The organism is Sodalis sp. C49 (genome assembly GCF_046352915.1).
Classification (GTDB): Bacteria; Pseudomonadota; Gammaproteobacteria; order Enterobacterales; family Enterobacteriaceae; genus Acerihabitans.
Genome location: NZ_CP163303.1, coordinates 2,881,470 through 3,342,842, shown reverse-complemented (window position 1 = coordinate 3,342,842; position 461,373 = coordinate 2,881,470). Strand labels below are relative to the sequence as shown.

Genomic DNA, 461,373 nt, shown 5'->3' with positions numbered 1-461,373 from the left:
ATAAATGATTATGATCGCTTTGTAAATCACTTGGGGAGGTATTGGGATGAAATGGTGCTTATTTGAGACGCCGTGGCCTTTTCACGCATTCTGGAAGCATAATTATTTAACAATCTTTAAACATTTACCTATGTTTAGTAAGAATTAAACATTAACATGGTTGATGAATCGCCGCATGGGGTGTTCGCTACCTAATAGGGTTTCTGTGATACACTACACAGATAATCTCCCTGTATTCCTTAAACCCATTTTTATGCCTGCATATGACGTTATGACATTTTCAACCGAGGCTAACAGCCGGCTGGCCGTAGCGCCATTTTCCCCGCAGCGCTTTTCCGTCGCGCCGATGCTGGACTGGACCGATCGTCACTGCCGCTATTTTCTGCGCCAGCTGACCCGTCATGCATTGCTGTATACGGAGATGGTGACCACCGGCGCATTGCTATACGGCAAGGGCGACTACCTGGCCTATAACGAGGCCGAGCATCCGGTGGCGTTGCAATTGGGCGGCAGCGAGCCGGATGCATTGGCGCAATGCGCGCGCATGGGCGCGCTGCGCGGTTATGACGAAATTAATCTTAATGTCGGCTGCCCTTCCGACCGGGTACAAAACGGCCGCTTCGGCGCCTGCCTGATGGCTGAGCGCGAGCGGGTGGCCCATTGTATCGCCGCTATGCGCTCGGCGGTGTCGATTCCGGTGACAGTGAAAACCCGTATTGGTATAGACGAACAGGATAGTTATGAATTCTTGTGCGAGTTTATCCAGACTGTGGCTGAGCAGGGCGGCTGCGAGACCTTTATTATCCATGCGCGTAAGGCGTGGCTATCGGGGCTGAGCCCGAAGGAAAATCGCGAGATACCGCCGCTGGATTATGAACGCGTCTATCAGCTAAAACGCGATTTTCCTTCCTTGACGTTTGCCATTAATGGCGGCATCACGACGCTTGACGACGCCCAGCGGCATCTGAGCTGCCTGGATGGCGTGATGATAGGACGCGAGGCCTACCAGAATCCCGGTATGCTGTGCCAGGTGGACAGCCGGTTATTTGGTGTCGTTGATCCCCATGACACCATGACAGCGGTGGTGGAAGCCATGTTTCCTTATATGGAACGCGAGCTGGCGAACGGCACTTACCTCGGCCATATCACCCGCCATATGCTTGGGATATTCCAGGGCGTGCCGGGCGCGCGGCAATGGCGACGTCATCTGAGCGAAAACGCCCACAAGCCCGGCGCCGGTATTGAGGTGGTACGTCAGGCATTGGCCAAAGTGGCAAAAGCTGAACCGATGCGGTGCGTTGCCGAATAACTTTTGCCGGCTGCCCCCAGCCAATGGGTACCGCCATGCGCCGCCGGGGGCGAAAGCGCGTCATGAGGGCTATTGTGGCCATGGCGCGGGATTGAGGCTGCTGATAGCGGCGATAATAACTATTAATTAGTCAAAAATACCATTCCTGCTTTGAGCACAACACTATTTTTCATTATTTTTCAATGGTCTGGCGCGCTACTTTATTGGCACGATTTTTGTAATATGTTTATTATCATCGCAATAGGCGCAGAAGGTCCAGCCTGCTGTGTCACCCCGATTTCAGGAGCCTGTAATGGTGGAATTCGTCTTTGTCATCGCATTCTTTTTCATGCTGCTGTTGACCGGTATCTCATTCCTGGGCGTACTGGCGGCGCTGGCGGTGGGTTTCCTGGTCATGATGTTTGCCGGCGTGCTGGTCATGGCGTTGAAACTGCTCCCCTGGCTGTTACTCGCGCTGGTGGTGGCCTGGATCTGGCGTACGGTTAACCCGCCGCGTTTTCCCCGCTATTAAACTACCCGCCCGGGATGGGCGGCATAGGTGTTATATCTAATCCGAAGTCTTCCAGCTGGCGCCTTACCTGACAAGGGCAAGGTGCCAAAACGTTATTTTTGATATAATAATATTAGTATCCCATAAGCTTTTCAAAAACCCAGCGAATATCTCGATATTGCTTATTTATAGATTGCTATAGTAGCTCTCGTTATTTAAAGCTATGCGTCCACTCACATCGCTATATAAATGAGAGCTGCATTTCATTGAAGCTGGTGTGCATTTTTAATATATATTATTTATAATGCGTGGTATATCATGCAGCTAACTAAAGTTAAAATACATAAATCGTTATTTTATCGATTAGCTTTTTTTAAGTATTTTATTTGGCTTTTTGTTTTTATAATCCTGATGTTGCACTCTGTTATCATTGATGTGCATGCTGCTGAGACGCCAAGTGCCGCTGTATTTATGAGTCGGACTTATATTTTAGGGGAAGGGGAAACGGTTGATTCTGTAGCAAGGAAATATCATATTACAGCGGAAAATTTAAAAAATTTGAATAAATTCCGTACTTTTTCGAAACCTTTCGCTTCATTGACGGCAGGGGATGAAATTGACGTGCCGGCTGGCGACACCTTGAGTAAGCCTGGTTTGCCCATAGCCGTGGCGACCGACGATGATCAGCGGTTCATCAATAGGTTTTCCACGCTTGGCACGATGATGTCCGCCGATCAATCCGATGGGGAGATGGGAGCAAGGGTTGGCTCGCTGGTGACCGGCGAGGCAGGCGCGGCCATGCAGAAATGGTTAAATCACTATGGTACCGCCAGGGTGAAGATCAATACCGATAATCGTTTCCGCTTCGTAAATAGCTCGCTGGATTTTTTATTACCTCTGTATGACGACGACTCTGCTATGTTATTTGTGCAATTGGGCGGGCGGAATAACGACGATAGGAACACCCTTAATATGGGATGGGGAATAAGAACCTATCATGATGCCTGGCTGTACGGGATGAATTTTTTCTACGATAACGACCTGACCGGCAACAATCGTCGGGCAGGCGTAGGCGCGGAGGCCTGGACCGATTACCTGAAATTATCCGCCAACAACTACTTTGCTTTGTCCGGCTGGCATCAGTCGCGGGATTATGCCGATTATAATGAACGGCCGGCGGACGGCTATGATGTGCGCGCACAAGCCTGGCTACCGGCCTGGCCGCAATTAGGCGGGAAACTCATCTATGAAAAATACCGCGGAGATGATGTGGCCTTGTTCGGCAGGGGAACCCGGGTGCAAAATCCTTATGCCGTGACGCTGGGGGTGAATTATACCCCTTTCCCGTTATTAACCCTGGGCGCAAATTACCGCATCGGAAAAGGTAATAATGAGGATACCTCTATCAACCTGCAGCTAAACTATCGCATCGGCGAGACGTGGCAAAAACAAATCGACCCCGCGGACGTTGCCGTTATGCGTACTCTGGCCGTAAGCCGTTATGATCTGGTCGAACGTAACAACGATATTGTTCTCGAATACCAGAAGCAAGAATTAATCCGCCTGATTTTACCAGAGCAGTTGACCGGAACCGCCGGTGAGACAATGCATATCAGCGCGCAGGTTATGGCAAAATATGGGCTGGCAAGGATTGATTGGGATGCCGCGGAGCTTGTGGGGGCGGGGGGCGCGGTAACCCTTCCTGCCACGGATGCCATCGACATCGTGCTGCCGCCGTTCCGGCAGGGAGGAGCTTCGGCCAACCGCTATCATCTGCGCGCGCGCGCCATCGACCAACAGGGCAATGGGTCAAACCAGGCACAGGTGGTCATCAACATCGTGGCCCCCGCCGAACAGCTAGTGATAAGTGGGCTTGCGGTGACGGTGGATAACGCCGAAGCGAACGGCGCCGCGGCTAATGAGGTTCAGGCCACCGTCACCCTGGCCGGGCGGGCGGTCGCCGGGCAGGCGGTCAACTTTAGCGCCACCAATGAGGCCACGGTGCCAAGTCCAGTGGTCACGGACCGCTTTGGTATCGCCACCGCCCGGATTACCTCGTTGAAAGGCGGTACCAGCCAGGTGAGGGCGACGGTCGCGGGCAGCAGCCGCGCGGTGGATGTGCATTTTGCTGCTGTCGCCGCGCCGGACGAAGCCAACACGACGCTTGAGATTTTAACCAGCGGCGATAAAGTGGCCGACAATATTGACGCCCACCAGATTAAACTTACGGTAAGGGATATAAACAATCAGCCCCTGGCCGATCTGCCGGTGACCTTCTCGGCGGATAATGACGCCAGGGTGAATCCTGCCAGCGGACGCACGCGTGATGACGGTACCTTGATGGCAAGCGTCACCACCGATCGGCCGGGGCCGGTCAAGGTGACGGCGGCGGTCGAAGGTATCAGCAAAACCTCCGGGGAAATGCATTTTATCGAGCAGGTGGTGATGCTGAGTATCGCCGTTACGGCAAATGATGGTTTAAGCAACGGCCTCCAGCAAAATGTCGCTGAAATTATTGCCAAAGATGTTAACGGCATTCCTTTGCCAAATGTCCAGCTTGCGTTAAGCGCCGCCTATACCCTGCCTTCAAACCCGGGGACCTTAACCATTGATTCGTCAACCAACCCGGTGACAGATGGCAATGGCAGGGCGGAGGTGCGTTATACCAGTACCAGCAATGGCAGCGTGGTTCTCACCGCCGCATTGGGAAATGGGCAAAACTACTCCAGCACCGGCGGCCGTTTCGCGTCGCCTACCGCTACCTGGCGTGTTATCACCAATAATCAGCCCGCTGACGGCTTTTCACGTAATAGAATCGAAATAGACCTTCTTTCGCCGCGAGGCGAACCGGTGCCTAACGCAAGAATAGATATCACCTTTGTCCGGGTACAGTCTGGTGTCCAGCTGCCGTCAACTGCCGCGGCCGTCGTCAACCCTGTTTTTACCGGTGCTGACGGTATCGCCACCCTTGAAGCAACCAATGGCTCGGCGGAAGCAAATGTGGTGGTCCTGGGGGCATTAGCCGCTTATAACCTGGGCATGCAAATAAACAGTACAGGTAATTATATGAATTTTCTATAAAATAAACAGTGACTATAACCGCGGATAATTGACAGGCGGATCCGTCGTTACACCGGCAGGGTATAGGAAATATTGCCGGCCAGCACGGCGGGAACATTGGCTTGTTGCGCGGCTTCGCCGCCGCCCCATACGCTGACCCGTGAGTCATCCTGTAGCGCGGCGAAAGACCTTCTACCGCCATAGATAGCGCGTATATTACGTAAGTATGTGATATTTAATGGAGGGTTTCCCCCTGCGAATGACGAGCCCCATGCCGCCACGCTACCATCGGCGCGCAGGGCGGCAAAGGCTGTTTCCGTACTGCTCAGAGAGACAATATCCCTTAAACTGCCGATGACGCCCGGCAGGGGGCCGCCAAAGTATTCATGACCCCATGCTACGACACTGCCATTTTGGCGTAGAGCGGCAAACGCGCCTCCGTTGCCGCACAGGGCGATGATATCCCGTAACGTGGCGATTGCCATAGGCACAGACCCGCCATACTGCGCGGTACCCCATGCGACGACGCCTCCGCCTCTGCGTAAGGCCGCAAATGCATAGTTTGCCGACACTACGCTGATAATATCGGTTAGCGCGCCGATTTCCGGCGGGAGTTGCTGCCCCCCTCCCCAGGACAATACGCTGCCATTGCGCCTGAGTAGGGTGAAGGTAAGGTTTGATGCGCTTACGCTTATGATATCGCGTAATACTTCGGCTTCCGGTGGCACGATGCCACCGCCTGAAACTGTGCCCCAGGCCACCACGCTACCGTCCTGGCGCAACGCGCTAAAGGCATTAGCCGTTGCCCGCAGGCTGACGATATCGCGAAGTTGGCTGATGTTGTAGGGCACCGACCCGCCTTCGGACGGCGAACCCCAGGCCACCACCCCGCCGTTTTGCCGAATGGCGGCAAAAGCAAAATCACAGGCGCACAGGCTTATAATGTCACGTAAATTACCTATGTCGGCAGGTACCTCCCCGCCCCGGCCCGCGATCCCCCAGCCGATCACGCCGCCATTTTGCCTCAGGCCGGCAAAGGCGTTAAGCGTGGCGCAAAGCGTCACGATATCGCGCAGGCCGGCTATTGCCCCCGGCACCGTTGCTTCAGCATTCCCCCATGCTACAACGCTGCCATTATTAAGGCAGGCGGCCACCGCACCGAAATGATTGTCATTGATTATTACGTTCAACGGTCGTATCCGCGCCGTCGCACCGCCGGCCGTGACCCGCAAAATTTTTTCAGGCTTGGTATCAATAAAATACGCGCCGCTGACGCTAATCGATTCACCTTCATATTGCCAATGGGCGTTAAGTAATGTGCGATCCATACGGTTAAGCGCGGTTAACAGCGTGGGATTCCCCGTGTATCTCGCCGTTTGCTGGGATCGCCGCCCCATGACCCAGGGTATCATGCCCGGCGTCCCCGGCGGGTGGAATTGCGATGTAACGGTATCGATGGCGCCGGGCCGGTTAATGAGAATGGCCTGTACGATAACAGTTTCCGCACTTTGATTAGTGAAAAAAACCTGGGCCTTGCCCGTTACGCCGGTACGAAGTTGCTGTGTTGCTAAGCCATTGGTAAATCGCGCGTTGCCGGATAAGGTAAACAGGGTATCTTCATTTGCCAGCAAAATGTCGTTATCCCGTAAGGCTGTTGCCGTCGCGCTATTGGTATCCTGCCCGTCTGCGGTTGCGGATGAGGTGGCGGATAGCGATACTGAAAATTCCTGGCGCATGTTTGCAAGATAATACATAGGCGATTCTCCTATCTATCCCTGACATAACCGGGTGCCGCAATGCCGGGGACCGGTTGCGCGACGAAATCGGTATTCAGCGTGAATGCCCCACCGGCAACCTGCGGCAGCCGCAGGATCACCGTCACCCTCTCGACATAGGTATCAGTGATATTGATAGCGACCGAATTGTCGCTGTTCAACGCGATGGTGGCGGCTTGCGCGTTGTAGCCGGCAATAACGGCATGCCCGTTTACCCTAACGTCGATTTCGGTGATATATATGCCCCCGGCCTGGGGGCGGGTTTGCAGGTAAATAGAATTCTGCGTGCGGCCATTCGCCGGAGCATGAGTGGTAAAGTTTATGGCTTCGATATTTTCATTGCCAATTTTATAAGGACCAAAAATCATGGTGTCGTGCAATACGCGATCGGGCCTGTCGGTTTCATAGGCTGTTAAATATATCATTACTTGTCTTGGCGAATACACCTTAAAAAATCCAAGCCCATTTTGGTCTAAAAAAAAGCTATATTTCTGACTGTGCGACTCATAAATAAAAGCAGGTTCGCTAACAGTGACATTAACCTGGGCAGTTGGCCTCCCCACCAATGCCCCTTGATTAAAGGGTTCTACATTAATAGCGTCGTAATCAATACTGGCGGCATTGGTTGAAACCGCCATAGCCAACGGGGGTGAAGGCGCCTGGCTATTGCCGGTTATAAAGACCTCCGCCGCCGGCGATGTACTCGTTTGATTAAACGTATCTGTGACCGTATAGAATAGCGTGTTATTTCCGTTCGGAACATTATACGCCGGGATAATTGTAGAAAATGGCGGTTCATTGGCTAAATCCATAATAATGCGCTGGAGTACTGATGTTCCATTAAATATGAGATCAATATAATCGCCCAGTCCTGCGGTCACATAGCGGGGAACAATTACAATCAGTCCCCCCGCCACCGCCAAATCGTTTCCGGTAACGACACCCTCTTTTTTTTGAGGAACTGTAGGTTCAGGCAATGCCATAGCGTTTCCCCTTTTTGTCCATAATTCACTATTACGGACGATGAGAGCCAGGGTTATGTTCTGGCTCGGGATATTTTGGTAATACGTCTATCCGGGTAACACTGTATTGATCAATACTCTTGTAATATTGGAAACACTAACTGCATTTGTAATACGATTGATAATGCTATAAGAAATACTGCCGTTTACGCCACTGAGTTCCCGGAGATTGAAATAATTTATAGTGGCGTTTGTGCCCACCGTTGAGTTGGTCACGTCACCCTCCGCTACCACCGTACTACGGATAGGTACGCCGGCGTAGGTGCTGAGTGCTAACGTTATTCTGTAATGGTCCCCGTTGGAGACATTCGGCTGGCCACCGGGAATTTGCACTATGACGCCCTGGACCGCGGCATTATAAGTTATACGATAATCGGATATGTAGGGTAATGTTGGCGCGGCCAGAGTTGGAAGACTATAGGGGCTTCCTTCAATAGCAAGAAGCAATGGCGTGGAGGGAAAAAAGCCGTTCTGACTTTCTACTTCATAATAAACAAGGTAGGTTCCGTCAACGAGGTCGACTCCTGCATCCACTAGACCGGAAATATCTATGACCCAAGGGATATTCGTACCATCATAGAATCTTTGCGTTTTAAAAGACCCCCAGTAAAAAGTGAATACGTCGCCAATTGCCAGCACAACCGGGCGATATATGAGTGCCTGGACGCCTTGTTTGATAACGCTACCGGGCAAGACATTTTGTGTCGTCAGACCATTCACGCGCACCGGCAGCAAACTGGCATTAAAATAGATTATATTAATTGATGCGCTATTACCGCCGACAGAAGCTGTTACCGTCGCGGTGCCGAATTGAGGATTTGCCACTGAATTCATCAGCGTATTAGTGGTGATCCCATTATTGTCCGTCTCAGTGACCTGTGTAATTTCACCAAAAGAAGAACTCCAGGTTACCAACGCGTCTCTATGGGGCACCCCCGCCGAACTGGCGAAAAGGCTCAGCGTTACATCCGGGATGACTTGTGGGTTAATATAATAGGTCTCAGAGGTCAAGGATATCTCTACCGCCAGCGGATTTACCGGGCATACCGAATTGTGCTCTGGTGCATAATCAGGTTGATAAAATGTGTCAGACATAAGCACCCCTCTAAGAAATTACGCTAAAATTGCCGGCACAAATACCGGCAAAATTATCTTTTGTTTGTTCATTCCTAATCAGATTTGTTGCACACACATGGGCAGTGCGGAAATAAATCAGCATAGATAAAGCATATGTTTATCAGCATCAATGAAATCGGCTAATTCAATATTAAGCGCGGCAATAATCGGAAGTCCATTGCCTTTTTCGCCTTATTACGCCCAAGGCGCTTTTCCTCGCACCGCATGGCCGGATGCCACTATCAAAAAATGAGGCGCGCGGCGTATGCGTATAAGTAAGGAAGGGAAATGTGGGCGATGGATCACACTTTGATGTTTTGCTGACGTCAGTCAGCGGCAAAGTATGCATTTTACTTATCTATCCTGTTAGAATAATACCTCGGTTTTAGCATAAGCGTTTCATCGGCATCGGTGAATAATAGCTGTATAAGCAGCATACACCGTTGTTTAAGCCACTGTCCTACCTACACACGCGTTTTGCAGTTCGTTGTAATCGACGGGCCTTCGTGAGAAGGCCCGTTTTTTTGCATGGCGCAAGGCATGCTTTGGCCATGGATTATCCCCGCGGTCGGAGAAGGGAGGGGATAATGTGGCCGAACTTAATCAGGGTATTAATAATGAGGAGCCGTTGGTTTCACGGTTTTCCAGTGCCTCATGCGCCCGCCGTGCCTCGCCCAGGGGGTATTTTTGCCGCTCCGGTACCGTGATCTTGATGGCGCCGCTGGCAATCATCGAGAACAATTCGTTACTGGCAAATTTCAGCTCTTCGCGATTGGTGACATATCCGTTAAGCGAGGGACGGGTAACGTACAGCGAGCCTTTTTGGTTCAGGATGGCCAGGTTAACGCCGGTCACCGGGCCGGACGAGTTGCCGAAGCTGACCATCAGGCCGCGCCGGCGCAGGCTGTCTAGCGAAGCTTCCCAGGTGTTTTTACCCACTGAATCATACACCACGCTCACCTTGTTCCCCTGGGTCAGCGCCGCAATGCGTTCCGGCACGTTTTCTTCCCGGTAGTTGATGATTTCCCAGGCGCCGGCCTCTTTGGCCAGGGCGGCTTTTTCCTGCGAGCCGACGGTGCCAATCATCTTGGCGCCCAGCGCCTTGGCCCACTGGCAGGCAATGCGGCCGACACCTCCGGCGGCGGCGTGAAACAGGAAAATTTCATTCGGTTTGATTTCGTAGGTCTGGCGCAGCAGGTAAAAGACGGTCAGGCCTTTCAAAAATGACGCTGCAGCCTGCTCAAACGAAATGGCGTCGGGCAGGAGGGCGATATTTTTTTCCGGCACGTTATGCACGTCGCTATAGGCGCCCAGGGGCGACTGCGCATACACCACCCGATCGCCCGCCTTCAGCCCGGAGACACCGGCGCCCACCTTGATGATAATGCCGGCGGCCTCGGTCCCCAGGCCCGACGGCTTGGCGGGCGTCGGGTATAACCCGCTGCGTACATAGGTATCGATGTAATTGATGCCTATGGCTTTATTCGCAACCTGCACCTCGCCCGCCGCCGGATCCGCCGGGTTAAACTCCACGTATTGCATCACTTCCGGTCCGCCGTTGGCGGCAAACTGAATGCGCTTGGCCATGTCTGTTCCTCGCTTGGACAATGTTATTTACCCTTTATTTAACCATAAGCGCTTAATACCGGTTTGCAAAGCCGCATAGGATTTGGCGACAATCAACGCTACAATGCTGTTTTACCCAATGTCGCATCTATCAGGCAAAACCATTATTCCATGTCAGAAAAAAAACCAGCCGCCAAAACACAATTTTCCCGTGACCGCCAGGTCGAGGGTCTGAAACTTCCTCCCCATTCGCTGGAAGCGGAGCAGTCGGTATTGGGCGGATTGATGCTGGATAATGAACGTTGGGATAACGTCGCGGAACGCGTCACCGCCAAGGACTTCTTCAATCGTCCCCACCGCCTGATTTTTGGCGAGATGCAGCGTTTGCTGGAGCTGAACAAGCCGATCGATCTAATCACGCTTTCCGAGTCGCTGGAGCAGAAAGGCGATTTGGATTCGGTGGGCGGGTTCGCCTACCTGGCGGAATTATCCAAAAACACGCCCAGCGCGGCCAATATCTCGGCCTATGCCGATATCGTGCGGGAACGGGCGGTGGTGCGTGAAATGATCGCCGTCGCCCACGAAATCGCCGACGCCGGTTACGATCCCCAGGGGCGCAGCAGCGAGGATTTGCTCGATCTGGCGGAATCCAGGGTATTCCAGATTGCCGAAAACCGCGCCAGCAAGGATGAAGGTCCCAAGAGCATCGACCGCATCCTGGAAGACACCGTGGCGCGCATCGAGCAGTTGTACCAAAAACCGCATGACGGCGTTACCGGCGTCTCAAGCGGTTATTCCGATCTGGATAAAAAAACCGCCGGCCTGCAGAAATCCGATTTGATTATCATCGCGGCGCGCCCGTCGATGGGTAAAACCACGTTCGCCATGAACCTGTGTGAAAACGCCGCTATGACCGAGGATAAACCGGTGCTGATTTTCAGCCTGGAAATGCCCGGCGAGCAAATCATGATGCGTATGCTGGCGTCACTGTCCCGCGTCGATCAGACGCGTATCCGCACCGGCCAGCTGGACGATGAGGACTGGGCGCGAATTTCCAGCACCATGGGCATCCTGCTGGAAAAACGCAATATGTATATCGATGACTCGTCGGGGCTGACGCCGACCGATGTACGCTCGCGCGCCCGGCGGGTTTTTCGCGAGCACGACGGCCTGAGCCTTATCATGATCGACTACCTGCAGCTGATGCGCGTGCCGCAGTTGTCGGAAAACCGTACCCTGGAAATCGCCGAAATTTCCCGTTCGCTGAAAGCGTTGGCAAAAGAATTGCAGGTACCGGTAGTGGCGCTGTCCCAGCTCAATCGCGGCCTGGAGCAGCGCGCCGATAAACGTCCGATCAACTCCGATCTGCGTGAATCCGGCTCCATCGAGCAGGATGCCGATCTGATCATGTTTATCTATCGTGACGAGGTCTATCACGAAAACAGCGATATGAAAGGTATCGCGGAAATTATTCTCGGCAAGCAACGTAACGGCCCGATCGGGACGGTACGGCTGACCTTTAACGGACAGTGGTCGCGGTTCGATAGTTACGCCGGGCCGCAATATGATGATGATTAACAACCAGGACAAGGATAATGAAAACGGCAATCGCCGTTATTGACCGTGATGCGTTGCGCCATAACCTGCGGCAGGTTCGCCGGTTGGCGCCGCATAGCCGCGTGGTGGCGGTGGTAAAAGCGCAGGCATATGGTCATGGGCTGCTGGAAACCGCGTTCGCCGTGCAGGATGAGGCCGATTATTTTGGCGTTGCGCGCCTTGACGAGGCGCTTCAGCTGCGCAAAGCCGGCATCACCAAGCCGATTTTGCTGTTGGAGGGATTTTTCAGCGCCGATGAGCTGCCGCTCCTGGCCGAATACCGTCTCGCCACCGCGGTGCACAGCCCCGAGGAGCTGCAGGCGCTGGAACAGGCTACGCTGGCGCATCCCCTCGAGGTCTGGCTGAAGCTGGATACCGGCATGCACCGCCTGGGCGTACGTCCGTCCCAGGCCGAGGCGTTCTATACCCGGCTGGCGGCCAGTCGGAATGTCGCCGGGCCGGTAAATATCATGAGCCACTTTGCCCGCGCCGACGAGCCGGAGCTGGATACCACCCGCCGGCAACTGGCCGTTTTCGACGCCTTCGCGCAGGGCAGGCCGGGCAAACAATCCATTGCCGCTTCCGGCGGCATCCTGCTGTGGCCGCAATCCCACCGCGATATGGTGCGCCCCGGCATCCTGCTCTACGGCGTCTCGCCGCTTGATAACAACACGGCGGCGAACGACGGTTTTCGCCCGGCGATGACCCTCGCCTCCGTGCTGATTGCGGTGCGCCGCCATCGTGCCGGCGAAGCCTGCGGTTACGGCGGCACCTGGGTCAGCCCGCGCGATACCCGCCTCGGCGTGGTGGCGTTCGGCTACGGCGACGGTTATCCGCGCAGCGCGCCGAACGGCACCCCGGTGCTGGTTAATGGCCGCGAAGTGCCGCTGGCGGGGAGGGTGTCCATGGATATGCTGACCGTCGATCTCGGGCCGGACGGGCGTGAGCGCGTGGGCGACCGCGTCGAGCTGTGGGGGCCGCGGCTTCCGGTGGAACGCATTGCCGCCGCCAGCGGCATCAGCGCCTATGAGCTTATCACCAAGGTCACCTCGCGGGTCGCGCGCGAGTATGTGGATGGCGGCGACATCCGTTAAATTTTAATTAGGGTTATGACAAATAATTATATTTATTTGGTAATGTAGTGGCGAGGTTTCATATTTGAACCCGACAACCCAGGAGAGCTGCACTGTGTTCCAGAATGTTGATGCTTATGCGGGGGATCCAATCCTGTCGCTGATGGAAACCTACAAACAGGACCCGCGACCGGACAAAGTCAACCTGAGCATAGGGCTGTATTACAATGAGCAGGCGATTATTCCGCAATTGAAATCGGTGGCGCAAGCCGAATCCCTGCTAGAAGTCAGCCCGACGCAGGCATCATCCTACCTGCCGATGGCGGGACTGGCCTCGTACCGTTCCGCCAGCCAGTCGCTGCTGTTCGGTGAGCATCATCCGATGCGCGCGGCGTTGCGCATCGCCACCATCCAGACCCTGGGCGGCTCGGGAGGGTTAAGGATTGGCGCGGATTTCCTCAGGGATTATTTCCCGCAGTCCGAAGTCTGGGTCAGCGATCCGACTTGGGAAAATCATGTGGCCATTTTTTCCGGCGCAGGGTTTAAGGTCAACCGTTATCCCTATTTTGACGGCGAAACGCTGACGGTCAATGTCAGCGCCATGCTGGAATGCCTGCGCCAGTTGCCGGCCCAGAGCATCGTGCTGCTGCATCCGTGCTGCCACAACCCCACCGGTTCCGATCTCACCCGCGAACAATGGGACCGGGTTATCAGCGTGGTGGCGGAGCGGGAACTCATCCCGTTCCTGGATATTGCCTACCAGGGCTTTGGCGAAGGATTAGATGAGGATGCCTATGCGGTGCGCGAAATGGCGCGGCTGGGACTGCCCTGCCTGGTAAGCCAGTCGTTCTCGAAAATTTTCTCGCTCTATGCCGAGCGGGTGGGAACGTTGTCCGTGGTCTGCGCCAGCGCGGAAGAAGCCGGGCGCGTTCTGGGCCAGCTGACGTCCACCGTGCGCCGTAACTATTCCAGCCCGCCTAATTTTGGTGCGCAGGTGGTGGCGCGGGTGCTTAACGATCCGGCGCTGTACGCGCTGTGGCGTGAGGAAGTCGCCGCCATGCGCGCGCGTATCCTGCAGATGCGCCGGGACCTGGTGGGCGCGCTGAAAGTCGCGTTGCCCGCGCGTCGTTTTGACTATTTGCTGGAGCAGCGCGGCATGTTCAGCTATACCGGCCTTAGCCCGCGGCAGGTGGACCGGCTGCGCGACGAGTTTGGCGTTTATCTGATTGGCAGCGGCCGGATGTGCCTCGCCGGGCTGAACACCGATAACGTCCAGCGGGTAGCGCGGGCTATCGCCGCGCTGTAATGTGCCCGGCAATGCCCTGACGGCCCGTCGCGCGTTTTGCCGGCGGCGGGCCGCCGGCGCCTGCCATGAACGCCCGCTTTTCTCCGGTTCCCCCTCTATTAATCACCCCTTTCCACGCCGGTATGCCCCTATGCTCGCGCTGCTATACTTAAACTTACTGAAAGGAGCCTGAACTATGTGGCATCAACAAACCCTGATCCTGAAAGCCCGCGCGCGCGGTTTTCACCTGGTCACCGACGAGATAGCCGGCCAGCTCCCCGCGCTTGCCGATATTCGCACCGGCCTGCTGCATTTATTGCTGCAGCATACTTCCGCCTCGCTGACGCTGAATGAAAACTGCGACCCCAGCGTCAGAACCGATATGGAAAGCCATTTCCTGCGCCAGGTGCCCGAGGACGCCCCCTATGAACATGATTACGAAGGCGCGGACGATATGCCCGCGCACATTAAATCGTCTTTACTGGGTGCGTCACTGTTGATCCCCATCGGTCGGGGTAAATTGCTATTGGGGACCTGGCAGGGCATCTGGCTGGGTGAACATCGTAATCGGGGAGGGGAGCGCCGCATCGTCGCTACCCTGCAAGGGGAGTAAATATGGATCAATCCACATTTCTGGCGTATTGCATGGATAAGCCGGGCACGGAACAGAGCCTGCGGCAAGAATGGCAGGCCAGTCAGGTAAAAGTGGGGGAGGTTATGTTCGCCATGACCCACGAAATGAATGGCAAGCCCGTGATTTCACTGAAAAGCAGTCCGGAAATGGCGGCATCGCTGCGCGCGGAATATCAAGCCATCGTGCCGTGCGGCCTGTTGAATAAAACGCACTGGAATACGCTGTTCCTGGACGGGGATATCCCTGATTCGCAGTTTTATCACCTGGCCGACGCCTCCTGGCAGCTGGCGGTGGAATCGCTGCCGGACGCGCGGCGCCAGGAACTGAATATCTGACAGGGCGAAAACGCGCTCACCCTGCGGCGGCGCCTGTGCCGTTACGCCGCGCCGTATTTTCCCCAGTCGCTAATTAAAGCGCCATACAGCGCTACGGCCTGCCGTAGTTTATCCACCGCGCAGTATTCGTTGGTTTGATGCGCCATCGTCGGTTCACCGGGGCCGAGGATAATGCACGGCGGCGCGCCCAGCGCGCCCAGCAGCAGCGAGGCGTCGGTAAAATAGGGCACCACGCGCGGCTCTGGCTGCGCGTCATGCAGCGGGGCGCAGCGTTCGAATACCCGGCGGATCCAGGCGTTGCGGGGCTCGGTCAGTATCGCGGGCAGATCCACAAGCGTCGTCACCGTCACGGTATCGCCCAGCGCGGTGGTCAGCCGCTGGCGGATTTCGTCATGACGCAGATTGGGCGCGGTGCGGATATCCACGTCAAATTGGCTATGGTCCGGTACCGAATTGATATTCAGCCCGCTGCGGATGGTGCCGACGTTCAGGGTGGGCTGTTTCATCAGCGGATGCGGCGCGCCCGGCGTGAAATGACGGATCTTGCCTATTGCCTCGGCGGCCAGGTAAATGGCGTTGATACCCAACTCCGGCATGGCGCCGTGGGCGGTTTTTCCCCGGGTTTCGCAGCGCAGCCACAAGGCGCCCTTATGGCCGATGACCGGATAGTTGGCGGTGGGTTCGCCGACAATCAGCGCGCCTGCCGCCGGCAATGTGTCGCGCGCCGCGTCGATCAACGCCCGGGCGCCGTCGCAGCCGGTTTCCTCGCCGCCGGTTAAGACCAGCACCACGCCGGGGCCTGCCAGGATGGCATCGCGATACTGGCGGCAGGCGACGATAAAGGCGGCGATGGCCGCTTTCATATCGCTGGTGCCGCGCCCGTACAGCCGGCCGTCGCTGATTTCGCCCGCAAAGGGGTCAAAACGCCACTCCGCGTTGCCGAGCGGCACGGTATCCACATGGCCGGTGAACGCCAGCGGTTTCTCGTCGGCCCGCCGGCCCGCGAGGCGGGCCACCAGGTTAAACCGCCGCTCGCCGAACCGCTTGAGATCGATGCTGAATCCCTGTTCCCGCAGATAATCCGCCAGGAATGCCATGCATAAAGACTCGTCGCCGGGCGGATTGATGGTATTAAACCGCACCAGGGCGCGGGTGAGTGAAATAACGTCATCGTTCGGGTTCATGGCTTGGTCCGCAATCAGCGCCACGGGGGCGATGCCCCGCGGCATTCAGCGCGTAAAGACACGCCGGGGATTATCGATCATCAGGGTTTCCAACTGCTCGCCGCTGATGCCGTGGCGCCGCAGGCGCGGTACAAAATGCTTGAGAATATAACCATAGCCATGGCCGCCATAGCGGGTCAGCATGGTTTTCAGGAACACATCCTGGGACAGCAGCACCTGTTGAATAAACCCGTCGTCGATAAGCTCGCGAATGGCGCGGGCGTTTTCTTCGTCCGACGGCGATTGCGCGGCTTCATCGGCATAATAATAACCCATGCCGATCATATCGTATTCCAGGAACGCGCCGCGCCGCGCCAGATCGCGCTGATAGGTTTTATCCTGGAAACTGGGGTTCATATGGCACAGCACCACATGGCGCAGGTCGGCGCCCTCATGCTCCAGGATGTCCAGCACCCGGTGGCCGTGGCGTTCCCAGCCCGGCAAATGGATTTCCATCGGCACGCCGGTGGCGGCGCTGGCGCGTCCGGCGGCGCGCAGCGATTTTTCTTCATCCGGCGTAAACGCGGCGGATACGCCGATTTCGCCGATAAGCCCGGCGATAACCAGCGGTTTTTCCACGGCGCCGCCGACATCGTAGATAAGCTGCTCCGTTAACTGTTCCACCGATCGGGTCTTGACGTAGGCCGGATGCGAGGGTTCCAGGTAAAAGCCGGTGCCCATCACGATATTCAGGCCGGTAAGGCGCGAAATGCGCTGCAACGCCAGCGGATCGCGGCCGATGCCGATATTCGTGGGATCAACTACCGTTTCGCCGCCGAGCGCGCGAAATTTCATCAGCTCCGCCACCGCCAGCTCCGGGTCGAACAGCTGGCAATTATCGCGGCTGGCCAGGGGATTGAGCGCCAGTTCGCCGAGGTTTTCCATCCGCACCGGCATTTCGGCCAGGTGGCGTTCGCTGCAGCAGCAGGGCGGCACCCATTTGCCGGAAGCATCCAGCAGAATATGCTCATGCATCAGGGTCACCCCCATCCGCGCCACCGGCAGCGGGCCGAGCACCGTCATCACATAACCGCTGTCCACGCCGAGCGGCAGCGGATCGGCATGGCGGAAAATCGAGTTTTGCATCCTGTCTATCCTTTGGTCGGCACGGGATTAAAAATGCGGGTATTGAGCCAGATTGCCAGCAGGATTATGGTGCCGGTGGCAATTTGGGTATAAAACGGCGATATATGCGACAGGATCAGTCCGTTTTGGATTACGGCAATGGACAGGGCCCCCAGCAGGGTACCGATAATGGTGCCGAATCCGCCGAACAGGCTGGTGCTGCCGAGCACCACCGCGGCGATAACCTGCAGCTCGAATCCCTCGCCCTGGTTGGAGGAACCGCTGCCCAGGCGGGCGGTAATAATCATTCCCGCCAGCGCGGCGCTCATGCCGCTTAGCACATACACCCACAGGGTGGTGGCGCGGGTATTGACCCCCGCGCGCCTGACTCCTTCGGTGTTGGAGCCGATGCCGGTGACATAACGGCCGAAACGGGTGTGATTAAGCAAAACATGCCCGCAAAGCAGGGCCAGCACGCCCAGGATGGCCGGCAAGGGCAACCCTATCACCCATGCCCGTCCCAGCAGGGTAAAAGGGCTATCGGCCGGGATGGGAATGGAATAGCCCTGGGTTATCAGCAGCGCCACGCCGCGCACCACCGCAAGCGTCGCCAGGGTGACGATAAAGGCCGGGATGCCTTCGTAGGCGATAAAATACCCGTTAAGCACGCCTATCATCCCGCCGAGCGCCAGGCCGCCCAGCAGCACCACCGGCCAGGGCAATCCCCAGTTATTCAGGGCAATGGCGGACAGCGCGCCCACCAGGGCCAGGGTGGATCCTACCGACAGGTCGATGCCGCCGGTGGTGATCACAAGCGTCATGGCCGTGGCGACAATGAGCAGCGGCGCGCTCTGGCGAATAATATTCAGCCAGTTGGCGCCGCTGAGGAAGTTATCGGTAATCAGCGCAAACACCACGCAGCAGAACAGGCAAAACAGCGCGATGCTGACCACGCCGGAGTGATTGTGCAGGATGCGTCTTGGCAGGGAGTGCCGGATCATTCGGGTACTGGTCATATTTATCATACTCATGCGGAGATCCCCCGTTAATGGGCGCGGGCGGAATGCGCCTCGAACTTTTCGCCAACGATAAGGTTAACGATTTCCGCCAGGCTGGTATCGGCCACCCGGCGGTCGGCAACATTCGTGCCCTCGTACATCACCATAATGCGATCGCATACCAGGAACAGATCCTGTAAGCGGTGGGTAATCAGGATCACGCTGACCCCGCGGGCGCTGACGCGTTTGATTAACGCCAGAACCGCCTCCACCTCGGCCACCGCCAGCGCGGCGGTCGGCTCATCCATGATCAGCACCTTGGGTTCGAATGCCGCGGCGCGGGCGATGGCGATGGCCTGCCGTTGCCCGCCGGACAGGTTGCGCACCAGCAGACGGGTATCGGGAATGGAAATGCCCAGCCCCTGCAGCATGTCCCGCGCCTCGGCATGCATTCTTTTTTCATCCAGGAACGGCATGCCCAGTAGCCGCGTCTGCGGCTCCCGGCCCATAAATAAATTACCGGCCACATCCACCGTGTCGCACAACGATAAATCCTGATAGACCATTTCGATATGGCAGCGGCGGGCATCGGCGGGCGTGGCGAATCGCTGTTCGCTGCCGTCGATGCGGATGGCGCCGCTGGAGGGGACCACCGCGCCGGATAAAATCTTGGTCAGCGTGGATTTGCCCGCGCCGTTATCGCCGACCAGTCCCAGCACCTCGCCCGGCGCCAGCTTGAGATTGACGCCGCGTAGCGAACGTATGGATCCGTAGGTTTTGGTGATGGCCACCATCTCCACCCGGGGTGGCACCCTCTGTGCTACAGCCATTGATTAACCTCCACTCGTGTTAACAAATACGAAGGGGGGGCATGCCGGCCCGCAGGGCCGTCACGCCGGCGTCGGAAATTGCCGTTATTTTCGGTTTGCATTCCTTTGTAAACCGGTTTACCAAAATAACGGGAATCCACTTTCGCCGCTCCACTCGCAATAACGCGCTGCTCATGGATATTTGTATCGCCATACGCCATCAAGCAGCTTTCATGCCATTCAGGATGGGGCGGGGGCGACATATTGGTGTAATGAACAGGTATTTAACTGTTTTTTAAGATAATAAAAATTATTCGCAACATTGCGATCCCGGACTTGCCGGTCAGGGGGACCGGCGCGGATTACCGCGTCGTGACGCAGGGTTGTGCAGGCATGCGCCGTTATGGTGCAAAAGCGTTAGACCGGGGCATAAGGTTTAACCGAATCGCGGCCAATCCATTCCACCGGGATGCGGGTAACCTGGGCCACCGCCTGGCCGCCGCCAAGCAGCTTCATCATAATCTCAATGGCGGTGCGGCCCAGCAGCCGGGCGGGCTGGCGAATGGTGGACAGCCGCGGGGTGATAAGCTCGGCATAGCTGGCGTCATCGAAGCCGACCAGCGATAGTGCGTCGGGTGCGCTTTGGCCCCGTTGGCGCAGTCCGTCCAGCAGACCCAGCACCAGATAATCACTGGCGGCGAATACCGCGCTCGGCGCATCCGGCAGCGCCAGCAGCCGGTGCAGGGCGGCCTGGCCAAACTCGCGGCTGTAATCGCCATACAGTACCCATTCCGGCGGGCAGCTCAAACCGGCGCGCGCCATCGCCTGCCTGAATCCTTCATGCCGTTCCCGCACGCTCATCAGGGCGTCGGGACCGCCGACAAAGGCGATACGCCGGTGTCCGGCATCAAGCAAATGCTGGGTGGCCAGTATTCCGCCCTGGACATTATCGACAAAGACCTTAGGCACGGCGCTGCCCGGGATATCCTCGTCAATCAGCACGATGCGCTGATGGCCCAGCAACTCCTCGCGCAGCAGGCCGTTATCGGGCCGGTTGGTCGTGAACAGCAGGCCGTCCACCTGGCAGGTATCCAGCCAGCGGATAAACTGACGCTCCTTGTCGGGATTATTGCGGGTAATGCACAGCACCAGGCTGTAGTGGTGTTCAGAGGCCGCCTCTTCCGCCGCATCGGCCAGCTCGGCAAAAAAAGGATTGGTAATATCCGGCAGCACCAGGCCGATAGTCTCGCTGCCGCCCTTGCTCAGGCGGCGCGCCAGGCTGTTGGCCCGATAGTCCAGACTGGCAATGGCATCCTCGATACGCGTAATAGTGGCCTGCGGCAGGACGATGCTGTTATTCAGGTAGCGCGAAACGGTAGCCTTGGACAGGCCCGCCAGAGAGGCGACATCCGACAGTACGACCCTTTTTTTACCCATCCAGCCCACCGCTGTCAGTGAATCCAGCGGTATTGTTAACACATTTTGGTCAGGCGTTTACAGCCTTTTTTTAGCCGGCGCGGGCTCCCGACTGCTAGCCATAAAAAAATTAGCGCTTGACAAAAAAACGGCGCCGATTAATTGTAATTAACAGTTTACCTGCACCAAAGAGTAACCGGGAGTTATTCCCAAGCCTGTTGGTTCCTGCCGTGAAATAGCCTACATGGACAGGTTATGGTAAGGATTCAGCAGTGACGATGTATGCAAACCCGGCGAAAACGATTTAAGCCCGGGAATGTTTCTTCGCGCTATCAGATATTTGTCCCGCCAAAAAATAATCCTTGATGCGTAACGCGGCTGCCGCTTTACATTTCCCATCATGCCCTGAGCGTTTATTTCCGACGAGGACAACGTTATGTCATTCTATGCCAGTAAAAAAATTATCCGTACTGTAGCATGCTCGCTAAGCGCCGCCGCGCTCGTGGCCGGCGGGGTTTTCTCCGCCGGGGCAATGGCCAAGGACGCGCCGCCCACCTACGCGCTGGTGCAAATTAACCAGCAGGCGTTGTTCTTTAACCTGATGAATAAAGGCGCGCAGGAAGCCGCGAAAGAGAGCGGTAAATCATTGGTCATCTTTAATGCCAACGACAATCCGGTGGCGCAGAATGACGCCATCGAAAACTATATCCAGCAGGGAGTGAAAGGCATCCTGGTGGATGCTATTGATGTCAACGGCATTATGCCCGCCATTAAGGAAGCGGCGGACGCCCATATACCGGTTATCGCCATCGATGCAGTACTCCCGGACGGCCCGCAAAAATCCCAGGTGGGCGTGGATAATGTCAAAGGAGGCCAGATCCTGGGCGATTATTTTACCGATTATGTACAAAAAAATATGAACGGCAAAGCGAAGGTCGGTATTGTCGGCGCCCTGAACTCAGCCATTCAGAATGCCCGGCAGAAAGGTTTTGAAGACGCGATAAAAAAGAATCCGGCGATTACCGTCGCCGATGTGGTGGACGGACGCAATATCCAGGATGATGCCCTGACCGCGGCGGAAAACCTGATCACCGGCAACCCGGATATGACCGCGATTTACGCCACCGGCGAGCCGGCGCTGCTGGGTGCCATGGCGGCGGTGGTCAACCAGGGACGCCAGGGCGATATCAAGGTCTTCGGCTGGGATTTGACCGCCCAGGCGATTGCCGGTATCGATCAGGGGTATGTGGCGGCGGTACTGCAGCAGGATCCGCAGAAAATGGGCGCCGAGGCGTTGAAGGCGCTAAACGCGGTAACCGCCGGCAACAGCGTGGAGAAAAATATCCTGGTACCGGCCGCGGTGGTGACCAAAACCAACGTCGATACCTATCGGCCATTGTTTAAATAACGCCGATCGGATCGGTGTTGATGGTCATGGGTGATAACGCCATTACCCGTACGGCATCCCGGCCCGGGCCGGGATGGATGAACGCGTCCGGTCACGCCAGGATGGCGTCAAGCTCGGCGCGGGTGGGAAACGCGCGCAGCGTACCGCTGCGGCCGATGGTGACTGCCGCCGCCAGGCCCGCGTGCCGCAGGGCGATAGCATCAACCGGCAGGTCGCGCCGCAGCGCGGAGGCCAGCATGGCCGCCAAAAAGGTATCGCCCGCGCCGGTGGTGTCGACGACCCGGCAGGGCGCGGCTTCGGCCCGCAGTTGCCGGCCGTCCCTGAACAATACCGCGCCGTCGGCGCCCAGGGTCATGACTAGGGCGCCGTTGCCGCCGGCCAGCAGGCGCCGTGCGGCGTCGGTCCTGTTTTCCAGGGCGGCGTTGAGCAAACGGGCCTCGACGCTGTTCACCACGGCCAAATCGACCAGCGGCCAGAGCCGGGCGAATTCCGTTTTGACCGGCGAGGGATTAAACACGGTGTATAACCGGCGGCTGCGGCAATATTCAAAAATGGCGCGCGTTTTATCAAAGGAGAAATTACCCTGCTGCAAGACGATATCGCCCGGCCGGGCATCGGCCAGGACGGCAGTTATCTGCGCCAGCGATAACATCCCGGCGGCGGTGGTGGTGGTAATATTGGCGTTATCACCGTCGGCGCTGTTTAAGATAATCGAGGTATCGGTCGCACAATCCAAGGGTTCTTCTGGAAATAATGTTAATGATTCCTGAGCTAATTTATCGCGACACCAGTCACCCTGATGATCGTTGCCGCGGGCGGCGATTAACGTGGTGCTTATTCCGCAGCGGGCCAATATTACGGCCTGATTGGCGCCTTTACCGCCAAGATCCTGCGATATTTTTCGGCCATGGATCGATGCGCCTTTTTCCGGCAGTTCATCGATTTGATAGGTCTGGTCAACGCCCATATTACCCACGACATAGACGTGCATAACTTATTCCTTAGAAGGTGAAACATAATGGCATCTATATCAGCAGAAAAACCAAGCGCAATACAAGATATATTTTCAAGAAACAAAGCGATTATTGGCGTGGTCCATTGCGAAGCCTTTCCCGGCTCGCCACAATATAAAGGCCAGTCTTTTGCTAAAATAATTGATCGCGCGCTCTATGACGCAAAAAGTTATATTGAAGGCGGTGTGCATGGATTAATTGTCGAGAACCACGGCGATATTCCTTTTTCTAAACCCGAGGATATCGGCCCGGAAACGGCGGCGTTAATGTCGGTGATTACCGATCGTATTAAGATGGCATTCGGCGTGCCGCTCGGCATCAATGTATTGGCCAATGCGGCGTTGCCGGCATTGGCCACGGCGTTGGCGGGCGGCGCGGATTTTATCCGGGTCAACCAATGGGCGAACGCCTACATCGCCAACGAAGGTTTTATCGAGGGGGCGGCGGCCAGGGCGCTGCGTTATCGCAGCCTGCTGCGCGCCGAGCATATCCGGGTATTTGCCGACAGCCATGTAAAACACGGCAGCCATGCCATTGTCGCCGATCGCTCCATCCAGGAACTGACCCGCGATGTGGATTTTTTCCAGGCCGACGCGGTGATCGCCACCGGCCAGCGCACCGGCGACAGCGCCACCCTGGAGGAAATTGACGAAATCCGTTCGGCCACGGCGTTGCCGTTGCTGGTCGGGTCGGGCGTCACGCCAGATAACGTAGGACAGATCCTGCAGCGCACCCAGGGGGTGATCGTGGCCAGCACCCTGAAAGTGGGCGGCGTATGGTGGAACGAAGTGGAGCCGGCGCGGGTTAAACATTTTATGGCCGCGGCGCGGGCCGCGCTGGAGGCGTGATCGTGATAAGTTTTAGCGAACAATTGCTGGCGGAACATCAATCCACCTGGCAGGCCATGCAGCAGCATCGTTTTGTCACCGATATCGGGCAGGATCGGCTGCCGGCGCGGGTGTTTAACCAGTACCTGGTGTTTGAAGGCGATTTTGTCGCCACGGCCATCGGCATTTTTGCCCTGGCGGTGAGCAAGGCGCCTGGCATCCGCCAGCAGCGCTGGTTGGTGGGCGTGCTAAACGCGCTGGTGGACGAGCAGATGGGCTATTTTGAGGACGTGCTGGCAAGGCGCGGCATCGATATTAACAACTACAGGCGCGATGTGCCGGCGGTCGCCCGTTTTCGCGACGGTATGCTGGCGGCGGCGCGGCAGGGGGGCTATGCGGATATTATTACCCTGATGTTCGGCGCCGAGTGGATGTATTACGCCTGGTGTCGGCGCGTCAGCGAGTCGGCGCAGTCGGACGCCGATTTGCGCCACTGGGTGGAGATGCATGCCGCCGAGGCGTTTTTTGCCCAGGCGCGCTGGTTAAAAGAGGAATTGGACGCCCTCGCCGCGGCCCTGCCGGAGACGGAGCGCCAGCGCCTTTCCGACCTTTACCGCCAGGTGCTGGTGTGGGAAATTGATTTTCACGAGGCGGCGTATACCCAATAAGGCAGGGAAACAACGCCGGGTGGTTGCCCGGCGTTGGGTAGGGCGGCTTTGCGCCATCACCCGACGGAGGTTACCGGATGATGTTTGCGCGCCAGGATCGGCTTGAGAAAACGCGCGGTATGCGAGGTTTCACAGGCCGCCACCGTTTCCGGCGTGCCGGAGATCAGGATTTCGCCGCCGCCGTTGCCCCCTTCCGGACCCAAATCGACAATCCAGTCCGCGGTTTTAATCACGTCCAGGTTATGCTCGATAACCACGATGGTATTGCCCTGATCGCGCAGCTGGTGCAGTACCGCCAGCAGCTGTTCGATATCGGCAAAATGCAACCCGGTGGTGGGTTCGTCAAGGATATACAGCGTCTGCCCGGTGCCGCGTTTCGACAGTTCGCGCGCCAGCTTCACGCGCTGCGCCTCGCCGCCGGACAACGTGGTCGCCGACTGGCCCAGCCGGATATAGGACAGGCCCACGTCGATCAGGGTTTGCAGCTTGCGCGCCAGTGCGGGCACCGCGTCAAAAAACTCGCGGGCGTCCTCGATGGTCATATCCAGCACCTCGTGGATATTTTTACCCTTATACTTCACTTCCAGGGTTTCACGGTTGTAGCGCTGCCCTTTGCACTGATCGCAGGGCACGTATATATCCGGCAGAAAGTGCATTTCCACTTTTATCACCCCGTCGCCCTGGCAGGCTTCGCAACGTCCGCCGCGCACGTTAAAACTGAAACGCCCCGGCGTATAACCGCGGGTACGGGATTCAGGCACGCCGGCAAACAGTTCACGCACCGGCGTGAATACGCCGGTATAGGTCGCCGGGTTGGAGCGCGGCGTGCGCCCGATGGGGCTTTGGTCGATATCAATGACCTTATCGAAATGTTCCAGACCCTGGATATCGCGATAAGGGGCGACCTCGGTGGTGGTGGCGCCGTTGAGCTGGCGCTGCGCCACCGGGAACAGCGTGTCATTGATAAGCGTCGATTTACCGGAACCCGAGACGCCGGTGATGCAGGTAAACAGGCCCACCGGCAGGGTCAGCGTAACATCCTTGAGGTTATTGCCCCGGGCGCCGATAAGCTTCAGCACCTTGGTGGGGTCGGCCGGTATGCGGTGTTCGGGGATGGCGATTTCCCGCTTGCCGCTTAGGAACTGGCCGGTCAGCGAGGCCGGATTGGCCATGATCTGCTCGGCGGTGCCTTCCGCGACGATTTCGCCGCCGTGCACCCCCGCGCCCGGGCCGATATCGATAATATGATCCGCCGACCGGATGGCGTCTTCGTCATGTTCGACCACAATCACCGTATTGCCGAGGTTGCGCAAATGAATAAGCGTTTCCAGCAGGCGTTCGTTATCGCGCTGGTGCAGCCCGATGGACGGTTCGTCCAGCACATACATCACCCCCACCAGGCCGGCGCCGATCTGGCTGGCCAGGCGGATGCGCTGCGCCTCGCCGCCGGACAGGGTTTCCGCCGAGCGGGACAGCGAGAGGTAGTTCAGGCCCACGTTCACCAGGAATTTCAGCCGATCGCGGATCTCCTTGAGGATTTTGTCCGCAATCTGCGCGCGCTGGCCGCTGAGTTTCATCTCATCAAAGAACCCCAGCGCATTGCCGATGCCCATATCGGAAATGGTCGGCAGGGTGGTGTTTTCCACAAACACATGGCGCGCCTCGCGCCTGAGGCGGGTGCCGCCGCAGCTGGCGCAGGGCCGGTTGCTGATATATTTCGCCAGTTCCTCGCGCACCGCCGAGGATTCGGTTTCCTTATAGCGGCGCTCCATGTTCGGCAGCACGCCTTCGAAAGGATGGCGCCTGACCGAGCTGTCGCCGCGATCGTTGATATACCTGAACTCAATGGTTTCCTTGCCGGAGCCGAACAGGATTTTTTGCTGTACCGAGGCGTCCAGCGCATTGAACGGCGCTTCCACATCGAACTTATAATGGTCCGCCAGGGAGCGCAGCATTTGAAAATAGTAGAAGTTGCGCCGATCCCAGCCGCGAATGGCGCCGCCCGCCAGCGAGATTTCCTCGTTCTGCAATACACGTTCCGGATCGAAGTATTGCTGCACGCCCAGTCCGTCGCAGGTGGGGCAGGCGCCGGCCGGGTTATTAAATGAGAACAGCCGGGGTTCCAGCTCCGGCATGCTATAACCGCAGATCGGGCAGGCAAAGTTGGCCGAAAACAGCATCTCCTCGGCATCGCCGCCGTCCATCTCGGCCACCACCGCCGTGCCACCTGACAGGCCGAGCGCGGTTTCAAACGATTCCGCCAGGCGCTGGGCCAGATCTTCGCGCACCTTGAACCTGTCGACCACCACTTCGATGGTGTGTTTCTTTTGCAGTTCCAGTTTGGGCGGATCGGAGAGATCGCATACTTCGCCGTCGATGCGGGCGCGGATATAGCCCTGGGTGGCCAGGCCTTCCAGGGTTTTACTGTGCTCGCCTTTGCGGTCTTTGACGATCGGCGCCAGCAGCATCAGGCGCTTGCCCTCCGGCTGTGACAGCACGTTATCCACCATCTGGCTGACGGTTTGCGCCGCCAGCGGCACGTCGTGATCGGGACAGCGCGGCTCGCCGACGCGGGCGAACAGCAGGCGCAGGTAGTCGTGGATTTCGGTAATCGTCCCGACGGTTGAGCGCGGGTTATGCGAGGTGGATTTCTGCTCGATGGAAATAGCGGGGGACAGCCCCTCGATATGGTCGACATCCGGTTTTTCCATCAGCGACAGGAACTGGCGGGCATAAGCGGACAGCGATTCGACGTAGCGGCGCTGCCCTTCGGCATACAGGGTGTCGAACGCCAGCGAGGACTTGCCGGAGCCGGACAGGCCGGTAATCACTATGAGCTTGTCGCGGGGAATAATCAGACTAATGTTTTTCAGATTGTGGGTACGCGCACCCCGAACTTCGATCTTATCCATTCAACTTAATCCCGACACCGGATGAATATTTGCCGCCGGTGATGCCTGCAACGACACACCTGGCGCGAAACGGACAATTATGACACAAAAAAAGCTGAACGAATATCCAGTATTGATTGTAACGCTGAACTCTGCATTCATCGGACTGCGATCGCGGCCGCAATGATTTTCAGCCGTGTCCTTTGGGCATTTGCGTGGTAAACTTTACCGATTACACTTACGTAAACGTTTAAGTAAAACATCTTATCAGGAGAGTCGACATGGCCAGCAGAGGCGTTAATAAAGTGATTCTAGTCGGAAATCTGGGCCAGGATCCGGAAGTCCGCTACATGCCGAACGGTGGCGCCGTGGCCAATATGACTCTGGCCACTTCCGAGAGCTGGCGCGACAAGCAGACCGGCGAGACCAAGGAAAAAACGGAATGGCATCGCGTGGTGCTGTTCGGCAAGCTGGCGGAAGTGGCCGGCGAATATCTGAAAAAAGGGTCGCAGGTCTATATCGAAGGCGCGTTGCAAACGCGTAAATGGACCGATCAGGGTGGCCAGGAACGTTACACCACCGAAGTCGTGGTGAACGTCGGCGGCACCATGCAGATGCTGGGCGGCCGCCAGGGCGGCGGCGCGGCGGGTGCCGGCGCGGGCGGCGGCCAGCAGGGCTGGGGCCAGCCGCAGCAGCCGCAGGGCGGCAACGCGCAGTTCAGCGGCAATCCGGGCGGCGCGGCGCCGGCGGCGCCCGCGGCCAGTCGTCCCGCCGCGCAGAACAATGCGCCGGCCGCGGGCAATGAGCCGCCGATGGATTTTGACGACGATATCCCGTTTTAGGTGTGCCGTTTTGCTTTGTAAATCAAGTGGTTAATTCGAGTTATTGAATTAATCATAGGCTGTTGGAGTGCCTATTGCAAGCCTGACTTATCCTTACCCAGTAATGGGTTTGAACCTCGAAAGAGGGAGGGGAGTGTAGCATGTCAGGAAAAGGCTGGTTGCGGGGAAATAACCTACTTTGCGCCAGCCATTGCAAATCCCATATGGTTAAGCCTGATTGGTTGAATCATAGTTCATAGTGGGTTTCGGGATATCGATGGCTCACGGTTATTTAGGAGTCATACCAATATTTATAGTAATTATTTTTAGAAGGTTACTATATCCAACAATGTTGGCACCTGCTCGGTGAGAGTGGTAATTGAACGTAAGTGAAACCTAAGTGGGATGCACCTTGACTACAAAGAAATACGGGATTACCTAAGTTGGTTAAGTAATTAACCAATATGGTAACGGAGACTCCGTAGTACCCAACGTAGCTCTGTAATGGAGTCGCAATTGGCTAACCAATCTGAAAAATATATATAAATTGATAAGTAATTATCAGTGAAACTATATTCGTAAGGGGAAGGGAGTCAGTTGGATCTATACTAATAGAAGCGGGGTTCGATAGTCAGTGCTATCACAGAGAACACTCAATGCTCTAAATGGTATAAACAAAGCCAGTATACAAGGTTATAAGATCAAGAAACTGCATAAAATTATGTGCAGTAATAAAGATCTTTGGGCACAGGCCTATGCTAATATTTATTCTAATCAGGGAGCCATGACGAGAGGAATAAATAACAATACGATGGATGGAATGAGTGTGGACAGGATTATTAGTCTTATTCACCTCATAGAGTCCGGTTCGTACATACCCAAACCTTGTAAGCGCACGCACATACCCAAAGATGCCCGAAAACCGAATGGAAAGAAACGTCCATTAGGTATTCCAACCGGAGACGATAAATTAATACAGGAAGTAATGAGAATGTTATTGGAAGAAATCTATGAACCGGTTTTTAGCGACTGGAGCTATGGATTCAGGCCTAAGCGTTCCTGTCATTCTGCATTAAAAGAAATCAGAAACGGTTGGAAAGGAACAAAATGGGTATGTGATGTTGATATCAAAGGTTACTTCGACAACATTGACCACGATCTGCTGCTGAAATTCCTGAGCAAGCGGATCGCTGATAACAAATTTCTGGCGCTTCTCAAGAAGTTCCTGAAAGCTGGCTATCTGGACAACTGGCGTTACTTTGGCACTCATAGCGGAACACCACAAGGTGGCATTATCTCCCCTATTCTTGCCAATGTATTTCTCCACGAGCTTGATGAATTTATGAAAAATAGAATCACCGAATTCGGCAAAGGAGGACGGAGGAAACCCAATCCCATATACAGAAGAGCACTACAAAACCGGACAAATCGTATTAAATGGATCAGGCAAGGTTTCGGCGCTTCAGGAATGCCTGCTGATGAGCAGAAAATCCAAAAGTGGAAACAGGAAGCGGATGAACTGGAGAAACAATTGCGCACACTATCCAGTGTTATTATGGATGATACTGAATTCAAAAGAATGCGGTATGTTCGATATGCTGATGATTTTCTGATTGGAGTGATAGGAAGTAAAGGTGAGGCAAAAAAGATAATGGAAGAGGTTGTCTATTTTGTTGAATCCGAACTTCATCTGGAAATATCAAAGGAAAAATCCGGCATTATTGACCCAAAGAAAGGATTCACTTTTCTCGGTTATGAAATAAAAACACGCCGTGAAAGAAAACAGGTCAAATGTGTTGTAGGGCTTAATACAGATGGAAGTAAAACTCATGCGGTAAAACGTACGATAACGGAACACGTCCATCTGGGTGTACCGAGGGAAAGAATCCTGAAATTCTGCTCTCTACGTGGCTATGGGAATTACGATGGCGGATATGGTAATAGTGCTGGTCGGCCAGCAATGATGCACATGTCTGACTATGAAATCATTAGTCAGTACAACGCTGAAATGCGCGGCTACGCGAATTACTACAATCTTGCCCCCGTTCTCTATCTCAATAAGTTGCATTGGATATGGGAAAACAGTCTTTATAAGACGCTGGCAGGTAAGCATCGGATATCTCGCACCAAAATCGCGCGGCGGTTAAGGCAAGCGGATGGCAGGTATGTTTATCGGGAAAATCGTAATGGAAAGGTATATGAGTTGGAGGTATTTAGACTCAAAAACAGGAGTGCGCCCAAACACAGTTCACCGGATATATTGCCGAATACGTATAAATATTCTGGCAGAACTGAATTGCTGGACAGGATGGCTGCATGCCAATGTGAATATTGCGGTACCAGAACCGGCCCTTTTGAAGTCCACCATGTGAGGAAACTTAAGGATATCAAGTCGGGTACAGATAACTGGAAGACGCTGATGATTGCCCGTAACAGGAAAACATTAGTGATCTGCCGGATCTGTCACGTCAACCTTCACAGAGGAACACTGCCAGACCGAAGAAGCTTTGTTTGATCCAATGGAGAGCCGGATGCATAGAAATGTGCAAGTCCGGTTCGGTGGGGGGGTAACGGCTAATCCGTCAGGACGCACGTACCCTACCCAACTAGCTACCCAGCCCATCTTGCCACATCCAGGCTTAAAACCCCCGCATCGCGGGGGTTTTGTATTTTCGCCGTCACTCAGCGCTAAGCCGAACCGGGGGACGTGATATCCGCTGATGAAATCCGCCACTGGCCGTCATGACGTGTGGCGGCGGAATGTATCCTGCTAGCGACGGGACGACGGCGCGTAGAACGGTGCGCGCGGCGTTTCCTGCGCCAGATAATCGCGGTAAAAATCTTTTACATGCGGGAATACGGCCTTGCCCAGCTCGCGCCGGGCCTGCTCGTCCGCGCTGCGCGGCGCGGCCAGCTTTTGCGCGATATCATTGAGCACGGCGGCGCGATCGACCCGGGTAAACCGCCCCCGATGGCAGACTTCCTCGCCCTGGATGAATACGCTCTCGATATCCTTGGCGCGCGCCCGCTGCACCAGCACATCCAGCAGGGGAATATCCTCATCCTGATACGGCCAGGTGATACTTTGCCAATCGAACAGCACCGCATCCGCCAGTTTTCCCGGCTCCAGCCGGCCGATCCGTCCGGCAAAGGGGGTGGTTTTTGCCCCGCCCTCGGTGGCCATGCGCACGATTTCCCCACAGGACGGCACTTCATCGTCCTCAATGCCGGGCACGCGATGCACCCGCAACGCCAGACGCATCTCCTGCAGCATATCGCGATCTTCGTTAATTCCCGCCTCATCCAGCCCCAGGCCGACGGTCAGCCCATGGCGGCGGAAGGCGTTCAGCGGCGCGACGCCGCTGCGCAGGCGCAAATTAGAACTGCAGTTATGGCAAACGCAGGTTCCCGTCGCCGCCGCCAGTTCAATATCGGCCTCGTTCAGCCAAACGCCATGTCCCAGGGTCAGCGATGGTCCCAGCAGGCCCAGCTTGTGCAGGTGCGCCAGTGCCGTGATGCCGGTGCGTCTACGGGCATATTCCCGCTGGTAGGCGGTTTCGACCAGATGCATATGCATCGGCACGCCGGCGTTATCCGCCTCCGCTTTGATCGCCTGTAACCCTTCGTCGCTGCACCAGTGCAGGTTGGCGGGCGCCAGTTGAATACGGGTCAGCGATTGGCCGCTATTATCTGCCGCCAGCATGCGGAACAGCTTGAGGTGATCGCCCAGCGGCAGCCGCTGTTTTTTCAAATGAGCAGCCAACTGCGGCTGGATTTCAGCCGGCACGCGGGCCACAAACCGTTCATCGGCTTCATAGACCAGCAGATTCTGCTCGCGCACCGCGAAGCTGTAGGAGGCGCGCATGCCTATCTCACGGTAGGCGGCAAGCACCGCGCCGGCCGCCTGGTGTATCGTTTCCAGCGTGCCGGGCCGCCAGCCGTGGATATGCTGTACGGTGGTGATGCCGGAGGCGATCATCTCAAAAGCGGAATAAAGCGTATCCAGCCGCAAATCCACCTCGCGCGCGCCCATGCGGCTGGCAAACCACAGTTCCAGCGCATAATCGGGCGAACCCAACTGCAGCGGGGTTAAGCCCACATGATGATGGCTGTTGACAAATCCCGGCATCAGCACGTGTTGCATGGACCCGTAGCGGCGGACCTGGGGATATTTATGGATCAAATCATCGGCATTGCCGATGTCCTCGATAACACCGTCTTTTTGGTAAAGCGCGCCCCGTTCCACCGCGATCGGGCGACCATCGTCGCCGATCCCCTGGATCAGCGTGCCTGCTAATATCAGTGACTCAGACATAAGGATATCCTGTAGCTGTAAAATTAACGCACCCAACCATGCGGCACGGGCCCAAACAAATCGTCGCGCCGATCGTTGAAATAGCGCATTTGCTGACGAAGCTGACTGAGTTGCCGGTAATCCAGCGTCGCGTTCACTTCCCCCGCGCCCAAGCGGCGAGGGCGGTGTGCCAGCAGCGTGCCGTCGGCGTTGATCACGCACGACTCGCCGTAATTATCCGTCGCTATTCCGTCCAGCCATTCCTCGCCCACTTTATTGGCGCAAACGACTATCAGACCGTTCTCTTTGGCATGGGTACGCAATTCGCCGAGGAAGAAGGCTGCGTCGTCGCCGCCGCTGCCGGCGACGGGAACAATGACCACCTCAACCCCCGCCTGGCGCAGCGCGCGCCAGCATTCAGGAAAGCGGCGGTCATAACAGATCAAAATCGCACAGCGCCAGCCTTCAATAGCGAACCTTTGCAGTCCGTCGCCCGGCGTGAAATGCGCGGCCTCGTCATAGCCGGGCGGCGGATAGTCGCTGGCCGGCAAATGCAGCTTCCTGGCCAGGGCGCCGTCGCCCAGCCTTTTCCCCAGGCGGTCAAAACCGATAACGGCGTTGTGGTAACAGCCGGTTTGGCTATCGTGCTCATAGAGCGGCAATAAAATAGCGCATCCCAGCCGCTGGGCCAGCGCCGCGCACCATCCGGCGCTCTCGCCCCGGACGGATTCGGCCCAGTGGCGATATTTTTCCGCCGGCGCGGCGCAAAAATAGGGCGTCAGCGCCAGCTCGGGCAGCGCCACCAGCCGTGCGCCGGCTTGAGCGGCGCGGGTAATGGCCGCCTCCAGCTGCCGGCGATTAAGCGCCAAATCTTCGCCGCCCGGCGGCATTTGCAGCGCGGCCACCGGCAGGTAGGGTGATATCATCAGCCCACCTCCTGTTCGGCAAAGGCGCGATCGACTTCATCGCGCAGCAAATCGATAAGATGGTCGCTGAGCTGATGAAACAGGGGGCTTTTGGGGTCGCGCGGCCGCGGGAGATCGATGGGAATGATTTCTTTGATGCCGCCCGGACGCGCGGTAAAGACCACCACGCGATCGGCCAGCGCCACGGCTTCATCAATATGATGGGTGACAAAAATCATCGATACGCCGGTTTGACGCCATATGCGGATAAGGAAGTCCTGCATCTTCGCCCGCGTTTGCACATCCAATGCCGCAAAGGGTTCATCCAGCAGCAGCGCCTCGGGATTCAGCGCCAGCGCCCTGGCCATCGCCACCCGCTGGCGCATGCCGCCGGATAACTGATCGGGCCGTTTCTGCGCGGCATCGGCGAGGCCGACGTTTTGCAAGATGGACTGCGCCCGTTTCAGCCTTTGCTCTTTCGACATACCCTGCATCTTCAGGCCGAAGGCGACATTTTCCGCAACCGAAAGCCAGGGATAAAGCGACGCTTCCTGGAAGACAAATCCGCGATCGGTGCCCGGTTGCGATACCTCGGCGCCGCCGCAGCGGATTGAGCCTTCGCTGACCGATTCCAGCCCGGCTATCATATACAGCAGGGTGCTTTTACCGCAGCCGCTGGGCCCAAGCAGCACGACAAACTCTCCGCGCGCCACCTGCAAATCGACATTTTTCAGCGCGACGACAGCGCCGCCTTGCGCGTCGGTCCAGACTTTGCCCACGCTATTGCAATCAATCAGCGGCGGCTGGGGGAGGGTATTTTGCGTCATTTCTGGCCTCCGGCGCGGTTGTCAGGTACCCAGTAAAGGAGCTTTTTCTGCACATAGCGCAACAGCAGATCGAAAACAAATCCGGTAATGCCGATGATGGTCATGGTGAAAAACGACAGGCTGGAATTGAAGGTATTGCGCGCCTGCATGACGATTTGCCCCAACCCGCTGCCAACGCCTGTCGCCTCAGCCACCAGCACAATCATCCAGGCGCCGAACAGGTTCATGCGCAGTACGAAAAATAACGCGGGCAGGATGGCGGGGATAATGACGTAACGGAAGGTTTGCGCCCGGCTGGCGCCCATGACCGCCGCCACGTTGAGATGCGTTTTGCTCACGCTCTCAATCTGGCTGATAGTGGATACCGTCATGACGAAAAACAGTGAAATAAACACCATGAAAATCGCCGGCGGATTGCCGATGCCGAAAATAAAAATGGCCACCGGCAGCCAGGCGATAGGCGAAATAGGCGCCAGCAGGGTGATGGTCGGCAATACCAACTTGCCGAACAGACGGAAATAGCAAATAGCCAGGCCACACACCAAACTCAGGATGAAACCCAGAGCCAGCCCCGCCATCACGCGTCCTACCGTGGCGAGAATGGTTTTTCCCAACGACAATAAGGCGGTGTCGTTAGTGACCTGGCCAATCACATCGATTGGGATAAAGTATTGCGCCTGCTGGGCAAAATTCGCCAGGAAGATATGTGGCGGCGGCAACAACAGCGGATTTAATCCCCCAAAAGCCCAGCACGCTTCCCAGATCCCGGCAAACAGGGCGACGGAAGCCACGCCCCAGCCGAGGCGCGAGAAAAACGCCGGCCAGCCGCGGCGGCGGGTTTTCCTTATCGGAGGAATGATCTCGACCGGTGAAACACCGGCGGCTTTTACCGGCTTTCGCAGGGTATTCACCTTCATGCGCTTTTCAGCTCCAGCGAACCATACAAGTCGGGATTTTCCTTAATCACCTCATTGAGCAATGACCAGTCGAAGATATCCGTTCCTGGTACCTTCTGGATGTAACGCAGCTCTTTCAGGTTATTGGCGCGCTGCAGGATAAAATCCTGGTTCTGCCGCTGGTCTATCATCGCCGGCTGTTTGGCGGCGGCGTCCAGGGTGGCCTCGTAGCTGGTCTTGAAATATTTGCCCACGGTATCCTTGACCGCCGAGGCGCGGTCGGTCTCTTCCTGATGCTGGCCGATCATCATGCCCTTGATAAGCGCCTTCACCGCCTCGCGATTTTCCGCCAGCACGGAGGAGCGTACCGCCAGCACGCAATCGCTATAGTTCTTGCCATAGATGTCGACGCCGTCGGAAAGCCGTACTGCGCCAGGGCGCGCCTGCAATGCCTGGGTAGCATAAGGTTCGATATGGCACATGGCGTCGATATTGCCGTTGATAAACGCCTGGGCCAGTTCCGGAGAGGTGCCGAAGTAGCGCACTTTGACGTCGGCAAAGCCCATGCCCGCTTTTTTCAGGTAGTCATAAGGCAGCATTTCCAGCGTATCCGCCTGGAAGGTGCCCAGCGTCTTGCCGCGCAGCTTTTCGGCGGAATCGATGCCCTGCTGGCTGACGATTACGCAGCCCTGCACGCCTGAGCCGGCGACGATCTTGATTGGCGCGCCCTGGGCGAAAAGCGTAATAAAGTTGGTGTAGGGGACTACCGTCACATCCACCAGCCCGGCGCCGAACAAGGCGGCTATATCGGCGTTAGTCGGCGTGGTGACAAAATCCAGCGCGACGTTTTTCGCCAGCCCGCGTTCCTTGACCAGGAAGAAGGGACAGTTGCATAAGCCCGTCCCATGGGTGGCCTTAAAGGTGGTGATATCCGCCGCCAGGGCGGGGGTGCTGATAAGGTATTTGCCCAACGCCAGGCCGCCGGCCGCCAGCGCGCTGTGTTTCAGGAAATGGCGGCGATTGATATCAAAGCCATTAAGCCGCGGAAAAACCCGTTTTGTTGACATGATGTTTGTCTCCTGGTGTTGATAAAAGAGCGAACGAACCCCTGCCTGCAAGGCATAATGTCCAGTGGATGGCTGTCGCGGCCTGGTGGTAGGCGAAGCCGCGTATTAGTGCGTATATTCCGTTTGCGCCAGCAGGGCGGATAACCGGCTGAAATCGAGTACGGAATACGGATTCTCCGGCGGCGCCAGCCTGCCCATCGCCGCCAGCGCCTGGAACCGGCTGATAATGGCGCCGGCAAGAGGGCGAATATCGATTTGCGGCGGCTGCCGCGCCAAGCCTTGCATCATCGTCGCCGGGGGAACGCCGGGATAAAATCGGGTTACGCTTGCCAGGGCGCCCTGCGGATCCGCCTTTATCGTGGTTTCCGCCTGCAACAGGGCCTTTATCACCGCATCCACCACATCCGGGTATTGATGTAAAAAGCTCTGGCGTGTGACCAATACGGTATCGGGGTAACCGGTTCCCCACACTTCGGCGGCGTCGCACATTTTTTGAAAACCCAGCATTTCGAGCTGGCTAATCACCGGCTCGATAAAAGTGCAGGCGTCTATTTCACGCCGCTGCATGGCGGTAATCGCCTGGTGCAAGGTGTCGAAATAACGAATATCGCTGTGTTGCCAGGCGCCGCGGTAATGGGTGATCGTATCGTGCAGCAACACTTCCATCGGGTCCTCGAAGAAGGTACCGAAGCGCAGGGCAGAAGGCGCCGCGGCCACGCTGTCCGGATGGATCATTACCGCCATGCCGCCAACGCCGCTTCCGGCGATAATGCGCAGCGGATCCGCCGCGCTGAAATCGCTCAGCGGCTGGGTAAATCCCGTGGTGCCAATCTGCGCCGCGCCGCTTCTGAGCAAGGCGATGGTTGACGCCGTGCCGCTGAGTTCCGGCACCGTTACCGTTAATCCCTGTTCGCGAAAGTAACCGCATGCCTGCGCCACGAATAACGGCAGGTTGGAAAGCGCTTCACCATGAGCCAATACCAGTTCAGACATCCGGTGCTCCACAAAATTATTAAAGATTGTCAACAATCACCTGCGGCGAAATGGCGTCGATATAGTTGCGGCAGAGGATATGGATTAAATTTGACAATAAGATCATGCAAAATTGAAGTCAATAATTATTTAAATTGTTCATCAGTTTTATTTTCGTGATATGCATTTCTTATATATAGCGTTTTGCGGGCAAAAAGAAAGGAAAATACAAAGTGAAAAAAAGAGCGCCTAAAGCGCTCTTTCTACAGGGGAAAACCGTTGGATGTAAAGGGTGTGGGGACATCGGGGCTGCCGGACCGCATGGGCCAGATATAAGAAATTCAGTTTCCCGTGCCGAGCAGGATCTCTTCCAGATCGTCTTCCTCTTCTTCCGGCTCTTCCAGATGAAGCGAATTTTCGATCCCCAGCAGGTGATCCAACATGAGTTTTTGCGCGCGCATGCTGTCCCGCGCCTCTACCGCATCGACCAGCCGTTCATGCTCGTTGTGCTGGCAGGTGACGTCCGTGGGGGTGTCATACAGCAGGATAGTCAAGCACGTCAATAACTGCAGGCCGCGTACCGTTCTTTCAAGGAAACGGTTTCCCGCCAGGGAGGCCAGCAGCACATGAAACTCGCCGGACAAGCGCACAATCTTGCGACGATCGCCTGAATGCCTGGCTTTTTCTTCCTGTTTAACGTGCTGGCGCAGCAGCGTGATTTCTTGCGCGGTCACACGCTGACATATATTTTCCAGTAAGGGAACCTCGACATAGCGCCGGGCCTGGAAAAATTCCTTCGCTTCCGCAATGGTGGGGCTGGCAATAAAAGCGCCACGGTTGGGCAGGATTTCCACCACGCGCTCAAAAGCCATTTGTTGCAAAGCCTCTCTAACTACGGTGCGGGATACCTTAAAAATGGACGCCAGCTTTTCTTCCGTAAGCTTGGTGCCGGGCTTCAGGCGGTGTTCCGAGATGGCATTCATTAATTTCTCATATACCGCGCTGCGATCCCTGGCACATAGCGTAGCCGCGGCCTGCATATTTTCATCTATCGGGCGTTTCGCTCTGGCCATGTTAAATAACTCAGCCTCCTACCTGTGGCGGAATGTAATATCAATATCTATTTATAACAATCATGACATCAATATGTATATGTCTACAAGATAAATTGTTAAACATTAAAATTAATTATGTTTATCAGTCTATACGGACGATACAGTACGGCCGTAGCGTGATGACATTGGTAACCTGGGTTACTATCCTTGAATTACCCTCCTTTGTCCGGCGATTGTTGGCTAATATCACTTGTTTCGTTAAAAAATCGTACTATTTTACAAGATCGGCAGCGGCCTTCCAGGGATTATCGAAGCGTAGACACGCGTCGTATCAATAATAGGACCATGCCATGGATCATATTGTGTATGTTGTTGACGATGATGATGCGGTAAGACAAGCCATCGTTCGGCTGCTACAGTCGGAAGACTTTAACGTTGCCGATTTTGCCTCGGCGGAGATGTTCCTGAACCAGCATTTTGGCCCGCTCCCCAGTTGCTTGATCCTTGATATGAACATGCCGGTGGCGGATGGGTTCCAGGTCCTGGCCGCGCTGGAAAAAACGGGCAGGGAATTGCCGATTATCTTTATCACCGGGTTTGGCACCATTCCTCTTTCGGTGCGGGCGATGAAGGCCGGGGCCTGCGAGTTTTTAACCAAACCGATCGACGCGGAAGACCTGCTCAACGCCGTGCGCGAGGGGCTGTCGGCGGCGGAAAAAAACCTCTCGTTCGTGAGCGAGCAGTCAAGCCTGGCCCAACGGCATCAAACCCTGACGCCCCGGGAGCGCGAAGTCCTGGGACTGGCCATCGGCGGCCTGCTGAATAAACAAATCGCCACGGCGCTGGGCGTCAGTGAAATTACCGCCAAGGTCCATAAACGGCGGGTGATGGAAAAAATGCAGACCCGCTCCCTGGCCGATCTGGTGCGGGCGGCGGAACGGCTGCATATTGTTAAATCACAAAGTCGTTAACGCTTCCCTTCTTATGAGGAACATCATTATGCCGGAGCATGTCAATGGCGATTATCGCGCCAGCCTCAAAACCGTTTCAACCTCATTACGTAAGCTGCATAAGGCCTTGATTGACCTGGAAACGGCGCGTTTCGGCCCGATCGGCGGCCCGTTTGAGCATTTGCAACTGGTGAGCAGCCATCCGCAGTTTGCCTGGATCCGGCGCCTGTCGGAGATCTTGGTGGAACTGGACGAACGGCTGGATGAACCGGACGACATCAATGCCGCAACGGTCCTGTCATATAAAACCGTCATTGAGCGTTTACTTGCCCTCGGGCCGGAAAACGACACGGAATTCGCTAAAAAATATATCGCCGCGCTGCAGGAATCCACCGAGGTGGCGATGGCGCACGGGGCGCTGCGTCATCTTCTGTTTTTAGCCAATGATACGTCAGACGCGCCGGGTAATGCGCCGGCATGATGCATAGGCTCAGGGCTGTTCCGGGGGCCATGGCGCCGTCGGTACGGCCAGGCTGCCGCCCTGGGTGCGTTGCCAATAACCCGGCGATGTGCCGGTAAAGGTTTTAAATACCCGTGAAAAATGGCTTTGGTCGGTAAAACCGCATTCGAGCGCGATCTCCGTCAGCGTCTGTTGCCTGGCGCCCAGGAGTTCCAGCGCTTTCCGGATGCGCATGTTTTGCAGCCAGACACAGGCGGAAGTGCCGGTGGTATTTTTGAAATTGCGCGCAAAGTGCGCGCGGGACAGGCCGCATTCCCGGGCAATCAATTCAAGTGAAACGCCCTTCGCCAGGTTTTCCAGCATAAAATCCTTGGCCCGTTGTTCCTGCCAGGGCGCCAGCCGGCCTTTTTGCCGGGTCCAGTCCTGGGATGCCTTGCCGTAGACTTCGGCAATATGGGCAAACAGCGCCAGGGAGATATGATCAAACATAAAATCATGCATGCCGCCGGGTTGACCCAATAACGGGATCAGCGCCTGTGCCAGATGATAAATCACCGGATCCAGCGCACCGGGAGCGCAGTCAAAATGACCGATGCGCTTTTGTCCGCTGTCATAGGTGAATTCGTCCAGCGCCTGGCGGGTAATTAAAAATCGTACGTTATCAAAGGCGCTCAAATGCTGGCAACGCCAGTCCTCGGTAAGCCTGGTAATCGCGACGGCCTGCTGCGCGTGTCCGCCCGCGTGGACCAGGCGGCCGTCATGCCAGAGTCGGTGCGAGGCAAAATCCCGCAGCTGCACGATAACGGAAAATGCTTCGTGATGGGGAATGGCGATAACCGGCGCGTGTTCCGGCGGCATGGTTTCCCTATGGCGGCTGACGACCAGCCGCGCCGCGCCGGTGGCCAGCGGGTTGACTGGCGAGGTGATGGTATCGATTTTTTACGCTCCCGGTGAATGTCGTCGGCTTAGACTGCGCACGCGGCGCACGCAACAACAAGGATCGCTGCAGACCCACAGTAAACCACAGAATACCCGGCTGGCGACCCTTTCCCGGGGCGCCGGGGCGGGATTCGGAATTTAGCCATTAGGGCGAACGCCGCCGCGGCGCGGCCTGGTTTTGCCTTTAACCGCCGGTGGGCAGCGCAGGCAGGGTGAACGAAAAACAGCTGCCGTGGGGATGGCGCTGTGACGCCGCCATCTGCCCCCGGTGGTTTTCGATTATGGCATGGCTGATGGCAAGCCCCATGCCCATGCCCTGCTTCTTGGTGGTATAAAAAGACTCGAATACCCGCGCCCTGACCTCGTCGCTCAGGCCGATACCGGTATCGGCCATGGCGAAGGTTATCTTGCCCGGCGCCGGATTGACGGAGGACAAGGTGAGGATGCGCGGGCGGTCATCCACGTCCGCCATGGCTTCCGCGGCGTTCATCACCAGGTTAAGCAGCACCTGCTGGATTTGCACGCTGTCGCCATAGACGATAAAGGCATCGGCCCATAGCTTATCTTCGATGGCAATCCGGCGCCTTTCCAGTTCGCTATGGGAAAGGGTAAGGATATGATGCGCGGTATGGTGCAAATCGACCGGGGCAAAATGGGGCGGCGCGTTGCGGGTGAGCGCCTGCAGGCTGCGGATCATTTCTCCCGCGCGCTTGCCTTCGGCAATGATATCCTCCAGGCCGGTGCGGACATTATCCAGCCTGGCCGGGTCGCGGTTCAGCCAGCGCAGGCTGGCGCCGGCGTTGGCCACGATGGACATCAGCGGCTGGTTGATTTCATGGGCAATCGAGGCGGTGAGCTGCCCGACCGTCGTGGCCCTCGCCACACGCGCCAAGTCGGCCTGCGCGGCCCTGACCGCGTCCTCGGCCTGTTTGCGGGCGGTGATATCGGTTATGGTGCCAAAATACTCGTGGGCATTGCCGCAGGCCAGGATCGGCTCGCCGATTCCCGCCACGTAGCGAACAGTGCCGTCAGTCCTGACGATGCGATACTCGGCTTGCATGGACAATCCTTTACCCAGGCAATAGTCGATCTGGTTGAGTATCCGGTTTCGGTCATCGGGGTGGACAAAACCGATATAGGCGGTATAGGAGATAGCCTGCTGCTCTTCATCCAAACCGAATATACGCGCGAATTCGGCCGATATTTCCAGCGTTTCCTGGGTGGTTTCCCAGCGCCAGCTGCCGGTGTGGCTGATCTTTTCCCCCAGCATTAATGAGGTCTGGCTGGTGCGCAGCTCGTTCTCGACGCGACGGCGCTGGATATTCTCCTCGAGCAATTCCGCGTACAGGGTGGCGGTTTCAATGGAGATGGCGGCCTGCGCCACCAACAGCGCAATGACCTTCGAATGTTCGGCGGTAAAGGCATCAGGCATCAGCCGGTTTTCCAGGTAGAGCACCCCCACCAGCCGGGCCTGTTTAAACATGGGCACGCACAGCGCCGCCGCGCCGGAAGCCATCAGGTAGGGGTCGTGGCTGAACGGGCTGAACTCCCCCGGCGCGCCCAGGCGGATTTCCTGGCCGGTGCGAATGACGGCGTTAAGCATGGATACCGGCAGATCTGCCGCCACCGGCGCGGCCTTGACCACCTGTACGTTTACGCCGGCGACGGTGATGTCGGCCCGCGCCTCGATAACCGGCGAACCGGCGATCACCCTGATCAGCAGGCCGCGCTGGGCGCCCGCGTGCTCCAGCGTCATTTTCATCAGGATATGAATCAGCCGGCCGAGATCGATTTCCTCGGATAATGCCCTTGAGGCGATGATAACGCTTTGCAGATCCTGGTTTTCCTGGGCCTGCCTAAAGGAAACCCCCGCGGGGAAACCGCCGCCATCGCCGTGTTTCTCCCGGCTGTCCAGTAAAGCGAACATCTCCTTTCGCATCAGCCCGGCTGCGTTTTTAGCGCCCTGGCGCGCCCGTATGGCCGCCAGGGAAAATTGCCATTTACCGTTTCGCCTGGCCCTGGTGGCCAGTCCGTCATTGATAACGCCGTTGATAAACTGCCGGGCGAGTAAAGGATTGCCGCCGGTCTCGGCATGCGCCAAACCGGCAAGCGCCGCCATGTTGGCGGGTGTGGTACGAAAATCGTGCGCCAGCCATCGGGCCAGGGCGGCGGGGCTTAAGGGCGCGGGCTGGATATCCACCACCCGCGCCGCGTTATGGCGCAGCGTGGCAAGCGGCGCGGGACGCGACGGGTCCCCGGGGGATGTCGCGTCGCGTAACGCAACCACCAGCAGCAGCGGCAGCATGGCGGTATGGGCCATCAGGTGCTCCAGCAGGCCCATGCTGGCCGGGTCTATCCACTGAATGTCGTCGATCGCCAATACCAGCGGGCGGCCCAAAGTGGCAAAGGCGCTGGCCAGACCATATATCATAGGGTTAAACCGCGCCTCTCCCGCCTCGGCGGAAAGCGCGTACAGCGGGCTTTTTTTACCCAATATCAATGCCAGTTCCGGTACCAGATTGATGGCCAGCCCCGCATCATCGCCAAGCGCCGACGCGAGACGTGTTTTCAGCGCATCGATTTGCGCCGCCGGTTGCCCGAGCATATACAGGGTAAGCGATCTGAACGCCTCCGACAGCACGGCGAACGGCAGTACCTGTCGATACCGGCAGACCCGGGCGACGGCCAGGAGCGCGTCTTCTCCCCGCAGTCCCGCCAGGGCGCGGGCAATCAGCGATGATCTGCCGATCCCAGGAGGGCCGCCGACCACCACCAGCGCATGGGTTCCCTGGCTTTTCACCCGGGTAAACGCGGCGGAAAAAGCCCGGAGACCGCTGGGCGGCGTGAAGCGGCCATCGGACGGCCGCAACGACGGGGAAATATCCTGCAGCCCCGGCATAAAGCGCCGGATATGGCCGTACGCCGCCAGCGCAGAACGGCATCGCCTGAAATCCGCCATCAGCCCTTCGATGGTCTGGTAGCGGCTTTGCGCAGATTTAGCCAGCAGTTTCATCACCACCTGCGATAACATTTCCGGCACAGACGGCCGCAGGGTATGGGGTGCCGCCGGCTCGCAGGCGATATGGTGATGTATCCATTCGGCTACCCCGCCGCCGCCGGGGAACACAAACGGCGGCCGGCCAGCCAGCCGTTCATAAAAAATCATCCCCAGGGAATACAGATCGCTGCGGGCGTCGACGCCGCATTGGGTCCGTCCCGTATGCTCGGGCGACATGTAGGCCAGCATATCCTTGCTGACCGGCATGCCCGCCGGCGGCGTCGCCGGGCCGCCCATATCAAGGCGGCAAGCGCCATCGTCGGTCATCGACAGCGCGGCGGGCGTCAGCGCGCCATGGATTATCCCCTCGGCATGCAACAGCCGCAGCGCGGCGCAAATACTCAGGGCCTGGGAGAGAAAAGCGGCGATGGCGCCATTCGCCGGGGCGGATAAGGGATCGGGGGCAGGGTGCGTCTTGTCATCGGTTAAGCGCGATCGTGGCGCCGGCGGCATTGCATTGATCATGGACTTCCCCCGCGTTGGGCTAATACCCGCTGGATATGCTCCAGCAGCATATCCACATCGATAGGTTTACGCATAAAAGAAACCGCGCCGGCGTTTAGCGCCCTTTGTGCCATGTCCTCGTCGCCATGGCCGGAAATCAGCATGACCGGCAGTCCCGGTCGGGATTGTCCCAGGCGGCTGATAAGTTCAAACCCGTTTATCCCTTTCAATTTAACATCCAGGATGACGAAATCGATGCTATCCCGCGCTTCATCATTCAGGAATTGCTCCGCCGATTCAAAAGATATCGTCGCATAACCGGCGGATTGCAATAAATTACTTAATCCGCTTCTTACGGAACGATCGTCGTCGATAATGGCTATAAGCAACGAATGCGTCATGACGGTCGTCCCTAGGATGGCGGGGGCTTTCGGGTATCGGGCGGCGGCGCGCCGCTGATCTTGGGGACACATTCCGTGCGAAACCATGCCAGGGTCAGCGGCTCCCGCTTCAGCAGGCGCCGGCAGACCGGCACAATCTGCTCTCCTATCAGCATACCGAGCAGGCCCAGCAGGGCAATAACCGGCGGCGCGGGTGAACGCACCTGCAGCAATGAATAAATCACGCCGGCTAACACCCCGGCCAGCAGGGAAACAACGTAGGATTTCATAGACCTCCTCCCGGAGCGGATGACTCGCCGCGCAGGGATCGATTGGGCGTGAGAGCCGCGTCTTGCGCCGTTAAGGAGGCAACGGTCTTTTTTGCCGGGGCGGCGTTTGCCGCGTGGCGTGGCGTGGCTTGCGCCGCAAAGGCCTGGCTTATCACCAGCGCCGACAGCTGTTCGCCGATAAGCATCCCCAGCAGGCCGATGAGGGCGATGGCGGGCGGGGCGGGGGAGCGCACTTTCAGCAGCGCATAGACCAGGCCGATCAGAACCCCGGCGCCCAGCGAAATACAATAAGCATTCATATTCACCCCTGCTTTAACGGGAAGCGGCCGGGCGCGCCATGGGGACACGCCGGCCGGGAGAGCGGTTATTTCGCGGGAACCGGCGCCAGGGTATGGTGATCGCCATGGCCCCTTTCCGGCGCCTTATGCACCATGGTATAGGCATAATCCACGCCCATGCCGTAGGCGCCGGAATGCTCCCGCACGATAGCCATCACGGCGTCGTAAGTTTCCTTGCGCGCCCAGTCCCGCTGCCACTCCAGCATCACCTGTTGCCAGGTCACCGGGATCACGCCGGCCTGGATCATGCGCTGCATGGCGTAATCATGGGCTTCCCTGGACGTGCCGCCCGATGCGTCGGCCACCATATAGATTTCATAATCGCCCTCCGCCATGGCGCACAGGGCAAAACTGTTGTTGCACACCTCGGTCCACAGTCCCGAGACCACGACTTTTTTCTTGCCGGTGGCGGCCAGCGCATCGCGCACTTTCTGGTCGTCCCAGGAGTTCATCGACGAGCGTTCAAGGATGTCGTGGGTGGGAAATACATCCAGCAGTTCCGGATAGGTATGGCCGGAAAAACTCAGGGTTTCCACCGTAGTGATGATGGTGGGAATGCCGAACACCTTCGCCGCTTTCGCCAGCGCCACCGTATTGTTCTTTAACACCTGGCGATCTATCGACTGTACGCCGAACGCCATTTGCGGCTGCTGATCGATAAAAATCATCTGGCAGTTGGAGGGCGTCAGCACGTCAAGTTTTGAATCAATCATAATGGTATCCCGAGAGGGTGGAAGGAAAGGATCGCCCGCGCTTACGCGGCGCGCCGGTTGGGACGATGGAAGCCGGAAGTCAGCGGAACATCCATCTGCTGAGATGGTAGGCCGGGGAAATAAGCGAAACCATTATCTCTATGTATAACTAGACGGTGATCCGCGCCGGCGATAATAATCCAGCCATTGCCAACGCGACCACGCCTGACCGCCCGGTGCGCGTTTCCGCCCGCAGCCTGGCGCTGCCCACAGTTCCGGAGGTTTTATGGTTTCGCCCGATAAAGCAGAGACAGCCGAGTTAATCCTGGTGAATGGAAGGTTTCATACCCTGGACCGGCAAAATCCCCTTGCCGACGCGGTAGCCGTCGGCAAGGGAGCATTCCTGGACGTCGGCGACGCCGCGTCGGTGATGCGTTACCGCGGTACGCAGACCAAGGTTATTGATCTGGGGGGGCGTACCGTCGTTCCCGGCCTGAACGACTCCCATCTCCACCTGATCCGCGGCGGGCTGAACTATAACCTCGAACTGCGCTGGGAAGGGGTGCCGTCATTGTCCGACGCCCTGGCGATGTTAAAGGCGCAGGCGGACCGCACGCCACATCCGCAGTGGGTCAGGGTCGTGGGCGGGTGGACCGAGTTCCAGTTTGCGGAGCGCCGGATGCCGACCCTGGACGAGCTTAATGCGGCGGCGCCGGATACGCCGGTCTTTGTACTGCATCTTTACGATCGCGCGCTGCTTAACCGCGCCGCGCTGCGGGTCGTCGGCTATACCAGGGAGACGCCCAATCCTCCGGGCGGCGAAATCCAGCGCGATGCGGCGGGTAATCCCACCGGCATGCTGATAGCCCGCCCGAACGCCATGATCCTGTATGCCACCCTGGCAAAAGGGCCGACGTTGCCGCTGGAGTACCAGGTGAATTCCACCCGGCAGTTTATGCGCGAACTCAACCGGCTCGGCGTCACCAGCGCCATTGATGCCGGCGGCGGTTTCCAGAACTACCCCGAGGATTATGACGTGGTGGATCAACTGGCGCGGGAAGGCCAGCTGACGGTGCGCATCGCCTACAATTTGTTTACCCAGCGTAAAGGCGCGGAGCTGGAGGATTTTCAAAAATGGACCGCCATGGTCAAGCCCGGGCAGGGGGATGACTTTTACCGGCACAACGGCGCGGGCGAAATGCTGGTGTTCTCCGCCGCCGATTTCGAGGACTTCCTGGAGCCGAGGCCGGATTTGGCCGCCGGCATGGAGAACGAACTTGAGCAGGTGGTCCGGCATTTGGTCTCCAATCGCTGGCCCTTCCGTTTGCACGCCACTTATAACGAATCCATCAGCCGCATGCTGGACGTGTTTGAAAAGGTGAATCGCGAGATCCCCTTCGACGGCTTGCATTGGTTATTTGACCACTGCGAAACCATTACGCCGCCCAATATCGAGCGGGTGCGCGCCCTGGGCGGCGGTATTGCCATCCAGCACCGCATGGCTTTTCAGGGCGAATATTTTGTCGATCGCTACGGCGCGGCGGCGGCGAGCCATACGCCGCCCATCGCGCGCATGCTGGCGATGGGCGTGCCGGTGGGCGGCGGCACGGATGCCACCCGCGTGGCCAGCTATAACCCCTGGACCGCGCTCTACTGGCTGGTATCGGGCCGCACCGTCGGCGGTATGAAACTTTATGATAGTGCGGATCGTCTGCCCCGTGATATTGCCCTTGAGCTGTGGACCGCCGGCAGCGCCTGGTTCTCCGGCGAGCAGGATAAAAAAGGGCGGATCAAGGCCGGCCAGCTTGCCGATATGGCGGTATTGACCGCGGATTTTTTTGCCGTGCACGAGGATGAGATCAAATCCATCGCGTCGCTGATGACCCTCGTCGGCGGTAAAGTCGTGTATGCGGACGGCGAGTTTACCTCCCACGGCCCGGCGGCAATTCCGGTGCTGCCGGACTGGTCGCCCGTCGCCCTGGTGCCGGGACATTACCGCCAACTGACCGCCGCCCGCGCCCCGATGTTGCCCCATGCCTGCGCCGGTGCCTGCGGCGTCCACGGCCATGCCCATGACGCCGCGCGCGGTTCCTCGGTGCCGGTCGCCAATCACGCCGGTTTTTGGGGCGCGCTGGGCTGCAGCTGCTTTGCGTTTTGACCATGAAAACCACCGGGCGGTTTTACCTCACCCCGCAGGTCGACCTGGGGCTGCTGTTCCTGCGCCTGACCGGCTGTTTTATGCTGTTGTACGTACACGGCGCGCCTAAAGTGCTGCACTACGCCGATGAGCTCACCAGGATTGAGGATCCTTTTGGGCTGGGGGCGTCCTTGAGCCTGTGGGCCGCCATTTTCGCCGAAGTGGTCTGTCCGGTGTTTATCGCGTTGGGCGTGGCCGCCAGGGCGGCCTGTCTGCCCATCATCGCGGTATTGCTTATCGCCATGCTGGCGGTTCATCCGGACTGGTCGGTGGCGGAAGGACAATTCGGCTGGCTGCTGCTGATTATCTTTACCACCATCGGGTTATGCGGTCCCGGCCGCTGGAGCCTGCGGCCGGCGGCGCGGGGAGGTATCTTATGACGACATCGGACAAACAGGTTTTCAATCAGGATGCCGCCGGCGGGGACAGCGCGGCGGCCGCGCCGCCCTCCTCGTGGAGCCCGCTGCGCCAGCGCGTCTTCCGTATGTTGTGGATTGCCACGGTGGCCTCCAATATCGGTTCCTGGATGAGTGATGTGGGCACCAGCTGGATGATGCTCACCCTTAATTCCGACCCGCTGATGGTGGCTATGGTCCAGGCCGCCGGCAGCCTGCCCATGTTCCTGTTTGCGCTGCCCTCGGGGGTGATGGCCGACATCGTCGACAGACGCAAATACCTGCTGTTTTCACAGGCCTGGGTACTGGCGGTGGCGGTGGCCATGGCGCTGCTGGCGTTGTCAGGCCAGATGACGCCGCCCCTGCTGCTGGCCGCGGCGTTCCTGCTAAGCACCGGCGCCGCCATGAGCTCGCCGCCGTTCCAGGCCATCGTGCCGGATCTGATACCGCGCGCGGATCTGGCGCCCGCCATCGCCCTGAACTCGCTTGGCATCAATATCAGCCGCGCCATCGGCCCCGCCCTGGGCGGCCTGATTTTATCGTTTTCCGGTCCGGCGGTGGTCTTTATGCTGAATGCCCTGTCGGTGGTGGGCGTCATCGTCGTGCTGTACCGCTGGAAAACCGACACCGCCATCCAGCGCCTGCCGCCCGAACATTTTTTTTCCGCCATGCGCGTGGGGCTGCGTTATGTCCATGCGGCGCCGGTGTTGCGCACGGTACTGGTGCGGGCCATGGCGTTCTTCCTTTTCGGCAGCGCCGGCTGGGCATTATTGCCGCTGGTGGCGCAACGCGAATTGGGCCTGGGGCCAGGCGGATATGGCGTGCTGCTGGCGGCCATCGGCATCGGCGCGATTTGCGGCGCCATCCTGCTGCCGGGGCTGCGTAAAAAGCTGACGCCCGACAGCCTGACGGTACTGGCCAGCCTGCTGTTTGCGCTTACCATGCTGGCACTCGCCTTTGTCCGCCATTTCTGGTGGCTTGCCGGCATCCAGTTTTTTACCGGTTTTGCCTGGATAACCGTGCTGTCGACCCTGAATGTCGGCGCGCAGCGCAGCGCGGCGCGCTGGGTAAAGGCGCGCGCCCTGGCCGTTTACCTGACGGTATTTTTCGGCTCCATGACCGCCGGCAGCGCTGTCTGGGGGAAGCTGGCGTCGCAGCTGACTATATCCACCTCCCTGGCCGTGGCCGCCATCGGCATGGTATTGGGCACCGCCACCGCCCTGCGCTGGCGGTTAAACCAAGATCCCGATTTAAACCTTGAACCCACGGATCACCCCCTGGCGCCGGAGTCCGCCATAGAGCATGACCGGGGCCCAGTGATGATAAGCGTCGAGTATCAGGTTGAACCCGGGGAAATACCCGCCTTTATGCGCGCGATCCAGGAAATGCGGCGCGTCCGCCGGCGCGGCGGCGCGCTGACCTGGGCGGTGTATGAGGACATCGAGTTTCCCGGCAAGTGTGTCGAGGTGTTTGTCGTCGGGTCCTGGCTTGAACATCTGCGACAGCATGAGCGTCACACGGTGAATGATAAACGCATCCAGGATCGGGTGCGCGCATTCCATCATGGCGAGCAGCCGCCGGTGGTGCGCCATCTGGTGGCGCCTGAATAGCGCATTACGGCAACAGATATGACGCCCTGAATCCAGGAATGTACACACCTTCAGTTTTCCCGCACACACCCTGTAAGGAGTATACCTATGACTACTTTTATGACCCGTGACGGCACAGAAATCTATTTCAAGGACTGGGGGCAGGGACAGCCGGTGATCTTTGTCCACGGCTGGCCGCTGGATGCCGATATGTGGGAATACCAGATGACTTTCCTGGCGGCAAAAGGTTATCGCGCGATTGCCTACGATCGCCGTGGTTTCGGCCGTTCCAGCCAGCCCTGGGAGGGTTATGATTATGATACCTTCGCCGATGATCTGGAGGAACTGCTGCAAAAGCTGGAGATCCAGCACGCGGTGCTGGTGGGGTTTTCCATGGGCGGCGGCGAAGTCGCGCGCTACATTGCCCGCCACGGCACCCGGCGATTGGCAAAGGCGGTGCTGATAAGCGCGGTAACCCCGTTGTTTATCAAAACCGCCGATCATCCCGAAGGCGTGGATAAATCGGTCTTCGACGGCATAAAAGCGGGCCTGGCCGCCGACCGGCCGCAGTTTTTAAGCGATTTCAGCACGGTGTTCTACGGTACCAATCGCCCCGATAGCAAGGTTTCGGCCGGCATCCTCACCCAAACGCTGAATATCGCCCTGCTGGCCTCCCTTAAAGGCACCCTGGACTGCGTCACCGCGTTCTCGGAAACGGATTTTCGCCAGGATATGCCGGCATTTTCATTGCCGACCCTGGTCATCCATGGCGATGACGATCAGGTGGTGCCTTTTGCGGCGACGGGTAAACTCGCGGCGGCGGCAATCCCGTCGGCCATCCTGAAAGTGTATCCCGGCGCCCCCCATGCCCTGTGTTTTACCCATAAAGACCGATTGAATCAGGATTTGCTGGCCTTTATACAGCAGGATTAAACCATCCCGGCCCTGTGAATAGGCAGGCTGCGCCGCGTCCTGATAGGTTATGGATCAGGACGCTTCCAATAGGGCCAGATAATCGCCGATTTGCTTGCGCTGCTTGGTTTCGCGCAGTTGCAGGGCCATATTGATAATATCAAGTTGCCGGGCATTGACGGCGATATCAGGGTGTAGCTTTCCTTTTGCCGCGAGCCATTCGGCCACGTCGGCCCAGCGCCATAAGGGCGATACGCCTTTGATCCTTTGCACCGGCGAGGGGAAATCGCCGGAGCCGCGAGTGCCGTCCTTGAGCATGGCAACCGCCTGCCGCGACATATCCGACAGCTCGGCGATATCGCTTAAACCAACCAGGTTGGCATCCACCGAGATGACCCTGGCGCCCAAATCCGCCGATTCGATATCACCGATGGCGCTTAACACCGCCTGGGCGAAAGACGCGCTGTCGCGATCGAATTCCAGGTACACGGATTTACCATAAAAACACACCAGGGCGTCATCGCAGCCGCTCTCGAACAGCCGGTCTTCCAGTCCTTTGGTCTCTGCGGTTACGCCGGAGAGGGTAAGCGCAAAATTGTACAATGCCATTGTCACCTCGATTAAAGGCGGAGATCCGCCTTTGCGTAATAAAGCATGTGGCCATGTTACCGGCAGTGATTGATCTTGCGGCGAAGCTGCCTGGCATGGTTTTCCGCGCTGCGGGGCGTAGACCAGACACGCATTTGATGTTCTTCATGGCCGGGCACGCCGCAGGTCAGGCGGCCAAACGCATGCCCTTTGCCATGGCGAAATCGCCAGCCTTTGGAGAGAGCATATTCAATCGCCGCCTGAATATGCTTGTTGGGATGATCCTTCATCTCCCTCCCTATTGCTTGGGTTAATGTATTAGAAATGTTGACGCTTGTCAACGGTAGATGGCAGTCTCCTGCCGGCTGAGAGTAACAAATCTTTCGCAAGAAGAGAGTATAACGGGTTATTTAACAGTGGATTAGCGAGCGGCGCCGCAAATCCCGGGATAATGGCTGGGCGGTGCGGCCGCCACCGCCCAGCGGTTTATCACCGTGGCGCCTATGGCCGCTGCGCGCTGATATGCGGCGCAAGCTGTGCCGCCAGCCAGTCCATAAACACCCGCGCGCGCTGGGGCAGATAACGGCGATCGGCATAGACCAGCGAAACGTCCATAGGCGGCGCGGGGCAGTCGGGCAGGATCGCCACCAGTCGTCCGGCGGCCAGATGCTCCTCCAGGCCGATGGCCGGCGCCTGGATAATACCCAGGCCGCCGAGACAGGCCGCGTTATAGGCATCAACATTGTTCACCGTGACCAGCGAGGGAAGCTCCTGGCTCAGGTACTTGCCCTGATGGCGGTAAACAAATCCCTCCGCGCGCGATCCCAGGCTGGAGACATAATGGATCAGCACATGGCCGGCCAGATCCGCCGGCGTCCTGGGTATGCCATAGGCCGCCAGGTAAGACGGACTGGCGCAGTTCACCATGGGCAGCCGGCCCAGCCGCCGGGCGACCAGGGAAGCCTCGGTCAGTTCGCCGATACGCAGGACGCAGTCAAAACCTTCGCGCACGATATCCACCCGGCGATCGGTGCAGCTGATTTCAATGCGCAGGTTGGGATATTTTTGCATAAATTCGCCCAATTGCGGCAATACCAGGGCGCGGGCAATACCGGCGGGCATATCCACCCGCAATCGCCCGGCCAGCACCAGGCCGTCCTGGCGGAATAATCCCTCAAGTTCATCCATGTTCGCCAGCATATCCTTGCCGCGCTCATACAGCGCCAGCCCGTCCTGGGTGGCCGTGACGCGGCGGGTCGTGCGATGCAGCAGCCTGGCGCCCACCAGGGCTTCCAGGGTCTGGACATGTTCCGATACCGTTGATTTAGGCAGGCCAAGGCTCTCGCCCGCCTGGGTAAAACTGGACAGTTCGCTGACGCGAATAAAACTGCGCAGCAGCTCAAGCTTGTTGACCATCGTATGTCCGGATTATTGTCCTGTCATACCGAACAGTATTTCCGCTTTTTGCGGGTTTATCTATACCCCGCCGGCTAATAAGCTGTAGACCGACAGATTTACCTACCCACAGGAGCACATCGAGATGAGTCACAAAATTGCTTTAATTACCGGCGCCAGCCGTGGACTGGGCAAAAACGCCGCTCTGCACCTGGCGGCAAAGGGCGTGGATATTATCGGCACCTATCATAGCCGGGCCGAGGAAGCGCAGGCGCTGGTGGCGGAGATTCAACGGGCCGGCGGCAAGGCGGTCATGCTGCAGCTGGACGTCGGCGACAGTAGCCGGTTCAGTGAATTTGCCGCCGAAGTCGGCCGCACCCTGGCCGGGGAGTTTCAATGCGATCGGTTTGATTATCTGGTCAACAATGCGGGCATCGGGCTGCATGCCGCTATCGCCGACACCACCGAACAGCAGTTTGATGAGCTGTTCAGGATTCATTTGAAGGGACCGTTTTTCCTGACGCAAAAACTGCTGCCGCTGATAGCCGACGGCGGGCGCATCCTGAATATCTCCACCGGCCTGACGCGTTTCACCGCCTCGACGGCCGCCGCCGCGTACGCCACCATGAAAGGCGGCCTTGAGGTGTTGACCCGCTATCAGGCCAAAGAATTGGGCGGCAGGGGCATCAGCGTAAATGCCCTGGCTCCCGGGGCGATAGAAACGGACTTCGGCGGTGGGATAGTGCGCGATAACCAGCAGGTCAATCAGCTTATCGCCGCCAACACCGCCCTGGGCCGGGCGGGTCTGCCCGACGATATCGGCGGCGCGGTGGCCGCCCTGCTTGCCGAGGGTACTCATTGGATGACCGGCCAGCGTATCGAAGCCTCCGGCGGCATGTTTATCTGACGCGCCGGGCCGCGCTGTCCGCCAGCTGCAGGGCGCAGGGCTGCCGGCGCAGTTCCGCCATGACCGGCGGCGGGAGTTTGTCGTCGGTGATGATGTCGGTTAAGTCCGCCAGGGGCATGGCGCAGAACAGCGAGTAAGCGCCGTATTTACTGCTGTCCGCCAGCAGGATACGCCGTCCGGCATGGGCGGCGAGATCCCGTTTGAGCGCCGCTTTATCCTCTGTCGGCGTGGTCACGCCCTTTTCCAGGCTCCAGGAGTTACAACTGATAAAGGCCACGTCCGGATAGATTTTCTGCAGCAGCTGGCGGCCGTGGTCGCCGATGCAGGACTGGCTGCTGTCATCAATACGTCCGCCGGTAATCGTCACCTCGATTTGCTTGAATTCCGATAAGAACAGCGCGATATGCAAATCCGAGGTGATAACCCGCAACGGCAGATGGGTCAGATGGCGCGCCAGTTCCAGCATGGTGGTGCCCGCATCCAGCACGACGGCGTCGCCGGGCCGCACGCATTGCGCCGCCAGTTCGGCGATGGCCTGTTTCTCCAGCAGGTTGCGCTGCTGTTTTTCATTGGTGGTCGGCTGCGCGGGGATAAAACGGTTGAGCGTGACGCCGCCGTGGGTACGGCTGATAACGCCCTGCTCATCAAGTTTGATTAAATCGCGGCGAATGGTCGCGGGGGAGGCGGTTATCGCCTCGACCAGTTGTTCCACGGTGACCAGATTATGGCTTTTAAGGTATTCCATAATCTGATCTAAACGACTTTGTCCCTTCATAGCGCCCGTTCAGTTAAGCCAATGGCACGGCTGATTTTATGGATATCGCCATGCTGTCAGAGTTGGCTTTAGCTGTCCAGCCAATATCAAACGCCGCGCTTTTGTCCCCGTCATCTAACCAGCAAGATAGCCGGTATGGCTTGCTGCCTTATGCCCGCGCCGGTCGGCGTGGTCAAAATGGCTGCGCCTGATTGCCAATCTTTTCAATTAATTCAGTTATATAGTGCCAAAAAAATTCCTCAGGCCAAATGGCAGGCCACCTGCTGCCCGGAAGGTTTGGCGCGCAGGATGGGATGTTCCGCGCGGCAGCGGTCCGTGACATAGGGGCAGCGGGTATGGAAACGGCAGCCCGGGGGCGGCGACAGGGGGCTTGGCAACTCGCCGGCCAGGCTGACCGTGGCGACGCGGTTGGCCGGATCCATGCCGGGCGCCGCGCGCAGCAGCGCCTGGGTATAGGGATGCAGCGGCTGCCGGTACAGGACCTCCGTCGCGCCGGTTTCAATGACTTCACCCAGATACATCACCGCCACGCGATGGGAAATATGCCGTACCAGCCGCAGGTCATGGGCGACAAACAGCACCGTCAGCGCCAGCTTTTGCTGTAAATCCAGCAGCAGGTTCACCACTTGCGCCTGTACCGAGACATCCAGCGCCGACACCAGTTCGTCCGCCACCAGCACTTCCGGCGCCACCGCCAGCGCCCGGGCAATGCCGATGCGCTGGCGTTGGCCGCCGGAAAATTCATGGGGCAGCTTATCCACCGCGTCGGCGGGCAGGCGTACCAGTTCGAGCAGCGCCATGATGCGCGCCGGGATCGCGGCGCGCGGGCACATCCTGTGTACCGAGAGCGCCTCGCGCAATACCTGTCCCACCGTCATGCGCGGGTTAAGCGAACCATACGGGTCCTGGAAGATCATCTGCACCTGGCGGTTGAAATCGCGCCTTCCCTTGCCGCGCAGCGTGGCGATATCCTGGCCTTTAAAGCGGATGCGGCCGTCATCGGCCGCCAGCAGGCCCACCAGCGCCCGCGCCAGCGTTGATTTGCCGCAACCCGATTCGCCCACCACCCCCAGGGTTTCACCCCGCTGTAATTCCAGCCTGACGCCGTTAAGCGCCTGGATAAACTGGGGCGGGTGCCCCTGCAACCGATGCCAAAGCGATTGTTTTACCGCAAAACGCACCTGTGCGTCCTCGACGCAGATAATCGGTTGTTCGTCCGCCGGGGTTAATCCGTTCATCACAGGCTCCGCGTTTTGACCAGATGTTGATAATGGTGGCAGGCCACGCCCCGGTGGTCCGCCAGGGACAGCAGCGGCGGCACCTGCTGGCGGCACAGATCCGTGGCGTACGCGCAGCGCGGGTTAAAGCTGCAGCCCGGCGGCGGGTCCAACAGCGAGGGCGGCGTGCCCTCGATGGAGAGCAGCGGCGTGCGTTCCACGCCGACCCGCGGCACCGAGCCCATCAGACCCTGGGTATAGGGGTGGCGTGGCGTTGCAAACACCGCACCCACCTCGCCCGATTCCACGATGCGGCCGGCGTACATCACCGCCACCCGATCGCACAGCTGCGCCACCACCCCCAGATCGTGGGTGACGAAAATAATGCCCATATGCAGCCTGTCCCGCAGGGACAGCAGCAGATTAAGGATTTGCTGCTGGATGGTGACGTCCAGCGCGGTGGTCGGCTCATCCGCCAGCAGCAGGCTGGGTTCTCCCGCCAGCGCGATGGCAATCATCACCCGCTGGCGCATGCCGCCGGAAAACTCGTGGGGGTAGTTTTCCAGCCGGCGCCGGGCGTCGGGAATGCCGACCTGGTTAAGCAGTTCAACGGTGCGCGCCAGCCGCTGGCGACCGTTAAGCCGCGTATGGGCGCGCAGCGTCTCGTCAATTTGTCGGTGTACCGTTAACACCGGATTGAGGGCGATCATCGGCTCCTGGAAAATCATGGCGATGTCGCCGCCGCGGATGCGTTGCAATTCTTGCGGCGCGGCGTCGATGAGTTCCCGTCCCCGCCAGGTCACCGAACCGCTAACCTGGGCCGACCCGGGCATAAGGCGCAGCAGGGAACGCAGCGTCACGCTTTTGCCGGAGCCGGATTCGCCCACCAGCCCGAGTATTTCGCCGGGTCGCAGTTCAAAACTGATATCCTGGATGGCCTTTATCATCCCGCGCGGGGTATGGATAACGGTGTTCAGGTTGCTGACCCGCAGGGTATCGTCACCCGGCGCGCCCGGCGCCTTGCCTGGTAATTCAGGGCCTGGCGCTGTCGTGGCATGCATTCTCGACCTCCCTCATCAGCGGTGTCCGGGCCGGAGCCGTTCGGCCAGCACATCGCCCAGCAGGCTGAATCCCAGTCCGGTAAGCACGATGGCCAGGCCGGGGAAAATAGTGATCCACCAGGCGGTATCCATAAAATTCTTGCCGGCGGCGATTAATACTCCCCACTCCGCGGTGGGCGGCTGCGCCCCTAGGCCGAGATAGCCCAGGCTGGAGCCGAGCAAAATAGCCAGCGCCATATCGGTCATCCAGTACACCAGGGTGGTGGTCATGACGTTGGGCAACAAATGTCGGAAAATAATGCGCGGCCGGCTATACCCCATCACCTGGCCGGCGGCAATATAGTCCAGGCGTTTCTGGATACTGACTTCACCGGCGATCAGCCGGGCATAGAACACCCAATAGATAATGCCGACCGCCACATACATGCTGCCCAGGCCCGGGCCGAGGATTGCCACGATGGCTATCACCAGCACCAGCAGCGGGAACGTGATCACCGCGTCCACCACCCGCTGGAACAGCGTTTCCGCCCAGCCGCCGTAAAAACCCACCAATAGCCCGACCAGCGTGCCGAAAACCATGGGGAACAGCGTGGTAAACAGGGCGATTTGCAAATCCACCCGATAGGCGTAGATAACACGTGAAAAAATATCGCGGCCAAAATTATCGGTGCCGAACAGGTGATGCGGGCCGGGCGGTTTCAGGATGGCGCGGTAATCGAACGCCAGCGGATCGTAGGGGGCGATCAACTGCGGGAAAAAACCGGCGGCCAGGCTGAACAGCAGGATGATGGCCGTGCTCAGCAGTGGCCAGGGGATATGCCGCCGCCAGGTACGGGCCGGCATTGATGGCGCCGGATGGACCGTCATCGCGCTCTCCTCGGGTCGATCATGACCTGGACGATATCGGTCACCAGGAAAATAAGCGACACCATTACCGACAGCACGATGACCAGTCCCTGGACCATGGGGTAGTCGCGGCTGAAGATGCTGTCGACCATCAGGCGGCAGATGCCGGGCACGGCAAACACCGTTTCGGTGATCACCGCGCTGCCGATAATGGTGCCGATATTAAGGGCAAACAGACTGACGGTGGGGATAAGCGAATTACGCATCACATGGCGCAGCATAATCACCCGGTTTTTCAGCCCCTTGGCGCGGGCAAAGGTAATGTATTCCGCGTCCAGCACCGCGATAATAGACGTGCGCAGGTTATTGATAAGCACTGCCGCCAGGCTCAGGGCCAGGGTCATCGACGGCAGGAACAGATGGTACAGCTTATCCGTGAAAGTGGCGCCGTAGCCGCCCACCGGAAACCAGTGCAGATGGGCGGAAAACACCGTCAGCAACACCAGACCGATATAAAACGACGGCATGGACAGCGTCACCTGGAAAGAACCGCGGATAGTCATATCGGCGGCGCTATTGCGCTTAAGCGCCGAGACAAAGGCCAGCGGAATCGCCATCAGCAGCGCGAACAGGCCGGCCATGGCGGTCAGCATCAGGCTGACCGGCAGGCGCTCGGCAATCACCCTGGTCACCGGGCTGTGCAGCACATAGGAGTCGCCCAGGTTGCCGGTCAGCACCTGGCGGGCAAAAAAGAAAAATTGCACCGGCAGCGGTTTGTCCAGTCCCAGCTGTGCGTTGATCCTCGCCACGTCGGCCTCGGTGCTGCGATCGCCAATCATGGCGCTGGCGGGATCGCCCGGCAGCAGCCGTACAATGGCGAAAGTCACCACCAGGATCACCAGCAACGTGGGGATAATCAGCAAAATACGTTTAACGATATAGGCAAACTCTGACACCCCTCTCTTCTCCTGTTCCAGGTTCCGGCCGTTAACCTGCGTCGACGTTATTTGCGCGTCAGGTAGGTTTCGGCAAACAGGTTATTGCCCAGCGGAATCTGCACAAAGCCGTGCACCGTCTTATTCAACGCCACCGGATAAGGGCTTTCATACAGCGGCACGATCGGCCCCTGGGCGTTAAAGATCGCCTGAATTTGTTGATAATCGGCCGCGCGTTTTTGCGCATCGATTTCCTGCTGGGATTGCTCAAACAGCTGGTCTACCCGATCGTTTTTCCAGCCCGAATGCACCGCCTGGATATTTTTCGAATAAGCGAAGTAAGAGGTGATTTCATTGGGATCGGCAATATCATCGGTCCAGGTAGATAAGCGCATGCCGAAATCGCCCTTGCGATAGCGGTCGGTTTCCGTGGCGTGGTCCACCTGGGTGATGGTGAGTTTAACGCCCACCTGCGCCCACATCTGCTGCAGGGCGGTGGCGATGCTGATTTCGTCCTCATTGCCGGCCAGCACCATGATATTGGCGCTGAAACCGCTGGCGAAACCGGCCTGATCCAGCAGCTGTTTGGCCTTGGCCGTATCCACCGGATAGAGCGGTTTGTCGCCTACGTGCCCCGGCGTGCCGCTGGAAATATAAGACGTCATCGGCGTGCCGATGCCATAGGTCACCAGTTGGATAATGCCTTGCTTATCGGTGGCGTAGTTCAGCGCCTGGCGCACCTTTTCATTGGCCAGCGGATTGGCCGCGCCCTGGTACTGCGGGCGCACGTTCAGGCTGACGTATTCCACCCGGGTGGAGGGAAACAGTTTCATATCAATGGCCGGATTGGCCTTCAATTCGTTGACGCGCGAATACGGGATAAACTCGGTGGCGTCCAGCTCGCCCGACTGTAACTTCAGGATGCGCGTGGCGTCGTCCGGGACGATCTCGAAGGTAATGCCGTCGAGATAGGGCAGCGGCTTGCCGTCGGCGCCGTTGCGCCAGTAATACGGGTTGCGCACCAGGGTCATGGTGGCGTTATGCTGCCAGGATTTCAGCACATAGGGGCCGGACCCCACCGGATGCTCGGCGAAAGCTTCCGCTTTTTGCTGGTCGGTGGCGCCCGGCGTCGCCTCGAACTGCTTTTTCGGCATGATGGAGGTATTAAACGCCGTCAGGGCGCTGAGGATGGCCGGGTCCGGGTGTTTCAGATGCAGGGTAATGGCGTTGGCGCCGTCAATGGAGACGCTGGCGATGGAATCGACCATAAATTGCCATACCCCGTTGCCGGGCTTGCTGGCGCGTTCCAGCGACCATTTAACATCTTCTGCGGTAATCGGCGATCCATCGGAGAACTTGATATTATCGCGCAGGGTCAGGCTGACGCTTTTGCCGTCGGCGGCGATATTCCATTTGTCCGCCAGGCCCGGTTCGATGCCTTTGCCGTCGGCGGTGGGAAACAGGAGCGTGTCATACAGATTCGACAGGATCCAGATATCGGTATTGTTTTCATTCAATACCGGTTCCAGGAACGAACTATCGCTATAGCGGCCATAGACCAGCGTGCCGCCGCGCTGCACGGTATCCGCCGCCCAGGCGTGGGCCAGTGGTAGCGCGCCCGCCGTCAGCAAGGCGATTAACGTTATCCGATGCATAACCTTCATTGTGCCCATCCCCTTATCGCTTGGAAAATGATCCCCGCCGGAAAATCCCGCGTCACTGTTCTAATGCAGTAGTACGATATTTGAAGCAATGATCGTTTAATGTCAATAAAAGGCAGTAAAAAAGGCATTATTTTGTCATAGGAAAATGCTATAGCCCGTTGAATAGGAAAATATGCCCGCTGTGCTTGCGTTAGCTAAGCTTATAACGATAGTGTATTAGTAAATTAGCACGCATTAATGGGCGGTTTGTGGACTTCCAACTTGATAGAACATTGTCGCTCCCGTTGGGGATGCAGTTGCGGGGGCTGGTGGAGTATGCCATCACCTTCGGCGCGCTAAAGCCGGGGGATAAATTGCCCTCGGTGCGCGACATGGCCGAGCGGGTCGGCGTGGCGCCGATGACCGTGGCGCAGGTTTATCGCGAGTTGAAACAGGCTGAACTGATCTACAGCAAGCCCGGCTCCGGTACCTTTATCGCCGACGCCGCCCAGGTCCTGCGCCACAGCGACAAGCGGTTGACCGATCTGCATCAGCACATCGACGCCCTGATCGATCGGGCGCAGGACCTGTCTTTATCGGCGGCCGACCTCGCCGCCCTGGTCACCAACCGGTTCCATCACCGCCAGCGGCGCGCCAGGACCAAAACGGTGCTGGTGGTGGGTAATTTTATCGAGTCCGCCCGCGATTATGCGCAGATTATCGCCGGCACCCTGGGCGACGGCGCGCAGCTGGATGCGACGACGCTGTCGATACTGACCGCCGATAACCGCGCGCGCGAGCAGGCGCACAGCGCCGATCTGATCCTGACCTTTGCCCACCGCCGGCGCGAGGTGATGAGCCTGCTGCCCGGTATGCGGGTTATTAATATCAGCTTTATCCCCTCCGAGCAGACCCGGCGGGCGCTGGCGTCGCTTGATCCCCTTGCCAGGGTGCTGGTGGTGTCGATCTTCCCGGAGTTTACCGCGCTGATGAAAACCGGGGTGCAGCGCTTCGCCCCGCATGTGCAGTCCATTACCGTGGTGCATCGGGACGACCCTGAACTGAACCGCTATCTGGCGCATGCCGATGTGCTGGTCTACGCCACCGGCGCCGAGGCGTTACAGGACGCCTTATCTCCTGGCCAACAGGCGTTTGAATACCGGCATATTCCTGACAGCGGCGATATCAGGCGTGTGGTGATGCCGCTGCTGACGCCGGATGTGCCCTCCGTGACCGGATTGAAGGAAATATCATGAAAATCAGTGAAATGAATTGGCAGCAGTTGGAAGAATACCTGGGCCGGGACGATCGGGTGGTGGTGCCGCTGGGCAGTACGGAGCAGCATGCGTTTCTCAGCCTGTCGGTGGATTCCATCCTGGCCGAAAAGGTCGCCGTCGAGGCGGCCGAGCCGCTGGGCATACCGGTATTCCCGGTAATGCCGTTCGGCATGACGCCGGCGTTCAGCGATTTTCCCGGCACCATCAGCCTGCGGGTCGGCACTTACCTCCGGCTGCTGTACGATATTCTCGATAATCTGAAACGGCAGGGCTTTAAGCGCGTCCTGCTGGTTAACGGCCACGGCGGCAATATGCCGGCGCAGCATATTATCAGCGAATGGATGGTGGCCAATCCCGAGGTGATGGTACAGCTGCATAACTGGTGGTGCGCGCCGCTCACCTGGGCAAAGGTACAGCAAACCGATCCGGTGGCCTCGCATGCCTCATGGATGGAAAATTTCCCCTGGACCCGGCTGGCGGGCGTCGCCCAGCCGGACCGGCAAAAACCGATGCTCGATCTGGTCGGCTTTCGCAAGCTCAATCCGGCCAAGGCCCGCGCGATGCTGGGCGACGGCAACTACGGCGGGTATTATCAGCGCGCCGACGAGGAGATGCTGGCCCTCTGGCAGGTGGGTGTCGAAGAAACCCGGCGCGTGATGGAACTGCTCTGATCGCCGCCCGGGCAAGGCACCGTGCGGGGAGCCGTTTATGCGGCGGGAGTACCCGCGGCGCGAGCGGCCGCCGGTGCGAGGCCTGGGGCGCGGAGAAATACGTCTTGCCCGGCGTCATGCCCGCAGTGGCGAACGCTTAGCCCTGCTGTTCCCGATGCCGGCATTTACGCTCTTGCGCCACCAACAGCGGGCAGCTCGGGCAATATTCCAGGCCGCTGAGCTTATAGCGCAGGCAGCACAGCCGGCGGATGATTTTCGGGCCGGCCTCGTGCTCCACCACCCGTACCGGCTGATACAGCCGGTTGGGTGCGCCGTCCGCCAGGGTTTTGGTGGCGAGAAACGCCCTGGCTTCCCCGGTATCGGCGCCTTGTTCCGCGGCCATATCGATGCCGTGGGCGACGCGGATGGCGGCGTTGTTCCAGAACAGGCCCGGCCTGATGCCGGCCAACTGGCCGAAGGTCCGGCAAACCGGCAGCACATGCGTCTCCAGCAGTTGCCCGAACAGGGCGGGGATGGCGACGCCGCCGGCGATTTTTGCGCCGCGATCGGCCAGGATAAATTTTTCCGGCACGGCGGATTGCGCTCCCTGGGTAAACTGAATCGCGCGCGGATCCGCCGGCAGCCGCCAGTCATGCAGCAGCGCGATCCTTGTCCAGGGCGCCAGCAGCAGGGCAAAATACCACTGCGACCACATGGAGATCACCGCCGCCCGGTCGCCCCCTTCGTTCAGCCGCAGGAACGGCTCCAGTAGCGCCAGCGCCGTTTCCGGCGCGCATAAATCCGCCGCCGAATAGCCCGTTCCGCCGCTGGGAACGGAGAAGAGAAAACTGCCGTTGATATCAATGGCGCATCCGGGGGTGGGTGCTGCTGCGTCAGGCTTCATACGCTTCCTGTATCGATCGGGACTATTGATTAAGGACAAGGCAAAGAGCTTCCGGCAGGCGGGCGGCTTGCGGTCTCTCTCCGAATGCGCATAATAGGCGATCAAAATCAGAATGATAACTATTAATATTTAAAATTTATGCAGACTCATGATGCCTATCGCCGACGTCTTTTACAGGCGATGGCCGTGTTGCCCTGGTGGTTTTCCCGCCGCGCCGCCGCCGCGCCCATACCCGATGCGGCACGTATTATCGCGCTGGAGTGGCGCCCGGCGGAGCTGCTGCTGGCCCTTGGCGTGACGCCGATGGCCATTGCCGACGCGCCGAATTACCGCAGCTGGGTGGCGGAGCCGGCGCTGCCGCCGTCGGTGCTGGACGTGGGGCTGCGCAACGAACCGAATATGGAAGCGATGCAGCGCCTGGCGCCCTCGCTGATCCTGCTATCGGAGGGTTTTGGCCCGGCGCCTGCAAGCGTCGCGTCCATTGCGCCCACCATGACCTTCCGTTTTAGCCGGCAAGGCGATCGGCCTTTGGCCGTGGCCCGCCAGGATATCGCCGCCCTGGCCGGGCGCCTGGGGATGCCGGATCGGGCGCAACGACATATGGCCGATCTCGACCGGCAACTGGACCAGACCCGGCAGCGGCTGGCGTCTGGATCCCTTCCGCTTCCCCCCGTCTTGCTGTTTTCCTTTATCGACAGCCGCCGCATCATGGTTATCGGCAAAAACAGCCTGCTCCAGGATGTGCTGGATCGGGTGGGGGTGGCGAACGCCTGGGACGGCGAGGAAAATGTCTGGGGCAGCGCAACGGTGGGCCTTGAGCGGCTGGCGCAGTTCCGGGGCGTCAGGGCGCTGTGTTTTCATCGCGGCGCCCAGGATCCCCTGGCGGAAGTGGCCGGTTCCACGCTTTGGCAAACGCTGCCTTTTGTCCGGGAAAAACAGCTGCGGGTGCTGCCCGCGGTGTGGTTTTTCGGCGCCACCCTTGCCGCCATGCGCTTTTGCCGGATGCTCGGGCAGGCGATGGAGCCACGGGCATGAGTAAACGCGTTCCGCGCTTATCCGCCGCATTGGTCCTGGCGTTGTCGCTTGCCGCGCTGTCGCTTGCGGTATTTAATTTAACCCTTCAGCTCGCGCCCGGTTTATGGTGGCGGGCGGCGTGCCATCCCGATACCGGCAGTATTGATCAAATGCTGTTTCACTACAGCCTGCTGCCGCGCACCGCGCTCTCGCTGCTGGTGGGCGCCGGGCTGGGGCTGGTGGGGGTGGTGTTCCAGCAAATACTGCGCAATCCGCTGGCCGAACCCACCACGCTCGGGGTGTCGGCGGGCGCGCAACTGGGGCTCACGGTGGCGACCCTCCTGGCGTTGCCGGGCGACGAGGCGACCCGCCAACTGGCGACGATAGCCGGCGCGCTGGCGGTGGGCGGCCTGGTGTTCGGCGTTTCCTGGGGGCGCCGGTTGTCGCCGGTCACCCTGATTCTGGCGGGATTGGTCTTGGGGCTTTACTGCGGGGCGGCCAAAAGCCTGCTGGCGCTGCTTAACTATGAGCGGCTGCAAACCCTTTTTCTCTGGAGCAGCGGCATGCTCAACCAGCAGGATTGGAGCAGGGTACAGTTCCTGCTGCCCCGGCTGGCCGTCGGCCTGCTGCTGATATTGCTGATGCTGCGACCGCTGATGCTGATGGGATTGGATGACGGCGTGGCGCGCAACCTGGGCCTGGGCCTTATCGCCGCGCGCGTCGGCGGCATCGGCGTGGCGATCGTATTAAGCGCCTTTCTGGTCAACGCCGCCGGCATTATTGGTTTTATCGGCCTGTTCGCGCCGCTGCTGGCGCGGATGCTCGGGGCCAGGCGCCTGCTGCCCCGTTTAGGGTTTTCCTGCCTGCTGGGCGCGCTGCTGCTGCTGCTCAGCGATCAACTGATGATCCTGCTGGCCCGGCTGTGGCGGGAAATCCCCACCGGCGCCGCCACCGCCCTGATCGGCGCCCCCCTGCTGCTATGGCTGTTGCCCAGGCTCAGGGAGACCCGCGCCATGGCCACGGATAATGCCCAGATGCTCAGGCCGGAGCGGCGGATGACGCCGCCGGCCGTACTGGCAGGGGTTGCGCTGCTGATACTGGTCGCCGTCGTGGCGCTGACGCTGGGACGCGATAATTACGGCTGGTATTGGTCGCTACAGGAGATGTGGCGCTGGCGCTGGCCGCGCGTGCTGGCGGCCGGCGCGGCCGGCGCGATGCTGGCGGCGGCGGGCACCCTGATTCAGAAAATGACCGGCAATCCGATGGCCAGCCCGGAAGTGCTGGGCATCAGTTCCGGCGCGGCCTTTGGCGTGGTGCTGCTGTTGCTGCTGGTGCCGGACGACGCGTTTGCCTGGCTGCTGCCGGCCGGTAGCCTGGGGGCGGCCCTGACGCTGCTGCTGATTATAGTGCTCTCGCAGCGCGGCGGGTTTTCCAGCGGGCGTTTGCTGCTGGTGGGCATAGCGCTGAGCACGCTGTTCACCACCTTGCTTACCCTGCTGCTGGTCAGCGGCGATCCGCGCATGTCATCGGTGCTGACCTGGCTATCCGGCTCCACCTACAAGGTCAGCGGCGCCCAGGCCATACGCACCGCCGTTATCGCCGTGGTACTGCTGGCGGCGGCGCCCCTGTTGCGCCGCTGGCTGGACCTGCTGCCGCTGGGCGGCGCCACCGCGCGCGCGGCGGGCGTGGCGTTAAAACCGGCGCGTATGGCCATTCTATTGCTGGCCGCCGGGTTGATTGCCACCGCCACCTTGAACGTTGGCCCGCTCAGTTTTATCGGCCTGATGGCGCCGCATATGGCCCGGCTGACCGGATTTCGCCGTCCCATGCCACAGATGCTGGCGGCCTGCCTGCTGGGCGGCGTGCTGATGATGATCGCCGATTGGTGCGGCCGATTTATTATTTTCCCTTATCAAATTCCCGCCGGGCTATTGGCCACCTTCTTTGGCGCGCCCTATTTTATCTATTTACTGCGCCGGCAGGCCGGCTGATGTATTACCCTGGCATCAGGCGCGCTAATCTATTTACACACCGCGCCGGCGGACCGGTTAACAGACCGGTGCGCCTGGCCTCGGATCGGTTCACAGCTCACCATTCCCCCGCGGGTGACAGGGGAATACCGGGCAAATACCCGTCGACGCGTGAGATTTGTTAATTTAAGACAAAAGAATTACTAATATCTAAAATATTGTCTTGCAAATAATGCATCCTCTTGCATAATCCTGAACTCTCATAAGAATCATTCTCATTATTATTCAGCAAGGGTTTTCTGCACATGCGTACTGCCGATTTTTCTCCCGTAGGGCGAATCACGTCCTCTCCACGTCTACTGGCAGTGGTTATCGGCGCGTGCTGCGGCGCGATGGCGTTACCCGCCAACGCCGCCGCCGCATCCAGCGCTGCTAACGCCGCCGCGTCTACCGCCGCCACGCCTGCCGCCAATACGGCCGCGGGCAAGGGTGATACCATTACCGTGGTGGCCGCGCCGGAGAACAACTTCCGTCCGGGCGGCGATCAGCTGGTGCCGGCGTATATGGATGGTCAGATCGCCAACGGCGGCCGGGTGGGATTTTTGGGGCAGCAGGATGCCAGTAAAGTGCCCTTCAGCGTCGTCGGGTTCACGTCGAAGCTTATCCAGGATCAGCAGGCGCGCACGCTGGCGGATGTGCTGAATAACGATGCCTCGGTGCAAAGCGGCTACGGTTACGGCAACTATGCGGAAACCTTTGTGGTGCGCGGATTCCCCCTGTACACCGATGATATTTCCTATGGCGGTCTGTACGGCATATTGCCCCGCCAGCAGGTCCCCACCGAGTTTGCCGAACGCATCGAGCTGTTAAAAGGTTCCAGCGCGTTCCTCAACGGCGTGCCGCCCGGCGGCACCGGCGTCGGCGGTACGGTAAACGTCGAGCCCAAACGCGCCGGCGATGAACCGCTGAACCGCGTTTCCCTGGACTATACCTCCAAATCCGAAGTGGGCGGCGCGTTTGATATCGCACGCCGTTATGGCGATAACAACCAGTTCGGCGTGCGCGTCAACGGGGTACACCGTGAAGGCGGCACCGCTATCGATGATGAAAAACGCCGTCTGACCTTGGGTTCCATCGGACTGGATTACCGTGGCGATCGGTTGCGCACTTCGCTGGATTTCGGCGCCAGCAAACAAACAGTGCACGGCGGCCGTCCGGTAGTGTATCTCGGCAACGCGACTGAAATACCGGACGTTCCCTCCGCCACCGGCAATTATGGCCAGAAATGGGCCTATACCGATACGGAAACTGAGTTCGGCATGCTGCGCGGCGAATATGATTTGACGGATTCCTGGACCGCCTATGCGGGTGTCGGCGCCAATCATACCCATGAGTACGGCAAATACTCATCGCCAACGCTACGCGACAACGACGGCAACGCCACCATGAGCCGCATGACGGTGCCTTATTTTTCCGACAGCTTTGCCAGCCAGGCGGGCATCCGCGGCAACTTTGATACCGGCTTCGTCAAACATAATATCAACATCGGTTTCTCCACCCTTAACCGTAAGGTGAGCAGCGCCTACACCCTGACCGCCGCCTCGATCGGCGAAAATATTTATGATCCGGTCAATGTCAGCGAGCCGATGAACGATCTTTATACCGGCGGCAGTATGGGCGATCCCGGCGTGACCAATCGGGTACGCAACAACGGCATCGCCATCGCCGATACCATGTCGGTACTGGATGATAAAGTGCAGCTGATCGCCGGCGCCCGGCGCCAGAACGTGGTAGTGACCAATTACGCCTATACCGGCGAGCAGGATAGCCAGTTCGATGAAACCAAGGTGACCCCGGCCTTCGGCCTGGTGGTCAAACCCTGGGATCATATCTCGCTATACGCCAACCATATCGAAGCGCTGCAGGCCGGCGATAGCGCGGGCCTGACCTATAACGGCGACCTGGTAACCAACGGCGGGCAGGTGGCCGGCATCCAGACCTCCAAACAAAACGAAGTGGGGATCAAGGCGGACTACGGCCGTGTCGCCGGTTCGGTGGCGTTGTTTGAAATCAAGAAGCCGGTCGGCGTCTATACCCCCAACGGCGCCGACAGTTATACGTTCAACAACAGCGGTGAGGTGCGTAACCGCGGCCTGGAGCTGAATGTCTTCGGCGAACCGGTGTACGGCGTGCGTTTAAACGGCAGCATGACCTGGATGGACCCGGAAATGACCAAGACCCAGGACGGCGCTTACAACGGCAATGACGCCATCGGCATTCCGCGCTACCAGATGGTGCTCGGCGGCGAGTGGGATATCCCCGGCCTGACTAACATTACCGCCACCGGCAAGGTGATTCATACCGGCTCGCAGTATGCCGATTCGGCCAACAACCTGAAGGTGGATAGCTGGAACCGCCTGGATCTGGGCCTGCGCTATAATATGAACCTGCCGAAAAACAATATTATCTGGCGTGCCGGCGTGGAAAACGTCACCAATGAGAAGTATTGGGCTTCGGCCACCGGCGGTTACCTGACCCAGGGCGACCCGCGTGAAGCGAAAGTGTCCATGACGGTCGACTTCTGATCACGCCTTCAGCATAAATCCACACCCTGCCGGCATACCGGCAGGGTTGGCGATAACCCTCATTTCAAACCGCGCCGGCCTGAAGACTTTCAGTGGTCTACAGTAATAACAGGCAATCCCTTCAAGGAGCGCGCGATGCTATCCGTTCATCACCTGAATAAATCCAGATCACACCGTATCCTGTGGCTATTGGAAGAGCTTGATCTGCCCTACGACGTTTTTTATTACCAGCGGGATAAACATATGCTGGCGCCTGAAACGCTGAAAATAATCCATCCGCTGGGCAAATCACCCATTCTCACCGACGGCGCGCTGACCCTGGCGGAATCGGGCGCCATTATTGATTATGTGCTGGATCGCTACGACGGCGCGTTCCTGCTCGCGCCGCAGGACAGTGGCAGCGAGGAGTGGGTACGGTATCGCTACTGGCTGCATTATGCCGAAGGGTCGTTAATGCCGTTACTGGTGATGAAGCTGATTTTCGGCATGCTGGGTAAACCGCCGGTACCGCTGCTGGCAAGGCCCATCGGCGCGGCGGTGGGCAAGGGGGTATCGCGCAAATATCTCGATCCCCAGTTGCTGACCCATTGCCGGTATCTGGAGAATCATCTCAGCCAGTATCTCTGGTTCGCCGGCGACCGGTTCAGCGCGGCGGATATCCAGATGAGCTTTCCGCTGGAGGGCCTGGCGACGCGCGTGGGCATTGACGGGTACCCGTCGCTGCGGTCTTATCTTGATAAACTGCGGCAGCGGCCGGCCTACCAGCGGGCGAAAGAGCGCGAGCAGCCGCCCGGGACAGCCTGAGGACCCCCGCCAAATCAATAAAGTGTCAGCTAAAGGAACTTTCGGTTGAAATCCCCCCGCCGGGGGCAGGATAATCCCCGCCCTCGCATGGTTATATCATCGCAATCGTGACGGTAAGTGATGATGAAGCAACATAATCCCAGGGGATTTTTTATGTCCAGTTCCATCCAACCGGCCAGCGACAACGCCCGGCCGCGCTCCTCGCTTGATGCCTGGTTCCAGATTTCCGCGCGCGGCAGTACCCTGCGCCAGGAAGTATTGGCCGGCCTGACCACGTTTCTGGCCATGGTGTATTCGGTGATCGTGGTGCCCGGCATGTTGGGCAAGGCCGGGTTTCCGCCGGCGGCGGTATTTGTCGCCACCTGCCTGGTGGCGGCGTTCGGTTCGCTGTTGATGGGGCTATGGGCCAACCTGCCGATGGCGATCGGCTGCGCCATTTCCCTTACCGCCTTTACCGCGTTCAGCCTGGTCTTGGGCCAGCATATCAGCGTGCCGGTGGCGTTGGGCGCGGTATTCCTGATGGGGGTGGCGTTTACCCTGATTTCCGCCACCGGCATCCGCTCCTGGATCCTGCATAACCTGCCTATGGGCGTGGCCCACGGCACCGGTATCGGCATCGGCCTGTTTTTATTGATTATTGCCGCCAACGGCGTCGGCCTGGTGGTAAAGAACCCTATCGAAGGCCTGCCGGTGGCCTTGGGTCATTTTGCCTCGTTCCCGGTCATGATGGCGCTGACGGGGCTGGCGGCCATTTTTGGCCTGGAAAAGCTGCGGGTGCCGGGCGGCATTTTGCTGGTGATTATCGCCATCTCGCTGCTGGGCCTGATATTTGATCCCCAGGTCAGCTATCGCGGGCTGTTTGCCTTGCCGACCCTGTCCGACGCCGAGGGGCATTCGCTGATTTTTAACCTGGATATCAAGGGCGCGCTGCAGCCGGCGGTATTGCCAAGCGTGCTGGCGCTGGTGATGACGGCGGTGTTCGACGCCACGGGCACCATTCGCGCGGTGGCCGGGCAGGCCAACCTGCTGGATAAGGATGGCCAGATTATCAACGGCGGCCGCGCGCTGACCGCGGATTCCCTGAGCAGTATCTTTTCGTCGCTGGTGGGCGCGTCCCCGGCCGCGGTCTATATCGAATCCGCCGCCGGGACCGCCGCCGGCGGCAAGACCGGGCTGACCGCGACCATTGTCGGTCTGCTGTTCCTGGTGATCCTGTTTTTATCGCCGCTGTCTTATCTGGTGCCGGCGTACGCCACAGCACCCGCGCTGATGTATGTCGGCCTGCTGATGCTCAGCAACGTCGCCAAACTGGATTTCAGCGATTTTGTCGACGCGATGTCGGGACTGCTGTGCGCGACCTTTATCGTGCTGACCTGCAACATCGTCACCGGTATCATGCTGGGCTTCGGATCGCTGGTTATCGGCCGGGTTTTTGCCGGGGAATGGCGCAGGCTAAACGTCGGCACGGTGCTTATCGCCGTGGCGCTGGTCACGTTTTACGCCGGCGGCTGGGCTATCTGAGGGGGTTAATGCCGGCGTGACGCGGCTACCCGCCGTCGCGCGGGTTATTTGCGCAGCTTTATCTTGCTTCCAGGCCGCGCCGGTTTCTTTAACCGGCGCGGTTTTTTATTGCTATCCCGGCGCCGCTACCCGATCGGGGGATAAAAAAAAACCGCCCATGGCCGATAACAGGTTTTTAACTTTTGGCAAAATGATCTACTATCAAAACTCGCGTTTCAGGCCAGGACCCCGCTCCAGGGCCAGACGGTAAACGTTGCCAGAAGGACAGACTAAGGTAAGCATGGAAATCTTTTTTACAATTCTGATCCTCACCTTGATTGTATCCCTGTCGGGTGTGATTACGCGTATTTTGCCGTTTCAAATTCCCCTGCCGTTAATGCAGATTGCGCTGGGCGCGCTGCTGGCCTGGCCGCAGTTCGGCCTGCACGTGGATTTTAACCCGGAACTGTTCCTGGTGCTGTTTATCCCGCCGCTGCTGTTCGCCGACGGCTGGAAAACACCGGCGCGGGAATTTTTACGCCACGGCGGCGAAATCGTGGCGCTGGCCCTGGTGCTGGTGCTGATTACCGTGGTCGGGGTCGGTTACCTGATTTACTGGATGGTGCCCGGCATTCCGCTAGTGGCGGCGCTGGCGCTGGCGGCGGTATTGTCGCCCACCGATGCCGTGGCGCTTTCCGGCATCGTCGGCGAAGGCCGCATCCCCAAGAAGCTGATGGACATCCTGCAGGGCGAGGCGCTGATGAACGATGCGTCCGGCCTGGTCTCGCTGAAGTTCGCCATTGCCGTGGCCATGGGCACCATGGTGTTTACCGTGGGCGGCGCCACGCTTGAGTTCGTGAAAGTGGCGGCCGGCGGTTTACTGGCCGGCGTGGCGGTGACCTGGGCCTATAGCAAGTCGTTGCGGCTGATCAACCGCTGGAGCGGCGACGACCCCGCCACCCAAACGGTATTGCTGCTGCTGTTGCCCTTCGCCTCCTACCTGATCGCCGAACATCTCGGCGTGTCCGGTATCCTGGCGGCGGTGGCCTCCGGCATGACCATCGGCCAGTCCGGCATTATCCGCAACGCGCCGCTGGCCATGCGCCTGCGCGCCAATAGCGTCTGGGCGATGCTGGAGTTTGTGTTTAACGGCATGGTGTTTATCCTGCTGGGCCTGCAGTTCCCGGAAATCCTGGCCACCTCCATTACTCAGGCCGAGCTGGATCCGACCATCGAAACCTGGATGCTGTTTACCGATATCGTGGTGATCTATGCGGCGCTGATGCTGCTGCGGTTCGTCTGGCTATTATTGATGAAAAAATTCAGCCAGCGGTTTTTGCATAAACGGCCGATGGTGTTTGGCGACTACAGCATGCGCGAAATCCTTATCGCCTCCTTTGCCGGGGTGCGCGGCGCCATCACCCTGGCCGGCGTGCTGTCGATCCCGCTGCTGCTGAGCGACGGCGCCGCGTTTCCTTCCCGCTACCAACTGGTGTTTATCGCCGCCGGGGTGATCCTGTTTTCGCTGATCTGCGGGGTGATCGCCCTGCCGCTGCTGCTGCGCGGCATCGTGGTATCGGATAAGGCGCTGAACCGCAAGGAAGAGCGCATGGCGCGCGCCGCCGCCGCCGAGGTGGCTATCGAAAGCCTGCGTAAAATGCAGGAGCGGCTGGCCAACGATAATGAAGAAAATATCGACACTCAGCTGCTTAACGAGGTTAGCGCGCGGGTTGTCGGCAACCTGCGCCGGCGCGTCGACGGCAAAAGCGATCAGGGCGACGCGCTGCTGGCGGAAAACCTGGAGCGGCGCATGCGGCTCAATGCGCTGCGCGCCGAGCGGGGCGAGTATTATCATCTGCGCGCCCAGCAGAAAATCAGCAATGAAACCCTGATGAAGCTGCTGCACGATCTGGATTTGCTCGAGGCGCTGCTCATCGAGCGGGAATAATGCCCGGGGGCGTCCGGCGGGGAAGCGCGCTGATGTCCGTTTATGGCCGCGTGCGGCTATGCGCTGGCGTGCCGTTTAGCGCGCATCGGCGGGTTTCGGCTGCGGCCAATGCTGGCGGCAGGCGGTTATCCAGGCCTGGGCGCCATGGGACAGATAACTGTCCTGGCGCCAAATAAGCCCCAGCCGCCACATCATCAACGGCGCTACCGGCAGCGACAGCAGCCGGGTTTTATCCAGCCGCCGGCAGATGGGCTCGGGCAGGATGGCGATGCCGATGCCCGCTTCCACCATGGCCGCCAGAAAATCCCATTGCCCGCTGCGCACCGCGATTTGCGCCGTGATGCCCCCGGCCTGGAAGGCGGTCATCAACTGCCGGTAAAGCGCAAAATCCTCGTTATAGATTAATATCGGCCAGCTCCCCAACTCGGCAAAAGGCACTGTGTCGCGCCTGAGCCACGGCGCTGCGCGCGGCACCACCGCGCATAACGGGTGGCCAAACAGGGGCAATATGGCCAGGGCGGCTTCGGTATCAGGCGTCAGCGCGGTCAGCGCCACATCCAGCTCGCCGGACAATACCGCCTGCTGTACCGTCAAACCGCCAAACTCGGCGATCTGCAATTCTATACCGGGGTACTGGCGGCGGAAATCGCGGATCAGATCCGCCATTTGCGTACCGACCATGGGGGGAATGCCCAGCCGCAGGCGGCCTTTTTTCAGCGAGCCGATATCCTCAAGCTCCGTCTCCAGCTGGCGGAATTGATCCAGAATGCCCAGCCCGCGGTGATACACCGCCTGCCCGCTGTCGGTCAGGCGCAGCCTGCGTCCCTCGCGGATCAGCAACGTGCAGTCCAGCTCCTCCTCCAGATGTTTGAGCATTTTGCTGATGGTGGGCTGGGTAACGAATAAGCTTTGCGCCGCGCGCGTAAAGCTTTGCTGTTTGACCACTTCCACAAAATATCGCAGGGTGCGGATATCCATGACTATTCCAATGGGTAATGATATCCATGATATTAATTCATTTTAAGCAAGTTTACCCGTCCGCCTATAATGCCGTTTCTTCGAAGCAAAAAAGGATGCTGTCATGCTGTCGCAAGGGCGCCTGAACCTGCCGCCGCGCGTGCTGCAATATCAACTCCCGGTCCAGGTGGGGTTGTATATCGGCCTGTTCCTGATAGCCCAGCAATTGGTGGCGCGTTTTCATCTGCCGCTGCCCGCCAATGTGGTGGGCATGTTTATGCTGCTGGCGCTGATTTTATCGGGTATCGTGCCGGTGGCGTGGGTGGCGGCCGGGGCGCGCTGGCTGTTGGCGGAAATGTTGCTGTTTTTCGTCCCCGCCGTGGTGGCGGTGATTAATTATACCCAATTGCTGATGCTGGACGGCTGGCGTATTTTTGTGGTGATTGCCATCAGCACCGTGCTGGTGCTGGGGGTTACCGGCCTGGTGGTCGACCGGGTGTATCGTTTTGAGCTGTGGCTGGCGCGCCAAAAGGCCCGACATGATTGATCTGATCCTGGGTCTGGCTTGTTTATTAGTGACCTTGGTGCTGTATTTCGCTAATAAGCACCTTTATCGCCTTCATCACCACCTGATGCTGATGCCGCTGATTTTTACCCCCGCGGTGCTGGTGGCATTGCTGGCGGTAACCCATGTGTCCTATCAGCACTATCTGGTGGAAACCCATTGGTTGTTATGGCTGTTGGGCCCTGCCACCATCGCGTTTGCGGTGCCGGTATACGAAAACCTGGCGATTATCCGCCAGCATTGGCTGTCGCTTTGCGCCGGCGTTATCGCCGCGACCCTAACGGCGGTCATCAGCTCGGTATGGCTGGCGCGTCTGCTGGCGTTGCCCGAGGTTATCCAGCGCAGCCTGGCGGTGCGTTCCATCACCACGCCGTTCGCGCTCGAGGCGGCCCGGCAGATGGGCGGCCAGCCGGATCTGGTGGCGCTGTTCGTGGTGATCACCGGCGTGTTCGGCATGGCGATGGGCGATATTGTTTTTTTGCGTTTGTCGGTCACGGGCAAGATGGCCAAAGGCGCCGGCCTCGGCGCGTCATCCCACGGCGCGGGCACCGCGCGCGCCTATGAGCTGGGCCGGGAGGAGGGCGTGGTGTCGAGCCTGGTGATGATGCTGGCGGGAGTGCTTACGGTGATGGTGGCGCCGCTGATTGGGCGGGTGATGTGGTAAAGCCGCATCAGTAAGTTGATTTTATGGGTAAAAGACTTGCGTGGCGCGGGCGCCGGACGCGCGCTGGTAAAGGCGGTCCGTCCGCACGGACCGCCGGGCCGCTTGCCTGCGCCGGGCAATTCCTCTATCGCCCAGTGCGTGGCACGCGTAACCCTGCCTAGGCGATAGAAACCCCACCGGCGGTCGCAAGCGACACCTTTACCGCCGCCGCGATCAGGCCTTTTTGAATGCGGCCGGGGCCGGTGTTTCCGGCCGCACGGCGTTGGGTTCGCGCACGCCGGTCTGCGAGCGGATAAACTGGGCGAAGAACAGCGCGCGCTCGCTGGCGCCCTGCGCCGAGGTATCGGTAATCGAAAACACCCAGATACCGATAAACGCCACCAGCATCGAGAACAGCGCCGGATATTCATACGGATAAATCGGCGCGGCATGGCCCAGCACCTGCACCCAGACGGTCGGCCCCAGGATCATCAGCATCACGGCGGTAATCAACCCCAGCCAGCCGCCCACCATGGCTCCGCGCGTGGTGAGCTTCGACCAGTACATCGACAGCAGGATAATGGGGAAGTTACAGCTGGCGGCAATGGAGAAGGCCAGCCCGACCATAAAGGCGATGTTCTGCTTTTCAAAGGCAATGCCCAGCGCAATGGCGACGATGCCCAGGATCACCACGGTGATTTTTGACACCCTGAGCTCGTCGCGTTCGGTGGCGTTGCCGCGCTTGATGACGCTGGCGTAAAGATCGTGGGAAACCGCCGACGCCCCGGCCAGGGTCAGTCCCGCCACCACCGCAAGGATAGTGGCGAAAGCCACCGCCGAGATAAAGCCCAGGAAGAAGTTGCCGCCCACGGCGTTCGCCAGGTGGATGGCCGCCATATTGGCGCCGCCCAATAACGCGCCGGAGCTGTCCTTAAACACCGGGTTGGCGCCGACCAGCAATATAGCGCCGAAGCCGATGATAAAGGTTAAAAAGTAAAAATAACCCATAAAACCGGTGGCGTAGAGCACGCTCTTGCGCGCTTCCTTGGCGTCGCTGACGGTAAAAAAGCGCATCAGGATATGGGGCAGGCCGGCGGTGCCGAACATCAGCGCCAGTCCCAGCGAGAGCGCGGAGATGGGATCGGAGACCAGCCCGCCGGGGCGCATGATGGCGGCGCCTTTGCTATGCACCTTCATGGCCTCGGAAAACAGCGTGTCAAAACTGAAGTGGACGGTTTTCATCACCATCAGCGCGATAAACGTGGCCCCCGCCAGCAACAGCACCGCTTTGATAATCTGCACCCAGGTGGTGGCCAGCATGCCGCCGAACAGCACATACATCACCATCAGGATGCCGACCAGCACCACCGCCACATGGTAATTCAGGCCGAACAGCAGCTGGATAAGCTTACCCGCGCCCACCATCTGGGCAATCAGGTACAGCGCCACCACCACCAGCGAACCACAGGCGGACAGGGTACGAATCGGCATTTGCTTAAGGCGGTAGGAAGCCACGTCGGCAAAGGTGTAGCGGCCGAGGTTGCGCAGCCGTTCGGCGATCAAGAACAGGATAATCGGCCAGCCGACCAGGAAACCCAGCGAATAGATCAGGCCGTCATAACCCGAGGTATACACCAGCGCGGAAATACCGAGAAACGACGCCGCCGACATATAGTCGCCGGAGATGGCCAGACCGTTTTGCAGGCCGGTGATATTGCCGCCGGCGGTATAATAGTCCTTGCGCGAGCGGGTCCGTTTCGAGGCCCAATAGGTGATATACAGCGTCATGGCGACAAACAGCACGAACAGGATGATGGCCTGGATGTTCAGCGGCTGCCGGTCCCCCGGCGCCGCCTGTGCCAGCAGGGGAAAGGCCAACAGCAAGCCCGCGGGGAATCTGATGAATTTATGCATCGTACCGTACCTCGCGCAGGAGCTGTTGGGTCAGGCGTTCAAATTCGCCATTGGCGCGGATGACATAAACCGCGGTCAGGATAAATGAGAGGATGATAATGCCGACACCTATCGGGATACCGCGCGTGATGCTGGTCCCCTCATGGATCGGCGTGCCCAGCCAGCCCGGCGCAAAGGCGATCAGCATGATAAAACCATAGTAGATCATAAGCATTATCAACGAGAGCAGCACCGCAAAATGCTGTCGTTTGGCCACCAGTTCCTTGAAGTGTGGGTTACTCGCTATCCTTTGATAAATGACGTCATTCATCAGGGACTCTCCAGTAGGGTAGAGGTAAAGATCGGAAAGCGCCGTCCGGAGACGGCGGAGTTTTTATGAAGGCATATCCATGGATTGTTTTTCTTCTAACAGCTTTTCAACGACGCCCGGATCGGCAAGCGTCGAGGTGTCGCCCAGATTACTGGTGTCGCCGGCGGCGATTTTGCGCAGAATGCGGCGCATAATCTTGCCGGAGCGGGTTTTAGGCAATGAATCGGTCCAGTGCAGGATATCCGGGGTGGCGATGGAGCCAATTTCCTTGCGCACCCAGCGCTTCACCTCGTTATACAGTTCGGCGGTGGGTATCTCGCCGTGGTTAAGGGTAATGTAGGCGTAAATAGCCTGGCCTTTGATCGCATGCGGAATACCGACCACCGCCGCCTCGGCGATTTTCGGATGCGATACCAGCGCCGACTCGATTTCCGCGGTGCCGAGGCGGTGGCCGGACACATTCAGCACATCGTCCACCCGGCCGGTGATCCAGAAATAACCGTCTTCATCGCGCCTGGCCCCGTCGCCGCTGAAATACATGCCTTTAAAGGTGGAAAAATAGGTTTGCTCGAAGCGGTCGTGATCGCCATACAGGGTGCGCGCCTGCCCCGGCCAGGAATCGGTGATCACCAGGTTTCCCTCGCCGGCGCCTTCCTGGATAGCGCCGCCGTTATCCACCAGCGCGGGCTGGACGCCAAAAAACGGCAGGGTGGCGGAGCCGGCCTTCAGCGCCACGGCCCCCGGCAAGGGCGTGATCATGAAACCGCCGGTTTCGGTTTGCCACCAGGTATCCATGATTGGGCATTTGGCGTTGCCGATTTTATGGTAATACCATTCCCAGGCTTCCGGGTTGATGGGTTCGCCCACCGACCCCATGATGCGCAGGGATGCGCGGCTGGTGCCCTCGATGGCCTTGTCGCCCTCGGCCATCAGCGCGCGGATGGCGGTCGGCGCCGTGTACAGGATATTGACCTGGTGTTTATCCACCACCTGGGCCATGCGCCGGGCGTCGGGCCAGTTCGGCACCCCTTCGAACATCAGGGTGATGGCGCCGCAGGCCAGCGGGCCGTAAAGCAAATAGCTGTGGCCGGTTACCCAGCCCACGTCGGCGGTGCACCAGTAAATATCGCCGGGATGATAATCAAAGACATATTTAAAGGTCATGGCGGCGTAGACCAGGTAACCGCCGCTGGTATGCAGCACGCCTTTGGGTTTACCGGTTGAGCCGGAGGTGTAAAGGATAAACAGCGGATCCTCGGCGTTCATTGCCGCCGGCGGGCAGTCGTCAGCGGCGCGCGCCACCGCCTCATGCCACCAGAGATCGCGCCCCTCGGTCCAGTCGATATCTTTACCGGTGCGCTTAAAGACAATTACCCGTTCTATGGTTTTTACCGTCGGGTTTTTCAGCGCGTCGTCGATATTCTTTTTCAAGGGGATCTTGCGCCCGGCGCGAATGCCTTCGTCGGCGGTGATCACCAGTTTGGCGCTGGAGTCGACAATCCGTCCGGCAATGGCCTCGGGGGAAAAGCCGCCGAAGATCACCGAATGTATCGCCCCGATACGGGCGCAGGCCAGCATCGCCACCGCCGCTTCCGGCACCATGGGCATGTAAATCGCCACCACATCGCCTTTGGCGACGCCTTGCTCTTTCAGTACATTGGCGAAGCGGCACACCGCCTGATGCAGTTGCCGGTAGGTCAGGGTCTCGCTTTCGCGGGCGTCGTCCCCTTCCCAGATAATGGCGGTCTGATCGCCGCGTTCCGCCAGGTGCCGGTCCAGGCAGTTGGCGGATACATTGAGGGTTCCGTCTTCAAACCAGCGGATTCGCACGTGGCCGGGGTCGAAAGAGGTATTTTTCACCCTTTGGTAAGGCGTGATCCAATCAATAATCTTGCCCTGTTCACCCCAGAAGGTATCGGGGTCGGTGACAGACTGTTGATAAAGCTGGCGATATTGCTCCTGGGATAACAGGGCGCGTTGCGCAATCGCGTCGGGAATCGGGTACGTATGGGGATGGCTCATGGTTTCCTCCTTGGATTTGTTAATAATATGTCAAGCGAGGGTTAATTGAACCTGCCCTGAGGGCTTTGTTTCTTTTTTGCGCGTTAGATCACGCAGCAAAACTGAGGTTTTACCTCAGCGTACAAAAATCTGCCGCGAACTGAACTTTTTGTCCGTTTGTAGGGAGTTTATTTATCATACATAAATATTTTTTTGGTCGCTTTTTCATCGCCGATTAAAGCGCCAAAAAAGAAAAATAAGGACCGAAAAGAGAAGGGTAAACCTGATTATAATGCGTAAATGGATAAAATTTATCAAATTATAACAAACGGTTATATGAGATATTAGGCCTAATTCCACCGCAATAAGTTAAATCGTCGCCAACTCCCTATAAATCAGCACTTGCATTCGGGCTTTTCAAGATGGTACAGAGTGACGTCCTTTTTTTTAGGCAGTCTGTAAACAGGCTCCGCCGCGTCCGATGACAGGGCGCTAAAAAATGCGCGCGACGACGTATTCAGGCCGCAATCGGCCACGACGGAATCACTTCGGGAAATTGTAAATGTTATGAAAAAGTTAAAAATTAGTCTTGCCTGGCAAATTCTCCTGGCCCTGATCCTGGGCATCGGCGCCGGGGCGTTGCTGCATAACCAGATTGAAGCCAGGGTATGGTTTATCGGCAATATTCTTGCGCCGGCGGGCGATATTTTTATCCGTCTTATCAAGATGATCGTGGTGCCTATTGTTATCTCCACGCTGATTGTGGGCATTGCGGGCGTCGGCGATGCGAAAAAGCTTGGACGCCTGGGCCTGAAGACCATTGTTTATTTCGAGATTATCACCACCCTTGCCATTGTGTTGGGCATTACGCTTGCCAACGTGTTCCAGCCGGGGCACGGGATTGATATGTCCACGCTTGCGGCGGTGGATATTTCCCAATATGAAAAGACCACGGAACAGGTGCAAAGCGGCAACCATAGCCTGGTGGGCACGCTGCTTTCGCTGATCCCGCCGAATATTTTCGCCGCCATGGCGCGCGGCGATATGCTGCCGATTATTTTTTTCTCGGTGTTGTTCGGTTTGGGTCTGGCGGCTTTGCCCGGCGAGACCAAGACGCCGCTGCTTAATGTGTTTAAGGCCGTGGCCGAGACCATGTTTAAAGTGACCCATATGATCATGCGCTATGCGCCGGTGGGGGTATTCGCCTTGATTGCGGTGACGGTGGCCAATTTTGGTTTTGCCTCGCTGCTGCCGCTGGCCAAGCTGGTGCTGTTGGTGTATGCCGCGATCCTGTTTTTTGCCCTGGTGGTGTTGGGGCTGGTGGCGCGGTTGTGCCATTTGCGCATCTGGACGCTGATCCGCATCCTGAAGGAGGAGCTGATCCTGGCCTATTCCACCGCCAGTTCGGAAAGCGTGCTGCCGCGTATTATCGAGAAGATGGAAGCCTATGGCGCGCCTGCGGCAATCACCAGTTTTGTGGTGCCGACCGGGTATTCCTTTAACCTGGACGGTTCCACGCTGTACCAGAGCATCGCGGCTATTTTTATCGCCCAGCTGTATGGTATCGATCTGTCCATCGGCCAGGAAATCGTGCTGGTGTTGACCCTGATGGTGACGTCGAAGGGGATTGCCGGCGTGCCGGGGGTGTCTTTTGTGGTGCTGTTGGCGACGCTTGGCAGCGTGGGTATTCCTCTGGAGGGGCTGGCGTTTATCGCCGGCGTCGATCGCATTTTGGATATGGCTCGTACCGCCCTGAACGTGGTGGGCAACGCGCTGGCGGTGCTGGTGATAGCCAAGTGGGAAAACCAGTTCGATAGCGATAAGGCCCTGGCGTATGAACAGCAGGTACTGATGCTGAAGGCGTCGGCCGCGACGCCCTTCTGAAGGCGGCGCGCGCTCCCTTTAACATGACTTCTGTCGGTTTGGTGACGGCGGGCCCAGCGTGCCGTGGGGCGCTCGGTCGGGCGGGAAAAGCACGCCCGATTCGACCCCATTGGCACGCTCTCCCTTTAACACGACTTCTGTCGGTCTGGTGATGGCGGGCCCAGCGTGCCGTGGGTGCGTTAACCTTTGCGGTGCAATAGACGATACAGCGCCGGGATCACCAGCATCGACAGCAGCGGCGCGCTGACCATGCCGCCGATCATCGGCGCGGCGATGCGTTGCATCACCTCGGATCCGACGCCGCCCCCCCACATGATGGGCAGCAGCCCGGCCATGATGGTGGCCACCGTCATCACCTTGGGGCGTACGCGCAGCACCGCGCCTTCGCGGATGGCCGCCAGCAGTTGAGCCTCGCTGAGCGGTTCGTTGCCGGTGCGATGGTTTTCCATGGCATGATTAAGGTACAGCACCATAATCACCCCGAATTCCGCCGCCACCCCCGCCAGGGCGATAAAGCCCACCGCCGCCGCCACCGACAGATTATAATGCAGCAGGTAAAGCAGCCAGACGCCGCCTATCAGGGCAAAGGGCAGCGTGCCCATAATCAGCAGCGCGTCCCTGACCCGGCCGAAGGTGACATACAGCAGGACAAAAATAATCGCCAGCGTAAAGGGCAGCACAATTTTCAGCTTGGCGCTGGCGCGCTCCAGGTATTCAAATTGTCCCGACCAGCTTAACGAGACGCCTTCCGGCAGCTTGACCTGCTGCGCCACCGTCCGCTGCATTTCCTGCACGGCGGATTTGAGATCGCGGCCGCGTAAATCGACGTAGATCCAGTCCGACAGGCGGGCGTTCTCGCTTTTCAGCATCGGCGGGCCTTCGCTGACGCGGATATCCGCCAGATCGGCCAGGCTGACCTGCGCGCCCCCGGCAGTCACTACCGGCAAGTCGCGCAGTTTCTGCACCGAGTCGCGCAGCTCGCGCGGATAACGTACGTTGATGGGGAAACGTTCGCGGCCTTCAATGGTTTCGCCGATATTATCACCGCCGATAACCGCCGCCACGATAGACTGCAGTTCACCCACCGACACGCCGTAGCGGGCGGCGCGCACTCGATCGATATTGATATCGATATAGCGCCCGCCGTTGAGCCGTTCCGCCAGCGCGGAGGTGACGCCTGGGACGTTTTTCACCACCCGTTCGATCTGCTGGGCCACCGCCTCGACCTGCTCGATATTATTGCCGTTCACTTTGATCCCCACCGGGCTTTTAATCCCGGTGGCCAGCATATCGAGCCGGTTGCGGATGGGGGGCACCCAGATATTGGCTACCCCCGGCAGCGACACCGTCCGGTCCAGTTCCTGCACCAGCTTATCGGTGGTCATGCCGGGCCGCCATTGATCCCTGGGCTTGAAATGGATGGTGGTTTCCAGCATGGTCAGCGTCGCCGGGTCGGTGGCGGTTTCGGCGCGTCCCGCCTTGCCGAAAACAGTGGCCACTTCCGGCACGGTTTTAATCAGCCGGTCGGTTTGCTGCAACAGCCGGGCGGCTTCCCGCGCCGATATGCCGGGCAGCGTGGAGGGCATATATAATAAATCCCCCTCGTCCAGCGCCGGCATAAACTCGGTGCCCAGGCGGCTGAGCGGCAGCAGGGTGACCACCAGCAGCGCCAGCGACAGGGCAAGCGTGGTTTTCGGCCACGCCAAAACCTTGTCCAGCAGCGGCTGATACATGCGGATTAGCCCCCGGTTGAGCGGGTTGGCGTGTTCGTCCGGAATACGCCCACGGATAAAGTACCCCATCAATACCGGCACCAGGGTAATGCCCAGTCCCGCCGAGATCGCCATGGCATAGGTTTTGGTGAACGCCAGCGGGCCGAACATCTTGCCCTCCTGCGCCTCCAGTGAAAATACCGGAATAAAGGACAGGGTGATGATCAGCAGGCTGCAAAACAGCGCCGGCCCCACCTCGGTGGATGCGCGGGCGGAGATTTCCCAGTAATCCTCGCTTTTCGGCGTCTGTCCGGGATGATCGTGCCGCCATTTTTCCAGCACCTTGTGCATATTTTCAATCATGACTATCGCCGCGTCCACCATGGCGCCGATGGCGATGGCGATGCCGCCGAGCGACATGATATTGGCGTTAACCCCCTGGTAATGCATGACGATAAAGGCGCCGAGGATGCCCAGCGGCAGGGTGATGATCGCCACCAGCGCCGAACGGAAGTGAAACAGGAACAGGCTGCACACCAGCGCCACGACGATAAACTCTTCCAGCAGCTTATGGGAGAGGGTTTCTATGGCCTGCTTGATAAGGCTGGAACGGTCATAGACCGGCACGATTTGCACGCCTGGCGGCAGGCTGCGGCGCACCTCGTTCAGCTTTTGTTTGACCGCGTTGATGGTCTCCAGCGCATTTTTGCCATAGCGCATGATAACAATGCCGCCGGCCACTTCCCCCTCGCCGTTCAGTTCGGCCACGCCGCGCCGCATTTCAGGACCCAGGCGGATATCGGCCACATCGGACAGCAACACCGGCACGCCGCCGCGCGAGGTGATGACGATATGATCAAAATCCTCCGGGGTTTTAAGGTAACCGGCGGCGCGCACCATATATTCGGCCTCGCTCATTTCCAGTACCGATCCGCCGCCCTCCTGGTTGGCTTGCTTAACCGCGTCGATGACCTGCTGGTGAGACAGGTTAAGCGCCCGCAGCCGGTCCGGTTTCAGCAGGATTTGGTATTGGCGCACCATGCCGCCGACGCTGGCCACTTCCGACACGTTCGGCACGGTTTTTAATTCGAATTTCAGCACCCAATCCTGGATGGCGCGCAGATCGGCCAGGCTGTGGCGCCCGGTTTTATCCACCAGCGCGTATTCATAGACCCAGCCGACGCCGGTGGCGTCCGGCCCAAGGCTGGCCTTGGCCTCCGCCGGCAGCGTAGACTGCACCTGGCTGAGATACTCAAGCACCCTTGAGCGCGCCCAGTAGGGATCGGTGCCGTCCGCGAACAGGATATAGACATAGGCGTCGCCAAACATCGAGAAGCCGCGCACGGTGGTGGCGCCAGGCACCGACAGCATGGTGGTGGTCAGCGGATAGGTCACCTGATCCTCCACCACCTGCGGCGCCTTGCCGGGATAACTGACGCGGATAATCACCTGTACGTCGGACAGGTCGGGCAGCGCGTCCACCGGCATACGCTGCAAAGACCAGATGCCCCAGGCGGTCAGCAGCCCGGCGGCCAGCAGCACCAGCAGACGGTTGCGCAGCGACCAGCGAATGATAAAGGCGATCATTTGGCACTCCCCAGCGGCATCATTTGGGTGATGCGCGCACCGCTGTCGTCAAGCGTAAAGTGGAACATGACACGGCTGCCGACGGCGATGCCCTTGGGCAGTCCGCCCGCGGGCAGGATAAAATCCATGGTCATCGGCGGCCAGTTCAGGCCGGGCACGGCATGGTGCGACAACGTCGCCATTTCGCCGTTAACCGCGTCGATAACGCCCTCGGTGGCATATTCCTGCGCGGCGCCGGGCGGCGGCGATTGCGTCGCGGCGCTGTCAGCCGGCGTAGCGGCGGACGGGGAGGCATCGTCCGCGCCGGCGCCAGGATTTATGCCGGTTGCCGCCGGCGAAGAGGCATCCGTATCGTCCGCCATCTGCGGCAGGGCGCTGCGCAGGCTGGCTTCGGAATCAATCAGGAACTGGCCCGAGGTGACCACCCGATCGCCGGCGGCCAGCCCTTTACGCACTTCCACCCAGTCGCCGAACTCCCGGCCGGCGATAACGCTTACCGGGGTGAAATGCCCGTCGCCCTTGGCCAGCAGCACGGTATTGCGGCTGCCGGTCTGGATCAGCGCGTCCTGCGGCATGGTCAACACCGTTTCGCCCCGCGCCGCCTGCGCCAGGCGGATGTTAAGGTACATGCCGGGCTGCAGCTTGCCGTCATGATTTTCCAGCGCGATGCGCGCCCGGTAGGTGCGGGTGGCGTTATCCACCACCGGCAGCATTTCCGCAATCCGGCCGTGAAACAGGTCTCCCGGCCAGCGTGACGTCGTGGCCTGGATATCGCTGCCGGGCTGGAGGGCCCCGGCCTGGGATTCAGGATAATCCACCACCACCCAGACCGGATCGAGCGAGCTGAGTTCAAACATCGCCTGGGACGTGCCGACCTGGCTACCTTCGCGCACCTCCAGGCGGCTGATAAAACCCTGCTCCGGCGCCCGTACTTCGATACGGGTTTGCGGCCGGCCGGTTTTTTCAATAGCGCGGATAATGTCCTCCGGCATAAACAGCAGTTGCAGACGCTGGCGCGCCGCGGCGGTGAGCGACGCATCCCCCAAATGCCGCACCGCCAGATACTCCTGCTGGGCGGCGCTCCATTCCGGAATCCACAGCCGCGCCAGCGGCTGGTCCTTTTTCACCAACTGCTGCTCGGCGCGGACATAGAGTTTTTCCACCAGACCGTTGGCGCGCGCCGGTATCACCTGTATTCCCCGATCGTCAATGCTGACGGTGCCGAACGCCTCGAAACGCGGCTGCACGGTTCTCAATGCCACCGTGCCCAGGCGCACGCCCAGGTTTTGCTGCTGGCGGGCGCTGACGGTTACTCCGCCGTCCTGCTGCGTCTCGTCGGCATAACGCGGCGTCAACGGCATATCCATAAACGGCGATTTGCCGGGTTTATCAAAGCGCTGTGCCGGCGACATGGGGTCGTACCAATACAGTACCCGGCGGCCGCTGTCGGCCGCGGGATTGGCCTGGGCCGGCGTGCTTGCCGCTTCCGGCGGCCGGCGCAGGAAATAACCGGCGGCAAAGGCGGCGCAGAGCGCGGCCAGGGCCAGGACGACGGCGACGGTACGTCCGGTGGTAATACGGTTCATGACCTGTTCTCCTGCGGGATAAGATAACGAATGGCGGCCCAGCTTTGCGCCAGTTCCCTGGCGGCGCGGGTTTCATTCTGCTCGCTGGCCAGCAGGGCGCTGCGCGCGCCCAGCAGTTCGGCGAGCGTGGCGCTGCCGGCGCGATACTGCGCCTGCATCAGCTGCAGTCGCTGCTTTTGCAGCGGCAGTACCTCGTCCCGCTGCCGCAGCCAGCGGGCCTGGGCGGCCTGGTACTGGGCCACCAGGATATTCAGCTGCGCGGTATGATCCCGAATGGTCTGCGCCAGGCGATCGTTGGCCTCGAAGGTACGCGACTGGTCGGCGGCATGATCCTTATCCTGCCGTTGCGACTGGAACAGCGGCAGATCGACGGTAAACATAATGCCGGCCATATCGTCGCGGCCGCTGTCGCGCTTGCCGTAATACACTTCCACGCCGACATCCGGAATCGCCGCCACCGCCGACTGCGCGGAGCGGGCCTGCGAGACTTCCGCCTCGCGCCGCGCCTGCACTATTTCAGGATGTTGGTTCACGCCCTGGGCCAGTGCCTGCGGTTCAGCCGGCAGACGGTCGAACCGCGGCAGGGGGCCGGCGGTCTGGATACGATCGATGCCGGTCAGCTGCATCAGGCGCGCCTGCGCCATCGCCACGTCCCGCTGCGCGTCGGTAAGCGCATCGCGCATATCGATCACCACCAGGCGGCCGTCCAGCACCGCGCCGGCGCTGCCCCCGCCGGCTATCGCCGCCTTCTGCACCGCGATCTGCCGTTCGCTTTCCGTCAGCAGATGGGTCGCCGCCTCGACCGCCTGTTGCGACAGGGCCAAATCCAGCCAGGCCTGGGCGGTATCCCGCTGCAGCTGCGCGCGCAGGTTTTGATAACCGGCGGCGGTGGAGGCCGCCTCGGCCCTGATCGCGTCCGCTTTGCGTTCGCGTTTGGTACTGCTGACATAATCCTGCATGACGCCGATGCGCTGCATGGTCATGTCTTCACGGGTAAAACGCCGGGCATTGCCGCCGCCCACCGGCAGGTTATCAATGCCGAATTTCAGCTTGGGGTCGGGCAGCTGCAGGGCGGAATCGGCCATATTTTCCAGCGCCTGGCGCTGATGAAGGTTGGCGGAAAGATCCGCCGAATAGCGTTCGGCCCGGGCCAGCGTCTCATCCAGGCTCATTTGCGCCGCGGGAGCCGCGGCGGAAACGAACAGCATGAGGACCAGCCACGTCCGGGAGGAGCATGGTAGCAACATAACGATCCTCGCTTACTGCTGGAGAGAATGAATGGCGGTGAGCGTATAGCCCTGGGCGTCCTGGCGGAAACTGAAATCCACCTGCGTGCCGGCGGCCAGCTTTCCTGCGTCCAGGTCGGCCGGCACGGCGAAGGTCATGGTCATCGGCGGCCATTTCAGCACCGCAATGGCCTGATGGGCGATAGCCACATGCTGGTTATCCCAGCGCTTGATAATGCCGCTTGCATGGTAGTCGGCGGGGGAGGTGTTAACGTTTGACGCGGCCGTGACGCCGTGATCATGATGCATACCGGGCATATCGCCCATACCGGCCATGTCGTCGGCAAACGCGGGCAAGGCAAAAACAGAAACAGCGGAGAGAACAACAATAAATAATGTGCGCATTGCATTGATTCCTGAACATAAGTCATCCACTACCGTCGCGTTCAGGCGACGGCAACCGTTGGCGTTATGTCAGGATCTATAACCGGTACCGGCAGAATTGAATCTCCGCCGGCGGCCCTGCTATGGGCGGGGTAAGCCAGGCGACATCCGGCAGGCGCGGTTCGTCGCGCCACTCGGCCACCTGGAGATCGGTTTGGCTGGGCAGGACCACGAACGGCGCGTGCTGGGTGTCTTTTTGCGCGGAATCCGGCACGCAGTGCTTATCGCATAATAACCCGGGCGCGGCGGCGCGCTGCTGCGAAGGCATATTGTCATGCAGCATATGCTCGCTATGCTCAAGGGCCGCCGGCAGCGCGGTAACCGGCATTGAGCACTGGTGGCTGGCCAGCGCCAGCTGGGCGTTCAGTAACAGCCAAAAGGCCAGCAGAATCATAGCGAACACCCGCCGCCTGCGGCAGCGTAGCTTGACCATGAATTCTGTTACTGAAGCGGAGGACACGATAATTCCCTTGTTTGGCAATCCCGGCGCGGAAAAGGCGCCGGTCGGCTTAAGTGAACGCGAAAAGCCCGGACAGCTTATTGATGCGCATCAATTTTTACTTGATAAGCAAAAACTGGCAAGGGTAATTTGCACTAACTGACAAATCATGGGGTAAGCCGCGATGCCCGCCGCGATGCGGCGTAAGCGCGACGGTTGCGCGGATGATGGCGGATGTTAACGCAGATGATGCACCACCTGGTTGCTGCTGCCGCGCCAGATCAGCGCCGGGTCCCGCAGCGCCTGGATAAATTTACCGTCGATCAGCACGTTTATCAACGCGGCCACCTCCTGCTGGGCGTCGGTTAATTCCGCCAGCCGGTAACCGGTCCAGACCCAGATATCCTTGGCCGGGCACTCGGCGCGCACGCGCCGCACCAGTTGCAGCACGGCGGAGAGATTCTGCGGATGCAGCGGATCGCCGCCCGAGAGCGTCAGCCCCTGGCGGTGGATACGGGTATCCTGTAAATCGGCGATAATCCGGTCTTCCATGGCCGGGGTAAAGGGCACCCCGGAGTTAAGCCGCCAGGTGCTTTTGTTATAACAGCCCGGGCATTGGTGCACGCAGCCGGACACAAACAGCGTACAGCGCGTGCCGGGGCCGTTAATCACATCCACCGGGTAATACTGGTGATAATTCATCCCTGTCAGCCCAGCTGGCCGTCGGGCAGATGTTTCACCCGCCGTTTCACCTCTTCCTGCTTGCCGGCGTTGAACGGCCGCGCGTCCGGGCTGCCGAGATAACCACACACCCTGCGGGTTACCGACACTTTGGCCGGATTGTGATTGCCGCATTTCGGGCAGGTAAAGCCTTTGCTGGTACAGGAAAACTCGCCGGTAAAACCGCACTCGTAGCATTCGTCAATGGGCGTGTTGGTGCCGTAGTAGGGAACCCGGGTATAGCTATAGTCCCAGACGTCTTCCAGCGCTTTCAGGTTATGCTGCAGGTTCGGATATTCGCCGTAGCATATAAACCCGCCGTTGGAGACCGGGGGATAGGGCGCTTCAAAATCCAGCTTGTCGTAAGGATTGACCTGCTTTTCCACGTCAAGGTGGAAGCTGTTGGTGTAATAGCCCTTATCGGTCACGCCTTCGACGATGCCGAACTCGGCGGCGTCCAGACGGCAGAAGCGGTCGCACAGGTTTTCGCTCGGCGTGCTGTACAGGCTGAAGCCGTAGCCGGTCTCTTCTTTCCAGCGGTCGGTGGCCGCCTTCAGGTGGGCCACGATGGACACGGCCTTCGCGCGCAACGCCTGATCGTCATAGACATGGGTCTGGCCGCCGAACAGGGCGTTAATGGTTTCATGCACGCCGATATAGCCAAGCGAAATGGAAGCCCGGCCGTTCTTGAAAATGTCGGCCACGTCGTCATCGGCTTTCAAGCGCACGCCGCAGGCCCCTTCCATATACAGGATCGGCGCCACGCGGGCCTTGACGCCGTCAAGCCGGGCGATACGGGTCATCAGCGCTTTTTTCGCCAGCACCAGGCGTTCATCCAGCAATTGCCAGAAACGGGCTTCGTCCCGTTTGGCCTCCAGGGCGATGCGCGGCAGGTTGAGGCTGATAACGCCCAGGTTGTTGCGCCCGTCGTGGATCTGCCTGCCGTTCTCCTCGTAAACGCCGAGGAAGCTGCGGCAGCCCATCGGCGTCTTAAATGAACCGGTAACCTTCACTACCTGATCGTAATTCAGGATATCCGGGTACATGCGTTTGCTGGCGCATTCCAGCGCCAACTGCTTGATATCGTAGTTGGGATCGCTGAATTTATGGTTCAGGCCGTCGCGAATGGCGAACACCAGTTTCGGGAAAACGGCGGTTTTGCGGTTTTTACCCAGCCCGGCAATGCGGTTGCGCAGGATGGATTGTTGGATCAGGCGCGATTCACGGCTGGTGCCCAGGCCAAAACCGAAGGTGACGAACGGCGTCTGGCCGTTGGCGGTATGCAGGGTATTGACTTCATATTCCAGCGACTGGAAAGCGTCGTAACATTCTTTTTCGGTGCGCGACAGGGCATACCCTTCCGCGTCGGGAATCTTCCACTTCGTGGCGGTATTGCGATGTTTGTCGTAGCTGGCGGCCACGTAGGGCGCCAGGATCTCGTCGATCCGGTTAATGGTGGTGCCGCCGTAGATATGGCTGGCCACCTGGGCGATAATCTGCGCGGTTACCGCCGTGGCGGTGGAAATGGAGCGGGGGGGCTCGATTTCCGCGTTGCCCATTTTAAAGCCTTTGGTCAGCATGCCTTCAAGATCGATCAACATACAGTTGAACATCGGGAAGAACGGCGCGTAATCCAGGTCGTGGTAATGGATTTCGCCGCGTTCATGGGCCAGCACCACGTCGCGCGGCAGAATGTGCTGGCGCGCGTAATGCTTGGCGACAATGCCGGCCAGCAGATCGCGCTGGGTGGGGATGACCTTGCTGTCTTTATTGGCGTTTTCGTTGAGCAGCGCCATATTGCTCTGCTCGACCAGGCCGCGGATTTCCTGGTTCAGGCGGCCGCGTTGTTCACGGGCGACGTCACGATCGTGGCGGTATTCGATATACAAACGGGCCAGCGTTTTATGCGGCCCCGCCATCAGCTGGTTTTCCACCGCGTCCTGGATATCGCGGATATCGACATGGGAGCGGGAATTCATCTGCTGGCCCACCAGGGCGGCGACGGTGGCGCAATAATCGTTATCCTGAACACCGGCGGCCTGCGCGGCATGCACTATCGCCTGGTAAATCCGTTGCTCATCGAAATTGACCTGACAACCGTCTCGTTTGATCACTACCGGTTTCACGATGCGACTCCTTTACGCCTGGGGGCGGGTTAGGTGTTTCCTTCTTTTACCGGCCGTTTTCCCGGCGGGCCTGGCCGGGCGCGATACCAGCGGTAGAGAAGGTAAACACTATATCTAGTTTGTTATAATCAATAATGCCACTAGATGTAGAGTATGAGCTAGTCAGATGTCACTAAACTTGACCTAACGCAATAAAATCGACCCGTGGTCGAAGAGTTGTACAGCGCGGTTTTTAGCCGATAAACCGGCCGTCGCGGTTTATGCCGCTGAAAATAAATCAATAAATTTCCATCGGGGCGGCTTGGGGCGTTAAAAAATTTTTCGCGCGATTTTCCGGTCGTCGTTACCGACGGGTTTTATCCGCGCGCGTGATTATTCCCGCAGCCAGAAAACCGCCTCATAAGGCCGCAATGTCAGCGGCCCCGGCGAGTGGGGCGTATCGGCATAATTGCTCATCAGCCGCCGCCACGGGCCGCGCCAGGCGGTTGCCGGCCGCCACTGCTGCGGTTGCCGGCCCAGATTCGCCAGCACCAGCAGCCGCTGGCCGCGCCAGGCGCGCCGGTAATGCCAAAGCGCGGGGTGCGCCGGGCTCAGGTCGCGATAATCCCCCTCCGTCAGGATCGGCAGGGTTTTGCGCAGCGCAATCAGCCGCTGATAGCAATAAAATACCGAATCCGCGTCGGCCAGGGCGGCCCGCGCGTTGATCCGGGCGGCATTGCCGGCGCCGGCAATCCACGGCGTGCCGGTGCTGAACCCGGCGTTGACGCCGTCATCCCATTGCATCGGCGTGCGGCTGTTGTCGCGGGATCGGGCGGCCAGGACGTCCAGCGTCTGCTGGCGGCCCAGGCCACGCGCCATGGCGTCGGCATACATATTCAGGCTTTCGACGTCGCGGTAGTCGGTAATGGCGCTGAACGCGGGGTTGGTCATGCCCAGTTCCTCGCCCTGGAAGATAAACGGCGTTCCCTGCATGCCGTGCAGCGTCATGGCCAGCATCTTGGCCGAGACGACCCGCAGCTCGCCCTCGTCGCCGAAGCGGGAAACGATGCGCGGCTGATCGTGATTACACCAAAACAGCGTGTTCCAGGCGTGGCGGTGCATCCCCCGTTGCCAGCGGTTGAATATCTGCTTGAGCAGCACAAAATCCGGCGGCGCCAGCGCCCATTTTTCTCCGTCGGCGTAATCCACTTTAAGGTGATGGAAATGGGCGGCCATGGACAGCTGTTCTCCGTTGAGATTGGCGTACTGGCGGCATTTCTCCAGGGAAGTGGACGACATTTCCCCCACCGTCGTCAGCGCCAGCGGCGTAAAGATTTCCCGGTTCATCTCGCGCAGATAATCCTGCACCTGCGGCAGATCGGTATAAAAAGGCCGGCCGTCGCCCCCGGGCGCATCGGGCAGCCGCGGGTGCTTGGCTATCACGTTGATCACGTCCAGGCGCAGGCCGTCGATACCGCGATCGGCCCAAAACCGGCAGATATTTTTCAGCTCCGCGCGCAGCGGCGGATGCGCCCAGTTCAGGTCCGCCTGCTCCCGGGAATACAAATGCAGGTAGTATTGTCCGCCCGGCGCCGGCTGGTGCCAGGCGCTGCCGCCGAATTTTGACAGCCAGTTATTGGGCGGGCCGTCGTCCCGGCCGTCGCGCCAGAAATAATAGGAGCGGTACGGGCCGTGCGGGTCTTTCGAGGCGATAAACCAGGGATGGGAAGTGGAGCTGTGGTTAAGCACCATATCCATAATGATGCGCATGCCCCGCCGGTGGGCGCCGGCCACAAGCGCGTCAAAATCCGCCATCGTGCCGTAGGACGGGTCGATGGCGTAATAATCGGCAATATCATAACCGCTGTCCACCTGGGGCGAGCGATAGACAGGCGTCAGCCACAGCGCATCCACTCCCAACTGGTGCAGGTAATCCAGACGCCGGGTGATCCCGGCCAGATCGCCGCAGCCATTGCCGGTGCTGTCCTGAAAACTTTTCGGGTAAATCTGGTAAATAACGCCGTTGCGCCACCACGGGACCGTCATGCTAGCCTCCGCCCCGCAGCCGGCTTGCCGCCGGTGTCGTTATGATTGTCGATGCGCTGGTCTCCCGGTTGTTTTTCATCGTGACGGTATAACGATTGCCTGGCAACGGGGCAAAATGTGCTGTCGCGACCAAGGGGTTCAATTATCAGCCGGCAAACGCATAGTTGTTTATTTTTCGTTGATGTCTGGGGCCGTATAGTCCGCCAGGAAATAAACGCGGCTGCCTGCAATACAGTTTATGCCTGACGTTACCTACCCTAAAGAAGTTGCCGCGCCAGGGACAGTAGTTTCGTCTTCCCGCGGGCGGATTTGTCGATAACCGCATGTTTTTTGTCTCACCGGAGGTGGATCACCTGTATGGACCCCGTACCCAACCCTGATTGTTATTCTCCCATCCGGTAAAGCCCCTGCGCTTTTTCGCGCCCGCCTTGCCGGATGATAAACGGCAGGCAGAAGCGACGCTCTTCTGCTGATGAACTTTTTGCCCTGCCCGGCGGTATTCGTCCGGATCGGCACGGAAGACAGCATCATGATTACACTTTACGCACGTCAACTTTTTACGCGGCTCTATCATCATTTGCCCCGCCGCCTGTTCCAGCGCGACCTGATGCTGGACGGGCTGAAAGCCGGCGCCAGCCGCACTGTGCCCGCCGCCCTGACCCGCGCCTGCCTGGAGTGCGCGCAGGCCACGCAAGCGGAGCTCTACGCGCGTTTCGCCAGCGGCCCGCAGGGCCTGGACGCGGCCGGCGTCGCCATCGCGCACCGGCGGCATGGCCTGAACAGCGTGGCCGCCGAGCAGCCGCTGACCTGGCGGCGGCACTTATGGTCCTGCTATCGCAATCCCTTCAATATCCTGCTGACGGTGCTGGGCATCGTGTCCTACGGCACCGACGACATCATTGCCGCCGGGGTGATCGCCCTGATGGTGATGATTGCCACCCTGCTTAATTTTATCCAGGAGGCGCGCTCCAACAAGGCCGCCGACGCGCTCAAGGCCATGGTGAGCAATACCGCCACGGTACTGCGCGCCGACGGGCCGGGCGGCAGCGGCGTGTACCAGGAGATCGCCATGGCCAGCCTGGTGCCGGGGGATATCGTCAAACTGTCCGCCGGGGATATGATCCCGGCGGATTTACGCATCCTGCATGCCCGGGATCTGTTTATCGGCCAGGCGGCGCTGACCGGCGAAGCGCTGCCGGTGGAAAAAAAAGCCGGCGTCGCTGGGGAGGCCGGGCGCAATCCCCTGGAATGCGGCAACCTGTGTTTTATGGGCACCAACGTGGTAAGCGGCACGGCGCAGGCGCTGGTCATCGGTACCGGCGATAGCACCTGGTTCGGTCAGCTTGCCGGCCAGTCCACGGCGCAATGCGCGCCGCCAAACGCGTTCCAGCTGGGCATCAGCCGGGTCAGCTGGCTGCTGATCCGCTTTATGCTGGTCATGACGCCGGTGGTGTTGCTGGTGAACGGTTTTACCAAAGGCGACTGGTGGGAAGCGGCGCTGTTTTCGCTCTCGGTGGCCGTGGGCCTGACGCCCGAAATGCTGCCGATGATTGTCACTTCGTCCCTGGCGAAGGGGGCGGTGCAGCTCTCGCGCCAGAAGGTGATCGTCAAGCGGCTGGACGCCATCCAGAACTTCGGCGCGATGGATATCCTGTGCACCGATAAAACCGGCACGCTGACCCAGGATAAAATTGTGCTGGCCAGCCATACCGATGCGTTCGGCAAGCGCTGTGAGCGGGTGCTGCAAAACGCCTGGCTGAACAGCTTCTACCAGACCGGCCTGAAAAACCTGCTGGATAAGGCGGTGCTGGAAAAAATGGCGCAGGAAGACGCCGGCCTGGCGCAGGCGCGGTGGCGCAAAATCGATGAAATCCCCTTTGATTTTGAGCGCCGCCGGATGTCGGTGATTGTCGGCGCCGACGACGGCCAGGCGCGGCTTATCTGTAAAGGCGCGCTGGAGGAGGTGCTGGGCGTTTGCAGCCGGGTGCGCCACGGCGACGATATCGTGCCGCTCGGCGCCGCGTTGCTGGCGCAAATCAGCGCCGTGGCCGGCGAGCTGTCGCTGCAGGGGCTGCGGGTGGTGGCGGTGGCCGGTAAACCCGTCGCCATGGAACGCGGCGACTTCAGCCGGCTGGATGAGGCGGATCTGGTCCTCGAAGGTTATATCGCCTTTCTCGACCCGCCGAAAGAAAGCACCGCGCCGGCGCTGGAGGCGCTGGCCAGGCACGGCGTCACGGTGAAGATACTCACCGGCGATAACGAACGGGTGGCGGCCAAGGTCTGCCGGGACGTCGGCCTGGCGGTCGACCGGGTGCTGACCGGCGATGAGATCGAGGGCATGGACGACAGGCAGCTGGCGCTTATCGCCCGGGCGACCACGGTGTTCGCCAAACTGACGCCGCTGCAAAAAGCGCGCATTGTCGGCGCCCTGCGCCGGGAAGGGCACGTGGTGGGGTTTATGGGCGACGGCATTAACGACGCGCCGGCCCTGCGCGCGGCGGATATCGGCATCTCGGTGGACTCGGCGGTGGACATCGCCAAGGAGGCGGCGGATATCATCCTGCTGGAAAAAAGCCTGATGGTGCTGGAGGCGGGCGTAATCGAGGGCCGGCGCACCTTCGTTAATATGATGAAGTATATCCGCATGACCGCCAGCTCCAACTTCGGCAATGTCTTCAGCGTGCTGGTGGCCAGCGCCTTTTTACCGTTCCTGCCGATGCTGCCGCTGCATCTGCTGGTGCAGAACCTGATTTATGATATCTCGCAGATTGCCATCCCGTTCGATAAGGTGGACGAGGAGCAGCTACGGCGCCCGCAACGGTGGCGCAGCGGGGACCTGGGGCGTTTTATGGTGTTTTTCGGCCCCATCAGCTCCATCTTCGATATCCTGACCTTTTGCCTGATGTGGTGGGTATTCAAAGCCAACACGCCCGAGCAACAGACTCTGTTCCAGACCGGCTGGTTTGTGGTGGGCGTGCTGTCGCAAACCCTGGTGGTGCATATGCTGCGCACGCGTAAAATACCGTTTTTGCACAGTCGCCCGTCCTGGCAGCTTGGCATCACCACCCTGGCGGTCATCGCCGCCACCGTCGGCATGACCTTTACGCCGCTGGCCGGATTCCTGCACCTGCAGGCGCTGCCGGGCGGCTACTGGCCCTGGCTGGTGGCGATACTCGCCGGCTATATGGCGCTGGTCCAGTCCATGAAAGGCTGGTTCGTGCGCCGGTATGGCTGGCAATAAGTGCACGCCGGCGCCAAGCCTCGTCCCGCGCCGGCTAATTCTCCGCCAGCTTCAGCGGCGGCAGCTGCAGGAAGGTGTTCAGCAGTCCTTCGGCCCAGGCTTTGCGGATAGTGGCGAAGTAGGGGTGCTGCTCGGTAATGCGATACTGCTCGTCGCTGGCGAAGCTGTCGCGGCGATAGATCATCACATCCAGCGGCAGGCCCACCGACAGGTTGCTGCGCAGCGTCGAATCGATGGAAATCAGCGCGCAGCACATGGCCTGTTCCAGGGGGGTGTCAAAGGACAATACCCGGTCGATAATCGGTTTGCCGTATTTGCTCTCGCCAATCTGAAAGTAGGGGGTATCTTCCGTGGCCTCGATAAAATTGCCCTCCGGGTAGATATGGAACAGCCGGGGCCCTTCGCCGGCGATTTGCCCGCCCAGCAGGATGCTGCAGCTGAAATCGGTGCTGGAACCGCTTTGCTGCGCGCTGCTGTCGCGGAAAATAACTTCCCGCACCGTTTCGCCAATCAGGCTGGCGGCGTCGAACAGCGTGGGCACGGTCAGCAGGTTCGGCCGTTCCATATCCCGGGTGCGCAGCCGCAGCAGGTTGATGATGCTCTGGGTGGTCGCCAGGTTGCCGGCGCTTTGCAGCACCAGCGTGCGCTCGCTGTCCTGATGCAGGACATGCAGCTTACGGAAGGTCGAGATATGATCCACTCCGGCATTGGTACGGGAGTCGGAGGCAAACACCAGTCCGTCCGACAGGCGCATCGCCACGCAGTAGGTCATAGAAATATATCCTCGTTATGCAGGTTATTGTTGTTGGGCGCCGGCCTGGCTCTCCTTGCCTGGCGGGCGGCTTCCCTCGGTCTGCTCCACCGTCGCTTCTGAAAACATCTCTTCGTAGCCGCCGCCGATACGCGAGCCGCGCACCGGGCAGGCGTCGAGATAATCGAAGCCGACCGCCAGCTTCAGGTGCTGGCTGGGGTTACAGGTGTTATTGGTAATATCGAAACTCTGCCAGTGCTCGTTCAGCCACACTTCCACCCAGGCGTGCATCGCCACGTGTTTGGTGTCTTCGCTGTAAATATAGCCGCTGACGTAGCGCGCGGGGATATGCAGGCTGCGGCAACAGGCCAGGAATACATGGGAATGATCCTGACAGACTCCGTGCTGGGCGGCAAATACTTTAGCCGCCGAATCCTGCACCTGGGTGGCGCCGGGGGTATAGGGCATGCGTTCGCGCAGTTCCGCCATCAGTTCGCGCAGGCTTTCGTCCGCGGCGGCGGCGCGGTAATAACGCGCGGCGAAAGTGCGGATGGCCTCGTCCGCCCGCGTCAGCGGGCTGGGACGCAAGAAGACCAGCGGCGACAGCGGGCCGCATTCCTCCATGATTTCCTCGCTGTTATCGGCAATCTCCACCACGCCTTTGGCGCGGATGGCGATCACCTCATGCGGCCGGTCGAGGGTCAGCACATGCTGCAGGTTGCCGAAGCCGTCGATAACCTGCGTCGCCTGCTCCGGCAGGTTAAGCGACCATTCCATAATCCGTTGCCGGGCGGTGTTCTGCGGCGTCAGGCGCAGGTATTGCGTGCTGAATTTGACCTCGTGATCGTAGCGATAATGGGTCAGGTGATCGACGGCCAGTTTCATAACGCCTCCAGATACGTATGGTTAATGCTTTCCGCCAGCGCGTTGATCTTGCCCTGGAATTGCATCATATAAGCCTGCAACCCCAGCGCCAGCACTTCATCCAGCGTGCTGAAGCGCAGCTCCACGTTCAGGGTATGGGCCAGCCGCCGGGGCACATTGGCCCGCTGGCCGCCGATCCGCTCCAACTGCTGCACCACATCGCCCACACAGGCGCGCAGGGAGCGCGGCATATCGTTGCGCAGCACCAGCAGCTCGGCCACCGTTTCGCGGCTGACGGGATGTTTATACAGGCTGTGGTAGGCCTCGCGGGCGCTGACCGCGCGCAGCAGGGTATCGAGGCGATAATATTCGCGCACCGGATCGGAGTCGGCATCCAGCTGCTGGTCCTTGACGCCCAGCAATTGCGCCGTGGCGTAGGCGCGCTCGATAAGCGTGCCGAGGCGGATAAAACACAGGGCGTCGTTGCGCAGCAGGGTGCCGAACATGGCGCCGCGGAACAGGTGCGCCCGTTCCTTGACCCAGTCAAAGAACGCATCGGTGCCCACCTTGGCCACGCCCTTGCCGCGCATCAGCTTCATTTCGATCCAGGTGGCGTTAATGCTTTCCCACACCTCGGATGACAGGCTGCCGCGCACCGCATGGGCGTTGTTCCAGGCCACCTCGAAGCAGCTGTAGATGCTGCTCGGATTGTGGGGATCCAGGGCGAAAAAGTTCAGCAGATTGGTCATGCTCAGGCGGGGATAATGCTCGGCAAACAGCTCGTGGGTGCCGGTCAGGTTAAGCGGCAGGGTTAAATCCTCGTTTTGCTGGCTGCGCAGCGGCATCAGCGACAGCTTATAGGTCACGTCCAATACCCGGGCAATGCTTTCGGCCCGCTCCAGGTATCGGGCCATCCAGTAGAGTTCGCTGGCGGTTCTGCTTAGCATGCGTCGTCCTCCATAATCCAGGTATCCTTGGTGCCGCCGCCCTGGGACGAGTTCACCACCAGCGAGCCGGCGTTCAGCGCCACCCGGGTCAGCCCGCCCGGCACCAGCCGCACCTCGTCGCCGGTCAGGGCGAACGGCCGCAGGTCGATATGGCGCGGCGCCAGGCCTTCCTCGACAAAGGTCGGGCAGGTGGACAGCGCCAGCGTCTCCTGGGCGATATAGTTGCTGGGGTTGGCCAGCAGGCGCTGGCGGAATTCAGCCAGTTCGGCGCGCGAGGCTTTCGGCCCCACCAGCATGCCGTAGCCGCCGGCGCCGTGCACCTCTTTCACCACCAGCTTTTCCAGGTTGGCCAGCACGTAGGACAGGGCGCTGGGATCGCGGCACTGCCAGGTGGGGATATTGCCGAGGATGGGCTCTTCGGAAAGATAAAACCGGATCATCTCCGGCACATAGGGATAAATGGATTTATCATCCGCCACCCCGGTGCCCAGCGCGTTGGCCAACACCACGCCGCCGGCGCGGTAGACCGACAGCAGCCCGGGCACGCCCAGCGTGGAGTCGGCGCGAAAGGCCAGCGGATCGATATAGGCGTCGTCGATACGGCGGTAGATCACATCCACCTTGCACGGTCCCTCGGTGGTGCGCATATAAACCGCGCCCTGTTTGACGAACAGATCGGCGGCCTCCACCAGCTCCACGCCCATCTGCTGCGCCAGGAAACTGTGCTCGAAGTAGGCGCTGTTAAAACGCCCCGGCGTCATCACCACCACCGTCGGGTCTTCCACCGCCGTGCTTTCGCGCAGGGTTTGCAGCAGGTCGAAAGGATAGCGCTCGATGGGGGCGATATGCTGGCTGGCGAACAGATCCGGATAAAGCCGCATCATCATTTTGCGGTTTTCCAGCATATAGGAAACGCCGGACGGCGTGCGCAGGTTATCTTCCAGCACATAATAGTGCCCGTCGCTGTTGCGCACCATATCGGTGCCGACGATATGCGCATAGGTATTATTATGCAGATCGATCCCCTGCATGCAGGGCTGGTATTGTTCGTTGGCCAGCACCTGTTCCGTCGGCACGATACCCGCCTTTAGGATATTTTGCCCGTGGTAGATATCATAAAGGAACGCGTTCAGGGCCTTGACCCGCTGGCGAATGCCGCGATCCATCCAGGCCCACTCCTTGGCCGGGATAATGCGCGGCACGCTGTCGAACGGGATCAAGCGCTCGGTGCCGCCCTCTTCTCCGTAGACGTTAAAGGTAATGCCAACCCGGTGAAACAACAGCTCGGCTTCTTCTTTTTTCTGCTGAATGGCCTGCCGGTCCGCCTGCTGCAGCCATTGCCAGTAAGCGCCGTAGTGGCCGCGATGTCCGCCGTCGGCCAACAGCATCTCATCAAAAAAGGGCGACCCGGAAAGATTTATTTTAATCATCTGTTTACCTTTGCTGGCCCATCAACGCTGATAAAACCCCGTTAGCAGCTCCATTGACAACCCATGCATAAAACGCGCCAGCCCGGGAACCGCGGCCACCGGAGAAAACCATGCCGCGGGGCGTCCGCCTGCATTATTTTAGTGCGCGCAACGCCGCCGTCGCCGTTTTCTCCCCAAAATGGTGCGTAAAATTAACCTGTTGCACGCGGACGCTTGCCTGCCATATACACTTGCTATATACCGTAATGACGTATAATTTGATGAATAAACAGGCTAAAGGAGAGGTTGGATGTCCACGAGTACAATCTTTATCAATAATCGCTCGCAGGCCGTGCGCATCCCGGCTGAGTTACGCTTTGCCGATGATGTGAAGGTGGTGAATGTCCGCGCGGTGGGGAATGAGCGGATTATCTCTCCCGCGCAGCACCGCTGGGATAGCTTTTTTTTGACCGACCCGGCGGTCTCGGAAGATTTTCCGGAGGAAAGACCCTCTCAACCGCAACCTGAGCGTGAGTCCTTTTAATGTATAAATATATGCTCGAGACGAATTTTGTCATCTACGTGATAAAACGGCGTCCGCTTGAGATGCTTGACCTGTTTAACGCCAATGCGGGGCGCATGGTGTTATCGTCCATTACGCTGGCCGAGCTGATGCACGCCGCGGAAAAAAGCGCGGATGCGGCGCGCAATTACCGGGCGGTGGAGAGTTTTGTTTCGCGCATGGAAGTCCTGGGGTATGGCGCGAAAGCGGCGCGGCATTATGGCGATATCCTGGCCCATCTGGAACAGACGGGCCTGCCGATAGGGGTAAACGAGGTGCATATCGCGGCCCATGCCCGCAGCGAGGGTTTGGTCGTCGTCACCAACAACCCGGCGGAATTCAGCCGGGTCGAGGGTTTGCTGATTGAAAACTGGATTAACTAAGGCGCCGGGCGCGCCTGTCATGGCCTAGCGCCGTACGGCGATGGCCTCGATTTCAATCTGCACGTCTTTCGGCAGGCGCGCCACTTCCACGCATGAACGGGCCGGGAAGGGCGCGTTATGTTCGGTGAAAAAAGCTTCGTAAGCGGCGTTGACGGTGCCGAAGTCGTTTAAATCCTTGACGAACACCGTGGTTTTAATAATATCCGCCACCTTCAGGCCGGCGGCTTCCACAATCGCCCGCACGTTGTCCAGCGATTGACGGGCCTGCGCCGCGATATCATCGGCCACCAGCCCGGTTTGCGGGTTAATGGGGATCTGGCCTGAGGTGAAAAGCATAGTGCCGAGATCGACCGCCTGAACGTAGGGTCCGATGGCGGCCGGTGCGTTTTCAGTACTGATAATACGGGACATGCTGGCTCCTGGGGTTGATAGGCGAATCAAAAAGCGTTGCCGGCCATTATAAGGACTAAACCGGCGCGTGCCCAGCTCAGGCGTTCTGGATAACCGCCTGATGCTCGAACTCTTTTTCACAATATTTGCATTTCAGGTGCACCTGGCTGTCGCGGCTTTTGACCGTAAAACCCGAGGCCACCGGCTCGCTGCGGCTGATGCAGTTGCTGTTGGGGCAGGTCAGCACGCCGTCGATGCGATCCGGCAGCGTCAGGGTCAGCTTGCGCACCACTTCATAGTTATCGATACGATTCACGGTGGCGTGGGGGGCGTACATCGCCAGCTGGTTCGCCTGCTGTTCGGTAAGGAACACGTTCTCGATCTTGATCAGATCTTTTTTCCCCAACTGGTTCGACGGCAGGTTCAACCCGATGGTGATGCGCTGATCGGTGGCGGTCAGCTTAAACAGGGTCAGCAGCTTAAAACCCACCTGCGCCGGGATATGGTCGATCACCGTGCCGCGCTTGATTGCCTCGACCTGCAGTTTATTATCCTGAGTCATTCTCTTTCCCCTTAGCCTGCCAGTTGATCGTTTAACACCAGGGACAATAACGCCTGGCGCGCGAAAATGCCGTTGCCGGCCTGCTGGAAATAATACGCGTAGGGCGTGGCGTCCACCTCGTGGGCAATTTCATCCACCCTGGGCAGCGGATGCAGCACCTTGAGATTCGCGCGCGCCTTCAGCAGATCCACGGCGCGCAGCACAAACTGAGCCTTGACGTTGGCGTATTCCGACGGATCCAGCCGTTCTTTCTGCACCCGGGTCATATACAGGATATCCAGCTGCGGCATCACTTCCTCGATGGTGGCATGCACGCTGTACCCGATGCCTTTATCCGCCAGCATATTCAGGATATAGGCGGGCATCGCCAGCGCTTCCGGCGCGATCAGGAAAAAGTGATTGCCGTCGAACTTGGCCAGCGCCTGGGCCAGGGAGTGGACGGTGCGGCCGTACTTCAGGTCGCCCACCAGGGCCACGTTAAGGTTATTCAGCCGTCCCTGGGTTTCCTGAATGGTAAACAGGTCAAGCAGGGTCTGGGTCGGGTGCTGGTTGGCGCCGTCGCCGGCGTTGAGGATGGGCACGCCGCCGGAAAATTCGGTGGCGAGCCGGGCGGCCCCCTCCTGCGGATGGCGCATGACGATGGCGTCGACGTAGGTGCTGATAACCGAAATAGTGTCCGCCAGGGTTTCGCCCTTTTTGCCCAGCGAGGTATTGCCGGCGTCGGAGAACCCGACCACCGAGGCGCCCAGGCGGTGGATGGCGGTTTCAAACGACAGCCTGGTACGGGTGGAGGCTTCAAAAAAACAGCTGGCCACCACTTTATGTTTCAACAGCTCCGGTTGCGGACGGGCTTTCAGGCCGGCTGCGGTGCGCAGTACCAGCTCCAGCTCCTCGCGGTTCAGGTCATTAATGGAAATGATGTGTTTTTGATAAAGGGGGTTAGCCATGTATGTCCTCCTTACGGGTGTCGTTGACGCCGGCCTTGCGCAAGTGTAGATCGCGGTTTGGGATAGCGCGCAAAAAAAAGCCCCTCAACGAGGGGCCTGATACGGATAGATAAAAACGGGCAACGGGAGCAGCAACGGCAGCTGGCCGCCTGCGGGCAGGCGGCGGCAGTCATAGGCAGCAAAAATCACGCAGCTGTTCATTGATCCTCCCGGCAAATTGCCCGGAATTATACGCGCGTGCCGGCACACTTCAAGGGCCAAAACGCCGATATTTATGAATAAGCAAACGATTGGCTTGCTAATCAAAATAAGTGTTAAATAACTCTCTTTTTTCGCGCGCAATCTGATTTATAATGAAACGATATTTCATTTTAAGGAAAAATTATGATCACCGGTAATATCCATCATCTCGATCTCGTGCCTTATCTGCCCGCCAAGCTGCGTGACGCCATCGACTATGTCAAACAACACATTACCAGCGAGACGCCGCTGGGTAAGCATGATATCGACGGCGACCGGGTATTTGTGCTGATCTCCAACGACAGCACCGATCTGCTGGAAAAGCGCCGCGCCGAGTTCCACGCTAAATATCTCGATATCCAGATCGTGCTGGACGGCGTGGAAGGCATGACCTTCAGCAACCTGCCGGCGGGCAAGACCGATACCGACTGGCTGGCGGATAAGGATATTGCCTTCCTGGCCGCGGGCGAGCAGGAAAAACAGTTTGTGATGCAGGCGGGCGACTTTGTGGTGTATTACCCCGGCGAAGTGCATAAACCGCTGTGCGCGGTCGGCGCGCCGGCCCATGTGCGCAAAGCGGTGGTGAAAATCGACACCGCCCTGGTTCGCTGAACAGATAGTACGCCGGCTTATTCCCGCGCGAGCGTTGCCACCATCACCGCTTTGATGGTGTGCAACCGGTTCTCCGCCTGATCGAATACCAGGCTGTGCGCCGATTCAAACACCTCGTCGGTCACTTCCATGCCGCCGGCCAGGCCATATTGTTCGGCCATTTGTTTGCCTACGCCGGTCTGGTCGTCATGGAACGCGGGCAGGCAGTGCAGAAATTTCACCTCTGGGTTGCCGGTCAGCCGGAGCATCGCCATATTGACCTGGTAGGGACGCAGCAGGGCGATACGCTCTCCCCACAGGGCTTTCTCCTCGCCCATGGAAACCCAAACGTCGGTGTAGATAAAATCCACCTCGCGCACGCCCGCCGCGATATCCTCGGTCAGGGTAATATTGCCGCCGCGCTGTTGCGCCAGTTCGCGGCAATGGGCCACCAGCCGCTTATCCGGCCAACAGGCGCTGGGGGCGACCAGGCGTAAATCCAGGCCGGTCAGCGCCGCCGCTTCCAGCATGCTGTTGCCCATATTGTTACGGGCGTCCCCCACGTAGGCGAACGCCATCTGCGCGAAGGTTTTCTGCGGCAGGTGTTCCTGCATGGTCAGCAGATCGGCCAGTAACTGGGTAGGGTGGAACTCGGTGGTTAACCCGTTCCACACCGGCACGCCGGCATGGCGCGCCAGTGTCTCGACGATCTCCTGACCGTAGCCGCGGTATTGAATGCCGTCGTAAAGCCGGCCCAGGACGCGGGCGGTATCCTTAATGGATTCCTTATGTCCGATCTGGCTGCCGCTCGGGCCGAGATAGGTGACGCGCGCGCCCTGATCGAATGCGGCGACTTCGAAAGAGCAGCGGGTGCGGGTCGAGTCTTTTTCGAAGATGAGCGCGATATTTTTACCCGCCAGGCGCGGTGTTTCCCGCCCGGACTGTTTTTCCCGCTTCAGGCTGGCGGCCAGGGCCAGTAATTCATGGATCTCGGCGGGCGTGAAATCCAATAACTTCAGGAAATGACGGTGATAGAACTGGCTCATATGCGGCGTTCTCCGGTCTTAATCAATTGTAAATTGAATTTAAATTCACTTTATATGTATGAATATTCAATTTCAAGTGTTGATATCAATTCTTTCATGTTTAAGCTGGAGCCTTACCCCCGGCTGTGGGAAAATAGGTTCCTAACAGGCCGACCGACGCATTGAGGATTGAGGGCATGGCACATCAATTTCTGGAAGAGCAGCGTGACGAAACGCGTTTGATAATCGAAGAGCTGCTGGAAGATGGCAGCGATCCGGAAGCGCTTTACACCATTGAACACCATCTGTCCGCCGAGAATTTCGATACGCTGGAAAAAGCCGCGGTCGAAGCCTTCAAGCTGGGTTATGAAGTCACCGATGCCGAAGAGCTGGAAGTGGAAGACGGCTCCGTGCTGATGTGCTGCGACGCCGTCAGCGAAATCGCGCTGAACGCGGAACTTATCGACACCCAGGTCGAACAGCTGTTTACCTTGGCCGAGCGCCTGGGCGTCAACTATGACGGCTGGGGCACGTATTTTGAAGACGGCGAAGACGACGAAGACGACGAAGCGGATGAGGACGGCGAAGAGGGGATTGACGGCTCGGCCCCGCCGGCGCGCGGCCTTCTGGATCAGGACGACAACGGCACCCGCCACTAAGGCCATACGCGCCGTCAGATCAAAGGCTTAAGCATCGTGACTTCGCAATCCACATGTCCGGTGTGGCCCATCGGCCCGGCGATATGCCCAAACCCCAGCCGTTCATACAGCGCTATGGCCCGGGTCAGGGTGGCGGTGGTTTCCAGGTAACAGTGGGTAAACCCCTGCCCGCGGGCAAAGTCCAGCGCCTTGAGCGCCAGCTCATGGGCCAGGCCGCGCCCGCGCAGGACCGATAAAAAATACATCTTCTGCAGTTCACATATCCCCACATCCGCGCCGGCCAGCGGGGCAATGCCGCCGCCGCCGGCAATCCTGCCTTCAAACTCAATCACCCAGTACGCGCTGCGCGGCTGGCTGTAGAGCTGGTACAGATTATCCAGGTTCGGGTCGGAGACGGTATAGCCTTTATCCGCCGTCAGGCCGAACTCGGCCGATACCTGGCGAATGACGTCGGCAATGGCATGGTTATCTTCCGGCGTAATGGGGCGCACCAGAATATTGACTGAAGTAGCTGTGGACATCGTCATTACCCAAAAAAGAAAAAAGACACTAAGCCTTCTGGATTTATTGTTATGAGTAATAGCATCGCGCGGGCGGCGGATGCAAATAAATTAAACGGAGGTTAAACTTTTGTCGATTGCCGGCAAACCTCCACACGCGCTGAAAGCGGGTGTGCCGGGACGGGAACCGAGCGAGCGCCCACGTCTTTGCACGACGGCGCGGACGTTGGCACGCGCTTATGGCTCACCTCCGTGTGAGCCATAAGCGCGCGTCTATGTCGCCAGGGACGATTTATGCTCGCCCTCATGCCCGCGGGCATGGCCTGACCGGCAAACGCCCGCGGGTGACGCTTTCGTTGTCAGCTATAAATTGGCGATGGTCGCCTGCTGCTCCAGCAGCTTGGCCTTGGCGTCGGCATAACCCGCCAGTTTTTCCCGCTCTTTCGCCACCACCGCTTCCGGCGCGCGGGCGACAAAACCTTCGTTGGACAGCTTGCTCTCGATGCGCCCGATCTCGGTATCGATTTTCAGCACTTCGTTGGCCAGCCGGTCCAGCTCCAGGGCTTTGTCGATAATGCCCGCCATCGGGATCAGCAGTTCGCCTTCCTCCACCAGCTTGACGATGGAGACCGGGCCTTTCTCGCCGTCCGCCAGGATATCCAGGCTCTGCAGCCGCGCCAGCGTCTGGATAAAGCTCTTGTTATCCGCAATCCGCCGGCGGGTCAGCGCCGTGGCGCCGCGCACCAGGACATCCAGCGGTTTGCCGGGGGCGATATTCATCTCGCTGCGAATGGTGCGCACGGCGATAACCAGCTGTTTAATCCATTCCACGTCCGCCAGCGCCTGCGTATCGTCAAGCGTGGCGTCAAACTGCGGGAAGGCTTGCAGCATCAGCGTATCGTCGGTAATGCCCTTGAGCACTTTCACCCGCTGCCAGATGGTTTCGGTAATAAACGGCACTATGGGATGCGCCAGGCGCAGCAGGCCTTCCAGCACCTCCACCAGGGTATGGCGGGTGCCGCGCAATTCGGCCTCGGCGCCGCCGGTCATGACCGGTTTGGTCAGCTCAAGATACCAGTCGCAGAACTGGTTCCAGGTAAAGTCATAGAGGATATTGGCCGCCATATCGAAGCGGTAGCCGTCAAGCGCGTCGCGATAGGCTTTTACCGTACGGTTGAATTCCGCCAGGATCCAGCGGTCCGCCAGCGACAGGCTCATCTCGCCGCCATGCTGGCCACAATCCTGGTCCTCGGTGTTCATCAGCACAAAGCGGCTGGCGTTCCACAGCTTATTACAAAAGTTGCGATAGCCTTCCAGGCGCTTCATATCCCAGTTGATATCGCGCCCGGTGGACGCCAGCGCCGCCAGGGTAAAGCGCAGCGCGTCGGTGCCGTGCGGCTCGATGCCGTTGGGGAACTGCTTTTCGGTGCGCTTGCGGATTTTGTCCGCCAGCTGCGGCTGCATCATATTGCCGGTGCGCTTTTCGATAAGCGCCGGCAGCGAGATGCCGTCCACCATGTCCAGCGGGTCGATAACGTTGCCTTTGGATTTCGACATCTTTTGGCCTTCGTCGTCGCGGATAAGGCCGGTCATATACACGGTCTTGAACGGCACCTGCGCACGCCCCTGTTCATCCTTGACGAAATGCATGGTCAGCATGATCATGCGGGCGATCCAGAAGAAGATAATATCAAACCCGCTCACCAGCACGCTGGTGGGGTGGAAGGTCTTCAGCGCCTCGGTCGGCTCCGGCCAGCCCAGGGTGGAGAAGGTCCATAGGCCGGAGGAGAACCAGGTATCCAGCACGTCCTCGTCCTGGCGCAGCGCCACCGAGGCGTCAAGGCCGTTTTCGCGGCGCACCTCGGCCTCGTCGCGCCCGACATAGACCTTGCCGGCGGCGTCGTACCAGGCCGGGATGCGATGTCCCCACCACAGCTGGCGGGAAATACACCAGTCCTGGATATCGCGCATCCAGCTGAAATACATATTTTCATACTGCTTCGGCACGAACCGGATAGCGTCGTTTTCCACCGCCTCGATGGCCACCTTGGCCAGCGGCGCGGTACGCACATACCACTGATCGGTCAGCATGGGTTCAATCACCACGCCGCCGCGATCGCCGTAAGGCACGGTCAGGGCATGGGGTTTGATTTCATCAAGCAGGCCCAGGGCGTCGAAGGCGGCGACCACCGCCTTGCGGGCGGCAAAACGCTCCAGGGAGCGGAATTCGGCCGGGATCTCGCCGCTCCAGGCGTCGCTGGCCTCGCCCAGGGTGTCGAACACTTCCGCCTGTTCGCGGATATCGCCGTCCAGGGTCAGGATATTGATCATCGGCAGGCCGTGGCGCTTGCCGACCTCATAGTCGTTAAAGTCATGGGCCGGGGTGATCTTCACGCAGCCGGTGCCCTTGGTCATATCGGCATGCTCGTCGCCGAGGATGGGGATGCGGCGGCCGACCAGCGGCAACAGGACGAATTTGCCGATCAGGTCTTTATAGCGCGGGTCCGCGGGGTTCACCGCCACGCCGGTATCGCCCAGCATGGTTTCCGGACGGGTGGTGGCCACCACCAGGTAGTCCCGGCCGTCCGCGGTCCTGGCGCCGTCGGCCAGCGGGTAGCGCAGGTGCCACATGGATCCCTGGGATTCGCGGTTTTCCACCTCCAGATCGGAAATGGCGGTGCGCAGCTTGGGATCCCAGTTCACCAGGCGTTTGCCGCGGTAAATCAAATCCTGCTTGAACAGCTGGACGAACACTTCCTTCACCGCCTCGGACAGCCCGGCGTCCATGGTAAAGCGCTCGCGCTCCCAATCCACCGAGGCGCCCAGGCGGCGCATCTGGCGGGTAATGGTGCCGCCGGATTCCGCCTTCCACTGCCAGATTTTTTCGATAAAGGCGTCGCGGCCGTAATCGTGGCGGGTCTTGCCCTCTTCGGCGGCGATTTTACGCTCCACCACCATCTGCGTGGCGATGCCCGCGTGATCGGTCCCCACCTGCCACAGGGTGTTTTTACCCTGCATGCGCTGGTAACGCACGATAATGTCCATAATGGTCTGCTGAAAGGCATGACCCATATGCAGGCTGCCGGTCACGTTCGGCGGCGGGATCATGATGCAGAAGCTTTCTTTGCTGGTATCGTTATGCGGCTTGAAATAGCCCTGTTTTTCCCAGTGCTCGTACAGCGGCTGCTCGATATCGTGCGGGTTATATGTCTTTTCCATTATGCGTCGTATTTCACTGCGTTGGCGGCGTGGCCGTGGTCAATTGGAAGCCGACGCTGCGATAGGCTTTATACCGGTCGCGCGCCAACTGTTTTAATGCGTCTTCGTCCGGGACGAAGTCTATCACTTCATGGAAAGCGGAGGCAAAATCCGCGCACTGCGGCAGCAGGCTTATCAGCAGCTCGCGCGGCGCATTGCCGCGGCGCTTGGGCCAACACAGCTCCACCGGCGCGCCATAGCGCGGCCCCTCGCCCGCCAGGTTATGGGGAACAAAGGCGGCCGGGTCCCGCTGCCATAAGGCTTCGTCCAGCCTCAGCGCCTGCTCCTCGTCGTCACAGGCTATCAGCACCCTTTTGCCGGCGCGCCAGTGGAGCGCCGCCAGATCGCAGGCCAGCCGCTCCATGGGGCTAAGCCCTTCCTGGAGATCCTGCCGGTCGAGAAGATAAAAGGTTGCGTTTTTCATGTACCGTTTTAGTCAAGCCTGAGGGGGAGAACGGAAAAATAACGGGCGGCCTGGGCCGCCCGGACAAGTTTACCTTTTTTAGGCCTACTCGTCACCGTTGAGACCGGAGCGATTGAGCAGAAACTGCGCCAGCATGGAGACCGGACGCCCGGTGGCGCCTTTGGCCTTGCCCGAACGCCAGGCGGTGCCGGCGATATCCAGATGCGCCCAGCTGTATTTGCGGGCGAAACGGGACAGGAAGCAGCCGGCGGTAATGGCGCCGCCCGGCCGCCCGCCGATATTGGCCATATCGGCGAAATTGGACTCCAGCTGCTCCTGGAACTCATCTCCCAGCGGCAGGCGCCAGGCGCGGTCGCCCGACTGCTCGGCGGCGGCGATAAGCTCGTGGGCCAGCGGATTATGGTTGGACATCAGCCCGGTCAAGTGATGGCCCAGGGCGATAACGCAGGCGCCGGTCAGGGTGGCGACGTCAATCACCAGCTCGGGGTCGAAACGCTCGACATAGGTCAGCGCGTCGCACAGCACCAGCCGCCCCTCGGCGTCGGTATTCAGCACTTCCACCGTCTGGCCGGACAGGGTGGTCAGCACATCGCCGGGACGGAAGGATCGCCCGTCGACCATATTCTCGCATCCCGCCAGCACGCCCACCAGGTTCAGCGGCAGGCTCAGCTCCAGCGCCATGCGCATCACGCCGTACACGGTGGCGGCGCCGCACATATCGTATTTCATCTCGTCCATGCTGTCGGCGGGCTTGATGGAGATGCCGCCGGCATCAAAGGTCAAGCCTTTGCCCACCAGCACGATCGGACGCGCTTCCGGGTCCGGATTGCCCTTATATTCGATAACCGACATCAGAGATTCGTTTTGCGAGCCCTGGCCGACCGCCAGATAGGCGTTCATGCCCAGCTCTTTCATCTGCTGCTCGCCGATAACGCGGGTGGTGGTGGTCTTGCCGTACTTATCCGCCAGCTGGCGCGCCTGGGATGCCAGGTAGGCCGGATTGCAGATATTGGGCGGCATATTGCCCAGGTCCTTCGCGGCCTTGATGCCGGAGGCGATGGCCAGTCCATGCTGGATGGCGCGCTCGCCGCCGGTAAGCTCGCGGCGGGTGGGCACGTTAAACACCATCTTGCGCAGCGGCCGGCGCGGTTCGGCCTTATTGCTTTTCAGCTGGTCGAAGGTATAAAGCGACTCTTTGGAGGTTTCCACCGCCTGGCGCACTTTCCAGTAGGTGTTACGCCCCTTGACATGCAGTTCGGTCAAAAAGCAGACGGCTTCCATTGATCCGGTGTCATTCAGCGTATTAATGGTTTTCTGGATCACCTGCTTGTACTGGCGCTCATCCAGCTCGCGTTCCTTGCCGCATCCGATAAGCAGGATACGCTCGGAAAGCACATTGGGAACATGGTGCAGCAGCAATGTCTGGCCCACCTTCCCTTCCAGTTCGCCGCGGCGCAGTAAGGCACTGATATAACCATCGCTGATTTTGTCGAGCTGTTCGGCAATCGGCGACAGACGGCGCGGTTCGAAGACGCCGACGACAATACAGGCACTGCGTTGTTTTTCCGGGCTACCGCTTTTTACACTGAACTCCATGCACTCTCCTGAATCTTAAAGACAAAGACGGCCAACCGGGATAAAATATTTCATTCCCTATCGTATCCCCCGCCTTTGCATTAACTCTTATGTGTTAATCTGAACGACGCAAAGGACGTTATTCCGGCAATAATCAGTGCGTTCTCATAGCACAGCCGAACGCTTAATGTTGTTATACTCTATCTGGCGATAAAGGTGACTAATTGATACGCATTAATAGTGCATTAGCGAAGAAATTATCGATTTTCCTGCAAAAAGACAAGTTTTCACAGGCGAAATAAGCGTGATCATCATTAGATATCTGGTTCGGGAAACCTTTAAAAGCCAGCTGGCCATCCTGTTTATCCTGCTGCTGATTTTTTTCTGTCAGAAGCTGGTGCGGGTCTTGGGCGCGGCGGTAGACGGCGATATCCCGACAAACCTGGTGTTATCCCTGCTCGGTTTAGGCGTGCCGGAAATGGCGCAGTTGATTCTTCCCCTTAGCCTGTTCCTTGGGTTACTGATGACCCTGAGCCGGTTGTATGCCGAAAGCGAAATAACCGTCATGCACGCATGCGGGCTGGGCAAGAGCGTACTGATCAAGGCGGCGCTGCTGTTAAGCGTGCTGACGGCGTTATTCGCGGCCGCCAATGTCATCTGGCTGTCGCCCTGGTCGTCCCGGCACCAGGACGAGGTGCTGGCGGAGGCCAAGGCCAACCCCAGCATGGCCGCCATGGTGGGCGGGCAGTTCCAGGCGGCGCAAAACGGCAACTCCGTCCTCTTTGTCGGCAACGTCAAAGGGCAGGAATTCCAGAACGTCTTCCTCGCGCAGCTGCGCCCGCATGGTAACTCGCGCCCCTCGGTGGTGGTGGCGGACCAGGGCCATATGACCCAGCGTCCCGACGGCTCGCAGGTGGTTAACCTCAATAAAGGCACCCGCTACGAGGGCACCGCGCTGCTGCGTGATTTCCGCATCACCGATTTTACCCAGTACCAGGCGGTCATCGGCCACCAGGCGGTATCGGTGAACAACAACGACGCCGAGCAGATGACCCTGCAGGCCCTGTGGCAATCCAGCCAGCCGGAAGCGCGCGCGGAGCTGCAGTGGCGCCTTACCCTTATCATATCGGTGTTTATCATGGCTATCATGGTGGTGCCGCTCAGCGCGGTCAACCCGCGCCAGGGCAGGGTATTAAGCATGCTGCCCGCAATGCTGCTGTACCTGGTGTTCTTTTTGCTGCAAAGCTCGCTGCGCTCTAACGGCGCCAAGGGCAAGCTTGATCCGGTGATATGGATGTGGCTGGTCAACCTGGCCTACCTGGGCATCGCCCTGCTGCTTAACCTGTGGGACAGCGTACCGTTCAGACGGGCGCGCGAACGTTTACATATCAGAGGAGCGGCCTGATGTTTGGAGTACTGGACCGCTATATCGGTAAAACCATCTTCAACACCATCATGATGACCCTGTTCATGCTGGTGTCGTTGTCGGGCATCATCAAATTCGTCGATCAGCTGCGCAAGGTGGGGCAGGGCGATTACTCCGCGGCGGGCGCCGGGCTCTATACCCTGCTGAGCGTGCCGAAGGATATTGAAATCTTTTTCCCGATGGCGGCGCTGCTCGGCGCGCTGATGGGGCTCGGCACCCTGGCCAGCCGCAGCGAGCTGGTGGTGATGCAAGCCTCCGGTTTCACCCGCATGCAAATCGCCGCGGCGGTAATGAAAACCGCCATCCCGCTGGTGTTGCTGACCATGGCCATCGGCGAATGGGTCGCCCCCCAGGGCGAGCAGATGGCGCGTAATTTCCGCTCGCAGTCGTTATACGGCGGCTCCATGCTGTCGGTGCAAAACGGTCTCTGGGCCAAGGACGGCAGCGATTTTATCTACATCGAGCGGGTGGTCAGCGACAACCAGCTGTCGGGGGTGAATATCTATCACTTCAACCACGAGAACCGCCTGCAGACGCTGCGCTACGCCGCCAGCGCCACCTTTACCGACGGCACCTGGCGCCTGGCGCAGGTGGATGAATCCGACCTGACCGACAGCCAGCAGATCACCGGCCGGCAAACGCTCAGCGGGGAATGGAAAACCAACCTCACCCCCGATAAGCTGGGCGTGGTGGCGCTCGACCCGGAATCGCTGTCTATTTCCGGGCTATACGACTATGTCAAATATCTCAAGCAGAGCGGGCAGGAAGCCAGCCGCTACCAGCTGAATATGTGGAGCAAGATCTTCTCGCCCTTCTCGGTGGCGGTGATGATGCTGATGGCCCTGTCGTTTATTTTCGGCCCGCTGCGCAGCGTGGCGATGGGCGTGCGGATGATCACCGGTATCAGCTTCGGCTTCTTGTTCTACGTGTTGGATCAGATCTTCGGACCGCTCAGCCTGGTGTACAATATGCCGCCGCTGTTCGGCGCGCTGCTCCCCAGCATGGCCTTCCTGGTGATAAGCGTGGCGTTGCTCTTGAAGAAACGGTAAAGATATCCCGACGCGCTAACAGGCAAAACCTGTTAGCGCCGGGTTGGATTGGCGCAGGCCCATTGCATCGACCTTCAGATTCAGCTCTCTTATTACAACCGTAAAAAACTCATTTAATACTCTCGACAAACATCACCTTGGTCAGGTCGCGCAGCCATTTATGGCAGGGCGAGTGATTATGCTTGGAATGCCAAGCCTGGATGATGCTGCGTTTGCCCAAATCAAAATCGGCGCTGAAAAACTCCACCGCGATATTCAGTTTACGCAGGTTATTCACCACAAAATCCGGCACGATGGCCAGCGCGTCGGAATGGGTAATGGCGTTCATGGTGGCCATATAACCGGGCGTGGTGCCCATCACATGGCGCGTGGACCAAAAATATTTCATTGCTTCGTCCGACCCGGCCGGGTATTTTTCCTTGGTCTGGACAAAATGATATTTCAATAAGTTATCCATATTTTTATCCCCACAAATAATAGGGTGACCGCAGCGGCACATAAAATAACATTTGGCCGAGTGAATGGTGCGGATGGTAATTTCCGGATTGAGATCGCGCATTTCGCCAATGTAGAGATCAATATCGTTGGAGCGCAGGAAATCATCATCAAATTCCGAATCATGCACCATATTAATAAAGACATTCGGCGCGCTGCGCTGTATTTCGCTGAATAACGAGGCGTTAAGGGTAAAGACGATGGTGGCGTTCGCCGCGATGGTGAAGGACACCGTGGTGGTATGGGGTTCAAAGGCCATATTGGTATTGAGCATCGACTCAATGCGGTTGACCAGTTGGCGCACATCCTCCTTAAGTGCGATAGCCTTGGGCGTGGGGATCAGTTTTGTGCCGCTGCGCACCAGGATGGGATCGTTGAACAGCCCCCGAATCTTATTCAGCGATTTGCTGATGGCCGGCGCGGTGACGTTCAGTTTCCTGGCCGCCAGATTTACGCTACAGTCTTCCAGCAGCGCATTGAGTACTATCAATAAATTGAAATCAAAGTTATTCATATAATTGTCATGATCTAGAACGCTGGTTTGAGGGATATCCGATAGCTAAACGGATATAAATGCAAAATAAATTATTATCCTGCTTCTACTGCTCCTATATATCGATAGCATGAGAATTATTAACGTACTGCTTTCAGTGACTAATGATTTTATCTTTTATTTTTTAACGATGACAAGGCGAAAATATCTCCAATGAAATGCCTCAGCGCCGGAGAAGGCCATAAAATGACCGCGAAAGGGCGCTGGCGCTGGCATGTCTTGCCATTATTGTTGCGTTTCATAATATAGTTAATTGAGTGTAAATAGCATGATATTAATATTATGTTTACCATGTGAAGGGCGGTTTTATGATAACCGAATATAAGCGGAGGAGGGAAACTAATACACACAAACCGACTGTGGATGTGCCTTATGTTGAACTTAGTCTGAGAATTACAACTACCCTTTAGTATAGGTGGCGTTGTCGCCCGCGGGCATGGGCCATGCCGGACGGCATATCCGGCGCGGTAGTTCCCGCGCCTTATCCCGCGCGGTTAGGAAATGAAATTCTTGCTTTGTTTCAGCACCACATCGCAGGCCTTGGTTTTCACCTTCTGCCCCAGTTGTGAATTGCTCAGATCGTTAAGATTCACCTGGCCGTTTTTACCGGTGGTCAGCAGGCCGCCCAGGCCTTCCTGGTAATCCTGGCTTTTGGCGTTGGCGGTGCTGGTAATGCCCAGCTTGCCAAGCAACTGGTCCTTCAGCGTCGAGGTGCCGTTGGCGGACAGCAGGTTATTTTTAACACAGTATTGCAGCACGCCGGCGGCATTGGTCATGCTGCTGGAGCTTAACGCCTTGTCGCCGCCGTTCAGCAGGCCCGACAGGGCGGCCAGTGAACTGGCGTTATTGCCGGTGGTGGCGCCGGCGGTGCCGGACCCGTTGCCGGTGGACGATTTATTCAGCTCGGTCACCGCGCTGTTAACCGAATCCATCCAGTTGCCGGCCGCCTGGGCCACGCCCGAGGCCAAACCGGTGCAGAGCGCGGCGGCAACGGCCAGCGCCATTAACCTGCGGTGGGTGGTGATCATAATAAGCATACTCCTGAAATAGTCGCGCCGGACGCGCCGGCTGTTAATCTGCGAATAACCTACCCCACACCCGCGCCGCACCGCCAGCGCGGACGGGTGAAAACCCCCCGCCGGACGGCAAATTAAGACTATTCCCGACGGCCGGTGCTATCTTAAGTACAGAAACGAAACATAAACGGAACATAACGGAGTGCAGCAATGCCGGAAGGACCGGAAATCCGCCGCGCCGCCGATACCCTGCTGGCGGCGATGGCAAACAGGCCCATAACCCGGGCCTGGTTCGCTTTTCCCCACCTTAAGCCTTATGAGGACGGATTGGTGGGCCAGCATATCGAGAAAATCGATACCCGTGGCAAAGCCCTGCTGACCTGGTTTTCCAATGGCCAGGTGCTTTACAGCCATAATCAGCTCTATGGCGTCTGGCGGGTGGCCGCGGCCGGGGAATCACCGGTCACCAAACGCGATCTGCGGGTGCGCCTGGAAAACGCCGACCAGGCCATCCTGCTCTACAGCGCCTCGGATATCAAAATCCTCAGCGCCGATGAACTGGCCGCGCATCCGTTTTTACTGCGCATCGGTCCCGACGCCCTGGATATGGCCCTGACGGTGGACGAGGTCATCGATCGCCTATCGTCGCCCCGCTTTAGCGGCCGCCAGTTCGGCGGCCTGCTGCTGGACCAGTCGTTTATCGCCGGCCTGGGCAACTACCTACGGGTGGAGATTCTCTGGCAGGCGGGCCTGACCGCGCAGCACAAGGCGCGTGATTTAAGCGCGCAGCAGCTGCGCCGCCTGTGCGAGGCCATCCTTGAAATCCCGCGCTTGTCCTACGCCACCCGAGGACAAAGCGATATCAATAAGCACCACGGCGCGGTGTTCCGCTTCCGGGTCTTTCACCGCGCGGGCAAGCCCTGCGAGCGCTGCGGCCGGCCGATAGAAAAAACCACGGTGGCATCACGGCCGTTTTACTGGTGCCCGGGATGCCAGCGGTAAAAAAGGCGCCGGCGCGGGATGGGTTCACATACCGGCCGCATGAACCCGCCCGGAAGGGTGTTTTTTCAGCAGTCGGCAGCACCTGAAGCTGATTAGTATTGCGCCGGGATGCGTTAACGGTATAATGCACCTCGTTTTCCGTATACTAACTTCAGTGCCGAAGTGGCGAAATCGGTAGACGCAGTTGATTCAAAATCAACCGCCTTCGGGCATGCCGGTTCGATTCCGGCCTTCGGCACCAGTATCCTGTCCATCCCCGTCCGGGGAAGTCCAAAAAAACCTTTAAAATCAACGGTGAGACTGATCTTATCATCCTGAATCGTCCGGGCGTATCCGTTGCAATCCAGACCACGCTGGGGGCATAATTGGGGGCATCTCCACTTCGATAAGAAATGTGCCCCCAAAATGAAGCTGAATGCCCGCCAGGTAGAAACTGCAAAGCCTAAAGAAAAAAACTATAAAATGGCTGATGGAGGCGGTTTGTATCTCGAAGTCACGGCCAAAGGATCAAAGTACTGGCGTATGAAGTACCGGCGGCCAGCCGACAAAAAAGAGGACCGGCTTGCCTTTGGCGTCTGGCCGACAGTAACGCTTGCTGAGGCACGTGCTAAGCGTGACGAAGCTAAAAAGATGCTAGGGCAGGGGATTGACCCCAAAGCCGAGCAGAAAGAAGCCCAAGCTGAAAATGCCGGGGCTTATACTTTTGAAACGATCGCCCGCGAATGGCATGCCAGTAACAAGCGCTGGAGTGATGACCATCGTTCACGGATCCTGCGCTACCTCGAACTGTATATTTTTCCTTATATTGGTTTGGCAGATGTTCGTAAGCTGGAAACCAGCCAGCTGTTAGCACCCATTAAGGCCGTTGATGCCAGTGGCAGGCATGATGTCGCTCAACGTCTTCAGCAGCGTGTTACTGCGATAATGCGCTATGCCGTGTAAAACGATTACATTGAGTCTAATCCGGCTGTTGATATGGCTGGGGCACTTTCTACGGTTAAGGCTCACCATTACCCCGCATTACCTTTTAACCGTTTCCCTGAATTTCTTGAGCGCCTTGCCGCATACCGTGGGCGTATCATGACGCGTATAGCCGTCGAGCTTTCATTGCTGACCTTTGTCCGTTCCAGTGAGTTGCGCTTTGCAAGATGGGATGAGTTCGATTTTGAAGGAGCTTTGTGGCGGGTTCCTGCACAGCGCAAAGAGATAGAGGGAGTTCGTTACTCTCACCGTGGTATGAAGATGAAAGAGGAACATCTTGTACCGCTAAGCCGTCAGGTTTTAACTCTGCTGGAAAAGTTGAAGCAGTTAAGCGGTAATAACGAGAGACTCTTTCCTGGCGATCACGATCCAAAAAAAGTCATGAGCGAAAACACCGTTAACAATGCTCTACGTGCTATGGGCTATGACACGAAGACCGAGGTTTGCGGGCATGGTTTCAGGACAATGGCACGAGGTGCGCTAGGTGAGTCGGGATTATGGAGTGATGATGCGATAGAGCGGCAGTTGAGCCACTCCGAGCGTAACAACGTGCGTGCTGCTTACATTCATACTTCAGAGCATCTGGATGAACGCAGGTTGATGGTGCAATGGTGGGCTGATTTTCTTGACGCAAATCACAATTCCTTTGCTACTCCTTATGACTTTGGTAAAAAGATTGCAAGTGTTGAAAAGTAACGGAATTTCGCAATATTAAAAACTTTAACTATCGCTAATGTGGTATATAACGGTGACTTTAAATAAATTCACAGTAATTAATGCTAGGTATAATATTTTTCATTTTTTAAGCAAATGAAATATAAAGAATAAATTTGTAAGGGTTATTCTTAAAGAACATTGCAGTTTCTCTTTTGTGATATCTTCTTTACATTGAAATCATAAGCTAATCTGTATAAGTTAATGTTATTGATGTTTGTTACATTACCCGTGAACGTTAAGGATGCGTCATGAAGCAGAGACTATCGATTTCACTCGTCAAAGATTTCTACAAACAAGATGAAAAGATATTAAATATTGCCAATTGCAAACAACCAAAAGTTATCAACATAATTGGCGGGGAAGGGATTTTGTTTATCCGCCGAGAGGCTGAAGAAAAGCTACCTGACTGGGTTTATTTTCTTATAGAGAACCAATCTGAAGTTAGTGATACTGATTTTAGTAAAACAAAAACGTCAGGTGCGGTATTAAAGGTGCTAATATTAAATAGGATATTCCTTGTCTCATTTGGTACCGGGTTTTATCTTATTAATAATGATTGCATTGAAAAAGATTTTGGATTAAAGGTGACAATCAACTCTGTTGATCCCGATAAATTAAGGAGCATTGATAAAAGTAATTATGAAGACAACCCCTTAAATACTAGAAATCAAAGTACAAAAGAGGTGAGTATAAAAGGATTCAATATAGATCGCGAGATGGATCTTCTTTCAACATTAACTGGTAAATCTAATGTCAATATCTTTGGTGATATTGTTACAGGGAAAGACTCTTTAATAATAAATGTTGAAACTAAAGTTAGTGCTATTAAAGAAATCCTTGATGAGGCATTTGTTAGATCCAAAATGAAGCCTCCGGCGGCTTTTGAGTGGATTGATAATGTTAAAAGAGTCAATGATTCTGATGTGAGTGATATTTTAGATTTAGAAATTGATAATTATTTAATTGATTTCAATTTATGTAAAGATTTTTGGCTTGGAGAGCCAGAGATTGTTGATTGGAGTAAGCAATCTGGTTATTGCTTTGAATCTCGTTCAAATGAATATCACACTACTTTAAGTCTTAAAAAACTTTACTCATTGTATAAAACAAAAGGCATTTCAACTAATGTTAATGAGTTTAAATCTCATTATATATATGTCATTGATGATAATGAAAAGGCTCATAAAAAATGGCCGGTTTATGATTGTCTTTATGCTGAGGTCAGCTATGACAACAATTGCTATATTCTTCGCGCTGGTGAATGGTTTAAAGTAAATGTTGATTTCATAAAAAGAGTAGATGGCTTCCTTTCTAATATTAAACCTTATGAAAGAGTATTGCCCATATACAATCATGACAGGGAGGAGTTTTACAATAGTTATGTGCATGATCTTGATGTTGGATTTGTCTGCTTGGATAAAAGTAATATTCAGCAAGGCGGAAAGCATGATAAGGTCGAGTTTTGCGATTTAATTCATAATAAGGAATTAATACACGTAAAGTTTTATAGGAGCTCCAGTACGCTAAGTCATCTTTTTTCTCAGGGGTTTGTATCGGCTGAATCTTTCTTGAGCAACGAAGTGTTTAGAGAAAAATTATTAAAAATACTTCCTGATAATTTAAAAAGCATAAACCCCTCCATTCGGCCTAATGCTTATGAGTTTACTGTTGTATTTGCAATAGCGACAAAAAAAGAATTGCCAAAGGAATTACCCTTCTTTTCAAAGTTAACCCTTAAAAACATAATTAAATCTTTAGAAATGTATGGCTTTAATGTCAGGATTTCAAAAATAGAAACTGATGAAAATTTACTAAGAAAGAAATTAGGTAAAAAAGGAAAGGAAGCGAAGAGGAAGACAGCCAACTGTTAACACTTTATCGATTTCGGTCAGTGTCAAGTTTTTGTCACCCCTGCTGATTTAGGCTGCCTGTTTTTCCCGTTCAGGATTAAGTGTCACGGTACTTATTGGCTGCCAGTTTCTCGTCTCTCCTGACCAGCGTTCCGGATGCGCTGCCTGCGCCGCTCGGTATACCTCATCCCGCCGCATCAGTATCTCCCGGTCATCGCCTCGGTGGCGCTGCGCCGGCGTCACGTAGCGAATACCGCTGTGATAGTGCTTTTCGTTATACCAACGCGTAAAAACACCCACCCAGTCACGCGCCTCGTCCAGCGTACCGAACCCTGCCGAAGGCCATTGCGGCACATATTTCACTGTCCGGAACAGCGACTCCACATAGGCATTATCATTACTCACCCGGGGTCGGCTGTGCGATGGCGTGATTTTCAGCTCTTCCAGCTTTACGTTCAGCGTTTGGGACTTCATTGCCGCGCCATTGTCCGCATGCAACACCAGGGGCTGCCGGTAGCAGCCTTCACTCAGCACCGTGCGCTCCATCAGTGACGCGGCCCACTCGCCGCTTTCTTCCCCATGGACTTCATGACCTACGATTTTTCGGCTAAAGATATCTTCCACCAGATACAGGTAATACCAGCAACCTTTCACCACCGACGGCAACCGCTATCGCCCTGGCCACATTATCAGGAACGTCTGCACGATACCTTTCAGTTCGGCATCGCTTGTACCGGTCCCGGCCGCGATCAACAGGCCATCTGTGGTCGCCTTGAGCGACAACGCAAGGCTGCGGGCATCAAATTCTGATCCGAAGTCGCCCTCGGCCTGCGCCCGCTCGATCCGTTCGATGAGCCGCATGCGCCAATACGCTCCCCGTTCCAGCACATACTGCCGGACAGACTCGTCGCCCGGTGCGCTGCTGACCGAATGCACGATGCTCATGCTGCCTCGCGGATTGTCGCCTTCGGCCTGCAACGCCAGCGTACCGCGCAGAAGTTGTTCGGCCACGCCACGGGCCGTAGGCTGCTGCAAAGCGTCCAGCATGTAGGCCGACTTTTCGCGCTCATAGCGGTCAAGCACCTGGCGAAACAGTGCTTCCTTGTTGCCGAAGGCGGCGTACATGCTGGCCCGGTTGATGCCCATCGCCTTGAGCAACGTGCTGATACTGGCACCGGCATAGCCGTTCTTCCAAAACACGCGCATGGCGGCCACCAACGCGACTTCGGGGTCGAACTGGCGCGGCCGGCCGCGTGTGGTTTCACCGGGGAGAGAGCGACTTTGGCTGGACATCAACGTTCATGATCCTAAATTCAGTTGTAGCAGTTTAATATAATTAAAGAACGAACACCCAATATTACTCCCGCCACGGCACCCCACGCATTAAGATCGGACGCGCGGCTCATACCGAATCCGCGTTCGAAGGCCTCATTGATTGCTCTGCCGGAACAACGGCAACGCACATAGGACGGCCACGACGGCCAGTGCGGCGGACACGTAGCCGAGGAATGCCGTTCCGAGCTCGCTGATAACCCAGCCACCAACAACCGCCCCCAAACCGGTACCGGCATTGGCGGCCGACACATTAAGCGTGCCGGCCAACGCCTGGGCCTGCTGCCCATGCTGCATCACCCGGATCTGACAGATCGGGAAAAGCGCCGTATAGGCGATTCCCCAGAACGCCAAAACCGCAGACAACGCCCAATGATTGGACGCAACCGGGACGAGGATCACCATGACCACTGCCAACAGGAACAGAAAACCAACGGTGGCCCCCAGGGAATTGCGATCGGCCATGACCCCGCCCAGCCAGTTGCCCAGCAGCCCCACGATGCCGAATCCCATCATCCACCATCCCACCCACGATGGTGCAATCTCCGCAACGCCTTCCAGCAACTCGGCCAGAAATGTGTAGGAAGTGAACATCGCGGTGAAAACCAGCACGGATAGCAGGACATGCATGAGGAACCTGGACGACTTCAGTAGGCTGAACTGGCCCGATCGTGAGGCCACGGGTACCATCGGCGGTCGCGGCATGCAGACGTGCATTAGCAGTGCGGCCAACAGGGTCAGGCCGGCCAGGACCGCAAAAGCGCCGCGCCATCCGATGGCATTGCCTATCACCGTGCCGAGCGGCACCCCGAGGACCAGGGCGGCAGAGATGCCCAGGTAGACACGCCCGACAGCACGTCCCGCGTGCCGGGGGCCGGCCAGTTGTGCGGCCGTCTCGCTGGCCGTTCCCCAGAACACGGGCAGCGCCAGCGCGGGAATGAAGCGCGCCACCGCCAATATCCAGACGTTCGGGGATATCGCCGCCATCAGGTTGGCGCCGGCAAATATCAGTAGAATGATCGTGAACAGGCGCTTGCGTTCGCGTCCGGCCAGCCGCGCGGTTAATACCGGCCCGCAGAAGGTCACGGTGAACGCGAACAGCGATACCAGCAGCCCGGCCTGCGACGGGGTCACACCGAAGTCGCGCGCTAAGGCAGGTATCAGGCCGATGATGACAAACTCCGTGGTCACTAGCAGGAAGCCGGCAACCGCCAGGATCGCGATCGGCGCAACGGGAATGTGCGCTGCGGCAGGGAGATCGCCGTGGGAAGATGGCCTTCTCCCGTCCTGTTCGGGCAAAACTGGCTTATTGTGTCGTGATCTCATCACTCATCTTTCCTTTCATAGAAACGGGTACATCACAATCACACCTAAATAAGGAATGATCATTCCATTTTTCGGCGAAAAAATAGATTGGCAGCGAACTCATAGGAAACTCCGGACGACATGGATGGTTTGCACGTGACATTTACTGCGTGCCCTGTTTGATGGCATCACTCACACGCGGCAGCAAGTTCTCCTCTTTCCACCGGGTGGAGAACGCTTCCGATACCGTCCCATCCATGCGATAGAAGGCTCCCTCTGCAATTGTCGCCAGTTCCCGGCCTGTCCGCACAACAAATGCCTCATCGCGGGAGAAGTTCATAAAGAACACGTGCTGCGTTTCGGTATTCCGTAGCTTGTCGAGCGATAACGGCAGCGAGCCCGACTGCGGCACCATCACCCCCTCGGGCAACACTGGCTCGAAGCCCAAGGAGCGCAGCACATTCAACACCGGTCCAGCCACTTCATGGGCGTCATTGAAGACATAGAGCGTCGTGTCGAATAGCTCTACCAGCAAGACTTGGGGACCTTTCTGCAAGGCGCGTTCGACGAACGGAACAGATCTGGCCGTGCCTGCAGCCGTGCCCTGAGCCGACCCCGCCGCATGTGCGTGGGCGAAGAGCGTATCCGATGCCGCGACACCGGCCGACAACACCAACAGCAGCGTCCCCATCTTCTGAACAACCGTTCGAAAACGGGTGTAAAGAGGTCTGAAAGGCAATATACCGAGATTCAAGGCCATCATTTTTGAATCCTCCTGGTTGATAGATTCATGTCGCCAAGGCGGCCAATACGGCAATTGGAGAATGCCGGTGTAGAGACTCTATAATTTTCGGAACGATTGGTCAATATATCGGGCATGCGTTACCATCCAACCTTCGAATCCCATGATTTCGCTTTGACCAGACGTGAACATAGTTCTGCGCCTACCTCAAATTTTAGGCGGGTCAATGTGTATGAATTATCAGGGAGCTAATACAGGACTTATGCACGCTTTGAGATGCTGCGCATTTCAACGCACTTCAGTTCAGGCGGCAGTATCGGCAACTCGTTGTGAGGGGGGGGTTAGGATTCCACTTCATATGTTTATAAAAACCGTTTTCATCGACATATAGCCTTAGTATGTCGATGCGATAAACATGTCACGCCATCATGTTTAAAAAATCGCGTTTTATCGACACATGGCCAGAACGTGCCGATACCATACGCCGAGAGCTGGGGCACTAGCGTACCCAGATCACCACTGTTTATCTAGGACGGTAAGCAGGGGGATAGTATTCACCTCAGACGTGGAAAATAGCGGTCAACCTACATTGAGCACGGGTGCCGACAGCGACTTTTGCGCTTTAAGTATTAAAAACGGTGGCCGGCGGCAGTGCTTCATTAATTCAGGCCGTTGTGCCAGGGCTTCTTCTGTCGGCTGCGGCTCAGACAACGCGCGCAGGGTAAATCCACAACCCAGCAGGGTATTCACATAGTTTTCAGTTGTGCGATGGTATTTAATAACGTCGTTTATAAACCATTTCGTATGGCGTATCGACTGATCGTGATAATTATCCAGCGGCCAATGTGCGCCGGTTTCAGTGGTGATCCACCCCACCGGCCAGGCGGTACAAACCGGATGTTCAACGCTGAAGATAAAATAGCCGCCGGGCTTTAGCGCATGATAAACCTTGCGGCATATTCCCGTGTAATCCTCGACGTAGTGCAAGGCTAATGACGACACCACCAGATCATAAATATTGTCATCAGCTGCAAAATCCTCCATCGAAATAGGCTGAAAGGCAATGCCCGGATCATCCGTTAGGCGTTGCGCCTCAGCCAGCATACGCGTTGACAGTTCAATTCCCGTGACATGGGCGGCGCCCTTGGCGCGGGCGTATCGCGCAAAATCGCCAAAGCCGCTGCCAAGATCGAGCACATTCAAGTTGTCTAATTCCGGCAGTAACGCGCGGATTGCGGGCAGCTCGAGTGCGCCGTTCAGGCCGGAGTCATTCTGGCGTAATGTTTTATATCCTTCGAAAAAATCAGGGTCATCGTACACATTTTGCCGGGATAAATCGTTGTGCGAAGCAGTCATGATACAAGCCTCCTTTACGGTCGGTTACGTCAGCTTGCTTTGATGCTAATGAAATGAGGGAAGGGAGGCAAGTCACATCAGCACTACGTTTTATCACTTTTGCGCTGCATTATATTTAGCATTCAGCCGTTGCCTTGGCTTATGGTTTTCCCGATCTTGGCGGGGGCCTACTTTATTAGGTGCCGGCAACAATAATAAGGTTACGTTTAATAGTTAATGCCTGGCCTATTCTGGTATGACGTTGGACGCATAGCATCCTGCCCTGTTATATTTATATGCTGGAAATACCAGGGGGATGATATTAATGCTGATGAAAATATATATGCCGCTAACCTATGTCCTGATAGCGATGTATTTTACAGTGCGCAAGAATGGCCTGAGCCGCAATAGTATTTACAAAGGCATATGTTATTCTTTTCTGGCCAATTTTGTGATATTGCTCGCGCCCGATAACCTAAGCATTGATAATATCACTCAAGACGGTATGTTATCGTACCTCTCTGCATCATCACTCACGATAATTATCATGCTTATCGTGTTATTTCTTTATTATCTTTGCAAAAGGGGAAAAAATGAATAATGTCAATGCAGGACCGGATAATGCTGAAGTAGCGCGTGGTATAGGTAGCGACATGGCTTGGGGCGCGACGTTCGGCGCGGTGTCCGGCGGCCCCGTAGGGGCAATGGTGGGGGCCGGTTGTGCCGCCGTGCAAAATGTGGTGCAAGGAGCGGTGAAACACGGCCCCGTGGCTGTAACTATGCCAACGGTTCCTATAGGACCTACGCCTTTCATGCCCGGCGCACCGCCGACCATCAATGGCATGTCTATAGACGAATTTTTAAAAAAACATAAAGCGCTTAATTAAGCCTTTATCAACGATTTGATTGCTTACATTCAATCTGGGAAGTCTTTTGCTGGATGCTTTCTGCTTCTTCTCTATGTTATGCCACCCTGTTGATTAAACAACAGTGAAAGGTTAATATCATGCTTGTAGACCCCCGGTGCGACCTCTGCGCAAGCATGCCCCCGGGGGCTTTTTTTTATATAGGCTAGACAGCATAATATTTTTCGGTAAATTAAAAGTATGATTTTAATCATGCAGCAACTTAATTTTTTCATTTTATATTTTAATCTAATTACATTAATTAGCTTGTTTAGATTCCCGGGTGTTATCTTTTCTTTATATCAGTACATGATGAAAGGTATTGCCTATGTCATCGGTCAGCCGTTGATGATGGTAATTAAATAAGTGGTTCGGAGCACTATTGTGATCGATCATGATACACATAAGGAATCATCCGGGAGAGGGTGCTGATGACCCGCATCGCGATCGATTTATCTGACGAAGATCTGCGGCAATGGGATAATCTGGCCGCTATTCGCCTTCTCTCCCGGGCAGGGTTAATCAGGCAAGCCTTGTCCGGCTACCTTGCAGATAATTGCACCGGTAGTAATAATAATGCGTTTGGCCTATGGGCTAAAAGCAATACTGACGGGATTTTCTTTGAAAGCCAGATCCGCCAGGAATGGAAATGAGTGTTTGATGGGCTACGTTTGATATAGATATCAGTTTTAAAATGGCGTTGAACAGAGCCTCGCAATCTGGTTTGACCAGTTATACATTCAGCGTTACAGGTCATCCGCGGGTGGCTTATTTATGCTTGAAATTCAGTCGCCGCAAGGCTTTCCACGCTTTCCCAGTCAACATAAGTACTGGATTCAATCAACATCAACTTACTGACAATAGTACAATTGTGGCTATATCCCGCTTCGATCATGTTTGTATCCGCGAGGTCGGCTGCATGGCCCACAGCCGGCGTAAAATCCTTGATATCCATATGCGCCGTCCGTTGCCAGCCAAGACCGAGACCCTGCGCCGGGCCGATACGGCGAGGCGTGCAACTACTTGGTAAGCCACTGATAGGCGTTGTGTTATTACAGCACCGATAGTTGTTTAGCCCCTCCGGTTTTTAGTACCACTGCCACTTGTGGCATCCCGCCCATTAACTCCTGGCTAGGGGATCAGGGGTTTATTCCCGGGCGCCGGCAGCGCGCCGGGTGTTGGAATGCTGAAGCCTGTGACAATGATCACAGTTGTACTACGCTTAATCGTATCCCACGCCGCGGCCGCCGGCGTTCATTGATGAGCCAGGAATCAGCCAGTTGTGAAGAACAAAACCTTTATCTCGCCCGCCCGGGAACAGGGGTACGCGGAGCTGGGCGACTATGCCGCGATTGGCGAGGGCCGTTCCGTGGCGCTGATCGCCCCGGACGGCGCCATTGACTGGTGGTGCGCGCCCAATATCGATTCACCGCCGCTGTTCGACCGCATACTTGATGCCGGTATCGGCGGGTATTTTCAGCTGGTGCCGGAGGGGGCCTGGCGTATGCGGCGCGGTTACCGCCGGGACAGCAATGTGCTGGAAACCCATTACGAGACGGCAAGCGGCAGCGTGCGGATAACGGAATCGCTGAACAGTACCTTGGCGGGCCGCCTGCCGTGGAGCGAACTGGCGCGGCGCGTCGAGGGGCTGGAGGGGACGGTGCGCATGCTGTTGCGATTAAAGCTGGGTACGCGCGCCGAAACGCAGTCGCCCTGGCTGGATGACGCGCAGGGCATACCGGTGTTTCATCTTGGCGATCTGATGGCGATGCTGCGTTTTTCCGAGGATATCACCCTTACCGACAGCGGCGATGAAGGGGTAAGCGGCTTTTTTATTACCCGCCCCGAGTCCCGCTCGCTGGTGGCGCTGGTGGCCACGGAACGGGAGCCGCTGGCGGTGCCGCCGCTGGCGAAGATTGACCAGCGTATCGAGACCAGCGATCGCGCCTGGCGCGACTGGGCGGACAATCTCACCTGGGATGGTCCTTATACCGATCACGTTAAACGTTCGGCCCTGGCCCTGAAGTTCCTGTGGTATGCGCCCACCGGCGCGCTGGCCGCGGCGGCCACCGCTTCGCTGCCGGAAGGTCTGGGCGGCGGGAAAAATTACGATTACCGCTATGCCTGGGTACGCGACGCCTGCCTGATCATCAAGGCGTTTGTTTATCTTGGCGCGCTGGAGGATTGCAAAGCGGCCTTCTCCTGGCTGACCAATACCATTATCCGCCATGATGGCGTACTGCGCGCCTGCTATACCCTTGAGGGCGGGCTGGTGCCCGAGGAGCGTTTCCTGCCGCTGAAAGGGTACCGGGGCACCCAGCCGGTGCGGTCCGGCAATAATGCCAGCGACCAGGTCCAGCTCAGCATGTATGGCGATATGCTGGCTACCGCGCGCCTCTTTATCGATGCCGGTCATATCCTGGATCTCTCAACGTCGCGGCTGTTGGGCCATCTCGCCAACCGCTGCGCCGACAGCTGGCGCGAACAGGACAGCGGTATCTGGGAACTGCCGGAAAAACAGCATTATACGCATTCAAAGATGGCCTGCTGGCTGGCATTGGACCAGGCTGTCGCCCTGGCGGACGCGGGCCATATCGAACCGACCTGGAAAGGGCGCTGGCAACGGGAGCGCGACCGCATCAGCGCCTGGATTGAGCGGCACTGCTGGTCTGAACAGCGCCATGCGTATACCTTTTACGCCGGCAGCGACAGGCTGGACGCAGCCATCGCGCTGACCCACTATTATGGCAGCAAGGTCAATCCGGCACGCATGCTCTCCACGCTAGGCGTTATCCAGCGGGAACTTGGCGAGGGCGGCCCGCTGGTTTATCGCTACTCCGGCATGGACAAAGAGGAAAGCTCATTTGTCGCCTGCGCCTTTTGGCTGGTGGAAGCGCTGGCGAATATGGGGCGCCAGGCGGCGGCGGATAACGCCATGGAAGAGATTTTAGCGACGCTTTGCCAGACGGGGAATGTGCAGATCTTCAATGAGATGTTTGATACTAAAACCCAGACCTGGCGCGGCAATATGCCGCAGGGCTTGAGCCATCTGGCGCTGATCTGCGCGGCAAAAGGACTGGCCGGGGGCGCTACCGGGCAAGGGCAGGCCCTGACCCGATCGCCGCCCGCGGATAAGGCGTAGGCGTTCAGAGATAAATCCTTGTCCGGAGCGGAGTGATGGCGCCCGTGATGGCCGGGCGGCTGCGATAATAATAGCGCCGGCAGCGTCCTTCGGGAAGGGAACCTGGGCCAAGGTTGCCTTTACAAAGGCTTCAGGCGCGCCGGCTGCTGACAATCCAATAAAAAATCAAAAAAGGAATGCGGCGGGTTTTTATCATTCCCGCCGTCAATGTCGCTTTTGAAAACGTTTATTGCTGATGAAGGTTTTTATTTGTGAGTAATTTATATTATTTTTTCTTTAATAAGATATTAATTTAGCTATTGTATATTAATCAATTTTTTAATCGTGAATTCTGTAAGGTAATTTATATATTAAATATATGTTATTAGTGTTTACAATAGCCCGGTGTGTATTTTGGGTTAACAACGCGAGTGCTATATAAAAATATCTTTAAAATATCCATTATCATCATTGGGGGAAATAAAATGAACACTATTTTTCCATCGCTATGGCCGCCGCAGGCGTACCCTGACTATGAAAAGAAAGGCCATAACAAATTAAATAATAATTTAACTGCCGGGTACCTATACCACCATGCCCCGCAGCGAAATAATGCCATTCTTAGCGGAGAAGAACTTTTCCATAGGGCGCACGTTCTCAAACAAGAAAGCAGCCGGCAGCTTGATGATAAGCCTCGCCAAATAGCCACGCTAAATCAGCCCCAAAATATTTTCGAGCGCATCCTCTATGGTCTTTTGCTGGTGTCCTCCTTAAAAGTAGCACAGCAACATCAGGTAAAACCACCGGCAATGTCTTCTTCTTTCCCACGGCCATTCCTCCCTCCGGAGCGAAGGATAAAACGCGAGGCTTTGCCAGCCCTGCACGATTACGCCGCCGAAAGAAATTATCGCCTTGCCACATACCTTAATAAAAATATAGGCGTCGGAATTAATCCCGACTTCACGGATGATAAACATCTGGCCATAATAATTATCGACAGCATCGATCGGCATCCGGAGCTTATGCCTGATGTTGCCCGGCTGACGTTGTACGGCAGTCAGCTCTATGGAGAACGCAGGGGAGAGACACTCAGGCCTTTACAGCAAAAGGGACTGATAGGACAACTGCTTTGCCAGCTTATTTTCAGGGAAGACAATATCGCTCTGCGCATAGCGAAATTATTTGATGCTAATCGCAGCATCACGCACCAGGCGTTTGCCGCCCTGGTGGAAACATGGCCGTTGTCAGAAAGTTATGTGCGGCATAAATGGTTGTGGCAGGAAAAGTACGAGGCGATGGAAATTCCGACGCTGTATCTGAAAAGCTATTTTCACGTCAAGGACCAGCCGGCATGGATGGCGCAAAATCAGACTGCCATCCTTGATCTCGATAATTTGTGGGTCGGCAGCCTGACCTGGACATTATTGCATTTCGGCGCCCGGGCAATTGTGCTTGATAACCCGGATAACCTTATATCTTCATCCCTGTCATCCCTGATTGAATTAGGTATTGGCCTGGTCAGTACATCCTGGCATGGCTTGCTGGCCACAAGCGCGGAATCGACAATGTATCTGGGATTGGTGTTGTATTATTTGCGCGCCCGCCCTGAGCTGAGCATTGGGCAGATAATGGCCGAGGGCAGCTTGGATGAAGTGTTTGCCTGGTTTAAGGCCGATCTGGAAAAGCGGCATCTCACCGCGCAACATCTTTATGACAGTTTTAGCTATTACAAAATCAATTTTCAACGGCCCGTATGGCGTTCGCGCAAGTCGGCGGCGGAGGAATTACTCAAGCAGCACTGCGGCAGCGCGCAAGCTCTCATTATGGGCTATGACAATCTGGATAGACATGACCCCCCATCGCATGCTCCGGACCCTGTCGGGCAGTTAATGAGATCGTCCACGGCCCGGCAATGCGTGGCTAACGGTGCGTCGATCCCGAATCTGGATACTTTTTATCGTCGGGAGGTGGACCGGTTCGCGATGAAAATCCGCGCCCTGGACACGGCGCTGCTGGAAGCGGTATTTATGCCCAGTGATGTTCTTGATGATAATCTACAAGCGGATGATGAGCGGTTTCTGCAAGGAGCGGAAATTAAATGGGTGGCCCCGCGGCTGACTCAGCGCCGGACCATACAGGATATGTTTTATTCAAATAAGCCTATTCATTATCTTAGTAAACCGGATACGTTTTTTTTCCAGGGCGGTCAGGGGAGCGATCGCCGGCTATTTGCACTTCGGATCACAGATATGGGCTATCTGCTGCGCAAGATTGCGGTTAATGATCCGCATCTTGGCACCCTGATGCCGTTTATGGCGGACTGGCCGCTCCCGGAGCGGGTCTCGCAGCACGAATTTACCCTTCTGCCATTAAATAATACCGGCATCTCAAAAGAGCCGAATGAAACATTGTCCCTGTTTCTGGAGCGTTATGCCGATTTCCATTACCAGCTTTACCGGCTCAAAATCCATGAAATGGGGTACGAAGAGGAGAAGTCTGGTTTTCATCAGCTTATGGCATCGTTGCCGGGGCTTATCATCCCTTTCTATGGTTGTGCCAACGCCCTGCACGCCGGACAAGCCCAGGATGCCTTTACCTCATGCCTGATGGACGGCGCTCTGGTGGGCTTGCCGCTGGTGTTTACCGGCGTCAGGGCTGGTCTGGGGTTGTTCAGGAGCGCGGCGATTGGCGCCGCCAGGACCTTGAGCGGGCCGGTATTCAGCGCCTCGGGACAAGAAGTCTTCAGGAATATAGTGCCGACAAGGATACAACTCGCCGGGGGTATCGAGGCTACCCACGCCCAATTATGGCCATTTATGGATACCGTGGGAAAAGGCATACTGAAAAGTGTCGACCCTGGTTTTGCCGCCGCCCGATCGCTGAGTATATTGACTAAAGGCCTGTATCTGGCCCTCCTTGGCAGGACGACCGTCGGGGTGGTGGCGTGGCGATCCAATATTGCAAAAGTGACCAGCGGACTGCCGAAATTTGTGCCCGCAATCCACGTACAGGATGCAAAAATAGTCTTTGGCGCCGAGGGCAGGGTCCCTTTAACCGTGGCCATCAAGGGCGTCATCTATCCTGTGGCGAAAGTACAAAACAGCAGCATAGTGGCGGTTGAGACCGGTGAGCGTACCCCCGACGGCAAGCTGCTGTTTGTCCAAATGGATCTGCAAAGCCAGTTCGGTATTTATAAGAAATACTATTGTCTGGAAACGGGTAGTGCCGTGTGTAATCTGGCCGAATATAGCCTGCCGGATTTCAGGATTGAAAAAAATGCCGAAATACCTCCTGCAACAGAGGTGCAGCTTTTTTGGCCGCTTTCCAGCAGCACGCCTATTTATTTGTTGGTTGTGCATCCGCTCCATATTCTGGATATAGCCGACAAGACATGGGTGATGTTTGAGATCAACGGCAGACGCTGGGCTTTCTCCAGGGACAATGGCACCCTGATGCCGGCGGATAATCTCGATGATGCGCAGGTGCGCGTCCGCCGAAGCGGCGAAGCCATTGCCATGATCCACACGGGCGATAACGACCGGACATTCTCGCTGCGTTTCACGCCAATGCGGCATCAAAAAAAGCGCGAAGCCGCTCTGCCGCGGGTTTTGGACTGGCATCAGTTATTGACTAACTATACGCTCAATGAAGATGAATCCACGGGTTTTAACGCCCTGATCCATGACGAAACGCACCTGGACGTGCAGATAGGCGATGCGCGCTATTTATTATTGCCCGAAAAAAACGCCGCCACCTTCCTGATGTGCCACCCGGCGCAGGCTAACGCGCCGGTGTTCCGGGTGGCATATCAGGTTGGTAAGGGCGATTTCGTTTTTGCCTCGCCGTGCGAACCGCTCAATGCCCACCATATCGGTGAATTATTGCGCCGGAAAATTGCCGATCATCCCCAGGCCACCCAGGAGCCTTATATTAATATCCTGTTGCCGCCTTTGGTGAACGGCGCCTTCCGCTACGGCAATAAAATGTTCCTTAATCTCGGCGGGCGGTTTTTACATATCGCGCCGTTTAACGGGGTTTATCACACACTGTCCCTGGACGAGGGTGAGGCGGGGTCCGTTAATAGTTACTGGACCCTGCGTTATGAATTATTTACGGGCTGCTTCGATATCATTGACATAAGCGACCGACCTCCCGCGCCCGGTCATGACGCAGGCTCGCTCTCGCGGTTTGAGAAACTCGCCGCACGGACATATGCAAAAAGCAGGTTTCCCTCCCTGGCGGCGCTTTGCCGCAGGGAAAACGCGACTCAGGACGCGGCGTTGGCCCAGGGGCATCCGCTTCGTACCCGCTTACGGCAGGTGGCGTTGCTGCTGCGTCTTGATCCGCTGCGGCGAGACGAGATCCTGCACGCCTCAAGCAGTGCGCTGCGTACCTTTAAAATGGATAAAACCCTGCCGGCGGAGTGGACGGCGGAATACCCGCCTTTGGCGCTCTGGGCCACGTTGGTTAATGTGGTGGCGGCCTGCCAGCGCGACCGTTCGCAAGGCAACCCGTGGTCAAGCAGGCAATTGGCTTTCATCGCTGATCATCCATGGCACTTTTTCCCGCCGTTATTGATAACCCAAGGCCCCGATTGCAGAGCAACCCTCATTAACGAAGACGCGGCCCATGAAGTTATTTTCGAGCAGAAAGGAATAGCGCTGGCGCCATTGGCATCGGAAACGGGATACCGTCGCTGGTTTCCGGCCCCGGGCGGCAATCAGCCGACAATAGTGACCAAATTCATCCTGGCGGAGACACAGCAGCCCATTTTCTGGGTGGACGGGGATAACCAGATCTGGGCGCAGACGCCCGACGGCGTTAAAACCCGGCTATATCGGCAAGCCAGCCACCATCCCGTCGACGATATTATCGTTTCACCGGACGGCGATATCGTCGTATTGGTTACCGAGCGCACACAAGGCAGGATCCGGGCTTTATATTATCATCTGCCGTTTATGGGCAGTCCGTCGGCGGGACAGGATAAAGAATTCTTCGAAGAAGCCTTGCTGACGGGTATCTTTGTCCCCGGCCGGGCGTTGTGGGTTACAAACCAGGGCGATTTATACGCACCATGGGAAAAGCACTGGTCTTTTTTGGAAGACGACCATCCACGCTGGGCGACGCCTGAGGGTTTCCAGCCGGATTTTGTGTCCCCCGACCAGCGTTTTCTTGGTTTTGTTAAGCGCGATGTGAATATGGCCGACCATGAAATCCTGTTACATGATACGACCAACAATAAACAACACCTATTGCCACGCAGCCAGCCCTTATTCTGCGAGGGCATTGGATTGGGCAGAATGGTGAGCGCCGCGTTCTCAGCCCTGAACGCGCTGGTGGCGGTAGGTTTTGCCGATGGTTATATTGAAATATTCCGTATTGGCGGCGGCGAGGAGACCGGAGGCGTTTTTTCGCTTGGTTATGCGCGGCTGCCGATAGGCCGGTTCATCCTGACGGATACGGTTCTGCCCAAACCAAAACAGATGGTGATGAAATTTAACAATGCTTTTGACCAATTGCTGGTGTTCCACGATGTGGGTGATTTCCGGGCAGACCATCAGGGCAATGGGACCTACGCTGTTTCAGAGATCTCCCTGGCGGAATTATAGACAGGTTCGTTCGTATCATTCCGGCTCAAACTTCCCGGCGTGGCCCATGGCCTGGCGGGAGAGCCGCTCATCAACTCAGCATAAAGTCGATAAGCAGCGGGACCTGCGCCATGATCATTTCCTTGCCGTAATGGACCGGCAATCCGGCCTGGGCGGCGTTGGCCAGCAGGGGCGTTTGCTCCGGGAACACCACAATATCGCACACCACCGTGGAGGCATCCAGATAGCGCAATGAAAAGGGCTGTGCGGTATCGCCGCTCATGCCGACGGAGGTGCCGTTAATGGCGATATCCACCTCCCGGGGAAATTCATTGCCCTGCTCAATTAACACTCCGGGATAAAGGGACCGCAGCTGTTGACACAGCGCGGAGGCTTTACCGGCGGTGCGATTGAAGATAACCAGCCGACGGGCGCCATGGGCGGCCACCGCAAAGGCAATCGCCGCCGCCGCGCCGCCGGCGCCGGCCAGATAAACGCTTTTACCCCGGATGCCATATCCCCGTGTTTGCAAACCGGCGACAAACCCTTCCCCATCCATCATGGTGCCGCTTAACCGGCCGTCGGGAGCGCGCTTAAATACGTTACAGGCTCCGATGGCCCTGGCTGAGTCGGATACCCTATCCAGCAGGGGCAACACGTTGCGCTTGTGCGGCATGGTGACGACCGCCCCGCAAAAATTGCGGCAGGCCTTCAGCCCGTTAATGGCGTCCGCTAAACCGGCGGAGTCGACATGCAAAGGGATCATCAGCGTGTCCGTGATCCGTCGCTCGCGCAGCGCGGCATTAATTAGCGCTGGGGATTTAGCCTGTGCCACCGGATCGCCGATAATGCCCAGGAACCGCAGGTTGCCGTTGACCGTATTGCGTTCGTCCATGCCCGTGCCCGTGAATGATTGCGTGTTATCTGAGCATAAAACAAAAGCCCGCGGGCTGCATCAGCAAGAGAGAATTTGCCCGATGAGAGGGAAGGGGGTTTGTACCGTTAGCGCAGCGTATTCAGCGGCATAGGCGCGCCGGCGCGCGGTTCGCGTGGCGCAAGAAATCAAGCGGAATAGGCAATAATCCGGAAGGATCGGACTGACGCCGGCCCGCCGGGCGCGTGTAAAGTCAGGGAACGCAATTCAATCAACTGGGAGAGATGTATGAAGACTATCGGTTATGCGGCGCTGAAGGCCGGTACCCCACTGGCGCCCTTTTCCTTTGAACGGCGCGCCCTGCGCGGCAATGATGTGGCGATTGAGATTTTGTACTGCGGCGTTTGCCATAGCGATCTCCACCAAAGCCGGGACGACTGGCAAGATTGGGGGCCGACGACCTATCCTTGCGTTCCGGGCCATGAAATCATCGGCCGGGTGATTGAGATCGGCGCCGGCGTTACGCGCCACGCCGTTGGTCAATTGGTGGCGGTGGGAACTATTGTCGACAGTTGCCAGCATTGCGACCAGTGCCGCAAAGATCAGGAACAGATGTGCCGGGAATACCCCACGGTGACCTATAACGGCCACGATCGCCTCACCGGCGAGATCACCCGCGGCGGTTATTCCAAGCATATCGTCGTGCGGGAAGAGTTTGTCCTGACATTGCCGCAGGGGCTCGATCCGGCCCGCGCCGCGCCGTTGCTTTGCGCGGGTATTACCGTTTATTCCCCGTTACGTACCTGGAACGTTGGACCCGGGACCCGGGTCGGGGTCATCGGCATCGGCGGTCTTGGCCACCTGGCGGTTCGGCTGGCCGCGGGCCTGGGCGCCGCGGTGACGGTCATTACCCGCACCGGTGAAAAAGCGGCGGAAGCAACAGCGCTGGGCGCGGAAAAAATGCTGCTGTCCACATCACGAGACGATATGGCGGCGGCAGGGGCTTCTTTTGACGTGATTATCGATACCATTCCCGTTTCTCATGATGTGTCGCCCTACGTGCAACTGCTGGATATTGAAGGCGCGCTGGTGATTGTCGGCAATTTGGGGAATATGGCGGGCTTTAGCAGCCTGCCGTTGATTATGGGACGCCGGCGCATAACCGGTTCACCCTCGGGCGGTATTGCCGAAACCCAGGAAATGCTGGATTTCTGCGCCAGGCAAAACATCCTTCCCGACTGTGAAATCATTCCCATACAGCATATCAATCATGCTTTTGAACGTATGGAGCGTGGCGAGGTGAAATATCGCTTTGTGATTGATATGGCATCGCTGGATATGGCCTAGGTTGTTTCAGGCGTAGGGAACAGGCCGGCATCAGCCGCCACCTTTTTATTGATGGGTTTATACCCTTTGGCCCCTGTCCGCTGTAACAGGACAGGGGCCTTATTATTTTATGCGCTTTCCTTGGATGGCGGGCCATTCCCCCGGACACTTTAACCGGCGGCGCGCGAGGTTTTTTCCCTGGTCCCGGCTGAGTCTCCATACGCAAGCCCACCGTTGCCGTGGCATTATTCTTATTTTTCGCGACCGTGGTTTTTTTGGCTAACAGTCGGTTTGGTTAGCGCGTTGATAATATATATCATTCTCATCTGTGACGTGACATGCGCGTAATAATCCTTTCCCGGCGATGGCGACTGCTGAAAAATAGCGGCCGCCCTGGAAAGAGGAAAATTCTATAACAGACGGATTTAATGTGAATTTTTTATAGAGTTGCATAAAACATAAATCTAATCTAATGAAACAGCTCCCCGCTTCGCTTAATTTCCGGATTGGCGCCACGCCAAACAATCATTATCACTGGCATAAAAAGAGCCGGCGCGTTGATGGTAAAAGTTTATTTTTTTATTTTTCCATGGCAGGGTGCGATGATAACGCTATGAATAAAATGGTTTTTTTATAAAGTCAAAAATATCGATTCAAACTTGCGCTTATCTTAAGATGCGCTACATTTTAATAGGTACAACAAGCGAGACATTAACTAAACAATTAACATCAAGCACCCTCTAATGTTATGAGTGTTGCGCAGAGTTGCAGGAGAATATTCTTATGGCCGCGCAGTGATAGGGCGGGGGAAGATTACTGGACCCTGTGAAATAGGGTAGTCAGCGGATTAAATATACCGCAGACGCTTTATTTTTGTTAAGAGTATCATCCGCGCTGGGTTTAATTGTTCATCTTTAATGCGGTGAGATAAATTATTCGACGGCACCCATCCATTTAAACCCGGTCAATGTAAACCAGGCTAAAGTGCCAGGCGTATTTATCATCACGGGCATAAAATGACGCAATGACAGCTATTTTAAGCAATGGAACATTATTGTATGCCTGCAACGTATTATATTTCATAGCCCGGGCGAAATGGCATTGGAAAATAAAGAAATTGACGCTGCACCGTGCAGGGCAGGGTTGTTAGGTACTCTCTTTTCCCCCATGTTTTTTGCCGGATAACCACAAAATGAAAGCGCGGCTGCAGAAATATTTTCTTTTTTCCGCGCGCCGTATCTTGTTAACCATTACTTCAAATTCAAGGCCCGGTTTTTTTTGGCACGGCAGTTAAGCCACCCTACCTCCCTGGTGCATACGTTCCTGGCAAAAAGACCACGGATACCACGACAGGCAGGTTTGTTTAATCAATTGAGAGGTGAATCATGACTTACGAAGAAAATTACCACGATTGGCTTCGTGACGCGCACGCCATGGAAAAACAAGCCGAAAGCATGCTGGAAAAAATGGCCGGCCGGCTGGAGCATTATCCCGATCTGAAGGCGCGTCTTGAACTGCATAGAGAAGAAACCCGTCAGCAACTGGTGCTGCTGGAGGACGTGATTGATCGTAATAACATTTCCCGTTCAACCTTAAAAGACGTCATGGGGAAAATGTCGGCCTTTGGGCAGGCGGTGGGCGGCATGACCGCGGAGGACGAAGTGGTTAAAGGCGCCATCAGCGGTTATGTCTTTGAACATTTTGAAGCCGCTTGCTACACATCGCTTATCGCCGCCGCCAAGCTGGCCGGGGATGTTGAAGGCGCCAGGGTTTTTGAGCAAATCCGCGAACAGGAACTCGCCATGGCCGAATGGGCCTTTACCCATCTGCCGAATGTCACGGAACAGTTTATGGTGCGTTCCGCCACGCCCGATGTCGAGGCGAAAAAATGATCTTGCCGGATAAAGCGACAGGTTGCTTCGTCCGTGGTGAGAATAAGGGAAAACCGGCATGGAAGCATTGAAAATAATAACTTTTGTCGGGAGTGAGCATGTTTAGACACGTAAAACAACTTCAATTTACCGTTCGTGTCGCCCAGCCTAATCCAGGGCTGGCGAATCTTCTGCTGGAGCAATTCGGCGGTCCGCAGGGCGAGCTGGCGGCGGCGTGCCGCTATTTCACCCAGGGCCTCGGGGATGAAGATCCGGGACGCAAGGATTTGCTGCTGGATATCGCCACGGAAGAACTGAGCCATCTGGAAATTATCGGCTCATTGGTCGGCATGCTTAATAAAGGCGCCAAGGGCGATCTGGCGGAGGGCACCGAACAAGAGGCGGAATTGTATCGTTCATTAACCGGCAACGGCAATAGCAGCCATACGACGGCATTGCTGTATGGCGGCGGACCGGCATTAACGAATTCCGCCGGCGTGCCCTGGACCGCGGCGTATATTGATACCATCGGTGAAGTGACCGCCGATCTGCGATCGAATATCGCCGCCGAAGCGCGGGCGAAAATCATCTATGAACGTCTGATTAATCTGACGGACGATCCCGGGGTAAAGGATGCGTTGGGTTTTCTGATGACGCGTGAAGTGGCGCACCAGATTTCGTTTGAAAAGGCGTTGTATTCCATTCGCAATAACTTTCCGCCGGGCAAGCTTCCGCCTATTGAAAAATATGCCACTACGTATTTTAATATGTCGGATGGCGGCGAGGTGCGCGGTAGCTGGAATTCGGATGAAAACTTCGCGTACGTCGCCAATCCCGCGCCGGCGGTTGACGGGGGTGATGGCGGCGCCAGCGTGGCGCTGCCGCCCAGGCAGCAGGCCAATGTGGATACCCTGACGCTGCGTACCCAATCCGATCCGCAGGTGAATCCCATCACCGGCGCGGAAATCGGCGCGGTGCCCCCGATTGAAAACGAGGCGGCCGGGCAGACCAAACCCGCGAAGAAAAGCAAGAAAAAATAAAAACCCCGCGGTTTACCCACGGCATCTTTTGCCGGGGTAAACCGCTGCTATTGGCGTTATTGGCTTATAATAGGTGAACTGGCCTGGAAAACATCTTTGCCCATTGCTTCCCGTCACGCTGCTTATGGCCTCTCATCAATAAGGCTATTTTTATTACACGGGCAGGATCCTGGCCAGACTGAGCAACCAATGTTATCCCTTAATTGCCGTGCCTGGGCGTGAGCGCAGCAATGCGGCTTATCGCGACGTCTCAGGACGGTGGCAACGGCTAAAGCCCCTCTCAGGAGAGCCGGGCAAGCAGAGGTAAGCATGGGCGATGTGCACGCGTTTATACTGGCAAGGATACAGTTTGCCTTTACCGTTTCTTTTCATATCATTTTCCCCGCTATCACTATCGGTCTGGCCAGTTTCCTGGCGGTGCTGGAAGCCCTATGGCTTAAAACCCGGCGGGAAAGCTATCGCGATCTTTATCATTTCTGGCTAAAAATATTTGCCATCAATTTTGGTATGGGCGTGGTCTCGGGGCTGGTTATGGCCTATCAATTCGGCACCAACTGGAGCGGGTTTTCGGCTTTTGCCGGATCCATCACCGGCCCTTTGCTGACCTATGAAGTCCTGACCGCCTTTTTCCTTGAAGCCGGATTTCTCGGCGTTATGCTATTTGGCTGGGATAGGGTGGGGCCGGGATTACATTTCTTTTCCACCTGTATGGTGATGCTGGGCACGATAATGTCCACGTTCTGGATCCTGGCCTCCAATAGCTGGATGCATACGCCGCAGGGGTTCGAGATTGTCAACGGCCAGGTTATCCCGGTGGATTGGCTGGCGGTGATTTTTAATCCCTCGTTTCCTTATCGATTGCTGCATATGACCATCGCCGCGTTTCTGGCCTCCGCTTTTTTCGTCGGAGCCTCCGGCGCCTGGCATTTGCTGCGCGGCAATAATAGTGCGCCGGTACGTATCATGTTTTCAATGGCGATGTGGATGGCGCTGTGCGTCGCCCCCATACAAGCTTTTGTCGGCGACGCGCACGGTCTTAATACGCTTGAACATCAGCCCGCCAAAATAGCCGCCATAGAGGGGCATTGGGAGAATACCGCCGGCCGGGCCACGCCGCTGATTGTGTTCGGCTTGCCCGACATGCGCGCGGAAAAAACGCGCTTTGCGCTGGAAATACCTTATCTCGGCAGTCTTATTCTTACCCATAGCCTGGACAAGCCCATTCCCGCGCTGAAGGATTTTCCGCCGGATGAACGTCCGAACTCCACCATTATCTTTTGGTCATTCCGGGTCATGGTCGGCCTGGGCTTATTGATGATCACCGTGGGCGTCGCCGGCCTGTATTTGCGCTGGCGCGGCACATTATTTCACAGCCGCCCGTTTCATCAATTTGTTTTATATATGGGCCCTTCAGGGTTGCTGGCGATCATTGCCGGCTGGTTTACCACTGAAATAGGCCGCCAGCCATGGGTTGTTTATGGCCTGCTGCGTACCAGGGACGCGGTGTCGGCCCACGGCGCGCTGCATATGAGCATCAGCCTGCTGGCGTTTATCGTGGTTTATTTTGCCGTCTTTGGCACCGGCATTATCTATATGCTCCGGCTTATCAGGCAGGGGCCGCAATCCAGCAGCGGACGGCACGCGCCGGAAGGCGGCCCCGGACAGAAGCGGACGCCGGCCCGGCCGTTGTCGGCGGCGGACAATGGCGCCGCCGGCGACGAGGGTTTTCCTGAGGGGAGACACTAATTATGGGCATCGATCTTCCGCTGATTTGGCTGATCATCATTATTTTCAGCATCATGATGTATGTGGTCATGGATGGTTTTGATCTGGGCATCGGTCTGCTTTTTCCGCTGGTGAAAGAACGCCACGATCGCGATGTTATGATGAATACCATTGCGCCGGTGTGGGATGGGAATGAAACCTGGCTGGTAATGGGCGGGGCCGGATTATTCGGCGCGTTCCCGCTTGCCTATTCGGTGATTCTGGACGCGTTGGCAATCCCGCTTACCCTGATGCTTATCGGATTGATATTTCGCGGCGTGGCGTTTGAATTCCGCTTTAAGGCCGCCCCGGAGCGCCAGCATATCTGGGATAAATCATTTTTTGCCGGTTCCCTTATCGCCACCTTTTCGCAAGGGGTGGTATTGGGCGGGTTTATCAATGGCTTTACGGTGCAGGCGCGCCACTACAGCGGCGGCGTCCTGGACTGGCTTACGCCGTTCAGCCTGTTTTGCGGCCTGGGACTTATGGCGGCCTATGCGTTGTTAGGCAGCACCTGGTTAATCATGAAAACCGGTGACCGGCTGCATAGCGACATGAAACAGTGGGCCGGGCTGTTAACCCTGGCGTTGCTGGCCATTATCGCCATTATCAGCGTCTGGACGCCTTTGGCGCAGCCGGCGATTGCGCATCGCTGGTTTAGCCTGCCGAATGTGTTTTTCTTTTTACCCGTGCCGGTGTTGGTATTACTCACGGCCTGGGCGCTGTGGCGCGCGATTATGCGGGACGATACCCATTATTCACCTTTTCTGCTGACCCTGTTTCTTATTTTTATGGGCTATAGCGGCCTGGGCATCAGTATCTGGCCTCATCTTATCCCGCCGTCGATTACCTTTTGGGACGCCGCCGCGCCGCCGCAGAGCCAGGGATTCATGCTGGTCGGCGCCTTGTTTATTATTCCCCTGATCCTGGTCTACACGTTTTGGAGTTATTATGTGTTCCGAGGCAAGGTTACCCATAATGAAGGCTACCATTGAGGGGGACAGAGCTATGGCGCTGATACGAAAAATGAAACATTCACCGTCCTTGCCGTCCTGGTGGGGCCGTATATTTTGGCTGGTGGTGATTTGGTGTGGCAGTGTGATGGCGTTGTTTATTGTTTCTCTGATATTAAGAATGATAATGAGCATGGCAGGATTGAAAATAGCCCACTGATAAAATATTAGACCAGTAGGCATAACAGACATGCTTCTCTGGCAGGTTTTTTTTGGGTACGCCGCCAGGGCATGGCGTTTATTTATGATGGCCTCCTTGAAATAATGAAGTGCGGACACATAATGATATTGTAGTCTTATAACGATAAGATGTGATGACGTTTTTCCCTGGTGAAGTTTTGCCCGCCACCACTCGCTCCGTTGTGGAACGGCGGGATTTTTTTATCTCAAACTATCATATTATTCGCGATGTTTATGCGGGTGTCGCGTTTCACCAAATTCTAAGCTTAATTTACCGCTGACGCTTCTGCCGGCGAAAGCACGCCGCATGGCAATAATAAAATATTGCCTGTTTTTTATGCGTTTATCCGTCAGGTTGCCGGGAATATCAATAAGAAATTTTCTTTAATTTTTTTACAAAATGTAACGACAACAAATAACAATTTGAATAGGAATGCTTTTTATGAAAAATAAGCAAACCTTGCGTTTTGGGCATGATGCGCTAAAGTTAAAAATGTAAGACGCGCATACACTTTATCTCCTGATATACCTATAGATAAAGGTATGCAAATAAGTAAACCATGAATAAGAGGAATATTATTATGACCGAACATCGTGGTGGTTCAGGTAATTTCGCTGAAGATCGTGAAAAAGCCTCCCAAGCCGGTAAAAAAGGCGGCCAGAATAGCGGCGGTAATTTCAAGAACGACCGTGAAAAAGCGTCTGAAGCCGGTAAAAAAGGCGGTCAGAACAGCAGCCGCAGCTAGTGCTGTTCAGTGCAAAACGCACTATCAACAGAGGTAAGTGCCTATAAAGATGTAAGTACCTATTACATAGGTGCCTATAACTCTGTTACCCCGGCGCGTTGACTGCCGTCCGTGCCGGGATTTCATTTTACAAGCAAGAATGACGGCTTGTTTTTATTATCCGTGTTGGTCATCCGTAGCGTGATGTAACCTGTTGATTTTCGCATTCGTGAACGTGATTTGCCCCGCCGGCTATCCTCTTCATCTTCATCACCGCCTGCTTTAGCCCATCATGCAGTATTTTCCTGATCTCAGCACCGCGCCTTTAAAACCTTGCTCTCTAAACGCTTGCTAGCCCAGCTCTCCGGTATGCCGTTGCAGGCAAAGCACCAGCGCGTCGAAGGTCGCTTTGCAGCGCGGGCTGGCGCGCAGATCCTCATGCACGATGATCCAGGTGGGCAGGATAAACCCGTACTGTTGCGGCAGTACGCGCACCAGGTCCCCTGCCAGCGCCGTTTGGCATATGCCGATGCCGCAGCCGGCGCGGATAAGCGCCAGTTGGGCCAGATCGCTGTCGGTGCGAAAGGTGAAGGCATCGCGCGTCCATACCGGCAACTGCCTGCGCGCGGCCCGCAGATAAGGCGTTTCTTCATCGAATCCGATCAGCGCATGCCGGGTCAGGTCGGCGGGCGCGGACGGTACGCCGTGCCGGCGCAGATAGTCGCGATGCGCGTAGAGGCCGAGCTTCACATCGCCCACGCGTCTGGCGATAAGCGATTCCTGTTTGGGCGGGGTCATACGAACGGCAATATCGGCTTCGCGCCGCAGTAAGTCCTGTACCCGGTTAGTGGTCACCAGTTCAAGGCGCAGCAGCGGATGCGATTGTTTTAGCTGCGCCAGCATTGGCGGCAATACTTCCGTCCCTATCACATCGCTGGCCGAAATCCGTACCGTACCGGCGATTTCCCGGCCACGGCCGGTGGCCGCCCTTTCCAGCGCCGCGGCGGTATCGCGCATGGTTTCGGCATACCCCCGTAAGGCTATTGCGCCCTCCGTCGGGGATAAGCCGTTACGCGATCGGATAAACAAGGGCTGGCCGAATGAGGATTCCATGGCGGCGATATGGCGGCCCGCTGTTGGTTGGGTAATGCCCAGGGCACGCGCCGCGCCTGAGAGCGACCCTTCGGTGAGCACGGCGAGAAAAGTGCGGTAGTATTCCCAGCCGATAGTTGAGCCCATAAACTCCCCTCTCTTGTTGACCATACATAAATGTATAGGTTGTAGCCTGACATAGACAATTTCTTTTATACGCCGCCGCATTAAAATTCTCTTATAACCCTTGGGGAGAAATGCGATGAACATAACGGACAATCCGGCGCATACGGCTTTGGTCCTTGGCGCGACTGGCGGCATTGGCGGCGAAGCGGCGCGCAAATTGCATCACGCCGGCTGGCAGGTGCGGGCGCTTTACCGGCAGGCGCCGGCCGCCGGCGAATACCGGGACGGCATCCACTGGCTGCGCGGCGACGCGATGAACCCCGGGGATGTGATGCGCGCGGCGCGGGGGTGCGGCGTGATTGTCCATGCCGTTAATCCGCCGGGCTACCGACGCTGGGCAGAGCTGGTGCTGCCGATGATCGACAATAGCATCCGCGCCGCCGTCGCCGAAAACGCCACCATTATGCTGCCGGGCACGGTTTACAATTATGGACCGGATGCTTTTCCATTGCTGAATGAAGATGCCCCGCAGCATCCGCTGACCCGTAAGGGCGCCATTCGCGTCGAGCTTGAACGGCGTTTGCAGGCGGCGGCCGATCGGGGGGCGCGGGCCATCGTGGTGCGGGCCGGGGATTTTTTTGGCCCACGAGCGGGCAATACCTGGTTCTCGCAAGGCGTGATCAAACCGGGACGGGCGGTGAAGGTGATCAATAGCCCCGGGAAGGCCGGTATCGGCCATCAGTGGTGTTATCTGCCGGACATCGCCGAGACGATGGCGGCGTTGCTGGCCCGGCGTGAGACATTATCGCCTTTCAGCACCTTCCATATGGCGGGGCACTGGGATGATGACGGCATGCAAATGGCGCACGCTATTCGCCGCGTGGTCATGCGCCACGGCGGGCAGCCAGCGTTGCGCGCTTTTCCGTGGTGGCTTACCTCGCTGTTGGCGCCGGTGGTGCCCACCCTGCGTGAACTGCAGGAAATGCGTTATCTCTGGCGCCAGCCGGTTAGGCTGGATAACAGCCGCCTGCAGGCGATGCTGGGCAGCGAACCCCATACGCCGCTGGAGCTGGCGGTGGAAACAACGCTGATGGGCTTGGGGTGTCTTACAGCCCATTGAGGGAAATGCCGGCCCCGGGCGGCCATGATATCACGGCCTCACACACCGGACGCGCGGGGCACCGACGGAGTGATGGTTCCGGCCCCGCGGATACCGTTATTGCCGATCTTATTATGTGATGACCCTCTATGTCCCCGCCGTTACATCGCGTCCAGGCCTCGACAGGATGCCGGATTCGGCCCTATAGTAAGTTGCATAATACAACTATATGGGCAATTTGCATGACAGAGGATGATCTGCCGCTGGTTGACGGCATTCGCGCGGCCTCGCGCCAGATGGTGCGTAAACTGGGGTTTATGCAATCAACCCTGGCTGCAACCGACTATCCGCCTTCGGCTGTGCATGCCATGGTGGAAATTGGCGCGCGGGGCGATATGACGGCGGCGCAGCTCACTGAGCTGCTGGGCCTGGAAAAGTCCAGCGTCAGCCGCATGGTGCGTAAGCTGATTAACGCCGGGGAAGTGAAAGAAACCGCCAGCGCCGTCGATGGGCGCGTCAAACTCCTGGCCTTAACCGCGGCGGGCCAGCGCACCCGGGCCGTTATTGAGGCGTTTGCGCGGCAACAAGTAAGGGCGGCAATGGAACGCATGCAGCAAGCGGAGCGGCAGGCGGTTGCCCGGGGTTTGGCTCTTTATGCCCAAGCCCTGACGTCCCATGGCCAGGCGCCAGCGCAGATCGCCGCGCCGGTGCGTATAGATACGGGTTATCAGCCCGCCGTTATCGGCCGCATCGTACAAATGCATGCGCATTTTTATTCCCGTCATACGGGGTTCGGCCAGTTTTTTGAAGCCAAGGTAGCCAGCGGTTTGGCTGAATTTACCGCCAGGCTGGCCCACCCTGACAACCAATTATGGACCGCCGTCGACAGCGGGCGGATCGTGGGTTCGGTCGCCATTGACGGCGAGGATCTGCCCGGGCGGCAGGCACATTTGCGCTGGTTTATCGTGGAAGAGGGCCTGCACGGGGCGGGTATCGGCCGGCGTTTGCTGCAAGAAGCGCTGGCGTTCTGCGACCGCCGGGCTTTTACCGCCACCCAGCTGTGGACTTTCAGCGGGCTGGATGCGGCGCGGCGTCTTTATGAGTCACAGGGTTTTGTCCTGGCCGAGGCGTCTCCCGGCCGGCAATGGGGCCGGGAAGTGATGGAACAGCGTTTTGTGCGGCCCTGTCACGCGGATTAGCATCACGACAATTTATAATCACCCGCCGCGCAGCATCAGCCCCGGACACCCGGGGCGGTGCCAGGGCTAAAGCCTATTCTTTCGGCGCCGGCGCCAGGCCCGCGTAATGCATGCCGGCGCTGGCGACGATATCGCGGCGCGCCAGATAGCGATAGCAGCCGGCGCCCAGAAAGACGCCGATAAACCAGCTGAAGTTCGCCACCTGATGCAGGCCGGGGGTAAAGCTTATCGCCAGCCCTATCAGCACCGCCGGCGCCAGGGCCATGATCGCCTTGGGGTTAAAACCATTATTATACCAATAACGGCCGGACGGCGTGGCGTTGAACAGGTCGTCCACCCATACCTTGCCGCGCTTGATAAAATAGAAGTCGGCGATCAGGATCCCGAACAGCGGGCCGATAAACGCGCCCAGCACGTCCAGCGTGTAATGGATAAGCTCCGGCGACTGGAACAGATTCCACGGCGTCAGCAGCACCGAACCCACCGCCGCGATCATGCCGCCGGTGCGAAAGCTGATTTTCTGCGGCGAACAGTTGGAAAAATCGAATGCCGGCGAGACAAAGTTCGCCACGATATTAATGCCTATCGTCGCGATAATCATGGTCAGCAGGCCCAATGCCACCGCCACGCTGCTGCCGACCCGGCTGACGGTTTCAATCGGATCGGTAATCATCTGGCCGAACAGACTCTGGGTACCGGAGACGATGACCACGGTGACAATGGAAAACAGCAGGAAATTGAACGGCAGGCCCCAGCGGTTGCCCCGGCGGATTTCATCCATGCTTTTACCGTAGCGGGAGAAATCGCCGAAGTTCAGCAGCGGTCCCGAAAAATAGGAGACCACCAACGCCACCGCGGTGAGCATTTCCCAGGCCTGCTGGCCCGGGGTCAGCGCTTTGCTGCTCAGGGTAAAGGAGATATTGCTTATCCCGGTCTGGAACAGGATCCAGCCGGCCAGCGCCAGCATCACCACGTAGACCGCCGGTCCGGCAAAATCGATAAACTTCTTGATGGCGTTCATGCCGTGCCAGAACACCATCGCCTGGAGCAGCCACATCACGCCAAAACAGAGCCATCCCAGCGTGGAAAGCCCCAGCCAGTGGCTTTGCGTCAGCGCCTGTAATGACGGCACGAATTTCAGCAATACCAGCATCAGGGCGTTCGCCGCCAGATAGGTCTGGATGCCGTACCAGGCAAAGGCGATAAGCCCGCGGATCACCGCCGGGATATTGGCGCCGAATACGCCGAATGCCTGGCGGCAGATCACCGCGTAGGGCACGCCGGCCATCTGGCTGGGTTTCGCCACCAGGTTGGCGCAGATTTGCACGATGCAAATGCCGAGCAGCAGGCATAACAATACCTGCCAGCTCGCCAGTCCCAGGGTGAAAAAGCTGGCGGCCACCACGTAGCCGCCCATGCTGTGCACGTCCGACATCCAGAATGAAAAAATATTGTACCAGCTCCAGTCCTGCTGGCGGGTAGGGGCTAAATCCTCGTTGCAGAGCTTGGGGCTGTAACGGCTGTGATCGGTGGATCCAATGCTATCGCTTACCTGATGAGTGTTTGGCATGAAATGTGCTCCTCTTATCACTACCCTTGGATGTCGGTACTGAGGAATGATTTGCAGGATCCAGGCCAATGCGACAAAATGTGTATACTTAATTTTTAATTTTGGTATACGGAAATAGATCTCTATCGTATACAGGAGCGGTGAATGTCCAGTTGGTACGGCCTGAAAAGTACTGTTTTTTCGCAGGATAAGGACGATGAGATTTATCACGCCATAGTCAAAGCCATCGTCGAGCATCAGCTGCCGCCCGGCAGCAAATTGCCGGAGGAAGCGCTGGCGGCGGCCTTCGGCATCAGCCGTACCGGCATTCGCAAAGTGCTGCAGCGCCTTGCCGCAGTGCATTTGATCCGGCTTACGCCCAAGCGTGGTGCGCAGGTGATCACCCCGGGGGTGGATGAGGCGCGTCATGTCCTGCTGACCCGCCGCATGCTGGAGTGCGCGAATTTACCGCAGGTGGCGGCACACTGCGAGGCGGTGCATATCAGCGCGCTGGAGGATCTGCTGGCCGGGGAGGCAAGGGCGCATGAAGAGCGGGACGGCGCCACCGCGATTCGTCTTTCCGCGCTGTTCCATGTGCAGCTGCAGGCGATTTCCGGCAACGAGGTGCTGACGCAAATGGTCTCGCAGCTCACCCTGCGCTCCTCGCTGGTGATTGCCGCTTATGGCGCGCCGTGGCAGCAGGGTTGCCGCTGCCATGATCACCAGCAGCTGGTCGCGGTGTTAAAGGCGGGGGATACCCCATCGCTGGTGCGGCAGATGGAACAGCATTTCGACGATATCCTGGCGAATCTTCATTTCGAGCGCAGCGGCGAAACCACGCCGGACTTTGCGCGCTTATTCTCGCCGGCGGTAAAAGGGTAGTACTTGCCCGGTTCCGGCCCTGGGCGGCACAGAAATCTGGCCGCCCGGGCGTAACCGGATAACCATCGCCGTATATTCGGTGCAGGCACAGGTAGAAAGGAGCCGCGATAATGGCCGCTTGTCGTATACAATTAATCAATCCCAACACCAGCGTTGCCATGACCGAGCGGATCCAGACGGCCGCGCGGCGCGTTGCCGCGCCGGGCACCGATATCGTCGCGGTCTGTCCGGCGGAGGGCGTATCCTCGGTGGAAGGGCATTTCGACGAAGCGGTGGCGACCATGGGCGTGCTGCAACGGGTGAAACAGGGCCGCGAACAGGGGATGAACGGGCATGTCATCGCCTGCTTCGGCGATCCGGGCCTGCTGGCGGCGCGGGAACTGGCCGGCGCGCCGGTGGTCGGCATTGCCGAGGCGGCGATGCATATGGCGACCCTGGTGGCGACCCGTTTTTCGGTGGTCACCACCCTGCCGCGCACGCTGGTTATCGCCCGCCAGCTATTGCACAGCTACGGTTTCGAGCGGCACTGTTCCCGGCTGCGCGCCATTGATTTACCGGTGCTGGCGCTGGAGGATCATTCGGGGCTGGCGCAGCAGCAGGTGCGGGAGCATTGCATCCGGGCCAAGCGGGAAGACGGTATCGGCGCCATTATACTGGGTTGCGCCGGAATGGCCGACCTGGCGCAGGAGCTGACCGGGGAACTGCAACTGCCGGTGATAGACGGCGTCAGCGCCGCCATCAAGCTGATTGAATCCCTTTACGCCATGGGATTGTCCACCAGCAAATACGGCGATCTGGATTATCCCCTGCCAAAAGAGATCAGCGGCCATTTTAACGGGCTGAACCTGTAGACCAGCCCGTAAAACCCGGCATTTAACGTTGCCCCCCGTGGCCTGCGTCGTCAGCCGTCAGGCCGCTTTTTGGCAGGCGGCGGTCGCCGCTACCACGCCGCTTTGCTCGAGCGCCCGCGCGGCGCGCAGGCAGAGATCCTCACGCCACGGCGCGGCGATCAGCTGCACGCCGATCGGCATCCCGCCCGCGATGGTGAGCGGTACGGTCACCACCGGCAGACCCAGAAACGACACCGGCTGGGTCAGCATGCCCATGCTGGCGCGCACCGGCAGCGCCTGGCCATTAACGGTAAACGTGTCCTGGCCGATAAGCGTGGCGCAGCAGGGCGTGGCCGGCGCCAGCAAAATATCCCAGTGGGCGAATAGCGGCTGGATGCGCTCCTGCAAATAGCGGCGAAAACGCTGCGCCTGGATATACCACGCGGAAGGGAGCATCGCGCCGGCCAGCAGGCGCTCGCGCGACAGCGGCTCAAAGCGGTGCGGTTCCCGCCGCAACGCCGGCAGGTAACGGTTGCCTCCCTCCGACGCGCTGAGGATAAAGGCCGCCGAGCGGGCGAGCGCCGCCTCGGGGAACATCACCTCTTCGTCCGCGCCCAGCGCCCGGGCGACGGTGTCCAGCGCCCTGGCGGCATCCGCGTCGCACCAAGCGCGGAAATACCCGCCCAGCACCGCGCAGCGCAGCCCCTCCTGTCCCCGGTCCAGCAGCGGCAGCGTCGGGCTGACCGGCCGGTCGGCCTGGAACCCGTCCCCGGGGTCAATGCCCTGCAACGCGTCATAGACCGCGCTGAGATCTTCACAGCACAGCGCCATCGGCCCGATATGATCCAGACTGGCGACAAATGAATGCGTACCGCCGCGCGACAGCCGGCCGAAGGTGGGTTTTAAGCCCAGGATGCCGCACAGTGACGACGGCACCCGGATGGAACCGTTGGTATCGCTGCCCAGGGAAAACTTTACCAGCCCGGCGGCCACCGCGGCGGCCGACCCGCCGGAGGAGCCGCCGGCGATGCGCGCCGGGTCGCGTGGATTGCGGGTAGCGCCATAATGGCTGTTCTCGGTGGTAAAACCATAGGCGTAGGCATCCATATTCAGCATGCCGGACAGCATGGCGCCGCTGCCGGCCAGTTTGGCCACCGCCCAGGCGTCCCGCTGCGCCGCGGCGCGATCGCTGTACAGGCTGGCGCCGGCCAGGGTGGTTTCGCCCGCCACGTCAAACAGGTTTTTCACGCCATAAGGGACGCCCGCCAGCGGCGGCAGGGGGGAGCCGGCACGGCGCAGCGCGTCCAGGGCGTCGGCTTCGCTTAACATTCTCTGCGTCGTGACCCGGGTCCAGGCGTTCAGCGCCGGATTGGCGGCGTCGATGGCGTCCAGGACGGCGCGGGCGATCTCACGGGCCGATACCTCGCCCCCGGCCAGCAGGGCGGTGATCTCGGCTATCGATAATGACGCCAGGGTGGTGATGTTCATGCCTTGTAGACTCCCGCCACGTCCAGCCGGTCATCCAGCGGAAAGGCCATCAGTGGGGCCGCCATGGCGGCGATGCGCTCAAACTGCGCCAGCAGCTCCGCGCGCCTGGCGTCATCAAGCTTAAGCGCCAGCACGCTTTCCATCTGGCGGATATAGGCCGCGCAATCGATGGGAACGGCATCGCCAGGCAAGGAATCGTTTGGCATTGAGTCGCCGGGCGCTGAATCGCCCGGTACGGAAACCATGGGTACCGCATCGGTCGGAATCAAGGGCTTATCCATCAGGTTCTCCAGGTTTTGTTAACACTAAAATCCGGCGGCGCTGCCGTTGCTGCGCGGGTCAAACGCGCCCTCCAGCATCCCGTTGGTATGGCGCACTATCGCGCCGGCGTGTCCGACCGCTTCGCTGAAATCCGGCAGGGACTCCACCTCGTGGCCGAGTGCGCGCAGGGCATCAAAGGTGGCGCCGCTAAAACGCCCTTCGAGTTTCAGGGTATCGGTGGCCTGCCCCCAGGTCCGCCCCAGCAGCCAGCGGGGCGCGTTGACGGCTTGCTGCAACGGCATGCCCTGCATGATATGGCGGGTAAATATCGCCGCCTGGGTCTGCGGCTGGCCGTCCCCGCCCATGGCGCCGTAGACCATGACCCGGCCGTCATGCAGCTTTGCGGCGGCCGGATTAAGCGTATGGAACGGATATTTGCCCGGCGCCAGCGCCCGCAAATGCCCGGGCTCCAGGCTAAAGGCGGCGCCGCGGTTTTGCCACAATATACCGCTTTTCGGCAGCACCACGCCGCTGCCGAATTCGTGGTAAATGCTCTGGATAAAGGACACCGCCAGCCCGCTGCTGTCCACCGTGCCCATCCATACCGTATCCCCCGGCGCCAGCATACTGCCCCAGGGCGCGGCGCGTTCGGCGTCCACCCGGCGCGCCAGGCCGTCCAGGAAAGCGGGCGCCAGCAGGGCGTCAGGATCGCAGGCCAGGTGCGCCGGGTCGGTGATAACTTCATCGCGCAGCGCGAACGCCAGCTTGGTGGCCTCGACGATGCGATGGATGGTCTGGGTTTCAGACTGCGCGGCCATGGACAGGCGATCGGTAATGCCGAGGATGGCCAGCGACACCAGGCCCTGGGTGGGCGGCGCCAGGTTAAACAGCTCGCCTTTGCCGTGCGCCAGGCGCAGCGGGGCGCGCCGTCTGGCGCGGTAAGCGGCCAAATCCGCGGCGGTGACCGGCATGCCGATCGCCTTCATTTCCTGGGCCATGCCGGCGGCTACCGGGCCGCGGTAAAAACTGTCCAGTCCCTGCTCCGCCAGGGCGATAAGGGTTTCGGCGAGCCGCGGCTGGGTAAAGCGGCTGCCGGCCAGCGGAATCTCCCGATGGGGAAAAAACACCCGGGCAAAATCCACCCGGCCCGCCAGTTCGGAGAATTTGGCGCGGGAAGCCTGTTCCTGCGACAGGGAAACCGGCATGCCGTCGGCGGCATAACGGATGGCATCCGCGAGCAGGCTTGATAGCGGCAGCCGCGGGTAGCCCATTTCCGCCGAGAGCGACAGCGCCTCAGCCCAGCCGGCCACCGTGCCCGCCACCGTCAGCGCCGACATCGCGCCGCGATGGGGGATAAGCGCCTCATCCCGGTAAAAATCGAAGGTCGCCAGCGAACCCGCCGGGCCGCCGGCATCGATGGCGACCGGCTCGCCGCGCGGCGGCACGATAAGCCAGAAACCATCGCCGCCCAGGCCGTTCATATGCGGGTAGACCACCGCGATGGACGCGGCGGCGGCCACCATCGCTTCAATGGCGTTGCCGCCCGCGCGCAGGACGGCCAGCGCGCTTTCGCTGGCAAGATGATGCGGCGTCACCGCCATGCCCATCGGCGCCATGGAACTGTTGTTCATCGTGGTCAATATCTCTTGTTAACGGGCGGAGGCTGGCAACAGTTAAGCAAGAGGCGTTCCAACCCGCGCCGCCGGATTCATTTGCCTGCGCCGCGGCAGGATATGCTAGGGTAATATGAAACAAAGGTTGCAGCCGGGAAGGAGATATGAAGCAATTCGATGAGCGCCTGCGCGCCGCTTATGCGCAGCTTTCACCGCAGGAACAGCGGGTCGCCGCGTTTATCCTCGATCATTTCGACGATCTGATCAGTTATAACAGCGCGGAGCTGTCGCGTTTAAGCGGCGTCTCCAAGGCGACCGTCAGCCGGCTGTTCAAACGCCTGGGTTATGATAACTATCGCCAGATGCGCGACGAACTGCGGGTGTTGCGCCAAAGCGGGATGCCGTTAACCGATAGCCGCGACGCGGTCCAGGGCAACACGCTGTTGTCACGGCATTACAAACAGGAAATGGCTAACCTGACCTACTGGGTCAACCGGCTGGACGGCGCGCAGTTTTCCGCGGTGATAACGGCGATGGATAATGCCCGGCGTCTGTGCCTGGTGGGCTTGCGCAACAGCTATCCGGTGGCGATGCACCTGCGCCAGCAACTGCTGCAGGTGCGCGGGCGGGTGAGCCTGCTGCCGCAGCCGGGGCAGACGCTGGCCGAAGAAATAGTGGATCTGACCGCCGAGGATATGGTGGTGGTGGTGGCGTTTCGCCGGCGCACGCCGCAAATCCGGCCGTTATTACTGCAGCTTAAAAATAACGCCGTGCCGGTGCTGCTGATAAGCGAGCCCCAGGCGCAGGCGCTGATTCCGCTGGCGCGCTGGCATATCGCCGCAACGCTTGACAGCGTATCGGCGTTTGATTCCTACTCGTCTGCCATGAGCCTGGCGAACCTTATCAGCAACGCATTGCTGCATCATACCCTGGCCCAGGGACGGGCGCGCATCCACAGTATCGCCGATGGGTATGGCGAACTGGATGAGCTTGAACCCCGGGGTTCATAAAAAAAACAGCGCGACATAGCGGTGCGTTTGCACTTTATGGGTGCGTTATTTTCCCGCCGCAGGGCCAAGGCTTTGCCATTCCCGTTAGCATAACCCCGCTTATGGCGGGGCAGGCCTGATATTTTCCCTTTGCGTTCCCCGGAGTGAATCGATGGTTTCATTTGGCACATTAGTTGCAGATAATTAGCCTGAGAATCATTTGTTTCATTACTTCATCTTGGGAACCCGGTATGCAAATCAGAAAACAGCTTATAGCCCTGGCGGGCGCGGTCCTGTTGTTTACCCAGGCGGGGGCGGCCCTGGCCGATCAGTTACAGCAAATCCAGCAGCGCGGCGTGCTGCGGGTCGCCATTCCACAGGACTTCCCCCCTTTTGGGTCGGTCGGCACCGATCTGCAGCCCCAGGGCTACGATATCGACATGGCGCGTTACCTGGCCGACAAGATGAAGCTGAAATTGCAACTGGTGCCGGTGACCAGCGCCAACCGGGTGCCTTATTTGCAAACGGACAAGGTCGATCTGGTGATTTCCAGTTTGGGTAAAAACGCCGAGCGCGAAAAAACCATTGATTTCAGCCGCGCTTACGCGCCGTTTTTCCTCGGCGTCTTCGGGCCGAAGGACGACGGGCTGAAAGCGCCGGCGGAACTGGCCGGCAAAACGGTGGGGGTGACCCGCGGCGCGGTGGAGGATATGGTGCTGACCGATCTGGCGCCGAAGGATGCCCAGATCAAGCGTTATGAAGATAACAACACCACGCTGTCGGCCTATATGTCCGGCCAGGTGCAGTATGTGGCGACCGGTAATCTGGTGGTGAGCGCCATTGCCCGCCAGAACCCGGCCAAGGCGCCGGCGGCGAAATTTATGCTTAAGGACTCGCCGTGCTATGTCGGCCTGCGCAAGGATGAGCCGGCGCTGAAGGAGAAGGTTAACGCCCTGATCGACGAAGCGCTGAAAGACAATACCCTCAACAGTCTGTCCGAAAAATGGATGAAAGCGCCGCTGCCGGCCGATTTGGGCGCCTGAGGACGCCGCGCCCATGACCTATCAGCTTAATTTCGCCGCCCTGTGGCCCTATACGCCCGAACTGCTGTCCGGGCTGTGGGTGACCCTGATGCTGACCACCGCCGCCACGGCGGGCGGTATTACCCTCGGCGTGTGCGGCGCGGCTATCCGCAGCGGCCGGTATGTCGTGCCGGGCCGGTTATGGGGCGTCTATGTGGAGCTTATCCGCAATACGCCGTTTGTGGTGCAGCTGTTTTTTATCGTCTTCGGCCTGCCGGCGCTGGGGCTGAAAATGACCGCCGGCGAGGCGGCGCTGCTGGCGATGGTGGTGAATCTCGGCGCCTACAGCACGGAAATCATCCGCGCGGGCATCCAGGCCACGCCGAAGGGGCAGTGGGAGGCCGGCCGGGTGCTCGGCCTGTCGCGCGGCCAGGTCTTCCTGCGGGTGGTGCTGCCGCCGGCATTAAAACGCATCTACCCCGCGCTGGTGAGCCAGTGCGTGATCGTGATGCTCGGATCGTCGGTGGTTTCCCAGGTGTCTTATGAGGAACTGACGTTTGCCGGCAGCCTTATCCAGTCGCGCACGTTCCTGAGTTTTGAGGTGTACCTGGTGGTGACGCTGATGTATCTGATGCTGTCGCTGCTGATGCGCCAGGTATTGCTACGGGCCGGGCGCCTGATCTTCGGCGGAGAAGAGGCATGACGTCGTTTACCGACTGGGATATCCTGCGCAACCTGCTGCTGGCCGCGCGCTGGACGCTGCTGTTGTCGCTGGTGGCCTTTGCCGGCGGCGGCCTGTTGACCCTGCCGCTGATGTTGATGCGCCTGTCGCGCCGGCGCTGGCTAAAGCAGGGTGTTCGCGCCTACAGTAACCTGTTCCAGGGCACGCCGCTGCTGATGCAGCTGTTCCTGGCCTTTTTCGGCCTGGCGCTGTTCGGCATTGATGTCAGCCCCTGGCTGGCGGCGGCGCTGGCATTGACGTTGTTCACCAGCGCGTTCCTGGTGGATATCTGGTGCGGCAGTATCGATGCCCTGCCGAAAGGACAGTGGGAAGCGTCCCGCTGCCTGGGCTTAAGCTTCGGCCAGACCCTGCTGCGGGTCATGGCGCCGCAGGCCATCCGCATCGCCATTGCGCCGACGGTGGGGTTTTCGGTACAGGTGGTTAAAGGCACCGCGCTGGCGTCCATCATCGGTTTTGTCGAGCTTACCAAGGCGGGGACCATGCTCACCAACGTCACCTTCCAGCCGTTTAAAGTCTTCGGCCTGGTGGCGCTGGGGTATTTCCTGATGTGTTATCCCCTTTCCCGCCTCAGCCATTATCTGGAGAAAAAGTATCATGCCGCTGATAACCATTAACCAGGTGCAGAAATATTACGGCCAGAACCATGTGCTGAAGGGGATCGATCTGGATATCGACGCCGGCGAGGTGGTGTCGATTATCGGGCGCAGCGGTTCCGGCAAAAGCACCCTGCTGCGCTGCATCAACGGCCTGGAAGAGTATCAGGAGGGCAGCATTAAGCTGGGCGGCATGACGGTGACCCACCGTGATGCCCAGGCGCGGGAAATCAGTCGTTCGGTGGGGATGGTGTTCCAGAATTTCAATTTGTTCCCGCATATGACCGCGCTGCAAAACGTGATGCTGGCGCCGCGCCGGGTGCTGGGGAAAAATGCGGCCGAATGCCGCGAACTGGCGGTATCGATGCTGGACAAGGTCGGCCTGGGCGACCGGTTGGATTACCACCCCGCCAGCCTTTCCGGCGGCCAGCAGCAGCGGGTGGCCATCGCCCGCGCGCTGGCGATGGATCCCAAGGTGCTGCTGTGCGATGAGATCACTTCGGCGCTGGATCCGGAACTGGTGGGGGAAGTGTTGAAAGTGCTGGAAAAACTGGCCGGCGAAGGCATGACCCTGATCCTGGTCACCCATGAAATGAGCTTTGCCCGCGAAGTCGGCGACCGGGTGGTGTTTATGCACCAGGGCACGGTGTGGGAGCAGGGCGCAAGCCGAGAACTGTTCGCCCGGCCGCGGACGGCGGAACTGAAACAGTTTATTGCCTCGGTACGGGGCCTCGGCGACGCCTAGGCCTGGCTGTCCGGCGCCAGGATCTGCATCCCTGCCGCCGCCTGGATTGGGCGCGGCGGGCAGCGGGGTTCAGGACCAATGAGGCGGTTCCCCGTTGCCGACTTACTTGGCGTATTACTAAATAGATTAATAGCGTTCTCGGAAGGATAAATCATGTTGGATATTGCGAGCTATGACCAGATGAATCCGCCGGCCCGGCTGCTGATGGGGCCGGGGCCGATTAATGTCGATCCGCGCGTGCTCAGGGCGATGTCGGCCCAGCTTATCGGCCAGTATGATCCGGCGATGACCGGCTATATGAACGAGGTGATGGCGTTGTACCGCCAGCTGTTCAACACCGCCAACCGCTGGACCCTGCTGGTAGACGGCACATCGCGCGCCGGCATCGAGGCGGTGCTGCTTTCCGTTATCCGGCCCGGTGATAAGGTCCTGGTGCCGGTATTCGGCCGCTTCGGCCATCTGTTATGCGAAATCGCCCGCCGCTGCCGCGCCGAGGTACACACCCTTGAGGTTCCCTGGGGAGACGTCTTCAGCCCCGGCCAAATCGAGGACGCCGTGAAACGGATCCGTCCGCGTGTTTTACTGACGGTGCAGGGCGATACCTCCACCACCATGCTGCAGCCGCTGGCGGAGCTGGGCGATATCTGCCGCCGTTACGGCGCGCTGTTTTATACCGACGCCACCGCCTCGTTCGGCGGCAACCGTCTGGACACCGACGCCTGGGGCCTGGACGCGGTATCCGCCGGCCTGCAGAAATGCCTCGGCGGCCCGTCCGGCAGCGCGCCGGTCACGTTGAGCCCGCGCTTTGAAGAGCAGATCCGCCGCCGCAAATGCGTGGAGCAGGGGATCCGCACCGCCGATCATCGGGACGGCGATGATGAAATGATCTATTCCAACTATTTTGATCTCGGCATGATCATGGATTACTGGGGGCCGGAGCGGCTGAATCATCATACCGAGGCCACCAGCATGCTGTTCGCCGCCCGCGAGTGCGCGCGCATCCTGCTGCAGGAGGGGCTGGATAACGCCATCGCCCGCCATGAACTGCACGGCGCGGCGATGCTGGCCGGTATCCAAGCCATGGGGCTGGGCGTCTTCGGCGATATACGCCATAAAATGAATAATGTGCTGGGGGTGGTGATACCCGACGGCATCAACGGCGAACAGGTACGGCAACTGCTGCTGAACGATTTCGCCATTGAAATCGGCACTTCGTTCGGCCCGCTGCACGGCAAGATCTGGCGTATCGGCACCATGGGCTATAACGCGCGCAAGGATTGCGTGATGCAGACCCTGGCCGCGCTGGAAGCGGTGCTGAACCGGCTGGGTTTTGCCAGCGGGCAGGGCGCCGGCACGCAGGCGGCCTGGGATCATTACACAGCCGCGGCGGAGGTGTAATGACGCAACCGAGAATGACGGCGGATTTGGCCGGCAGCGCCGCGCTCAGGGTGATGGCGCGCTGCGATACGCTGGCGGAAATCAGCGCGACGCCGGGCGAGCTGACGCGGGTCTATCTTTCTGCGGAACATCTGCGCGCCAATCTGCAGGTCGGCGCATGGATGCGCGCGATAGGGATGCGTGTCTGGCAGGACGAGGTCGGCAACCTGTGCGGCCGTTACGAGGGGTTGCAGCCGGCGCTGCCGGCCATCCTGCTCGGTTCCCATCTGGATACGGTGCGCAACGCGGGGCGCTACGACGGTATGCTGGGCGTGCTCACCGCCCTGGAGGTGGTGCATTACCTGTACCAGCACCGGCTGCGGTTGCCGATGGCGATTGAGGTCATCGCTTTTGCCGACGAGGAGGGCACGCGCTTCGGCATCGCCCTGCTCGGCAGCCGGGGCCTTACCGGCACCTGGCCGCCGGACTGGCTGGAGCGGCGCGACGCCGAAGGGATAAGCGTCGCCCAGGCGCTGCGCGCCGCCGGGCTGGATGCGGGACTTATCGGCCGGGCCAAACGGGAGAAAGCAGCCTTCAGCGCTTACCTGGAGCTGCATATCGAGCAGGGGCCCTGCCTGGAAAATGCGGGACTGGCGCTGGGCGTGGTCTCGGCCATTAACGGCGCCAGGCGCCTGAACTGCCGCTTTACCGGCTCGGCCGGGCATGCGGGCACCGTGCCGATGGCAAACCGCGCGGACGCGCTGAATACCGCCGCGCGCTGGATAGCGCGCATCAACGATATCGTCGCCGCCCACGGCCCGGAGATGGTGGCGACGGTGGGCGAGCTGCACTGCCTGCCGGGCGCGGTAAACGTGATCCCGGGCGAGGTCCGGCTAACGCTGGATGTCCGCGGCCCCGACGACCGCGCGCTGGCGGCATTGCTTGCCGGCCTGCTGGACTGTGCCGCCGCTATCGCCGGGCAGCACGCCTGTGCCTTCGGCAGCGAGGAGTTTTACCGCATCGACGCCACGCCCTGCGATCGACGCCTGCAAGCCGTGCTGGCCGGCAGCGTGCAGGCCGTGCAGCAAAAAAGCCCGTTATTGCCCAGCGGCGCCGGTCATGACGCCATCGCCGTGGCGCAACGCTGGCCGGTGGGCATGCTGTTCGTGCGCTGCGACCGGGGAATAAGCCACCATCCCGATGAAGCGGTCGCCATGGCGGACGTGGCGGCGGCGATCCGGGCTTATCTGGAGGCGGTGCTGACGCTGGCGGAAGGCCCGGCGGGCGACGAACCCAGGCGCGACATCACCGGCGCCGGTTAGACTATGTAGTATAGGAGCAGGGCGGCGCAAGGAGGCGACCCGCACCGATAGGGCGCGCCAGGCGCATCGGGACAGAAAAATATCTTTAGCGATAAATATCTTTCAAGCATGTTCTTTATTCGCCAAACTTGAATGCAGCGGTGTTATATCTTTCGCATATAGAAATAATTATTATTGAATTGAATAAGTGATAAAAAATTTAATTTTTTAATTTAGTATATATTTTAAATTTATTTTATTAACACATCATTATCGGCAGATACTCAAAGCAACAGGTGACATGGGGAAAGGTATCCATTATGGTAAGCGGCGTCGGCGATACAATACCACCATCAAATCATTCACGCCATCATGAACGGTTGTTGCATAATAATATTAGTAATGCTTTTATTTTTGCTTATTCATCGATTAATAATTTAAAGGAAGATAATACTTCCATAACCGGCGACGATCTTTTCCAGCGGGCGGCGCAATTAAATACGGAGCGCGCTCATCACTGCGGGGCGGAGGAATCATTAACGCCGACAGCGCCCAAAAACCTGTGGCACAGACTCGCTTATGCTTTGCTGATGGCGTCTCCCGTCATGGGGAAGGAGGCGTTGTGGGCAACCCCCTTGCGCGGCGGGAATACGCTTTGCGTAATGTCCGCTACGCCGCGCCGGGGTCAGCGTCTCTTAGGCCTGCCGCAAGGCGGCAAGGTTAAACGCGCGGCGAAACCGGATTCGCGGCGGATCAGGACCGATAGATTCTATCTCCTGGCACTGTTTCTCAACAGAAACGCAACGGCGAGTCTCGACCCGGAAACCTGCGGCGATCTGCAACTGGCGGCAAAGTTGCTCGACGTCGTCGCCCGGCAGCCTTCCCTGATACCGGATATTGCCCGCATGGCGCTTTCCGGCAGCAATCTCTACGGCGAGCGTCGGGGGGAAACGCTCAGCTCGTTGCAACAACGCGGCCTGGTCGGGCAAATGCTGTGCCGGCTTATCTACCAGGAAGAAAGCATCCCCCTGCGCATGGCAAAATTATTTGCGGTAAATCGTCAGGTGACGCAAAAAGAGTTTGCCGCGGTAGTACGAACCTGGCCCTACGCCGAGGGCTTCGAGACAGGTGAACGGTTATGGCGGAAAAATTATGAAGCGGCGGAAATTCCTGTTCTATACCTCAACAGCCTTTATACCCTGACGGAAGGGCAGGCGTGGCACAAAAATGATTATCCCTTTTTTCTCGATCTGGATAACCTTTGGGTCGGCAGCCTGACCTGGACGTTAATACAATTCGGCGCCAGGTCTATCGCGCTGAAAGATATGGACAACCTTAACGCCACCTCTCCTTTTTCCATGATGGAATTGGGCTTGGGGCTGGTCGCTCTTTTCCGGCAAGGATTACTGGCAACCGGCGTGGAACCAACGTTTCATCTGGGCCTGCTGCTGTATTACCTGCGTGCTCGGCCGGAGCTGGACCTTGGGCAGATAGTCGTTAATGAAACGCTGGATCCTGCTTTCGCGCTTCTCAAAGAAGAATTAGAAAACAGGCATATTATCGCCCAGCGCCTGTACGACAGCGTCAGCGATTACCAGGCGGATTACCAACGCCCGGCATGGCGTACCCGTCAGGGCGCCGCGGAGGAATTGCTCAGGCAGTATTGCGGATCGGCTTCGCTTCCACTGTCAAGGAAACATGCTCCGGCTGCCAGGCATTTTCGCTATTATGAGCAGAATCCGGTACGGCAACTGATGATCCGGCCTGCCGGCCAGCAATGTGCTGAAAACGGTACGACCATACCGGATCTCGATGCCTTTTATCGCCAGGAAGTGGAAAATTTTTCCAATAAAATCAAAATCCTGGATGGCGCCCTTCTGGCTGCGGCCTTTCTGCCCAGCGATTTTCATGATCACCTCCTCCAGTCAGTGGACGTGGCGTTTCTGGAACATGCCGGCATAGACTGGGTGATTGCGAAACTGGAGCGCATCCGGCGCGTGCCGGACATGTTTTATTCCAGCGTGCCCGTACAAAATGTGGGTAAATCCGATACGTTTTTTTTCCAGGCCCGGCTGACCCATGAGCGCCGGCTGTTTGCGTTGCGGACCACGGAACAGGGCTACCTGTTGCGCAGGATTGTTTATGACAATGCCCATCTTGAGGCACTGAAACCCTTTATGGAGGGTTGGCCGGCGCCGGGATTGCTGCCGCACTTCCGATTTTCGCTCGCGGTCCTGAATCACAACGCGCCCCTAAAACAACGAAATGAAACACTGGCGGTTTTCCTGGAGCGTTATGCCGAAATTCACTACCAATCCTATCGGCAAAAAATTTATGAACAGGGCTATCAGGCCATCGAGTCGCCTTTTCCCCGCATTTTGGATAAGGCGGCCGGCATGTTTATTCCCTTTTACACCTGTGTAAATTCTCTTATCGCGGGCCAGCAACAATCCGCCTTTACACATTGTCTGGTGGACGGCGCGCTGGTGGGGTTGCCGCTGATATTTGTCGGGGTAAAAGCCGGTCTGGGCCTGTACCGGGAGGCGGCTATCGGCGCCGCCGAAACACTGGGCGGACCGAGGTTCATCGCATCGGAGCGGGAAATTTTCGCCAACAGGGTGCCGGCCTCGACACAAATTGCCGGCGGCGTCACGGCCGCCCAAACGCAACTCGCGGGATTTATGGATGTGATGGGCAAAGAGGTGTTGAAAAGCTTCGACCCCGGTTTTGCCGCGCTGCGATCGCTGAGTCTCCTGACCAAAGGGGTCTACCTTGCGGTGCTCGGCAGAACAGCGGTTGGGCTGATACCATGGCGGTCTAGCCTGGCCAAAATCACCGGGAAAATCCCTCAGTACGTCTCTATCAATGCTACCCAGAAATATCAATTGACCTATGGGGACCAGGCAGATACACCCCTTACCATCAATGTGAAAGGGATTTCCTATTTGGTATTGCAGATACAAAACAGCAGCATGGTGGCGGCGCAGACCGGCGAGCGCATGCCCCACGGCGAATTAATGTTTTCCCAGTTGGATTTGCAGAGCCGGTTCGGCATCTATAAAAAATATTACTGCATCTATACCGGCGATGCGCAATGCCGGCTGGAGACCTATCGCCATCCGGACTTCAAGATTGAAAAGGCCGCCAATATCTCCCAGGCGCAGGAGGGACATTTTGTCTGGTTGCTTAACACCACCTTACCGATAAACCTGGTGGTGGTGCATCCTATTTATCAGGTCGAATATGTTGGCAATCGGTGGGTGCTATTTGAAATCAATGGCCGGCGCTGGGCCTTCGCCCATGACAGCGGCATTCTGATGCCGGCGGATAATACCGATGAATGGCATATCTCTCCCCCCGCGGCCGGAGATTTTATCTCGATGATTGATCGCGGCGCTGACGACAGGACTTTTAGGCTGCGCCTGATGCAGTTGCCAGGACGCCGTAAACGGGATACGGGATCGCGCAGCCTGCGCACGTGGCGTCAATTATTGACGGATTACCGGCTGGATGATGAGGGGGAAATTTCCGGATTCGCCGCCAATATTTACGATGACGCACACCTGGATGTGGCAATCGGCGAGGCAAAATTTCTCCTTGCGCCGGAAAAGAATGCCGCCACCTTCCTGTTGCGTCATCCGCGAAACGCAGCAGCGCCGGCTTTTCGCGTGGCGTATCTTCCCGACGAGGCTGATTTTGTTTTTGCCTCGCCGCTCGATCGGCTCAATTCCCACCGGATCGGCGAGGATTTGCGCCGGAAAATGGACGCTATCCCGCCGTCCGCCCGGGCATTCCCCGGCGATATCCTGCAGCCGCCGCTTTTCAACGGCGCTTTCCGCTACGGTAAACGCATGTTCCTGAAAAACGGCGATCGGTTTTTATCCATCACGCCCGCCGGCGCGTATTACCATGGTCTGCCGGGGGAGGAAGGGGATAGCCATGAGGGCGTATGGACCTTACGCTATGAATTGTTCACCGGAAGTTTTGAGCTGTCCGTCCTCCGGTCGTCTTTTCACCTGCCGGGCCAGGGAGACGACGAATTCCTTTCCCGGTTTGAAAAGCTTGCCGTTCGCGCCTTTGCGAAAAAAAAATACCCCACCCTGGCGGCGTTATGCCAGCCGGGCAACATGACTGACGGCCTTTCTCCCGCGCGGCAATCGCATCTTGGCGGTCGTCTGCGCCAGGTGGCGCTGCTGCTTCGTCTTGATCCTCATCGCCGATCGGAGCTTTTGCATGCTTCAAGCGTAGCGCTGCGCGCGTTCAGGAAAGACGACCGCCTGCCGATGGAGTGGATTGCCGACTTCCATCCCCTGGCACTCTGGGCCACGCTGGAAAACGTGGCGACGGCCTGCGGCCGGCGTAACGAGGGAGAGAGCCTGCTGGCAAGCCGGCAGTTGGCGCAGTTGGCGGGACAGGAATGGGGTTTCCCGGCGCCAGTCCTGATTGCCGAAGGGCCGGAGCCCATGCTGTTTATTGTCAGCCATACACCGGTTCCGGCGGGGCCGCACCAGGAAAAAAAATTTGTCATACGGCTGTTTGTCGACCGGATAGCCATACAGGAACTCGTCAGCGAGGACGGATTCCGTCGTTGGCTGCCGCTGTTTGAGGACCCGCAGCGGACGACGGTGACCAAACATGCCCTGGCGGAAACACAGCAGCCGGTGTTCTGGTGTGATGAAGCGGATCATCTCTGGGCGCAAACACCCGACGGCGTTAAAAGACGCTTATTGCGCAATGACAGCCGCCAGCCGGTGGATGATATTATCGTTTCTCCCGACGGCGCCACGGTGGTGGTGCTTCACTTCAGCGCACCGATAACGCAGCGCGCGCTGTTTTACGCCATGCCGGCCATGGGCGCGCGGACCGGGGAGGCGGATATTGCTTATTCGAGGGAAGTCGTTGTTACCGGTTCGGTGGCCCATGGCCGGGCATGGTGGGTTACCGATCGGGGCGAGCTGTTTGTACCGCGGCAACATTATTGGTCCTTGCAGGATGACCCGCAACCCCGCTGGCGCGCGCCTGAAGGTTACCAGCCGGATTTCGTCTCCCCCGACCAGCGTTTTCTCGGTTATAGCGGGCACGATAGCCAATTACGCCAGCATGAGATAATGCTGATCGATACCGTTACCGATAACCGCTTGATACTGCGGCGCGGACGGCCTTTCAACCTGGAGAACTTTCGCCTGGGCAAGGTGGTCAGCGTCGCGTTCTCAGCGTTGAATGCGCTGGTCGCGGTTGGTTTCTCCGACGGTTACATTGAAATATACCGTATCGATGATGAGAATAACGCCGGCGTGGGCATTTCTCTTGGCGGCGTAAGCGTGCCCGAGGCACTGTTTAATCTGGCGGGCATCAGCTATCCCAAACAAAAGCAGATGGTGCTCCAATTTAATAATGCTTTTGACCGGCTGCTGGTTTTTCACGATATCGGCGAGTTTAGCGCCGGTTCGCCGGGTAACGGCAGCTATGCCATGGCGGAAATCTATCTGTCGGACGCAAAAAAACCGGATAGCTGACCGGGCGATGGCGCGCCAGCGGTGATAAGGCGGCTTGCCGGCGCGCAAGGCTGCCCCGCCTCCTTCCTAAAAAACCATTGAATTAATAAATTAATTTAAAACAATGGGTTAATGTTTTTTCGGTATTTCTGAAAGTGTTTATTCTGTGATCCTGTCCCACAAATCCTAATAAAAACGTTTTTATTAGAAACGTTTTTATGGGAGGCTGGCGCTATGTTACGGCTTGGTTGCCACTCTGTTAACCTTGATTGAGGTCTGGATAACGGGGAGCGCGGAAACAACGAAGGGGAGTCATGCATGGACACAGAAGGTAGCGGGAAAAACACAGGGCAGCGCAGGACCGGGGCGCATATCTTCGCCGCCGCGCTGAAACGCCATGGCGTGGAGGTGATTTTTGGCCAAAGCATTCCGGCCGCGCTGTTTTTGGCCACGCCGGAATACGGTATCCGCCAGGTGGGCTATCGTGCGGAAAACGCCGGTACGTATATGGCGGACGCTTATGCGCGCCTGTCCCATAAGGTGGCGGTGGTCACCGCGCAAAATGGTCCGGCGGCCACCCTGCTGGTGGCCGGGCTGGCGGAGTGTTATAAGGCCTCGGTGCCGGTGGTGGCGGTGGTGCAGGATGTGCATCGCAAAATGACCGATAAAAACGCGTTCCAGGAACTGGACCATCTCGATTTGTTTAAAGGCGTGTCGAAGTGGACGCGCCGCGTTACCGACATCGACCGGCTTGATGATTATATCGACATGGCGTTTACCGCCGCCGCGTCGGGCCGTCCCGGCCCGGTGGTGATTATCGTTCCCATCGATCTGTTTAACGAGGCCGCGCCGCAACATCCCCGCCGGCATGCCTCCTCGCTCGGGCATTTTCCGCTGGATCGCACGGTGGCCGCGCCCGAGGCGATTGAAGAAGCGGCGCGCCTGCTGGCCGGGGCCGCGGCGCCGTTGATTATCGCCGGCGGCGGCGTGCATATTTCCGATGCCGCCCGGGAGGTTGCGGCGCTGCAGGATGCGGCCTGCCTGCCGGTGGCCACCACCGCCATGGGCAAAGGGGCGGTCAGCGAGGACCATGAGCTTTCGTTGGGCGTGGTCGGGTATTTTATGGGCGCGCGCGGCCGTACCCGCCATTTGCGCGATATGGTGGCCGGCGCCGATGTCATCCTGCTGATTGGCAACCGCACCAACCAGAACGGCACCGATAGCTGGAGCCTGTATCCGCAGGAGGCCAAATATATCCACCTGGATATCGACAGCCAGGAAGTGGGCCGCAACTACGACGCGCTGCGTCTGGTGGGCGACGCCAAACTGACCCTGCAGGCGCTGACGGCGGCCATGAAACGGCAGGATCTCGGCAAACGCCGCGGCGCCCGTTCCGCCATTGCCGCCAGGATTGCCGCCGCCCATGAAACCTGGCAATCGGAGGTGCAGCAAACCCTGGATCTCAACGCCCGCCCGATTCGCCCGGAACGCCTGATGCTCGATCTGGATTCCCTCTTAACGCCGGAGACGATCGTGGTCTCCGACGCCAGCTATTCCTCGATCTGGGTGGCCAATTTTCTCAAGGCGCGCGCCGTCGGCGCCCGGTTTGTTACCCCGCGCGGCCTGGCCGGCCTGGGGTGGGGATTTCCCTATGCGGTGGGCGCCAAGATCGCCCGTCCCGAGGCGCCGGTCTTCGCGCTGGTGGGCGACGGCGGTTTCGCCCATGTATGGTCGGAGCTGGAAACCGCCCGGCGCATGGGGGCCAATGTGGTGCTGGTGGTGCTGAATAATGAAATCCTCGGCTACGAAAAACACGCGGAGAAAACGCTGTTCGGCGATTATTCCGACGCCTGTGATTTCAAGCCGGTGGACCATGCCGCCATTGCCCGCGCCTGCGGCTGCGAGGGGGTGCGTATCGAGAATCCCGCTGATTTTTTACCGGCCCTGAAACACGCCTTCAGCGCCGATAACACCACCGTTATCGATGTGATTACCGAACAGCGCGCCTACCCCCCGGTGACGATGTTCGACGGGCAAAAGAACCTGGATTACTGACAGGCGGAGAGACGCTATGAAAAAAATACTGAACTCCCCCGACGCCTATGCCGATGAGGCGCTGGCGGGCATGTGCCTGGCGCATCCCCACCTCTATCGGCAGATAGGGGAAGAGGGCCGGGTCGTGGTGCGCAACGCCGGCGTCAAAAAAGATAAAGTGGCGATTGTTTCCGGCGGCGGCAGCGGGCATTTGCCTTTGTTTGCCGGTTATGTCGGCCAAGGCCTGCTGGATGCCTGCGCGGTGGGTAACGTGTTTGCCGGCCCCGCCGTGATGGACTGCATGGACGCCATTCGCGCCGCCGATACCGGCCAGGGCGTGCTGCTGTTGTTCGGCAATTACGGCGGCGACAAGATGAATTTCGCCATGGCCGCCGAGATGCTGGCGGCGGAAAATATCCGCACGGCGACGGTGCTGGCCGCCGACGACGCCGGCAGCGCGCCGCGCGCGGAACGGCACAAACGCCGCGGCGTCGCCGGCCTGGTTTATGCCTATAAAATTGCCGGTGCCAGGGCCGAGCAGCCCGGCGCCACGCTGGAATCCGTCGCCGCCGTCGCCGCGCGCGCCCTGGACAACACGGTCACGCTCGGCGTGGCGCTGTCGTCTTGTACCGTACCGGAGGCGGGCAAACCGACCTTTACGCTGGGCGACGACGAGATGGAAATCGGCATGGGCATCCACGGCGAGCCGGGCATCCGCCGCGGCCCGCTGCTAAGCGCCGATGAAATGGTGGGTGAAATGCTGGATACGCTGATTCAGGACGGCGGTTTCGCCGCCGGCGACCGGGTGTCGGTCATGGTCAATTCCCTCGGCGCCACGCCGCTGGAAGAGTTGTTTATACTGTATCGCCATGTAGACCGGCGCCTGCGTGACCAGGGCATCCAGGTCGTGGCGCCCCGCACCGGCCGTTATGCCACCTCGATGGAAATGGCCGGCATGTCATTGTCTCTCATCAGGCTGGACCGGGAACTTGAATCCCTGCTGCTGGAGCCGGCCCATTGTCCCTACTGGAGTAATCTCTGATGACCAATCAGGAATTGATTGCGCTGTTGACGCGATGTACCGCCAAAATCCGCGAGGTCTCGCCCAGGCTTAACGAGCTGGACGGCCGTTTGGGCGACGGCGATTTGGGGGCGACCCTTGAGAAATGCGCGCGGTTAACCGACCAGGCCCTGGCGGCGGCGCCCGCGGATATCGCCCCGGTATTCCAGGCCGCGGCCATGGCCTGCGTGCGCGCCTCGGGATCAAGCTTTGGCACCCTGCTGGGGGTGGCGCTGCTGACCGCGGCGCAACAATGCGCCGGCAAAACCACGCTGCGGCGCGAGGATATCGCGCCTTTGCTGGAGGCGGTGCTGGCGGCGCTGATGGCGCGCGGCGGCGCAAGCCTTGGCGATAAAACGGTGCTGGACCCGCTGGATGCGGTGCGCCGGGCGCTGCAGGCGGCGGCGCCGGGCGACGATTATCACGCCCTTGCCGTCGGCGCGGTGCGCGCCACGCTGGAAGAATACCGGCAAAAACCCAATAAAATCGGCCGCGCGCGCATGTTCGCCGAACGTTCCATCGGTTTGGACGATCCCGGCATGGTGGCTTTTGCCTGTCTGGTGCACGCCGCCGCCGGCCATGCGGCAATCCCTCAGGAGGTGTCATGATGCCAGGATCCCTGGAAGGACTGAAAGTGCTCGACCTGTCGCGTTTTATCGCCGGTCCCCTGTGCGCCATGCAACTGGCCGATCTGGGCGCGGACGTGGTAAAAGTCGAGCGGCGGGGCAAGGGGGAGGACACGCGCCAGAACAAGCCGCAGCTAAACGGACAAAGCCTCTATTTCCTGTCGTTCAACCGCAATAAGCGCAGCCTGGCGCTGGATTTTCGCGACCCGCAAGACCAGGAACAGCTGCGGCAGCTGATCGCCGCGGCCGATGTGCTGATCGAAAACTTTCGCCCCGGCACCATGGAAAAAATGGGCTGCGGGTGGGAAGCCCTGAAACAACTCAACCCGCGCCTGATCATGGTACGCATCTCCGGGTTCGGCCAAACCGGCCCGCTGGCGCAGCGTCCCTGCTTTGACGCCATCGCCCAGGCGATGAGCGGCCTGATGAGCATTTGCGGCCAGCCCGACGGTCCGCCGACCATGTCCGGCACCTTTATGGTGGATTATGCCTCCGCCCTTTACGCCACCATCGGCACGCTGGCGGCGCTGAACGCCCGTCACCTGACCGGGCGCGGGCAGCTGGTGGAGGCCTGCCTGCTCGACAGCGCCATCAGCATGCTGATTTCAGCCATCCCGGAACAGGCCCAGCTTGGCAGCACCATGTCGCGCATCGGCAATCTCGATCGTTTCTCCGCGCCGGTAAACAGCTACCAGACCGGCGACGACGCCTGGATTTACCTGTCCGCCGGCACCGATACGCTGTTCGGCCGCCTGGCGCAGGCCATGGAGCGCGCCGATTTGCTGGCGGATGACCGCTTCAGCACCTATCACGCGCGCCTGGAAAACTACCGCGCCATCGACGGGGTGGTGGCGGACTGGATAAAAAACCATACCGCAGAGGACGTCGTGGCAAGGATGGATCTGGCCGGCGTGCCCTGCTCCAAGGTCGCCACCATTGACGAGGTGCTGGAGAATCCGCAGCTCAGGGCGCGCAACCAACTGGTGGACATTACGCATCCCACCGCCGGCGTCTATACCACCCATGGCGTTACCGTCGGCCTGTCGGACACGCCCGGCATGATCCGCCGTCCGCCGCCGCTGGTGGGGGAGCATACCGGCGAAGTGCTGGCCGAGTGGTGCGGCATCACCCATACCCACAAGGCGTAAACGCCGCCAGGAGGAGGATTATATGGCCCGTATCAACCCTGAACTTCGGGATCCGACCTATGAAAATGTGGTGGTCGGCGAATTAATCGGCCCGCTGGCGGTAACGGCGGATGAAGCCTATCGCCGCCGCGCCTGTTTTGCCCTGGACGACTACAGCGCGGACTATTGCCCCGCGTCCGGGCCGTACGTGCCGGCCGCCATGCTGGGCCGCGATCTGGTGGCCCTGTTCTGCAGCGTTTACGATCCCAGCCGCACGGTGGGGCTGCATCAAAAGGAAGAGATCTGGTTTGTGAACCCGGTTCCGCTAAACGCCGGGCTGCGTTACACCGGCAAATACACCGATAAATATATGAAGCGCGGCAAGGGCTATACCGTGTTTGATACCGAGGCCCGCGACGCCGATACCGGCGAACTCTACGTGCGCCAGATCAGCACCGAGATCATGCGCATTCCGGACAATATCCAACTGGGCGCCGGCGGGTCCCGCGCCGCGCCCGCGCCGGGCCATATCGAACCGCACTGGCCCGCGCATGTGACGCCCGCGGCGAAAGCGGACGCCGCGCTGCGCCCCGGCACGCCGGTTACGCCGCTCACCAAATGCCCGGAACAGGGGCAAATGACGGTGTTCTCCGGCGGCAATACCCAGTGGTACAACATCCATACCGATATCGAGGTGGCGCTTAAGGCCGGTTTTCGCGACACCCTGGCCCAGGGCATGATGGAAACCTGCTGGGTGGCGGAAATGCTGGCCGGTTTCATCGGCCCGTCGTGGCATACCTCGGGCTGGATAAAAATGGCCTATATCAAACCGGTCTATCGTGCCGACCGTATCACCTGCAAAGCCGTGGTCCAGGACATCGTCGGGCAACGGGTGACCTTCCATGTCTGGGCCGAGAACCAGCATGGAGACATGACCGCCGTGGGGTGGGCAAGCGCCGATAAAGCACATAACGCATAACGCCGTTAGCGGTAGTTAACGGCACATCTTTATTTTTATTGTCATCACGCTCTATAAAGCGTGCGGGAAACCGCGCGCATAAAAACAACCCTACACTAATAGCTCCTGACGGAGGTTATATGACTAACGTAACGAACGAAACCGCGCAACAGCCCGCGGCGGAGAAAATAAATAAAAAGGAATTGTCGCGTGTGGCGTTTGCCAGCCTGATTGGCACTTTTATCGAATTTTATGACTACTTTATTTATGGCGCGGCGGCGGGGCTGGTATTTCCCCATCTGTTTTTCAGCGATATGCCGCCCACCGTCGCCACTATCGTTTCGTTCGCCACGCTGGGCGTGGCCTTTATTACGCGCCCCATCGGCGCCGTAATATTCGGCCATTTCGGCGATACGATCGGGCGCAAGGCGATGCTGCTGGCCTCGGTGACCATTATGGGCGGCGCGACCGTGGTCATCGGCCTGTTGCCCACCTATGAAACCATCGGCGTGGCCGCGCCCATCCTGCTGGTGATAACCCGGTTAATCCAGGGGCTGGCGGTGGGCGGCGAGTGGGGCGGAGCCACCACCATGATGATCGAATACGCGCCGCCGAACCGGCGCGGCTTTTACGGCACCTTTGTCCAGTTGGGCAACGTATTCGGCGTACTGGTCTCGACCATGGCGTTTGCGCTGGCCTCGTCATTGCCGAAGGACATCTTCCTGGACTGGGGCTGGCGCATTCCTTTCCTCGCCAGTATTTTGCTGATGTTCGTGGGCATCTTTATCCGCCTGAAAATCCAGGAACCGCCGATGTTTCGCAAAGTGCAGGCGGAACGCGAGAAAAATAAGCTGCCCATCGTGGTGGTATTTAAAAAGTTTCCCAAACAGATTTTCCTGGCGGCCGGGCTGCGCGTCAGTGAAAGCGTGGTGGGTTACCTGGTTATTAGTTTTGTCTTGCAATATTGCACCTCTCACTTTGGCATGCAGGGCAATACGGTGTTACTCGGCGTCATGATTGCGGCGGCGTCGGGGATTATTACCTTCCCGCTGTGGGGACTGCTTTCCGATAAAATCGGCCGCCGGTCGGTATTCCTCATCGGCTCCCTGGGTTCGTGCCTGCTGGCCTATCCGTTTTACTACTTGATCAACACCGGCAATATCTGGGGTATTTATGCCGGTCTGGTGCTGGCCTACAGTTTTATTGTCGGGTCGATGTACAGTATCGAACCCTGCTATTTGTCGGAACTGTTTTCCACCGAAGTACGTTATACCGGCGTCTCCGTCGGCTCGCAGATTGCCGGTATCTTCGGCGGCTTTACCCCCGCGGTCGCCACCGTGCTGGTGGCCTGGGCCGGCGGCGCATTCTGGCCCATAGCCCTGATGATTATCGTCTGCGGCCTGATTACCGCGCTGTGCGCCCTCGGGGCGGGTGAAACGCTCGGGCGCGATCTGAACAGCGATATGATGCCGGTAAAAAAGCATAAAGGTAACGCCGAATCGTACCTGCTGAAAACGCGCTAGTCACGTGTCCCGGGGCGAAGGCGCGGCGCGCCGACACCGGCCGGATGCTATCGCCCCGGCGCGCTTCGTTTAACGGTTTTCTGCTTTCACGCCGGCGCCGCTGCGGGCGGGTCGCTCCGGCGGCGAGCACGGGGCCGGCCTGACCGCCGGGGCCTGGCGCGGGGATATCTCTGATTATGTGAATAAAAACGTTTTTTTAAGCGGGCGCGACGGTACAATAACGTTCACGAAGGTTTCCCGACTCATCTCGCTTAAGGGTGCAAGGTTCGGATTGAATGGCAAAAAAATCGGCGCCAGGTAAGCGCCCGTCATCGACTAACAAAGTCTCCATCCATGATGTGGCCCGCGAAGCGGGGGTTGCCCTGTCCACGGTATCCAACGCGCTGAGCGGCAAGGACAATGTCAGGGCGGACACCCGGCTGAAAGTACAGGCGGCGGCCGACCGGCTGGGCTACCGGGTATCGGTGGTGGCGCGGTCCCTGCGCATGCGCCGCACTTTTACGCTGGGCGTGCTGCTGGCCGACGTGGCCAACCCGTCGTCGCCGGATTTCCTGCGCGGCATCGAGGATGTGGCCGATCAAGAACAATGCAGCCTGCTGGTGTGCAACACCGACGGCAGGCTGGAAAAACAGCTCGAGCAGATGCGCGTGCTGCTTGACCGTCGGGTGGATGGCCTGGTGCTGCTGTCGCAGCACTGCGGGCAGCCGGAGGTCAGGGAACTGCTGGCGGGCGATACGCCCTACGTGCTGCTGCAACGCCGATCGCTTGCGCATGAAGACACCTATGTCGGCGCCAATAACGAGGAAGGCATCGGCGCGGCGGTGAAGCACCTGGCCGGCCTTGGCCACCGGCGTATCGGCCTGATTCGCGGCCCCGGCGACTCCTCCACCGCCGACGAACGTTATGAGGCCTACCTCCAGGCCATGGCGGCGCATCGGCTGCCGGTGCCGCCCGGCTATGTGGTACAGGGCGATTACCATGTCATGGGCGGGTACCGGGCCGCCAAACGGTTTTTCGCCATGGACCCGCGGCCCACCGCGATACTGGCGGCCAATGATATGAGCGCCATCGGCGTGATGAATGCCGCCCATGAGGCGGGACTGGCCATACCGGCCGATTTTTCGTTAATCGGCCTGGATGATATCGAGATGGCGTCGTTTTCGCCCATCAACCTGACCACCATTGCCCTGCAGCGGCGTGAAATGGGCGCGGCGGCCAGCACGCTGCTGATGAAAATGATCCGCCAGAAAAGCACGCCCAAGCCTAAAAAGAAAATCTTCCCGATGAAGCTTATCGTGCGCGGGTCCACCGGGCCGGCCAAAGCGGACTAACCGGCGGCGTCAGGGGCCATATTCCGCGCGCTATTCCCCGGCCGGTTCCAGGCCGGAACCGGCGCGATAATCCGGTTAAACCGATCCTGGCTGGAACAGCGTGCCGTGCGGATCGATCACCTTGCGAATCAAATGCACCTCTTCCGCCGTCGGCGGCGCGGTTGGCCGGGGCTCGCCTTCAATAACCGGCTCGAACCCCATATTGTCCAGCACCTGCTCCAGGGTAAAACCCGGATGTATCGAGCGTAAACGCATCATTTTCGACGCCGGATGGAAATCGAAAATGGCTTTGTCGGTTACGCACAGGCTGGGACCCGGGCCGGGCAGGCCGAGCGCCCGGCGGCTGTCGCCGCCGTCGAGATACCCGACGCTTGTGATAAAATCCACCTTCGGCACAAACCCGCGCCGGGACAGATCGGTGACGATAATCGGGCGTTTGATAAAAGCCAGGTGCTCGGTTTGCGCCAGGCAGCCCACCAGCCTGGTTTTCGGCGGGCTGCCGCCGCCGAGGGCGGTAATATTGAGGTTGCCGTAACGATCAACCTGCGGCGCGGACTCAAAGGACACATCAAACCGGCCGCGGGTCACCATATCGATTTTATAGCCCACATCGGCGGGGGACGCGGCGGCCGGCCAGCGGGTATAGGCATCCTGCAGCAGCGCGTCGGGAATGGCGTCAAGGGACGGGGTCAGCAGGTTGCCCCAGTAAATGGAGAACCCGGGCGCGTGCCGGATCTGCGCCAGGCGCGCGGCGGCGATGGGGATGCCCACCGCCAGGGTAAAGGCGCGGGCGGCGGTGCCCAGGCCGACAAAACCCAGCTCGTCATCGCGCAGTTCGCGGGCGATGGCGGTTATCATCAGTTCTTCCGTGGTGTAATCATCTGCGGTCATAAGCTTATATCTCCCTGGCGACGTCAAAGGCGCTGAGCGCGGTATGGGAACCGAATTTGTCCAGATAGCCGGCGCGATCCCGGGTGGCGAGAATATAGTCGCGCAGGTACCGCGCCGGCCCGTCCGGCTCTTTTGCCGCCGCCAGCCAGGCTTTCAGCGCCGCCTCGTCTTCGTTATAAAACCCATCGGTGGCGGTGGGATGCGCGCCGTAAGGCGTTTCGATCACCGCCTCCACCAGGGTGTGCGGAATGTAGGTCAGCGCCGGGCGCCGGCATATTTCGGCATGGGGCACGATTTTCTCCACGGTAACGATCAGGCGCCTGGACGCGCAAGCCATCATCTGATCGATGTCATCGCTGTCGCGCACCACCGGCCACTGCACATTGCCATATTCATCGGCCACATAGCCGTGCAGCAGGGTAAAATCCGTTTCCGCCGCTTTCAGCGCCAGGTAGGTGTCGCCGCTGAACGGACAGGTAATAGGTTTGATTTCCTCCGGGCTGCCGGCGCGCATGCCGGTGCCCAGCAGGGCTTTCGACGGCAGGAAGCTCAGCCCCATGGCCGCCGCGCGAAAGCGGGCCACGAAGGCGGATTCGGAATAATCATGGGTCTCGATCGCGCCGTCCTGCACCGCGCGGCGGAAATTGGGCGCCAGCCCGTGGCGGAAGAAACCGGCGTAAATGCCCTCCCAGCGCCGGATGGCGCCGGCGGCGGCGAGCATATCGGTGGCGAGCGTGGTCGCCCAGGTCAGCAAATGCAGGCCGGTAATATCCTGGCGGATCAGTTCGTGCACCAACGCCATCGGCTGGCGGCGCAGCAGCGAGCCGCCCAGGGCGACAGTGGCGCCCGAGGGGATACGGGACACCGCGTCGGGTAGGGTGGTCAGTTTGGATTTCATGGCGTTCCTCGTGTGGTGGCGCAGTATGCCGTGGGGGAGCCGCTTCCCCGCCCATGGGGGATCAGCACGTGATGGGGGTCGACCCGGCGGCGCAAAATGGCGAGCTCCTCGCGGGTGGGCAGCGGGGTGACCGGCGCGTCCGCAACGGACACCGGGAACCCGGTGCTGCGCCGCACGTCGTCCGGGTCGATGCCGGGATGGATGCTGACCACCCGCGCGTGGCCGGAAATGTCGTCGAAGGCGAAAATGCATTTCGGCGTCACTATCCATTCCGGCCCGCCGTGGTTCAGGCCCAGGGCCCGGCGCCCGTCCCGGCCGCCCGGATAACCGACGCCGGACACATAGTCCACCTGCCCGACCAGGCTGCGCGCCTGGTGATGGGGCATCATCAGGTATTCGCGGCCGAAGCAGGTCATATGCTCCGGCAGCAGGATGGAGCCGACCAGGCGCACGTCCGGGCGGCGATAATCGCCGATGCAGGTGCTGTTGATATTGCCCTGCCGGTCCACCTGCACGCCGGAGCCGAAACCGAAATCCACATCCCCGCGCCGTACGGCGTAGTGACCGGGGTAACTTTGCATTTGCGCCTCGCAGGGCAGATCCTGCAAGCGGGTGTCGAATTCCGCGGTGGGCAGCGCCCTGAGGGCGGAAAAATCGGGATTAATACACCAGCCGGCCAGCAGGATGGTTAAATTGGGGGCATGGGTATGGCGGGCAAATTCCATGGCGGCCAGGGGAATGCCGGTAATATACAGGGCGGCCGCGCCGCCGGTCGCAAGACCGGTAAAACCCACTTCGCCGTCGCGAAAGCGCCTGGCGAGCGTAATGGTGATGATTTCCTCAAGCGTACAGTCATTCGCACTCATGCGGGCAGCTCCGTATTGCGCAGGGCCAGCAGGCGCGTCAGTCCGATGCGCTCCAGCCAGCCCATCGGCGTCAACGCCCGGGTTTCGTCCTGCCAGGCGGCGAATTGCCCAGGCGTCGCGCTGGCCGCCACATATTCCGCGAAGGTCGCGTCGTCGCAGTCGTAAATACCGGGCAGCGAGGTAGGGTGCGCGCCAAATGGCGCCTCGACGATATGCGTGGTGCGAAAGGCCGGGATTTCCACCAGGTGCGGCTGTTTTTGCAGCTCCCGCGGGGTGACGATTTTTTCCACGCTGACAATCACCGTATCGCAGGCGCGGGTTAAGGTGATATCCACGCTTTGCGGCAACATCTTGCGCCGGTGAAACGCCACGTTACCGTATTCGTCGCCAATCGGCGCGTGCACCAGCACCACATCCGGCCGGGCGGGCGGCACCGCCCAAAGCTGAGCGGCGGTGAGGGGGCAGGTGAACGGCACGATATCCGCATTGTATTGCGCCACGCCGCTGCCGCCGAGAAAGGTGCACGGCCAGAACGGCAACCCTTCCTGGGAGGCGCGAAAGCGGTCCCAGGCCAACAGTTCAGGATAATCCACCACCTCCAGCCGGCCGGCTTCCACCGCCCGGCGGAAATTTTTCGCCAGGCCGAATTTTTCCAGCCCGACATAGGAGGTCTCGATACGCGCCACGGCCCCGGCGCCGATAAGCCAATCGGCCTCAATGGCGTTAACGATGCCGACAATGGTCAGGTTGCGCCGTTGCTGACGGACCAGTTCACGCGTCAGGGCCATGGGCCGCTGGTAGATGGCGAACCCGCCCAGGGCGATGCGCTGCCCGTCCCTCACGGTATGCACCGCGGTTTCAAGCGTAGTCAGTTTTGTCGTGCGGCTCACTATCCCCCCTTATCCGGCGTCTTATCGCCCGTCCATCGTCAGCCCGGCAGGTTATGAATCGTATATGAGATCGATCTCATATATAATGAAAAAAAACGCCCAACGGGGCGGATGAAGCGTCGCTCTGCGGTGAATACCCGGCGGTAAAGCACGTGGTCATGACGGCGGCGACCTGGTTTATAAATTATCGGGCTTTGCGAGCGCTGGCTGTGAGATCGATCCCAGTTTTAACATCGTTAACCAGTGTATAACCCGGGAGGAAACCTATGGGCCGGCGGGAAGAAGGCGCAATGAAGAACATCACTACCATCACGGCGGCGGCCAAACGCCCGACGCTGCTGGATATCGCCCGCGAATGCGGCCTCTCGCGCGCGACGGTGGCCCGGGCGTTGTCCGGCAAGGGATACGTCAATCCCCAGCGCAGGCAGCTTATCCATGATACCGCCGAACGCCTGGGATACCGCACCTCGGCCATCGCCCGCGCGCTGCGCACCCAGAAATCCGCCACCATCGGCGTGCTGATTGCCGATATCACCAATCCCATCTTTCCCGAGATCGTCAAGGGCATAGACGAAGCGGTATCCGTGGACAACTACACCCTGTTTCTGTGCAACACCGATGAGGACGTCGCTAAGCAACGCGCCTTAATCCGTTCCCTGCTGGACCGCCAGGTGGACGGGCTTATCCTCATATCCCAGACCGTCGCGGATGAAGCGCTCGCATTGCTGCAGGCGGGCCCGCCCTGCGTCTTTGTCAATCGCCGGCCCGACCCCCTGTTCGGCGATTATATCGGCCCCGATAACGCCATGGGGGTGGCGCAGCTGCTGGAGCATCTTTACGCGCTGGGGCATCGCCGCATGGCCTATGTGGCCGGTCCGGCGGCGTCCTCTACCGCCCAGGAGCGGCGGGCCTGTTTTATCCGGGAAATGGCGCGCCTGGGCTGCCCCGTGCCGGAGGGATTTATTATCGCGGGGTCCTACCAGGGGGAAAGCGGGCGACTGGCCGCGGCGGCTTTATTAGCGTGCGCCCCGCCGCCCACCGCCATCCTGGCGCCCAATGACTTTGTCGCCCTGGAAATCATCGCTTTTTTAAATGAACGCGGCTTACGGGTACCGGACGATATCTCGGTGACCGGTTTTGACGATGCGTTCAAGCTGGGTGTCGGCGGCCTGTATGCGCTGCGCGCGCAGGGGCTGACCACCATCGATCAGCCAAAACGGCAACTGGGCCGCCTGGCGGGCGAGGCCCTGCTAAAGCGCATGGCGCAGCCGGGCGCGCCGTTCGCCACCACCCTCCTGCCGACGCTATTAGCCGTCAGGGACAGCACGGCGCCGGCAAAATCCTGACCGGGCCGCCCCGTCGGCGGGCAAACGCCGGGATTAACCGTGCGCCGTTTGATAATGCCCCAGCCAGGTTTCCAGATGCGCCGCCGTCAGCGGCGGCGAGTGATAAAAGCCCTGGACTTCATCACAGCCCAGCGCGCGCAGCGATGTAAATGTGCCGGCGTCCTCGACGCCTTCCGCCAGCACGGTATAGTCCAGCGCCTTAAGCATGCTGATCACATGGCTGACGATAGTATGGCTGGCCTTGTCGGTGGTCAGGGTTTTGATAAGGGAACGATCGAGTTTGATGATATCCAGGGGCATTTTGCGCAGATAGCCGATATTGCTGTAGCCGGTGCCGAAGTCATCCAGCGAAATGGTAAAGCCCCGCTGTTTTAACCTCTCCAGGCCGTGCAGCGCCTCGGCGCTTTCCAGCACCCTTTCCGTCTCCAGGCATTCAATGCCCAGCAGCGCGGGCGGCAGCCCGTGCGCCGTTATTTTTTCCGCCAGCGCATCGGCAAAATGCGGCCGGGATAAATCGCTGACGCCGACGTTAATGGAAACCGGCAAATGTATCCCTTTTGCCGACCATTGCTTAACCTGGTCCAGGGCCGCGTTGATGACCCAGTCGGTCAGCGCGGCCATCAGGGTGGTTTTTTCCAGCAGCGGGATAAACCGGTCGGGGGTGATGTTGCCCAGCGCCGGATGCTGCCAGCGGATCAGGGCTTCAAGCCCCGTTACCCGCCCGTTGCGTAAGGCGATTTTGGGCTGGAACACCAGATACAAGCCGGGTTTGCCATGCAGGTACGGGTAGAAATCATTCAGCAGCCGGAAATCCTCTTTTTGCCGGGCGTCGCTGGCGGCGTCATACGCCATGACGCGTTTTTTGCGGCCGATGGCGTCATGCAGGGCGCTTACCGCCCGGCGCAGGATTTCGGTAGGATCCAGCTCACCCGGCGCAAAGCCGACATAACCCGCTGAAATATGCAGGTCAATGTTGATTTGCGTGTTGATATGGGCGCTAAGCCCCGCCAGATGGTCGTTAAGCTCCGCGGGCGGTATCGGGCTGTCATCGTCCATAATCACCGCGTACCGTCCGGTGGCGACGCTATACAGCGTATCATGCCACTCCAGTTTCAGCCTGAGCAGGGTGGCCATATCCCTGAGCATATCCTCCACCACCGTCATGCCCAGGGAACGGGCGATTTCATAGGCGAAGGGCATATCGATACAGTCAAACAACATCAGGCGATAGCGCCTGACCGCGCCGGGTGTTTGCAACAGGCGCAGATCGTTCATCAACCGCTGGCGGTTGGGCAGCAGGGTCACCGCGTCGATATAGCCAATGTTATGCCAGGCTTCCAGGAACGCCGAAACCAGCCCGGCCATAATGCGCAAGGTCGCGATCTGCTCGCTGGTAAAGAGACGGGGCTGGATATCAATCAGGCACAGGGTGCCGATAATCACGCCGTCCCGCGACCGCAGCGGCGCGCCGGCGTAAAACCTGACATAAGGCTCGCCCCGCACAAACGGGTTATCGCGAAACCGGGGGTCCAGGCGCATATCGGCGCAGACCGTGATATCGTCGGCGGCCACGGCGGTCAGGCAAAATGCGTCTTCCCGCCGCGTTTCCGTCACCGGCGCCGGAAGCGCGTAGGGCGCTTTTAAATACTGGGTATCGCCGTCGAGGATAGCGATAAAGCTGGTGGCGATGCCCAGCGTCTTGCCGGTCAGCCGGGTCATCCTGCCCAGTATTTCGTCACGATCATGCTCATCCGCTTTCAGCAGCTCAATGGCCGCCAATCGTTTTTTTTCGTCATGACTCAGGTTTGTCAGCATGATCAGGGCCCTTGCGGACGTTCCCAACGGGAAGCCGGTGTAACATCTCACCTTAACGGCGGCTATGGAATGCCGGGGTACATCTTTACCATAGCATTTCATCGGGCGACTTGCCCACACCGCTAAGGACAATATGAGGGAATCGGCCGGCCATAAACAATTTTTATTCCGCACGCGGGGCGTACAGGTGCATTAATGCCGATGTAAGGAAGACAGAGCGCGGGTGATATCGCCGTTTAACGGTAAATACAAGGCATGCTCATTTTTTTCAAAAGAATAGAAACCATATTTTATATAAAATGCCTTGGCCCGGGGATGTTTTGCCTGCGCGTTAATCGCCCAGACCCCTATGGCGGAGTTAAGGGTATTAACGATGGCGTCGACGATAAGCGAGCCGCCCAGGCCTTTACCCTGATAACGAATATCGACCGCCAGCCGGCCAAGCAGGGCGGTGGGCACGGTCGGGTAGCGCGGCAGTTTTTGGGTGGCGGATGCCGCCAGGGCATTGATATTCACGGCGTAGGACGAGAGGGTGTAAAAGCCCAGCACGTTATTATTATTATCCGCGGCCGCATAACATTGGGTAAAGCGTTCGCGGTTTTCCTGGCCGGCATATTTCGCCAGATAAAGATTCAGGCAGGGGACGCCGCAGTCAAAATCCGTTTTATTATGCTGGTCACCGAGCAGCGTAAAGGTCAGCGCGCGCATTATCTTCCGCCGAACTCCCTGCGCCGGCCCATGGCGCGCAATAGTCCGGCCGGCGTCTTACGATCCTCCAGCAATGTCTCGGCGAACCGCAGCTGATCTTCCATCGCCAATTGCAGTACCGCCGCTTCTTCTATCGCCTGTTTTGCGGCGTCATGGGTGGCGGTAATGATAAAGTCCGTCATGGTGATTCCCTGCAGGTCGGCGGCATGTTTGATTAACGCGTGAAGCGCCAGCGGAATACGGGCTTCAAGCCTGGCGGTTGTTGCCATGGTCACCCCTTTGTTCAGAACCCGGCAGTTTGCCGTACGGGAAGTCTACCTTAATCTTAGCCTGTTTATAATAACCGTTAGCGATAAAAATGACTTATTGCACATATGATCTAATAAGTAAAAATAGTTGCAAGATATTTTTATTAATTAATTATTTTAATTAGTACGCATTAATAGAAAAAATACATAACCTGATGATATGACGAATATTTTTATCGCCGCCGCTTCTGTTGGCACGGAAAAATACGGCGATAATTTACATATCAGCGAAAAAAATCGCTATTTAAATGTGATTATAACGGTGGTGATTTTCATAATATCGTGGCGACGCAATAAGCTTTTAATGCTATTTTTGCGCAAATAGAGCAATAACTCATTTAAACTATTTGTGCGGTTGGGCGCGCAACGTCACCGGGCGACGTTTACTAAGGCCCGGCCATTATACAAAGCAGGAATATATGCGGGGGTTTTTATGCCGGCGACGCTGTCTCAGTCATCTTATGCCGCTACGGCCGGCTATCAATCGCCGCGTACCGATACCTGGCTCAGGTGCAGCATATTGGTATTGACGATGGCGATATTCACTTCAAAAGGCGTACCGTCATCCAGATACACGACCTCATATAACTCCATCATGGCGTCATTTGGTTTTATATTCATATGTTTGATCATTTCCAGATCAGTAGCATTAAATGCATGAAAATTTTGATCACGTTTATAAACCTTTTTCCCGGTAATCCGCTCGATATAAGAATATTTGGAATTTTCCAGCTCTTTAAACTCTATTGAATTAAACAGAGATACCGGGAAATGGATATACTCCAGCGAAACCGGAATGTCGTCGAAGCTCATCAGCCGCAGTATTTTATAAACCGAATCGCTGTTTTTAATACGCAACGCCTGTGCCATCGCGGCGTCGGGAACGGCGACAATACTGGCGGAAATCACTTTGCGGCCGGCGCGATGGCCGCCTTTTTGCGCCTGGTAATCAAAAGGAGACAGCGCATGGAACCGGCCGGATTGATTATTTTTACCAATGGAGCCGATATAGATACCCGACCCCTTGATGCGATAAATCCGGCGCTGATCGATAAGGATGCGGGTGGCTTCGCGCACCGTGGCGCGGGTGAGGCATAGCGCCCGTGCAATGGCTATTTCCGTGTCCAGTTTATCCCCGGGCTGCAGATCCGCTTCCTTTATTTTAGCGAGGATATAGTCGATAACCTCTTTTTGTTTTTCCGTAATATTGTCGGTCATCTCGTCATCTTCCGCCGCGTTATCAGATTGCGCACACCAAAGGCATAGTTTCCGGAGCGGGTAACAGAAGTCCACCAGCCGGCACGATGTGCATGATAAATGTGATCAAGTTAACAGCTTTACTGTAAAGCCATCCTGTCTGCTCATCTTTGCAAGCTTACCTCTTGTGTATAGTCACGTCCAGGTGCATTCTAAAGATGACTATACAAATTCAACATGTACATACTGCTATGGATTCTGTGTGTTTTTATCGTCTGCGTTTCAAGCTCAGGGGCAATCCCCTCGGCTTGGCAGCACCACATAAGGTTCATGGATTCAGTCGGATAGGGGAAAATCGTGGAAGAGAAGCAGCTGGCGAACGCCATAAGGTTTCTGAGCATCGATGCCGTGCAGAAGGCCAACTCGGGACATCCCGGCGCGCCGCTGGGCATGGCGGATATGGCGACTGTGTTATGGCGGAAGTTTTTAAAACACAACCCGGCCGATCCGCAGTGGATTAACCGCGACCGCTTTGTGCTGTCCAATGGCCATAGCTCGATGCTGCTGTATTCCCTGCTCCATCTGACCGGTTATGACCTCGGTATCGAGGATTTACGCAATTTCCGCCAGCTGCATGCCAAAACCCCGGGGCATCCCGAATACGGTTATACCCCCGGGGTGGAAACCACCTCCGGGCCGCTGGGCCAGGGCATTGCCAACGCGGTGGGCATGGCCCTGGCGGAAAAGACGCTGGCCGCGCAGTTTAACCGGGAAGGTTTTCCGGTGGTTGACCATTTCACCTATGTATTTATGGGCGACGGCTGCCTGATGGAGGGGATTTCGCATGAAGCCTGTTCGCTTGCCGGCACCCTTAAACTCGGCAAGCTTATCGCGCTTTGGGACAACAACAATATCTCCATCGACGGCCATGTCGACGGCTGGTTTAGCGATGATACCCCGGCCCGTTTCCGCGCCTACGGCTGGCAGGTCATCGCCGATATCGATGGCCATAACCCCGGGCAGGTGGCGGCGGCGCTGGAACAGGCCAGAAATGAACCACACCGGCCCACGCTTATTTGCTGCAAGACCACCATCGGCTACGGTTCACCCAACAAGGCCGATAGCCATGACAGCCATGGCTCGGCGCTGGGGGCGGCGGAAGTGGCGCTGGTCCGGCAAACCCTGGGCTGGACCCATGCCGCGTTCGAGATCCCGCCGGATATCTACGCCCACTGGGACGCGCGCGAAACAGGCGCCGCCGCCCAGGCGGAATGGCAACAGCTGTTTACGCGCTATCGCCGGGAATACCCCGAAGAAGCCGCCGGCTTAGTACGGCGCAGCCAGAAAATCCTGCCGGCGGACTGGCATGCCAACAGCCAGGAGTATATCCGCCGGCTGCAGGCTAACCCGGCCAACCTGGCCACCCGCCAGGCCAGCCAGAAAGCGCTTGACCAGTTTATCCAATGGCTGCCGGAACTGCTGGGCGGATCGGCTGACCTGTCGCCCTCCAATTTAACCCGCCACGGCCAGGCGCGCGATATTACGCCGGATGACGCCTCGGGCAACTATATCTCCTATGGCGTGCGCGAATTCGGCATGTCGGCGATGATGAACGGCGTGGCGCTGCACGGCGGTTTTATCCCTTACGGCGGCACCTTCCTGATGTTTATGGAATACGCCCGCAACGCCGTACGCATGGCCGCGCTGATGAAGATACGCAGCATTTTTGTCTATACTCATGATTCCATTGGTTTAGGTGAGGACGGGCCGACGCACCAGCCGGTGGAACAGCTCGCCGCATTACGTCTGACGCCGAATATGGAAACCTGGCGCGGCTGCGATCAGGTCGAGGCCGCCGTGTCCTGGCAGCAGGCCATCGAGCGTAACGACGGTCCCAGCGCGCTGGTGTTTACCCGCCAGCCGCTGGAGCAGCAGCCCAGGAACGCGCGACAACTGGCGGATATCGCCCGGGGCGGCTACGTGCTGCGCGATTGCGACGGTGTTCCTGAACTTATCATTATCTCGAGCGGGTCGGAGATCGAGCTGGCTGTTTATGCCGCCGCCGGGCTCACGGAGCAAGGCAGGCGGGTACGCGTGGTCTCCCTGCCCTGCGTTGAACGCTTCGAAAAACAGGACGCGGCCTGGCGCGAAAGCGTGCTGCCCATCGCGGTGCGTAAACGTCTGGTGATTGAAGCCAGTATCGCCGGATTCTGGCAAGGGTATGCGGGACTGGACGGCAAGGTTATCGGTATGAACAGCTTTGGCGAGTCGGCGCCGGCGGCGGTGCTGTTCGGGCATTTCGGCTTTACGAAAGATAATGCCCTGGCGGCCGCCCGCGCGCTGCTTACGGCTTAACGCGCGCCGGCGAATGCAAGGTCAATCAATTGAATGGGTTAAATATGCCAGCTTTATCAACATGGTTAAATGAAGATCGCATCCAGTATGTCAACGCCGTCGGCGACTGGCGGGAGGCCATCACACGGGTGGCCGAGCCGCTGTTACAGGACGGGACTATTTCCGCGGACTATGTGGCGAACATCATCAAGCAAAAAGAGGCCATCGGCCCTTATTTTGTTATCGCGCCGCGTATCGCCATGCCGCATGCCCGGCCGGAGGAAGGCGCCAACCGCCTGGGGTTGTCCATCCTCAAGCTGCGCGAGGGCGTGGTGTTTGGCGCGCAGGAAAACGATCCGGTTGATTTTGTAGTGATGTTCGCCGCGCCTGACGGCAACAGCCATGTGGAGCTGATTGCCCAACTGGCGGAGTTTTTGTCGGATGACGACGTGATGGCGAGCGTATTTAACGCGCGGGATCGGGCGGAATTAATCAAGATCGTGAACAGTTTTTAACTGAGTATCGACACTTATTCACTATGACCAACGAGGTGAAGCATGAAAATTATGGCGGTGTGCGGCGCAGGCTTAGGCAGCAGTTTTATGATGGAAATGAATATCAAGAAGGTCCTGAAAAACCTGAACATTTCCGCGGACGTTGAACATTCGGATCTGGGGTCGGTAACACCGGACGCGGCCGATGTGTTTGTTATGGGCCGGGATATCGCCTATAGCGCCAACCTACCTGAAAACAAGCTTATTATTGTCAACAGCATCATTGATATCAAAGAGCTGGAAACCAAGATAAGCGAATATTTTCAGAAACAATAACAGGTTATACATCTTACCGCTGAGGTTGCTATGTTTATACAAAACCTTTTACTGGTCGTGGTCGACGTGCTCAAGGTGCCGTCTATCCTGGTCGGACTGGTGGCGCTGTTCGGCCTGGTCGCCCAGAAAAAGCCTTTTCCCGACGTCATCAAGGGCACGGTCAAAACCATCCTGGGGTTTTTGGTGCTGGCCGGCGGGGCATCGGTCCTGGTCGGTTCCCTGTCGCCGCTGGGGGATATCTTCAAGCATGCCTTTGATGTGCAGGGCATCATCCCCAACAATGAAGCCATGGTGTCCATCGCCCTGGAAAAATATGGCGCCTCGACCACGTTGATTATGGCTTTCGGCATGGTCGCCAACATTATCGTCGCGCGCTTTACCCGGCTGAAATACATTTACCTTTCCGGCCATGTCACCTTCTATATGGCCTGTATGGTGGCGATTATTTTGTCGGTGGCCGGATTTACGGGCGTGCAGCTGATTTATACCGGTTCCCTGACGCTGGGCCTGCTGATGGCGATTTTTCCGGCGATGGCCCAGCCGTATATGCGCAAGATCATCGGCAACGACCAGGTGGCTTTGGCCCATACCGGCACCGTGGGTTATGTTCTTTCCGGCTGGATAGGCTCGCTGGTGGGTAAGGGATCTAAATCCACCGAAGAGATGAACATGCCGAAAAACCTGAGTTTTTTGCGCGACAGTACCATCTCGATCTCCATCACCATGATGATTATTTATTTTATTCTGGCGATTTCAGCGGGCCGGGAATATGTCGAAAGCCAGTTCAGCCATGGCCAAAACTATCTGGTCTATTCATTTGTGCAGGCGATAACCTTCGCCGCCGGCGTGTTTATTATCCTGCAGGGCGTGCGCTTGATTTTAGCGGAGATTGTTCCGGCCTTTACCGGCTTTTCGGAACGGCTGGTGCCTAACGCCCGTCCGGCGCTGGACTGCCCGATTGTCTATCCCTATGCGCCCAATGCCGTGCTGCTGGGCTTTATTTTCAGTTTTATCGGCGGGCTGGTGGGGTTGTTTTTCCTCGGGCAATTGCACTGGGTATTAATCCTGCCGGGCGTAGTACCGCACTTTTTCTGCGGCGCCACCGCCGGCGTGTTCGGCAATGCCACCGGCGGCAGGCGCGGCGCCATGGCAGGGGCCTTTGCCCACGGTGTATTAATCACCTTCCTGCCTGTGGCGCTGCTGCCGGTGCTCGGCGCCATGGGCCTGGCCAACACCACTTTCTCGGATACCGATTTTGGCGTGGTGGGGATTATGCTGGGCAACATGGCGCGCTTTATGGACCGAGGCACCATTACCATGGCGATAACCGGGGTATTTGTGCTGCTGGTGATTTATAACTTTGCCGCCAGGAAGAAGGTGGCGGTGGAGGAGCGCGAGGTGTAATCGCTCCGCCGGACATACTGAATAAGGGCCGGCGACGGCCCTTTTTATTGCTCATTTGCCCTTGGATGACGTCTCAACAACAAGGGCGCTGTACGAACTTATGTTAAACGTCCCGGGGATTCAGGTTGATATCGCTTTTTTATACACAATAGGTATATTTCCGTTTTATACAAAATATGTATAAAGAGAACTTATACAATATTTGTATGCTGTGAAAATATTTTTTGCATGCATAAATGCCAGACTGGAGGCTCGTTAATATCCGTCCTGGAATTTTATGTCGCGGTCATACTATCTCGATTGTCGCTGAGTTGGCCGGAAATATTCCCGCCGCCGATTAATCCATCACCCACCTGCATCGCGGACTCATGGTCGGGCAGTGCACCGCCGATCGTAAGGCCAGTCGGGCCGGGTAGCGGGACGTCACCCCAACGAATAAAGGCGAGGAAACGACAGCGCGTTACGTTGATGTCGGTGTAATAATAGTTCCAGAATCAAAATCATATGTAGTAATATGTAATCATTGATTATAAGCAAATTAATGATTGCAGTCATGCAAACAGGAAAGTGGAATGGCAACATATGATTTTGTAGTAGGGAATAGCTATACCAAAAATGATCTTTATACCCTGTGCCGTATTCCCGTAGAAAAGCAAAAAGGCAGTTGGAATACCGGCTATACCCAGTACGATGGGGATTGGTTTATCTTTTGTAATATCGGCATGCCGGGGCGTACGGGCCATAACTATGGCAATAGATTCGTTGGGGATGATCTGTTGTGGTATGGCAAGACCGACTCCCATATCAATCAGCCTTCCATCAAATCAATGCGGGATGGAATAGGCAATAATTTCATCTTTTATCGCACAGACGATCGCTCCCCCTTCACCTTCGCGGGCAACGCCAAGGCGATACAGGTGCGCGATATACGACCGGTTGAAATCCTATGGGGGTTTCTACAATCGGGAGAGCAACGCGTTGAGGTGCTGGCGCAAGAAGAGGTGGAGCCGGAAAAGTTCTATGAAGGCGCCACTAAAACCATTTCAGTGAATATCTATGAACGCAACCCCCAGGCGCGCAGGCTGTGCATCGATAAACATGGCGTGTCTTGTGCCGTATGCGGGTTTAACTTTGCCAAGGTCTATGGGGAGGTCGGCAAAGGTTTTATCCACGTCCATCATCTCAAGCCGCTGGCTGGGATTGGGGCGGAGTATCAACTCGACCCCGTTGAAGATCTGCGCCCCGTATGTCCGAATTGCCATGCTATGCTGCATCGGCGCAAACCGCCCTATTCTATTAATGAACTAACTGAATTACTAAAAGAGAATAGTTCCCAGTAAAGCGATTCAAAAGGCACGCTCACTTAAACGGTCATCGTTATGATGTGAGCGTGCTTGAAAAATATTGTTGAATAAACCATGGCGAACTTGTGTATTGTCTATATTGACTTTTTGAAGGATAAACATTAGGGTTACCTCATGCGCTGACCGCTGGAGAAACAATGTCATTGATCGTGTTGATACTTTCAGTATCATTAATGGGATTTTACTTTAAGAATAAAACCGAATTAAATAAAACGATTAATTTTATAAATGTATTTTCCATATGTATGACCCTGTTTTTTATTACTTATTTTATCAGAAATTATAGCTCATCGTCGCCTGAGTTGATTATGTCATTTGATGTATTTATAACTATTTTTTTCATAAGTTTATTCATTGCTGCTTTTGCACACTTAATGTTTTTAAGAATTAAACCTTATTGATATTGGTGAGATTATAAATAAATGGAATTTCATTAACATTTTTTTACAAAAGGAGATAATTATGATCAGACCACCGTTTGGTATTACCCCTAACCCAGCCTGCAATCAACCCAATCCCGTGGGCAATACTAATTACAATACCAATGGTTTATTGCCTTTAGGAATAGGCATTGGAACAACGGTTATGCGGGCTATTCCCACTCCTGTAGGCGTCGGAATTGCGGTTGCCACCGATGTGTTAGGCAGGGCCGCGAATCATATGCCTATTAGTACGCCCATGCCTAACGTACCGATGAATCCCAGTTGGGTTGGGAATAAATAATTTTTTAAGGGCCTAATGAGTTATTAGGCTCTTAAGTCATCGCATTAAATTTCTCGATTAAATCATTTAATTTACCCTATCCACTTTGCGATGGCGGCTGCAATTATCGATTAAACGGACAGCGCACGATCTTATCCTGCTTTTTTCCCTCGCCCGGGCGCCTTGCCACCCGAGCGTGCCGGCTTGCCCGCGGCCTGTGCCCCCATCCCCGTAAATCGCGTTAACGCCGGCTGAGCGTTGCGATCCCGCTTTTTGCCCGTCCTGAGCTCATCCACGGTGGCCGGCGGAATCAAGCACTCCCTGCGGTTGCCGATCAGCTGCTTCATATCCATTGCCGTCAGCGCCTCGCGTATCAGCGGCCAGTTGGCCGGGTCGTGATAACGCAGCAGCGCTTTATGCAAGCGCCGCTGGCGCTCGCCGCGCGGGATCACCACCTCTTCGCTGTTATAATCCACCTTCGCCAGCGGATTTTTACCGCTGTAATACATGGTGGTGGCGCTGGCCAGCGGCGAGGGGTAAAAATTCTGCACCTGGTTCAGCCGGAAGCGGTTTTTCTTCAGCCACAGCGCCAGGTTCACCATATCCTCGTCGCGGGTGCCGGGATGCGCCGCGATAAAATAGGGGATCAGGTATTGCTCCTTGCCGGCCTGCCGGGAATAGGTATCGAACAGCTGCTTAAAGCGCTGATAGCTGCCCATGCCCGGTTTCATCATCTTGGCCAGCGGACCTGCCTCGGTATGCTCCGGCGCAATCTTTAAATAACCGCCAACGTGATGCTCCGCCAGTTCCTTAATATAACGCGGGTCCGCCACCGCCAGGTCGTAACGCACGCCCGAGGCGATCAGGATCTTCTTGACGCCCGCAAGCGCCCGGGCGCGGCGATAAAGTTTGATGGTCGGCTCGTGGTTGGTATCCATATGCGGGCAGATTTCCGGATAGACGCAGGATGCCCGCCGGCAGGTCTGCTCGGCGCGCGGCGCCTGGCAGCGCAGCATATACATATTGGCGGTGGGGCCGCCCAGATCGGAGATCACGCCGGTAAAGCCCGGCACGTTGTCGCGGATTTGCTCGATTTCCCTTGTAATGGAGGTTTCCGAGCGGCTTTGGATAATGCGGCCTTCATGTTCGGTAATCGAGCAGAACGCGCAGCCGCCAAAGCAGCCGCGCATAATATTCACCGAGAAGCGGATCATATCGTAGGCCGGGATAGCGGTATTGCCATAGGCCGGATGCGGCACGCGCTGGTAAGGCAGGGCAAATACCGAGTCCATTTCTTCGGTCAGCAGCGGAATGGCCGGCGGGTTGATCCAGACATAGCGGTCGCCGTGTTTTTGCATCAGGGCGCGGGCGCAGCCGGGATTGGTTTCATGATGCAGGATGCGCGAGGCATGGGCGTACATCACCTTGTCGTTCCTGACCTTTTCAAACGAGGGCAACAGGACGTAGGTTTTTTCCCATGGCTTGGGTTTGGGCGCGCGCACGCTTACCGGCCGGGCGTCGCCGGCGTTTACCGTCCGGGTGGCGCAGGGCAGGTCGTCGCCGTAAGGATTAACCATGGGCTCGATACGCCCCGGCGCATCAAGGCGCGTGGAATCGACGCCGGTCCAGCCGGGCAGCGCTGTTTTACGCAGTACGGCGGTATTACGCACATCGTTGATATCAGCGATGGGCTCTCCCGCCGCCAGGCGGTGGGCCACTTCCACCAGCGGACGCTCGCCGTTGCCGTAAATGAGCATATCGGCCTTGGCATCCACCAGTACCGAGCGGCGCACGGTATCCGACCAGTAGTCGTAATGGGCGATACGGCGCAGGCTGGCCTCGATGCCGCCCAGCACCACCGGCACATCGCTGAACGCCTCCTTGCAGCGCTGGGTATAGACCAGCGTGGCGCGGTCCGGGCGTTTGCCGGCGAGATTGCCCGGCGTATAGGCATCGTCATGGCGCGCTTTGCGATCCGCCGTGTAGTGGTTGATCATCGAGTCCATATTGCCGGCCGTAACGCCAAAAAACAGGTTCGGCTTGCCCAGGCGCATAAAGTCCGCTTTGCCGCGCCAATCCGGCTGGGCGATGATGCCCACCCGAAAGCCCTGCGCCTCCAGCATGCGGCCGATTATCGCCATGCCGAAGCTTGGATGATCGACATAGGCGTCGCCGGTGACCACGATAATATCGCAGCTGTCCCAGCCCAATTGGTCCATCTCCGCGCGGGACATGGGCAGGAAGGGCGCGGTGCCAAAACATTCGGCCCAGTAAAGCGGATAGGAGAACAGCTGGCGTTCGGGGCGGATCAGGCTTGTCGGCACGGGGAACTCTTAAGCGGATGGCGTCTTTGGGGCGAAAATTCTACCGATTTTGCCGGGGAAATGGTGGGGAAATTGCGATCACAATGAGACAGATCAAAAAAATCAGCCCCGCTTATCGCCTGGGCCAGGAAGGCATGGCGGCAATATTACCGGCTGTGCCGTTAACGCTCTTACCGAAATCGCAATGGCCGGAAATGGGCCTGATTAGCATTCAGGCCCTCTAAGTCTTCACATTTTATCTATCAAAGTACATTATCGATCATACACTGGAGGAAAGGTTTGACTTGCTCTTGCCGGTCCTGACTGACGGGTTGGCTTGTTTCGTCGCTAATATTCAGTTCCCTCGTTATTTTATCCTGTTTGTCCGGTGATTTTTTATCAACCGCCACTTTGATATCTATGAGGTACTCATGGCCGTCAGGCAGCAGCCTGGTACAGCTTTTTATCCGCTCACTCTCGTTTTCCCTCAGCTTTACTGACTCATGTGTGGTGTGCGCATACGTGAGTGGGCTAAGCGTTACGATTGGTAATAGCATGCAAAGCAATTTTTTCATCTTATATCCTCGTTAAATTTATTTTTATTAAAAACGCGTTAATTAAAAAAATTATGCCAATTATTCACTTTAAAATTATTTTAAGTAAAATAAAAATGACCCAGAATAATCTAACCGGAATGCAATGCTCGCATACTGCTATTTAAAATAGACTATTGTGGTGTGTTTTTATATAGGGTTGGATGTTGGGTGGGCGGTAAAGTTCATCCATTTTTTAAAATCATTATTCATTTTTTGCAAGTTATAGATAGATTATTTTAATTATAATGTTAATTATATATAGTGATTTAAACACCTGGAGCAGAGGGTGCTGCGTAATCACCGTATCGTGGTATCGGCCATCACCTACGCCGAAATGCGCTTCGGGACAATCGGCCAGAAGGCTTCCCGGCGCCATGCTGGTGACCAATAATATCAGAGAATTTGCGCTGGTGCCGGGACTGGCGCTGGAAGATTGGGTGGAGCTACAGGATCCGGCGGGCTTTAGTGTTATTCGTTAAACTCAGAGGGCAGCGCCGCGTTTAATGCCGCCGCCTTATCTCCTGCGCCAGCGTCGCCAGCGTCGCCAGCTCCGCCACCGGCCGGGGGGCGTCATCGGGGGCGGCCAGTCCCACCCGGTTGTGCCAGAACGTGGGCAGGCCCACTTTGGCCGTGCCGAACAGATCGTAGGCCGAACCGGCCACGAATACCGCCCGGTCGGCGCTGACGCCGGCGATATCCAGGGCCAGTTGATAGGGGCGCGGATCGGGTTTATAGAAGCCGGCCTGTTCCGAGGTGACCACCACATCAAAGGGCACGCCAACGCTGAGGGCCGCGGCCAGACCCAGGCGCTGCGAGCAGTTGGTGACCACGCCCAGCCGGTAATGCCGCGCTAACGCCCTAAGCACGCCCGCGGCTTCCGGCCAGGGACGCAAATCGCGCCAGCCCTCCTCCAGGCGGCGGGCGGCGGCTTGACCCAGTCCGACCCCGGCGGCGGCTTGACCCAGTCCGACCCCGGCGGCGGCTTCCGCCACCAGGGTTTCATAAGGCCGGTAGGCGCCGCAGCCGTAGGTCAGCCCCAGATAGGCCATGCGCCAGGCGCGCCCCGCGTCTTCGGACCCGGCGGCCCGGTTCCATACCGTCCATGAGTCCAGCACGGCGGTAAGCAAATCAAATAACACCAGCTCCACCGGCAATACGGGTGCCCCTGCCTGGATAGCGGTTTGGTCCATGGGTTTCTCCTTGCCTGGCCTTAGTCTGGTTGCGCGATGGCGCTGATGTCCGCCTTGACGTGCCCCGTATTGCCTACCAGCCGTTGATGCGCGGCCAGAATACCGGCGGCTGGGTATCGGCCAGGTAATAACCGCTGAACTGCGCGGCGGTGGCGCAGGCGTGGTTGGGCAATATCCGCAGCAGGGTGCCGATCGGCAGCGCCGGCAGATCGCGCGCGCCGGAACGGGAGGCGATAATGCCGTGCTCCTGATTGGCGTCGGCGACGATCAGGTCGGCGATGGGGTTGCCCTGATTATCGCACACCAGGCCGTACCCCTGATCGACGGGTTGGGCCGCGGTGCCGCGATCGCGCGACAGGGCCATCCAGCCCGCATCGATAAGGGTCCAGCCTTTGGCCGGCTGATGGCCGATGACCGTGGTCGCCACCGACAGCGCAATATCCCCGGCACGACAGACACCCAGTCCGGCCATCACCAAATCAAAAAACGCGAATACCCCGGCGCGCACTTCGGTTACGCCGCTAAGGTCGCGGGCAAACAGCGCGGTGGGCGTGGAACCCACACTGACGATCTCTATGGGAAAACCGGCCCGGCGCAGCATATCGGCGCTGGTGACCACCGCGTCGCGTTCATCCATGGCGCACTGCGCCAGCGCAGCGGCGGAGCGGCAGTGATAAGAGCCGCCGGCGTGGGTCATGACGCCCCGCAGCCGCACCCTGCTGTTTTGCAGCACGCGGGCGATATCGATAAGCAAGGGCGACGCCGGCGGCACGCCGGAACGGTGGCCGTCGCAATCAATTTCCAGCAGGACGGCGAAATCGACCTGGTGACGGCCGGCAAAGGCCGTCAGCGCGCGGGCGCTGGCGAGGTTATCGAGGATCAGCAGCAACCGGCAGCCGGCGCCGATAAGCCTGGCGGCATGGGCTAATTTATTCGGCGCAATTCCCACGCCGTACAGAATATCCCGGTAGCCGGCGGCGAAAAAGAAATCCGCCTCGCGCAGGGTGGACACGGTAATCGGGCCTTTTTCCCCGGCAAAAAGACGCTCGCTGACCTGAAGGGATTTATTGGTCTTCACATGAGGGCGCAGCGTAACGTTAAACGGCGCAACCTGGCGGCGCATGCGCTGAATATTGTTGTCCAGACGCGCAACATCCAGCGTCAGGTAAGGGGTTTCCATGGTGGCGCTTATATCGGGCATAGGTCCTCCGGCTGAATAGTGACAGTATAAAAAACCGCCGCTGGCGGAGTAAATTGAATCTTTCTGTATCTATGATTCAGTACTACTTAATACTTGATTCATGCATTTAGCAGGATGGCAATATTAGTCACAGTAGTATGGTAACGGGCGGTGACTATGATAATTTATCATTATTAATCCCAGATTCAGGAATGTCCTATGCACGATATGCGGGATCTGAAGCTGCTGCTGGCGATTCGCGATAACGATACCCTCGTGGCCGCCGCCCATCAGCTGGGCCTGACCCCTTCGGCGGTGACCCAGCGTTTGCAGACCATAGAGAAGCGGCTAAATGTGCGCTTGATCGACCGATCCGCACGGGGCTTGTGTTTTACCGGCGAAGGGGAACTGTTATGCCTGCGCGGTAAACAGCTAGTGGAGCAGTACGATGCCCTGATGCATGAGCTGGATAAGCGGCGCAGCGGTTTTGCCGGCACCTTGAAAATCAACGCCCCGTTTGGCTTCGGCCGGCGTTACCTGGCGGCGGCGGCCGCGGATTTTCAGCAGCGCTATCCCGACGTCGAGATGTCGCTTACCCTGTCGGACCGCCCGCTGGTTGAAGCCGCCGAACGGTTTGATATCGTGATTCATATCGGCCAATTGCGGTCATCCAGTTTGATTGGCCATGCTATTGCCGCCAACAGACGTTTTGTCTGCGCCTCACCCGATTTTATCGCCCACCATGGCCAGCCCAGCTCGCCGGAAGAGTTGGCCCGCCTGCCCTGCATCGCCCTGCGTGAAAATAATGAAGACGTGCTGCTGTGGCATTTTACCCGCGGACGCACCAGCAGCAGCGTGCGCGTGCGCTCAACGCTTGCGAGCAACGACGGCGATATTATCCGGCTGTGGGCGACGCGCGGGCTGGGCATTATCATGCGCTCGGAATGGGATGTGGCGGAGGCCTTGCATAAAGGGGAACTGGTGCGCCTGATGCCGGCCTGGAAAACCCCCGACGCCAATGTGATTGCCTTGACCCACCAGCGTGAGGGGTTGCCGCTGCGCACGCGCCAGTTCATGCGTTTTCTGCGGGAACGGTTTTCGCCGGTCCCGCCCTGGCGCGAGGCTCAGGAGGGCATCATCCACGGCTAGGACTACGCGTTAATACCGCCGTCCACATTGATGCCGGTGCCGGTAATATGCCCCGCCGCCGGAGACGCCAGGAACGTGACCGCGGCCGCCACGTCTTCTGCCTTGCCGTAATGGCCCAGCGCAATATACTGGCGCTGGGTCTCGGCGCCTTCGCCGTCGGCGGGGTTCATATCGCTGTCGGTGGGGCCGGGGTGGACCAGGTTAACGGTAATGCCGCGCGGGCCCAGATCGCGGGCCAGGCCGCGGGTCAGCGACAACAGGGCCGACTTGGTCATCGCATAAACGGCAATGCCCGGCATCGGCACCCGATCGGCCAGGCAACTGCCGATATTGATAATGCGCCCGCCTTGCCCCAGGTGCGGCAGCGCGGCCTGGGTGGCGACCACCAGGCCGCGGATATTGACGTTAATCATCGCGTCGATATCCTCAAGCGCCATATCCTCCAGCATGCCGCCGCGCGCGATGCCCGCATTATTGACCAGGATATCGAGACCGCCCAGCCCGGCCACGGTTTGGCTTACCGCATCGCGTACCGCGCCGGACGATGCGCTGTCGGCCTGGATGGCCAGCCCCTTGCGGCCAAGCCGCTCAATCTCCGCTACCACCGCGCTGGCCTTGTCGGCGGATTTTTCATAGGTAATAGCCACGTCGGCGCCGGCCCGCGCCAGCGATATCGCCATGGCCTTGCCCAGGCCGCGGCTGGCGCCGGTAACGAGCGCGCGTTTGCCTTGCAATGAATTCATGGTCGCTTCCTCTTTATGTGTTAATCGATACAAAAATAACTTAAACGGAATTGCCGCCGAAGATCAAGCGTATTATTATAATGATCGACACATAATTAATGAGGGCAGGCGCAGGTTATGGCAGCACGAGGACGACCCAGGGGTTTCGATCGCGAGGCGGCGTTGGCCGCGGCAATGAGACTCTTCTGGCAGAAGGGGTACACCGCGACGTCGATGGCGGAACTCTATCAGGCGATGGGCATTCATTCGCCAAGCCTGTATGCCGCATTCGGCAATAAGGAAGACTTGTTCCTAGAAGCCGTGGCCTGCTACGAAAAGTCTATCGCGCCGCTGATATGGTCGCCGCTGGATACCGCGCCGACCGCGCGTGAAGCGGTGGGGGAATGGCTGAAATGCTCGGCGCGTATCCTGACCCGGGACGCGTGGCCGCCAGGCTGTATGGTGACGCTGTCGAATGTGGCGGGTGAAGGAAACGCGCGGCTGGGCGAGCAGGTGAAACGATCGCGCCAGCGCGGTATCGATAAGCTCACCGCCCGGCTGGATCAGGCGGTGGCGGAGCGGGAGCTGGCGGCCGGCATCGATACCGCGGCGCTGGCGCGGATGTACTTTAGCATCCAGCAGGGGATGTCCATCCAGGCACGCGACGGCGCCGGATTCGCTGCGCTTGACGCCATGGCGGATATGGCGCTGGCGCTGTGGCCGGCGGCCCAGTCCATGGCGTGCCATGGTGTCCAGGGCGACATCCCCAGGCAGGGGCGAAAGAATGCCGGCGCCTTGGTTACTCGGCATCGCCGTTAAAATGTAATACCGGCGCCGGCTGCCGGTGGGTGCGACGAAACCCGTACAGGCGCAGCCCGCCTAACGCCAGCCAGATCAGGCCTAATATCATGGCGGTTTTATCCAGGCTGACCAGCAGCCATAAGGTCGCGACGGCACCGAACGCCGGGCAAACCAAATAGAGCAGGGTGGACAGGGGGTCTCGCCGGCGCTGGCGGATGAAGTAGTGGCTGATAACGGACACATTGACCAGGGTAAAGGCCAGGAAAGCGCCGAAATTAATAAATGACGTGGAAGTGGTGACGCTCATAAACAAGGCGAGCAGGGCGACCGCGGCGCAAAGCAGGATGGCGTTCACCGGGGTATTACAGCGTCCCAGCCTGCCCAGGACCCGGGGCAGCACGCCGTCGCGGCCCAGGGTATAGATAAGCCGGCTGGCGCTGGCCTGGGCGGCGATACCGGAGGCGAACTGGCCGAAGACCAGGCCAATCATAAACAGGGTGACGAAAATATCGCCGCCAATATTGCGCGCAATCTCAAATGCGGCCGCGTCGGTATTCGCGAATGCCGCGCCGGGGTGCGCCAGCTGTACGCACCAGGACACCGCGATAAAAATAATGCCGCCGATAAGCGTAATCAGCATAATGGCGCGCGGAATACTGCGTTTGGCGTCGATGGTTTCTTCCGTCAGGGTGGTAATGGCATCAAACCCGAGGAAGGAATAACAGGCCACGGCGGCGCCGGCGACCAGCAGCGGCAGCAGATGGGCGCCGCCGGCGGTAAAGGGCGCCAGGCTCCAGAACGGCCGGGACGCGTCGCCCCAGATATAATGCACCGCGAGAGCCACAAAGGCCGCCAGCACCAGCAGTTGCACTATCATCAGCAGGCTGTTGACGGCGCTGGCGACTTTCAGGCCGATAATATTGATACATGTGGTCACGGCGATAAACGCCAGCAGCCATACGTATTGCCCAACGGCGGGAAACGCCGAGGAGAGGTAGACCGCGCCGATAAGCCAGATCACCATCGGCAGGAACAGGTAATCAAGCAGTATCGCCCACCCGGCGAGAAAGCCCAGGTTATCGCTGATGGCATTGCGCACGTACATATAGGCGGAACCCGCCACCGGGAAGGCGTTGGCCATCCGGCTGTAGCTAAACGCGGTAAACAGCATGGCCACCAGGGCCAGCACATAGGCGCCGGGCACATGGCCGTCGGTAATCTGCGCCAGCACGCCAAAGGTGCCCAAAACGATAATCGGCGTCATATAGGCCAGGCCGAACAGCACCAGATGACCGGTGGTAAGCGTCTTTTTAAATGCCGACATGGAAAACTCCCGTGTGTGTTTAGTTTTACTAAACATCAAGTTTAAAAAATGAACGTTAAGCCGTTAAAGCGGCCACCAGCGTTGCCCGTCGGGGCAGGTTTCCATATGGCCGGATAACATGAGCCGGCGGTCCTTGAGATAGTGATATTGGCTGCGGGCTTTTTCCGGCAGGGTAAAATCCAGCGTGACCCTGAGCGTCGCCTCCTGCCTGCCCAGCGCGCCGAGCAGGTTGCCATAGGGATCCACCACCGCGCTTTCGCCGGCAAACGTGAAACCGGCGCCGGCGCCGGCGCGGTTGGTCATCGCGAAAAAAATCTGGTTTTCGAACGCCCGGGCCAGCGCCGCATGGCGGTGTACCGGACCGTAGGGATCCATATTGCCATTGGTCACGACCAGCAGATCGCAGCCCATGGCGGCCAGGGCGCGGGCGGTTTCCGGGAATTCAATGTCATAACAGATAAGCAGCCCGATCCGCTTGCCGCGCCACAGGCCGCATACCAGGCGATCGCCGGCCAGCACCAGCGCGCGTTCATCCGGCCATAAATGGGTTTTGCGGTATTTAAACGCCACGCCGTCTTCCGGGGTGATAAAAACCGTGGTGTTGAAGACGCCCTGTTCATCCCGTTCCAGCAGGCCGATGGCGATGGCGATATCGCGCCGGACGCTGAGTGCCTTAAGCGTTGCGATCTCCGGCCCGTCCAGCCGCAGGGCGCGATCGTCCACATGGCCGTTTTCGGCAAAGCCGGTCAGAAAGGTTTCCGGAAAAATCACTAGCTGTGTTTGCGGACTGCAACGTTCGATATGCATTACTGCCTGCGCCATATTGCCTTTGATATCACCCTCGCGGTTGCGTGCCTGTATTAATTCAAGCTGCATACACTGTTATCCTTTGTGCATATTTATGGCGTTAATCATTAGTCCGATTATGCATGTAGGGATATGCTTGCCTATAACACGAACGGGGATGACTCAAATGGGTGATAAGCTTTACTTATCAATGGATGACCTGGCCTGGCACCATGAAATCGGGCTGCTGATCGATAGCCTGGACCAGGCGGATTTTTGGCTGAAAGCCGCGCGCTATTTGCATGGACGGCTGGTATTCGATAATTGGGTGGCGCTGCTGTTTATCCGCGACGCGCCGCCGGTGATCTTCGCCGAAAGTGATGAAAGTGACGGCAGCGACGCCAAATTGTTTTTGGATTATCAGAAAGGCCTATACCTGCTGGACCCCTTTTACCTTGGCGTATGGGCCAATCCGCGCAGCGGGCTGCAGCGCCTGGACGAGGTGGCGCCGATCCATTTTCGCGACTCCGAGTATTACCGCCGTTATTTCCAGCGCAATATCGTCGAGGATGAAGTGCAGTTAAATCTGGTGTTGGATGAGCGGCGGATTTTGTGTTTATCGCTGGGCGGGGCGCGGCGTTTCAGCGATCATGACATGGGCTTCCTGCGGCTGTCCGTGGCCTGGCTGCTGCCGCTGATGCGCCAGCGCATGCGTTTTGAAACCGCCCGCGCCGAGAGCGTGGCCTCTCCTTTCCTGACCGGCCTGCCGGGCACCGAAATGCTGACCGAACGCGAAAGCGAGGTGACGCAACTCATGTTAAGCGGCTGCTCCACCAAGGAAATCGCCCGTCGCCTGTGTATCTCCATCGAAACCGTGCGCGCCCATAAAAAGCATATCTATGCCAAGCTGGGCGTGAAAACGCAGTCGGAATTATTTGTGCTGTTTTGGCAGGGGCGGCAGGAGTGATGTTGGCCCATTTTCCCGGGGCAGGCTCTTAAAATCGTCCGTAATCAGCAGCGCGGCGGCTTTTTTCAGGATATCCCTTTCCATCTCCAGGCACCTGATGCGTTCCTCAAGCTCCTGGATGCGCTGTTGATCCGCTGTGACCGCCATGCCCGGCGGCATGATGCCGCTGCGTTCAGCCCGCAGCTGCGCGACCCAGCGGTACAATATGTTTTCGTTGACCCCGGTGGCGTCACAGGCTTCCTTGTAGGTATGGTTTTTATCGAGCACCAGGCTTGCGGCCTCCCGCCTGAACTCCATGCTGAATGTTGTTTTTCTGGTCATCAGGACATCCTTTTTAATCCGGCGATTATATCGCCTATCAGGACGCCCGGCATTAGTAGCACCGCCTGCCGTTGCCGCGCGGCCGTCCCCGGCGGCCACGCTTAACCAACAATCTCGGCCAGGGGATTATTCCCGGCCGGCCGGAGAATAATCATGCTTCCTGCCGTTTCGTTCCTGTGCCGTTTAACCGTTTCTTTGCGATCTTCGCAGGGATAAAACCTGACTGGCTCGCTGAAAGAATCAATTATCTCGCACGCTATAAGGCGGGAAATGCTATTTCGCGGGACGCCTGTCCCAGCGAATAATTTCGGGGCGGCAGCGATGCCGGTTTGACGCTTTGCGCAGGGACCACGCCGTCGTCATAACTTTGTCATGATTGCGTCAGGCCGGTGTCAGCGCCGGGCCTGTAAACTCCTTACCTGAAACAAGTGGTACAGACCACTGCCACCACGGTATATGGAGCTTAAAATCATGCGTATTTTGTTAACCCGTACTATGTTGTCATCCGCCGCCTGCGCGCTTTTGCTTACGGCAGGCATGGTTTCCGCCCAGGCCGCGCCGGTCAGGAATATCGTCCTGGTGCACGGCGCATTTGTCGGCGGCGCCGGCTGGCGGCCGGTGTATGATATTTTGACCAGGGACGGCTATCACGTCACACTGGTGCAGGAGCCGCTGACATCGTTCCCGGAAGATGTGGCCGCCGCCAAACGTACGCTGGCCATGCAGGACGGTCCGGCGGTGCTGGTGGGGCATAGCTACGGCGGCGCCATCATTACGGAGGCGGGTAACGATTCCCATGTCGCCGGCCTGGTGTATATCGCGGCCCACGCCCTGGATAATGGCGAAACCGAGGCCAGTAACGGTAAAAAAATGCCCAACACCGCGCGACCTTTCGCCAAAACGCCCGACGGCTACCTGTACATCAACCCGGCAAATTATCCGGCGGATTTCGCCGCCGATCTGCCGCGCAAACAGGCCGAGTTCGAGGCGCAGGCGCAGATGCCGACCTCGGCCAGCGTATTTACCGCCAATATTGCCGACCCGGCCTGGAAAACCAAGCCGAGCTGGTACATGGTGGCGCAGGCCGACAAAATCATCAGTCCCGACCTGGAGCGGATGTATGCGGCGCGGGCGCATAGTCATACGGTGGAAGTCGCCGGCGCCAGCCATTCGGTATACGAATCCCATCCCCAAGAGGTCGCGGCGCTGATAGAACAGGCGGCGCGCCATGCGTTAGACTAAACCGTGGCCGCGACAGGCCGCGCCGGAGATTATATGAAGATTCTCGTCATCGAAGATGAACCCAAGGCCCGGGACTATATGCGCAGCGGCCTGACCGAATCAGGTTATGTGGTCGACGTGGCGTCGGGCGGCGTGGACGGCCTGCATATGGCCCTGGAAGAACGCTACGATCTGATCCTGCTGGATGTGATGATGCCGGGAATGGACGGCTGGTCGGTGATGGAGGTGATGGACAAACGGATTGATACCCCGGTGATCTTCCTCACCGCCAAAGGCACCCTGGAGGATAAACTCAAAGGGCTGGCGCTGGGCGCGGACGATTACCTGGTGAAGCCGTTTTCCTTCGCCGAGCTGCTGGCGCGCATCCGGATTGTTTTGCGGCGCGCGGGACAGGGCCGGCAGGATGACGTGCTGGCCGTCGCCGATTTGCAGATGGATGTCGCCAAACGGCGCGTGGAGCGCAACGGTGTGCGCGTCGACCTCACCAACAAGGAGTTTAACCTGTTGCATCTGTTTATGCTGAGCCCGGGGCAGGTGCTGACCCGCTCGCTGATTGCCTCCAGGGTGTGGGATATGAATTTTGACAGCGACACTAACGTGGTGGATGTGGCGGTACGGCGTCTGCGGCAGAAAATAGACGAGCCGTTCGGCAAGCCATTGATCCATACCGTCCATGGGGTGGGTTATCGCTGTGAAGACGAAACATGAAACGTTTCTCGCTGACCTCCCGCCTGTCATCGGCCCTGGCCATGCTGGTCATGCTGGTCATGGCCACCGTCGGATACGCCCTGTACCGTACTCTTGAGCAACAGCTGATTATCCGCGACGACGGGGCGCTAATCACCCGCGTCGAGCAGATCCGTACCCTGTTGCTCAATGAAGACGTCATGACGCTGATTCACGATAAGCCCGGCCTGTTTGCCAATATGCTCGGCAATACGGAGTCGTTATTGGTGCTGCAATTTACCGACCGGCCTCCCCTGATTGAAATCAATCCCGGCCATTCGCCCATTCCGCACATCAATCCGGTGCCCGCGGACGCGCCCCTGACGCTCGCCGCCGTACAGCATGCGGTGGCCGCCGGCGGCATTCCCTTTATTTCCGCCTCAGCCCTGGCAAACGTCGCCAGCGCGCCTTATCAGGTAAAAATCACCACCGGCCGCCTGATGTCGGAGCGCACCCGTACCCTGGCCATGTACCGCAACCAGATCATCCTCGTCGCGTCGATCGCCACCGTGCTTACCGCGCTGCTGGCCTGGATTTTCACCCGCCGGGGTCTGGCGCCGCTGCGCCGCCTGGCCGCTGAAACCGCCATGATGGATGTCCGCTTTTTGTCCAGGCGCATCGGTATCACCCATGCGCCGCCCGAACTGCGGGAACTGATCGCGGCGTTTAATACCATGCTGGAACGGCTGGAAATCAACTTTCGCCAGCTTAGCCAGGTATCCGCCGATATGGCCCATGACCTGCGCACCCCCATCGGCATACTGCTAGGGCAAACGGAAGTGGCGATGCGGTTCAAACGTGATAATGACTATTATGAAAACCTGCTGGGCTCGAATTTCGAAGAACTGCAGCGCCTGGCAAAAATGATTGATAACATGCTGTTCCTGGCCCGGGCCGGGGATGCGGGCCATGCCATCCAGCGCGTGGTGCTGTCGTTAGCGGACGAATTCGGGCGTTTGAGCGAGTATTTTGAAGGGCCGGCCGGAGAACGCGGCCTGACGCTGGTCTGTGCGCGGGACGGCGCCACGGCGTGGGCCGACCCCGAGCTGCTGCGCCGCGCCCTGGCCAATCTGCTGGCCAACGCGATACGTTATGCCGACGCGGGCACGGCCATCGTGCTGCGGGCCGTGCAGCAGCCTGAGGGAACCACCATCAGCGTGGAGAATACCGGCCCCGACATTGCGCCGCAGCACCTTGAACGCCTTTTTGACCGTTTTTACCGCGCGGACGCTTCGCGTACCGGCGACGCCAGCGCCAGCGGGCTGGGTTTGTCCATTGTCCGCAGCATCATGATGCTGCATCAGGGCAGGTGGCATGCGCAAAGCGGTAAACGGCTCACCCGGTTCAGCCTGTTTTTCCCGGCAAAACCGCGGTAAAACCATTGCCGGGAATATATTTCATAAAAGTGGCATATCCGGCAAACATATTTGATAATTAATCAAATATGAAAACGACTCTTGATGAAATGCAGGCGTTTATCGCGGTAGTGGACAGCGGTTCCATTACCGCCGCCGCCGCGCAGCTGGATCAAACCATTTCCGCCACCAGCCGCACCCTCGGGCGGTTGGAAGAGAAACTGCGCACCACGCTGCTCAGGCGCACCACGCGCCGGCTGGAACTTACCGAGGAGGGCCGGGCCTTTCTCGAGCGCGCCCGGGATATCGTCCGCGCCGTCGAGGAGACGGAGGAATTGCTGTCCATGCGGCGTAACCAGCCGTCCGGGCTGCTGCGCGTGGATGCCGCCTCGCCGTTTATGCTGCACGTCATCGTGCCGCTGGTGGCGGGGTATTGTGCGCGCTATCCCCAGGTGGCGCTGGAGCTGAACAGCAATGAGGGCATTATCGATTTACTGGAAAAACGCACCGATCTGGCGATCCGCATCGGGCGGCTGAAGGATTCCACGCTGCACGCCCGGCTTATCGGCAACAGCCGCATCCGCGTGCTCGCCAGTCCCGCTTATCTGGCCGCGCGCGGCACGCCGGCAAGCGTGGCGGAATTATCCCGGCATACCCTGCTGGGTTTTAACCAACCCGAAGCGCTGAATGAATGGCCGCTGCCCGATGACAGCGGGCTGCCGCTGCATATCCAGCCGTCCATCCGCGCGTCCAGCGGCGAAACATTGCGGCAACTGGCGCTCAATGGCGCCGGTATCACCTGCCTGTCGGATTTTATGACATGCGCGGATCGGCGGGAGGGGAGGTTGTGTCAACTGTTTCAGCGGCAGACGCTGGATGTCCGCCAGCCGATTAATGCGGTGTATTATCGTAATACGGCGCTGTCTTCCCGGATCCAGTCTTTTGTCGATTACCTGGTCGAGGCCCTCGGCCCCCATGGCTTCGGCGCATAAGGCGCCGCGGTTTAGCTGAACAGGCCGAGATGCTCGATCAGGATATGACAACCGATGCCGACCAGCACCATGCCGCCCAGGATCTCGGCCCATTTACCCATGACCGGGCCCAGGAAGCGGCCAAGCAGCACGCCGGATGAGGTCATGACCAGCGTTGCCGTACCTATGGCCAGCGCCGTGGTGACGATATTCACCTGCAGGATGGCCAGGCCGACCCCTACCGCCATGGCATCCAGGCTGGTGGCGATGGCCGTGGTGACCAGCAGCCAGAAACTGTGTTTTCTGCGCGGCGGCAGATCGTCGGTGGTTTTGTTAAAACAGCCGTGAATCATCATTCTGCCGCCCAGGATGCCCAGCAGGATGAAGGCGATCCAATGATCCCAGGCGACGATGTATTTGCTGGCGGCAATGCCCATTATCCAGCCGATTACCGGCGTGATCGCTTCCACCGCGCCAAAGATGGCGCCGGTTCTCAGCGCCTCTTTCAGCCCCGGGCGTTCAAGCGTCGCCCCTTTGCCGATGGAGGCGGCAAAGGCGTCCATCGACATGGCGAAGGCGAGGATCATGGTGGCGTACATATTCATTATTATTACCGGGTGGTGCCTGGCATCGATCCTGCCGCTGTTCGTCCTGCGCGGCGGGCGCATACCGGTTAATCAGTGAAAGAGGGGATGATACAGCGTTATCGCGGGAAAAAAAAGACAATAAAAACATGGGATTAAGTATAGCCATGGCTATATTTTATAGCCATGGCTGTTTAGCGGTATAAAATTGCGACGCTTTACGCCGGCCGCTGCTCGCTGCGCCGGCCCGCGATCAGCATGATAAGGCCGCCGGCCAGCAGCGTCAGGCCGCTGTAGGCGATGGCGCCCGGCGGCCCGAAGCCGTCCACCAACAGGCCGCCCGCCACTGCGCCCAGCGCGATGGCGATCTGGAACGTCGTCACCAGCAGGGCGCCGGCGGTTTCCGCATGATCGGGCGCGGCCAGCGTGTTCCAGGTCTGGAAGCTTACCGGCAGCGCGCCAAAGGCAAAACCCCAGGTCGCCGTGGCGGCAAAAGCCAGCCCGGCCAACGCGCCGTAGGCAAGCAGTAATGCTGCCATGACGCTGAGCAGGAGCGCCGCCAGCCCAACGCCCAGGCGGGCGCTGCGTTCAGCGATAAAGCCACCGGCGAGATTGCCGAAAAACCCGCCGATGCCGAAGGCCAGCAGCGCCAGGGAAATCATGCGCACGTCAAAGTGCGGCACCTGTTCCAAAAAAGGGCGTACATAGGTAAAGCCGGCAAAATGCCCCGAGATGACGAATATCACGGTAACCAGGCCGATGCGGATGCCCGGGCGGCGCAGCAGCAGCCAAAATGTCCCGAGGCTCGGCACATCCGCCGGCGGCAGCCGGGGCAGGGTGACCAGCTGTGCCAGCAAGGCGGCGATGCTGATGCCGGCGGCCGCCAGAAAAGTGGCGCGCCAGCCCAGGATATCGCCCAGATAGGCGCCCAGCGCCGGGGCGCAAACCGTGGCCGCCGAAACGCCGGTAAAAATAATCATCATGGCCCGCGGCAATAACCGGGCCGGCACCAGGCGCAGGGCAATGGCGGCCGCCAGCGACCAGATGCCGCCCAGGGCTATGCCGAGCAGCACCCGGGCTGCGATCAGCACCCAGATATTGGCGGCGACGGCGGCCAGCAGATTCGACAGCACCAGCAGCAGCGCCAGCCCCCAGACGACCATGCGCCGGTCCACTTTGCCCGTGCCGAGCACCACCGCGGGGCCCGCGATGGCGGCCACCAGCGCCGTCGCCGTTACCGCCTGCCCGGCGGCACCGTCCGAAATGCCCAAATCGGCGGCGACCGGCGTCAGCAGGCTGGCGGGTAAAAATTCCGCCGTCACCAGGGCAAATACGCCGAGCGACAGTGAAACCACCGCGCTCCAGGCCGCGGCGGAGCGCCCGTTATCGGTACGCGCCCCAGGGCATGACAAGCTTTCATCACCGGTACAGGACTTTTCTGACATGGAGACTCCACGAGATTCTTTGCAAGGTATGATCCGGATGGTACAGTTGAAGAGTTGGAACATCCATGCTAGGAAACCCGTAATGCTTGACAATTCGTCCAAATCTGGCGCGCCGCCGTTAAACGATCCTTTAACCGATATGCTGCGGGGACTGCGACTGGACGGGGTGGAATATGGCCGCTGCCGACTTGCCGCGCCCTGGGCCTTTGCGTTTCCGGCCCGCCAGGACGCCTGTTTTCTGTTCGTGGCGGAAAAAGGCTGCTGGCTGCAGACCCCGGCCGGCGCATGGGAAGAGCTGAACGCGGGCGACGCGGTGCTGTTGCCGCGCGGCAGCGCGCACGCGCTGGCAAGCGCCCCGGGCGTGGCGCCGCAAGCCTTTCCCCGCTGGCAGTGTCAATCGATTACCGGCAATTTCTTCGATTTAAACGCCGGCGACGAAGGCGAGCATTGCGTGCTGTTCTACGGTTCCATGCGTTTTAATCTTGATAGCCTGCATCCCTTGCTGCGCATGATGCCCGATATGATGCGCGCCCATGAGCTGATGCGTAACGAGCCGGCGATCGTGCCTTTGCTGGAGGCCATGGGCTGCGAGGTGGCGATGAACCGGGTGGGCGCGTGCGGTATGGTAACGCGCCTGGCCGATGTCCTGGCCGCGCAGATTATCCGCGCCTGGGTAGAACACGGCTGCGGCAGCGCGGCGGGATGGATTGCCGCAGTGCGCAACCCGGAAATCGGCCGCGTGCTGGCGGCTATCCACGCGGCGCCCCACCGTGACTGGCCGTTGTCCGAACTGGCCGGCGTGATGGGCGCGTCGCGCTCCAGCTTCGCCAGCAAGTTTGCCGCCATCGTTGGGGAAACGCCGGCCCGCTATGTCGCGCAGGTGCGTATGCACCAGGCGCGGCAGTGGATTATCCGCGATTCCGCGCGCATTTCCGAGGTGGCCCAGCGGCTGGGATATGACTCCGAGGCGTCCTTCAGCCGCGCCTTTAAGCGCATTATCGGCACGGCGCCGAGTCATTTTCGCAACGTTGCGAAACAGGAGGCCTGACATTGTCATGCTATGGCAAGAGGAAAACCGGGCGTTATTCCAGCCGCTACGCGACCAGGCGCTACCGTCCGGGCGCGTTATAGAGAACAGATCGGCCTGGCCGGGTCGCTTTAGGCCGCGTCGCCAGCGCTGCGGGATTGTCCGCTGATTTTTTGCCGCGCCCACTGCTCTGCGCTTGTCATGCCGATATGGTGCTTATGATTAAACGTCTGGTTCATATCCCATGCCACGCCGGTTCCTTTGGCGAAGGCCAGCCGGTATTTGCGCACCGTATCCCCGGGTTCACGCGCCAGCCCGGCGGCGAGGTACGCTATATCCCATGTCACACGGCGAACCTTGGTGCCGGTTACGCCGTCAACGATATCCGCCAGCCGCGCATAGGTCAGAGTATCGCCGGCGATATACACCACCTGGTTGACGATGCGCGGCGCGGCGAACAGGATAGCCGCGGTCAGTACGCCGATATCCTCGGGCGTGGTGACGGTGACGGCGTTATCCCAACTGCCCAGGGCATGCACGGTGTTGCGCGCCAGATCCACGATGCCGAAAGACGGCTCGAACAGATAGCTGGTAAAGATGCCGGTGGAGACGATGACCCATTCGGTGCGCGTTTGCGCCCGCAGGAGATGGCGCACGTCGAGCTGTTCGTCAAACAGATCCTGGCCGCTGCCTTTGCCGATCAGATCGTAATCGACGCCGAATTGCCAGGGAAAATAGCGTTTCACTCCCGCCGCCAGTACCGCATGGGCTATTTTAAGCTGCGTGCCGCCGCCGGCGGCAAAGCCGGTGCAACACACCAGGGTGGTAAACGGCCGGAAGAGGTCGGCCAGGTCCGATGTGGTCGCGGTGAGCAGATCGCCCGCGAGCAACGTTACGCCCAGCGCGCGCAGTTCGGCCACATCGCGTTGTTTGCCCGGTTCCCGGCTGTGTATGGATGCCTGGCGCAGCAGCACGGTGATGGTGGTGCCGGCGGATAAGGCGGCGCGCTGCGCCAAATTGCGGATCACCGCCATGCCGAGCTCGCCGGCGCCGATCACCAGGATAGCGTCGTGGGTATTTTCAGGGTTGACGTTCATGGACTTCTCCTATTAAGTTGCGACCAGGGTTACATCTCCCATGATGAAGAACAAGAAGGCACACCGGTGATACCGGGAGGCAATGTGGAAATGAGCGATATGATTGCACGGTCGCAGGCCGTGTGCGACGCGTTGAGCGACGACGACGATGGTTTAAAGCGCGAGGTGCTGACCCATGCCGGCAACCGCTGGTCGCTCGGCATCGTACACATCCTGGGCGTGGGGGGACGGCTGCGCCATGCGGAGATAGCCAGGCGCATGGGCGGGGTGACGCAGCGTATGCTGACCCGCTCGCTGCGGCAGCTGGAGCGCGACGGGCTGGTGCTGCGTTATGACTATTTTGAGAAATCCCCGCGCGTGGAGTATGAGCTGTCGGAGCTGGGCAGGCAGTTGCTGGGGCAAATGATACCGCTGTGGTTATGGGTGGTGGAGAATGCCGACCGGTTTCGCCAGGCACGGGCGACTTTCGATACCGCCCGGGAGCGTCCGTAAGTCGTCCCGGGCGGCTAGCGTTATCCGGGGAAACAATCCGGTTTGGAGATGATGCCCGGACGGCGGTTATGTATTACAGTGAGATCAGGATAGTTATGCCAGGGGCCACGGTCCTGTTTAACCCGGAGATCTTACCATGCTCACATCGCATATGCGCATCGCCCGCCCCGTCACCAACCTTGAACTCAGCAGGGAAATGTATTGCTCGGGCCTCGGCATGCGGGTGCTGGGCAGTTTTACCGGCCATAATGGGTTTAACGGCGTCATGCTCGGCGCGCAGGGACTGCCCTGGCATTTTGAATTTACCGTTTGCGAACAGCACCCGGTGCCACCGGCGCCGACGCCGGAAGATCTGCTGGTGCTCTACCTGCCGGATGAGGCGCGGTGGCGGCGATCGTGCCAGCGTCTGGGCGAGGCGGGTTTCGAGCGGGTGGTATCGTTTAATCCGTACTGGGACGTGGCGGGCAAGACCTTTCAGGATCATGACGGTTATCGGCTGGTGCTGCAAAACCGGGCCTGGGGCGACGAATCCGGCGCCGGCGCGGCCTAAGACAAATGTTGCCAGGCGATTTCCAGGCCAAGGCCGAGCAGGCCCAGGAAAAAACAGCGGCGAAACAGTCCGGGGCTGATGACGGCGCGCAGCCAGGCGCCGAAAAACATGCCCGCCAGCGCCGGAATAACGGCCAGCAGCGACAGGCCCAGCGCGTGCAACGGCAGCATATGATGCCAGGCGAGGCTGGCCGCCAGCGCCAGGGTCGAGACGGTAAACGACAGCCCCAGCGCCTGGATAAGCTCGTCCCGCGCCAGGGCCAGGGCATTTAAATAGGGCACGGCGGGGAGGACAAACACGCCGGTGGCGCCGGTTACCAGGCCGGTGATTCCTCCCGCCAGCGGCCCCAGCCATTTCTCCGCCGCGGGCGGCACCCGCGCCTGCCGGTTAAGCAGGCTGACCAGCGCATAGGCCATCAGCAGGATCCCCAGCCACAGCGATGTCCACGCCGCCATTGCGCCCGCCATCATGCCGGCGCCGTACCAGGTGCCGAGGCATACGGCCAGCAGCATCGGCCAAAGCCTGCGGCATAAACGCGCCCGGTGCGGCCCGCTGCACAGCTGCCATATATTCGTCACCAGCGAAGGGATAATCAGCAGCGCGGCCGCTTGCGCGGGCGGCATCACCACGCCCAGCACGCCCATGGCAACGGTAGGCAGGCCAAGGCCAATCACGCCCTTTACCATACCGGCGATCAGGAATGTCAGCCCGATTAACAGGATATACAGCGTCGGTTCCATGGTAAGCTTTTTTCTCAAAGTGCGGGTCCTTCTATTTTTGCCGCGTAAAGGATGCGGCACAATGCGTATGTTTTTAAGTCGGCCTTCGTTATAGCCGAAGGCTGGCCGCCAGGCCGCACACGGGTAGGGAGGTAATATCATGCATTTCGACCTGACCGATTTACGTCTGCTGGTGTGGGTCGTCGACGCCGGCAGCATTACCGCCGGCGCGGGCAGGGCCTGCCTGTCCCTGTCGTCCGCCAGCGCCCGCATCGCCGGGCTGGAACGGGAGGCGGGCGTCCGCCTGCTGGCGCGCCGCCACCGGGGCGTCACGGCCACGCCGGCGGGACGGGTGGTCTATGACCGGGCAAAAATCATCCTGGGACACGCCGCGCAGCTGTCGGGCGAATTAAGCGCCTTTACCCAAGGCATCAAGGGGCAGGTGCGGCTGCTGGCGAACACCGTGGCGCTGGGGCAGTTTTTGCCCGGGCCGCTGTGTGATTTCCTGCGGCTGCATCCCGGCGTGGATATTGAGCTGGATGAACTGCCCAGCGAGGAGATTACCCGCGCGGTGGCGCGCGGCGCGGCGGATATCGGTATCGCGGCGGATCATGCGGATTTCAGCGGGCTGGAAATCCTGCCGTTCAGGCAGGATTGTTTAGTGCTGGCGGTGGCGCCGGGACATGCGCTGGAACGGCGTCGGCGGGTCAGCTTCAGCGAGGCGCTGGACCATGAGTTTATCGGCCTGCCGGAAGACAGCGCGCTGGCGCGGCATATCGAAGGACACGCGATCCGCGCCGGTAAAACCCTGCGGCTGCGGGCCCGGGTGCGCGGCCTGGATAATATCCGGCGCATGGTGGCCGGCGGCGCGGGGATTGCCATATTGCCCATCGCCATGGCGGCGAACGGGCCGGACGACGGCGTGGCCTTTATCCCGCTGGACGAAAACTGGACCCGGCGGCAGTTGAGGATCGCCATGCGCTCGCGCCTCGATCTTACCCCAGCGGCAAAAAAGCTGGTTGAATTTCTCGGTGCGTTAAACCCCCAGGCGCCAACACCCGGGGGATAAAGCCTGGCCAGATTACTCCTCCAGGGTGATATAATCCGGCCATGCCAGCGCGGCTTTGACCTGCAGCAGGTCGCGCATGCGCACCGCTTCCTGGCGTGGGCTGCGTGAGAACAACCGTTTAAACTCCCGGCTGAACTGGGATGGGCTTTCATAACCGACCCGGATAGCGACCTCCGCCGCGCTCAGGCCTGAGCGCACCATCAACAGGCGAGCCTGGTGCAAACGAGTGGATTTAAGATACTGCATCGGCGTGCTTTGCGTCACCGCTTTAAAATGGGCATGAAAAGCGGGAATGCTCATGCCGGCGTTTGCGGCCAGTTCGGTCACATCAATGCGCGCGGCGAACTGCTGCTGTATTTTTTGCATCGCTCTGGCTATTTGCCCAAAATGCCCCTGGTTGTCCAGCGCGGCGCGCAGCGCTTCCCCCTGTTCCCCCAGCAATACCCGATAATAAATTTCCTTGATTATACCTTCACCCAGCACCTGACAGTCGAGTGCGGAACCGAGGATTTTCACCAGCCGCAATATCGCTTCGCTTAACGCTTCATCGATAGGCGTAGACACCATACTGGCGGGAGCCGCATAACCCGCGGGTTTTTGCCGGGACAGGGTTAGCATTACCTCCGCCAGCAGTTTGAAATCCAGTTTCATGGATATCGCCAGCATGGGTTCATCGGCGCTGGCCTCGGTTTGGCTGGCAAAGGGCAGGGGAACCGACAGCACCAGATAGTGCCGGGCATCATAGACAAACACGGCGTCACCGAGAAAACCGCGTTTGCGCCCCTGGCAGACAAATACAATACAGGGCTCATACAAGACGGGGGTACGTTCCAGTGCGGCGTTGGCGCGTAGCAAGCGTACACCGGGCAGCAATGAGTGGTTGTAACCCGGATTGGACGCCAGGCGCAGAAGGTGGACGACTATTTCCCCGCCTAGGGAGTGTGTGGTAAAAAGCATATTTCTCTCATATATCCAGGTTTTTACTGGATTATTTCAAAATTATTGCTCTTTTTTTACCTTATTGCGATAGGAATAGGCAATTTATTTAGAGGCCTGGGCATTATTTCCCTCGCCGGCAATTTTTACAATAGGCCTCAATCAGCCATCTGGCGAGAAAGGGACACTGGGTTCCTTACCGCCCATCGTAGGGTAAACATTATGTCTATAGATACCACCCAAGGCCTGAGGGAACGGGTTGCCATTGTTACCGGCGCGGCGGGGGATATCGGCCGCGCCACCGTGGCGCTGCTGCTGGCCCATGGCGTTCGCATCGTAGCGGAAGATATTAATCCCGAGGTTAGGGATCTAGAACAAGCCGGCCACATTGTGACGCTGGTGGCGGATGTCAGCGAGGAAGCCACGGCAAAGCAGGCGATAAAGTTAGCGCAAGAGCAGTATGGCGGGCTGGATATTCTGGTGAACAACGCCGGGCGCACGCTGAACAAATCCGTGGCCGACACCAGCGCGCAAGAATGGGATCAGATCCTGGCCGTCAACGCGCGCGGTTGTTTTTTGCATTCCCGCGAGGCGCTGCGGGTGATGGCGGCGCAGGAGCAGGGCGCTATTGTAAACGTAGCGTCGGTGGTCAGCGTTATCGGTATGGCCGGCACCGCCGCGTATGCCGCCTCTAAGGGGGCTATCGCGCAGCTAACCAAAGTGATGGCGCTTGAATACGGCGCCCACAACATCCGCGTAAACGCTGTGGCGCCCGGTGTGGTGGAAACCGGCATCCTGAACGGCATCGTCGCGGATAGCCGCGCCACCCTGGCCGGCTACGGTCATCTGCATGCCTTGGGCCGTGTGGCTCAGCCGGGGGAAATCGCCGATGTCATCGCCTGGCTGGCGTCGCCGCGCGCCAGTTTTGTCACCGGCGCGTTAATCATGGCCGACGGCGGTTATACGGCACGTTAAACATTTTTGGGAGTAAAACAAATGAACAACCAAGACATACTGATCATCGCGGCGGAACGCGGACTGGGCCTTGGCCTGGCGGAACAATTTTTCCAACGGGGGTGGCGGCTGTTTGTGACGGCGTTTCCCGGCGCCGATACCACGTCGCTTGAACGTATTGCGGTAGCCGATCCGGCCAGACTGGCCATCGGCTATATAGACGTTACCGCCCGCGAACAGATCGAGGAGCTTAAAACCGCGCTGGGAGAACGCAAGTTTGACGTTATATATCTCAATGCGGGTATTTACGGCGCCTTACATCAGTCAGTGCTGGAGGCCACTGATGAGGAGATGATGCAGATTATGCTGACCAATACCTTTGGCCCTGCCCGGTTGGCCCGTAGTCTGCTGTCTTTCCTGCGCGAAAGGGGCACGCTGGCGTTTATGTCGTCTCACCGCGCCAGTATCGCCGGCAATGTGGAGGGCGGCCTGGAGCTGTACCGGGCGAGCAAGGCTGCGTTGAATATGTTAGCGCGTGGTATCTATGCCGATCAAAAGGCGCGGGGCGTTACCGTGCTTTCGCTGCATCCGGGATGGGCCGCCACCGCAATGGGCACGCTGGACGGCAGGGTGGCCGCGGAAATAGACGTGCTGACGAGCGTCACGGGCGTGGCGGACGTAGTGGAGCATTATCGCCATAGCGGACAACATCTTTACCTGGATTATCAGGGAAAACCCCTACCGTGGTGAACTACAAATAGCGCGCGATAAAACTGTCCAGATCGCGAAAATCCGCCAGGCGCTGTTGCAGCGTCTCATGATCCCAATGCCACCACTGGCTGCGCTCGATACGTTCAATCAGCGTCGCGTCAAAACGGCTGCCGATGGGTTTCGCCGGTACGCCGGCGACAATCGCGTAGGGCGCGACGTCCTTGGTCACCACCGACGCGGTGCCGATGACCGCGCCGTTGCCGATGGTGACGCCGGGCATAATGGTGGCGCCATGGCCGATCCACACGTCATGACCGATGGTGACATGCCGTTCGCGCCGCCAGTCGAAAAACGCCTCGTCGTCGGCGCCCAGTCCGTATGCCGAGCTGCGATAGGTAAAATGATGCTGGGCGATGCGCTGATAGGTGGGATGGTTGCCCGGGTTGATGCGCACATAAGAGGCGATCGAGACGAATTTACCGATGGTGGCGTACGAAATCTTGTTATGGCCGTCGGTATACGAGTAATCGCCCATGTCCACCTCTTCGAGAAAGGCGTCATCGGCCAGATGAACATACTGGCCGAGGCGGGTGCTGTTCAGTATCACGTTGTTGCCGATTTTCGGCTGTGACTGGGATGTCATGAATTGGGTTCCTGTCAAAATAACGCATTTTCCACGACGGATTGGCGCTGCCTGCCCCGCCGCCGTGGGCTGAAAGGGGCCGCGGTCAGAAGACCTGCCGCCCTTGCCGCCAGACATTTTTCACCGACACATGGCCGTGATGGCGATGGGCCAGCACCAGATCGGCGCGCAAGCCTTCGGCAATCAGGCCGCGATCGCCGAGTCCCAGCGCCCGCGCCGGATTGCCGGTCATCAGCATCACCGCCTGCGGCAGGGTAAAACCGTTGGTCTCATCCGCCGCGATGCGAAACGCGGCGTCCAGCAGGCTGGCCGGATAGTAATCGGAGGAGAGGATATCCAGCACGCCAATCGAGGCCAGATGGTGGGCCGCCACATTGCCGGAATGCGATGCGCCGCGCACGATATTCGGCGCGCCCATCAATACCTGCAAACCCAGCTGGTGCGAGGCGCGCGCCGCCGCCTCGGTAGTGGGAAATTCGGCGATGGCGCTGCCCAGGGCGCGGGATTCCTGCACATGCGCCACGGTGGCGTCGTCATGGCTGGCCAGGGTAATATTGCGCCGGCGGCAATGGGCGGCGATCGCCGCGCGGTTGGGCGCCGACCAGCGCAGGGCCAGGGCGGTCTGTTCCTGTTCAAAGGCATCCATTTGCCGATCGCTGAGATGATATTTACCCTGGGTATATTCACGGTATTTCAGCGACGAGACAAACTGGCGCTGGCCCGGCGAATGATCCATTAATGACACCAGCGCCACCGCCGGCTGATCCATAAATTGCTCAAACAGCCCAAGGGTGCTGCTATGGGGCAATTCACAGCGCAGGTGCAGCCGGTGTTCGGCGCGGGTGGCGCCGGAGGCGTGGCTGGCGACAATGGCGTCGATCATTTTTTGCAGCGTGCCGGCCCGGTGTCCGCCGTCGCGCACATCGCCTATCGCCACCGCGTCCAGCACGGTGGTGATGCCGTTGGCCACCATCAGCGCGTCATGGCTGCTCATGGCGGAATGCGCCGGCCAGTCGACATTCGGGCGCGGGGTAAAGAATTTATCCAGGTTATCGGTATGCAGTTCGATTAACCCGGGCAGCAGCCAGCCGCCCTCGCCGTCCAGCGCCTGGGGCAATTGGCTGGCGCTGTCGGCGTAGCTGAGAATCATGCCGTCGCGCATCTCCAGCGAACCGCTGACAATCTCATCTTTTAATATGAGTTTGACGTTATTTATGATCATCGGGGGTATTCACCTCATGAGACGGTTGCATAGCGTAGAGCCGGTCCGCCACCCGCTGGCGGACGGCGTCGTCATGGAAAATGCCGACAATGGCGGCGCCGCGCTGTTTGGCCTGTTCGATCAGGGCGACCACCGCCGCGCCGTTGCGGCCGTCGAGCGATGCGGTGGGCTCGTCGAGCAGCAATACCGGGTAATCGATGATAAAACCGCGCGCAATATTGACCCGCTGCTGCTCGCCGCCGGAAAAGGTGGAGGGCGCCAGATGCCAAAGCCGGCGGGGCACATTCAGCCGGTCGAGCAATGCCTCGGCGCGCTCCCGGCACTGCACGCGTTCGACGCCCAGCTCCAGTAATGGCTGCATCACCAGGTCCAGGGCGCTGATGCGCGGGATCACCCGTAAAAACTGGCTCACCCAGCCGACGGTATGGCGGCGCACCGCCAGGATTTGCCGGGCCTCGGCCTGGACCATATCCAGCCATCCGTCCTGGTGCCGTATCCAGATATGGCCCTGGTCGGGCAGGTAATTGGCGTACAGCGAGCGCAGCAGGGTGGACTTGCCGCTGCCGGAATGGCCGTGCAGCACCAGGCATTCGCCGCCCTTGACCGTCAGGTTGGCGTCGCGCAGCACCGGCAGGCGCACGCCGTTTTGCTGATGCAGCACAAAGGTTTTACTGAGATGTTCGACCCGCAATTGCGTATTCATCCGATGGTTCCACATGATAGATGTCTCCGTCTCAGGATAAGACCGACGAGACCAGGAGCTGGGTGTAGGGATGATGGGGATCGTCCAGCACCCGATCGGTGAGTCCGCTCTCCACCACCCGTCCTTCCTTCATCACCAGCAGCCGATGGGCCAGCAGGCGCGCCACGCCGAGATCGTGCGTGACGATCACCGCCGCCAGCTGCATCTCGACCACCAGCCCGCGCAGCAGATCCAGCAGCCTGGCCTGCACCGACACATCCAGTCCGCCGGTGGGCTCATCCATAAACACCAGCCGCGGCCGGGTGACCAGGTTGCGGGCGATCTGCAGCCGCTGCTGCATGCCGCCGGAAAACGTGGTGGGCAAATCATCAATGCGCGCCGCCGGGATTTCCACATCCTCCAGCCAGTGGGCGGCCTGTTGCCGGATCTCGCCATAATGGCGCTGGCCGACGGCCATCAGGCGCTCGCCGATATTGCCGCCGGCGGAGACGCGCGGGCGCAGTCCGTCGAGGGGATGCTGGTGCACCACGCCCCATTCGGTGCGCAGCAGGCGGTGGCGGTCGCTTTCCGCCATGGCGTACAGGTCGCGCCCCGGACCGGTGGCCGGACAATAGGTTATCCTGCCCTCCTGCGGCGTGAGCCGCGCGGAAATGGCTTTCAGCAGCGTGGTTTTGCCCGATCCGGACTCGCCGACAATGCCGACCACCTCGCCGGGATAGATATCGAACGAGACGTCGCTGAAGCCTTTTCCCGGCGCGTAGAGATGCGTGAGGCGCTCAACCGACAGCAGCGGCGTCGGGGAAAGCGATGCGGAGGTCATACGGGATTCCCCTGTGGCTGTTGCGCCAGCTGCTGCTGGCAAAAATCGGTATCGGAGCAGATAAACATGCGATTGCCCGCGTCGTCGAGCACCACCTCGTCCAGGTAGCTGGCGCGGGATCCGCACAGCGCGCAGGGCTGCTCCCAGCGCTGCACGCTAAAGGGATGATCATCGAAATCCAGGCTCTTGACCTTGGTAAAGGGCGGCAGGGCGTAGATGCGTTTTTCACGGCCGGCGCCGAACAGCTGCAGCGCCGGCATCATATGCATTTTGGGATTATCGAACTTGGGGATCGGCGAGGGATCCATGACATAGCGATCGTTCACCTTCACCGGATAAGCGTAGGTTGTGGCGATATGGCCGTAACGGGCGATATCCTCGTACAGCTTGACCTGCATGACGCCGTATTCTTCCAGGGCGTGCATTTTACGGGTTTCGGTTTCGCGCGGTTCGATAAAGCGCAGCGGCTCGGGGATCGGCACCTGGTAAATCAGGATCTGGTCCGCCGCCAGGGGCGTTTCCGGGATACGGTGGCGGGTCTGGATAAGCGTGGCCTGGGTCGTGCGCCCGGTGGTGGCGACGCCCGCCACCCGCTGGAAAAAGCGGCGGATCGACACCGCGTTGGTGGTATCGTCCGCGCCCTGGTCAATCACCTTCAGCACATCGTTGCGGCCGATAATGCTGGCGGTGAGCTGGACCCCGCCGGTGCCCCAGCCGTAGGGCATCGGCATTTCACGCCCGCCGAACGGCACCTGGTAGCCCGGAATGGCCACCGCCTTGAGAATGGCGCGGCGGATCATGCGTTTGGTTTGTTCGTCGAGATAGCCCGGATTATAGCCGGCCAATGTCTCACTCATGGGGGTTCTCCGATCCGGTGCCGGCGCCGTGGACAAATTCCTGGCGCAGGCGTTTAAGCAATTCCAGTTCAGCCTGGAAATCGACGTAGTGCGGCAGCTTGAGATGGGAAACAAATCCCGCCGCCTCCACATTATCGGCATGGGCCAGCACGAACTCCTCGTCCTGGGCCGGGCTATCGACCTGCTCGCCGTACTCGCCGCATTGCAGCGCGCGATCGACCAGCGCCATGGACATCGCCTTGCGCTCGGCGCGGCCGAATACCAGCCCGTAGCCGCGGGTAAAATGCGGCGGCCGGTCCGCGGGGTCGACAAAGCCGTTGACCATTTCACATTCCGTCAGCAGGATTTCGCCGATATCAATGGCAAAACCCAGCTCTTCCGGCACGACGGTGACCGTCGCGTAGCCGCTGCGGATCTCGCCGGCAAACGGATGGGTGCGGCCGTAACCGCGCTGGCCGGAGTAACTTAGCGCCAGCAGAAAACCCTCGTCGCCGCGTACCAGCTGCTGCAGGCGGGCGGAGCGCGAGCTGGGATAGGTGGGCGGACGGCGGGTGATATCGTCCGGTTCCGCGCCGTCGTCGTGTTCGCCGGGAGCCAGCTGCTGCTGGCCGAGCAGGCTGAACACATGGGCGCATTCATCGGGCAGCGCGGCGTCGGCGCGCGGCGCGGCCGGCACCGGCGCGCCCTCCGCCAGCAGGGCGAAGTCCAGCAGCCGGTGGGTATAGTCATAGGTCGGCCCGAGCACCTGTCCGCCGGGCAGATCTTTATAAACCGCCGAAATACGGCGCTCCAGGCGCATTTTTTCCGTGGCGACCGGTTCGCTCACCGCCAGGCGCGGCAAGGTGGTGCGATAAGCCCGCAGCAGGAAGATGGCCTCGACCAGATCGCCGCTGGCCTGTTTTATCGCCAGCGACGCCAGTTGCCGATCGTAGATGCCGCCTTCGGTCATGACCCGATCCACCGCCAGGCCGAGCTGTTGATCGATCTGCCCGCAGCCGATCGCCGGGATCGCGTCGTCGCCGCGACGCAGATGTTCCTGTAGTTGATGGGCGGCATCAATCGCCTTTTCCCCGCCTTTCACCGCAACATACATCAGCACACCTCCACATGGGTGGTCCTGGGAATGGCCATCAGGCCGTCTTCGCAGGCCAGCAGGAAATCAAGGCCAAGCGGGAAACGCTGTGGCCGGTTGACCAGATAATCCAGCAGCGGCGCCGGCAGCGCCGGGGCCGCCCGGCGCGGATGCTCTATGCCCGGGCCGCTCAGGCGCAGCGGTACGCCATCGTCCAGGCTGTCGATTTGCACTACCACCATGGCGCCGAGCTCGGGCGAAATTTCAGTGCCGTGCGCCAGCGCCTGGAGCTGCGCGGCGGTAAGCCGGTTATCGAATACGGCAAGGCTTGCGAGCGCCGGGCGTGCGGCCAGCGGCGCGCCGGTATGGAAACGCAGGTTGTTGATAACGGCGTCGCTGCCCAATGCCGGGCAGATGGCGAGCGGCGTTTCCCCATCGGCCAGCGTCAGCAGTACGCCGGTGGCGGCCTTGCCGAGCGGATGCCACCCGTCCTTTACCGGCAGGGTCACCCGGGAGCCGGGTTCGCTCAGGGCTTTGAGGATCAGGCGAAAAGCCTGCTGGGACTGGTGCACCGGTTGGGTAAATCCTGGCAGCAGCGTCATCAGTTATCCCCCCGCACCAGGGTAAAGAAGTCCACGCGGCTGGCGGCGATTTCACGCGCCCGTAATTGGTGTTGCTCTTGCCGCCGGGCGGACAGGGGCTCGATTAATTGCCGATGCAGGCGTTCATGATGCTCCGCCCGTTGCAGCATGGCATCCGCCAGGGCGCACAGCTCGGCATGGGCTTTATCGCGACCGGCCACGTAGCTGTAGCCATAGGTGCCGCTGCCAAGGCGGACCACGGCCCGCGTTACCGTCATGTCGCCCAGGACAAAACGGCGTCCTGTGGCGCCCATGCGCGCGACAAGCTGGGTAAGCCCGGTTTCCGGCGCGCGGATAATGTCAAACGGGACGTTAAGATCCAGGGTCTGCCAGCCGGCCCGCACTTCCGCGGCGGGGGAGGACGCCAGTACCGACATCCAGCGCTGTCTTTGCTGTAAGGTAAACATTCAGTGCTCCATCGTCAGTTCAATCATATCGGCGCGCGCCAGGGTAAAGGAGTATTCCGCTATCCGGTCGCTGTCGCCGCGGGTATTGAGCGTGCGCACGCAGAGCAGCGGGATTTGATGGGCCGCCTCCAGAAGCTGGCTTTCCTTGGTCTGGGCCCGCCGCGCGCTGATGCGCGTTTGCCTGCGCACCAGCTTCTCGCCCAGGCGCGTAGTGATAAATTCATGTAGCGAACCGCTGGCGAACTGCTGCAGTTCGGGCCACCACGCCAGGTCCGGCAGATAGTGGTCGATAACGCTGAGCGGCACGCCGTTGACCCGGCGCAGCGTGCGTAAATGAATCACGGTTGCGCCGGCCTGGCACGACAGCGCGTCCGCCACCGGCACGCTGCACGGTCGCAGCACCGCCAGCAGCAGTTCGCTGGTGGGGTGGCTGCCCTGATCCAGCAGGTTCTGGCTGAAATGCGCCTGGGCATGCAGCGGATAGTCATAGGGCCGCATCAACACCAGGATGCCGATACCGTGCCGACGCTGCAGCCAGCCGCGATCCACCAGTTGATCCACCGCGCGCCTCAGGGTGTGGCGGTTAACCTGATAGCGCTGCGCCAGGCGCTGCTCCGACGGCAAATATTCGCCGCTGCGGTACTGCGTGCGCAGCTCCTGCTCCAGCTGCGCGGCGATATGCTGATAAAGCGTGGGATAACTGGTCGGATGTCTAGATAACTGCATCATAATAAAAATCTCCACGGGGCGGCGGACAGTGGGTATGCAATAACGGGATGGCGCGGTGTGGCGGCATAACATACGGCAACGCTTCCGTTACGACATTGCATAGCATGATGGCGGCGCAAGATGACAGTGCGGTTAAAATAAGATGACATCGGAATGAATACTTGCCATTCACTGTTTTTATAAAAGAAGAAACGTCTGCAGCTATTTGAATTAAAGAGATAAAAAGATATTGCTCATGCGACGGGAATATATTTTTTGGGGCAACAGGCTGATGAATGACTTAATCCGGGGCAGCGTCACCTGAGCATCATAATAATATCATCCTGCTGTCATATATTAATCCGTTAATAGCAATCCATAGTGGTTTGGTAGACTTATTCCGGAGCAAACTTATGGCACAGGCACTGTTGCAGTTGGCGCAGCCCGAGGATCCCGTACTGCTGGCGCTGGAACAAAAAAAGGTCTTGGCGGTCAGGGGATTGAATAAGCATTTTAATCCGCAGAATAAGGTATTGCAGGACATTAACTTTGACCTGTACGCCGGTGAATTTGTCGCGATCATCGGCCGTTCCGGCGCGGGGAAATCCACCCTGCTGCATATCCTCAACGGCTCATTGCCCGCCTCCGGCGGCGAAATCCTGCATTACGCGCAAGACGGCGGCATGCTGGATATCGCCAGTCTGCCCGCGCGCCAGATGCGGCGATGGCGGGCGCAGTGCGGCATGATTTTCCAGGATTTTTGCCTGGTACCGCGCCTGGATGTCATTACCAACGTTCTGCTGGGACGATTAAGCCAGACATCGACGTTAAAATCCCTGTTTAAAATATTCGACTATAACGATCGCGCCAGGGCGATCGAACTCCTGCAATGGCTGAATATGCTGCCCCACGCCCTGCAACGGGCGGAGCATCTGTCGGGCGGGCAAATGCAGCGGGTGGCCATTTGCCGCGCGCTGATGCAAAACCCGAAAATAATGCTGGCGGACGAGCCGGTGGCTTCTCTCGATCCCAAAAATACCCACCGTATTATGGGTGCGCTGAAGAACGTGGCCGAAAATAATATTTCCGTTTTGATAAACCTGCATTCCGTTGAATTAGTAAAAGAATATTGCACGCGAGTAATAGGTATTTCCCAGGGACGGATTGTTTATGACGGACATCCCGATCTGCTGGATGAGCACGTCTTGCAGATATTATATGGCGATGAAATTGCCCAGGTTCATTGATAAGCAAATCAGCCTCCGTTAATAGAGCGGGCGGGCTGGATTAACCCACACTTTTTGCCATTTTATTCATTGACTCACAAAGGCTATTTTAATGAAAAAGACATGTTCCCTGATAACCTTGCTGGCCGGTGCCTTCATGACATTGAATGCCGGTGCGGCCGATGCCCCGAAAGAACTTAACCTGGGTATTCTCGGCGGGCAGAACGCGACGCAGCAGATTGGCGACAATATGTGCGTGAAGGATTTTCTGGATAAAAAATTAAATGTCGATACCAAGCTGCGCAACTCCTCCGATTATTCCGGCGTCATTCAGGGGTTATTGGGCGAGAAGGTGGATATGGTATTGAGCATGTCGCCGTCGTCCTTTGCCTCGGTGTATATCGCCAATCCCAACGCGGTCGATCTGGCGGGCATCGTGGTGGACGATACCGATCAGTCAAGGGGCTATCATTCTGTAGTGGTGGTCAAGGCCGACAGCCCGTATCAAAAGCTGGAAGATCTGAAAGGTAAATCCTTTGGTTACGCCGACCAGGATTCCACCTCAGGTTATCTGATCCCGGATCATGTGTTCAAGAAGCAATTTGGCGGCAATATTGATAATAAATACAATAACTTTTTCTCAAGCGTTACTTTTTCCGGCGGTCATGAGCAGGATATTCTGGGCGTGCTGAACGGCCAGTTCGAAGGGGCGGTAACCTGGGCGTCGATGGTGGGCGATTACGATAAGGGTTACAACACCGGCGCCTTTGTGCGCCTGATTAAGGCGGACCATCCCGATTTGATGAAACAAATCCGCATTATCTGGCAATCGCCGTTAATTCCCAATGGCCCGATATTAGTACGCCACTCCCTGCCGGCGGATTTTAAAGCCAAACTGGTCGACGCTATCGAGCAGTTGGATAAGCAAGACCACTCATGCTTTATCAAGGCGGTTGGCGGCAAACAGCATATCGCCCCCACGTCCCTGAAGGAATTCCAGGATATTATCGACCTGAAACGCGAGCTGGTGAAAGGCAATCGCTAAGGCGCGGTAGGGTTGTTAACCCCCGCTGGCCGCCAGTTGGCGGCCGGCACTGAAACGATGGCCTATGAATACTGATTTCAACCACTATTATCATCAGGTCCGGCGCAAACATAAACGCGACTCGCTGCTATGGTCGGGGGCGCTGGTGGTGCTGTATCTTGGCGCCGGCAATATCGCCGAATTCAACCTGTACGCGGTTTGGGTCGCCATTCCCCACTTTTTCGACTATCTGGCGCAAACCATTCCTGTCCTGCATTGGCGGGTATTGTTCGCCGATCGCCATACCCTGGGCTCGCTGCCTTACTGGGGCTACCGGCTGCCTATCCAGCTGCCGCTGATTTGGGATACCGTGCAGCTGGCGCTGGCTTCGACGATATTATCGGTGCTGGTCGCCAGCGTACTGGCGTTTCTGGCGGCTAATAATACCCGCAGTCCCGCGCCGCTGCGCTTCGCGCTGCGTACGCTGGTGGCGTTTTTGCGCACCATGCCGGAGCTGGCCTGGGCGGTGATGTTTGTGATGGCGTTCGGCATCGGCGCGTTCCCCGGGTTCCTGACGCTGGCGGTACATACCGTCGGCAGCCTGACCAAACTGTTTTATGAAGCCATTGAGTCGGCTTCGGACAAACCCGTGCGCGGGCTGTCCGCCTGCGGCGCGGGGACATTACAGCGCATGCGCTTCGGCCTGTGGCCGCAGGTGAAGCCGATCTTCCTGTCCTACAGCTTTATGCGCCTGGAAATCAATTTCCGCCTGTCGACCATTCTGGGGCTGGTGGGGGCGGGAGGCATCGGCCAGGAGCTGATGACCAATATTAAACTCGATCAGTACGATCAGGTCAGCATGACGCTGCTGCTGATCATCCTGGTGGTGGCGCTGCTGGATTATATTTCCGGCAGGCTGCGCAAATGGGTCGTGGAGGGGAGGGGCTGATGCCGACCACAACATTGTCACCGCAGGCGCTGGCGGAATCCAGGCGGCGGCACAAAGATATCTTCGCCCGGCAAAACCGCTACCTGCGCCGGCTGGGCCTGCTGACCGCCGCCGTCGCGCTGTATTATGTTTATTTTTTTTCGGCGTTCGGCCTGCCGTGGCCGCGTTTCCTGCTCGGTTGCCAGCAAATCGGCCATTACATGGCGCGCATGCTGGTTTGGCATGATGTGGCCCACTGGCCGTTTGCCTATTACCTCGGGCAGATCTTCCTCACCATCGCCATTGTCTGGGTCGGCACCCTTACCGCCACCCTGATTGCCTTGCCCCTGTCTTTCCTGGCGGCGCGCAACGTGATGTCCACGCCGGCGCTGCGGCCTATCGCCCTTGTGGTCCGCCACACGTTTGATATTTTCCGCGGTATCGATATGGCTATCTGGGGAATGGTGTTCGTGCGCGCCGTCGGCATGGGGCCGCTGGCCGGGGTGATGGCGATTATCGTGCAGGATGTCGGCCTGCTCGGCAAGCTGTACGCCGAAGGCCATGAGGCGGTGGATAAATCGCCCGGCCGCGGCCTGAGCGCGGTGGGCGCCAACTACGTGCAAAAACAGCGCTTCGGCATCTATACGCAATCGTTTCCCGCCTTCCTGGCGCTCAGCCTGTACCAGATTGAGTCCAATACCCGCTCCGCCGCGGTGCTGGGCTTTGTCGGCGCGGGCGGGGTAGGGCTGGTTTACGCTGAAAATATGCGCCTGTGGAATTGGGATGTGGTGATGTTTATTACCCTGGTGCTGGTGGTAATTGTGATGGTCATGGATAAGATTTCGTCCCTGCTGCGCAAGAAATACATTACCGGTAATGACATCCCCTTATTCCAGGCGCCGCGGATCGCCCGCGAGGTGAAATAACGGCGTCCGGCGGCGCACGGATATCCGCCTCAGATGCCTTGGCCGCCGGAGACCTCGATACGCTGGGCGTTAATCCAGCGGTTGTCTTCCGACAGCAGGCTGGCGATCATCGGTCCGATATCGTCGGGCAGGCCGGCGCGGCCGAGTGCGGTCATCGCGGCGAAAATCCTGTTGATCTCCGGATTGTCCCGCACCGCGCCGCCGCCGAAGTCGGTTTCGATGGCGCCCGGCGCCACCGTATTGACCGCAATCCCGCGGCTGCCCAGTTCCTTCGCCAGGTAGAGGCTTAACACCTCAACCGCCCCCTTTACCGCGGCATAAGCGGCGTAGCCGGGATACGATACCCGGGTCAGGCCCGAGGACAGGTTCACGATGCGTCCGCCGTCCGCCATGTGCGGCAGCAGCGCCTGGGTCAGGAAAAACACGCCTTTGAAATGGACGTTGACCAGGCTGTCGAACTGCGCCTCGGTCGTTTGTCCGATAGGTGCGTAATCACCATGGCCGGCATTATTGACCAGATGATCAAAGCTGTCGCGCCGCCAGGTTTCGCTCAGCGCCGCCTTCACCGCCGCGGCAAACGGCGCGAAGCCCGCGATATTGCCGGTATCGAGGGGCAGGGCGACCGCCTTGCGCCCCATGGCGTTGATGTCGGCGACGACGGATCGGGCGTCTTCGCCGCGGCTGCGGTAGGTGATGATCACATCCCCGCCGCGGCGGGCGATGGCTAAGGCGCTGCTGCGGCCGAGTCCGCGGCTGGCGCCGGTAACGATGGTGATTTTAGTCATGGGGCACTCCTCTTGATTGGGATGTCCATCATAAGCGGTCCGCCGTGCCTTCATCGTTGCCGAAACCTCGACGTTCTTTGCCTATTCCTCCAAACTGATTTGCCTGCCGGCCGGCGATCGGCTAGCATCTGCGCATGAATGATACCCTGCTTACTGCCGTGCGACGGTATGTCGAGACTTACGCCGATCCCGCCGGACTTGCCCACACTCCCATCGCCGGGCTGACCACCATCCGCGCGACCGCGCCCAGCGGACTGGTTTACGATATCTCCCGTCCGCTGGTGTGCCTGGTGCTACAGGGAAGCAAGCAGGTGGCGATGGGAACCCGCGCGTTCTCGTTTCGCGCCGGCGACTCGCTGCTGATCACGGCGGATGTGCCGACGGTAAGCCAGGTTACCGGCGCGAGCAGCGACGCGCCCTACCTTTCGCTGGTGCTGGACCTGGATCTGGCGGTGATAGCGGAACTGACGGTGGAAATGCAGGCGGACCCGGCAGCCGCCGGGATCCCGGTGCATGCCCAGCCGACCGACGCCGAGGTCGCCGACGCCGCGCTGCGCCTGATGCGCCTGCTGGACCGCCCGGCGGCGGTGCCGGTGCTGCATGCGCAGCTGGTGCGCGAACTGCATTATTGGCTCCTGGCCGGCCGGCATGGCGCGGCCATTCGCCGCCTGGGCTGGCCGGACGGCCATTTCCGGCGCGTGGCGCGCGCCGTCGCCATCCTGCGCACCGGGTTCGCCCAGCCGCTGCGGGTCGATAGCCTGGCGCAGGCGGCCGGCATGAGCCCGTCATCATTCCATCATCACTTTCGCGCCGTCACTTCGCTTTCGCCGCTGCAGTTCCAAAAGCAGCTGCGCCTGATCGAGGCGCGCCGGTTATTGCGCGCGGAAGGTATGACGGCGGGCAGCGCCGCGTTTGCGGTGGGCTACGAAAGCGTATCGCAGTTTACGCGGGAATATAGCCGGATGTTCGGCCTGCCGCCGGGTAAGGACACACAGGCGGAAAGACGCGGGGCCCAGTGATTTAATTTGTGATCAATATCACAAAATTTCCCCTTGAAAGCCGTGGTAGCGCCCTTATTTAACTAGCGAAGGCAACAGATGATATTGCCTTCAGGTTTGAGCTTTTGAATGTGCAACTGATATTCAGGAGGTTTAACCATGGCACGCACAACATTATCCGTATTCCCAAGCTTTAACGATGCTATTTTCAGCGATCGGTTCGATCGCATCGACCGGCTGTTCAGCCAGCTCACCGGCGACACGCCGCTGTCCACGACGCCGTCTTATGATATACGCCGGCATGGCGACGACCGCTATGATTTGACCCTCAGCGTCCCCGGCTGGAAAGAAGACGAGCTGGACATCAGCGCCCAGGGCGGCACCCTGGTCATCAGCGGTAAACGTAAAGAAGAAAACACCGCTGAAGAACAGGACGGCTGGGTGCATCGCGGCATCAGCCGGACTGATTTCTCCCTGAGCTACCGGCTGCCGGAACATGTCAAGGTTGAAGGCGCCAATCTGGAAAATGGCCTGTTAACGGTGAATTTGCTGCAGGAAATACCGGAAACGGAAAAACCGCGAAAAATAGCGATTGGACAGCGCAACCAGGATGCGCCAAAAGCGCTGGAGCATGATGTGGCGTAACGGTGTTGTCCGCCCGGCCCTGAACCCCGGCTTTGACCGGGGTTCAGACTATTTGCCGCCGCTATGGGGCAAACAGCGTAAAGCGTAGCGCCCCCGGGCGCCGCTTTGCCTTTGTCATCGGGCTTTTTTTACGGTTTCTTTGCGCTTTCTTTGCAATGTGCGCGCTGAAGACGCCCGCAGGGTTGCCGATAACCTACCGGGTGCATAGAAAAAGGAGCCCTACCTTGTCCAATACCATCACATCCTCGGCGTCGGCCACATCGTCCGGGGGCGGCAGCGACGTCGCCGCGCAAATCAAGAATCTTACCCAGCAAATCACCAAATTGACCAAGCAACTGAAAACCGTCTCCCAGTCCAGCCTGACTGCCGACCTGAAACAGGAGCAGCAACAGCTTATCGAGGCGCAAATCAAAATGCTGGAAGCGCAAATTGCTCAACTGCGCCAGCAGCAGGCCGAAAAATCCGCCGGCACGCAAAAAACCGCCGCGACCGACGAGATTAAAGCCGATGGCGTCAATCGCGCCGCCGACGCCGATAAGGTCGACGTGTACATCTAAAGCCGCCGTCCGGCCGCCGGGGCGGGCCCGCTTACCACTCCGGCCTGTCCTGCACTATACTTTACCCTGGTTTGCCGGCCGGGGGGTGTTCCGTTCGGCAATAAAAAACCAATTGGTTCAAAAAATCTTGCTAAGCCCGAAGTGTCGCTATAAATTGAACCAATCGGTTCTAAATAGCCGCGACGCTGTCGCCTTCGATTTTCATCACCATCCTGTCAGCGCCATAGCGGCACTTAGCGATATTTCAGACACCAACTCCATAAGGGGACCCATTATGAGCACGATTAACGCAGCGGCTTCAGGACAATTTACGCTAGGCGATATTACCATCAACCGGTTGGGTTTTGGCGCCATGCGCATCACCGGCAACGGCATCTGGGGCGAGCCGGAAGATCGGCAGGCCGCGCTGGATACCCTGCGGCGCCTGCCGGAGCTGGGTGTTAACTTTATCGATACCGCCGACAGTTACGGCCCGGACGTCAGCGAAAACCTGATTCGGGAAGCGCTGTATCCCTATGACGGGTTGCTTATCGCCACCAAGGGCGGCTTAACGCGTCACGGCCCGAATATCTGGCAGCCGGTGGGGCGTCCTGAATATCTGCGTCAGGCGGTTTTGATGAGCCTGCGCAAACTCAAGGTGGAGCAAATCGGGTTATGGCAATTGCACCGGGTGGACGCCAAGGTTCCCGAGGATGAACAGTTCGACGCCATTGCCCAGATGCAAAAAGAAGGGTTGATCCGCCACGTCGGGCTGAGCGAAGTCAACGTGCAGCAAATCAAAAACGCCCAGCGCTTTTTCCCGGTGGTCTCGGTGCAAAATATGTTTAATCTGGTGTCGCGCGGCCACGAAGCCGTGCTGGATTATTGTACTGACAACAATATCGGCTTTATCCCCTGGTTCCCGCTGGCCTCGGGCGAGCTGGCCAATCCCGGATCGATACTTGACACCCTGGCGAAGGAAAAAGGCTTTACTCCCGGGCAGATCGCGCTGGCATGGATATTAAAACGCAGCCCGGTCATGTTGCCCATCCCCGGCACCAGTAAGGTAAAACATCTGGAGGAAAACCTGGCGGCGACCCAGGTGCGCCTGACCGACGAGGAGTTTCGCCTGCTTGATGAGCTGGGCCGTAAAGCGCAGCCCTCCCGGGTGCCGGGCAGCAACTGATCCTTCAGGCTGAGGGAAAACCGGCTATCGTCATGATCCTGCGCCCGTCGCGGCGCAGGTTCCTGTCCCGCGCGCGGATTGCACGCTAAGAAATAAGCGGTCCTTATGTGATGCCGGGTTGATGTTATTAATTACAGTGTTGACATGACGATGGAAAGGGGTAGATTGATTATTAACGCAGGCGAAGGCAGTTTTGAAATACTTAATTAAGCCTGTGTTCCAGAAGATGATGCGATAAAGGCAGCGAAGTGGTAAAAATAGTCGTGATTTAAGGTTTGAGTTTGCCAAACGGCGGACGTCACGATGGTAAATAAGGCCACGTAATAAAGCTTTATCATCGCACAATGGGGTCTTAAATGTTAGCGCGATACAGTAAAGCCTTGTAGTTGAAGTGAATATTCGTGATTGTGGGTTTGTAGCCAAATGATTGAGAATATCACGGAGAAAGTAAGGTCTTGTAACAAAAGTATATATCGCGATGGGTGATGTGCTGTGTTAGTCGGTTGGCGTCTGGACTGATTAACCAATATAAGTGTCGGGAAGCTTTTATTCAGTAATATACCGGAGGATAGTTCGTTATAAATACTTGATGTTCCCGTATGAAAATGTACATCGTTAATGTGGTTTGTGTTAAAAAATTGAAGTATTGAATGTTAAATTTTAAATTCGTAGCACCCTGAAAGCCCTGACCTCACCGTCAGGGCTTTTTTCATGGTTTGCCGCCGCGCTGGCGGAGTATTGTCATAATATCCCCAGCCATGATCTACAATTACCTCAGGTTATGACTCCACCGGAGATGTCCATTATGAAACCTTATATCGTATGCCACATGATGTCGGCAGTGGACGGGCGCAGCCTGACGGATGGCTGGAACCTGGACTACGCCTCGGACTTGTATGAATCCACCGCCGCCACCTTTAAGGCCGATGGCTGGATTTGCGGCCGCGTGACCATGCAGGAAATATCCCACGGCACCGATTATCCCAAGAGGCTGGCGAGCACGCCGCTGCCCCGTACCCATTATTTCGCCAGGCGCGATGCCGAACAGTACGCCATATCCATCGATCCGCGGGGTCTGGTGGCCTGGAAAAGCAATACCGCCCTTAACTCACATGTGATTGAAGTGGTGACAAAACAGGTCCCGGACGATTTTCTGGCCTACCTGCGCTCCATTGAGGTGTCATATGTGTTTGGCGGCGAACTGGAAATTGATTTGGCGGCGGTGGTTACGCTGCTGGCGGCCGAACTGGGCGTGACCAGGCTGATTGTCGAAGGCGGAGCCCATGTCAGCGGCGCTTTTGTCAACGCGGGCCTGGTGGATGAGGTCAGCGTGCTAATCCTGCCGCTGGTAGACGGACGTCCCGGGCGTCCCTCGTCGTTTGAAATTGCCCGCGAGGCTTGGAAAACGCCGAACTACCTGAAGCTCGCATCGGTGGAAAAAACCGATCACGATGGCGTTTGGCTGCGCTATACCAAAATTTAGCCCGGCCGGTAAACGGCCCAATCCACCCATTTACCGGCGGCGCAAAGACGGCCCGGTGCTATTTAGGCAAAATATCTTTATAGATATGGCCGTCTTTCATGATGATCACGAAATTCTTCCCCGGATCCTCGATAAGCTTGATATTTTCCAGCGGGTCGCCGTCCACCAGCAGCAGATCCGCCAGCGATCCTTCCTCCACCGTGCCGAGCCGGCCGGGATAGGGATTGATAAAACCGGATAATCCCATGAGCTCGCCGTTGTCGCCGGTGGCCATTTTCAGCGTTTCCGCCGGGGTAAACCAGCGTACCAGCTTGGCCAGCTGCGCGCCCTGGCGGCTGGCCACCCGCTGGTCGAACAGCGCGTCGGTGCCGAAAGCCGTCTTGATATGGTATTTACCAGCAAGCCGGTAGGCGTTGCCGGTGCCGGCAAACACCTGCTGGGCTTTTTGCCGGGATAGCTCCGTTGGCAGCGGCGAGGCATCCTCATCGTCGAGCAGCGGCTGGATGCTCAGCCAGATACCTTTGTCCGCCAGTAATTTGGCGGTGTCCTCGTCCATCAGCTGGCCATGCTCGATGTTTTTAACCCCGGCGTCCACCGCCTGGCGTATTGCCGCCGGGGTGTAGGCGTGCACCGTGACATAGGTGCCCCAGTTGGCCGCGGCCTCCACCGCCGCGCGAATTTCCGGCACGGTGTATTGTACCGATTCGAGGGGATTGTACTGCGAGGCCACGCCACCGCCGGCCATCAGCTTGATTTGGCTGGCGCCCTGCCTTAATTGTTCCCTGGCCCGCAGGCGGACTTCGTCGGGGCTGTCGGCGATGGCTGCAATGCCCGTGCGTTCAGAAAAGCTTAAGGGGCCGCCAGGCTGGCGGGGCAGCTCGAACATAAAGCGGAAGTCGCCATGGCCGGAGGTTTGCGAGATAAACGCGCCGGAGGGATAAATGCGCGGGCCTGTAATCAACCCTTCGTCGATGGCGCGCTTGAGGCCGAATACCGGACCGCCGAGGTCGCGCACCGTGGTAAAACCGCGCATCAAGGTGTCGCCGGCCTCGTGCGCCGCGCGCATCTGCAGATAGTCCGGACTGGCGGTCATCAGCATTATCTGCGGGGTTGCCGCCATAAACGCATGCCAGTGCGCGTCGATAAGCCCCGGCATCAGCACGCGCCCATTGCCGGCGATCACCTGGGCATGGTCGCCGTTGTCCACGGCGATGGGGTCGGCGGAGATGCGCGCAATGACGCCGTTCTTGACCAGAACGTTGGCCGGACCGGACAGGGCGGTGCTTTTACCGTCAAAGATGCGGACATCCTGGAATAAGGTCACCTCGTGATTGACCGGCGGCGGCGGGGCTTCTCCGGGAATGGCGAAATCGCCTTCATCCGCCAGGACGGCAGACGAAAATAAACAGAGTATTCCCACCAGGAGCAGCCAGGGATATTTAAAGGTTTTGCCGTAACCTGGTGAAACAGCGCCGGGCCAGATGGACTGACTGTTATTTATTAAGCTCATAGTTATCGATCCTTAAGGATATTCTTGCGGGGACACGCCGCCGGCGGGTTAATAAAAACGCCATTACTCAATAAACTATGTCACGTCGCTGTATTCTGGTCGTCAATCATTTTCCGTATTTGAGATCGGGTGCGCATTAAAAATGGCGGCTTATTTTCCGTTATTAGATAGGTGAATAAATAATATTATTAAGTATGAACTTTGAGGGCCGCAAAAGAGTGTGTTAATACTTAACGTTGTTTTTTATTCCACCGGCATAACCATGATTGCCGCTGAATAAAAGCCATGTCCGCCGCGCCGCGCCGGCTTTTTGCCACCCTGGATATATAAGGCGCCGGTATGCAATGACCTGGGATAGTCGTGGGTTAACCCGTTGATTATACTAGGCGGAGGATAAGGTTATACTGATGACATTAAATCATGAGATATTTTTATCTTATTTGGGATACCTTTCCGGCGGATTTAACAGGCCTGCTGATTTATTCGCCGGGCGGCGGCCAGGGCAAAAGTCGCGACCGGACAGATTTTTTTAACCATCGCCTTTCACTGCCGCGCTGGTTGCGGCCTGGCCGGACCGCGGGATAAACAGCCGGCGTAAACCATTCAGGTCTATTTGGCGCAAATTCTGAAGGACCTTCTTAATTTTTCGTCTGCTTCTGGGCATTTTATTATTATGAAGGGAATTATTGCATTTAGTGACCTTTCCCCGTGCCGTATTATTCCCCGCCGGCGGCGCCCCGGGCCGCGCATAGCGCAATTACCGCCCTCACATTAATAAGCGCGCCAGGCGCTGAAAGAATGTCCGGACAGCTATTGCCACCGGAGCGGGCGGGTGGGACAATCGGCGCCCGCCGGCCAGGACGGTAAGCGCGGGCACGTATGAGACAAAATTATTTTTGGAAACAATGATAAAAAATTTAATTAAAATAGGATTAATGTTTTCAGGCACATTTGTCCTCTCCGCCTGCGCCACCCTGTCAAGCATGCCCATTGATAATTCGGCCGTCGAGGGCCTGCGCCTTGCCGGCCACGGCGATTTGCGCGCCCAGGTGGACAGCCTGGCGCTGCCCATGATCGCCGCCGGGCAAACGCCCGGCCTGGTGGTCGGCGTGCTGCGGCCCGACGGCGCCATGGCCACCTTTGGTTATGGCGTTACCGATAAGCGCGGGGGATACCCCGTCCGGGGCGATACGCTCTTTGCCGTCGGATCGGTGAGCAAGGGATTCCTTGCCGAGGTGACGGTCATTCTGGTTAATAAGGGCCTCTTGCGCTGGGATGAGACGCTGGAGACGCTATTACCGTCGACCGTGCCGCTCAGCCCGGACGCGCGCAATATTACCCTGCTGCAATTAGTCACCCATACTTCCGGCCTGCCAAGGCAAATGTTTTCCCTAGAGATATTAACTTCTTTCGTTCATTATTTATTTACCGGCGAGAATTTCTACTCTTCGCTGGATAATGACCGGCTGATGGATGCGTTGGCCGGTTTTCATCGTCCCGCCCGCCTGGAACCGCGCTATTCCAACCTGGGCTATGCCTTGCTGGATTATATCCTGCAGCGCCGCGGCGGAAAAAAAGTCACAGAGCTGCTGGCGGAAAATATTACCGGGCCGCTAGGCCTGGAGCATACCGGCTACGACGCCTGCTCATTGCCAGGTTATGCGCGCCGGGCCATCGGCCACGCGGGCGATCAACCCAAGTTTATCCGCCGCGGGCAGGCGGTGCCCGACTGGCATTTTTCATCGTATATGGTGGGCGCCGCCGGGCTGTACACCAATGCCGACGACCTGCTGCTGTATGCGCGCGCGCATCTGCGCCCCACCGGTTATCCCGCCCTGGACGCGGCGCTGCGGGACTCCCTTAGCGTGCGCTATAGCCGTACGCGGGAAGCCGCGGCGCTGGGCTGGATCGTCGATGATCTCGGCGCGCAGAAAATTACCTACCAGGTCGGTTTTATCGGCGGCTATTCCAGCTATATCGGGCTGGACACGCGGCATAACATCGCGGTGGTGGTGCTGCAAAACAGCTTTAACTGGACCAATAATATCGGCCATCGGCTGCTGCAGCGCATGGGCGAGGCGGAGGATGAAAAGGCCCGCGCGTCGCAAACGCGGGCCACGCCCCCGGCCCATTGACGCCAAAAACGGCGCCATGGCCGGCGCTGGCGACTTTCGCCGGCTTGGCATATACCTAACAGTATCGTGCTTAAACCAGCATCGCGTCGGCGCAGCCGGGAAGGAGGAGCCTCCCGGCGGATATTAAGGGTCTTTTATGAATCATGAGCATAAATGGTGGCATCGTTCCGTAGTCTATCAAATTTATCCCCGCAGTTTTTATGACGCCGACGGCGACGGTATCGGCGATCTGGCGGGCATTATCCGCAAACTGGATTACCTGGCGCTGCTGGGCGTGGGCGTCCTGTGGTTATGCCCGGTATACGCGTCGCCCAACGATGACAACGGCTATGACATTGCCGATTATTACCGCATCATGGACGAGTTCGGCACCATGGACGATATGGATCTGCTGATCGCCGAAGCCGGCAGGCGCGGCATGAAGATCATGATGGACGTGGTGGCTAACCATACCAGCGACGAGCACCGCTGGTTTTGCGAGGCGCGTACATCGCCGGATAATCCTTATCATGATTATTATATCTGGACCAAGCAACCCAACGATCTCATGTCGGTATTTGGCGGCAGCGCCTGGCAATATGAACCACGGCTCGATGAATATTACCTGCATCTGTTCTCGCGCAAACAGCCGGACCTGAACTGGGCTAATCCCCAGGTGCGCCGGGAAATCGTCGATGTGCTGACCTTCTGGCTGGAAAAAGGCGTGGGCGGCTTTCGCTTCGATGTCATCGATTTGATCGGCAAAATCCCTGAACAGCGCATCATCGCCAACGGTCCCCGGTTGCATGACTACGTGCTGGAACTCAATGAAGACGGCTTCGGTCAGTATGACGATATCCTGACCGTCGGCGAAGCCTGGGGAGCCACCCCGCAGACCGGGGTGCGCTGGAGCGATCCCGAGAGCCGGCAACTGAGCATGATCTTCCAGTTTGGCCACCTGACGCTGGATCAGGCCCGGGTCGGTGGCGAAAAATGGGATATCATCCCCTATGACCTGCGCGAGCTGAAAACCGTGTTAAGCCGCTGGCAGACCGAACTGTACGGCCGCGGCTGGAACAGCCTGTTCTGGAACAACCATGACCTGCCGCGGGCGGTGTCGCGGTTTGGCGATGACGGCCGGTATCGGGTTGAAAGCGCCAAAATGCTGGCCACGGTGTTGCACGGCATGGCGGGCACGCCCTACATCTACCAGGGCGAGGAGATCGGCATGACCAACGTGCGTTTTACCGATATCGCCGATTACCGCGATATTGAAACCCTGAACATGTACCGCGACCGCCTGGCGGCCGGGTACCGGCCCCATGGCGTCATGGCGGCGATCTACGCCAAGAGCCGCGATAACGCCCGCACCCCCATGCAATGGGATACCAGCGAGCATGCCGGTTTCAGCGCCGGCACGCCGTGGATAAAGGTAAACCCCAACTATTGGGACATCAACGCCTTGTCGGCGGTGGAGGATAAGGATTCGGTATTCCATTATTACCGGCGGCTGGTGGCTCTGCGCAAGACGGCGGACTGGCTGGTCTACGGCAGTTATGAACTGCTGTTGCCCGACCACGGCCAGCTGTTTGCCTATTGCCGGCGGTATGAACGCGAGGAATATCTGGTGTTCGGCAATTTCAGCGGCCTTACGCTTACCATCGACCCGGCGGAACTGCGCCTTGGCGCGCGATCGCTCCCGCTGCTCAATAACTATCCCGACCCGACCCCGTGGGAAAACGGCGTTATCCGCCCGTGGGAAACGGCCATTATCAAGCTGTAGCGCCCGCGTCCGCGTCGATATCCGCCTTGTTCCTGACAAACACCGGAATGGTGTCGATAGGGGTCGCCACCTCGATCCAGGCGCCGCCGGGGTGGGTCCGGCCGGTGAAAAAATCCCGCCAGCGCATACCCTGGGGCAGCGGCGGCAGATAGACGCGCCGGGATGCCATCCCCGCCTCCAGCACCGGCGCCACCAGGATATCCGGCCCGAACAGATACTGATCCTCGATTGACCAGCAGGGCTCATCCTGCGGAAAATCGTAAAACAGCGGGCGCATCACCGGCGTGCCTTTGTCATGGGCCGCCACCATCTGGCGCTGGATATAGGGCCGCAGACGCTCGCGGATATGCAGCCAGCGCGACAGAATGCGGTAATTCCGTTCGCCGAAGCTCCACAGCTCGTTTGCCGAGCCGCTGTTGCACTGTTCGACGCCGTCGCGGAACTTTTCCGGCGGATCGATTTGCGGCTCGCGACAGCCGTGCAGGCGCATGACCGGGCAGAACACGCCCCACTGGAACCAGCGCACCAGCAGTTCCAGAAAGCCGGGGTCGCGGATGTCCCCGCCCTGGAAACCGCCGATATCCGTCGTCCACCAGGGGATGCCCGCCAGCCCCATATTCAACCCGGCGACCACCTGGATACGCAGTGAAGTGAATGAGGAATGCACGTCTCCCGACCAGGCGAGCGCGTCGAAGCGCTGGCTGCCGGCCCAGGCGCAGCGCACCAGGTTGACGATGCCGGTTTGCCCCTCCCGGCGCTGTCCGTCATACAGGCATTGGGTGAAGTTCTGCGGATAGACATTGCCGACTTCAAGCGCAGTGCCCATGGCATAACGATAATTATCGAAGTGGTAGGTGCGGTATTCCGGCTCCGCCATATCCAGCCAGAACAGGCGAATGCCGATATCGTAGTAGTTTTTTTTGATTTTTTTCCAGACATACGCGCGCGCCTTGGGGTTGGTGGGATCAAAAAACGTGGTGCTGCCGCGCGAGTCGAGATTGATGGGCACCCCGCGGTCGGTGCGCACCAGCAGTCCCTTGGTTTCCATATCGGCAAAACTGTCGGCCCGGCTGTCGACGGTCGGCCAGATGGAGACCATGAGCTCAATGCCCATGGCGCGCAGCTCGTCCACCATGCCCTTGGGGTCCGGCCAGTCGCGTTGATCAAAACACCAGGTGCCCTGGATGGGCCAATGGAAGGAGTCGATCACCAGCACCGATAGGGGCAGCCCGCGCCGCCGGTACTCCCGCGCCACCGCCAGTACTTCCTCCTGGGTGCGGTAGCGCAGCTTCGATTGCCAAAAGCCGGTGGCGAATTCCGGCATCACCGAGACCGTGCCGGTGGCCCGGGCATAGTTTTCCTCGATGGCGGCCGGGCTGTCGCCGGCGGTAATCCAGTAATCCAGCCGGTCGGTGACCCGCGCGCGCCAGACCGTCTGGTTGGCGGCGAAATGGACTTCGCCCACCGCCGGATTGTTCCATAAAAAACCGTAGCCGAGGCTTGAAAGCATAAAGGGCACGCTGGACTGCGAATTGCGCTGGGCCAGCTCCAGCAGGCAGCCTTTGAGATCCAGCATGCCCTGCTGATATTGCCCCATGCCGTAGATTTTCTCGCCGCGCCGCGCTTCAAAAAACTGCGTCAACTGGTATTTGCCGCCGGGAATGGGATTGAACTCCCGCGCCTCGATTTCCAGCGGGCTGATATATTTGTCCTTATCGGTCTCGCCCGGTTCTATGCCGTCGGTGGTGCGCTGGCGCCACTGTTCGGCCAGCAGCAGCTCGCCGCGCTGGTTGTAGAACGCCAGCCGGCCGCGCTTATCGATTTCCGCCCTGATCTTGCCGTTAACCAGGGTCACCCGCCCATCGGTATGCGTGATGACCGGCCTGGATTTTTTTTTCACCGGCAGCAGCGCCCAATCCTGCTGCATATCCAGTTTGGCATAGTAGCTGACCCTGACCCGCAGGCTGTCTTCGCCCCAGGCCTCCATGATTAACTGCTGGCCGCTGGCGCGCCAGTACACCTTATTATTTCTGATGGCAAAGTTAGACATGCGCTACCCCGGTGACATCCATCCCCTGTTTACTATAGCAACCGCGACGGTAAATGCATGGGCGCGGCCGGGACCGGCACCGCTTTGCGCCCCGGGCGGGCGCGGGCGCCGATCGCGGCGTTCGATTTTTCCGAAACTGTCCGGCATGCGCGCTATTTACTGGCTATAGGGTCACCCGCTCTATATAACTATTAGATAAGGTTGCTTATTATTTGGATAACGGGGCGGGCGCTGATGCTGACACTGCGGCAGTTACGTCATTTTATTGCGGTGGCCGAGGCCGGCTCCATTTCCGGCGCCGCCCAGGCCACCTTCGTCGCCCAGTCCTCGCTGACGCTGGCGGTGCAGCAGTTGGAGGAGGAACTGGAGGCGCCGCTGTTCGAACGGCACGCCAAAGGCATGACGCTCACCCATCAGGGCCACCAGTTTCTGCGCCAGGCCAACCTGATCCTGGCGACGGTGGATAATGCCAAATTCAGCGTCAAGCAGGGCATGGCGCGCCTGAGCGGCAACCTGACCCTGGGGGTGACCAGCCTGGTGTCCGGGTATTTTTTAGTGGATATGCTGACCCGGTTCCGCGCCTGTTATCCCGAGGTGACGGTGCAGATTATTGAAGATGAACGCCGTTATATCGAGCATCTGCTGGTCAACGGCGAGATCGATATCGGCGTGCTGATCTTAAGCAACCTGGAGGACCGCCACGCCCTGCAGACCGAAGTGTTGGTCCATTCCCCGTACCGGTTATGGCTGCCGCCGCTGCATCCGCTGCTGGAGCAGGAAGCCATTTCCCTGGGCGATGTGGCGCCCTATCCGCTGGTGCAGCTCAACGCCGATGAAATGGAAAGGCACGCCAGGCAAATCTGGGCCAGGGCCGGGCTGCATCCCTGCATCGCCATGCGCACCGCGTCCACCGAGGCGGTGCGCAGCATGGTGGCCGCCGGGCTCGGCGTGTCGATCCAGCCGGACATGGCCTACCGTCCCTGGTCGCTGGAAGGCAGCATGATTGAGGCCCGCCAGTTGTCGGATCTGAATGAACATCTCAATATCGGCCTGGCCTGGCGGCGGGGCAACAGCCGGCCGGAGCTGGTGACGCCGTTCCTGGCGCTGGCGCGCGAAAAGACGTCGGCGCGCAAGGTTTCGCTTTAATCGAACGGGGCGTTCGTTATTTAGAATTTGTCGCTGGCAGGCCTGCGGGATAGTCTCAATGTGTAAGCAATTGTACCTACGTTGTTAACACCCGCGCCAATCCCCGAGGGCAACGCCGTGACCGACCTTTCCCTGTTAAGCGAGACCCGTTGGCTCAACTTCATCGACGGCGCAACCGTCGCCGGCGAAGGTGCCGCGCAGCCGATTATCAATCCCGCCACCGGCGCGGTCATCCTTGCGCTTAACGAAGCCGGCGAGGAGCAGGTGATCGGCGCGGTTAACGCCGCGCATCGCGCCTTTGCGCACTGGTCCGCCACCACCCCGGCCTTTCGCGCCGGCATCCTGCTGGAGATCGCGGCCGTCATCGACCGCCACGCCGGTCTGCTGTCCGGGCTGGAAGCGCTGAACTGCGGCAAGCCCCTGCACCAGGCGCGGCAGGACGATATCGTCGCCGCCGCCGACGTGTTCCGCTTTTTTGCCGGGGCCGTGCGCTGCCAGCAAGGACAACTGGGCGGGGAGTATATCGCCGGCCATACCTCGATGCTGCGCCGCGACCCGCTCGGCGTGGTGGCCTCCATTGCGCCCTGGAACTACCCGCTGATGATGGCCGCCTGGAAAATAGCCCCGGCGCTGGCGGCGGGCAATACGTTGGTCTTCAAGCCCTCCGAACATACCCCGCTATCGATCCTGGCGCTGATGTCCCGGCTGGACGGCCTGCTTCCCCCCGGCGTGGTTAATGTTATCTCCGGCCGCGGCGAGACCACCGGCGCGGCGCTGGTCAATCATCCCCTGGTGCGCATGATTTCCGTGACCGGCGATACCGTCACCGGTCAGAAGATCCTCCAGGCGGCGGTCGGCGGCATCAAGCGTACCCATCTTGAGCTGGGAGGCAACGCGCCGGTCATCGTCTGCGACGACGCGGATCTGCAGGCGGTGGTGGAGGGGATCCGCCGCTATGGCTATTACAACGCCGGCCAGGACTGCACCGCCGCCTGCCGCATCTACGCCCAGGCCGGCATCTACTCCCGGCTGGTGGACGCGCTGGGGGAGGCGGTGGCCGGCCTGCGTTATGCCCGGCCCGATGATGCAGACAACGAGCTTGGTCCGTTGATTTCTTCGCGTCAGCGCGACCGGGTGGCCAGTTTTATCGAACGCGCGCTGGAACAGCCGCATATCTCCCTGGTCACCGGCGGCCAGGCCCACGCCGGCCCCGGCTTTTATTACCCGCCCACGCTGCTGGCCGGCTGCCTGCAGCACGATGAGGTCATCAAAAAAGAGGTGTTCGGCCCGGTGGTCAGCGTCACCCGCTTCGAGGATATCGCCCAGGCGCTGGCCTGGGCCAACGACTCGGAGTACGGCCTGGCGTCCTCGGTCTGGACCCGTGATGTCGACCTGGCGTTTTTCCTGGCCTCGAAGCTGCAATACGGCTGTACCTGGATCAATACCCATTTCACCCTGGTCAGCGAGATGCCGCACGGCGGCCTGAAAGGCTCGGGCTACGGCAAGGATCTTTCCGGCGAGGCATTGCAGGAGTACAGCGTGGTGCGCCATATCATGGCCAAATTCGATACCCGTTTTCCCACCCGCCCCCCGACCCCGAGACAGGAGACAGGCAATGAATAAAATAATGCGGTCAAGCGCCTTATGTATCAGCGTGTTATGTATCAGCGCCCTGGCCCGGGCCGCCGATCTTCCCACCCGGCTGGGTGAAAACGAAGGGCGGGTGGATATCATCGCCTGGCCCGGTTATATCGAGCGCGGCCAGACCGACAAGCAGTATGACTGGGTGACGGCGTTTGAAAAGGAAACCGGCTGCCAGGTCAACGTCAAGACCGCCGCCACCTCCGACGAGATGGTCAGCCTGATGGCCAAGGGCGGCTACGATCTGGTCACCGCCTCCGGGGACGCCTCGCTGCGCCTGATCCTCGGCAAACGCGTCCAGCCGATCAATACCGCCCTGATCCCCAACTGGAGCAAGATCGATCCGCGCCTGACGGGCGGCGCCTGGTATAACGTCGACGGCAAAACCTATGGCGCCCCGTACCAATGGGGACCCAATCTGCTGATGTACAATACCCGGGTATTCACCACGCCGCCGGACAGCTGGTCGGTGGTATTCGAGCCGCAAAACCTGCCGGACGGCAAAAGCAATAAGGGCCGGGTACAGGCTTACGACGGCCCGATCTATATCGCCGACGCGGCGCTGTACCTGAAAAGTACCCAGCCGCAGCTCGGCATCAAGGACCCCTACCAGCTCAATGAAACCCAGTACCAGGCGGTGCTGGCGCTGCTCAAACAGCAGCATCCCCTGATTCACCGCTACTGGCACGACACCTCGGTGCAAATGAGCGATTTTAAAAACGAAGGGGTGGTGGCGTCCGGCGCCTGGCCTTATCAGGCCAATGCCCTGGCGGGCGAGGGGCAGCCGATCGCCACGGTGATCCCGAAAGAAGGGGTTACCGGCTGGGCGGATACTACCATGCTGCACAGCGATGCCGCCCATCCCAACTGCGCCTACCGCTGGATGAACTGGTCGCTGGAGCCGAAAGTGCAGGGGGATGTCGCCGCCTGGTTCGGGTCGGTGCCGGCGGTGCCGGAAGGCTGCAAGGCCAGTACCCTGCTGGGGAGCAAAGGGTGTGAAACCAACGGCTTCAGCCAGTTCGACAAAATCGCCTTCTGGAAAACGCCGATGGCGAAGTGCGACAGCGGCAACGGCGGCCAGTGCGTATCCTACAGCCGCTGGACCCAGGATTATATCGCCATGATGGGCGGCCGTTAGGGCGCCGGTAATTTGCCCGCGGCGCCTGCGCCGGGGCGCCAGCAGGAGGGGCCATGATGAACAGTGCGGTGAGCCTGGATAACGTAACGCGCCGTTTTAACGGCGTTGCCGCCGTGGACGGGGTATCGCTGGATATTCCCGACGGGGAATTTTTCGCGCTGCTGGGGCCGTCGGGTTCCGGCAAAAGCACCTGCCTGCGCCTGATTGCCGGCTTTGAGCAGCCGGACGGCGGCGTTATCCGGCTGCACGGCGTCGACACCGCCAACCTGCCGCCCTATCAGCGCGACGTCAATACCGTGTTCCAGGATTATGCCCTGTTTCCCCATATGTCGCTGCTCGACAACGTGGCCTATGGCCTGATGGTCAAAGGGGTGGGGCGCGCCGAGCGCATGGCCCGGGCCCGGGCCGCGCTGGCGCGGGTGGCGCTGGGCGATGTGCACGATCGCAAGCCGGCCCACCTTTCCGGCGGCCAGCGCCAGCGGGTGGCGCTGGCGCGCGCGCTGGTCAACGAACCGCGCATCCTGCTGCTGGACGAACCGCTGGGGGCGCTGGATCTCAAGCTGCGCGAACAGATGCAGGGCGAGCTGAAAACCCTGCAGCGCGAGCTGGGAATCACTTTTATTTTTGTCACCCACGATCAGGGCGAGGCGCTTTCCATGTCCGACCGGGTGGCGGTATTTAACCAGGGACGCATTGAACAGGTGGATACGCCGCGCCGGCTTTATCTTCAGCCCAGAAGCCGGTTCGTCGCCAATTTTGTCGGCAGCGCCAATGTGATTGGCGGCGAGCTGGCCCGGGAACTGACCGGCGAAAACGGCCTGTTCGCCGTGCGGCCGGAGTTTGCCCGCATCAGCGTAGCGGGCGCGCCCGCGCCGGCCGGCGAGCTGTCGGTTAGCGGCGTTGTGAGCAATATCCTGTTCCAGGGGGCGATGACCCGCTATGAGCTGGTGTTGGCGGAGGGAACCCATTTTTCCGTCAGCGAGACCCATCCGGTACGTTCATCCGGCCAGGAAGGGATTGCCCTCGGCCAGCGGCTGACCGCGTCCTGGTCCCGGGCGGCCATGACCGTCCTCGAGGAGTAAGGAGTATGGCTATGAGCCTGGCCGATCGGCCGCAAACCGCCCGGCGCCCGGGCCGCGCGATAGCGACATTCCTCTACCGCAGGCCGGCGGTGCTGCTGGCGTTACTGCTGCTGCCGCCGCTGATGTGGTTTGTCATCATTTACCTGGGCGCCTTGCTCAGCCTGCTGTGGCAGGGCGCCTATACCTTTGACGATTTCACCATGACCGTGCTGCCGGAGCTGACCACGGCCAATATCCTCGCGCTGTTCAGTCCGGCCAACTACGACATTATCCTGCGCACCCTGGCGATGGCGGTGGCGGTCACGCTGGCCAGCGCGCTGCTGGCGTTTCCCATCGCCTGGTATATGGCGCGTTATACCAGCGGCCGCTGGAAGGCGTTTTTTTATATTGCGGTGATGATGCCGATGTGGGCCAGCTATATCGTTAAGGCCTATGCCTGGACGCTGCTGCTGGCCCATGACGGCGTGTTGCAGTGGTTTTTACAGCATCTCGGCCTGCAGCCGGCGCTGCAGGCGGTGCTTACCGTGCCGGGCATCGGCGGCAGCACCCTGTCCACCTCCCATTTGGGCCGCTTTATGGTGTTTGTGTATATCTGGCTGCCGTTTATGATCTTGCCGATCCAGGCGGCGCTTGAGCGCCTGCCGCCGTCGCTGCTGATGGCCTCCGCCGATCTTGGCGCCCGTCCGGACCAGACGTTGCGCTATGTGGTGCTGCCGCTGGCGGTGCCGGGCATTGCCGCCGGCTCCATTTTTACCTTTTCGCTAACCCTGGGCGATTTTATCGTGCCGCAGCTGGTGGGGCCGCCGGGTTATTTTATCGGCAGCATGGTTTACGCCCAGCAGGGCGCCATCGGCAATATGCCCATGGCGGCGGCGTTTACGCTGGTGCCGATGGTGTTGATCGGTTTGTATCTTACCCTGGCCAAACGTCTGGGGGCCTTCGATGCGCTCTGATCGCGCGCCGCTGGCGCTGAGGCTTGCCGCCTGGGGCGGTATCCTGTTCCTGCATTTTCCCCTGGGGATCATTGCCCTGTACGCCTTTAACACCGAGGACGCGGCGTTCAGTTTTCCGCCGCGGGGATTTACCCTGCACTGGTTTGAACTGGCCGCCGGGCGCCCGGATATTTTGTCCGCCCTGTGGCTGTCCCTGCAGGTGGCCTGCCTGGCGACCCTGATTGCCCTGCTGCTGGGCACCCTGGCGGCGGCGGCTTTGTACCGGCGGGATTTTTTGGGCAAACAGGCCATCGCCATGATGATGGTGCTGCCCATCGCCCTGCCGGGCATTATCACCGGCATCGCCCTGCTGTCCGCTTTCAAGGCGCTGGATATCAGCCCCGGCCTGATGACCATCGTTATCGGCCATGCCACTTTCTGCGTGGTGATTGTTTTCAATAACGTTATCGCCCGGCTGCGCCGCACCTCTTTTAGCCTGATCGAGGCGTCGATGGACCTGGGCGCCGACGGCTGGCAGACCTTCCGCTATGTGGTGATGCCGGGGCTGTCCTCGGCGCTGCTGGCAGGCGGCATGCTGGCGTTCGCGCTGTCGTTTGACGAAATCATCGTCACCACCTTCACCGCCGGCCATGAGCGCACGCTGCCGCTGTGGCTGATGAACCAGTTGGGCCGTCCGCGCGATGTGCCCATCACCAATGTCGTTTCCCTGCTGGTCACCCTGGTGACCATGCTGCCGATACTCCTGGCCTATTACCTGACACGCGGCGGCGAGGGCGTGGCGGGCAGCGGCAAATAACCCAAGGACTCTCCTATGCATGACACATTATTGATAGACGGCAGGTCGGTGACGGGCGCGGGCAAACCGACGCCGGTGATAAACCCCGCCACCGGCGAAACGATTATCACCATTAACGAGGCCAGCCTGGAGCAGGTGGACGCGGCGGTGCTGGCGGCGGACGCGGCGTTTGAAACCTGGGGGCAAACCACGCCGAAAACCCGCGCCACGCTGTTGCTGCAATTGGCCGACGCCATCGAGCGCCACGGCGAGGCGCTGGCGCGCCTGGAATCCCTGAACTGCGGCAAGCCGTACCACTGCGTTATCAACGATGAAATCCCGGCGGTGGCGGACGTATTCCGTTTCTTTGCCGGCGCGAGCCGCTGCCTGGGCGGCAGCGCCGCCGGGGAATACCTGGAAGGGCATACCTCCATGATCAGGCGCGATCCCATCGGCGTCATCGCCTCCATCGCGCCCTGGAACTATCCGCTGATGATGGCGGCGTGGAAACTGGCGCCGGCGCTGGCCGCCGGCAATTGCGTGGTGTTCAAGCCCGCCGAGCAGACGCCGCTGACCGCGCTGTTCCTGGCGCAGCTGATGGCGCCGATCTTGCCGGCGGGGGTGGTCAACGTGCTGTTCGGCACCGGCGCGGAAATGGGCGACGCCCTGACCGGCCATGAGCGGGTGCGCATGGTATCGCTGACCGGTTCGATTGCCACCGGCGCGCATATCCTGTCCCATACCGCCGGGGGGATCAAAAAGACCCATATGGAGCTGGGCGGTAAGGCGCCGGTGATTGTGTTTGACGATGCCGACATCGACGAGGTGGTGGACGGTGTGCGCACCTTCGGATTTTATAATGCCGGCCAGGACTGCACCGCCGCCTGCCGGCTGTATGTGCAGCGTGGCGTTTACGATGCGCTGGTGGACGCCTTGGGCAAAAGCGTCGCCACCCTTAAAACCGGCGATCCGGCCGATGCCGGCACTGAACTGGGGCCGTTGATTACCGCTGAGCACCTGCGGCGGGTCAGCGGGTTTGTCGAGCGCGCCAGGGCGTTGGCGCATATCCGGGTGATTACCGGCGGCGCGCCGATCGACGGACCGGGTTTCTATTTTGCCCCCACGGTGCTGGCCGATGCGCGCCAGGAGGATGAAATTGTCCAGCGCGAAGTGTTCGGGCCGGTGGTGACCGTCACGGTCTTTGACGACGAAGCGCAGGCGATACGCTGGGCCAACGCCTCCCCCTACGGCCTGGCCTCGTCGGTATGGACGCGGGATATCGGCCGCGCCCATCGGGTTAGCGCCCGTTTGCAGTACGGCTGCACCTGGGTCAACACCCATTTTATGCTGGTCAGCGAAATGCCCCACGGCGGCCAGAAGCTGTCCGGCTTCGGCAAGGATCTGTCGATGTACGGGCTGGAAGATTATACCGCGGTGCGGCATGTCATGATTCGCCATTAGCCGCGGCTTATCACTCCGGTCGGCGGCGGGAATAGGGTTTTTCGCCGCCGCGCCGGGGCCGCGAAAAAATTGCCATAAAAAGCGCTGCCATCGACATAAAAAGATTGCCGTTCCGCTCCGCGTCTGTTATAAAATTCTGCGTTCAAATATTATTGGCTAAATATCACTGGTCAATTGCACCTATTTAATGCAGGCGCGATCTATTATGGTGCATGGTTATTTTCGCAATAAATCCCCCTTATATTTCCTTTGGCAGTAATCAGCATTTCCGGCCGCGGTTCTTCTCTCTCCCTATGTGAATAACTTTTTTTATTGGTCTTATTTATATTTTGTTCTAAACCTAAGCATGTAGTTACAGTTGGCCCGGACGCTGCATCTGTCAGATCGATATCATATGATATCTCCTTCCAAGGAGCTTATTTTGTCTCGTTCAACCCCCATGCTTACCCCGTTAGAATGTACTCAGCAGGCGCTTTCGTGGATTGAGAAAAAAACGCTGACGCATGATGAGATGGTTAACCTGAATAAGGAAGTGATAAACAATTTTAAAGAGTATGTGAATCCTGGTTTTCTCGATTACCGTAAATCCGTGACGGTAGGCGGGGATTACGGAGCCGTAGAATGGCGGGCCGGCGGTCTTAATACGCTGGTCGACACCCAGGGCAGGGAATATATCGATTGCCTGGGTGGTTTCGGCATATTTAACGTGGGGCACCGTAATCCAAAAGTTCTTTCCGCCGTCGAAAACCAACTGGCGAAACAACCGCTGCATAGCCAGGAACTGCTTGATCCGCTGCGCTCCATGCTCGCCAGGACCCTGGCGGCGGTCACCCCCGGCACGCTGAAATACAGTTTTTTCAGCAACAGCGGCACCGAGGCCGTCGAGGGCGCGCTGAAGCTGGCCAAGGCGTATCAAACCCCGCGCGGCAAAACCACCTTTATCGCCGCCACCGGCGCCTTTCACGGCAAAACCCTCGGCGCGCTGTCCGCCACCGCCAAATCCACCTTTCGCCGTCCTTTTATGCCGATGCTGCAGGGTTTCGATCATGTGCCGTTCGGCGATATCGGGGCGATGCGCGATCATGTCTATCGCTGCCGGTCCACCGGCGCGGACGTGGCGGCGGTTATCCTGGAGCCTATCCAGGGGGAGGGCGGGGTCATTATTCCGCCGGAGGGATACCTGACGGCGGTGCGGGCGCTGTGCGACGAGGTGGGCGCGCTGCTGATCCTCGACGAAGTGCAGACCGGCATGGGCCGCACCGGCCGGATGTTTGCCTGCGAGCACGAAGGCGTGCAGCCGGATATCCTGTGCCTGGCCAAGGCGCTGGGCGGTGGCGTAATGCCGATCGGCGCCACCGTCGCCACCGAAGAGGTATTCTCGGTGCTGTTCGAGAACCCGTTTTTGCATACCACCACTTTTGGCGGCAATCCGCTGGCCTGCGCGGCGGCCCTGGCGACCATTAACGTGCTGCTGAGTGAGGATTTGCCGGCGCAGGCGGCGCTTAAGGGCCAGATTTTGCTTAGCGGTTTCGCCCGGCTGGCGTCGGCGTATCCAGAGTTTATGGTGGAGGCGCGCGGGCGCGGGCTGTTGCAGGCATTGGAATTCAGACGCAACGATATCGGTTATGCCTTTGCCCAGGGTATGTTCCGTCATCAAATCCTGGTGGCGGGTACGCTGAACAATTCCAAAACCATCCGCATCGAGCCGCCCCTGACCATTACCCCCGAGTATTGCCAGCAGGTGCTCGCGGTAGCGGAACGGGTACTGGACCAGATGCGCGGCAAGGAACCGGCCCATTACAAAACGCCGGCGACGACGGTGGCGCAGCCGCAAACGCAGGCACACATACCGTTCCCCTTGGCCGCCTCGACCGGCCTGACCGCATAAGACGGACCCGCCGTTGGCGCTTGCGGGAGGGGTTGCCGTGTCGGCGCGGGTTTTGCCTAGGCGGCATAAAGCTTACTCCTAGGCGCCCCCCCACCGGTTCGGCATAAATCCCGCGGTAAGCGTCGTGATGCTCAGCCGACCGGCATCACCTGGCGGCCCAGCTGTTCATTGACCACCTGCGCCATGGCCAGATAAATGGCGCTGGCGCCGCAGAACAGGCCTTCATAGCCGGCAATGACGATGATCTGATGATTGCCGGTAATATTGCCGGCGGCCAGCAGGGCGAACAGCACGGTCAGGCTGCCGAACACGATTTGCAGGCCACGGCTGGATTTAAGGGTGCCCAAAAACATAAACAGGGTAAAAATGCCCCACAGCGCCAGGTAAACGCCTAAAAATACCGCGTCGCTCGGCTCGGCCAGGCCCATGCGCGGCAGCATCAGAATCCCCACCAGGCTCAGCCAGAACGCGCCGTACGAGGTAAACGCCGTGGTGCCGAAGGTATTGCCGTGCTTATATTCCATAATACCGGCGATGATTTGGGCAATGCCGCCGTAAAAAATCCCCATACTGATAATGATCGAGGTTAAAGGGAAAAAACCGGCGTTATGCAGGTTTAGCAAGACGGTGGTCATCCCAAAACCCATTAATCCCAGCGGGCCGGGGTTCGCCAACTTAAAGGTATGCATATATCCTCAGCAGAAAAAAGCAAAATGAAGTGGACTGACTGTCCTGTTGCGTCCCGCGACGGCGAAGATGGCTCTGCGGCCGAAGGAGGGCTGCGGCATCATAATGACCTTGCACGGCTGAAACAATGATTTAGATTAGTGCCGGGTGATTTTTGCCGGTTTTTGCCGGCCGGAAAAAAAAAGGTGCGCCTGGGCGCACCAATATTCTGCCAAATATCAGCAGTATCGGGATAACCTTACCCCTTGCCTTTTACACTACTGATAAATGTTTGCCGCGCCGATGACGATCCCAGCCGCTCCGCTTCGTTGAGCAGCTTCAGCGCCTTATCGATATTACCGTCGCGCACCGCTTGTTTAATGGCTTGATTAAAATAGCTCTCGGTATCGTTAAGCATCGGCGCGGCCGGTCCCGCTGCCGCTGCCTGGGGCGCCGGCGCCGGCGGCGCGGTATTGCCGACCACGACCGGCTGCGTCTCGGGGCCGGAGAAGATCTGGCCGATGGTGATATTGCCGCTCTTCTGTTCCGCCTCCACTTTTAACCTGATGGTGCCGGTGTCGCTATGGCGGCCGATGGGATCGGGAATATCGGGCACCGCATTACCGACGCCCTCGGCGTAGGCCTTGGCCGGATTGGTCATGGTGGTGGTGGTCAGCAGGTCCTGGCGGGTGGTATAGATCAGCAGGTAGATTTGTTTCTGTCCCAGGGCGGGGGTGAGCTTAAGCGTGCCTTCCAGCCGGTCCATCGACATGCCGCCCGGTTTTTCATAGGGGAAATAGCTGCTGGGGAAAAACGCCGCCGGACGCAGTTGTTCATCCAGCACCAGCACGTTGGGGGCATAGATCGACTGGCCTTTAGCCAGGCTGCTGAGGGTGATGGCCAGCGATCCGCGGTTGGCCGGCAGCGTAATGGCGGCCACCGGCCCGGTGATATCGCCCATCTGGATGCGGGGCGAGGCGGCGTCGAGAATGATTTCCTGCCTGGCCGGGGGCATCAGCGTCTGCCAGGGCAATTGCCGCAAGGTGGACTGCGGTATCACCGGCGCCACCGACATATCTTGGGGGTTGGTCAGGGTATCCGCCAGCGTGGTGGCCGGCAGGGTGGCGCTCAGTGCGGCCATCAGGCACAGGGAAAGTATTTTTATTTTCATTATTATCGCCTTTTCAGCGTGACGAGCGACGGGCCGTCGCCGGGCAAGTAGCGCCGGCCCGCCAGGTACTATCCCACGCGTCCTACCCCCGGGGGCGGGACGCGCCGGAGATTATTTCCACCAGGCTTCCATCTGCACGCCGAAGGAGACTTCATCATCCTTACCGCGGCTGAAGGTGGTCGAGCTGTTATCGCTATACGCGATGCCGTTGGTAAAACCGGCGTCGTTATTGCCATAACCCCATTTTTCATTCCATTTGGCGTAGGTGGCGAACAGGCGGATCGCCGGACGGGAGAAGATGCTGTCCCCGGCCTGCCACTGCTGCGCCAGCGTCACTTTATACTGATCGTTGCGATCGCTGGTGCGCTGGGATTTGACATTGTCGTAGCCGACTTCCAGCAGGGTGCTCATGATCGGGGTCCATTTGTACATCGGGCGTATGCCGACGGTGTACCAGGTGGTGCCGTTATTGTTATCGCGGTCGATATCCTGGTACATGCCGACGTACATCATTGCCCACTTGTCGTTGAAGTCCAGGCCGCCGTGATCCAGCACGCGGATCATATGGCCGTCGTTATCGACGTAGGAGCCGTGCGGGCGCCCGGTATTATCGGTGGTCATGGCGTCGGTGGCGTATTGCAGCACAAACTTGTTAAAGCCGTTGCCGATGGTCTGGGTATGCTCCATCGTGGCCATGGTGCCGTCTTTGGTGGCCCCGTCCGCCAGATTGAAATTGTCCTGCACGTTGGCGCGGCCGTAGTCCACGCCGAATTCCAGCTTGCCGCCGGGGTTGGTTTCCAGTTCGGCGATACGCACGTCGTAGATGTCGTTAATGGTCGGCACCTGGTTGAGCTGGTTATCGATATAACCATAAGAGCCGCCGGACTCGCTGTTGCGCGTTACCGCCAGGGACAGCTTGCCTACGCCCAGATCGATATTTTCCAAACCGGCGCCGGGACCGGAAATGTCCCAGTAGTAGAAGTCGATCATATGGACGTCGTGACGCTGATAGAAACGTTTCCCGGCCCACATATTGGCGCCCGGCAAGGCGTCGATCAGATTCTTGCCCACCACGTTGACTTCGCGGAAGCTGGGTTCCAGCGGTTCGTCATCGTTACGCTGGGAAACGGAGTACCCCACGTTGGTATCGAAGTAGAAGCTCTTGTTGCCTTCGCGCCACAGCTCCTGCCCGAGTTTTAATTCGGCGTAGGTTTCGCATTCGTTGCCGAGACGGTATTTACTGGAGGCGCCGGTGGCCTTGAAGCATTGCTGCTCGCCGCCGCTCCCGGTCCAGCCGATGCCGGAACGGGCATAACCGCCAAAATCCACCGCCATCGCCTGGGCGGAAGCCGCGCCGGCGATGATTGCCACTGACAAAGGTAAAATGCGTAGGTTAGTCATTATTTTCTCCTGATTATTATTGCCTGCGGACAGGCAGACTTATACGCCCGGTTCCTGATGTAACCGTCGGCAGGCGCTGCCATCCTCGCGGAATAAATGGCAGCGCTCGGGCGGCAGGCCGATAGCGAATTGGGCACCCTCGTTTACCAGCACCACGTCATTCTGGCGATAAACCAGATTGAGGCGGAGCGAGGGAATTTGAATATGGATCAGGGTTTCATACCCCAGTTGCTCCACCACCTGCACCACGCCTTCCAGGACGACATCGGCGATGTTGCCGGCCAGCAAATGCTCGGGCCGGATACCCAGCGACATCGTGGCGCCGACCTCCACCCGGCTGCTCTCCACCGGCAGCCACACTTTCTGGCCGTTGTGCAGCGCGATCTGCACCTGGTCGATGGCGATGGCGGTGACTTTTACCGGCAGGAAATTCATCTTCGGCGAACCGATAAACCCGGCGACAAACCGATTTTCCGGGTAGTGATACAGCGCCAGCGGCTTGCCGACCTGCGCCACGCGCCCGCCGTCGAGCACCACGATTTTGTCCGCCAGCGTCATGGCCTCGGTCTGGTCGTGGGTGACGTAAATCATGGTGCGCCGCAGGCGCTGGTGAAGACGTGAAATCTCGATACGCATCTGGACGCGCAGCGCGGCGTCCAGGTTCGACAAGGGTTCGTCTAGCAGGAACACCTGCGGCTCCGCCACCAGGGTGCGGCCGATGGCGACCCGCTGGCGCTGCCCGCCGGATAACGCTTTGGGGCGGCGGTCCAGCAAATGGCCGAGCTGGAGAATCTCCGCCACCTGGTTTACCCGGCGCGTTATTTCCTCTTTTTTCACCCGGGCCAGCTTCAGGCCGAAGGACATATTGCCCGCCACCGACAGGTGCGGATAAAGCGCGTAGGACTGGAAAACCATCCCGACCCCGCGTTCGGCGGGCGGCACGTCATTCATCCGGCGATCGTTGATTTTCAGCTCGCCGGAGGTGATGTCCTCCAGCCCGGCAATCATTCTCAGCAAGGTGGATTTGCCGCAGCCCGACGGGCCGACAAACACCACGAACTCCCCTTCGCCGATATCCAGGTTGATATCGCGGGAAATCACGTTTTCACCGTAGCTTTTGCAGATATTGCGCAGCGTCACGCTTGCCATAGACCCGGATTCCTGCCTCTGTTTACCCTGCCGCCCGGCGGTGCGGCGGCAGGCTGACATCAAGTGTCGGCAAGTGTGAGGGAAATGCGCGGCAGGGAAATCATCCGGGACGGTTTTTTTCAAGGGGGAGGCGGCGGGATGACGGCAAAGCGCCATTCACGGCCGCGTCGGCGGCGAGCCGGCAAAAACGTGACGGCGGCGGCAAATATCCAGCATGCTTTTTGTGGCTTGCCCCGCAAATTGTCCACGGAGTGTTAATGCGGTCACATCGGGAGGCGCAGGGGCGTAGGACGGGGGAGGATGAGCGCGCCTGAGGTTAAACGCAGTATGTCCGGTGTATAAATTCACCACAGCTTTCCGTGCGCCCCGAACATCGCCGGGCAGGTTGCAGGTGCGATGCCTGTCGGGACCCGCTTTGCGCGCGTTGGGAACGCTGCCACCAGTAAGGATGGAACTATGACCCGCATCAAATGCACTCTCCGTACCCTGGCGCTGTCGTCCCTGATGTCGGCGATGGCCTGTTCTTCGGCGTTCGCCAAAATAGAAGAAGGCCGGCTGCTTATCTGGATCAACGGCGACAAGAGTTACAACGGCCTGGCTGAAGTCGGCAGGAAGTTCGAACAGGATACCGGCATCAAGGTGAGCGTAGAGCATCCCGATAAGCTGGAGGAAAAATATCCCCAGGTGGCGGCCACCGGCGACGGACCGGATATTATCTTGTGGGCGCACGACCGCTTTGGCGGTTATGCCCAGTCGGGCCTGCTGGCGGAAGTGGCGCCGGATCAGGCGTTCCAGGATAAGCTGTTCCCCTTTACCTGGGACGCGGTGCGCTATAACGGCAAGCTGATCGGCTATCCCATCGCGGTGGAGTCCCTGTCGCTGATTTACAACAAGGATCTGGTCGGCGCGCCGCCGAAAACCTGGGAAGAGATCCCGGCGCTGGATACCCGACTGCGCGCCAAAGGCAAAAGCGCCATTATGTGGAACCTGCAGGAACCCTACTTTACCTGGCCGATTATCGCCGCCGCCGGCGGTTATGCCTTCAAGCCGGAAAACGGCGGTTACAATATCAAGGATGTGGGGGTGAACAATGCCGGCTCCCGCGCCGGGCTGCAGTTTATCGTCGATTTGGTCAAAAGCGGGCATATCAGCGCCGATACCGATTATTCCGTCTCCGAAGCCGCCTTCAACAAAGGACAGACCGCCTTGACCATCGACGGCCCCTGGGCCTGGGGCAATATGGAAAAAAGCGGCGTTCACTACGGCGTGGCGCCGTTGCCTACCTTCCAGGGCCGGCCGTCGAAACCTTTTGTCGGCGTGCTAAGCGCCGGGATTAACGCCGCCAGCCCCAATAAGGAACTGGCGAAAGAGTTCCTGGAAAATTACCTGCTGACCAGGGACGGACTGGATGCGATGAATAAAGACAAGCCGCTCGGCGCGGTGGCGCTGAAAAGCTATCAGGCGGAGCTGGCCAAGGATCCCCGGATCGCCGCCACCATGGCGAATGCGCAACAGGGTGAAATCATGCCCAATATTCCCCAGATGAGCGCGTTTTGGTATGCCGAGCGCAGCGCGGTGGTCAACGCCATAAACGGTAAACAAAGCGTGCAGGCGGCGCTGGACGGCGTGAAGGACCGCATTACCAAATAATCCGCCGGCCGCCGTCACGGGGCCTGCGTTCAAGCGGGTTGTCATCCGCCGTTATAGGAAGGGTTATGTCAAACACCGGCTCGGTTCCTCTGTCCCGCAAGCCCGCGCGCTGGCGGCATCACCGGTTTGTGAAGTGGGCGGTCGTGATTTTTTGCGCCCTGGCCATCGCCTGGATGGTGATACCGCTGTATGCCCGGGGTGAATATCTGTTTGCCCTGCTGACGCTCATCCTGACAAGCGCGGGGCTGGCCGTTTTCGCCAATGCCGGGGCCTATGCCTGGCGCTATGTGTATCCGGGACTGGCGGGCGTGGGGCTGTTTGTGTTGTTTCCGCTGCTGTGCACCGTCGGCATCGCCTTTACCAACTACAGCAGCGTCCATCAGCTGTCCTTTGAGCGCGCGCAATCGGTGCTGCTGGATCGGCAGTTGCAAATCGGCAAAGCCTACGCCTTCAGCCTGTACGGCCAGGGAACCGCATGGCGGCTGGCGCTGGCCGATGCCGACGGCGGACGGTTATGGGTCTCGCCGGCGTTCAGCCTGGACGGCGGCCGGGACCAGACGCTAATGATGTCGCCGAGCGACGCGCCGCCGCCGGGAGAGCGCGGCACGCTCAGGGTGGTAACACAGTATCGCCAGGCCCTCGGCCGGCTGACGCTGCAATTGCCCGACGGCGCCCGGCTGCGCATCAGCTCGTTACGGCAATTTTCCGGCCTGCGGCCGCTGTATACGCTGGGCGGCCAGGACCGCCTGACCGACAGCCGCACCGGGGCCGTCTACCGGCCCAACCGGGCCACGGGTTTTTACCAGGCGGTCGATGCCGAAGGCCATTTTGTCGCCGGGCAGCTCAGCCCGGGTTATACCGTGCCGGTGGGGTGGCAAAATTTTATGCGGGTGGTAGAGGATCAGGGAATCCGGCAGCCTTTCCTGGCCATATTTGTCTGGACCATTGTGTTTTCGTTGCTGACCGTGGTCCTGACGGTGGCCATCGGCATGGTGTTGGCCTGCGTGGTGCAATGGGAGGCGCTGCGGGGCCGCGCTTTGTACCGGCTGCTGCTGATCTTGCCGTATGCCGTGCCGTCGTTTATTTCAATATTGATTTTCAAGGGATTGTTCAACCAGAGTTTTGGGGAAATCAATATGCTGCTGAACGCTGTGTTCGGCATCCGGCCCGCCTGGTTTCAGGATCCGCTGCTGGCGCGGCTGATGCTGGTGGTGGTGAACGCCTGGCTCGGGTATCCCTATATGATGATTTTGTGCATGGGGCTGCTGAAATCCATACCCGATGACTTATACGAAGCCTCGGCCATGGACGGCGCCGGACCGTTACAGAATTTTTTCCGTATTACGCTGCCGCTGCTGCTCAAGCCGCTTACGCCGCTGATGATCGCCAGCTTTGCGTTTAATTTTAATAATTTTGTGCTGATCCAGCTGCTGACCAACGGCGGGCCTGACCGCATTGGCACCAGCACTCCCGCCGGTTATACCGACCTGCTGGTAAGTTATACCTACCGTATCGCCTTTGAAGGCGGCGGCGGGCAGGATTTCGGCCTGGCCGCCGCCATCGCCACCCTTATTTTCCTGCTGGTGGGCGGGTTGGCGATACTGAATGTGAAAACGGCGCGTCTGACATTTGATTAAGGAGGTCCCGGGTGGCTATGGTGCAATCTTCATCGCGTTTTCTGCGGCTGGCGGCGACGCACGTGCTGCTGCTGGGTTTTATCGCCCTGATCGTGTTTCCATTGCTGATGGTGCTGGCGATTTCACTGCGCGTCGGCAACTTCGCCACCGGCAGCCTGATCCCGCAGCAGATATCCCTGGAGCACTGGCGGCTGGCGCTGGGTTTGAGCGTACGGCACGCGGACGGCAGCATAACCCCGCCGCCGTTCCCGGTGCTGCTGTGGTTATGGAACTCGGTAAAGGTGGCGACCATTACCGCCCTGGGCATCGTGGCGCTGTCCACCACCTGCGCCTACGCCTTTGCCCGCATGCGTTTTCACGGTAAAAGCGCGTTGCTTCAGGGCATGCTGATTTTCCAGATGTTCCCGGCGGTACTGTCGCTGGTGGCGCTGTACGCGCTGTTTGACCGGTTGGGTCAGTATCTGCCGTTTATGGGGCTTAATACCCATGGCGGGGTGATCTTCGCCTATCTTGGCGGCATCACGCTGCATGTCTGGACCATCAAGGGCTATTTCGACACTATCGAGGGTTCGCTTGAGGAAGCGGCCGCGCTGGACGGCGCCACGCCCTGGCAGGCGTTCCGGCTGGTGTTGCTGCCGCTGTCGGTGCCGATACTGGCGGTGGTGTTCGTGCTGTCGTTTATTGCCGCCATTACCGAGGTGCCGGTGGCGTCGCTGCTGCTGCGCGATGTGGATAATTTCACCCTGGCGGTGGGCATGCAGCAGTATCTCAATCCGCAAAACTATCTGTGGGGGGATTTTGCCGCCGCGGCGGTACTGTCCGCCCTGCCCATCACCCTGCTGTTTTTGTTGGCCCAGCGCTGGCTGGTAAGCGGTCTTACCGCCGGGGGCCTGAAAGGTTAAGCCACTGTTGTTGTTCTTGCGTACGTGTCTGTGTCTGTGTCCTGTGTTTTTGGCGACGTTATGTCGCCATTTTTTTGCCGGGCACGAAAATATTGATTTTTTCTGCCAAATGTCTATCATGAAGTATGACATTTGGCAGAAAGTGAGGCGTGCATGAAAATATATACCCCTCCCGTAATGAAAGAGCCCGCACATAGCCTGTGGGCCTCCGCTCATTTGCCGGATGCGTCCGGTCCCGAGCTGCGTCATCTGATGATGGAAGGGCTTGAAGTGTCGGTAATTGATAATATCAGGTCCATCGTCGGCTTCAAAAGAGAAGAATTTTTGGCGACGCTTGGGTTAAGTGGACGCAGCATTGCCCGGCGTAAAGAGAAGCTCTCTCCGGCTCAAAGTGAATCTATTACCCGTTATGTTACCGCCTTTGATATGGCTTTAGCGCTGTTCGGCAATGACTTCCAGAAAACCATTGCCTGGATGAACAAACCTGCCAAAGTTTTAGGCGGCGAAACACCCAATCAGGCGATTGGCACTGAAACCGGTGCCCGTGATGTGGTCAGTTTGATTGAAGGCATTAAACATGGAGTTGTCATGTGATCTTGTATCGATTTTGCCAGAAGCAATATATCGCCACCGCGTGGAGTGGCGTTGGCGCTTTTAACAGCTCGGTGGCAAGATGGAACAGAATGGGTACGCCGATGGTGTATATCTCCTCGGCAGTGTCACTGGCCATTCTGGAAGTATTAGTGCATTTACAGGACGAATCCATATTAGATTTTTATCAGTTAATGAGTATTGACGTACCCGACGATTTCATTGTCAAGCTCAATGCGCAAGATCTTCCTGCTAACTGGAATGCGCCGGTGCCGATTCCCGCCACCAAGGATATCGGCACACAATGGTTTCAGGGAAAATCGAGCGTCGGGCTAATGGTGCCTTCCGCCATTGTGCCTATGGAATACAATGTATTGATTAACAATGAGCATCCGGCGTTTGCTGGTTGTCTGGCGTCGGTTACGCCGCTCGAATTTACCTTTGATCCAAGGCTGAACCCCAGCCTCTAACGCAACTGGCGACGCCGGTTGATATCCCGCAGCAGGGCATTGATGCCCTTATCGGCGAAAATCTCCTCCAGGCCGCGCGTCAGTTTGCGGCGCCAGTTCGGATACCCATCGCTGGTGCCGGGCACGTTGACCGGCGTGGTGATATCCAGCCAGTCCTCGGGCTGTAATCCCAATAACGCGCTGCCGCTGTCGGCCAGATAGCGGTGAATGGCATGGTTAAGCATGCGCGACATCGGCAGGCCATCGGCCCGGCGCGATACCCGCCGCGGCAGGCCGCCGTGACGGTGCAGGGCGTCCAGCAGCCCCTGGCGCGCGCGCCGTCGGTCCTCATGCAGATAATGCAGCACCGCCGCGTCGGGATACAGTCCCAGCGTTTTGCCAAGGCTGAGATCGCCGGCGCCCCAGTAGCCGCGCAGCGTCGGTAAATCATGGGTGGCGGCGGTGGCCATCGACTGCGGCGGGTAGGCTTCCGGCGGCTGGAAATGATGCCGGGCGTCCCGCTCGAAATAGAGCACTTTATAGGAATAAACAGCGCTGTCGCGCAGCCGCGCGAGGATTTCATGCGGCACGGTGCCCAGATCCTCGCCGATCACCAGGCACTGGTTGCGCAGGCTCTCAAGCGCCAGGATGGCGAGCAAATCGTCCAGCTGGTAGTGGACGTAGGCGCCCTGTCCGGCGGTATCGCCGCGTGGGATCCACCACAGGCGCAGCAGCGACATGACGTGATCGATGCGCAGCGCGCCGCAGCCCTGCATATTCGATCGCACAAGATCGATAAACGGCTGGTAGCCGCGGGCGGCCATCACCCGCGGATCCATGGGCGCCAGCCCCCAGTTCTGCCCCTGCGGACCGAGCACATCCGGCGGCGCGCCTAGCGCTACCTCCAGGCAATATAATGCCGGATCGCTCCAGGTTTCCGCGCCGCCGTCGCTGACCCCCACCGCCAAATCGCGGTATAAGCCGAGAGGCATGCCAAGCGCCCGGCAGAGCGCAGAACATTCGGCAAACTGACGGTCGGCCAGCCACTGCAGCCAGAGATAAAATGCGATCTCACCGGCATGCCGCCGGCGAAACGCCTGCGTTCCGGCGCCCTGGCTGGCGCGGTACTCGGCAGGCCAGTCCTGCCAGCGGCGCCAGGACGGATCCCGCGCCAACAGGTACGCGTGCAGGGCGTCAAATTCAGCCTGATGGCGCAGGCTGTCGCCGCCCAGGCGCACAAAAGCGGCAAACGCCAGGCGCTGCGCGTCCTGCTCTCCGCGCAGGCTGAACTGTTGCCAGCACAAACGCAGCGCGGCTAATTTCAGCGCGCCGACCCGGGGATAATCCACCTCGGGAGCGGCGCGCGCCAGCGCCAGCGCTTGCTGCACCTCTTCGCGCGCCCACCATGACCGCGCCGCCGGGCTAAGGTGGAAATCCTCCAGGCTATTGATATCGATATACAGCATATTCAGCCAGCGCCGTGACGACGGGCTGTAGGGACTGGCATCGCCCGGCGTGGCCGGGCAGAGCGCATGGATGGGATTGAGACCGACAAACGCGCCGCCGCGCCGGGCGACTTCCCGCACCATCGTTTTCAGATCGCCGGTATCGCCGATACCCCAATTGACCGCCGAACGCAGCGTATAGAGCTGGATGCAGGCGCCCCAGAGCTTTTGCCCGGCCAGCAGCGCCCCTGGCTGAAAACAGCGGGGCGGGGCGATGATTACCCGGCAATGCCACTCCCGCGCGCCCTGGCTTAACGTTAACCGGTGATAGCCGCACGCCAGGGTGTGGGGCAGCGATAGCGGCGATCCGGCGCTTATCTCGCCCTGAAGGGTTCCGCCCTGCTCGGTGCGCAGTTGCCAGCGGTAATCGCCCCGGCCGCCGGGCGTCAGCGCCGCCGGCGCATCCCGGCGCCAAACGGCCACCGGCGGCAGCGGGTCCTGCGAGACGGCCGCCAATCCGGACCCGCGCCCCATGGCGTCCAGCAACCGTCGTTTGGTTTGTGCCGAGATGGCCTGCCGCTGGCCCAGTGCATTGATATAGTCGCTGCCGATACCGGCCTGGGCCGATATCTGTTCCAACAAGAGTTCTTCCATTATTTTTCCCGCGGTGGATAGCCGTCGCCCGTTTGCCGCCACCGGCCATCATGACGCGGCATAGGGCGTTTTTCATCCTCCCGGCGGCGGGTTAAAAGGGGAGGAGCGCCAAGGCTGAGTTAAAATTGTGATAGGGCGCAATTTACTAAAATGGGATATGGATAACCTTAGGTAATAATTATTTACATTATAATTACAATGGTTAACAGTTAGTTTTAGCACATTGCTGTGTACCCCTGGGGAAATAAAAACAATGCTAATCCCATCAAAACTGAGACGGCCAGTGAGGCTGCAAAGTGCCGTGCCGCGCCAGCGTTTGCTGGACCGGCTGGATAGCGCGGCGAACTATCGCCTGGCGCTGATTACCAGCCCCGCCGGTTACGGCAAAACGACGCTTATTGCGCAGTGGGCGGCGGCGAGGCAGGATCTGGGCTGGTATTCCCTTGACGATAGCGATAATGAACCGGAGATCTTTGCCAATTACCTGGTGGCGGCGATCCAGCAGGCGACGGGCGGCCATTGCCTGCGCAGCGAAGCGCTGGCGCAGAAGCATCAGTATGCCAGCCTGGGAACCTTGTTTGCCCAGCTGTCGGTGGATCTGGCCGACTGGACCACGCCGCTTTTCCTGGTCATCGACGATTACCATCTGATCACCAATACGGTTATCCATGACGCCATGCGCGGCCTGCTGCGCCAGCAGCCGGATAGCCTCAAGCTGGTTCTGCTGTCGCGCAACCTGCCGTCGCTGGGCATCGCCAATCTGCGGGTGCGCGATCAACTGTTGGAAATCGGCAGCCAGCAGTTGGCCTTTACCCATGAGGAGGCCAGGCAGTTTTTCGCAGGACGCCTGGATATGCCCATCGCAGCCCAGGACAGCAACCGGCTGTGCGACGAGGTCGCGGGCTGGGCGACGGCGCTGCAGCTGATTGTGCTGTCTTCCCGCCAGTCCGATACCCCGGCCAGCAAAACCGCCCGGCGGCTGTCGGGCATTAATGCCGGTCATTTGTCCGATTACCTGGTGGATGAGGTGCTCGATCGGGTCGATGGCGCCACCCGTCGTTTCCTGCTGCGCTGTTCGCTGCTGCGCTCGATGAACGATGCGCTGATTGACCGGCTGATGGGCGAGGGAAACGGCCAGCAGCGGCTGGAGCAGACCGAACACCAGGGGCTGTTTATCCAGCGTATGGACGACAGCGGCGAATGGTTTCGTTTTCATCCGTTATTCGCCAGTTTCCTGCGCCAGCGCTGCCAGTGGGAACTGGCGGCCGAGCTGCCCGAGATCCATTGCGCCGCCGCCGAGGGCTGGCTGGCGCAGGGCTATCCCGCCGAAGCCATCCACCACGCGATGGCGGCGAATGATGTGGGTATGATGTGCCGGATACTGCTTGATAGCGGCTGGACGTTATTTAACCATGGTGAGCTGGCGTTGCTGGACCGTTGCCTGAAGCATTTGCCCTACGACGTGCTGATCCTGCGGCCCAGGCTGGTGTTGCTCAAGGGCTGGCTGGCCCAGGGCCAGCACCGGAGCGCCGAGGTGGCGAGCCTGCTGGCCCATGACAAAGCGGAGATGGCGCGGCGCAAACTCGATCTTGCCCCCTGGCTGGTGGCGGAGTTTAACGCCCTGCTGGCGCAGGTGGCGATAAATACCGGCAAGCCCCTTGAAGCGGAATCCCTGGCGGCCGAAGCGCTACGGTTTTTGCCGCAGTTTAATTATTACGGCCGTATTGTCGCCACGTCGGTGACCGGCGAAGTCGCGCATTGCCAGGGACAGTTGGTCAAAGCCTTGAGCATGATGCAGCAGACCGATCGGATGGCCCGCCGGCATGGGGTGTATCACTACGCCTTGTGGGCCTTGCTGCAGCAAAGCGAAATCCTGATAGCGCAGGGGTATTTGCAGGCGGCGTATGAAATACAGGATAAGGCGTTCGAACTGGTGGGCGAGCAGCATCTGGAACAATTGCCGATGCATGAGTTCCTGCTGCGTCTGCGCGCGCAGCTGCTGTGGTCCTGGGCGCGCCTGGACGAGGCCGAACAGGCCGCCAGCGCCGGGCTGAAGGTGCTGGAAAGCGCCGAACCGCAGCAGCAGCTGCAGTGCCTGGCGATGCTGGCCAAAATCGCGCTGGCGCGCGGCGATTTCGATAATGCCCGCAGCCATCTGCACCGTTGCGAGAACCTGATAAGCGGCGCGCAATACCATAGCGATTGGGTGACCAATGCCGATAAGCCGCGGGTGCTGTTCTGGCAACTGACCGGGGATGTCGATGCCGCCGCGAGGTGGCTGGACCAGACGGTGAAACCGGATAACGTCGATAACCATTTTTTGCAGGGGCAGTGGCGTAATATTGCCCGCGCCCAGATTCTGCTCGGCCAGTTCGACGAGGCGGAAGTGGTGCTGGACGAGCTTAATGATAATGCCCGACAACTGCATTTGGTGAGCGATCTTAACCGTAACCTGTTGCTTAATAATCTTATTTATTGGCGCACCGGGCGCAAGAACGATGCCCAGCGGGTGCTGATGGAGGCGTTGTCGTTAGCCAATCGCACCGGTTTTATCAGCCATTTTGTTATTGAAGGCGAAACGATGGCGATGCAGCTGCGGCAACTGCTGCAGCTCGGCGTGTTGCCGGAGCTGGAACAACAGCGGACCCGGCGCATTTTGCGCGATATTAATGCCCATCATCGCCATAAGTTCGCCCATTTCGACGAAGATTTTGTCCAGCAATTGCTGCATCATCCGCAGGTGCCCGAGTTGATTCGCATCAGTCCGCTGACCCAGCGGGAGTGGCAGGTGCTGGGGCTGATTTATTCGGGTTACAGTAACAACCAGATTGCCGGCGAGCTGGACGTGGCGTCGACCACCATCAAAACCCATATTCGTAATCTTTACCAGAAGCTGGGGGTGGGGCAGCGGCAGGACGCGGTGCAGCAGGTGAAAAAGATGCTGACGATGATCGGTTATGCGGTATAAGGCGCGTATCGATTACGCGTCCGGGCTGTTGACGGCGCCGGCGCTTGTTTTCGTTCGGGCGTGATGGGTAAAGGGGGGCGGTATTACAGCGGCCTCGTGGCGGCTTGAGCCCGGTGGGCAAAGGTTTTGTTTGCGGTCAGCTGAATGTTGCGTCGGGGAGGTTTCGCTTGCCGTGTGCGGGGGAGGCTTATACTGCCGAGGCGGAAGGTTCGCTTGCGGGGGAGGCTTATGCTGCGGCGGTAGGAGGTTCGCTTGCGGGGAGGCTTATGCTTCGGCGGCGGGAGTTTCGTGTGCGGGTAGGCTTATGCTGCGGCGGCGGGAGTTTCGTTTGTGGGTAGGCTTATGCTGCGTCGGCGAGAGTTTCGTTTGCGGGTAGGCTTATGTTGCTGCGGCCTCCTTGTCGCTTGCCGGCACCTGGCACGACATAAAACAGCCGAACGCATGGCAAGCGAAACCCTCGCCGCGACAGCATAAACCTCCCCGCAAGCATCAGCCAAACCCCCGCCGCGGCAACATAAACCTCCCTGCAAACGAAACCCTCGCCGCGACAGCATAAACCTCCCCGCAAGCATCAGCCAAACCCCCGCCGCGGCAACATAAACCTCCCTGCAAACGAAACCCCCGCCGCGGCAACATAAACCTCCCCGCAAACGAAACTCCCGCCGCAGCAACATAAGCCTCCCCACACACTACAAGCGAAACCCTCTCCGGCCTGCCAATCCTCTCGCCGCCAGCGCCCCTCCTTTGTCAACAAACCCATCGTACCAGCGGCACACCCTTTCCCCCGCTACCGGCGCCGGCTTCAGAAGTGAGTATTAAGGCCAAGGTAGAAGGTTCTGCCCGGTTCGTTGTAGGTGGCGGCGCCGGCGCCGTACATATAAGCGTTGGTGGCGGCGTTGCCGGTGGTCTGGGCGTTACCGGCGCGGAACTGGCGCTTGTCGAAGACGTTGTCGATACCCAGGGTCAGGCTGGCGTATTTGTTGATATCGTAGGTGCCGCTCAGGCCGACAATGGCGTAAGGACTGACCTCATTGGTTTCGCTGCCGGTAACGCGTTCGCCCTTGTAGTTGTATTTTTTCGGTTTCTGGCGTCCATACCATGAAAGGGTGGACTGTAGCGACAGATCCTGGCGCGCCTGCCAGCTCAGGGTGGAATTCAGCGTATATTCCGGAATGATCGACAGGTAGTCCCCGGTCTCTTTATTTTTGCTTTCAATGATATAGGTAACATTGTTATTCCAGGAAACCGTTTCGCTAACCGGGATATTCAGCGTACCTTCCAATCCCTGCACCACCGCCTTGGGTACGTTTTCCCAGCGATAGATATCGGACGCGCCGTTGGTCGAGACGCCGGTCGGCACATAACCCGCCTCGATTTTATCGCGGTAGTCATTGCGGAAATAGGTCACGCCCGCCTGGTAGCCGTCGCGTTTAAATTCCAGCCCGATTTCTTTGTTGATGCTGGTTTCCGCCTTGAGATCATCATTACCCAGCAGATAACACCCGCCGGTGCTGGCGGCACAGCCCTGGCCGCGGCTGTAGAGCAGGTAGTTGGGGTTGGTCTGGAACAGGCTCGGCGCTTTATAGGCGCGGGCGATGCCCATTTTCAGGGTGAAATCCTGTCCCAGCCCCTGCGAGAGGTTAAGCGAAGGACTCCAGTTGTCGCCGACGATGGAATGGTGGTCGAAGCGCAGCCCCGGCACCAGCATGGTGCTGTCGGTCAGTTCCATATTATCCTCGGCGAACAGCGAGAAAATATCGGCCGAGGAGTAGGGGCTGCGTCCGGTGCTGGCCACGCCCGGGATAGCGCCGCCCAGGAGGGTCTGGGTATTCGACGCCGGATCCTTCATTTTCTGCTGGTTCCACTCGCTGCCGGCCGTGAGGGTCTGGTTGACCCCCAGCTCAAACGGCACGCTGAGTTCGGTATGCGCCAGCACGCTGTCCAGCTGGATGGTGGAAAAATCATTGCTGGCGAAAATCCCCTCCGTGCCGCCGGCCAGCCCCTCGTCCAGGCGGGTATTTTTTGTGCGCTCATATTGCAGGTAATTAAGGGTGCTGACGCCGCTGTCCCAGGCGCCGCGCCAGGTCAGGGCATGGGTCTGGCGATAGATACGGTTGGTTTCATGGCCGTAGTTGTCCTGCACCAACTGGCTGGTATTGGTGTTCTGGGTATCGCCGGCGTAGATATTGCCCTGGCGGCTGTAGGTGGTTTCATATTCCAGGCTTTGCATCGGCGCCAAATCCCAGTGCAGGAGGGCATCGATATTTTTGTCCCTGACCCCTTCGCGTCCGGCCGGGACAGTATCGGCATAGGTGCCGGTGCGCAGGGACTGATGACCGTCGTTAATATCCTGGGCGTCGGCCTGGGTTTTGCTGTAGCCGCCGGTCAGGCGGAAGCTGAACGCGTCGCTCAGCGGCCCGGACAGGCTGAAGTTGGTGCGTTTGGTCGCGCCTTCGTCGTCATGCTGCGGCATATTCAGGTAGGTATTCCATGAACCATGCCAATCGCGGGTGTCTTTTTTGGTAATAATATTCACCACGCCGCCGGCGGCGCCGTTGCCGTAGCGCGCCGCCGCCGGTCCGCGGATCACCTCGATATGATCGATCATTTCCGGCGGCACCCAGGCGGTATCGCCCCGGGTGTCGCGCTCGCCGCGCCAGCCCTGGCGCACCGAGTTGCGGCTGCTGACCGGCAGGCCATCAATCAGGATCAGGGTATTTTCCGGCCCCATGCCGCGGATATCGATTTGGCGGTTGTTGCCGCGCTGGCCGCTGGTGGAATTGCCGGTCAGGTTGACGCCGGGCATGGTGCGGATGATTTCCGACACATCGCGGGCGGGCGGCCGTTTCCTGATTTCATCGGCGCTGATGGTGGATACGCCAGGCGCCTGGAGATTTTGCTTTGCCGCGGTGACGACGATGGTATCGCCCGCCGCGCTTTTGCCGCCGCTGGTTGCCGTGGCGTCGTCCGTCGTCGCGGAGGTTGATACCGGTGCTGTGGTCGTGCTGTCGGCCGCAGGCGCGGCCAAAGGAAGCGCCAGAGTTCCCAGACCCAGACTGATTAGGGTCGCTAAGGAGTAACCTGAGAATGTGGTATGCATATGTTCCCTGATCTGTAGCCGATCCCGTGACTGCTCCGGCGAAAGCCAGCAGTATGGACGGCCTGCTATGTTATAAATTGGATAAAATAAGCAGTTTTTTCAGCAACTGCCGGCGGCTAGCACGCAATGTTAAATCGCTGTTAACATTACGTTATTCCCTCGTTCGGCCACGCCATTGACAAATAAAACCGACCCTTAATGGAACTTTTACACACTATTGCAAATAGAAATAATTATCAATAGTATTTAGTTTACGTTTTAGATTAAAACGTCTACATTCACGGTTTACATAAGGAATCGCGCCCGGTGAAAAAAATGATGTTGGCCCGCGCCGATGTGGGCGGCGACGACTGGTGGCGGGAGGTGGAACGCCAGGGTGCGCCCTGGGTGGAGGCCGGTGCGTCCGGGCAGTGCGGCGTGATATTCCTGTGGCGCGACCCCGGGGGCGACGAGCGCGCGTCCCCTATCCGCCGGGTATGGATTAACATCAGCGGCGTGACCGACCACCATAGCGATACCGGTCCGCAAAGCCTGGAGCGTATTGCCGGCACGGATGTCTGGTATTGGCAAACCAGTCTCGGCGCGCGGTGGCGCGGCAGTTATTGCTTTATCCCATGCCGGGACGACGGGGCGTTCGGCGCGGCGGCGGCGCCCATGGACCGCGCCGCGCTGCGTAACGCCTGGCGTGGTTTATTTTCCGGCGCGGTCGCCGACCGGCTTAATCCGCTGCGCGCCTGGACCAACGGACGCGGCCATCCGGTTTCCGCGCTGCATATGCCGCTGGCGCCCCCGCAGACAGCCTGGAACGAGTACGACAGGCTTGGCCCGGTGGCCGGGCGCACCCTGCCGCCGCTGCCGTCGCCCGCAGGGCTGGAGTGCCATCGCTGGCATAGCGAACGCCTGGGCAACAGCCGCGATATCTGGGTATTCACCAGCGGACGCCGGCATGCGCCCAGGCGTCCGCTGGCCATCCTGCTGGACGGGCAGTTCTGGGCGCGGCAGATGCCGGTCTGGTCGCCGTTGCTGCATATGACGCGCGCCGGGGTCCTGCCCGAGGCGGTCTATGTATTGATTGACGCCATCGATAGCCCACGGCGCGGGCGTGAATTAACCTGCAACCCTGAATTCTGGCGGGCGGTACGGGAAGAACTGCTGCCGCAGCTGGCAGCCTGGGCGCCGTACCGCGCCGATCCGGCGACGACGGTGGTGGCGGGGCAAAGCTATGGCGGCCTGTCCGCCCTGTATGCCGCCTTAAACTGGCCCGGGCATTTTGGCTGCGTGCTCAGCCAGTCCGGTTCGTTCTGGTGGCCCGACCGGGATGCGGCACAGGCGCGGGACGCCTGCGGCGATGACCGTGGGCTGCCGGCGCAGATCGGGCGGGGCCTGGGCGACGGACTGGCGCTTAAGGTCTTTATCGAGGCCGGCAACCGGGAGCGGCTTATTCACCAGGTAAACGACCGGGTGGTGGAACTCCTGCGCCGGCAAGGGCACCGGGTTGATTACCGGGTGGTGGACGGCGGCCATGACGCGCTGTGCTGGCGCGGCGGCCTGCTGGACGGGCTGGCCGCGCTCTGGTCGCCCGGCCGCTAGCGCCCCCGGCCCGCGCTTCCCGCGTCCATGCCCGGCCTGGCTATTTTCGCCCCGGGCAATCCCCGTCATTGGCGCTATCGCCACAAAATAAGGAGTGCGTTTTGGAACACCCCAACCCCTTCGACGATCCGCAACAGATTTGTCTGGTTTTGCAAAACCGCCAGGCCCAATACAGCCTCTGGCCGGATTTCAGCCCGGTGCCCGCCGGATGGACGCCGGTTTTTGGCCCGGCGCCGCGCCCGGAATGCGGCCGGTGGCTGGAAACCCACTGGACCGATATGCGTCCCGCCGCGCTGCGCGGGGCATAAGCAGCGCAACCCATCGTTTTTAAGGAGTTACCGCCGTGTCAGAAATATCCTTGCCAACCGGCGCCGATGGACAGCCGGCCGAACTGCCGCTGGTGGCGGCGCAGCCCGGTATCTGGGTGGCAGACCAACTTTCCGCGCAGCCCAACGCCTATGCGGTGGCGCACTATATCGAGCTTAAGGGCGATATCGATGAAGGCTGCCTGCTGCGCGCCATCGACCAGGGCATGGGCGAAGCCGACACCCTGCGCATGCGTTTTGCCGAGCGTGACGGCATTGCGGTGCAATGGGTTGACGGCGATCTGACCTTTGACCGTCCCGATTGCGTGGATCTCAGCGCCGCCGGCGACGCCCGGAACGCCGCGCTGGCGCTGATGCAGCAGGATCTGGCGGGAGATCTGCGGGTGCTGAGCGGCAAACCGTTGTACCGGCATCTGCTGATTCGCGTGGCCCGCGATCGCTGGTTTTGGTATCAGCGCTATCATCATCTGATCGTCGACGGCTTTAGTTTTACCGCCATCACCCGCCGCATCGCCGTGCTGTATAGCGCCTTCATGCGCCGGGAAACGCCGCCGCCGTCGCCTTTTACCCCCTTTCAGGCGGTGGTGGAGGAATATCAGGCGTATTATCAGTCGGATGCCTGGCGCCGCGACGCCGCTTTCTGGCGCGAAAAAACCGGCCGACTGCCGGCGCCGGGCACGCTGTCGCTCAAACCGTTGTCCGGCCAGGCCGCCACCACCCATGTGCTGCGTTATGCGCTTGATCTCGATAGCCGGCTGTTCGCCGGCCTGGTCACGGGGGAGGAGCGCGCGCCGGGCATCGCCGATCTGGCCCTGGCGCTGGTGGCGTTATGGTTTGCCCGGCTGTGCGGGCAACCGTCCTATGCCGCCGGTTTTATCTTTATGCGCCGTATGGCCTCGGCCGCCCTGGATGCCACCGGTCCGGTGATCAATGTCCTGCCGCTGGCCGTGACCGTCGGCCCGGGGCAGACGCTGGGCGCCTTGGCCGCCGCCCTGTCCGGCGAGCTCAAGAGCCTGCGCCGCCATCAGCGTTATGATGCGGAACAGGTACTGCGCGACCTGGGCCGCACAGGGGATGAACAACCGCTGTTCGGCCCGGTATTTAATCTGAAGATGTTCGACTTCCAGCTTGATTTCGCCGGGGTGGAGGGCGTGACGCACGCGCTGGCTTCCGGGCCGGTGCGCGATCTGGAAATCGCGCTCTATCTTGGGGAAGAAACGGTAGCGGTGGAACTGGTGGCCAACGCCGAGCGGTATACCGCCGGCGAGCTGGCCGGCCATGCCCGGCGCCTGCCGCTGCTGCTGCGCCAGTTTGCCGCCGATCCCGCGCTGCCATGCGGCCAGGCCGATTTGCTGGGCGAGGCCGACCGCGCGCTGCTGGCGCGCATCAATGATACCGGTAAAACGCTGGCGCCGGATACGCTCGCCACCCTGCTGGCACGCCAGGCGTTGCGCACGCCCCAGGCCGTGGCGCTGGCGGATGCGCGGCGCCGCCTGACCTACGGCGAAACCCGCGGGCAGGTGCTGGCGCTGGCGCAACGGCTGGCGGCGCAGGGGGTGCGCCCGGGCGATATCGTCGCCGTCGCGCTCCCGCGCTCGGTATTCCTGACGCTGGCGCTGATGGCGGTTATCGAGGTGGGCGCCGCCTACCTGCCGCTGGACACCGGTTATCCGGACGAGCGGCTGCAACTGATGCTGGACGATGCGCGGCCGCGGCTGATTATCACCTGCGCCGGACAGGCCGCGCGGTTCGACGGCCGCGGCGATCTGTTGCTGTATGAGGCGCCGTTGACCGCGGACCCGCGGCTGCCGCGGGATTTCCCCCGGCCGTCGGCCCATCATCCCGCTTATATTATCTATACCTCCGGGTCGACCGGACGGCCGAAAGGCGTGGTGGTGGCCCATGACGCCATCGTCAACCGGCTGCTGTGGATGCAGGATCGCTATCCGCTGAGCGCGGATGACGCGGTGCTGCAAAAAACCCCCTGTAGCTTTGACGTATCGGTGTGGGAATTTTTCTGGCCGCTTATCAACGGCGCGCGGCTGGTCATGGCGCCGCCGGACGCCCACCGCGATCCGCAGGTGTTGCTGCAGCTTATCGCCGATTACCGCGTTACCACCCTGCATTTCGTCCCCTCGATGCTGGCGGCGTTTGTCGCCTCACTTGCCGATGACGGCGCCATCGCCTGCTGCGCCACCCTGCGGCGGGTATTTTGCAGCGGCGAGGCGTTGCCCGCCGAACTGTCGCGCCTGTGGCAGCGGCGCACCGGGGTGGAGCTGCATAACCTCTACGGCCCCACCGAGGCCGCGGTGGACGTCAGCTGGTACCCGGCCCACGGCGAGACGCTGGCGGCGGTGCGCGGGGCGCATGTGCCGATCGGCTTCCCGGTATGGAATACCGGCCTGCGCATTCTTGACGGGCGGCTGCGGCCGGTGCCGCCGGGCGTTGCGGGGGATCTTTACCTGACCGGCGTTCAGCTGGCCCAGGGTTACCTGGCGCGCCCGGAGCTGACCGCCAGCCGGTTCGTGGCCGATCCCGACGGCGACGGCGGGCGGATGTACCGCACCGGCGATGTTGCCCGCTGGCTGGACAATGGCGCGGTGGAGTACCTGGGCCGCAGCGACGATCAGCTTAAAATCCGCGGGCAGCGGGTGGAGTTAAGTGAAATCGACCATGCGCTGCTGTTATTGCCGGGCGTGCGCCAGGCGGTGACCCATGCCCGGGTATTGGGCGCCGCGCCTGATGCCGGCATCGGCGGCGATGCGCGGCAACTGGTCGGCTATCTGGTGGCGCAGCCGGGTGAAAGGCTGCACCCCGAGGCGCTGCGCGACGCCCTGGCCGAACGGCTGCCGGCGCATATGGTGCCGGTGGCGCTGGTCGAACTTCCGGCCCTGCCGCTCAGCGCCAACGGTAAACTGGATCGCAAGGCGCTGCCGTTACCCCAGTCGCGTCGGGCGACACGGGGACGAGCGCCGCAAACCGCCATCGAGCGGCGGGTAGCCGCGCTGTTTGCGCAACTGTTGCAACAGGAGATCGGGTCCGTCGATGATGACTTTTTTGCCCTTGGCGGCCATTCCCTGCTGGCGATGCGGCTGGCGGCGGAGCTGCGCCGCGACGTGGGTAAGCCGGTAACCGTCGGACAGGTGATGGTGGCCTCGACGGTGGCGCGCTTGGCCGCGCTGTTTGATGATGAGGTGGATAACGACCCCGGCGATGCTATCCGGCGTTCCGGACTGGACGCGGTCCTGCCGCTGCGCCAGGGCGAGGGCCCGCCGCTGTTTTGCTTTCATCCCGCCTCCGGTTTCGCCTGGCAGTTCAGCGTGCTGCGGCGCTATATCGATCCGCGCTGGCCGCTGGTGGGTATCCAATCGCCGCGTCCGGACGGTCCGCTGCAGCGGTGCGGCACGCTGGAGCAGGTGTGCGACGCGCATCTGCTGACGGTGCGCGGCATACAGCCGCACGGCCCTTATCATTTTATCGGCTATTCGCTGGGCGGCACGCTGGCGCAGGGCATTGCCGCCCGTTTACGCGCGGCGGGGGAAACGGTGGCGTTTCTCGGCCTGCTCGATACCTACCCGCCGGAGACGCGCAATTGGGACGCGGTGCAGGGTAAACATGTGCTGGACCCCGAAGTGCTGGAGGAAGTGCGGCGCGAGCGCGAGCAGTTCATCGCCGCGCAACAGGGTATTGCGGAGCCGGCGGGGGACGAACAGCGGCGGCTGTTCGATGCCATCGAGGGCAACTATGCGGATTCGGTACGCCTGCTGGCGGCCAGCCGCAGCGCGTATTTTGCCGGAGAAGCCACGCTGTTCGTGGCCCGGCGCACGCTGCCCGCCGCTATGGACGTGCGCCGGACCTGGTCAGATTATGTGGACCGGCTGCGCGTGCACGAACTGGACTGCGCCCATGTGGATATTATTTCGCCCGCGTCGTTCCAGGTGCTCGGACCCTTGCTTAACCAGGCGCTCAGGGAACTGTAGGCGTCAGCCCCGGCCCAGCGGCACGATCATCGGCGTATGGGATACCGGATCGTCGATGATCATGCAGCGCAGGCCGAATACCGCCTCCACCAGTTCGGCGGTGACGATGTCCACGGGCGCCCCCTGGGCCAGGATACGCCCGTCGCGCATCGCCACCAGATGGGTGGCGTAGCGGCAGGCGTGATTAAGATCGTGCAGCACCACCACCAGCGTATGGCCGGCGCGGTGCAACTCGCGCATCAGTTCCAGCAGGTCTATTTGATGGGCGATATCCAGCCAGGTGGTGGGTTCGTCCAGCAGCAGCAGCGGCGTTTGCTGCGCCAGCACCATGGCGATCCATACCCGCTGCCGCTGGCCGCCGGACAGGGTATCCACCGGCCGTTCCGCCAGCCCGGCGACGCCGGTGGCGCGCATCGCTTCCTGCACCGCTTGTTCATCGCGCCCGCTCCAGCGGCTTAACAGCGATTGGTGCGGGTAGCGTCCGCGCGCCACCAGATCGCCCACCGTGATATCCCCGGGCGCGCTGGAGCTTTGCGGCAACAATCCCAGGCGCCGCGCCACCTCCTTGGTGGCGTAGGCGCCGATCTCCCGGCCGTCCAGCCATACGTTGCCCCCGCCTGGCCGCATCAGGCGGCTGAGCGTGCGCAGCAACGTCGATTTGCCGCAGGCGTTGGGGCCGATGATCACCGTCAGTTCACCATCGGGGATGGTGATGGACAGATCGCGGGCAATCACTTTTTTATCATAGGCGAGCGTAAGATTTTCCGCCCGCAGGCGGCTGGACGACGGGGTAAGGGCGCTCATTTTTTTCGCGACTCCCGGATTAATAAGCCGATCAGATAGAGGCCGCCGATGCTGACGGTAACCACCCCGACCGGAAGCTGATAAGGCGTAAACATACGCTGTGCGGCGAGGTCGGCCGCCAGCAACAGCAGCGCGCCGGTCAGGGCCGCCAGGGGGATCGCCAGGGTTTGGCTGCCCGCCAGGCGGCGTGAAATCTGCGGCGCCACCAGGGCGATAAAGGAAATGGGGCCGGCGGCGGCCGTGGCGGCGGCGGTCAGGGCCACGCCCGCCAGCATCAATCCTAGTCGCGATCTTTCCACCGGCACGCCGAGCGCGCAGGCGGCGTCATCGCCCATTTCCAACAGGCGCATGCGCCGCGATAAAGCCAGGGCCAGGGCAAAGGCCAGGACAATCGGCACGGCCACCGGCGGGCATTTCGCCCAGGTCATGCCGTTAAGCGATCCGGCGCTCCATAGCCCGGCGGTCAGGGCGGATTCCAGCGAGGCGCTGACCACCAGCCAGGTGTTAAGCGATACCAGCAGGGCGCGAACGGCAATGCCGACGATAATGAGCCGGAAGGTCTGGATGCCGTTGCGCCAGGCCAGCAGGTAGACTATGGCGGCGGTCAGCAGGCCGCCGGCAAGGGCCGCGCCGGTTATGCCCAGATAGCTGCTGTTGAACAGCACTATCGCTATCAATACGGCGCTGTGCGCGCCGGTATTGAAACCCATGACATCCGGGCTGCCGAGCGGGTTGCGCATCAACGACTGGAAAATAGCGCCGCTGGCGCCCAACGCCGCGCCCAGCAATAACGCCATCGCCACCCTGGGCAGCCGCCATTGCGTCACGATAACCTGGATATTGTGCGCCGCCGCGCCGCGCAGGGCGTCCACCACCTGCCGGGCCGGAAGCGGGAGCGACCCGGCGCCGAGGGCGTAAATCGCCAGCGCAAGGCAGGCAAGCAGCAGGATGCCGACGGTCAGCGACGTCCTGATCCGGGCGTGCCGGTTCGCCATCATCACCGGCTTATCATCCGGTGGCGGCGTACCAGGGCTATCAGCACCGGCGCGCCGAGCAGCGCCGTTATCACCGATACGCGCAGCTCGCCGGGCACCATCACCCGGCCCGCCATATCGCTGCCCAGCAGCAGCAGCGGCGTAAGCAGCAGCGTCCAGGGCAGCAGCCAGCGGTGGTCCGGGCCGGCTATCCAGCGCGCGATATGCGGCATCATCAGCCCGATAAAGGCTATCGGCCCCGCCAGCGCCGTAGCCGCGCCGCATAACAGGGTAATGGCCGCCAGGCCGAGCAGCTGCGTCAGGCCCACCCGCGAGCCCAGCGCCGTCGCCAGTTCGCTGCCCATGCCCAGGGTATTGAGCGCCCGCGTTAGCCAAAGCGTCAGGCCGGTGCCCAGGACGATAGGCCAGATAACGGCGTTTACCGCCGCCATGCTGCGGATATCCAGCGAACCGGCCTGCCAGAAGCGCAATTGGTCGTAGACCAGGGGATTGAGCAAGGAAATACCGGAGGCCATGCCGTCCAGCACCGCGCCCAGCGCCACGCCCGCCAGGGTGAGGCGAATGGGGTTCAGCCGCCCGCCGCCCGCCGCGCCGATTAACGCCACCAGCAGGGCGGCGGCCAGCGCGCCGGCAAAGGCAAACCACAGGTAGCGATCGATGGAGGCGGCGCCGAAAAAGGTGATGCCCAGCACCACGGCGAACCCCGCGCCGGCGTTGACGCCAAGAATGCCGGGGTCGGCCAGCGGATTGCGGGTCAGGGTTTGCATCAGGGCGCCGGACAGCCCCAGGGCGATGCCCGCCAGCAGCCCGGCCAGCGTGCGCGGCAGGCGGCTCTCGAGGATAATAATACAATCCGGGCTGCGGCAGGCGCCGGTCAGCGCGGGCAATACCTGGTCGGCGGGAATGGTTTTGGCGCCGATAAACAGGCTCGCCGCCATCAATAATGCCAACAGCACGCCGCTTAACAGCAATCCGTAATAATGGCGCATAAAAGACTAAACCATAAATTATATGATAATGATATTTATTATCGTTATTACTCGCAATAACTTATGATAGCATGACTGCTTCCCTGATTGCAGCGCACAGTGGCGTCGAATTCCCCGGATAGTTAGCGTCTTATGCAAAAACCCTCGTATTTACTCGATATCAGCCTGCTGAAAACCCACCCCGCCTTCCGGGCGGTTTTTATCGCGCGGTTTTTGTCCATCCTGGCGCTCGGCATGCTGGCGGTGGCGGTGCCGGTGCAGATACAGGCCATGACGGGGTCCACCCTGCAGGTCGGGCTGGCGGTGACGCTGGCGGGCGGCGGTATGTTCGTCGGCCTGCTGGCCGGCGGGGTGATGGCGGATCGCCGCGAGCGGCGCGGGCTTATCCTGTTTGCCCGCGCAACCTGCGGGGTGGGGTTTATCGGCCTGTGCCTTAACGCGCTGCTGCCGGTACCGTCCCTGTTCGCGATTTATCTGCTGGCGGTGTGGGATGGTTTTTTTGGCGCGGTGGGGGTGACGGCGCTGCTGGCCGCCACGCCGTCGCTGGTCGGGCGGGAAAATGTCATGCAGGCGGGCGCCATCAGCATGCTGACCGTGCGCTTCGGCGCCATTTTATCACCGGCGGCGGGCGGCCTGGTCATCGCCTCCGGCGGGGTGGCCTGGAACTACGGGCTGGCGGCGCTTGGCACGCTGCTGACGCTGTTGCCGCTGCTGCGCCTGCCCAGGCTGGCGCCGCCTCCCCAGCCCCGGGAACACCCGCTGCACGCGCTGGCCGGCGGCATGGCCTATCTGTTTCGTCATAAAACCATCGGCCTGGTGGCGCTGATCGGCGCCCTGCTGACCATGGCAAGCGCGGTACGGGTGCTTTACCCGGCGCTGGCGATAAGCTGGCATATCAACGCCGCCCGGCTGGGGTTGATGTATGCGGCGGTGCCCCTGGGCGCGGCGATAGGCGCGTTTACCAGCGGCCGCGTCGCCGCCACGGCGCGGCCGGGAAGAATGCTGTTGCTTACCGCCGTCATGGCGTTTATCTGCGTCGCGGCATGCAGCCTGATGCCGTTCTACGCGCTGGCGCTGCTGTGTCTGGCGGGCTTTGGTTATTTCAGCGCCATCAACTCGCTGCTGCAATATGCATTGATACAACAGCTGACGCCGGATCATCTGCTGGGCCGCATCAACGGCCTGTGGACCGCGCAGAACGTCACCGGCGACGCGCTGGGGGCGCTGGTATTGGGGGGGTTGGGCACCCTGATGCCGCCGGGGCTGGCCGCCGCGGCGTTCGGCCTGGCGGCGGCCCTGGCGGGGCTACTGCCGGCGCTGGCGCTGCGGGGCCTGCGCGCCGTGGATATGGCGCGGCATCGGGATCAGGGCCGGCCGGCGGATGAAATCCCGCCCGCCGGCCGCAGTGAGCCATAACCGCCATGAATCCCCGCCCGGCTGGGAATGGCCGCGGCATGACGCGGTTAGCCACGCGGCAGGACGGGGAAAGATCACGGCTTGGCGAACAGCTGTTCCAGGCGGGCCAGCACATTGCTGGCGCTGTAGTAATCAAGGCGGAAGGTGTCGTTGCCAAGGGCGTAGACCCGGCGGTTTTGCACCGCCGGCAGATGCGCCAGGAACGGATTGGCCAAGAGCAACCGGGCGCTGGCGTCATCGCCGGCAAACAGCAGGAAGGTTTGCCCGTTCAGGCCGGCGGCCAGGTTTTCGCCGGACAGCTGGACGATATCCTTGCGCACGCCCATGCTTCTGCCGCCAGCGGGGATAGCGGGCGGTTCGGCCAGCGTAAAGCCCAGCTGGCGCAGCAGCTGGCCCTGCGGCGAATCGGCGGTCCACAGGTTGGCGGCTTTGCCGTCCGGCTGGTATACCAGGGCGGATACCGGCTGCGGCGGCAGCGCCAGATGCTGTTTCAGCGCCTGCCGGCGGGCGTCGAAGCGGGCGATGACCTCCGCGGCCTGCGCTTCATGGCCGGTGGCTTGTCCCAGCTCCCGGGCCAGGTCCTGCCAGCTTTTATCGTCATAATTGACCACCAGGGTCGGCGCCAGCGGTGACAACTGATCGTAAAGGCGCAGGGCCGAATCGCCGCCGGCGGCGGCGATAATAATCAAATCGGGATTCTGGCCGGCGATGGCCTCGGCATCCGGTTCGCCGATGTACAGGCGTTTGACGCCGCGCTGCCGGGCGACATCGCTCCACTGGCGAAAAAAGCCCTGTTCGTCCGCGACCCGGTTATTCGGCGTGGTGGCGCCGCTGGCTATCACCGGCGCCCCGATGGCCAATAGCGAGCCGGTAAGGGTGACGCTTGTGGATACGATGCGCTGCGGCATGTGATCCAGGGTAATGGCGCCATGCGCGCCCGCCACCTGCCGCGGCCAGCCGTTCTCAGCGGCGCACGGGGACGCGGCCGCCAGCAGTAAGGGCAGGGCCATCAGGGCGAGCCAATTGCAGGCGGATCGGTGCCGGGACAATAGAGTGATCATGTCTGGTATTCCTGGGGTAGGGGCTGGTTTTGTCCGCCTTATGATGACAAAAAACGGGCAATCAAATCCACCCTTGCGCGGGTGAGGCAGTGTTTACGTTCATTGACACGGCAGATTCTACGACGTAGTTTATGTGCTATCAATACAAATGATAATTATTATTATTGTGTTTATCATTTGATAATAGCGGAGATCGTCACGTGGAATTTTCATTGTTTCGACAGACAACACCAGGCGACGCGGATGCCCTTATAAACGGATTTTTTTTCATGTCGCCTTATCGCAGCTTCGTTACCCAGGGTCGTTTCTGCGCCATCAGCGCGCCCGCGGGCAGGGGTGATCAGCCCGATGGCGTGTTTCAGCGGGAGCTGCGCCACGCCTTCCGGCGCGCCAGAAACGCCGGCATTGAACGGCCGCTGGTGGTGGGCGCCATTCCCTTCGATGCCGACCGGCCCGCGGCGCTGTTTATCCCGCAGCGCAGCCAGGGGTTCGATCGCGAGATGTTTTTGCAAAGCCGGAATGTGCCCGCCGAACCCTTGCCGCAGGTAACCGGCAAAATCGAGCGACCGCCGGAGCGCGACTTTAAACACATGGTGGCGCGGGCGGTGGAGGCCACCGGCCAGCAACGGCTGAGTAAAGTGGTGCTCGCGCGCCTGCTGGATATCACCACCCGGGAACCGGTGAATACCGCGGCCCTGATGCGGCGCATCGCGGCCCAAAATCCCGCCAGTTACAATTTCCATGTTCCCCTCGACAACGGCGCCCTGCTGGGCGCCAGCCCGGAGCTGCTGCTGCGCAAGACCGGCAACCGGTTTTACTCCACGCCGCTGGCGGGTTCCGCCCGGCGCGACGCCGAGCCGGGCCGTGACGCCGCCGCCGGCCGCCAATTGCTGGATTCAGTCAAGGACCGCTATGAGCATCAGCTGGTTATCGACCAGATGCGCGAAGTGCTGGCGCCCTACAGCGCGGGTTTAAACGTGCCGCCCGTACCCGGCCTGGTCAATACGCCCACCCTTTGGCATCTGGCCACCGCCATCGACGGCGAGGTGGCGGACCCCGCCGTCAACGCCCTGGCGCTGGCCTGCCTGCTGCATCCCACGCCCGCGCTGTGCGGCGCCCCCACCGATCGCGCGCGCCGCTTAATCCAGACCCTGGAGCCCTTCGACCGCGATCTGTTCGGCGGCATGGTGGGCTGGTGCGACGAGGAGGGCAATGGCGAATGGGTGGTAACCATCCGCTGCGCCAGGGTGGCGGGCAACCAGGTGCGGCTGTTCGCCGGCGCCGGCATCGTGCCCGCCTCCCTCCCCGACGCGGAGTGGCGCGAAACCGGCGTCAAGCTCGATACCATGCTGAGCGCGTTTGGATTGCATTAACAGGAGAGATGATGAGCATTGTATTTAACCGTTGGCCGGATGAGTTCGCGGCCCGCTACCGCGCCAGGGGATACTGGCTGGACTTACCCCTGACCGATATTATCGACCGCCGTAAAGACAGCGGCGCGCTGGCGGTGGCCTGCGGCGAGCGCCGCCTGAGCTACCGGGATGTCAACACCTTGTCCGACCGGCTGGCCGCGGCCCTTGCCCGGCGCGGGCTGGCGGCGGGGGATACCGCGCTGGTGCAGCTGGGCAACGTGGCGGAATTTTACCTGGTGCTGTTCGCCCTGCTGAAAATCGGCGTGGCGCCGGTAAATGCCCTGTTCAGCCACCAGCGCAGCGAACTTACCGCCTATGCGCTGCAAATCAGGCCGGCGCTGCTGATTGCCGACCGGCAGCATGGGCTGTTCAGCGATAATGGCTTTATCGATGAACTGCGGCGGCAGCATCCGTCGCTGCGGGTGGTGGCGATGCGCGGCGACGACGCGCCGCAAACAAGTTTACAGGCATTATTCGACGAAGCGCCGGGCGCGTTCACCGCCGCCCCGTCGCCCGCCGACGAGGTGGCCTTTTTCCAGCTGTCCGGCGGCAGCACCGGCACGCCGAAGCTGATTCCGCGCACCCATAACGACTACTACTACAGTATTCGCGCCAGCGTGGACATCTGCCGTTTCGATGAGGATACCCGCTACCTGTGCGCGCTGCCCGCGGCCCATAACTACCCGCTGAGCTCGCCGGGCGCGCTGGGCGTGTTTTACGGCGGCGGCAGCGTGGTACTGGCCAGCGATCCGAGCGCCAACGTCTGTTTCCCGCTGATAGCGCAGCACCGGATCACCGTCACCGGGCTGGTGCCGCCCGCCGTGACGCTGTGGCTGCAGGCGATGGAACAATGGGGCGACAGCGGGCAGCTGGCCAGCCTGCAATTATTGCAGGTCGGCGGCGCCAAGCTTGGCGAGGCCCTGGCCGCGCGCATTCCGGCGGAGCTGGGCTGCCGGCTGCAGCAGGTGTTCGGCATGGCCGAAGGGCTGGTGAACTACACCCGGCTGGACGATGACGACGAACATATCTTTACCACCCAGGGCCGTCCGATATCGCCGGATGATGAAGTCTGGGTGGCCGACGGGCAGGGCAATCCGCTGCCGCCGGGCCGCGTGGGACGCCTGATGACGCGCGGGCCCTATACGTTTCGCGGCTATTACCAAAGCCCGGAGCACAACGCCGCGGCGTTTGACGCCGACGGGTTTTATTGTTCCGGCGATTTAATCGAGCTGACGGACGACGGCTACCTGAAAGTACAGGGACGCGAAAAAGACCAGATCAACCGCGGCGGGGAAAAGATTGCCGCCGAAGAAGTCGAGAACCTGTTGCTGCGCCATCCGCACGTGGTGAATGCGGCCCTGGTATCCATGACCGATGCGCTGATGGGGGAAAAGAGCTGCGCCTATATTGTCGTCACGCAGGAGATCAAACCGGTGGCGCTGCGCCGCCATTTGCGCCAGCTGGGGGTGGCGGAATTTAAACTGCCCGACCGTTTTGAACGGGTGGACGCCTTGCCCCTTACGCCGGTGGGCAAGGTCGATAAAAAACGACTGCGCCTGCTGATCGACGCCGCCACCGCCACCCCCGCCACAGGAGAAAAATAAATGGCCATCCCGAAACTGGTTTCCTATGCCATGCCCACTCCGGCGGAACTGCCCGCCAATAAGGTCAACTGGGCCTTTGAGCCGCAGCGCGCGGCGCTGCTTATCCATGATATGCAGGACTATTTCCTTAACTTTTGGGGCGGGGACAGCGCGCTGGTCAGCCGGCTGGTGGAGAATATCGCCGCCCTGCGCCGCTACTGTAAATCGCAGGGCATTCCGGTGTTTTACACCGCCCAGCCGGCGCGGCAGAGCGAGGAAGATCGCGGGCTGTTAAACGATATGTGGGGGCCGGGGTTAAACCAGTATCCCGAACAGCAGGCGGTCATCGCCGCCCTCGCGCCCGACGCCGATGACCAGGTCCTGGTCAAATGGCGTTACAGCGCCTTTCACCGCGCCCCGCTGGCGGATATGCTGGCCGAGCGCGGCCGCAACCAGCTTATTATCTGCGGCGTTTATGCGCATATCGGCTGCCTGATGACCGCCGCCGATGCGTTTATGCGCAATATCAAACCGTTGCTGGTGGCGGACGCCCTGGCCGATTTTACCCGCGACGACCATCTGATGGCCCTGCGTTATGCCGCCGGCCGCTGCGGGCGCGTGCTGATGACCGCCGATTTGTTGCCGGCGCCCATCAGCAAGGCGCACCTGCGCGCGCTGATCCTGCCGATGCTCGACGACGACTGCGGTGATTTGGGCGATGATGACAACCTGATCGACTACGGCCTGGATTCGGTGCGCATCATGACGCTGGCCACCCGCTGGCGGCAGGCGCGCGCGGGGCTGGATTTTGTCGCGCTGGCGCGGAACCCGACCCTTAACGGCTGGTGGCAATTACTGGCGCCGGAGCATAACGTATGACTATCAGCCTGGATTTCAGCGGTAAGCGCGTCTGGGTGACCGGCGCCGGTCAGGGCATCGGCTACCAGACCGCGCTGGCGTTCAGCGAGGCCGGAGCCGACGTGGTCGGACTGGACCGGCGCTTTGCCGGCGACGGCTACCCGTTTCGCACGCAATTGCTGGATATCACCGATGCCCCCCAGGTCGGACGGGTGTGCGGGGCGCTGCTTGAGGAAAACCCACGGCTGGATGTCCTGGTCAACGGCGCCGGCATCCTGCGCATGGGGGCCACCGATAGCCTGGACCTCCAGGACTGGCAAGACTGCATGGCGGTCAACGCCGGCGGCGCGTTTAACCTTTTTCACCATACCCTGCCGGTATTTCGCCGCCAGCGGGCAGGCGCCATCGTCAGCATCGCCTCCAACGCCGCCCACGTGCCGCGCGTGGGCATGTCCGCCTACTGCGCCTCGAAAGCGGCGCTGAGAAGCCTGTGCATGACCGTCGGGCTGGAAATGGCGCCGTTCGGAGTGCGCTGCAACCTGGTGTCGCCCGGCTCGACCGATACGCCGATGCAGCGCGGCCTGTGGCAAAGCGCGGATGCGGAACAGCGGACCATTGCCGGTTTTCCCGGGCAATTCAAGCTGGGCATTCCGCTGGGGAAAATCGCCCGGCCGCGCGAGATTGCCGACGCGGTGCTGTTCCTGGCCTCGGAACATGCCGGCCATATTACCTTGCAGGATATCGTCATCGACGGCGGCGCGACCCTTGCCGCCTGATGCCGTTGCGGCCCGCCGGGCGCTAATGCCGGCGGACGTGTTTCATCGCCGGCCGGCCTGCTTCAGTGCCAGCCCAGCCGGTTGCTCAATACTAGTGCATGGCGTTTCACCGCCGCGATAATATCCTCGCGCCGCTCGGCAAAACGGCTGGAAAGGGCCGCCACATTCAGCGCGGCCACGGTTTCCCCCTTGGCGTTCAGCACCGGCGCCGCCACCCCCGAACCGCCAATATCCATCTCCTGATCCGACACCGCGAAGCCCTCCCGGCGGGCCTTGGCGATATGCTGGCGGATAAGATCGCGGTCCACCAGGGTATGCCGGGTGTATTGCACGATGCGTTCATGGGCGAGGTAACGCTCGATCTGGCCGTCGTCCCGGGCGGCCAGCAGGGCGCGCCCCATGGCGGTGCAATAAGACGGCAGGCAACTGCCCAGCGGCGACTCGTAACGCACCGGTTGGGTGCCGCTGCAACGCTCCAGGGTTTTCAGCCGGCAATCGTGGTTCAGCACCCCGAGCATGATGGTTTCGCCGCAGCCGTCGCGCAGTTCGCGCATCACCGGCCCGGCCAGTTCAATCAGCCTGGCCTCCGGCCCGCAGATCCAGCCCGGGCCGTTGCGGTACGTGTCGCTCAGCGTATACCGATCCGCCTCGCCGCGCACCGCATAGCCGCGCGCCACCAGGGTCGCCAGCAGGTTATGGGTGCTGCTTTTCGGGTAGCCCAACTCGTCCACCACCTCTTTCAGGGCGAGCGGTTTTTCCGCCTGCGCCAGCAGTTCGAGTACTTCCAATACGCGCACCGCGCTTTTGACTTCGTTCATGTATGTGAACCCTATTCTTGTTGCTGAACTTATTTTTACTGTGTTAGAACTCGGAACACAATCTTTTCCTGATACGGGATCCGCGATGAACCAAACAGCGCCGCTGGACCAGATAGCCATCGAGCTTGTCCGCAACGCCTTCCATTCCATCTGCGATGAAATGGCCGAGTCGCTGGTGCGTTCCAGCCACTCGCCGAATATCAAGGAGCGGCGCGACTGCTCATGCAGCGTCTATGACGTGGCCGGCGATATCGCCGTGCAGGCGGAGCATATTCCCATCCATCTCGGTGTGATGGCGGGGGCGCTGCGCCATATCCTGGCGGCGTTCCCGGCGGCGGAGATGGCGCCGGGAGACGTGTTCCTGGTCAACGATCCGTATTATGGCGCCAATCACCTGCCGGATTTTATCGTCGCGGGGCCCTTGTTCGCCGGCGGCCGGATGGTCGGCTTCGGCGCCAGCATGGCGCACCATACCGACGTGGGCGGCCTGACGCCGCGCAGCATGCCCGCCACCGCCACCGAGATCTTCCATGAGGGCCTGCGCATCCCGCCGGTGAAGCTGGCGGCCGCCGGCCTGGTGGATAACAATATCCTGACCATTATCGCCGCCAACTCGCGCCTGCCCGACGAGCGCATGGCGGATCTCGGCGCGCAAATCGCCACCATCCGCGTCGCCCAGAGCCGCATTGACGAACTGGCGCGCCGCTATGATACCGATCAGCTACGTTACGCCCTGGCCGAGATTATCCGCCGGTCGGAGGCGGCGACCCGCGCCTGTATCGCCGCGCTGCCCGACGAGATTTGGTACGGCGCGGCGGCGGCGGATTTCGGCGGCGAGATGATCCCGCTGCGGGTGGCGCTTTCCCATCAGGGCGATCGCCTGAAGATTGATTTCTCCGGCAGCGGCCCGCAGACCAACAGCCCGTTTAATTCCTGCCTGGCCAATACGCTGGCCTGCGTGTACATGGCCATCCGCATCACCCTGGCGCAGGGCATCCCGGCCAACGCCGGCATGTACCGCGCCCTTGAAATCGCCATTCCCGCGGGTTCCATTCTCAACCCCGTTTTCCCGGCGGCCATTTCCGCCGCCACCCAGGTGTCCTATCATACCTTTGAGGCGCTGATGGACGCGCTGTCCGCCTTTGCGCCGGAACGGGTGCTGGCCGGCACCGGCGGCGGCGGGGTGTTTTCTTTCGGCGGCATGAACCCGCTGACCGGCCGGCTTTTTGCCTATGGCGAGGCGCTGGGCGGCGGTTCGGGCGCCAGCAACGTGGCCGACGGCGAGAGCGGCATGATCCCGCCGGTGGCCAATTTGCACGACACGCCGGTGGAAGTGCTGGAAATGAGTTTGCCGGTGCGTATTTTACGTTATGAACTGGTGCCGGGTTCCGCAGGCGCCGGACGCCAGCGCGGCGGCTTTGGCCTGCGCCGGGAATTCCAGGTGCTGACGCCGGTGCGCTGCTCTTTCCAGGTCAGCATGCCCACGCACGGGCCGGGCGGCCTGCTGGGCGGCGGCGCCGGCGCGCCGACGCGCATTACCGTCACCGCACCGGACGCCGCGCCGTTGCCCATCACGGGTTTTAGCGAACTCTCCGCGGCGGCGGGCACGGTCATCCGGGTGGAAACGGCGGGCGGCGGCGGCTACGGCCCGCCGTGCGAACGCGCCGCGCCGGCGCGCGCGCAGGACCGGCTATACGGCTATGGCGATATCCACATCAGGGAGGCTCAGGCATGAGCGGATTACTGGCCGCCGTTGACGTCGGCGGCACCTTTATCGACGTGGTGGTGACCAATCCCGCCACCGGCGAAACCCGCATCGCCAAAGTCCTTCACCGCAAGGGCGATCAGGGCAATGACATCCTGGCGGCGCTGGACGGGCTGGCGCGGCAGATGAATGCCGGCGCCGCCGACATCGATGCCGCGGTGGTGGGCACCACCGTGGTGACCAATGCCTTGCTGGAAGGCGCGCTGGCCAAGACCGCCCTGGTGACCACGGCGGGCTTTCGCGATGTGCTGGAAATTGCCCGCATGACCCGGCCGTCCTCCTATGATTTGCACGCCCGGCGCGCGCCGGTGGTGGCGCCCCGGCATTTGCGCCTGGAGGTGCCGGAACGCCTCGATCATCGTGGCGAGGTGCTGCTGCCCCTGGATGAGGCCGCGCTGGACCGCTGTATCGAACAGCTGCTTGAGGAAAAAGTGGAGGCGGTGGCGGTCAGCCTGCTGTTTTCCTTCGTCAATCCCGACCATGAGCGGCGTATCCTGGAAAAGCTGGCGGTGCTGGGGGTGCCGGTCTCGTTGTCCTCCGACGTGTTGCCGGTATTCCGCGAATACGAACGCACCGCCACCACGGTGCTGAACGCCGCCACCATGCCGGTGATGGCGCAGTTTTTAGCCGGCCTGCAAACCCTGAAAGACCAGGGACCGGCCCGGGCCTTTATCATGGGATCGGCCGGCGGCTGCCTGACCTTTGCCGAAGCCCGCCGTTTCCCGATAAAATGCGCCATGTCCGGCCCCGCCGGCGGGGCGGTGGGCGCGCTGGATCTCTGCGCCCGCCATGGCCTGGGGGAAGCGCTGACGCTGGATATCGGCGGCACCAGTTCGGATATCGCCCTGCTGCGCAACGGCGCCATCCCGGTGACCGACGAGCGGGCGATCGGCGGCTATCCGGTGGCGGTGGCCTCGGCGGAAATTGAAACCATCGGCGCCGGCGGCGGTTCGATAGCGTATCTGGACCGCGCCGGATCCCTGAAGGTCGGGCCGCGCAGCGCCGGCTCGACGCCGGGGCCGGTGAGCTACGGCCGCGGCGGCGAACTGCCCACCGTCACCGACGCGCATGTGGCGCTCAATCGCCTGGGGGTCGACAGCATGCTCGGCGGCGGATTCCCCCTCGACCGGGAGGCGGCCGTCGCCGCCATCGGACGGCATATCGCCGCGCCCCTGGGCGTCAGCTGGCAGCGGGCGGCGCACGGCATATTGCAAATCACCACCGCCAATATCGTGCGCGCCATCCGCGCCATGTCGGTGGAACGCGGTCACGATCCGCGCGCCATGACGCTTATCGCCTTCGGCGGCGCCGGCCCGCTGCACGCCGTCGACGTGGCGCGCGCGCTTGAGATTCCGCGCGTGCTGATCCCGTATTTTTCCGGCGTGTTTTCGGCCCACGGTATTTTGTCGGTGGATATCGCCTATGACGCCCAGCGCACCTGGCTGCGGGAGCTGTCCGCCATCGATGCCCACGCACTGGCGGAACTGACCGACGAGATGCTCGGCGCGCTGCTGGCCCGCGCCGCCGAAGACGGGTTTAGCGCCGGCGACCTGGCCATCGCCTGGTCGGCCGACCTGCGCTATCGCGGCCAGTCCCATGCGCTGACCGTGGCGCTGCCGTCGCCGGACGCGGCGGGCCTGGCCGTCAGCCGCTCGGCGTTTTTGGCCGAGCATCTGCTGCGCTACGGCCACGCCTCCGCCACTGCGGCGGTGGAGCTGCTCAACCTGCGGCTGAAAATCAGCCGGCCGCGCGGGGGCGGCGGCGAGGTCGGCGCCGCGCCCGCGACGGCGGCCGAACCGGCCGGTCAACGCGATATCTGGCTTGATGAGGCCGAATGCGTCGCCTGCCCGGTCTATCAGCGCGCCACGCTGCCGGACCACTGGCGCGCCACAGGCCCGCTGGTGATTGAACAGTTCGACGCCGTGACCGTACTCGGCCGCGGCGATATCGCCGAGGTCCTGCCCGGCACGCGCGCCTTATCGATTCGCATCCACCCACACACCGACTGAAACCATTCACCCGAAGGAGCACCCTATGAGATTTTCTGCTAAGCACGGCGCGGCGCTGATTGTACTGGCCGCCAGCCTGACCGTCGCCGCCCTGTCGGCCCAGGCGCAGGGCCTGACCCAGCTGCGCGTTGGCGCCGATCCCAGCTACCGGCCGATATCCTTCGTCGATCCGTCGGGCAAGCTTATCGGTTTCGACGCCGATTTCGCCGCCGCCCTCGGCCAGCATATGGGGGTGCCGGTGTCCTATGAGGGCATGGCGTGGGACGGTATTATCCCGGCGCTCCAGGGCGGAAAAATAGACGCCATCACCAATCTGGTAATAAGCGACGAGCGCAAGAAAGTCGTGGCGTTTTCCCAGCCGATCATGACGCAAACGATTGTCGCGGTGGTGCGCGCCGACAGCCAGCATCCGCAGGCGACCGCCGCCGACTTGCCGGGGCTTAAGGTCGGGGTGATGGTCAACACTGCCGCCGCCACCGCGCTGCAGGGCATGAAGGGGGTAACGCCGGCCACCTATAACACCGTGGTGGACGCCTATAATGATCTGATGCTCGGGCGCATCGACGTGGTGGCGGTGGAAAGCGTTAATGGTACCTATATTGCCGCCAGCCAGTATGCCGGCAAGCTGAAAGTGGTGCCGAAGCCGCTCACCGACGATGTGAAGCTGAACGGCGTGGCGCTGCGCAAGCAGGATACCGACGGGCTGGCGCAGGTTAACGCCGCCATTGATAAAATGAAGTCGGACGGCACCCTGGCCGCCATCGCCACCAAGTGGTTCGGCAATACCCTGAATGTGCCACACTGATTGTACTGCCAACGTTACCCATGAGGTCAACAGATGCCGGAAATGACGGAAACGCCGTCGGTGGCGCCAGAGCCGCCGATCCTGCGGATTAGCCAGCTCTGCAAGTCGTTTAACGGCGTGCCTGTCCTGACCGATGTCAATCTTGATATCGCGCGCGGGGAAACCGTGGCGGTGATTGGCCCCAGCGGGGCCGGCAAGACCACGTTGCTGCGCTGCGTCAATTTTTTAAATACCTACGACAGCGGCAGCGTGACCCTGCGCGGCGAGCAAATCGGCTACCGGCAGCTGGGCAACCGCCGGGTGGAGGATAGCGACGCCAATATCAGCCGGATGCGCCGTAAAACCGGCATGGTGTTTCAGCGGTTTGCGCTGTTTCCGCACCTGAGCGTGCTGGAAAACCTGATTGAGGGACCGACGCGGGTGCTGGGACAATCCCATCGCGAGGCGGTGGCGCGCGCGACCGCGACGCTTGCGTCCGTGGGACTGGCGGATAAGGCCCATGCCTACCCGGCCCGGCTTTCCGGCGGCCAGCAGCAGCGGGTCGGCATTGCGCGCGCCCTGTGTATGGAACCGGACGTGCTGCTGTTTGACGAGGTGACCTCGGCGCTGGACCCGGAACTGGTGGGCGAGGTGCTGGCGGTGATGCGCCGCCTCAGCGAGGAGGGGCGTACCATGCTGATGGTCACCCACGAGCTGCGCTTTGCCCGCGATGTGGCCGATCGCATCGTGTTTATGGAGCAGGGACGCGTGGTGGCCGACCTGCCGGCCCGGCAGTTTTTTGCCGAGCCGCCCAACGAGCGTATCCGGGCGTTCCTGACGGCCAGCGAGGCAAAATAAGCGCGCCGGCGACGGCAATATTTAATCTTGATACAGGATGGCGCGGGTTATGATGGAATTTGTGGCGGCCTATTCGCCGCTGTATTTGCAGGGCGTGCTGGTCGGTCTTTCTTTAACCGTCTTCGCTATGGCAGGCGCCCTGGTCATCGGTTTGCTGGTGGCGCTCGGGCGTTTATCCCGGCGGATGCCGGTGCGGCTGTTTTGTCTGGCGTATGTCACTGTTTTTCGCGGCGTGCCGCCGCTGGTATTGCTGTATCTGGTGTATTTCGGCTTGCCGGCCTGGGCCAGCCAGGCCGGCAGCCCGCTGCTGATAAGCCTGCTCAGCCCGCTGGATAACCGGCTGCTGGCGGCGACCCTGGCGTTTGCGGTTAACGCCGGCGCCTATACCGCGGAAAGCATTCGCGCCAGCATTACCTCGATTCACAGCGAGCAGATGGAGGCCGCCCGCTCCATCGGCATGACCTATCCGCAGGCCATGCGGCGCATTATCCTGCCGCAGGCGCTGCGGGTGGCGTTTCCGCCGTTGTGTAATGAGTTTATCATCGTGCTTAAGGGAACGTCGCTGGCGTCGGTTATCGGCGTTACCGAGCTGATGCGCAATGCCCAGATGGTGGCGTCGGCCACGTTCCTTAATCTTCAGGCCTACCTGCTGGCCGCCGCGTTTTATGTGGTGCTGGTGATCCTGCTGCAAGTGCTCGCCAGCGCCGTCGAACGCCGCCTGAGCCTGCCGAAAGGCTAAGGCGCTACGCTTTACTCTCCTTGCCCCTCATTCCCGCGTCAGGCTTGGGTACGGTCAGCGCCGGCCAAACCGCCATCCAGGTGGCCGCGATGGCGTGCAGATCATCCCGGCTGGCGCCTTCGCGCGCCTGTACCGACATGCCGTGCAGCGCGCAGACCAGATTCTTGGCCAGGCCTGCCGCGTCAATATCCGCCGCCAGCTCTCCCGTCGTCTGGCGCTGGCGGAAAAATGCCAGCAGCATATCCTCCTGCCGGTGATGGCGGGCGCGCAGCATCAGCGCCACGTTGTGCGAGGACGAAGACAGCGCCGCAGAGGTGCAGATTAAAAAGCAGCCCGGCGGCAGCGTCTCATTGGTAAACATCGCTGCGGCGTCGCGCAGGTAATCCCGCAGTACCTCATCCAGCGGGCGGCCCGCATCGGCCAGCAGGTTTTTACCCCGCTCGGCGTACAGCGCGATATAACGTTCGGCGGCGGCGCGAAACAGCCCCTCCTTATTACCAAACGCGCTATAAAGCGTCGGCGCCTTGGCGCCGGTGGCCGCCACCAGATCGGACATGGAGGTGGCTTCATAGCCATGGCGCCAGAACAGTTCCAGCGCTTTATCCAGGGCGCACTCCCGGCTGAACTGTTTTGGCCGGCCCGGTCCTTTGGCGGTTTTGACACACGCAGTCAGATGTGTGTCCATAAAATCCTCTCTTAATGATGGTGATGTATCAGTATATAATTAACGATCATTAAGAAAATTACAAGCACCACGTGGCAACGCAGGGAGGTGACGCATTGCCAAGGGGGTCGTAAAGGGGATAAAGACAAAAAATTTTCAACTTTAATCGTATTATTATCAGTTGCTTAACTATTAAATTAACGATCGATAATAAAAATAAGTTGCGTGCCGCGCCGCGGGAGGATAGTATTTAGTTATCGAACGTTAAGAAATTAACGTCGCCAACTGAATCCTGACTAACTTTAGAGAGTACACATCATGAAAAACGTAAAATATGCCGTTGCCGCCATCGCCCTGAGCGTTGTTTCTTTCAGTAGCTTCGCCGCCGACCTGGTTAACGCCGCACCGGCCGACCAACAGCAGGTCGGGGTGATTTCCGCCACCGGCGGCAGCAACCTGTCCTCGCTGGAAAGCCAACTGGCCGATAAAGCCGCGCAGTCCGGCGCCAAGTCGTTCCAGATCACCTCGACTACCGGCCAGAATAACCTGCACGGCACCGCGGTGATTTATCAATAAGTGTGGCCGGCCGCGGGGCCTATCCCCCGCGCCGCAGATAAATAACAAACCCACAATCGTTAATTATGCGCTTACCCGCGGATAATGATAATGTCATTTGAATACAGAGAGTCGCTATCATGAAAAACGTAAAATATGCCGTTGCCGCCATCGCCCTGAGCGCTATTTCCTTCGGTAGCTTCGCCGCCGACCTGGTTAATTCAGCGCCGGCCAACCAGCGCCAGGTCGGGGTGATTTCCGCCACCGGCGGCAGCAACCTGTCCTCGCTGGAAAGCCAGCTGGCCGATAAAGCCGCCCAGTCCGGCGCCAAGTCGTTCCAGATCACCTCGACCACCGGTCAGAATAACCTGCACGGCACCGCGGTTATTTATGAATAATATAAAAAGAACGGAAGCGCCGTTTAACCGGCCTTCCGTTCTTTTTTATTCGCTATTATTGCGCCGTCAGCGCGGCGTCTTAATAGTTTCTCCCGCCGTTAACCTCCCTGTTTATCCGCCGCGTTCGCGTGCTCATCGCTTGTCAAATCACTTATTCAAATGAACCCAGATAATCGCTTTTACCTATAGCCAGGCCCTGGTTACGCAGGATGTCATAGGCCGTGGTGATATGGAAAAACAGGTTCGGCAACGCCAGGCGGAATAAATAATCATAGCCGGTGAAGGTTTTCGCCGTACCGCGCATATTCATCACGATGGGCCTTTCGCCGCTATGGGCAAACTGATCCTGGGACAGGCTGTTGAGGTAGGTGATGGTTTTGGCGATACGCTCCTGCAACTGCTCAAAGGTGGTCTCGGTATCGGGAAAACTGGGAATGTCGCCGCCGGACAGGCGCGCCGCGCAGGATTTTGCCGCGTCGCTGGACGACTGCACCTGCCGGGCCAGGCTGAACATATCGGGGGCCAGGCGGGCGTTGACCAGTTGGGATTCGTCGATGCCCTGCTCGGCGGCGTAAGCGACCGCTTTATGCAGCAGCGCGGACAGATTGTTCAGTGCCCGGATAAATACCGGGATCGAAGCCTGGTAGTAGGTCAGGTCATGTTGTGCCGGATTAGCCATTTTTCGTCTTCTCATCGTTATCGGACATCAGGATAGACAGCGGGCCGTTGATTCTGCCCGCCATCAACTTAGGGCGCGGCATCCGGCCCGTCAATGTTTTTTTAACGATCGCTATGAAATGTGATAACCCGGCGGCATTGGTTTCAGGTACAGCATACGCAGGCCAACGCCTCAGCCGGCCCGGTCGCGGGCCAGGCAGGCCAGGCGCCGTTCATCAACCCGTTTGGCGAACCAGGCGGTGGTCAGCTTGCGGGTTATTTTCGGGCTTTCCAGGGTAATGCCCGGCAGTATGGCGCGCGGCAACGGCTGGCCCTGGGTTTTATCGGCCAGGGCAAACACGCGCCGGTAAAGATCCGTTTCTTCAAAATCCAAACGTTCGCCCTTTTCCAGCGCCCGGCGGATGGCCGCGTCGCCGATATCCAGACGCTTGCCGATCGCCCGTACGGCCAGTTCCGTGGCGCTCGCCGCATCCGACCCATAGTTAACCAGATCGCCGTCAAGCGCCAGCTGCTTGCCGGAGAGGCGATTGACGGCATTCTGGAACGCGGCGTTGCGGCTGGCATACCAGCCGGCGTTGAAATCGGCGAAGCGGAAGATCTGCCGGGGATAATGGGTAGGGTAGCCGAGTAAATGCACAATGCCGAAATACATGCCGCCGCGCCGGCTGAACACTTCGTGGCGGATCGAGCCCTCGATGGGGTAGGGATAGCCGTCGGCGTGTTCGGCGGCGAAGGCGATGCTGACCTGCATCGGCCCGCCGGTATGGACCGGGTTCAGGTTGCCGAACAGTTTTTGCCCCATCGGCACCATGCCGATAAAGTCCTCGAAAATGCCGCTCAGTTCCTTTTCATTGCGCACGTTGTCCAGGCGTTCGCTATAGGTCTTGCCGTTGGGCGAATTGATATGCAGCGCCGCATGGACCACGATCGCCGGGATATGCGCCTGCGCGGCGCGGCGGTCGATTTCATCCCAGGCTATCTTGCCCAGGCCCGCTACCGGCGCGTCGGCCTGCAGCCCTGATTCCTGCTGGGCTACCGCCAGTACCGAGCAGATATTCTCGCTATTGGGGTCGATATTGCGAACGGCGAACGCCGTATAGATATCCTTGGCCCAGCCCGCGCGATCGGCGGTATTGGCCGGCAGTAACCGGATGATATGCGCCTGGACGTCCGCCGGCTGCGGCTTGGCGGGCTGGCGCTGCTGGCTGCCGCAGCCGGCCAGCGCCAGCAGCAGGGCGATGCCCGCCCAGGGGCGGCAGGCGCGCGATAATGCCGCCGCCGGGCGGTTTCCCGCTTGGCCGCCGATCCTGTCGGCGACCTGGGCAACAGGTGAAAATGAGATAACGCGGTATAAAAGCATGGCTTTCCTGTTAAACCTGACGGGGACGGCGGGACAACGCACAATGCAGCAGCCCCGAGATAAGCAGCGCCGGCAGGGTGGCGCCCACCTGCGGCAACCAGTGCGACATGGCCTGGTAGACCGCGATGCCGCAGACCCAGGCCAGGAAGGCCCGCCATGACAAGGCGGCGCCCGGGGCCAGGTCATGGCGGCGGCGCACCAGGAAATGTTCCACCAGCACCACGCCGAACAGGGGCGCGAACACCGACCCGATCAGCAGCAGAAAGTTTTCATACTGCGACAGCGGCACCCGCCAGGCTATCAGCGTACAGGCCAGGCCGATAACCAGGGTCAGCGGTTTCACCCGCAGCGGCACCAGCAGCGCCGACGACAGAGCCGCCGAATGGATATCGGCAAAGGCGTTTTCATTTTCATCGATAAGGATAAGCAAAAGGGGAATGCCCATGGCGGCGCCCGATAACGCCACCAGCAGCGCGCTGGTATCGTTATTGCTGACGAACGCCAGGGCATAGGCGCCGCCCAGGGCCATGATCCACAGACTGCCGCACAGATAGCCGGCCAGGGTGCCGAAAAAGGTTTGCCGGGCGCTTTTGCCGAAACGGGTGTAATCCCCCACCAGCGGCAGCCAGGATAAAGCCATGGAAATCACGATATCGCAGCCCGCCGCAAACGGCAGCGTGCCGTCGCCGGCGCTGGCGGCCAGCGCGCCCATATCCGCCCGCCGCCATAACGACCAGCTCAGCCAGCCGCAGGCAATGATCAACAGCCAGATGCCGAAGCGCCGCAGCACCACCCGGATAAACGCCAGCGGCCCCGACAACGCCAGCGCCGTGGCGCACAGGCCGAACAGCCAGGTCCACAGAATGGGATTCGCCCACGGACTGCCGCCGCCCAGGGCGCGCGTCGCCAGCAGGCTGGCCGCGTCACGCATCATCACAATTTCAAACGCGCCCCAGCCGACCAACTGCAAAAAGTTGAGCAGCGCGGGTACCGACGCGCCGGTGTTACCCAGGCTGAAGGCCATGCCCGCCATGGACGATCGCCCGGTGTCATAACCGATAACGCCTGACAGCGCCAGCAGCACGCAGCCGGCCAGCGATCCGATGGCGATGGCGGACAGGGCGCCCAGCATGCCCAGGCCCGGCGTAAGAAGGGCGCCGGCCTGCAACACCGCCAGCCCCAGGCCTAAAGAGAACCATAAGGAAAAAAGGTCCCGCCAGCCCAATACGCGCCCGCCAGGGGCAATCAACCGGTCTGGGGCATAAGTATCACTGTTTTTCATGGGGTTATCTGTTCGCACAAGGATAAGCGAGCATAGCATAGCCCGCGCGCGCCGTCGGCTAATCCCGGCGCCGGCGTCAATCCGGCTTGCCTTGCAGCGCGAGCTGCGTCAGCCACAGGCGGGTATCGAATTCCAACTGGTGATAGCGCGGCTCCATATGGCAGCAAAGCTGATAGAACGCCTTGTCATGCTCTTTCTCTTTCAGGTGGGCCAGCTCATGCACCACGATCATGCGCAGAAAATCCGCCGGCGCGGTTTTGAATACCGTGGCGATGCGGATCTCCGCCTTGGCTTTCAGCCTGCCGCCCTGCACGCGCGATACCGCGGTGTGCAAACCCAGCGCATTCTTCAGCACGTGGATTTTACTGTCCCAGGCGACTTTATTGATCGGGGCCGCGTTGCGCAGGTAGCGGTTTTTCAGCTCCAGCGTATATGCGTACAGCGCCTTGTCGCTGGCGACCTCATGCGCGGCGGGATAGCGCTGCGCCAGCACCGCCGCCAGCCGCTGCTCCGCGATAAGCGTGCGCACCTGGGCGAGGAGGTGCTCCGGGTAACCCTGCAAATAGATAAGTGGTGTCATAAGTGCCCTGTTGCGCGGCAAAAGATGCCGACCCGGCTAAGGGTAACGGATCCCGGGTTTAAAACCAACGGCCGCGGCCGCGTCGCCCCGGTGTTATCGCCGGCCCGTAATGTGCGTCAGTTCACCCTCTGCCGCGCTACGCCCGCCTGATGTTCCAAAATGAAACCTTATCCGCGCCGCAACGTTCCAAAACGGAACTATTTACGTCGTTATCCCGTCCGGCCAAAGCTGCCTTATAGTCATGATCTATTCCTATTCATCTGGCGGAGCAGCGTATGAAAAAATTAATCAATAGCGTTGAAACGGTGTTGCAGGAACAGCTCAACGGCCTGGTAGAGGCGCATCCCACACTGGCATTGCACCAGGAACCGCTGTTTATCACCCGCGCCGACGCGCCGGTGGCGGGGCGGGTGGCGCTGATGTCCGGCGGCGGCAGCGGCCATGAGCCGATGCACTGCGGTTATATCGGCCAGGGTATGCTGGCCGGCGCCTGCCCCGGGGAAATCTTCACCTCGCCCACGCCGGATCAGATGTATGAATGCGGACAGGCGATTGACGGCGGCCAGGGCGTATTGATGCTGATTAAAAACTATACCGGCGATATCCTTAATTTCGAGACGGCGGCGGAATTGCTGCACGCCAGCGGCACGGCGGTGGCGACCCTGGTGGTCGACGATGACGTGGCGGTAAAGGACAGCCTGTTTACCACCGGGCGGCGTGGCGTGGCCAATACCGTGTTGCTGGAAAAATTGCTGGGCGCGGCGGCGGCGCGCGGCGACTCGCTCGATGATTGCGCGGCGCTTGGGGAGCGCATCAACAACCAGGGGCATTCCCTGGGCATCGCCCTGGGCGCCTGCACCGTGCCCGCCGCCGGCAAACCGTCGTTTGCGCTGGCGGACAACGAGATGGAATTCGGCATCGGCATCCACGGCGAGCCGGGCATCGAGCGCCGTCCGTTTATCTCGCTTAACGACACGGTGGATACCCTGTTCGCCACCCTGATCGAAAACGGCGGCTACCAGCGCACCCTGCGGCACTGGGATCGCCAGGCGGGCGATTGGCGTGAAACCCGCCAGTCCAAGCAGCCGTTGGCAAAAGGCGATCGGGTTATTGCGCTGGTCAATAACCTGGGGTCGACGCCGCTGTCGGAGCTGTATGGCGTCTGGCATCGCCTGGCGGAGCGCTGCGCGGCGTTCGGCCTGCAGGTGGAACGTAAATTAATCGGTTCCTATTGCACTTCGCTGGATATGCAAGGCATGTCCATCACCCTGCTGAAGGTGGATGACGCGCTGCTGGAACTGTGGGATGCGCCGGTCAACACGCCGGCCCTGCGCTGGGGCTGTTAATTTATGGAGGCAATAATGGTTATTACCAGACAGCATATCGTCAGTTGGCTGCAACTGTGCGCCGAGGTGTTCACCGAACAGCGGGACTTCCTTACCCAACTGGATTCGGATATCGGCGACGGCGATCACGGTCTGAATATGAACCGCGGTTTTAATAAGGTACTGGAGAAATTGCCTTCAGTCGCGGACAAGGATATCGGCTTTATCCTCAAGAATACCGGCATGACGCTGTTGTCGAGCGTGGGCGGCGCCAGCGGCCCGTTGTTCGGCACCTTCTTTATCCGCGCCGCCCAAAGCGCCAACGCCAAACAAAGCCTCGATTTGCCGGCCCTGTGCCAGATGCTGAAGGAGGGCGTGGAAGGGGTGGTCATGCGCGGCAAGGCTGAACCCGGTGACAAGACCATGTGCGACGTCTGGGTGCCGGTGGTCGAGCAACTGGAACAGGACAGCCGGGACCACCTGGCGTTGCCCGACGCCCTGCGCCAGGCCGTCGAGCGGGCGCAGCGGGCGCTGGAGTCCACCATCACCATGCAGGCGCGTAAAGGACGGGCCAGCTATCTGGGCGCACGCAGCATCGGCCACCAGGATCCCGGCGCCACCTCGGCGATGCTGATGATCCAGGCGCTTTACCAGGTGACGACCCGTTAGTCGCAGGCCCGGGCGGGCAGGAGGAAAGATGGTCAATATCGTGGTAGTGTCCCATAGCCTTCTTCTGGCGCAGGGCGTAGCTGAGCTGGCTGAACAAATGATCCAGGGCGGCTGCCGGCTGGTTATCGCCGCCGGGGTGGACGACGGCGATCATCCCATAGGCACCGATGCGGTCAAGGTGATGGACGCCATTGAATCGGCGGACGATCCCTCCGGGGTGCTGGTGCTGATGGATCTCGGCAGCGCCCTGCTGAGCGCGGAAACCGCACTGGAATTGCTGGACCCCGCGCTGGCGCAGCGGGTAACGCTGTGCGCCGCGCCGCTGGTGGAAGGCACCCTGGCGGCGGTGGTGGCGGCGTCGGCGGGGGGTAGCCTGGCGCAGGTGAAGGCGGAGGCGCTGGGCGCGCTGGCGGCTAAGGCCCGCCAGCTTGGCGAGCCGGATGACGCCGGCGACGAGGGGCCGGGCAAGACGGTAATGCCCGCCGACAGCCAAAGCGTCAGCTGGACGGTGCTTAACCCGAACGGACTCCATGTCCGTCCGGCGGCGCGGCTGGCCGGGGTATTGGCGCCGTTTAAGGTGGACCTGCGTCTTGAAAAGGGCGGGCGCGGCGTCGACCCGCGCAGTCTTAACCAACTGGCGACGCTGCAAATCCGCCAGGGCGATACCCTGCGCCTGCTGGCCAGCGGACCGGAGGCGGGGGCGGCGCTGGACGCGTTTATCGCCCTGGCGCGCCGGGGTTTCGGCGAACAGGTCGACGTGCGCGCCGGCATGACGCTTACCGGCATACCGGTTCCCCCCGGCGGTATTCGCGCGCCGGTGCTGAAGCTGCGTCCGGCCCGTTATCATGCGCGGCCGGAGACGATTTCGCGCCAGCAGATAACCGGACAGCAGCAGCGGCTGCGTTCGGCGCTGGCGGCGACCCGCGGCGATCTGCGGCGGCTGGCGCATCGGGCCGGCGATGCCATGGGGCCGGATCAGGCGGCCATTTTCAGCGCCCACGCGCTGCTGATTGAGGATGCGGATCTGCTGCGGGCGCTGGATCAACGCATCGCAACGGAACTCTCCAGCGCCGAGGCGGCGGCGTCGCGGGAACTGATGGCCATGGTCGACGAGTACCGCGCGATGGAGGACCCCTACCTGCGCGCCAGGGAACTGGATATCCGCGATATCCTCAACCGGGTGCTGGGACATCTTGGCGCCGGGCCGGTGGCGCCGCCCGGCGTTGGCGACGGCGACGGCGTGCTGCTGGTGGCTGAGGAACTGATGCCTTCCGAGATGCTTGGCCTGGACCGGCAAAAGGTGAAAGGCATTTGCCTGAGCGCGGGGAATATCTGGTCGCATAGCGCCATCCTGGCGCGGGCGCTGGGCATACCGATGGTAGTGGGCGTGAGCGGATGTTTACAGGCCACCCGCAACGGCCAAACGGCGGCGCTGGACATGGCCGCCGGCACCCTCACCGTCGACAAGCCCGCCGGTGGTAAAAAAGCGGGGACGGAGGAGAGCGAAGACAAAAAGCCGCGCGGCGGCGCGCTGGTTTAACGCCTGGCGCTTTCGCAGCGATGTTTGGCGCGAGTATTTTCCCGGCGCCGGCGGACCCGCCGGCGCTTATTCCGCCTCGGCGCCCGTTTTGAACCGCGCCATTTCCAGGTGGTATTGCTTCACCTTGCGCCAAAGCGTGGTGCGGCCGATGCCCAGCAGCGGCGCCATTTCGTTTAGCTGACCCCGGCATACCAGCGCCGCGCGGATAATCGCCTGGCGCTCCAGGTCCGGAAACGACAGCACCGGCTGCGACGCGGGCGCGTCCGGTTCCACCAGCGCCCGTTCCTGCAGCAAATGCTCCGGCAGATCGTTAAGCTCGATACGATTGTTGCGGCAGGTCATGGCGGCGCGCTCCACCACGCTTTTCAGCTCCTGATCGTTGCCCGGCCAGGGGTACAGGCACAGCTGGCGAATGACGTCCCCGCCAATCTGATAGCGGCACTGGAAATGGCGGCCCAGCGCCTGCAGGCTGTCCTGCACCAGCACGGGAATATCCTGCGTCCGCAGGCGCAGCGGCGGGATATGCAGTTCAAAGGATTGCAGCGTGTAAAACAGCTGACGGCGAAAACGGTTTTGCTTGACCAGCAGCGGCAGATCGGCGCCGGTGGCGGCGATGACCCGCACATTCACCGGGATCACCCGGTTCGAATTGACGCGCATCAGCATGCCGGTCTTGATGATTTGCAGCAGGGCTGACTGCATTTCCGGCGACAGATATTCCACCTGTTCCAGATACAGGGTGCCGCCATTGGCGAGTTCGAATTTACTCGGCTGCCCGGCCTCGCCCTCGCTGGCATCGCTGCCCAGAAATTCCCGCGCCATCAAATCCTGCGGCAACGCCTGGCAGTTCAGGGCGATAAACGGACCCTGCGCGCGTTCGCCGCCGTTATGGATGGCCTGTCCCAGACGCTGCTTGCCCACGCCTTCCTCGCCGTGCAGCAGCATGGGATGGCTGCCTTTGGCCGCCTGTTTGCCATAACGCACCAGCCGCCGCATTTCCAGCGACGCCAGCGGCATATCCGCAAAGGTATAACTCACCCGGCCCAGCTGGTTATGCACCAACTGCTGCAGGAGTTCCTGCGGGTGAAGTAGGGCGATAAAACCGCAGCGATCGCCGTCGGGAATAGGCTTTAGCGTCAGCAGCGCCGGGATAAACTGCTGCCGGTTCTCAAACGTGACCTGGACATGGCTCAGCGGGCTGCGGTTATGCATGGCCTGGATCACCAGCGCCGGCAGCGTCAGCAGGGTCAGCACCGGCTTGCCGAGGCTCTCCGTTTCATCGAGGCGCAGCATGGCCGCCGCGCGCGCGTTAAGGTATTGCAGGCAACCGTGCTGATCCCAGGCCAGCACGCCGTCTTCCACGCCGTCGAGCAGGGCGTTGAGCGCGTTAAGGTGGCGGTTGGTTTCGGCCAGCAGGCTGTCGGCGTGCAGGTAATTGCCCACTTCGCGCGCCAGCACCAGCGTCAGCGACAGATCGCTGGCGGCCTTGTCCTCCACCAGGCTGGCCAGCACGATGACCGCCCGCTGGCGGCCGCCGTTGTCGTACACCGGGGCGGCGCAAAAGTGCCAGGGGTGCAGCGCCTGGCGGAAATGCTGTTCTCCCGCCAATTGCACCGGATAGCCCCCGGCGATGGCCAGCGCCGGCGCGTTGGTGCCGATCAGGCCTTCGGTCCAGTAACTGCCGGGGCCGATGCCCAGCGCCTCCAGCCGGGCCTGGGTAAACGGATGGCCGCACGCCCACAGGGTACAGCCGCTTTCATCCAGGATCAGCAACGCGCAGGGCCGCGACTCCATATACTCATACGCATCCTCCAGCGCCGCCTGTCCCAGCACCAGCAAATCGTCCTTACGCCGGCAAATGGAAGCGAAGGTCACGCCGGCGGCCCGGTGCGCGGGACGCCAGTCGGCGGGCTGCATCAGTTTGCGGCAGCGGCGCCGGGATTCCTCCAGGGCCGGAACGGCGCACGCCGGTTCCCGCTTGGGCAGGTCGTCGCGGCCAGGGTGGGGCAAGGCAGTTTTCAGCACCAAGGTATCGTCTCCCCGGATTAACGGCATCAAGGGAGGTATTACTCCAGAATCCCGGCGGGATTTCTGTTAAGCCTCAGGCAAATATCGCAGGCGGCGATAACGCGGGGGGAGCAACCGCACCGGCGGGGCGCGGTTAGGCAGGGGCTAAAAGTCCTGGCCGTACAGGCTGCCGAGACGTTGGAACTCTTTCATTTCAGTCCGCTCGAAGGTGAGCGGCGTCACCGAAATATAGCCTTCGTCATTCAGCTTCAGCTCGCTGTTCTCCGGGCGTTCAAGGCCGCCGTGCTGCACCCGGATCCAGAAATAGTCCTCGCCGTGGGGATCCTTGGCGGGAATGACCATCATGCCGTCCACATTGCCCATGCCCTGCTTGGTGACCCTGATGCCTTTCACCCGATCGGCGGGCATATCCGGGAAATTCACATTCAGGCACACCTGCCGGTCCCATGTCGCCTGCAACACATGCCGCAGGGTCGGTATCAGGTAGCGCGTGGCGCTATCCCAGTTTACCGGTTGATCGGGATCGCGGTTCTGGCTTAGCGCAATCGAGGGAATGCCCGACAGCATGCCGGTCATCGCCGCGCCCACCGTGCCTGAGAGCAGGGTTTCAAATCCCAGGTTGGAACCGTTGTTGACGCCGGAAAGCACCAGGTCGGGCGGGGAACCGAGCATCGCCTGGTGCACGGCGTAGGCCACGCAGTCGGCGGGCGTGCCATAGACGGCAAACCGCCGCGGACCTTTGTTGATCACCCGCACCGGCTCGCGCATGCTCAGGGAGTTGGCCACGCCGCTTTTGTCCTGGGCGGGGGCGACTATCCACACCTCTTCTGCAATCTCCTGGGCGGCCTTGGCCAGCAGCTCCAGACCGGGGGCGTCGATGCCGTCATCATTGGTCAATAAAACGCGATTCACTTTTTTCATCACAGGGTTGTTCTCCATGGGTCAGGCCAAAAATGAATGAATGTCGAGTTGATTTCGCCACGGGCTCTGCCTGACATCATAAGACAAAAATCACGTGCGCAGGGGATAAAATCTGCGCGGCCGCGCGGCTTCCCGCCCTGGGGCGGGTCAAAAAGCGCAGCGCAAGGGTAAATAAATGGGTTGAATAGGGGATGACAAAAATATGACAAATCAGATAAATAAAGCGGTTACCCTCAACGCACTCGGTGTTTGCCATCAATACGCTTGTTCACCAAGTTGCTGGAGACCATAAGTCCTGGATTATTTCCGCCAATATCCATTAACCATCAGTGATATCACTGCGGGAAATCCGTCGCCAGCGACGCATCCTTCCACGCCGCCAGATCCAGCTTAACCTCGCCGAGTTTCTGATACGCCAGATCCCAGGCAAGATTGCCGGCAAACAGATGCAGCGGCGGTTTTTCCACGGACGCGATCCGGACGATAAGTGCGGCCAGCTTGTCGGGATCGCCGGCCTGGTTGCCCGCCAGGGTGTCCCTATGCAGATCCAGCGACGCCTGGGCAGCGGCGTAGTCGTCAATCTGGCGCTGCGCCACCGCCAGGGAGCCGGCCGTGAGAAAGTCGGTGCGCACCGGCCCGGGGTAGATCACGGTGGCATGGATGCCCAACTCCCGCGTTTCGGCCGCCAGCGATTCCGTCAGTCCGGCCAGGGCGAACTTGGCGGCGACATAACCGCCCCAGCCGGCATAGCCGCCCTGGAAACCGGCAACGGACGCGATATTGATAATGTGCCCTGCGCGCTGGCGGCGCAGCTGCGGCAAGGTCTTGCGCAGTACGCTTAGCGGCGCGAAGACATTGACGTCGAAATTACGGCGCAGTTCGGCGTCGGTCAGCGCTTCCACCGTGCCCTGCAGGCCATAACCGGCATTATTTACCACGACATCGATAACGCCGAACGCCTTTATAGTTTGCTCCACCGCCGCGCCGACGCTGTCCTCGTCGGTGAGATCGGCTTCCAGCGGCAGGAACAGCAGGAACTGGTCGGCGGTGGGCGCCACGGCGCGCTCCAGCGCCGCGCGGTTTCTCGAGGTGGCGGCCACGTTGTGGCCCTGCGCCAGCAGCAGGCGGGCCAGGGTCAGACCGAGGCCCCTGGAGGCGCCGGTAATAAACCAAGTCTTGGGTGGTAGGGTGCGCATAGCAGTTATTCCTCAGGATAATGAAACGGGCCGTCGGTCTGACGGGCGATCGGTTTGCCGACGTCGACGCCGTCCGGCTGGAGAATGACCATGCTATGGTACGGGGTTGTCCGCCGCGCGCGAATATACAGTCCTTTTGATTTGTTGCCTATTTCTCTTTAATTGCTCTTCAAAACGGTTTGCCGCAAAAATTGGCATTTAATTTCAATTTGTGACAGACATTAAAATTTCACATTTTGATAACCAAAAAATGTGACCCACTTCATTCTACTGATTGATGGTGTATTTTATAAAACACCGTTCCAGATATATTCATTTTGTTACTTTCCTTTTGCTTATACATTTTAGCGCCCAGCGGCGAGCTGCCCGTCCGCCCAGGCGTATGCGACCTCTGAAACCCGTCCGGAGTTAAAATAATGAAAACGAATAAATTATTGATTGCACTATCGATAATCCTGGCCACCGCATTGTCCGCCCCCATCGCCACGGCCAGGGTGCTTAAGGTCGCCGAGGTGCAGCCCGACGGCTATCCCACGGTGGTGGCGCTGCAGCATATGGGGGAAAAGCTGAAGCAGGCTACCGACGGGCGCCTGGAGATGAAGGTCTATTCCGGCGGCGTGCTGGGGGATGAAGAGCAGACGCTGCAGCAGGTACAAATCGGCGCGGTGGATATGATTCGCGTTTCGCTGGCGCCGATGACCACCATTGCCCCGGAAACCAGCGTGCTCACCCTGCCGTATATTTTTCGCGATGAAGATCATATGCATAAGGTGCTTGACGGCGAAGTGGGGCAGGAAATCGCCGCCAAGGTCAGTGCGGATCCCAAGGCTAAAATGGTCTTCCTCGGCTGGACCGACGCCGGCGTGCGTAATATGATCACCAAAAAACCGGTGGTGAAGCCGGAGGATCTGCACGGCATGAAGATCCGCGTACAGAATAGCCAGATTTCGCTGGCGACATTAAAAGCCATGGGCGCCAATCCGGTCGCCATGGGCGTAAGCGAAGTCTTCAGCGCCATGCAGACCGGCGTGGTGGACGGCACCGAAAATAATCCGCCGACCTTTGTTGCCCATAATTATATTCCGGTGGCCAAGTATTACACCCTGACCGGCCATTTTATCCAGCCGGAAATGATTTTGGTGTCCTCGCTGGTGTGGAATAAATTATCCGCCGCGGATCAGCAGACCATGCTGAAATTGGGCAAGGAAGCGCAACTGGACGAGCGGCAATTATGGGCCACCTACAACCAGCAATCGCTGGATAAAATGAAAGCCGCCGGCGTGACGTTCCAGAATATCGATCATGATTATTTCATTAAGGCGACGCAGCCGGTAAGAGATCAGTTTGGCAAAGGACATGAAGAATTAATGAAACGTATTGCCGATGTGCATTAATCCTTATCCCTCCCTGCGGCGGGGATAACGTCCCGCCGCCTGCAACCTTTCAGGTGGAACATTATGCCTTTTAATTATTCCCGGTTAATGGACGGGTTGTATGCGATATGTCTGCTGATTGCCAGCATCGCGCTGATGATTATGGTCACCGTGATCCCCATCGGCATCGGCGCCCGTTATTTGTTTGATAACGCCCTGTCCTGGCCGGAGCCGGTGGCGATTGTCTGCATGATTATCTTTACCTTTATCGGCGCGCCGGTGGGGTATCGCGCCAACACCCATATTTCCGTCTCGATCATGACCGATCGGCTGTCCCCCGCCGGAAAGCGTCTCTGCGAGCTGGCCTGCGATATCCTGATGTGCGTGATCTGCCTGATCATGATCTGGTACAGCACCAGCCTGTGCGCCGCCATGTGGGACCAGATGATGGCCTCGCTGCCGGGCTTTTCGTACGGAGAAATGTACCTGCCCATCCCCGTAGGCTCGTTCCTGATGATGTTGTTTGTCATCGAACGCATGATATCCGGGCCCCAGGATCACCGTCCTTTGGTGATGCTGGGCAATTCCCATTAATAAAGCGGAGCGGTGCTATGGATGCGTTAATCTTGATAGGCAGCCTGGTGGTGCTTCTCGCCCTCGGGTTTCCCGTGGCCTTTGCCGTGGGCTTAAGCGCTTTTATCGGCGCGTGGTGGATTGATTTACCGCTGGAGGCGATTGTTATCCAGCTGACCAACGGCATTAACAAGTTTTCCCTGCTGACGATTCCGTTCTTTATTCTGGCCGGCGCCATTATGGCCGAAGGGGGCATAGCGCGGCGAATGGTGAACTTCGCGTACATCTTCGTCGGCTTTATCCGCGGCGGCCTGTCGCTGGTGAATATTGTGGCGTCGACCTTTTTCGGCGCGATTTCCGGCTCGTCGCTGGCGGATACCGCCTCCATCGGCTCGGTAATGATCCCGCAAATGGAGGCGCAGGGCTATCCGCGCGATTTCGCCGCCGCGGTGACCGCCAGCGGCTCGGTGCAGGCGGTGTTAACCCCGCCCAGCCATAATTCGGTGATTTATTCGCTGGCCACCGGCGGCACCGTAACCATTTCCTCCATGTTTATGGCGGGTATCTTTCCCGGCTTATTGCTGGGACTGTGCCTGGTTATCATGTGTATCGGCTTTGCGCGCAAGCGCAATTATCCCAAAGGCGAACTGGTGCCGTTCCGCCAGGCGTTGAAAATATTTATCGATGCGTTCTGGGGCCTGTTCACCATCGTGATTATACTCGGCGGTATTCTTTCCGGCGTGTTCACCGCCGCTGAATCCGCGGCTATCGCCTGTATCTGGGCTTTTTTTGTCACCATGTTCATTTACCGCGAATTCAGGTGGCGCGATCTGCACCTGCTGCTGTTCCGCACCATTAAAACCGTCACTATCGTCATGGTGCTGATCGCCTTTGCCGCCGCCTTTGGTTCGGTGATGACCTTTATGCAGCTGCCGACGATTATTACCGACTTTTTCCTGAGCATTTCAGAAAACAAATACGTTATCCTGATGTGCATTAATATCATGCTGCTGATTGTCGGCTGCCTGATGGATATGGCGCCGCTGATATTAATCCTGACCCCGGTGCTACTGCCGGTCACCACCTCGCTGGGTATCGACCCGGTGCATTTCGGCATGATTATGCTGGTCAATCTCGGCATCGGCCTGATCACTCCGCCGGTGGGCACCGTGCTGTTTGTCGCCAGCGCGGTCAGCCAGCAGAAAATGGAGGCGGTGGTAAAGGCGATGCTGCCGTTTTACTGCGTGCTGTTTATCGTGCTGTTGATCATTACCTATGTGCCGATTATCTCGCTATGGCTGCCCGCGGTCACCGGGGTGTATAACGGCAACGGTTGAAGGGTGCGCCGCGATTTCTTAGCAGTACCGGCAATAACTTAGAACCGATCAGTATTGGGCGACGTTTTAAAGATGATGCATGTTGGGCTCTGAGGTATGAACAACGGAGCAGCCTATGAGTACGGCAGTAGCGGCATCTTTACCCTTGCTCGATCTTTCCCGGCTTGATGGCGGCCAGGCGGAGCGTACGGTCTTTTTAACCGAGCTGCGTCTCGCGGCGCGGGATATCGGTTTTTTCTACCTGGCCGGCCATGGCGTGGATGCGCAGTTGCTTGACCAGGTGCAGCGGCTGTCGCGTGAATTTTTTGCGCTGTCCGACGCGCAAAAACAGGCGGTGGCGATGATCAACTCTCCCCATTTTCGCGGCTATAACCGCGCCGCGTCGGAATTGACCCGGGGACAACCCGACTGGCGCGAACAGTTCGATATTGGCGCCGAGCGCGCGCCGCTGCCGCAGACGGAGCGGACGCCGGCGTGGACCCGGTTGCAGGGGCCTAACCAGTGGCCGGCGGAACTGCCCGGGTTAAAACCGGCGCTGCTGCGCTGGCAGGCCGCAATGACCGCGATGTCCCTGCGCCTGCTGCGCGCCTTTGCCGAGGCGTTGTCGCTGCCGGCGGACGCGTTCGATCCCCTGTACGGCGATAAGCCCAATGAGCATATTAAGCTTATCCGTTATCCCGCCCGCAACCAGACCGGCAGCAGCCAGGGCGTCGGCGCCCATAAGGATTCCGGTTTTCTCAGTTTCCTGCTGCAGGATCGGCAAAAGGGCCTGCAGGTGGAAGTGGAAGAAGGTCATTGGACGGATGCCGCGCCGGTTGCCGGCACCTTTGTGGTCAATATCGGCGAACTGCTGGAACTGGCCACCAACGGCTACCTGCGCGCCACGGTGCACCGGGTGGTGTCGCCGCCCGCGGGCGCCGAACGCCTGTCCATCGCCTTTTTCCTTGGCGCCCGGCTGGACGCGGTGGTGCCGCTGTTTGAACTGCCGCCCGCGCTGGCCGCCCAGGCGCGCGGCCCCGCAAGCGATCCGCGCAATCCGCTGCTGCGCGACGTCGGCTGGAATTATCTGAAAGGACGGTTGCGCTCCCACCCCGATGTGGCGCAGCGCTATTACCCCGATATCCCGGCGTTATTATAACGCCGCCAGCCCGCGGGCCAGATCCGCCATCAAATCCCCGGCATCCTCAATGCCCACCGACAGCCGCACCAGCTGCGGCGTAATGCCGGTGGCCAGCCGTTGCTCCAGCGGAATGGACGCGTGGGTCATGGCGAAGGGCTGGCTTACCAGGCTTTCGACGCCGCCCAGGCTTTCGGCCAGAGTGAACAGGCTAAGCTGCCGGATAAAGCGATTGGCCGCCTGCGCATCGTCGCCGCGCAGGCGGATGGAAATCATGCCGCCCGCGCCGCGCATCTGGCGCCGCGCCAGCTCATGCTGCGGATGGCTCGCCAGGCCTGGGTAATAAACGTTCTCAATCTGCGGCTGCGTTTCCAGCCATGCGGCAATGCGCAACGCGCTTTCGCTGTGGCGGGCGATGCGCAGCGCCAGGGTGCGAATGCCGCGCAGGGTTAAAAAACTGCTGAACGGGTCGAGCACGCCGCCGATGGCGTTTTGCAAATAGGCCAGCCGCTCCGCCAGCGCGGGATTATCCCCCACCACCGCCAGCCCGGCCACCACGTCGGAATGGCCGTTAATGTATTTGGTCGCCGAATGCACCACGATATCGAACCCCAGCGTCAGCGGCTGCTGCAATACCGGCGAGGCAAAGGTGTTATCCGCCACGCTTATCAGGTTATGGCGGCGGGCGATAGCGGCAATCGCCGCCAGATCGGCAAGCTTAAGCAGCGGATTGGTGGGGGTCTCCACCCAAATCATCCGGGTATCGGGTTGAATGGCCCGCTCCAGCGCGTCCGCGTCCTGTGGCTTGACCCAGCTGACGCGCAGGCCGGCGGTGCGGGCGCGCACGTTTTCCAGCAGCCGGTAGGTGCCGCCGTACACATCGTCCACCGCCACGATATGGCTACCCTGATCCAGCAGTTCCAGCACCGTTGAGCAGGCCGCCAGCCCGGAGGCGAAGGCGAATCCCCGGGTGCCTTGCTCAAGCTGGGCGATGGCCTGTTCCAGCGCGTGGCGGGTGGGATTGCCGCTGCGCGAATATTCGTAGCCGCTGTGTTCGCCCGGCGCCGTTTGCGCAAAGGTGGAGGTGGCGTAAATCGGCGGCATTACCGCGCCGGTGGCGTCCGGGGTATAACCGCTGTGCACGGCAAGGGTGGCGATATGGGTCATGCTATTATCCTTATTATGATTATGGAGGTTGCGGTTGCGTCGGGTGTTCAGCACATCATGTTGAAGGCAGGCGGTTGCGCCACGTGTTCAGCACATCGGCGCGGGTGATGAGCCCCAGGAATTGCCCGCCATCCATTACCACCGCCACATGGCCTTGGGCGAAGGTACGCAATAGCGTCGCTTCGTCGGCTTCTTTCGCCAGGGTAATCACCTCCCGCGTCATGGCGGCGTCGACCGTCAGGGCGAACCGCCGGGCATCGGCCCGTACCTGGGTAAGAATATCCCATTCATCGATAAGCCCCACCAGCCGGCCGTTTTCCAGCACCGGCAGTTGTGAGATATCGTACAGGCGCATACGGGCGTGGGCTGTGGCCAGGGTATCCGCCGGCAGGGCGAACACGGTGGCGCCTTCATCGTGACGAAAAGCGATAAAATCGCGCAGATCGCCGGTAACCGGACGCGCCAGCAAACCCTGCTGGCGCAGCCAGTCGTCGTTGAACATTTTGGAGAGATATTTGTTGCCGCTGTCGCAGGCGAAGGTCACCACCCGTTTGGGCGTACGCTGCGCCCGGCAGTAGCGCAGCGCCGCCGTCAGCAGGGTGCCGGTGGACGACCCGGCCAGGATGCCCTCCTTATGCAACAGGGTACGGGCGGTGGCGAATGCCTCGCCGTCGGTAATGCGAAACGCCTGGCTCAGCCGCTCCACCTGGCTGAGCGGCGGCACAAAATCCTCGCCAATCCCCTCCACCAGCCAGCTGCCGGCCTCGGGCGCGGTGCCGTGCTCCACCACATCCGCCAGGATTGACCCCGCCGGATCGGCGAGGATAAATTCGGTTTTGGGCGATACCTCGTCAAAAAAGCGCCTGAGTCCGCCCAGGGTGCCGCCGGAGCCGACGCCGACCACGATGGCGTCGATATCCTGATCCATCTGCTGCCACAGTTCGGGCGCGGTGCCCTGGTAATGGGCCAGCGGGTTGGCGGGGTTGTTAAATTGATCGATATAAAAGGCGCCCGGGGTTTCCCCGGCCAGGCGACGGGCGTAGTCCTGATAATAATCGGGGTGTCCCTTACCCACGTCGGAGCGGGTCAGCAGCACTTTCGCCCCCAGCGCCCGCAGATGGAATATTTTCTCGCGGCTCATTTTATCCGGCACCACCAATATCAGGCTATAGCCTTTTTGCGCGGCCACCAGCGCCAGGCCCAGGCCGGTATTGCCGGCCGTGGCCTCGATAATGGTGCCGCCGGGGGCCAGGATGCCCTGGCGCTCCGCCTGCTCGATCATGGCGAGCGCCACGCGATCCTTGATCGATCCCGCCGGGTTTTGGTTTTCCAGCTTAAGAAACAGCCGGCAGATGCCGCTGTCCAGCCGCGTAAGTTCCAGCATCGGGGTATGGCCTATCAGATCGAGAACGGAATCAGGTAATGGCATGGGCAATGTCCTTTAACGTGCCGGGGATGATTTGTGTGGATAATAGAGCTGAATCAAGCCGGTGTTTAAAGAACAAATAACTACTTTATATGCCATAAAGTAATATATTGCTCTGTTTAGACGTCGGGATGTACGGCCGTATAGCGGTAAGGAAAGATAAAATAAAACCTCTTCCGCGCCGGCGCTGGGTCCGGCGACGGCGGGTATCGCGTTCCGGTGCCGGCCCTGCGGCCCGATAGGCAAAAAATGCGTTAGCTTAAACAAAATAAGTATAAGTTGACGCCATACTGAAACACCGGCGTGGTATGAACTATGATCTCCATATCCGGACAGGTGCAACGCGGGGGGAGATATGCGTAAGCCACGTAATGACGATCGCGCCATCATCGAGATGCTGGGCGATGATCAGGAATTCGCCGTGGAATTTTTACATATGGTGTATGGCGGGCTGGACGAGGAAGAAGAGGAAGAGCTTTTCCTGACGGCGCTGCATGGGCTGAAGGCGTCCGCCGGCGATAACGCCCAGGCGCCGGAAACAGCGCCGGGACGCCAAGGCGGTTAACCGGCCGGCACCGATATAACCCTGATAAACCGGGCCGAAACCCGTTCCCGGTGTAGATTTTTGCGCCCGGCATCGCCGTCATTGCGCCGCCGCCGCACGCCACGTTCGCCGCGCCGGTGGCGACGACGGTCCCATCTTTGCGCCCGTCCGGCGGCCATTTCCCCCCCTGTTATTTCCCGCAAACGCTCCCGCGACGCAAGACCGGCCCGCCAGGATCAATCCGGCGGGTTTTTGTGATCCAAGATACAGAACGAACACGCATTCCCACGGTGGGTATTTACACCGCCAAAATGACGGTGCTAGTATCTCGTTAAGCATTATACAACCGTGTTCTATAATATAGAACAAATCCACTGACGATTGCCGGTAATGATCCTGATCTTTTGGCCGGTCCGCATAATGCGCCTTCCCACATTCCCGGTTGTAAAAGGTTACTATTATGATTGATAACAAGAAGTTTCGCGGGATTATTCCGCCGGTGTCCACCATCCTGACCCAGGAAGGTCAGCTTGATGAGGCGGGCATGGGCCTGACCATCGACCATCTGATCGCCGCCGGGGTCAACGGCCTGTTTTTCCTGGGGACCGGCGGCGAATTTTCGCAAATGTCGTGCGCCGAACGGCAGACCGTGGCCGAATTCGCCGTGCGCTATGTTAACCACCGGGTGCCGGTGCTGATTGGCACCGGCAGCACCAATACGCGCGAGGCCCTGACGCTGAGCCGCCATGCCCAGGCTATCGGCGCGGACGCCATCGTGGTGATCAATCCCTATTACTGGCATCTCACCGACGCCAACCTGTTGCGCTATTACGGCGACATCGCCGCAAGCGTCGATCTGCCGGTGATTTTATACAATTTCCCTTTCCTGACCGGGCAGGATCTGACGCCGGCCCTGGTCAAGCGCCTGGCCGATGCCCATGGCAATATCGTCGGCATCAAGGACACGATCGACTCCGTGGCCCATCTGCGTGAAATGATTATCACGCTGAAGGATGCCCATCCCGCTTTCTCGGTATTCTGCGGTTTTGACGATCATCTGCTTAATACCCTGTTGCTGGGCGGCGCCGGCGCGATTTCCGCCAGCGTCAATTTCGCCCCCCAGCTCTCCGTCGGCATTTATAACGCGGTACGCGCCGGCGATCTGGCCAGGGCCGCCGAATTAAACCAATCCTTGCTGATGCTGCCCGCGCTGTATGCCATCGACAGCCCGTTCGTCAATGTGGTCAAGGAGGCGATGCGGGTATGCGGACTGGCGGTATCCGATTATGTACTGCCGCCGGCGCAGCCGCTGGATAGCGCGGGCAAAGCGGCCGTCAGGCGGGTACTGCAACGGGCCGGCGTCATTAACCAACAATGATGCGCCGCAACGTTAATGTCGCCGCTACGCGGTATGTTGAATCACAGAGAATGAAGTCATAGCAGCAGGTGAGTAATATTATGTCTATCAATACTATTTTCACTGATGTCGATGCGTCGATATATGATATCCAGACGCACGCGGAAGGGCCCAGGGGGTCGCTGCCGCTGACGCCGGAAATGCTGATGGATTCCCCCAGCGGCAACATTTTCGGCCTGACCCTGAATGCCGGCATGGGCTGGGATCCTAATAAGCTATTGGGTACCGAAGTACTGATCCTGGGTACCCAGGGCGGGATTCGCGATCATGACGGCGCGCCCATCGCCCTGGGTTACCATACCGGCCACTGGGAAATCGGCCTGCAAATGAAAGCCGCGGCGGAGGAAATCAGCCGGCACGGCGGCGTTCCTTTCGCCGGTTACGTCAGCGACCCTTGTGACGGACGCTCGCAGGGCACCACCGGCATGTTTGATTCCTTGCCCTATCGCAACGACGCGGCCGTGGTATTCCGGCGCCTGATCCGCTCCCTGCCGACGCGCAAGGCGGTCATAGGCGTGGCGACCTGCGACAAAGGGCTGCCGGCGATGATGATCGCCCTGGCGGCGATGCACGACCTGCCGACGATTATCGTGCCCGGCGGCGCGACGCTGCCGCCCACCCAGGGTGAGGATGCGGGCAAGGTGCAAACCATCGGCGCCCGTTTCGCCAACCATGAGCTTACCCTTGAGGAAGCGGCGGAGCTGGGTTGCCGGGCCTGCGCATCACCCGGCGGCGGCTGCCAGTTCCTCGGCACCGCCGGCACTTCCCAGGTGGTGGCGGAAGGGCTGGGCCTGGCATTGCCGCATTCGGCGCTGGCGCCGTCCGGCCAGGCCGTCTGGTTTGAAATTGCCCGCCAATCGGCCCGCGCCGCGCTGGTGATGGGGCGCAAGGGACTCGCCACCAAGGATATCATCACCGATAAAGCCATAGAAAACGCCATGGTCATCCATGCGGCTTTTGGCGGTTCGACCAACCTGCTGCTGCATATTCCCGCCATCGCGCACGCCGCCGGATGCCATATCCCCACCGTGGACGAATGGGCGGCGATAAACCGCCGCGTGCCCAGGCTGGTGAGCGTGTTGCCCAACGGCCCGGTATATCACCCCACGGTAAGGGCGTTCCTCGCCGGCGGCGTTCCCGAGGTGATGCTGCATCTGCGCCGGCTGGGTTTGCTGCATGAGGATGCGCTGACCGTGACCGGCGAAACCCTGGGCGCCAATCTGGACTGGTGGGAGGCGTCGCCGCGGCGCGCACTGTTCCGCGAACGTTTACAACAGCTTGACGGCGTGCATCCGGATGAGGTAATCATGTCGCCGCGCCAGGCAAAGGAACGCGGCCTGACCTCGACCATTACCTTCCCCACCGGTAATATCGCCCCCGAGGGGGCGGTCATCAAATCTACCGCCATCGACCCCTCGGTGGTCGGCGCCGACGGCGTTTACCGCCATACCGGCAAAGCCCGGGTATTTACCGCCGAGTCCGACGCCATCAAGGCCATCAAGCAGGGTCATATCCACGCCGGCGACATGATGGTGGTGATCGGCGGCGGCCCGTCGGGCACCGGCATGGAGGAGACCTATCAGTTAACCTCCGCGTTAAAGCACCTCTCCTACGGCAAGCATGTTTCCCTGCTGACGGATGCGCGTTTCTCCGGGGTATCTACCGGCGCCTGCGTCGGTCATATCGGGCCCGAAGCGCTGGTGGGCGGCCCGATAGGCAAACTGCGCGACGGCGATATCATTGAAATGATCGTCGACCGCGACCGGCTGGTGGGATCGATTAATTTTATCGGCACCGATTCCGCCGCGCTGTCCCCCGGCGAAGGCGCCGCGGTATTGGCGCAGCGTCCCAGCCACCCCGGGCTGCGCCCGCATCCCCAATTGCCCGACGACACCCGGCTCTGGGCGGCGCTCCAGGCGGTCAGCGGCGGAACCTGGCGCGGCTGCGTCTACGACGCGGACCGTATTATCGCGGTGCTCGATGCGGGCGTGAAAGCCCTGGCGGAAAAAACGCATAATTAAATTACTATTCAGATCTATAACGACGAAGCTATTAATAGCTCACTGATATGAAGTGGCAATCTTATTAACAGGATTGCCACCTCTTTTTTCATATTGTTGTCATGATAGAACATATCTCTGCGCTGACTATAGCTCCAGTGATAATAACCGCAGCCTTATTTCTCTATATAAGGTTGGCGAAAGCGTGTGTCTTTTTTATTAATTGATAACACAATAAAACCGGAGTGAGAGAATGCCTTTAATTATTGTTTCTTTGGGAATAGTAACCCTCTTATTTTTAATCATGAAGTGTAAGCTTAATACTTTTGTTTCGCTGATTATTGTTTCATTCGGCGTGGCGTTGGCATTGGGCATACCGCTGAATAACGTGGTGAAATCCATCGAAGGCGGCCTGGGCGGCACGCTCGGTCATATCGCGCTGATATTCGGTATCGGCGCCATGCTGGGACGCCTTATTGCCGATGCCGGCGGCGCCCAGCGCATCGCCATTACCCTTATCGGCAAATTTGGCGAGAAAAATATCGAATGGGCGGTGGTGGTCGCGTCTTTTATCGTTGGCATCGCGCTGTTTTTTGAAGTGGGCCTGGTCTTGCTGATCCCGATAATCTTCACCATCGCCAAACAGCTGAAGGTGTCAATCCTGCATCTGGGGATTCCCATGGCCTCGGCGCTGCTGGTGACCCACGGCTTTTTACCGCCGCATCCGGGGCCGACGATGATCGCCGGGGAATATGGCGCCGATATCGGTTCAGTGCTGCTGTACGGCATTATTGTCGGCACGCCGACGGTGATCCTGGCCGGTCCGGTTTATAATAAACTGGCCAAAAAAATCGTGCCTGAGGGGTTTAACAAAATCGGCAATATCGATTCCCTTGGCGAATCAAAGCTGTTCAGGCTTGAGGATACCCCCGGTTTCGCCATCAGTATGCTGACCGCCATGCTGCCGGTGATATTGATGTCGTTAGCGACCATTATTACCATGATCCAGCAGGAAACGGGGCTGGCCGATAATACCGCGCTGGCCATTATCCGCCTGCTGGGCAACGCTTCTGTCGCCATGCTGCTTTCCCTGCTGTTCGCCATCTACAGCATGGGGCTGGCGCGCGATATCCCCATCAAAAACCTTATGGCCTCCTGTGGCTCGGCGGTGACCAGCATCGGCATGATGCTGCTGATTATCGGCGGCGGCGGGGCGTTTAAACAGGTGCTGATCGATGGCGGCGTCGGGCACTATGTGGCCGATTTATTCACCGGCACCGCCGCCTCGCCGATTATCCTGGCCTGGGTGGTCGCCGCGATCCTGCGTATTTCGCTGGGTTCCTCCACCGTGGCCGCTATCTCGACGGCGGGGCTGGTCATACCCACCCTGGCGCACAGCGATGCCAACCTGGCGCTGGTGACGCTGGCCACCGGCGCCGGCAGCGCCATCGCCTCGCATGTCAACGACGCCGGTTTTTGGATGATCAAGGAATACTTCGGCCTGACCATGAAAGAGACATTCGCCACCTGGACGGTACTGTCCACCATAGTCTCGGTGGCCGGGTTGGGGTTTATCTTATTACTGAGCCTGGTGGTATAACTCCCGGCGAGTGATGAATGACGATCTTGATGCCGGGAGCGCGGTAACCCTTGTCGCCGTCAGTTCCCGGCCGTATATCCTAATTGCTGTGATAATTCCTGCCCGGCCTGTTTTAATAATTGGATATAGTCATCGAATTCGTTATCGCTGACGCGGGAAATTAAGGTCGAGATACTGATGGCGGCGATAACCTTGCGTTCAACATTCCATATCGGCACGGAAATACATCTTACCCCCTGTTCATTTTCCTGGTTATCGAGGGCATATCCCCGGCTGCGCACCTCGGCCAGTTCCGCTAAAAACCGGCCTTCATCGGTAATGGATTGCGGCGTTTGCCGGGTATAGTCGTAATTCTCCAGCAACGCCTGGATATCCGCCGGTTTAAGAAAGGATAACAGCACTTTGCCGATGGCTGTGGCATGTACCGGCAGCCTGCGCCCGATGCGGGAATAAGAAATTACCGCCATCTTCCCTTCCACTTTATCGATATACACGCCTTCTTTGCCGTCAAGAATACCCAAATGCGTGGTCTGGCCGGTTTTAATCGATAATTCAAGCAGGAAACTTCTGGCTTTTTGCCGGATATCAATGGAATTGACCACCAGGTTTCCCCGTTCGACCAATTTCATGCCCAGACGGTATTTGCCGTTTTCATGATTTTGATCGATATAACCCTGCACCTGCAGGGTTTTAAGCAAGGAGTGCAGGGTGCTTTTGTGCAGGCCCATTTTATTGCTGATTTCGGTGATTTTTAGTTCGGTGTCGTGTTCATCGAACAGGTCCAGAATATGCAGGGCTCGTTCAACGGATTGGATGATTGGCATGGCTGACCGCTTGGGAAAAGAATGATACATGTTATGGGCTTGACGGTACTACGTCCGGTCGGGAAAATCAATTTAACCCCATCCGCCGCGCGGCGCGTCCGTTTATCGTCTTATGCGATCGCGAACACGGATTTTAAAAAAATAATTTCAAAATCATCTAAATTTGAAAGTTTTTTTGGCGGACGGTCGCTACCTTGTGGCGGTAAATCAGGGGAGAATTCGTTATGACGACAAACATCACTAACAACTCTTTTTACCGTCCCGAGGATAATAATGCGTTCAACACAGGCGTGAACAGAATGTCGGGCGCGCTGCGGTTAGATGATCGCAGCGAAGGAGCGTATGAACAGCCGGGTGTGCCGCAACATATCATCAAAGTCAGTAACCGGCCGGCGGGAAGCCCGTTAGCACCAAACGGCCATCGTGCGTCTGGATTCCTTCCTTTGCCGGTTCAGCCTATCAATCCGGGTGTTGCGGCAGCGCGCGCCGCGGCGGGTTCTTCCATGGCGGTAGCCCCCGGCGCCGCACACAAGACCACCGCTATAAAGGCCATACCCGCTAACGCCGAAACCACGGCAAGCCAGCGCATTAAGATGTTCATTAAGTCGTTATTTACGGCTAAAAATATTAACAAGGCCATCAGAGTGGTGGGCGTAGCCATGACCGCTGCCGCGCTATTCTCCGCCGTGGCGACCTTAGTCGGTGTGGCGGGGGGACCTTTGCTTATCGTCGTCGCGGTAGGTTTTGCCATTGGCGCGCTGGTGAGTTTAACGGCCAAGGGTTTATCCCGCGCTTTCGCCAAGGCTGCGGTTCATGTGGTCAAAAATAAATCCGCCGAAACCCAGGCCAAAACCGGCGGCGCGGTGGCTCTGATGTCGGCGTTTGGCCACAATGCCAGCACCCGTGGAATGCAAACCGCCGCCTACGTTGGCGGCATAGCCGGTTATTGCTGCGCCACAATCGGGAAACCTGAACTGACCAAGGTTTTGTTGGCGCCCATTGGCAAAGCCGTTGGCGTAATGGATACGATGATGTGTGGAACGGCTAATGTGGCTAAACAATGGGGCGCGGCCGTAGGCACCGCCGTGGCGGGCTGTTTGGCATGGTACAGTAATTTGGCGGAGCACGAACTTGGCAAAGTTGCCGATGGCGCCGCGTCTGGCAGCCAAACCGGGGCGTCAGTTGGCCGTTTAATCGATGATTTTATTTTTTCTCCCCTCGGGCTGGGTTTGATTCGCAATATACAAAATCAGTATATCAACACCGCTAAATCCTGGTATTTATTACCCTGGACATCGGAAGAACCCGCGGCCGGTCCCGCGGAATGGCTGGCGGCGATATCCGGGGGCACCCTGGGCGGCGTGACGCAGGTGGCCGATATTTACACCGGGGGGGAAATAACCCGCATAGGCCAGGCGGCCGATACCGCCCGGCGCACCGTATCCTTTGGCAAACTGCTGCGCGCGGCGGGTAATGCGCGGGATATACGGCCCGGCGGGACCCTCAACGCCTTGCATACCGCCTGGCAAACCGTTTCCTTCGGCAAGATGGTAAGCGCGGTAGGTAATTATTTCGAACTGCGTATTCCGCATCCGGCCTGAATCACGCCTCGGCGGCGGCCAGCAGTTTTACGGCGGTATCCTCATCCGTTACCAGGCCGTTAATCCAGCCGCCGCTGAGCACCGCCTGGATAGCCTGGAACTTTTCCCGGCCGCCGGCAAAGGCGATCACCGGTTTTTCGGGGCGTGTCTGGATAGCGACGCTGGTCAGGCGATCGTCCATTTCGCTTGCCACCCGCTGGCCGTTTGCGCCGATAAAATGGCCGACGATTTCCGCCACTACGCCCGCCTGCGTCAGCCGGTTGACTTCGTCGGTGGTGATAAAACCATCCTTATGCAACGGGCAAAGGTAGTTCATCTGGCCGATGCCGATAAAGGTGACATCCGCCTGCGCCGCCTTATCGGTCACCATGCGGTAGATACGGTGATTACACCACAGCTCTTTATCCGTCAGGTTATCGGCGAACAGCGGCGCCGGCAGGATAAAATATTTACCCTGGGTTTTTTCCGCCATCCATAACGGCACATCGTAACGGGTACAGGAGCCGTCGGAGGCGATGGCGCCGATAAGCGATACGCAGCTATGCTGCGGGCGATCGATGGGCGCCATTTCGTTAATGGTGGCGCGCAGCGCCCGGCCGGAGCCGACGGCGATGGTCCTGGGCTGCGGCTGATCGAGAAACTGCATCATCACCTCCGCGCCGGCCACCGCGATCATGCTGTTAATACTGCCGGTATCCATGCCTCCCGACGGCACCACCAGGCATACCGACAGGCCAAAACACCGGGCCAGCCGTTGGGAAAGCGCCGTGCATTCAGCCACCGGATGGGTGATATTCACCCTGACCAGGCCATTTTCCGACGCCAGCGCCACCAGGCGCTGCGCCGCCTGGCGCGACACCCCCAGCACATCGGCGATTTCATGCTGTGTTTTGCCCGCCACGTAATACATCCAGGCGGCCCGGGCGGCCTGATCCAATTTCCTGTCGATTTTACCCATTGATCATACTCAGCTTTTAGCAGTGGTGGAACTATACCCATCATTTATGGAGGGCGTAAATCGATCATGTGCGAACTGTGAGCTAAAGCTCATTTGATGGGCTATTATTCGATTAAGCTCTCCATCTAGGCAATTACTCATTTTGTGAGCTTATGCTCATCTCCCTTTCGCGAGGTACTATACATTATGACCACTTCACAACACTTTACCTGGATGCACATCGGCGCCGGTTCTTTCCACCGCGCGCACCAAGCCTGGTATCTGCACCGTCTGCTGATGCAGGGCGACGGACGCTGGTCGATTGCGCTGGGTAATATCCGCGACGACGCCAACCCACTGCTGGATATCCTGGCGGCACAGAAAGGGGAATATGCACTGGAAACCGTGACGCCCGCCGGGGAGCGCAGCTATGAAAAAATCACCTCCATCCGCAAAATCATCCCCTGGGACGAGCAACTGTCGGCGCTGGTCGGGCAGGGCGCGAGCGCCGATACCCGGGTTATCTCCTTTACCGTGACCGAAGGCGGTTATTACCTGGATACCCATTTTAAACTCGACCAATCCAACGCGGATCTGCAGGCCGACCTGAAGGGCGGCGCGCGCACGATTTACGGCACCATCGCGCGCATCCTGCAAACCCGCCGCAGCCAGGACACCGGCGGCGTCACCCTGCTCAGCTGCGACAATGTGCGCCATAACGGCGAACGGTTCCGTGACGGCCTGACCGAATTCCTGACCCTGCGCGGCGAGCAGGATCTGCTGGCCTGGTTCCAGGCCAATACTACCACGCCGAACACTATGGTTGATCGCATCACGCCCCGTCCGTCCGCTGATATTGCCGGCCGGGTCAAGGAAAATCTGGGCATGGACGACCGCGCGCCGGTGATGGGCGAGTCTTTCATCCAATGGGTGGTGGAAGACCATTTTATCGCCGGACGTCCGGCGCTGGAAAATGTCGGCGTCGAAATGGTGGATTCCGTGGTGCCTTATGAAGAAGCGAAAATCCGCATCCTCAACGCCAGCCACAGCTGCATTGCCTGGGCGGGCACGCTTATCGGCCAGTCTTATATCCATGAAAGTACCGGCACCGCGGATATCCGCCGCATGGCCTACGACTATGTCACTCAGGACGTGATCCCCTCGCTGACGCCAAGCCCGCTGGACCTGGCGCAATACCGCGATGTGGTGCTGGACCGCTTTAGCAATCCGTATATCCGCGACACCAATCAACGGGTCGCCGCCGATGGCTTCTCCAAGATCCCGGGCATGATCACCCCGACCCTGATTGAATGTTACCGCCGGGGACAGCCGCCCAAGGCCACGGCCGTGCTGCCGGCGCTGTTTTTTATCTTCATGCGCCGCTGGCATGACGGCGAACTGCCTTACGACTACCAGGACGGCATCCTGGACGCGGCGGCCACCCACGCCATGTTCAGCGCGGCCGACCCCGTCGCGCTCTTTGCCCGCGACGCCAAACTGTTCGGGCCGCTGGCCACCGACCAGGATTTTGAAAAATTACTGCGCGAGACCATCACCCGGCTTGACGCCTGGGCGCTGGCCAAGGCCCCGAAGGTCGCCGCTCAGTAACCGCATCAGCCAATAACGAAGGGGAGCGAATATGTATCTCGGTCTTGATTTAGGCACCTCGGAAATCAAAGTAGTGATTATCGATGACAAGGGACAACTGGTCGCCAGTGAAGGCGAACCGCTGACGGTGCAGCGCCCGCATCCGCAGTGGTCCGAGCAGGATCCCGCGCAGTGGTGGGCGGCCACCAACCGCGCCGTCGGCCGCCTGCGCGCGCGGCATACCGATCTTTGGGCTGGGATTCGCGCCATCGGCCTTTCCGGCCAGATGCATGGCGCGGTATTGCTCGACGCCCGGGATAACGTGCTGCGCCCGGCCATTCTGTGGAATGACACCCGCAGCGCGCAGGAGTGCGAACAGCTTACCCGGCTGGCGCCGGAGCTGCATCAAATAGCCGGTAACCTGGCGATGCCGGGGTTTACCGCGCCTAAGCTGCTGTGGGTGGCGAAACATGAGCCGGAGATCTTTGCCCGCGTCAAGACCGTACTGTTACCCAAAGATTACCTGCGCCTGATGATGAGCGGTGAAAAAGTGTCGGATATGTCCGACGCGGCGGGCACGCTGTGGCTGGATGTGGCGAAACGCGACTGGTCGGATTCCTTGCTCGGCGCCTGCGGCCTGACCCGGGATCATATGCCGGCGCTGGTGGAAGGCTCCGCGCCGTCCGCCACCCTGAAGGTGGATGTCGCCCGGGAATGGGGTCTGCCGCCATCGGTGGTGATAGCCGGCGGCGGCGGCGACAATGCGGCCAGCGCCGTGGGCATCGGCGCGGTGAATACCGGCGATGCGTTTATCTCACTCGGCACCTCCGGGGTGATCTTTGCCGTTAACGAATGTTTCCGCCCCAACCCGCAGTCGGCGGTGCATGCGTTTTGCCATGCCCTGCCGGGCCGCTGGCATCAGATGAGCGTCATGCTCACCGCCGCCAGCGCGCTGCGGTGGTTATGCCAGATTCTGCATACCGACGAACCCACCCTGCTGGCGGAGGTGGCCGCGCTGAGTCTTGAGGAACAGCGGCGGGCGCCGATATTCCTGCCTTATCTTTCCGGCGAGCGTACCCCGCATAACGATCCCGTCGCCAGCGGGTCGTTCCATGGCTTGACGCATTCCACGGAGCGCGCGTCGCTGGGCTACGCGGTGCTGGAAGGCGTGGCGTTCGGTCTCGACGATGGCCTGGCGGTCATGAAACAGGCCGGCAGCCATATCGAACAATTTTCGCTGATCGGCGGCGGCGCCCGCAGCCCGTGGTGGGCGCAGCTGATAGCCGACGTGGTGGCCGTCCCGGTGGTAACCCATCGCGACGGCGCGGCCGGCGGCGCGCTTGGCGCGGCCAGGCTGGGCTGGCTGGCGGCGGGCGGCAACGAGGCGGACGTGTGCCGCAAACCGGCAATCCATACCCGTTTCACCGCCGGGACCGACCGCACCGAACAGCTGCAACACCGATTGGCGCTCTACCGGCTGTTCTATCGCCAGCAGGTGGACGCCAGGAAACTGGCGCTATGATCCCGGCCCGCCGGATCGGGCGCCGTATCCGGCGGGCCACCCCCATTCACGCACGCTGAACAGAACAATAAAGACGTTACCTCTACCCTAACGTAAACAAACAGAAGGAAGGATATCGATGAAAAAAGTATTAGCGGGTCTGTTGCTGGCCGTGGCCTCGGTGGCGATATCGGCCCATGCCGAAGATAAAATCAAAGTCGGTTTTGCCAACCGAACCCTCAATGGTGCCTTTTTCAACGGCCTGACAGAGTATATGAAAATCCATGCCAAGGAACGGGGCTATGATTTGATCACCACCGATGCGCGCGGGGATTTGAACAAGCAGATCTCCGATGTCGAGGATATGATTTCCCAAGGCATTAATTATCTGGTGCTCAATCCGCAGGATCCCGAAGCCGGCATGCGTATTACGCAAATCGCTAAACGCGCGGGTATTCCTACCGTTATCCTCGACAGCGATATTTCACTGGATGCGCCGGTGATCACCCGCGTGCAGGCCAATAACGCCAAGAACAATATCGCCATTGGCGAATTCGCGGTCGATCAGTTTGGCAATAAGCCGATGAACTGCGTCATTATCAGCGGCAACCAGGGCAACCTGGTGGGTGAAGCCAGGCGCACCAATTTTATTCGCGGCGTGATGGAAGCGCAACTGCGTAAATATAACCAAACCAACCTGACCATCGTCAGCCAGGGCTGGGGCAACTGGGATCAACAGGGCGGCCTGAAAGCCATGGAAGACATCATTGTCGCCCAGGGCAATAAGATCAACTGCGTCTACAGCGAAATGGACGATATGGCCCTGGGCGCCATTTTGTCGCTAAAAGGCGCCAATAAACTCCAGGACGTAAAAGTGTTTGCCCACGACGGCTATAAAAAAGGCCTGGAAGCCATTGAACGCGGCGACCTGCAGGCGACGGCGGCCAATAACCCCAATACGCTGACCAATACCGTGCTGGATGTTATCGCCAAATACCAGGCGGGCAATAAAGACTTCCCGGATTATGTTTACACCCCCACCGTGCTCATTACCAAAGATAACGTGAAACAAGTCTACGATGCTAAATCGCTTTTCTAACGTCTTCCCCCCCTTGCCACAAGGGGGGCTGATATGAGGTATGTTCATGGACCAGTATGCAGTCGTTATCGAAAAGGTTAAAAAAAGCTTTGGCGGAGTCCATGCGCTAAAGAGTATTGATTTGAAGGTGAAGAAAGGAAGCATCCACGCCATCGTCGGTGAAAACGGCGCGGGTAAATCGACGCTGATGAAAATCCTCTCCGGTATCTATATCAAGGATAGCGGCACCATCTATATCAACGGTAAAGAGGTGCATTTCACCACGCCAAAACAAAGCCGGGAAAATAATATCGGCATTATCTACCAGGAACTGGCTTTGGCGCCGGATCTGACCGTGGCGGAAAATATTTTCCTCGGCGACCTGGGGTTCGGTGGCCAACTGGTGAACTGGAAAAAAATGAACCAGAAAGCCGGCCGGGTATTATCCAACCTGGGTTTCCATATACCGCCCACCGCGCGCCTGGGCACGCTGAGCGTCGCCTACCAGCAGATGGTGGAAATTGCCAAATCGCTGGCCAGGGACGTCAAGATATTGATTCTTGATGAACCCTCGGCGGTATTATCGAACCGGGAAATCGATATTTTATTCAGCCAGCTGAAATTACTGAAAGGGCAGGGGGTCACCATTTTGTATATCTCCCATCGCCTGGATGAAATATTCGCCATCGCCGACGCCATTACGGTTATCAAGGATGGCGAGACGGTGACCGATCTGGACCCCAAGACCTGCACGGAAGACGACATTATTTCCAGCATGGTGGGGCGTAAATTTGAAAACCTGTATCCGACCAAAAATATTCCCCAGGACGAAACGGTGCTGGAGGTGTACGGCATGTCCACCAAATCGCTGTTAAAGGATATCAGCCTGACCGCCAGGAAAGGGGAAATCGTCGGGCTGGCGGGATTGGTCGGATCCGGGCGCACGGAAATTTCCCGCTGCCTGTTCGGCCTGGACCGCATGACCAAGGGCCGGATTGTTAAAAACGGCAAGGACATCACCATTCGCCACCCGGCCGACGCCATGCGCCAGGGCATCGGCCTGGTGCCGGAAAGCCGCAAAGAGCAGGGCGCGATTTTAACCCGTCCTATTCGGGAAAATATGACGTTATCCAGTCTGAAACGCGTTTGTTATAGGTTTGGCATTATTAATTATCGCAGTGAGCGGGCGTTCAGCGAACAGTCGCGGCAACGGCTGGCGATCAAGCTGGGCTCCGTCGAGGACCCCATATCCAGCCTGAGCGGCGGCAATCAGCAAAAGGTGGTTATCGCCAAATGGCTGGCCACGGAATGCGATCTGCTGATCCTGGATGAGCCCACGCGCGGCGTCGACGTCGGCGCCAAGGTGGAAATTTACAACGTCATCCATGAACTGGCCGAGAAAGGCTACGCCATTATCGTTATCTCGTCGGAAATGATCGAGGTTATCTCCCTCTCCCACCGGGTGTATGTGATGAGCGAGGGATCGATAACCAAAGAGTTGCAGGGCTCCCAGATTACCGAGGAAAACATCATGAGATTCGCCATACCTAAACGTGCTTTAGTGTAGATGAGGAAAAATTATGGAAACGGTAAACAATCCCACTAAAACGACGGGCTTTGCCATGCGAGCCAAAGTGCTGAAATTTTTCGCCAACAACTCCACGTTACTGGTATTTTTCGTGATGTTGATTGTGGCCAATTTTTTATCCGATCGCTTCTATAGCCCGGAAAATATTACCAATGTGCTAAGGCAAAGCGTGCCGCTGGGCCTGGCGGCCATCGGCATGCTGTTTGTTATCCTCACCGGCGGCATTGATTTATCGGTGGGGTCGATCATGGCCCTGGTGTCGGTGGCCGTCGCGCTGCTGATCCCGGAAATCGGCGTGATGCCGGCCATCGTGGCGGGCGCGGGCATCGCCACGCTGGTGGGGGCCGCCGCCGGCTGCCTGGTGACCTTTTTTAATATCGCCCCCTTTATCGCCACGCTCGCCATGATGACCATTGCGCGCGGCCTGGCGCTGATTGCCGCCAAGGGGCAGCCGATTTTCATCGACGATGTGTCTTATGTGAATTTCGGCACCGGCTATTTATTGGGACTGCCCCTGCCGGTCTATGTCTTTATCGCATTTGCCATCATTGCCCATTTTGTCTATCAGTACACCGTGTTCGGCCGGTTGGTGATTTCCATCGGGTCCAACGAAACGGCCACCCGTTTCGCCGGTGTGCGGGTCGACTGGTATAAGTTTGCCGTCTATGCCCTAAGCGGACTGGCCTGCGGCCTGGCGGGCGTGCTGGCCTCCACCCGTACCGGCGTCGGATCGCCGGTGATGTCCATCGGCTTCGAGCTGGATGTGATCGCGGCGGTGGTGGTGGGCGGCGCCAGCCTGGCGGGTGGCCGCGGCACGGTGGTCAATACCATTATCGGCGTGCTGATTCTCAGTATCATCTCCAATCTGATGAATTTAATGAATATCTCCGGCTATAACCAACAGGTGGTCAAAGGCGCCATCATTATCATCGCGGTGATGCTGGAAAGCTTTAAATCCCGGGCGCGGGCGTAAAGCCACTTCGGCGGGAAGAGCGGCCAAACCGATCGGGGCATGTGGTTTTGGTGGGCAAACCAGCGCTGGGTGCGGGCGTATGCAACGAGTGTGCATACGCCCGTTTTCGCCTAAAATTAACGCGTCTGCGCAGCGTCGGTCAAGGGGCGGCACTGCTGATAAAGCTGGCGAAAACGCGGGTACAGTTGGTGGTAAAAATCCCGTGTCGCGGCACTGGGCCGGATGACCTCGCCGAAACGCACAAACCGGCTGGCGCCGTTCCAGTCGTCGCTTAGACCCGCTCCAATGGCGGCGGTCCAGGCGGCGCCCAGGCAAGAGCCGGGATGTCCCTCCAGGCGCTGCAACGGCTCACCGAGCACGTCGGCGACAATTTGCATCCACAACCGGCTGCCGGAACCGCCGTCGGAAACGATATAACGACGGGTGGGATACCCGATATCATGTAGCGTGTCGATATGGTGCCTGATGGCAAAGGCGTAGGCTTCCAATAACGCGCGCCAGATATGACCCGCGTCGTGGGACAGCGTCAGGCCGAACAATACGCCGCGCGCCGCCGGATCGTGCAGCGGCGTCTTTTCGCCCAGGAAATAGGGCAGGCATATCACCCCGCCGGCCCCCGGCGGTTTCTGTTGCGCCAGGCTATCGATATATTGATGCAGTGAAAGGCCGGCCTGCGCCGCCGCCGGCCGGTGCTGGCCGGCAAAATTTTCCGCAAACCAGTTTAGTCCCGAGCCGCCGGTGGACATACAGCCGTTCGGCATATACATACCCGGCACCAGATGATAATCAAGAAAAAGGCGCGCATCTGGATTGACCGTGGCGGTGGCGGTCAATATATCCACCGACCCGCCGAATTTCAGCAACACGTCGCCCTCCCGGGTGACGCCTGCGCCCAGCGCGGAGGCAATAAAATCCGCCGCGCCGCCGATAACCGGCGTGCCCGCCGCCAGGCCGGTGAACTTAGTCGCCGCCGGCGATACCCTGCCCAGGATGTCATGGGATCGTACCAGGCGCGGCACCGCCAATCTTGGCAGATGGGCCAGGGCAATCTGTTCGTCGTCAAGCCTATGGGAGGCGATATCGATAAAACCCGCTTCCAGCGCCCAGTTCTGCTCGATGGCCTTTTCGCCGGTCAGCCGCCAGTTGATGAAGTCATAGGCGCCGAATACCGTGGCGATCCTTTGATAGATCGCGGGTTCATGGCGTTCGATCCAGCGGATCTTGGCGGCGACCAACTGCTGGTTGATGCCGTTGCCGCTACGGCGGATAAACGCTTGCTCATCCTGTTCGGCGCGAAGTTCGGCCACTTCCCTACCGCAACGGCCGTCGCTTTGCTGGATGCTGGGGCGCAATAGCCGATCCTCTCCATCCAGTAGCACCACGGCCGGTAACATGCCGGTGATGCCGATGCAGGCGATATCGGTGTTGGTTATGCCGCTACTCTCCAGCAGCTCGCGGCAAATTTCGCCGACGTTGCGCCACCATTGTTCAGGATCCTCCTCGGCCCATCCCGGCTGCGGCGAGGAGAGCCGCACCGGACGGGAAACCAAGCCCAATACGTCATCCGGGAGCCGGATCAGCATGCCGATGGTGGACGTGGTGCCTATATCAATACCCAGTAAGCAGTTCATGCGCCCTCCCGTCAGGCCGCCGTCGCGATGTCAGTTCATTAACGCAGGCTTTCCACCACATCCATAAAGCGCTTGACCCGATCACCGTCCACCGCGTTCCAGGTATAGCCGTCCACCTTGAAATGCGTGCCAATAACCACGCCGCTGGCCATGCTTAACACGTCGCGCACGTTATCGATGGTGGTGCCGGTGTTGGCGAATACCGGCACGTCGGAAACTGCTTCGCAGACTTTACGCAGATGGGATTTATCCGCCGCCTCGCCGGTTATCTGGCCGGAGACCAGAATGGCGTCGGCCAGAGAGGAGAATACCGCGCTGCGCGCGCGCAGCTCAATCGGCCGGCAGTCCAGGGAATGGGCGAATTCGGCGTTGATATTGAACAGCAGTTTCATATCGTCCCGGCCCAGATTATGGCGCAACCGGGATGCGGTGGCGCAGTCGGGCTGCCAGATGCCCATGTCGGAGGCGAACACGCCGGTAAAAATTTCCCGCACAAAACTGGCGCCGGTGACGGCGCCGATAGCGACGCTGGCATTCGGATCCCACAGGTAGTTGACGCCGAAGGGTACCCTAAGCGCCGGTTTAATGGCCTGCACCACCGCCGACATGGCGGCGACGCCTTCCAATGCCGCGTTAAACACATAAGGCCGATCATTTTCGTTGCCGAACATGATGGCGTCCACGCCGCCCGCCTGTAGCTTTTCCACATCGGCCAGCACATCGGCGATCAGTTTATCAATGCCGCCGCCGGCATCGTAGAGCGGGGACCCCGGCAGCGCGCCGATATGCGCCATGGCTATAACCGCTTTGGCTTTATTACCAAAAAAATCAAAAATCATAGGACACTCCAGACGATGTTATCGGGGACCGGTATCCCCGGGCCACATATCAGCAGCCTGCCGACAAAGGCGGAGCGATGACCACCTTAATCCTGGCTGCCTCGAGCGCCAGGGCAATTGCCGGTGGCGGCGAGCTCTCGGTAATCAGCATGTCCACACCCTCCAGCGGGGCGATGTTCACCAGCGACATGCGTTGGAATTTGGATGAATCGCACAGCACCACGGTATAACCCGATCGGTTTAGGTAAAGCCGTTTCAGGTCCACATCCTCAAAGGAGTAGTCATAAATGCCGTCGGCGGTAATGCCGGAAACACCGATAAAGGCGACATCAAACCACAGCTGTTCAAACTGGGCGATGGCGGCCGGGCCGCCCATGGCCATTTCATCGCCGCGCATATGCCCGCCCGCGAGATAAATATCCGGCGCCCCGCTGCTCATACGGTGGGCAATGCGCACGCTGTTGGTGAAAATTTTCATCCGCTGGCGCTCCAGTAGTCTTTCCGCCACCAAATAGGTGGTGGTGCCGACATCCAGCGCCACGGTGCGGTAACCGCAGGCGATATCCGCCGCCATCGCCGCAATGCGGGCCTTTGCCTCGCAATGCTTTACCAGGCGGGCGTCAAAACTGGGCTCTTCGCGATCTATCGCCACCGGCGTAATGTGGTCCGGCAGCACCGCCCCGCCGTGGATCCGCACCAGTTTCCCTTCCGACTCCAGCTCGAGGAGATCGCGTCTGATGGTCATATCTGAAACGTCCAATTCGGCGGCGATGCCGGTAACCGAAACGGATCCCTGCTGCGCCAAGGTCTCGATGATATGTAAATGGCGGTCTTGTGCCAGAAGCCTGGGGCGTTCCGGTTTCGCGTCATAGGCCGAAAACTGTTCTTTATTGGTGTTCATTCCGACATCCATTGCAGCTTAATGTTTAGGTTTGTCTGTCATCAAACAATAATTCACATAATACGGAGAATTATTTTTTTATCAAACATGTTTATGTTTTGATTTGTTCGATATTTTGTTGTAGATAATAGTGGATAACGTAGAGGAGCAGCAACATGAGCTATGATATTGCCAGTCCCTATCAGTATCACGATCTGGCCGGAAAGGCCGCGGTAGTCACGGGCGGCGCCACCGGTATCGGCCGGGCCATCGCCGCCGCGCTGGCCGCGCAGCGTGTGCGCGTCGCCATTGGTGATATCGATGAGGTAAAGGCGAAACGCACCGCCGAGGAATTAGGCGGCGAGACGTTTGGTTTTCATCTTGACGTATGCTCCCGCGCATCGGTCACCGCCGGGTTTGCCCGGGTAAATGAGGTTTTTGGCGGTTTTGAGATTTTAGCGGCCAACGCCGGGGTTTCTACGATGCAGCATGCGTTAAAACTCACCGATGACGAATGGGATTTTAATTTTGACGTCAATGCGCGCGGGGTGTTTCTGACCAATCAGATCGCCGCCCGCCAGTTTGTCGGCCAGGGCCGGGGGGTGATAGTCAATACCGCTTCCCTGGCGGCGAAAGTTGGCGCGCCGCTTCTGGCGCACTACTCCGCCAGTAAATTCGCGGTACTGGGCTGGACCCAGGCGCTGGCCCGTGAACTGGCGGTACATGGCATTAGGGTGAATGCCGTGTGCCCCGGATTTGTTAAAACGGGGATGCAGTCGCGAGAGGTGGAATGGGAAGCGGAGCTGCGTTCCGTCGAGCCGGAACGGGTCATCGCCGATTATATCGCGCAGACGCCGTTGGGACGTCTGGAAACCCCCGATGATGTCGCCGATGTGGTGGCGTTTTTGTGCTCGGACGCCGCCCGCTTTATGACCGGTCAGGGTGTTAATGTCACCGGTGGCGTTTATACCGGCTGATAAATACAACAAAAAGAAACATTCTAATCAGATGCGGACAACACTTCTGCGGGATCTGATAGGCAACCGGCGAAAGCGCGCCACCGGTAAAAGCAATCGTTTGCCCCAATGATGGTCGGTTTTGCGTTAACGTCAAAGAGAGGGAATACCATGGCTTCTATTGAACTGCGGCGGGTTTCCAAGATCTATCAAAACAATCAGTACAGCGTACGTGACGTCGACCTGAAGATTCGGGATGGTGAGTTTGTGATCTTTCTCGGCCCCTCCGGCTGCGGCAAATCCACGACGCTGCGCATGATTGCCGGCCTGGAAAGCATTACCTCCGGAGAACTGCGCATCAATGACCAAAATGTTAACCATGTGGCGCCCCGCGATCGCAATATTGCCGTGGTATTTCAAAGTTACGCGCTCTACCCCCATATGACGGTGGCGGAAAACATGGGTTTCGGTTTGAAAATGCGCGGCACCGCGACCGGCGTTATCCGGCAAAAGGTCGCCGAAACCGCCGCCATGCTGGGACTGGACCAACTTCTGCATCGCAAACCGGGCGCCCTGTCCGGCGGCCAGCGGCAGCGGGTGGCGCTGGGGCGCGCTATCGTGCGGGAACCGCAGGCTTTTCTGCTGGATGAGCCCTTATCCAACCTGGATACGCAACTGCGCGCCGAAATGCGCACCGAACTGATAAAACTGCACCGCAGGTTGGGTAAAACGATGGTGTATGTCACCCACGACCAGATAGAGGCGATGACCATGGGTGATCGCATCTGCATCATGCGCGACGGATACCTGGTACAGAGCGGCACGCCGTTGGAGGTTTACGCCAACCCGGCCAATACCTTTGTGGCGCGTTTTCTTTCCTCACCGCCCATCAACCTGATCCCCTGCGTGGTGCGCGCGTGGGCCAAGGGAGTATCTCTTGAGCTGAACGCCACCTGCCGCCTGCGGGTGGCGGATTACGCGCGGGGGGATTACCGGCACTATGACGGACAGCCTGTGATCCTGGGAATCCGCCCGGAAGATTTCCATGCGCGGCAGCTTAACGCCAACTGGCAGCCGGTGATGTTAAAGGTGACGGCTGTGGAAGCCCTGGGGGCGGAGAACATCGTCATCGGCACCATTGCCGATGTCCGGTTCGTGGTGCGGCTTGACCGGCATACTCTGCCGTCGCCCGGGAGTACCATCACCCTCTATATGGACCCCGACCCACTGCATTTATTTGACAGCCTGACGGGGGATGTCCTGCCGCGCCGGGCCTCCCCTCCACTCGCCAGCTAGGCTACACCGAGGGCATGGTATGTTACGCAAAATTGCACTGCATCTTGGGCTGATACTTTCCTGCCTGCTGGTGATACTGCCGCCGTTATGGGCGCTGCGCACGAGTCTGGTACCCGAGCCTATGGCCTACAGCGCCGATTTGTTCCCAGGCTGGTCATGGGAAAATTACCAGGGACTGCTTGAGAAAAACAATTTTCTGGTTCATTACCGCAACAGTCTGATTGTCTCGATATGTTCGGTGATTCTGGCGATGCCGTTTGCCGCCGCCACCGGTTATGCGTTTGCCCGTTTCAGGACCGGCGGACGGGCGGCGCGCTTTATTATGCTCGCAACCCAAATGCTGCCGGCGGTGGCGCTGGTATTGCCGGCGTTTGCCCTATTGCGCACGCTCGGGCTGACCAACTCGCTGGTCGGGTTGACGCTGGTGTACGCCGCGCTGAACCTGCCGTTCCTGACCTGGATCCTGATGGGTTTTTTCGAGGGTATACCAGTCGACCTGGAATGGGCGGCCATGACCGACGGCGCCACCGCCTGGGGCGCCTTCCGCCACGTGGTGCTGCCGGTTTCGCTGCCGGGCCTGGCCGCCGCCGCGGTGCTGGGGTTTATTCTTTCGTGGAACGAGTTTCTATTCGCCCTGGTGCTGAGCGGGCCGCAAACCTCGACTATTCCGGTGGCGCTGGCCGCGTTGCAAACGTCCAACGGCGTACAGATTGGCAAAGTGTCGGCGGGGGTGGTAATGGCCATTTTACCGCTGATTATCGCATCGCATTTTATCCAGCGTTTTATCGTCAAGGGCCTGACGTTCGGTAGCGTTAAATAATATAAGCGTTTAATAGTTAAAACCTCACGGCCCATTGTTCTTTTTCACCAGAGAAAATCATCAATCCGACGAAACAGGAGCCGGTCATGTTAATAAAGACAAAAATATTATTCTTATCAGGTTTGGTTATGTTGTCCACCGTTATGGCAGCGCAGGCAAAAGAGGTGGTATTGCGCGCCCTGATGGAAGATGTCCCTGAGACTCATATTATCGAGCAAATGCTGCCGCAATTCGAAAAAGAGAGCGGTATCAAGGTTGAGTTTGAAAAGATCGGCTACGGCGATATGCATGATAAGCTGGTAGCACAATTAATTGCTCCACAAAGTTATTACAATTTGCTGGAAGTGGATTTTCTATGGGCCGGTGAATTTCCCGCCGCGCAATGGCTAACCAATCTCACCCCGCTCATTAAAAAAGATAATTTTGATACGTCGGCGTTTATCCCATCCACCGTTTCACTGCTCAACCACGACAAAGATAAATTATTTATTTTGCCGATGTATAACTATTCCATGGGGCTGATATATCGCACTGATATTCTGGCGGATAAAACGCTACAGCAGCAATACCAGGCCAGCGCCAATAAGGCGTTGGTGCCACCGCAAACGCTTCAAGACTATGTCGCGTTAATTAAATATATTAAAGAAAAACAGGGTATTGCCGGGGCGGCCATGCAGGGGCAACGCGGGGATCCCAACAGCATGGAATTCTCCAACTATCTGTTTGCCGCCGGCGGCGATTACCTGGACCAGGATAATAAGGTGGTGCTCAATAGCCCGGCGGGTAAAAAGGCCCTGGCCTTATATGTCGATGCCATCCAGCATGGGGCCCAAGCTGGCGCGCTGTCCGCCACCCTCGACGATACCATGCGTTTGATGTGCGGCGGCAAGGCCTTCAGCATGATCACCTACTGGTGGATGCTGCCGCAACTGGACAACCAGCAGGCATGCCCGGCCGTGGCGGGTAAACTGGCGCTGACGACGATGCCGGGCGGCCATGGTGAAAGCGGCGGCTGGGGATGGGGCATTCCACATAATGTTTCACCTGAAGAAAAACAGGCCGCCTGGACCTTTATCCAATGGGTGCAAAGTAAAAAAACCGAAACCGAGCGCGCGCTGCAGGGCCATGCGCCGGTGCGCGCCGATGTCTACCAAGACCCGGCGGTGCTGGCTAAATTCCCCTATTACCAAACCGCGCAGCAGGTGGTCGCCAGCGGCAAATCTTTCCCTATCTTCACCTATTCCGCCCAGTATGAGGATGTGCTCGGCACCCAACTTTCCCAAGTGGCCGGCGGCAGCGGCACCGTTGACGGGGCGCTGGCGGAATCCGCCGCCCAGCTTGAAAAGCTGATGAAGAAGTAGAAGTCATTGATGATGCTATCTAAAACCTCCGCAGCTTCCCTGCGACAGACAAAACCCGACCGCGTCGGGTTTGACCGGTTTCGCCTGACCGGCTGGGCGTTTGCCTCACCGGGTTTGACCGCATTGGCTATCGTGCTGGGTTTCCCTGTGCTGTATGCCGTCGCCCTGGCTTTCTCTTCCTTTACCCTGATGCGGCCTGCCCTGGCGCCGTTTGCCGGCATCGACAACTTTGTCGCCGTGCTGAACGATGGGGCATTTTGGGCGGCTGCCTGGTTGACTATTAAATATTCGCTGATTACCGTCACCGGCGAGTTTTTGGCGGGGCTGGGCATTGCTCTGATGCTTAACCGGGTGGTCAGGACCCGGCCGCTTTATTTCGCGTTGCTGACCATCCCGATGGCGATGTCGCCGGTATGCGTTGCGCTGATTTGGCGTATGTTGCTGCAGCCCAACCTGGGTATTATCAACCATGTGTTCGAGTCCTGGGGACTACCGCGCATGGACTGGTTGGGCAATCCGACCCTGGCGTTCTGGAGCATGGCGTTTATTGATGTCTGGCAGCAAATGTCTTTTGTGGTGCTGATCCTGGCGGCCGGTCTTGCCGCGCTGCCACGTGAACCTTACGAGGCCGCCGAAATGGACGGCGCCAGGCAATGGCAGCAATTTTGGTATATTACCTTGCCGATGCTGCGCCCGGTGGCGGCCATCGCCGTGGTCATCCAGCTGATTAACGAGCTGCGAACCTATGATTTGCCTTATGTGCTGACCCGCGGCGGCCCCGGTACCGCCACCGAGGTACTGAGTTTTTTTGCCTACCGTCGGGCCTTCCTCGGCCTGTCGATTAACGAAGGCTCGGCCGCCGCACTGGTATTGCTGCTCATTGTGCTCGCCATGACGGTCATCTTTTTCGCCATGCTGGAGCGGCGTCGTTAATCGCCGGGGCAACCCGCTGTTCCTGATAACGTTACGCCAGCCCAGGGGATTGGCGCCCGGCACGTATGAAGGCAGGTGGCGGCTAATATCGGTATTGGCGCCGGCAACGACTGACGATAGCGGTATATTAGCCGCTATTAGCCGCTATTAGCCGCTATTAGCCGCTACTGGCCGATATGCCGCAGCTTTTTACCCGCCAGCAGGTTGTGCTCTATTTTTTCCAGCGACATATTTTTGGTTTCCGGTATCAGGATAAAGGTGATCACCACAAAGACCACATTAAGCGCGCTGTAGAGCCAGAACGTGGCGGCGGCGCCAATATGTCCCATCAGGGTCAGGAAGGTGGCGCCGATAATCATATTGGCGACCCAGTTGGTGGTGGTGGAACAGGTAATGCCGAAGTCGCGGCTTTTCAGCGGCTGGATTTCAGAACACAGGATCCAGACCACCGGCGCGGCGCTCATGGCGTAACCGGCGATGCACATCATGGTCATGCCCACCGCCAGATAGGAAATGCCGGCGGAATGATTGCCGCTATCGATCAATTGCAGGCAAACCCCCAGCAGCAGCGTGCCGACGGCGATGACGCTAAAGCCGATTTTCAGCGCCGGCTTGCGCCCCGCCTTGTCCACCATGCCGATGGCGATAAATGTCGCCAGCACAAACGTCAGACCGACGATAACCGTCGCGATCATTTGTTGGCGGGTGGTGGTGAATCCCGCCAGGCTGAAAATTTTCGGCGCGTAATACATGATGATATTCATACCGGTAAATTGCTGCATTGCCTGCAACAACATGCCGAGAAATACCGCCCGGCGCACATTGCCGTTGGACTTGAATAATGCCCAGCCGTTTTGCTTGAGCTTCAGGCTTTCACGGATATCATTGAGCTCTTGCCGCGCCTTTTCCGAGGTGTCGCGCAGCATCCGCAGTACCTGTTCCGCTTCGATATGCCGTCCCTTGGATGCCAGCCAGCGGGGACTGTTGGGCAGAAAAAACACCGCCGCCAGCAAGACGATCGCCGGGATGCACAGCACGCCCAGCATGGCGCGCCAGTTGCCGCTAGCGCTAAAGGCGGTATCGGACAAAAAGGCCAGCAATATGCCCAGGGTCACCATCAGCTGATACATGGCGATAAGCTTGCCGCGTATGGATTCAGTGGCCATTTCGGACAAATAAAGCGGCGCGGTATAGGACGCGATGCCGATGGCAAAACCCAGCAGCACACGGCTGAGCAACAGGATTTCCGCCGACTGGGCCAGCGCCGAGCCAACAGAGCCGAAGATAAACAGCACGGCGCCGATCATCAGGCTGTATTTGCGTCCCAGACGGGAAGAGAACCAGCCGTTGGCCAGCGCCCCGATCGCCGCGCCCAGCATCATGCTGCTGACTATCCACTCCTGCAATTGATTGCTCAGGGAAAAATGCTCGGCGATAAGCGGCAGGGCGCCGGCAATCACGCCGATATCCAGCCCGAACAACAGGCCGGCCATGGCGGCGGAGAAGGAGATAAACGCATTCATAAAGCGCGCGTTACCGGCCAACGGAATGCCGGTAGCGGCGGCCGGGGAGGGGTATTCGCCAGAGTGTGACATGAAGTCTCCATACAAAGCATAACAACGGCGGTCAGCCGGACAGGTGCTTAACATGGAACCCATTGCCCTTCAGCGTGAGACTTGGTCGGCTAAAGATATAGAGAGTCCTGCTACTTATCTGGTATTTGTGATAGGTGTATCACATTTATCAGCTGGTTAATCCCTACAAAATGGATAAAACAGCTTTACGATTGCCCGCTTTTTTTATGCCGCGCGCCGGCGACCGGACAGACTTTTAATGCACTGGCCGAAGTGCTAAAGTTAATCAAATTGCAGGTATTTCCGTCAGCGGTGGGTTTAAACGCCGCAATTCACTACATCAAATATGGCGGTAGGGCTGTATGGATTTTAAAGATTATTATGCCGCTCTGGGTGTCGAACCCACGGCCGATATTAAAACGATCAAAACCGCGTATCGCCGGCTGGCGCGTAAATATCATCCCGACGTCAGCACCGAGCCCAATGCCGAAGCTAAATTCAAAGATATCGCCGAAGCCTATGAGGTGCTCAAGGACAGCGCCCGTCGCGCCGAATACGATGAACTGCGTAAATATGGTCAGGGCGGGCGCTTCGAGGCGCCCCCCGGCTGGCAGCCCGGCGGGCGCGCCGGCGGCCAGGCGCAAAACGATTTCGAGCCGCGTGACTATTCCGATTTTTTTGAATCGGTGTTCGGCGGCCAGGCCCGTGGCGGACAGCGCGCCCGCGCGCCCAGGCGCGGCCAGGATGCTGAAATTGAGGTGGCGGTATTCCTGGAGGAAACCCTTGAGGAGCACCAGCGCACCATCAGTTATCAACTGTCGGCCCCGGTTGAGCGCGGGCGGCAGGGCGCGCCGATCGGCAAAACGCTGAAGGTGAAGATCCCCGCCGGCGTCAGCGACGGCGATCGCATCCGCATCAAAGGACAGGGGCCCGCGGGCAGCAACGGCGGCGACAATGGCGACCTTTATTTGGTTATCCGCATCGCCCCGCATCCGTTATTTGACATCGACGGCAACAACCTGCTGGTCACTTTGCCCCTGGCCCCTTGGGAAGCGGCGCTTGGCGCTAAAGTCACGGTGCCCACGCTCACCGGCAAGATTACCCTTACCGTGCCGGCCAACAGCCAGACCGGCCAGCACCTGCGCGTCAAGGGCAAGGGCCTGGTGAATAAGCAGGGAACCGGCGATTTATATGCTTTGATTAAAGTGGTGATGCCGCCGCAGGCCGACGATCGGGCCCGTGACCTGTGGACGCAGCTCGCCGCGCAATGTGCGTTTAATCCTCGTGCGGAATGGGAGTAAAAGGCCATGACCGATGTCAGGGTTACCCTGGAAATCACGGAAATTTGCCAAACAGCCAGTATTTCCCGGGACGAACTGTTAGAAGTGGTGGCGTTGGGCATTATTGCCCCGCAGGATAACTCAACCGACGACTGGCGTTTCGAGCCGGCGGCGTTGCGGGAGCTTAAGCGGGCGCAGCGCCTGCGCCAGGATTTGGAGCTGGACTGGGCGGGCATTGCGCTGGCGGTGAACCTGCTTGACGAAATCTCCCGCTTAAGAACGGAGAACCGGCGTTTGCATCAGCGCCTGGACCGCTTTCTGATGAAATAATTGGCCGGCGACCCGGCCGGTTACCCCACTCTTTCAGCCCTGGTCCAGGGCTGATATCATTTATTGCCTTATCATTTATCTTCAAATGGTTGAACGTGTCTAATTCGCCGGTGTCCTATAACCGGTCATAAACCATCCTTATGTGGCCCGGTGGGGTTTTAACCTGACTGTTAATTCTATCAGCGGAGCAACGCCATGAGAGCCTTGGTGGTATGTCGGGATAATATCGGCGATACGTTGTTGACCACTCCGCTCATCCGCGCCCTGGCCAGGGAAGGCGGCTACCAGGTCGATGTCCTGGCAAACAGCTACAATGCCGGGGTGCTGGCGCGCAATCCCGATATCGGCAATATCTACGTCTATCAGAAAAGCCACCATCGCGGCGCGGGCGCATCCCGTCTCGGTATTCTCCTGCGCCGGATAAAAATCATGTGGCTTATCCGCCGTACGCATTACGATATTGCCGTGATTGCCAAAAGTCGCTGGGACCGGCGGGTATTAAAATGGGGCACATTGTCGGGGGCCGCCAGGATCCTGGCCCTGGGCGAACTTTCCCATCCGATGATTACCGATTTGGTCACGCCGCCGCCAGAGAGCCGGGAACATCTGGTGCAGCGATTTCACCGTATGCTGGCCCCCCTGGGGCTACGCTCGCCCGCCGGACCCCTGGTGCTTAACGCCGATCCGGCCGCGGTCGACGCGCTGTCGGCACGTTACGGCATCGAGCCCGGCCAGCCGGTCATCGGGCTGCAAATCAGCGCCCGCAGAATTCTGCAGCGCTGGCCCGAGGCTCATTTTGTCGCCTTGGCAAGGCTCATCGCCGCCGCCGGTCCCGGCAGGATCATCCTGCTCTGGTCGCCGGGCGCGGCGGATAATCCCACGCATCCGGGTGATGACGCGTTGGCTGCGCGCATTGTGGCCGCCTGCCGTTTACCTGGTTTGATCCCTATCGCCACCCGATCGCTGGATGAGCTGACGGCGGCCATGCAGCTGTGCGACAGCGTGGTGACCAGCGACGGCGGGGCGATGCATATCGCGGCCGGATTGGGCAAAGGCATTGTCGCGTTATTCGGCGACAGCGATCCGATATGCTGGGCCCCCTGGCGGGTGCCGCATACGGTTTTGCTGGCAGAGGATAACAATGTGGCGTCTCTGACACCCGAACGGGTGTATCAGGCGTTGCGCGGGCTCAGGCCGGAAGCGCGCTAGTTTTCCTGCCGCGGCCATCTGCCGGCGCGGGCGGCCGAGACCAGCATCGCCAGGGTTAATGGCCGCGGACCGTCTGGCGGCGCAGCACCGATGCTCAGGCCCAAATGCTGCATTATCCTGATGGGGATCGGGCGGTTGTTTTCCGGGAAATAGGCCAAATGGTCGTAGTGGCTGGCGTCGACCTGAAAAAGCAGAAAAAAGTCGTTCATCAGGTGATCGAATTCGTCTTGGGATAAATTCAGATCCTCGCGCAGGGAAAAGGCCGGGCACAGGGGCTTGCTCCGGCCCCAGATATCGGGCTGGCGAAACGGGCTGATAAAATCGAATACCTGCTGGCGCAAATCAGGTTCCATAATGGTATTCGCTCATTGCCAGATCCGGCGTGTTGTCCTGGCCGCGGCGGTAACTTCGGCGCACGGCGGCAAAAACTTCATCGACGGTAATGGCCGTCATCGGGAACGGGCTGTTGGCCAGGTCCGGCGCCAGCGTGTGCAGCGGTTTATAAAACACATGGTGCAGGTGCTGGTCCTGGTAGGGCCCGGTATACAAGGGATTGGCGGTCACGAACAGGCTTACGGTCCGCACCTGCTGCGCAATCGCCAGATGCAGTGGCCCGGTATCGCCGGTTACCAGCGTATCAAAAGTGGTTATCGCGGCGGCAAGTTCCAGCAGGCTGGTTTTACCCACCAGTGAAATTACCCGGCGCCGGTTATCAGCCGGTATCAGGGCCATAAAGTCATCGACCAGGGATAACTCGTTCTTGCCGCCGATAAGCACCACGTCAAGCGTTGAATCCTGATCCATCAGTTTGCGGCTTAACGCGGCGAAGCTCGCCGGCGGCCAGCGCCTGAAATCCCGCGAGGCGCCAAGCTGGAAGCCGACGCGAACCCTATCCAGGGGTTTTGCCTGATGCGGGATGACCACTGGAATCGCCATCCGCACCGCGGTCGTATCGCATCCCAGGGGTTGCAGCAGATTCAGCTTGCGTTGCACGGTATGTCCCTCGAATTTTTGCGAGTAGGCGGTGAGCCAGGGGTTGAGCGCCGGGCTTTCGCTGCCGTAATGATCGCGAAAGATGTAACGGCATCCGGCCAGTACCACGCTTAGGATATCGTAAGGAAAATAGGAGTGCAGGATCACCGCCAATTGCGGACGCAGGCGACGTAATTTATAGATAAAATAGATAATATTATTGAACTTATTGTTCCAGTATATGACCTCGTCAAACAGCGCGCTGTTATGTACCAGTTCCTTATTTTTCGGGCTGGACACCAGCACCAGCCTGGCATGGGGGAATTTTTTCCTGAGCGCATGAATTGCAGGGGTATTAAGAATTAAATCGCCTAGCGCAGTAGTGGAATAGATGACAATACAACTAATGTCATTATTGTTGCACTCGTCCGCCCGGCCTTTTTTATAGCCGCTAAAAAAAGTGTAGCAAGAGAGTATCTTGTTGATAATATTGATCTTATTTCTTTTCATAGCGTTATTTTATTAATAAGAGAATTAAAGGCATAATAACATAACCTGGCCAAAAAATATTCGCTATTATTGCCAGGAAATCGTTAAATTCGTAAATGCTGATGGCAAAACGGAGCGGCCAGAAGAACAGGGTATGCCATTTTTATCGCCAAGTTAAATTAAATAATTTTATATGTTACTTAAATGGCGTTTATACCAAATGCTCCATGAGCTTGTCCTTGGAGGGTTTTTATTTTGGTAAGTTCAATTAATTTTAATTTTAATAGTAACTCTGTCATAAATTAAATAGGGTTTGGCATATCTTGCAATAATATCTGCTTAAATCCATGAGTAACATTACATAATCTACCCGTGAGTTATTTATTCACCCTGTGACTCGACCCGGTCTGGGGCAAAGCAACATTCGTTACAAAAAAAATGTGATATAACCCCATTTTTTGGAGGTACATCACACTTTTAGTGTGATCTGCTTCTAAGTTCTTGCCTTTTTTATAGTCAGGAAGGACTATTGTTACCGGTAACATTTTTTCTTTAGGAGTCAGCGCGTGATCGCACAAAAAAGAACTACCGTCAGGACCGGCGGCGCCATGACCGGTATGGCGGATAAGGCAATATGAGTACCTTAACATTGATTATCACCGCCATCGGGTCGGTGCTTATCCTGCTGTTCCTGGTGATGAAAGCGCGTATGCACGCGTTTGTCGCCCTGCTGTTGGTTTCCGTGGGCACAGGTATCTTCTCCGGAATGCCGCTGGAAAAAATTGCCGATACCATGCAGGCGGGCATGGGCGGGACGCTGGGCTTCCTGGCCATCGTCGTCGCTCTGGGGTCGATGTTTGGCAAGGTTTTGCATGAGACCGGCGCGCTGGATCAAATCGCCGGTAAAATGGTGAAGTGCTTTGGCGAAAGCCGCGCCTTTTTGGCTATGGGCATCGTGGGATTAATTTGCGCGTTGCCGCTGTTTTTTGAAGTGGCGGTCATGCTGCTGATTGGCGTGGTTTTTGCCGTCGCCCGCCGTACCGACGGTAATTTGGTTAAGTTATTGGTGCCGTTATTTGCCGGCGTCGCGGCGGCGGCGGCATTTTTGCTGCCTGGTCCGACGCCAATGCTGCTCGCCTCGCAGATGCACGCGGATTTTGGCTGGATGATTGCCATCGGCCTGATGGCGGCAATCCCGGGCATGCTGTTGGCCGGTCCGGTATTCGGCAGCTTTATCAGCAAGTCTGTTTTTATCCCGGTGCCGGCGGATGTCGCTGAACCGCAGCTGAAAACGGGCGAGCTGCCGTCGTTTGGTTTTAGCGTCTCGCTGGTGCTGTTTCCGCTGATCCTGGTGGGGTTGAAAACCATCGGCGTGCGCTTTGTGGCCCAGGGCGGAACCATGTATCGCTGGATGGAACTGGTCGGTCACCCGTTTATCGCCATCCTGCTCGCCTGCCTGGTGGCCATCTACGGTCTGGCTTATCGCCAGGGCATGAGCAAGGATAAGGTGATGGAGATTTGCTCGGCGGCGTTGCAGCCGGCGGGCATCATCCTGCTGGTGACCGGCGCCGGCGGGGTATTCAAACAGGTATTGGTGGATTCCGGCGTAGGGCCGGCGCTGGGCAATGCCCTGATCAGCACCGGACTGCCGATTGCCGTGGCCTGCTTTGTGCTGGCCGCCGCTATCCGCATTATCCAGGGGTCCGCCACCGTTGCCTGCCTGACCACCGTCGGCCTGATTATGCCGGTGGTCGCGCCGCTGGGATTCAGCGGCGCGCAGATGGCGGCGCTGTCGGTATGCATCGGCGGCGGCTCCATTGTCTGCAGTCACGTCAACGATGCCGGCTTCTGGCTGTTCGGCAAGCTGACCGGCGCCACCGAACTGCAAACGTTAAAGACCTGGACGGTTATGGAAACCATTCTCGGCACCACCGGCGCGGTGGTGGGCATGATTGCCTTTGCCTTGCTATGATTCCCTCCACGCGGCTTTGCGTCCATAGCCGCTCAAGAGGATGCCGATAGCCACCGCGTAGACGGGCGTGAATCACACTGTCCGGATAAGACATCTGCCCGCCGCCGGCAATCATTCTTGCCGTCGGCGGGCAGCGCTAATCAGAAGCGATAACCCACGCCCGCGTTAAACCCATTGATTGCCAGTGATTTATGATTATCGCTGGCTTTGAAATGGGAGCCTTCATATCCCACGTCCAGCGTCAGGTTTGAAGTGGGGTTAAACTGCACACCGGCTCCATACATCAGGGACGTATTTTTATAGTTAGCCTGGTTTTCTCTTATTACCTTTCCTGTTTTATCATAAGCCTTGCGGTTATAGTCCAATTTATTAAAGTTAACCCCAGCCAGGCCATAAATACTGATAAATTCATTGAATCGGAAAGCCGGGCCGGCGGCAAGAGACAGATAACGGAATTTTTCTTTTTCTTCGCCGGTGCGATAGTTCTGTTTAGGATCAAATGCGGAGTAAGAATCATTGGAGCCCATAAACGTCATGGAAGTAATAATACCGACCGGACTCTCCCCTTCATAACGATACTTGAGATTCGCGCCTTTGGGACGGGAGTCTAAAATTTTACTCTGCGCATACCCCAAAGACAGGGTATGTTCGTTAGCGGCGGCGGCAAAACTGGTTCCCAGGGTCGCGCAAGCGGCCAGCGCAAGGCATATTTTTTTCATTATCTCATCCTTAATTAATTTATAAATTAAATATATGCAATTGTTCAATAGTGTTATAACGCGTGAGTATAATAACGTGTTTGAGGGCGAGAATTTTAAACGAAACGTTACACTGAGAAAGAATAAATAAAAATCACCGGGTTAAATTGAACTTCTTGGTAATGCATGTTCATAAAATTGCTTATTAAAGTATTAAGTAATGTATGTAACAAGAGAGGGTGTCGGCATGAAATTCGATTATTTTTTATAATTAACCGCTATTGACTGAATTAAAAAAAAGATGACGTCTGTGCATTATATTCCATGCCCCGGCCGCGGTTGAGAGGACCTTGCCTCCGCCTTCGACCATTATTGCCGCTCTCCGCTGTCGAAAGCGGTCCTCGCGCCGGGATGTCCCTGGGGCAACAGCCTTGACAAATTCTGAAAACCACCTCGACACTGGCGTCGCGATTTTTTATAATGGCCATTAATTATTCAATCACCGCAGTTTGGGCCAGAGAGGATGTCATGAGCATTGAACAAGCAGCATGTCTGAAGAAGGGTCGTGGACGCCCTAAGCAGTTTGACCGCGACATCGCTTTGGACAAGGCGCTGGAAATGTTCTGGCGGCATGGTTATGAAGCCACCTCAATGGCCGATTTGGTCGAGGCCACCGGCGCCAAGGCGCCGACGCTGTATGCCGAGTTCGGTAATAAAGAAGGGTTGTTTCGCGCGGCGGTGGAACGCTATGTCAGCAAATTCGCCGAGAAAGGCAAAGCCTTGCTGACACGCCCCGGCAGTTCCATCACCGAAGCCGTGGAAGGTTTTTTCCGCGCCGCGGCGGCCACCTTTACCGATAAGAGCCTGCCTTCAGGGTGCTTTATCATCTGCACGTCGGCGGCGTTGTCCGCCTCCTCGGAAGATGTCGCCGAATTGCTGCGCACGCGCCACCATTTGCAGGAAAATACGCTGCGGGAATTCCTGCTGGCCCGCCAGGCCCAGGACGAACTGCCCGCCGGCACCAACATCCCGGCGTTGGCGAAATATCTGGCCTGCACGCTGCAAGGCATGTCGGTCCAGGCCCGGGACGGCGCAACCCAGGAAGATTTGGACAGTATCGTTTCCACGCTTATGGCGGTCTGGCCGGAATTAATCCGCATCGGCGCGGACTTCAGGCTGCTTGCCGCCGTCGAAGCCTGACTTTTACCCCCGGCGGCCCGTCGGCGCAGCCTGGCCCCCCACCCTTGGCGCGCCGGCCAGGGGGCGTGTACATCCCCCGCCGTGCGCTGGTCCGTTTTACACGGCTGCCTGCGTGATACCACTGATTACCCCAGCATTAATTTTTGCGCCAGCGTACGCATTTCCGCCGCCGGATTATGGCCGATCAGCATAAAATGGTGCTTTTGCGCGCTCCAGTACACCACGTTCATCTCCAGGCGGACTTCGCTTTGCGCGCCGCGGTTAACCGCGCGATCGGCCGTGGTAATACAGAACGCCAGTGGGCCATGGCTAGGGTCCAGATAGGCGATTTGCGCAATGGGCTGGCTATCGTAACGCAGCATCCGGGCAAACTTCAGCTCTATCCCCGGCAGGGACAGGCGTGAAGGCTCAAGCGCCAGGCCCAGCTTGGCGCCGATAGTGCGCAGCTGCCGGTGTTGCAGTGCCATGGATTCGGGCATGTCGGCAAAGGTTTCATTGGTATAAAGCGACATATACTGCGCAACCAGGCCGCGCCAGTTGCCCTCGGGCGCTTCGCCTTCTCCCAGCCCCGCCGACAGCCGTCCGGCCACGCCGCCCACCGCCAGGCACGCTATCACCGCCGCGATCAGCTGGCGCCGGCTGACGCCATTCCCGCGCGCAGACGACGCCGGCAATGGTGAAGACCCGGCGTACAGCGTTGCCAGCCCGGCCTTTAAGCGGGCCACCGGCGCCTGTTCCAGCAGGCCGGCATAAGCCGCGCCAAACGGCAGGCTGGCGGAATCCAGATGGGCCAGACGCGCCGCCAGCCGTGGGTCCCGGCTGACCTGCTCCTCTATCTGACGGCGTTGTTCCGCGCTGATTTCATTATCCAGGTAAGCCACCAGGGTTTCATCGGAAAACGGCGGAGCCGGGTGTTGTTGTGTCATTAAAAATCCCCCTCTGCCACGATCCGTCCTGACGCGACGGCGGTGTCGTTTGCCAGCCGTTGCCGGGCGGTCGCCAGTCGGCTCATAATAGTGCCGATAGGTACGGACAAGGTATGTGCCGCTTCCTGATAGGTAAAACCTTCCACATAAACCAGGAATACCGCATTGCGCTGCGCCTCCGGCAACCGGTTGACCCGCGCCATGACTTGATTCGCCCAAATAGCATTCACCGCGCTATGGTCGTCGGTTGGAACATCGGCGCCATCGATATCAACAAATCCCTGGCCCTGGCGGATTAACCGTGACCTGATCTCATTGACCCATATTGAGTGCAGAATCGTGAACAGCCAGCGATCCAGGGTGGTGCCGGCGGTAAACTGCCCCGCACGCTCCAGGGCGCGCACGCAGGTCGCCTGCACCAAATCATCGGCGATATCCGGTTTGCGCGATAACACCATGCCGTAGCGCCAAAGGCGCGCCAGATGGTGCTCCAGTTCGCCTCTGATCTCGTCTGCTTTCACACTTATCCTCTCACTGCCGGATGCGCTGCCTACAGCTCGGGGTGGCCGTCAATGGCCGCCGCCAGATCGCGATATTCCTCGCATCCGGTACCGCACAGGGTCTTGATCGTGGCCAGCTGTTCCCTGGCCAGGTCCGGACGTCCCTTGATCATATAGGCTTCGCCAAGATATTCGCGTACCTGGGCATAATGCGGATCGAGGGCGATCGATTTCTGATAATACCCGATGCCCTCGTCGGTGCGCCCCAGCTTGCGGGTGGCGTAACCGCGATAATTCCAGGCCTGGGCGGTATTGGGCTGCCTGAGGGTATTCAATACTCCCAGCGCCTCGTCATAACGCCCGGCCTTGGCCAGGGAATAGGCATACCGGGCGCGATCGGCGTCGGATAGCATGCCGCCTTTATCTACCATGCAGCTTTTGGTGCGTGAATCGTAGATCTGTCCCTTGGGACAGGTGGGCGTCGTGGCCGAACTGTCGCCCATGGCGTTCGCCGCGCCGGACAGCAGCAGCATGACGCCGCCCGCCAGCGGCAGGACGCGTTTTTTTAATACCCTTACAGTCGCTGCGTAAGTCATGGTTGGTACTCCGGTGGTTAAGGGGCGGATATCCGGACGTTATTCTGCCGGCGGGAACATTCTTTTCAGCGTATCGTCGCGCAGTACGTAGTGATGGAATAACGCCGCGCAGGCATGCAGGCCCGCAAGGATGATAATGGTCCACGCGGTATAGAAATGCAGCATGCCGAACGTACGGCGCAGCATGGGATCGACGCCGAAAATATCAGGAACAGGAAACAGGCCGAAAAACAGAAAAGGTTCGCCCTGAGCCCACCGGAACAGAAAGCCCAGGGTAACCTGCCCGATCAGCAGCAGGTATAGCGCCCAATGGGTCAGCTTGGCGATACGGTGCAGCCATAATGACGACGAGGCGGCGGGTAATCGTTTCCCGGCCGTACCCCGCCAGATAAGCCGGGCGACAATCAGAGCGGCGAGCATGATACCGAAGGAGATGTGCAGCGACTGGAGCCCTTTACGCCAGGGCGTACCGCGCTCCAGTTGCTCCCATATCTGCGAGCTGGCAAAAAGAAAAATAACGATTAACGCCGTTGCCCAATGCAACGTGATGGTCCATTTATCATAGCGTCGCGAGGGCGTTTTTTCCGACGCGGAAGGTGTGGTTGACATACCTGTATCCTGATTGCCTGGTTGGAATACAGAGTAAACACCTCATCGTGGCAATTTATTCGCTTTTTTTAAATTATTTTTTTCACCGCGCCTATGACGCTATGGCGTGCTCCCGGCCGCGCTGATAGACCGCCAGATGGGTATAGGCGGCGCAAAGCAGGGGAGTGGCGAGCCCGGCGCGCTGGCCTATTGCCACCAGATCGCCCAGCACCTGTTCCGCCTCCACCTGGTAACCCTGGTTCATATCCCGGTACATGGACGAGGTTTGCGCTGAATTTTTCTGAGTCAATAACGCGGTGGTATGCGCGATATAGTCTTCGCGCCGCTGATAGCCCGCCGAGGTTATCACCGTCAGTATCTCGTTTATCATCGCGCGGGCGAACTGTTCCCCGCCCGGGGCCGCGGCCACCTGGCCGATATTGCCGCGCATCAGGCAGGTAATGGCGCCGAGGCTTGCCAGCAGCAGCCATTTTTCCCACATATCGTTGATGATGGTGGTGGATAACCGGGAGGTAAAACCCGCATCCTTGAACAGCGCATCAAGCCGGCTGATGCGATCGGACAGCGAGCCGTCCAGTTCGCCGTAGGTGAATTCATGCAGCGGGCTTAATTGCACGACCCGTCCCTGTTCGTCAAGGGTGGCGGCTATTTTGCACAACCCGCCGATAACCGCCTGCCCGCCGAAGCGGTCGATGAGGATCTCCAGATGCTTCATGCCGTTGAGTATCGGCATGATAATCGTATCGGCGCCCACCGCCGGGGCAATATCGTTAAGCGCCGCTTCCAGGCCGAAGGCTTTTACCGTTAACAGGATGACGTCAAAGGGGCGGTTGATTTGCGCAGCGGTTATCAGCTGCGGTTGCAATGACGTCTCGCCTGTGGGAGTGACTAACCGCAGGCCGTGATGGCGCAGCGCATCGGCACGCTTGCCGCGCACCAAAAAAGTCACGTCGCGTCCGGCCTGGGCCAGCCTGCCGCCAAAATAACCTCCGGTAGCGCCTGCGCCGACAACTAAGATCCGCATAGTATTCCCTTCTTATTGTTAAATAGTGAAGAACCCCATCATCCGCCAGAAATGGGTGAGGATGCAACTCAGCGCGCGGACATCCCAGGCATCGCATAACCCGGTCTGGGATGGGGCCTGCGCCACGGAGCGGACAGGATACGTTAATCTAAACGCAATGCATGGCGTTAAGAAAATATCTTTCTAGCGGTTGATTATGAAAAATACTACCGTGATAATCCACGCTATTCAGTCTCAATAGCCAGCGTCAGGCCGGGATTTATATTGCGGCGGCAATTACCGCGGGATTATTTTCGCCACCTGCTGTTTGATCCGGTCTGGTCATGAAAATGTCATTTTATTCAATTATAATGAATTTAATAATATGATTTTAAAATAAAATATATTATGCCATTCTTAATGGATTATTGAATCGTATATGTTGACGCTTGGCGGTAAAAGTGCCGGCCGACCTGTTAATCGGCGCATGATGGATGACCCGTCATTCGATCCGATAATAATGTCATCGATAAGATAGTATTCAAAAGTTTTGATAATGTTATATGAATTAATATTAGCGGAGATAAGAAATGAAAATCATCCAGATCACCGACAGCCACCTGCGTTCAACGCCTGGCGCGACGATCCATGGCTATAATACCTATGAGGGGTTAACCTCGGTGATAGACGTTATTATTGACCATCATAATTTTGCATGCGAAGCACTGCTGGTTACCGGTGATATCTCTGATGACGGTTCTCACGCGTCTTATCGGCTCGCGCTGCAACAGATGAAAAGGCTGAGTCTGCCGATTTATTATTTGGGTGGTAATCATGATAACGCAATAAATCTGGCTGCGGTATTCGGCGCGGAAAAAAACGTCGGCAAGATAGAGGCGTTGTTATGCGACGATTGGCAATTTATCTGCGTCGACACCGTACAAAATAACCAGGACAGCGGTTTCCTGTCCGCGCAGGCGCAGGAGACATTGCGCAGGCAAATCGCCGGCGGTGAAAAAAATAATATCGCATTATTTATGCATCATCACCCCGTTGCCGTAGGTATACCTTTGGTCGATGATTGCATGCTGCTTAACGGCGAAGACATTATCGCCCTCTGTCAGGCTCACGATGAAATCAAGGCGCTGTGCTGCGGCCATGCGCATACAGAATATCAGGAAATACAAAATAATTGCATGATAAGCGTATGCCCGGCGACCTCGTTTCAATGGCAAGACGGCGCCAGAACACTACTCACGGAAAATAAGCGCGGGTTCAACATCCTGGAGTTCGGCGCAACCTATCAGGCCACAACCTTTTTTATATGACTGCCGTTAAGAGATATAACCTGCGCCATACCGTTGCCATCCCTGCAACGCGGCCGGCACTCCCCGCCGTTTACAGCCCGGGCGCTTTCCACATCGAGGTGGTCAGGCCATGATCCACCAGGCCCAGCTGATCGGCGTACACCGCCTGCCAATTGATTTTCATTTCCTGGTAGCGCTGATGGTTTTCCATGTCGGGCTGGTATTCACGCTCCCAGCGCACCAGGCGCTCGCCGGTTTCGGCCAGCGCCGGATAGATGCCGGCGCCCACCCCGGCGGCGATGGCGCAGCCCAGCGCCGTGGCTTCCTTGACCTCGGGTACTTTAACCATCAGGCCGGTAACGTCGCTGAGGATCTGGCACCATAACTTACCTTTGGATCCGCCGCCGGCGAAAACCAACGAGGGCGCCTGTACGCCTGAGAAGCGGGCGATCTGCTCCAGATTGCAGGCACAAACGATGGCCGCGTTTTCTTCCAGGGCGCGGAACAGCGTCTGTTTATTGCAGCGATCGGGATCGATGGACAAATTGATAAACGAGGGGGCGGCGTGATACCAGGATTTAAAATGCATGGCGTCGGAAAATATCGGCATGATGCCATGGGATCCCACCGGTACGCGGGCCGCCATTTCCTCCAGCAGGCTATAGGTGTCCACGCCCATGCGCGCGGCGATGGATTTTTCCTCGCTGCAAAAAGCGTCGCGAAACCAGCGCATGGTAAGCCCGGTAAAAAAGCTGATGCACTCGGCCTGCGTCATGCCGGGGATGACATGGGGATTGATGCGGATGTTCATATCCGGATCGGTCATCGGCGCGGGCAGGTTAACCACCTGCTGCCAAAAGGTGCCGCCCAGCACCGCGGTTTGTCCCGGCTGCACGATGCCTAATCCCAGGCTGCCGAGCTGTACATCGCCGCCGCCCATGACGACCGGGGTGCCCGCCGCCAGTCCGCAGGCATGCGCGGCCAGGCGCGTGACCTCGCCCAATAGGGTGCCGGTCTCGCGCACCGGCGAGAGCATGTCGGCGCGCAGGCCGGCCATATCCAGCAGGCTGCGTTGCCAGTCGCGGCTGGAGAGACTCAGCATGCCGGTGGTGCCGGCGTTCGAGGGATCGACCGCCAGTTCCCCGGAAAGCATATAGGCCAGCCAGTCGCTTATCATGGTCAGCGTCGCCGCCCGGCGATACACGTCCGGCCGGTGGTGCGCCAGCCACAACAGGCGCGGCATGGCGCTCAGCGCCAGGGTTTGCCCGGAATACTCATACACCTCGCGCTCAAAACAATAATCGTGCAGTTCTTTCAGCTCGGCCACTTCGCGGCTGGCGCGGGCATCGACGTTGGCGCAGGCCCAGATGGGCTTGCCGTGGCGATCATAGAGCACGATGCCTTCGCGCATGGAGCAGGCGGCCACCGCCCGAATCGCCAGGGGAGGAAGCCCGGCGCGTTGCAGCGCCTGGCGTATGCATCCGCAGGCCAGCTGCCAGTTGTTGTCCAGATCAAAGTCCATGGACCCTGGGATGGCGGGGTCGGAGACGTGCCGCCATTCAGCCTGGCTCACGGCCACCTGATTGCCTGCGGTATCGAAAATTACCGCCCGCACGCTGCCGGTGCCGGCATCGATCGCCATCAGATAATCGCCGCCGGGGGCGGGATCATTGTGCGTAGGGTTACAGAGTGATGTCATGGTTTTATCTCTGTTTTATCCGCGCCGGGGCGCGTTATGGGTATGGATTACAGCCTATCGAGCATGGCCCTCACCGTACTTTCTTCCGTGACCAGGGCGTTGATATGTTTGCCCGCCAGCGCCGCCAGGATGGCCTCGGCTTTTTCCACGCCGCCCGCCACGCCGATCACCAAGGGAATATTGTCCAAATCCCGCAGCGATATGCCGATCAGTTCCTGGTGGATTGGCATGGCCGCCGTCAATTCGCCGTTTCGCTGCATAAAATAGCCAAGAATATCGCCCACCGCGCCCTTGCGTCCGAACAGCAGCTGTTCCCCCTCGCTGATATAACCGGAACGCATGATGGTGGCCTCGCGCCGCTGGCTTAGCGAACCGATGCCTACCACCGCGATATCCGCGGCGCAGGCGGTCAGCATGACATCCTGTACGCTGCGCTCCTGGCGGAAAATTTCCGCCACGCTTGCCGAGGACGCGCGCAGCGGCGCCGGGATAATGCTGACGCTGCAGGCGGCGTCCAACTGGCCGATGCCGGTCATATAGGGACCGACCCCGCCGGAAAGGGTCACCAGCCTGATCTGCTGCGAGGTGATAAAACCGCTCAGATGCTGCAGCGTGCTCATGGCGGTTTCGCCAAAACCCACCGCCAGCAGTTGCTGCGGTTGAAGCTGCTTCATGATCTCCTGGGCGGCGCCGATGCCGATGCGTTGGCTCATATCCCGCTGCGGCAAGGCCGGCAACACCCGCGCGTGGCGCAAATCGAAACGCTCCAGCAATTGGTTTTCCAGCTCCAGGCATCCCTCGTAACGGGAGTTAATTTGTACGCGGATGACGCCCGACTGGCGGCCTTTTTCCAGCAGACGCGACACCTTGAGGCGGGTCAGCCCAAGCTGCTCGCCAATCTCTCCCTGGGTCATGCCGTCGTGATAATAAAACCACGCTATACGCGCTAACAGTTCCTGCTCGGCCATGCTGCTGTCCGCTGGGTTGAAATGATCCGGATTATTTTTCTTCATATAGAACACTTATTAAAATTTAAATCAATTGTTCAATTAATCACAACGCTAAATTGTGATGGAGACGACAAAAAGACCTTTCCGCCATCTGGTACGGCGGTTAATAACCCCGTGATGCACAAAATGTGATCGATCTGGCGGTTTTATTATAACGGCCCAACTAGGATTATGAACAGTTTTGAATTTTAAATTCATTTGTTCATACGCGTCGAGGCAGCATGATACTACCATCCCCGATGGAACCCACGCCGTTGCTCAGCGTGCATAACGTCAGCAAACACTATTCAGGCGTGGCGGTATTAAAAGATATCGCCTTTACCCTGATGCCGGGGCAAGTGCATGCCTTGCTCGGCGGCAACGGCGCGGGTAAGTCGACGCTGATGAAAATCATCGCCGGCGTGGTGGCGCCGGACAGCGGCGCCCTGAGCATCATGGGCGAGCCCTGCCCGTCGCTGACGCCCGCCCGGGCGCATCAGTTGGGTATCTATCTGGTGCCCCAGGAGCCGATGCTGTTTCCCAACATGACGGTTAAGGAGAATATCCTGTTCCGCCTGCCGCGCCATCAGGCCGATAGCCGGAAATTGCAGGCGCTGTTGCACCGCCTGGGCTGCGATCTGCCGCTGCAGGCCGCGGCCGGCACGCTGGAAGTGGCCGACCAGCAGTTAGTCGAGATCCTGCGCGGCCTGATGCGCGACGCGCGTATCCTGATCCTCGACGAACCCACGGCGTCGCTGACCCCCGTGGAAACCCAACGTTTGTTTCAACAGGTGCGCGGCCTGTCCGGTCAAGGGGTGGGGGTGGTGTTTATCTCCCATAAACTGCCGGAGGTCCATGCCCTGGCGGACTGGGTCAGCGTTATGCGCGACGGCGCGATTACCCTCAGCGGCGCCATCGGTGCGTTTACCACCGACGCGCTTATCCAGGCGATCGCCCCCGTGGCGCGTGTGGATAGCCTGCCGGTGGAGCAGAAGATGTGGCTGGAATTGCCGGGACGGCGCAATACCTTCGCCGCCCGCGGGCCGGTACTGGACGTGTCGGGCCTTACCGGCGAAGGATTTAGCGACGTCTCTTTCACGGTTAATGCCGGAGAAATCATCGGCCTGGCGGGCGTGGTGGGCGCCGGGCGGACTGAACTGGCGGAAACACTCTACGGCCTGCGCCCGGTCCGCGGCGGGCAGCTACGGCTGGAGGGACGCGATATCGGGTCGCTGACGCTGGCCCAGCGGCTGGCGGCCGGGCTGGTCTACCTGCCGGAGGACCGGCAGTCGTCGGGATTGTACCTGGATGCGCCGCTGTACTGGAATACCGCCGCGCTGACCGCCGGCCGCCGCGGCTGGTGGCTGCATCCCCGGCGGGAAAAAGCCACCTTGGAACGCTACCATCGCGCGCTGGGCATCAGATATGCCGATCCCGATCAGCCGGCGCGCACCCTCTCGGGCGGCAACCAGCAAAAGCTATTGATCGCCAAATGCCTGGAAGCGCAGCCCCGTCTGCTGATCGTCGACGAACCGACGCGCGGCGTCGACGTATCGGCGCGCGCCGATATCTACCGGCTGCTGCGCGGGGTGGTGGCGCAGAATGTGGCGCTGCTGCTGATTTCCTCGGATCCGGAAGAGATAGCGCTGCTGGCGGACCGGGTCTTTGTCATGCATCAGGGGCAATTAAGCGCGCCCATGACGGGCGGCAGCGTAAGCGTAGAACAAATGATGCGCATGGCCTTTGGCTCCCATGCCCCGGATGAGGAGATCGCGGATGCTTAGACTATTGCAGAATAACCGTGAATTTACCGCCTTGCTGGCCATCCTGGTGCTGTTTGTGCTGCTGGGGGCGCTTGATCGCGGTTATATCGGTTTCCAGACGCTGCTGATGATTTTCAGCAGCGCGCAGATCCTGATGCTGCTGGCGATGGGCGCCGCACTGGTTATGCTGACGCGCAATATCGATGTGTCGGTGGGGTCCATCGCCGGTCTTTGCGCGGTAACGCTGGGATTGTTGCTCAATGCCGGCTGGCCGCTGGCCACCGCCATTGTGTTTACCCTTTTGACCGGGCTGGCGGCGGGGCTGTTTAACGGTGTGCTGGTCGCCTGGTGCCGGATACCCGCCATTGTCGCCACGCTTGGTACCCTGGGGCTGTACCGGGGACTGATGCTGTTGCTGACCGGCGGCAAATGGATTGAAGGCCTGCCGTCCGGGTTAAAGTCTTTGTCCAATCCGTCGTGGTTTGGCGTCTCGCCCATCGGCTGGGTGATCATGCTGCTGCTGGCCGGCCTGTTCTGGCTATGCTCGCGCAGCGCGTTCGGGCGCAACTTCTATGCGGTGGGGGACAATCTGCAGGGCGCGCGCCAATTAGGCGTGCCGGTAAACGCCATCCGTATCGCCGCGTTTGCCGTTAATGGGGCGATGGCATCGCTTGCCGGCATCGTGTTTGCCTCGCAGATCGGTTTTGTCCCCAACCAGACCGGCAGCGGACTGGAAATGAAGGCTATCGCCGCCTGCGTGCTGGGCGGCATCAGTTTGCTGGGCGGCACCGGTACGGTGATAGGCGCCATCCTCGGCGCCTATTTCCTGACGCAAATCGACACCGTGCTGGTATTGCTGCGTCTGCCGGCATGGTGGAATGATTTTATCGCCGGCCTGGTGCTGCTCGGCGTGCTGATTTTCGACGGCCGCCTGCGCCGGGCGCTGGAGTTGAACCGCCGCCGCCAGAAATACGCCCGTTTTATGCCGGCGCCGGCGGCGAAGGCCAAAGGCGCTAAAAAACGCCCCGGCGGCGCGCGCGCGGCGGCCTCCGGTACCACTAAAAAGAACAGCGGGGTGGCCTGATGAAACCGGCAAAACTAAAAGGCTATGGTTGGGAAGGCGCGCTGATAGTGCTGCTGATAGCGGAAATCCTGCTGTTCGGCGTCATCAACCCGCGCATGCTGGATCTCAATATGCTGTTGTTCAGCACCAGTGATTTTATCGCCATCGGCATTGTCGCCCTGCCGCTGACCATGGTCATCGTCAGCGGCGGGATTGATATCTCTTTCGCCGCCACCGTCGGGCTGTGCGCCATCGCGCTCGGGGTCCTGTTCCAGGGCGGGGTGCCCCTGTCCCTGGCGATCCCCTTGACCCTGCTGCTTGGCCTGGCGTGCGGGCTGCTTAACGCCGGCCTGATTCTTTATACCGGCGTGAATCCGCTGGTGATAACCCTTGGCACGCTGTATCTGTTCGGCGGCAGCGCCCTGCTGCTGTCAGGCCTGGCGGGCGCCACCGGGTTTGAAGGCATCGGCGGTTTTCCCGCGGCCTTCAGCGACGTCGCCAACCTGGCGCCGGGCGGTCTGCCGATGCCGCTGCTGCTGTTCCTGCTGACGCTGATTGGGTTCTGGCTGTTGATGCACCGCACGCGGCTCGGCCGCAATTGCTTTGTTATCGGTCAAAACGCGCGCGTGGCGCGTTATAGCGCGGTACCGGTCGGGCGCACCCTGTGCGCGGTATATGGCTTGACCGGCCTGGCGTCGGCGGTGGCCGCGGTACTGCTGGTGTCTTATTTCGGCTCCGCCCGGTCCGACCTCGGCGGCGCGTTGCTGATGCCGGCGATTACCGCCGCGGTGCTCGGCGGGGCCAATATCTACGGCGGATCCGGTTCCATCCTCGGCACCGCGCTGGCGACCCTGCTGGTGGGCTTTTTGCAGCAGGGCCTGCAAATGGCGGGCGTCGCCAACCAGGTCTCCAGCGCCCTGTCGGGCGCGCTGCTGATCCTGGTGGTTATCGGCCGCTCCGCCAGCCTGCATCGGGAACTATTGGCCCGCTTCCTGACTCGCCGGCTGCGCCCGCGGGTTTCCTTATAATGACTATCTCTGAGATCAATGGAGTCGAACATGGATAACAGTATCTGGCGCAATAGAGCAATGGCGGGCGCGTTCCTGCTGGCGGCCGCGGGGTTCGCCACCGCCCAGGCCGCCGAGCGCATCGCCTTTATCCCCAAGCTGGTGGGCGTGGGTTTTTTTACCAGCGGCGGCAACGGCGCGCTGGCGGCGGGCAAGGAACTGGGCGTCGACGTTACCTATGACGGCCCTACCGAGCCCAGCGTCTCCGGGCAGGTACAGTTAATCAACAATTTTGTCAACCAGGGCTACAACGCCATCATCGTATCGGCGGTGTCGCCCGACGGCCTGTGTCCGGCGCTCAAGCGGGCCATGCAACGCGGGGTAAAGGTGCTGACCTGGGATTCCGATACCAAACCGGAGTGCCGTTCGGTGTATATCAACCAGGGTACGCCGAAACAGCTCGGCTCGCTGCTGGTGGATATGGCGGCGAAACAGATCACCAGGGAGCAGGCCAAGGTGGCGTTTTTTTACTCCAGCCCGACCGTTACCGATCAAAATCAATGGGTCAAAGAGGCAAAGGCCAAAATCAGCGCCGATCATCCCGGCTGGACTATCGTTACCACGCAGTTCGGCTATAACGACGCCACCAAATCCCTGCAAACCGCCGAGGGTATCCTGAAGGCCTACCCGGACCTGGATGCGATTATCGCACCTGACGCCAACGCGCTGCCCGCCGCCGCGCAGGCCGCGGAGAATCTTGGCCGTAAGGGCGTGACCATCGTCGGTTTCAGCACGCCTAATGTCATGCGTCCCTATGTGCAACGCGGTACGGTGAAGACCTTTGGCCTGTGGGATGTGGTACAGCAGGGCAAGATTGCGGTGTATGTGGCGCATGAAATGCTGCAAAAGGGCGACCTCAATGTCGGCGATAAGCTGACCATCCCGCAGGTGGGCGCGGTGGAGGTCTCTGCCAACAGCGTGCAGGGATATCAATATGAGGCCAAGAACAACGGCATCGTCCTGCTGCCCGAACGCGTGCAGTTCAATAAAGACAATATCGATAAATACGATTTTTAACCGGTCTGCGTAGGAGACATGATGATGGCTGATTTGGACGATATCAAGGACGGCAAGGATTTCGGCATCGGCGTGGCGCAGCGCAATGTGCCGTTTTTCCTCAAGGGCAGCGGAGCGCTTGACTGGGGCATGCAATCGCGCCTGGCGCGGATTTTCAATCCCGTATCCGGCCGTACGGTAATGCTGGCGTTCGACCATGGTTATTTCCAGGGGCCGACCACCGGTCTTGAGCGGATCGATTTGCACATCGCGCCGCTGTTCGCCCATACCGACGTGCTGATGTGCACGCGCGGCATCCTGCGCAGCCAGGTGCCGCCGGCGGTAAATAAACCGGTGGTGCTGCGCGCGTCCGGCGCCAACTCCATCTTAGGTGAACTGTCGAACGAGGCGGTGGCGGTATCCATTGAAGATGCGCTGCGCCTGAACGTGGCGGCGATGGCGGCGCAGGTGTATATAGGCAGCGAATACGAGCATCAGTCGATAAAAAATATTATCCAGCTGATTGACCAGGGCACGCGCTACGGCATGCCGACCATGGCGGTCACGGGCGTGGGAAAGGATATGGCGCGCGATCAGCGCTATTTTTCGCTGGCGACACGCATTGCCGCCGAAATCGGCGCGCAGGTGATCAAGACCTATTATACCGATATCGGTTTTGAACGCGTGGCGGCGGGCTGTCCGGTGCCGATCGTCATTGCCGGCGGCAAAAAACTGCCCGAACGGGAGGCGCTGGAGATGTGCTATCGCGCCATTGACCAGGGCGCATCCGGGGTCGACATGGGGCGGAATATCTTCCAGTCCGAGGCGCCGGTGGCGATGCTGAAAGCCGTGCAGGCGGTGGTGCACCACGGCGAAAACGCCGAGCGCGCGTATGCGCTGTTCAAAAGCGAGCAACACCCGATAGAAGGGGGCAGGTAATGCATGTGACGCTGGTGGAGATCAATGTCAAAGCCGACAAGATAGACGATTTTATTGCGGTTTTCCGGCAAAATCATCTTGGTTCGATTCAGGAACCAGGCAATTTACGCTTCGACGTGCTGCAGGACGAGCAGGTGCCGACCCGATTTTATATTTACGAGGCGTATCGCGATGAACAGGCGGTGGCGGCGCATAAAAAAACCGCGCACTACCTGCGCTGCGTTGAGCAATTGGCGCCGCTGATGACCGAACCGCGCAAGAAGACCACCTTTATCGGCCTGCTGCCGGAGACGGCGTAAGCTCCCGGCATAAACGGCGGGCGGTCAGGGCTGCCATAGCGGTTCCTGTCCGCTGAGCTTACGGTCAAGGAAAAACGCCGCGCTGATCAGTGCCAGATGGGTCAGCGCCTGCGGCGTATTGCCCAGCGGGTAGCCCCGCTGGTCGAATTCTTCAGCGTACAGGCCGAGCGGATTGGCATAGCTGAGCAGTTTTTCGAATTCGAAATGCGCTTCCTCCAGGCGATCCGCGCGCGCCAGGCACTCTACATACCAAAACGAGCAGGCGGCGAAGGCGCCCTCGCTGCCGGGCAAGGTATCGGATGGCGTGTTTTCGTTATTATAGCGCCGCACCAGGCCGTCCTGGACCAGCGTATCCCTGATGGCGTCCAGGGTGGCGAGCCAGTCGGGATCGGTGGCGCCGACAAAACGGAACAGCGGCATCAGCAGCATGGACGCGTCCAGGTCCTGACCGTGCCGCGTGGCGGTAAAATGGCCTAGCTCATCATTCCAGAAATGCGTCCAGATATCCGCGCGGATATCGGTGCGCGCCTGATCCCAGCGATCGTAGGGCATGGGCAGGGAGCGTTTCATCCCCAGGCGCAGCGCGCGATCGATGGCCACCCAGCACATCAGCCGGGAGTGCAGGAAATGCTGGGGTTCACCGCGCATTTCCCAGATGCCCGCATCCGGCTGGTTCCAGCTGTTGCAGACATGATCGATCATCCTGACGATATGCTGCCAGCCGCGGTGCGAAATAGCCTCGCCATATTTGTTCGCCAGGTAAACGGCATCCATCAGTTCGCCATAAATATCGAGCTGGAGCTGCCGGTAAGCCCCGTTGCCGATGCGTACCGGCACCGACCCGGCATAGCCCGACAGATGCGGCAGGCTGGCCTCCGGCAGTTCGGTACCGCTGTCCAGCCGATACATGACCTGCAGTTTATCCGGCTCAAACTGACTGTTTTCCATGCAGCGGCCCACCCATGTGGTAAAGGCGCCGGCTTCCTCGATATAACCCAGGCGCATCAGGGCATAAACGCTAAACGAGGCGTCGCGGATCCAGGAGGCGCGATAGTCCCAGTTGCGCGCGCCGCCCAGATGCTCAGGCAGGCCGAAAGTGGCGGCGGCGGCAATGGAGCCGTGTTTCCAGGAGGTCAGGAGCTTAAGCGCCAGCGCCGAGCGGTTGACCATTTCCCGCCAGCGCCCTTTATAGCTGCTGGCGGCGCTCCAACGCCGCCAATAGCGCAGCGTGGTATCGAAGCATACCCGGGTATTATCCAGATTGACCTGCGGGTCGCGGGCGCTGCCGAAGATAAATTCCGCGTGTTCACCGGCTTTAAGCGTAAAACGGGCCACGGCGGCGGTGCCCGCGGCGGTATGCAGGGGGACGCTGGACACCAGGCGCAGGCTGGGCTGGCCGGGAGCGGTAAACACCACCGTCTCATGGTCCAGGCGGGCGCGGGTGGCCGAGCGGGCATAGTCGTGCACCGGCGCGCAGCGCAGCGTAAAGCATGCTTCGCCCTGAAGCACCTTCAGGCGACGTATAATGCGCGGCATGCGGTTTTCGTCGTCGCAGATCGGCATAAAATCGGTGATTTCCGCCAAGCCGGTAGTGTCCAGCCAGCGGGTTTGCAGGATATTGCTGTCGGGCAGGTAAAGCTGTTGCCTGCGGGCATCCGGCCAATCGGGGGATAAGGTGAAAACCCCGGCCGCGTCGGTATCCAGCAGCGCGCTGAACACGGACGGACTGTCAAGGTCGGGCCAGCAGAAATAGTCAATGCTGGCGTCAACGGCGATCAGTGCGCAGGTCTGTAAATCGCCGATGATGCCGTGTTCCCCAATGCGTCGTATCGCGTCGGTTTGAGGTAAGTCAGCCATGTCCCTGATTTCCTGAAAAGGCGCGTATGCCGCTGGATTGAGTCAATGTAGTACTAACTATAGCGCAGGATGAATGGCCTGGCCTTTGCATCCGCGTTCATGCGCGCCAGTCTATGGGGTTTATGCAGGGATGATTTCAGGCGGCGGGCACGGAGAGCCGGGTTTTGGCATTGATGTTGATCAGCTGGCTGCCGGCGCAGAAAAATTTTTGCGGAATGTAACGATCGAACCCCTTGGCACGGCAAAAATCCACTAGCCCGCTTAAACAGTGCACGCCGGCTTTTTTATACACAATAAGCAATCTATTCTCGACGGTCCTGAACGAGAGGTTAAGTTTTTTGGCTATTATTTTACTGCTCATGGATTGCAATGCATAAAAGATCACGTCCAGCTCGCCTTCGGAAAACAGCTGTTCCGGCGGGAAAAAAGAGAAGAACGTGGGACGCTCGCCGTTAATATGTTTCAGCAGGGAAAAATGCTCAAACTTGCGGGCATGGAAAACGGTGCCGATACATTTGCCGATTCTATGGTCAAATAAAGGGAATTTATCAAAATAATAGGGCTGTAGCAGCTGTTCGCCGCCATAACGATGAATTTCCAGGGAACAGAGCCGATCTTTGACTTGCAGCGTGCTGCGGTCATGCTCTTTGAAATGCCAGGCGAATTCGGCAATGGAGGAGGGCAACTGATCGTCCAGGCAGCCTTCAATATTGTGTAACGAGCGCTTTACATTAATAAGGTCATAATAAGCTTTATTTGCATAGGCATAACGAGATTCTGTATCTTTAACGCCCCACGGCTCGCTGGAATTATCCCAGAACATCAAAAGCTGTGGTGATATTTCAATTGCAAATCGCTCGGCTATCCCAGCAGCGCATTTCATATTAACTTCCATTAGTGTGCCACCTAATTAATCACAACTTGTCCATATCCCCATCATAATGTTTAAACATAGTACTGTCCAGAGGGGTAAAAAAGATATTAATAACTGATAAAAATACATTGTCATTATAGAATGCAGGCCGTTAAGCCGAAGGCGCCCGTGTAGCTTACACCTTCATTTTTTTAATTTTAATTAAACGTAAATTATAAAATTAGATATATAACCAACCTATAAACCGCCGATCCCGCATCTGGCGCTATTTACACTATAAGGATATTTGTGATGGAAAAAATCAATATTGCCGCCAATGATTATGCCTGCGCGCGCGTACCGGACGCGCGGCGTTCCGGCTTTCTCACCGTGACCATGATACGCATCGGCATTACCACCACCCTCGGGCAATTTTTGCTTGGGGCGATGCTTGGCCATGCCATGACATTTTACCAGGCGCTGTTCGCGACCTTTCTGGGAAGCCTGATCCTGGAATTCGTCGGCCTGGGGCTGGGACTGGCCGCCGCCAGGGAGGGGTTGTCCACCAGCCTGCTGGCCCGCTGGTGCGGTTTCGGCCAGGCGGGATCGGTGCTGATTGGCGTTGTCATCGCCCTTAGCCTGTTAGGGTGGTTTGGCGTGCAGAACGCCATTTTTGCCCATGGCGTTGATTATATGCTGGGAGGGCGGCTCGGTTTCGGCTGCTCCGCGGTTATTACCGGCATGGCGCTTACCGCCCTGGTCGCCTGCGGTTTTCGCGCCCTGGGCTGGACGGCCATGATATCGGTACCGCTCTTCTTCCTGGTGGTCGGCTGGATCGCGCTGGAGCTGCTGGCCGGCCATGATGTTGCCGCCCTGGTCGCCGCCGCGCCTATCGGCGAACCCATGACCCTGGGGATGGCGGCCACCAGCGTAGCGGGCGGTTGTATCGTCGGCGCTGTCACCACGGCGGATATCAGCCGTTATTGTAAAAACGGCCGGCATGTTTTCTGGATGATCACCGTCTCGATTATCATCGGCGAATTCGTGGTTAACGGTATCGCCATCCTGATAGCGCATGCGCTGGGAACGTCGGACGTGGTCGCGGTGATGACGCAGACCGCCGGATGGGTAGGCGTATCCGCGGTGATCTTGTCGGCGGTGAAAATCAATGACGCCAATTTGTATTCGTCTTCCCTGGCGCTGGCCAACGCTTTCGAAGGCATTACCGGCAGGAAGTTAAGCTATCGCCGGCTGACGATTATCTTGGGTGCCTGCGGCACGATATTGACGCTAATCGGCATTCTGGAGCAATATCAGCATTTCCTTATCCTGATGGGTGTGGTTTTCCCTCCGGTGGCAGGCGTTATGGTTTGTGATTATTATCTGCTGCGAACCAGCCGCCGGCTCCTCGACCAAACGCGCGCCAACTATGCCCTGCCGGACCCGGCATTGACGCCTGTCATCGGCTGGCGGGCCGTTATAGCCTGCGTAACGGGGATCCTGGCCGGCCTTCTCTTTGATGCGGGGATCGCGGCCCTTAATTCGTTAATGGTTTCCATTATTGTCTATTGGATAATATGTACTCTTAAATCAAGGCGCGTTGCCGATGTACAATAACCCTCCCCTGGTAAAGTAAAATGCCATAACATTAACAGGAAGCGTATCAGCGTCCGGAAAAAGGCGGATATCCTGATCGCTTCTTTGATATTCAAAATAATTCTTTATGTGTTTAAGGAAAATGAATATATCGTTCAGGTAAGATTTAACGTAATCTGCCAGCGCCATGACAATACCGGGCTTTATGCCACAATGTGCCCCGTTGTTAATCACTGGTATATCACAATTAGCCGCTGTCCACTAATCCACGTGGTAGAGTACTTTCTACTCGATAATAAATATGTTTTAATACGCAGCTATTTTAACAACATAACACTATACATTTGCCGGTGCAGGAGAAGACGCATGTGTAAATTCAGCCCCTGCTTCTATGAGTTCCTTTTTGATAGTCATGTTGAGTTCATTAGGAAGCCTGATGGAAATACAATAATTTTTGGCGCCTTGAATTTAACCCATACGGGAATCAGGCATATTCCGCAAAAATTGATAATTGTTAATTCGCTTATTATGAGATATTGCGACATTGAATATCTTCCCGAGGGGTTACAGGTGTTTGATGACCTGGACTTGAAAAACACGCCGATCAAGCGATTACCGCAGGACCTGCACGTTGGCGGAAGTATCTTCCTGGAAAATTCGCAGTTGAGCGAGCTGCCGGACAATTTCGAGGTTGACGGCGGATTGGATCTTGAAAATACGCCGATAAGAACGTTACCGAGTAATCTGTGCGTAGGGGGTTATCTGAACATCCAGGGTACCAATATTACCGCTTTGCCTGAAGATCTTTATGTCGGCCAGACTTTGCTGCTTGATAGCGAAAAAATCAGTATGAACGAGGCCTATCGCAATATTTTGGCCAGCGGGATAATATGGCCTAATGAACGTCAATATATTAACAAGAATGTTAAGTCATTAACAAAGGTAGGCAATGCCGAATCGAGCTACACGCATCGTGCGTTTTTCTAGCTGCGCCGTTCGGCGCGCCCATGGCGGCCTGCTTTTTGATCCTCTTACCGGAAACGCCGTTCCAGGCTGTATTGCATTGGGGGGCCCGGCTTGTTATTAATATTTCTAATAGGGATATTAATAAAATGAGGGTGGGTTATCCCATTCCCGCGGCCTGTTTTATGGAATAGTAGTGGGCAATCTGACCCATACCACCGGTGTTTACCGCCCGGCGTACCGGCGCTGGGAGTCAATTTTCGCCATGGAGAGATTGTGATGACCCATTTTATCAACGGCAGCTGGCGCAGCGGCAAAGGCGATCCTTTTACCAAGCTTTGCCCTGTCAGCGGCGCGCTTTTATGGCAGGGTAACGAAGCGAATGCGCTTCAGGTCGACGAGGCATGTCGGGCCGCGCGCGCTGCGTTTCCCGCCTGGGCCAGGCGGCCGTTGTCAGGACGCGTCGAGCTGCTGCAGGCATTCGCCGGTTTGCTTGCCCAGCATAAAACCGAGCTGGCGAGCGTCATTTCCCGCGAGACCAGCAAGCCGCTGTGGGAAAGCCAGACCGAAGTGCAGGCCATGATCAATAAGGTGGCTATTTCCCTGACGGCTTACCACGCCCGCACCGCAGAAAGCGTCGCGGCGCAGGGCGACGGCCAGACCAGCTTGCGCCACCGGCCGCACGGCGTGCTGGCGGTATTCGGCCCGTATAACTTTCCGGGGCATTTACCCAACGGCCATATCGTGCCCGCGCTGCTGGCGGGCAATACCCTGGTGTTTAAACCCAGCGAACTGACGCCGATGACCGCCGAACTGACCTTGCGTTTGTGGCAAGAAGCCGGACTGCCCCCGGGGGTTATCAACCTGGTGCAGGGCGGCCGGCAAACCGGCATGGCCCTGGCTCAATCTTCTGAGACCGACGGGCTCTTGTTTACCGGCAGCGCCCATACCGGCTATCAACTGCACCGGCAATTGGCCGGCCGGCCGGAAAAAATGCTGGCGCTGGAAATGGGCGGTAACAACGCCCTGATTGTTGAACAGGCGGACGACGTGGACGCGGCGGTAAATGTTATTATCCACTCGGCGTTTATCTCCGCAGGCCAGCGCTGTACCTGCGCCCGCCGTCTGCTGGTCAGGCGCGGTGCGGCGGGGGATGCCCTGCTCGGCCGGCTGGTAAAGGTAAGCGCCGCCTTGCGAATCGGCGCCTGGGATAGCCAACCGCCGCCGTTTATGGGCGGGGTGATAAGCCTGCAGGCGGCGGCCAGTCTTATCGTGGCGCAGGAACAACTGCTGGCCGCGGGCGGCAAAGCCTTGCTGGCCCTGACTCAGCCGCGGGCGGAAAGCAGCCTGCTGACGCCGGGCATTATCGATATCACCGCGGTGCCTGACGCCCCGGATGAAGAATACTTTGGCCCGCTGTTAAGCGTTATCCGCTATGACGATTTTGACCAGGCCCTGCATATTGCCAACAATACCCGTTTCGGGCTGGCCATGGGATTGATATCACCCCATCGCCATCATTTCGACCGGCTATTGCTTGAGGCCCGCGCCGGCATCGTCAATTGGAATAAACCGCTGACCGGTGCGGCCAGCAGCGCGCCTTTCGGCGGCATCGGCGCATCCGGCAACCACCGGCCCAGCGCTTTTTACGCGGCGGATTATTGCGCCTGGCCCATGGCGTCGCTGGAAAGCGAGCAATTGACCCTGCCCGAGCCATTGGCGCCGGGTCTGACATTTCCCGGTTAGCGGCGCGGATGTTTTCAGGCCGGCGGCGCGGGAAAGTAAACCCGGCATCACCCGCCGGCCGGATCCATAATTTGCCGCTGACCGCAGCGTAAATCGCTGCTATGATTGCCGGATTCATGGGTTCACCGTCATCCGGGCGCCCTCGCTCAGCCTAAGGTAGAGATATGGACATCAATAAAAGCTTCTCTATGGCGGCGCTGTGCGCCGTACTAAGCGCCTGCGCGCCGGCGCCGCACCGCGAGGCGCCGGCGCTATCGCAAAGGGCTGCGAGCGCGCCGGCCCTTTGCGGCAAACCGGATGCGGGCGCGGAAATGGATTATTATCAATCCACCAGGCAGGCCTATCTGGACGCCGGGATGGATGATGAATTAAGCACCTATCTTGCCCATACCGCCTCCGCCATGATGAGCTGTATCTGGCATCAGGAATTCGGTCAGTTCGCCGGCAGGACCTGCTCGGTGAAACTGGATTTCAGCGGTACGCGCCCGGAAAAGTCGTTTTCCGGTGATAAGGCGTTGTGCGCCTTTATCGAAAAACAAATTGTCCCGGTCGCCATTTCTCCGCCGCCGGCCTCCTATCTGAAACAGCATCAAGCCATTTGGATTGAGTTCACGCCCGGTTAAGGCGATACCGCCCGCGCTCAGACATTGCGGTTGGTGAACTCCTGGCCCAGCCAGTCTATAAATACCCGCACCCGGGGTGCTAGCTGGCGATTATGCGGATAGAGCACCGCAACCGGAATCGGCGCGGCGGGATAATCCGCCAGCAGCGACAACAGGGCGCCGCTGGCCAAATCGCCGGCCACATGGTAGCGCGGCACCTGGATTATCCCCATGCCCAGCCGCGCCGCCGCCACCAGGCTCTCCGCGCCGGTAACCGAGACCGTGGCCTGCAGCGTGCGGGTGTGCAGGGTGCCATCGATCATGAATTCCAACGGCATAAGGGTACCGGTGGCGGACGAGCGGAAACCGACCATCCTGTGGTCTGCCAGATCCGCCGGCGAAGCCGGCAGGCCGAAACGCTGAATATAATCAGGCGAAGCGCAGGTGATTTGTGCCAGCGCGCCGAGACGCCGCGCCACCATATCGCTGTCTTTCAGGTTGCCGACCCGCAATACGCAATCCATGCCCTCGCGCACCAGATCCACCAGCCGGTCGCCCTCGCTCATGAAAAACTCGATTTCCGGATACCGCGCCAGAAAGCCGGGCAGGCCGGGCAGTAGGAAATGGCGTGCCAGGGTGCCGTGTACGTCTACCCGCAATAATCCCTTCGGCCGGGCGCCGCTAAAGGCGGTCTCCGCATCCTCCACCGCCGCCAGGATCAGCAGGCAGCGCTGGTAATACGCCTCGCCATCCAGCGTCGGGCTTACCTGACGCGTGGTACGATGCAGCAGCCTTACCTGCAGCCGGTTCTCCAACTGCTTGACGGCGTCGGTGGCGGTGGAACGCGGAATGACCAAATCCCGCGCCGCCAGCGTAAAACTGCGCTGTTCAACCACCCGGGTAAATACCCGCATGGCATCGTATCTGTCCAAGGCATTGTTTCTCATTTTCGGATAGTGATGACGAATAATAGGGGATTATCCGGAAAAGAAAAAGGTCCATGCTGTTTTCACCGGCCCCGACAGGGTATGGCCGGCAACCCGACAGGAGAACAGCATGAATAACGCTACATCGCGCGTCGCCATCATTACCGGCGCCTCAAGAGGCATCGGCGCCGCCATCGCCCGGCGCCTGGCCCATGACGGTTATACCGTTATCGTTAATTATTCGCGCCAGCAGCAAGAGGCCGACGCGCTGGTCAGCCAGATCGCGCAGGCTGGCGGCCATGCCCTCAGCGCCCAGGGCGACGTCAGCGACCCGGCGACTTTTACCACCTTGTTTGATCGGGCGGAAGAGGCGTTCGGCGGGGTGGATATCCTGGTCAATAATGCCGGCATCATGAACCTGAGCACCCTGGCGGACAGCGACGACGCGCTGTTTGATCGCCAGATCGCCATCAACCTGAAAGGCACTTTTAACGGATTGCGGGAAGCGGCGCGGCGCCTGCGCACTGGCGGCAGCATCGTCAATTTTTCCACCAGCGTCGTCGGCCTGCGGCTTGAAACCTACGGCGTCTACGCCGCCACCAAGGCGGCAGTGGAAACCCTGACCGCCATCCTGGCTAAGGAACTGCGCGGCCGCGCGATCAACGTCAATGCCGTCGCTCCCGGACCAACGGGAACCGACTTGTTTTTAAAAGGCAAACCGCAGGAAGTGGTTGACCGCATGGCCAAAATGGCGCCGCTGGAACGCCTGGGCACGCCGGAGGATATTGCCGCCGTGGTGGCGTTCCTGGTGGGTGCCGACGGTGCCTGGATCAATGGCCAGGTGCTGCGCGCCAACGGCGGGCTGATCTAACGCCTTTTCAGTCGATTCATTTCATCTTGAAAAGAGGTTTGGCCATGAAACACGTGATCGTGATAACCGGCGCCTCCAGCGGCTTTGGCGCCCTGACCGCACGGGCGCTGGCCGCAGCCGGACATACCGTTTACGCCGGCATGCGTGAAACCGCCGGGCGCAACGCGCCGCAGGCGGCTGAAGCCCGGCGCTATGCCGCCGAACAGGGCGTCGATCTGCGCCCTGTGGAGCTGGACGTCGTGTCCGACGCATCGGTGCAGGCCGCCACTGCCGGCATTATCAGGGAATGCGGCAGGCTGGATGTGGTGATCCATAATGCCGGTCATATGTCGTTCGGCCCGGCGGAGGCGTTTACCCCGGAACAATTTGCCCAACTGTACGATATCAACGTGCTCAGCACCCAGCGCGTAAACCGCGCCGCCTTGCCGCAGTTGCGCAAGCAGGGCAGGGGATTGGTGGTATGGGTGTCGTCCAGCAGCGCCAGGGGAGGCACGCCGCCCTACCTGTCTCCTTACTTCGCCGCCAAGGCGGCGATGGATTCACTGGCCGTCTCTTATGCCGCGGAACTGAGTCGCTGGGGAATAGAAACCAGCATTATCGTGCCGGGAGCGTTTACCCGCGGCACCCATCACTTCGCTCATGCCGGGGCGCCGGCCGATGCGCAGCGCGCCGCGGAATACGATCAGGGGCCCTACACCGGGCTGGCGGAGCAGAGCCTGAAGGGGTTGTCTTCGCTGGAGCCGGCGAATGCCGATGTCGCCGAGGTGGCCAGGGCCATCGTCCGGGTCGTGGATATGCCCTTCGGCACCCGGCCGTTCCGGGTGCATATCGACCCGTCCGGGGACGGTTGCGAGGTGGTCAATGGCATGGCGGACCGGGTGCGCGCCGAACTGTTCCGCCGCATCGGCCTGGAAGACTTATTAAAACCGCACAACCGGTAGTATCTCAAGGCGCTTATGGCCTGGCATCCATCCTGTTACCGCCGCGACGGATCGCGGCGGTGATGTTCATCAGCTGTAGGGCCATAATGGCAACGTATGGTTCGCGGTAGTTATGGGCATGGGATAAATCAATTCGGTAAGACGGCGGAAATTCTTGACGGAAAAAAGGATATCGAAAAAACACTGCAGGTAATATTCGTCCGCTTCCGCAATATAGTCCTGGTACTCCCTGAGAATATGATAAATTTTTTCTTCAGACTCTTTATCCAACTGCTGCCGGTAGAGGCCGGTAAAATCATAGAAATTCATATCGCGAATGATAAGTCGCGCTAAATCACTCAAAATATCGGGTAAAAAAGTGACGTTTCGTTTGATGCGGGCGTTATTGAGTGATTTTCTGATGGTAATAAGCATTTCCACCATATCAGCCAGGCGCCTGGTTTTTGCATAGCCCCGGCGATGTTCAGCAGCGCCATGCCTGTGCGTTACCGGCGCTGGCAATGCTTCACCCGGTTCGACGGTAGAAGGTGAAAAGCGGGTAAACCAATGGGGCTGCCGTTGCCTGATGTTATCTGTCGCCAGATAGGGGCCCAGCTGGATGTTGAGCCTGAGATCATTAGCCAGCACCTGTCCCCGCTGGGAATGAGGCGCAAATCCATCAAAGAGGGTGATTAATTCCATATATCGTACCTGCGCGAGGTCGGGCAGCTTGCTGTTGGCATAAACCAGACCGCGGATAATGTGCGCCATTTCGCGGGGGCGGGAGGGATAAATATTTTGTGGGACAGCCTCCATTTTAAGCGTCAGCACCGCGGGATTATCAGCCGAAGCCGCCAGCGTCCAGGTATTTTGGGTCAGCGTTTTTTCCCTTGCGGCCACAGGAAATTCTGCGATGGCCTCTTCACCATACATAGTGGTGTTAACAATCTTCTGAAACGCCAGCCTGTCCGACATAACGGGTTCATCAGGCGGCGTGTTAAAAAGATTACCTGCGATCAGGGTATATTGTTCGGACGTGTTTCTTATCGTGAGCTTGCCTTCGGAAAAAGTACCCATTTCTTCGGCCAGGATAATCGAAGGCCCGGTCTCGAACAGCGGGTTAAATAAATTATTGCCTACGCCTGCAAAGCGGCCATCGCCGACGCTGAGTAATAAATGGCTTAAATATAAATCATCATAGAATACCGCGAGCAATTTTCCCGGCTTTATTTTTAACAAATCATCGATTTCTAGCAGTTCGACACCGGCTGACATGTAGCTCTGGCTGGGATAATTTTGACCTAATGCCCGCGTGGTTTTTTGCTGCATATCTTCCGTTTCCTGGGCGCTGAGAAGTTTAGCCTCTTTCAAAATGAGAAAAGGAAAGGTCACTTTCATATGATGATTTTCATCTGTTCGATCAATACGATCATATTCAGCGGTCATGTTACGCGCTGCCGACAAAACGGAAGGGGTGTCATCATACTCAGCAGGTAATTTTTCCTTGACATAGCGATAATAATATTTAATCCCTGCGGTTTTATACCATATAGGTTCACGCAGCAAGAACGCGCCTTTGACGTATTTTCCCGGATGTTCCGCCTCACGATAGGGAAAGGCGATAGCCGATTTAATTTTACTGAAATCTTTGTATTTTATCAGAGGGTAATCGTTGCTGATGGTTTTTTTAATCAGATATGCCCATTCGGGTTCATTAAAAACCTGCCGGTCTTCAATGAGCCCGGCTCCGTACGGACGAAGGTAGGTCATATCAACAATATAATTATTCCCATTTATCTTTAAGACTAAAACAATATGATCTACCGGCAAACGATCGTGCTCATTCTGCCATAAGCGCTGCATGCGGTAGGCGACGCCCACTCCCCCATCCAGTGCTAAACCGGTTACAAAGTGGCGCAGCATAATGTTTTCCTCACCGGATCCCTGCGTAAAGACCTCACGGAATTTATGCTCGTCGGCAAGACAATCTACAAAGTCGGTTAACATATTACTTATGTCGCTGTTTTGGTCAAATAAATTTTTCATATGGGTGGTGTAGTCATTTACCATGATTTCTAACATGTAAATGTACATCCATTTATTGTCCCGGTAATGGTCTTTCGTAAATTGTATGGCGCGTAATGGTTCCATGGTAAAAATATCAATTTCTTTATTTATATGCCGGGTTCGACGGCCGGAGCGCATGTATATAGGGAAGCGGTCATTATCCAAAAAATAGGTGGCACTCCATTTGCCTTTGTCGTTTTTATACATAGGGATGGCGTAATTGAAATTTATAACCTCGGTCGGTTTAACGACACGCCAGGATTTTATCGCGGCATCCCAAATAACCTGAAAGAAATAATCGTCAATCTCGATAAATTTCTGCGTGGTCCCCTGTCCCTGATCAAGGATAAATGTGCCATCGTTGTTTTTTTGAGAGAGCAAATTTTTATCAATTTTAGCGGACCAAAGAATAAAATTAGTCATTCTTTGCTCCATATTATTTAGAATAAAATTGCTCATCCATGAAATTACCGTGGCCATATTTTTAGATAAGTGATGCTTTACCTGCCTTGAGAATATGGAATGTATCGGCAACGGATTTAGATAACCGATAAGGCTGCTAACAATAGATCCTGAGCTTTTTCTTGCAATACTGGGTAATTCTTCAACCAGTATTTTTGAAATAGCCCTATTCAGCTGCTTAACGGGCAGGTTATCGATATTAGCAATGTTAAATAAACGTTTGTATAATATCCCGGTTCCTTTGGCCGCACTACCGGTTAATTGCGCGAGCATAAAAGCCAGATCAAAAGTATCGAATATGATTTCTATGCCATTGGGCTGGTTGTCAGCGTCATGCCATTCCTTCCACAAGATTTCATAAAAGGGTATTAACGCCAGCAACTCTTGCCACCATTTTCTTTCTCGTAGCGAAATTTTTAACTGATCTGTTATCTCCTTTAGCATTTGCGTATTCCAGTAGTCCACTATTTCCATCAGCGTCTTATATCCATCTTTTTCTTTTCCCGCCACCAGAACATAATCCGGTGTGGGCATGCTGGCAATGTTTTCTTCTGGTTCAATCAGGAAAAGACTCAATGGCGACATACGCAACGTAGAGTTGTCAAAATGAATATTAAAAAGCTCTAATAAATCATCTGTTGTTATAGATATTTTCCGGCGATTAAGCCAGTTAAGGTCGAAATTGGTTTTTTTATGTTCAGCCCGAATAAAACTAAGTATGACATTCTCAGGAGATATCGATATCTCTTTGATAAATGGAGCGCTAAAAAGAGTGCATGCCATAATGAGTTTATGACTGTAAGTTTTAATCAGGGAAAAAGTGCCAAAGTTATTATTTGGCGCGAAGATATCAGTATTGGGAGATAATGAATTCTGGACGTAATTCCTAGAATAGATTTTAAAAGTATGTACTTCCTTGGGGGGATAGATCATATCCAAATAATCTAATTGCGAACGGGAAAGAATTTTATATGTAAATTGCCGTGCTTCCTGTTGTAGGGAATAAGCTTTATAATGGATAAATTGGTTATAAAAATCCCTGGCTGAATCAAATTCACTCGAGGGTTTCAACTCAAATATTTTTTTAAAATTTTCAACGGATCGCGACTCGAAATCAAGCGCGACCATTTTTTTTGCCTCTTGAAATTGCTTGATGATAAATAATGAATTGAGTTCGCTTAACTGATCCGGCCGGACGCGATGATAATCCATGTACCAGTAGATTGACGCTCTCAAAAGCAGTTCAATATCGCCCATAGTAACGCGGTGGAAGTATTGGTTGAGTATGTCCTGCTTTGATTTGTTGCTGGCGTCGCCGGGGAAGGCCATTATCATCGCCATGATTTTTGCTTCCGCCAGCCGTTGCTCATCCGTGTTACTGCCTAACAACACTTGTTCGTGCTGATGCTCGTCGACTATAATTATTAAGGAGCTTTGCAGCTTTTCAAGGAAACTCAACAATAAAATGCATTCCTTGTCATATTTAATTTGATCGAATAATGTATTAATCCATTGAGGATTATGCGCATAGGCAGGATCGTCCATACGCGCAAGATTGGTGGCCGCGCTTTTCTCAAGGCAATGTAATGTCTCTTGGTAGGGTAGCAAACTTTCATCCTGCCAGCGTTGGCCTGCGTTGTGAGTAGCTAGGCGGGTACGATAAAAAGCGATGTCACGCAGCAACCGGTCGATATGGGGATGATATTTATCACTGCCGTGGATAAAATCCACGATCTGCTTTGCCACCAGCTCGGCTATTTCCTCTTCGCTTAACGGTGGGACCGGCTGGTCAAAAAGATTTCTGTATTCAGTCAGCTCTCCTGGAATAAAAAGATAATTGCCCTGAATGCTTAGGCCATTGTTCCTGCTATACTCGAAAATATAATAAAAAAAACGCTTAATAAGAATCCGCTTGAGGTTTTTGGGCTGTTCCTCGAGCATGTCAATATATATTTCCCGGGAATTGTAATAGATGAGTCTGTCTATTGTTGGGATTGAATCACTAAATAATGATCTTTCGTATTTATGCTGCGCTTCTTGCATTAAAATAAGCATTGTATATTGTTCTCTATACATCTCAACGTCGTCTAATGATGATTCTTTAATCAGTTGCAGCAGGTTTTTTTTGGCATCGGCATACGAAATGCCATTTTTAAAATCTATCAATTCACGCAAAAGTTTGAAATTGATTTTTCCCAACGCCTCTTCAATGTGGTGGCTAATCTGAGGATAAAAATCGGCCACCATCCTCTGCTCTTTGAAATAGTTTCTGCTGGAATTTTCATATTTTGTTATTTTGGCCGACGATTTAATACAATCTTCAATATTGTTTTCGATATATTTTTTGATCATTATAATATCAGTAAACTGCACTATATTGTTAAGGTATGAAATATCGTTAAATAGTTCAGTTATTTTGTCGTATAAAAAAATATTGAGATCGTACATCCATTCTAGCGAGTAAATTTTACCTTTCGCCAATGGGATATATTGCTGTTTAATTTCCGTATATAATTCTTTGGCTGCATGATTAGCGATATGTAAGTTTGTTTCACAGATATGATTTTTTCCATTATCGTCGTTTTCTGTTATCGGCGGATCGGAAAACAAGGGCAAGGCGTGGTCATGCCGCCGCTCAATGTCATCTACCGCTGCCGCGCCGGCGCCAGGTAACAATGTGGGTAGAAAGAACCTATGACGGGATTGCCATAGGGTGGTTAATATGCCGGAGGCACGCAGCGGGGAAGGACCGATATCGCGTGCTTGCGCGTTGGGCCGGTGCCCCGATGCGGCGATTTTTGCTTGTTGCGGCCCCGGTGTGCCCCGGGGTTGCGCCTGGAAAATCCGGCTCGCGTAATAGCCGCTGACCACGCCCGCGAGATGCTCCAGCAGATTGACCAAATTGTCCATCCAGGTGCGGGGCGGACCGGCAAGATCGTCAATATGATAGATCTCCCCATCGGAAAGCAGCCACCGCCCGTCCATTTCCGCGATATAAACACCATAGCCGCCTGGCAAGACAATCTTGCGGGTCGGTATGCTAAGGGATTGATCGGCAATGGTGATGGTAATATTTTTTCCGGTTGTCGCCGTGGATACGCTTTCGGGATGTTTTTTAAATAAAGCCACGCAGGCGTATAACCGATCCGCTTTTAATTTTTGTTCAGCTGTTTCTTCAGTGTCAATGCCGTTATGTGGTTTAGATACGCATTCGCGCTGCTTTGAAGGCAGATTAGTATAATGTTGGTTCTGAACGTTGTTAATTTTTTGATAGTAATTATTAATTGTTGATGAGTTGGCATGACCGGCGACAGCGACGTTGGATTCTTTTGTTAAAAAGCAATTATATTGGCTGATAGTTGTATTTAACATAGTATCTCCAGTGATTTATAGGCATCTGTGCAGCTTGCCGACGGGAAAAGTAAGCGGGGCGCCATAATATTATGGCGTGCTATATAAGGCATATTGGAGCATGTTAATTAAGAAAGGACAGTGGATTTTTCGTTAATGTATTTGTGATAAAAAAGCGCTTGCTAACGAACGCAAAAAAATGCCGTTGTTTATTGTTATTGCAACCATAGGCGCAGCATGGCCGGCACAGCCGGTAATTGCGACAGCAGGTACAACACCAGGCCGATAAATCCCCCCACCAGCGTGCCGTTGATGCGAATAAACTGCAGATCCTTGCCGATGTTCAGTTCTATTTGCCGCGACATATCGCGCGCGTCCCAGCTTTTTACCGTATCGCTGATATGTTGGGTCAGGAAGGCCGAGAAGTCGGGCGCCATGCGCAGGGCCGCCTGTTCCAGATGCTGGTTTAACGAAGCGCGCAGGTTGGCATCCTCCGCCAGCGTCCGGCCCATCCAGAGGCCGGCGTCGGTCACCTTGCCATGCAATACCGAGTCCGGCCGATCCAGATCGTCTTTCAGCCAGCCGCGCACATCACCCCACAGGCCGCTGATATAGGTATTCAACACCTCATCGTTTTTCAAGTAATGTTTGATTTCCTCCGCCCGGCGGGCAGTAGCGGGGTCGTGTTTTAGCCGCTCGATCAATTTTTGCGCCAGCCGATCGAACCGCCCGCGCAGCTCATGGCCGCGATCGCGGCCAATTTCATCCAGCCAGGCGTTCACCGCGTTGGCCACCGCCGTGGCGCTGTGTTCGCCAAGCCATTCCGTCGGCAAAACCTTTTCTTTCAGCGGATGCTCACGTTTAAGCCATTGGATAATCTGATCGGCGATAAGCGTGCGGGTGGAAGATTTGTTCAGCAGTTTAACCAGTTGGCGCAGCCCCGCGTCCAGCAAATCCTGATGCCGGCCGTCTTTGGTCAGGCTGTCCAGGATGGCGCCGACGGAAACGGACAGGTCGATTTTATCAATCACAGCGTCCAGGGCGCGGCGGATAAAACCCTGGATGCGCCGGTCATCGGTAAAGTCGAGAAAGCCGCGCATCAGCTGCAGGATTTGGCCGCCCAGACGATCGGCGTTGGCGGGGTCGGTCAGCCAGCCGGCAATGGTCTGCGCCGGATCGTGTTTCCTGATAAGGCCGGCAAGGGACGACGTATTGAGGAATTTTTCCCGGACGAACAGCGCCAGGTTATCGGCAATTTTGTTTTTATTGCGCGGAATAATGGCGGTGTGGGCGGCGATGAACGGAATCGGCACCCGCCTGAACAGCGCTACGACGGCAAACCAATCGGCCATGGCGCCGACCATTGCCGCCTCGGCGACGGCTTTGATTCCATCGCGCCAAAAGCCGGGCGGTATAAACAGCGTCGCGACAAATATGCCCGCGGCCACGGCCAATAACAGCAGAGCCACCCGTTTGATTTTTTTCAGTTCCGTTTGTTTAGTCATAAAGTACTAATATCGGCATCCATCAGGCGGCCGTGGCCTTGGCGCTCTAACGCTCGGGGACAGCCGCCGGTGACTACGCAGAAGAGGCGCACGCCATCGGGCGTGTGAACGACTTCTCGTGCGGTGGTTAACGTTCAGGTTCCTTAAGCGTAGTCGGCATTTCATCCGGCGGTAAACGAATAGGCGGCCGATCCCTTCCTTCGCGCGCCTTGCCGTTAACGCATTCTTATCACCTGCCGGCGCCGGCGTGTTCAAGAGAAGTCTTAACGCGTTTACCCGTGATTTGCCCTACGATACCGTCGGCAACGCCCCCGTTACCGGCAGCCATCGTGCAAGTTTCCTCCGCTGACGGCAACACGCTTGATGGTATTCAGTGTAATATTAGTGGGCAAATAAAATGCCATACAATATTAAACCGTTATCGGCCTAGCGGCGGACGACGGCAGATAATAATCAGTACCGGCAGTTATCTGTGAGCGTCGCATGCACAACAACCGGCGTAGCGGCCACGGCATCGTTGATTTTCGGAATCATTTACTCTATGTATAACTTTTTCTTTCGGACATGTTTGCACCGTTGCGTCCTGATGGTGTTTATCATCGCGGCGGGTTTTTCCCCCATCAATGTTGTCTTTGCCGCCGATCCCGCACCGGCCGGCGCCGCCCCCGCCGCGCCGAAACTGGTGGCCAGCGTGGAATTGCCCAAACTGCAAAAGCAGTTGGACAGCATCAAGCAACGCGTCTCAGCCGCCACCAATGACAATCAGCTGAGCGCGCTGAACGATGAGACGCTGCAATTAGCCGCCGACGCCGACGCGCTGGTGGCCGCCATCCAGCCGGATCGGGCCCAGGTCCAGGCTCAGCTCGATATCCTGGGGCCGCCGCCCGCCGAGGGGGCGATGCCCGAGACCAGCGTGGTCGCCCAGCAACGCAATGCTCTGAATAAAAGCAAAACGCTTATCGACGGACAGCTCGAACATGCCAAGGCCATCAGTACCGGCGCCACCAATTTATCAGTGCAAATCGTCGATATCCGCCGCAATGCGCTGCGCACGCAGATGGCGCTGAACTCGGGCAGCATCCTGTCGGGTAGCTTCTGGTCGCCGTTGTTCAATACCGCGCCGGAAGACAAGCGGCGTCTGGACAATTTCGGAGAACAGTTAAAAGAGGCCTGGCTTGCGGCCTGGGAGCCCGAGTGGCGCTTTGGCTCGGCCGCGCTGCTGATCATGGCGCTGGCCGTCTGGGCGTTGGCCAGTCGGTTATTGGACAAGCTGACGGCGTGGTTCTGTATCAATATCCTGCCGGAAGGGCGCCTGCGGCGCAGTTTCCTGGCCTGCGCCACGGCTCTGGTGACCGTATTCAGCGTCGGGCTGGGGGCGCAGCTGATTTTGCTGCTGTTTCTCCGCCATCCCGATGTCTCGCAGCTGGTGACGGATTTTATCATCGAAATCTTTAAGCTCACCCTGTTTTCGGCGTTGATTGCCGGGCTCGGCCGCGGATTGCTCTCCATCAAGCGCCCCTCGTGGCGGCTGATGGCCATCGCCGATCCGGTGGCCATGGCGATGCGTTCGCTGCCGCCGATGCTGGCGTCGTTTATTCTGGTGTTCGGCGCGGTGGAGCAGATGAATAACCTGGTCGGCACCAGCGTCGCCACCACGATTTTCGGCAACGGCATTTCGGCGCTGCTGGTGGCGCTGACCGCAGGCTACGCGCCGCTGCGCACCAACCGTACCCGGCGCAAGCTTCTGGCCGAAGGCGGGGAGCCGGAAGCGCGCAGGACGCTGGCCGGGCTGATTCACTTGTGCATTACCGTCACCGCCATCGCCATCCTTGTTTCCCTGCTGATCGGCTATATCGCCCTGGCGCGGTTCCTGACATATGAGCTGGTGTGGGTGGGCATTATCCTGTCCTGCCTTTATCTGCTGATCCACCTGGTGGTGGATCTGTCCGATAGCCTGTTTTCCCCTGCCACCCTGGTCGGCCAGCGTATTAAACACTCCCTCGGCCTTGACGACCGCCACCTGGCCCAGGCCTCCACGCTGTTGTCGGCCATCGGTAAAACGGTGCTGATCCTGTTTGCCGCGGTGGCGTTGCTTAACGGCACCTTTGGTTCCACCACCCCGCTGGCGTTGCTGAACAAGGCCATCGATATGTGGGGCGGCAAGGGGCTGGAGAAGCTGAATATCGTCCCGGCGCATGTGATGAACGCGTTGATTTTCCTGGCCATCGGCATCTATGTGCTGCGCTCGGCCAGGCGATGGCTGGATAAGGATTTCCTGCCGCAGACCATGATGGAACCCGGCATGCGCGCTTCGCTGGTGATCCTGTTCAGCAATATCGGGTATGTGCTGATCGCCCTGCTGACGCTGTCGACGCTGGGCATCCAGTGGAACAACCTGGCGTGGATCGTCAGCGCCCTGTCGGTGGGCATCGGTTTCGGCTTGCAGGAAATCGTGAAGAATTTTATTTCCGGCATTATCCTGCTGATTGAGCGCCCGGTAAAAGTAGGCGATTTGATCACCATCAGCGGCGTCGAGGGGGACATCCGGCGTATTAACGTGCGCGCCACCGAAATCCAGCTGGGCGACAGGTCTACCGTTATCGTGCCGAATTCACAGTTCATTTCCCAGAACGTGCGTAACGCCACCATGGGCAACGCCCAGGGCGTGGCGACCATCGCCCTGACGTTCCCGTTGGATATCGACCCGGAGCAGGTGCGTAATCTGTTGCTTGAGACCTACCGCGATCATGAGTCCATCCAGGATACGCCCGCGCCCTCGGTGACCTTCAGCCAGCTTGGCCCCAGCGGTATTACGCTAAGCGTAACCGGGTTCGTCAGCAGTCCGCGTATCGTGGCGGGCACCAAAAGCGATCTGTTGTTTGACATGCTTAAACGCATGCGCGCCGCCGGCATCGTGCTGTCTACGCCGCAGAAAATGATTTTCGAGAATTCGCCGCCGTCGGCGCCGGGCATACTGGACACCACGGCCCAGTAGCCCGTTAAAACCGCGGCGTCGGCAATGACGGGCCTGGCGCCCGGCGGCGGGGGATCCGTTATGGCATGGCCGCTATGCGGCCGGCCCGGGCAAGGTATCCTGTCCTTCACCCAGCGGCCGCTGCATCAGCAGCGTGTCGACCCAGCGGCCATGCTTAAACCCAACGGCGGCCAGGGTGCCGATAAGCCGGAATCCCAGTTTTTCGTGCAGACGAATGGAACCAATATTGCCGCTGTCGCCGATAACCGCCAGCATCTGGCGCCAGCCGCCCCGCTGCGCCCGCTCGATGGCCTCGGCCAGCAGGGCATAACCTATTCCCTGGCCGCCCATTTCCGGATGAATATAGACCGAGTCCTCCACGGTAAAACGGTAGGCATGGCGCGGACGATATAATCCCAGGTAACAGTAGCCGACCACCCGACCGTCGAGCCTTGCCGCCAGCCAGGGCAATCCCTTCGCCAACACGCCGGCGCGCCGCGCCGCCATGTCCGCCAGGCAGGGTGGTTCGGTCTCGAAAGAGGCGATGCCGTGCAGGACATGCCAGGCGTATATCGCCTGGATGGCGGTCATATCCGCGTCGGTGGCGTCGGTGATGCTTAAGGGGGTAATGGACACGTTATCGGCCTGTCAATCAAATACATCAGGCGTTCAGCATAATGCAGAAATTCCGCGCCGGGTAGCCGCTTTCTCTTATCGACGCCATAAGCAAAACAGGGTACCGCCGCATTTTGGCCCCGGCTAGTCATTTTGTCCCACGCCCGCCGGCATGGCCCGTGCACGTCGGAACACCGCGCCGTAGCGACGCATCTTCGGCAACAACAGCGCCGCGATAAGGCCCAGCAGCGCTGCCAGCGACAGCCAGGCCCCCGGCATGGCCTTATCGCCGCTGGCATGGATGAGATAGCTGGAAACCGCCGGCGTAAAACCGCCGAAAATGGCCGTCGCCAGGCTGTAGGCCATGGAGAAACCGGTGGCGCGCACGTCGGCCGGCATGACTTCGGCAAGCGTGACCACCATGGCGGCGTTATAGCTGGCGTAGAGAAAAGACAGCCACAGCTGGGCCATCATCAGCCGGCCGAACGCCGGGGCGACCACCAGCCAGTGCAGCACTGGATAAGCGGTCAGCAACATCAGGGCGCTACAGGCCAGCAACAGCGGCCGCCGGCCGATTTTATCCGACATGGCGCCCATGACCGGCAGCCAGAACAGATTGGAAACGCCGACGCACATCGTGACGATAAAACTTTGCTGCTCGCTGAAATGCAGCACGCTTTTGCCATAGGTGGGCGTAAAGGCGGTGATCATATAAAACGCCACGGTGGTGGTGGTCACCATAAACATGCCCACCAGCACCAGCCGCCAGTTTTCCGCCATTGAGCGCATGATATCGGCGGTATGGGGATGGTGGGGGCGCTGTTTGAATGCATTGGTTTCCTCCAGCATGCGCCGGATCCAGAACAGCACCGGCACAATCAGGCAACCGATAAAAAACGGTACCCGCCAGCCCCAGGCCGCCATGACGGCCTCGCCAAACAGATGATGCAGCGCCACGCCGAGCAGGGCGGCAAAGATAACCGCCACCTGCTGGCTGGCGGATTGCCAACTGACATAAAAGCCCTTCTTGCCCGGCGGGGCGATCTCGGCCAGGTAAACCGATACGCCGCCCAGCTCCACGCCGGCGGAAAACCCTTGCAGCAGGCGTCCCAGCAGCACCAGCGCCGGCGCCGCCACGCCCAGGGTGGCGTAGCCGGGCACGCAGGCGATGGTCAGGGTGCCGAACGCCATCAGCGCCAGGGTAAGCAACAGCCCCTTGCGGCGGCCGTGGCGGTCGATATAGGCCCCAAGCACCAGGGCGCCCAGCGGGCGCATCAGGAACCCGGCGCCGAAGGTCATCAGGGTCATCATTAACGAGGCGAACGGATTATTATTCGGGAAAAACGCCGCGGCGATGGCGCTGGCGTAATAGCCGAAGACCATAAAATCGTACATTTCCAGGAAGTTGCCGCTGGTGACGCGAAAGACGGTCATGATGCCGGCCTGGTGAATCCCGGCGTGGGAGTCAGGTGAAGACATAATTAATAACCCATGCAATCAAAAACATTTTATTAACATTGCCGCCGGGGTTTAAAAAGTGATCCAAGTCTCATTTATCTTCATGGCTACGTTAACCCCAAAGCAGAGAGATATTTTTGCCCAACCCGCGCATCCGCGACGTATTTCCCGTAAACTCATTGGCGCTGTAATTTTTTTCCGTGGAATTTTTTATCCCGCCCGCTGTCGAAAAAGTCGAACCCGGGAGGAGCCGAGTGCCCGAAGCCCGCCGCGACGCCTGTCGGCGCACGGCTCCGCGCGGTCACTATACTGCCAGTCATAGGAACCTTTTCCGGCATGGAACGAAGATCATTTATCAAAGCTTCATTGGCCCTGGCCGCCTATTGCGGCGTGCCCGCCATGGCATCATTATTCGTGCGCTCGGCGCAGGCCGCCGACACCGTCGCCGACGGCAGCGCAACCGCGTTTGATTTTTCCACGCTGAAGACCATGGCCGCCAATCTGGCGGGGCAGGCCTTTGGCGGTCCTCCGGCAGAACTGCCGAAGACCCTGGCCGAACTGACTCCCCAGGCTTATAACGATATCCAGTACGATGCCAACCATTCGCTATGGCATGACGTCCCCGGCCGTCAGCTGGATGTGCATCTGTTTCATGTCGGCATGGGATTCAAGCGCCGGGTGCGGATGTATTCCGTTGATCCGCAGGCCCATCTGGCCAAGGAGATCCATTTTCGGCCCGAGCTGTTTAACTACCATAACGCCGGGGTGGACACCGCTCAGCTCCAGGGGCGCGATAACCTGGGTTTTGCCGGTTTTAAAGTCAATAAGGCGCCGGAGCTGACCCGACGCGACGTGGTTTCCTTCCTTGGCGCCAGCTATTTCCGCGCGGTGGACGATACCTATCAGTACGGCCTGTCGGCGCGCGGGCTGGCCATCGACACCTTTACCGATCAACGGGAAGTATTTCCTGATTTTGTCGCTTTCTGGTTCGATAAACCGCAGCCCGCCGATACCACCTTTACGTTGTACGCGCTGCTCGACAGCCCCAGCGCCACCGGCGCCTATCGTTTTGTCATCCATTGCGAGGCCGAACGGGTGGTAATGGATATCGAGAAACATATCCATGCCCGCACGGCCATCAAGCAGCTCGGCGTGACGCCGATAACCAGTATGTTCAGCTGCGGCACCAACGAACGGCGCACCTGCGATACCATCCATCCGCAAATCCACGATTCCGATCGCCTGGCGATGTGGCGCGGCAACGGCGAATGGATCTGCCGCCCGCTGAATAATCCCCAGCGACTGCAGTTTAACGAGTACCTTGATGAAAATCCCAAGGGGTTCGGCCTGCTGCAGCTCGATCATGATTTTGACAATTACCAGGATGTGATCGGTTGGTATAATAAGCGGCCCAGCCTGTGGGTAGAGCCGGTGGGCGACTGGGGCAAAGGGTCGGTCAACCTGCTGGAGATCCCGACCACCGGCGAAACCCTGGACAATATCGTCTGCTTTTGGCAACCCGCCGAGCCTATCCAGGCCGGGCAAGAGCTCAGCTTCAGCTATCGTCTGTACTGGAGCGGCGAACCGCCGGTCAGCAGTCCCCTGGCGCGGGTTAAGGCCACCCGTACCGGCATGGGCGGATTCCCTGAAGGCTGGGCGCCGGGCGAGCACTATCCCGCCACCTGGGCGCGCCGCTTCGCCATCGATTTTGTCGGCGGCGACATCAAGGCCGCAGCGTCCCAGGGGATAGAACCGGTGATTACCCCCACGCGCGGCAAGATCGATAATATCGAAATCCTGTTTGTCGAACCGATGGACGGGTATCGTATCCTGTTCGACTGGACGCCGGACAGCGATTCGATTGACCCGGTGGAGCTGCGCATGTTCCTGCGCACGCGCGGCAATGTGCTGAGCGAAACCTGGCTGTACCAGTATTTTCCGCCGCCTCCCGACAAGCGTAAGTATGTCGACGACCGCCAGATGAGCTGACGGAACCGCGTTGCTTGCACCGGCAGCGCATAGGGCGGAGCGGGCAGCTCCGCCCTTTTTCAACGTCCGGGCCGTGATGCGCGGCCGGTCAGCGGCATTTGGGCCACGCTGAGCCGCAATGCGTTATGACCGGGCCTCACCGTAGTGCATTCCTCTCATCTCTTGCACCAAAAGCGGAAGTATAGCCGCCGCGTACGTTTGCCATCCCGGAAAAAATCCACGAATAACATGATTAATCATACGGTTACCATGAGTGTTTTTTGTGCTCATTATTGGCCCTGTAATTGCTTGCTCTTGTCTAGACAAGTCCCACCTTCGCGTTATTTTCTGATGGAGCCGCCGTATGCCTTCCCCCATAACCCTGTCGATGATCGGCATTCGCAAATCCTTTGGCGACCAGGAAGTATTAAAAGGCATATCGCTGGATGCGCGCCAGGGCGAGGTGATTTCCCTATTGGGCGCCAGCGGCTCCGGCAAAAGCACTTTTCTGCGCTGCATCAATTTGCTGGAAACGCCGGATGAAGGCACCGTGGCCATTGGCGGCGAGACCATCGTCATGAAGCGACACCGGCGCGGGCATCAGCAGCCCGCCGATCGACGCCAGATTGATAAGATCCGCGCCCGGCTCGGCATGGTGTTCCAGAATTTTAATCTTTGGCCCCATATGACCGCGCTGCAAAATGTGATCGAAGGTCCACAGCATGTGCTGAAACGAACGCGCAAGCTCTGTATCGAACGGGGCGAACAGCTGCTGGCGAAAGTGGGGTTATATGATCGCCGCAATTATTATCCGTCCCAGATGTCCGGCGGCCAGCAGCAGCGGGTCGCCATTGCGCGCGCGCTGGCCATGGATCCGGAAGTGATGTTGTTCGATGAGCCGACTTCCGCGCTCGATCCAGAACTTGTGGGCGAGGTGCTCAAGGTCATGCGGGCGCTGGCGGAGGAGGGCCGCACCATGCTGGTGGTCACTCATGAAATGGGTTTCGCCCGCGGCGTTTCCAATCGAGTGGTGTTTATGCATCAGGGCGCTATCGAGGCGCAGGGCACGCCGGAGGAATTATTTAATCACCACCCGTCCGAACGTTTCCGGCAGTTTATCTCCAGTCATCAACAGCGGGCGCAGTAGCGAAGGCAACACGCGCATGGCGCTTTACCGGGGCGGCCTTCCGGCTATAGTTGCCCGTACACCCGGCAGGCGCGCCGTTGGGCAGCATGGCAAGCCGGTATTCCCTAGGGATGTCGGCCCACGCTAAGCCACGCCGGCATAGGGATAGGGCATTGATTAGTCATGATATTGATGTAAAAGTGAGCGATTGCAGGTAAGGTAGGAAGGCTTCTCACTACCTGAACCCATCGCCGGAGGACTTATCATGATGATTAAAGCCGTTACCCGCGCCGCTCTCCTGCTCTGCGCCGCGGCAATGATGCCGTTTGCCTGGGCTGCCGCCACGCCGCAGATCAAAAGCCAGGCCCCGGGCTACTATCGGATTATGGTCGGCAATGCGGAAGTCACCGCCCTGTATGACGGCAGCTCCACCTTTCCCCTGACCCTGTTTAAAAACGCCACGCCTGAAGAATTGCAACGTTATGTCGCGCAAGTGGACGGCGACGCGCCCAAGGTGGTTAACGGATCGGTTAACAGCTTTCTGATCAATACCGGCGAACACCTGATCCTGATCGACAGCGGCGGCGGCAAACTGCTGGGCCCGGGTTTCGGTCAGGTGATGGCCAATCTGAAGGCATCTGGATACGCACCGGAGCAGGTGGACACTATTTTATTAACCCATATGCATGGCGATCATATCGGCGGGCTGGTGACCGCCGACGGCAGGCCGGCCTATCCGAACGCCACCGTCTGGGCGGCTAAGCCGGAGGTGGACTACTGGCTGTCGGCAAGCCGGGCCGCCAAGGCGCCGCAGGCGCAGCAGGCGGGTTTCCAGCGCGCGCGGGATATCCTGACGCCGCTGAAAGACGCAGGCAAACTGAAAACCTTTACCGCCGGCAAAGACCTGCTCCCCGGCCTGCAGCCCATTGCCTTGCCCGGCCATACGCCGGGACACAGCGGTTTTGTCCTGGAACAAAGCGGGCAGCGTATTTTTTTCTGGGGCGACATCGTGCACTACTCCGCCCTGCAGTTCGCCCATCCGCAGCTGGCGGTGGGGTTTGACGCCGACGGCGCCCAGGCGGTGAAAACCCGTGCCGGCCTGTTAAAACTGATGGCGCATCAGAGAACACTGATTGCCGGCGCCCATATCACCTTTCCCGGCATCGGTTATGTCAGCGAAAACGGGCAACAGGGATACCGTTGGACGCCGGTGGGTTATGGCGAGGTACGCTAAACGCGTTGGCCGGGTTAACGCGGCGCGGCCAGGGGATCGTCGTCGAGGATAAAGCGCAGGCGCCGCTGTTCGACACGCACGCGCAGGTGACGATATTTAACCAAGTAGTACATGCCGACCAGCGCGGCGGCCAGTCCCGCGGCGGCGCCGATGCCCATTGCCCAGCGCGGGCCGAACCTGTCGGCCACCCAGCCCACCGCCGGGGCGCCGATGGGGGTGCCGCCCAGGGCGATGGCCAGGAAAATGGCCATAACGCGCCCGCGCATGGCGGGTTCGGTGGTCAGTTGCATCAGGCTGATTGCCGAGGTGGTTAACGTTTGCGCCGTCACGCCGATAAACACCAGCATGACGCTGAACAGCAGATAATTGGGCATAACGGCGGCAAGCGCCAGGCCGAGACCAAAGATGAGGGTATGGGTGAACAGCAGTGAGATGCCGGTGGTGGCGCGCCGGGCGGCGAGCAGCGCGCCGATAACCGAGCCAAATGCCATCGTCGAGGTTAACAATCCGTACTGGCTGGCGCCGGTATGAAATACGCTGACCGACATGGTGGCGATAAAAATAGGGAAATTCAGCCCGAAGGTACCCATTAAAAAGATCATCAGCAGGATGGTCTTGAGTTCCGGCCGGGCCCAGACATAACGAAATCCCCCGGCGAAGCTTCCCGGCGCGCGCATCGTCCGGTCGCGCGCATACAGTTCACCGTGACGCAGGGCATGCAGCGAGCCCAGCACGGCGATAAAGGAGGCGGCATTGATAAGAAACAGCCAGCCCGATCCCACCACGGCAATCAGTATCCCGGCAAGGGCCGGGCCGACCATGCGCGCCGTGTTGAACGAGGTGGAGTTCAGCGCTACCGCATTCGGCAGGTCGGCTTGCGCCACCAGCTCGGCGACAAATGTCTGGCGCGCCGGCGCGTCGAACGCCGTGGCGCAGCCCAGTAAGAACGCAAATACATAGACGTGCCATAACTGCACCAACCCGGTCACCGTCAGGAGACCCAGTGCCAGAGCCAAGATGCCCATGGACGCCTGGGTGGCGATCAGGAGTTTTCGCCGGTCGACATAATCGGCGGCGAATCCCGTCAGGGGCAGCAGCAGGATCTGCGGGCCAAACTGCAGCGCCATCACCACCCCGACGGCGGTGGCGTTATTATGGGTAAGTTGCGTCAGCACCAGCCAGTCCTGTGCGGTGCGCTGCATCCAGGTACCGATATTGGACACCAGCGCGCCGCCGGCCCATATCCGGTAATTGACATTGCGTAATGAACGGAACATCCCCGTGGCCGTACCGCCTGGGCCGGTCATGGGCGCGGGTCGTCGACAAGGCGTTGAAGCAATGCTACCGCGTTGGCCAGTTCCCGCTGTTCCTGCGGCGAGAATTTGGACCGCACGGCCTGGAACAACCAGTCCTCCCGGGCCGCCCGATTGTCGGCAACCCACTGCCGGCAGGCGTCGGTCAATGAGAGCAAGGTCTGCCGTCCGTCGGCCGGGTCCGCCGTGGCGCCGACCAGTCCGGCCGTTTGCAGGGCGGCCACGGTGGCGCCCATGGATTGCGGGCGCATGCCCTCGCACCGGGCAAGGCCGGTGACGGTCATGGGGCCCTCGCGCTCCAGGCGGATAATAACGGCAGTTTGCGCCGGCGTCAGTCCGCCCGGCCGAGTTTCCTCGCGCAGCCGGCGTTTCAGCTGGCCGATCAGGACACGAAAATCCCTGACCAGGGTCAAGGTACGCGCGGCATCGGCATCGTTGGGTAGCAATTGGGTTTTCATAACGGAATGAATAGCAGATATACAGGTAAACTACAAAGGTATCCTTCATAAATAGTGCGCGCGGATGTTAATGCCGGTAACTTGTTATGACATTACGGCGCCCGGGTTCAGCCATGGCAACGGGTAAAGCGCAACACCTCAGCCCCTGCCGTGATCCAGGTAGCGACGACCCTGGCCGTCATCGGGGGGCGGGGTGCCGGCGGGCAGCTTGCCGAACCAGCGATAGCGATTGCGGGCGACGGCGTTATAGATGCCGTCTTTGATCACCTGCGGGAAAAAACGCAGGATCAGCAGTGCGCGCCATGGCCAGCCAAGCTCGGCCAGGGCGGCGAAAAAGGCCGTCGAGCGGGTCGATACCTCGCCGTTGGCGATATAGGCGATGGTGCTGAAGTTATCGGTGGGCAATCCGGCCCAGCGCAGAAGATCCTGGCCGGCCGGCGATTGCACCGTGGCCAGATGGATTTTTTTGCGCCGGTCGGCGCGGATCAGAAAACGCACCAGCCGCTGGCATAACACGCATTCGCCGTCAAACAGGATCACCCGCTCGCCGGCCAGCAAATGCGGTGGGGGCGTGAGGCGTTGATTGCGGATAACATAGAGCAGCGGCGCGGTTGATTTGCGTCTGGCGTTTTCCATGATGCTTACCCCCTTAAAACCGATCCCGGCGCCGCGCCACCGGGCGGCGCCGGGTGACTGCCTCCCGCCGCGCCTGCGGCGTCAGCCCTGTAAATCCTTGAGTACTGCCTGTTTGAACTGCGCCATCGGGCAGAACCCGCGGGCATCCACCGGACATCCCGCAATATGTAGAGTGACACGTTGCGGCGGCGCGGAAAGCGACAGCGCACGCGTATTGCGAATTTGCCTGGCGGTGGGATACACATATTCGATTTTCATCAGATCACGATTGTGTCGAGCGTCGTGCCAGCGCTGAAATACCACGGCGCCGCTGATGGGGGTGCGTTCAAACTGGCCCGGCAGTTGATAATCGCCGGTGCGCAGCGCCGCCAGGAGCGAGGCGATATTGGAATCATGACCTGCCAGCACCGTCAGCTTCGCCCGCTGCGCGGCCTGTTGATTGGCATCCGCCGCCGGCTGGACATCCAGGGCGCCGGCGATAAAGCCCAGCAGGGGCTTGGCCGCATTGGCGGCAATGGCCGGCGAGCCGAACAGCGTTTCGTGGTACAGGTTTTTAATTGTCTCCAACTGCCGCCATTGCTTATCGGTGGTCACTTTGCCCCAGGCGACATCCTTAAGCGGAAAGCCTTCATAATATTGCAGCATAAACGCATCGGTGGCGCCGGTGGCGGTGCGCAGCGGGCCGTTGATGCCCGGTTCCCTGCCGGTGGTCAGCGTCACCGACGACGGTTGCGCGGCAAGATCACAGGTATGGTCCCGCAGGCAGACCGTGCTTTGCCGATAATCCAATACGGTTTCCAGCAGGCGGTAGTTCGGCTGCAGCCGCTGGTTCAGGCCGTCGATGCCGCCGTCCCCCGCGTGCCGGTTAACCGAATCCAGCGCGTTTTGCTTAAAGCTATCGGTCACCTCGGCGGTGATGATCGGATTAAACGTCGGATCCATGGTGCCGACGGCGGCCTGATGGGTAACGTCAATGCCGCAGGTGGGAAAGGCGCCGGCGATAAATGCTTTTGCGGTATCAATGGTGCGCGGCAGGCTGTTGGCATAGATAAACACCTGCTGGTCCGCGGGGCAACCCTCCCTGGGAAGCAGGCCGGTTTGCGCCAGCCATTGCCGGAAATACCGGCCGACATGTTGTTCCACTTCGCCGCCCTTGGGGGTGAGCAGTCCGCCGTCGGTTTGCCATACCGGCCATTTTTGCGGCGTCGCTTCCGCCAGCGCGTCGCCATAGTTCACCAGCGGCGCGCGGATACCGTGGCGGCTGAGCGCCACCACTTGCTCCAGGGTATAACCCGCGGGGAGCCGGGCGTTGTTTTCGGCTGCCCGCAGGGGGGCGGAAGACATGGCACATTGCAGCGCCAGCAGGCCAAGGGCATAACCGGGGAGTGTTCTTTTCATTGATATTTTCCTAAAAAAACCGATGCCAATTATATGCAGGTAAATATATTCTATTGAATATAAAGTATTTTCAGAATAGTCATTAATAAGGAAAATAGAGGGATCGACGTCACACTGCCGGCACCGCCCCTGACAAAAACACAAAAAGTTACTTAAACCGCCATGCTTACCGGCGTGATCCGGTATAAATTAATCTGGTCTATACTCAGGATCGGCAAAGCGTAGGCGCGCTACCACCGGCCCCGCGTTCTGTTATCCATCCCCTCTCTGTTCCCTCCCTGCCGTGCCTGCCGCTGATGCGCGTCGCATTTGTTTAATTTAAACACGGATGTCCATGTTGCGGCGGGCCACGGCGGGGAGATTTTTTTTCGGAGGAATTATGCGTTACAGCACATTCGGCAATACCGGTTTATTTGTTTCCGAGCTCTGCCTGGGCACCATGACCTTTGGCGGCGAGGGCGGCATGTGGGGACAGATCGGCAACCTGCAGCAGGCGGACGCCGAACGGCTTATCGGCCGCTCCCTGGACGCCGGCATCAATTTTATCGATACCGCCAACGTCTATTCGGAAGGCCGGTCGGAAACCATTACCGGCCAGGCCCTGAAAAACCTGAAGGTGGCGCGGGAAGACGTGGTGGTGGCCACCAAGGTCTTCGGCGCCAGCGGCACCCAGGGCGTGAATTCCTCGGGACTGTCGCGCTTTCATATTATGGAGGGCGTGAAGGCCAGCCTGAAGCGCCTGCAGCTTGATCATATCGATCTCTACCAGGTGCACGGCTTCGACCCTGCCACGCCAATCGAGGAAACGCTGTATGCCCTGGATAATCTGGTGCAGCACGGGCATGTGCGTTATATCGGCGTCTCCAACTGGAGCGCGTGGCAGATCATGAAGGCGCTGGGCATCTCCGCGCGCCTGGGATTGGCGAGGTTTGAATCGCTGCAGGCCTACTACACTATCGCCGGCCGGGACCTGGAACGGGAACTGGTGCCGTTGCTGCAAAGCGAGAAGGTCGGCCTGCTGACCTGGAGCCCCTTGGCCGGCGGCTTGCTAAGCGGCAAATACGACCGCCATACCGCCGGGGTGGAAGGCAGCCGCCGCACCACCTTTGATTTTCCGCCGGTTGATAAGGAACGCGCGTATGACTGTATTGACGTCATGCGCGAAATCGGCGATGCCAAAGGGGTGTCGGTGGCGCAGATCGCCCTGGCCTGGCTGCTGCATCAGCCGGTGGTGACCAGCGTTATCATCGGGGCGAAAAAAATCGAGCAGTTGGAAGACAATATCGCCGCCACCGCCATCACCCTGTCGCCGGATGAACTGGCCCGGCTGGATAAGGTCAGCGCCCTGCCGGCGGAATATCCCGGCTGGATGCTGGAGCGCCAGGGCGAAAATCGCCGCAAGCGCCTAAACGAGGCGAATAAAGCCTAGCGCCTCCCGCCGGGTGCAATATTTGCAGGCATCGGCGCGCGGCATATATCAATGCGCCGCGCCGATGCCAGTAAAAGGCGAATGACGGCGTGACGCGTCTTAGGGAAGTATTTTATTAATTACTTATCTTCACACTACTTTCATTAAAACAAATATAATATTTTTATTTATGGGCTCTGATAATGAAATCACTTAATTTACAGTGTCCCGCTAGGTAATATTGAGGTTCCCCCCTGTTATAATCAATATCCCAAGGTTCTTTAATGTCCGCTGCCGGAGTTAATTATGCCGCAATGTCCCCTTGCCAGCAGAAGTTGCATTGGTATTTATCATAATAAAACCGCCATTACCGTTGCGGATCAAAAATATCAGCGTCAAATCATTCGCTATTTATCCGAGCACCCCGGCGACCCGCTTAAACGCGCGCGCGCGGATCTGCTGCTGCAAAGTTTGCTATTTATAACGAATATCACGGCTCATACGTCGACCCGCATTTTGCCGCCGGTGGCGCATAAAAAGAACACACATTCGCCGGTATCGCCGGCTGCCCCGCTCGCCGCTGAACGCCAGACGGGGAACGCCGGCGATCGCCGCCATTATTGGCACGCCAGCCTTATTCTCGCCCGAATCGATGCGAAAGCGGGTGAGGGTGGCATATTGCCCGCCATGGTCAAACCGGCGTGGATAAAATCCGGCGACGCCGAAATGGGGCGCGGTGACGTAATCGCCGACCGCTCCACGCTCGCGCGGCGCCAGCGTCGGCATGCGGCATTAAAAACCAGGCATGATCATGGCATAAACTTGCGCGGCCCGTCCGGCGTGGATGATCCGGCGGCCAATAAAGTGAAAGCGCAAACCCGCCGGATTACGGCGTGGCTGATAAAAGAACGTCTCGCCGCCGTTGACGATGTCGCCAATCATATTTACCCCTTGATCAACCGATGTATTGATTCTTTACAGGATAATCCCGGCATATTACCCAGCCTGGCCAGGGAACTGAGCAAGCCGTCGGGTGATTTTGGATCGTATCGCGCGGAGCTATTATCTGAAAAACAGCAGCAGCGTATTTTCAACCAGTGGCTGGATGCGGTGGTCTTTAAACCCGGCATCGGCGAGTTTATTGCCCGCGCCCTGGTGTGCGACAGGTCCGGCGACGATGAAAATCCCCCCTCGCGCACGGCCATAAGGCACATATTTTCCGCCATCGAAGCTGAGCTGGCGGCCCCCGCCACGGCGCAAGAGGACGCGGCTTCCCCGGACGCGGGCCAGGCGTTAAGCCAATCCGCCCAGCGCTATATCCTGGACAATGTGGTCTTTGCCGACATGCCGACCTTGCGGTTTTATAACGAAACCGCGCCTTTTGCCGGCATGGATGTTGGCAGCGTGGAATGGGTCTATTTGCATGCCGGGCTGCGTTATGCCGACAGCCTGGCGCTGGACGGTTCTCTCCTGTCGAAAGAAGAATTGCTCCAGCTAGGGTATTCGCTGGAAGAGATGCTAAGCGCCGCGGTGATTGATGCCGAAGTGTTGTTTTTATTTGACGCGCCGGCCAGGATTTTTTATAGCCGGCAACAAAGGTTTCCGGCGACAGAACGGCAGGTGGAAAATATCTTCCATGGGACGAATGCCTCCTCTGTTGCCCTCGAGGCGTTCTTTGCCGCCGGCGAAAAATATAAAAACGACCATAATCCGGCGGAAATTTTACTCTCGGCGCTGGGGAAATACCAAACCCGTACCGCATTGTCGCCGGATCTGGCGCAGGCTACGGCGCTGTTCCAGAGTCAAAATGAGGATATTGCCGCTAAATACGCCGTGGTGGACGCATTAATGCTGTCGCGGTTGCTGGAGGATCGGGCGTCGGTGGCGTCTGAATTTATCGCCGGCGCAGCGGTGAGGTTAATATCGGCAAAATTCAGCGCCTTTAAAAGCCTGAAGTATATCATGGGCGCAAGGCATATTCCCCGACACGCTTATTCCATCGCGCTATTGCCCGAGGTAGACCTGCTGGCCGCGTCCGTGGGGAGCGAAATACGGATTTTTGCCCTGCGACCCTCGCAAGCGGGTTATAGCCTTGAGCGCGTGGATAAGATAACGGCACATTATTATGCGCTGATGACGGACCCCACGACGGCGAGAAAAGATCCGGACTATCAGTTGGAAATTAATGAGAAGGCCGTCAACGCGCCGCTGATGAAAAGTGCCGGCGATACGCTGGGGCCGTTGATCGAAAATTTGGTCATGCGGCATAAGCAGCGGCTGTTAGACCAACTGCATCAATTCGGTTTTGAAGAAACGTCATGGGAAAAAACACAAAAATTCCTGCTGTCACTGGTTCCGTTTCATGATTGCTTAACGGGCCTCGACGATGGGCGCAGGGAGGCGATCATACCCTGCCTGACGGACGCGTTTTCCCTGGTTCCCCTGGCTGGGCAGGGCGTGGCGCTATCGGCCCGATTTGCACAACGCGGCGCCATGGGCGGCATAGTTGCCCTGCGCGCCAACCTCGGCGCCCTGGTTGTGCGCGCGTCATTCAGGGAAACGCTGCGCCGGGCCGGAACGGATGTCGTCCACTTCGCCGTGCTGCCGGCGTCGCGCGAGCTGAACCGCCAGGCCATGATTTCGCTTGGCCTGACGGCCATCAGGGCCATGGATCCCGGCGTTGAACTGGCGGGCTTCGCCGCCGCCCGGACGTTTAAACAGCTGGTCTCCATCGCCGAATTCATGAACGGCCGACTACCGGTATGGCAAAAAATACGCCTGGGGCTTGAACAGCGTCTACCGCCGGTAATGGCGCCGCCGCCCGCTACACCGGTAATAATGGCTCGGCTGGCGGGGCTGGACAAGGAACTGCCGGTGGTAAAACTCGGGGGCGATAAGCTGGCGGGCCAGGACATTTATGTCCGTTTTAATCCCGAGACCGGCGAAGCCTTCGGCAAAAAATACCTGTTAGCCCCTGGCAATATATTGCAGTCGGTGCCTTTGCCCATGGCCAAACGGTTGCGAAACATTCTGGAAGAGGGTATGGGCGGGCGGGGCGCGCCGGGGGCGGGGAAAGCATTCGCCGCCGCATCCGCCGGCCAGCCCTATGCCTGGGTCACGGTCCAACACCTGGCGGCATGGGTGGAAAACGCCATCGGTCCATTACCAACCACTACCCTGGCCCTTATCGCGCGGTGGCGCATTTCTGTACGCCAATGGCGGGGCTATGTAAGCCCGGACGGGGTATTAACGGCCCGGGGGCGCGAGATGTTGCAAAACGCCGCGCCGGTGACATGGCGTCGCATTCTTGACCTGCCGCTTGCTATGCAACAGCGTATCCTGGGTCCTTCCTACCCGGGGACATTAAGCCATACCGGCCTTGCTTTTCCTGTAGCGGATAACGCTCATCGCGTCCTGGCGCTTTTTCCCCGGCAATCCGATTTGCTCCTGGCAAAAGAACATGCCCATTTCAATGACATATGGCATCGATGGGCAGCCGGCGGGAGCAGCCACGAACAGCGCGGCAATGCGGTGGTAACATTGCAGTTCTGCCTGCGAGATAACCTGAAGGAACTTGATTTAAGGGGGTTGGGCCTGAGGTCTTTACCCACGGCATTACCGCCACAGGTGGTGAAACTGAAGCTTAGCCACAATGAGCTGCGACACTTTCAAGGCGTTCCGCTGCCCAATTTAACGCACCTTGATATCAGCCATAATCGTTTTAGCCTGTTACCCCGGGTGCAGGCGGATAAGCTGGAAACCCTTATCGCCCATCACAACCAGTTACAAAAACTTCCCGCCACGCAGGCGCCGAACTTGTCCGAACTTGACGTCAGCTATAACGAGATTAATATGGTCAACCTGATTAACCATGGGAAATTGATGTCGTTAAAACTTAATAATAATGAATTAACCACGTTACCCGACATTAGCCAGCTAAAATTAAAAAGTCTTTATCTGGACCATAATTTTCTGACCGAGTTGCCCCGGTTACCGGAGACGTTAACTATTTTCAGCGCCGCGAATAATATTTTAGCGCAGGGAATGGCGGTAGTACCGCACAAATTAACCAATCTGGATCTTAGCTTTAATTTAATCAACAAAATACCCCAGCAATGGCAGTTCAGCCAGTTGTTGCATCTGAAACTCAATAACAACCAGATAAGTGATATACAGCGGCTATTGCCGCCAACGCTGATTACCTTGTCGGCAAACCACAACTTTATCATGGAACTGCCGCCAACCTGGCCACCTAAAATAAGGTTTATAGGGCTACAGCATAATGATATCACCACGTTGGCAAACACCCACTTCCCGCCCGGGCTGCGGCTGATCAACCTGAACCACAACCATATCCAGTCCCTATCTGAAAACTTGCCCGCCGGCATAAAAAAGATTTTCATCGCCGACAATAAATTGAAAGCCATTATGACCAACGTGCCGCGTGACCTGGAGCTTATCGACGTTAGCAAGAATATGATTAAGCAGCGCCCCGCGCATTTGCCCGTCGAGGTGGAATTTATCAATACCCCTTAGCGGCAGGGCGTGCGCCTCTATTTTATCGCGCCCTGCGCTGTTTCCCAGCCCCCGCCCAACGCCCGGAACAGCATCACCTGATCGTCGGCCAGTTGCGCCTGCGACTGCGCCAGGGCGGCGTCGCTGTCGGCCAGGCTGCGTTCCGCGTCCAGTACATCCAGATAGCCTATTTTGCCGCTGGCGTACAGCCGGCGGGTTTTTTCCGCCACGTCACGGGTTTCTTTACCCGCAGCGCGCAGCGCCTGGTAGCGGTCCAGTTCCCGGGCGTAATTATTCAGGGCGGTCTCCACTTCCCGCAGCGCGGTCAGGACGGAACCGTCAAAGCGGGCCAGACTGGCTTTTGTGGCCGCCTGGGACTGGGCGATGCGCGCCTGCGCCACGCCATTATTGGGGATCGTCCAGGAAATCAGCGGCCCAAGGCTCCAGCCATAGGTATCTTTTTCGCCGATGCCGTTCATCAAGCCGGCGGAGCTGCCCGCCAGGCCCAGGGTGATTTTGGGATAGAGATCGGCCATCGCCACGCCGACCCGGGCGGTGGCGGCGGCCAACTGACGCTCGTTCTGGCGGATATCCGGACGGCGGCGCAGGAGCGCGGCGCCGTCCCCCATCGGGATAAGCCGGCTGAGGCGGGGCGGCGTCACGCAGTCGGCGACATCACGCGGAAAATCCTGCGGCAGCGCCCCGGTAAGGGTGGCCAGACGGTAGAGCGCGTTCTGGCGCTGGGCCAGCAGGGGCGGCAGGGTAGCCGCGAGCTGTTGCAACTGCGCGCGGGCGCGTACGGTATCCAGTTCACCGGTGCGGCCCGCCTGTAGCAGCCGGCCGGTTAACGCCACCGATTGACGCTGCAGGTCGATAGAACGCCGGGCGGTTTGCAGCCGCAGGCCGGTGGCGCAGATCTCGGCATAGGCGCGGGCGGTGTTCGCCGCCACGTTGATTCTGACCAGATCAAGGGCCGCCCGGGCCGCCTCGCTGTCGGCGTTGGCGGCCTCGATGGCGCGCTGGATCTGGCCGAACAAATCCAGCTGATAGGACAAGTTCAGGCCGCTGTCGTAGTGCCAGGCGTTATCCGGCACATAACCCGGCTGCAATTCGGACAGCCCGGACGGATGGCCGTAATAAGGCCTGGCGTTAACGCCGAGCGTGGGATTTTGCGCGCTGCCGGCTTCCCCGAGCAAGGCCTGCTCCCGCTCAAGATTGGCCATGGCGACACGCAGATCGGTATTACGCGCCAGCGCCTGGGCCACCAGGCGGTCAAGCCTGGCATCCCGGTAAAGCTGCCACCAGCGGTCCGGCAGCGGTTGGGCGCTGGCCGGCGCGGCTCCGGCCTGCGCCGGGGCGTTCGTTTTATCATCCGCCAGCGGCAGGCTGCCGGCGCGGGTGACCAGCGTTGATGCGGGAGCCCGGTAGTCCGGCCCGACCGGTTGTAACGAGCAGGCGTTCAGGCCGGCCAGGGCCAGCACTATGGCGCAGGCCGGCCCGAACGGAAATTTTTGATATCCGGCAATCATGGCTTGCATCGGCATGGCTAGCGTCCTTGCGCGACGGGATGGAGGTTAATGATGCCGCTGGACGACCCCGCCACCTCCACGGTAACCGTCTCGCCGGCCACCAGCCGCTGATCCGGCGCTAAAGCGCCGATTTTCACCCGTACGGGGATACGCTGCGCCAGCCTTACCCAGTTAAAGGTCGGGTTCACGCTGGGCAGCAGGTTATCGCCGGTCAGCCGATCGCGTTCGGCAATGCCGGCGGCGATGCTTTCCACCGTACCCTTGAACGGCCCATTGCCGCCCATGGGGATAACCCGGACCGGATCGCCAAGGTGAATGCGCGGCAGCTTGGTTTCCTCAAAATAACCCTCGACGTAAAACGATCCGGTATCCACCAGCGCCATCACCGGTTTGCCGGTGGTGGCATAGCTGCCCTGGCGCAGATCAAGATTGGTCACCATGCCGTCGACCGGCGAACGCACCTGGGCCCGCTGCAGGTTCAGCCGGGCGCTGTCCAGCGCGACCTCGGCCTGGGCCAGGGCGTTTTGCGCCTGGTCGAGCTGGGTGCGGGTGCGTTCCCGTTCCTCCTGCGGGATCAGCGTGCCCAACTGGGCATTGCGCTTGTCCTCGCGCTGGGCCTGGGCGATGGCGATGCGCTGGGAGTTAAGGCCGACTTCCGCCTGCCGCACCGCCAGTTCATAGCGGCTGCGATCCACCACGAATAACAATGCGCCGGCCGCCACGCGCTGGTTATCATGCACCGCCACCTCGGTCACCAGGCCGGAAACATCCGGCGCGATGGGCACCACGTTGGCGCGCACCCGGCCGTCCCGGGTCCAGGGGGCCAGTTCATAATGATCCCATAGCTGCAATACCGCCCAAATGGCCGCCAGCGTCACCAGCAGGGTAATCAATACGCGGATCGCTTGCCGCGAACGTAAGGCAAAAGTGTCGGATTTCATCGTAGGTTATCGCTGCAAAAGATACGTGACATGGGTAATCCCATAAAGTAAAAGGAAATAAACGGCGATATCGAACAAGGCCGGATGCCAGACCCAGCGATAAAAACCGCCCATCGCCAGCAGGCGCCGTACCGCCCAGAATAGCCCCAGCGCGGCCAGTGCCAGCACCATCAGCCAGGGGAAAAAGAGACCATAAAAACTGGCTTCGCCAATCATGGCGCCTCCTCCTTAACGTTCAGGGCGACGGGGGCGTCGGGGAACAGGTTATTGCGCAGCCCCACCAGGGCGGAAATGGCGCTGCGCCACTGCGGGGTGGGTTCCGGCATGTCGAGCATCGTGCCCAGCGCCTGGTCGACGGCACGATGCAACGACACGGCGGGCAGGTTTTCCGCCGAGCGGAACAACTGGGACAACTGGGCGAGCAGCGCGCCGAAGTCCACCGCCGGAAAATGCCGCCGCGCCTGCTGCAGCGCGATGATATTCACCCCCAGGCGCAGATCGCGCAGGGTTTCCCTGGCGACGCTATGGTGCCGGTTGGTTTCGCCCTGGGCGATGCGCGTCACCAGCAGGCCGATGCGATCGATCATCCTGACGGCAAAAATTTGCAGCTGCTGCGCTTTTACGCCCCTGGCCATCGCCACCAGGTCGCGGCGTATTGCCCGGCGGATACGGCGCGCGCTCCAGTCGGCGCCGACCGAGCGAAATAACCGGGTTACCCGCGCCGCCACGAAGGTTCCCAATAACTGGGCGGTGGTGCTGTTGATAAAGCTGGTGACGTCCGCATGGGCGGTATCATGCAGCGACAGGGTGCCCGCCACGCCGAACAGCAGCGGCAGCGCCACCATAAGCAGGGCCGGGCGGGCGCTGTAGCAGCCCAGCACCAGGAACAGCGGCGCGCATATCAGTACCAGCATGCCGAAGTCATGTACCGCGGGCAGCAGCACCAGAATATAAATCGCCGATATTGGAGCCGACAGGAAGGTGTATTTAAGGAAATTATTGATGGCGGGCACCGGATCGTCCATGACGGCGAAAAAGCTGCAAAACACCGCCGCCATCATGGCCGCGGTGGCGCCGTCGGCCCAGCCGATTTGGATCCAGAACACGCAACACAGGCCGATGGCGATAAAGGCCGCCAGCGACGAAAGCAGCGCCATGCCCAGATCCCGATGCAGCACCCGGTTGCCGACGGCGGCCAGGCGGCGCCTGGGCATGACGCCGAGCCGCATGGCGGTGGCGATATCCTGGCGCAGCACTATGCACTCCTGCCATTTCATCACCAGTTCTTCCAGGTAGCTGACCAGCGAAATGCGCAACGCCTGCGACCACGGGCTGTGATTACCGCCGGATTCCAGCCGTGTTGCCGATTCCCTCAGCGCCAGGCGCTGGTCGTGATACTCCGCCGGGGTGAGCCGGACCTCGACGCCGGCCATTAGCGGTTCGTTGGCCGCCAGCCAGGCGCTGATTTGCCGTTGCACCGCCAGCACATCGGGGCTCCAGCCGCCTTCCGCCCGATACAGCGCCTGCAGGCGATCCTCCACCCCGGAGAGCGTGGGGATCAGTTCCGCCACCCGGTCCTGCATGGTACGCATAGCGCCCGCCGTCCAGGCCAGATTGCCGGTATCAAACGGGATATGGGTGGCCAGCAGCCGCAGTTGGGTAATATCCACCGACAGGCGCAGGCGCGCCGCGGAAGTGGCGCCGTCCTCCCCTGCGGTAGGGGGAAGCGGCGCCGGGGCGGAAAAAATATCCTTCAGCCAGCGCCGGGTATCGGTTAAGGTTTTGTCCAGCAGGCCCATGACGCTGCCCGTCAAGCCTGCCGGCAGCACCACGCTGTGTACCAGGGTGGCGCATAAAATCCCCAGGCAGATTTCCTCCACCCGGGTGATGGCGGTATTAAAGATCAAATCCGGGGTCTGTACCGATGGAAAACCGATCAGCGCCGCCGTGTAGCCGGCCAGCATAAAGGCGTAGGAGCGCGGGGTTCTGTCGAGCAGGGAAATAAACAGGCAGACGCTGACCCACAGCGCCATGGCCAGCACCAGCAGCACCGGCGCGTTGGACAGGGCGGGAATGATAAATACCGTGGCGGTGCTGCCGATAAACGTGCCGCACAGGCGGTAGACCGCCTTCGATCGCACCATGCCGGCCAGCGGCTGGCTGACCACATAGACCGTCATCATCGACCAGAAGGTATTGGGCAGCCCGGCGCGGCTGGACAAATAGAGTGCCATCATCGCCGCCGTAAAGCTTTTCAGCGAATAAATCATTTCCGCGCGGGAAAACAGCCTCAAGGCAGGCAACGTCATGGTCATCAGGCCGGCGTGTTGATTAGCGCGTCGTCCAGGGACGAAGATCCGTTGATACCCAGCCGCCGTTCCAGCAGGCAAAAAGTCCGCAGGCATGCGTCAATGTCCGCCTGCGGCACGTCCTCGAACAGCGTGGCGCGAAAGTCGTTCAGCATCGCCTCGATCCGTATCTGGATAGCGCTGCCCGCCGGCGTCAGGTGCAGAACCTTGGCGCGCTTGTCCACCAGGTCGTCCTGGCGCAACACCAGCCCGGCATCCACCAGTTGGTTGAGCGAGCGCACCAGGGAGGGGCCCTCGATCCCTAGTTCTTCCGACAGCCCGCCGGGACGTATCCCTTCGGGATGACGGCCTATCAGCACCAGCGGCCAGGCCATGGCGGAGGAGAGTCCCAGCGGCGCGACCAGTTTATCCGCCTTGGCCCGATAGGCCCGTTGTAGCTGGCCCAGGGCCATGGTCATCGCCATCAGCGCCTGCGCGCGGGTTTTCGGCATAGTCATCGCTATCGTTAGTATGTAATTAGGTAGTTTGCTAACTATATGGTGATCAGGGGCATGCGTCAACGGATCGGCCGCTTTTCGTTATGCAGTCTTTGCCGATTCGGGACTAGGTTTATTACCCATACATAGTGATCATAGCTATCCACTAACGCGTTGTTGCGTACTGATAAGGATGACTACGCCATGCCAGATCCGTTATTAACCGGCCATGTATTGGGAGAGGCGGCCTGCCTGCACGCCGTTGATGATGGGCCGCCGGAAACGCCTCGCTTTTCGCTTGATCATTTTATCCTGAAGACCTATGTGCAGCCCTGCCGCTACGGCGCATATCGCCTTTATCACGGCATGCGCTGGTTTGAACATGCCGATACCGCTTCCCTTAGCGCGCGCATCCATTTTACCCGCTGTCTGGTCGATCGCATCATTGCCATGGACTTGCCCAGGCAACAGCCGCTAACCCTGATTTCACTGGGTGCCGGCGGACTTTTGGCGGAATATGTCATCAGCCGGTTATTAACCGATAAGGGATTTACGCATCTTCGCTGGCGCTGCATCGACGTTATGTATGCCCATGAGGATTTTGCCGACGCCATCAGGGTTTTCCGTGAATGCACCGGCTCTTGCATCGAGACTTTTTCCACCGAGCGGGCGTATCTTGATCCTATGGCGGGCGCGGGGGCTTGGGCGGCAGGCGACAGGGACGACGGCGCCGCCATTGTGCTGTCCATGGCGCCGCCGGCGATAGCGATGAAAGATTTGACGCCGTCGCAGGAAAAACAATTGGCGGGCCAGGTCTGCATGCGCGGGCATATTACCGAAGAGCTGGACGAGGCCAACTGTGTGAATATTATTTTCGCACTAAACAATAATATAGACAGCTATTATCAAGAATTAACGGCTGTGCTCAAAGGCAGTAATAAACTTATCTGGCTTAATTGTATACTAAAATGCTCTGTGAATGACCAAGGGCATTATGATATGGTCTCCAGCGCTGATACATACGCCGATGTCATTTATAACAGGCTGACAACGCAATTACATCAGCTCTGGAAAAGCGCGCGTCTTCGCACCGCCGGGGCGCCGGGCGATGCCGTCCCCGTGCTTAGCCTGTCGCAGATCATTATAGCGGCGGGGTTGCTAAGGACACGATGGCCGCCATTAAGGGTTATCCACAAGCTGTTTTTATTCAACGATTATGATATCGCGTTGAGCGGGCTGCGCGCCTTTTTTCGCGACGGCAGCCGGTCAACGTTATTTGCTTCTTTTGAGAATAATACCGCGGAGTTTGCCTAAGCGAGCGGCAATGGCCCGGTTTAGATATAGACCCGCAAATACTCCGTCAGGCACAATATGGCCATGGCCTGGCCGTAGGGCATGGACGTCAGGGGGATCTGGCGGTAATATTCCAGCTCGCTGCCCATCGCCGTGCCGAACGACACATCGGTCAACTCGCCGTCCTGGTTTATGCGGCCGATGACGCCGCGCACCGCGTTTTCCGCCATTGCCCGGTAGCGCGGGTCGATGTAGCGTTTGCGCAGCGCCTTCAGTATGCCATAGGCAAAACCGGCGGTGGCTGAGCTTTCCAGGTACGACTGCGGCTCATCAAGCAGCGTATGCCACAGGCCGCTCTCATCCTGGCATTTTTCCAGGGCGTCGATTTGGCTGGTCAGTACCTCGAGCAGATAGCGGCGCGTGGGGTCCTGTTCCGGCAAATCCAGCAACTCGATAAATTCCGGAATGGCCACCGTCAGCCAGCTGTTGCCGCGCGCCCAGCGCGCCCGGGCAAAATTATGCCGGCCGGCGAAACTCCAGCCGTGAAACCACAGCCCGGTTTCCCGATCCATCAGGTACTGGATATGCAGTAAAAATTGATAGGTTGCTTCCGCCACGAACTCCGGCCGGTTGAGCAATTTGCCGATTTTCGCCAGGGGCAGCACGCTCATCATCAGCGTATCGTCCCACAGCTGCTGATGGTTTTCATTGTTATAGACGATATGCTGCAACCCGTTTTTTTCGGTGCGCGGCATCTCGTACATCACCCATTCCGCCCAGCGCTCCAGGTAAGGGCGCCAGGCTGGATTGCCGGTATCCTCATAGCGGTAGGCCAGGGTCAGCAGCGGACACACCGTGTTCACGTTTTTGGTGGGCGTGCCCTCCGCCAGCCTGGCGGCGAACCAGTCGTCGATAATCCCCCGCATCCGGTCGTCGCCGGTTTGCTGGTAGTATTGATAAATGCCGTACAGGCCGATGCCGTGCGTCCATTCCCACCCGGCCCATCCCTTGGTGTCGATGACCCGTCCGTCGTCGAGGCGCAGTAAAAACTCGCCGGTGCGATCCTCGATATTGATCAGGTTATCGGTCACCTTGCCGATCAATTCTTTTAACCGGTCGCGGGGTAACAGATATTCAGGCTGCCGGAGCAACGGGCTGTGTTTTACGCTAAAGATAGTCATGTATGTCGTCCTGCCGATGTCTTTATAGATAGATTAAATCAGGTGCCCGGTGGGCGCGGCTTTTTCCGGCGCGCCTTTATGGCGGTTAAGGTAGCCGATGTTGTTATTGCCCCACAGCGATTCGTATTTCATGCCGGTCAGCGTCTCCACGGTGGCCCGTGCCTCCGGCGTGATCTGCTGCGGCAGCGGATGATTGGCCGCGCGCATTTTTTGCGTTTCCAACTGCAGGATGCGGTGGGTTTTCAGGTTCAGCTTAAAGCGCAGGGAAATAATGAAACCCGCGGTCAGCACCAGCACCGTGCCGATGCACAGGATGGCCAGGATGGCGTGGCTTACCTGCGGCAACTGCACTTTCTGCCCGGAAACGAACCCCGACAGCTGCAGGAACACCCCCACCAGCATTACCGCCCCGGCCTGGGACGCCTTGCGCGTCAGCGTCATGATGCCGGCGAAGATGCCCTCGCGCCGCTGGGCGGTGATCGCCTCGTCCACATCGGCGATATAGGTGTAGATATTCCAGGGCACATAGTTGATGCCGCCCCGGCCAAGGCCGGCCACGGCCGATACCAGCAGCAGCAGCGAGAACGTGTCGCTCAGGCCGGCGTAGTACAGCACGCCGTAGGAGAGCGCGCTCAGGCCGAACAGGGTGACCACCAGCCGGTAGGACGGCGCCGGTCCGAAGCGGATGCACAGCGGGATCATGCCGATCACCGCCACGAACTGCAGGATCGCCATCACCCCCATCAGGTTGGAGGCCACGGTGGCGCTTTGCATCAGCACGAACACCACATAATAGGTAAACACCGCGTTGAATACGTCCTGGGCGATGTAGCCGCCGAGGTACAGGCCCAGATGCTGGCGAAAGATGCGCACGCGCAGCGTGGAGGACAGTTCGATATGCAGGCGCCGCAGGCTTTGTCCCAGGGTCAGCTGCTGTTTTTCACGCTCAAGCTTTAATACCGCCTCCGATTTCAGCGCCGCCGGCCGCTCCCAGGTAAACAAATAGACCAGGGTCAGCACCAGCGCGCAGATCACCGCGAACACCACGCTGGCGTAGAAAAAGGAAATGGCGTTGTCCTTGCCGAAATGCGACAGCAGGATGCCGGGCAAAAAGGCGGCCAGGATGGCGGACAGCTGCGCCAGGGCGATGCGCGCGCCGGAGAACTTGGATTTTTGTTTAAAATCGTCGGTCATTTCCGGCACCAGGGTTTCGTAGGGCACCAGGATCATGGTGTAGACCACGTCGAACAGCAGATAGGTCAGCAGGTAATAACCGTAGCCCATGCCGCCGACCCACATCAGGCAGTAGCTGAACACGCAGGGAATGCCGAGCAGGATAAAAAACTTACGGCGGCCGAAGCGCTTGCCCAGCCAGGTGCCGCCGAAGTTATCGGTCAGGTAGCCCATCAGCGGGCTGACCACGGCGTCCAGCACCCGGGCGCAGGCAAAGATAAAGGTGGCCTCGATGGGCGAGAGACCGCAAAACGTGGTGTAGAAATAAAGCAGCCAGGCGGCGGTCAGGGCGGTGGTGCCCGCGCCCAGGAAATCGCCGGAGCCATAAGCCAGATATTGCGGTAAACCTATGGAGCGTATTTTCATCGTCATGCTTCCCCGGATAAGGCGTTGACAGGGCATGGTAAAAAACGGTCAACCGACCGTAATCCTCATTGTCGCTGTCAACCCTAGCGCCTGGGGCGGCGAGAAACCTTTCTCCCGTTGCCAGACCCGGTGATTGAATGGCAAAAAAACAAAGAGCGGGGCGATCAAGCTCAAATTTATAAAATTTTATTTCTTTTATTAAGAAACATTGGTTCATTTAATCAGCAAAGCCTGTCCGCCGCGGCGCAAACCTACAAAAAAAGATCAGCCACCTCCCGCCAGTCGTTGACCCGGCGATAGCCGCGCGCATGGATATTATGCGGAGCGGTAAACAGGATGCCTTCGCCGACGAAATGCTCAAAATGACGGACATTGTCGTCGATAAGAAAATCGGCGTTGAGGATGCGCTTGTTGCCGCAAAAGACAAAATTCATGGCGCTTAAAAAACCGAAGTGGGTTTGCAGCCAGTTAAACTTGGCGGTAAACGAGGCGGGGAATTCCATGGCGGCGGTAGTGATGAAAACATGGTATTTGCCGCTCAATTCCCGGACCACATCCTGCGCGCCGGCGATCACATCCAGATCGCTGAAAAACGCCGGCTCGCCGATCATCTGGTTGATTTTATCGCGCAGCGCCGGACGCAATTGCTGAATAGTCTGTCCGGCAAGATCGTTTAAACCGATATGTTCGCCAAATTCGGCATTAAAATGCCGGATCATTTTGCTGTTGAAATCGGCAATCACCTCATCCATATCTATGGCTATCGTCTGCATGGCTCCTCCGGTTTTTCAGGCCGCGCCGTGCAGCGGCGGGCCGGTATCGTAGAGCACAATACTAGCCCAACAAGCGGGTAATTGGCCACGCTTGTCCCGGCATCACGCGCGCGCTCACTGGAAAAATTGGTTGATAACGCCGACGATCCGGTCCTGCTCTGCCAGGGACATATGATTGTGCAGTGGAATATGGAGCACCGTGGCATGAATGCTGCGGCTGGTAGCGAAACTTATTTTATCCTGGTAGGTTAAGGCAAACTCGTTGGCCCCGTCATACCCTAATATGGGATAATAGATATCAAATTCGATATTCATTATTTTGGCAAAACGTATCAACTCGTCCCGCTTGCCCGCGTTGACCCGGATGGGGAATAAATGCCAGGTGTTGGCCGCTTGTTCGATGGGCAGCGTAATAAATCCGCGATGTTCCAGGAGAGCGAGCTTATTAATATAACGATAAGCCAGGTAAGATCGTTTTAACGCATTCAGGGCAAAAAAAGTTAATTTGGCTAATAACGTCGCCGCCTGGATATTATCCATCCGGCTGTTAAACCCCCAATTCTGCGCTTTGACGTTTTTTTTACCCTCGCAAAAGCCATGATAGGAAAATTGCCGGGCGCGTTTGGCGATGGCCGAGGAACAGGTCAGCAACGCGCCCGCCTTGCCGAATCCGCCGATGTTTTTAAACGGGTTAAAACTCAGCGTCACTACATCGCCGTAGTTGATGATATCCGGTATGCCGAAACACTGGGCCGCGTCAATGATGACGCGCAGCTCATGATGCCTGGCCTCTTGGGATATGGCGCTCATATTTCTGACGGAGCCGTACAGGCAAACGGCCAGGATGGCCTTGGTGCGCGGGGTGACCAGCCGCGGGATCTCGGTTGGGTTGAGATTGAAACTGGCGTCGATGTTGGCGTAGACCGGCTTTGCCCCGATGGAAAATATGGCGTTTTCCGTGGCCGCGAAAGAGTTGGGCGGCACAATGACTTCGTCGCCCGCACCGACGCCGATGGCCTTCAGCGCAATTTTCAGCGCGTCCGTCCCGCTGCTGGTGGCGATGCATGCCGTCGCCCGGTAAGACGCCGCCAGCCGTTTTTCCAGCCGGGTGATAAAGTCGCCGCTGGTGAACTGGCCTGACGCCACCACTTTTTCCATTTCTTCCAGGCAAGCCGCCCGCTCTTTGTCCGAATTAAGCCGGGTGAAGGGGAGGAATGGAATAGGGGCGCCGCTGTCGTATTTGGCTTCGTTATTAATAATACTGATTAAGCCGTCGCTTTCCATAGGTAAATGGGTTGCCCGTGCGTTGGATTTTCCAGTCTTTAATAATTCAAGTGCGTGATGATTAATATCGATAATGTTAAGCATATAGCTTATTCTTCCTTGATGGCCGGGAGAATAACTTATGCCATTAATGTAAAAAAATCATCATAAAGTTAAAATTTTAACGTTATTTTTCGCTCAATGATTTAGCATTAATATACTTAATTATTTGCAATAAATATTATGTTTTTAATATCCATGCGCCGTTTTTCGTTTCCCCGGCCATAGCGGCGGGCGCATCACGTTGGCGGCTTTCGGTACTCCGTATCGGAAATGACCCGCGCCACCAGGGCCAGCGGTCCGATTTTCACCGTGCTCCTGCGCCCGAGCTTGCTTTTGTCCATCAGCAACAGCGACTGCGTGGCCTTGTTGAGCATCAAGGTCTTGTAATCGGCGTTGATCGCGTTCGAATCCCACATGATATCGTCATTATCAATGCCTTCGCAGGAAAAAATAAACAGGTCGATATCAAGGTGCCTGACGATGGAAAACAGCGCTGGATTGACGTAACAGGCATATTTACGCTGCAACGTGCCGCCGGAGCTGACCAGCGTAATATGGGATTTCTTTTCCAGCTCGCTGCACACCCGGACGCTATTGGTAAACACGGTTAGGGGGATGTCCGGCAGCTTTTTGGCCAGGTACCAGCACGTGGTGCTGGCATCCAGGGCAATCACCATATCCTCGTCAACCCAGGTCAGGGCCTGGCCGGCGATATCAGCCTTGCTGTTTAAATGGCTTTTGACGCGGGCATTAAACGAGTCGCCGCTGTCGGGTTTGCCGCGCGCAATGCCTTTGGCCCGGCCATGTTGACGGATGATCAGGCCCTGGTCCTGCAGGCTGTTGAAATCCCGGCGGATGGTTTCCTTGCTGACGTCGAACCACGCCGCCAGTTCATCCACCTTCAGGACCTCCTGTTGGGATATTAACGCCAGGATATCTTGCTGCCGCGTTGATTTCATCTTGCCCTCCCGCTTACCCGATGTCCCGCTTCCGGCGCCCCAGGCCAGGGTGTGAAAGCGGTTGTCGGCATAAGATACGGCAACGGACGGTCAAAATATGGGCGTTACCCCTTTTTTTAATAAGATATTACCGTATTTTGCCCGCTCGCCGGTCATGACGATGGCGAACGCCCGCCGGGCGCGCTCGTAAAAAGCAAACCGGTCGATGCGCGTCACCGGCAGGCGTTCGCCCGCGCCAAACAAGGCCTGCAGGTAGCGGTTTTCCACCGCCGGGTCCAGTTCATCCCCTGCGCCGGGCATCATCATCACCAGCGGCGGCGCATAGCTGTCCAGCTGGAACAGCGGGATCACCGCCGCCAGCAGCGGTCCGATGTCCAGCCCGTCGGCGCGCAGCACCTGCGGGCCGAGGGAATGCCCCGGAAAATGCGCATCGGCGAAAACAATCTCGTCGCCATGGCCCATTTCGGCCAGCGTTTTTAGCAGCGACGGCGAGATAAGCGGGGATATCAGTTTTAACATACATGCACTCCAGTTCGAGGGGATGGGAGCCCGGTCGGGGGCCACTTAATATCGGCATAGTCGCCGCCGGGCCTGAACCATTGATAGCGATAGCCGACCAGGGCGCGGGCATCTTCCGGCGACGGAACATAACCGATGCCGCTCCAGATAAACATCGAGGCGCCCAATACCGTGGTTTCCGCCTCGTCCATCACTTTGATCGGCACCTGCAGCAGGTCGGCCTTGATTTGGTTCCACAGGGCATTGCGACCGCCGCCGCCCACCAGCGTCAGTTCACTGACGGTGAAATGTCCTATTTGCGCTAATAATGCCAGATTATCGCGCAGGGTCACGGCCAGTCCTTCCAGCGCGGCGCGATAAATATGGCCGCGCCGCGCCGCCAGCGCAAGTCCCTGCCAGCTTGCCAGTCCCGCCCCCGCCGCCAGCAGGGAACCGCTCATCCTGACGCCGTCCGCCCCCGGCGGCACCTCGCGCGCCTCGCGAATCATCGCCTGATAGACTTTGCTGGCCGGCGTTGCCGACCAGCAAAGCTCGCGCACCCACTCCAGTACGCCGGAGGCCAGCCATTGCAGGCCGGGATTAAACAGGCCGGCGCAGCTGTCCAGCTCGCAGGTGGACCCGGCGATACGCGGCAGTATGCTGGTGTCCACCCGCCGGCTGCGTACCATCAGTATTTCCCAGGTGCCGGAGGACAGCACCGGCTGGTCCAGCCCGGCCCCCGACCCGAACAGGGCAAACTGCGTGTCATGCCCGGCGGCGATCACCGGCAGGCCCGGCGGCAGCCCAAGCCTGGCGGCGGCGGCGGGCAGCAGCGCGCCGATGATATCGCCGGCGTTCACCAGCGGTGGAAACAGCGCGGCGTCCAGGCCGACGGCCGCCAGTATCCGCGCGCTAAAGCATTCGCGCCCGACATCCAGCAGCTGGCTGGTGCCGGCCATGGTGCGATCGGTGGTGAACGCGCCGGTCAGGCGGTGGTTGATAAGCGACGAGATAAACAGCCAGGCGCGGGCCTTCGCCAGCAATGCGGGATGATGCTGTTTCAGCCAGATAAGTTTATACAGGGTATTAAAACTGAACTGGCCGACGCCCGATATCGCCTGTAATTCCGCCGGGCTGATATAGCGGGCGATATCGGCCATCACCGGCGCGGTGCGCGGACACTTCCAACTGATAACCGGATACAGCAAGGCGCCTTGCGCGTCCACCAGCGCGCCGTCGACGCCAAAGGTGGTCACGGCCAGGCCGCGCACCCGGCATGACGCCAGTCCGGCCGCCAGGCGGCGGGAGCACTGGCTGAAGCCGTCCATAATGCTGTCCAGCGACCAGGTTTGCCAGTCGGGGTTCTCCGCCGCCGGCAGGCTGGCGTTCGGCATAACCGCCTTGGCGACCGTCCGGCCGTCCGGGGCCATGGCGATCGCCCGGATATTGGTGGCGCCGCAGTCCAGTACGATAACCACATCTTGCTTCATACCGTCTCCCCACTCGCGTCAAGGGGCGGGGCCGGCAATCCCGCGATAGCGCCGGGATCCGGCCGCGCGCCGCCGGGATTATTTTTTATATAACGCGCCGTAGTTGGCGCAGGCGCGGTAATCCTGTCCTTCCGGATCCATGCCGTGGGCGGCCCAGGCGGAGGGCCGGTAGATGTCTTCCGGCGCCACGTTATGCATGCAAACCGGGATGCGCAGCATCGCCGCCAGGGTAATAAAATCCGCGCCGACGTGGCCCACGCTGAGCACCCCGTGATTAGCGCCCCAGTTGGCCATCACCGAGTAGACGTCGCGAAACGGTCCTTGCCCGGTCAGCCGGGGGGCGAACCAGGTGGTCGGCCAGGTGGCGTCGGTGCGCTGGTTCAGCGTATCGTGGACCCCGGCGGGCAAATCGACGCTCCAGCCCTCGGCGATTTGCAGCACCGGTCCGACGCCGCGGATGATATTGACGCGCGTCATGGTGAACGGCACGCCGCCCCGGCTTAAAAAGCATGACGAATAGCCGCCGCCGCGAAAATACTCATGAATGGCCGGGCACCACGCGGTGGCCGCCAGGCACGCCTGGGCGTCCTGTTCGGTTATCTCCCAATGCGGTTTGATGGTGGGGTTGCCCGCGTCATCGGTCTGGCGGCAGGTGCCGTCAAGCGCCGCCGAGCCGGAGTTGATCAGATGGATAATGCCCGCCGCGGCCCGGCCTTCAAGCCGGTGGCCGGTAACCCGTTCCACCGCCTGCGGCGACCAGTAGGTGCGCACATCGGCAAAAATCTGCGCGGTGCCGGTCAAGGCGCGGCCGAACAGCATGGCGGCGGCGTTCAGGCTATCGTTTTCCGTCGCCACCACCATCGGCGCGCGTACCCCGTTCCAGTCGAACGCGCTGTTGAGCAACGCCTCGGCGGTGTCGCCGTTGGGGTACTGATCGGTCCAATGCCGCTGCCCCTGGAAGCCGGCGGCAATGGCGTTATAGCCCAAAGACTCCTCAATAAAGCCCTTGGCCGCCACCTTAGCGCTGCCCTGCATCATGTCGCGGATACAGATCGCCATCAGCAGGCTGTCGCGCAATACGCCGCGGCTTTGCGCGGCATCGCGGCGGTACCGCTGCGCATTCTTGTCCGGGCCGAAACGAAAGGCCTTGTCCGCCCAGGCCAGCGCCAGCGCCAGTTCTTCCTCGTCATAAATGCCCTGATCCATGCGGCGGCGCAGCTCGGTCATATCCACCGCCTGCACCTTCATGCCCAGCCAGGATTCAAAAAAGTCATGATCGACAATGGAACCGGCGATGCCCATGGCGACGCCGCCGATGGACAGATAGCTTTTACCGCGCAGGGATGCCGCGGCAATGCCCGCGCGGGCGAAGCGCAGGAGCTTTTCCCGCACGTCGTCGGGAATGGCGCCGTCCCCGCCGTCCTGCACGTCGCGGCCATAGATGGCGAACGCCGGCAGTCCTTTCTGGTTATGGCCGGCCAGCGCGGCGGCAAGATACACCGCGCCGGGGCGCTCGGTGCCGTTAAACCCCCAGATGGCTTTCGGCCGGAAGGGATCCATGTCGATGGTTTCGCTGCCGTAGCACCAGCATGGCGTTACGGTAATGGTCAGGCCGATGTTGCGGCCGCTGAATTTGCGCTCGCAGGCGGCGGATTCCGCCATCCCGGCAATGCAGGTATCGGCGATGACGCACGCCACCGGCTCGCCGTTGGGGTAGCGCAGGGACGCGGTTAGCAGGGCGGCGGTGGCGCGCGCCATTGACAGCGTTTGTTCTTCCAGCGATTCGCGGATGCCCAGGCGACGGCCGTCAATAACCGGGCGAATGCCGATGGCCGGCATATCGTCATGCCGCTGTGGGGAAGCTGTTGTCTTGTTCATGGCAATTCCTTGTGACGTTGACGGTTATTTTTTGCCGAACGGATAGAGCAATTTCTGGATAGCCGGATCGTTAAGATTGGTTTGGGTAACGAATTTCACCGGGATATCGATGACCTTGGCCACCGTCTGTCCCTTCAGGAAGCTGTCGAGGGTCTTGATGCCCTGGTAGCCGATTTGGTAGGCGTCCTGGACGATAAAACCCTGCAGGGTATTGGATTTCAGGAAACCGATAATGGCCTCGGTACTGTCGAAACCGATCACCTTGACCTTGCCGGCCAGGCTCAGGCTGTCAATGGCGTTGGCGACGCCCAGCGTCGACCCCTCGTTGGTGGCATAGATGCCCGCCAGGTCGGGATTGGCCTGTACCATATCGATGGTTTTATCCATGGCTTTCTGCGGGTCGCCGTCGCTGTACTGCACCGGCAGCAGGGTAATGGCGGGATATTTTTCCTTGATGGTCTTGGTAAAACCCTCGGTACGCTCTATCGCCGAGGTGGTGCCCGCCACATGGGCGATAATGCCGACCTTGCCTTTGCCTCCCACCTCTTTCGCCAGGGCGTCCGCTGCCGCGGAGCCGGCCTTGACGTTATTGGTGGCGACAAAGCTCACCGGGATATCGGAGTTGACGCCGGAGTCGAAGGTGGCGACAGCGATTTTTTTGCTGTGCGCCATTTCCACCAACGGCACCAGGGCGTTGGCATCCAGTGCCGCGAGCAGAATACCGCTGGGCTGGCGCGTGATGGTATTTTCCATCAGTTGGATTTGTTCGGCGATTTGCGTTTCATCGGACGGGCCGACAAAACTGGTTTTTATGCCTAATTCTTTTGCCGCCGCCTCCGAACCCAGTTTTACCGTTTGGAAAAATTCATGCTGGTAGCCTTTGCTCACCACCGGAATAGAGATATCGCCGGTGGCGGCATCAGCGCCGCCCGCGCCGCATAGCGTGAACAGCGCGATGCCGCACAACCTGATTAATTTCATCATGACAACCTCCAAAGTGATATTTTTACTGTCCAGATAACAGGAACGTCGGTGAATCAGATCTTTTTGCGCAGCGTATCCAGATACACCGCCGCAACCACGACAATGCCCATCGCAACCATTTGCCAGAATTGCGACACGCCCATTAAATTCAGTCCGTTTTTCAGCACGCTCATGATAAAGGCGCCGATAATAGTGCCGCCGATGGTGCCGATGCCGCCCATCAGGCTGGTGCCGCCGATCACCACCGCGGCGATGGCCTCAAGCTCATAGCCCACGCCCACCGTCGGTTGTCCGGAATTCAGCCGTGATGCCAGCACCACTCCCGCGATGCCGGTCAATATGCCGCAGAACAGATAAACGAACAGTTTGACGTTCCGCACCTTGATTCCCGATAAATGGGCGGCGTCCTCATTGCTGCCGACGGCGTAGATATACCGGCCGATAACGGTTCTTTTCAGGATATAGGCGGCAATGGCCGCCAGTACGATCAGGTAGATAACCGGATAGGGCAGGAAATCGAACAGCTTGCCCTGGGCCAGGGTTTTAAAACCGGGATATTGCGAAAAATAAATGGCGCGGCCGTCGGTCAGCACCATATTGATGCCGCGCACCGACATCATCAGGCCGAGCGTGGCGATAAAGGGGGGAATGGCCGCCCGGGCCACCAGAAAACCGTTGATATAACCGCACAACGCGCCGCCCAGCGCCCCGCAGAGGATACACAGCGCCAGCGGCAGTCCGGCCGCGGCCCCCAGGCCGATGGCCACGCCGGAAAACGCCACCACCGACCCCAGCGACAGGTCGATGCCGGAGGTAATAATGACGTAGGTTACGCCAATGGCCATGATGCCTATTACCGAGGTTTGCAGGGCGATGGTCATCAGGTTTTCGGTGTTCAGGAAAAACGGCGAACCGAGGCTGAAAAATAGCATCAGCAGAATCAGGCTGAGCAGCGGAGCAAAACGCATCAGCAACGCTTTATTACTTATTTTTTTATTGGAGCCGTTCTGTAAATATTTGGTTATGCCAATCATGATTTACCCCTCAAGCGTTGCATATTTCATTATATTTTCCTGGGTGGCCTGCGCGGCCGACAGCTCGGCGGTAATACGCCCCTGCCGCATTACCAATATCCTGTCGCACATGCCCAAGATCTCCGGTAATTCAGACGAAATCATAATGATTGATTTACCTTCCGCCGTCAGACGGTTCATCAAATCGTATATTTCGAGCTTGGCGCCGACGTCAATGCCGCGTGTCGGTTCATCAAAAATCAATATTTCCGAATTCTTGCATAGCCATTTGGCGATAATAATTTTCTGCTGGTTGCCGCCGCTTAAATTTACCGCCAGTTGTTCCAGGTCAGGCGTTTTAATACGCAGCTGGCGGCGCAGGCGCTCGCTTTCGGCGTGACACCTTTTGTCGTCGATAATCCCTAAGCCGTTGGCATAGTGCCGGTAACTGCTGAGCATAATATTGGTGCCGACCGACAGGCCCAGCGCCAGCCCGTCTTTTTTGCGATCTTCGGTCAGATAGCCGATGCCCAGGGCGATGGCGCCGTGCACGCTGCTTATTTTGACGCGATGTCCGGACAGGCGTATTTCCCCGTGGTCCATGGGATCGGCGCCAAACAGCGCCCGCGCCACCTCGGTTCGTCCGGCGCCCATCAGGCCGGCGATGCCGAGGATCTCGCCTTTGCGCAGCGCAAAGGTAATATCGTGCAGTACGCCCTTACGGCCGAGATTATGGACGTCGAGCACCACGTCGTCGCCGGGAATGGCGGCCCGGGCGGGGTAGATATCGCCCAGCTCGCGTCCCACCATCATGGCGATCAGCTGTTCGATGCGCACCATGGTGTAATCGACGGTGGCGATATATTTACCGTCGCGCATGACCGTGGCCCGATCGGCGATAAGCGCCAGTTCCTCCAGCCGGTGGGAGATATAAACGATGGCGACCCCCTGCGACTTAAGCAGTTCGATCACCTTGAACAGACTGTCGATTTCACTTTCGGTCAGGGCCGCGGTAGGTTCGTCCATGATCAGGATTTTGGCGTTGACCGAGAGCGCCTTAGCGATTTCCACCATCTGCTGCTGCGCCACGGTCAATTCACGGATGCGCCTGGCCGGATCGATGGTCAGGTTCAGCATCTGCAGGATATTCATGACCGCCTGGCGCTGGGCGACGTCATCCAGGATCCATGGCGCGCGTTGATGAAATTCCCGGCCGATATAAATATTTTCTTCCACGGTTAAATCAGGAAATAAATTGAATTCCTGGTGAATAATGGCAATGCCCAACGCCCCCGCCTGGATGGGGCTGGTAATCGTCACCGGCCGGCCGTCGAGTTCTATCCGGCCCTCGTCGCAAGAATAAACACCGGATAATATTTTCATCAGCGTGGATTTGCCCGCGCCGTTTTCACCCAGCAGCGCATGAACCTCCCCGCGGTTTAAATCGAAGTTAACGTTATCCAGGGCCAATACCCCGGGGAATCGTTTTGTGACATGTTTCATGGTTAACAACGCTGCGGACATGTTGCCTCCGGACAAAACGGGTTCTGGGTGTTTCAATGTTTTAGCTAACTCGAGTTAGCTATTTAAGACATGTTCCCCGGATAAACAAAGTATTTATCCCCCTTTTGTGATGGCGATCGGGCCAGTCAGATTAATACACTGATAAAAAACAATTTTATTGACGGTTTATCCCTTCTTCTCGGGCGGGGACGTTACGGCGCGGGGTAATGAACGTGTTTGCCGTAAAAGCCTGCCGCTGGAAAAAATCTAAGGCAGATACGGATAAAAACCTACGGCGGGGGAGAGGTAAGGTCTGTTATGTAAATAAATTGTGAAGTTAATCACTAAAAAAAACGACGGTTAAATGATTTTTCTTCTGCCACGAAAAAAATAGCGGCGGATAAATGACCGTATTAGAGGTTTAGTAAAAAAACGGGCACTTATTAACAATAGACAAAGCAGGTTGACCGTTTACGCCGGTTCTGCGTTTAAACGGACATTTCTATTTAACTTCAGCACGATGAAAAGCGTATGACCATTAAAATAATGTCGATGTTATCACAATTATAATGCTCGTCGACGGCAGGGTAAGTCGTTCAGTTAATTATTACGCGGAAAAATGGCACTTATTAACTTGAGGAGCAATCATGGGAAGAACGACGCTTGCGCACGAGATTATCGCCACGTGTCTGGAGATGACGCGTTTAGGATTGAACCAGGGTACCGCCGGCAATGTCAGCGTCCGCTACCAGGGCGGAATGCTGATTACACCGTCCGGTATCCCTTATGAGCAGCTGACGGAGCAGCACATTGTCTTTGTCGACGGCCAGGGACATGGCGAAACGGACAAGATCCCCTCCAGCGAATGGCGCTTCCACCAGGCGGTATACCAGGCCCGGCCGGACGCCAACGCCGTGGTCCATAACCATGCGGTCAACTGTACCGGCGTGTCGATCCTCAACCGGCCGATTCCGGCGATCCACTATATGATTGCCGCCGCCGGCGGCAGCGATATTCCCTGCGCGCCTTACGCCACCTTCGGCAGCCGGGCCTTGTCCGAACATGTGGCTGCGGCGATCAAACACCGTAAGGCCATCCTGTTACAGCATCATGGGCTTATCGCCGCGGAAGATAATCTGGCCAAGGCGCTGTGGCTGGCCCATGAGGTGGAGGTGCTGGCCGCGTTGTACTTAAAACTCCTGCCGATTATCGATCCGGTGCCGGTATTGTCCAACGATGAAATTGCGCGCGTGGTGGAAAAATTCAAAACCTACGGCCTGCGTGTGGAGCAATAACCGGGCCTTAACGCCGGCGCCGCGCCGGCGTTAATTTCCGTGGCCGCAGGGGGTGCCGGACGCCGGGAGGCGCCGCGCGGCCGCCAGCCATAACGTCTTCAGGGTAGCGTATACGGCTAGCCGTTATTCATAAAATAATAAGCAATATGTCTATAACGTCGCTGCCATTGCGTCGCCCGCCGTGGTGAACAAGACTGACATAAGCACGCCCTATGCCGAGACGGCCGTTTAACCCCAAGCTTCCCGACATGTGCTGCGCCCGCCCGCCGGGTCCCCGGCGAACCCTGGGCGGGTTCCGACAAAAGGTGTGTAGCACTATTTCATTAAACGTTTATTCACCAAAGGTTAACTGAATGAATCGTAAGCTTCGTATAGGCGTCATCGGCGGAGGCATCGGTGGCGCTGCATTGACCGCATCATTGCAGCAACGGGGCATGGAAGCACATCTGTTTGAGCGTACAGCGGCATTTAGAGAAGTGGGCGCGGGGGTGCAGATGACGCCCAACGCGGTAAAAGTGTTAAAGGCCCTTGGCCTGGGCGGCGAACTCCAGCGGTTGGGCTACCTGCCGCTGGCGATTGTCGGGCGCAACTGGCGTACCGGGCGGGAGAAGTTTCGCACGCCATTATCCAGTGCCTGCCCGCAGCTGTTTGGCGCGGAGTTTTATCACCTGCACCGGGCCGATTTGCTGGCCATGCTGGTCGGCCTTATCGACGCGCGGTTGATTACCCACAACGCGCGCTGCGTCTCGGTGCTTAACCATGAGGGGACGGCGGTCGCCCGCTTTGATAACGGCGCGGAGTACGAGGCCGATGTCATCGTTGGCGCCGACGGCGTTCATTCGGTGGTGCGCGGCGCGCTGTTTGGCGACGAAGCGCCGCGTTTTACCGGCCATATCTGCTGGCGCGCCGCCATTACCCTGGGCGAACACGCCGATTTTATCAGCCCGGTTTCCGCCGTCTGGCTTGGCCCCAACGGACATGTCGTGACCTATACCATCTGCGGCGGCCGGGTGTTGAACATCGTCGCGGTCAGCGAAGCCGCCGACTGGATGGAGTCATCCTGGCATTTGCCCAGTAATCGCGACGAGCTGTTGCGCACGTTCAGCGGCTGGCATCCCGAGCTGCTGCGCATTCTGTCCTGCGCGCGAAACGTGCTGAAATGGGGCTTGTTCGATCGGGATCCGATGCCGCGCTGGTCGCTGGGGCATATCACGCTGCTGGGCGACGCGGCGCATCCCATGCTGCCGTTCCTGGCCCAGGGCGCCGCCATGGCCATGGAGGACGGATATGTGCTGGCCAGCGTCCTGGCGGCCAATGCCGGCGATATCCCCCGGGCGCTGCGGTTATACGAGGCGGAACGGCTGCCGCGCACCAGCCGGGTCCAGCTTTCGGCGCGCGAGCGGGGCCGGCTGTATCATTTGTCCTCGCCGTGGCAGCAGTTCCGGCGTGATTTCAGCTACAAGGTCAAGGCCCTGATGAATCCCCATGCGTCCGGCCTGGAAGCTCACTGGGTCTTCGCCTACGATGCCACCGCCTTCAGCCCGCCCGCGGCCACGCCGCCCGATGCGCCGGCGACCGCCACGCGTTCTGTTATGGGATAGGGGGATGTCGCCGGCGCCCTCCGGTCAGCGGGGTCCGGCGCCGTCGCCTGCCCCGGTTGACGTGTTACCCGCCGGCGGCGGCATTGGCCGGCTGGCTTGCCGTCATGGCAACCTGCGGTTAGAATAACCCTACTTTTTCAGTAGCTATCGCCGCCGCAGCGGCAAAAAGGGCGAACGTGGCCATCGACAATCAATCGCGCCAGGGTCTGGACGGCGCGGAGCTTACGCTGTTAAGACGCCTGCATCTCGCATCGGTGGTGGAAGGCTGTACGCTGGTTATCCTGGTGTGCATTGCCGTGCCGTTAAAACACCTCGCCGGCTTTCCCCAGGTGAGTGCGGCGATGGGGCCGATCCACGGACTGGCTTTTCTGTTTTACGCCTGGATGGTGGTGAATACCGCCGCCGGCGGTATGTGGCGTAAAGCCCAGGTGGCGCGCCTGCTGATCCTGGCGTTTATCCCTTTCGGGACGTTTTTTAACGTGGGCATGATTAAACGGCGTGAAGCCGGGCCGGGCGTGGATGGCGTGCCGGTTAAGGAGAAACGGATATAATGACCTATATGCTGATAAAGGCGCTGCATCTGGTGGCGTTCACGCTGTGGATAGGCGGTATGCTGCTGCTGGCGGTGGCGATGACCGCCTGGAAACACACTCCCGCCGCCGAGCGCGCACCCGGCCTGCGGCTATTCAGCGCCGTGCAGCGTTTTAACCAAACCGTGACGCTGCCGGCCATGATCGTCACCTGGCTTTCCGGGCTGGCGCTGACCCTGATGGGCAATTGGCCGCCGTCCCTGTCGCTTATTATCAAGGTCATCTTTGTGCTGGCGTTATCGGCGCTGCACGGTATGCAGTCGGGATCGCTGCGCCGCAGCCTGGGCCGCGCCGAACTGACGGCCCCGGCCATCCTGCGCCACGCCGCCGCCTTTACCCTGGTGGCGCTTATCGCCTGCGTGCTGCTGATCGTGCTGCAGCCGCTGTAGCGCGGGCAACGCCGCGCATCGCGGCGGGCGATTACCCGGCTTTCAGTACGGCGGCCACCGTATCCCTGATGGGCGTGGTGGCGCGGCCTATCAGCCGGCTCAACTGCCGGCCATCGTCAAACAGCCCGCCCTGCGACGCGCCGGCATCAGAATCAGCCAGCAGCGCGGCAACCGGCCCGGGCAGTCCCGCCTGGCTGAGCAGCGCCTGGTATTCCGATGGCGGCAGGTCGACATATTTCACCGCCACGCCGGACTGGCGGGTAATTTCCGCCGCCAGTTCGGACAGGGTATAGGCGCTGTCCCCCGCCAGTTCATACACTTTACCGGCCTGGCCGTCCAGGGTTAATACCTTTGCCGCCGCAGCGGCAAAGTCGGCGCGCGCGGCCGAGGCTATCCTGCCGTCGCCGGCGCTGCCCGCCAGGGCGTGGTGGGCCAGGGCGGCGGGGACGCCGGCGGCATGGTTTTCGTTGTACCAGCCGTTGCGCAGCAGCACGACCGGCAGGCCGGAATCACGCAGCAGCGCTTCGGTTGCGCGGTGCTCTTCGCCAAGTCCCAGCGGGCTGGTATCGGCATGCAGCAAGCTGGTGTAAGCCAGTAATTCCACCCCGGCGCGTTTGGCGGCGTCGATCGCGGCGCCATGCTGGCGCGTGCGCTGGCCGAGTTCGCTTGAGGAGATCAGCAGCAGTTTCGTCGCGCCCTTAAACGCGCTGTCCAGCGTCTCGGGCCGGTCATAATCGGCCTGGAGCACGTTAACGCCGCGCGCCGCCAGATCCTGCGCTTTTTGCGGCGAGCGCACGGCGGCCACCAGATCCGCGGCCGGATGGGTTTTTAACAGTTCAGCTATCACTAAACGGCCCAGTTGGCCGGTCGCGCCTGTAATAACAATCATCATTTTCTCCTTTGGGCTTCAGAAAGAGCATCATATCCCCTATACTTACTTAAAGTAAGTACTAACAAAAAGGTAAGTATATGAATTTTCAGGCAGCACCCAAATCCACGCTGGCGCGGCAAATGCAGCGCGGCGAATTGCTTGACGTCAATTGCCCGTCGCGGGAGGTGTTGAAACACCTGACCAGCCGCTGGGGCGTACTGGTGCTGATCGCCTTGTCGCAAGGTACCCATCGTTTTAGCGAGCTGCGCCGTAAAGTGGGCGGCGTCAGTGAAAAAATGCTGGCGCAGACCCTCTCGTGCCTGGAGGAGGACGGCCTGGTCATCCGCCAATCCCTGCCGGTGATGCCGCCCCATGTGCAATATAGCCTTAGCGGGCTGGGACTGGAGGTCGGCGCTATCGTGGAACACCTGGCCGACTGGATAGAAACCCATTTGCCGCAGATTATGCAGGCGCGGCGGGAAGCGGATGCCCTGGCCGTGCCTGATGCCGCAATGGTCAGCCGCACCGGCAGCGCGCGGCGCTAATAAGACATTTCGCCATATTTTTCACGATATTCCTTGGGCGTGATATCAAACCCTTTTTTAAATACCGAATAAAAATATTGCAAAGAAGGGTAGCCGCACATTTGCGAGACTTCATTGATGGTGAGCGACGTGGAGATCAATAAATTGCGCGCGCTCTCCAGCTTTTCCTCATGGATGACGTTATGAATGGTTTTGCTGGTTTCGTCCTTAAACCGTTTTTCCAGGTTGGAGCGGGACATGCCCACCACGTCCAGCACCTGCTCGACCTTGATGCCCTTGCAGGCATGATAGCGGATATAATGCATCGCCTGTATCACCGCCGGATCGCGCAGCGAGCGGAAGTCCGTCGAACGGCGCTCCATGACTTTCAGCGGCGGCACCAGAATCCGCTGCAGCGGCAGCCGTGATTTATTCAGCAACTGGTGCAGCAGCTTGGCGGCCTGGTAGCCCATCTGGCGGGTGCCCTGGGCGACGGACGATAAGGCTACCCGGGAAAGGCACCGCGCCAGCTCTTCATTATCGATGCCGATAATGCACAGTTTTTCCGGCACGGCGATATTCAGGTGTTCACATACCTGCAGCAGATGGCGGGCGCGGGCATCGGTTACCGCGATGATGCCGGTTTGCGGCGGCAGCGACTGCAGCCAGTCGGCCAGCCGGTTTTGGGCATGCTGCCAGTTATCCACCACGGTTTCCACGCCCTGGTAGACTATCGGCTGGTAATACTCATCCGCCGTCAGTTTGCGAAACGCCTGCTCGCGTTCGTGTGACCAGCGCTTGCCGCTGCTGGCCGGCAGGCCGTAAAAAGCAAACCGGTTCAGGCCTTTTTCCTTCAGGTGCAAAAAAGCGCTGGCCACCAGCGCATGGTTATCGGTGGCGATATAGTGCACCGGCGGATATTCCTCGGCATGCTGGTAAGAGCCGCCGACGCCGACAATCGGCACCTTGGCCTCGCTGAGCAGCAGTTCAATTTCCTTATCGTCGTAATCGGCAATCACGCCGTCGCCCAGCCACTCTTCAATACGGTTGATACGGCAGCGGAAATCATCTTCGATAAAAATATCCCAATCGCACTGCGACGCCTGCAAATACTCGCCCACCCCCTCGATAACCTGGCGGTCGTACACTTTATTGGCATTAAATAATAGAGTTATACGATAACGTTTTTCAAACATACGGTGGGTTCTCACGAAAATCTGCCGAAGGCCAGCATATACCTTTGAACAATCAGAAAGAATTGACCGGATGTGCGCCAGCTAGCAAATTCATTATAAAGTGCGGGCGAGGCTCTACTCGCCCAAATGCGCCACCTGCTGGTAGAACCGGCGGAATACTTTCCGTTGCTCCGCATAAGCCTCGTGCCGCTCCTTATCCGGCGTATAGCGGGCCTCCAGCGGCAGCGCGGGCAGCATGTCCGCCCAGGACGCCCCGGGGTGGCAGCTAAGCTGCGCCAGACGCGCCGCGCCCAGCGCCGGACCGACGTCGCCGCCGGTGCGGTAGTCCAGCGCCTCGCCGCTGACATCGGCCAGCAGCTGCCGCCAGTATTCGCTGCGCGCCCCGCCGCCAATCAGCGTGATGCTGTCCGGCCGCAGGCCGGTGCCGTGCAGGGCGTCCATACCGTCCGCCAGGCCGAAGCTGACGCCTTCCACCACCGCGCGCGCCAGGTCGGCCGGGCCGTGTTCATGGGTCAGCCCCCAAAACGCGCCGGTGGCGTTGGGATTATTGTGCGGCGTGCGTTCGCCGGAAAGATAGGGTAAAAACCACACCGGCGCCGCGCCGGGGCGGGACTGCGCGGCGGCTTCCAGCAGTGCCGGCACGCTGCCGATGCCGGTCAGGCGGGCAGCCCAGTCCAGGCAGGATGCGGCGCTGAGCATGACCGACATCAGATGCCAGGTACCCGGCAGCGCATGGCAAAAACTGTGCACCGCCTGCTCGGGATTGCTGAGAAACCCATCGCTGACGGCAAAATAAACGCCGGAGGTGCCAAGCGACAGCATGGCCTGTCCCCGGCGATACAGGCCGACGCCGATGGCCCCGGCCGCGTTGTCGCCGCCGCCGGCCACCACCGGCACCGCGGCCATGCCCCAGCTTGCCGCCACCTGCGGCAACAGGGTGCCGGTCGCCTGGTTGCCCTCGAACAACCGCGGCATCTGCGCCCGGGACAGCCCACAGGCGCCCAGCAGCGCATCGCTCCAGTCGCGGCGCCCGACATCCAGCCACATCGTCCCCGCCGCATCGGACATATCGGTGGCGAAATCCCCGGTTAGACGCAGCCTGAGGTAGTCTTTCGGCAGCAGGACCTTATCCACTTGCGCAAAGATCTGTGGTTCCTGTTCGCGTACCCAGCGCAGCTTGGGGGCGGTAAAACCGGGCATCATCAGGTTGCCGGTGATATCCCGGGAACGGGGCACGTCGTCTTCCAGCGAGCGGCACTGGGCAAAGCTGCGCCCGTCGTTCCACAAAATGGCCGGGCGCAATACCCGCTGCTGCTTATCGAGCAACGTCGCGCCGTGCATTTGGCCGGTCAGTCCGAGGGCGCGCACCCCGCTCAGATCATGCCGGGCGGCTAGGGCGCGCATGGCGCTGTCGGCCGCCCGCCACCACTGCTCCGGGTCCTGCTCGGACCACAGTGGCCGGGGCCGGGAAACGGTCAGGGGTTCCGTATGGCTGCCCAGAATATGCTGCGCCTCGTCCAGCAGAATGGCTTTCACGCCGGAGGTGCCCAAATCTATGCCGATATACATACGCTATCCTTCTGAATTGTCACCGCGCCGCCCCCGCGTTGGCGGGGGCGGCGCGGGTTGACTATAGCGGCCGTCCGCCAGCGCGGACGCCGGGATCGCCGCCGGAGACGTTAGCTGAACAAGACCTGGTTGACGATATTTTCCAGCAGTTCCTGCTGTCCGCTGCGATGCTCCGGCGCCAGGGCGTGCTTGCCGGCGTACTGGGCCAGCTCGGCAAGGGAAAGGTTGCCCTGCAGTATCCGCTGCCCCAAATCGCCGTTCCAGCCCGCGTAGCGCGCCTTCACCATCTGCTCCAGGCGACCGTCTTCGATGAGCTTCGCCGCCACTTTCAGCGCCAGCGCCATGGTATCCATGCCGCCGATATGGCCGTGGAACAGATCGTATTTATCGGTGCTTTGCCGGCGTACCTTGGCATCGAAATTCAGTCCGCCGGTCGTGAAGCCGCCGGCCTTGAGGATTTCATACATCACCAGCGCATTTTCCTCCACGCTGTTGGGGAACTGGTCGGTATCCCAACCGGACTGCGGATCGCCGCGATTGGCATCTACCGAACCAAAGATCCCGAGTGCTATGGCGGTGGCGATTTCATGATGGAACGTATGCCCGGCGAGCGTGGCGTGGTTGGCCTCGACGTTAACCCGGATCTCTTTTTCCAGGCCGAACTGTTTTAAAAAGCCGTACACCGTGGCGACGTCATAGTCGTACTGGTGTTTGGTCGGCTCCTGGGGTTTGGGTTCGATAAGCAGCGCGCCCTGGAAACCGGTTTTGTGTTTATGTTCCACCACCATTTGCATAAAGCGGCCGATCTGCTCGCGTTCCTGGCGTAAATCGGTGTTCAGCAGCGTTTCATAGCCTTCGCGTCCGCCCCACAGCACGTAATTTTCCCCGCCGAGTTTGCGGGTGGCGTCCATGGCGCTGTTGACCTGGGTGGCGGCCCAGGCGAAGACTTCTGGATCCGGACTGGTGGCCGCGCCGGCGCCGTAACGCGGATGGCTAAAGCAATTCGCCGTGCCCCACAGCAGCTTGATGCCGGTCTGCTGCTGCTTTTGCGCCAGCACGTCGGTCAATATGGCGAAGTTATTCAGATAGTCTTTGATGGTGGGACTGTCCGGCAGGATATCAATATCATGGAAACAGTAATAAGGCGCGCCCAGTTTGCTGAAAAATTCAAAGGCCACATCGGTTTTCAGCCGCGCCTGGGCCAGCGCGTCTCCCGCGTGCTGCCAGGGACGGTCGAAAGAACCCACGCCGAACATATCGGTGCCGCCCCAGCAGAAGGTATGCCAGTAACAGACGGCAAAACGCAAATGGTCCTCCATGCGTTTACCCAAAATCTTTTCGTCGGCGTTATAGTGATGAAACGCCAGCGGATTGGTGCTTTGCGTACCTTCAAAACGGATTTTTTCAACTTGATCAAAGAATTGAGACATAATGACTCCTTGGAAACACCAGGTCCGTTCTGAAGCGGACGGGATTTATCAGGCCGGCGGGTAAATATGACGGCACAATAAGCAAATCTGTGCTTGATTCTGGTAATAACGCCCGGCGCGATCAATTACGTTATTTCACATCGCCATTCATGAAATTATTAATTGTGCGCGGGATCACAAGGAATAGGGGATAAAAGCGCTTTTTGGCGGGAAAAATACGCAAGTTAATGTTTGCCCGGCCTTAACCTCACCGGCAAAATAAGGCGCAGCTCACAGAATACGCATTTGAGTAAAATATCATAATGCCGTTGTGAAAATTTGCAATTGCCGCTGCTGATTTCCGACCCTAATACTACATGGGTTAACTCTGTCGCCTCTTGGGCGCCCCTACGCAACATTATTTGTAAAGGTTTGATTCTTATCCGTTGCTCGGCAAGTTCCATTGCTGAATTTGTTCTTATAAAAGTAACATAAGGAATTAAAATGAAACTGAAAACTCTCCTGCTTTCCGCCTGCACGGCGCTGGTATTGCTAAGCCAGCCGGGCATGGCCAAACAAATCAAGATCGGCATGGCGGTGGACGACCTGCGTCTGGAACGCTGGCAAAAAGACCGCGATATTTTCGTCGCCAAGGCCAAATCACTGGGTGCCGATGTTTTTGTTCAATCCTCCAACGGCAATGAAGAAACGCAAATGTCACAAATAGAGAATATGATCAATCGCGGCGTCGACGTGTTGGTGATTATTCCTTACAACGGACAAGTGTTAAGCAATGTTATTGCCGAAGCGAAACGGGAGGGCATAAAAGTCCTCGCTTATGATCGAATGATAAATAATGCTGATGTGGATTTTTATATTTCCTTTGATAACGAAAAAGTCGGGCAACTGCAGGCGCAAAGCCTGGTTAAGCGGGTGCCGCAAGGTAATTATTTCCTGATGGGCGGCTCGCCGGTGGATAATAACGCCAAAATGTTCCGCGCCGGCCAGATGACGGTGCTTAAACCCTTGATTGACAGCGGTAAGATAAAAATCGTCGGCGACCAATGGGCCGACGGCTGGTTACCTGAAAACGCCCTGAAAATCATGGAGAATGCCCTGACCGCCAATAACAATAAAATTGACGCGGTAGTGGCCTCCAACGATGCCACCGCCGGCGGCGCCATCCAGGCGCTGGCCGCCCAGGGGCTGGCCGGCAAAGTGGCCATTTCGGGCCAGGATGCGGATCTGGCCGGTATTCAGCGGATTAACCAGGGCACCCAGACCATGACGGTGTATAAACCGATCAAGCAGCTGGCCTCCACTGCCGCCGAGATAGCGGTTCAATTGGGCAATGGCGAAAAACCCAAGTCCAACGCCTCCCTTAACAATGGCCTCAAGGACGTCCCCTCCTATTTGCTGACGCCGATCTCGGTGGATAAAAGCAACATAGAGAGCACGGTCATCGCCGATGGTTTCCACAAGAAATCCGATCTGAACTAATCCGCCTGAACGCCGGCTGTCGTCTGTGACGTTAACTGAACCGGGCCGCGCTAAACAGCGGCCCGGTTGCGGAGGTTGATTATCGTGGCATCAAATTTGCTGGAAATGAAAAATATCACCAAGCAGTTCGGCCAGGTCAAGGCGGTGGATAATGTGTCCCTTACCATCGAGGCCGGCCAGGTGCTGTCGCTGTGCGGCGAAAACGGCTCGGGTAAATCGACGCTGATGAAAGTGCTGTCGGCGGTGTATCCGCACGGCACCTTCGAGGGCGAGATCCTGTTCGGCGGCGAACCGCTGGTGGCGCACGGGGTACGCGATACCGAACAAAAGGGCATCGCCATTATTCATCAGGAGCTGGCGCTGGTGAAACAAATGACGGTACTGGAGAATATTTTCCTCGGCACCGAGTGGGCGAAATACGGCGTCATGGATTATGACAATATGTACCTGCGCTGCCAGCGGATGCTGGCGCAGGTCAAACTCAATATCGACCCCGACACGCGGGTCGGCGAACTGGGCCTGGGCCAGCAGCAGTTGGTGGAAATCGCCAAGGCGCTCAACAAGCAGGTCCGCCTGCTGATCCTGGACGAGCCCACCGCGTCGCTCACGGAAAGCGAGACCGCCATCCTGCTCGATATCGTCGACGATTTGCGCAATCACGATATCGCCTGCATTTATATTTCCCATAAACTTAATGAAGTCAAAGCCATATCGGACATGATCTGCGTCATTCGCGACGGCAGGCATATCGCCACGCGTCCGGCCGCGGGCCTGAGCGAAGAGGCGCTGATCACCATGATGGTGGGCCGCGAACTGACGGAGCTTTATCCCCATGAGCCTCACGTGATTGGCGAGGAAATCCTGCGGGTGGAGGGCCTGACGGCCTGGCATCCGGTCAATCAGCATATCCGCCGCGTCAATAATGCCGCCTTCAGCCTGCATAAAGGGGAAATCCTCGGCATCGCCGGGCTGGTGGGATCGGGTCGTACCGAACTGGTGCAGTGCCTGTTCGGCAGTTATCCGGGGCGCTGGGAGGGCACGATCCTGCTCCATGGCGCGCCGGTACGTTTCGCCAACTGCCGCCAGGCAATGCGCCGGGGGATAGCCATGGTGCCCGAGGATCGTAAAAAGGACGGCATCGTGCCGGTGATGAGCGTCGGCGCCAATATTACCCTGGCGGCGCTCAACCAATTCACCGGCGGGTTCGGCATGGTGGACGAGGCCGCCGAGCAGGCCGCGGTGCGTGACGCCATCGGGCGGCTGAAGGTGAAAACCGCTTCCCCGGAACTGGCCATCGGCCGGCTTAGCGGCGGCAACCAGCAAAAAGCCATCCTGGCGAAATGTCTGCTGCTAAACCCGGACATCCTGATACTCGACGAGCCGACCCGCGGTATCGATATCGGCGCCAAGCAGGAAATCTACCTGCTGATTAATCAATTGGTGCGCCAGGGCATCGCCGTCATCGTGGTGTCCTCGGAATTACCCGAGGTGCTGGGCATCAGCGATCGGGTGCTGGCGATGCACCAGGGTGTCATTAAAGCCTCACTTATCAACCGCAACCTGACCCAGGAACAGGTCATGGAAGCGGCGCTCAGGAGTGATTCCCATGTCTAAAATTATTCACACCGACGGTGCGGTGATTGCCGGCGGCAGGCGGAAGTCCCTCAACCTGCAGGTGTTCGTCATGCTGGCCGCCATCGTGGTCATCATGCTGTTTTTCACGTTTACCACCGAAGGCTCGTACCTGAGCGCGCGCAATATTTCCAACCTGCTGCGCCAGACCGCCATTACCGGCATTCTCGCGGTCGGCATGGTATTTGTCATCATCTCGGCGGAGATCGATCTGTCGGTCGGCTCCATGATGGGATTGCTGGGCGGGGCGGCGGCGATTTTCGACGTCTGGCTGGGATGGCCGCTGCCGCTGACCATCGCCGTGACCCTGGTGCTCGGGTTGCTGCTCGGCGCCTGGAACGGCTGGTGGGTGGCGTACCGCAAGGTGCCTTCGTTTATTGTCACCCTGGCGGGCATGCTGGCGTTTCGCGGCATTTTAATCGGCGTCACCAACGGGACCACGGTATCGCCCACATCGCCCGCCATGTCGCAGATCGGGCAAAGCTATCTGCCGGGCGGCGCGGGGTTCGGCATCGGGTTTATCAGCCTGGTGCTGTTTATCGCCTGGCAATGGCGCCGGCGCGGCAATCGCCAGCGTCTGGGATTGTCCGTGCCGGCCAAGACCTGGGATATGACGCGCCAGGCTATTACCGCCGTGGTGGTATTGGGCGCCATTTATTTGCTTAACGACTACCGCGGCGTGCCCACGCCGGTGCTGATGCTGGTGGCGCTGATGCTGGCCGGCCTGTTTATGGCGTCCCGCACCGCCTTCGGCCGGCGCGTCTATGCCATCGGCGGCAATATTGACGCCGCCCGGCTTTCCGGCGTGAATGTCGAGCGCACCAAGCTGGCGGTATTCGCCATCAACGGCCTGATGGTGGCGATTGCCGGGCTTATCCTCAGTTCCCGCCTTGGCGCCGGATCGCCGTCGGCGGGCAATATCGCCGAACTGGACGCCATTGCCGCCTGCGTCATCGGCGGCACCAGCCTGGCCGGCGGCGTCGGCAGCGTGGCCGGCGCGGTAATGGGCGCGTTTATCATGGCGTCGCTGGATAACGGCATGAGCATGCTTGACGTGCCCACGTTCTGGCAATATATCGTTAAAGGGGCCATCCTGCTGCTGGCGGTTTGGATGGATACCGCCACCAAAAAACGGGTGTAAGGTCTGTTTCAGCGCCACGGGCCGCCGGCGGGCGGCCCGTTTTTTTATTCATTAACGGTACGCGTTTTTATGGCGTAAAGTTAAACGCAGATTAAATAATATTAAAAAACACACCCAGTAGATTGACGCTTTTATTAATGCCTTCTTAAATCAATAAGAGGATAATCCTGTTTATAAGTATAATGATTTTCAATCAGTTAGCGTGATTAATATATAGTAATTAATAATTAATAGACAAATTAAATAATATATTGCAAGGCATAGTGGTTTTTTACTCCCTCCACCGAGATAATCCGCTGATGATCCTGAGTGAGTTTGTTAACGATATAAAAGCCAATCCTGTTGCCTCCCTGTTGGCGATCGTTATTACCGCCATCGGTTTTGCCACGACCTTCTTAATTCTGCTGCTCTTTATCGACGATGTTAAAATAGACCGGTTTTATCCCAGCGCTGAACGCCTTTACCGCATCGAAACCCTGTTTTGCCCACCCAACGGCGATAAGGTGCGTTCCGCCCAGGCCCCGCTGCCGTTGCTTGACGCGCTGCGCAAACAACCGGGGATTGACCGCGTCGTCTATGCCCTGCGGCTGTTTACTACCGTTCGCAGCGAGGGGCGGTTTGTCCATCGCGTACCGGTGTTCGCGGTCAGCGCAGGCTTCCTGACGCAGCTCAATCCCTACCGCCAGGCCCCCGCCTTGCTTGCGGCGAACGAAATTTATATCACGCCGGCCTTTAACCGCCGGTATCTCGGCCTGGCGTCCCCCGTGGGCAAGACTATCGATCTGGGCGACAAAGGCCGGTTTGTGATCAAGGGCGTGCTTGAACCCCGTCCCGACAGCAGCATCGATATGCCGGCGGTCATTGCCTTCTCACCGGCGGCGATGGCGGGGTATCACGATAAGCGGAGAGACTGGTATCACAGCCACCTGTTTATTTTTATCAGGACCGCCCCGGCCGCGCCGTTTGATAACGCTCTGCTGGATAAACTGGTCGGGCTTCACGCCCCGCCGCTATCCGGGACGCCCATTACTCCCACGGCATTCATTCACCTGCGCGCCAAACCTATCCAGCAGATGCATTATGACGACGGTTATGCCGATGACATGGCCGCGACTATCGCCAAACCCTTGCTGCATGCCCTGTATGCGGCCGCGTTGTTTGTGCTGCTGACCACGGCGGTAAACTATTTTAACGTCAATGCCATCGTTAACGCCGCCAAACGGCGCAGCCTGAATATCAAACGCGCGCTGGGCGCGTCGGATAAACAGCTTGCCGCCGAGTCGGTGGCGGTCATCGTGCCGCAGTTTGCCGTCATCTGCGCGCTGGCGCTGTTGATATTGTTCGGGGCGTCCGCCATGTCGCCTTACGTCCTGGCGCTGATATCACATCACAGCGCCGCATTGCTGGCCGCGCTGTTCCTGGCGGTGCTGCTGCTTATCGGCTGCGTGGTGATCGCCGCGCATGTGCTTTATTTCTGCTGTTTTGTTGTATCCGCCGGCGCGGGACGGGCAAATCACCGCCACGAAACCACCGCGGCCTATTACCTCAACCGGCTTACCCTGGTGACGCAACTGCTGATCTCGGGCGTCCTGGTCTACTCCTGGGCCGGTACGGCGGCGCAGAACCGTTACGTCATGCAAGCCGATTTCGGCTATCGCCAAAAGAACCTGCTGACGTTTGAACCCAGCGAACGGCTCCATTCGCTTGAAAGCGTGCGCGCGCTGCAAAACCGCCTCAAAGAGGACGCCGGCAGCGCCAATATCGCCTTGAGCAACTGGCGCCCGTTTGATATGACGCCTACCGCGCTCATTATCCAGCATGCCCGCCAGCAGGCCAAGGATCAGTTCGTGACCGTCAGCGCTCTCGACGTCGACCCTCACTTTACCCGGGTATGGGGCCTTGAAACCCTGGGCGGCGGAGAAAATGCCATTGCCGTAAGCGCCGATCCGGCGGTGCGCCATGTGATTGCCACCCGGGCCTTTATCGGGCTGATGGGGCTGTCTTCCTATGATGAAGCGCTTAACACGACCTTCTACGCCGAGGTGGACGGCGGGAGGCGCCGGCTGCGCGTGCTGCGCGTCGTCGATAACTTTTATCCGGGCGAGCGTACCCGCCAGCCGCCGCCGCTGATGCTGTTCATTAACGATCGGGTGGAAAAGTATGCCGCTATCGGGTTTTCCACCGCGGCGCAACGGGATCGCATCATCTCCGCGCTCAGCGGTTATGGCCTGGCGGACCTGCAGGTGCGCACGGTGGAAGAGCTGCATGCCGAACACTATAAAAACAGCCTGTTGATCCAGGACGTCATCAGGCTGGTGGCTTCTCTTTCCCTGTTCCTGATGCTGGTCAGCGCGATGGTCATCGGGCTGTCGGAGGCCCGGCGGCTCAATCAGACCCTGATGATCATGGCGGCGGTGGGCGGCTCGGTGTCTACCAGCGCGGTCTTTTTCCTGCGGCAAAACATGCTGGCGCTGACGCTGACGTTGTCGCTATCCCTCGGCATCGGGGTTGTGCTCCTGCGGCGCTGGCTGGGCCAATTCGACGTGGTCACCGGTCTGGCCCTGACCTATGCCTTCGCCGCCCTGATGCTCCTGGGCCTGGCGGTGATGGCGGTGATGGTCGCGACCCTGCTGGCCGGTGGCGGCCGGCTGGCGCGCCTGCGGCGAGGGCCACGGCTATGGACGTAAAACTGGATAAAAAGGCTGCCCTGCATCCGGGCGCCGGATGGATCGCCTGGATCGCCGCCGCGCTGTTGATCCTGCTGTGCGCAGGGCTCTATAAGCTGGCCACCACCGATAATTACCTGCGCCTGCCGTTGGCGAGCGTGGCCTTGCATCCGGTGACGCGCGGGGCCTATACCGACACCCTGGTTACCCGCGCCATCGCCCTCCCCAACGAAAGCGTTATCGTTTCCACGGAGCGCGGAGGGAAGGTGGTCGATATCTATAAAGCCTCTTCCGATTATGTCAAAAAAGGCGAAATTATCGCCCGCCTGTCCAATTATGATTTTGTCCTGCAGGTCACCTCGCGCATCGCCGACGCCACCGAACAGATCAATAATCTGCGCAATATGCGCATGTTATTGGAACGCAACAGCCGCGACACCAAGCTTGAGCTGCAGAAATCCCATTACAACCGGCAGAAGCTGGTCAAGGACATCCGGCGCAATAAAAAGCTGTTTGAAAAAGCCATTATCGAAAAGGCTAAATATGAAGACCTGCTGGATGAGTTAGCGCATTGGGAAAAAACCTGCGCCATTTTGTCCGGACACGATCGGCAGCAGGACCAAATACTGCCGCAGCAGTTCCAGGAAATTGATCGCTCCATCAAACGCCTGGGCAAACTGGTGGATTTGATCAAGGGCGGCCTGGAGCAGCTGATTATCGTCTCGCCCATCGACGGCACCCTCTCATCGCTGGATATCAAAATCGGCCAGCAGATTAAACCCGGCGACAAGGTTACCATGGTCGACAACCTGCATTCCTACTACTTTGAAGCCGATTTCAGTGAATATTACCTGGATAAAATCAAGCCCCAGGCCAATGTCATGGCGCAGGCCGGCGGTATCGAAATCCCCCTGGCCATTGAATCGGTATCCTCGGCGGTGGACAACGGCAAGTTCAAGGCCAGGCTCCGGCCGTCCCAGCCCCAGCAGATTGCCCTGAAGCGCGGGCAATCCATCGATCTGCATGTGTTTCTGAGTACGCAGCAGGACGCGCTGCTCGTCCCTTCCGAAGCGGTGTTTTTCAACGAGGGCCAGGCGCTGGTCTATGTGTTTGATGAAAACGATCGGCGGGCGGTTAAGACGCCGGTGCGGTTAAAGCGGCAGGGCGCGGCACAGGCGGAAATACTCGGCGGGCTTGCCGAAGGGCAACGGGTGGTGACCTTCGCGGATAATGATTACGAAAAATCCAATATCATTGAGTTTGATTGATATGATTACCCTGGAAAGAGGCGGTAAGTTCTACACCACCAAGACCATCAAGACCCTGGCGCTGAACGCGGTAAGCCTTAACGTCGGGGCGGGTGACTTTCTTGCCGTCATGGGGCCGTCCGGTTCAGGCAAATCCACCCTGCTGAACGTGCTGGGAATGTTCGAACCCCTTGATGAAGGCCGTCTGACCCTGGCCGGCGAAAACGTCGCCGCCCTGGGTTATGCGCAGAAAATCGCCTTACGACGGCGGCTTATCGGCTATATATTCCAATCGTTTAACCTGATCCCTTCCATGTCGGTCTATGACAACGTGGTTCTGCCGCTGAAATACCGCGGCGTGGCGAAGGCGGAGCGCCGGCGGCGGGTTGATCAGATCCTGGCGGTATTCGGCCTGACGCATCGCGCCGGGCATTATCCGGCGCAGCTGTCCGGCGGCCAGCAGCAGCGGGTGGCCATTGCCCGCGCCATGGTGTCCCGCCCCGGCCTGATACTGGCGGATGAACCCACCGGCAACCTGGACAGTAAGAACAGCCGCGACGTGCTGGAACAGCTGAAAAACATCAACCGGGAAGGCACGACCGTGGTGATGGTGACGCATTCGCAGGAGGCGTCGAGTTATGCCAACCGGGTGCTGACCATGCGCGACGGGCGTCTTGCATAATGCCGGCGCGGGCATGGCGATAAAAGCCATTGGCATAACGGCATACATTAAAAAGCAAGCTTCAGGGGGTTTAACCGCCGCGGGCATGCCACCCTAATCATCAGTCTGGTCACCACCTGGCCGTAGCGATATGATGAAACCAAAGGGGCTTTGCCATGAAACCAGGTAACACTGCATCCATGATACCCACCGAGCAGGACCCGCGCTGGCAGGCCATCGTCGCGCGCGATAAAGCCGCCGACGGCCGGTTTGTTTATGCCGTCAGGACCACCGGGATATTCTGCTCGCCATCCTGCCCGTCGCGCCTGCCTCTGGCGGCGAATGTGCTGTTTTTCGCCAATGCCGAAGACGCGTTGCGGGCGGGCTTCCGTCCCTGCAAACGCTGCCGCCAGGGCCGGCCTTCGCTAGCGGCGGAACAGGCGGCGAAAATCCAGCTGGCCTGCCGTTATATTGACGGGGCTGAGGGGATGCCGACACTGGCGGAGCTGGCGCAACAGGCCGCCTTAAGCCCGTTCCATTTCCACCGGTTATTTAAGTCCGTTACCGGCCTGACGCCGAAAGCCTATGCCGTGGCCCGGCGTAACCAGCGGGTGCGGCAACGGCTTGCGGGCGACGCCTCGGTGACCGACGCGGTGCTGGAGTCCGGCTTTAACTCCCAGGGCCGTTTTTACGCCGGAGCCGATGCGCTGCTGGGGATGACGCCCACCGCTTACCGGGCGGGAGGGAAGGGCGTTGCTATCGTCTTTGCGGTCGGGCGTTGCTCGCTGGGTGATATCCTGGTCGCCCAGAGCGCGCGCGGCATCTGCGCCATCCTGTTGGGCGACGATGCGCAGCGGCTGGTGGAACAGTTGCAGGATACCTTCCCCCACGCGGCGCTGGCGGGGGACGATGAGGCCTTTGCCCGGCGGATGGCGCTGGTGGTGGGGTTTGTCGATGCGCCGGCCCTTGGCCTGGACCTGCCGCTGGATATTCGCGGCACCGCCTTCCAGCAGCGCGTCTGGCAGGCCCTGCGGGATATCCCGCCCGGGCGCACGGCCAGCTACCTGGAGGTGGCGAAACGCATCGGTTCGCCCGCCGCGGTGCGCGCCGTGGCGGGCGCCTGCGCCACCAATATGCTGGCGGTGGCCATACCCTGCCATCGGGTGGTGCGCAGCGACGGGGCGTTATCCGGCTATCGCTGGGGGGTGGACCGCAAACGGCTGCTACTGGATAAGGAGGCCAAAGGCTAAGCGGCGTGACGCCACGATCGGCGGCCATATAATACCCGCGATGAGCCAGCCGGGTCATCGCGATGCGGCCCGATGATGCCGGTATCCACCGCCGGCGGCGGCGGACGCCAACGACTTAGCGACGCGAGGAATGTCGCTACCGGTACCGGCGGCGAGGCGTGTTTCCGCTTATTTTGTCTTACCCGGCAGCGCCAGGATACCCCAGGTGATAATCCCCCCCGCCAGTCCCCAAAAGGCGCTGCCGATGCCGAAAAAACCGACGCCGGACGCGGTCAGTAAAAAGGTGACGATAGCGGCATCCCGGTGCGTCTCTTCCAGCAGGGCGCGATGCAGGCTGCCGGCAATGGTGCTCAGCAGCGCCAGCCCGGCGATGGTATGGATAAGCGCCGCGGGCAGGGCGCCGAACACCATGCCGATGGAGCCGCCGAACAGCCCGGCCAGCAGATAGGCCGCGCCCGCGGCGGCGGCGGCCATATACCGGCGCGCGGGGTCGGGATGGGCCTCCGGGCTCATGCAAATGGCGGCGGTAATCGCGGCGATGCATATGGAAAACCCGCCCAAGGGCGCCAGGATCAGCGACGCCAGCCCCGTCCAGGCGATCAGCGGCGAGGTCGGCACGCGATAGCCGGCGGCTTTCAGGGTGGCGATGCCCGGCGCGTTTTGCGAGGCCATGGTCACGAGAAAAAACGGCATGCCGACGCCCATCAGCGCGGAGAGGGTAAAATGCGGCATGATAAAATGCGGGGCGGCGAAGGTCAGCGGCTTACCGGCGAAGGCAATCTGGCCCTGCAGGCCGGCAACGGCCAGGCCGACGCCAAGCGCCGCCACGACGGCATAGCGCGGCGCCAGGCGCCGCGTCAGGAAAAAGGCCAGGCACATGCCCGCCGCCAGCACAAAATGACTTTGCAGCGCGATAAACGCATCCAGTCCGAAACGCAGCAAAATTCCCGCCAGCATCGCCGCCGAAATCGCTTGCGGAATATGCTGCATCAGCCGGGCGAACAGCCCGGTCACGCCACACAGTAAAATCAGTGCGCAGGCAAAGATAAAGACGCCGACGGCCTCGTTAATCGAGTAGCCCGGCAGGCTGGTGACCAGCAGCGCCGCGCCGGGTGTCGACCAGGCGGTGAGGATCGGCGCGCGGTAATACAGCGACAGGCCCAGCGAGGTTATGCCCATTCCCAGGCCCAGCATCGTCAGCCAGCCGCCGATTTGCTCAACGCTGGCCCCCGTGGCCTGGAGCGCCTGAAACACGATGGCCGCCGAGCTGGCATAGCCCACCAGTACGGCGATAAAACCGGCGATGACGGCGGAAAACGAGAGGTCGCGTAATGCGGAGCGAGGCGCCATGCTGATCATATCCTATTGCCGTGCAATGTTATAAATCACCGGGGCCATAGCGCCCCTGTTTCTGGTTGTGTTTTGCAATGTCGCCTTAAAACTTAACATTGTGCGCGACAACACTCAATCGCGAGCGACATACCGGGGAACGGCGAACGTGAAAACGCCGCTGGGAATGTAAAGCTACCGGTAGCATTTAGGTTATTTAATCAAGGTTTAGCCAGGATTGGCTATAATTCCACGATTATTATGAAATAGTCAGATTATGTGCTTATTTTTTGATAATGGCCATTAAATATATATAGTTGAACCGTTTGATTTATTTAAGGATGCTAATATATGAATGTGAATTTCCAATATGAGTCTTTTCAACTCAGTAACGTCATCATCATAAAAAACAATTCAGGTAACTCTGTCAACCTTACAGGCGAGGAAATAAAAAGTGTAATCGAAACGGGTTGCGAAAAAATAAATTTGCATAACTGTTTTACTCGCGCGGGTAATAACGACATTTATATCAAAAGCCAAAGCGGTGCTATATCCATCTCTGAAGGAGATATCCACTGTAATGTTCAATCTCAATCAGGAAAAATCAGCTGTGAACATGTTATTCTGTCTAACGTCGAAACCGACTCTGGAAAAATTAATTTAAAAAATGTCGAAAAGGCCGGATTTATAAAATCAATGTCAGGCAAGGTTACGCTTAATAACTCCATTGCGGACAGTGTGACTACCGCCAGTGGTAATTTGTCACTTGAAAACAAAAGCCATGTAAAAGGTGATGTCATTACTGCAGGCGTTTTTTCAATAAAAGACTCTGTCATAGATAAAACGTTGGAAATATGCTCGAATAATGTCACTATCGGTGCTAACTCAATCGTTAATGAAGTCTATATGAAAAAGTCTAATATAGAAGAAAATTTTATTAACTCTAATTACCAAAAAATCATTAGTATTAATGGAGTCAACTCTGGCAATATAAATATCATTGTTAGTGGCGTTAACTTCCCCCCCGGAAACTTAAACCTTGTTGGGGTAAATAATATTAGGTTCAGCACACAAAATCACGATTTTACCAGCGGACGCATAACTCAACCACAAGAAAATAGCATAACGATAGAAAATGACGCAGTGGTGAAATCATTGAGGTTTGACGGGGATGAATGCACCGTTATATTGAAAGGCAGCGCCCGTTTCGAAGGCGACCGCAATGTACCGGGGCTTACAGTCAAAAACGCATAACCCGCTTTGGCATCCGGTGCTGTTGACGGTAAAACGGCCTCATCGCGCGGCCGTTAACGGTATAACTCCCTCTCCGGTGATTGCAGATTCCGCCTGCTTCGCCAGTCGCCCAGCGTCAGGCTGGCCAGGCGCGCCACGCCCCGGTAGAACGGATGCTCCGTGCCTTGTTCCAGCAATGCCAGGTAGCGTCCCGACCAGGGCAATATATGCTGCGCCAGCAGGGCGTCCAGCACGCTTTCATTATTTTCCGCCAGCCAGGCGGCCAGCATCAGCAGCAGGCCGATATGGTCCTCCGGCTCGCCGTCCTGCTGCCGGGAGGCGATGCCTTCCTGCGCCAGCCAGCGGCGCAGCGCCACGGTGGATTCCCCAAACAGCACGCTTTCCTTATCGAGATAGACCGATCCCCAGGGCGGGGCGGGCAGGGCATAGGGGCCGATAAACAGATTTTGAAAGGTCTCCTCCAAAGCGTCATGCCAAGGCGCGGCCAGGCCCTGGCGAATCAGCGCCGCCGCGTCTTCGACGCCGCTCTCGACAGGCCATTCCCGCTCCCAGCCCGGGGCCGCCAGCGCTTTCAGCAGGCCGGCGTTGGGCGCCGACAGGGGCGGATAATACAGCAAGGCCCCCAGCGTGCGCCCGGTCAGGGCCATATTCACATCATTCATATCATCGCCCCTAACCGGCAATCGCCATGCCCACGGTCATATGCAGGCCGTAAAATACCGCCCGGCCGATCAGTTCGCCGCCGAGCACCAGCACCAGGCCCAGCGTAAGTCCCGCCAGCGGCGGCGTGTTGCCGCGCGCCACCGGCCACAGCCAGCAGGCGAGGCCCAGCGCCAGCAGCAGCACCCGTCCGGCCATCAGCAGGCCATAGTCGGGGATAAGCGCCGAGGCCTGCTGCACCGAACTGTGGATCGCGGCCAGCCCGGCGGCCTGCATCATCACCGCCGCCACGCTTATCATCACCGCGATAACGCTTATCCAGGGCAGGTAGCGCCAGCCCGGCCCGCGGATGCCCGCGGCCTGCAGCAGCAGGTAGCCCAGCAGCGGGCCGCCGATAAACACCGTCAGCACAAAGCCGAGCGGGGTATAGATATTATCCCAGGTGGGCACGGTATCAATCATATAGACCCGGCCCATGGCATAAAGAAATACCAGGCCCGACAGCGCGGTAATCACCAGCCAGATCTTGTTAAGCGCCCGGGGCATGTGGTTAAACACCGCCATCAGCCAGTAGATGCCGCCGAGGGCGAAAAACAGCGAACCGGTGGCGATTTCATTGCTCAGCGGCGAGGCGCCCAGGCGGTTAAGCGCGTTCATGGCGCGCATCGGCGAGCCCAGGTGCATCATCGAGGCGATAAATCCCAGCCCCATCAGCAGCCACAGGAAAAACATGGCCAGATGCACCCGCCGCGCCTGCTGCACCGTCAGGTTGCCGGCCAGCAGCACCATGGCCATCACCAGATAACCGCCGATTACGCTCTGGCCCGCCACGGTAAAAAACATCAGCGGCCATTCATGCCATCCGTTACCCATATCACACCTCCTTTGGATTGGCGAGAAAGCCGGTGGTGTCGCCCTGCGGGCGGCAATTGGCATTGGCTTTGATCACCAGGTTGGGCATGGTGAAATGCGCCGCCGGCAGCGGCGCCACGTCGGCCAGGTCGCCATACTTGTCGCGCAGTTCGCCGATAGGCGCCAAATCCAGCGCGCGCAGCGGGCAGGATTCCACGCAGACAGGTTTTTGTCCCACCGCCACGCGCTCATGGCAGCCGTCGCATTTGGTCATATGCCCCTTGGCCTCGTTAAACTGCGGCGCGCCGTAGGGACAGGCCATATGACAATAGCGGCAGCCGATACAAATGTCCTCGTTGACTACCACAAAGCCGTCTTCGCCTTTGTGCATGGCGCCGCTCGGGCACACTTTGACGCAGGCGGGATCCTCGCAATGATTACAGGCGATGGACAGGTAATAAGCGAACACATCCTGGCGATAGCCGGCGCCGTCCGCCTGCCAGGTGCCGCCGGCATACTCATAGATGCGGCGGAAACTGACATCCGGCCCCAGGTTCTTGTAATCCTTGCAGGCCAGCTCGCAGGTCTTGCAGCCGGTGCAGCGACTCGAATCAATATAAAAACCGTATTGCGTGCTCATTCACTACACCTTTTCGATCTGTATCAGGTTGGTATGCTGCGGATTGCCCTTGGCCAGCGGCGATGGACGCTGCGTGGTCAGGGTATTGATGCAGCCGCCGTGATCGATTTTATCCCCGGCCATATCGGCCTGATGCCAGGCGCCCTGGCTGACGGCCGTCACGCCGGGCAGGATGCGCGGCGTTACCTTGGCGTCGATCCTGATCTCGCCCCGGTCGTTAAAGACCCGCACCTTATCGCCGTTGCGAATGCCCCGGCTTTCGGCGTCGATAGGATTGATCCACACCTCCTGCGGACAGGCGGCCCGCAGCACGTCGATATTGCCGTAGCTGGAGTGGGTGCGCGCCTTATAGTGGAAACCGGCCATCTGCAGCGGAAAACGCGCGCGCAGCGGATCGTCCCAGCCCTCGAAGGTGGGGACATACCGGGGCAGCGGACTGATGCTTTCATCCGCCTGCAGTTGCCAGGTGGCGGCCAGCTGCGCCAATGCCGCCGAATAGATTTCAATTTTGCCGGAAGGGGTTTTCAGCGGATTGGCCGCCGGGTCCGCGCGGAATTTACGGTAGGCGACAAAGTGGCCGTCGGGATCCTGGCGTTTATAGATGCCTTGGGCTTTTAACTGCTCATAGGACGGCAGTTGCGGGTCCTTGGCCAGCATCTTGGCATATAAAAATTGCAGCCATTCGGACTGGGTGCGCCCTTCGGTAAATTTTTGCGCCACATCCGCGCCGAGGCGCCGCGCGATATCGCTGGTGATCTGGTAAATCGAGCGGCGCTCGAATTTTGCCGAGGTGGCGGGCTGGCCGAAAATCAGATACCCCATATTGGCGGCGTAATCGTTGGGGACGATATCCTCCTGTTCGGTGGTCATCAGGTCCGGCAACAGGATGTCGGCGTATTTCGCCGATGAGGTCATAAAGTTTTCAATCACCACGATCATTTCGCAATCGCGCTCGTTTTTCAGGACTTCATGGGTGCGATTGATATCCGAATGCTGGTTGACCAGGGTATTGCCGGCATAGTTCCAGATAAATTTAATCGGCACGTCGAGCCGGTCCTTGCCTTTTATGCCGTCTTTTAACGCCGTCATTTCCTTGCCGCGTGAGATGGCGTCGGTCCATAAAAATACCGGGATCTGGGTTTTCACCGGATTGGTCAATACCGGCAGCCGTTCGATGGTAATGGTGTAGGTGGACTCGCGGGCGCCGCTGTTGCCGCCGTTAATGCCCACGTTGCCGGTGAGGATCGGCAGCATGGCGATGGCGCGCGCGGTCTGCTCGCCGTTGGCCTGGCGCTGCGGCCCCCAGCCCTGGCAAATATAAGCCGGTTTGGTCGCGCCGATTTCACGCGCCAGCTTGATGATCCGATCGCGGGGGATACTGGTGATCCTCTCCGCCCACTCCGGCGTCTTGGCGATGCCGTCGTCGCCCTGGCCGAGGATATAGGCTTTGTAGTGGCCGTTGGCCGGCGCGCCGGCCGGCAGGGTTTTTTCGTCGTAACCGACGCAGTAGGTATCCAGAAACGCCTGATCCACCAGATTTTCACTGATCAATACCCAGGCGATCGCCGACACCAGCGCCGCGTCGGTGCCGGGGCGAATGGGGATCCATTCATCCTCGCGCCCGGCGGCGGTATCGGTATAGCGCGGATCGATAACGATCATGCGCGCGTTGGAGCGCTCGCGCGCCTGCTCAAGATGGTAGGTAATGCCGGCGCCGCTCATGCGGGTTTCCGCCGGGTTGTTGCCGAACATCACCACCAGTTTGGTATTAACGATATCCGAGGTGCTGTTGCCCTCGTTGCTGCCGTAGGTGTAGGGCATGGCGGCATTGATCTGGGCGGTGCTATAGGTACCGTACTGATTGAGGTAGCCGCCGTAGCAGTTCATCAGGCGGGTGATAAGCGAGCCCGACGGTGACGAGCGGGCGAAATTGGCGCCGGTGGCGCCGGAGGAATAATTGATATACACCGCTTCGTTGCCGTAATCCTTGACGATACGCTTGAGATTATCAGCGATGGCGTCCAGCGCTTCATCCCAGCTGATGCGCTGGAATTTGCCTTCGCCGCGTTCGCCCACGCGCTTCATCGGATATTTCAGCCGTTCCGGATGGTTCATCCGCCGGCGCATGGAGCGGCCGCGCAGGCAGGCGCGCACCTGATGATCGCCGTATTCATCCTGGCCGGTGTTATCGGTTTCCACCCAATACACCTCGTCGTCGCGCACATGCAGCCTGAGCGCGCAGCGGCTGCCGCAATTAACCGAACACATGCTCCAGACCACCTTATCGGCCGTTCCCGCGGTCGTTGCCGGGGTAACGGCCGCCCGGGCGAACAGGAAAGGGAGCTGCAGCGCGCTGCTGGCCAACAGCAATCCCCCGGTCGCCACGCCGCCTTTCACCAGGCTGCGCCGGCTGATGGCGGCTTCGCCAAGCAGGGTTAATGTCTTGTTCTTCATCTCTCACCCGTCACATTGCACACACAAAGCGTTGCAGCCCGCAATCCTATAAAGCCTGATAGTTACTGGGGTTACAATTCATGGGAGCATAATGCGCGAAAAACAGGCGGAAAAACTTGTTCCCGAACAAAGTCGCATAACAAAAAGGGTTTTTAAGAACCAAAAGTATGAGTTATGTCTCGTTTTATCATACAAATATGCGGCGCCAGGCCGGCGCATGGGCGCCAGCCACGCGTGATCTTAAATCCAATGATTATCAGCCGTTTGTCGCCGCCGTGGTTTTTCCAGCTTCACATGTTCCCCCGGTCGCATCTATACTGTATGTAAATACAGTATATGGAGTGGCCGTTATGAAGATTTATCCCGCGGCGTTGGGCATCGGCGTACCGCTGCCGTTTTTTGGCGATAAAGTCGCTGCGGGGTTCCCCAGCCCGGCGCAGGATTATGTTGAACATCGCCTGGATATCAACGCCATCTGCGTGCGCCATCCGGCCAGCACCTATTTTGTCCGCGCCACGGGTGAATCGATGATTGAGGGCAATATCCGTGAAGGGGATATCCTGGTGGTGGACAGCGCCCTTAAACCCGACCACGGCAATATTGTTATCGCCTCCGTCGACGGCGGCTTTACCGTGAAACGCCTGCAGCTTCATCCCCGCGCGCGGCTGATGCCGATGAATCCCGCCTTCGCGCCCATTCCCATTACCGAAGACAGCCAGGTGGAAATCTTCGGCGTGGTGACGTTTATCATCTACGCGGCGCTGTAGCCATGTACGCGCTGGTGGATATCAATTCGTTCTACGCTTCGTGTGAAACCGTATTCCGGCCGGAATTGCGCGGGCGCCCGGTGGTGGTGCTGAGCAACAACGACGGCTGCGTTATCGCCCGTTCCGCCGCCGCCAAACGCCTTGGCGTTGCTATGGCCGCGCCCTATTTCAAGATTCGCCGGCTGCTTGAACAACATGGCGTGGCGGTGTTTTCCAGCAACTATGCCCTGTATGCCGATATGTCGCATCGGGTGATGACCCTGCTGGAGGACATGGCGCCGGCGGTTGAGATCTACAGTATCGACGAGGCCTTTCTCAATCTCACCGGCGTCGGCCATTGCAGGGCGCTGGAACAGTTTGGCCGCGAGGTACAGCAAACCCTGTTGCAGTGCACGCATCTGCATTCGGGGGTGGGTATTGCGCCCAGTAAAACGCTGGCAAAGCTTGCCAACCACGCCGCCAAGCAGTGGAGCAAAACCGGCGGCGTGGTGGATCTGTCCTCGCCGCTGCGCCAGCGTAAGCTGATGGCGCTGATGCCGGTGGAGGAGGTGTGGGGCATAGGACGCCGGCTGGGCAAAACGCTGCGGGCGATGGGGATCGGCACGGCGCTGCAACTGGCGGATTCCCATCCGGCGTTTATCCGTAATAATTTCAGCGTGGTGCTGGAGCGCACGGTGCGTGAGCTGCGCGGCGAACCCTGCCTGGAGGTGGAGGAAATGCCGGCGGTGAAGCAGCAGATTATCTGCAGCCGCAGCTTCAGTTCCCGTATCACCCGTTACCAGGATATGCGCGAGGCGGTATGCAGTTATGCCGCGCGCGCGGCGGAAAAACTGCGCGGGGAAAACCAGTTTTGCCGGCAGGTCGCGGTCTTTGTGCGCACCAGTCCGCACGCGGCCGGCGAAATCTATTACGCCAACCAGGCCACCGGCCGCATTCCCGTCCCGACCAACGATTCCCGGGATATCATCGCCCAGGCGACGGCCTGCCTGGATAGCCTGTGGCTGGACGATCGGCGTTATCTGAAGGCCGGCGTCGTGCTGGGCGATTTTTATGACCGGGGCGTGGCGCAGCTCGGCCTGTTCGACCGGTATAAGCCGCACGTTAACGCCGAGGCGCTGATGGCGACCCTGGATAAGGTCAACCGCTCGGGCCGGGGGCAAATCTGGTTTGCCGGCCAGGGCATCCGCCGGGACTGGCAAATGAAACGCGACATGTTGTCGCCGGCCTATACCTCCCGGCTAAGCGATCTGCCCCGCGCGGCGCTCTAGGCCGGCGCCGGCCTGTAAATCCTCCTGGTGCGCGTCGACCCACGCGGCCAGGGACTGTAGCGGCGCCTTCAGCGTCTTACCCAGGGCGGTGACCTGATATTCAACCCGGGGCGGGATTTCGGCGAACGCGGTACGCCGCACCAGGCCCTTGGTTTCAAACGCGCGCAGCTGACGCGTCAGCTCCTTTTGCGTGATGGGGTAGACCCCGCGCTGCAGTTCGCCAAAACGCACCGGGGCGTCGATAACGATCAGCCGGTAGAGGATGGGAATGGCCCATTTGCCGGCCACCAGCTCGACAAAGGTAAGCATCGGGCAGGGCGTTATCGCCGGCGGCGGTAATATTTTTTTCGGTTGCGCAATCGTTCGGGTCGTCATTTCATCCCACTCGCCTCTTTAGTATCCTATTGGTACCTACTATCATTTTAATACTATCTTATAAATAATGGCATTTTTCACCTGTCAGAGAGATAAAAATGCCTCGTTTAGCCGATAAATTTGCCTTGATCACCGGCGGCACCAGCGGTATCGGGCTGGAAACCGCCCGTCAGTTCCTGGCCGAGGGCGCCACCGTCGCCATCACCGGACGCAACGCCGATGCGCTGGCGCGCGCCGCCGCGGATCTGGGCGAACGGGTGGTATGCCTGCAAAGCGACGCGGGCGATGTGGCCGCCCAGCCGCTCCTGGCCCAAGCGCTTGCCACCTTGTGGCCCCGGCTGGATGTGCTGCTGATCAATGCCGCCGACGTGACCCACCGTCCGCTGGAGGAATGGGATGAAGCCGCCTGGGATCGCCTGATGGCGACCAATCTGAAGGGGCCGTTTTTTCTGGTGCAGTCACTGTTGCCGCTGCTGCATGCACCGGCCTCGGTGATTTTATGCGGTTCGGTCAGCGCGCATATCGGCCTGCCGCAAAGCGGCCCGTATGCCGCCAGCAAAGCCGGACTGCTGTCGCTCTCCCGGACCCTGTCGGGGGAACTGCTGGCGCGCGGCATCCGTGTCAACAGCTTAAGCCCCGGCCCGACGCAAACCCCGGCGCTGGAAAAACTGGGCCTGGACGGGGCGGCCTATGCGGCCCTGCTGGCGCAAATCAAGCAACTGGTGCCGCTCGGCAGGCTGGGCACGCCGCTGGAGCTGGCCAAGGCGGCGGTCTATCTGGCGTCCGATGAATCGGCGTTTGTCGTCGGCAGTGAATTGATTGTCGACGGTGGCGTCAGCGGCTTATGATGTGCCGGTGGCCGGATAAGCCCTGGCTTTGCATCAGGGGCGCCGGCGTGGATAAGCACGTTATGATAACGGGTAGCGCTATGATTCATCTGAGGAATATGACCGCCGGGGAATACCCCGATTATCGCCATTTTTTTATCGGGGAATACGCCCGGGACCTGAGCGCCAACCACGGTTACGATATCGGGCAGGGCAGGATCAACGCCATCGCCAGCATTGACGGGTATTTACCGCAGGGGGTGGCGACGCCGGATAACCAGCTGTACTGCATCGAGGCCGGCGACGCGGCGGACCGGCAAGGCGTACCGCCGGTGGCGGGGTATTTATGGATCACGTGCAAAGACGAGGCGGCCTATATCTCCGATTTCTGCATCCTGCCCGCCTGGCGCCGCCGCGGGCTCGGACGCAGCGCGCTGGCGCAGCTGGATCAGCGGTTGCGCGCCCAGGGCGTGACCGAACTGGGGCTAAGGGTGGCGGCCGATAATCCCGGCGCCCGGGCGCTGTATGATGCCTGCGGTTTCCACGTTACCGGGGTGAATATGGTGAAACCCCTGTCGCGCTAGACAATAAAAAACGCGCCCCGCGCCAGGCATTCGCCGTTGATAAAGACCTCGACGGCATGTCTGCCGGCATAGTGCATGCGGGTGGTAAAGTTGCGGATGGACTGGCTGCGGCTAATCTCAACGCTTGCATGCGGCGCCAGCGTCAGGGTTTTCAGTTTGAACACTTTGGCCGATGTGCCGCCGGATTTTTTCACATAGTGGATGGCGTAATCAATCACCAGCCGCTGGGGCAGGGGCGAGGTCGAGCGCAGCCGGAACGCCACGGTCACCTTGTCTCCCAGCCGGATTTCCCCGGGACTCACGCGCATCTCCTCCAGGCTGACCTGCGCCGCCTCGCCGGCGCCGATAAGTCCCAGCGCCCGCCGGTCCCCCTGTTTGATCAGGCTGCGCAACGCGTGACGGGCGATCCAGGCGGTGGGGGGATGATGCAATTCCCATCCCTCCAGCAGGTCCATGACCCACTCGGGATGATCCTTGGTGATATCGTTGAGATGATTCGCCACGGATTTGCGTACGTACAGGCTGGGATCGGCGCGCAGGTTGTCGAGAATGGGTTTCACCGGCGACGGGTCGGCTCGCAGCGCCTCCAGGCGGAACGACCAGGGCAGGCGCGGCCGGCTGCCTTCGCTGGCCAGCCGGCGGACGTGCTCGTCATCGTCGCGCGACCAGCGTTCCATCAGCGCCAGCCCGCGGGACAGATCCTGGCGCAGGTAGGGGCGCACCGCGAATTCCGAGGAGCCGAACGGGGTAAAAAAGCGCAGGGCCTCCATCGACAGATCGTACTCATCCAGCCCGTACATCGCCACATACTCCGGCAATACCAGGGTGACAAAGCGATTGTCCAACCGCGGCGCCAGCCGGCGTAAAATCGCCAGCGCCTGCCCATAGTCCGCCGGCAGGCCGTCGTGCAGGCAGACGCTTACCCGCCGCAGGCGCGCCATCAGCGATAATTGGTCCAGTCCGTCGCCGGTGGCCGCCAGGAAGCGGGCGCCGTCAAAACCGGGGTGGACGGCGGCGGTGTGCGCCGCGATATCGCGCAGCCGGGCGTGGTTAAAGATTTCCTTCAGCGCGGGCGCGCTTTGCTCTGACATGTCACCTGATCTTATGGGAGCGGAGCCAGTTCGCAGGCTAAAGAAAATGACGGGTTTAGGCAAGTCTCACCGTGCGGAAAATCCTTCCCGGCGACAGGAAATGACAAGGGATGATACGCCATGGCGCGATACCCTGGTCCATTCCCGCCTTTACCGCCGGCACGGCGGTAAAGGCGGGAGGGGTCCCTGGCGGTAATTATTGTTTAATGCCCAGCGCATCGCGCATGGTATAGAACAAATCCGTCTGGTCGGTCAGGCCGGCCACGTTGCCCGCATAGGGACCGAAGGCGGCGATACGCAGCTGGGTGCCGGTATGTCCCTGGGATTCGGGGTCTTCAGAATTGCCGTAGCTGATGGCCATCACCGCGCCGTCTTTCGTGGTCAGCGCCTGGGTCAGGCCGGGGGCCTTGGCGTCCGCTTCGATAATCTGGCTGGAGTGGGCGTGATCGGCGGTGACCACCACCAGCGTATGGCCGTCGGCGCGGGCGAATTCCAGCGCCTTTTGCACCGCTTCATCCAGGTCCACCGTCTCGCCGAACTGGCCGCACGGGTTGGCGGCATGGTCCTGTTTATCAATGGATGCGCCTTCAACCTGCAGGAAAAAGCCGTTGGGATGGGTTTTCAGCAGATCGATGGCTTTTTGCGTCATGGCCGCCAGGGTAGGCACCCCGGCGCCGCGTTTGGGATTATCGCTACAGGTAACCGGCGGCTTATCAATATTGCCGTGATAGACGGCTTTCGGGCCCTGCCAGCGCACCGGCATATTGCCCTCGGCAAACAGGCCCAGCAAGGGTTTGTCCTGGTTGGCCAGGGCTACGCCGTTCAGGCCATCCAGGTCGCTCACCAACTGATAGCCGCGCGCCACGGCTTGTTCCCGCAGGGTTTTACCCTGCCACTCCCCGGCCTTGGCGGTTTCGCCAAAGGTTTTGGCGCCGCCGCCCAGCGTCACGTCGGCGCGGGCCGCCAGCAGCTGTTCGGCAATGGAGCCGCGCCCCTGGTTTTCCAGCGCCTGGGTGGGGCAATCTTTACTGGTCACTTCCGGGCCGTAGCATTTGCGGGAGCTGACGTGGGCCACCAGCGCCGCCGGGGTGGCGTCCTCCAGTTCAGCGGTGGACACGTTGCCGGTGGCTTTACCGGCCGCCTTGGCCAGTTCCAGGATGGTCATATGATCCTTGCCGAACACATCGACGCCCAGCGCGCCGTTATAGGTTTTCACCCCGGTGGACCACGCGGTGGCCGACGCCGCCGAGTCGGTGACGTAGCCGGGTTTATGGGTGGTCTTGTCCAGCGCGTAATGGGTGTATTGACCGGTCAGCGGCAGCGCGTCGATCCCGGGGAACGCGTTGCCCGCGCCCAGCGCGTAGTTGCGCGCGGCGGTGATTTCCGAGTCCCCCATGCCATCGCCAATCAACAGGATGACGTTTTTTGCCTGCTGGTTGTTCAGCGCCGCCTTCAGCGCCTCGGTCTGATCGGCCTGCAGGCGGCGTGCGCCGCCGGGCTGGGTAATATCCCCCTGCGCCGCGCGCAGGCTGTCCGCGCCGGCGGCCGATACGCTGCGCGCCAGCAGGCCGTTGCCGCCCGCCAGGGCGAGGGTCAGGACGAGGGAAAGTACGGGTTGGTGCGGATGCGGCATAAAGAAGGCTCCTGTTGCCGGACGAGAAGAAGGGTATGTCTGAATTTATTATTATGTAAGTCTACGTAACCCGGATGTCATTTTTATGACACCCGGAGATAACCGCCGCGGTCAAACTTGGCGAGGTTGTCCGGCAGCAGCTAAGATAGTAAGCACATTAACTAATAATGACTTCTCACCTATTCTACCCGCGCTATATCGGGGAGTGGGTTTTTGCCGCTTAATTTTGCAGGGGTTCGAGATCATGCTGCGAACGGATTATCATCAAAATAAGGATGTACCGGGCATGCCGCAAGTGGAGCAGGGATTTTCCTTTAAGGTGCTGACCATCAATACCCATAAGGGCTTTGCCGCCTTTAACCGGCGTTTTATCCTGCCGGAACTGCGCGAAGCGGTGCGTACCGTGGCGCCCGATATCGTGTTCCTCCAGGAAGTCCTGGGCACGCACGAAAAGCATTCGCAACGCTTCGATAACTGGCCGGTGGTGCCGCAGTACGAATTTCTGGCCGACACCATGTGGGCCGATTTCGCCTACGGGCGCAACGCGGTCTATCCCGACGGCGATCACGGCAATGCGCTGCTTTCCCGTTTCCCCATCACCCGCCAAAGCAATCTGGACGTGTCCATCGACGGCACGGAGAAGCGCGGCATGCTGCACTGCGTGCTGCAGGTGCCTGGCCGTGAGCTGGAGCTGCATATGATTTGCGTGCACCTGGGGCTGAAGGAAGCGCATCGCCGCGAGCAGATGCTGCGCATGAGCAGGCATATTGCCACGCTGCCGGCGGATGCGCCGCTGGTGGTGGCCGGTGATTTCAACGACTGGCGCCAGCGCGCCAATACGCTTTTGCGGCGCGAAGCCGGCCTGGTGGAGGTCTTTACCCAGGCGCGCGGCCGACCGGCCCGTACTTTCCCCGCCCGCTTTCCCCTGCTGCGCCTGGACCGTATTTATGTCAGGAACGCCCGCATCAGCGAGCCGACCTCCCTGGCCAACCAACCCTGGTCGCATTTATCCGACCACGCTCCCCTCGCCGTGGAGATCCATTTATGAATATGAATATGGAGTGGCGCGACGGCAATCGCATCAAGCTGCTGGAAAACGGCGAAGCGTTTTTCCCGGCCCTGTACGAGCGCATCGGCCAGGCCAGGAAAGAGGTGCTGCTGGAGACTTTTATCCTGTTCGAGGATAAAGTCGGCAAGGCGCTACAGGAAAACCTGATTGCCGCCGCCAGGCGCGGGGTGCGGGTGGAAATCATGGTCGACGGTTACGGCTCGGCGGATCTGTCCGACAGCTACGTCGGCGCCCTCACCGCCGCGGGAGTGCATTTCCGTTATTACGATCCCCGCCCGGCGTTTATGGGCATGCGCACCAATCTGTTCCGCCGCCTGCATCGTAAAATCGTGGTGGTGGACGGCGTTATCGCCTTTATCGGCGGCATTAATTTTTCCGCCGAGCACCTGAGCGACTACGGCCCGGAGGCCAAGCAGGACTATGCGGTGGAGGTGGAGGGGCCGGTGGTGGAGGATATCCATCGCTTTACCCTACAGGCCTTGTATAAGGAAGACCACCATCGCAGCTGGCTGCGCCGGCGCTCCAGGCTGCCGGCCCATAACCGCCAGCCCGGCGAGGCCCAGGCGCTGTTTGTCTATCGGGATAACGATGAACACGACACCGATATAGAGCGCCACTATATCGATATGCTGCGCGGCGCAAAACGCGAGGTCATCATCGCCAATGCCTATTTTTTCCCCGGCTACCGCCTTTTGAAGGAGATGCGCAACGCCGCCCGGCGCGGCGTGCGCATGGTGCTGATTGTCCAGGGCGAGCCGGATATGCCGATCGTGACGGTCGGCGCGCGCATGTTATACAATTATCTGGTGCCGGAAGGGGTGAAAATCTATGAATATTGCCGCCGTCCGCTGCACGGCAAAGTGGCCGTCATGGACGATAGCTGGGCCACCGTCGGGTCCAGTAATCTTGACCCGCTCAGCCTGGCGCTGAACCTGGAGGCCAACCTGATCATCCATGACACCGCCTTCACGCAGCAACTGCGCGACAATCTTAACGGGCTGATTGAAAACGATTGCCGGTTAATTGACGAAAGCATGGTGCCCAAGCAGACCTACTGGCATGTGGTGAAAAGCGTGCTGGTGTTCCATTTCCTGCGCCACTTCCCGGCCTGGGTCGGCTGGCTTCCCGCCCATACGCCGAAATTATCGCTGGTGGCGCCGCCGGTCCAGCCGGAAATGGAAACCCAGGATCGCGCCGAACCCGAAAACGAGGGGGCAAAATCATGACCCGAAAACGCCCCGCCGGTAAACGACACCGCGCCTGGTCGATGGCTAAAAAAATCCTGACCGGCCTGTTTTTTATCGGCGTCATTATCTTGCTGGTGGTCTATGCCCGCAAGGTGGACTGGGATGATGTGGAGCAGGCCATTACCGGCTACCGGCTCAATGCGCTGCTGATGGTGATTGGGCTGGCGGTGTTCAGTTACCTGCTGTATGGCGTCTACGATCTTATCGGCCGCGCCTATTGCGGCCATAAGCTGGCGAAAAAGCAGGTGATGCTGGTTTCCTTCATCTGTTATGCCTTTACCCTCACCCTCAGCGCCTGGGTCGGCGGCATCGGCATGCGCTACCGGCTCTATTCACGCCTCGGTTTGTCCAACAGCGCCATCACCCGTATCTTCAGCCTGAGCCTGGCCACCAACTGGCTGGGATATATCCTGCTTTCCGGCATCGTCTGCGCGTTCGGGGTGCTGCATCTGCCGGCTAAATGGGGTATCGGCGAGCTGGCGCTGCGCCTGACGGGCGTGATCCTGCTGCTGCTGATCGCCGCTTATTTTTGGCTGTGCGCCTTTGCCAAACGCCGGCGCTGGACCATCAAGGGCCAGAAGCTGGTGCTGCCGTCGCTGCGCATGGCCGGCGCGCAGCTGGTGGCCTCCTGCGCCAACTGGCTGGCGATGGCCGCCATTATCTACATTTTGCTTAACGACAAAGTCGATTTTCCGCTGGTGCTCGGCGTGCTGCTGGTAAGCAGCATCGCCGGGGTTATCGTGCATATCCCGGCGGGCATCGGCGTGCTCGAGGGCGTATTTGTCGCCATGCTGGGCAGCGAGCATCTGTCCCATGGCACCATTATCGCCGCCCTGCTGGCCTACCGGGCGATCTATTTCATCGCGCCGCTGCTGCTGGCGCTGGTGCTGTACCTGGGCCTTGAAAGCCGCGCCAAGGCGCTGCGGGAAAAAAACCAGCAACGGGAAGCGGCCCATAAGGCGCAAAAGGACGCGCGGGGGGCGCTGGCGGAAGACGCCGGTCACTTACCCGATAAGGGGCCTTTGGCCTGAGCGTGGATTTTGCCGCGAAACACCCAAAAACCAAAGGTGTTGTAAGCCAGGGTGATGGGGATTAGCACCGCGAAGCCAATCAGCACAAATCCCTGGCTCAGGGGCGGCGAGGACGCGGCGCTTATTGACAGCCGGGGCGGGATCATCGCCGGATATACCGCCAGCAGCAGCAGGGCGAATGTCAGCACCACGCCCCCCAGCGCCAGGCACAGCGGCAGCAGGGCAACCCGGGCGGACAGCGCCCGCCGGAATCCGCCGGCGACCGCCAGCAGCAACAGCGCGGCGGGCAGGGTGAAACGCAGATCGGACAGATGCCGGCGGTACTCCTCATGCAGGCCGCCGGTCCACAGCGTCAGCAGCGCAACCAGCGCCAGGGCCAATGGGCCAAGCCGCCGGGCGAGCGCGCGTGCGCGCGCCTGCAGCATTCCTTCCGTACGCCATATCAGCCAGCAGGCGCCCAGCAGCGCGTAACCGGCCATCAGCGCCAGGCCGCAGAATAGCGGAAATACCCCCAGCCATTCCCAGCCGCCGCCGGTATAATGCGCGCCGTCATGGGGAATACCCTGAATAAACGTACCCATGATCACGCCCTGGCCGGCGGCGGCCAGCGCCGAACCGCCCATCAGCATCAGATCGAACCGCCACCGCTTTTGCGGGTCGGCGCGGTCGCGGTATTCAATCGCCATGCCGCGCGCTATCAGCGCCAGCAGCATGAGAAATACCGGCAGATACAGGGCGCTCAGCAGAATGGCGTAGGCGGCGGGGAACAGGGCCAGCAGGCCGCCGCCGCCCAGTACCAGCCAGGTCTCGTTGCCGTCCCAAACGGGCAGCAGCGAGAGCGTCATGACCTGGCGATCCGCTTCGGCGCGGTTGAACGCATACAGCATGCCGACGCCCAAATCGGTACCGTCCAGCAAGATATAGATCAGCACGCTGAAGGCCAGCGCGGCGGCGGATAACAGTTGCAGCGCGGCGGCGGAAAAAATCAGCTCCGGCATAGGATAAACTCCTGCATTCGTCGTGTTACGGGTGTTGCTCCGGCGGCGGCGCGGCGTCCTGGCCCGCGTACGTCGCGCCATCGCCGGTCTGCCGCGCCAGCGACGGCACCGGACCTTCTTCCCCCGGCCGGGGCGGTTGCGCCAGCAGGCGCAGCATAAAGAGCAGCCCGGTGCCGAACACCAGCAGATAAACCATCGCCACGGCGATGGCGGAGGCGATGATTAGGGCCATGGATACCGGCGAGATCCCCTCATAGGTACGCGTCAGGCCGTAGACCATAAACGGCTGGCGGCCGGCCTCGGTAACCACCCAACCGGCCAGCATGGCGATAAATCCCGCCGGCGCCAGCGGCACCATGATGCGCTGCAGCCAGCGCGCGCGCCACAGGGCGCCCCGCCAGCGCAACGCCACGCCCGCGATGCCCGCCAGGGCCATCACCAGCCCCAGGCCCACCATGACGCGAAAGGCGAAAAACACCAGTGGCACCGGCGGGATGTCCTGGGGCGGAAACTCATTCAGGCTTTTAATGGTGCCGGTAAGGTTATGGCGTAGATAGAGCGAGCCAAGTCGGGGAATCGACACCTCCCAATGGTTGCGCCGCGCCGTCATGTCCGGCAGCGCGAACAGCCGCATCGGCTCCCCGGCGCCCGGCGGCGGTCGGTCCCAGTCGCCCTCCATGGCGGCCACTTTTTGCGGCTGGTGGCGCAGGGTATTTTCGCCGTGCAAATCCCCGGCGATAATTTGCAAGGGCGCGGCGACGGCCACGGTCCACAGCGCCCAGGAAAACATCACCCGGGCCGCCGGATTGCGGCTGTCGCGCAGCAGATGCCGGGCACCGGCTGCCGCCACCATAAACGCGGTGCCGAGTACGGCGGCCAGCAGCATATGCGCCAGCCGATAGCCAAAGGAAGGATTGAAGATAATCGCCAGCCAGTCCTGCGGGTGGAAACGACCGCCGTCGTCCATCAAAAAACCCGCCGGGGTTTGCATCCAGGAGTTGGCGGAGATAATCCAGAACGCGCTGAATAGGGAACCCAGCGCCACCATGCAGGTGGTGAAAAAATGCAGTTTCGGCCCGACCTTCTGCATGCCGAACAGCATAATGCCCATAAAACCGGCTTCCAGGAAAAACGCCACCAGCACTTCATAAAACATCGGCGGCCCGATAATCGCGCCCGCCCGCGCGGAGAACACCCCCCAGTTGGTGCCGAACTCAAACTCCATCACCACCCCGGACACCACGCCCACCGCCACGTTAAGCGCAAAGATCTTGAGCCAATACCGATACAGGTCCAGATAGACCTGGCGCCGCCGCCATAGCCACAGGCCTTCCAGCGCCGTCAAAAAAAGGGCCAGGCCGATGGTAAAGGCGGCCAGCACGATATGAAAACCTATGGTGAAGGCAAACTGGGCGCGCGCAATCAGCAGCGCAGAAACGTGTTCCATCGGACCCTTGCTTCGGCAGCAATTGCCGTGTTTGACCTCAGGCGTCGCTGGGCTTGCCGGTAAACGAAGAGATGGGTTTATCCACCTCTTCATCCATGCGGCGGCTAAAGGCCTTCATGCCGTCGATAAACGGCGTAATCCCCTGCCAGAAGGCGTCGTCGTTAAGCATCTTATACAGTCCCCGGACTCCCGGCGCATCCTGGGGAGCGTCGTTTCCTTCCCGCGCGCGGCTTATCACATCGACCATATCGCGCACGGCGAACACCATCTTGTAGAATTGACCGGGAGGAAAGGTGGATAACGCCATGGCCAGCACCGACAGGTTCTGGATAACGTTCAGCGAGCCTTCCCGGTTGAGCCCGTTGACCAGCACCCGCGCTATCTGGTTATTGGCGGCCACCAGGTCGTTGGCCAGGCGCAGCACGCCGTGCTCGTGCAGGGTTTGCAGCAAGCGTTCCAGCTCCTCATGGGCATCCGGCCCGATTTTCGGAGCCTCCACCGTATAACCGATAGGTTTAGCCATTAGAATTTCTCCGGATGAGGTTCTTGTTCAGGCGGCGGCAGGTAATCGTCGCGCCGCCATTTCTGCTCCACGGGCACCTTGTCGATGGGGGTACGGGAGCCATAGCGGAAATTATGGCGCGGCAGGGGCGAAACCATGTTCTCCCGGGGCAGTACGGTAAGTTTAACCGCCAGCTCTTTATAGGCGGGGGTGTTCACATCCGGATCGTGATGCTCGCCGGTCAGGGCGTTAACGCCGTCCTTGCCCAGATGAATGGGGAGAAACAGGGTATTGCCCTGCACCCGATCGGTAATCACCGCCGGCACCTCGACGGCGCCGCGCCGCGAGGCCAGGCGTAGCCAGGCGCCTTCCTCGATGCCCCGCTCCGCCGCCAGCCCCGGGCTGATTTCCACAAACCAGTCCGGCGACAGGGAGAGGAGGCGACCTCCGCGTCCGGTCTGGTTGGTGGACTGGAAATGCTCCAGCATCCGGCCGTTATTCAGCATTAAATCATATTCGCCGTCCTGCGCCTCGGCGGGTGGCTTCCATTCCAGCGGATAAAGGACGGCTTTGCCGTCCTCGGTATGGAAACCGTCGGTATACAGCAGCGGCGTGTCGGTACCGTCGGCCTTGACCGGCCAAAGCAGCGATTGCCATCCCGCCAGCCGTTCATAGGTCACGCCGGCGAAGACCTTGGCGATACCGGCGGCCTCGGCCATGATCTGCGAAGGATGGGTGTAACCCCAGGGATGGCCCATCCTGGCCGCCAGGTCGGTGAGGATGCGCCAGTCCGGCCGGCTATCGCCGAGCGGCGGCATCACTTCATAAAAACGCTGGATGCGGCGCTCGGTATTCACAAACGACCCCTCTTTTTCCACGCTCGGGCAGCCGGGCAACACCACGTCGGCGAATTCGGCGGTGCGGCTCATAAACAGGTCCTGCACCACCAGAAAATCCAGATTGGTAAACCCCTCATGCACATTGGCGGCATCGGCGTCAGAGAATGCCGTTTCCTCGCCAATCACATACATCGCCTTGATTTTTTTCTCTTTCGCATGCTTCACCATGGTGAAATTATCGTCGCCGGCCTTATCGGACAGGCGGTCCGGCGCCACGCCCCAGGCCTTGGCCCATTTGGCGCGCACCTGGGGATCGGTGACCTTTTCATAGCCGGGATAAAAATCCTTCAGGCAGCCGAAATCACTGGCCCCCTGCACGTTATTATGGCCGCGCATCGGGTATCCGCCGGTACCGGGCCGGCCGTAGTTGCCGGTCACGAGCAGCAGGTTCGACAGCGCCGTGCTGGTATCCGCCCCGTGGCTGTGCTGGGTAATGCCCATCGCCCACAGTATGCAGACGGAGGATGCCCGGCCAATCATTTCGGCGGCGTCAATCAACTGCCGGCGCGCGATGCCGGTGATCCGCTCGGCGAACGCCAGGGTAAAAGGCGCCAGGGATTGGCGGTACGCGTCCACCTGGTTTACCCGTGCCGCCAGGAAGTCCGTATCCGCATAGCCATGATCAAACATATAACGCGCCATGGCGGACGCCCAGACCATATCGGTGCTGGAGTTGATGCGCAGGAATAGATCCGCGCGTTCCGCCATTTCGTGTTTACGCGGATCCACGACAATCAGCCGCTGGCCGCGGTGCTTGCGCGCCGCCTTGAGACGGGCGGCGATCACCGGATGATTCTCGGCGGTATTGCTGCCGACGATAATAATCAGCTCGGCCCGTTCCAGATCCTGGATGGAACCGGCGTCGCCGCCATATCCCACGGTGCGGAACAGACCCATGGTGGCGGGGTTCTGGCAGTAGCGGGACGAATTGTCGACGCTATTGGTGCCGATAATCAGCCGGGCGATTTTTTGCGTCAGGTAGGCTTCTTCATTGCTGGCTTTGCTGGAACCGATAAACCCGATGCTTTCGGCGCCGTGGGTATTGCGTATCTCCAGCAGGCGGCGGGCCACCAGATCCAGCGCTTCATCCCAGCCGGCCTTGCGGAAACGGCCGTTTTCACGAATCAGCGGCGTGGTCAGGCGCGCTTCGCTGTTGACGAAATCCCAGCCGAATTTACCTTTGACGCAGGTGGAGATGCCGTTGGCCGGCGCATCCACCATCGGCTGCACTTTCAGGATATGCCGGTCACGGGTCCACATTTCAAACGAACAGCCCACGCCGCAATAGGTGCAGACGGTTTTGGTGCGTTTGATTTCCGGCTGGCGCCAGTGCATATCCATCATGGAGATACCGGTAATGATTTCCGCGCCGGTGGTGTTCTCGAGGGTTTTGATCATATCGATCAGCGGGCGTTTCAGATCGGGAGACATGGCGGTAAACGGCCCGGCGTCCGGCTGCATGGTTTTTTCCATCAAGGCGTTGCAGGGACAGACCGTGACGCAGTGACCGCAGCTGACGCAGCTGGAGCCGGCGATTTTTTCACCACCGTCCCACAGTACGCGCGGATGATCCGCGCTGTAGTCGATACTCAGCGTCTCGTTGACCTCGACGTTCTGGCAGGCGTCCACGCAGCGGCCGCACAGGATGCACTGATCGGGATCGTAGGTGTAAAATGGATTGGAATGGTCCTTCGCATACGGCTTGCGCTCGAACTTATAACGCTGGATGGGGATATGCATATCCGCCATGGTGTTGTGCAGGGTACAGTCGCCGGTATTGTGCTCGCATACCGTGCAATACAGCTCGTGCTTGGCCAGCAGCCGGTCCATGCCCTCGACTTGCGCCGCCCGGGCCTGCGCGCCCCGGCTGTTGAGCACCATGCCGTCACGGGTGCGCAGGGTACAGCCGCGCACCAGCTGATGGTCCTGCTCCACCCAACAGACATCGCAGGTTTTCAGCGGGTCCAGCGCCGGGTGATAACAGACATGGGGCAGGTTGACGCCCCGCGCGGCCAGGAAATCCACCAGCGGCGTATCCGCTTTGCCGGTCAGCGGCACACCGTCAAAAATAATCGTGCAGTCTGTCTGGCTCATCAGGCTACCTCAAATAACGACCACCACCTATCATGTGCATCTTTGCCATGGCGGCCACTAAGATAGTGTTAAAGGTAGTCGTTAATGATTGATGCGCAATAGCCACACCGTTTGCAGATTGTTGCTAATTATTAACAGTAAGGATGCAGGTTATTAACATTTACCTGACGGCTACAGCCTGAACGTGCCGTCGATCACGGTGACCGATTGGCCGGCAATCCACGGCACGCCGTCGATAAAGCGCGCGCTGACCTGGCCGTCGCGCCCCAGGACCGTGCCCTGGCGGACGCGCCAGGACTCGGCAAACGCCGGATTATCAGGAAATCCCTGGGCGTGCAGCAGGCGCGCCAGGCAGGCATTGGCGCTGCCGGTGACCGGATCCTCCACCAGGGCGCCCTGTTCCACCAAAAAGGCCCTGACTTCATAATCCGCCGGGCCGTTTGCCTCGTGCAGGCCATATACCGCCAGGCCGTTCGCTTCGCAACGCTTGAGCAACCGCTCCAGGGCGACGGCGTCCGGTTGCATCCGCAAACAAGACAGCGCGCTGTCGGCCCGGGCCACCAGCCAGCGGATCCCCATGTCCACCACGACCGGCGGAGACCAGGTGACCGTCGTCGCGCCGCCCACGGCGGCGTTAAGCAGGGGGAAATAACTTTCGTTCACCGTATAGATTTTGGCCTCGGGCGCCTGGAACGCCAGCCATCCGGCGCGGGTGATATCGAGGGCGACCAGGCCCACCCCGCACTCCTGGATGAGTCTATCGGCCGCCTTGGCCCTAAAGCCGCTTTCCAGCATCGCATGGGCAGTGCCGAGCGTGGGATGGCCGGCAAAAGGCAATTCTCCTGCCGGGGAGAAAATACGCACATGATAATCGGCGCCGGCGGCCGAAGGCGGCAGGACAAACGTGGTTTCGGATAAATGAGTCCAGCGGGCCACGGCCAGCATCTGCCGATCGGATAAGCCATCGGCATCCAGGATCACCGCCAGGGGATTGCCCATCAACGCAGTGGCGGTAAACACATCGACCTGTTTAAATCGACGCAGCTCGGTCATAACCCATCCTTTTTAACAGTAAGGCGATTATTGCCGATTCTGGCGTGGTTGCAGGATAACTGCAAGGACGGTAAGAGGGATATTGCGCTTTGAGATAACCGCCAGGCCAGGGGAGCGGTTAACCCGCCGCCTCAGCGGACGGGCGGCAAAAAAAACTGCGCCGCCAACTGTCAATAAAAGCACCTGACAGTTGGGGCGCAGCTCTCAATGGGTTTTATACCAGAGGATCGCAACCCTTAGCCGCGGCCCGGTCCGCCGCCATGGTGATAACCGCCGCCGCCGCCATGACCGCCGCCGCCGCCCCAAGGAGGTGGCCACAGGCAACCGCTAAGCGCGGCGCTAAGAACAATAATTCCGACAAATGCTAAAATGCGACGCATTGTTTTGCTCCATATATTAATAATTACGTTACCGTTAGATGATTATCCATTCGTTAAAAGGGGTCAACGGCGGCAACCGTAAAGATATTTGGCACAGATGTTTCTATTTGCGTTTATTGCATGGAAGCGTAAATTTGGCGGAAAACGGCAGGGCTAATTTATTCATTAACATAGGAAAAAGCTTATTTAGGGCTTTTATTTATTTTAATAAAGATATAATTAAGAATATTCCTGACAGAGGATAGCAACGGGCAGGAGAAAAGAAAGCGTTATTTTGTTACAACGTAAAAAAAAGCGTTTGCGCGATGATATTACGCAAACGCTTTAGGGAAAATAATGAATGGGCCAAGCCCGGGTTTTTTGATGACTCGCCGGTAAAGCGCTATTCATAAACGACCGACGTACTGTGCATATTATTGCGCCCCGACACCGACGTTACCGGATAGGCGCGGTTATCGACGCGTACGGCGCGTTCACTGCCATGACCGGGCAGGGTAGGCAACCCTGTCCTGGCGCCCACGGTCGTCAATACCACCTGGTGAGGCTCATACCGGGCGGTATTGATGGTGTCGGCGGCAACACTGCCGAACGACACCATGGCGGCCAGGGCAACGATACCAAGATTAACTTTGTTCATCATGGCGCCATCCTTATTGGTAAATTACCGCCGTGCCATGCAGGTTATTCTGGCCGGTGGTGGAGGTAATCACAAAAGACTTCGCGCCTTCGGCCGAAGCCTTGGCGGACAGCTGGCTTTCCAGCGAAGACAGGTTGGCGCCGCCGGTGGCGCTGATGACGCCTACCGGCTGCTGACCCGCCGGGGCGGAGGTCGCCAGTTCTGCGGCAAAACTACCGAAAGAGACGGCGCTCAGGGCGATGGCGGCGATGGCATATTTTACGTTTTTCATAATCTTATCTCTCTATGCACTCTGGTTGCAGGATTTGTGGGTCAACGCTATTTGTTAACGTTCGATAAGTAAATACTAGTCCTCCTGACGGCGTTGATCAACTAAATTTTTAATGATCGTTAATATAATAGATAAGCCATTGTTAATAATAAAAATTTATTTTTATTGTCAACGCTCACCCACTTTGGGTTGGAGAGGCCGCCGCAAGGGAGGAACAGGCATGGCCGCCAAATTTAACATTCTTTGGGCAATGTGACGAAAGGCACTTGTAATTTTTGTAATGATCGTTAATTATATAGGTGCCGGCTGATATCCACAAGGACGTTGTGCAAGCGGCAAGATGCCAGGCATAAAAATGCGATAAGAGAGGATGTTATGAATACCGATCATGTTGCGCCCATACGGAAAGGACGCGGACGCCCAAAACAGTTCGACCGTGACGATGCGCTGGATAAAGCGCTGGAACTGTTCTGGCGCCACGGCTACGAAGCGACCTCGCTGACCGATCTGGTGGAGGCCACCGGGGCCAAGGCCCCGACGCTGTACGGCGAGTTCGGCAATAAGGAAGGCCTGTTCCGCGCGGCGGCCGAACGCTACGTGGCGAAATTCGCCGAACGGGGCAAGGTGCTGCTGGCCGACCCCGCCTGTACGGCGGCGCAGGCGGTTGAAAATTTCCTGCGCGATACCGCGGCGCTGTACACCGACAAAGATTTGCCCTCGGGCTGCTTTATTATCTGTACGTCCGCCGCGCTCTCGTCTTCATCCGACGCCGTGGCGAAACTGCTGCGCGCGCGGCACCATTTCCAGGAAAACATGCTGGCGGATTTCCTGCGCGCGCGCCAGGCCCAGGGAGAATTGCCGGCCGGCACTCATGTGCCCACCCTGGCGAAATACCTGACCTGTATCCTGCAGGGGATGTCGGTGCAGGCCCGTGACGGCGCTACCCGCGCGGATCTGGATACCATCGTTACCACGTTGATGAAAGTGTGGCCGACTCTGGCGCGCATCGGCGCGGCCGCCGCCCGGGATACGGCACAGGTTTAACGGCGCCGCGCCGACCCGGCGCGGCCGAAAAGACAGCGGCGCGACGCAGATAAAGTTGATTCTGCGCAGGGCGCCGGTGTCCTGCGGTACGTAATATGCGTTTATCAGGTCACGTCGTGGCAATTCCGGACTGGATAAATGAACCCATTGATTGCCGATACTTCCACCGCTATTCGTTTCCTGCAGGCCTCGCGGCAAAGCGAGATCGCGGCGTTGCGACGTTTGCTGCAAACCGGCGAACTGGTGGGGGCGGTCAGTCAATTGGTGCATATGCTGCAACGCGAACGTGGCGTAACCACCCTTTACCTGAGCTCGGGCTTGCACGCCGATAC

386 protein-coding genes, 1 tRNA gene and 5 pseudogenes (1 of these 392 cut by a window edge) are annotated in these 461,373 nt (G+C 58.9%); 203 read left to right on the top strand and 189 right to left on the bottom strand.

What is annotated here, in order from left to right:
• The first annotated feature begins 271 nt into the window (after nt 1-271).
• From dusA to ABUK12_RS15005, 3 genes are all read left to right on the top strand, one after another.
• Nucleotides 272-1,309 (top strand): tRNA dihydrouridine(20/20a) synthase DusA, encoded by a 1,038-nt coding sequence (gene dusA / locus ABUK12_RS15015; RefSeq protein WP_410012620.1) that lies wholly within the window; start codon nt 272-274, stop codon nt 1,307-1,309.
• A gap of 292 nt (nt 1,310-1,601) precedes the next feature.
• Nucleotides 1,602-1,820: an envelope stress response protein PspG gene (pspG, locus tag ABUK12_RS15010; RefSeq protein ID WP_410012619.1), complete on the top strand. Its 219-nt coding sequence runs from the start codon at nt 1,602-1,604 to the stop codon at nt 1,818-1,820.
• 297 nt (nt 1,821-2,117) lie between these two features.
• Nucleotides 2,118-4,880 carry an inverse autotransporter beta domain-containing protein gene (locus ABUK12_RS15005; RefSeq protein ID WP_410012618.1) on the top strand — a complete coding sequence of 921 codons (2,763 nt, stop codon included), beginning with the start codon at nt 2,118-2,120 and terminating at the stop codon, nt 4,878-4,880.
• 47 nt (nt 4,881-4,927) lie between these two features.
• On the opposite strand, the gene ABUK12_RS15000 is transcribed toward ABUK12_RS15005, so the two are convergent.
• The 4 genes from ABUK12_RS15000 to ABUK12_RS14985 form a co-directional block, all read right to left on the bottom strand.
• Entirely contained in the window at nt 4,928-6,613 is a 1,686-nt protein-coding gene (locus tag ABUK12_RS15000) for a hypothetical protein (RefSeq protein ID WP_410012617.1), read from the bottom strand.
• Nucleotides 6,614-6,624: 11 nt separating this feature from the next.
• Complete coding sequence (locus ABUK12_RS14995) at nt 6,625-7,617, bottom strand: hypothetical protein (RefSeq protein WP_410012616.1); 993 nt, start codon at nt 7,615-7,617, stop codon at nt 6,625-6,627.
• An 87-nt stretch (nt 7,618-7,704) separates the two neighbouring features.
• On the bottom strand, nt 7,705-8,751 hold the full coding sequence (locus ABUK12_RS14990; protein ID WP_410012615.1) for a hypothetical protein: 1,047 nt from the start codon (nt 8,749-8,751) through the stop codon (nt 7,705-7,707).
• 624 nt (nt 8,752-9,375) lie between these two features.
• Nucleotides 9,376-10,359 carry a quinone oxidoreductase gene (locus ABUK12_RS14985; RefSeq protein WP_410012614.1) on the bottom strand — a complete coding sequence of 328 codons (984 nt, stop codon included), beginning with the start codon at nt 10,357-10,359 and terminating at the stop codon, nt 9,376-9,378.
• 150 nt (nt 10,360-10,509) lie between these two features.
• Between ABUK12_RS14985 and dnaB the strand changes: the two genes are divergently transcribed.
• From dnaB to ABUK12_RS14960, 5 genes are all read left to right on the top strand, one after another.
• On the top strand, nt 10,510-11,916 hold the full coding sequence (gene dnaB, locus ABUK12_RS14980) for a replicative DNA helicase (protein WP_410012613.1): 1,407 nt from the start codon (nt 10,510-10,512) through the stop codon (nt 11,914-11,916).
• Nucleotides 11,917-11,933: 17 nt separating this feature from the next.
• A complete protein-coding gene (gene alr / locus ABUK12_RS14975; protein WP_410012612.1) occupies nt 11,934-13,028 on the top strand; it encodes an alanine racemase in 1,095 nt (364 codons plus the stop codon).
• 94 nt (nt 13,029-13,122) lie between these two features.
• Complete coding sequence (locus tag ABUK12_RS14970; protein WP_410012611.1) at nt 13,123-14,313, top strand: aromatic amino acid transaminase; 1,191 nt, start codon at nt 13,123-13,125, stop codon at nt 14,311-14,313.
• Between the two features lie 175 nt (nt 14,314-14,488).
• Nucleotides 14,489-14,905: a secondary thiamine-phosphate synthase enzyme YjbQ gene (locus ABUK12_RS14965; RefSeq protein WP_410012610.1), complete on the top strand. Its 417-nt coding sequence runs from the start codon at nt 14,489-14,491 to the stop codon at nt 14,903-14,905.
• 2 nt (nt 14,906-14,907) lie between these two features.
• Nucleotides 14,908-15,261 carry an MmcQ/YjbR family DNA-binding protein gene (locus ABUK12_RS14960; RefSeq protein ID WP_410012609.1) on the top strand — a complete coding sequence of 118 codons (354 nt, stop codon included), beginning with the start codon at nt 14,908-14,910 and terminating at the stop codon, nt 15,259-15,261.
• A 41-nt stretch (nt 15,262-15,302) separates the two neighbouring features.
• On the opposite strand, the gene ABUK12_RS14955 is transcribed toward ABUK12_RS14960, so the two are convergent.
• The 5 genes from ABUK12_RS14955 to ABUK12_RS14935 all read right to left on the bottom strand — a co-directional run bounded on the left by ABUK12_RS14955 (nt 15,303) and on the right by ABUK12_RS14935 (nt 20,793).
• Entirely contained in the window at nt 15,303-16,445 is a 1,143-nt protein-coding gene (locus ABUK12_RS14955) for a M20 family metallopeptidase (protein ID WP_410012608.1), read from the bottom strand.
• Nucleotides 16,446-16,490: 45 nt separating this feature from the next.
• Nucleotides 16,491-17,570 (bottom strand): phosphotriesterase, encoded by a 1,080-nt coding sequence (locus ABUK12_RS14950; protein WP_410012607.1) that lies wholly within the window; start codon nt 17,568-17,570, stop codon nt 16,491-16,493.
• 5 nt (nt 17,571-17,575) lie between these two features.
• Nucleotides 17,576-18,571: an ABC transporter permease gene (locus tag ABUK12_RS14945; RefSeq protein ID WP_410016659.1), complete on the bottom strand. Its 996-nt coding sequence runs from the start codon at nt 18,569-18,571 to the stop codon at nt 17,576-17,578.
• 23 nt (nt 18,572-18,594) lie between these two features.
• Nucleotides 18,595-19,341 (bottom strand): ATP-binding cassette domain-containing protein, encoded by a 747-nt coding sequence (locus ABUK12_RS14940; protein ID WP_410016658.1) that lies wholly within the window; start codon nt 19,339-19,341, stop codon nt 18,595-18,597.
• Between the two features lie 432 nt (nt 19,342-19,773).
• Nucleotides 19,774-20,793 carry a LacI family DNA-binding transcriptional regulator gene (locus ABUK12_RS14935; protein ID WP_410012606.1) on the bottom strand — a complete coding sequence of 340 codons (1,020 nt, stop codon included), beginning with the start codon at nt 20,791-20,793 and terminating at the stop codon, nt 19,774-19,776.
• 415 nt (nt 20,794-21,208) lie between these two features.
• Between ABUK12_RS14935 and ABUK12_RS14930 the strand changes: the two genes are divergently transcribed.
• Nucleotides 21,209-22,180, top strand: a complete 972-nt coding sequence (locus tag ABUK12_RS14930) for a substrate-binding domain-containing protein (RefSeq protein WP_410012605.1) — start codon at nt 21,209-21,211, stop codon at nt 22,178-22,180.
• Nucleotides 22,181-22,271: 91 nt separating this feature from the next.
• Here ABUK12_RS14930 and ABUK12_RS14925 read toward each other — a convergent pair whose 3' ends face one another.
• Nucleotides 22,272-23,171, bottom strand: coding sequence for a ribokinase (locus ABUK12_RS14925; RefSeq protein WP_410012604.1), 900 nt, complete (start codon nt 23,169-23,171; stop codon nt 22,272-22,274).
• Nucleotides 23,172-23,198: 27 nt separating this feature from the next.
• Between ABUK12_RS14925 and ABUK12_RS14920 the strand changes: the two genes are divergently transcribed.
• Nucleotides 23,199-24,041: a BtpA/SgcQ family protein gene (locus ABUK12_RS14920; RefSeq protein ID WP_410012603.1), complete on the top strand. Its 843-nt coding sequence runs from the start codon at nt 23,199-23,201 to the stop codon at nt 24,039-24,041.
• Nucleotides 24,042-24,043: 2 nt separating this feature from the next.
• Nucleotides 24,044-24,688 carry a TenA family protein gene (locus ABUK12_RS14915; protein WP_410012602.1) on the top strand — a complete coding sequence of 215 codons (645 nt, stop codon included), beginning with the start codon at nt 24,044-24,046 and terminating at the stop codon, nt 24,686-24,688.
• Between the two features lie 56 nt (nt 24,689-24,744).
• Here ABUK12_RS14915 and uvrA read toward each other — a convergent pair whose 3' ends face one another.
• The gene (gene uvrA / locus ABUK12_RS14910) at nt 24,745-27,600 is read right to left on the bottom strand and encodes an excinuclease ABC subunit UvrA (RefSeq protein ID WP_410012601.1); all 2,856 of its coding nucleotides are present in this window, start codon (nt 27,598-27,600) and stop codon (nt 24,745-24,747) included.
• Nucleotides 27,601-27,860: 260 nt separating this feature from the next.
• On the opposite strand from uvrA, the gene ABUK12_RS14905 reads away from it, so the two are divergent.
• Nucleotides 27,861-28,421 carry a single-stranded DNA-binding protein gene (locus tag ABUK12_RS14905; RefSeq protein ID WP_410012600.1) on the top strand — a complete coding sequence of 187 codons (561 nt, stop codon included), beginning with the start codon at nt 27,861-27,863 and terminating at the stop codon, nt 28,419-28,421.
• A gap of 613 nt (nt 28,422-29,034) precedes the next feature.
• Entirely contained in the window at nt 29,035-30,915 is a 1,881-nt protein-coding gene (locus tag ABUK12_RS14900) for a group II intron reverse transcriptase (RefSeq protein WP_410012599.1), read from the top strand.
• Nucleotides 30,916-31,170: 255 nt separating this feature from the next.
• On the opposite strand, the gene ABUK12_RS14895 is transcribed toward ABUK12_RS14900, so the two are convergent.
• The 7 genes from ABUK12_RS14895 to ABUK12_RS14865 form a co-directional block, all read right to left on the bottom strand.
• A complete protein-coding gene (locus ABUK12_RS14895) occupies nt 31,171-32,715 on the bottom strand; it encodes an amidohydrolase family protein (protein ID WP_410012598.1) in 1,545 nt (514 codons plus the stop codon).
• Between the two features lie 23 nt (nt 32,716-32,738).
• A complete protein-coding gene (locus tag ABUK12_RS14890) occupies nt 32,739-33,620 on the bottom strand; it encodes a carbon-nitrogen hydrolase family protein (RefSeq protein WP_410012597.1) in 882 nt (293 codons plus the stop codon).
• A complete protein-coding gene (locus ABUK12_RS14885; RefSeq protein ID WP_410012596.1) occupies nt 33,620-34,426 on the bottom strand; it encodes an ABC transporter ATP-binding protein in 807 nt (268 codons plus the stop codon). Before ABUK12_RS14885 ends, ABUK12_RS14890 begins: the two co-directional genes overlap by 1 nt.
• Nucleotides 34,423-35,343, bottom strand: a complete 921-nt coding sequence (locus tag ABUK12_RS14880) for an ABC transporter permease (RefSeq protein ID WP_410012595.1) — start codon at nt 35,341-35,343, stop codon at nt 34,423-34,425. The genes ABUK12_RS14885 and ABUK12_RS14880 overlap by 4 nt, the downstream gene beginning before the upstream one ends.
• Nucleotides 35,340-36,389 carry an ABC transporter substrate-binding protein gene (locus ABUK12_RS14875; protein ID WP_410012594.1) on the bottom strand — a complete coding sequence of 350 codons (1,050 nt, stop codon included), beginning with the start codon at nt 36,387-36,389 and terminating at the stop codon, nt 35,340-35,342. Before ABUK12_RS14875 ends, ABUK12_RS14880 begins: the two co-directional genes overlap by 4 nt.
• A 105-nt stretch (nt 36,390-36,494) precedes the next feature.
• Entirely contained in the window at nt 36,495-37,382 is an 888-nt protein-coding gene (locus ABUK12_RS14870) for an ABC transporter substrate-binding protein (protein WP_410012593.1), read from the bottom strand.
• Nucleotides 37,383-37,702: 320 nt separating this feature from the next.
• Complete coding sequence (locus ABUK12_RS14865) at nt 37,703-38,401, bottom strand: GntR family transcriptional regulator (RefSeq protein WP_410016657.1); 699 nt, start codon at nt 38,399-38,401, stop codon at nt 37,703-37,705.
• Nucleotides 38,402-38,766: 365 nt separating this feature from the next.
• On the opposite strand from ABUK12_RS14865, the gene ABUK12_RS14860 reads away from it, so the two are divergent.
• On the top strand, nt 38,767-39,387 hold the full coding sequence (locus tag ABUK12_RS14860) for a response regulator transcription factor (protein ID WP_410012592.1): 621 nt from the start codon (nt 38,767-38,769) through the stop codon (nt 39,385-39,387).
• 28 nt (nt 39,388-39,415) lie between these two features.
• On the top strand, nt 39,416-39,847 hold the full coding sequence (locus tag ABUK12_RS14855) for a hypothetical protein (RefSeq protein ID WP_410012591.1): 432 nt from the start codon (nt 39,416-39,418) through the stop codon (nt 39,845-39,847).
• 9 nt (nt 39,848-39,856) lie between these two features.
• Here the strand turns inward: ABUK12_RS14855 and ABUK12_RS14850 are convergent, their stop codons facing one another.
• Nucleotides 39,857-40,684 (bottom strand): helix-turn-helix domain-containing protein, encoded by an 828-nt coding sequence (locus tag ABUK12_RS14850; RefSeq protein ID WP_410012590.1) that lies wholly within the window; start codon nt 40,682-40,684, stop codon nt 39,857-39,859.
• On the opposite strand from ABUK12_RS14850, the gene ABUK12_RS14845 reads away from it, so the two are divergent.
• Nucleotides 40,683-40,907 carry a hypothetical protein gene (locus ABUK12_RS14845; protein ID WP_410012589.1) on the top strand — a complete coding sequence of 75 codons (225 nt, stop codon included), beginning with the start codon at nt 40,683-40,685 and terminating at the stop codon, nt 40,905-40,907. The two genes, ABUK12_RS14850 and ABUK12_RS14845, sit on opposite strands and share 2 nt — an antisense overlap.
• A gap of 42 nt (nt 40,908-40,949) precedes the next feature.
• On the opposite strand, the pseudogene ABUK12_RS14840 reads toward ABUK12_RS14845, so the two are convergent.
• From ABUK12_RS14840 to ABUK12_RS14815, 6 genes and pseudogenes are all read right to left on the bottom strand, one after another.
• Nucleotides 40,950-42,632: pseudogene (locus ABUK12_RS14840) on the bottom strand (ATP-binding protein); the annotation flags it as partial.
• A gap of 429 nt (nt 42,633-43,061) precedes the next feature.
• Nucleotides 43,062-43,664 (bottom strand): annotated as a pseudogene (locus ABUK12_RS14835) (AAA family ATPase); the annotation flags it as partial.
• A gap of 620 nt (nt 43,665-44,284) precedes the next feature.
• Entirely contained in the window at nt 44,285-44,668 is a 384-nt protein-coding gene (locus ABUK12_RS14830; RefSeq protein ID WP_410012588.1) for a response regulator transcription factor, read from the bottom strand.
• A gap of 11 nt (nt 44,669-44,679) precedes the next feature.
• On the bottom strand, nt 44,680-44,937 hold the full coding sequence (locus tag ABUK12_RS14825) for a DUF1427 family protein (RefSeq protein WP_410012587.1): 258 nt from the start codon (nt 44,935-44,937) through the stop codon (nt 44,680-44,682).
• A complete protein-coding gene (locus tag ABUK12_RS14820) occupies nt 44,934-45,236 on the bottom strand; it encodes a DUF1427 family protein (RefSeq protein ID WP_410012586.1) in 303 nt (100 codons plus the stop codon). The genes ABUK12_RS14825 and ABUK12_RS14820 overlap by 4 nt, the downstream gene beginning before the upstream one ends.
• Nucleotides 45,237-45,301: 65 nt before the next feature.
• Complete coding sequence (locus ABUK12_RS14815) at nt 45,302-45,988, bottom strand: hydrolase (RefSeq protein WP_410012585.1); 687 nt, start codon at nt 45,986-45,988, stop codon at nt 45,302-45,304.
• Nucleotides 45,989-46,253: 265 nt separating this feature from the next.
• On the opposite strand from ABUK12_RS14815, the gene ABUK12_RS14810 reads away from it, so the two are divergent.
• The 4 genes from ABUK12_RS14810 (at nt 46,254) to ABUK12_RS14795 (ending at nt 51,081) form a co-directional block, all read left to right on the top strand.
• Nucleotides 46,254-48,125 (top strand): amidohydrolase, encoded by a 1,872-nt coding sequence (locus ABUK12_RS14810; protein WP_410012584.1) that lies wholly within the window; start codon nt 46,254-46,256, stop codon nt 48,123-48,125.
• Nucleotides 48,126-48,127: 2 nt separating this feature from the next.
• The gene (locus ABUK12_RS14805; protein ID WP_410012583.1) at nt 48,128-48,544 is read left to right on the top strand and encodes a DoxX family protein; all 417 of its coding nucleotides are present in this window, start codon (nt 48,128-48,130) and stop codon (nt 48,542-48,544) included.
• Nucleotides 48,541-50,169: an MFS transporter gene (locus ABUK12_RS14800; RefSeq protein WP_410012582.1), complete on the top strand. Its 1,629-nt coding sequence runs from the start codon at nt 48,541-48,543 to the stop codon at nt 50,167-50,169. The genes ABUK12_RS14805 and ABUK12_RS14800 overlap by 4 nt, the downstream gene beginning before the upstream one ends.
• Before the next feature lie 87 nt (nt 50,170-50,256).
• A complete protein-coding gene (locus tag ABUK12_RS14795) occupies nt 50,257-51,081 on the top strand; it encodes an alpha/beta fold hydrolase (protein ID WP_410012581.1) in 825 nt (274 codons plus the stop codon).
• Nucleotides 51,082-51,135: 54 nt separating this feature from the next.
• On the opposite strand, the gene ABUK12_RS14790 is transcribed toward ABUK12_RS14795, so the two are convergent.
• From ABUK12_RS14790 to ABUK12_RS14780, 3 genes are all read right to left on the bottom strand, one after another.
• Nucleotides 51,136-51,669, bottom strand: coding sequence for a helix-turn-helix transcriptional regulator (locus ABUK12_RS14790; protein WP_410012580.1), 534 nt, complete (start codon nt 51,667-51,669; stop codon nt 51,136-51,138).
• Between the two features lie 56 nt (nt 51,670-51,725).
• A complete protein-coding gene (locus ABUK12_RS14785; RefSeq protein WP_410012579.1) occupies nt 51,726-51,938 on the bottom strand; it encodes a hypothetical protein in 213 nt (70 codons plus the stop codon).
• A 211-nt stretch (nt 51,939-52,149) separates the two neighbouring features.
• A complete protein-coding gene (locus tag ABUK12_RS14780) occupies nt 52,150-53,064 on the bottom strand; it encodes a LysR family transcriptional regulator (protein WP_410012578.1) in 915 nt (304 codons plus the stop codon).
• Nucleotides 53,065-53,188: 124 nt separating this feature from the next.
• Between ABUK12_RS14780 and ABUK12_RS14775 the strand changes: the two genes are divergently transcribed.
• Nucleotides 53,189-53,950 carry an SDR family NAD(P)-dependent oxidoreductase gene (locus tag ABUK12_RS14775; RefSeq protein WP_410012577.1) on the top strand — a complete coding sequence of 254 codons (762 nt, stop codon included), beginning with the start codon at nt 53,189-53,191 and terminating at the stop codon, nt 53,948-53,950.
• On the opposite strand, the gene ABUK12_RS14770 is transcribed toward ABUK12_RS14775, so the two are convergent.
• The 6 genes from ABUK12_RS14770 to ABUK12_RS14745 form a co-directional block, all read right to left on the bottom strand.
• Nucleotides 53,943-54,725 carry a DeoR/GlpR family DNA-binding transcription regulator gene (locus ABUK12_RS14770; RefSeq protein WP_410012576.1) on the bottom strand — a complete coding sequence of 261 codons (783 nt, stop codon included), beginning with the start codon at nt 54,723-54,725 and terminating at the stop codon, nt 53,943-53,945. The two genes, ABUK12_RS14775 and ABUK12_RS14770, sit on opposite strands and share 8 nt — an antisense overlap.
• A 239-nt stretch (nt 54,726-54,964) precedes the next feature.
• The gene (locus ABUK12_RS14765) at nt 54,965-55,963 is read right to left on the bottom strand and encodes an ABC transporter ATP-binding protein (RefSeq protein WP_410012575.1); all 999 of its coding nucleotides are present in this window, start codon (nt 55,961-55,963) and stop codon (nt 54,965-54,967) included.
• Nucleotides 55,963-57,003, bottom strand: coding sequence for an ABC transporter ATP-binding protein (locus ABUK12_RS14760; RefSeq protein WP_410012574.1), 1,041 nt, complete (start codon nt 57,001-57,003; stop codon nt 55,963-55,965). Before ABUK12_RS14760 ends, ABUK12_RS14765 begins: the two co-directional genes overlap by 1 nt.
• Before the next feature lie 15 nt (nt 57,004-57,018).
• Complete coding sequence (locus ABUK12_RS14755) at nt 57,019-57,870, bottom strand: ABC transporter permease (protein ID WP_410012573.1); 852 nt, start codon at nt 57,868-57,870, stop codon at nt 57,019-57,021.
• Nucleotides 57,867-58,805, bottom strand: coding sequence for an ABC transporter permease (locus tag ABUK12_RS14750; protein ID WP_410012572.1), 939 nt, complete (start codon nt 58,803-58,805; stop codon nt 57,867-57,869). The genes ABUK12_RS14755 and ABUK12_RS14750 overlap by 4 nt, the downstream gene beginning before the upstream one ends.
• Nucleotides 58,806-58,852: 47 nt before the next feature.
• A complete protein-coding gene (locus ABUK12_RS14745; protein ID WP_410012571.1) occupies nt 58,853-60,448 on the bottom strand; it encodes an ABC transporter substrate-binding protein in 1,596 nt (531 codons plus the stop codon).
• A 248-nt stretch (nt 60,449-60,696) separates the two neighbouring features.
• Between ABUK12_RS14745 and ABUK12_RS14740 the strand changes: the two genes are divergently transcribed.
• Both ABUK12_RS14740 and ABUK12_RS14735 read left to right on the top strand, forming a co-directional pair.
• Nucleotides 60,697-61,683 (top strand): GntR family transcriptional regulator, encoded by a 987-nt coding sequence (locus ABUK12_RS14740; RefSeq protein ID WP_410012570.1) that lies wholly within the window; start codon nt 60,697-60,699, stop codon nt 61,681-61,683.
• Nucleotides 61,680-62,375, top strand: coding sequence for a creatininase family protein (locus ABUK12_RS14735; RefSeq protein WP_410012569.1), 696 nt, complete (start codon nt 61,680-61,682; stop codon nt 62,373-62,375). The genes ABUK12_RS14740 and ABUK12_RS14735 overlap by 4 nt, the downstream gene beginning before the upstream one ends.
• 136 nt (nt 62,376-62,511) lie before the next feature.
• Here ABUK12_RS14735 and fhuF read toward each other — a convergent pair whose 3' ends face one another.
• Nucleotides 62,512-63,258, bottom strand: coding sequence for a siderophore-iron reductase FhuF (fhuF, locus tag ABUK12_RS14730; protein WP_410012568.1), 747 nt, complete (start codon nt 63,256-63,258; stop codon nt 62,512-62,514).
• 138 nt (nt 63,259-63,396) lie between these two features.
• On the opposite strand from fhuF, the gene fhuD reads away from it, so the two are divergent.
• The 6 genes from fhuD (at nt 63,397) to ABUK12_RS14700 (ending at nt 73,079) form a co-directional block, all read left to right on the top strand.
• Nucleotides 63,397-64,293, top strand: coding sequence for a Fe(3+)-hydroxamate ABC transporter substrate-binding protein FhuD (gene fhuD, locus ABUK12_RS14725; RefSeq protein ID WP_410012567.1), 897 nt, complete (start codon nt 63,397-63,399; stop codon nt 64,291-64,293).
• A complete protein-coding gene (gene fhuB, locus ABUK12_RS14720) occupies nt 64,290-66,263 on the top strand; it encodes a Fe(3+)-hydroxamate ABC transporter permease FhuB (RefSeq protein ID WP_410012566.1) in 1,974 nt (657 codons plus the stop codon). The genes fhuD and fhuB overlap by 4 nt, the downstream gene beginning before the upstream one ends.
• Nucleotides 66,264-66,547: 284 nt before the next feature.
• Nucleotides 66,548-68,827, top strand: coding sequence for a TonB-dependent receptor (locus tag ABUK12_RS14715; protein ID WP_410012565.1), 2,280 nt, complete (start codon nt 66,548-66,550; stop codon nt 68,825-68,827).
• A 135-nt stretch (nt 68,828-68,962) separates the two neighbouring features.
• Nucleotides 68,963-69,631, top strand: a complete 669-nt coding sequence (locus ABUK12_RS14710; protein WP_410012564.1) for a glutathione S-transferase — start codon at nt 68,963-68,965, stop codon at nt 69,629-69,631.
• A gap of 153 nt (nt 69,632-69,784) precedes the next feature.
• Nucleotides 69,785-71,152: an NCS2 family permease gene (locus ABUK12_RS14705; RefSeq protein WP_410012563.1), complete on the top strand. Its 1,368-nt coding sequence runs from the start codon at nt 69,785-69,787 to the stop codon at nt 71,150-71,152.
• A gap of 280 nt (nt 71,153-71,432) precedes the next feature.
• On the top strand, nt 71,433-73,079 hold the full coding sequence (locus ABUK12_RS14700) for a Na+/H+ antiporter (protein WP_410012562.1): 1,647 nt from the start codon (nt 71,433-71,435) through the stop codon (nt 73,077-73,079).
• A 75-nt stretch (nt 73,080-73,154) separates the two neighbouring features.
• Here the strand turns inward: ABUK12_RS14700 and ABUK12_RS14695 are convergent, their stop codons facing one another.
• Nucleotides 73,155-74,057 carry a LysR family transcriptional regulator gene (locus ABUK12_RS14695; RefSeq protein WP_410012561.1) on the bottom strand — a complete coding sequence of 301 codons (903 nt, stop codon included), beginning with the start codon at nt 74,055-74,057 and terminating at the stop codon, nt 73,155-73,157.
• Between the two features lie 103 nt (nt 74,058-74,160).
• On the opposite strand from ABUK12_RS14695, the gene ABUK12_RS14690 reads away from it, so the two are divergent.
• Both ABUK12_RS14690 and ABUK12_RS14685 read left to right on the top strand, forming a co-directional pair.
• Nucleotides 74,161-74,583 (top strand): CidA/LrgA family protein, encoded by a 423-nt coding sequence (locus ABUK12_RS14690; RefSeq protein ID WP_410012560.1) that lies wholly within the window; start codon nt 74,161-74,163, stop codon nt 74,581-74,583.
• Nucleotides 74,576-75,265 (top strand): LrgB family protein, encoded by a 690-nt coding sequence (locus ABUK12_RS14685; RefSeq protein WP_410012559.1) that lies wholly within the window; start codon nt 74,576-74,578, stop codon nt 75,263-75,265. Before ABUK12_RS14690 ends, ABUK12_RS14685 begins: the two co-directional genes overlap by 8 nt.
• A gap of 213 nt (nt 75,266-75,478) precedes the next feature.
• Here the strand turns inward: ABUK12_RS14685 and ABUK12_RS14680 are convergent, their stop codons facing one another.
• The 3 genes from ABUK12_RS14680 to acs all read right to left on the bottom strand — a co-directional run bounded on the left by ABUK12_RS14680 (nt 75,479) and on the right by acs (nt 79,490).
• A complete protein-coding gene (locus ABUK12_RS14680; protein WP_410012558.1) occupies nt 75,479-77,158 on the bottom strand; it encodes a cation acetate symporter in 1,680 nt (559 codons plus the stop codon).
• Nucleotides 77,151-77,468, bottom strand: a complete 318-nt coding sequence (locus tag ABUK12_RS14675) for a DUF485 domain-containing protein (RefSeq protein ID WP_410012557.1) — start codon at nt 77,466-77,468, stop codon at nt 77,151-77,153. Before ABUK12_RS14675 ends, ABUK12_RS14680 begins: the two co-directional genes overlap by 8 nt.
• A 63-nt stretch (nt 77,469-77,531) precedes the next feature.
• Complete coding sequence (acs, locus tag ABUK12_RS14670; RefSeq protein ID WP_410012556.1) at nt 77,532-79,490, bottom strand: acetate--CoA ligase; 1,959 nt, start codon at nt 79,488-79,490, stop codon at nt 77,532-77,534.
• 546 nt (nt 79,491-80,036) lie between these two features.
• Here acs and gltP point away from each other — a divergent pair.
• The gene (gltP, locus tag ABUK12_RS14665) at nt 80,037-81,353 is read left to right on the top strand and encodes a glutamate/aspartate:proton symporter GltP (protein ID WP_410012555.1); all 1,317 of its coding nucleotides are present in this window, start codon (nt 80,037-80,039) and stop codon (nt 81,351-81,353) included.
• 179 nt (nt 81,354-81,532) lie between these two features.
• Here the strand turns inward: gltP and ABUK12_RS14660 are convergent, their stop codons facing one another.
• The 8 genes from ABUK12_RS14660 to ABUK12_RS14625 form a co-directional block, all read right to left on the bottom strand.
• Complete coding sequence (locus tag ABUK12_RS14660) at nt 81,533-84,652, bottom strand: efflux RND transporter permease subunit (protein ID WP_410012554.1); 3,120 nt, start codon at nt 84,650-84,652, stop codon at nt 81,533-81,535.
• A complete protein-coding gene (locus ABUK12_RS14655; protein WP_410012553.1) occupies nt 84,649-86,238 on the bottom strand; it encodes an efflux RND transporter periplasmic adaptor subunit in 1,590 nt (529 codons plus the stop codon). The genes ABUK12_RS14660 and ABUK12_RS14655 overlap by 4 nt, the downstream gene beginning before the upstream one ends.
• Nucleotides 86,235-87,485: a TolC family protein gene (locus ABUK12_RS14650; protein WP_410012552.1), complete on the bottom strand. Its 1,251-nt coding sequence runs from the start codon at nt 87,483-87,485 to the stop codon at nt 86,235-86,237. Before ABUK12_RS14650 ends, ABUK12_RS14655 begins: the two co-directional genes overlap by 4 nt.
• Before the next feature lie 12 nt (nt 87,486-87,497).
• A complete protein-coding gene (locus ABUK12_RS14645) occupies nt 87,498-87,869 on the bottom strand; it encodes a copper-binding protein (protein ID WP_410012551.1) in 372 nt (123 codons plus the stop codon).
• A 76-nt stretch (nt 87,870-87,945) separates the two neighbouring features.
• Complete coding sequence (locus ABUK12_RS14640) at nt 87,946-88,302, bottom strand: hypothetical protein (protein ID WP_410012550.1); 357 nt, start codon at nt 88,300-88,302, stop codon at nt 87,946-87,948.
• A gap of 282 nt (nt 88,303-88,584) precedes the next feature.
• Nucleotides 88,585-89,049 carry an anaerobic ribonucleoside-triphosphate reductase-activating protein gene (gene nrdG, locus ABUK12_RS14635; RefSeq protein WP_410012549.1) on the bottom strand — a complete coding sequence of 155 codons (465 nt, stop codon included), beginning with the start codon at nt 89,047-89,049 and terminating at the stop codon, nt 88,585-88,587.
• 5 nt (nt 89,050-89,054) lie between these two features.
• The gene (gene nrdD / locus ABUK12_RS14630; protein ID WP_410012548.1) at nt 89,055-91,193 is read right to left on the bottom strand and encodes an anaerobic ribonucleoside-triphosphate reductase; all 2,139 of its coding nucleotides are present in this window, start codon (nt 91,191-91,193) and stop codon (nt 89,055-89,057) included.
• 372 nt (nt 91,194-91,565) lie between these two features.
• Entirely contained in the window at nt 91,566-93,218 is a 1,653-nt protein-coding gene (locus tag ABUK12_RS14625) for an alpha,alpha-phosphotrehalase (RefSeq protein WP_410012547.1), read from the bottom strand.
• A 529-nt stretch (nt 93,219-93,747) separates the two neighbouring features.
• Here ABUK12_RS14625 and mgtA point away from each other — a divergent pair.
• A complete protein-coding gene (gene mgtA / locus ABUK12_RS14620; protein ID WP_410012546.1) occupies nt 93,748-96,459 on the top strand; it encodes a magnesium-translocating P-type ATPase in 2,712 nt (903 codons plus the stop codon).
• A gap of 34 nt (nt 96,460-96,493) precedes the next feature.
• Here mgtA and ABUK12_RS14615 read toward each other — a convergent pair whose 3' ends face one another.
• The 4 genes from ABUK12_RS14615 to ABUK12_RS14600 are packed head-to-tail and all read right to left on the bottom strand — an operon-like array spanning nt 96,494 to nt 100,451.
• Nucleotides 96,494-97,231, bottom strand: coding sequence for a peptidase (locus tag ABUK12_RS14615; RefSeq protein ID WP_410012545.1), 738 nt, complete (start codon nt 97,229-97,231; stop codon nt 96,494-96,496).
• A 24-nt stretch (nt 97,232-97,255) separates the two neighbouring features.
• Complete coding sequence (locus ABUK12_RS14610; RefSeq protein ID WP_410012544.1) at nt 97,256-98,095, bottom strand: transglutaminase domain-containing protein; 840 nt, start codon at nt 98,093-98,095, stop codon at nt 97,256-97,258.
• Nucleotides 98,092-99,021, bottom strand: a complete 930-nt coding sequence (locus ABUK12_RS14605; protein WP_410012543.1) for an alpha-E domain-containing protein — start codon at nt 99,019-99,021, stop codon at nt 98,092-98,094. The genes ABUK12_RS14610 and ABUK12_RS14605 overlap by 4 nt, the downstream gene beginning before the upstream one ends.
• On the bottom strand, nt 99,015-100,451 hold the full coding sequence (locus tag ABUK12_RS14600) for a circularly permuted type 2 ATP-grasp protein (RefSeq protein WP_410012542.1): 1,437 nt from the start codon (nt 100,449-100,451) through the stop codon (nt 99,015-99,017). The genes ABUK12_RS14605 and ABUK12_RS14600 overlap by 7 nt, the downstream gene beginning before the upstream one ends.
• Nucleotides 100,452-100,740: 289 nt before the next feature.
• Here ABUK12_RS14600 and vapB point away from each other — a divergent pair, with 289 nt between their 5' ends.
• On the top strand, nt 100,741-100,974 hold the full coding sequence (gene vapB, locus ABUK12_RS14595; protein WP_410012541.1) for a type II toxin-antitoxin system VapB family antitoxin: 234 nt from the start codon (nt 100,741-100,743) through the stop codon (nt 100,972-100,974).
• On the top strand, nt 100,974-101,375 hold the full coding sequence (gene vapC, locus ABUK12_RS14590; protein ID WP_410012540.1) for a tRNA(fMet)-specific endonuclease VapC: 402 nt from the start codon (nt 100,974-100,976) through the stop codon (nt 101,373-101,375). The genes vapB and vapC overlap by 1 nt, the downstream gene beginning before the upstream one ends.
• A 24-nt stretch (nt 101,376-101,399) precedes the next feature.
• On the opposite strand, the gene ridA is transcribed toward vapC, so the two are convergent.
• The 3 genes from ridA to pyrB form a co-directional block, all read right to left on the bottom strand.
• Nucleotides 101,400-101,786 (bottom strand): 2-iminobutanoate/2-iminopropanoate deaminase, encoded by a 387-nt coding sequence (gene ridA / locus ABUK12_RS14585; protein ID WP_410012539.1) that lies wholly within the window; start codon nt 101,784-101,786, stop codon nt 101,400-101,402.
• A 76-nt stretch (nt 101,787-101,862) separates the two neighbouring features.
• Nucleotides 101,863-102,327, bottom strand: a complete 465-nt coding sequence (gene pyrI, locus ABUK12_RS14580) for an aspartate carbamoyltransferase regulatory subunit (protein WP_410012538.1) — start codon at nt 102,325-102,327, stop codon at nt 101,863-101,865.
• A gap of 11 nt (nt 102,328-102,338) precedes the next feature.
• Complete coding sequence (pyrB, locus tag ABUK12_RS14575) at nt 102,339-103,274, bottom strand: aspartate carbamoyltransferase (RefSeq protein WP_410012537.1); 936 nt, start codon at nt 103,272-103,274, stop codon at nt 102,339-102,341.
• A 384-nt stretch (nt 103,275-103,658) separates the two neighbouring features.
• On the opposite strand from pyrB, the gene ABUK12_RS14570 reads away from it, so the two are divergent.
• A complete protein-coding gene (locus ABUK12_RS14570; protein ID WP_410012536.1) occupies nt 103,659-104,126 on the top strand; it encodes a YhcH/YjgK/YiaL family protein in 468 nt (155 codons plus the stop codon).
• 17 nt (nt 104,127-104,143) lie between these two features.
• Here ABUK12_RS14570 and argF read toward each other — a convergent pair whose 3' ends face one another.
• A complete protein-coding gene (argF, locus tag ABUK12_RS14565; protein ID WP_410012535.1) occupies nt 104,144-105,151 on the bottom strand; it encodes an ornithine carbamoyltransferase in 1,008 nt (335 codons plus the stop codon).
• A 176-nt stretch (nt 105,152-105,327) separates the two neighbouring features.
• Between argF and rraB the strand changes: the two genes are divergently transcribed.
• Nucleotides 105,328-105,789, top strand: coding sequence for a ribonuclease E inhibitor RraB (gene rraB / locus ABUK12_RS14560; RefSeq protein WP_410012534.1), 462 nt, complete (start codon nt 105,328-105,330; stop codon nt 105,787-105,789).
• Nucleotides 105,790-105,803: 14 nt separating this feature from the next.
• Here the strand turns inward: rraB and ABUK12_RS14555 are convergent, their stop codons facing one another.
• The 4 genes from ABUK12_RS14555 to pepA all read right to left on the bottom strand — a co-directional run bounded on the left by ABUK12_RS14555 (nt 105,804) and on the right by pepA (nt 111,567).
• Nucleotides 105,804-106,310, bottom strand: coding sequence for a GNAT family N-acetyltransferase (locus ABUK12_RS14555; RefSeq protein ID WP_410012533.1), 507 nt, complete (start codon nt 106,308-106,310; stop codon nt 105,804-105,806).
• Nucleotides 106,311-106,652: 342 nt separating this feature from the next.
• A complete protein-coding gene (locus ABUK12_RS14550) occupies nt 106,653-109,508 on the bottom strand; it encodes a valine--tRNA ligase (protein ID WP_410012532.1) in 2,856 nt (951 codons plus the stop codon).
• A 13-nt stretch (nt 109,509-109,521) separates the two neighbouring features.
• Nucleotides 109,522-109,971: a DNA polymerase III subunit chi gene (locus ABUK12_RS14545; protein ID WP_410012531.1), complete on the bottom strand. Its 450-nt coding sequence runs from the start codon at nt 109,969-109,971 to the stop codon at nt 109,522-109,524.
• Between the two features lie 84 nt (nt 109,972-110,055).
• Nucleotides 110,056-111,567: a leucyl aminopeptidase gene (gene pepA, locus ABUK12_RS14540; protein WP_331122916.1), complete on the bottom strand. Its 1,512-nt coding sequence runs from the start codon at nt 111,565-111,567 to the stop codon at nt 110,056-110,058.
• Between the two features lie 283 nt (nt 111,568-111,850).
• On the opposite strand from pepA, the gene lptF reads away from it, so the two are divergent.
• Together lptF and lptG are read left to right on the top strand one after the other, a co-directional pair.
• A complete protein-coding gene (gene lptF, locus ABUK12_RS14535; protein ID WP_410012530.1) occupies nt 111,851-112,951 on the top strand; it encodes an LPS export ABC transporter permease LptF in 1,101 nt (366 codons plus the stop codon).
• The gene (gene lptG, locus ABUK12_RS14530) at nt 112,951-114,021 is read left to right on the top strand and encodes an LPS export ABC transporter permease LptG (protein WP_410012529.1); all 1,071 of its coding nucleotides are present in this window, start codon (nt 112,951-112,953) and stop codon (nt 114,019-114,021) included. The genes lptF and lptG overlap by 1 nt, the downstream gene beginning before the upstream one ends.
• A gap of 109 nt (nt 114,022-114,130) precedes the next feature.
• On the opposite strand, the gene ABUK12_RS14525 is transcribed toward lptG, so the two are convergent.
• Nucleotides 114,131-115,030: a LysR family transcriptional regulator gene (locus ABUK12_RS14525; RefSeq protein ID WP_410012528.1), complete on the bottom strand. Its 900-nt coding sequence runs from the start codon at nt 115,028-115,030 to the stop codon at nt 114,131-114,133.
• 533 nt (nt 115,031-115,563) lie between these two features.
• Nucleotides 115,564-116,097, bottom strand: a complete 534-nt coding sequence (locus ABUK12_RS14520) for a DUF2501 domain-containing protein (protein ID WP_410012527.1) — start codon at nt 116,095-116,097, stop codon at nt 115,564-115,566.
• A gap of 198 nt (nt 116,098-116,295) precedes the next feature.
• On the opposite strand from ABUK12_RS14520, the gene nei reads away from it, so the two are divergent.
• From nei to ABUK12_RS14500, 4 genes and pseudogenes are all read left to right on the top strand, one after another.
• Nucleotides 116,296-117,087, top strand: coding sequence for an endonuclease VIII (gene nei, locus ABUK12_RS14515; protein WP_410012526.1), 792 nt, complete (start codon nt 116,296-116,298; stop codon nt 117,085-117,087).
• Between the two features lie 156 nt (nt 117,088-117,243).
• Nucleotides 117,244-117,328: transfer RNA gene (locus ABUK12_RS14510), tRNA-Leu, on the top strand.
• Nucleotides 117,329-117,492: 164 nt separating this feature from the next.
• Nucleotides 117,493-118,764 (top strand): annotated as a pseudogene (locus ABUK12_RS14505) (tyrosine-type recombinase/integrase).
• 269 nt (nt 118,765-119,033) lie between these two features.
• A complete protein-coding gene (locus ABUK12_RS14500) occupies nt 119,034-120,656 on the top strand; it encodes a TIGR04141 family sporadically distributed protein (RefSeq protein WP_410012525.1) in 1,623 nt (540 codons plus the stop codon).
• A gap of 48 nt (nt 120,657-120,704) precedes the next feature.
• On the opposite strand, the pseudogene ABUK12_RS14495 reads toward ABUK12_RS14500, so the two are convergent.
• The 5 genes and pseudogenes from ABUK12_RS14495 to ABUK12_RS14475 all read right to left on the bottom strand — a co-directional run.
• Nucleotides 120,705-121,301 (bottom strand): annotated as a pseudogene (locus ABUK12_RS14495) (transposase); the annotation flags it as partial.
• A gap of 3 nt (nt 121,302-121,304) precedes the next feature.
• The gene (locus ABUK12_RS14490) at nt 121,305-121,928 is read right to left on the bottom strand and encodes a TetR/AcrR family transcriptional regulator (RefSeq protein WP_410012524.1); all 624 of its coding nucleotides are present in this window, start codon (nt 121,926-121,928) and stop codon (nt 121,305-121,307) included.
• Between the two features lie 135 nt (nt 121,929-122,063).
• Nucleotides 122,064-123,266 (bottom strand): MFS transporter, encoded by a 1,203-nt coding sequence (locus ABUK12_RS14485; RefSeq protein WP_410012523.1) that lies wholly within the window; start codon nt 123,264-123,266, stop codon nt 122,064-122,066.
• Between the two features lie 169 nt (nt 123,267-123,435).
• Nucleotides 123,436-124,035: a hypothetical protein gene (locus ABUK12_RS14480; protein ID WP_410012522.1), complete on the bottom strand. Its 600-nt coding sequence runs from the start codon at nt 124,033-124,035 to the stop codon at nt 123,436-123,438.
• A 558-nt stretch (nt 124,036-124,593) separates the two neighbouring features.
• A complete protein-coding gene (locus tag ABUK12_RS14475) occupies nt 124,594-125,370 on the bottom strand; it encodes a class I SAM-dependent methyltransferase (RefSeq protein WP_410012521.1) in 777 nt (258 codons plus the stop codon).
• A gap of 572 nt (nt 125,371-125,942) precedes the next feature.
• Between ABUK12_RS14475 and ABUK12_RS14470 the strand changes: the two genes are divergently transcribed.
• Nucleotides 125,943-126,236: a hypothetical protein gene (locus tag ABUK12_RS14470; protein WP_410012520.1), complete on the top strand. Its 294-nt coding sequence runs from the start codon at nt 125,943-125,945 to the stop codon at nt 126,234-126,236.
• 449 nt (nt 126,237-126,685) lie between these two features.
• On the top strand, nt 126,686-126,907 hold the full coding sequence (locus ABUK12_RS14465) for a CopG family transcriptional regulator (RefSeq protein ID WP_410012519.1): 222 nt from the start codon (nt 126,686-126,688) through the stop codon (nt 126,905-126,907).
• 119 nt (nt 126,908-127,026) lie between these two features.
• Here the strand turns inward: ABUK12_RS14465 and ABUK12_RS14460 are convergent, their stop codons facing one another.
• The gene (locus ABUK12_RS14460; RefSeq protein ID WP_410012518.1) at nt 127,027-127,209 is read right to left on the bottom strand and encodes a hypothetical protein; all 183 of its coding nucleotides are present in this window, start codon (nt 127,207-127,209) and stop codon (nt 127,027-127,029) included.
• Between the two features lie 327 nt (nt 127,210-127,536).
• Between ABUK12_RS14460 and ABUK12_RS14455 the strand changes: the two genes are divergently transcribed.
• Together ABUK12_RS14455 and ABUK12_RS14450 are read left to right on the top strand one after the other, a co-directional pair.
• A complete protein-coding gene (locus ABUK12_RS14455; RefSeq protein WP_410012517.1) occupies nt 127,537-129,396 on the top strand; it encodes a glycoside hydrolase family 15 protein in 1,860 nt (619 codons plus the stop codon).
• Between the two features lie 464 nt (nt 129,397-129,860).
• Nucleotides 129,861-134,984 carry a hypothetical protein gene (locus tag ABUK12_RS14450; RefSeq protein WP_410012516.1) on the top strand — a complete coding sequence of 1,708 codons (5,124 nt, stop codon included), beginning with the start codon at nt 129,861-129,863 and terminating at the stop codon, nt 134,982-134,984.
• A gap of 70 nt (nt 134,985-135,054) precedes the next feature.
• Here ABUK12_RS14450 and ABUK12_RS14445 read toward each other — a convergent pair whose 3' ends face one another.
• Nucleotides 135,055-135,858 carry a shikimate dehydrogenase family protein gene (locus ABUK12_RS14445; protein ID WP_410012515.1) on the bottom strand — a complete coding sequence of 268 codons (804 nt, stop codon included), beginning with the start codon at nt 135,856-135,858 and terminating at the stop codon, nt 135,055-135,057.
• Nucleotides 135,859-136,125: 267 nt separating this feature from the next.
• On the opposite strand from ABUK12_RS14445, the gene ABUK12_RS14440 reads away from it, so the two are divergent.
• The 7 genes from ABUK12_RS14440 (at nt 136,126) to ABUK12_RS14410 (ending at nt 143,777) form a co-directional block, all read left to right on the top strand.
• A complete protein-coding gene (locus tag ABUK12_RS14440) occupies nt 136,126-137,184 on the top strand; it encodes an NAD(P)-dependent alcohol dehydrogenase (protein WP_410012514.1) in 1,059 nt (352 codons plus the stop codon).
• 1,364 nt (nt 137,185-138,548) lie between these two features.
• Nucleotides 138,549-139,055: a ferritin-like domain-containing protein gene (locus ABUK12_RS14435; protein WP_410012513.1), complete on the top strand. Its 507-nt coding sequence runs from the start codon at nt 138,549-138,551 to the stop codon at nt 139,053-139,055.
• A 98-nt stretch (nt 139,056-139,153) separates the two neighbouring features.
• Nucleotides 139,154-140,074, top strand: coding sequence for a manganese catalase family protein (locus ABUK12_RS14430; RefSeq protein WP_410012512.1), 921 nt, complete (start codon nt 139,154-139,156; stop codon nt 140,072-140,074).
• Between the two features lie 309 nt (nt 140,075-140,383).
• A complete protein-coding gene (locus tag ABUK12_RS14425; RefSeq protein ID WP_410012511.1) occupies nt 140,384-141,820 on the top strand; it encodes a cytochrome ubiquinol oxidase subunit I in 1,437 nt (478 codons plus the stop codon).
• Between the two features lie 2 nt (nt 141,821-141,822).
• Nucleotides 141,823-142,833, top strand: coding sequence for a cytochrome d ubiquinol oxidase subunit II (gene cydB, locus ABUK12_RS14420; protein WP_410012510.1), 1,011 nt, complete (start codon nt 141,823-141,825; stop codon nt 142,831-142,833).
• Nucleotides 142,790-143,011, top strand: coding sequence for a DUF2474 domain-containing protein (locus ABUK12_RS14415; protein ID WP_410012509.1), 222 nt, complete (start codon nt 142,790-142,792; stop codon nt 143,009-143,011). The genes cydB (ABUK12_RS14420) and ABUK12_RS14415 overlap by 44 nt, the downstream gene beginning before the upstream one ends.
• Before the next feature lie 601 nt (nt 143,012-143,612).
• Complete coding sequence (locus ABUK12_RS14410; RefSeq protein WP_410012508.1) at nt 143,613-143,777, top strand: general stress protein; 165 nt, start codon at nt 143,613-143,615, stop codon at nt 143,775-143,777.
• 330 nt (nt 143,778-144,107) lie between these two features.
• Here the strand turns inward: ABUK12_RS14410 and ABUK12_RS14405 are convergent, their stop codons facing one another.
• Entirely contained in the window at nt 144,108-144,995 is an 888-nt protein-coding gene (locus tag ABUK12_RS14405; protein WP_410012507.1) for a LysR family transcriptional regulator, read from the bottom strand.
• Between the two features lie 115 nt (nt 144,996-145,110).
• Here ABUK12_RS14405 and ABUK12_RS14400 point away from each other — a divergent pair, with 115 nt between their 5' ends.
• Both ABUK12_RS14400 and ABUK12_RS14395 read left to right on the top strand, forming a co-directional pair.
• Nucleotides 145,111-146,094, top strand: coding sequence for an NAD-dependent epimerase/dehydratase family protein (locus tag ABUK12_RS14400; protein ID WP_410012506.1), 984 nt, complete (start codon nt 145,111-145,113; stop codon nt 146,092-146,094).
• Nucleotides 146,095-146,315: 221 nt separating this feature from the next.
• Nucleotides 146,316-147,272 (top strand): GNAT family N-acetyltransferase, encoded by a 957-nt coding sequence (locus ABUK12_RS14395; protein ID WP_410012505.1) that lies wholly within the window; start codon nt 146,316-146,318, stop codon nt 147,270-147,272.
• Nucleotides 147,273-147,345: 73 nt separating this feature from the next.
• On the opposite strand, the gene ABUK12_RS14390 is transcribed toward ABUK12_RS14395, so the two are convergent.
• Nucleotides 147,346-148,842 carry an NCS1 family nucleobase:cation symporter-1 gene (locus ABUK12_RS14390; protein ID WP_410012504.1) on the bottom strand — a complete coding sequence of 499 codons (1,497 nt, stop codon included), beginning with the start codon at nt 148,840-148,842 and terminating at the stop codon, nt 147,346-147,348.
• Nucleotides 148,843-148,986: 144 nt separating this feature from the next.
• Here ABUK12_RS14390 and ABUK12_RS14385 point away from each other — a divergent pair, with 144 nt between their 5' ends.
• Both ABUK12_RS14385 and ABUK12_RS14380 read left to right on the top strand, forming a co-directional pair.
• Nucleotides 148,987-149,703: a GntR family transcriptional regulator gene (locus ABUK12_RS14385; protein ID WP_410012503.1), complete on the top strand. Its 717-nt coding sequence runs from the start codon at nt 148,987-148,989 to the stop codon at nt 149,701-149,703.
• 110 nt (nt 149,704-149,813) lie between these two features.
• Nucleotides 149,814-150,554, top strand: a complete 741-nt coding sequence (locus tag ABUK12_RS14380; protein ID WP_410012502.1) for an aspartate/glutamate racemase family protein — start codon at nt 149,814-149,816, stop codon at nt 150,552-150,554.
• 57 nt (nt 150,555-150,611) lie between these two features.
• Here the strand turns inward: ABUK12_RS14380 and ABUK12_RS14375 are convergent, their stop codons facing one another.
• The 3 genes from ABUK12_RS14375 to ABUK12_RS14365 all read right to left on the bottom strand — a co-directional run bounded on the left by ABUK12_RS14375 (nt 150,612) and on the right by ABUK12_RS14365 (nt 153,913).
• Entirely contained in the window at nt 150,612-152,021 is a 1,410-nt protein-coding gene (locus ABUK12_RS14375; protein WP_410012501.1) for an AtzE family amidohydrolase, read from the bottom strand.
• On the bottom strand, nt 152,018-152,227 hold the full coding sequence (gene hpxX / locus ABUK12_RS14370; protein WP_410016656.1) for an oxalurate catabolism protein HpxX: 210 nt from the start codon (nt 152,225-152,227) through the stop codon (nt 152,018-152,020). The genes ABUK12_RS14375 and hpxX overlap by 4 nt, the downstream gene beginning before the upstream one ends.
• A gap of 99 nt (nt 152,228-152,326) precedes the next feature.
• Nucleotides 152,327-153,913 (bottom strand): gamma-glutamyltransferase family protein, encoded by a 1,587-nt coding sequence (locus ABUK12_RS14365; protein ID WP_410012500.1) that lies wholly within the window; start codon nt 153,911-153,913, stop codon nt 152,327-152,329.
• Nucleotides 153,914-154,059: 146 nt separating this feature from the next.
• On the opposite strand from ABUK12_RS14365, the gene ABUK12_RS14360 reads away from it, so the two are divergent.
• The 15 genes from ABUK12_RS14360 to ABUK12_RS14290 all read left to right on the top strand — a co-directional run bounded on the left by ABUK12_RS14360 (nt 154,060) and on the right by ABUK12_RS14290 (nt 174,818).
• Nucleotides 154,060-154,905, top strand: coding sequence for a MurR/RpiR family transcriptional regulator (locus tag ABUK12_RS14360; RefSeq protein ID WP_410012499.1), 846 nt, complete (start codon nt 154,060-154,062; stop codon nt 154,903-154,905).
• Between the two features lie 230 nt (nt 154,906-155,135).
• On the top strand, nt 155,136-155,927 hold the full coding sequence (locus tag ABUK12_RS14355) for a transporter substrate-binding domain-containing protein (RefSeq protein ID WP_410012498.1): 792 nt from the start codon (nt 155,136-155,138) through the stop codon (nt 155,925-155,927).
• 13 nt (nt 155,928-155,940) lie between these two features.
• Nucleotides 155,941-156,609: an amino acid ABC transporter permease gene (locus ABUK12_RS14350; RefSeq protein ID WP_410012497.1), complete on the top strand. Its 669-nt coding sequence runs from the start codon at nt 155,941-155,943 to the stop codon at nt 156,607-156,609.
• A complete protein-coding gene (locus tag ABUK12_RS14345) occupies nt 156,606-157,262 on the top strand; it encodes an amino acid ABC transporter permease (protein WP_410012496.1) in 657 nt (218 codons plus the stop codon). The genes ABUK12_RS14350 and ABUK12_RS14345 overlap by 4 nt, the downstream gene beginning before the upstream one ends.
• The gene (locus ABUK12_RS14340) at nt 157,243-157,986 is read left to right on the top strand and encodes an amino acid ABC transporter ATP-binding protein (RefSeq protein ID WP_410012495.1); all 744 of its coding nucleotides are present in this window, start codon (nt 157,243-157,245) and stop codon (nt 157,984-157,986) included. Before ABUK12_RS14345 ends, ABUK12_RS14340 begins: the two co-directional genes overlap by 20 nt.
• A 153-nt stretch (nt 157,987-158,139) precedes the next feature.
• Complete coding sequence (locus ABUK12_RS14335) at nt 158,140-159,384, top strand: pyridoxal-phosphate-dependent aminotransferase family protein (protein WP_410012494.1); 1,245 nt, start codon at nt 158,140-158,142, stop codon at nt 159,382-159,384.
• Nucleotides 159,384-160,685, top strand: a complete 1,302-nt coding sequence (gene hpxK / locus ABUK12_RS14330; RefSeq protein ID WP_410012493.1) for an allantoate amidohydrolase — start codon at nt 159,384-159,386, stop codon at nt 160,683-160,685. Before ABUK12_RS14335 ends, hpxK begins: the two co-directional genes overlap by 1 nt.
• Nucleotides 160,686-161,254: 569 nt before the next feature.
• Nucleotides 161,255-166,180: a hypothetical protein gene (locus ABUK12_RS14325; RefSeq protein WP_410012492.1), complete on the top strand. Its 4,926-nt coding sequence runs from the start codon at nt 161,255-161,257 to the stop codon at nt 166,178-166,180.
• Nucleotides 166,181-166,477: 297 nt separating this feature from the next.
• Nucleotides 166,478-168,214: an acetolactate synthase catalytic subunit gene (locus ABUK12_RS14320; protein WP_410012491.1), complete on the top strand. Its 1,737-nt coding sequence runs from the start codon at nt 166,478-166,480 to the stop codon at nt 168,212-168,214.
• A 16-nt stretch (nt 168,215-168,230) separates the two neighbouring features.
• Complete coding sequence (locus tag ABUK12_RS14315) at nt 168,231-169,235, top strand: dihydroxyacetone kinase subunit DhaK (protein WP_410012490.1); 1,005 nt, start codon at nt 168,231-168,233, stop codon at nt 169,233-169,235.
• On the top strand, nt 169,235-169,861 hold the full coding sequence (locus tag ABUK12_RS14310) for a DAK2 domain-containing protein (protein ID WP_410012489.1): 627 nt from the start codon (nt 169,235-169,237) through the stop codon (nt 169,859-169,861). Before ABUK12_RS14315 ends, ABUK12_RS14310 begins: the two co-directional genes overlap by 1 nt.
• Nucleotides 169,858-171,027, top strand: coding sequence for a CaiB/BaiF CoA transferase family protein (locus tag ABUK12_RS14305; protein WP_410012488.1), 1,170 nt, complete (start codon nt 169,858-169,860; stop codon nt 171,025-171,027). The genes ABUK12_RS14310 and ABUK12_RS14305 overlap by 4 nt, the downstream gene beginning before the upstream one ends.
• Nucleotides 171,028-171,049: 22 nt before the next feature.
• Nucleotides 171,050-171,985 carry a MaoC family dehydratase gene (locus tag ABUK12_RS14300; RefSeq protein ID WP_410012487.1) on the top strand — a complete coding sequence of 312 codons (936 nt, stop codon included), beginning with the start codon at nt 171,050-171,052 and terminating at the stop codon, nt 171,983-171,985.
• 119 nt (nt 171,986-172,104) lie between these two features.
• Nucleotides 172,105-173,487, top strand: coding sequence for an MFS transporter (locus tag ABUK12_RS14295; protein WP_410012486.1), 1,383 nt, complete (start codon nt 172,105-172,107; stop codon nt 173,485-173,487).
• Nucleotides 173,488-173,762: 275 nt separating this feature from the next.
• The gene (locus tag ABUK12_RS14290; RefSeq protein WP_410012485.1) at nt 173,763-174,818 is read left to right on the top strand and encodes a LacI family DNA-binding transcriptional regulator; all 1,056 of its coding nucleotides are present in this window, start codon (nt 173,763-173,765) and stop codon (nt 174,816-174,818) included.
• 75 nt (nt 174,819-174,893) lie between these two features.
• Here ABUK12_RS14290 and ABUK12_RS14285 read toward each other — a convergent pair whose 3' ends face one another.
• From ABUK12_RS14285 to ABUK12_RS14270, 4 genes are read right to left on the bottom strand one after another with little or no spacing between them, the layout of a single operon-like run.
• Nucleotides 174,894-175,709 (bottom strand): CoA-transferase subunit beta, encoded by an 816-nt coding sequence (locus ABUK12_RS14285; protein ID WP_410012484.1) that lies wholly within the window; start codon nt 175,707-175,709, stop codon nt 174,894-174,896.
• A gap of 4 nt (nt 175,710-175,713) precedes the next feature.
• The gene (locus ABUK12_RS14280) at nt 175,714-176,607 is read right to left on the bottom strand and encodes a CoA transferase subunit A (RefSeq protein WP_410012483.1); all 894 of its coding nucleotides are present in this window, start codon (nt 176,605-176,607) and stop codon (nt 175,714-175,716) included.
• The gene (locus tag ABUK12_RS14275; protein ID WP_410012482.1) at nt 176,604-177,473 is read right to left on the bottom strand and encodes a hypothetical protein; all 870 of its coding nucleotides are present in this window, start codon (nt 177,471-177,473) and stop codon (nt 176,604-176,606) included. The genes ABUK12_RS14280 and ABUK12_RS14275 overlap by 4 nt, the downstream gene beginning before the upstream one ends.
• Nucleotides 177,470-178,363: a CoA transferase subunit A gene (locus ABUK12_RS14270; protein WP_410012481.1), complete on the bottom strand. Its 894-nt coding sequence runs from the start codon at nt 178,361-178,363 to the stop codon at nt 177,470-177,472. The genes ABUK12_RS14275 and ABUK12_RS14270 overlap by 4 nt, the downstream gene beginning before the upstream one ends.
• A 290-nt stretch (nt 178,364-178,653) precedes the next feature.
• On the opposite strand from ABUK12_RS14270, the gene ABUK12_RS14265 reads away from it, so the two are divergent.
• Entirely contained in the window at nt 178,654-179,709 is a 1,056-nt protein-coding gene (locus ABUK12_RS14265; protein WP_410012480.1) for a LacI family DNA-binding transcriptional regulator, read from the top strand.
• A gap of 33 nt (nt 179,710-179,742) precedes the next feature.
• Here ABUK12_RS14265 and ABUK12_RS14260 read toward each other — a convergent pair whose 3' ends face one another.
• From ABUK12_RS14260 to ABUK12_RS14245, 4 genes are all read right to left on the bottom strand, one after another.
• Nucleotides 179,743-181,524 carry an EAL domain-containing protein gene (locus ABUK12_RS14260; protein WP_410012479.1) on the bottom strand — a complete coding sequence of 594 codons (1,782 nt, stop codon included), beginning with the start codon at nt 181,522-181,524 and terminating at the stop codon, nt 179,743-179,745.
• 192 nt (nt 181,525-181,716) lie between these two features.
• The gene (locus ABUK12_RS14255) at nt 181,717-182,232 is read right to left on the bottom strand and encodes a GNAT family N-acetyltransferase (RefSeq protein WP_410012478.1); all 516 of its coding nucleotides are present in this window, start codon (nt 182,230-182,232) and stop codon (nt 181,717-181,719) included.
• Nucleotides 182,232-182,501 (bottom strand): DUF1778 domain-containing protein, encoded by a 270-nt coding sequence (locus tag ABUK12_RS14250; RefSeq protein WP_410012477.1) that lies wholly within the window; start codon nt 182,499-182,501, stop codon nt 182,232-182,234. Before ABUK12_RS14250 ends, ABUK12_RS14255 begins: the two co-directional genes overlap by 1 nt.
• 519 nt (nt 182,502-183,020) lie before the next feature.
• Complete coding sequence (locus ABUK12_RS14245; RefSeq protein WP_410012476.1) at nt 183,021-183,758, bottom strand: GntR family transcriptional regulator; 738 nt, start codon at nt 183,756-183,758, stop codon at nt 183,021-183,023.
• Nucleotides 183,759-184,091: 333 nt separating this feature from the next.
• On the opposite strand from ABUK12_RS14245, the gene tkt reads away from it, so the two are divergent.
• From tkt to ABUK12_RS14215, 6 genes are all read left to right on the top strand, one after another.
• A complete protein-coding gene (gene tkt / locus ABUK12_RS14240) occupies nt 184,092-186,092 on the top strand; it encodes a transketolase (RefSeq protein WP_410016655.1) in 2,001 nt (666 codons plus the stop codon).
• 44 nt (nt 186,093-186,136) lie between these two features.
• A complete protein-coding gene (locus ABUK12_RS14235; protein WP_410012475.1) occupies nt 186,137-186,586 on the top strand; it encodes a PTS sugar transporter subunit IIA in 450 nt (149 codons plus the stop codon).
• A gap of 42 nt (nt 186,587-186,628) precedes the next feature.
• Nucleotides 186,629-186,901 carry a PTS sugar transporter subunit IIB gene (locus tag ABUK12_RS14230; RefSeq protein ID WP_410012474.1) on the top strand — a complete coding sequence of 91 codons (273 nt, stop codon included), beginning with the start codon at nt 186,629-186,631 and terminating at the stop codon, nt 186,899-186,901.
• Nucleotides 186,902-186,931: 30 nt separating this feature from the next.
• Nucleotides 186,932-188,305, top strand: a complete 1,374-nt coding sequence (locus ABUK12_RS14225) for a PTS ascorbate transporter subunit IIC (RefSeq protein ID WP_410012473.1) — start codon at nt 186,932-186,934, stop codon at nt 188,303-188,305.
• 572 nt (nt 188,306-188,877) lie between these two features.
• Nucleotides 188,878-189,645 carry an HNH endonuclease gene (locus ABUK12_RS14220; protein ID WP_410012472.1) on the top strand — a complete coding sequence of 256 codons (768 nt, stop codon included), beginning with the start codon at nt 188,878-188,880 and terminating at the stop codon, nt 189,643-189,645.
• A gap of 486 nt (nt 189,646-190,131) precedes the next feature.
• Nucleotides 190,132-190,392 (top strand): hypothetical protein, encoded by a 261-nt coding sequence (locus ABUK12_RS14215; RefSeq protein WP_410012471.1) that lies wholly within the window; start codon nt 190,132-190,134, stop codon nt 190,390-190,392.
• Between the two features lie 131 nt (nt 190,393-190,523).
• Here ABUK12_RS14215 and ABUK12_RS14210 read toward each other — a convergent pair whose 3' ends face one another.
• Nucleotides 190,524-192,695, bottom strand: coding sequence for a YgiQ family radical SAM protein (locus ABUK12_RS14210; RefSeq protein ID WP_410012470.1), 2,172 nt, complete (start codon nt 192,693-192,695; stop codon nt 190,524-190,526).
• A gap of 242 nt (nt 192,696-192,937) precedes the next feature.
• Nucleotides 192,938-193,249 carry a hypothetical protein gene (locus tag ABUK12_RS14205; protein WP_410012469.1) on the bottom strand — a complete coding sequence of 104 codons (312 nt, stop codon included), beginning with the start codon at nt 193,247-193,249 and terminating at the stop codon, nt 192,938-192,940.
• 289 nt (nt 193,250-193,538) lie between these two features.
• On the opposite strand from ABUK12_RS14205, the pseudogene ABUK12_RS14200 reads away from it, so the two are divergent.
• Nucleotides 193,539-193,749 (top strand): annotated as a pseudogene (locus ABUK12_RS14200) (hypothetical protein); the annotation flags it as partial.
• 21 nt (nt 193,750-193,770) lie between these two features.
• Here the strand turns inward: ABUK12_RS14200 and ABUK12_RS14195 are convergent.
• A complete protein-coding gene (locus tag ABUK12_RS14195; protein ID WP_410012468.1) occupies nt 193,771-194,460 on the bottom strand; it encodes an HAD-IA family hydrolase in 690 nt (229 codons plus the stop codon).
• 73 nt (nt 194,461-194,533) lie between these two features.
• A complete protein-coding gene (locus ABUK12_RS14190) occupies nt 194,534-195,661 on the bottom strand; it encodes an alanine racemase (RefSeq protein WP_410012467.1) in 1,128 nt (375 codons plus the stop codon).
• Nucleotides 195,662-195,859: 198 nt separating this feature from the next.
• Between ABUK12_RS14190 and ABUK12_RS14185 the strand changes: the two genes are divergently transcribed.
• Nucleotides 195,860-196,789 carry a LysR family transcriptional regulator gene (locus ABUK12_RS14185; RefSeq protein ID WP_410012466.1) on the top strand — a complete coding sequence of 310 codons (930 nt, stop codon included), beginning with the start codon at nt 195,860-195,862 and terminating at the stop codon, nt 196,787-196,789.
• A gap of 2 nt (nt 196,790-196,791) precedes the next feature.
• On the opposite strand, the gene ABUK12_RS14180 is transcribed toward ABUK12_RS14185, so the two are convergent.
• A complete protein-coding gene (locus tag ABUK12_RS14180) occupies nt 196,792-197,532 on the bottom strand; it encodes a 3-oxoacyl-ACP reductase family protein (protein WP_410012465.1) in 741 nt (246 codons plus the stop codon).
• Nucleotides 197,533-197,649: 117 nt separating this feature from the next.
• Here ABUK12_RS14180 and ABUK12_RS14175 point away from each other — a divergent pair, with 117 nt between their 5' ends.
• A complete protein-coding gene (locus ABUK12_RS14175) occupies nt 197,650-198,330 on the top strand; it encodes a TetR/AcrR family transcriptional regulator (protein ID WP_410012464.1) in 681 nt (226 codons plus the stop codon).
• Here ABUK12_RS14175 and ABUK12_RS14170 read toward each other — a convergent pair.
• Both ABUK12_RS14170 and ABUK12_RS14165 read right to left on the bottom strand, forming a co-directional pair.
• Complete coding sequence (locus ABUK12_RS14170; RefSeq protein ID WP_410012463.1) at nt 198,311-199,636, bottom strand: APC family permease; 1,326 nt, start codon at nt 199,634-199,636, stop codon at nt 198,311-198,313. The two genes, ABUK12_RS14175 and ABUK12_RS14170, sit on opposite strands and share 20 nt — an antisense overlap.
• 63 nt (nt 199,637-199,699) lie before the next feature.
• The gene (locus ABUK12_RS14165; RefSeq protein ID WP_410012462.1) at nt 199,700-200,512 is read right to left on the bottom strand and encodes a carbon-nitrogen hydrolase family protein; all 813 of its coding nucleotides are present in this window, start codon (nt 200,510-200,512) and stop codon (nt 199,700-199,702) included.
• 97 nt (nt 200,513-200,609) lie between these two features.
• Here ABUK12_RS14165 and ABUK12_RS14160 point away from each other — a divergent pair, with 97 nt between their 5' ends.
• A complete protein-coding gene (locus tag ABUK12_RS14160; protein WP_410012461.1) occupies nt 200,610-201,389 on the top strand; it encodes a response regulator transcription factor in 780 nt (259 codons plus the stop codon).
• Here ABUK12_RS14160 and ABUK12_RS14155 read toward each other — a convergent pair.
• Nucleotides 201,354-201,710, bottom strand: a complete 357-nt coding sequence (locus ABUK12_RS14155; RefSeq protein ID WP_410012460.1) for a transposase — start codon at nt 201,708-201,710, stop codon at nt 201,354-201,356. The two genes, ABUK12_RS14160 and ABUK12_RS14155, sit on opposite strands and share 36 nt — an antisense overlap.
• 471 nt (nt 201,711-202,181) lie before the next feature.
• Between ABUK12_RS14155 and ABUK12_RS14150 the strand changes: the two genes are divergently transcribed.
• The 4 genes from ABUK12_RS14150 to ABUK12_RS14135 all read left to right on the top strand — a co-directional run bounded on the left by ABUK12_RS14150 (nt 202,182) and on the right by ABUK12_RS14135 (nt 206,025).
• Nucleotides 202,182-202,952, top strand: a complete 771-nt coding sequence (locus ABUK12_RS14150) for an alpha/beta hydrolase (RefSeq protein ID WP_410012459.1) — start codon at nt 202,182-202,184, stop codon at nt 202,950-202,952.
• 33 nt (nt 202,953-202,985) lie between these two features.
• Nucleotides 202,986-203,660: a heavy metal response regulator transcription factor gene (locus ABUK12_RS14145; RefSeq protein ID WP_410012458.1), complete on the top strand. Its 675-nt coding sequence runs from the start codon at nt 202,986-202,988 to the stop codon at nt 203,658-203,660.
• On the top strand, nt 203,657-205,054 hold the full coding sequence (locus ABUK12_RS14140) for a heavy metal sensor histidine kinase (protein ID WP_410012457.1): 1,398 nt from the start codon (nt 203,657-203,659) through the stop codon (nt 205,052-205,054). Before ABUK12_RS14145 ends, ABUK12_RS14140 begins: the two co-directional genes overlap by 4 nt.
• A 68-nt stretch (nt 205,055-205,122) precedes the next feature.
• Complete coding sequence (locus ABUK12_RS14135; protein WP_410012456.1) at nt 205,123-206,025, top strand: LysR substrate-binding domain-containing protein; 903 nt, start codon at nt 205,123-205,125, stop codon at nt 206,023-206,025.
• Between the two features lie 11 nt (nt 206,026-206,036).
• Here the strand turns inward: ABUK12_RS14135 and mntP are convergent, their stop codons facing one another.
• Entirely contained in the window at nt 206,037-206,609 is a 573-nt protein-coding gene (mntP, locus tag ABUK12_RS14130) for a manganese efflux pump MntP (RefSeq protein ID WP_410012455.1), read from the bottom strand.
• 197 nt (nt 206,610-206,806) lie between these two features.
• Nucleotides 206,807-208,033 (bottom strand): MFS transporter, encoded by a 1,227-nt coding sequence (locus ABUK12_RS14125; RefSeq protein ID WP_410012454.1) that lies wholly within the window; start codon nt 208,031-208,033, stop codon nt 206,807-206,809.
• An 82-nt stretch (nt 208,034-208,115) separates the two neighbouring features.
• On the opposite strand from ABUK12_RS14125, the gene ABUK12_RS14120 reads away from it, so the two are divergent.
• Complete coding sequence (locus ABUK12_RS14120) at nt 208,116-209,081, top strand: AraC family transcriptional regulator (protein ID WP_410012453.1); 966 nt, start codon at nt 208,116-208,118, stop codon at nt 209,079-209,081.
• Between the two features lie 110 nt (nt 209,082-209,191).
• On the opposite strand, the gene ABUK12_RS14115 is transcribed toward ABUK12_RS14120, so the two are convergent.
• Nucleotides 209,192-210,157 (bottom strand): aromatic alcohol reductase, encoded by a 966-nt coding sequence (locus ABUK12_RS14115; protein ID WP_410012452.1) that lies wholly within the window; start codon nt 210,155-210,157, stop codon nt 209,192-209,194.
• 90 nt (nt 210,158-210,247) lie between these two features.
• Here ABUK12_RS14115 and ABUK12_RS14110 point away from each other — a divergent pair, with 90 nt between their 5' ends.
• Together ABUK12_RS14110 and ABUK12_RS14105 are read left to right on the top strand one after the other, a co-directional pair.
• Nucleotides 210,248-210,649 carry a winged helix-turn-helix transcriptional regulator gene (locus tag ABUK12_RS14110; RefSeq protein WP_410012451.1) on the top strand — a complete coding sequence of 134 codons (402 nt, stop codon included), beginning with the start codon at nt 210,248-210,250 and terminating at the stop codon, nt 210,647-210,649.
• A gap of 136 nt (nt 210,650-210,785) precedes the next feature.
• Nucleotides 210,786-211,199: a VOC family protein gene (locus ABUK12_RS14105; protein ID WP_410012450.1), complete on the top strand. Its 414-nt coding sequence runs from the start codon at nt 210,786-210,788 to the stop codon at nt 211,197-211,199.
• On the opposite strand, the gene ABUK12_RS14100 is transcribed toward ABUK12_RS14105, so the two are convergent.
• The gene (locus tag ABUK12_RS14100; protein ID WP_410016654.1) at nt 211,196-211,939 is read right to left on the bottom strand and encodes a sulfite exporter TauE/SafE family protein; all 744 of its coding nucleotides are present in this window, start codon (nt 211,937-211,939) and stop codon (nt 211,196-211,198) included. The two genes, ABUK12_RS14105 and ABUK12_RS14100, sit on opposite strands and share 4 nt — an antisense overlap.
• A 139-nt stretch (nt 211,940-212,078) precedes the next feature.
• Here ABUK12_RS14100 and ABUK12_RS14095 point away from each other — a divergent pair, with 139 nt between their 5' ends.
• Nucleotides 212,079-212,987 (top strand): LysR substrate-binding domain-containing protein, encoded by a 909-nt coding sequence (locus ABUK12_RS14095; protein ID WP_410012449.1) that lies wholly within the window; start codon nt 212,079-212,081, stop codon nt 212,985-212,987.
• Between the two features lie 12 nt (nt 212,988-212,999).
• On the opposite strand, the gene ABUK12_RS14090 is transcribed toward ABUK12_RS14095, so the two are convergent.
• Nucleotides 213,000-213,944 carry an AraC family transcriptional regulator N-terminal domain-containing protein gene (locus ABUK12_RS14090; RefSeq protein ID WP_410012448.1) on the bottom strand — a complete coding sequence of 315 codons (945 nt, stop codon included), beginning with the start codon at nt 213,942-213,944 and terminating at the stop codon, nt 213,000-213,002.
• 201 nt (nt 213,945-214,145) lie between these two features.
• Here ABUK12_RS14090 and ABUK12_RS14085 point away from each other — a divergent pair, with 201 nt between their 5' ends.
• On the top strand, nt 214,146-214,898 hold the full coding sequence (locus tag ABUK12_RS14085; RefSeq protein WP_410012447.1) for an SDR family NAD(P)-dependent oxidoreductase: 753 nt from the start codon (nt 214,146-214,148) through the stop codon (nt 214,896-214,898).
• Between the two features lie 21 nt (nt 214,899-214,919).
• Nucleotides 214,920-215,627 (top strand): SDR family oxidoreductase, encoded by a 708-nt coding sequence (locus ABUK12_RS14080; protein WP_410012446.1) that lies wholly within the window; start codon nt 214,920-214,922, stop codon nt 215,625-215,627.
• A 1-nt stretch (nt 215,628) separates the two neighbouring features.
• Here ABUK12_RS14080 and ABUK12_RS14075 read toward each other — a convergent pair whose 3' ends face one another.
• The 9 genes from ABUK12_RS14075 to phnF all read right to left on the bottom strand — a co-directional run bounded on the left by ABUK12_RS14075 (nt 215,629) and on the right by phnF (nt 222,679).
• Nucleotides 215,629-216,231, bottom strand: coding sequence for a DapH/DapD/GlmU-related protein (locus ABUK12_RS14075; protein ID WP_410012445.1), 603 nt, complete (start codon nt 216,229-216,231; stop codon nt 215,629-215,631).
• An 85-nt stretch (nt 216,232-216,316) separates the two neighbouring features.
• Nucleotides 216,317-217,453 (bottom strand): alpha-D-ribose 1-methylphosphonate 5-triphosphate diphosphatase, encoded by a 1,137-nt coding sequence (gene phnM, locus ABUK12_RS14070; protein ID WP_410012444.1) that lies wholly within the window; start codon nt 217,451-217,453, stop codon nt 216,317-216,319.
• Nucleotides 217,440-218,156, bottom strand: a complete 717-nt coding sequence (phnL, locus tag ABUK12_RS14065) for a phosphonate C-P lyase system protein PhnL (protein WP_410012443.1) — start codon at nt 218,154-218,156, stop codon at nt 217,440-217,442. The genes phnM and phnL overlap by 14 nt, the downstream gene beginning before the upstream one ends.
• Nucleotides 218,157-218,187: 31 nt before the next feature.
• Complete coding sequence (gene phnK / locus ABUK12_RS14060; protein WP_410012442.1) at nt 218,188-218,976, bottom strand: phosphonate C-P lyase system protein PhnK; 789 nt, start codon at nt 218,974-218,976, stop codon at nt 218,188-218,190.
• A complete protein-coding gene (locus ABUK12_RS14055) occupies nt 218,973-219,833 on the bottom strand; it encodes an alpha-D-ribose 1-methylphosphonate 5-phosphate C-P-lyase PhnJ (protein WP_410012441.1) in 861 nt (286 codons plus the stop codon). Before ABUK12_RS14055 ends, phnK begins: the two co-directional genes overlap by 4 nt.
• Complete coding sequence (locus tag ABUK12_RS14050; RefSeq protein ID WP_410012440.1) at nt 219,826-220,926, bottom strand: carbon-phosphorus lyase complex subunit PhnI; 1,101 nt, start codon at nt 220,924-220,926, stop codon at nt 219,826-219,828. The genes ABUK12_RS14055 and ABUK12_RS14050 overlap by 8 nt, the downstream gene beginning before the upstream one ends.
• Nucleotides 220,926-221,507 carry a phosphonate C-P lyase system protein PhnH gene (phnH, locus tag ABUK12_RS14045; RefSeq protein ID WP_410012439.1) on the bottom strand — a complete coding sequence of 194 codons (582 nt, stop codon included), beginning with the start codon at nt 221,505-221,507 and terminating at the stop codon, nt 220,926-220,928. The genes ABUK12_RS14050 and phnH overlap by 1 nt, the downstream gene beginning before the upstream one ends.
• Nucleotides 221,507-221,953, bottom strand: coding sequence for a phosphonate C-P lyase system protein PhnG (phnG, locus tag ABUK12_RS14040; RefSeq protein WP_410012438.1), 447 nt, complete (start codon nt 221,951-221,953; stop codon nt 221,507-221,509). The genes phnH and phnG overlap by 1 nt, the downstream gene beginning before the upstream one ends.
• On the bottom strand, nt 221,954-222,679 hold the full coding sequence (gene phnF, locus ABUK12_RS14035; RefSeq protein WP_410016653.1) for a phosphonate metabolism transcriptional regulator PhnF: 726 nt from the start codon (nt 222,677-222,679) through the stop codon (nt 221,954-221,956).
• A 395-nt stretch (nt 222,680-223,074) separates the two neighbouring features.
• On the opposite strand from phnF, the gene phnC reads away from it, so the two are divergent.
• The 4 genes from phnC to phnE (ABUK12_RS14015) all read left to right on the top strand — a co-directional run bounded on the left by phnC (nt 223,075) and on the right by phnE (ABUK12_RS14015) (nt 226,765).
• Nucleotides 223,075-223,908 carry a phosphonate ABC transporter ATP-binding protein gene (gene phnC, locus ABUK12_RS14030; protein ID WP_410012437.1) on the top strand — a complete coding sequence of 278 codons (834 nt, stop codon included), beginning with the start codon at nt 223,075-223,077 and terminating at the stop codon, nt 223,906-223,908.
• A 91-nt stretch (nt 223,909-223,999) separates the two neighbouring features.
• Nucleotides 224,000-224,932, top strand: a complete 933-nt coding sequence (gene phnD, locus ABUK12_RS14025) for a phosphonate ABC transporter substrate-binding protein (protein WP_410012436.1) — start codon at nt 224,000-224,002, stop codon at nt 224,930-224,932.
• Nucleotides 224,933-224,996: 64 nt separating this feature from the next.
• Nucleotides 224,997-225,860: a phosphonate ABC transporter, permease protein PhnE gene (gene phnE, locus ABUK12_RS14020; RefSeq protein ID WP_410012435.1), complete on the top strand. Its 864-nt coding sequence runs from the start codon at nt 224,997-224,999 to the stop codon at nt 225,858-225,860.
• Nucleotides 225,860-226,765, top strand: a complete 906-nt coding sequence (phnE, locus tag ABUK12_RS14015; RefSeq protein WP_410012434.1) for a phosphonate ABC transporter, permease protein PhnE — start codon at nt 225,860-225,862, stop codon at nt 226,763-226,765. Before phnE (ABUK12_RS14020) ends, phnE (ABUK12_RS14015) begins: the two co-directional genes overlap by 1 nt.
• Nucleotides 226,766-226,794: 29 nt before the next feature.
• Here phnE (ABUK12_RS14015) and ABUK12_RS14010 read toward each other — a convergent pair whose 3' ends face one another.
• Nucleotides 226,795-227,550, bottom strand: a complete 756-nt coding sequence (locus ABUK12_RS14010) for an SDR family NAD(P)-dependent oxidoreductase (protein WP_410012433.1) — start codon at nt 227,548-227,550, stop codon at nt 226,795-226,797.
• 134 nt (nt 227,551-227,684) lie between these two features.
• Here ABUK12_RS14010 and ABUK12_RS14005 point away from each other — a divergent pair, with 134 nt between their 5' ends.
• The 5 genes from ABUK12_RS14005 to ABUK12_RS13985 all read left to right on the top strand — a co-directional run bounded on the left by ABUK12_RS14005 (nt 227,685) and on the right by ABUK12_RS13985 (nt 232,398).
• Nucleotides 227,685-228,569, top strand: a complete 885-nt coding sequence (locus ABUK12_RS14005; protein ID WP_410012432.1) for an AraC family transcriptional regulator N-terminal domain-containing protein — start codon at nt 227,685-227,687, stop codon at nt 228,567-228,569.
• A 138-nt stretch (nt 228,570-228,707) separates the two neighbouring features.
• The gene (locus ABUK12_RS14000) at nt 228,708-229,193 is read left to right on the top strand and encodes an Hsp20 family protein (RefSeq protein ID WP_410012431.1); all 486 of its coding nucleotides are present in this window, start codon (nt 228,708-228,710) and stop codon (nt 229,191-229,193) included.
• Between the two features lie 224 nt (nt 229,194-229,417).
• The gene (locus tag ABUK12_RS13995; protein ID WP_410012430.1) at nt 229,418-229,750 is read left to right on the top strand and encodes a FlxA-like family protein; all 333 of its coding nucleotides are present in this window, start codon (nt 229,418-229,420) and stop codon (nt 229,748-229,750) included.
• Nucleotides 229,751-230,024: 274 nt separating this feature from the next.
• Entirely contained in the window at nt 230,025-230,915 is an 891-nt protein-coding gene (locus ABUK12_RS13990; protein WP_410012429.1) for an aldo/keto reductase, read from the top strand.
• 805 nt (nt 230,916-231,720) lie between these two features.
• Nucleotides 231,721-232,398: a RibD family protein gene (locus ABUK12_RS13985; RefSeq protein WP_410012428.1), complete on the top strand. Its 678-nt coding sequence runs from the start codon at nt 231,721-231,723 to the stop codon at nt 232,396-232,398.
• A 58-nt stretch (nt 232,399-232,456) separates the two neighbouring features.
• Here ABUK12_RS13985 and ABUK12_RS13980 read toward each other — a convergent pair whose 3' ends face one another.
• Nucleotides 232,457-233,908, bottom strand: coding sequence for an amidohydrolase family protein (locus tag ABUK12_RS13980; RefSeq protein ID WP_410012427.1), 1,452 nt, complete (start codon nt 233,906-233,908; stop codon nt 232,457-232,459).
• Between the two features lie 935 nt (nt 233,909-234,843).
• Here ABUK12_RS13980 and ABUK12_RS13975 point away from each other — a divergent pair.
• Both ABUK12_RS13975 and ABUK12_RS13970 read left to right on the top strand, forming a co-directional pair.
• The gene (locus tag ABUK12_RS13975) at nt 234,844-236,043 is read left to right on the top strand and encodes a serine hydrolase domain-containing protein (RefSeq protein WP_410012426.1); all 1,200 of its coding nucleotides are present in this window, start codon (nt 234,844-234,846) and stop codon (nt 236,041-236,043) included.
• A 136-nt stretch (nt 236,044-236,179) separates the two neighbouring features.
• Nucleotides 236,180-237,805: an alpha,alpha-phosphotrehalase gene (locus ABUK12_RS13970; RefSeq protein ID WP_410012425.1), complete on the top strand. Its 1,626-nt coding sequence runs from the start codon at nt 236,180-236,182 to the stop codon at nt 237,803-237,805.
• Here the strand turns inward: ABUK12_RS13970 and ABUK12_RS13965 are convergent.
• Nucleotides 237,795-239,855: a TIM-barrel domain-containing protein gene (locus tag ABUK12_RS13965; RefSeq protein ID WP_410012424.1), complete on the bottom strand. Its 2,061-nt coding sequence runs from the start codon at nt 239,853-239,855 to the stop codon at nt 237,795-237,797. The genes ABUK12_RS13970 and ABUK12_RS13965 overlap by 11 nt on opposite strands.
• A gap of 234 nt (nt 239,856-240,089) precedes the next feature.
• Here ABUK12_RS13965 and ABUK12_RS13960 point away from each other — a divergent pair, with 234 nt between their 5' ends.
• From ABUK12_RS13960 to ygjG, 8 genes are all read left to right on the top strand, one after another.
• Complete coding sequence (locus tag ABUK12_RS13960) at nt 240,090-241,001, top strand: LysR substrate-binding domain-containing protein (RefSeq protein ID WP_410012423.1); 912 nt, start codon at nt 240,090-240,092, stop codon at nt 240,999-241,001.
• A gap of 117 nt (nt 241,002-241,118) precedes the next feature.
• On the top strand, nt 241,119-242,624 hold the full coding sequence (locus ABUK12_RS13955; protein WP_410012422.1) for a gamma-aminobutyraldehyde dehydrogenase: 1,506 nt from the start codon (nt 241,119-241,121) through the stop codon (nt 242,622-242,624).
• A gap of 4 nt (nt 242,625-242,628) precedes the next feature.
• Nucleotides 242,629-243,780, top strand: coding sequence for a putative ABC transporter substrate-binding protein YdcS (gene ydcS / locus ABUK12_RS13950; RefSeq protein ID WP_410016652.1), 1,152 nt, complete (start codon nt 242,629-242,631; stop codon nt 243,778-243,780).
• Between the two features lie 56 nt (nt 243,781-243,836).
• The gene (locus ABUK12_RS13945) at nt 243,837-244,862 is read left to right on the top strand and encodes an ABC transporter ATP-binding protein (RefSeq protein WP_410016651.1); all 1,026 of its coding nucleotides are present in this window, start codon (nt 243,837-243,839) and stop codon (nt 244,860-244,862) included.
• 5 nt (nt 244,863-244,867) lie between these two features.
• On the top strand, nt 244,868-245,815 hold the full coding sequence (locus ABUK12_RS13940) for an ABC transporter permease (protein ID WP_410012421.1): 948 nt from the start codon (nt 244,868-244,870) through the stop codon (nt 245,813-245,815).
• Nucleotides 245,805-246,611 carry an ABC transporter permease gene (locus tag ABUK12_RS13935; protein WP_410012420.1) on the top strand — a complete coding sequence of 269 codons (807 nt, stop codon included), beginning with the start codon at nt 245,805-245,807 and terminating at the stop codon, nt 246,609-246,611. The genes ABUK12_RS13940 and ABUK12_RS13935 overlap by 11 nt, the downstream gene beginning before the upstream one ends.
• A 15-nt stretch (nt 246,612-246,626) precedes the next feature.
• Nucleotides 246,627-248,051, top strand: coding sequence for an aminobutyraldehyde dehydrogenase (patD, locus tag ABUK12_RS13930; protein WP_410012419.1), 1,425 nt, complete (start codon nt 246,627-246,629; stop codon nt 248,049-248,051).
• A gap of 439 nt (nt 248,052-248,490) precedes the next feature.
• On the top strand, nt 248,491-249,939 hold the full coding sequence (gene ygjG / locus ABUK12_RS13925; protein WP_410016650.1) for a putrescine aminotransferase: 1,449 nt from the start codon (nt 248,491-248,493) through the stop codon (nt 249,937-249,939).
• A gap of 131 nt (nt 249,940-250,070) precedes the next feature.
• Here the strand turns inward: ygjG and satP are convergent, their stop codons facing one another.
• The 4 genes from satP to malK all read right to left on the bottom strand — a co-directional run bounded on the left by satP (nt 250,071) and on the right by malK (nt 254,326).
• Entirely contained in the window at nt 250,071-250,628 is a 558-nt protein-coding gene (gene satP / locus ABUK12_RS13920) for an acetate uptake transporter (RefSeq protein ID WP_410012418.1), read from the bottom strand.
• 236 nt (nt 250,629-250,864) lie between these two features.
• Entirely contained in the window at nt 250,865-251,776 is a 912-nt protein-coding gene (gene malM, locus ABUK12_RS13915) for a maltose operon protein MalM (protein ID WP_410012417.1), read from the bottom strand.
• Between the two features lie 111 nt (nt 251,777-251,887).
• Nucleotides 251,888-253,177 carry a maltoporin gene (locus ABUK12_RS13910; protein WP_410012416.1) on the bottom strand — a complete coding sequence of 430 codons (1,290 nt, stop codon included), beginning with the start codon at nt 253,175-253,177 and terminating at the stop codon, nt 251,888-251,890.
• A 39-nt stretch (nt 253,178-253,216) separates the two neighbouring features.
• On the bottom strand, nt 253,217-254,326 hold the full coding sequence (gene malK / locus ABUK12_RS13905; RefSeq protein WP_410012415.1) for a maltose/maltodextrin ABC transporter ATP-binding protein MalK: 1,110 nt from the start codon (nt 254,324-254,326) through the stop codon (nt 253,217-253,219).
• 456 nt (nt 254,327-254,782) lie between these two features.
• Here malK and malE point away from each other — a divergent pair, with 456 nt between their 5' ends.
• From malE to ABUK12_RS13880, 5 genes are all read left to right on the top strand, one after another.
• Nucleotides 254,783-255,976, top strand: a complete 1,194-nt coding sequence (gene malE / locus ABUK12_RS13900; RefSeq protein WP_410012414.1) for a maltose/maltodextrin ABC transporter substrate-binding protein MalE — start codon at nt 254,783-254,785, stop codon at nt 255,974-255,976.
• Between the two features lie 65 nt (nt 255,977-256,041).
• Nucleotides 256,042-257,613 (top strand): maltose ABC transporter permease MalF, encoded by a 1,572-nt coding sequence (gene malF, locus ABUK12_RS13895; RefSeq protein WP_410012413.1) that lies wholly within the window; start codon nt 256,042-256,044, stop codon nt 257,611-257,613.
• 11 nt (nt 257,614-257,624) lie between these two features.
• Complete coding sequence (gene malG / locus ABUK12_RS13890; protein ID WP_410012412.1) at nt 257,625-258,515, top strand: maltose ABC transporter permease MalG; 891 nt, start codon at nt 257,625-257,627, stop codon at nt 258,513-258,515.
• A 153-nt stretch (nt 258,516-258,668) separates the two neighbouring features.
• Nucleotides 258,669-259,109, top strand: a complete 441-nt coding sequence (locus tag ABUK12_RS13885) for an antitoxin Xre/MbcA/ParS toxin-binding domain-containing protein (RefSeq protein WP_410012411.1) — start codon at nt 258,669-258,671, stop codon at nt 259,107-259,109.
• Nucleotides 259,106-259,576, top strand: a complete 471-nt coding sequence (locus ABUK12_RS13880) for an RES family NAD+ phosphorylase (RefSeq protein WP_410012410.1) — start codon at nt 259,106-259,108, stop codon at nt 259,574-259,576. The genes ABUK12_RS13885 and ABUK12_RS13880 overlap by 4 nt, the downstream gene beginning before the upstream one ends.
• On the opposite strand, the gene malQ is transcribed toward ABUK12_RS13880, so the two are convergent.
• Nucleotides 259,573-261,654, bottom strand: a complete 2,082-nt coding sequence (gene malQ, locus ABUK12_RS13875) for a 4-alpha-glucanotransferase (RefSeq protein ID WP_410012409.1) — start codon at nt 261,652-261,654, stop codon at nt 259,573-259,575. The genes ABUK12_RS13880 and malQ overlap by 4 nt on opposite strands.
• Before the next feature lie 253 nt (nt 261,655-261,907).
• Between malQ and malT the strand changes: the two genes are divergently transcribed.
• Nucleotides 261,908-264,622, top strand: coding sequence for an HTH-type transcriptional regulator MalT (gene malT / locus ABUK12_RS13870; protein WP_410012408.1), 2,715 nt, complete (start codon nt 261,908-261,910; stop codon nt 264,620-264,622).
• 802 nt (nt 264,623-265,424) lie between these two features.
• Here the strand turns inward: malT and ABUK12_RS13865 are convergent.
• Nucleotides 265,425-267,722 carry a TonB-dependent siderophore receptor gene (locus ABUK12_RS13865; RefSeq protein WP_410012407.1) on the bottom strand — a complete coding sequence of 766 codons (2,298 nt, stop codon included), beginning with the start codon at nt 267,720-267,722 and terminating at the stop codon, nt 265,425-265,427.
• A 315-nt stretch (nt 267,723-268,037) separates the two neighbouring features.
• Here ABUK12_RS13865 and fes point away from each other — a divergent pair, with 315 nt between their 5' ends.
• The 3 genes from fes (at nt 268,038) to ABUK12_RS13850 (ending at nt 273,618) form a co-directional block, all read left to right on the top strand.
• Entirely contained in the window at nt 268,038-269,312 is a 1,275-nt protein-coding gene (gene fes, locus ABUK12_RS13860; RefSeq protein ID WP_410016649.1) for an enterochelin esterase, read from the top strand.
• Between the two features lie 101 nt (nt 269,313-269,413).
• On the top strand, nt 269,414-269,620 hold the full coding sequence (locus ABUK12_RS13855) for an MbtH family protein (RefSeq protein WP_410012406.1): 207 nt from the start codon (nt 269,414-269,416) through the stop codon (nt 269,618-269,620).
• A 35-nt stretch (nt 269,621-269,655) separates the two neighbouring features.
• Nucleotides 269,656-273,618 (top strand): enterobactin synthase subunit F, encoded by a 3,963-nt coding sequence (locus tag ABUK12_RS13850; protein ID WP_410012405.1) that lies wholly within the window; start codon nt 269,656-269,658, stop codon nt 273,616-273,618.
• 3 nt (nt 273,619-273,621) lie between these two features.
• Here ABUK12_RS13850 and ABUK12_RS13845 read toward each other — a convergent pair whose 3' ends face one another.
• From ABUK12_RS13845 to fepD, 3 genes are read right to left on the bottom strand one after another with little or no spacing between them, the layout of a single operon-like run.
• Nucleotides 273,622-274,422 carry an ATP-binding cassette domain-containing protein gene (locus tag ABUK12_RS13845; protein ID WP_410012404.1) on the bottom strand — a complete coding sequence of 267 codons (801 nt, stop codon included), beginning with the start codon at nt 274,420-274,422 and terminating at the stop codon, nt 273,622-273,624.
• On the bottom strand, nt 274,419-275,420 hold the full coding sequence (fepG, locus tag ABUK12_RS13840; protein ID WP_410012403.1) for an iron-enterobactin ABC transporter permease: 1,002 nt from the start codon (nt 275,418-275,420) through the stop codon (nt 274,419-274,421). Before fepG ends, ABUK12_RS13845 begins: the two co-directional genes overlap by 4 nt.
• Nucleotides 275,420-276,406, bottom strand: coding sequence for a Fe(3+)-siderophore ABC transporter permease (fepD, locus tag ABUK12_RS13835; RefSeq protein ID WP_410012402.1), 987 nt, complete (start codon nt 276,404-276,406; stop codon nt 275,420-275,422). Before fepD ends, fepG begins: the two co-directional genes overlap by 1 nt.
• Nucleotides 276,407-276,538: 132 nt before the next feature.
• On the opposite strand from fepD, the gene entS reads away from it, so the two are divergent.
• The gene (gene entS, locus ABUK12_RS13830) at nt 276,539-277,822 is read left to right on the top strand and encodes an enterobactin transporter EntS (protein WP_410012401.1); all 1,284 of its coding nucleotides are present in this window, start codon (nt 276,539-276,541) and stop codon (nt 277,820-277,822) included.
• A 74-nt stretch (nt 277,823-277,896) separates the two neighbouring features.
• Here the strand turns inward: entS and fepB are convergent, their stop codons facing one another.
• Nucleotides 277,897-278,832 carry a Fe2+-enterobactin ABC transporter substrate-binding protein gene (gene fepB / locus ABUK12_RS13825; protein ID WP_410016648.1) on the bottom strand — a complete coding sequence of 312 codons (936 nt, stop codon included), beginning with the start codon at nt 278,830-278,832 and terminating at the stop codon, nt 277,897-277,899.
• Between the two features lie 251 nt (nt 278,833-279,083).
• On the opposite strand from fepB, the gene ABUK12_RS13820 reads away from it, so the two are divergent.
• The 4 genes from ABUK12_RS13820 to dhbA are packed head-to-tail and all read left to right on the top strand — an operon-like array spanning nt 279,084 to nt 283,512.
• Nucleotides 279,084-280,256 carry an isochorismate synthase gene (locus ABUK12_RS13820; RefSeq protein WP_410012400.1) on the top strand — a complete coding sequence of 391 codons (1,173 nt, stop codon included), beginning with the start codon at nt 279,084-279,086 and terminating at the stop codon, nt 280,254-280,256.
• A gap of 11 nt (nt 280,257-280,267) precedes the next feature.
• Complete coding sequence (locus ABUK12_RS13815; protein ID WP_410016647.1) at nt 280,268-281,899, top strand: (2,3-dihydroxybenzoyl)adenylate synthase; 1,632 nt, start codon at nt 280,268-280,270, stop codon at nt 281,897-281,899.
• The gene (locus tag ABUK12_RS13810) at nt 281,900-282,757 is read left to right on the top strand and encodes an isochorismatase family protein (RefSeq protein ID WP_410012399.1); all 858 of its coding nucleotides are present in this window, start codon (nt 281,900-281,902) and stop codon (nt 282,755-282,757) included. It begins immediately after the preceding gene.
• Nucleotides 282,754-283,512: a 2,3-dihydro-2,3-dihydroxybenzoate dehydrogenase gene (dhbA, locus tag ABUK12_RS13805; protein ID WP_410012397.1), complete on the top strand. Its 759-nt coding sequence runs from the start codon at nt 282,754-282,756 to the stop codon at nt 283,510-283,512. The genes ABUK12_RS13810 and dhbA overlap by 4 nt, the downstream gene beginning before the upstream one ends.
• Nucleotides 283,513-283,574: 62 nt before the next feature.
• Here dhbA and ABUK12_RS13800 read toward each other — a convergent pair whose 3' ends face one another.
• Nucleotides 283,575-284,330 carry an IclR family transcriptional regulator gene (locus ABUK12_RS13800; protein ID WP_410012396.1) on the bottom strand — a complete coding sequence of 252 codons (756 nt, stop codon included), beginning with the start codon at nt 284,328-284,330 and terminating at the stop codon, nt 283,575-283,577.
• A gap of 85 nt (nt 284,331-284,415) precedes the next feature.
• On the opposite strand from ABUK12_RS13800, the gene ABUK12_RS13795 reads away from it, so the two are divergent.
• Genes ABUK12_RS13795 through ABUK12_RS13775 form a run of 5 tightly spaced genes read left to right on the top strand, consistent with a single transcriptional unit; the run spans nt 284,416 to nt 290,485 of the window.
• Nucleotides 284,416-286,065: a hydantoinase B/oxoprolinase family protein gene (locus tag ABUK12_RS13795; protein ID WP_410012395.1), complete on the top strand. Its 1,650-nt coding sequence runs from the start codon at nt 284,416-284,418 to the stop codon at nt 286,063-286,065.
• Complete coding sequence (locus ABUK12_RS13790; RefSeq protein ID WP_410012394.1) at nt 286,062-288,104, top strand: hydantoinase/oxoprolinase family protein; 2,043 nt, start codon at nt 286,062-286,064, stop codon at nt 288,102-288,104. The genes ABUK12_RS13795 and ABUK12_RS13790 overlap by 4 nt, the downstream gene beginning before the upstream one ends.
• Before the next feature lie 25 nt (nt 288,105-288,129).
• Nucleotides 288,130-288,909, top strand: a complete 780-nt coding sequence (locus ABUK12_RS13785; protein WP_410012393.1) for a substrate-binding periplasmic protein — start codon at nt 288,130-288,132, stop codon at nt 288,907-288,909.
• A gap of 42 nt (nt 288,910-288,951) precedes the next feature.
• A complete protein-coding gene (locus ABUK12_RS13780) occupies nt 288,952-289,746 on the top strand; it encodes an amino acid ABC transporter ATP-binding protein (RefSeq protein ID WP_410016646.1) in 795 nt (264 codons plus the stop codon).
• A gap of 49 nt (nt 289,747-289,795) precedes the next feature.
• Nucleotides 289,796-290,485 (top strand): amino acid ABC transporter permease, encoded by a 690-nt coding sequence (locus tag ABUK12_RS13775; RefSeq protein ID WP_410012392.1) that lies wholly within the window; start codon nt 289,796-289,798, stop codon nt 290,483-290,485.
• Nucleotides 290,486-290,489: 4 nt separating this feature from the next.
• Here the strand turns inward: ABUK12_RS13775 and ABUK12_RS13770 are convergent, their stop codons facing one another.
• Complete coding sequence (locus tag ABUK12_RS13770; RefSeq protein WP_410012391.1) at nt 290,490-291,170, bottom strand: TetR/AcrR family transcriptional regulator; 681 nt, start codon at nt 291,168-291,170, stop codon at nt 290,490-290,492.
• A 297-nt stretch (nt 291,171-291,467) separates the two neighbouring features.
• Here ABUK12_RS13770 and bhsA (ABUK12_RS13765) point away from each other — a divergent pair, with 297 nt between their 5' ends.
• The gene (gene bhsA / locus ABUK12_RS13765; protein WP_410012390.1) at nt 291,468-291,725 is read left to right on the top strand and encodes a multiple stress resistance protein BhsA; all 258 of its coding nucleotides are present in this window, start codon (nt 291,468-291,470) and stop codon (nt 291,723-291,725) included.
• A 119-nt stretch (nt 291,726-291,844) separates the two neighbouring features.
• Entirely contained in the window at nt 291,845-292,102 is a 258-nt protein-coding gene (gene bhsA, locus ABUK12_RS13760) for a multiple stress resistance protein BhsA (protein WP_410012389.1), read from the top strand.
• Nucleotides 292,103-292,253: 151 nt separating this feature from the next.
• Here bhsA (ABUK12_RS13760) and ABUK12_RS13755 read toward each other — a convergent pair whose 3' ends face one another.
• The 4 genes from ABUK12_RS13755 to ABUK12_RS13740 form a co-directional block, all read right to left on the bottom strand.
• Nucleotides 292,254-292,781, bottom strand: a complete 528-nt coding sequence (locus ABUK12_RS13755; protein ID WP_410012388.1) for a DUF1993 family protein — start codon at nt 292,779-292,781, stop codon at nt 292,254-292,256.
• A 171-nt stretch (nt 292,782-292,952) separates the two neighbouring features.
• Nucleotides 292,953-294,140, bottom strand: a complete 1,188-nt coding sequence (locus ABUK12_RS13750; RefSeq protein ID WP_410012387.1) for a DUF1615 domain-containing protein — start codon at nt 294,138-294,140, stop codon at nt 292,953-292,955.
• A 10-nt stretch (nt 294,141-294,150) separates the two neighbouring features.
• A complete protein-coding gene (gene cytX, locus ABUK12_RS13745; protein WP_410012386.1) occupies nt 294,151-295,422 on the bottom strand; it encodes a putative hydroxymethylpyrimidine transporter CytX in 1,272 nt (423 codons plus the stop codon).
• 76 nt (nt 295,423-295,498) lie between these two features.
• Entirely contained in the window at nt 295,499-296,002 is a 504-nt protein-coding gene (locus ABUK12_RS13740) for a YgjP-like metallopeptidase domain-containing protein (protein WP_410012385.1), read from the bottom strand.
• Nucleotides 296,003-296,277: 275 nt separating this feature from the next.
• Here ABUK12_RS13740 and dhaK point away from each other — a divergent pair, with 275 nt between their 5' ends.
• Genes dhaK through dhaM form a run of 3 tightly spaced genes read left to right on the top strand, consistent with a single transcriptional unit; the run spans nt 296,278 to nt 299,536 of the window.
• Nucleotides 296,278-297,348, top strand: a complete 1,071-nt coding sequence (gene dhaK / locus ABUK12_RS13735; protein WP_410012384.1) for a dihydroxyacetone kinase subunit DhaK — start codon at nt 296,278-296,280, stop codon at nt 297,346-297,348.
• A gap of 15 nt (nt 297,349-297,363) precedes the next feature.
• The gene (gene dhaL / locus ABUK12_RS13730) at nt 297,364-297,996 is read left to right on the top strand and encodes a dihydroxyacetone kinase subunit DhaL (RefSeq protein WP_410012383.1); all 633 of its coding nucleotides are present in this window, start codon (nt 297,364-297,366) and stop codon (nt 297,994-297,996) included.
• Nucleotides 297,997-298,024: 28 nt separating this feature from the next.
• Nucleotides 298,025-299,536 carry a dihydroxyacetone kinase phosphoryl donor subunit DhaM gene (dhaM, locus tag ABUK12_RS13725; RefSeq protein ID WP_410012382.1) on the top strand — a complete coding sequence of 504 codons (1,512 nt, stop codon included), beginning with the start codon at nt 298,025-298,027 and terminating at the stop codon, nt 299,534-299,536.
• Nucleotides 299,537-299,602: 66 nt separating this feature from the next.
• Here dhaM and dhaR read toward each other — a convergent pair whose 3' ends face one another.
• From dhaR to ABUK12_RS13710, 3 genes are all read right to left on the bottom strand, one after another.
• Nucleotides 299,603-301,522, bottom strand: coding sequence for a dihydroxyacetone kinase operon transcriptional regulator DhaR (dhaR, locus tag ABUK12_RS13720; RefSeq protein ID WP_410016645.1), 1,920 nt, complete (start codon nt 301,520-301,522; stop codon nt 299,603-299,605).
• A gap of 186 nt (nt 301,523-301,708) precedes the next feature.
• Nucleotides 301,709-302,485 carry a 5'/3'-nucleotidase SurE gene (gene surE, locus ABUK12_RS13715; protein WP_410012381.1) on the bottom strand — a complete coding sequence of 259 codons (777 nt, stop codon included), beginning with the start codon at nt 302,483-302,485 and terminating at the stop codon, nt 301,709-301,711.
• 335 nt (nt 302,486-302,820) lie between these two features.
• On the bottom strand, nt 302,821-303,681 hold the full coding sequence (locus ABUK12_RS13710) for an SDR family NAD(P)-dependent oxidoreductase (RefSeq protein WP_410012380.1): 861 nt from the start codon (nt 303,679-303,681) through the stop codon (nt 302,821-302,823).
• 416 nt (nt 303,682-304,097) lie between these two features.
• On the opposite strand from ABUK12_RS13710, the gene ABUK12_RS13705 reads away from it, so the two are divergent.
• From ABUK12_RS13705 to ABUK12_RS13690, 4 genes are all read left to right on the top strand, one after another.
• Nucleotides 304,098-305,075 carry a TRAP transporter substrate-binding protein gene (locus ABUK12_RS13705; RefSeq protein ID WP_410012379.1) on the top strand — a complete coding sequence of 326 codons (978 nt, stop codon included), beginning with the start codon at nt 304,098-304,100 and terminating at the stop codon, nt 305,073-305,075.
• Between the two features lie 63 nt (nt 305,076-305,138).
• Nucleotides 305,139-305,648, top strand: a complete 510-nt coding sequence (locus ABUK12_RS13700) for a TRAP transporter small permease (protein ID WP_410012378.1) — start codon at nt 305,139-305,141, stop codon at nt 305,646-305,648.
• A gap of 17 nt (nt 305,649-305,665) precedes the next feature.
• Nucleotides 305,666-306,964 carry a TRAP transporter large permease gene (locus tag ABUK12_RS13695; RefSeq protein WP_410012377.1) on the top strand — a complete coding sequence of 433 codons (1,299 nt, stop codon included), beginning with the start codon at nt 305,666-305,668 and terminating at the stop codon, nt 306,962-306,964.
• Nucleotides 306,965-307,079: 115 nt separating this feature from the next.
• Nucleotides 307,080-308,102 (top strand): isopenicillin N synthase family dioxygenase, encoded by a 1,023-nt coding sequence (locus ABUK12_RS13690; protein WP_410012376.1) that lies wholly within the window; start codon nt 307,080-307,082, stop codon nt 308,100-308,102.
• Here ABUK12_RS13690 and ABUK12_RS13685 read toward each other — a convergent pair.
• Nucleotides 308,097-309,248 carry a trans-sulfuration enzyme family protein gene (locus tag ABUK12_RS13685; protein WP_410012375.1) on the bottom strand — a complete coding sequence of 384 codons (1,152 nt, stop codon included), beginning with the start codon at nt 309,246-309,248 and terminating at the stop codon, nt 308,097-308,099. The genes ABUK12_RS13690 and ABUK12_RS13685 overlap by 6 nt on opposite strands.
• A gap of 55 nt (nt 309,249-309,303) precedes the next feature.
• A complete protein-coding gene (locus tag ABUK12_RS13680) occupies nt 309,304-310,677 on the bottom strand; it encodes a pyridoxal-phosphate dependent enzyme (RefSeq protein WP_410012374.1) in 1,374 nt (457 codons plus the stop codon).
• A gap of 352 nt (nt 310,678-311,029) precedes the next feature.
• Here ABUK12_RS13680 and ABUK12_RS13675 point away from each other — a divergent pair, with 352 nt between their 5' ends.
• The 4 genes from ABUK12_RS13675 (at nt 311,030) to ABUK12_RS13660 (ending at nt 316,235) form a co-directional block, all read left to right on the top strand.
• A complete protein-coding gene (locus tag ABUK12_RS13675) occupies nt 311,030-311,239 on the top strand; it encodes a hypothetical protein (RefSeq protein ID WP_410012373.1) in 210 nt (69 codons plus the stop codon).
• A gap of 439 nt (nt 311,240-311,678) precedes the next feature.
• Nucleotides 311,679-312,596: a dihydrodipicolinate synthase family protein gene (locus tag ABUK12_RS13670; protein ID WP_410012372.1), complete on the top strand. Its 918-nt coding sequence runs from the start codon at nt 311,679-311,681 to the stop codon at nt 312,594-312,596.
• 80 nt (nt 312,597-312,676) lie between these two features.
• A complete protein-coding gene (locus ABUK12_RS13665) occupies nt 312,677-314,656 on the top strand; it encodes a YjhG/YagF family D-xylonate dehydratase (protein ID WP_410012371.1) in 1,980 nt (659 codons plus the stop codon).
• Between the two features lie 232 nt (nt 314,657-314,888).
• On the top strand, nt 314,889-316,235 hold the full coding sequence (locus tag ABUK12_RS13660; protein WP_410012370.1) for a GntP family permease: 1,347 nt from the start codon (nt 314,889-314,891) through the stop codon (nt 316,233-316,235).
• Nucleotides 316,236-316,294: 59 nt separating this feature from the next.
• Here the strand turns inward: ABUK12_RS13660 and ABUK12_RS13655 are convergent, their stop codons facing one another.
• Nucleotides 316,295-317,059 (bottom strand): IclR family transcriptional regulator, encoded by a 765-nt coding sequence (locus ABUK12_RS13655; RefSeq protein WP_410012369.1) that lies wholly within the window; start codon nt 317,057-317,059, stop codon nt 316,295-316,297.
• Nucleotides 317,060-317,562: 503 nt separating this feature from the next.
• Here ABUK12_RS13655 and ABUK12_RS13650 point away from each other — a divergent pair.
• A complete protein-coding gene (locus ABUK12_RS13650; protein ID WP_410012368.1) occupies nt 317,563-318,660 on the top strand; it encodes a hypothetical protein in 1,098 nt (365 codons plus the stop codon).
• A gap of 1 nt (nt 318,661) precedes the next feature.
• Here the strand turns inward: ABUK12_RS13650 and ABUK12_RS13645 are convergent, their stop codons facing one another.
• Nucleotides 318,662-319,618, bottom strand: a complete 957-nt coding sequence (locus ABUK12_RS13645) for a sugar-binding transcriptional regulator (RefSeq protein WP_410012367.1) — start codon at nt 319,616-319,618, stop codon at nt 318,662-318,664.
• A 186-nt stretch (nt 319,619-319,804) separates the two neighbouring features.
• Between ABUK12_RS13645 and dalD the strand changes: the two genes are divergently transcribed.
• The 5 genes from dalD to ABUK12_RS13620 all read left to right on the top strand — a co-directional run bounded on the left by dalD (nt 319,805) and on the right by ABUK12_RS13620 (nt 326,324).
• Nucleotides 319,805-321,205 carry a D-arabinitol 4-dehydrogenase gene (gene dalD / locus ABUK12_RS13640; RefSeq protein WP_410012366.1) on the top strand — a complete coding sequence of 467 codons (1,401 nt, stop codon included), beginning with the start codon at nt 319,805-319,807 and terminating at the stop codon, nt 321,203-321,205.
• Nucleotides 321,206-321,236: 31 nt separating this feature from the next.
• Nucleotides 321,237-322,706, top strand: a complete 1,470-nt coding sequence (xylB, locus tag ABUK12_RS13635; RefSeq protein ID WP_410012365.1) for a xylulokinase — start codon at nt 321,237-321,239, stop codon at nt 322,704-322,706.
• 118 nt (nt 322,707-322,824) lie between these two features.
• A complete protein-coding gene (locus tag ABUK12_RS13630) occupies nt 322,825-323,784 on the top strand; it encodes a substrate-binding domain-containing protein (RefSeq protein ID WP_331122048.1) in 960 nt (319 codons plus the stop codon).
• A gap of 46 nt (nt 323,785-323,830) precedes the next feature.
• Entirely contained in the window at nt 323,831-325,330 is a 1,500-nt protein-coding gene (locus tag ABUK12_RS13625) for a sugar ABC transporter ATP-binding protein (protein ID WP_410012364.1), read from the top strand.
• Nucleotides 325,331-325,385: 55 nt separating this feature from the next.
• Nucleotides 325,386-326,324 carry an ABC transporter permease gene (locus tag ABUK12_RS13620; RefSeq protein WP_410016644.1) on the top strand — a complete coding sequence of 313 codons (939 nt, stop codon included), beginning with the start codon at nt 325,386-325,388 and terminating at the stop codon, nt 326,322-326,324.
• 116 nt (nt 326,325-326,440) lie between these two features.
• Here ABUK12_RS13620 and ABUK12_RS13615 read toward each other — a convergent pair whose 3' ends face one another.
• Genes ABUK12_RS13615 through ABUK12_RS13605 form a run of 3 tightly spaced genes read right to left on the bottom strand, consistent with a single transcriptional unit; the run spans nt 326,441 to nt 329,695 of the window.
• Complete coding sequence (locus ABUK12_RS13615) at nt 326,441-327,955, bottom strand: FGGY-family carbohydrate kinase (protein ID WP_410012363.1); 1,515 nt, start codon at nt 327,953-327,955, stop codon at nt 326,441-326,443.
• A 38-nt stretch (nt 327,956-327,993) separates the two neighbouring features.
• A complete protein-coding gene (locus tag ABUK12_RS13610; RefSeq protein ID WP_410012362.1) occupies nt 327,994-328,794 on the bottom strand; it encodes a BtpA/SgcQ family protein in 801 nt (266 codons plus the stop codon).
• A gap of 49 nt (nt 328,795-328,843) precedes the next feature.
• Nucleotides 328,844-329,695 (bottom strand): DeoR/GlpR family DNA-binding transcription regulator, encoded by an 852-nt coding sequence (locus tag ABUK12_RS13605; RefSeq protein WP_410012361.1) that lies wholly within the window; start codon nt 329,693-329,695, stop codon nt 328,844-328,846.
• Nucleotides 329,696-329,850: 155 nt separating this feature from the next.
• On the opposite strand from ABUK12_RS13605, the gene ABUK12_RS13600 reads away from it, so the two are divergent.
• The 5 genes from ABUK12_RS13600 to ABUK12_RS13580 all read left to right on the top strand — a co-directional run bounded on the left by ABUK12_RS13600 (nt 329,851) and on the right by ABUK12_RS13580 (nt 335,040).
• Entirely contained in the window at nt 329,851-330,651 is an 801-nt protein-coding gene (locus tag ABUK12_RS13600; protein ID WP_410012360.1) for an SDR family NAD(P)-dependent oxidoreductase, read from the top strand.
• A 150-nt stretch (nt 330,652-330,801) separates the two neighbouring features.
• Complete coding sequence (locus ABUK12_RS13595) at nt 330,802-331,926, top strand: ABC transporter ATP-binding protein (RefSeq protein ID WP_410012359.1); 1,125 nt, start codon at nt 330,802-330,804, stop codon at nt 331,924-331,926.
• 19 nt (nt 331,927-331,945) lie between these two features.
• Nucleotides 331,946-332,746, top strand: a complete 801-nt coding sequence (locus ABUK12_RS13590; RefSeq protein ID WP_410012358.1) for a carbohydrate ABC transporter permease — start codon at nt 331,946-331,948, stop codon at nt 332,744-332,746.
• Between the two features lie 128 nt (nt 332,747-332,874).
• On the top strand, nt 332,875-334,107 hold the full coding sequence (locus ABUK12_RS13585; RefSeq protein ID WP_410012357.1) for an ABC transporter substrate-binding protein: 1,233 nt from the start codon (nt 332,875-332,877) through the stop codon (nt 334,105-334,107).
• A gap of 9 nt (nt 334,108-334,116) precedes the next feature.
• On the top strand, nt 334,117-335,040 hold the full coding sequence (locus tag ABUK12_RS13580; protein WP_410012356.1) for a carbohydrate ABC transporter permease: 924 nt from the start codon (nt 334,117-334,119) through the stop codon (nt 335,038-335,040).
• Between the two features lie 164 nt (nt 335,041-335,204).
• Here the strand turns inward: ABUK12_RS13580 and ABUK12_RS13575 are convergent, their stop codons facing one another.
• On the bottom strand, nt 335,205-336,635 hold the full coding sequence (locus tag ABUK12_RS13575) for a sugar porter family MFS transporter (RefSeq protein ID WP_410012355.1): 1,431 nt from the start codon (nt 336,633-336,635) through the stop codon (nt 335,205-335,207).
• Between the two features lie 341 nt (nt 336,636-336,976).
• Here ABUK12_RS13575 and cbpA point away from each other — a divergent pair, with 341 nt between their 5' ends.
• From cbpA to ABUK12_RS13560, 3 genes are all read left to right on the top strand, one after another.
• Nucleotides 336,977-337,915 (top strand): curved DNA-binding protein, encoded by a 939-nt coding sequence (cbpA, locus tag ABUK12_RS13570; RefSeq protein WP_410012354.1) that lies wholly within the window; start codon nt 336,977-336,979, stop codon nt 337,913-337,915.
• 6 nt (nt 337,916-337,921) lie between these two features.
• Nucleotides 337,922-338,224, top strand: a complete 303-nt coding sequence (locus tag ABUK12_RS13565; RefSeq protein WP_410012353.1) for a chaperone modulator CbpM — start codon at nt 337,922-337,924, stop codon at nt 338,222-338,224.
• Between the two features lie 195 nt (nt 338,225-338,419).
• Complete coding sequence (locus tag ABUK12_RS13560) at nt 338,420-339,433, top strand: glycosyltransferase family 9 protein (RefSeq protein ID WP_410012351.1); 1,014 nt, start codon at nt 338,420-338,422, stop codon at nt 339,431-339,433.
• Here ABUK12_RS13560 and ABUK12_RS13555 read toward each other — a convergent pair.
• On the bottom strand, nt 339,430-339,786 hold the full coding sequence (locus ABUK12_RS13555; protein ID WP_410012350.1) for a DUF1493 family protein: 357 nt from the start codon (nt 339,784-339,786) through the stop codon (nt 339,430-339,432). The two genes, ABUK12_RS13560 and ABUK12_RS13555, sit on opposite strands and share 4 nt — an antisense overlap.
• Entirely contained in the window at nt 339,776-340,915 is a 1,140-nt protein-coding gene (locus tag ABUK12_RS13550) for a glycosyltransferase family 9 protein (protein ID WP_410012349.1), read from the bottom strand. The genes ABUK12_RS13555 and ABUK12_RS13550 overlap by 11 nt, the downstream gene beginning before the upstream one ends.
• Before the next feature lie 613 nt (nt 340,916-341,528).
• On the opposite strand from ABUK12_RS13550, the gene gntU reads away from it, so the two are divergent.
• Nucleotides 341,529-342,866 carry a gluconate transporter gene (gene gntU / locus ABUK12_RS13545; protein WP_410012348.1) on the top strand — a complete coding sequence of 446 codons (1,338 nt, stop codon included), beginning with the start codon at nt 341,529-341,531 and terminating at the stop codon, nt 342,864-342,866.
• A 140-nt stretch (nt 342,867-343,006) separates the two neighbouring features.
• On the opposite strand, the gene ABUK12_RS13540 is transcribed toward gntU, so the two are convergent.
• Nucleotides 343,007-343,585, bottom strand: coding sequence for an Ail/Lom family outer membrane beta-barrel protein (locus tag ABUK12_RS13540; RefSeq protein ID WP_410012347.1), 579 nt, complete (start codon nt 343,583-343,585; stop codon nt 343,007-343,009).
• Between the two features lie 507 nt (nt 343,586-344,092).
• On the opposite strand from ABUK12_RS13540, the gene ABUK12_RS13535 reads away from it, so the two are divergent.
• Entirely contained in the window at nt 344,093-344,764 is a 672-nt protein-coding gene (locus ABUK12_RS13535; RefSeq protein ID WP_410012346.1) for a TetR/AcrR family transcriptional regulator, read from the top strand.
• A 125-nt stretch (nt 344,765-344,889) separates the two neighbouring features.
• On the opposite strand, the gene ABUK12_RS13530 is transcribed toward ABUK12_RS13535, so the two are convergent.
• The 5 genes from ABUK12_RS13530 to panE form a co-directional block, all read right to left on the bottom strand.
• A complete protein-coding gene (locus tag ABUK12_RS13530) occupies nt 344,890-345,690 on the bottom strand; it encodes an anti-sigma factor family protein (RefSeq protein WP_410012345.1) in 801 nt (266 codons plus the stop codon).
• Nucleotides 345,690-346,217, bottom strand: coding sequence for a sigma-70 family RNA polymerase sigma factor (locus ABUK12_RS13525; RefSeq protein ID WP_410016643.1), 528 nt, complete (start codon nt 346,215-346,217; stop codon nt 345,690-345,692). The genes ABUK12_RS13530 and ABUK12_RS13525 overlap by 1 nt, the downstream gene beginning before the upstream one ends.
• Nucleotides 346,218-346,240: 23 nt before the next feature.
• The gene (locus tag ABUK12_RS13520) at nt 346,241-346,723 is read right to left on the bottom strand and encodes a tetratricopeptide repeat protein (protein ID WP_410016642.1); all 483 of its coding nucleotides are present in this window, start codon (nt 346,721-346,723) and stop codon (nt 346,241-346,243) included.
• A gap of 102 nt (nt 346,724-346,825) precedes the next feature.
• Nucleotides 346,826-347,395 carry a cytochrome b gene (locus ABUK12_RS13515; protein ID WP_410012344.1) on the bottom strand — a complete coding sequence of 190 codons (570 nt, stop codon included), beginning with the start codon at nt 347,393-347,395 and terminating at the stop codon, nt 346,826-346,828.
• A 91-nt stretch (nt 347,396-347,486) separates the two neighbouring features.
• Entirely contained in the window at nt 347,487-348,419 is a 933-nt protein-coding gene (gene panE / locus ABUK12_RS13510; protein ID WP_410012343.1) for a 2-dehydropantoate 2-reductase, read from the bottom strand.
• Between the two features lie 569 nt (nt 348,420-348,988).
• On the opposite strand from panE, the gene ABUK12_RS13505 reads away from it, so the two are divergent.
• The gene (locus tag ABUK12_RS13505) at nt 348,989-349,726 is read left to right on the top strand and encodes a metallophosphoesterase (RefSeq protein WP_410012341.1); all 738 of its coding nucleotides are present in this window, start codon (nt 348,989-348,991) and stop codon (nt 349,724-349,726) included.
• Nucleotides 349,727-349,796: 70 nt separating this feature from the next.
• Here ABUK12_RS13505 and lsrK read toward each other — a convergent pair whose 3' ends face one another.
• Both lsrK and lsrR read right to left on the bottom strand, forming a co-directional pair.
• Nucleotides 349,797-351,404: an autoinducer-2 kinase gene (gene lsrK, locus ABUK12_RS13500; protein WP_410012340.1), complete on the bottom strand. Its 1,608-nt coding sequence runs from the start codon at nt 351,402-351,404 to the stop codon at nt 349,797-349,799.
• Nucleotides 351,405-351,451: 47 nt separating this feature from the next.
• Nucleotides 351,452-352,417 (bottom strand): transcriptional regulator LsrR, encoded by a 966-nt coding sequence (gene lsrR / locus ABUK12_RS13495; protein WP_410012339.1) that lies wholly within the window; start codon nt 352,415-352,417, stop codon nt 351,452-351,454.
• Nucleotides 352,418-352,635: 218 nt separating this feature from the next.
• Here lsrR and lsrA point away from each other — a divergent pair, with 218 nt between their 5' ends.
• Genes lsrA through lsrG form a run of 6 tightly spaced genes read left to right on the top strand, consistent with a single transcriptional unit; the run spans nt 352,636 to nt 358,520 of the window.
• Nucleotides 352,636-354,177, top strand: a complete 1,542-nt coding sequence (lsrA, locus tag ABUK12_RS13490; protein WP_410012338.1) for an autoinducer 2 ABC transporter ATP-binding protein LsrA — start codon at nt 352,636-352,638, stop codon at nt 354,175-354,177.
• Nucleotides 354,170-355,240: an autoinducer 2 ABC transporter permease LsrC gene (gene lsrC, locus ABUK12_RS13485; RefSeq protein WP_410012337.1), complete on the top strand. Its 1,071-nt coding sequence runs from the start codon at nt 354,170-354,172 to the stop codon at nt 355,238-355,240. Before lsrA ends, lsrC begins: the two co-directional genes overlap by 8 nt.
• Nucleotides 355,240-356,247 carry an autoinducer 2 ABC transporter permease LsrD gene (gene lsrD, locus ABUK12_RS13480; RefSeq protein ID WP_410012336.1) on the top strand — a complete coding sequence of 336 codons (1,008 nt, stop codon included), beginning with the start codon at nt 355,240-355,242 and terminating at the stop codon, nt 356,245-356,247. The genes lsrC and lsrD overlap by 1 nt, the downstream gene beginning before the upstream one ends.
• Nucleotides 356,248-356,277: 30 nt before the next feature.
• A complete protein-coding gene (lsrB, locus tag ABUK12_RS13475; RefSeq protein ID WP_410012334.1) occupies nt 356,278-357,303 on the top strand; it encodes an autoinducer 2 ABC transporter substrate-binding protein LsrB in 1,026 nt (341 codons plus the stop codon).
• 24 nt (nt 357,304-357,327) lie between these two features.
• Nucleotides 357,328-358,221, top strand: a complete 894-nt coding sequence (gene lsrF / locus ABUK12_RS13470) for a 3-hydroxy-5-phosphonooxypentane-2,4-dione thiolase (protein ID WP_410016641.1) — start codon at nt 357,328-357,330, stop codon at nt 358,219-358,221.
• A complete protein-coding gene (gene lsrG / locus ABUK12_RS13465; protein ID WP_410012333.1) occupies nt 358,221-358,520 on the top strand; it encodes a (4S)-4-hydroxy-5-phosphonooxypentane-2,3-dione isomerase in 300 nt (99 codons plus the stop codon). Before lsrF ends, lsrG begins: the two co-directional genes overlap by 1 nt.
• A gap of 24 nt (nt 358,521-358,544) precedes the next feature.
• Here the strand turns inward: lsrG and ABUK12_RS13460 are convergent, their stop codons facing one another.
• Together ABUK12_RS13460 and ABUK12_RS13455 are read right to left on the bottom strand one after the other, a co-directional pair.
• Nucleotides 358,545-360,377, bottom strand: coding sequence for a glycoside hydrolase family 15 protein (locus ABUK12_RS13460; RefSeq protein ID WP_410012332.1), 1,833 nt, complete (start codon nt 360,375-360,377; stop codon nt 358,545-358,547).
• A 136-nt stretch (nt 360,378-360,513) separates the two neighbouring features.
• A complete protein-coding gene (locus ABUK12_RS13455; RefSeq protein ID WP_410012331.1) occupies nt 360,514-361,272 on the bottom strand; it encodes a helix-turn-helix transcriptional regulator in 759 nt (252 codons plus the stop codon).
• 270 nt (nt 361,273-361,542) lie between these two features.
• Here ABUK12_RS13455 and ABUK12_RS13450 point away from each other — a divergent pair, with 270 nt between their 5' ends.
• The 4 genes from ABUK12_RS13450 (at nt 361,543) to ABUK12_RS13435 (ending at nt 366,158) form a co-directional block, all read left to right on the top strand.
• Nucleotides 361,543-362,847, top strand: a complete 1,305-nt coding sequence (locus ABUK12_RS13450) for a purine-cytosine permease family protein (protein ID WP_410012330.1) — start codon at nt 361,543-361,545, stop codon at nt 362,845-362,847.
• Nucleotides 362,848-363,192: 345 nt separating this feature from the next.
• A complete protein-coding gene (locus tag ABUK12_RS13445) occupies nt 363,193-363,813 on the top strand; it encodes a hypothetical protein (RefSeq protein WP_410012329.1) in 621 nt (206 codons plus the stop codon).
• Between the two features lie 255 nt (nt 363,814-364,068).
• Entirely contained in the window at nt 364,069-365,535 is a 1,467-nt protein-coding gene (gene astD / locus ABUK12_RS13440; protein WP_410012328.1) for a succinylglutamate-semialdehyde dehydrogenase, read from the top strand.
• Between the two features lie 164 nt (nt 365,536-365,699).
• Nucleotides 365,700-366,158: a hypothetical protein gene (locus tag ABUK12_RS13435; protein ID WP_410012327.1), complete on the top strand. Its 459-nt coding sequence runs from the start codon at nt 365,700-365,702 to the stop codon at nt 366,156-366,158.
• 17 nt (nt 366,159-366,175) lie between these two features.
• On the opposite strand, the gene ABUK12_RS13430 is transcribed toward ABUK12_RS13435, so the two are convergent.
• A complete protein-coding gene (locus tag ABUK12_RS13430; RefSeq protein ID WP_410012326.1) occupies nt 366,176-367,069 on the bottom strand; it encodes a LysR family transcriptional regulator in 894 nt (297 codons plus the stop codon).
• 124 nt (nt 367,070-367,193) lie between these two features.
• On the opposite strand from ABUK12_RS13430, the gene ABUK12_RS13425 reads away from it, so the two are divergent.
• Nucleotides 367,194-367,934, top strand: coding sequence for an SDR family oxidoreductase (locus ABUK12_RS13425; RefSeq protein WP_410012324.1), 741 nt, complete (start codon nt 367,194-367,196; stop codon nt 367,932-367,934).
• A 44-nt stretch (nt 367,935-367,978) separates the two neighbouring features.
• Nucleotides 367,979-368,875 (top strand): SDR family oxidoreductase, encoded by an 897-nt coding sequence (locus tag ABUK12_RS13420; RefSeq protein ID WP_410012323.1) that lies wholly within the window; start codon nt 367,979-367,981, stop codon nt 368,873-368,875.
• Nucleotides 368,876-368,944: 69 nt separating this feature from the next.
• On the opposite strand, the gene ABUK12_RS13415 is transcribed toward ABUK12_RS13420, so the two are convergent.
• Nucleotides 368,945-374,755, bottom strand: a complete 5,811-nt coding sequence (locus ABUK12_RS13415; protein ID WP_410012322.1) for a hypothetical protein — start codon at nt 374,753-374,755, stop codon at nt 368,945-368,947.
• A gap of 194 nt (nt 374,756-374,949) precedes the next feature.
• Nucleotides 374,950-376,239: a DUF445 domain-containing protein gene (locus ABUK12_RS13410; protein WP_410012320.1), complete on the bottom strand. Its 1,290-nt coding sequence runs from the start codon at nt 376,237-376,239 to the stop codon at nt 374,950-374,952.
• Between the two features lie 541 nt (nt 376,240-376,780).
• On the opposite strand from ABUK12_RS13410, the gene ABUK12_RS13405 reads away from it, so the two are divergent.
• On the top strand, nt 376,781-379,234 hold the full coding sequence (locus tag ABUK12_RS13405; protein ID WP_410012319.1) for a DUF3772 domain-containing protein: 2,454 nt from the start codon (nt 376,781-376,783) through the stop codon (nt 379,232-379,234).
• A gap of 72 nt (nt 379,235-379,306) precedes the next feature.
• On the opposite strand, the gene ABUK12_RS13400 is transcribed toward ABUK12_RS13405, so the two are convergent.
• Nucleotides 379,307-379,849 (bottom strand): N-acetyltransferase family protein, encoded by a 543-nt coding sequence (locus ABUK12_RS13400; protein WP_410012318.1) that lies wholly within the window; start codon nt 379,847-379,849, stop codon nt 379,307-379,309.
• Nucleotides 379,850-379,972: 123 nt separating this feature from the next.
• Nucleotides 379,973-381,307, bottom strand: coding sequence for an MFS transporter (locus ABUK12_RS13395; RefSeq protein ID WP_410012317.1), 1,335 nt, complete (start codon nt 381,305-381,307; stop codon nt 379,973-379,975).
• Between the two features lie 315 nt (nt 381,308-381,622).
• Between ABUK12_RS13395 and ABUK12_RS13390 the strand changes: the two genes are divergently transcribed.
• The 3 genes from ABUK12_RS13390 (at nt 381,623) to ABUK12_RS13380 (ending at nt 385,614) form a co-directional block, all read left to right on the top strand.
• On the top strand, nt 381,623-383,275 hold the full coding sequence (locus tag ABUK12_RS13390) for a glucan biosynthesis protein D (RefSeq protein ID WP_410012316.1): 1,653 nt from the start codon (nt 381,623-381,625) through the stop codon (nt 383,273-383,275).
• A gap of 343 nt (nt 383,276-383,618) precedes the next feature.
• Complete coding sequence (locus ABUK12_RS13385; RefSeq protein WP_410012315.1) at nt 383,619-384,401, top strand: ABC transporter ATP-binding protein; 783 nt, start codon at nt 383,619-383,621, stop codon at nt 384,399-384,401.
• Nucleotides 384,402-384,645: 244 nt separating this feature from the next.
• Entirely contained in the window at nt 384,646-385,614 is a 969-nt protein-coding gene (locus tag ABUK12_RS13380) for an MBL fold metallo-hydrolase (RefSeq protein WP_410012314.1), read from the top strand.
• A 14-nt stretch (nt 385,615-385,628) separates the two neighbouring features.
• Here ABUK12_RS13380 and ABUK12_RS13375 read toward each other — a convergent pair whose 3' ends face one another.
• The 4 genes from ABUK12_RS13375 to agp form a co-directional block, all read right to left on the bottom strand.
• Nucleotides 385,629-386,891 (bottom strand): MFS transporter, encoded by a 1,263-nt coding sequence (locus tag ABUK12_RS13375; protein WP_410012313.1) that lies wholly within the window; start codon nt 386,889-386,891, stop codon nt 385,629-385,631.
• A gap of 26 nt (nt 386,892-386,917) precedes the next feature.
• Entirely contained in the window at nt 386,918-387,385 is a 468-nt protein-coding gene (locus tag ABUK12_RS13370) for a MarR family winged helix-turn-helix transcriptional regulator (protein ID WP_410012312.1), read from the bottom strand.
• 138 nt (nt 387,386-387,523) lie between these two features.
• Nucleotides 387,524-388,021 carry a thiol-disulfide oxidoreductase DCC family protein gene (locus ABUK12_RS13365; RefSeq protein WP_410012311.1) on the bottom strand — a complete coding sequence of 166 codons (498 nt, stop codon included), beginning with the start codon at nt 388,019-388,021 and terminating at the stop codon, nt 387,524-387,526.
• Nucleotides 388,022-388,102: 81 nt separating this feature from the next.
• Nucleotides 388,103-389,419, bottom strand: a complete 1,317-nt coding sequence (gene agp, locus ABUK12_RS13360) for a bifunctional glucose-1-phosphatase/inositol phosphatase (protein WP_410012310.1) — start codon at nt 389,417-389,419, stop codon at nt 388,103-388,105.
• A gap of 379 nt (nt 389,420-389,798) precedes the next feature.
• On the opposite strand from agp, the gene ABUK12_RS13355 reads away from it, so the two are divergent.
• Together ABUK12_RS13355 and ABUK12_RS13350 are read left to right on the top strand one after the other, a co-directional pair.
• Entirely contained in the window at nt 389,799-390,848 is a 1,050-nt protein-coding gene (locus ABUK12_RS13355; RefSeq protein ID WP_410012308.1) for an aldo/keto reductase, read from the top strand.
• Between the two features lie 285 nt (nt 390,849-391,133).
• Complete coding sequence (locus tag ABUK12_RS13350; RefSeq protein WP_410012307.1) at nt 391,134-395,363, top strand: hypothetical protein; 4,230 nt, start codon at nt 391,134-391,136, stop codon at nt 395,361-395,363.
• Nucleotides 395,364-395,380: 17 nt separating this feature from the next.
• Here ABUK12_RS13350 and ABUK12_RS13345 read toward each other — a convergent pair whose 3' ends face one another.
• From ABUK12_RS13345 to ABUK12_RS13325, 5 genes are read right to left on the bottom strand one after another with little or no spacing between them, the layout of a single operon-like run.
• The gene (locus ABUK12_RS13345; RefSeq protein ID WP_410012306.1) at nt 395,381-396,886 is read right to left on the bottom strand and encodes an efflux transporter outer membrane subunit; all 1,506 of its coding nucleotides are present in this window, start codon (nt 396,884-396,886) and stop codon (nt 395,381-395,383) included.
• 2 nt (nt 396,887-396,888) lie between these two features.
• A complete protein-coding gene (locus ABUK12_RS13340; RefSeq protein ID WP_410012305.1) occupies nt 396,889-397,812 on the bottom strand; it encodes an efflux RND transporter periplasmic adaptor subunit in 924 nt (307 codons plus the stop codon).
• A 6-nt stretch (nt 397,813-397,818) separates the two neighbouring features.
• A complete protein-coding gene (locus ABUK12_RS13335) occupies nt 397,819-398,028 on the bottom strand; it encodes a DUF1656 domain-containing protein (protein WP_410012304.1) in 210 nt (69 codons plus the stop codon).
• Nucleotides 398,025-400,121, bottom strand: coding sequence for an FUSC family protein (locus ABUK12_RS13330; protein ID WP_410012303.1), 2,097 nt, complete (start codon nt 400,119-400,121; stop codon nt 398,025-398,027). The genes ABUK12_RS13335 and ABUK12_RS13330 overlap by 4 nt, the downstream gene beginning before the upstream one ends.
• A 5-nt stretch (nt 400,122-400,126) precedes the next feature.
• Nucleotides 400,127-400,612 carry a MarR family winged helix-turn-helix transcriptional regulator gene (locus ABUK12_RS13325; RefSeq protein WP_410012302.1) on the bottom strand — a complete coding sequence of 162 codons (486 nt, stop codon included), beginning with the start codon at nt 400,610-400,612 and terminating at the stop codon, nt 400,127-400,129.
• 189 nt (nt 400,613-400,801) lie between these two features.
• Here ABUK12_RS13325 and ABUK12_RS13320 point away from each other — a divergent pair, with 189 nt between their 5' ends.
• Nucleotides 400,802-401,911, top strand: coding sequence for a hypothetical protein (locus tag ABUK12_RS13320; protein WP_410012300.1), 1,110 nt, complete (start codon nt 400,802-400,804; stop codon nt 401,909-401,911).
• Between the two features lie 20 nt (nt 401,912-401,931).
• Here the strand turns inward: ABUK12_RS13320 and ABUK12_RS13315 are convergent, their stop codons facing one another.
• The 11 genes from ABUK12_RS13315 to ABUK12_RS13265 form a co-directional block, all read right to left on the bottom strand.
• Nucleotides 401,932-403,071: a glycoside hydrolase family 105 protein gene (locus ABUK12_RS13315; RefSeq protein ID WP_410012299.1), complete on the bottom strand. Its 1,140-nt coding sequence runs from the start codon at nt 403,069-403,071 to the stop codon at nt 401,932-401,934.
• A gap of 33 nt (nt 403,072-403,104) precedes the next feature.
• The gene (locus ABUK12_RS13310; RefSeq protein WP_410012298.1) at nt 403,105-404,670 is read right to left on the bottom strand and encodes an MFS transporter; all 1,566 of its coding nucleotides are present in this window, start codon (nt 404,668-404,670) and stop codon (nt 403,105-403,107) included.
• A 251-nt stretch (nt 404,671-404,921) separates the two neighbouring features.
• Nucleotides 404,922-405,443 (bottom strand): 5' nucleotidase, NT5C type, encoded by a 522-nt coding sequence (locus tag ABUK12_RS13305; protein WP_410012296.1) that lies wholly within the window; start codon nt 405,441-405,443, stop codon nt 404,922-404,924.
• A 114-nt stretch (nt 405,444-405,557) separates the two neighbouring features.
• A complete protein-coding gene (locus tag ABUK12_RS13300) occupies nt 405,558-406,811 on the bottom strand; it encodes a DegT/DnrJ/EryC1/StrS family aminotransferase (protein WP_410012295.1) in 1,254 nt (417 codons plus the stop codon).
• A 194-nt stretch (nt 406,812-407,005) separates the two neighbouring features.
• Entirely contained in the window at nt 407,006-407,728 is a 723-nt protein-coding gene (gene fucR / locus ABUK12_RS13295; protein ID WP_410012293.1) for an L-fucose operon activator, read from the bottom strand.
• 90 nt (nt 407,729-407,818) lie between these two features.
• The gene (gene fucU / locus ABUK12_RS13290; RefSeq protein WP_410012292.1) at nt 407,819-408,247 is read right to left on the bottom strand and encodes an L-fucose mutarotase; all 429 of its coding nucleotides are present in this window, start codon (nt 408,245-408,247) and stop codon (nt 407,819-407,821) included.
• Nucleotides 408,241-409,716 (bottom strand): L-fuculokinase, encoded by a 1,476-nt coding sequence (gene fucK / locus ABUK12_RS13285; RefSeq protein ID WP_410012291.1) that lies wholly within the window; start codon nt 409,714-409,716, stop codon nt 408,241-408,243. The genes fucU and fucK overlap by 7 nt, the downstream gene beginning before the upstream one ends.
• Nucleotides 409,717-409,794: 78 nt before the next feature.
• Nucleotides 409,795-411,555: an L-fucose isomerase gene (locus ABUK12_RS13280; protein ID WP_410016640.1), complete on the bottom strand. Its 1,761-nt coding sequence runs from the start codon at nt 411,553-411,555 to the stop codon at nt 409,795-409,797.
• Nucleotides 411,556-411,618: 63 nt separating this feature from the next.
• Nucleotides 411,619-412,578 (bottom strand): ABC transporter substrate-binding protein, encoded by a 960-nt coding sequence (locus tag ABUK12_RS13275; protein ID WP_410012289.1) that lies wholly within the window; start codon nt 412,576-412,578, stop codon nt 411,619-411,621.
• A gap of 53 nt (nt 412,579-412,631) precedes the next feature.
• Complete coding sequence (locus ABUK12_RS13270; RefSeq protein ID WP_410012288.1) at nt 412,632-413,612, bottom strand: ABC transporter permease; 981 nt, start codon at nt 413,610-413,612, stop codon at nt 412,632-412,634.
• A gap of 3 nt (nt 413,613-413,615) precedes the next feature.
• Nucleotides 413,616-415,115 (bottom strand): sugar ABC transporter ATP-binding protein, encoded by a 1,500-nt coding sequence (locus ABUK12_RS13265; protein WP_410012287.1) that lies wholly within the window; start codon nt 415,113-415,115, stop codon nt 413,616-413,618.
• Nucleotides 415,116-415,741: 626 nt separating this feature from the next.
• Between ABUK12_RS13265 and ABUK12_RS13260 the strand changes: the two genes are divergently transcribed.
• The 4 genes from ABUK12_RS13260 (at nt 415,742) to ABUK12_RS13245 (ending at nt 418,969) form a co-directional block, all read left to right on the top strand.
• Complete coding sequence (locus ABUK12_RS13260; RefSeq protein ID WP_410012285.1) at nt 415,742-416,389, top strand: L-fuculose-phosphate aldolase; 648 nt, start codon at nt 415,742-415,744, stop codon at nt 416,387-416,389.
• Nucleotides 416,390-416,742: 353 nt separating this feature from the next.
• A complete protein-coding gene (locus ABUK12_RS13255) occupies nt 416,743-417,990 on the top strand; it encodes an FAD-dependent monooxygenase (protein ID WP_410012283.1) in 1,248 nt (415 codons plus the stop codon).
• Nucleotides 417,991-418,166: 176 nt separating this feature from the next.
• Nucleotides 418,167-418,541: a DUF3817 domain-containing protein gene (locus ABUK12_RS13250; protein WP_410012282.1), complete on the top strand. Its 375-nt coding sequence runs from the start codon at nt 418,167-418,169 to the stop codon at nt 418,539-418,541.
• Complete coding sequence (locus tag ABUK12_RS13245) at nt 418,541-418,969, top strand: CopD family protein (RefSeq protein WP_410012280.1); 429 nt, start codon at nt 418,541-418,543, stop codon at nt 418,967-418,969. Before ABUK12_RS13250 ends, ABUK12_RS13245 begins: the two co-directional genes overlap by 1 nt.
• A gap of 31 nt (nt 418,970-419,000) precedes the next feature.
• Here the strand turns inward: ABUK12_RS13245 and ABUK12_RS13240 are convergent, their stop codons facing one another.
• Nucleotides 419,001-419,858, bottom strand: a complete 858-nt coding sequence (locus tag ABUK12_RS13240; RefSeq protein WP_410016639.1) for an SDR family oxidoreductase — start codon at nt 419,856-419,858, stop codon at nt 419,001-419,003.
• A gap of 80 nt (nt 419,859-419,938) precedes the next feature.
• Between ABUK12_RS13240 and ABUK12_RS13235 the strand changes: the two genes are divergently transcribed.
• Nucleotides 419,939-420,385 carry a winged helix-turn-helix transcriptional regulator gene (locus tag ABUK12_RS13235; protein ID WP_410012278.1) on the top strand — a complete coding sequence of 149 codons (447 nt, stop codon included), beginning with the start codon at nt 419,939-419,941 and terminating at the stop codon, nt 420,383-420,385.
• Here ABUK12_RS13235 and xylR read toward each other — a convergent pair.
• From xylR to xylA, 3 genes are all read right to left on the bottom strand, one after another.
• Nucleotides 420,382-421,560 (bottom strand): D-xylose utilization transcriptional activator XylR, encoded by a 1,179-nt coding sequence (gene xylR / locus ABUK12_RS13230; RefSeq protein WP_410012277.1) that lies wholly within the window; start codon nt 421,558-421,560, stop codon nt 420,382-420,384. The two genes, ABUK12_RS13235 and xylR, sit on opposite strands and share 4 nt — an antisense overlap.
• Nucleotides 421,561-421,674: 114 nt before the next feature.
• On the bottom strand, nt 421,675-423,129 hold the full coding sequence (gene xylB, locus ABUK12_RS13225) for a xylulokinase (RefSeq protein WP_410012276.1): 1,455 nt from the start codon (nt 423,127-423,129) through the stop codon (nt 421,675-421,677).
• 110 nt (nt 423,130-423,239) lie between these two features.
• Nucleotides 423,240-424,559 carry a xylose isomerase gene (xylA, locus tag ABUK12_RS13220; RefSeq protein ID WP_410012275.1) on the bottom strand — a complete coding sequence of 440 codons (1,320 nt, stop codon included), beginning with the start codon at nt 424,557-424,559 and terminating at the stop codon, nt 423,240-423,242.
• A gap of 483 nt (nt 424,560-425,042) precedes the next feature.
• Here xylA and xylF point away from each other — a divergent pair, with 483 nt between their 5' ends.
• The 7 genes from xylF (at nt 425,043) to ada (ending at nt 434,635) form a co-directional block, all read left to right on the top strand.
• Nucleotides 425,043-426,038, top strand: coding sequence for a D-xylose ABC transporter substrate-binding protein (xylF, locus tag ABUK12_RS13215; protein WP_410012274.1), 996 nt, complete (start codon nt 425,043-425,045; stop codon nt 426,036-426,038).
• 105 nt (nt 426,039-426,143) lie between these two features.
• Nucleotides 426,144-427,652, top strand: coding sequence for a xylose ABC transporter ATP-binding protein (locus ABUK12_RS13210; RefSeq protein WP_410016638.1), 1,509 nt, complete (start codon nt 426,144-426,146; stop codon nt 427,650-427,652).
• The gene (gene xylH / locus ABUK12_RS13205; protein ID WP_410012273.1) at nt 427,645-428,811 is read left to right on the top strand and encodes a xylose ABC transporter permease XylH; all 1,167 of its coding nucleotides are present in this window, start codon (nt 427,645-427,647) and stop codon (nt 428,809-428,811) included. Before ABUK12_RS13210 ends, xylH begins: the two co-directional genes overlap by 8 nt.
• Nucleotides 428,812-429,110: 299 nt before the next feature.
• Complete coding sequence (gene darB / locus ABUK12_RS13200) at nt 429,111-431,498, top strand: darobactin export ABC transporter permease subunit (RefSeq protein WP_410012271.1); 2,388 nt, start codon at nt 429,111-429,113, stop codon at nt 431,496-431,498.
• Nucleotides 431,489-432,745 (top strand): darobactin export ABC transporter periplasmic adaptor subunit, encoded by a 1,257-nt coding sequence (gene darC, locus ABUK12_RS13195; protein ID WP_410012270.1) that lies wholly within the window; start codon nt 431,489-431,491, stop codon nt 432,743-432,745. Before darB ends, darC begins: the two co-directional genes overlap by 10 nt.
• A gap of 1 nt (nt 432,746) precedes the next feature.
• On the top strand, nt 432,747-433,406 hold the full coding sequence (gene darD / locus ABUK12_RS13190; RefSeq protein ID WP_410012269.1) for a darobactin export ABC transporter ATP-binding protein: 660 nt from the start codon (nt 432,747-432,749) through the stop codon (nt 433,404-433,406).
• 155 nt (nt 433,407-433,561) lie between these two features.
• Nucleotides 433,562-434,635 (top strand): bifunctional DNA-binding transcriptional regulator/O6-methylguanine-DNA methyltransferase Ada, encoded by a 1,074-nt coding sequence (gene ada, locus ABUK12_RS13185; RefSeq protein WP_410012268.1) that lies wholly within the window; start codon nt 433,562-433,564, stop codon nt 434,633-434,635.
• Nucleotides 434,636-434,803: 168 nt separating this feature from the next.
• Here ada and ABUK12_RS13180 read toward each other — a convergent pair whose 3' ends face one another.
• A complete protein-coding gene (locus tag ABUK12_RS13180) occupies nt 434,804-435,985 on the bottom strand; it encodes a benzoate/H(+) symporter BenE family transporter (protein WP_410012267.1) in 1,182 nt (393 codons plus the stop codon).
• 330 nt (nt 435,986-436,315) lie between these two features.
• Between ABUK12_RS13180 and ABUK12_RS13175 the strand changes: the two genes are divergently transcribed.
• Nucleotides 436,316-437,218, top strand: coding sequence for a hypothetical protein (locus tag ABUK12_RS13175; RefSeq protein WP_410012266.1), 903 nt, complete (start codon nt 436,316-436,318; stop codon nt 437,216-437,218).
• Nucleotides 437,219-437,271: 53 nt separating this feature from the next.
• Here ABUK12_RS13175 and dmsD read toward each other — a convergent pair whose 3' ends face one another.
• Genes dmsD through ABUK12_RS13155 form a run of 4 tightly spaced genes read right to left on the bottom strand, consistent with a single transcriptional unit; the run spans nt 437,272 to nt 441,824 of the window.
• A complete protein-coding gene (gene dmsD / locus ABUK12_RS13170; protein ID WP_410012265.1) occupies nt 437,272-437,880 on the bottom strand; it encodes a Tat proofreading chaperone DmsD in 609 nt (202 codons plus the stop codon).
• A 10-nt stretch (nt 437,881-437,890) separates the two neighbouring features.
• Nucleotides 437,891-438,751 carry a DmsC/YnfH family molybdoenzyme membrane anchor subunit gene (locus ABUK12_RS13165; protein WP_410012264.1) on the bottom strand — a complete coding sequence of 287 codons (861 nt, stop codon included), beginning with the start codon at nt 438,749-438,751 and terminating at the stop codon, nt 437,891-437,893.
• 1 nt (nt 438,752) lies between these two features.
• Nucleotides 438,753-439,370, bottom strand: a complete 618-nt coding sequence (locus ABUK12_RS13160; RefSeq protein ID WP_410012263.1) for a DMSO/selenate family reductase complex B subunit — start codon at nt 439,368-439,370, stop codon at nt 438,753-438,755.
• Nucleotides 439,371-439,373: 3 nt separating this feature from the next.
• On the bottom strand, nt 439,374-441,824 hold the full coding sequence (locus ABUK12_RS13155) for a DmsA/YnfE/YnfF family dimethyl sulfoxide reductase (protein WP_410012262.1): 2,451 nt from the start codon (nt 441,822-441,824) through the stop codon (nt 439,374-439,376).
• A gap of 350 nt (nt 441,825-442,174) precedes the next feature.
• Here ABUK12_RS13155 and umuD point away from each other — a divergent pair, with 350 nt between their 5' ends.
• Complete coding sequence (gene umuD / locus ABUK12_RS13150; protein WP_410012261.1) at nt 442,175-442,591, top strand: translesion error-prone DNA polymerase V autoproteolytic subunit; 417 nt, start codon at nt 442,175-442,177, stop codon at nt 442,589-442,591.
• Between the two features lie 2 nt (nt 442,592-442,593).
• The gene (umuC, locus tag ABUK12_RS13145) at nt 442,594-443,859 is read left to right on the top strand and encodes a translesion error-prone DNA polymerase V subunit UmuC (RefSeq protein WP_410012260.1); all 1,266 of its coding nucleotides are present in this window, start codon (nt 442,594-442,596) and stop codon (nt 443,857-443,859) included.
• On the opposite strand, the gene ABUK12_RS13140 is transcribed toward umuC, so the two are convergent.
• Complete coding sequence (locus tag ABUK12_RS13140) at nt 443,830-444,234, bottom strand: winged helix-turn-helix transcriptional regulator (RefSeq protein ID WP_410012259.1); 405 nt, start codon at nt 444,232-444,234, stop codon at nt 443,830-443,832. The two genes, umuC and ABUK12_RS13140, sit on opposite strands and share 30 nt — an antisense overlap.
• 98 nt (nt 444,235-444,332) lie before the next feature.
• On the opposite strand from ABUK12_RS13140, the gene ABUK12_RS13135 reads away from it, so the two are divergent.
• Together ABUK12_RS13135 and ABUK12_RS13130 are read left to right on the top strand one after the other, a co-directional pair.
• On the top strand, nt 444,333-445,082 hold the full coding sequence (locus tag ABUK12_RS13135; RefSeq protein WP_410012258.1) for an SDR family oxidoreductase: 750 nt from the start codon (nt 444,333-444,335) through the stop codon (nt 445,080-445,082).
• 80 nt (nt 445,083-445,162) lie between these two features.
• Entirely contained in the window at nt 445,163-445,645 is a 483-nt protein-coding gene (locus ABUK12_RS13130) for a GNAT family N-acetyltransferase (RefSeq protein WP_410012257.1), read from the top strand.
• On the opposite strand, the gene ABUK12_RS13125 is transcribed toward ABUK12_RS13130, so the two are convergent.
• Both ABUK12_RS13125 and phoA read right to left on the bottom strand, forming a co-directional pair.
• A complete protein-coding gene (locus ABUK12_RS13125) occupies nt 445,642-446,736 on the bottom strand; it encodes a DNA alkylation repair protein (RefSeq protein ID WP_410012256.1) in 1,095 nt (364 codons plus the stop codon). The genes ABUK12_RS13130 and ABUK12_RS13125 overlap by 4 nt on opposite strands.
• Before the next feature lie 196 nt (nt 446,737-446,932).
• The gene (gene phoA / locus ABUK12_RS13120; protein ID WP_410012255.1) at nt 446,933-448,369 is read right to left on the bottom strand and encodes an alkaline phosphatase; all 1,437 of its coding nucleotides are present in this window, start codon (nt 448,367-448,369) and stop codon (nt 446,933-446,935) included.
• A 286-nt stretch (nt 448,370-448,655) separates the two neighbouring features.
• Between phoA and ABUK12_RS13115 the strand changes: the two genes are divergently transcribed.
• From ABUK12_RS13115 to ABUK12_RS13105, 3 genes are read left to right on the top strand one after another with little or no spacing between them, the layout of a single operon-like run.
• A complete protein-coding gene (locus ABUK12_RS13115) occupies nt 448,656-449,417 on the top strand; it encodes an endonuclease/exonuclease/phosphatase family protein (protein WP_410016637.1) in 762 nt (253 codons plus the stop codon).
• A gap of 2 nt (nt 449,418-449,419) precedes the next feature.
• Nucleotides 449,420-450,664, top strand: a complete 1,245-nt coding sequence (gene clsB, locus ABUK12_RS13110) for a cardiolipin synthase ClsB (RefSeq protein WP_410016636.1) — start codon at nt 449,420-449,422, stop codon at nt 450,662-450,664.
• Nucleotides 450,661-451,716: a lysylphosphatidylglycerol synthase domain-containing protein gene (locus ABUK12_RS13105; RefSeq protein WP_410012254.1), complete on the top strand. Its 1,056-nt coding sequence runs from the start codon at nt 450,661-450,663 to the stop codon at nt 451,714-451,716. The genes clsB and ABUK12_RS13105 overlap by 4 nt, the downstream gene beginning before the upstream one ends.
• Here ABUK12_RS13105 and cydB (ABUK12_RS13100) read toward each other — a convergent pair.
• The 7 genes from cydB (ABUK12_RS13100) to bhsA (ABUK12_RS13070) form a co-directional block, all read right to left on the bottom strand.
• Nucleotides 451,686-452,714 carry a cytochrome d ubiquinol oxidase subunit II gene (gene cydB, locus ABUK12_RS13100; protein WP_410012253.1) on the bottom strand — a complete coding sequence of 343 codons (1,029 nt, stop codon included), beginning with the start codon at nt 452,712-452,714 and terminating at the stop codon, nt 451,686-451,688. The two genes, ABUK12_RS13105 and cydB (ABUK12_RS13100), sit on opposite strands and share 31 nt — an antisense overlap.
• Before the next feature lie 25 nt (nt 452,715-452,739).
• Nucleotides 452,740-454,161 (bottom strand): cytochrome ubiquinol oxidase subunit I, encoded by a 1,422-nt coding sequence (locus tag ABUK12_RS13095; protein ID WP_410012252.1) that lies wholly within the window; start codon nt 454,159-454,161, stop codon nt 452,740-452,742.
• Between the two features lie 37 nt (nt 454,162-454,198).
• A complete protein-coding gene (locus tag ABUK12_RS13090) occupies nt 454,199-454,684 on the bottom strand; it encodes a DUF1641 domain-containing protein (RefSeq protein WP_410012251.1) in 486 nt (161 codons plus the stop codon).
• Nucleotides 454,684-457,656 (bottom strand): formate dehydrogenase subunit alpha, encoded by a 2,973-nt coding sequence (gene fdhF, locus ABUK12_RS13085; RefSeq protein ID WP_410012250.1) that lies wholly within the window; start codon nt 457,654-457,656, stop codon nt 454,684-454,686. Before fdhF ends, ABUK12_RS13090 begins: the two co-directional genes overlap by 1 nt.
• 171 nt (nt 457,657-457,827) lie before the next feature.
• Entirely contained in the window at nt 457,828-458,709 is an 882-nt protein-coding gene (locus tag ABUK12_RS13080) for a PhzF family phenazine biosynthesis protein (RefSeq protein ID WP_410012249.1), read from the bottom strand.
• Between the two features lie 762 nt (nt 458,710-459,471).
• Nucleotides 459,472-459,729 carry a hypothetical protein gene (locus ABUK12_RS13075; protein ID WP_410012248.1) on the bottom strand — a complete coding sequence of 86 codons (258 nt, stop codon included), beginning with the start codon at nt 459,727-459,729 and terminating at the stop codon, nt 459,472-459,474.
• Nucleotides 459,730-459,739: 10 nt separating this feature from the next.
• Nucleotides 459,740-459,997, bottom strand: a complete 258-nt coding sequence (gene bhsA, locus ABUK12_RS13070; protein WP_410012247.1) for a multiple stress resistance protein BhsA — start codon at nt 459,995-459,997, stop codon at nt 459,740-459,742.
• Nucleotides 459,998-460,372: 375 nt separating this feature from the next.
• On the opposite strand from bhsA (ABUK12_RS13070), the gene ABUK12_RS13065 reads away from it, so the two are divergent.
• Together ABUK12_RS13065 and ABUK12_RS13060 are read left to right on the top strand one after the other, a co-directional pair.
• Complete coding sequence (locus ABUK12_RS13065) at nt 460,373-461,041, top strand: TetR/AcrR family transcriptional regulator (protein WP_410012246.1); 669 nt, start codon at nt 460,373-460,375, stop codon at nt 461,039-461,041.
• Between the two features lie 147 nt (nt 461,042-461,188).
• Nucleotides 461,189-461,373, top strand: partial view of a nitrate- and nitrite sensing domain-containing protein gene (locus ABUK12_RS13060; protein WP_410016635.1) — the 5' end (the start) only. Its footprint extends 1,087 nt past the window's final position; the window shows 185 of its 1,272 coding nt (coding positions 1-185); it begins with the start codon at nt 461,189-461,191; the stop codon falls past the right edge of the window.

Bases quoted from the DNA above. Each gene is read 5' to 3' on its own strand.
- ABUK12_RS13550 (WP_410012349.1), bottom strand. From the start codon at position 340,915: ATGAAAAGAAATAAGATCAATATTATCAACAAGATACTCTCTTGCTAC.
- ABUK12_RS13320 (WP_410012300.1), top strand. From the start codon at position 400,802: ATGCCAGATCCGTTATTAACCGGCCATGTATTGGGAGAGGCGGCCTGC.
- pspG (WP_410012619.1), top strand. From the start codon at position 1,602: ATGGTGGAATTCGTCTTTGTCATCGCATTCTTTTTCATGCTGCTGTTG.
- pyrB (WP_410012537.1), bottom strand. From the start codon at position 103,274: ATGGCTAACCCCCTTTATCAAAAACACATCATTTCCATTAATGACCTG.
- ABUK12_RS13125 (WP_410012256.1), bottom strand. From the start codon at position 446,736: ATGTCAGAGCAAAGCGCGCCCGCGCTGAAGGAAATCTTTAACCACGCC.
- darD (WP_410012269.1), top strand. From the start codon at position 432,747: ATGATTACCCTGGAAAGAGGCGGTAAGTTCTACACCACCAAGACCATC.
- ABUK12_RS13670 (WP_410012372.1), top strand. From the start codon at position 311,679: ATGATTGATAACAAGAAGTTTCGCGGGATTATTCCGCCGGTGTCCACC.
- darB (WP_410012271.1), top strand. From the start codon at position 429,111: ATGATCCTGAGTGAGTTTGTTAACGATATAAAAGCCAATCCTGTTGCC.
- ABUK12_RS13960 (WP_410012423.1), top strand. From the start codon at position 240,090: ATGCTGACACTGCGGCAGTTACGTCATTTTATTGCGGTGGCCGAGGCC.
- ABUK12_RS14625 (WP_410012547.1), bottom strand. From the start codon at position 93,218: ATGACGGTCCCGTGGTGGCGCAACGGCGTTATTTACCAGATTTACCCG.
- ABUK12_RS14280 (WP_410012483.1), bottom strand. From the start codon at position 176,607: ATGAAATCCAAACTGACCACCCTACCCGACGCGGTGTCCCGTATCCCC.
- ABUK12_RS14875 (WP_410012594.1), bottom strand. From the start codon at position 36,389: ATGTCAACAAAACGGGTTTTTCCGCGGCTTAATGGCTTTGATATCAAT.
- ABUK12_RS13975 (WP_410012426.1), top strand. From the start codon at position 234,844: ATGTTTTCAGGCACATTTGTCCTCTCCGCCTGCGCCACCCTGTCAAGC.
- ABUK12_RS14480 (WP_410012522.1), bottom strand. From the start codon at position 124,035: ATGATGGCCTTGAATCTCGGTATATTGCCTTTCAGACCTCTTTACACC.
- ABUK12_RS14325 (WP_410012492.1), top strand. From the start codon at position 161,255: ATGGCGTCTCCCGTCATGGGGAAGGAGGCGTTGTGGGCAACCCCCTTG.
- ABUK12_RS13990 (WP_410012429.1), top strand. From the start codon at position 230,025: ATGAGCACGATTAACGCAGCGGCTTCAGGACAATTTACGCTAGGCGAT.
- phnK (WP_410012442.1), bottom strand. From the start codon at position 218,976: ATGACCTCCGCATCGCTTTCCCCGACGCCGCTGCTGTCGGTTGAGCGC.
- phoA (WP_410012255.1), bottom strand. From the start codon at position 448,369: ATGCCGCATCCGCACCAACCCGTACTTTCCCTCGTCCTGACCCTCGCC.
- ABUK12_RS14615 (WP_410012545.1), bottom strand. From the start codon at position 97,231: ATGACCTACTGCGTGGCGATGCGCCTGTCGGACGGACTGGTGTTTGCC.
- ABUK12_RS14120 (WP_410012453.1), top strand. From the start codon at position 208,116: ATGCTTGACAATTCGTCCAAATCTGGCGCGCCGCCGTTAAACGATCCT.
- ABUK12_RS14430 (WP_410012512.1), top strand. From the start codon at position 139,154: ATGTTTAGACACGTAAAACAACTTCAATTTACCGTTCGTGTCGCCCAG.
- ABUK12_RS13555 (WP_410012350.1), bottom strand. From the start codon at position 339,786: ATGGAACCTGATTTGCGCCAGCAGGTATTCGATTTTATCAGCCCGTTT.
- ABUK12_RS13310 (WP_410012298.1), bottom strand. From the start codon at position 404,670: ATGAAAATACGCTCCATAGGTTTACCGCAATATCTGGCTTATGGCTCC.
- ABUK12_RS14115 (WP_410012452.1), bottom strand. From the start codon at position 210,157: ATGAACGTCAACCCTGAAAATACCCACGACGCTATCCTGGTGATCGGC.
- ABUK12_RS14105 (WP_410012450.1), top strand. From the start codon at position 210,786: ATGCTCACATCGCATATGCGCATCGCCCGCCCCGTCACCAACCTTGAA.
- ABUK12_RS13810 (WP_410012399.1), top strand. From the start codon at position 281,900: ATGGCCATCCCGAAACTGGTTTCCTATGCCATGCCCACTCCGGCGGAA.
- ABUK12_RS14085 (WP_410012447.1), top strand. From the start codon at position 214,146: ATGTCTATAGATACCACCCAAGGCCTGAGGGAACGGGTTGCCATTGTT.
- dhaM (WP_410012382.1), top strand. From the start codon at position 298,025: ATGGTCAATATCGTGGTAGTGTCCCATAGCCTTCTTCTGGCGCAGGGC.
- fhuB (WP_410012566.1), top strand. From the start codon at position 64,290: ATGAGTAAACGCGTTCCGCGCTTATCCGCCGCATTGGTCCTGGCGTTG.
- ABUK12_RS13935 (WP_410012420.1), top strand. From the start codon at position 245,805: ATGCGCTCTGATCGCGCGCCGCTGGCGCTGAGGCTTGCCGCCTGGGGC.
- ydcS (WP_410016652.1), top strand. From the start codon at position 242,629: ATGCGGTCAAGCGCCTTATGTATCAGCGTGTTATGTATCAGCGCCCTG.
- ABUK12_RS14335 (WP_410012494.1), top strand. From the start codon at position 158,140: ATGTTGGATATTGCGAGCTATGACCAGATGAATCCGCCGGCCCGGCTG.
- ABUK12_RS14865 (WP_410016657.1), bottom strand. From the start codon at position 38,401: ATGCAGGCCGCGGCTACGCTATGTGCCAGGGATCGCAGCGCGGTATAT.
- malM (WP_410012417.1), bottom strand. From the start codon at position 251,776: ATGAAAATAAAAATACTTTCCCTGTGCCTGATGGCCGCACTGAGCGCC.
- ABUK12_RS13625 (WP_410012364.1), top strand. From the start codon at position 323,831: ATGGACCAGTATGCAGTCGTTATCGAAAAGGTTAAAAAAAGCTTTGGC.
- ABUK12_RS14175 (WP_410012464.1), top strand. From the start codon at position 197,650: ATGGCAGCACGAGGACGACCCAGGGGTTTCGATCGCGAGGCGGCGTTG.
- ABUK12_RS13355 (WP_410012308.1), top strand. From the start codon at position 389,799: ATGCGTTACAGCACATTCGGCAATACCGGTTTATTTGTTTCCGAGCTC.
- xylB (WP_410012365.1), top strand. From the start codon at position 321,237: ATGTATCTCGGTCTTGATTTAGGCACCTCGGAAATCAAAGTAGTGATT.
- ABUK12_RS13815 (WP_410016647.1), top strand. From the start codon at position 280,268: ATGAGCATTGTATTTAACCGTTGGCCGGATGAGTTCGCGGCCCGCTAC.
- ABUK12_RS14690 (WP_410012560.1), top strand. From the start codon at position 74,161: ATGCTGTCGCAAGGGCGCCTGAACCTGCCGCCGCGCGTGCTGCAATAT.
- ABUK12_RS14425 (WP_410012511.1), top strand. From the start codon at position 140,384: ATGGGCGATGTGCACGCGTTTATACTGGCAAGGATACAGTTTGCCTTT.
- ABUK12_RS13795 (WP_410012395.1), top strand. From the start codon at position 284,416: ATGAACCAAACAGCGCCGCTGGACCAGATAGCCATCGAGCTTGTCCGC.
- ABUK12_RS14920 (WP_410012603.1), top strand. From the start codon at position 23,199: ATGGCATCTATATCAGCAGAAAAACCAAGCGCAATACAAGATATATTT.
- ABUK12_RS14880 (WP_410012595.1), bottom strand. From the start codon at position 35,343: ATGAAGGTGAATACCCTGCGAAAGCCGGTAAAAGCCGCCGGTGTTTCA.
- ABUK12_RS13435 (WP_410012327.1), top strand. From the start codon at position 365,700: ATGGACATCAATAAAAGCTTCTCTATGGCGGCGCTGTGCGCCGTACTA.
- dhaL (WP_410012383.1), top strand. From the start codon at position 297,364: ATGGTTATTACCAGACAGCATATCGTCAGTTGGCTGCAACTGTGCGCC.
- agp (WP_410012310.1), bottom strand. From the start codon at position 389,419: ATGAAAAGAACACTCCCCGGTTATGCCCTTGGCCTGCTGGCGCTGCAA.
- ABUK12_RS14860 (WP_410012592.1), top strand. From the start codon at position 38,767: ATGGATCATATTGTGTATGTTGTTGACGATGATGATGCGGTAAGACAA.
- ABUK12_RS14520 (WP_410012527.1), bottom strand. From the start codon at position 116,097: ATGATCACCACCCACCGCAGGTTAATGGCGCTGGCCGTTGCCGCCGCG.
- vapB (WP_410012541.1), top strand. From the start codon at position 100,741: ATGTCCACGAGTACAATCTTTATCAATAATCGCTCGCAGGCCGTGCGC.
- fhuD (WP_410012567.1), top strand. From the start codon at position 63,397: ATGCAGACTCATGATGCCTATCGCCGACGTCTTTTACAGGCGATGGCC.
- fdhF (WP_410012250.1), bottom strand. From the start codon at position 457,656: ATGAGCCAGACAGACTGCACGATTATTTTTGACGGTGTGCCGCTGACC.
- ABUK12_RS13685 (WP_410012375.1), bottom strand. From the start codon at position 309,248: ATGACCCATATCGCCACCCTTGCCGTGCACAGCGGTTATACCCCGGAC.
- cytX (WP_410012386.1), bottom strand. From the start codon at position 295,422: ATGAAAAACAGTGATACTTATGCCCCAGACCGGTTGATTGCCCCTGGC.
- ABUK12_RS14360 (WP_410012499.1), top strand. From the start codon at position 154,060: ATGAAGCAATTCGATGAGCGCCTGCGCGCCGCTTATGCGCAGCTTTCA.
- ABUK12_RS14885 (WP_410012596.1), bottom strand. From the start codon at position 34,426: ATGACGCAAAATACCCTCCCCCAGCCGCCGCTGATTGATTGCAATAGC.
- ABUK12_RS14350 (WP_410012497.1), top strand. From the start codon at position 155,941: ATGACCTATCAGCTTAATTTCGCCGCCCTGTGGCCCTATACGCCCGAA.
- ABUK12_RS14150 (WP_410012459.1), top strand. From the start codon at position 202,182: ATGCGTATTTTGTTAACCCGTACTATGTTGTCATCCGCCGCCTGCGCG.
- ABUK12_RS13280 (WP_410016640.1), bottom strand. From the start codon at position 411,555: ATGCCGGCCATCGGCATTCGCCCGGTTATTGACGGCCGTCGCCTGGGC.
- lsrC (WP_410012337.1), top strand. From the start codon at position 354,170: ATGCTTAGACTATTGCAGAATAACCGTGAATTTACCGCCTTGCTGGCC.
- ABUK12_RS14890 (WP_410012597.1), bottom strand. From the start codon at position 33,620: ATGATATCACCCTACCTGCCGGTGGCCGCGCTGCAAATGCCGCCGGGC.
- ABUK12_RS14415 (WP_410012509.1), top strand. From the start codon at position 142,790: ATGTGTTCCGAGGCAAGGTTACCCATAATGAAGGCTACCATTGAGGGG.
- entS (WP_410012401.1), top strand. From the start codon at position 276,539: ATGCAAAAACCCTCGTATTTACTCGATATCAGCCTGCTGAAAACCCAC.
- ABUK12_RS14290 (WP_410012485.1), top strand. From the start codon at position 173,763: ATGGCAAAAAAATCGGCGCCAGGTAAGCGCCCGTCATCGACTAACAAA.
- ABUK12_RS13180 (WP_410012267.1), bottom strand. From the start codon at position 435,985: ATGGCGCCTCGCTCCGCATTACGCGACCTCTCGTTTTCCGCCGTCATC.
- ABUK12_RS14965 (WP_410012610.1), top strand. From the start codon at position 14,489: ATGTGGCATCAACAAACCCTGATCCTGAAAGCCCGCGCGCGCGGTTTT.
- ABUK12_RS13535 (WP_410012346.1), top strand. From the start codon at position 344,093: ATGAGCATTGAACAAGCAGCATGTCTGAAGAAGGGTCGTGGACGCCCT.
- ABUK12_RS14205 (WP_410012469.1), bottom strand. From the start codon at position 193,249: ATGAAAAAATTGCTTTGCATGCTATTACCAATCGTAACGCTTAGCCCA.
- ABUK12_RS14100 (WP_410016654.1), bottom strand. From the start codon at position 211,939: ATGGAACCGACGCTGTATATCCTGTTAATCGGGCTGACATTCCTGATC.
- ABUK12_RS14640 (WP_410012550.1), bottom strand. From the start codon at position 88,302: ATGATTCTGCTGGCCTTTTGGCTGTTACTGAACGCCCAGCTGGCGCTG.
- dnaB (WP_410012613.1), top strand. From the start codon at position 10,510: ATGTCAGAAAAAAAACCAGCCGCCAAAACACAATTTTCCCGTGACCGC.
- ABUK12_RS13775 (WP_410012392.1), top strand. From the start codon at position 289,796: ATGATGGAATTTGTGGCGGCCTATTCGCCGCTGTATTTGCAGGGCGTG.
- fhuF (WP_410012568.1), bottom strand. From the start codon at position 63,258: ATGAAGCCTGACGCAGCAGCACCCACCCCCGGATGCGCCATTGATATC.
- ridA (WP_410012539.1), bottom strand. From the start codon at position 101,786: ATGTCCCGTATTATCAGTACTGAAAACGCACCGGCCGCCATCGGACCC.
- ABUK12_RS14125 (WP_410012454.1), bottom strand. From the start codon at position 208,033: ATGTCAGAAAAGTCCTGTACCGGTGATGAAAGCTTGTCATGCCCTGGG.
- ABUK12_RS14110 (WP_410012451.1), top strand. From the start codon at position 210,248: ATGAGCGATATGATTGCACGGTCGCAGGCCGTGTGCGACGCGTTGAGC.
- ABUK12_RS13275 (WP_410012289.1), bottom strand. From the start codon at position 412,578: ATGATGAAATTAATCAGGTTGTGCGGCATCGCGCTGTTCACGCTATGC.
- ABUK12_RS13520 (WP_410016642.1), bottom strand. From the start codon at position 346,723: ATGCTGCTGCTGTCCGGCGCGGCGAACGCCATGGGCGACAGTTCGGCC.
- ABUK12_RS14695 (WP_410012561.1), bottom strand. From the start codon at position 74,057: ATGGATATCCGCACCCTGCGATATTTTGTGGAAGTGGTCAAACAGCAA.
- dhaK (WP_410012384.1), top strand. From the start codon at position 296,278: ATGAAAAAATTAATCAATAGCGTTGAAACGGTGTTGCAGGAACAGCTC.
- ABUK12_RS13450 (WP_410012330.1), top strand. From the start codon at position 361,543: ATGGAAAAAATCAATATTGCCGCCAATGATTATGCCTGCGCGCGCGTA.
- ABUK12_RS13750 (WP_410012387.1), bottom strand. From the start codon at position 294,140: ATGCTTTTATACCGCGTTATCTCATTTTCACCTGTTGCCCAGGTCGCC.
- ABUK12_RS14440 (WP_410012514.1), top strand. From the start codon at position 136,126: ATGAAGACTATCGGTTATGCGGCGCTGAAGGCCGGTACCCCACTGGCG.
- ABUK12_RS13255 (WP_410012283.1), top strand. From the start codon at position 416,743: ATGAATCGTAAGCTTCGTATAGGCGTCATCGGCGGAGGCATCGGTGGC.
- nei (WP_410012526.1), top strand. From the start codon at position 116,296: ATGCCGGAAGGACCGGAAATCCGCCGCGCCGCCGATACCCTGCTGGCG.
- ABUK12_RS14845 (WP_410012589.1), top strand. From the start codon at position 40,683: ATGGTTTCCCTATGGCGGCTGACGACCAGCCGCGCCGCGCCGGTGGCC.
- ABUK12_RS14605 (WP_410012543.1), bottom strand. From the start codon at position 99,021: ATGCTAAGCAGAACCGCCAGCGAACTCTACTGGATGGCCCGATACCTG.
- ABUK12_RS13655 (WP_410012369.1), bottom strand. From the start codon at position 317,059: ATGCCAATCATCCAATCCGTTGAACGAGCCCTGCATATTCTGGACCTG.
- ABUK12_RS14960 (WP_410012609.1), top strand. From the start codon at position 14,908: ATGGATCAATCCACATTTCTGGCGTATTGCATGGATAAGCCGGGCACG.
- ABUK12_RS13140 (WP_410012259.1), bottom strand. From the start codon at position 444,234: ATGACGACCCGAACGATTGCGCAACCGAAAAAAATATTACCGCCGCCG.
- xylH (WP_410012273.1), top strand. From the start codon at position 427,645: ATGTCTAAAATTATTCACACCGACGGTGCGGTGATTGCCGGCGGCAGG.
- ABUK12_RS14810 (WP_410012584.1), top strand. From the start codon at position 46,254: ATGGTTTCGCCCGATAAAGCAGAGACAGCCGAGTTAATCCTGGTGAAT.
- malT (WP_410012408.1), top strand. From the start codon at position 261,908: ATGCTAATCCCATCAAAACTGAGACGGCCAGTGAGGCTGCAAAGTGCC.
- ABUK12_RS13785 (WP_410012393.1), top strand. From the start codon at position 288,130: ATGAGATTTTCTGCTAAGCACGGCGCGGCGCTGATTGTACTGGCCGCC.
- satP (WP_410012418.1), bottom strand. From the start codon at position 250,628: ATGCATACCTTTAAGTTGGCGAACCCCGGCCCGCTGGGATTAATGGGT.
- ABUK12_RS14305 (WP_410012488.1), top strand. From the start codon at position 169,858: ATGATGCCAGGATCCCTGGAAGGACTGAAAGTGCTCGACCTGTCGCGT.
- ABUK12_RS14265 (WP_410012480.1), top strand. From the start codon at position 178,654: ATGAAGAACATCACTACCATCACGGCGGCGGCCAAACGCCCGACGCTG.
- ABUK12_RS13210 (WP_410016638.1), top strand. From the start codon at position 426,144: ATGAAAAATATCACCAAGCAGTTCGGCCAGGTCAAGGCGGTGGATAAT.
- ABUK12_RS14285 (WP_410012484.1), bottom strand. From the start codon at position 175,709: ATGACCGCAGATGATTACACCACGGAAGAACTGATGATAACCGCCATC.
- ABUK12_RS14705 (WP_410012563.1), top strand. From the start codon at position 69,785: ATGTCCAGTTCCATCCAACCGGCCAGCGACAACGCCCGGCCGCGCTCC.
- ABUK12_RS13530 (WP_410012345.1), bottom strand. From the start codon at position 345,690: ATGACACAACAACACCCGGCTCCGCCGTTTTCCGATGAAACCCTGGTG.
- mgtA (WP_410012546.1), top strand. From the start codon at position 93,748: ATGATTACACTTTACGCACGTCAACTTTTTACGCGGCTCTATCATCAT.
- ABUK12_RS14400 (WP_410012506.1), top strand. From the start codon at position 145,111: ATGAACATAACGGACAATCCGGCGCATACGGCTTTGGTCCTTGGCGCG.
- ABUK12_RS13770 (WP_410012391.1), bottom strand. From the start codon at position 291,170: ATGGACACACATCTGACTGCGTGTGTCAAAACCGCCAAAGGACCGGGC.
- xylB (WP_410012276.1), bottom strand. From the start codon at position 423,129: ATGTATATCGGCATAGATTTGGGCACCTCCGGCGTGAAAGCCATTCTG.
- ABUK12_RS14550 (WP_410012532.1), bottom strand. From the start codon at position 109,508: ATGGAAAAGACATATAACCCGCACGATATCGAGCAGCCGCTGTACGAG.
- ABUK12_RS14940 (WP_410016658.1), bottom strand. From the start codon at position 19,341: ATGGTGGCCATCACCAAAACCTACGGATCCATACGTTCGCTACGCGGC.
- ABUK12_RS13615 (WP_410012363.1), bottom strand. From the start codon at position 327,955: ATGAACTGCTTACTGGGTATTGATATAGGCACCACGTCCACCATCGGC.
- ABUK12_RS13425 (WP_410012324.1), top strand. From the start codon at position 367,194: ATGAATAACGCTACATCGCGCGTCGCCATCATTACCGGCGCCTCAAGA.
- ABUK12_RS13330 (WP_410012303.1), bottom strand. From the start codon at position 400,121: ATGACGTTGCCTGCCTTGAGGCTGTTTTCCCGCGCGGAAATGATTTAT.
- ABUK12_RS14755 (WP_410012573.1), bottom strand. From the start codon at position 57,870: ATGACGGTCCATCCGGCGCCATCAATGCCGGCCCGTACCTGGCGGCGG.
- ABUK12_RS14320 (WP_410012491.1), top strand. From the start codon at position 166,478: ATGGACACAGAAGGTAGCGGGAAAAACACAGGGCAGCGCAGGACCGGG.
- ABUK12_RS14410 (WP_410012508.1), top strand. From the start codon at position 143,613: ATGACCGAACATCGTGGTGGTTCAGGTAATTTCGCTGAAGATCGTGAA.
- ABUK12_RS14220 (WP_410012472.1), top strand. From the start codon at position 188,878: ATGGCAACATATGATTTTGTAGTAGGGAATAGCTATACCAAAAATGAT.
- ABUK12_RS13630 (WP_331122048.1), top strand. From the start codon at position 322,825: ATGAAAAAAGTATTAGCGGGTCTGTTGCTGGCCGTGGCCTCGGTGGCG.
- ABUK12_RS14800 (WP_410012582.1), top strand. From the start codon at position 48,541: ATGACGACATCGGACAAACAGGTTTTCAATCAGGATGCCGCCGGCGGG.
- ABUK12_RS13790 (WP_410012394.1), top strand. From the start codon at position 286,062: ATGAGCGGATTACTGGCCGCCGTTGACGTCGGCGGCACCTTTATCGAC.
- bhsA (WP_410012389.1), top strand. From the start codon at position 291,845: ATGAAAAACGTAAAATATGCCGTTGCCGCCATCGCCCTGAGCGCTATT.
- ABUK12_RS13235 (WP_410012278.1), top strand. From the start codon at position 419,939: ATGAATTTTCAGGCAGCACCCAAATCCACGCTGGCGCGGCAAATGCAG.
- ABUK12_RS13620 (WP_410016644.1), top strand. From the start codon at position 325,386: ATGCGAGCCAAAGTGCTGAAATTTTTCGCCAACAACTCCACGTTACTG.
- ABUK12_RS14090 (WP_410012448.1), bottom strand. From the start codon at position 213,944: ATGCTTTTTACCACACACTCCCTAGGCGGGGAAATAGTCGTCCACCTT.
- ABUK12_RS14155 (WP_410012460.1), bottom strand. From the start codon at position 201,710: ATGACCAGAAAAACAACATTCAGCATGGAGTTCAGGCGGGAGGCCGCA.
- bhsA (WP_410012247.1), bottom strand. From the start codon at position 459,997: ATGAAAAACGTAAAATATGCCATCGCCGCCATCGCCCTGAGCGCCGTC.
- lsrD (WP_410012336.1), top strand. From the start codon at position 355,240: ATGAAACCGGCAAAACTAAAAGGCTATGGTTGGGAAGGCGCGCTGATA.
- ABUK12_RS14710 (WP_410012564.1), top strand. From the start codon at position 68,963: ATGCTATCCGTTCATCACCTGAATAAATCCAGATCACACCGTATCCTG.
- ABUK12_RS13155 (WP_410012262.1), bottom strand. From the start codon at position 441,824: ATGAAGAACAAGACATTAACCCTGCTTGGCGAAGCCGCCATCAGCCGG.
- ABUK12_RS14815 (WP_410012585.1), bottom strand. From the start codon at position 45,988: ATGATTGATTCAAAACTTGACGTGCTGACGCCCTCCAACTGCCAGATG.
- ABUK12_RS14080 (WP_410012446.1), top strand. From the start codon at position 214,920: ATGAACAACCAAGACATACTGATCATCGCGGCGGAACGCGGACTGGGC.
- malF (WP_410012413.1), top strand. From the start codon at position 256,042: ATGTCAAACACCGGCTCGGTTCCTCTGTCCCGCAAGCCCGCGCGCTGG.
- ABUK12_RS14445 (WP_410012515.1), bottom strand. From the start codon at position 135,858: ATGGACGAACGCAATACGGTCAACGGCAACCTGCGGTTCCTGGGCATT.
- ABUK12_RS13710 (WP_410012380.1), bottom strand. From the start codon at position 303,681: ATGCGCACCCTACCACCCAAGACTTGGTTTATTACCGGCGCCTCCAGG.
- ABUK12_RS14925 (WP_410012604.1), bottom strand. From the start codon at position 23,171: ATGCACGTCTATGTCGTGGGTAATATGGGCGTTGACCAGACCTATCAA.
- ABUK12_RS13970 (WP_410012425.1), top strand. From the start codon at position 236,180: ATGAATCATGAGCATAAATGGTGGCATCGTTCCGTAGTCTATCAAATT.
- ABUK12_RS14385 (WP_410012503.1), top strand. From the start codon at position 148,987: ATGTCCAGTTGGTACGGCCTGAAAAGTACTGTTTTTTCGCAGGATAAG.
- dmsD (WP_410012265.1), bottom strand. From the start codon at position 437,880: ATGAATGATGTGAATATGGCCCTGACCGGGCGCACGCTGGGGGCCTTG.
- cydB (WP_410012510.1), top strand. From the start codon at position 141,823: ATGGGCATCGATCTTCCGCTGATTTGGCTGATCATCATTATTTTCAGC.
- ABUK12_RS14935 (WP_410012606.1), bottom strand. From the start codon at position 20,793: ATGGGTAAAAAAAGGGTCGTACTGTCGGATGTCGCCTCTCTGGCGGGC.
- ABUK12_RS13650 (WP_410012368.1), top strand. From the start codon at position 317,563: ATGGCGGTAGCCCCCGGCGCCGCACACAAGACCACCGCTATAAAGGCC.
- ABUK12_RS14715 (WP_410012565.1), top strand. From the start codon at position 66,548: ATGCGTACTGCCGATTTTTCTCCCGTAGGGCGAATCACGTCCTCTCCA.
- ABUK12_RS13705 (WP_410012379.1), top strand. From the start codon at position 304,098: ATGAAAACGAATAAATTATTGATTGCACTATCGATAATCCTGGCCACC.
- vapC (WP_410012540.1), top strand. From the start codon at position 100,974: ATGTATAAATATATGCTCGAGACGAATTTTGTCATCTACGTGATAAAA.
- mntP (WP_410012455.1), bottom strand. From the start codon at position 206,609: ATGAATATGTACGCCACCATGATCCTCGCCTTCGCCATGTCGATGGAC.
- ABUK12_RS14820 (WP_410012586.1), bottom strand. From the start codon at position 45,236: ATGAATGCTTATTGTATTTCGCTGGGCGCCGGGGTTCTGATCGGCCTG.
- ABUK12_RS13590 (WP_410012358.1), top strand. From the start codon at position 331,946: ATGTTACGCAAAATTGCACTGCATCTTGGGCTGATACTTTCCTGCCTG.
- xylR (WP_410012277.1), bottom strand. From the start codon at position 421,560: ATGTTTGAAAAACGTTATCGTATAACTCTATTATTTAATGCCAATAAA.
- ABUK12_RS13315 (WP_410012299.1), bottom strand. From the start codon at position 403,071: ATGACTATCTTTAGCGTAAAACACAGCCCGTTGCTCCGGCAGCCTGAA.
- phnC (WP_410012437.1), top strand. From the start codon at position 223,075: ATGGCACAGGCACTGTTGCAGTTGGCGCAGCCCGAGGATCCCGTACTG.
- fucU (WP_410012292.1), bottom strand. From the start codon at position 408,247: ATGTTAAAACTGATATCCCCGCTTATCTCGCCGTCGCTGCTAAAAACG.
- cbpA (WP_410012354.1), top strand. From the start codon at position 336,977: ATGGATTTTAAAGATTATTATGCCGCTCTGGGTGTCGAACCCACGGCC.
- ABUK12_RS13505 (WP_410012341.1), top strand. From the start codon at position 348,989: ATGAAAATCATCCAGATCACCGACAGCCACCTGCGTTCAACGCCTGGC.
- ABUK12_RS14675 (WP_410012557.1), bottom strand. From the start codon at position 77,468: ATGAATGACGTCATTTATCAAAGGATAGCGAGTAACCCACACTTCAAG.
- rraB (WP_410012534.1), top strand. From the start codon at position 105,328: ATGGCACATCAATTTCTGGAAGAGCAGCGTGACGAAACGCGTTTGATA.
- ABUK12_RS14450 (WP_410012516.1), top strand. From the start codon at position 129,861: ATGAACACTATTTTTCCATCGCTATGGCCGCCGCAGGCGTACCCTGAC.
- ABUK12_RS14275 (WP_410012482.1), bottom strand. From the start codon at position 177,473: ATGAGTGCGAATGACTGTACGCTTGAGGAAATCATCACCATTACGCTC.
- ABUK12_RS13645 (WP_410012367.1), bottom strand. From the start codon at position 319,618: ATGGGTAAAATCGACAGGAAATTGGATCAGGCCGCCCGGGCCGCCTGG.
- ABUK12_RS13240 (WP_410016639.1), bottom strand. From the start codon at position 419,858: ATGATTGTTATTACAGGCGCGACCGGCCAACTGGGCCGTTTAGTGATA.
- fepG (WP_410012403.1), bottom strand. From the start codon at position 275,420: ATGATGGCGAACCGGCACGCCCGGATCAGGACGTCGCTGACCGTCGGC.
- ABUK12_RS13945 (WP_410016651.1), top strand. From the start codon at position 243,837: ATGAACAGTGCGGTGAGCCTGGATAACGTAACGCGCCGTTTTAACGGC.
- ABUK12_RS13755 (WP_410012388.1), bottom strand. From the start codon at position 292,781: ATGGCTAATCCGGCACAACATGACCTGACCTACTACCAGGCTTCGATC.
- ABUK12_RS13380 (WP_410012314.1), top strand. From the start codon at position 384,646: ATGATGATTAAAGCCGTTACCCGCGCCGCTCTCCTGCTCTGCGCCGCG.
- uvrA (WP_410012601.1), bottom strand. From the start codon at position 27,600: ATGGATAAGATCGAAGTTCGGGGTGCGCGTACCCACAATCTGAAAAAC.
- ABUK12_RS14310 (WP_410012489.1), top strand. From the start codon at position 169,235: ATGACCAATCAGGAATTGATTGCGCTGTTGACGCGATGTACCGCCAAA.
- ABUK12_RS14895 (WP_410012598.1), bottom strand. From the start codon at position 32,715: ATGTCTGAGTCACTGATATTAGCAGGCACGCTGATCCAGGGGATCGGC.
- ABUK12_RS14380 (WP_410012502.1), top strand. From the start codon at position 149,814: ATGGCCGCTTGTCGTATACAATTAATCAATCCCAACACCAGCGTTGCC.
- ABUK12_RS13680 (WP_410012374.1), bottom strand. From the start codon at position 310,677: ATGCCATTACCTGATTCCGTTCTCGATCTGATAGGCCATACCCCGATG.
- gntU (WP_410012348.1), top strand. From the start codon at position 341,529: ATGAGTACCTTAACATTGATTATCACCGCCATCGGGTCGGTGCTTATC.
- phnE (WP_410012435.1), top strand. From the start codon at position 224,997: ATGAATACTGATTTCAACCACTATTATCATCAGGTCCGGCGCAAACAT.
- ABUK12_RS13115 (WP_410016637.1), top strand. From the start codon at position 448,656: ATGCCGCAAGTGGAGCAGGGATTTTCCTTTAAGGTGCTGACCATCAAT.
- ABUK12_RS14500 (WP_410012525.1), top strand. From the start codon at position 119,034: ATGAAGCAGAGACTATCGATTTCACTCGTCAAAGATTTCTACAAACAA.
- ABUK12_RS13260 (WP_410012285.1), top strand. From the start codon at position 415,742: ATGGGAAGAACGACGCTTGCGCACGAGATTATCGCCACGTGTCTGGAG.
- ABUK12_RS14645 (WP_410012551.1), bottom strand. From the start codon at position 87,869: ATGCGCACATTATTTATTGTTGTTCTCTCCGCTGTTTCTGTTTTTGCC.
- ABUK12_RS13565 (WP_410012353.1), top strand. From the start codon at position 337,922: ATGACCGATGTCAGGGTTACCCTGGAAATCACGGAAATTTGCCAAACA.
- ABUK12_RS13445 (WP_410012329.1), top strand. From the start codon at position 363,193: ATGTGTAAATTCAGCCCCTGCTTCTATGAGTTCCTTTTTGATAGTCAT.
- ABUK12_RS13410 (WP_410012320.1), bottom strand. From the start codon at position 376,239: ATGACTAAACAAACGGAACTGAAAAAAATCAAACGGGTGGCTCTGCTG.
- ABUK12_RS14405 (WP_410012507.1), bottom strand. From the start codon at position 144,995: ATGGGCTCAACTATCGGCTGGGAATACTACCGCACTTTTCTCGCCGTG.
- ABUK12_RS14340 (WP_410012495.1), top strand. From the start codon at position 157,243: ATGCCGCTGATAACCATTAACCAGGTGCAGAAATATTACGGCCAGAAC.
- astD (WP_410012328.1), top strand. From the start codon at position 364,069: ATGACCCATTTTATCAACGGCAGCTGGCGCAGCGGCAAAGGCGATCCT.
- ABUK12_RS13515 (WP_410012344.1), bottom strand. From the start codon at position 347,395: ATGTCAACCACACCTTCCGCGTCGGAAAAAACGCCCTCGCGACGCTAT.
- malQ (WP_410012409.1), bottom strand. From the start codon at position 261,654: ATGGAAGAACTCTTGTTGGAACAGATATCGGCCCAGGCCGGTATCGGC.
- phnE (WP_410012434.1), top strand. From the start codon at position 225,860: ATGCCGACCACAACATTGTCACCGCAGGCGCTGGCGGAATCCAGGCGG.
- ABUK12_RS14950 (WP_410012607.1), bottom strand. From the start codon at position 17,570: ATGCAAAACTCGATTTTCCGCCATGCCGATCCGCTGCCGCTCGGCGTG.
- ABUK12_RS13325 (WP_410012302.1), bottom strand. From the start codon at position 400,612: ATGCCGAAAACCCGCGCGCAGGCGCTGATGGCGATGACCATGGCCCTG.
- ABUK12_RS14700 (WP_410012562.1), top strand. From the start codon at position 71,433: ATGGAAATCTTTTTTACAATTCTGATCCTCACCTTGATTGTATCCCTG.
- lsrG (WP_410012333.1), top strand. From the start codon at position 358,221: ATGCATGTGACGCTGGTGGAGATCAATGTCAAAGCCGACAAGATAGAC.
- ABUK12_RS14355 (WP_410012498.1), top strand. From the start codon at position 155,136: ATGCAAATCAGAAAACAGCTTATAGCCCTGGCGGGCGCGGTCCTGTTG.
- ABUK12_RS13865 (WP_410012407.1), bottom strand. From the start codon at position 267,722: ATGCATACCACATTCTCAGGTTACTCCTTAGCGACCCTAATCAGTCTG.
- ABUK12_RS13965 (WP_410012424.1), bottom strand. From the start codon at position 239,855: ATGTCTAACTTTGCCATCAGAAATAATAAGGTGTACTGGCGCGCCAGC.
- ABUK12_RS13265 (WP_410012287.1), bottom strand. From the start codon at position 415,115: ATGTCCGCAGCGTTGTTAACCATGAAACATGTCACAAAACGATTCCCC.
- ABUK12_RS13365 (WP_410012311.1), bottom strand. From the start codon at position 388,021: ATGGAAAACGCCAGACGCAAATCAACCGCGCCGCTGCTCTATGTTATC.
- ABUK12_RS14260 (WP_410012479.1), bottom strand. From the start codon at position 181,524: ATGCTGACAAACCTGAGTCATGACGAAAAAAAACGATTGGCGGCCATT.
- ABUK12_RS13800 (WP_410012396.1), bottom strand. From the start codon at position 284,330: ATGAACGAAGTCAAAAGCGCGGTGCGCGTATTGGAAGTACTCGAACTG.
- hpxX (WP_410016656.1), bottom strand. From the start codon at position 152,227: ATGCCAAACGATTCCTTGCCTGGCGATGCCGTTCCCATCGATTGCGCG.
- ABUK12_RS14010 (WP_410012433.1), bottom strand. From the start codon at position 227,550: ATGACTAAAATCACCATCGTTACCGGCGCCAGCCGCGGACTCGGCCGC.
- ABUK12_RS14805 (WP_410012583.1), top strand. From the start codon at position 48,128: ATGAAAACCACCGGGCGGTTTTACCTCACCCCGCAGGTCGACCTGGGG.
- ABUK12_RS14395 (WP_410012505.1), top strand. From the start codon at position 146,316: ATGACAGAGGATGATCTGCCGCTGGTTGACGGCATTCGCGCGGCCTCG.
- ABUK12_RS13390 (WP_410012316.1), top strand. From the start codon at position 381,623: ATGGAACGAAGATCATTTATCAAAGCTTCATTGGCCCTGGCCGCCTAT.
- patD (WP_410012419.1), top strand. From the start codon at position 246,627: ATGCATGACACATTATTGATAGACGGCAGGTCGGTGACGGGCGCGGGC.
- lptG (WP_410012529.1), top strand. From the start codon at position 112,951: ATGTTTGGAGTACTGGACCGCTATATCGGTAAAACCATCTTCAACACC.
- ABUK12_RS13415 (WP_410012322.1), bottom strand. From the start codon at position 374,755: ATGTTAAATACAACTATCAGCCAATATAATTGCTTTTTAACAAAAGAA.
- ABUK12_RS13675 (WP_410012373.1), top strand. From the start codon at position 311,030: ATGCGTAAGCCACGTAATGACGATCGCGCCATCATCGAGATGCTGGGC.
- ABUK12_RS14345 (WP_410012496.1), top strand. From the start codon at position 156,606: ATGACGTCGTTTACCGACTGGGATATCCTGCGCAACCTGCTGCTGGCC.
- ABUK12_RS14795 (WP_410012581.1), top strand. From the start codon at position 50,257: ATGACTACTTTTATGACCCGTGACGGCACAGAAATCTATTTCAAGGAC.
- ABUK12_RS14655 (WP_410012553.1), bottom strand. From the start codon at position 86,238: ATGAACCGTATTACCACCGGACGTACCGTCGCCGTCGTCCTGGCCCTG.
- ABUK12_RS14555 (WP_410012533.1), bottom strand. From the start codon at position 106,310: ATGTCCACAGCTACTTCAGTCAATATTCTGGTGCGCCCCATTACGCCG.
- ABUK12_RS14295 (WP_410012486.1), top strand. From the start codon at position 172,105: ATGACTAACGTAACGAACGAAACCGCGCAACAGCCCGCGGCGGAGAAA.
- ABUK12_RS13695 (WP_410012377.1), top strand. From the start codon at position 305,666: ATGGATGCGTTAATCTTGATAGGCAGCCTGGTGGTGCTTCTCGCCCTC.
- ABUK12_RS13095 (WP_410012252.1), bottom strand. From the start codon at position 454,161: ATGGAACACGTTTCTGCGCTGCTGATTGCGCGCGCCCAGTTTGCCTTC.
- ABUK12_RS14955 (WP_410012608.1), bottom strand. From the start codon at position 16,445: ATGAACCCGAACGATGACGTTATTTCACTCACCCGCGCCCTGGTGCGG.
- ABUK12_RS14770 (WP_410012576.1), bottom strand. From the start codon at position 54,725: ATGAAGGGACAAAGTCGTTTAGATCAGATTATGGAATACCTTAAAAGC.
- ABUK12_RS13130 (WP_410012257.1), top strand. From the start codon at position 445,163: ATGATTCATCTGAGGAATATGACCGCCGGGGAATACCCCGATTATCGC.
- pyrI (WP_410012538.1), bottom strand. From the start codon at position 102,327: ATGACTCAGGATAATAAACTGCAGGTCGAGGCAATCAAGCGCGGCACG.
- ABUK12_RS13335 (WP_410012304.1), bottom strand. From the start codon at position 398,028: ATGATTGGCGAAGCCAGTTTTTATGGTCTCTTTTTCCCCTGGCTGATG.
- ABUK12_RS13940 (WP_410012421.1), top strand. From the start codon at position 244,868: ATGGCTATGAGCCTGGCCGATCGGCCGCAAACCGCCCGGCGCCCGGGC.
- phnD (WP_410012436.1), top strand. From the start codon at position 224,000: ATGAAAAAGACATGTTCCCTGATAACCTTGCTGGCCGGTGCCTTCATG.
- ABUK12_RS13175 (WP_410012266.1), top strand. From the start codon at position 436,316: ATGAATGTGAATTTCCAATATGAGTCTTTTCAACTCAGTAACGTCATC.
- ABUK12_RS13845 (WP_410012404.1), bottom strand. From the start codon at position 274,422: ATGAGCGCCCTTACCCCGTCGTCCAGCCGCCTGCGGGCGGAAAATCTT.
- ABUK12_RS15005 (WP_410012618.1), top strand. From the start codon at position 2,118: ATGCAGCTAACTAAAGTTAAAATACATAAATCGTTATTTTATCGATTA.
- malE (WP_410012414.1), top strand. From the start codon at position 254,783: ATGACCCGCATCAAATGCACTCTCCGTACCCTGGCGCTGTCGTCCCTG.
- ABUK12_RS13090 (WP_410012251.1), bottom strand. From the start codon at position 454,684: ATGGCTAAACCTATCGGTTATACGGTGGAGGCTCCGAAAATCGGGCCG.
- ABUK12_RS14525 (WP_410012528.1), bottom strand. From the start codon at position 115,030: ATGAATAACTTTGATTTCAATTTATTGATAGTACTCAATGCGCTGCTG.
- ABUK12_RS14775 (WP_410012577.1), top strand. From the start codon at position 53,189: ATGAGTCACAAAATTGCTTTAATTACCGGCGCCAGCCGTGGACTGGGC.
- lsrB (WP_410012334.1), top strand. From the start codon at position 356,278: ATGGATAACAGTATCTGGCGCAATAGAGCAATGGCGGGCGCGTTCCTG.
- ada (WP_410012268.1), top strand. From the start codon at position 433,562: ATGAAACCAGGTAACACTGCATCCATGATACCCACCGAGCAGGACCCG.
- ABUK12_RS14170 (WP_410012463.1), bottom strand. From the start codon at position 199,636: ATGTCGGCATTTAAAAAGACGCTTACCACCGGTCATCTGGTGCTGTTC.
- ABUK12_RS14760 (WP_410012574.1), bottom strand. From the start codon at position 57,003: ATGCATGCCACGACAGCGCCAGGCCCTGAATTACCAGGCAAGGCGCCG.
- ABUK12_RS13065 (WP_410012246.1), top strand. From the start codon at position 460,373: ATGAATACCGATCATGTTGCGCCCATACGGAAAGGACGCGGACGCCCA.
- ABUK12_RS14685 (WP_410012559.1), top strand. From the start codon at position 74,576: ATGATTGATCTGATCCTGGGTCTGGCTTGTTTATTAGTGACCTTGGTG.
- lsrK (WP_410012340.1), bottom strand. From the start codon at position 351,404: ATGACATCACTCTGTAACCCTACGCACAATGATCCCGCCCCCGGCGGC.
- ABUK12_RS14075 (WP_410012445.1), bottom strand. From the start codon at position 216,231: ATGACATCCCAGTCACAGCCGAAAATCGGCAACAACGTGATACTGAAC.
- ABUK12_RS14735 (WP_410012569.1), top strand. From the start codon at position 61,680: ATGAAAATCAGTGAAATGAATTGGCAGCAGTTGGAAGAATACCTGGGC.
- ygjG (WP_410016650.1), top strand. From the start codon at position 248,491: ATGCTTACCCCGTTAGAATGTACTCAGCAGGCGCTTTCGTGGATTGAG.
- ABUK12_RS13575 (WP_410012355.1), bottom strand. From the start codon at position 336,635: ATGTCACACTCTGGCGAATACCCCTCCCCGGCCGCCGCTACCGGCATT.
- ABUK12_RS13910 (WP_410012416.1), bottom strand. From the start codon at position 253,177: ATGACTAACCTACGCATTTTACCTTTGTCAGTGGCAATCATCGCCGGC.
- ABUK12_RS14600 (WP_410012542.1), bottom strand. From the start codon at position 100,451: ATGATTAAAATAAATCTTTCCGGGTCGCCCTTTTTTGATGAGATGCTG.
- ABUK12_RS13105 (WP_410012254.1), top strand. From the start codon at position 450,661: ATGACCCGAAAACGCCCCGCCGGTAAACGACACCGCGCCTGGTCGATG.
- ABUK12_RS13885 (WP_410012411.1), top strand. From the start codon at position 258,669: ATGAAAATATATACCCCTCCCGTAATGAAAGAGCCCGCACATAGCCTG.
- fes (WP_410016649.1), top strand. From the start codon at position 268,038: ATGATGTTGGCCCGCGCCGATGTGGGCGGCGACGACTGGTGGCGGGAG.
- ABUK12_RS15000 (WP_410012617.1), bottom strand. From the start codon at position 6,613: ATGTATTATCTTGCAAACATGCGCCAGGAATTTTCAGTATCGCTATCC.
- xylF (WP_410012274.1), top strand. From the start codon at position 425,043: ATGAAACTGAAAACTCTCCTGCTTTCCGCCTGCACGGCGCTGGTATTG.
- ABUK12_RS14215 (WP_410012471.1), top strand. From the start codon at position 190,132: ATGATCAGACCACCGTTTGGTATTACCCCTAACCCAGCCTGCAATCAA.
- ABUK12_RS14545 (WP_410012531.1), bottom strand. From the start codon at position 109,971: ATGAAAAACGCAACCTTTTATCTTCTCGACCGGCAGGATCTCCAGGAA.
- ABUK12_RS14610 (WP_410012544.1), bottom strand. From the start codon at position 98,095: ATGAAACTGGCCGTCGATCACCTGACCCATTATCGCTACGATCACGAG.
- argF (WP_410012535.1), bottom strand. From the start codon at position 105,151: ATGAGCCAGTTCTATCACCGTCATTTCCTGAAGTTATTGGATTTCACG.
- ABUK12_RS13405 (WP_410012319.1), top strand. From the start codon at position 376,781: ATGTATAACTTTTTCTTTCGGACATGTTTGCACCGTTGCGTCCTGATG.
- fepD (WP_410012402.1), bottom strand. From the start codon at position 276,406: ATGCGCCATTATTACGGATTGCTGTTAAGCGGCGTGCTGTTGGCATTA.
- hpxK (WP_410012493.1), top strand. From the start codon at position 159,384: ATGACGCAACCGAGAATGACGGCGGATTTGGCCGGCAGCGCCGCGCTC.
- phnH (WP_410012439.1), bottom strand. From the start codon at position 221,507: ATGACGCTGCTGCCAGGATTTACCCAACCGGTGCACCAGTCCCAGCAG.
- ABUK12_RS14460 (WP_410012518.1), bottom strand. From the start codon at position 127,209: ATGGATATCAAGGATTTTACGCCGGCTGTGGGCCATGCAGCCGACCTC.
- ABUK12_RS14255 (WP_410012478.1), bottom strand. From the start codon at position 182,232: ATGCGCGCGCTGACCTTTACGCTGCTCGGTGACCAGCATAATAAAACG.
- panE (WP_410012343.1), bottom strand. From the start codon at position 348,419: ATGCGGATCTTAGTTGTCGGCGCAGGCGCTACCGGAGGTTATTTTGGC.
- ABUK12_RS14855 (WP_410012591.1), top strand. From the start codon at position 39,416: ATGCCGGAGCATGTCAATGGCGATTATCGCGCCAGCCTCAAAACCGTT.
- ABUK12_RS13345 (WP_410012306.1), bottom strand. From the start codon at position 396,886: ATGCCGATGCAAGCCATGATTGCCGGATATCAAAAATTTCCGTTCGGG.
- ABUK12_RS14365 (WP_410012500.1), bottom strand. From the start codon at position 153,913: ATGAACAACAGTTCCATGGCGCCGATGGGCATGGCGGTGACGCCGCAT.
- ABUK12_RS13605 (WP_410012361.1), bottom strand. From the start codon at position 329,695: ATGAACACCAATAAAGAACAGTTTTCGGCCTATGACGCGAAACCGGAA.
- malK (WP_410012415.1), bottom strand. From the start codon at position 254,326: ATGGCAAGCGTGACGCTGCGCAATATCTGCAAAAGCTACGGTGAAAAC.
- ABUK12_RS14435 (WP_410012513.1), top strand. From the start codon at position 138,549: ATGACTTACGAAGAAAATTACCACGATTGGCTTCGTGACGCGCACGCC.
- ABUK12_RS13080 (WP_410012249.1), bottom strand. From the start codon at position 458,709: ATGACCGAGCTGCGTCGATTTAAACAGGTCGATGTGTTTACCGCCACT.
- ABUK12_RS14245 (WP_410012476.1), bottom strand. From the start codon at position 183,758: ATGACCGACAATATTACGGAAAAACAAAAAGAGGTTATCGACTATATC.
- ABUK12_RS13460 (WP_410012332.1), bottom strand. From the start codon at position 360,377: ATGGCTGACTTACCTCAAACCGACGCGATACGACGCATTGGGGAACAC.
- acs (WP_410012556.1), bottom strand. From the start codon at position 79,490: ATGAGCCATCCCCATACGTACCCGATTCCCGACGCGATTGCGCAACGC.
- ABUK12_RS13375 (WP_410012313.1), bottom strand. From the start codon at position 386,891: ATGTTCCGTTCATTACGCAATGTCAATTACCGGATATGGGCCGGCGGC.
- surE (WP_410012381.1), bottom strand. From the start codon at position 302,485: ATGAAAAAAGTGAATCGCGTTTTATTGACCAATGATGACGGCATCGAC.
- ABUK12_RS14055 (WP_410012441.1), bottom strand. From the start codon at position 219,833: ATGAGTGAGACATTGGCCGGCTATAATCCGGGCTATCTCGACGAACAA.
- phnF (WP_410016653.1), bottom strand. From the start codon at position 222,679: ATGCAGTTATCTAGACATCCGACCAGTTATCCCACGCTTTATCAGCAT.
- pepA (WP_331122916.1), bottom strand. From the start codon at position 111,567: ATGGAGTTCAGTGTAAAAAGCGGTAGCCCGGAAAAACAACGCAGTGCC.
- ABUK12_RS13585 (WP_410012357.1), top strand. From the start codon at position 332,875: ATGTTGTCCACCGTTATGGCAGCGCAGGCAAAAGAGGTGGTATTGCGC.
- ABUK12_RS14790 (WP_410012580.1), bottom strand. From the start codon at position 51,669: ATGGCATTGTACAATTTTGCGCTTACCCTCTCCGGCGTAACCGCAGAG.
- ABUK12_RS13245 (WP_410012280.1), top strand. From the start codon at position 418,541: ATGACCTATATGCTGATAAAGGCGCTGCATCTGGTGGCGTTCACGCTG.
- fepB (WP_410016648.1), bottom strand. From the start codon at position 278,832: ATGGCCCTGCCCTTACTGCTGGCGGCCGCGTCCCCGTGCGCCGCTGAG.
- phnG (WP_410012438.1), bottom strand. From the start codon at position 221,953: ATGTTTACCTTACAGCAAAGACAGCGCTGGATGTCGGTACTGGCGTCC.
- ABUK12_RS14650 (WP_410012552.1), bottom strand. From the start codon at position 87,485: ATGTTGCTACCATGCTCCTCCCGGACGTGGCTGGTCCTCATGCTGTTC.
- ABUK12_RS14905 (WP_410012600.1), top strand. From the start codon at position 27,861: ATGGCCAGCAGAGGCGTTAATAAAGTGATTCTAGTCGGAAATCTGGGC.
- fucR (WP_410012293.1), bottom strand. From the start codon at position 407,728: ATGAAATCAACGCGGCAGCAAGATATCCTGGCGTTAATATCCCAACAG.
- ABUK12_RS13395 (WP_410012317.1), bottom strand. From the start codon at position 381,307: ATGTCTTCACCTGACTCCCACGCCGGGATTCACCAGGCCGGCATCATG.
- darC (WP_410012270.1), top strand. From the start codon at position 431,489: ATGGACGTAAAACTGGATAAAAAGGCTGCCCTGCATCCGGGCGCCGGA.
- ABUK12_RS14005 (WP_410012432.1), top strand. From the start codon at position 227,685: ATGAATGATACCCTGCTTACTGCCGTGCGACGGTATGTCGAGACTTAC.
- phnM (WP_410012444.1), bottom strand. From the start codon at position 217,453: ATGATCATAAATAACGTCAAACTCATATTAAAAGATGAGATTGTCAGC.
- phnL (WP_410012443.1), bottom strand. From the start codon at position 218,156: ATGAATACGCAATTGCGGGTCGAACATCTCAGTAAAACCTTTGTGCTG.
- ABUK12_RS13305 (WP_410012296.1), bottom strand. From the start codon at position 405,443: ATGCAGACGATAGCCATAGATATGGATGAGGTGATTGCCGATTTCAAC.
- ABUK12_RS14570 (WP_410012536.1), top strand. From the start codon at position 103,659: ATGATCACCGGTAATATCCATCATCTCGATCTCGTGCCTTATCTGCCC.
- ABUK12_RS14300 (WP_410012487.1), top strand. From the start codon at position 171,050: ATGGCCCGTATCAACCCTGAACTTCGGGATCCGACCTATGAAAATGTG.
- ABUK12_RS14470 (WP_410012520.1), top strand. From the start codon at position 125,943: ATGAATAATGTCAATGCAGGACCGGATAATGCTGAAGTAGCGCGTGGT.
- ABUK12_RS14830 (WP_410012588.1), bottom strand. From the start codon at position 44,668: ATGACGCATTCGTTGCTTATAGCCATTATCGACGACGATCGTTCCGTA.
- ABUK12_RS14190 (WP_410012467.1), bottom strand. From the start codon at position 195,661: ATGCCCGATATAAGCGCCACCATGGAAACCCCTTACCTGACGCTGGAT.
- cydB (WP_410012253.1), bottom strand. From the start codon at position 452,714: ATGCCGGAGCTGATTTTTTCCGCCGCCGCGCTGCAACTGTTATCCGCC.
- ABUK12_RS13985 (WP_410012428.1), top strand. From the start codon at position 231,721: ATGAAACCTTATATCGTATGCCACATGATGTCGGCAGTGGACGGGCGC.
- ABUK12_RS13700 (WP_410012378.1), top strand. From the start codon at position 305,139: ATGCCTTTTAATTATTCCCGGTTAATGGACGGGTTGTATGCGATATGT.
- ABUK12_RS14990 (WP_410012615.1), bottom strand. From the start codon at position 8,751: ATGTCTGACACATTTTATCAACCTGATTATGCACCAGAGCACAATTCG.
- lsrA (WP_410012338.1), top strand. From the start codon at position 352,636: ATGATACTACCATCCCCGATGGAACCCACGCCGTTGCTCAGCGTGCAT.
- ABUK12_RS13135 (WP_410012258.1), top strand. From the start codon at position 444,333: ATGCCTCGTTTAGCCGATAAATTTGCCTTGATCACCGGCGGCACCAGC.
- ABUK12_RS14250 (WP_410012477.1), bottom strand. From the start codon at position 182,501: ATGGCAACAACCGCCAGGCTTGAAGCCCGTATTCCGCTGGCGCTTCAC.
- ABUK12_RS13350 (WP_410012307.1), top strand. From the start codon at position 391,134: ATGCCGCAATGTCCCCTTGCCAGCAGAAGTTGCATTGGTATTTATCAT.
- ABUK12_RS14135 (WP_410012456.1), top strand. From the start codon at position 205,123: ATGAAAACGACTCTTGATGAAATGCAGGCGTTTATCGCGGTAGTGGAC.
- ABUK12_RS13740 (WP_410012385.1), bottom strand. From the start codon at position 296,002: ATGACACCACTTATCTATTTGCAGGGTTACCCGGAGCACCTCCTCGCC.
- ABUK12_RS13660 (WP_410012370.1), top strand. From the start codon at position 314,889: ATGCCTTTAATTATTGTTTCTTTGGGAATAGTAACCCTCTTATTTTTA.
- ABUK12_RS14825 (WP_410012587.1), bottom strand. From the start codon at position 44,937: ATGAAATCCTACGTTGTTTCCCTGCTGGCCGGGGTGTTAGCCGGCGTG.
- ABUK12_RS14745 (WP_410012571.1), bottom strand. From the start codon at position 60,448: ATGAAGGTTATGCATCGGATAACGTTAATCGCCTTGCTGACGGCGGGC.
- ABUK12_RS14850 (WP_410012590.1), bottom strand. From the start codon at position 40,684: ATGCCGCCGGAACACGCGCCGGTTATCGCCATTCCCCATCACGAAGCA.
- ABUK12_RS13780 (WP_410016646.1), top strand. From the start codon at position 288,952: ATGACGGAAACGCCGTCGGTGGCGCCAGAGCCGCCGATCCTGCGGATT.
- ABUK12_RS13600 (WP_410012360.1), top strand. From the start codon at position 329,851: ATGAGCTATGATATTGCCAGTCCCTATCAGTATCACGATCTGGCCGGA.
- ABUK12_RS14780 (WP_410012578.1), bottom strand. From the start codon at position 53,064: ATGGTCAACAAGCTTGAGCTGCTGCGCAGTTTTATTCGCGTCAGCGAA.
- ABUK12_RS13370 (WP_410012312.1), bottom strand. From the start codon at position 387,385: ATGAAAACCCAATTGCTACCCAACGATGCCGATGCCGCGCGTACCTTG.
- ABUK12_RS14680 (WP_410012558.1), bottom strand. From the start codon at position 77,158: ATGCATAAATTCATCAGATTCCCCGCGGGCTTGCTGTTGGCCTTTCCC.
- alr (WP_410012612.1), top strand. From the start codon at position 11,934: ATGAAAACGGCAATCGCCGTTATTGACCGTGATGCGTTGCGCCATAAC.
- ABUK12_RS13610 (WP_410012362.1), bottom strand. From the start codon at position 328,794: ATGATTTTTGATTTTTTTGGTAATAAAGCCAAAGCGGTTATAGCCATG.
- ABUK12_RS13385 (WP_410012315.1), top strand. From the start codon at position 383,619: ATGCCTTCCCCCATAACCCTGTCGATGATCGGCATTCGCAAATCCTTT.
- ABUK12_RS14145 (WP_410012458.1), top strand. From the start codon at position 202,986: ATGAAGATTCTCGTCATCGAAGATGAACCCAAGGCCCGGGACTATATG.
- fucK (WP_410012291.1), bottom strand. From the start codon at position 409,716: ATGAAGCAAGATGTGGTTATCGTACTGGACTGCGGCGCCACCAATATC.
- dhbA (WP_410012397.1), top strand. From the start codon at position 282,754: ATGACTATCAGCCTGGATTTCAGCGGTAAGCGCGTCTGGGTGACCGGC.
- ABUK12_RS13340 (WP_410012305.1), bottom strand. From the start codon at position 397,812: ATGAAATCCGACACTTTTGCCTTACGTTCGCGGCAAGCGATCCGCGTA.
- ABUK12_RS13595 (WP_410012359.1), top strand. From the start codon at position 330,802: ATGGCTTCTATTGAACTGCGGCGGGTTTCCAAGATCTATCAAAACAAT.
- ABUK12_RS13270 (WP_410012288.1), bottom strand. From the start codon at position 413,612: ATGATTGGCATAACCAAATATTTACAGAACGGCTCCAATAAAAAAATA.
- ABUK12_RS13560 (WP_410012351.1), top strand. From the start codon at position 338,420: ATGAGAGCCTTGGTGGTATGTCGGGATAATATCGGCGATACGTTGTTG.
- ABUK12_RS14230 (WP_410012474.1), top strand. From the start codon at position 186,629: ATGAAAATTATGGCGGTGTGCGGCGCAGGCTTAGGCAGCAGTTTTATG.
- ABUK12_RS13980 (WP_410012427.1), bottom strand. From the start codon at position 233,908: ATGAGCTTAATAAATAACAGTCAGTCCATCTGGCCCGGCGCTGTTTCA.
- dusA (WP_410012620.1), top strand. From the start codon at position 272: ATGACATTTTCAACCGAGGCTAACAGCCGGCTGGCCGTAGCGCCATTT.
- ABUK12_RS14765 (WP_410012575.1), bottom strand. From the start codon at position 55,963: ATGAACGGATTAACCCCGGCGGACGAACAACCGATTATCTGCGTCGAG.
- ABUK12_RS13580 (WP_410012356.1), top strand. From the start codon at position 334,117: ATGATGCTATCTAAAACCTCCGCAGCTTCCCTGCGACAGACAAAACCC.
- ABUK12_RS14235 (WP_410012475.1), top strand. From the start codon at position 186,137: ATGCCAGCTTTATCAACATGGTTAAATGAAGATCGCATCCAGTATGTC.
- lsrF (WP_410016641.1), top strand. From the start codon at position 357,328: ATGGCTGATTTGGACGATATCAAGGACGGCAAGGATTTCGGCATCGGC.
- ABUK12_RS13420 (WP_410012323.1), top strand. From the start codon at position 367,979: ATGAAACACGTGATCGTGATAACCGGCGCCTCCAGCGGCTTTGGCGCC.
- ABUK12_RS13690 (WP_410012376.1), top strand. From the start codon at position 307,080: ATGAGTACGGCAGTAGCGGCATCTTTACCCTTGCTCGATCTTTCCCGG.
- ABUK12_RS14225 (WP_410012473.1), top strand. From the start codon at position 186,932: ATGTTTATACAAAACCTTTTACTGGTCGTGGTCGACGTGCTCAAGGTG.
- ABUK12_RS13300 (WP_410012295.1), bottom strand. From the start codon at position 406,811: ATGCTTAACATTATCGATATTAATCATCACGCACTTGAATTATTAAAG.
- ABUK12_RS14195 (WP_410012468.1), bottom strand. From the start codon at position 194,460: ATGGACCAAACCGCTATCCAGGCAGGGGCACCCGTATTGCCGGTGGAG.
- ABUK12_RS14390 (WP_410012504.1), bottom strand. From the start codon at position 148,842: ATGCCAAACACTCATCAGGTAAGCGATAGCATTGGATCCACCGATCAC.
- ABUK12_RS14870 (WP_410012593.1), bottom strand. From the start codon at position 37,382: ATGTCTGAACTGGTATTGGCTCATGGTGAAGCGCTTTCCAACCTGCCG.
- ABUK12_RS14160 (WP_410012461.1), top strand. From the start codon at position 200,610: ATGGGTGATAAGCTTTACTTATCAATGGATGACCTGGCCTGGCACCAT.
- ABUK12_RS13165 (WP_410012264.1), bottom strand. From the start codon at position 438,751: ATGGGTAACGGATGGCATGAATGGCCGCTGATGTTTTTTACCGTGGCG.
- ABUK12_RS14930 (WP_410012605.1), top strand. From the start codon at position 21,209: ATGTCATTCTATGCCAGTAAAAAAATTATCCGTACTGTAGCATGCTCG.
- nrdG (WP_410012549.1), bottom strand. From the start codon at position 89,049: ATGAATTATCACCAGTATTACCCGGTGGATGTGATTAACGGCCCCGGC.
- ABUK12_RS14180 (WP_410012465.1), bottom strand. From the start codon at position 197,532: ATGAATTCATTGCAAGGCAAACGCGCGCTCGTTACCGGCGCCAGCCGC.
- umuD (WP_410012261.1), top strand. From the start codon at position 442,175: ATGAAGATTTATCCCGCGGCGTTGGGCATCGGCGTACCGCTGCCGTTT.
- ABUK12_RS14315 (WP_410012490.1), top strand. From the start codon at position 168,231: ATGAAAAAAATACTGAACTCCCCCGACGCCTATGCCGATGAGGCGCTG.
- ABUK12_RS14995 (WP_410012616.1), bottom strand. From the start codon at position 7,617: ATGGCATTGCCTGAACCTACAGTTCCTCAAAAAAAAGAGGGTGTCGTT.
- ABUK12_RS14475 (WP_410012521.1), bottom strand. From the start codon at position 125,370: ATGACTGCTTCGCACAACGATTTATCCCGGCAAAATGTGTACGATGAC.
- ABUK12_RS14985 (WP_410012614.1), bottom strand. From the start codon at position 10,359: ATGGCCAAGCGCATTCAGTTTGCCGCCAACGGCGGACCGGAAGTGATG.
- ABUK12_RS13075 (WP_410012248.1), bottom strand. From the start codon at position 459,729: ATGATGAACAAAGTTAATCTTGGTATCGTTGCCCTGGCCGCCATGGTG.
- ABUK12_RS13455 (WP_410012331.1), bottom strand. From the start codon at position 361,272: ATGGAAGTTAATATGAAATGCGCTGCTGGGATAGCCGAGCGATTTGCA.
- ABUK12_RS13160 (WP_410012263.1), bottom strand. From the start codon at position 439,370: ATGAGCACGCAATACGGTTTTTATATTGATTCGAGTCGCTGCACCGGC.
- lsrR (WP_410012339.1), bottom strand. From the start codon at position 352,417: ATGAAGAAAAATAATCCGGATCATTTCAACCCAGCGGACAGCAGCATG.
- ABUK12_RS14165 (WP_410012462.1), bottom strand. From the start codon at position 200,512: ATGCAGCTTGAATTAATACAGGCACGCAACCGCGAGGGTGATATCAAA.
- ABUK12_RS14465 (WP_410012519.1), top strand. From the start codon at position 126,686: ATGACCCGCATCGCGATCGATTTATCTGACGAAGATCTGCGGCAATGG.
- ABUK12_RS14000 (WP_410012431.1), top strand. From the start codon at position 228,708: ATGGCACGCACAACATTATCCGTATTCCCAAGCTTTAACGATGCTATT.
- ABUK12_RS14185 (WP_410012466.1), top strand. From the start codon at position 195,860: ATGCACGATATGCGGGATCTGAAGCTGCTGCTGGCGATTCGCGATAAC.
- ABUK12_RS14095 (WP_410012449.1), top strand. From the start codon at position 212,079: ATGCATTTCGACCTGACCGATTTACGTCTGCTGGTGTGGGTCGTCGAC.
- ABUK12_RS14660 (WP_410012554.1), bottom strand. From the start codon at position 84,652: ATGATCGCCTTTATCATTCGCTGGTCGCTGCGCAACCGTCTGCTGGTG.
- ABUK12_RS13665 (WP_410012371.1), top strand. From the start codon at position 312,677: ATGTCTATCAATACTATTTTCACTGATGTCGATGCGTCGATATATGAT.
- xylA (WP_410012275.1), bottom strand. From the start codon at position 424,559: ATGTCTCAATTCTTTGATCAAGTTGAAAAAATCCGTTTTGAAGGTACG.
- dalD (WP_410012366.1), top strand. From the start codon at position 319,805: ATGACCACTTCACAACACTTTACCTGGATGCACATCGGCGCCGGTTCT.
- ABUK12_RS14375 (WP_410012501.1), bottom strand. From the start codon at position 152,021: ATGAACATCACCACCCTGGCGTCATTATCGATAGCCGAGATCACCGCC.
- ABUK12_RS13540 (WP_410012347.1), bottom strand. From the start codon at position 343,585: ATGAAAAAAATATGCCTTGCGCTGGCCGCTTGCGCGACCCTGGGAACC.
- ABUK12_RS14050 (WP_410012440.1), bottom strand. From the start codon at position 220,926: ATGTATGTTGCGGTGAAAGGCGGGGAAAAGGCGATTGATGCCGCCCAT.
- clsB (WP_410016636.1), top strand. From the start codon at position 449,420: ATGAATATGGAGTGGCGCGACGGCAATCGCATCAAGCTGCTGGAAAAC.
- bhsA (WP_410012390.1), top strand. From the start codon at position 291,468: ATGAAAAACGTAAAATATGCCGTTGCCGCCATCGCCCTGAGCGTTGTT.
- ABUK12_RS14490 (WP_410012524.1), bottom strand. From the start codon at position 121,928: ATGTCCAGCCAAAGTCGCTCTCTCCCCGGTGAAACCACACGCGGCCGG.
- gltP (WP_410012555.1), top strand. From the start codon at position 80,037: ATGAAAAAGTTAAAAATTAGTCTTGCCTGGCAAATTCTCCTGGCCCTG.
- umuC (WP_410012260.1), top strand. From the start codon at position 442,594: ATGTACGCGCTGGTGGATATCAATTCGTTCTACGCTTCGTGTGAAACC.
- ABUK12_RS14140 (WP_410012457.1), top strand. From the start codon at position 203,657: ATGAAACGTTTCTCGCTGACCTCCCGCCTGTCATCGGCCCTGGCCATG.
- ABUK12_RS14785 (WP_410012579.1), bottom strand. From the start codon at position 51,938: ATGAAGGATCATCCCAACAAGCATATTCAGGCGGCGATTGAATATGCT.